The 452,510-nt window shown below is 60.6% G+C and carries 440 protein-coding genes, 17 tRNA genes, 4 pseudogenes and 1 riboswitch (2 of these 462 running past the window's edge); of the genes and pseudogenes, 168 read left to right on the forward strand and 293 right to left on the reverse strand.

Features of this window, described 5'->3' with window-relative positions:
• The 4 genes from J7U39_RS09335 to J7U39_RS09350 form a co-directional block, all read right to left on the reverse strand.
• A protein-coding gene (locus tag J7U39_RS09335) for a terminase small subunit (protein ID WP_210631471.1) crosses the window boundary here: on the reverse strand, positions 1-67 show its 5' end (the start). 398 nt of this gene lie to the left of the window's left edge; 67 of the gene's 465 nt are visible here — the first part of the coding sequence; the start codon lies at positions 65-67; its stop codon lies off the left edge, out of view.
• A 127-nt stretch (positions 68-194) separates the two neighbouring features.
• Positions 195-518, reverse strand: coding sequence for an HNH endonuclease signature motif containing protein (locus tag J7U39_RS09340; RefSeq protein WP_210631472.1), 324 nt, complete (start codon positions 516-518; stop codon positions 195-197).
• Between the two features lie 10 nt (positions 519-528).
• On the reverse strand, positions 529-1,005 hold the full coding sequence (locus J7U39_RS09345) for a hypothetical protein (protein ID WP_210631473.1): 477 nt from the start codon (positions 1,003-1,005) through the stop codon (positions 529-531).
• Positions 1,002-1,844, reverse strand: coding sequence for a DUF6731 family protein (locus tag J7U39_RS09350; protein WP_210631474.1), 843 nt, complete (start codon positions 1,842-1,844; stop codon positions 1,002-1,004). Before J7U39_RS09350 ends, J7U39_RS09345 begins: the two co-directional genes overlap by 4 nt.
• 215 nt (positions 1,845-2,059) lie before the next feature.
• On the opposite strand from J7U39_RS09350, the gene J7U39_RS09355 reads away from it, so the two are divergent.
• Positions 2,060-2,749, forward strand: coding sequence for a hypothetical protein (locus J7U39_RS09355; protein WP_210631475.1), 690 nt, complete (start codon positions 2,060-2,062; stop codon positions 2,747-2,749).
• Between the two features lie 108 nt (positions 2,750-2,857).
• On the opposite strand, the gene J7U39_RS09360 is transcribed toward J7U39_RS09355, so the two are convergent.
• The 7 genes from J7U39_RS09360 to J7U39_RS09390 form a co-directional block, all read right to left on the reverse strand.
• Positions 2,858-3,796, reverse strand: a complete 939-nt coding sequence (locus J7U39_RS09360; protein ID WP_207241970.1) for a hypothetical protein — start codon at positions 3,794-3,796, stop codon at positions 2,858-2,860.
• On the reverse strand, positions 3,793-4,014 hold the full coding sequence (locus J7U39_RS09365) for a hypothetical protein (RefSeq protein ID WP_207241969.1): 222 nt from the start codon (positions 4,012-4,014) through the stop codon (positions 3,793-3,795). The genes J7U39_RS09360 and J7U39_RS09365 overlap by 4 nt, the downstream gene beginning before the upstream one ends.
• A gap of 149 nt (positions 4,015-4,163) precedes the next feature.
• Positions 4,164-6,278, reverse strand: a complete 2,115-nt coding sequence (locus J7U39_RS09370; RefSeq protein WP_207241968.1) for a bifunctional DNA primase/polymerase — start codon at positions 6,276-6,278, stop codon at positions 4,164-4,166.
• The gene (locus tag J7U39_RS09375; RefSeq protein ID WP_210631476.1) at positions 6,250-6,516 is read right to left on the reverse strand and encodes a hypothetical protein; all 267 of its coding nucleotides are present in this window, start codon (positions 6,514-6,516) and stop codon (positions 6,250-6,252) included. The genes J7U39_RS09370 and J7U39_RS09375 overlap by 29 nt, the downstream gene beginning before the upstream one ends.
• Positions 6,517-6,533: 17 nt before the next feature.
• Entirely contained in the window at positions 6,534-6,956 is a 423-nt protein-coding gene (locus J7U39_RS09380; RefSeq protein WP_207241966.1) for a hypothetical protein, read from the reverse strand.
• A gap of 96 nt (positions 6,957-7,052) precedes the next feature.
• Positions 7,053-7,271: a helix-turn-helix domain-containing protein gene (locus J7U39_RS09385; protein WP_207241965.1), complete on the reverse strand. Its 219-nt coding sequence runs from the start codon at positions 7,269-7,271 to the stop codon at positions 7,053-7,055.
• Positions 7,272-7,461: 190 nt separating this feature from the next.
• Positions 7,462-7,537 (reverse strand) — tRNA-Lys (locus tag J7U39_RS09390).
• A gap of 210 nt (positions 7,538-7,747) precedes the next feature.
• On the opposite strand from J7U39_RS09390, the gene J7U39_RS09395 reads away from it, so the two are divergent.
• Both J7U39_RS09395 and J7U39_RS09400 read left to right on the forward strand, forming a co-directional pair.
• Complete coding sequence (locus J7U39_RS09395; RefSeq protein WP_210631477.1) at positions 7,748-8,497, forward strand: cytochrome c biogenesis CcdA family protein; 750 nt, start codon at positions 7,748-7,750, stop codon at positions 8,495-8,497.
• A 46-nt stretch (positions 8,498-8,543) separates the two neighbouring features.
• Positions 8,544-9,506, forward strand: a complete 963-nt coding sequence (locus J7U39_RS09400) for an AEC family transporter (protein ID WP_210631478.1) — start codon at positions 8,544-8,546, stop codon at positions 9,504-9,506.
• On the opposite strand, the gene J7U39_RS09405 is transcribed toward J7U39_RS09400, so the two are convergent.
• The 5 genes from J7U39_RS09405 to cysG are packed head-to-tail and all read right to left on the reverse strand — an operon-like array spanning position 9,474 to position 14,679.
• On the reverse strand, positions 9,474-10,685 hold the full coding sequence (locus tag J7U39_RS09405; protein WP_210631479.1) for a UbiH/UbiF family hydroxylase: 1,212 nt from the start codon (positions 10,683-10,685) through the stop codon (positions 9,474-9,476). The genes J7U39_RS09400 and J7U39_RS09405 overlap by 33 nt on opposite strands.
• Positions 10,686-10,723: 38 nt before the next feature.
• Positions 10,724-11,236: a DUF934 domain-containing protein gene (locus J7U39_RS09410; protein ID WP_210631480.1), complete on the reverse strand. Its 513-nt coding sequence runs from the start codon at positions 11,234-11,236 to the stop codon at positions 10,724-10,726.
• Positions 11,237-11,246: 10 nt separating this feature from the next.
• Positions 11,247-12,917 carry a nitrite/sulfite reductase gene (locus J7U39_RS09415; protein ID WP_210631481.1) on the reverse strand — a complete coding sequence of 557 codons (1,671 nt, stop codon included), beginning with the start codon at positions 12,915-12,917 and terminating at the stop codon, positions 11,247-11,249.
• 8 nt (positions 12,918-12,925) lie between these two features.
• A complete protein-coding gene (locus tag J7U39_RS09420; protein WP_010014500.1) occupies positions 12,926-13,240 on the reverse strand; it encodes a DUF2849 domain-containing protein in 315 nt (104 codons plus the stop codon).
• A gap of 2 nt (positions 13,241-13,242) precedes the next feature.
• Positions 13,243-14,679 (reverse strand): siroheme synthase CysG, encoded by a 1,437-nt coding sequence (cysG, locus tag J7U39_RS09425; protein WP_210631482.1) that lies wholly within the window; start codon positions 14,677-14,679, stop codon positions 13,243-13,245.
• 268 nt (positions 14,680-14,947) lie between these two features.
• Between cysG and J7U39_RS09430 the strand changes: the two genes are divergently transcribed.
• Positions 14,948-15,535, forward strand: a complete 588-nt coding sequence (locus J7U39_RS09430; RefSeq protein ID WP_210631483.1) for a nucleoside deaminase — start codon at positions 14,948-14,950, stop codon at positions 15,533-15,535.
• Between the two features lie 6 nt (positions 15,536-15,541).
• Positions 15,542-16,375, forward strand: a pseudogene (gene mazG, locus J7U39_RS09435) (nucleoside triphosphate pyrophosphohydrolase); the annotation flags it as partial.
• A 362-nt stretch (positions 16,376-16,737) separates the two neighbouring features.
• Here mazG and hflX read toward each other — a convergent pair.
• From hflX to dusB, 9 genes are all read right to left on the reverse strand, one after another.
• On the reverse strand, positions 16,738-18,063 hold the full coding sequence (gene hflX, locus J7U39_RS09440) for a GTPase HflX (protein ID WP_210631484.1): 1,326 nt from the start codon (positions 18,061-18,063) through the stop codon (positions 16,738-16,740).
• Between the two features lie 77 nt (positions 18,064-18,140).
• The gene (hfq, locus tag J7U39_RS09445; protein ID WP_003539403.1) at positions 18,141-18,383 is read right to left on the reverse strand and encodes an RNA chaperone Hfq; all 243 of its coding nucleotides are present in this window, start codon (positions 18,381-18,383) and stop codon (positions 18,141-18,143) included.
• A gap of 111 nt (positions 18,384-18,494) precedes the next feature.
• A complete protein-coding gene (locus tag J7U39_RS09450; RefSeq protein ID WP_210631485.1) occupies positions 18,495-19,358 on the reverse strand; it encodes a D-amino-acid transaminase in 864 nt (287 codons plus the stop codon).
• A 60-nt stretch (positions 19,359-19,418) separates the two neighbouring features.
• Positions 19,419-20,783, reverse strand: a complete 1,365-nt coding sequence (locus J7U39_RS09455) for a sigma-54 dependent transcriptional regulator (RefSeq protein WP_210631486.1) — start codon at positions 20,781-20,783, stop codon at positions 19,419-19,421.
• Complete coding sequence (locus J7U39_RS09460; protein WP_210631487.1) at positions 20,773-23,043, reverse strand: PAS domain-containing sensor histidine kinase; 2,271 nt, start codon at positions 23,041-23,043, stop codon at positions 20,773-20,775. Before J7U39_RS09460 ends, J7U39_RS09455 begins: the two co-directional genes overlap by 11 nt.
• Before the next feature lie 212 nt (positions 23,044-23,255).
• On the reverse strand, positions 23,256-24,245 hold the full coding sequence (locus J7U39_RS09465; RefSeq protein ID WP_210631488.1) for an aldo/keto reductase: 990 nt from the start codon (positions 24,243-24,245) through the stop codon (positions 23,256-23,258).
• A gap of 584 nt (positions 24,246-24,829) precedes the next feature.
• A complete protein-coding gene (gene ntrC, locus J7U39_RS09470; protein WP_210631489.1) occupies positions 24,830-26,281 on the reverse strand; it encodes a nitrogen regulation protein NR(I) in 1,452 nt (483 codons plus the stop codon).
• Entirely contained in the window at positions 26,278-27,432 is a 1,155-nt protein-coding gene (locus J7U39_RS09475; RefSeq protein WP_210631490.1) for a nitrogen regulation protein NR(II), read from the reverse strand. Before J7U39_RS09475 ends, ntrC begins: the two co-directional genes overlap by 4 nt.
• The gene (gene dusB, locus J7U39_RS09480) at positions 27,429-28,448 is read right to left on the reverse strand and encodes a tRNA dihydrouridine synthase DusB (protein ID WP_210631491.1); all 1,020 of its coding nucleotides are present in this window, start codon (positions 28,446-28,448) and stop codon (positions 27,429-27,431) included. Before dusB ends, J7U39_RS09475 begins: the two co-directional genes overlap by 4 nt.
• Positions 28,449-28,589: 141 nt before the next feature.
• Between dusB and J7U39_RS09485 the strand changes: the two genes are divergently transcribed.
• Positions 28,590-29,807 carry a bifunctional 2-C-methyl-D-erythritol 4-phosphate cytidylyltransferase/2-C-methyl-D-erythritol 2,4-cyclodiphosphate synthase gene (locus tag J7U39_RS09485; protein WP_210631492.1) on the forward strand — a complete coding sequence of 406 codons (1,218 nt, stop codon included), beginning with the start codon at positions 28,590-28,592 and terminating at the stop codon, positions 29,805-29,807.
• Positions 29,804-30,307, forward strand: coding sequence for a CinA family protein (locus J7U39_RS09490; protein ID WP_210631493.1), 504 nt, complete (start codon positions 29,804-29,806; stop codon positions 30,305-30,307). Before J7U39_RS09485 ends, J7U39_RS09490 begins: the two co-directional genes overlap by 4 nt.
• Positions 30,308-30,325: 18 nt before the next feature.
• Here J7U39_RS09490 and J7U39_RS09495 read toward each other — a convergent pair whose 3' ends face one another.
• The 15 genes from J7U39_RS09495 to J7U39_RS09565 form a co-directional block, all read right to left on the reverse strand.
• Positions 30,326-30,778: a type II toxin-antitoxin system RatA family toxin gene (locus tag J7U39_RS09495; RefSeq protein ID WP_210631494.1), complete on the reverse strand. Its 453-nt coding sequence runs from the start codon at positions 30,776-30,778 to the stop codon at positions 30,326-30,328.
• 9 nt (positions 30,779-30,787) lie between these two features.
• Complete coding sequence (locus J7U39_RS09500) at positions 30,788-31,366, reverse strand: AAA family ATPase (RefSeq protein ID WP_210631495.1); 579 nt, start codon at positions 31,364-31,366, stop codon at positions 30,788-30,790.
• A gap of 177 nt (positions 31,367-31,543) precedes the next feature.
• Positions 31,544-32,515, reverse strand: a complete 972-nt coding sequence (gene lipA / locus J7U39_RS09505) for a lipoyl synthase (RefSeq protein ID WP_210631496.1) — start codon at positions 32,513-32,515, stop codon at positions 31,544-31,546.
• Positions 32,516-32,571: 56 nt separating this feature from the next.
• On the reverse strand, positions 32,572-32,820 hold the full coding sequence (locus J7U39_RS09510) for a GlsB/YeaQ/YmgE family stress response membrane protein (RefSeq protein WP_088683956.1): 249 nt from the start codon (positions 32,818-32,820) through the stop codon (positions 32,572-32,574).
• 23 nt (positions 32,821-32,843) lie between these two features.
• Positions 32,844-33,098 carry a GlsB/YeaQ/YmgE family stress response membrane protein gene (locus J7U39_RS09515; RefSeq protein WP_011425215.1) on the reverse strand — a complete coding sequence of 85 codons (255 nt, stop codon included), beginning with the start codon at positions 33,096-33,098 and terminating at the stop codon, positions 32,844-32,846.
• Positions 33,099-33,173: 75 nt separating this feature from the next.
• Positions 33,174-34,619, reverse strand: a complete 1,446-nt coding sequence (gene lpdA / locus J7U39_RS09520) for a dihydrolipoyl dehydrogenase (RefSeq protein ID WP_210631497.1) — start codon at positions 34,617-34,619, stop codon at positions 33,174-33,176.
• A gap of 18 nt (positions 34,620-34,637) precedes the next feature.
• Positions 34,638-35,219, reverse strand: a complete 582-nt coding sequence (locus J7U39_RS09525; RefSeq protein WP_210631498.1) for a GNAT family N-acetyltransferase — start codon at positions 35,217-35,219, stop codon at positions 34,638-34,640.
• Positions 35,220-35,223: 4 nt separating this feature from the next.
• The gene (locus tag J7U39_RS09530) at positions 35,224-35,865 is read right to left on the reverse strand and encodes an SGNH/GDSL hydrolase family protein (protein ID WP_012483686.1); all 642 of its coding nucleotides are present in this window, start codon (positions 35,863-35,865) and stop codon (positions 35,224-35,226) included.
• Between the two features lie 19 nt (positions 35,866-35,884).
• Positions 35,885-37,231 carry a pyruvate dehydrogenase complex dihydrolipoamide acetyltransferase gene (locus J7U39_RS09535; protein ID WP_210631499.1) on the reverse strand — a complete coding sequence of 449 codons (1,347 nt, stop codon included), beginning with the start codon at positions 37,229-37,231 and terminating at the stop codon, positions 35,885-35,887.
• A 15-nt stretch (positions 37,232-37,246) separates the two neighbouring features.
• Positions 37,247-38,626: a pyruvate dehydrogenase complex E1 component subunit beta gene (locus J7U39_RS09540; RefSeq protein ID WP_210631500.1), complete on the reverse strand. Its 1,380-nt coding sequence runs from the start codon at positions 38,624-38,626 to the stop codon at positions 37,247-37,249.
• Between the two features lie 15 nt (positions 38,627-38,641).
• A complete protein-coding gene (gene pdhA, locus J7U39_RS09545; RefSeq protein ID WP_011425209.1) occupies positions 38,642-39,688 on the reverse strand; it encodes a pyruvate dehydrogenase (acetyl-transferring) E1 component subunit alpha in 1,047 nt (348 codons plus the stop codon).
• Positions 39,689-39,833: 145 nt separating this feature from the next.
• Entirely contained in the window at positions 39,834-40,154 is a 321-nt protein-coding gene (locus J7U39_RS09550; protein WP_064802306.1) for a septum formation initiator family protein, read from the reverse strand.
• 135 nt (positions 40,155-40,289) lie between these two features.
• Positions 40,290-41,564 carry a phosphopyruvate hydratase gene (eno, locus tag J7U39_RS09555; protein ID WP_210631501.1) on the reverse strand — a complete coding sequence of 425 codons (1,275 nt, stop codon included), beginning with the start codon at positions 41,562-41,564 and terminating at the stop codon, positions 40,290-40,292.
• Between the two features lie 141 nt (positions 41,565-41,705).
• On the reverse strand, positions 41,706-42,551 hold the full coding sequence (kdsA, locus tag J7U39_RS09560; RefSeq protein ID WP_210631502.1) for a 3-deoxy-8-phosphooctulonate synthase: 846 nt from the start codon (positions 42,549-42,551) through the stop codon (positions 41,706-41,708).
• The gene (locus J7U39_RS09565; RefSeq protein ID WP_210631503.1) at positions 42,548-43,444 is read right to left on the reverse strand and encodes a VOC family protein; all 897 of its coding nucleotides are present in this window, start codon (positions 43,442-43,444) and stop codon (positions 42,548-42,550) included. Before J7U39_RS09565 ends, kdsA begins: the two co-directional genes overlap by 4 nt.
• A gap of 195 nt (positions 43,445-43,639) precedes the next feature.
• Here J7U39_RS09565 and lexA point away from each other — a divergent pair, with 195 nt between their 5' ends.
• On the forward strand, positions 43,640-44,359 hold the full coding sequence (lexA, locus tag J7U39_RS09570; protein WP_210631504.1) for a transcriptional repressor LexA: 720 nt from the start codon (positions 43,640-43,642) through the stop codon (positions 44,357-44,359).
• Here lexA and J7U39_RS09575 read toward each other — a convergent pair.
• Positions 44,340-46,772 carry a ComEC/Rec2 family competence protein gene (locus J7U39_RS09575; RefSeq protein ID WP_210631505.1) on the reverse strand — a complete coding sequence of 811 codons (2,433 nt, stop codon included), beginning with the start codon at positions 46,770-46,772 and terminating at the stop codon, positions 44,340-44,342. The genes lexA and J7U39_RS09575 overlap by 20 nt on opposite strands.
• Positions 46,773-47,063: 291 nt before the next feature.
• Here J7U39_RS09575 and gltA point away from each other — a divergent pair, with 291 nt between their 5' ends.
• Positions 47,064-48,353 (forward strand): citrate synthase, encoded by a 1,290-nt coding sequence (gene gltA, locus J7U39_RS09580; RefSeq protein ID WP_126921050.1) that lies wholly within the window; start codon positions 47,064-47,066, stop codon positions 48,351-48,353.
• A gap of 27 nt (positions 48,354-48,380) precedes the next feature.
• On the opposite strand, the gene lpxB is transcribed toward gltA, so the two are convergent.
• The 14 genes from lpxB to J7U39_RS09650 form a co-directional block, all read right to left on the reverse strand.
• Positions 48,381-49,550 (reverse strand): lipid-A-disaccharide synthase, encoded by a 1,170-nt coding sequence (gene lpxB, locus J7U39_RS09585; protein WP_210631506.1) that lies wholly within the window; start codon positions 49,548-49,550, stop codon positions 48,381-48,383.
• Entirely contained in the window at positions 49,547-50,428 is an 882-nt protein-coding gene (locus J7U39_RS09590; protein WP_210631507.1) for an LpxI family protein, read from the reverse strand. Before J7U39_RS09590 ends, lpxB begins: the two co-directional genes overlap by 4 nt.
• 3 nt (positions 50,429-50,431) lie before the next feature.
• Positions 50,432-51,250, reverse strand: a complete 819-nt coding sequence (lpxA, locus tag J7U39_RS09595; RefSeq protein ID WP_210631508.1) for an acyl-ACP--UDP-N-acetylglucosamine O-acyltransferase — start codon at positions 51,248-51,250, stop codon at positions 50,432-50,434.
• Positions 51,247-51,714, reverse strand: a complete 468-nt coding sequence (gene fabZ, locus J7U39_RS09600; protein WP_210631509.1) for a 3-hydroxyacyl-ACP dehydratase FabZ — start codon at positions 51,712-51,714, stop codon at positions 51,247-51,249. Before fabZ ends, lpxA begins: the two co-directional genes overlap by 4 nt.
• Entirely contained in the window at positions 51,707-52,771 is a 1,065-nt protein-coding gene (gene lpxD / locus J7U39_RS09605) for a UDP-3-O-(3-hydroxymyristoyl)glucosamine N-acyltransferase (RefSeq protein WP_210631510.1), read from the reverse strand. Before lpxD ends, fabZ begins: the two co-directional genes overlap by 8 nt.
• Positions 52,772-52,821: 50 nt before the next feature.
• Entirely contained in the window at positions 52,822-55,161 is a 2,340-nt protein-coding gene (bamA, locus tag J7U39_RS09610) for an outer membrane protein assembly factor BamA (RefSeq protein WP_210631511.1), read from the reverse strand.
• Positions 55,162-55,363: 202 nt separating this feature from the next.
• Positions 55,364-56,491 carry an RIP metalloprotease RseP gene (gene rseP / locus J7U39_RS09615; protein WP_210631512.1) on the reverse strand — a complete coding sequence of 376 codons (1,128 nt, stop codon included), beginning with the start codon at positions 56,489-56,491 and terminating at the stop codon, positions 55,364-55,366.
• A gap of 28 nt (positions 56,492-56,519) precedes the next feature.
• Positions 56,520-57,350, reverse strand: coding sequence for a phosphatidate cytidylyltransferase (locus J7U39_RS09620; RefSeq protein WP_210631513.1), 831 nt, complete (start codon positions 57,348-57,350; stop codon positions 56,520-56,522).
• The gene (locus J7U39_RS09625; RefSeq protein WP_210631514.1) at positions 57,350-58,093 is read right to left on the reverse strand and encodes an isoprenyl transferase; all 744 of its coding nucleotides are present in this window, start codon (positions 58,091-58,093) and stop codon (positions 57,350-57,352) included. Before J7U39_RS09625 ends, J7U39_RS09620 begins: the two co-directional genes overlap by 1 nt.
• A gap of 37 nt (positions 58,094-58,130) precedes the next feature.
• Complete coding sequence (gene frr / locus J7U39_RS09630; protein WP_039619546.1) at positions 58,131-58,691, reverse strand: ribosome recycling factor; 561 nt, start codon at positions 58,689-58,691, stop codon at positions 58,131-58,133.
• Between the two features lie 163 nt (positions 58,692-58,854).
• Positions 58,855-59,577: a UMP kinase gene (pyrH, locus tag J7U39_RS09635; RefSeq protein ID WP_064691480.1), complete on the reverse strand. Its 723-nt coding sequence runs from the start codon at positions 59,575-59,577 to the stop codon at positions 58,855-58,857.
• A gap of 95 nt (positions 59,578-59,672) precedes the next feature.
• A complete protein-coding gene (gene tsf / locus J7U39_RS09640) occupies positions 59,673-60,599 on the reverse strand; it encodes a translation elongation factor Ts (RefSeq protein WP_210631515.1) in 927 nt (308 codons plus the stop codon).
• Between the two features lie 235 nt (positions 60,600-60,834).
• Entirely contained in the window at positions 60,835-61,602 is a 768-nt protein-coding gene (gene rpsB / locus J7U39_RS09645; RefSeq protein ID WP_003573382.1) for a 30S ribosomal protein S2, read from the reverse strand.
• Between the two features lie 294 nt (positions 61,603-61,896).
• Positions 61,897-62,733 (reverse strand): cell envelope integrity EipB family protein, encoded by an 837-nt coding sequence (locus tag J7U39_RS09650; protein ID WP_210631516.1) that lies wholly within the window; start codon positions 62,731-62,733, stop codon positions 61,897-61,899.
• A 136-nt stretch (positions 62,734-62,869) separates the two neighbouring features.
• Here J7U39_RS09650 and J7U39_RS09655 point away from each other — a divergent pair, with 136 nt between their 5' ends.
• The 4 genes from J7U39_RS09655 (at position 62,870) to J7U39_RS09670 (ending at position 65,806) form a co-directional block, all read left to right on the forward strand.
• Positions 62,870-63,340 (forward strand): RidA family protein, encoded by a 471-nt coding sequence (locus J7U39_RS09655; RefSeq protein WP_210631517.1) that lies wholly within the window; start codon positions 62,870-62,872, stop codon positions 63,338-63,340.
• Positions 63,337-64,056: a glycerophosphodiester phosphodiesterase gene (locus J7U39_RS09660; RefSeq protein WP_210631518.1), complete on the forward strand. Its 720-nt coding sequence runs from the start codon at positions 63,337-63,339 to the stop codon at positions 64,054-64,056. Before J7U39_RS09655 ends, J7U39_RS09660 begins: the two co-directional genes overlap by 4 nt.
• Positions 64,057-64,136: 80 nt before the next feature.
• Positions 64,137-65,327: a GNAT family N-acetyltransferase gene (locus tag J7U39_RS09665; protein WP_210631519.1), complete on the forward strand. Its 1,191-nt coding sequence runs from the start codon at positions 64,137-64,139 to the stop codon at positions 65,325-65,327.
• A 53-nt stretch (positions 65,328-65,380) separates the two neighbouring features.
• On the forward strand, positions 65,381-65,806 hold the full coding sequence (locus J7U39_RS09670) for an HIT family protein (protein WP_210631520.1): 426 nt from the start codon (positions 65,381-65,383) through the stop codon (positions 65,804-65,806).
• Between the two features lie 74 nt (positions 65,807-65,880).
• On the opposite strand, the gene clpA is transcribed toward J7U39_RS09670, so the two are convergent.
• The 6 genes from clpA to J7U39_RS09700 all read right to left on the reverse strand — a co-directional run bounded on the left by clpA (position 65,881) and on the right by J7U39_RS09700 (position 71,746).
• A complete protein-coding gene (gene clpA, locus J7U39_RS09675) occupies positions 65,881-68,370 on the reverse strand; it encodes an ATP-dependent Clp protease ATP-binding subunit ClpA (RefSeq protein ID WP_210631521.1) in 2,490 nt (829 codons plus the stop codon).
• Between the two features lie 10 nt (positions 68,371-68,380).
• A complete protein-coding gene (clpS, locus tag J7U39_RS09680; protein WP_008526939.1) occupies positions 68,381-68,734 on the reverse strand; it encodes an ATP-dependent Clp protease adapter ClpS in 354 nt (117 codons plus the stop codon).
• A 275-nt stretch (positions 68,735-69,009) separates the two neighbouring features.
• Complete coding sequence (locus tag J7U39_RS09685) at positions 69,010-69,381, reverse strand: phasin family protein (RefSeq protein WP_210631522.1); 372 nt, start codon at positions 69,379-69,381, stop codon at positions 69,010-69,012.
• A gap of 276 nt (positions 69,382-69,657) precedes the next feature.
• Positions 69,658-69,861: a DUF3126 family protein gene (locus tag J7U39_RS09690; protein WP_008526943.1), complete on the reverse strand. Its 204-nt coding sequence runs from the start codon at positions 69,859-69,861 to the stop codon at positions 69,658-69,660.
• A gap of 137 nt (positions 69,862-69,998) precedes the next feature.
• Entirely contained in the window at positions 69,999-70,832 is an 834-nt protein-coding gene (gene cysE / locus J7U39_RS09695) for a serine O-acetyltransferase (RefSeq protein WP_064709189.1), read from the reverse strand.
• Between the two features lie 128 nt (positions 70,833-70,960).
• Complete coding sequence (locus tag J7U39_RS09700; RefSeq protein ID WP_210631523.1) at positions 70,961-71,746, reverse strand: alpha/beta hydrolase; 786 nt, start codon at positions 71,744-71,746, stop codon at positions 70,961-70,963.
• A gap of 154 nt (positions 71,747-71,900) precedes the next feature.
• Here J7U39_RS09700 and J7U39_RS09705 point away from each other — a divergent pair, with 154 nt between their 5' ends.
• Entirely contained in the window at positions 71,901-72,146 is a 246-nt protein-coding gene (locus tag J7U39_RS09705; protein ID WP_092748325.1) for a zinc-finger domain-containing protein, read from the forward strand.
• Positions 72,147-72,173: 27 nt separating this feature from the next.
• Entirely contained in the window at positions 72,174-73,355 is a 1,182-nt protein-coding gene (locus J7U39_RS09710) for an FAD-dependent monooxygenase (RefSeq protein ID WP_210631524.1), read from the forward strand.
• 66 nt (positions 73,356-73,421) lie between these two features.
• Here J7U39_RS09710 and J7U39_RS09715 read toward each other — a convergent pair whose 3' ends face one another.
• Positions 73,422-74,612 carry a cystathionine beta-lyase gene (locus tag J7U39_RS09715; RefSeq protein WP_210631525.1) on the reverse strand — a complete coding sequence of 397 codons (1,191 nt, stop codon included), beginning with the start codon at positions 74,610-74,612 and terminating at the stop codon, positions 73,422-73,424.
• 347 nt (positions 74,613-74,959) lie between these two features.
• Here J7U39_RS09715 and J7U39_RS09720 point away from each other — a divergent pair, with 347 nt between their 5' ends.
• The 5 genes from J7U39_RS09720 (at position 74,960) to J7U39_RS09740 (ending at position 79,937) form a co-directional block, all read left to right on the forward strand.
• Entirely contained in the window at positions 74,960-75,985 is a 1,026-nt protein-coding gene (locus tag J7U39_RS09720; RefSeq protein ID WP_064802245.1) for an amino acid ABC transporter substrate-binding protein, read from the forward strand.
• 94 nt (positions 75,986-76,079) lie between these two features.
• Positions 76,080-77,282: an amino acid ABC transporter permease gene (locus J7U39_RS09725; protein ID WP_210631526.1), complete on the forward strand. Its 1,203-nt coding sequence runs from the start codon at positions 76,080-76,082 to the stop codon at positions 77,280-77,282.
• A gap of 1 nt (position 77,283) precedes the next feature.
• Positions 77,284-78,429 (forward strand): amino acid ABC transporter permease, encoded by a 1,146-nt coding sequence (locus J7U39_RS09730; RefSeq protein WP_210631527.1) that lies wholly within the window; start codon positions 77,284-77,286, stop codon positions 78,427-78,429.
• An 18-nt stretch (positions 78,430-78,447) separates the two neighbouring features.
• Positions 78,448-79,221 carry an amino acid ABC transporter ATP-binding protein gene (locus J7U39_RS09735; protein WP_038688615.1) on the forward strand — a complete coding sequence of 258 codons (774 nt, stop codon included), beginning with the start codon at positions 78,448-78,450 and terminating at the stop codon, positions 79,219-79,221.
• Positions 79,222-79,625: 404 nt separating this feature from the next.
• Positions 79,626-79,937, forward strand: coding sequence for a hypothetical protein (locus tag J7U39_RS09740; protein ID WP_210631528.1), 312 nt, complete (start codon positions 79,626-79,628; stop codon positions 79,935-79,937).
• Positions 79,938-80,157: 220 nt separating this feature from the next.
• Here J7U39_RS09740 and J7U39_RS09745 read toward each other — a convergent pair whose 3' ends face one another.
• On the reverse strand, positions 80,158-80,406 hold the full coding sequence (locus tag J7U39_RS09745; RefSeq protein ID WP_247241744.1) for a hypothetical protein: 249 nt from the start codon (positions 80,404-80,406) through the stop codon (positions 80,158-80,160).
• A 1,306-nt stretch (positions 80,407-81,712) separates the two neighbouring features.
• Between J7U39_RS09745 and J7U39_RS09750 the strand changes: the two genes are divergently transcribed.
• The 5 genes from J7U39_RS09750 to J7U39_RS09775 all read left to right on the forward strand — a co-directional run bounded on the left by J7U39_RS09750 (position 81,713) and on the right by J7U39_RS09775 (position 86,281).
• Positions 81,713-83,827 (forward strand): choice-of-anchor Q domain-containing protein, encoded by a 2,115-nt coding sequence (locus J7U39_RS09750; RefSeq protein ID WP_210631529.1) that lies wholly within the window; start codon positions 81,713-81,715, stop codon positions 83,825-83,827.
• Positions 83,828-84,558: 731 nt separating this feature from the next.
• Positions 84,559-84,852: a hypothetical protein gene (locus J7U39_RS09760; protein WP_210631530.1), complete on the forward strand. Its 294-nt coding sequence runs from the start codon at positions 84,559-84,561 to the stop codon at positions 84,850-84,852.
• A gap of 215 nt (positions 84,853-85,067) precedes the next feature.
• Positions 85,068-85,397: a hypothetical protein gene (locus J7U39_RS09765; protein WP_247241745.1), complete on the forward strand. Its 330-nt coding sequence runs from the start codon at positions 85,068-85,070 to the stop codon at positions 85,395-85,397.
• A 126-nt stretch (positions 85,398-85,523) separates the two neighbouring features.
• Complete coding sequence (locus tag J7U39_RS09770) at positions 85,524-85,814, forward strand: hypothetical protein (protein ID WP_210631531.1); 291 nt, start codon at positions 85,524-85,526, stop codon at positions 85,812-85,814.
• A 26-nt stretch (positions 85,815-85,840) separates the two neighbouring features.
• Positions 85,841-86,281: a hypothetical protein gene (locus tag J7U39_RS09775; protein ID WP_210631532.1), complete on the forward strand. Its 441-nt coding sequence runs from the start codon at positions 85,841-85,843 to the stop codon at positions 86,279-86,281.
• A gap of 180 nt (positions 86,282-86,461) precedes the next feature.
• On the opposite strand, the gene J7U39_RS09780 is transcribed toward J7U39_RS09775, so the two are convergent.
• Together J7U39_RS09780 and J7U39_RS09785 are read right to left on the reverse strand one after the other, a co-directional pair.
• Positions 86,462-86,538: transfer RNA gene (locus J7U39_RS09780), tRNA-Arg, on the reverse strand.
• Positions 86,539-86,595: 57 nt separating this feature from the next.
• On the reverse strand, positions 86,596-86,901 hold the full coding sequence (locus J7U39_RS09785) for an ETC complex I subunit (protein WP_008526983.1): 306 nt from the start codon (positions 86,899-86,901) through the stop codon (positions 86,596-86,598).
• A gap of 650 nt (positions 86,902-87,551) precedes the next feature.
• Between J7U39_RS09785 and J7U39_RS09790 the strand changes: the two genes are divergently transcribed.
• Positions 87,552-87,628, forward strand: a tRNA-Pro gene (locus J7U39_RS09790).
• A gap of 65 nt (positions 87,629-87,693) precedes the next feature.
• Here the strand turns inward: J7U39_RS09790 and J7U39_RS09795 are convergent.
• Both J7U39_RS09795 and J7U39_RS09800 read right to left on the reverse strand, forming a co-directional pair.
• Entirely contained in the window at positions 87,694-88,179 is a 486-nt protein-coding gene (locus J7U39_RS09795; RefSeq protein ID WP_210631533.1) for a DUF192 domain-containing protein, read from the reverse strand.
• A gap of 1 nt (position 88,180) precedes the next feature.
• The gene (locus tag J7U39_RS09800) at positions 88,181-88,759 is read right to left on the reverse strand and encodes a cold-shock protein (RefSeq protein WP_210631534.1); all 579 of its coding nucleotides are present in this window, start codon (positions 88,757-88,759) and stop codon (positions 88,181-88,183) included.
• Between the two features lie 194 nt (positions 88,760-88,953).
• Between J7U39_RS09800 and gloA the strand changes: the two genes are divergently transcribed.
• From gloA to J7U39_RS09825, 5 genes are all read left to right on the forward strand, one after another.
• Positions 88,954-89,394, forward strand: a complete 441-nt coding sequence (gene gloA / locus J7U39_RS09805; RefSeq protein ID WP_085778026.1) for a lactoylglutathione lyase — start codon at positions 88,954-88,956, stop codon at positions 89,392-89,394.
• A gap of 166 nt (positions 89,395-89,560) precedes the next feature.
• Complete coding sequence (locus J7U39_RS09810; RefSeq protein ID WP_210631535.1) at positions 89,561-90,637, forward strand: D-Ala-D-Ala carboxypeptidase family metallohydrolase; 1,077 nt, start codon at positions 89,561-89,563, stop codon at positions 90,635-90,637.
• A 195-nt stretch (positions 90,638-90,832) separates the two neighbouring features.
• Positions 90,833-90,907: transfer RNA gene (locus J7U39_RS09815), tRNA-Glu, on the forward strand.
• A 75-nt stretch (positions 90,908-90,982) separates the two neighbouring features.
• Positions 90,983-91,057: transfer RNA gene (locus tag J7U39_RS09820), tRNA-Glu, on the forward strand.
• 172 nt (positions 91,058-91,229) lie between these two features.
• Positions 91,230-91,304: transfer RNA gene (locus J7U39_RS09825), tRNA-Glu, on the forward strand.
• A 49-nt stretch (positions 91,305-91,353) separates the two neighbouring features.
• Here the strand turns inward: J7U39_RS09825 and recJ are convergent.
• The 5 genes from recJ to J7U39_RS09850 form a co-directional block, all read right to left on the reverse strand.
• Entirely contained in the window at positions 91,354-93,156 is a 1,803-nt protein-coding gene (recJ, locus tag J7U39_RS09830; RefSeq protein WP_210631536.1) for a single-stranded-DNA-specific exonuclease RecJ, read from the reverse strand.
• An 80-nt stretch (positions 93,157-93,236) separates the two neighbouring features.
• Positions 93,237-93,482, reverse strand: coding sequence for a hypothetical protein (locus J7U39_RS09835; RefSeq protein ID WP_210631537.1), 246 nt, complete (start codon positions 93,480-93,482; stop codon positions 93,237-93,239).
• A 149-nt stretch (positions 93,483-93,631) separates the two neighbouring features.
• Positions 93,632-94,957: a homoserine dehydrogenase gene (locus J7U39_RS09840; protein ID WP_210631538.1), complete on the reverse strand. Its 1,326-nt coding sequence runs from the start codon at positions 94,955-94,957 to the stop codon at positions 93,632-93,634.
• A 61-nt stretch (positions 94,958-95,018) separates the two neighbouring features.
• Entirely contained in the window at positions 95,019-96,236 is a 1,218-nt protein-coding gene (locus J7U39_RS09845) for an LL-diaminopimelate aminotransferase (protein WP_210631539.1), read from the reverse strand.
• A 222-nt stretch (positions 96,237-96,458) separates the two neighbouring features.
• Positions 96,459-96,872 (reverse strand): hypothetical protein, encoded by a 414-nt coding sequence (locus tag J7U39_RS09850; RefSeq protein ID WP_210631540.1) that lies wholly within the window; start codon positions 96,870-96,872, stop codon positions 96,459-96,461.
• Between the two features lie 146 nt (positions 96,873-97,018).
• Here J7U39_RS09850 and phaC point away from each other — a divergent pair, with 146 nt between their 5' ends.
• Both phaC and J7U39_RS09860 read left to right on the forward strand, forming a co-directional pair.
• Entirely contained in the window at positions 97,019-98,887 is a 1,869-nt protein-coding gene (gene phaC, locus J7U39_RS09855) for a class I poly(R)-hydroxyalkanoic acid synthase (protein ID WP_221102542.1), read from the forward strand.
• Between the two features lie 208 nt (positions 98,888-99,095).
• The gene (locus J7U39_RS09860) at positions 99,096-100,433 is read left to right on the forward strand and encodes a DUF2778 domain-containing protein (RefSeq protein ID WP_210631541.1); all 1,338 of its coding nucleotides are present in this window, start codon (positions 99,096-99,098) and stop codon (positions 100,431-100,433) included.
• 312 nt (positions 100,434-100,745) lie between these two features.
• Here the strand turns inward: J7U39_RS09860 and J7U39_RS09865 are convergent, their stop codons facing one another.
• Positions 100,746-101,903 (reverse strand): aminotransferase class I/II-fold pyridoxal phosphate-dependent enzyme, encoded by a 1,158-nt coding sequence (locus J7U39_RS09865; RefSeq protein WP_210631542.1) that lies wholly within the window; start codon positions 101,901-101,903, stop codon positions 100,746-100,748.
• A gap of 204 nt (positions 101,904-102,107) precedes the next feature.
• On the opposite strand from J7U39_RS09865, the gene J7U39_RS09870 reads away from it, so the two are divergent.
• From J7U39_RS09870 to J7U39_RS09895, 6 genes are all read left to right on the forward strand, one after another.
• Positions 102,108-102,866: a DsbA family protein gene (locus J7U39_RS09870; RefSeq protein WP_210631543.1), complete on the forward strand. Its 759-nt coding sequence runs from the start codon at positions 102,108-102,110 to the stop codon at positions 102,864-102,866.
• Positions 102,867-103,026: 160 nt separating this feature from the next.
• Positions 103,027-103,464, forward strand: coding sequence for a type II 3-dehydroquinate dehydratase (gene aroQ / locus J7U39_RS09875; protein WP_210631544.1), 438 nt, complete (start codon positions 103,027-103,029; stop codon positions 103,462-103,464).
• A gap of 20 nt (positions 103,465-103,484) precedes the next feature.
• Positions 103,485-103,961, forward strand: coding sequence for an acetyl-CoA carboxylase biotin carboxyl carrier protein (gene accB, locus J7U39_RS09880; RefSeq protein WP_210631545.1), 477 nt, complete (start codon positions 103,485-103,487; stop codon positions 103,959-103,961).
• A gap of 10 nt (positions 103,962-103,971) precedes the next feature.
• On the forward strand, positions 103,972-105,321 hold the full coding sequence (gene accC, locus J7U39_RS09885) for an acetyl-CoA carboxylase biotin carboxylase subunit (RefSeq protein ID WP_210631546.1): 1,350 nt from the start codon (positions 103,972-103,974) through the stop codon (positions 105,319-105,321).
• 7 nt (positions 105,322-105,328) lie between these two features.
• The gene (gene aat / locus J7U39_RS09890) at positions 105,329-105,943 is read left to right on the forward strand and encodes a leucyl/phenylalanyl-tRNA--protein transferase (RefSeq protein ID WP_210631547.1); all 615 of its coding nucleotides are present in this window, start codon (positions 105,329-105,331) and stop codon (positions 105,941-105,943) included.
• Positions 105,944-106,018: 75 nt separating this feature from the next.
• Positions 106,019-106,945, forward strand: a complete 927-nt coding sequence (locus J7U39_RS09895; protein WP_210631548.1) for a DUF2167 domain-containing protein — start codon at positions 106,019-106,021, stop codon at positions 106,943-106,945.
• Positions 106,946-107,016: 71 nt separating this feature from the next.
• Here the strand turns inward: J7U39_RS09895 and J7U39_RS09900 are convergent, their stop codons facing one another.
• The 5 genes from J7U39_RS09900 to gatB all read right to left on the reverse strand — a co-directional run bounded on the left by J7U39_RS09900 (position 107,017) and on the right by gatB (position 110,554).
• Positions 107,017-107,451: a DUF2155 domain-containing protein gene (locus tag J7U39_RS09900; protein ID WP_210631549.1), complete on the reverse strand. Its 435-nt coding sequence runs from the start codon at positions 107,449-107,451 to the stop codon at positions 107,017-107,019.
• A 114-nt stretch (positions 107,452-107,565) separates the two neighbouring features.
• Complete coding sequence (locus J7U39_RS09905; RefSeq protein ID WP_064712858.1) at positions 107,566-107,964, reverse strand: NADH:ubiquinone oxidoreductase subunit NDUFA12; 399 nt, start codon at positions 107,962-107,964, stop codon at positions 107,566-107,568.
• Positions 107,965-108,066: 102 nt separating this feature from the next.
• Positions 108,067-108,540, reverse strand: a complete 474-nt coding sequence (locus J7U39_RS09910; protein WP_210631550.1) for a GNAT family N-acetyltransferase — start codon at positions 108,538-108,540, stop codon at positions 108,067-108,069.
• 4 nt (positions 108,541-108,544) lie between these two features.
• On the reverse strand, positions 108,545-109,048 hold the full coding sequence (locus tag J7U39_RS09915) for a GNAT family N-acetyltransferase (RefSeq protein ID WP_210631551.1): 504 nt from the start codon (positions 109,046-109,048) through the stop codon (positions 108,545-108,547).
• A 3-nt stretch (positions 109,049-109,051) separates the two neighbouring features.
• Positions 109,052-110,554, reverse strand: coding sequence for an Asp-tRNA(Asn)/Glu-tRNA(Gln) amidotransferase subunit GatB (gatB, locus tag J7U39_RS09920; protein WP_210631552.1), 1,503 nt, complete (start codon positions 110,552-110,554; stop codon positions 109,052-109,054).
• 141 nt (positions 110,555-110,695) lie between these two features.
• On the opposite strand from gatB, the gene J7U39_RS09925 reads away from it, so the two are divergent.
• Positions 110,696-111,007, forward strand: a complete 312-nt coding sequence (locus J7U39_RS09925) for a DUF1294 domain-containing protein (protein WP_210631553.1) — start codon at positions 110,696-110,698, stop codon at positions 111,005-111,007.
• 4 nt (positions 111,008-111,011) lie between these two features.
• On the opposite strand, the gene J7U39_RS09930 is transcribed toward J7U39_RS09925, so the two are convergent.
• Positions 111,012-111,521, reverse strand: coding sequence for a GNAT family N-acetyltransferase (locus J7U39_RS09930; RefSeq protein ID WP_210631554.1), 510 nt, complete (start codon positions 111,519-111,521; stop codon positions 111,012-111,014).
• A 299-nt stretch (positions 111,522-111,820) separates the two neighbouring features.
• Here J7U39_RS09930 and J7U39_RS09935 point away from each other — a divergent pair, with 299 nt between their 5' ends.
• Entirely contained in the window at positions 111,821-112,078 is a 258-nt protein-coding gene (locus J7U39_RS09935; RefSeq protein WP_210631555.1) for a YjhX family toxin, read from the forward strand.
• Positions 112,079-112,462: 384 nt separating this feature from the next.
• Here the strand turns inward: J7U39_RS09935 and J7U39_RS09940 are convergent, their stop codons facing one another.
• Entirely contained in the window at positions 112,463-112,819 is a 357-nt protein-coding gene (locus tag J7U39_RS09940; protein ID WP_210631556.1) for a hypothetical protein, read from the reverse strand.
• Positions 112,806-118,742, reverse strand: a complete 5,937-nt coding sequence (locus tag J7U39_RS09945) for an RHS repeat-associated core domain-containing protein (RefSeq protein ID WP_210631557.1) — start codon at positions 118,740-118,742, stop codon at positions 112,806-112,808. The genes J7U39_RS09940 and J7U39_RS09945 overlap by 14 nt, the downstream gene beginning before the upstream one ends.
• A gap of 554 nt (positions 118,743-119,296) precedes the next feature.
• On the opposite strand from J7U39_RS09945, the gene J7U39_RS09950 reads away from it, so the two are divergent.
• Genes J7U39_RS09950 through J7U39_RS09990 form a run of 9 tightly spaced genes read left to right on the forward strand, consistent with a single transcriptional unit; the run spans position 119,297 to position 126,612 of the window.
• Positions 119,297-120,298: a PilN domain-containing protein gene (locus J7U39_RS09950; protein ID WP_210628080.1), complete on the forward strand. Its 1,002-nt coding sequence runs from the start codon at positions 119,297-119,299 to the stop codon at positions 120,296-120,298.
• Entirely contained in the window at positions 120,295-120,909 is a 615-nt protein-coding gene (gene gspM, locus J7U39_RS09955) for a type II secretion system protein GspM (RefSeq protein ID WP_210628081.1), read from the forward strand. The genes J7U39_RS09950 and gspM overlap by 4 nt, the downstream gene beginning before the upstream one ends.
• A complete protein-coding gene (locus tag J7U39_RS09960; RefSeq protein WP_210628082.1) occupies positions 120,906-121,442 on the forward strand; it encodes a hypothetical protein in 537 nt (178 codons plus the stop codon). The genes gspM and J7U39_RS09960 overlap by 4 nt, the downstream gene beginning before the upstream one ends.
• Positions 121,426-122,310, forward strand: coding sequence for a hypothetical protein (locus tag J7U39_RS09965; protein ID WP_210628083.1), 885 nt, complete (start codon positions 121,426-121,428; stop codon positions 122,308-122,310). Before J7U39_RS09960 ends, J7U39_RS09965 begins: the two co-directional genes overlap by 17 nt.
• Positions 122,311-122,312: 2 nt before the next feature.
• A complete protein-coding gene (locus J7U39_RS09970) occupies positions 122,313-123,926 on the forward strand; it encodes a GspE/PulE family protein (RefSeq protein WP_210628084.1) in 1,614 nt (537 codons plus the stop codon).
• A 5-nt stretch (positions 123,927-123,931) separates the two neighbouring features.
• Positions 123,932-125,140, forward strand: a complete 1,209-nt coding sequence (locus J7U39_RS09975; protein ID WP_210628085.1) for a type II secretion system F family protein — start codon at positions 123,932-123,934, stop codon at positions 125,138-125,140.
• Complete coding sequence (locus tag J7U39_RS09980) at positions 125,137-125,610, forward strand: GspH/FimT family pseudopilin (RefSeq protein WP_210628086.1); 474 nt, start codon at positions 125,137-125,139, stop codon at positions 125,608-125,610. Before J7U39_RS09975 ends, J7U39_RS09980 begins: the two co-directional genes overlap by 4 nt.
• The gene (locus J7U39_RS09985; protein ID WP_210628087.1) at positions 125,603-125,992 is read left to right on the forward strand and encodes a prepilin-type N-terminal cleavage/methylation domain-containing protein; all 390 of its coding nucleotides are present in this window, start codon (positions 125,603-125,605) and stop codon (positions 125,990-125,992) included. The genes J7U39_RS09980 and J7U39_RS09985 overlap by 8 nt, the downstream gene beginning before the upstream one ends.
• A complete protein-coding gene (locus J7U39_RS09990) occupies positions 125,989-126,612 on the forward strand; it encodes a prepilin-type N-terminal cleavage/methylation domain-containing protein (protein WP_210628088.1) in 624 nt (207 codons plus the stop codon). The genes J7U39_RS09985 and J7U39_RS09990 overlap by 4 nt, the downstream gene beginning before the upstream one ends.
• Positions 126,613-126,621: 9 nt before the next feature.
• Here the strand turns inward: J7U39_RS09990 and gspG are convergent, their stop codons facing one another.
• From gspG to J7U39_RS10010, 4 genes are all read right to left on the reverse strand, one after another.
• On the reverse strand, positions 126,622-127,077 hold the full coding sequence (gene gspG, locus J7U39_RS09995) for a type II secretion system major pseudopilin GspG (RefSeq protein ID WP_210628089.1): 456 nt from the start codon (positions 127,075-127,077) through the stop codon (positions 126,622-126,624).
• Positions 127,077-127,547 (reverse strand): A24 family peptidase, encoded by a 471-nt coding sequence (locus J7U39_RS10000; protein WP_210628090.1) that lies wholly within the window; start codon positions 127,545-127,547, stop codon positions 127,077-127,079. Before J7U39_RS10000 ends, gspG begins: the two co-directional genes overlap by 1 nt.
• Positions 127,547-129,688, reverse strand: coding sequence for a type II secretion system secretin GspD (gspD, locus tag J7U39_RS10005; protein WP_210628091.1), 2,142 nt, complete (start codon positions 129,686-129,688; stop codon positions 127,547-127,549). Before gspD ends, J7U39_RS10000 begins: the two co-directional genes overlap by 1 nt.
• Before the next feature lie 559 nt (positions 129,689-130,247).
• Entirely contained in the window at positions 130,248-130,829 is a 582-nt protein-coding gene (locus tag J7U39_RS10010; RefSeq protein WP_210628092.1) for a hypothetical protein, read from the reverse strand.
• Between the two features lie 204 nt (positions 130,830-131,033).
• Between J7U39_RS10010 and J7U39_RS10015 the strand changes: the two are divergent.
• Positions 131,034-132,219, forward strand: a pseudogene (locus J7U39_RS10015) (IS3 family transposase).
• A 514-nt stretch (positions 132,220-132,733) separates the two neighbouring features.
• Here the strand turns inward: J7U39_RS10015 and J7U39_RS10020 are convergent.
• The 10 genes from J7U39_RS10020 to J7U39_RS10065 all read right to left on the reverse strand — a co-directional run bounded on the left by J7U39_RS10020 (position 132,734) and on the right by J7U39_RS10065 (position 144,347).
• Positions 132,734-133,075, reverse strand: a complete 342-nt coding sequence (locus J7U39_RS10020) for a hypothetical protein (RefSeq protein ID WP_210628093.1) — start codon at positions 133,073-133,075, stop codon at positions 132,734-132,736.
• On the reverse strand, positions 133,072-139,260 hold the full coding sequence (locus J7U39_RS10025) for an RHS repeat-associated core domain-containing protein (protein ID WP_210628094.1): 6,189 nt from the start codon (positions 139,258-139,260) through the stop codon (positions 133,072-133,074). The genes J7U39_RS10020 and J7U39_RS10025 overlap by 4 nt, the downstream gene beginning before the upstream one ends.
• Before the next feature lie 369 nt (positions 139,261-139,629).
• Complete coding sequence (locus J7U39_RS10030) at positions 139,630-140,004, reverse strand: DUF5615 family PIN-like protein (protein WP_210628095.1); 375 nt, start codon at positions 140,002-140,004, stop codon at positions 139,630-139,632.
• Positions 140,001-140,630 (reverse strand): DUF433 domain-containing protein, encoded by a 630-nt coding sequence (locus J7U39_RS10035; RefSeq protein WP_210628096.1) that lies wholly within the window; start codon positions 140,628-140,630, stop codon positions 140,001-140,003. Before J7U39_RS10035 ends, J7U39_RS10030 begins: the two co-directional genes overlap by 4 nt.
• 124 nt (positions 140,631-140,754) lie before the next feature.
• On the reverse strand, positions 140,755-140,892 hold the full coding sequence (locus tag J7U39_RS10040) for a helix-turn-helix transcriptional regulator (RefSeq protein ID WP_210631638.1): 138 nt from the start codon (positions 140,890-140,892) through the stop codon (positions 140,755-140,757).
• Positions 140,893-140,958: 66 nt separating this feature from the next.
• Positions 140,959-141,234: a hypothetical protein gene (locus tag J7U39_RS10045; protein ID WP_210628097.1), complete on the reverse strand. Its 276-nt coding sequence runs from the start codon at positions 141,232-141,234 to the stop codon at positions 140,959-140,961.
• Between the two features lie 26 nt (positions 141,235-141,260).
• The gene (locus J7U39_RS10050) at positions 141,261-141,755 is read right to left on the reverse strand and encodes a GNAT family N-acetyltransferase (RefSeq protein ID WP_210628098.1); all 495 of its coding nucleotides are present in this window, start codon (positions 141,753-141,755) and stop codon (positions 141,261-141,263) included.
• Positions 141,746-143,227, reverse strand: a complete 1,482-nt coding sequence (gene gatA, locus J7U39_RS10055; RefSeq protein WP_210628099.1) for an Asp-tRNA(Asn)/Glu-tRNA(Gln) amidotransferase subunit GatA — start codon at positions 143,225-143,227, stop codon at positions 141,746-141,748. Before gatA ends, J7U39_RS10050 begins: the two co-directional genes overlap by 10 nt.
• Positions 143,228-143,285: 58 nt before the next feature.
• Entirely contained in the window at positions 143,286-143,573 is a 288-nt protein-coding gene (gene gatC / locus J7U39_RS10060) for an Asp-tRNA(Asn)/Glu-tRNA(Gln) amidotransferase subunit GatC (RefSeq protein WP_009992749.1), read from the reverse strand.
• Positions 143,574-143,642: 69 nt separating this feature from the next.
• Positions 143,643-144,347 (reverse strand): metal-dependent hydrolase, encoded by a 705-nt coding sequence (locus J7U39_RS10065; protein ID WP_210628100.1) that lies wholly within the window; start codon positions 144,345-144,347, stop codon positions 143,643-143,645.
• Positions 144,348-144,461: 114 nt separating this feature from the next.
• On the opposite strand from J7U39_RS10065, the gene ruvX reads away from it, so the two are divergent.
• Entirely contained in the window at positions 144,462-144,956 is a 495-nt protein-coding gene (ruvX, locus tag J7U39_RS10070; RefSeq protein ID WP_210628101.1) for a Holliday junction resolvase RuvX, read from the forward strand.
• Here ruvX and J7U39_RS10075 read toward each other — a convergent pair.
• The 3 genes from J7U39_RS10075 to J7U39_RS10085 all read right to left on the reverse strand — a co-directional run bounded on the left by J7U39_RS10075 (position 144,893) and on the right by J7U39_RS10085 (position 146,203).
• Positions 144,893-145,225, reverse strand: a complete 333-nt coding sequence (locus J7U39_RS10075; RefSeq protein ID WP_210628102.1) for a DUF6105 family protein — start codon at positions 145,223-145,225, stop codon at positions 144,893-144,895. The genes ruvX and J7U39_RS10075 overlap by 64 nt on opposite strands.
• Positions 145,222-145,395 (reverse strand): hypothetical protein, encoded by a 174-nt coding sequence (locus J7U39_RS10080; protein ID WP_210628103.1) that lies wholly within the window; start codon positions 145,393-145,395, stop codon positions 145,222-145,224. Before J7U39_RS10080 ends, J7U39_RS10075 begins: the two co-directional genes overlap by 4 nt.
• Before the next feature lie 148 nt (positions 145,396-145,543).
• On the reverse strand, positions 145,544-146,203 hold the full coding sequence (locus J7U39_RS10085) for a TetR/AcrR family transcriptional regulator (protein WP_210628104.1): 660 nt from the start codon (positions 146,201-146,203) through the stop codon (positions 145,544-145,546).
• 237 nt (positions 146,204-146,440) lie between these two features.
• Here J7U39_RS10085 and map point away from each other — a divergent pair, with 237 nt between their 5' ends.
• The 8 genes and pseudogenes from map (at position 146,441) to J7U39_RS10125 (ending at position 155,421) form a co-directional block, all read left to right on the forward strand.
• Positions 146,441-147,277, forward strand: coding sequence for a type I methionyl aminopeptidase (map, locus tag J7U39_RS10090; protein ID WP_210628105.1), 837 nt, complete (start codon positions 146,441-146,443; stop codon positions 147,275-147,277).
• Positions 147,278-147,284: 7 nt separating this feature from the next.
• The gene (gene radC, locus J7U39_RS10095) at positions 147,285-148,109 is read left to right on the forward strand and encodes a DNA repair protein RadC (protein ID WP_210628106.1); all 825 of its coding nucleotides are present in this window, start codon (positions 147,285-147,287) and stop codon (positions 148,107-148,109) included.
• Between the two features lie 64 nt (positions 148,110-148,173).
• Entirely contained in the window at positions 148,174-149,535 is a 1,362-nt protein-coding gene (locus J7U39_RS10100) for a prenyltransferase (RefSeq protein ID WP_210628107.1), read from the forward strand.
• 259 nt (positions 149,536-149,794) lie between these two features.
• Complete coding sequence (locus tag J7U39_RS10105) at positions 149,795-150,982, forward strand: alpha-hydroxy acid oxidase (RefSeq protein WP_210628108.1); 1,188 nt, start codon at positions 149,795-149,797, stop codon at positions 150,980-150,982.
• Positions 150,983-150,986: 4 nt separating this feature from the next.
• Positions 150,987-151,118: pseudogene (locus J7U39_RS10110) on the forward strand (JAB domain-containing protein); the annotation flags it as partial.
• A 117-nt stretch (positions 151,119-151,235) separates the two neighbouring features.
• Positions 151,236-152,642, forward strand: coding sequence for a Si-specific NAD(P)(+) transhydrogenase (gene sthA, locus J7U39_RS10115; RefSeq protein ID WP_210628109.1), 1,407 nt, complete (start codon positions 151,236-151,238; stop codon positions 152,640-152,642).
• 47 nt (positions 152,643-152,689) lie between these two features.
• A complete protein-coding gene (locus J7U39_RS10120) occupies positions 152,690-153,493 on the forward strand; it encodes an endonuclease/exonuclease/phosphatase family protein (protein ID WP_210628110.1) in 804 nt (267 codons plus the stop codon).
• Between the two features lie 158 nt (positions 153,494-153,651).
• Positions 153,652-155,421 (forward strand): radical SAM protein, encoded by a 1,770-nt coding sequence (locus J7U39_RS10125; protein ID WP_210628111.1) that lies wholly within the window; start codon positions 153,652-153,654, stop codon positions 155,419-155,421.
• A gap of 129 nt (positions 155,422-155,550) precedes the next feature.
• Here the strand turns inward: J7U39_RS10125 and J7U39_RS10130 are convergent, their stop codons facing one another.
• The 5 genes from J7U39_RS10130 to J7U39_RS10150 all read right to left on the reverse strand — a co-directional run bounded on the left by J7U39_RS10130 (position 155,551) and on the right by J7U39_RS10150 (position 159,767).
• Positions 155,551-155,973 carry a nuclear transport factor 2 family protein gene (locus J7U39_RS10130; RefSeq protein WP_210628112.1) on the reverse strand — a complete coding sequence of 141 codons (423 nt, stop codon included), beginning with the start codon at positions 155,971-155,973 and terminating at the stop codon, positions 155,551-155,553.
• Between the two features lie 207 nt (positions 155,974-156,180).
• Positions 156,181-157,665: a trigger factor gene (gene tig / locus J7U39_RS10135; RefSeq protein ID WP_210628113.1), complete on the reverse strand. Its 1,485-nt coding sequence runs from the start codon at positions 157,663-157,665 to the stop codon at positions 156,181-156,183.
• A 182-nt stretch (positions 157,666-157,847) separates the two neighbouring features.
• Positions 157,848-157,932: transfer RNA gene (locus tag J7U39_RS10140), tRNA-Leu, on the reverse strand.
• Between the two features lie 153 nt (positions 157,933-158,085).
• On the reverse strand, positions 158,086-158,676 hold the full coding sequence (locus tag J7U39_RS10145; protein ID WP_210628114.1) for a GDYXXLXY domain-containing protein: 591 nt from the start codon (positions 158,674-158,676) through the stop codon (positions 158,086-158,088).
• Positions 158,673-159,767, reverse strand: coding sequence for a DUF2157 domain-containing protein (locus tag J7U39_RS10150; RefSeq protein WP_210628115.1), 1,095 nt, complete (start codon positions 159,765-159,767; stop codon positions 158,673-158,675). The genes J7U39_RS10145 and J7U39_RS10150 overlap by 4 nt, the downstream gene beginning before the upstream one ends.
• Before the next feature lie 886 nt (positions 159,768-160,653).
• Here J7U39_RS10150 and J7U39_RS10155 point away from each other — a divergent pair.
• From J7U39_RS10155 to trmFO, 3 genes are all read left to right on the forward strand, one after another.
• The gene (locus tag J7U39_RS10155; RefSeq protein ID WP_004678838.1) at positions 160,654-160,800 is read left to right on the forward strand and encodes a DUF1127 domain-containing protein; all 147 of its coding nucleotides are present in this window, start codon (positions 160,654-160,656) and stop codon (positions 160,798-160,800) included.
• A 300-nt stretch (positions 160,801-161,100) separates the two neighbouring features.
• The gene (locus J7U39_RS10160) at positions 161,101-161,244 is read left to right on the forward strand and encodes a DUF1127 domain-containing protein (protein ID WP_004678841.1); all 144 of its coding nucleotides are present in this window, start codon (positions 161,101-161,103) and stop codon (positions 161,242-161,244) included.
• 106 nt (positions 161,245-161,350) lie between these two features.
• Positions 161,351-162,784 carry a methylenetetrahydrofolate--tRNA-(uracil(54)-C(5))-methyltransferase (FADH(2)-oxidizing) TrmFO gene (trmFO, locus tag J7U39_RS10165; protein WP_210628116.1) on the forward strand — a complete coding sequence of 478 codons (1,434 nt, stop codon included), beginning with the start codon at positions 161,351-161,353 and terminating at the stop codon, positions 162,782-162,784.
• A 9-nt stretch (positions 162,785-162,793) separates the two neighbouring features.
• On the opposite strand, the gene J7U39_RS10170 is transcribed toward trmFO, so the two are convergent.
• The 5 genes from J7U39_RS10170 to yajC form a co-directional block, all read right to left on the reverse strand.
• Positions 162,794-163,261 carry a hypothetical protein gene (locus tag J7U39_RS10170; RefSeq protein ID WP_210628117.1) on the reverse strand — a complete coding sequence of 156 codons (468 nt, stop codon included), beginning with the start codon at positions 163,259-163,261 and terminating at the stop codon, positions 162,794-162,796.
• Between the two features lie 71 nt (positions 163,262-163,332).
• Entirely contained in the window at positions 163,333-164,190 is an 858-nt protein-coding gene (locus J7U39_RS10175; RefSeq protein ID WP_210628118.1) for a phytoene/squalene synthase family protein, read from the reverse strand.
• A gap of 2 nt (positions 164,191-164,192) precedes the next feature.
• A complete protein-coding gene (locus tag J7U39_RS10180; RefSeq protein ID WP_210628119.1) occupies positions 164,193-164,579 on the reverse strand; it encodes an Mth938-like domain-containing protein in 387 nt (128 codons plus the stop codon).
• A gap of 4 nt (positions 164,580-164,583) precedes the next feature.
• Positions 164,584-167,124, reverse strand: a complete 2,541-nt coding sequence (secDF, locus tag J7U39_RS10185; RefSeq protein ID WP_210628120.1) for a protein translocase subunit SecDF — start codon at positions 167,122-167,124, stop codon at positions 164,584-164,586.
• Positions 167,125-167,169: 45 nt separating this feature from the next.
• Positions 167,170-167,517, reverse strand: coding sequence for a preprotein translocase subunit YajC (gene yajC, locus J7U39_RS10190; protein ID WP_064696006.1), 348 nt, complete (start codon positions 167,515-167,517; stop codon positions 167,170-167,172).
• A gap of 205 nt (positions 167,518-167,722) precedes the next feature.
• Between yajC and J7U39_RS10195 the strand changes: the two genes are divergently transcribed.
• Positions 167,723-168,595, forward strand: coding sequence for an ATP-binding protein (locus J7U39_RS10195; RefSeq protein ID WP_210628121.1), 873 nt, complete (start codon positions 167,723-167,725; stop codon positions 168,593-168,595).
• A gap of 91 nt (positions 168,596-168,686) precedes the next feature.
• On the opposite strand, the gene J7U39_RS10200 is transcribed toward J7U39_RS10195, so the two are convergent.
• The 13 genes from J7U39_RS10200 to J7U39_RS10260 all read right to left on the reverse strand — a co-directional run bounded on the left by J7U39_RS10200 (position 168,687) and on the right by J7U39_RS10260 (position 184,087).
• A complete protein-coding gene (locus J7U39_RS10200) occupies positions 168,687-170,273 on the reverse strand; it encodes a peptidoglycan DD-metalloendopeptidase family protein (RefSeq protein ID WP_210628122.1) in 1,587 nt (528 codons plus the stop codon).
• 184 nt (positions 170,274-170,457) lie between these two features.
• Entirely contained in the window at positions 170,458-171,111 is a 654-nt protein-coding gene (locus J7U39_RS10205) for a protein-L-isoaspartate(D-aspartate) O-methyltransferase (RefSeq protein WP_210628123.1), read from the reverse strand.
• On the reverse strand, positions 171,108-171,881 hold the full coding sequence (gene surE, locus J7U39_RS10210) for a 5'/3'-nucleotidase SurE (protein ID WP_210628124.1): 774 nt from the start codon (positions 171,879-171,881) through the stop codon (positions 171,108-171,110). Before surE ends, J7U39_RS10205 begins: the two co-directional genes overlap by 4 nt.
• 4 nt (positions 171,882-171,885) lie before the next feature.
• A complete protein-coding gene (serS, locus tag J7U39_RS10215) occupies positions 171,886-173,169 on the reverse strand; it encodes a serine--tRNA ligase (protein WP_210628125.1) in 1,284 nt (427 codons plus the stop codon).
• Positions 173,170-173,264: 95 nt separating this feature from the next.
• Positions 173,265-174,092 carry a twin-arginine translocase subunit TatC gene (gene tatC / locus J7U39_RS10220; RefSeq protein ID WP_210628126.1) on the reverse strand — a complete coding sequence of 276 codons (828 nt, stop codon included), beginning with the start codon at positions 174,090-174,092 and terminating at the stop codon, positions 173,265-173,267.
• The gene (gene tatB / locus J7U39_RS10225) at positions 174,089-174,703 is read right to left on the reverse strand and encodes a Sec-independent protein translocase protein TatB (RefSeq protein WP_210628127.1); all 615 of its coding nucleotides are present in this window, start codon (positions 174,701-174,703) and stop codon (positions 174,089-174,091) included. Before tatB ends, tatC begins: the two co-directional genes overlap by 4 nt.
• A gap of 51 nt (positions 174,704-174,754) precedes the next feature.
• Positions 174,755-174,946 (reverse strand): twin-arginine translocase TatA/TatE family subunit, encoded by a 192-nt coding sequence (locus tag J7U39_RS10230; RefSeq protein WP_011425113.1) that lies wholly within the window; start codon positions 174,944-174,946, stop codon positions 174,755-174,757.
• A 182-nt stretch (positions 174,947-175,128) separates the two neighbouring features.
• Entirely contained in the window at positions 175,129-175,824 is a 696-nt protein-coding gene (gene scpB / locus J7U39_RS10235) for an SMC-Scp complex subunit ScpB (protein WP_210628128.1), read from the reverse strand.
• On the reverse strand, positions 175,821-176,633 hold the full coding sequence (locus J7U39_RS10240) for a ScpA family protein (protein ID WP_210631639.1): 813 nt from the start codon (positions 176,631-176,633) through the stop codon (positions 175,821-175,823). Before J7U39_RS10240 ends, scpB begins: the two co-directional genes overlap by 4 nt.
• A gap of 63 nt (positions 176,634-176,696) precedes the next feature.
• Positions 176,697-177,710, reverse strand: a complete 1,014-nt coding sequence (nagZ, locus tag J7U39_RS10245; protein WP_210628129.1) for a beta-N-acetylhexosaminidase — start codon at positions 177,708-177,710, stop codon at positions 176,697-176,699.
• A 109-nt stretch (positions 177,711-177,819) separates the two neighbouring features.
• Positions 177,820-180,987 carry an SPOR domain-containing protein gene (locus J7U39_RS10250; protein WP_210628130.1) on the reverse strand — a complete coding sequence of 1,056 codons (3,168 nt, stop codon included), beginning with the start codon at positions 180,985-180,987 and terminating at the stop codon, positions 177,820-177,822.
• A 61-nt stretch (positions 180,988-181,048) separates the two neighbouring features.
• Positions 181,049-182,806, reverse strand: coding sequence for an arginine--tRNA ligase (gene argS / locus J7U39_RS10255; protein WP_210628131.1), 1,758 nt, complete (start codon positions 182,804-182,806; stop codon positions 181,049-181,051).
• Positions 182,807-182,869: 63 nt separating this feature from the next.
• Entirely contained in the window at positions 182,870-184,087 is a 1,218-nt protein-coding gene (locus J7U39_RS10260) for a deoxyguanosinetriphosphate triphosphohydrolase (RefSeq protein ID WP_210628132.1), read from the reverse strand.
• A gap of 222 nt (positions 184,088-184,309) precedes the next feature.
• Between J7U39_RS10260 and erpA the strand changes: the two genes are divergently transcribed.
• Positions 184,310-184,642, forward strand: coding sequence for an iron-sulfur cluster insertion protein ErpA (gene erpA / locus J7U39_RS10265; protein WP_210628133.1), 333 nt, complete (start codon positions 184,310-184,312; stop codon positions 184,640-184,642).
• Between the two features lie 228 nt (positions 184,643-184,870).
• Complete coding sequence (gene xth, locus J7U39_RS10270; protein WP_210628134.1) at positions 184,871-185,662, forward strand: exodeoxyribonuclease III; 792 nt, start codon at positions 184,871-184,873, stop codon at positions 185,660-185,662.
• Positions 185,663-185,747: 85 nt separating this feature from the next.
• On the opposite strand, the gene exoR is transcribed toward xth (J7U39_RS10270), so the two are convergent.
• From exoR to J7U39_RS10305, 7 genes are all read right to left on the reverse strand, one after another.
• Positions 185,748-186,542, reverse strand: coding sequence for an exopolysaccharide production regulator ExoR (gene exoR / locus J7U39_RS10275; RefSeq protein ID WP_210628135.1), 795 nt, complete (start codon positions 186,540-186,542; stop codon positions 185,748-185,750).
• A 19-nt stretch (positions 186,543-186,561) separates the two neighbouring features.
• A complete protein-coding gene (locus J7U39_RS10280) occupies positions 186,562-187,044 on the reverse strand; it encodes a hypothetical protein (protein ID WP_247241659.1) in 483 nt (160 codons plus the stop codon).
• Positions 187,045-187,255: 211 nt separating this feature from the next.
• Positions 187,256-188,503, reverse strand: coding sequence for an OmpP1/FadL family transporter (locus J7U39_RS10285; RefSeq protein WP_210628136.1), 1,248 nt, complete (start codon positions 188,501-188,503; stop codon positions 187,256-187,258).
• 398 nt (positions 188,504-188,901) lie between these two features.
• Positions 188,902-191,745 (reverse strand): valine--tRNA ligase, encoded by a 2,844-nt coding sequence (locus J7U39_RS10290; protein ID WP_210628137.1) that lies wholly within the window; start codon positions 191,743-191,745, stop codon positions 188,902-188,904.
• Between the two features lie 117 nt (positions 191,746-191,862).
• Complete coding sequence (locus tag J7U39_RS10295) at positions 191,863-192,735, reverse strand: DUF2497 domain-containing protein (RefSeq protein ID WP_210628138.1); 873 nt, start codon at positions 192,733-192,735, stop codon at positions 191,863-191,865.
• A gap of 265 nt (positions 192,736-193,000) precedes the next feature.
• Positions 193,001-193,666, reverse strand: coding sequence for a protein-L-isoaspartate O-methyltransferase (locus tag J7U39_RS10300; RefSeq protein ID WP_210628139.1), 666 nt, complete (start codon positions 193,664-193,666; stop codon positions 193,001-193,003).
• Between the two features lie 457 nt (positions 193,667-194,123).
• Positions 194,124-194,197: transfer RNA gene (locus tag J7U39_RS10305), tRNA-Cys, on the reverse strand.
• A 268-nt stretch (positions 194,198-194,465) separates the two neighbouring features.
• Here J7U39_RS10305 and J7U39_RS10310 point away from each other — a divergent pair.
• Together J7U39_RS10310 and J7U39_RS10315 are read left to right on the forward strand one after the other, a co-directional pair.
• On the forward strand, positions 194,466-194,729 hold the full coding sequence (locus J7U39_RS10310; RefSeq protein ID WP_210628140.1) for a hypothetical protein: 264 nt from the start codon (positions 194,466-194,468) through the stop codon (positions 194,727-194,729).
• A 108-nt stretch (positions 194,730-194,837) separates the two neighbouring features.
• Positions 194,838-195,176, forward strand: a complete 339-nt coding sequence (locus J7U39_RS10315) for a KTSC domain-containing protein (protein WP_210628141.1) — start codon at positions 194,838-194,840, stop codon at positions 195,174-195,176.
• Between the two features lie 54 nt (positions 195,177-195,230).
• Here the strand turns inward: J7U39_RS10315 and J7U39_RS10320 are convergent, their stop codons facing one another.
• Positions 195,231-195,518 (reverse strand): hypothetical protein, encoded by a 288-nt coding sequence (locus tag J7U39_RS10320; protein WP_210628142.1) that lies wholly within the window; start codon positions 195,516-195,518, stop codon positions 195,231-195,233.
• A gap of 94 nt (positions 195,519-195,612) precedes the next feature.
• Positions 195,613-195,930 carry a hypothetical protein gene (locus J7U39_RS10325; RefSeq protein ID WP_210628143.1) on the reverse strand — a complete coding sequence of 106 codons (318 nt, stop codon included), beginning with the start codon at positions 195,928-195,930 and terminating at the stop codon, positions 195,613-195,615.
• A 117-nt stretch (positions 195,931-196,047) separates the two neighbouring features.
• Between J7U39_RS10325 and J7U39_RS10330 the strand changes: the two genes are divergently transcribed.
• A tRNA-Asn gene (locus J7U39_RS10330) sits at positions 196,048-196,122 on the forward strand.
• 298 nt (positions 196,123-196,420) lie between these two features.
• Here J7U39_RS10330 and J7U39_RS10335 read toward each other — a convergent pair.
• The 4 genes from J7U39_RS10335 to J7U39_RS10345 form a co-directional block, all read right to left on the reverse strand.
• Entirely contained in the window at positions 196,421-196,735 is a 315-nt protein-coding gene (locus tag J7U39_RS10335) for a hypothetical protein (RefSeq protein ID WP_210628144.1), read from the reverse strand.
• A gap of 315 nt (positions 196,736-197,050) precedes the next feature.
• A complete protein-coding gene (locus tag J7U39_RS10340) occupies positions 197,051-197,254 on the reverse strand; it encodes a CsbD family protein (protein ID WP_210628145.1) in 204 nt (67 codons plus the stop codon).
• A 195-nt stretch (positions 197,255-197,449) separates the two neighbouring features.
• Positions 197,450-197,629 (reverse strand): hypothetical protein, encoded by a 180-nt coding sequence (locus J7U39_RS31775; RefSeq protein WP_247241660.1) that lies wholly within the window; start codon positions 197,627-197,629, stop codon positions 197,450-197,452.
• 297 nt (positions 197,630-197,926) lie between these two features.
• The gene (locus tag J7U39_RS10345; protein ID WP_247241661.1) at positions 197,927-198,406 is read right to left on the reverse strand and encodes a hypothetical protein; all 480 of its coding nucleotides are present in this window, start codon (positions 198,404-198,406) and stop codon (positions 197,927-197,929) included.
• Between the two features lie 64 nt (positions 198,407-198,470).
• On the opposite strand from J7U39_RS10345, the gene J7U39_RS10350 reads away from it, so the two are divergent.
• Positions 198,471-198,707, forward strand: coding sequence for a hypothetical protein (locus J7U39_RS10350; protein WP_210631642.1), 237 nt, complete (start codon positions 198,471-198,473; stop codon positions 198,705-198,707).
• Between the two features lie 76 nt (positions 198,708-198,783).
• On the opposite strand, the gene J7U39_RS32260 is transcribed toward J7U39_RS10350, so the two are convergent.
• On the reverse strand, positions 198,784-198,996 hold the full coding sequence (locus J7U39_RS32260; protein ID WP_210628146.1) for a hypothetical protein: 213 nt from the start codon (positions 198,994-198,996) through the stop codon (positions 198,784-198,786).
• Positions 198,997-199,173: 177 nt separating this feature from the next.
• Here J7U39_RS32260 and J7U39_RS10360 point away from each other — a divergent pair, with 177 nt between their 5' ends.
• Together J7U39_RS10360 and J7U39_RS10365 are read left to right on the forward strand one after the other, a co-directional pair.
• Complete coding sequence (locus tag J7U39_RS10360) at positions 199,174-200,094, forward strand: hypothetical protein (RefSeq protein ID WP_210628147.1); 921 nt, start codon at positions 199,174-199,176, stop codon at positions 200,092-200,094.
• 204 nt (positions 200,095-200,298) lie between these two features.
• A complete protein-coding gene (locus J7U39_RS10365; protein WP_210628148.1) occupies positions 200,299-200,658 on the forward strand; it encodes a low affinity iron permease family protein in 360 nt (119 codons plus the stop codon).
• Between the two features lie 12 nt (positions 200,659-200,670).
• Here J7U39_RS10365 and J7U39_RS10370 read toward each other — a convergent pair whose 3' ends face one another.
• The gene (locus tag J7U39_RS10370; protein WP_210628149.1) at positions 200,671-201,078 is read right to left on the reverse strand and encodes a low affinity iron permease family protein; all 408 of its coding nucleotides are present in this window, start codon (positions 201,076-201,078) and stop codon (positions 200,671-200,673) included.
• Positions 201,079-201,295: 217 nt separating this feature from the next.
• Positions 201,296-201,595 carry a DUF6074 family protein gene (locus J7U39_RS10375; RefSeq protein ID WP_210628150.1) on the reverse strand — a complete coding sequence of 100 codons (300 nt, stop codon included), beginning with the start codon at positions 201,593-201,595 and terminating at the stop codon, positions 201,296-201,298.
• Between the two features lie 192 nt (positions 201,596-201,787).
• Here J7U39_RS10375 and J7U39_RS10380 point away from each other — a divergent pair, with 192 nt between their 5' ends.
• Positions 201,788-203,053, forward strand: coding sequence for a glycerate kinase (locus J7U39_RS10380; protein WP_210628151.1), 1,266 nt, complete (start codon positions 201,788-201,790; stop codon positions 203,051-203,053).
• A 24-nt stretch (positions 203,054-203,077) separates the two neighbouring features.
• Here the strand turns inward: J7U39_RS10380 and J7U39_RS10385 are convergent, their stop codons facing one another.
• The 7 genes from J7U39_RS10385 to J7U39_RS10415 all read right to left on the reverse strand — a co-directional run bounded on the left by J7U39_RS10385 (position 203,078) and on the right by J7U39_RS10415 (position 210,933).
• Positions 203,078-204,031 (reverse strand): NAD-dependent epimerase/dehydratase family protein, encoded by a 954-nt coding sequence (locus J7U39_RS10385; protein WP_210628152.1) that lies wholly within the window; start codon positions 204,029-204,031, stop codon positions 203,078-203,080.
• A gap of 93 nt (positions 204,032-204,124) precedes the next feature.
• A complete protein-coding gene (locus J7U39_RS10390; protein WP_210628153.1) occupies positions 204,125-205,081 on the reverse strand; it encodes a lytic transglycosylase domain-containing protein in 957 nt (318 codons plus the stop codon).
• A 146-nt stretch (positions 205,082-205,227) separates the two neighbouring features.
• Positions 205,228-205,887, reverse strand: a complete 660-nt coding sequence (locus J7U39_RS10395; RefSeq protein WP_210628154.1) for a peroxiredoxin — start codon at positions 205,885-205,887, stop codon at positions 205,228-205,230.
• Between the two features lie 323 nt (positions 205,888-206,210).
• A complete protein-coding gene (locus J7U39_RS10400; protein ID WP_210628155.1) occupies positions 206,211-207,191 on the reverse strand; it encodes an ABC transporter permease in 981 nt (326 codons plus the stop codon).
• Positions 207,188-208,183, reverse strand: a complete 996-nt coding sequence (locus tag J7U39_RS10405) for an ABC transporter permease (RefSeq protein ID WP_210628156.1) — start codon at positions 208,181-208,183, stop codon at positions 207,188-207,190. Before J7U39_RS10405 ends, J7U39_RS10400 begins: the two co-directional genes overlap by 4 nt.
• Complete coding sequence (locus J7U39_RS10410; RefSeq protein WP_210628157.1) at positions 208,180-209,718, reverse strand: sugar ABC transporter ATP-binding protein; 1,539 nt, start codon at positions 209,716-209,718, stop codon at positions 208,180-208,182. The genes J7U39_RS10405 and J7U39_RS10410 overlap by 4 nt, the downstream gene beginning before the upstream one ends.
• A gap of 75 nt (positions 209,719-209,793) precedes the next feature.
• Positions 209,794-210,933, reverse strand: coding sequence for a sugar ABC transporter substrate-binding protein (locus J7U39_RS10415; protein WP_210628158.1), 1,140 nt, complete (start codon positions 210,931-210,933; stop codon positions 209,794-209,796).
• Between the two features lie 223 nt (positions 210,934-211,156).
• Between J7U39_RS10415 and J7U39_RS10420 the strand changes: the two genes are divergently transcribed.
• From J7U39_RS10420 to J7U39_RS10450, 7 genes are all read left to right on the forward strand, one after another.
• The gene (locus J7U39_RS10420; RefSeq protein ID WP_210628159.1) at positions 211,157-212,161 is read left to right on the forward strand and encodes a LacI family DNA-binding transcriptional regulator; all 1,005 of its coding nucleotides are present in this window, start codon (positions 211,157-211,159) and stop codon (positions 212,159-212,161) included.
• 85 nt (positions 212,162-212,246) lie between these two features.
• Positions 212,247-212,834, forward strand: a complete 588-nt coding sequence (locus J7U39_RS10425) for an ANTAR domain-containing response regulator (protein WP_011425077.1) — start codon at positions 212,247-212,249, stop codon at positions 212,832-212,834.
• Between the two features lie 34 nt (positions 212,835-212,868).
• Complete coding sequence (locus J7U39_RS10430; protein WP_210628160.1) at positions 212,869-214,149, forward strand: CmpA/NrtA family ABC transporter substrate-binding protein; 1,281 nt, start codon at positions 212,869-212,871, stop codon at positions 214,147-214,149.
• 482 nt (positions 214,150-214,631) lie between these two features.
• Positions 214,632-215,873 (forward strand): nitrate/nitrite transporter, encoded by a 1,242-nt coding sequence (locus J7U39_RS10435; protein ID WP_210628161.1) that lies wholly within the window; start codon positions 214,632-214,634, stop codon positions 215,871-215,873.
• A gap of 16 nt (positions 215,874-215,889) precedes the next feature.
• Positions 215,890-218,340: a nitrite reductase large subunit NirB gene (nirB, locus tag J7U39_RS10440; protein WP_210628162.1), complete on the forward strand. Its 2,451-nt coding sequence runs from the start codon at positions 215,890-215,892 to the stop codon at positions 218,338-218,340.
• A gap of 10 nt (positions 218,341-218,350) precedes the next feature.
• Positions 218,351-218,695, forward strand: a complete 345-nt coding sequence (gene nirD / locus J7U39_RS10445; protein ID WP_210628163.1) for a nitrite reductase small subunit NirD — start codon at positions 218,351-218,353, stop codon at positions 218,693-218,695.
• Complete coding sequence (locus J7U39_RS10450; protein ID WP_210628164.1) at positions 218,696-221,353, forward strand: nitrate reductase; 2,658 nt, start codon at positions 218,696-218,698, stop codon at positions 221,351-221,353.
• A gap of 30 nt (positions 221,354-221,383) precedes the next feature.
• Here J7U39_RS10450 and J7U39_RS10455 read toward each other — a convergent pair whose 3' ends face one another.
• Positions 221,384-222,061 carry an HAD-IA family hydrolase gene (locus J7U39_RS10455; protein ID WP_210628165.1) on the reverse strand — a complete coding sequence of 226 codons (678 nt, stop codon included), beginning with the start codon at positions 222,059-222,061 and terminating at the stop codon, positions 221,384-221,386.
• Positions 222,062-222,309: 248 nt separating this feature from the next.
• Between J7U39_RS10455 and J7U39_RS10460 the strand changes: the two genes are divergently transcribed.
• A complete protein-coding gene (locus J7U39_RS10460; RefSeq protein ID WP_210628166.1) occupies positions 222,310-222,636 on the forward strand; it encodes a hypothetical protein in 327 nt (108 codons plus the stop codon).
• A 159-nt stretch (positions 222,637-222,795) separates the two neighbouring features.
• Here J7U39_RS10460 and J7U39_RS10465 read toward each other — a convergent pair whose 3' ends face one another.
• Positions 222,796-223,632, reverse strand: a complete 837-nt coding sequence (locus tag J7U39_RS10465) for an SDR family NAD(P)-dependent oxidoreductase (RefSeq protein ID WP_210628167.1) — start codon at positions 223,630-223,632, stop codon at positions 222,796-222,798.
• A 99-nt stretch (positions 223,633-223,731) separates the two neighbouring features.
• Complete coding sequence (locus tag J7U39_RS10470) at positions 223,732-224,376, reverse strand: ChrR family anti-sigma-E factor (protein WP_210628168.1); 645 nt, start codon at positions 224,374-224,376, stop codon at positions 223,732-223,734.
• Between the two features lie 238 nt (positions 224,377-224,614).
• Here J7U39_RS10470 and J7U39_RS10475 point away from each other — a divergent pair, with 238 nt between their 5' ends.
• From J7U39_RS10475 to J7U39_RS10495, 5 genes are all read left to right on the forward strand, one after another.
• A complete protein-coding gene (locus J7U39_RS10475) occupies positions 224,615-225,652 on the forward strand; it encodes a cysteine synthase A (protein ID WP_210628169.1) in 1,038 nt (345 codons plus the stop codon).
• Positions 225,653-225,657: 5 nt separating this feature from the next.
• Positions 225,658-226,395 (forward strand): alanyl-tRNA editing protein, encoded by a 738-nt coding sequence (locus J7U39_RS10480; RefSeq protein ID WP_138396748.1) that lies wholly within the window; start codon positions 225,658-225,660, stop codon positions 226,393-226,395.
• A 15-nt stretch (positions 226,396-226,410) separates the two neighbouring features.
• A complete protein-coding gene (sseA, locus tag J7U39_RS10485; RefSeq protein WP_210628170.1) occupies positions 226,411-227,280 on the forward strand; it encodes a 3-mercaptopyruvate sulfurtransferase in 870 nt (289 codons plus the stop codon).
• A 6-nt stretch (positions 227,281-227,286) separates the two neighbouring features.
• Positions 227,287-227,847, forward strand: a complete 561-nt coding sequence (locus tag J7U39_RS10490; RefSeq protein WP_210628171.1) for a GNAT family N-acetyltransferase — start codon at positions 227,287-227,289, stop codon at positions 227,845-227,847.
• A 101-nt stretch (positions 227,848-227,948) separates the two neighbouring features.
• The gene (locus tag J7U39_RS10495; RefSeq protein ID WP_210628172.1) at positions 227,949-228,458 is read left to right on the forward strand and encodes a DUF1203 domain-containing protein; all 510 of its coding nucleotides are present in this window, start codon (positions 227,949-227,951) and stop codon (positions 228,456-228,458) included.
• A 16-nt stretch (positions 228,459-228,474) separates the two neighbouring features.
• Here the strand turns inward: J7U39_RS10495 and ald are convergent, their stop codons facing one another.
• Positions 228,475-229,593 carry an alanine dehydrogenase gene (ald, locus tag J7U39_RS10500; RefSeq protein WP_210628173.1) on the reverse strand — a complete coding sequence of 373 codons (1,119 nt, stop codon included), beginning with the start codon at positions 229,591-229,593 and terminating at the stop codon, positions 228,475-228,477.
• A 156-nt stretch (positions 229,594-229,749) separates the two neighbouring features.
• On the opposite strand from ald, the gene J7U39_RS10505 reads away from it, so the two are divergent.
• From J7U39_RS10505 to J7U39_RS10520, 4 genes are all read left to right on the forward strand, one after another.
• Positions 229,750-230,211, forward strand: coding sequence for an Lrp/AsnC family transcriptional regulator (locus J7U39_RS10505; RefSeq protein WP_210628174.1), 462 nt, complete (start codon positions 229,750-229,752; stop codon positions 230,209-230,211).
• Positions 230,212-230,283: 72 nt separating this feature from the next.
• Positions 230,284-231,195 (forward strand): DMT family transporter, encoded by a 912-nt coding sequence (locus tag J7U39_RS10510; RefSeq protein ID WP_210628175.1) that lies wholly within the window; start codon positions 230,284-230,286, stop codon positions 231,193-231,195.
• 150 nt (positions 231,196-231,345) lie between these two features.
• Positions 231,346-231,747 carry a PilZ domain-containing protein gene (locus tag J7U39_RS10515; RefSeq protein ID WP_210628176.1) on the forward strand — a complete coding sequence of 134 codons (402 nt, stop codon included), beginning with the start codon at positions 231,346-231,348 and terminating at the stop codon, positions 231,745-231,747.
• 288 nt (positions 231,748-232,035) lie between these two features.
• Positions 232,036-234,024, forward strand: a complete 1,989-nt coding sequence (locus J7U39_RS10520; RefSeq protein WP_210628177.1) for a bifunctional 2',3'-cyclic-nucleotide 2'-phosphodiesterase/3'-nucleotidase — start codon at positions 232,036-232,038, stop codon at positions 234,022-234,024.
• Positions 234,025-234,063: 39 nt separating this feature from the next.
• Here the strand turns inward: J7U39_RS10520 and J7U39_RS10525 are convergent, their stop codons facing one another.
• Positions 234,064-235,032 (reverse strand): LysR family transcriptional regulator, encoded by a 969-nt coding sequence (locus J7U39_RS10525; protein WP_210628178.1) that lies wholly within the window; start codon positions 235,030-235,032, stop codon positions 234,064-234,066.
• Positions 235,033-235,171: 139 nt separating this feature from the next.
• Between J7U39_RS10525 and J7U39_RS10530 the strand changes: the two genes are divergently transcribed.
• Positions 235,172-235,786 (forward strand): FMN-dependent NADH-azoreductase, encoded by a 615-nt coding sequence (locus J7U39_RS10530; RefSeq protein ID WP_064802027.1) that lies wholly within the window; start codon positions 235,172-235,174, stop codon positions 235,784-235,786.
• A 48-nt stretch (positions 235,787-235,834) separates the two neighbouring features.
• Here the strand turns inward: J7U39_RS10530 and J7U39_RS10535 are convergent, their stop codons facing one another.
• On the reverse strand, positions 235,835-236,410 hold the full coding sequence (locus tag J7U39_RS10535) for a TetR/AcrR family transcriptional regulator (protein WP_210628179.1): 576 nt from the start codon (positions 236,408-236,410) through the stop codon (positions 235,835-235,837).
• Positions 236,411-236,516: 106 nt separating this feature from the next.
• On the opposite strand from J7U39_RS10535, the gene J7U39_RS10540 reads away from it, so the two are divergent.
• Positions 236,517-237,293, forward strand: a complete 777-nt coding sequence (locus tag J7U39_RS10540) for an SDR family oxidoreductase (protein ID WP_210628180.1) — start codon at positions 236,517-236,519, stop codon at positions 237,291-237,293.
• 188 nt (positions 237,294-237,481) lie between these two features.
• Here J7U39_RS10540 and J7U39_RS10545 read toward each other — a convergent pair whose 3' ends face one another.
• The 3 genes from J7U39_RS10545 to ilvA form a co-directional block, all read right to left on the reverse strand.
• Positions 237,482-238,753, reverse strand: coding sequence for a GGDEF domain-containing protein (locus J7U39_RS10545; protein WP_210628181.1), 1,272 nt, complete (start codon positions 238,751-238,753; stop codon positions 237,482-237,484).
• Between the two features lie 229 nt (positions 238,754-238,982).
• The gene (locus J7U39_RS10550; protein ID WP_210628182.1) at positions 238,983-239,309 is read right to left on the reverse strand and encodes an HlyU family transcriptional regulator; all 327 of its coding nucleotides are present in this window, start codon (positions 239,307-239,309) and stop codon (positions 238,983-238,985) included.
• A gap of 37 nt (positions 239,310-239,346) precedes the next feature.
• On the reverse strand, positions 239,347-240,597 hold the full coding sequence (ilvA, locus tag J7U39_RS10555) for a threonine ammonia-lyase (protein WP_210628183.1): 1,251 nt from the start codon (positions 240,595-240,597) through the stop codon (positions 239,347-239,349).
• 179 nt (positions 240,598-240,776) lie between these two features.
• Between ilvA and J7U39_RS10560 the strand changes: the two genes are divergently transcribed.
• On the forward strand, positions 240,777-241,151 hold the full coding sequence (locus tag J7U39_RS10560) for a VanZ family protein (protein WP_210628184.1): 375 nt from the start codon (positions 240,777-240,779) through the stop codon (positions 241,149-241,151).
• A 393-nt stretch (positions 241,152-241,544) separates the two neighbouring features.
• Here the strand turns inward: J7U39_RS10560 and J7U39_RS10565 are convergent.
• A tRNA-Leu gene (locus J7U39_RS10565) sits at positions 241,545-241,630 on the reverse strand.
• Positions 241,631-241,876: 246 nt separating this feature from the next.
• On the opposite strand from J7U39_RS10565, the gene J7U39_RS10570 reads away from it, so the two are divergent.
• The 5 genes from J7U39_RS10570 (at position 241,877) to J7U39_RS10590 (ending at position 249,760) form a co-directional block, all read left to right on the forward strand.
• Positions 241,877-242,653, forward strand: a complete 777-nt coding sequence (locus tag J7U39_RS10570; protein ID WP_210628185.1) for a competence/damage-inducible protein A — start codon at positions 241,877-241,879, stop codon at positions 242,651-242,653.
• 91 nt (positions 242,654-242,744) lie between these two features.
• Positions 242,745-243,587, forward strand: a complete 843-nt coding sequence (locus J7U39_RS10575) for a universal stress protein (RefSeq protein ID WP_210628186.1) — start codon at positions 242,745-242,747, stop codon at positions 243,585-243,587.
• A 215-nt stretch (positions 243,588-243,802) separates the two neighbouring features.
• Entirely contained in the window at positions 243,803-244,297 is a 495-nt protein-coding gene (gene gpt, locus J7U39_RS10580; protein WP_210628187.1) for a xanthine phosphoribosyltransferase, read from the forward strand.
• Between the two features lie 623 nt (positions 244,298-244,920).
• Positions 244,921-248,736 (forward strand): vitamin B12-dependent ribonucleotide reductase, encoded by a 3,816-nt coding sequence (locus J7U39_RS10585; RefSeq protein WP_210628188.1) that lies wholly within the window; start codon positions 244,921-244,923, stop codon positions 248,734-248,736.
• Between the two features lie 490 nt (positions 248,737-249,226).
• Positions 249,227-249,760: a histidine phosphatase family protein gene (locus tag J7U39_RS10590; protein WP_210628189.1), complete on the forward strand. Its 534-nt coding sequence runs from the start codon at positions 249,227-249,229 to the stop codon at positions 249,758-249,760.
• 275 nt (positions 249,761-250,035) lie between these two features.
• On the opposite strand, the gene J7U39_RS10595 is transcribed toward J7U39_RS10590, so the two are convergent.
• Positions 250,036-251,304 carry a patatin-like phospholipase family protein gene (locus J7U39_RS10595; protein ID WP_210628190.1) on the reverse strand — a complete coding sequence of 423 codons (1,269 nt, stop codon included), beginning with the start codon at positions 251,302-251,304 and terminating at the stop codon, positions 250,036-250,038.
• A gap of 83 nt (positions 251,305-251,387) precedes the next feature.
• Positions 251,388-252,722, reverse strand: a complete 1,335-nt coding sequence (locus J7U39_RS10600) for a hypothetical protein (protein WP_210631643.1) — start codon at positions 252,720-252,722, stop codon at positions 251,388-251,390.
• A 337-nt stretch (positions 252,723-253,059) separates the two neighbouring features.
• Between J7U39_RS10600 and J7U39_RS10605 the strand changes: the two genes are divergently transcribed.
• Positions 253,060-253,530 carry an MEKHLA domain-containing protein gene (locus J7U39_RS10605; protein WP_210628191.1) on the forward strand — a complete coding sequence of 157 codons (471 nt, stop codon included), beginning with the start codon at positions 253,060-253,062 and terminating at the stop codon, positions 253,528-253,530.
• 3 nt (positions 253,531-253,533) lie between these two features.
• Here the strand turns inward: J7U39_RS10605 and maiA are convergent, their stop codons facing one another.
• The 4 genes from maiA to hppD are packed head-to-tail and all read right to left on the reverse strand — an operon-like array spanning position 253,534 to position 257,730.
• Positions 253,534-254,166, reverse strand: a complete 633-nt coding sequence (gene maiA, locus J7U39_RS10610; protein WP_210628192.1) for a maleylacetoacetate isomerase — start codon at positions 254,164-254,166, stop codon at positions 253,534-253,536.
• Positions 254,163-255,188: a fumarylacetoacetate hydrolase family protein gene (locus J7U39_RS10615; RefSeq protein ID WP_210628193.1), complete on the reverse strand. Its 1,026-nt coding sequence runs from the start codon at positions 255,186-255,188 to the stop codon at positions 254,163-254,165. Before J7U39_RS10615 ends, maiA begins: the two co-directional genes overlap by 4 nt.
• A 31-nt stretch (positions 255,189-255,219) precedes the next feature.
• Positions 255,220-256,581: a homogentisate 1,2-dioxygenase gene (gene hmgA / locus J7U39_RS10620; protein ID WP_210628194.1), complete on the reverse strand. Its 1,362-nt coding sequence runs from the start codon at positions 256,579-256,581 to the stop codon at positions 255,220-255,222.
• A 39-nt stretch (positions 256,582-256,620) separates the two neighbouring features.
• Positions 256,621-257,730 (reverse strand): 4-hydroxyphenylpyruvate dioxygenase, encoded by a 1,110-nt coding sequence (hppD, locus tag J7U39_RS10625; protein ID WP_210628195.1) that lies wholly within the window; start codon positions 257,728-257,730, stop codon positions 256,621-256,623.
• Positions 257,731-257,861: 131 nt separating this feature from the next.
• Between hppD and J7U39_RS10630 the strand changes: the two genes are divergently transcribed.
• Positions 257,862-258,362 (forward strand): Lrp/AsnC family transcriptional regulator, encoded by a 501-nt coding sequence (locus tag J7U39_RS10630; RefSeq protein ID WP_210628196.1) that lies wholly within the window; start codon positions 257,862-257,864, stop codon positions 258,360-258,362.
• Between the two features lie 14 nt (positions 258,363-258,376).
• Here the strand turns inward: J7U39_RS10630 and J7U39_RS10635 are convergent, their stop codons facing one another.
• Positions 258,377-258,838: an Lrp/AsnC family transcriptional regulator gene (locus tag J7U39_RS10635; protein ID WP_210628197.1), complete on the reverse strand. Its 462-nt coding sequence runs from the start codon at positions 258,836-258,838 to the stop codon at positions 258,377-258,379.
• A gap of 123 nt (positions 258,839-258,961) precedes the next feature.
• On the opposite strand from J7U39_RS10635, the gene J7U39_RS10640 reads away from it, so the two are divergent.
• The gene (locus J7U39_RS10640) at positions 258,962-259,753 is read left to right on the forward strand and encodes a phenylalanine 4-monooxygenase (protein ID WP_210628198.1); all 792 of its coding nucleotides are present in this window, start codon (positions 258,962-258,964) and stop codon (positions 259,751-259,753) included.
• Positions 259,754-259,798: 45 nt separating this feature from the next.
• Here J7U39_RS10640 and J7U39_RS10645 read toward each other — a convergent pair whose 3' ends face one another.
• The 6 genes from J7U39_RS10645 to J7U39_RS10670 all read right to left on the reverse strand — a co-directional run bounded on the left by J7U39_RS10645 (position 259,799) and on the right by J7U39_RS10670 (position 263,507).
• A complete protein-coding gene (locus J7U39_RS10645; RefSeq protein ID WP_210628199.1) occupies positions 259,799-260,791 on the reverse strand; it encodes a L,D-transpeptidase in 993 nt (330 codons plus the stop codon).
• Positions 260,792-260,876: 85 nt separating this feature from the next.
• Positions 260,877-261,761: a hypothetical protein gene (locus tag J7U39_RS10650; RefSeq protein ID WP_210628200.1), complete on the reverse strand. Its 885-nt coding sequence runs from the start codon at positions 261,759-261,761 to the stop codon at positions 260,877-260,879.
• Between the two features lie 61 nt (positions 261,762-261,822).
• A complete protein-coding gene (locus tag J7U39_RS10655) occupies positions 261,823-262,137 on the reverse strand; it encodes a hypothetical protein (RefSeq protein ID WP_210628201.1) in 315 nt (104 codons plus the stop codon).
• A 115-nt stretch (positions 262,138-262,252) separates the two neighbouring features.
• Positions 262,253-262,834, reverse strand: coding sequence for a BA14K family protein (locus J7U39_RS10660; protein WP_210628202.1), 582 nt, complete (start codon positions 262,832-262,834; stop codon positions 262,253-262,255).
• The gene (locus J7U39_RS10665) at positions 262,834-262,995 is read right to left on the reverse strand and encodes a hypothetical protein (protein ID WP_210628203.1); all 162 of its coding nucleotides are present in this window, start codon (positions 262,993-262,995) and stop codon (positions 262,834-262,836) included. Before J7U39_RS10665 ends, J7U39_RS10660 begins: the two co-directional genes overlap by 1 nt.
• 113 nt (positions 262,996-263,108) lie before the next feature.
• A complete protein-coding gene (locus J7U39_RS10670) occupies positions 263,109-263,507 on the reverse strand; it encodes a DUF1236 domain-containing protein (protein WP_210628204.1) in 399 nt (132 codons plus the stop codon).
• Between the two features lie 192 nt (positions 263,508-263,699).
• On the opposite strand from J7U39_RS10670, the gene J7U39_RS10675 reads away from it, so the two are divergent.
• Entirely contained in the window at positions 263,700-263,972 is a 273-nt protein-coding gene (locus J7U39_RS10675) for a hypothetical protein (protein WP_210628205.1), read from the forward strand.
• Positions 263,973-264,066: 94 nt separating this feature from the next.
• On the opposite strand, the gene J7U39_RS10680 is transcribed toward J7U39_RS10675, so the two are convergent.
• A complete protein-coding gene (locus J7U39_RS10680; protein ID WP_247241663.1) occupies positions 264,067-264,918 on the reverse strand; it encodes a methyltransferase domain-containing protein in 852 nt (283 codons plus the stop codon).
• A gap of 160 nt (positions 264,919-265,078) precedes the next feature.
• Between J7U39_RS10680 and J7U39_RS10685 the strand changes: the two genes are divergently transcribed.
• From J7U39_RS10685 to J7U39_RS10695, 3 genes are all read left to right on the forward strand, one after another.
• Positions 265,079-265,255, forward strand: coding sequence for a hypothetical protein (locus J7U39_RS10685; protein WP_210628207.1), 177 nt, complete (start codon positions 265,079-265,081; stop codon positions 265,253-265,255).
• Between the two features lie 64 nt (positions 265,256-265,319).
• Positions 265,320-266,708: a sensor histidine kinase gene (locus J7U39_RS10690; RefSeq protein WP_210628208.1), complete on the forward strand. Its 1,389-nt coding sequence runs from the start codon at positions 265,320-265,322 to the stop codon at positions 266,706-266,708.
• A 2-nt stretch (positions 266,709-266,710) separates the two neighbouring features.
• Entirely contained in the window at positions 266,711-267,334 is a 624-nt protein-coding gene (locus tag J7U39_RS10695) for a response regulator transcription factor (protein WP_210628209.1), read from the forward strand.
• Between the two features lie 48 nt (positions 267,335-267,382).
• Here the strand turns inward: J7U39_RS10695 and J7U39_RS10700 are convergent, their stop codons facing one another.
• Entirely contained in the window at positions 267,383-267,901 is a 519-nt protein-coding gene (locus J7U39_RS10700) for a hypothetical protein (protein WP_210631644.1), read from the reverse strand.
• A 293-nt stretch (positions 267,902-268,194) separates the two neighbouring features.
• Here J7U39_RS10700 and J7U39_RS10705 point away from each other — a divergent pair, with 293 nt between their 5' ends.
• The 5 genes from J7U39_RS10705 to J7U39_RS10725 all read left to right on the forward strand — a co-directional run bounded on the left by J7U39_RS10705 (position 268,195) and on the right by J7U39_RS10725 (position 270,528).
• A complete protein-coding gene (locus J7U39_RS10705; RefSeq protein WP_210628210.1) occupies positions 268,195-268,692 on the forward strand; it encodes a hypothetical protein in 498 nt (165 codons plus the stop codon).
• A 10-nt stretch (positions 268,693-268,702) separates the two neighbouring features.
• Positions 268,703-269,104, forward strand: a complete 402-nt coding sequence (locus J7U39_RS10710; RefSeq protein ID WP_210628211.1) for a GFA family protein — start codon at positions 268,703-268,705, stop codon at positions 269,102-269,104.
• A gap of 136 nt (positions 269,105-269,240) precedes the next feature.
• Complete coding sequence (xth, locus tag J7U39_RS10715; protein ID WP_210628212.1) at positions 269,241-270,032, forward strand: exodeoxyribonuclease III; 792 nt, start codon at positions 269,241-269,243, stop codon at positions 270,030-270,032.
• 77 nt (positions 270,033-270,109) lie between these two features.
• On the forward strand, positions 270,110-270,340 hold the full coding sequence (locus J7U39_RS10720; protein ID WP_210628213.1) for a hypothetical protein: 231 nt from the start codon (positions 270,110-270,112) through the stop codon (positions 270,338-270,340).
• Positions 270,341-270,345: 5 nt separating this feature from the next.
• Positions 270,346-270,528 (forward strand): hypothetical protein, encoded by a 183-nt coding sequence (locus tag J7U39_RS10725; RefSeq protein WP_210628214.1) that lies wholly within the window; start codon positions 270,346-270,348, stop codon positions 270,526-270,528.
• 18 nt (positions 270,529-270,546) lie between these two features.
• Here the strand turns inward: J7U39_RS10725 and J7U39_RS10730 are convergent, their stop codons facing one another.
• The 12 genes from J7U39_RS10730 to J7U39_RS10785 all read right to left on the reverse strand — a co-directional run bounded on the left by J7U39_RS10730 (position 270,547) and on the right by J7U39_RS10785 (position 286,558).
• Positions 270,547-272,631 (reverse strand): FAD-binding protein, encoded by a 2,085-nt coding sequence (locus tag J7U39_RS10730; protein WP_210628215.1) that lies wholly within the window; start codon positions 272,629-272,631, stop codon positions 270,547-270,549.
• Between the two features lie 13 nt (positions 272,632-272,644).
• A complete protein-coding gene (locus tag J7U39_RS10735; protein ID WP_210628216.1) occupies positions 272,645-273,814 on the reverse strand; it encodes a Gfo/Idh/MocA family oxidoreductase in 1,170 nt (389 codons plus the stop codon).
• A 12-nt stretch (positions 273,815-273,826) separates the two neighbouring features.
• Positions 273,827-275,482 carry a GMC family oxidoreductase N-terminal domain-containing protein gene (locus J7U39_RS10740; protein WP_210628217.1) on the reverse strand — a complete coding sequence of 552 codons (1,656 nt, stop codon included), beginning with the start codon at positions 275,480-275,482 and terminating at the stop codon, positions 273,827-273,829.
• A gap of 9 nt (positions 275,483-275,491) precedes the next feature.
• Positions 275,492-277,030 (reverse strand): GMC family oxidoreductase, encoded by a 1,539-nt coding sequence (locus J7U39_RS10745; RefSeq protein WP_210628218.1) that lies wholly within the window; start codon positions 277,028-277,030, stop codon positions 275,492-275,494.
• A gap of 16 nt (positions 277,031-277,046) precedes the next feature.
• Positions 277,047-278,162 (reverse strand): ABC transporter ATP-binding protein, encoded by a 1,116-nt coding sequence (locus tag J7U39_RS10750; RefSeq protein ID WP_210628219.1) that lies wholly within the window; start codon positions 278,160-278,162, stop codon positions 277,047-277,049.
• 3 nt (positions 278,163-278,165) lie between these two features.
• Complete coding sequence (locus tag J7U39_RS10755) at positions 278,166-279,137, reverse strand: carbohydrate ABC transporter permease (protein WP_210628220.1); 972 nt, start codon at positions 279,135-279,137, stop codon at positions 278,166-278,168.
• Positions 279,134-280,087: a sugar ABC transporter permease gene (locus J7U39_RS10760; protein ID WP_210628221.1), complete on the reverse strand. Its 954-nt coding sequence runs from the start codon at positions 280,085-280,087 to the stop codon at positions 279,134-279,136. The genes J7U39_RS10755 and J7U39_RS10760 overlap by 4 nt, the downstream gene beginning before the upstream one ends.
• A 137-nt stretch (positions 280,088-280,224) precedes the next feature.
• Positions 280,225-281,487, reverse strand: a complete 1,263-nt coding sequence (locus tag J7U39_RS10765; protein ID WP_210628222.1) for an ABC transporter substrate-binding protein — start codon at positions 281,485-281,487, stop codon at positions 280,225-280,227.
• Between the two features lie 99 nt (positions 281,488-281,586).
• Positions 281,587-283,095: an aldehyde dehydrogenase family protein gene (locus J7U39_RS10770; protein ID WP_210628223.1), complete on the reverse strand. Its 1,509-nt coding sequence runs from the start codon at positions 283,093-283,095 to the stop codon at positions 281,587-281,589.
• A complete protein-coding gene (locus J7U39_RS10775) occupies positions 283,095-283,874 on the reverse strand; it encodes an enoyl-CoA hydratase/isomerase family protein (protein ID WP_210628224.1) in 780 nt (259 codons plus the stop codon). The genes J7U39_RS10770 and J7U39_RS10775 overlap by 1 nt, the downstream gene beginning before the upstream one ends.
• Entirely contained in the window at positions 283,867-285,480 is a 1,614-nt protein-coding gene (locus J7U39_RS10780) for an acyl CoA:acetate/3-ketoacid CoA transferase (RefSeq protein ID WP_210628225.1), read from the reverse strand. The genes J7U39_RS10775 and J7U39_RS10780 overlap by 8 nt, the downstream gene beginning before the upstream one ends.
• A gap of 22 nt (positions 285,481-285,502) precedes the next feature.
• Positions 285,503-286,558: a LacI family DNA-binding transcriptional regulator gene (locus J7U39_RS10785; RefSeq protein ID WP_210628226.1), complete on the reverse strand. Its 1,056-nt coding sequence runs from the start codon at positions 286,556-286,558 to the stop codon at positions 285,503-285,505.
• 373 nt (positions 286,559-286,931) lie between these two features.
• On the opposite strand from J7U39_RS10785, the gene J7U39_RS10790 reads away from it, so the two are divergent.
• Both J7U39_RS10790 and J7U39_RS10795 read left to right on the forward strand, forming a co-directional pair.
• Positions 286,932-288,464: a PAS-domain containing protein gene (locus tag J7U39_RS10790; RefSeq protein WP_210628227.1), complete on the forward strand. Its 1,533-nt coding sequence runs from the start codon at positions 286,932-286,934 to the stop codon at positions 288,462-288,464.
• A gap of 118 nt (positions 288,465-288,582) precedes the next feature.
• Entirely contained in the window at positions 288,583-289,206 is a 624-nt protein-coding gene (locus J7U39_RS10795) for a carboxymuconolactone decarboxylase family protein (protein WP_210628228.1), read from the forward strand.
• Between the two features lie 33 nt (positions 289,207-289,239).
• On the opposite strand, the gene J7U39_RS10800 is transcribed toward J7U39_RS10795, so the two are convergent.
• Both J7U39_RS10800 and J7U39_RS10805 read right to left on the reverse strand, forming a co-directional pair.
• On the reverse strand, positions 289,240-290,214 hold the full coding sequence (locus tag J7U39_RS10800; RefSeq protein WP_210631645.1) for an alpha/beta hydrolase: 975 nt from the start codon (positions 290,212-290,214) through the stop codon (positions 289,240-289,242).
• A gap of 40 nt (positions 290,215-290,254) precedes the next feature.
• Positions 290,255-290,578: a hypothetical protein gene (locus J7U39_RS10805; RefSeq protein ID WP_210628229.1), complete on the reverse strand. Its 324-nt coding sequence runs from the start codon at positions 290,576-290,578 to the stop codon at positions 290,255-290,257.
• Here J7U39_RS10805 and J7U39_RS10810 point away from each other — a divergent pair.
• Positions 290,568-291,131 carry a nucleoside 2-deoxyribosyltransferase gene (locus J7U39_RS10810; protein WP_210628230.1) on the forward strand — a complete coding sequence of 188 codons (564 nt, stop codon included), beginning with the start codon at positions 290,568-290,570 and terminating at the stop codon, positions 291,129-291,131. The genes J7U39_RS10805 and J7U39_RS10810 overlap by 11 nt on opposite strands.
• A 12-nt stretch (positions 291,132-291,143) precedes the next feature.
• Here the strand turns inward: J7U39_RS10810 and J7U39_RS10815 are convergent, their stop codons facing one another.
• Positions 291,144-292,031: a LysR family transcriptional regulator gene (locus J7U39_RS10815; protein WP_210628231.1), complete on the reverse strand. Its 888-nt coding sequence runs from the start codon at positions 292,029-292,031 to the stop codon at positions 291,144-291,146.
• A gap of 113 nt (positions 292,032-292,144) precedes the next feature.
• Here J7U39_RS10815 and J7U39_RS10820 point away from each other — a divergent pair, with 113 nt between their 5' ends.
• The 4 genes from J7U39_RS10820 (at position 292,145) to J7U39_RS10835 (ending at position 295,596) form a co-directional block, all read left to right on the forward strand.
• Positions 292,145-292,996, forward strand: a complete 852-nt coding sequence (locus J7U39_RS10820) for an oxidoreductase (protein WP_210628232.1) — start codon at positions 292,145-292,147, stop codon at positions 292,994-292,996.
• Positions 292,997-293,147: 151 nt separating this feature from the next.
• Positions 293,148-294,146, forward strand: coding sequence for a 2-dehydropantoate 2-reductase (locus J7U39_RS10825; RefSeq protein WP_210628233.1), 999 nt, complete (start codon positions 293,148-293,150; stop codon positions 294,144-294,146).
• 216 nt (positions 294,147-294,362) lie between these two features.
• Positions 294,363-294,674: a DUF1883 domain-containing protein gene (locus tag J7U39_RS10830; RefSeq protein ID WP_210628234.1), complete on the forward strand. Its 312-nt coding sequence runs from the start codon at positions 294,363-294,365 to the stop codon at positions 294,672-294,674.
• A 247-nt stretch (positions 294,675-294,921) separates the two neighbouring features.
• Positions 294,922-295,596, forward strand: coding sequence for a VIT1/CCC1 transporter family protein (locus J7U39_RS10835; protein ID WP_210628235.1), 675 nt, complete (start codon positions 294,922-294,924; stop codon positions 295,594-295,596).
• A gap of 13 nt (positions 295,597-295,609) precedes the next feature.
• Here the strand turns inward: J7U39_RS10835 and J7U39_RS10840 are convergent, their stop codons facing one another.
• Both J7U39_RS10840 and J7U39_RS10845 read right to left on the reverse strand, forming a co-directional pair.
• Positions 295,610-296,926, reverse strand: coding sequence for a replication-associated recombination protein A (locus J7U39_RS10840; protein ID WP_210628236.1), 1,317 nt, complete (start codon positions 296,924-296,926; stop codon positions 295,610-295,612).
• The gene (locus J7U39_RS10845) at positions 296,923-298,326 is read right to left on the reverse strand and encodes a DegQ family serine endoprotease (RefSeq protein ID WP_210628237.1); all 1,404 of its coding nucleotides are present in this window, start codon (positions 298,324-298,326) and stop codon (positions 296,923-296,925) included. Before J7U39_RS10845 ends, J7U39_RS10840 begins: the two co-directional genes overlap by 4 nt.
• 133 nt (positions 298,327-298,459) lie before the next feature.
• Between J7U39_RS10845 and J7U39_RS10850 the strand changes: the two genes are divergently transcribed.
• Both J7U39_RS10850 and J7U39_RS10855 read left to right on the forward strand, forming a co-directional pair.
• Positions 298,460-298,840 (forward strand): DUF1232 domain-containing protein, encoded by a 381-nt coding sequence (locus J7U39_RS10850; RefSeq protein WP_210628238.1) that lies wholly within the window; start codon positions 298,460-298,462, stop codon positions 298,838-298,840.
• Between the two features lie 19 nt (positions 298,841-298,859).
• Complete coding sequence (locus tag J7U39_RS10855; protein WP_210628239.1) at positions 298,860-299,210, forward strand: hypothetical protein; 351 nt, start codon at positions 298,860-298,862, stop codon at positions 299,208-299,210.
• Positions 299,211-299,259: 49 nt separating this feature from the next.
• Here J7U39_RS10855 and ilvD read toward each other — a convergent pair whose 3' ends face one another.
• Positions 299,260-301,098, reverse strand: coding sequence for a dihydroxy-acid dehydratase (gene ilvD / locus J7U39_RS10860; protein WP_210628240.1), 1,839 nt, complete (start codon positions 301,096-301,098; stop codon positions 299,260-299,262).
• 340 nt (positions 301,099-301,438) lie between these two features.
• Between ilvD and msrP the strand changes: the two genes are divergently transcribed.
• Both msrP and msrQ read left to right on the forward strand, forming a co-directional pair.
• Complete coding sequence (msrP, locus tag J7U39_RS10865) at positions 301,439-302,386, forward strand: protein-methionine-sulfoxide reductase catalytic subunit MsrP (RefSeq protein ID WP_210628241.1); 948 nt, start codon at positions 301,439-301,441, stop codon at positions 302,384-302,386.
• On the forward strand, positions 302,386-303,042 hold the full coding sequence (gene msrQ / locus J7U39_RS10870; RefSeq protein ID WP_210628242.1) for a protein-methionine-sulfoxide reductase heme-binding subunit MsrQ: 657 nt from the start codon (positions 302,386-302,388) through the stop codon (positions 303,040-303,042). Before msrP ends, msrQ begins: the two co-directional genes overlap by 1 nt.
• Before the next feature lie 17 nt (positions 303,043-303,059).
• Here the strand turns inward: msrQ and J7U39_RS10875 are convergent, their stop codons facing one another.
• Positions 303,060-303,452: a DUF2809 domain-containing protein gene (locus tag J7U39_RS10875; RefSeq protein ID WP_210631646.1), complete on the reverse strand. Its 393-nt coding sequence runs from the start codon at positions 303,450-303,452 to the stop codon at positions 303,060-303,062.
• A gap of 185 nt (positions 303,453-303,637) precedes the next feature.
• Here J7U39_RS10875 and J7U39_RS10880 point away from each other — a divergent pair, with 185 nt between their 5' ends.
• The gene (locus tag J7U39_RS10880) at positions 303,638-304,372 is read left to right on the forward strand and encodes a phosphotransferase (RefSeq protein WP_210628243.1); all 735 of its coding nucleotides are present in this window, start codon (positions 303,638-303,640) and stop codon (positions 304,370-304,372) included.
• Between the two features lie 149 nt (positions 304,373-304,521).
• On the opposite strand, the gene rplQ is transcribed toward J7U39_RS10880, so the two are convergent.
• The 31 genes from rplQ to rpsL all read right to left on the reverse strand — a co-directional run bounded on the left by rplQ (position 304,522) and on the right by rpsL (position 323,817).
• Positions 304,522-304,944 carry a 50S ribosomal protein L17 gene (rplQ, locus tag J7U39_RS10885; RefSeq protein WP_088685497.1) on the reverse strand — a complete coding sequence of 141 codons (423 nt, stop codon included), beginning with the start codon at positions 304,942-304,944 and terminating at the stop codon, positions 304,522-304,524.
• 123 nt (positions 304,945-305,067) lie between these two features.
• Positions 305,068-306,078 (reverse strand): DNA-directed RNA polymerase subunit alpha, encoded by a 1,011-nt coding sequence (locus tag J7U39_RS10890; protein ID WP_003547579.1) that lies wholly within the window; start codon positions 306,076-306,078, stop codon positions 305,068-305,070.
• 97 nt (positions 306,079-306,175) lie between these two features.
• Entirely contained in the window at positions 306,176-306,565 is a 390-nt protein-coding gene (rpsK, locus tag J7U39_RS10895; RefSeq protein WP_003547577.1) for a 30S ribosomal protein S11, read from the reverse strand.
• 133 nt (positions 306,566-306,698) lie between these two features.
• Positions 306,699-307,067, reverse strand: coding sequence for a 30S ribosomal protein S13 (rpsM, locus tag J7U39_RS10900; protein ID WP_011424992.1), 369 nt, complete (start codon positions 307,065-307,067; stop codon positions 306,699-306,701).
• A gap of 222 nt (positions 307,068-307,289) precedes the next feature.
• Entirely contained in the window at positions 307,290-307,940 is a 651-nt protein-coding gene (locus J7U39_RS10905) for an adenylate kinase (protein ID WP_210628244.1), read from the reverse strand.
• Entirely contained in the window at positions 307,937-309,277 is a 1,341-nt protein-coding gene (gene secY, locus J7U39_RS10910; protein WP_085777822.1) for a preprotein translocase subunit SecY, read from the reverse strand. Before secY ends, J7U39_RS10905 begins: the two co-directional genes overlap by 4 nt.
• A gap of 233 nt (positions 309,278-309,510) precedes the next feature.
• Positions 309,511-309,987: a 50S ribosomal protein L15 gene (rplO, locus tag J7U39_RS10915; RefSeq protein ID WP_210628245.1), complete on the reverse strand. Its 477-nt coding sequence runs from the start codon at positions 309,985-309,987 to the stop codon at positions 309,511-309,513.
• A gap of 16 nt (positions 309,988-310,003) precedes the next feature.
• Positions 310,004-310,213, reverse strand: coding sequence for a 50S ribosomal protein L30 (rpmD, locus tag J7U39_RS10920; RefSeq protein ID WP_011424988.1), 210 nt, complete (start codon positions 310,211-310,213; stop codon positions 310,004-310,006).
• A 13-nt stretch (positions 310,214-310,226) separates the two neighbouring features.
• Positions 310,227-310,796 carry a 30S ribosomal protein S5 gene (rpsE, locus tag J7U39_RS10925; protein WP_003573784.1) on the reverse strand — a complete coding sequence of 190 codons (570 nt, stop codon included), beginning with the start codon at positions 310,794-310,796 and terminating at the stop codon, positions 310,227-310,229.
• A gap of 130 nt (positions 310,797-310,926) precedes the next feature.
• Positions 310,927-311,289, reverse strand: a complete 363-nt coding sequence (rplR, locus tag J7U39_RS10930; RefSeq protein ID WP_210628246.1) for a 50S ribosomal protein L18 — start codon at positions 311,287-311,289, stop codon at positions 310,927-310,929.
• Positions 311,290-311,301: 12 nt separating this feature from the next.
• A complete protein-coding gene (rplF, locus tag J7U39_RS10935; RefSeq protein WP_008521309.1) occupies positions 311,302-311,835 on the reverse strand; it encodes a 50S ribosomal protein L6 in 534 nt (177 codons plus the stop codon).
• A 42-nt stretch (positions 311,836-311,877) separates the two neighbouring features.
• Complete coding sequence (gene rpsH / locus J7U39_RS10940; protein WP_003547562.1) at positions 311,878-312,276, reverse strand: 30S ribosomal protein S8; 399 nt, start codon at positions 312,274-312,276, stop codon at positions 311,878-311,880.
• Between the two features lie 12 nt (positions 312,277-312,288).
• A complete protein-coding gene (rpsN, locus tag J7U39_RS10945) occupies positions 312,289-312,594 on the reverse strand; it encodes a 30S ribosomal protein S14 (RefSeq protein ID WP_003573787.1) in 306 nt (101 codons plus the stop codon).
• 32 nt (positions 312,595-312,626) lie between these two features.
• The gene (gene rplE / locus J7U39_RS10950) at positions 312,627-313,184 is read right to left on the reverse strand and encodes a 50S ribosomal protein L5 (protein WP_004674930.1); all 558 of its coding nucleotides are present in this window, start codon (positions 313,182-313,184) and stop codon (positions 312,627-312,629) included.
• A complete protein-coding gene (gene rplX, locus J7U39_RS10955; RefSeq protein WP_210628247.1) occupies positions 313,177-313,485 on the reverse strand; it encodes a 50S ribosomal protein L24 in 309 nt (102 codons plus the stop codon). Before rplX ends, rplE begins: the two co-directional genes overlap by 8 nt.
• A gap of 10 nt (positions 313,486-313,495) precedes the next feature.
• Positions 313,496-313,864 carry a 50S ribosomal protein L14 gene (gene rplN / locus J7U39_RS10960; protein WP_003573790.1) on the reverse strand — a complete coding sequence of 123 codons (369 nt, stop codon included), beginning with the start codon at positions 313,862-313,864 and terminating at the stop codon, positions 313,496-313,498.
• A 261-nt stretch (positions 313,865-314,125) separates the two neighbouring features.
• On the reverse strand, positions 314,126-314,365 hold the full coding sequence (rpsQ, locus tag J7U39_RS10965; RefSeq protein ID WP_004674926.1) for a 30S ribosomal protein S17: 240 nt from the start codon (positions 314,363-314,365) through the stop codon (positions 314,126-314,128).
• Positions 314,366-314,377: 12 nt separating this feature from the next.
• Positions 314,378-314,578, reverse strand: coding sequence for a 50S ribosomal protein L29 (rpmC, locus tag J7U39_RS10970; RefSeq protein ID WP_004674925.1), 201 nt, complete (start codon positions 314,576-314,578; stop codon positions 314,378-314,380).
• An 11-nt stretch (positions 314,579-314,589) separates the two neighbouring features.
• Positions 314,590-315,003 (reverse strand): 50S ribosomal protein L16, encoded by a 414-nt coding sequence (gene rplP, locus J7U39_RS10975; RefSeq protein WP_003573792.1) that lies wholly within the window; start codon positions 315,001-315,003, stop codon positions 314,590-314,592.
• A gap of 38 nt (positions 315,004-315,041) precedes the next feature.
• Positions 315,042-315,776 carry a 30S ribosomal protein S3 gene (gene rpsC / locus J7U39_RS10980; protein WP_003573793.1) on the reverse strand — a complete coding sequence of 245 codons (735 nt, stop codon included), beginning with the start codon at positions 315,774-315,776 and terminating at the stop codon, positions 315,042-315,044.
• Entirely contained in the window at positions 315,776-316,165 is a 390-nt protein-coding gene (rplV, locus tag J7U39_RS10985; protein ID WP_004674922.1) for a 50S ribosomal protein L22, read from the reverse strand. The genes rpsC and rplV overlap by 1 nt, the downstream gene beginning before the upstream one ends.
• A 2-nt stretch (positions 316,166-316,167) precedes the next feature.
• Positions 316,168-316,446 (reverse strand): 30S ribosomal protein S19, encoded by a 279-nt coding sequence (gene rpsS / locus J7U39_RS10990; protein ID WP_007531666.1) that lies wholly within the window; start codon positions 316,444-316,446, stop codon positions 316,168-316,170.
• Between the two features lie 15 nt (positions 316,447-316,461).
• Positions 316,462-317,298, reverse strand: a complete 837-nt coding sequence (rplB, locus tag J7U39_RS10995) for a 50S ribosomal protein L2 (protein ID WP_184452872.1) — start codon at positions 317,296-317,298, stop codon at positions 316,462-316,464.
• Positions 317,299-317,309: 11 nt separating this feature from the next.
• Entirely contained in the window at positions 317,310-317,603 is a 294-nt protein-coding gene (locus tag J7U39_RS11000) for a 50S ribosomal protein L23 (protein ID WP_003547550.1), read from the reverse strand.
• Positions 317,600-318,220, reverse strand: a complete 621-nt coding sequence (gene rplD, locus J7U39_RS11005; RefSeq protein WP_004674918.1) for a 50S ribosomal protein L4 — start codon at positions 318,218-318,220, stop codon at positions 317,600-317,602. Before rplD ends, J7U39_RS11000 begins: the two co-directional genes overlap by 4 nt.
• Before the next feature lie 13 nt (positions 318,221-318,233).
• Positions 318,234-318,875 carry a 50S ribosomal protein L3 gene (rplC, locus tag J7U39_RS11010; protein WP_004674916.1) on the reverse strand — a complete coding sequence of 214 codons (642 nt, stop codon included), beginning with the start codon at positions 318,873-318,875 and terminating at the stop codon, positions 318,234-318,236.
• Positions 318,876-318,908: 33 nt separating this feature from the next.
• Complete coding sequence (gene rpsJ, locus J7U39_RS11015; RefSeq protein ID WP_003547547.1) at positions 318,909-319,217, reverse strand: 30S ribosomal protein S10; 309 nt, start codon at positions 319,215-319,217, stop codon at positions 318,909-318,911.
• 307 nt (positions 319,218-319,524) lie between these two features.
• Positions 319,525-320,700 (reverse strand): elongation factor Tu, encoded by a 1,176-nt coding sequence (gene tuf, locus J7U39_RS11020; RefSeq protein ID WP_011424970.1) that lies wholly within the window; start codon positions 320,698-320,700, stop codon positions 319,525-319,527.
• 68 nt (positions 320,701-320,768) lie between these two features.
• Positions 320,769-322,868 (reverse strand): elongation factor G, encoded by a 2,100-nt coding sequence (fusA, locus tag J7U39_RS11025; protein ID WP_210628248.1) that lies wholly within the window; start codon positions 322,866-322,868, stop codon positions 320,769-320,771.
• A 29-nt stretch (positions 322,869-322,897) separates the two neighbouring features.
• Complete coding sequence (gene rpsG, locus J7U39_RS11030; RefSeq protein WP_004669085.1) at positions 322,898-323,368, reverse strand: 30S ribosomal protein S7; 471 nt, start codon at positions 323,366-323,368, stop codon at positions 322,898-322,900.
• 77 nt (positions 323,369-323,445) lie between these two features.
• Complete coding sequence (gene rpsL, locus J7U39_RS11035; RefSeq protein ID WP_003547537.1) at positions 323,446-323,817, reverse strand: 30S ribosomal protein S12; 372 nt, start codon at positions 323,815-323,817, stop codon at positions 323,446-323,448.
• A 496-nt stretch (positions 323,818-324,313) separates the two neighbouring features.
• Between rpsL and J7U39_RS11040 the strand changes: the two genes are divergently transcribed.
• Positions 324,314-324,607 carry a transcriptional regulator gene (locus J7U39_RS11040; RefSeq protein ID WP_085777819.1) on the forward strand — a complete coding sequence of 98 codons (294 nt, stop codon included), beginning with the start codon at positions 324,314-324,316 and terminating at the stop codon, positions 324,605-324,607.
• A gap of 101 nt (positions 324,608-324,708) precedes the next feature.
• Here J7U39_RS11040 and rpoC read toward each other — a convergent pair whose 3' ends face one another.
• The 14 genes from rpoC to J7U39_RS11105 form a co-directional block, all read right to left on the reverse strand.
• The gene (gene rpoC / locus J7U39_RS11045) at positions 324,709-328,917 is read right to left on the reverse strand and encodes a DNA-directed RNA polymerase subunit beta' (protein ID WP_064801902.1); all 4,209 of its coding nucleotides are present in this window, start codon (positions 328,915-328,917) and stop codon (positions 324,709-324,711) included.
• 188 nt (positions 328,918-329,105) lie between these two features.
• Positions 329,106-333,245, reverse strand: a complete 4,140-nt coding sequence (gene rpoB, locus J7U39_RS11050; protein ID WP_210628249.1) for a DNA-directed RNA polymerase subunit beta — start codon at positions 333,243-333,245, stop codon at positions 329,106-329,108.
• 258 nt (positions 333,246-333,503) lie between these two features.
• Positions 333,504-333,884, reverse strand: coding sequence for a 50S ribosomal protein L7/L12 (gene rplL / locus J7U39_RS11055; RefSeq protein WP_210628250.1), 381 nt, complete (start codon positions 333,882-333,884; stop codon positions 333,504-333,506).
• A 58-nt stretch (positions 333,885-333,942) separates the two neighbouring features.
• The gene (gene rplJ, locus J7U39_RS11060) at positions 333,943-334,461 is read right to left on the reverse strand and encodes a 50S ribosomal protein L10 (protein ID WP_064801896.1); all 519 of its coding nucleotides are present in this window, start codon (positions 334,459-334,461) and stop codon (positions 333,943-333,945) included.
• A gap of 329 nt (positions 334,462-334,790) precedes the next feature.
• Entirely contained in the window at positions 334,791-335,492 is a 702-nt protein-coding gene (gene rplA, locus J7U39_RS11065) for a 50S ribosomal protein L1 (protein ID WP_064801895.1), read from the reverse strand.
• A gap of 4 nt (positions 335,493-335,496) precedes the next feature.
• Positions 335,497-335,928, reverse strand: a complete 432-nt coding sequence (rplK, locus tag J7U39_RS11070) for a 50S ribosomal protein L11 (protein WP_009985507.1) — start codon at positions 335,926-335,928, stop codon at positions 335,497-335,499.
• Positions 335,929-336,103: 175 nt separating this feature from the next.
• Complete coding sequence (gene nusG, locus J7U39_RS11075) at positions 336,104-336,634, reverse strand: transcription termination/antitermination protein NusG (RefSeq protein ID WP_007791989.1); 531 nt, start codon at positions 336,632-336,634, stop codon at positions 336,104-336,106.
• A gap of 17 nt (positions 336,635-336,651) precedes the next feature.
• A complete protein-coding gene (gene secE / locus J7U39_RS11080) occupies positions 336,652-336,852 on the reverse strand; it encodes a preprotein translocase subunit SecE (RefSeq protein WP_003573826.1) in 201 nt (66 codons plus the stop codon).
• A 193-nt stretch (positions 336,853-337,045) separates the two neighbouring features.
• Positions 337,046-337,121 (reverse strand) — tRNA-Trp (locus tag J7U39_RS11085).
• A 185-nt stretch (positions 337,122-337,306) separates the two neighbouring features.
• On the reverse strand, positions 337,307-338,200 hold the full coding sequence (locus tag J7U39_RS11090; RefSeq protein WP_210628251.1) for an NAD(P)-dependent oxidoreductase: 894 nt from the start codon (positions 338,198-338,200) through the stop codon (positions 337,307-337,309).
• A gap of 174 nt (positions 338,201-338,374) precedes the next feature.
• On the reverse strand, positions 338,375-338,509 hold the full coding sequence (locus J7U39_RS32180) for a hypothetical protein (RefSeq protein WP_257784632.1): 135 nt from the start codon (positions 338,507-338,509) through the stop codon (positions 338,375-338,377).
• A 201-nt stretch (positions 338,510-338,710) separates the two neighbouring features.
• Entirely contained in the window at positions 338,711-339,886 is a 1,176-nt protein-coding gene (tuf, locus tag J7U39_RS11095; protein WP_011424970.1) for an elongation factor Tu, read from the reverse strand.
• Positions 339,887-340,207: 321 nt separating this feature from the next.
• Positions 340,208-340,281 (reverse strand) — tRNA-Gly (locus J7U39_RS11100).
• 24 nt (positions 340,282-340,305) lie between these two features.
• Positions 340,306-340,390, reverse strand: a tRNA-Tyr gene (locus tag J7U39_RS11105).
• Between the two features lie 203 nt (positions 340,391-340,593).
• On the opposite strand from J7U39_RS11105, the gene rlmB reads away from it, so the two are divergent.
• The 4 genes from rlmB (at position 340,594) to J7U39_RS11125 (ending at position 342,722) form a co-directional block, all read left to right on the forward strand.
• Positions 340,594-341,484 carry a 23S rRNA (guanosine(2251)-2'-O)-methyltransferase RlmB gene (gene rlmB / locus J7U39_RS11110; RefSeq protein ID WP_210628252.1) on the forward strand — a complete coding sequence of 297 codons (891 nt, stop codon included), beginning with the start codon at positions 340,594-340,596 and terminating at the stop codon, positions 341,482-341,484.
• Between the two features lie 64 nt (positions 341,485-341,548).
• On the forward strand, positions 341,549-342,241 hold the full coding sequence (locus J7U39_RS11115; RefSeq protein ID WP_210628253.1) for an AprI/Inh family metalloprotease inhibitor: 693 nt from the start codon (positions 341,549-341,551) through the stop codon (positions 342,239-342,241).
• Between the two features lie 125 nt (positions 342,242-342,366).
• Complete coding sequence (locus tag J7U39_RS11120) at positions 342,367-342,525, forward strand: hypothetical protein (RefSeq protein WP_164517777.1); 159 nt, start codon at positions 342,367-342,369, stop codon at positions 342,523-342,525.
• A 59-nt stretch (positions 342,526-342,584) separates the two neighbouring features.
• Positions 342,585-342,722, forward strand: a complete 138-nt coding sequence (locus J7U39_RS11125) for a hypothetical protein (protein WP_210628254.1) — start codon at positions 342,585-342,587, stop codon at positions 342,720-342,722.
• 35 nt (positions 342,723-342,757) lie between these two features.
• On the opposite strand, the pseudogene J7U39_RS11130 reads toward J7U39_RS11125, so the two are convergent.
• Positions 342,758-343,064 (reverse strand): annotated as a pseudogene (locus J7U39_RS11130) (hypothetical protein).
• 204 nt (positions 343,065-343,268) lie between these two features.
• A tRNA-Thr gene (locus J7U39_RS11135) sits at positions 343,269-343,344 on the reverse strand.
• 156 nt (positions 343,345-343,500) lie between these two features.
• On the opposite strand from J7U39_RS11135, the gene J7U39_RS11140 reads away from it, so the two are divergent.
• From J7U39_RS11140 to J7U39_RS11150, 3 genes are read left to right on the forward strand one after another with little or no spacing between them, the layout of a single operon-like run.
• On the forward strand, positions 343,501-344,274 hold the full coding sequence (locus tag J7U39_RS11140; RefSeq protein ID WP_011424966.1) for an NAD kinase: 774 nt from the start codon (positions 343,501-343,503) through the stop codon (positions 344,272-344,274).
• 4 nt (positions 344,275-344,278) lie between these two features.
• Entirely contained in the window at positions 344,279-344,782 is a 504-nt protein-coding gene (locus J7U39_RS11145; protein ID WP_210628255.1) for a hypothetical protein, read from the forward strand.
• 31 nt (positions 344,783-344,813) lie between these two features.
• Positions 344,814-345,833: a dienelactone hydrolase gene (locus J7U39_RS11150; protein WP_210628256.1), complete on the forward strand. Its 1,020-nt coding sequence runs from the start codon at positions 344,814-344,816 to the stop codon at positions 345,831-345,833.
• A 50-nt stretch (positions 345,834-345,883) separates the two neighbouring features.
• On the opposite strand, the gene prfB is transcribed toward J7U39_RS11150, so the two are convergent.
• The 3 genes from prfB to J7U39_RS11165 all read right to left on the reverse strand — a co-directional run bounded on the left by prfB (position 345,884) and on the right by J7U39_RS11165 (position 351,198).
• Positions 345,884-347,015, reverse strand: a protein-coding gene (gene prfB / locus J7U39_RS11155) for a peptide chain release factor 2 (protein WP_210628257.1) whose coding sequence is annotated in 2 segments (ribosomal slippage) — positions 345,884-346,945 and positions 346,947-347,015 — 1,131 coding nt in all. Because the reading frame shifts where the segments join, the coding sequence is not laid out codon by codon here.
• A 102-nt stretch (positions 347,016-347,117) separates the two neighbouring features.
• Complete coding sequence (locus tag J7U39_RS11160) at positions 347,118-349,577, reverse strand: penicillin-binding protein 1A (protein WP_210628258.1); 2,460 nt, start codon at positions 349,575-349,577, stop codon at positions 347,118-347,120.
• 361 nt (positions 349,578-349,938) lie between these two features.
• Positions 349,939-351,198: an N-acetylmuramoyl-L-alanine amidase gene (locus tag J7U39_RS11165; RefSeq protein WP_210628259.1), complete on the reverse strand. Its 1,260-nt coding sequence runs from the start codon at positions 351,196-351,198 to the stop codon at positions 349,939-349,941.
• A 622-nt stretch (positions 351,199-351,820) separates the two neighbouring features.
• Here J7U39_RS11165 and J7U39_RS11170 point away from each other — a divergent pair.
• From J7U39_RS11170 to J7U39_RS11180, 3 genes are all read left to right on the forward strand, one after another.
• Positions 351,821-354,688, forward strand: coding sequence for a ribonuclease E/G (locus J7U39_RS11170; RefSeq protein WP_210628260.1), 2,868 nt, complete (start codon positions 351,821-351,823; stop codon positions 354,686-354,688).
• A gap of 143 nt (positions 354,689-354,831) precedes the next feature.
• Positions 354,832-355,053: a type II toxin-antitoxin system VapB family antitoxin gene (locus J7U39_RS11175; RefSeq protein WP_210631647.1), complete on the forward strand. Its 222-nt coding sequence runs from the start codon at positions 354,832-354,834 to the stop codon at positions 355,051-355,053.
• Positions 355,037-355,426, forward strand: coding sequence for a PIN domain nuclease (locus J7U39_RS11180; RefSeq protein WP_210628261.1), 390 nt, complete (start codon positions 355,037-355,039; stop codon positions 355,424-355,426). The genes J7U39_RS11175 and J7U39_RS11180 overlap by 17 nt, the downstream gene beginning before the upstream one ends.
• 12 nt (positions 355,427-355,438) lie before the next feature.
• On the opposite strand, the gene J7U39_RS11185 is transcribed toward J7U39_RS11180, so the two are convergent.
• Positions 355,439-357,097, reverse strand: a complete 1,659-nt coding sequence (locus J7U39_RS11185) for an acyl-CoA dehydrogenase family protein (RefSeq protein WP_210628262.1) — start codon at positions 357,095-357,097, stop codon at positions 355,439-355,441.
• A gap of 178 nt (positions 357,098-357,275) precedes the next feature.
• On the opposite strand from J7U39_RS11185, the gene J7U39_RS11190 reads away from it, so the two are divergent.
• From J7U39_RS11190 to rpmG, 9 genes are all read left to right on the forward strand, one after another.
• On the forward strand, positions 357,276-358,232 hold the full coding sequence (locus J7U39_RS11190; protein ID WP_064801874.1) for an aspartate carbamoyltransferase catalytic subunit: 957 nt from the start codon (positions 357,276-357,278) through the stop codon (positions 358,230-358,232).
• A complete protein-coding gene (locus J7U39_RS11195; protein ID WP_210628263.1) occupies positions 358,229-359,518 on the forward strand; it encodes a dihydroorotase in 1,290 nt (429 codons plus the stop codon). The genes J7U39_RS11190 and J7U39_RS11195 overlap by 4 nt, the downstream gene beginning before the upstream one ends.
• Before the next feature lie 42 nt (positions 359,519-359,560).
• A complete protein-coding gene (gene plsY, locus J7U39_RS11200; RefSeq protein WP_210628264.1) occupies positions 359,561-360,181 on the forward strand; it encodes a glycerol-3-phosphate 1-O-acyltransferase PlsY in 621 nt (206 codons plus the stop codon).
• On the forward strand, positions 360,181-361,323 hold the full coding sequence (dprA, locus tag J7U39_RS11205; protein WP_210628265.1) for a DNA-processing protein DprA: 1,143 nt from the start codon (positions 360,181-360,183) through the stop codon (positions 361,321-361,323). The genes plsY and dprA overlap by 1 nt, the downstream gene beginning before the upstream one ends.
• A 229-nt stretch (positions 361,324-361,552) precedes the next feature.
• The gene (gene topA, locus J7U39_RS11210; RefSeq protein WP_210628266.1) at positions 361,553-364,207 is read left to right on the forward strand and encodes a type I DNA topoisomerase; all 2,655 of its coding nucleotides are present in this window, start codon (positions 361,553-361,555) and stop codon (positions 364,205-364,207) included.
• Position 364,208: 1 nt separating this feature from the next.
• A complete protein-coding gene (gene rnr, locus J7U39_RS11215) occupies positions 364,209-366,581 on the forward strand; it encodes a ribonuclease R (protein WP_210628267.1) in 2,373 nt (790 codons plus the stop codon).
• A 71-nt stretch (positions 366,582-366,652) separates the two neighbouring features.
• Positions 366,653-367,105: a DUF983 domain-containing protein gene (locus J7U39_RS11220; RefSeq protein WP_210628268.1), complete on the forward strand. Its 453-nt coding sequence runs from the start codon at positions 366,653-366,655 to the stop codon at positions 367,103-367,105.
• A gap of 250 nt (positions 367,106-367,355) precedes the next feature.
• Positions 367,356-368,540, forward strand: a complete 1,185-nt coding sequence (locus J7U39_RS11225; RefSeq protein ID WP_210628269.1) for an MFS transporter — start codon at positions 367,356-367,358, stop codon at positions 368,538-368,540.
• A gap of 92 nt (positions 368,541-368,632) precedes the next feature.
• The gene (gene rpmG / locus J7U39_RS11230; protein WP_003587245.1) at positions 368,633-368,800 is read left to right on the forward strand and encodes a 50S ribosomal protein L33; all 168 of its coding nucleotides are present in this window, start codon (positions 368,633-368,635) and stop codon (positions 368,798-368,800) included.
• 746 nt (positions 368,801-369,546) lie between these two features.
• Here rpmG and J7U39_RS11235 read toward each other — a convergent pair.
• A complete protein-coding gene (locus J7U39_RS11235) occupies positions 369,547-370,920 on the reverse strand; it encodes a PleD family two-component system response regulator (protein ID WP_210628270.1) in 1,374 nt (457 codons plus the stop codon).
• Positions 370,921-370,938: 18 nt separating this feature from the next.
• Complete coding sequence (locus tag J7U39_RS11240) at positions 370,939-371,310, reverse strand: response regulator (RefSeq protein WP_003547430.1); 372 nt, start codon at positions 371,308-371,310, stop codon at positions 370,939-370,941.
• A 133-nt stretch (positions 371,311-371,443) separates the two neighbouring features.
• Between J7U39_RS11240 and J7U39_RS11245 the strand changes: the two genes are divergently transcribed.
• Together J7U39_RS11245 and J7U39_RS11250 are read left to right on the forward strand one after the other, a co-directional pair.
• Positions 371,444-371,752: a DUF3572 domain-containing protein gene (locus tag J7U39_RS11245; protein WP_210628271.1), complete on the forward strand. Its 309-nt coding sequence runs from the start codon at positions 371,444-371,446 to the stop codon at positions 371,750-371,752.
• Complete coding sequence (locus J7U39_RS11250; protein WP_210631648.1) at positions 371,749-372,423, forward strand: hypothetical protein; 675 nt, start codon at positions 371,749-371,751, stop codon at positions 372,421-372,423. The genes J7U39_RS11245 and J7U39_RS11250 overlap by 4 nt, the downstream gene beginning before the upstream one ends.
• On the opposite strand, the gene J7U39_RS11255 is transcribed toward J7U39_RS11250, so the two are convergent.
• Entirely contained in the window at positions 372,398-372,985 is a 588-nt protein-coding gene (locus tag J7U39_RS11255; protein ID WP_210628272.1) for a GNAT family N-acetyltransferase, read from the reverse strand. The two genes, J7U39_RS11250 and J7U39_RS11255, sit on opposite strands and share 26 nt — an antisense overlap.
• A 76-nt stretch (positions 372,986-373,061) precedes the next feature.
• On the opposite strand from J7U39_RS11255, the gene J7U39_RS11260 reads away from it, so the two are divergent.
• Positions 373,062-374,354 carry a DNA polymerase IV gene (locus J7U39_RS11260; RefSeq protein WP_210631649.1) on the forward strand — a complete coding sequence of 431 codons (1,293 nt, stop codon included), beginning with the start codon at positions 373,062-373,064 and terminating at the stop codon, positions 374,352-374,354.
• A gap of 224 nt (positions 374,355-374,578) precedes the next feature.
• Positions 374,579-375,835, forward strand: coding sequence for a L,D-transpeptidase family protein (locus tag J7U39_RS11265; protein WP_210628273.1), 1,257 nt, complete (start codon positions 374,579-374,581; stop codon positions 375,833-375,835).
• A 56-nt stretch (positions 375,836-375,891) separates the two neighbouring features.
• Here the strand turns inward: J7U39_RS11265 and dnaE are convergent, their stop codons facing one another.
• Positions 375,892-379,389, reverse strand: a complete 3,498-nt coding sequence (gene dnaE / locus J7U39_RS11270) for a DNA polymerase III subunit alpha (RefSeq protein WP_210628274.1) — start codon at positions 379,387-379,389, stop codon at positions 375,892-375,894.
• Between the two features lie 514 nt (positions 379,390-379,903).
• Here dnaE and J7U39_RS11275 point away from each other — a divergent pair.
• A complete protein-coding gene (locus J7U39_RS11275; protein ID WP_210628275.1) occupies positions 379,904-380,368 on the forward strand; it encodes a DUF5680 domain-containing protein in 465 nt (154 codons plus the stop codon).
• Positions 380,369-380,373: 5 nt separating this feature from the next.
• Here J7U39_RS11275 and J7U39_RS11280 read toward each other — a convergent pair whose 3' ends face one another.
• The 26 genes from J7U39_RS11280 to J7U39_RS11405 all read right to left on the reverse strand — a co-directional run bounded on the left by J7U39_RS11280 (position 380,374) and on the right by J7U39_RS11405 (position 404,704).
• A complete protein-coding gene (locus J7U39_RS11280) occupies positions 380,374-381,057 on the reverse strand; it encodes an ABC transporter ATP-binding protein (RefSeq protein WP_210628276.1) in 684 nt (227 codons plus the stop codon).
• 14 nt (positions 381,058-381,071) lie between these two features.
• A complete protein-coding gene (locus tag J7U39_RS11285; protein WP_210628277.1) occupies positions 381,072-382,376 on the reverse strand; it encodes a lipoprotein-releasing ABC transporter permease subunit in 1,305 nt (434 codons plus the stop codon).
• 15 nt (positions 382,377-382,391) lie between these two features.
• Positions 382,392-383,714 carry a proline--tRNA ligase gene (gene proS, locus J7U39_RS11290; RefSeq protein WP_210628278.1) on the reverse strand — a complete coding sequence of 441 codons (1,323 nt, stop codon included), beginning with the start codon at positions 383,712-383,714 and terminating at the stop codon, positions 382,392-382,394.
• A gap of 578 nt (positions 383,715-384,292) precedes the next feature.
• Entirely contained in the window at positions 384,293-384,568 is a 276-nt protein-coding gene (locus tag J7U39_RS11295; protein WP_210628279.1) for a DUF1467 family protein, read from the reverse strand.
• Positions 384,569-384,731: 163 nt separating this feature from the next.
• On the reverse strand, positions 384,732-385,136 hold the full coding sequence (gene mce / locus J7U39_RS11300) for a methylmalonyl-CoA epimerase (protein WP_210628280.1): 405 nt from the start codon (positions 385,134-385,136) through the stop codon (positions 384,732-384,734).
• Between the two features lie 2 nt (positions 385,137-385,138).
• Positions 385,139-386,809: a ribonuclease J gene (locus J7U39_RS11305; protein ID WP_210628281.1), complete on the reverse strand. Its 1,671-nt coding sequence runs from the start codon at positions 386,807-386,809 to the stop codon at positions 385,139-385,141.
• 17 nt (positions 386,810-386,826) lie between these two features.
• Entirely contained in the window at positions 386,827-387,591 is a 765-nt protein-coding gene (locus tag J7U39_RS11310) for a biotin--[acetyl-CoA-carboxylase] ligase (RefSeq protein ID WP_210628282.1), read from the reverse strand.
• Positions 387,591-389,036 (reverse strand): NADH-quinone oxidoreductase subunit NuoN, encoded by a 1,446-nt coding sequence (gene nuoN, locus J7U39_RS11315; protein ID WP_210628283.1) that lies wholly within the window; start codon positions 389,034-389,036, stop codon positions 387,591-387,593. The genes J7U39_RS11310 and nuoN overlap by 1 nt, the downstream gene beginning before the upstream one ends.
• Positions 389,037-389,054: 18 nt before the next feature.
• Positions 389,055-390,566: an NADH-quinone oxidoreductase subunit M gene (locus J7U39_RS11320; protein ID WP_210628284.1), complete on the reverse strand. Its 1,512-nt coding sequence runs from the start codon at positions 390,564-390,566 to the stop codon at positions 389,055-389,057.
• The gene (gene nuoL / locus J7U39_RS11325; RefSeq protein ID WP_210628285.1) at positions 390,566-392,566 is read right to left on the reverse strand and encodes an NADH-quinone oxidoreductase subunit L; all 2,001 of its coding nucleotides are present in this window, start codon (positions 392,564-392,566) and stop codon (positions 390,566-390,568) included. Before nuoL ends, J7U39_RS11320 begins: the two co-directional genes overlap by 1 nt.
• Before the next feature lie 7 nt (positions 392,567-392,573).
• Positions 392,574-392,882: an NADH-quinone oxidoreductase subunit NuoK gene (gene nuoK, locus J7U39_RS11330; RefSeq protein ID WP_003587269.1), complete on the reverse strand. Its 309-nt coding sequence runs from the start codon at positions 392,880-392,882 to the stop codon at positions 392,574-392,576.
• Between the two features lie 23 nt (positions 392,883-392,905).
• Positions 392,906-393,520 (reverse strand): NADH-quinone oxidoreductase subunit J, encoded by a 615-nt coding sequence (locus J7U39_RS11335; RefSeq protein WP_210628286.1) that lies wholly within the window; start codon positions 393,518-393,520, stop codon positions 392,906-392,908.
• Between the two features lie 141 nt (positions 393,521-393,661).
• On the reverse strand, positions 393,662-394,153 hold the full coding sequence (gene nuoI / locus J7U39_RS11340) for an NADH-quinone oxidoreductase subunit NuoI (protein ID WP_004680064.1): 492 nt from the start codon (positions 394,151-394,153) through the stop codon (positions 393,662-393,664).
• A 40-nt stretch (positions 394,154-394,193) separates the two neighbouring features.
• Positions 394,194-395,237 carry an NADH-quinone oxidoreductase subunit NuoH gene (gene nuoH / locus J7U39_RS11345; protein ID WP_210628287.1) on the reverse strand — a complete coding sequence of 348 codons (1,044 nt, stop codon included), beginning with the start codon at positions 395,235-395,237 and terminating at the stop codon, positions 394,194-394,196.
• Positions 395,238-395,249: 12 nt separating this feature from the next.
• Positions 395,250-397,331: an NADH-quinone oxidoreductase subunit NuoG gene (gene nuoG / locus J7U39_RS11350; RefSeq protein ID WP_210628288.1), complete on the reverse strand. Its 2,082-nt coding sequence runs from the start codon at positions 397,329-397,331 to the stop codon at positions 395,250-395,252.
• Positions 397,332-397,553: 222 nt separating this feature from the next.
• A complete protein-coding gene (locus tag J7U39_RS11355; protein WP_210628289.1) occupies positions 397,554-398,237 on the reverse strand; it encodes a 5' DNA nuclease in 684 nt (227 codons plus the stop codon).
• Between the two features lie 2 nt (positions 398,238-398,239).
• On the reverse strand, positions 398,240-399,544 hold the full coding sequence (gene nuoF / locus J7U39_RS11360; RefSeq protein WP_210628290.1) for an NADH-quinone oxidoreductase subunit NuoF: 1,305 nt from the start codon (positions 399,542-399,544) through the stop codon (positions 398,240-398,242).
• A 10-nt stretch (positions 399,545-399,554) separates the two neighbouring features.
• A complete protein-coding gene (locus tag J7U39_RS11365; RefSeq protein ID WP_210628291.1) occupies positions 399,555-400,718 on the reverse strand; it encodes an NADH-quinone oxidoreductase subunit E in 1,164 nt (387 codons plus the stop codon).
• Positions 400,719-400,734: 16 nt separating this feature from the next.
• Entirely contained in the window at positions 400,735-401,007 is a 273-nt protein-coding gene (locus J7U39_RS11370) for a hypothetical protein (RefSeq protein WP_210628292.1), read from the reverse strand.
• Positions 401,007-402,197: an NADH-quinone oxidoreductase subunit D gene (locus J7U39_RS11375; protein ID WP_210628293.1), complete on the reverse strand. Its 1,191-nt coding sequence runs from the start codon at positions 402,195-402,197 to the stop codon at positions 401,007-401,009. The genes J7U39_RS11370 and J7U39_RS11375 overlap by 1 nt, the downstream gene beginning before the upstream one ends.
• Before the next feature lie 60 nt (positions 402,198-402,257).
• Positions 402,258-402,644, reverse strand: coding sequence for a four helix bundle protein (locus tag J7U39_RS11380; protein WP_210628294.1), 387 nt, complete (start codon positions 402,642-402,644; stop codon positions 402,258-402,260).
• A 46-nt stretch (positions 402,645-402,690) separates the two neighbouring features.
• Positions 402,691-403,293: an NADH-quinone oxidoreductase subunit C gene (locus J7U39_RS11385; protein WP_210628295.1), complete on the reverse strand. Its 603-nt coding sequence runs from the start codon at positions 403,291-403,293 to the stop codon at positions 402,691-402,693.
• 18 nt (positions 403,294-403,311) lie between these two features.
• Positions 403,312-403,896 carry an NADH-quinone oxidoreductase subunit B gene (locus J7U39_RS11390; protein ID WP_210628296.1) on the reverse strand — a complete coding sequence of 195 codons (585 nt, stop codon included), beginning with the start codon at positions 403,894-403,896 and terminating at the stop codon, positions 403,312-403,314.
• Positions 403,887-404,252 carry an NADH-quinone oxidoreductase subunit A gene (locus tag J7U39_RS11395; protein WP_010055493.1) on the reverse strand — a complete coding sequence of 122 codons (366 nt, stop codon included), beginning with the start codon at positions 404,250-404,252 and terminating at the stop codon, positions 403,887-403,889. The genes J7U39_RS11390 and J7U39_RS11395 overlap by 10 nt, the downstream gene beginning before the upstream one ends.
• Positions 404,253-404,499: 247 nt before the next feature.
• A tRNA-Asp gene (locus tag J7U39_RS11400) sits at positions 404,500-404,576 on the reverse strand.
• 51 nt (positions 404,577-404,627) lie between these two features.
• Positions 404,628-404,704, reverse strand: a tRNA-Asp gene (locus tag J7U39_RS11405).
• A 407-nt stretch (positions 404,705-405,111) separates the two neighbouring features.
• Between J7U39_RS11405 and J7U39_RS11410 the strand changes: the two genes are divergently transcribed.
• A tRNA-Val gene (locus J7U39_RS11410) sits at positions 405,112-405,187 on the forward strand.
• A 548-nt stretch (positions 405,188-405,735) separates the two neighbouring features.
• On the opposite strand, the gene J7U39_RS11415 is transcribed toward J7U39_RS11410, so the two are convergent.
• Both J7U39_RS11415 and J7U39_RS11420 read right to left on the reverse strand, forming a co-directional pair.
• On the reverse strand, positions 405,736-406,284 hold the full coding sequence (locus J7U39_RS11415) for a glutathione peroxidase (RefSeq protein ID WP_210628297.1): 549 nt from the start codon (positions 406,282-406,284) through the stop codon (positions 405,736-405,738).
• A 126-nt stretch (positions 406,285-406,410) separates the two neighbouring features.
• Positions 406,411-406,773 (reverse strand): hypothetical protein, encoded by a 363-nt coding sequence (locus J7U39_RS11420; protein WP_210628298.1) that lies wholly within the window; start codon positions 406,771-406,773, stop codon positions 406,411-406,413.
• A 162-nt stretch (positions 406,774-406,935) separates the two neighbouring features.
• Here J7U39_RS11420 and J7U39_RS11425 point away from each other — a divergent pair, with 162 nt between their 5' ends.
• Positions 406,936-407,541, forward strand: coding sequence for a class I SAM-dependent methyltransferase (locus J7U39_RS11425; RefSeq protein WP_210628299.1), 606 nt, complete (start codon positions 406,936-406,938; stop codon positions 407,539-407,541).
• Positions 407,542-407,647: 106 nt separating this feature from the next.
• Here the strand turns inward: J7U39_RS11425 and J7U39_RS11430 are convergent, their stop codons facing one another.
• Positions 407,648-408,049, reverse strand: coding sequence for a cupin domain-containing protein (locus J7U39_RS11430; RefSeq protein WP_210628300.1), 402 nt, complete (start codon positions 408,047-408,049; stop codon positions 407,648-407,650).
• A gap of 143 nt (positions 408,050-408,192) precedes the next feature.
• Here J7U39_RS11430 and J7U39_RS11435 point away from each other — a divergent pair, with 143 nt between their 5' ends.
• Positions 408,193-409,179 carry an aldo/keto reductase gene (locus J7U39_RS11435; protein ID WP_210628301.1) on the forward strand — a complete coding sequence of 329 codons (987 nt, stop codon included), beginning with the start codon at positions 408,193-408,195 and terminating at the stop codon, positions 409,177-409,179.
• 71 nt (positions 409,180-409,250) lie between these two features.
• On the opposite strand, the gene J7U39_RS11440 is transcribed toward J7U39_RS11435, so the two are convergent.
• Positions 409,251-410,240: a zinc-dependent alcohol dehydrogenase family protein gene (locus J7U39_RS11440; protein WP_210628302.1), complete on the reverse strand. Its 990-nt coding sequence runs from the start codon at positions 410,238-410,240 to the stop codon at positions 409,251-409,253.
• Between the two features lie 104 nt (positions 410,241-410,344).
• Here J7U39_RS11440 and J7U39_RS11445 point away from each other — a divergent pair, with 104 nt between their 5' ends.
• The gene (locus J7U39_RS11445; protein ID WP_210628303.1) at positions 410,345-411,244 is read left to right on the forward strand and encodes a LysR family transcriptional regulator; all 900 of its coding nucleotides are present in this window, start codon (positions 410,345-410,347) and stop codon (positions 411,242-411,244) included.
• 84 nt (positions 411,245-411,328) lie between these two features.
• On the opposite strand, the gene J7U39_RS11450 is transcribed toward J7U39_RS11445, so the two are convergent.
• From J7U39_RS11450 to clpP, 6 genes are all read right to left on the reverse strand, one after another.
• On the reverse strand, positions 411,329-413,527 hold the full coding sequence (locus J7U39_RS11450; RefSeq protein ID WP_210628304.1) for an esterase-like activity of phytase family protein: 2,199 nt from the start codon (positions 413,525-413,527) through the stop codon (positions 411,329-411,331).
• A 95-nt stretch (positions 413,528-413,622) separates the two neighbouring features.
• Positions 413,623-414,522, reverse strand: coding sequence for a DMT family transporter (locus J7U39_RS11455; protein WP_210628305.1), 900 nt, complete (start codon positions 414,520-414,522; stop codon positions 413,623-413,625).
• 193 nt (positions 414,523-414,715) lie between these two features.
• Positions 414,716-414,867, reverse strand: a riboswitch (FMN riboswitch).
• A gap of 117 nt (positions 414,868-414,984) precedes the next feature.
• Positions 414,985-415,260 (reverse strand): DNA-binding protein HupB, encoded by a 276-nt coding sequence (gene hupB, locus J7U39_RS11460; protein ID WP_003558438.1) that lies wholly within the window; start codon positions 415,258-415,260, stop codon positions 414,985-414,987.
• A 206-nt stretch (positions 415,261-415,466) separates the two neighbouring features.
• A complete protein-coding gene (gene lon / locus J7U39_RS11465) occupies positions 415,467-417,884 on the reverse strand; it encodes an endopeptidase La (protein ID WP_210628306.1) in 2,418 nt (805 codons plus the stop codon).
• A 398-nt stretch (positions 417,885-418,282) separates the two neighbouring features.
• On the reverse strand, positions 418,283-419,560 hold the full coding sequence (gene clpX / locus J7U39_RS11470; protein ID WP_004680013.1) for an ATP-dependent Clp protease ATP-binding subunit ClpX: 1,278 nt from the start codon (positions 419,558-419,560) through the stop codon (positions 418,283-418,285).
• Between the two features lie 301 nt (positions 419,561-419,861).
• Positions 419,862-420,491, reverse strand: a complete 630-nt coding sequence (clpP, locus tag J7U39_RS11475) for an ATP-dependent Clp endopeptidase proteolytic subunit ClpP (protein WP_038688182.1) — start codon at positions 420,489-420,491, stop codon at positions 419,862-419,864.
• Between the two features lie 219 nt (positions 420,492-420,710).
• Here clpP and J7U39_RS11480 point away from each other — a divergent pair, with 219 nt between their 5' ends.
• Both J7U39_RS11480 and J7U39_RS11485 read left to right on the forward strand, forming a co-directional pair.
• Positions 420,711-422,138 (forward strand): GGDEF domain-containing protein, encoded by a 1,428-nt coding sequence (locus J7U39_RS11480; RefSeq protein ID WP_210628307.1) that lies wholly within the window; start codon positions 420,711-420,713, stop codon positions 422,136-422,138.
• 149 nt (positions 422,139-422,287) lie between these two features.
• Complete coding sequence (locus J7U39_RS11485) at positions 422,288-423,532, forward strand: cytochrome P450 (protein WP_210628308.1); 1,245 nt, start codon at positions 422,288-422,290, stop codon at positions 423,530-423,532.
• Between the two features lie 61 nt (positions 423,533-423,593).
• On the opposite strand, the gene J7U39_RS11490 is transcribed toward J7U39_RS11485, so the two are convergent.
• From J7U39_RS11490 to J7U39_RS11520, 7 genes are all read right to left on the reverse strand, one after another.
• Complete coding sequence (locus J7U39_RS11490; RefSeq protein WP_210628309.1) at positions 423,594-425,723, reverse strand: bifunctional diguanylate cyclase/phosphodiesterase; 2,130 nt, start codon at positions 425,721-425,723, stop codon at positions 423,594-423,596.
• 232 nt (positions 425,724-425,955) lie between these two features.
• Positions 425,956-426,306, reverse strand: a complete 351-nt coding sequence (locus tag J7U39_RS11495; protein WP_210628310.1) for a cupin domain-containing protein — start codon at positions 426,304-426,306, stop codon at positions 425,956-425,958.
• A 258-nt stretch (positions 426,307-426,564) separates the two neighbouring features.
• Positions 426,565-426,876 (reverse strand): DUF982 domain-containing protein, encoded by a 312-nt coding sequence (locus J7U39_RS11500; RefSeq protein WP_210628311.1) that lies wholly within the window; start codon positions 426,874-426,876, stop codon positions 426,565-426,567.
• Between the two features lie 289 nt (positions 426,877-427,165).
• Positions 427,166-427,543, reverse strand: coding sequence for a VOC family protein (locus J7U39_RS11505; protein ID WP_210631650.1), 378 nt, complete (start codon positions 427,541-427,543; stop codon positions 427,166-427,168).
• A 94-nt stretch (positions 427,544-427,637) separates the two neighbouring features.
• On the reverse strand, positions 427,638-428,156 hold the full coding sequence (locus tag J7U39_RS11510; RefSeq protein WP_210628312.1) for an AAA family ATPase: 519 nt from the start codon (positions 428,154-428,156) through the stop codon (positions 427,638-427,640).
• A 105-nt stretch (positions 428,157-428,261) separates the two neighbouring features.
• Complete coding sequence (locus J7U39_RS11515; protein ID WP_210628313.1) at positions 428,262-429,545, reverse strand: O-acetylhomoserine aminocarboxypropyltransferase; 1,284 nt, start codon at positions 429,543-429,545, stop codon at positions 428,262-428,264.
• A gap of 119 nt (positions 429,546-429,664) precedes the next feature.
• On the reverse strand, positions 429,665-430,093 hold the full coding sequence (locus J7U39_RS11520; protein ID WP_210628314.1) for a CoA-binding protein: 429 nt from the start codon (positions 430,091-430,093) through the stop codon (positions 429,665-429,667).
• Between the two features lie 117 nt (positions 430,094-430,210).
• On the opposite strand from J7U39_RS11520, the gene J7U39_RS11525 reads away from it, so the two are divergent.
• Both J7U39_RS11525 and J7U39_RS11530 read left to right on the forward strand, forming a co-directional pair.
• Positions 430,211-430,534 (forward strand): hypothetical protein, encoded by a 324-nt coding sequence (locus J7U39_RS11525; RefSeq protein WP_210628315.1) that lies wholly within the window; start codon positions 430,211-430,213, stop codon positions 430,532-430,534.
• A 473-nt stretch (positions 430,535-431,007) separates the two neighbouring features.
• Positions 431,008-431,844 carry an EamA family transporter gene (locus J7U39_RS11530; protein WP_210628316.1) on the forward strand — a complete coding sequence of 279 codons (837 nt, stop codon included), beginning with the start codon at positions 431,008-431,010 and terminating at the stop codon, positions 431,842-431,844.
• Here the strand turns inward: J7U39_RS11530 and J7U39_RS11535 are convergent, their stop codons facing one another.
• Together J7U39_RS11535 and J7U39_RS11540 are read right to left on the reverse strand one after the other, a co-directional pair.
• Complete coding sequence (locus J7U39_RS11535) at positions 431,845-432,675, reverse strand: enoyl-CoA hydratase (RefSeq protein ID WP_210631651.1); 831 nt, start codon at positions 432,673-432,675, stop codon at positions 431,845-431,847.
• Positions 432,676-432,754: 79 nt separating this feature from the next.
• The gene (locus J7U39_RS11540) at positions 432,755-432,985 is read right to left on the reverse strand and encodes a DUF1127 domain-containing protein (protein ID WP_210628317.1); all 231 of its coding nucleotides are present in this window, start codon (positions 432,983-432,985) and stop codon (positions 432,755-432,757) included.
• Between the two features lie 72 nt (positions 432,986-433,057).
• Between J7U39_RS11540 and J7U39_RS11545 the strand changes: the two genes are divergently transcribed.
• The 7 genes from J7U39_RS11545 to J7U39_RS11575 all read left to right on the forward strand — a co-directional run bounded on the left by J7U39_RS11545 (position 433,058) and on the right by J7U39_RS11575 (position 439,629).
• Positions 433,058-433,957: a LysR family transcriptional regulator gene (locus tag J7U39_RS11545; protein WP_210628318.1), complete on the forward strand. Its 900-nt coding sequence runs from the start codon at positions 433,058-433,060 to the stop codon at positions 433,955-433,957.
• Between the two features lie 269 nt (positions 433,958-434,226).
• Positions 434,227-434,691 (forward strand): 50S ribosomal protein L13, encoded by a 465-nt coding sequence (rplM, locus tag J7U39_RS11550; protein ID WP_210628319.1) that lies wholly within the window; start codon positions 434,227-434,229, stop codon positions 434,689-434,691.
• A 2-nt stretch (positions 434,692-434,693) separates the two neighbouring features.
• Positions 434,694-435,161 (forward strand): 30S ribosomal protein S9, encoded by a 468-nt coding sequence (rpsI, locus tag J7U39_RS11555; protein ID WP_009995734.1) that lies wholly within the window; start codon positions 434,694-434,696, stop codon positions 435,159-435,161.
• Between the two features lie 307 nt (positions 435,162-435,468).
• Positions 435,469-436,656 (forward strand): CmlA/FloR family chloramphenicol efflux MFS transporter, encoded by a 1,188-nt coding sequence (gene cml / locus J7U39_RS11560; protein WP_210628320.1) that lies wholly within the window; start codon positions 435,469-435,471, stop codon positions 436,654-436,656.
• 220 nt (positions 436,657-436,876) lie between these two features.
• A complete protein-coding gene (gene speB, locus J7U39_RS11565; protein WP_210628321.1) occupies positions 436,877-437,839 on the forward strand; it encodes an agmatinase in 963 nt (320 codons plus the stop codon).
• 61 nt (positions 437,840-437,900) lie between these two features.
• Positions 437,901-438,833: an N-acetyl-gamma-glutamyl-phosphate reductase gene (gene argC, locus J7U39_RS11570; protein WP_210628322.1), complete on the forward strand. Its 933-nt coding sequence runs from the start codon at positions 437,901-437,903 to the stop codon at positions 438,831-438,833.
• A gap of 7 nt (positions 438,834-438,840) precedes the next feature.
• A complete protein-coding gene (locus J7U39_RS11575; RefSeq protein WP_210628323.1) occupies positions 438,841-439,629 on the forward strand; it encodes a sulfite exporter TauE/SafE family protein in 789 nt (262 codons plus the stop codon).
• A gap of 18 nt (positions 439,630-439,647) precedes the next feature.
• Here J7U39_RS11575 and J7U39_RS11580 read toward each other — a convergent pair whose 3' ends face one another.
• A complete protein-coding gene (locus tag J7U39_RS11580; RefSeq protein ID WP_210628324.1) occupies positions 439,648-440,751 on the reverse strand; it encodes a COX15/CtaA family protein in 1,104 nt (367 codons plus the stop codon).
• 114 nt (positions 440,752-440,865) lie between these two features.
• Between J7U39_RS11580 and J7U39_RS11585 the strand changes: the two genes are divergently transcribed.
• Positions 440,866-441,075, forward strand: a complete 210-nt coding sequence (locus J7U39_RS11585) for a DUF2842 domain-containing protein (RefSeq protein ID WP_210628325.1) — start codon at positions 440,866-440,868, stop codon at positions 441,073-441,075.
• A 118-nt stretch (positions 441,076-441,193) separates the two neighbouring features.
• Positions 441,194-442,435 carry a GNAT family N-acetyltransferase gene (locus tag J7U39_RS11590; protein ID WP_210628326.1) on the forward strand — a complete coding sequence of 414 codons (1,242 nt, stop codon included), beginning with the start codon at positions 441,194-441,196 and terminating at the stop codon, positions 442,433-442,435.
• A gap of 63 nt (positions 442,436-442,498) precedes the next feature.
• On the opposite strand, the gene J7U39_RS11595 is transcribed toward J7U39_RS11590, so the two are convergent.
• Positions 442,499-444,664: a Wzz/FepE/Etk N-terminal domain-containing protein gene (locus J7U39_RS11595; protein ID WP_210628327.1), complete on the reverse strand. Its 2,166-nt coding sequence runs from the start codon at positions 444,662-444,664 to the stop codon at positions 442,499-442,501.
• Between the two features lie 188 nt (positions 444,665-444,852).
• On the opposite strand from J7U39_RS11595, the gene J7U39_RS11600 reads away from it, so the two are divergent.
• The 4 genes from J7U39_RS11600 to J7U39_RS11615 are packed head-to-tail and all read left to right on the forward strand — an operon-like array spanning position 444,853 to position 449,461.
• Positions 444,853-445,428, forward strand: coding sequence for a polysaccharide biosynthesis/export family protein (locus J7U39_RS11600; RefSeq protein WP_210628328.1), 576 nt, complete (start codon positions 444,853-444,855; stop codon positions 445,426-445,428).
• A 3-nt stretch (positions 445,429-445,431) separates the two neighbouring features.
• Entirely contained in the window at positions 445,432-446,601 is a 1,170-nt protein-coding gene (locus tag J7U39_RS11605; protein WP_210628329.1) for a glycosyltransferase, read from the forward strand.
• A gap of 56 nt (positions 446,602-446,657) precedes the next feature.
• Positions 446,658-448,220, forward strand: a complete 1,563-nt coding sequence (locus J7U39_RS11610) for an undecaprenyl-phosphate glucose phosphotransferase (protein WP_210628330.1) — start codon at positions 446,658-446,660, stop codon at positions 448,218-448,220.
• Positions 448,217-449,461: an O-antigen ligase family protein gene (locus J7U39_RS11615; RefSeq protein ID WP_210628331.1), complete on the forward strand. Its 1,245-nt coding sequence runs from the start codon at positions 448,217-448,219 to the stop codon at positions 449,459-449,461. Before J7U39_RS11610 ends, J7U39_RS11615 begins: the two co-directional genes overlap by 4 nt.
• Positions 449,462-449,481: 20 nt before the next feature.
• Here the strand turns inward: J7U39_RS11615 and J7U39_RS11620 are convergent, their stop codons facing one another.
• From J7U39_RS11620 to J7U39_RS11630, 3 genes are all read right to left on the reverse strand, one after another.
• Positions 449,482-450,315, reverse strand: a complete 834-nt coding sequence (locus J7U39_RS11620; protein WP_210628332.1) for a carbohydrate ABC transporter permease — start codon at positions 450,313-450,315, stop codon at positions 449,482-449,484.
• Positions 450,315-451,208, reverse strand: coding sequence for a sugar ABC transporter permease (locus J7U39_RS11625; RefSeq protein ID WP_210631652.1), 894 nt, complete (start codon positions 451,206-451,208; stop codon positions 450,315-450,317). Before J7U39_RS11625 ends, J7U39_RS11620 begins: the two co-directional genes overlap by 1 nt.
• Before the next feature lie 120 nt (positions 451,209-451,328).
• Positions 451,329-452,510, reverse strand: partial view of an extracellular solute-binding protein gene (locus tag J7U39_RS11630; protein WP_210628333.1) — the 3' portion only. Its footprint extends 156 nt past the window's final position; only the last 1,182 of its 1,338 coding nucleotides appear in the window; its start codon lies beyond the right edge, outside the window; its stop codon occupies positions 451,329-451,331.

The following is a 452,510-nucleotide window of genomic DNA, read 5'->3' on the forward strand; positions in this document are numbered from 1 at the left end:
CCGTCGCCTTGGCCATGACGCGCACGGCTTCGGCCGCGCTGTCGATGCGCGCTTTCCTCTTTGCCATGGCGGTGGATTCCTCATTCGGCCTCGCGCGCTTGCGCGCACGGGAGGCAAAAATCTGTATTAGCACTAACGCGAATGCCCGACGCCGCTCCCATAGGCGATGGCGCCGAAACGGCGACCACCCCTCCCTACCCTAGCTCGATGGGATACCCATCAATGCCGTAGGTCACGACCTTCTTGCCGCGCTCCATCATCTGCTTGGCGCTGTCGTGATGGTGCTTGCAAAGGGACTGCAGATTGGTTGGATCGAAGAAGAGTTCAGGATCGCCATTGTGACGCCGCTTGTGGTCGACGACGTCCGCCTCTGTGATCTCCTCGGTCACCAAGCAGAACTCGCATAGCGGTTGCATCGCCAGCTGATGCTGTCGCAACCGGCGCCATGCCGCACCCTTATATAGGTGCTGCCATGCGGCGCTATCGGCGCGCTGTTTGGTGTCAGGTGTGGGCGCCATCGCGACAACCTCAACCAGGAATGCGATGGCGATCCCGCACTCTCAGGATATCACCGAAGATATAGGCGACACGCAGAAACGCCAAAAAGCCCCATAGCGACAGGAATGACCATGCTGCAAATACGTGGAACCGCCACGATGCTTCGGCATCTATATTGAAGGACGTTATCGACATCGCAATGCTTGAGAAGGTCAGGCAGAAGCCGAGGTATATTGCTCTCTTTGTGTATGTTAAAAAGAGTGCCATCTCCCTGGTTTCGCGTATCGCTTCGATGAAGCCGCCGCTCTTTCCCGCAACAAAGCCAAAGATACCGAAAACGAAACCTGTCTGGATAGAAGACCAATCGAATACAGAGGAATAAACGTTGCTTAGATCGAAGCTCTTGCTAGCGGCAGCATATGTAAGGTCCGTGCGAAAAAAGTAGAGCGCAGCCACCATGCAGGCGGCTGCGGCGACCGGACCAAATCGCTCAAAGAGATCGCTCATCCGATTATCTTCTTCATCTCGGCGGTCAAATAGCCTACCTTTACCCAATAGTTCTTTACTGGGTCGCGATCATCGATAGCCAGTGTGTCACGCAGCACCTGCCTCTCTTCGATGAGATCGATTTCCTCTGTAGAGTCGTCAACAGTCGTCACCGCTGACAGTTTGTCAACACGAGCGTGCGGACCAATAGCAGTGGAGAGTAGGTCGGCGAGGCCTTTCACTGCGTCCGACAAATAGCCTTTGCGATGACCCATCGACAACTCGATGCTTATGCTTGGTGCTTCATATGCTTCCGCAAGCGCCTTTAATCCCGATGACGCAGCATGACCGTCGCCGGCCAAATCGTTCATCGAGTCTGGCGATGCCACCCGTATGGCAAGCTTTCGCACTGACCCCGCATTGAACTTCTTCCACGCATCCTTGTTGAGCCGCGGCTCCACGGAATAAAACGCAGCGCCGTGATAGATGCGCAGGTATTCTAGAACTCGTCCCAACGAAACGACACGGGGATCGTGTTGAAAACCTATAACACCCAATTTGTGGTTAAGGCGAAAGACAATGCTGTGACCAAGCTGTTTAGCAGTTAGCGGTTTCCTCACGGATCCATCTAATTCACTTGGCAAGTTTGTTGATTGACAACGGACGAACTCACCAACAACAGCGTCCCCGCCGTCATCCTCAAGTTCTTCCAGCCGGATGGTATAATCCTCAGCCAGAGGATGTTCTCGTTTTGCGCGATCCGGCTCTTTGGCAATTTGCCTAAGGATGTCGACCATCGGCGGTTTTTTTGGATCATCACGAGTGACGTTGTAGAAGCGAAAAGTAAAACTCTTATTCATTGCCCAACCCAGTATAGTTGAGACAATACAACATAAACGCGTAGATTTGAAAACGGCAGAGTTCGCTGCGTCCACATGTTCTAGCAGAAACGAAAGCGCCGAGCTCGACCCGAAGGGAGCCCGGCGCAGGATTACCGCGTCGCGAGAGGAGGCGCGCTGCGGCAATTGGTAAGATTTTTGCTGTAACGTCCCCGGATATTTTCCAGGGATACGAGATGGCCTTAAGTCAGTTTCAGATAATCAAGTCGTTAGGCGAAGCCCTGTCGTGGTTCGAGCGTGAGCTTGCCTGGGGTGTTCCAGCGTCGGAACTTAATCATCTCACTGGCCGTATCGGTGAACTCTACACAGCTATGTTCACCTACGGGCAAATGGCGCCCGAATCGAAGCAGCGTGGTTATGACGTGGTGAGCGCGGACGGGCAGAAGATCTCTGTTAAGACAGTGACCTCTTCAACCCAAGTCTCATTCAATGAAAACACATTCGGCGATGTCGATCGGGTGGTGGTCCTCAGGATCAACGCGAAGGAGCTGGCGATCGAAATATTGATGGATCTTCCGGCATCAGAAGCTCGAGACAGCATGCGGACACGCGCTGGAAAGCTTGTCTTTCCAACCTACAAGTCGCCAACACAGGCCGACCACGTTCCACTCAGCAACCTACAAATCACTAAAGTGGCGAATGCCGGCCAAATACAAATTCGCCAGTACGAGAACGGGACTGTCGAGGTTTTGAGGGATGGCCAGCTTCTCGCACCCGCTTTGCCTGTTCTTCGCGAGCTATCGATCGAACTCGGCATTGATCATCTTAACAGCACTGGGACGCCAAAAAACACCCGTCACCTAGGCGATCAGATCATCCGGGAATTGCATGCGCGGCAGCAGGAGGCATCAGCGCAAGACGAATAGGAAAGAGGCTGGCCCGGCGAACTCGCGAGTCTCAAACGTCCGCGGTTGACGGCGCCCCAAACTGAAGAGGGCCACCGAATGGCGGCCCTTTATCTTCAATCAAATACATCACAGCGCGCCACATTTGGGCACATCGATTGAAACTTTATTGTCGTTTGCTACGGCGAGAACCCTCGCCGCCTCGATTAAAGCCGCTTTCCCGGCCCGATCGGCATAGTCTTCACTGTACCCCAGTCGCAAGCCGATCGACCTGAGCGTGCCTCGTGCAAAGACTTCCTCAATCACCGTCGCCGCTTCGCCTCGCGTTGCTTCTGGTGCTTCCCAGGCTTGGGCTCCGCTCGATGTATTGCCCTTTGGGCTCGAGATCCCGCCTAGGAAAACGGCGTTCTTCGCGACAGCGTCACTGCACCTCGTCGCCGGAATCGGCAACTTTTCCAAAGGCACCGTCCCGTCGATACCCAGGCTCTGCAGCAGGCGCCGGCCTTCCGCTACACCATTCAAAGGATCCAGCATGGGAGGCAGCATCGGCTGGCCAGACATATTCCGAGGCAACGGATAGGCATCGAATGGGGACGGCGCCGTTGCCCTTGTTTTTAGGTAGCGGGCTGGATCGCGTTGATGAACAGCGTCTCCGCCGACCTGCGCTACTCGATCGACTGGCCGAAGCCGGTGACCCTTCTTTGTTACCGCCCACTCGATGAGGCGGCCGCGTAGAAACTTCAGGGATCCGAGCGAAATGCGTTCATTGTTCTTTCGATCGTCCGTCGGATCAAACTTCTGCGAGGCGCCTTCCGCGGCTTTTAACAGCTCGCCGACTGTGGGGCGGATCTCCTGCCGACCGTCGGCGAGGTCAGCTGACCAGTTACCCTCTGTTTTCGGCTTAGCTGCCGCCATGGCTGGAGCCAAATCCGGATGGTTGTCAAACAACCACCGGAGCGCCGGGAGCGTGCCGCGATAACGGGGCTGCTTTGGTTTACGCGTCTTATTGTCATTTGCGGGAATGGGACGATCGGCCGACAGGGCCTCGGCGAATGATTTGAATTTCACTTGTGGGCCTTTCTTGCTGAGAGGATCGGCTCGTTGTCATTGACAGCCACCAGGCTGCCGGCATCGGTGACGGTTGGCCGCATCGCGGCCAAGTCGTTGAGCCTTTCGAACGCTGCCCGCTGGCCGCGGGGGAGGATTTTGTCGTGCAGCATCTCGGGCGCAGCACCGCGGCCCGGGAACGGCCCGCCGATATTTTGGACGCGTATGCGTAACGGCATGTCTTTTCCTTTCAGAGCGTGGGAGCGCTGCGGTGGTTTCCACCACCGCGAGGTGCTTCCACCTCGCCGGGGGTTATAGGGGGAGAGGTGGAAGGGTCGGTGGAACGCGGTGGAAGGGTGGTGGAAGGCCGGTGGAAGGTCGGTGGAAATCACTCTTCGTCCCTTTTTCGTGAAAAATAATCATCCGCGGTGACGATTAGCCTCTGTCTTTGTTTCGAGGCCGGGCCTTCCCAAACCAGTTTGATTGTCCCATCCTCCAGGAGCCGCTGCATTGCAGCTTCGAGTGATTTCTTCGAAACGCCGCCGGCGCTTGGATGCTTCGCCATTTTCGCCGGTGCGAAGTTTGTCCCTGGCGACGCCCCCACATGCTGGCCGGTTCTCGAGAAGGTGCGAAGAAGATCAATGAAGGTTCTCTCTGCCTGCCGGTTAAGCAGTCCGATTGCCGGTGAGGATCCAGCAATCTCTGGAACGAAACATCCGCTTTCCCATCGGAGCCGGATTTCGTTACCGACGCCGGCGTAGTTTATCTTCTTATTTGTCAGGAACCGAAGATCTGTGTCAGCCTCCTTGTCATCGGACCGGCTGAAATAGAGCATGGAGCGTGAGCTATTTTTCCATCCCGTGCTGCCCGACGATCCCGTGCCGGATCGAATACCCTCTTGCGATGGATGCGCCAGGAGCATGATCGAGCAGTCCAGCTCAATGGCCAACTTCCGAAGCATGCCAATAAATTGCCGCGCCTGCCCACGTTTGATCTCATCTCCGCCGAAGAGATCCGCGACAGTATCGAGAACGATGAACCTGGGTTCGAAGCTTCGAGCGAGCTCGCAGAACTTCGTCCAGACCTTCGTCGGCTGCAGCACCCCCTTAGAATCGGGCACTGCCAACAGAGCGTCCAAGTCGGCCATCGGCACCAGCCGGAAATCGCTTAGGTCGGAGAGCTGTCGCCCATGTCCGCGGACGATATCGGCAAGCCGTCGATGGAACTCATCCTCTTCGTCCTCAGCGCCGAGATACAGAACCTTGCCAGGCTTGGGCGAAAGGCCTGCGGTGTCTACCGCGAGCGCCGACGCGGCGCCGAACTGAAGCGCAAGCAGAGATTTACCTACGCCACCATCGCCGGATAGGATTGTCACCTGTCGGTGAGGAATCCAATCGGCGATGAACCATTCACGAGGAGGCACCTCTTTGCCTTCCCAATCAGCCGGATTGACCACAGGCAATTCGGAAATGATCGATGCGGGCGGGACGTTGTCATTAGCCGCTTCTAGCTTTTGAGCAGCTGATTTCTCTCTCGCTCGCTCGACCATCCGCGAGTGATCCATCGGGGGTGTGTTGTCAGCAACTTCTCGTTCCGGGATCTGTTTCGGATTCAGGATGCCCGCATCGAGCCCGCGCTTAATCTTCGCCCACGTCTCCCGCTCTCCATCTTTTGCGACGACCCCATTAGCTTGCGCAGCGGCGTAGAGACCGGCCTCGGCTTCGGAGCGGCTCAAGAGGTTGGCACCGACGAAGCGCCCGAGATTGTAAGCCGAGGCATTGACCTGGTGGCCGCGGGCGCCTTGCGCTGTCGACGCGAGGATGCGTAGCTCGTCGTCGACGCTTGCTTCCACGTAGCGATCGGTGGCGCGGGTACGATAGTCGAAGGTGTGACCCGGCGTCGGCGCCGACTGCTGCGGTGTCGCCAGCTTCATCAGCCACTCTGGAGCCTCAGCGATGTCGAAGTCGTTGTCCCAGGCATAGCGTCGGCCGTCGGCCATGACGCTGCCGGCAGCAATGACGTAGCCGCCCTCGCCTCGCAGATCGGCGCCAGGACCGATCGACGCTCGGTTCTTTACGTCGGAGCTATATTTCCAAAAATAGTGCCGGCCGCCGCTGGCCGTTGTGGCCGTTCGGGTCTCCGGCAGCCTACCGTGCTTCGCCTCCATCTCAGCGAGCCAAATGCGGCCGTCCGCGTGACCAGGTGGCACGTCGATGTCGAGGACCCACGCACCGATCTTCTCCCCGGTGGGCACGCCGATCATTGCGTCTGGAAAGCGCGCCCAGAGCCTGCCGATGAGTGGCGTGTTTAGCGTCGCGCCGTTCAGCCCGTTGGAAATAAGAGGCGTCTTGGCGCCGCGAGTCTCGATCTCACCGGTCTGCGGGTCTGCGACATCTTCGGGAGCGTGGCGGCAGGGAAAGACAGGCCAGCCCATTGCGTTGTATTCGAGCGCAACGGCTAGCGCGGTAGAGGGTTCAGGCTGCTGCCGGGTTGCTGCGGTCATCGGCTGTTACGAGCTCCAAGTAACTGTTGCGGGCGGCGTCGACAATTGCTGCAGTCGTTTGAGGCGAGAAAGTCACCGCCCGGCGACCACCAAGCGCGGTGGGCGCATAGGTCAGGAGTCGGCCATCCGGCGCTCGCAACAACCGCATTCCGCAGATCCTGATGTCATCGGTGATTTGCAGGTCGAAATTTGCGACGTGCTTCATCACCCCGCCGCCCGGATCGGCGGCAGGCGTCATGTTGGCGACTATCATGGTCAGCCGACCAGTGCGTTGGTCAGCGGTCCGAAGTCTCTGGCGCCTCGGCCGCGATTCTTGGTTGCGAAGAAGCGACCCTTGATTTCTCGGGTGTCGCCTACCCGCTCCTCCACACCGCAAGCGGCCAGGAATGCATCAAGGCGCGCGGATCGACGCTTGCCTTCCTGGCCTGTGAGGAAGGTGAAGGTTGCCTCTTCACGGTATCCGGCGCCGACGGGCTGGGCGTAGATGGTCAGGCGCACCAGTTCGTCAGCGTCGTCGATGACTTCGACGTCGACTACGTGCCAGCCGTACCAGCCGCGGACAGTAGCCATGCGATCGGCAGCCTGGCGCTCGACTATCGCGACGTCTTCGGGCTTCTCGATCATGGTGAATGCGATGACTTCGGTTAAGGACGGACCTTGAATGTCGGAAATGCGCATGTGTCTCCTCTCCGCCGGCGCGGGCCGGTCGGCAAACGTGATGAGGTGGTGGCGGGGCTTTGTCGGCGTGAAGCCGGCGATTGTCCAGAAAATGGCCTAGGCGGCGCGAACTCGACCGTTGTCGTTGGCGCCGTCCCATGTCTCGGATCGACGGCGTTCGGACATCCACGCGTCCAGATCTGAGGTTGAATAGACCACGGCTCGACCGAGTTTGAAGTATTTTGGGCCTCCGCCAAAATGGCGAAGCTTGTCGAGGCTGGATTTTGAAAGGCCGATATAGTGAGCGGCCTCTTTGACTCGGATGTTTCGTTGCATTGGCACCTCCATGTTTCAGGTTGATGCCGGTGATATGATGTATTTTCCGAATCGAGTTTAGGCGAACAAATACGAATTAAGTGCAGGTAAACGAAAAGGCTGAAGATGCACGCACTTGGATCGGTGGCGACTCGGTGGCGACCAGCAAGCCGTTGCAGGATTGGCATTCTTACTAAGTGATTGAAACTATTGGTGAGAGCGTCGGGGTTCGAACCCGAGACCTACTGATTAAAAGTCAGTTGCTCTACCGGCTGAGCTACGCTCTCCCTCTCCGCGGGTGTGAAGCACCCCGGCTGGAAGTGGGCGGAACATAGGCAGGTGACCCATTGCGGTCAACCGAAAAATTCGGCTTTTGCAAAGGTAAGGCACATTTCTCTGGCGCGCAAAGGCAGATTTGTCGCCCACGCAAAAAGGTGATTGGCAATCCGGGCCTGCGACGCTAGGAACAGGGCGCAGATTGCAGCCGGAGAGAATGCGTGTCGATTGCCGATATTTCCCTGTGGAGCGCGTTATTGGCAGGGGCGCTATCCTTTCTTTCGCCCTGCGTGCTTCCCCTCGTCCCACCCTATCTCTGCTATATGGCCGGCATTTCGGTCGAGCAGTTCCGCGGCGGCGGGGCGGTGGCGGTTTCGCCGACGATCAGGCGCGGCGTGCTGTTTTCGGCGCTGCTCTTCACGCTCGGCTTTGCCACCGTCTTCGTGGCGCTCGGCGCCGGTGCATCGAGCATCGGCATGGCGCTTCGCCAGCACCTCGATCTGCTCTCCAAGATCGGCGGGCTGGTCATCATCGTCATGGGGCTGAATTTCCTCGGCCTCTTTCGGATCGGTCTGCTCGCCCGCGAGGCGCGCTTCCAGGCTGGTGGCAAGCCGGCGACGCTGACGGGCGCCTATGTCATGGGCCTTGCCTTCGCCTTCGGCTGGACGCCTTGCATCGGGCCGGTGCTCGGCGCCATCCTCGGGGTCGCCGCCTCGCGCGAGACGGTCGGATCCGGCGCCGGGCTGCTTGCGATCTATTCGCTCGGTCTTGCTATCCCCTTCTGGATCGCCGCCGGCTTTTCCGGCGCCTTCATGCGCTTCCTGTCGCGCTTCCGCCGCCATCTCGGCACGGTGGAAAAAGTGATGGGCGTCTTCCTTGTCCTCACCGGCCTCGCCTTCCTGTTCGGCTGGGTCAGCGATGTGGCGATCTGGTTCCAGCAGACCTTTCCGATCCTGATGCAAATCGGCTAGAAGAGATTCTTCCCCGCCGACCTTCCCGCGAAAACCGGACTTTCCCTTGGCCGACATCATCAGCCTGCTGCTGCCGTTCTTCGGCCTGATCCTGATCGGTTATGCCGCCGCCAAGGCGACGAAGCAGCCGGCCGTAGCGCTCGGCTGGCTGAACACCTTCATCATCTACGCCGCCCTGCCCGCTTTGTTCTTCAAGCTCGTCTCGCGCACGCCGATCGAAGAGCTGACGCGGCTCGATTTCATCGTCACAGATATCGCCGCTACCTATGCGGTCTTCATCCTGCTCTTTGTCATCGGCCGTTTGGTGCGCGGCAATCCGCTTGATGAATGCACCATCCAGTCCTTTGCCGGCGCCTATGGCAATATCGGCTATATGGGGCCTGGGCTGGCGCTGCTGGCGCTCGGCGAAGGGGCTGCCGTGCCGGTGGCGCTGATCATCTGCTTCGAGAACGCGCTGCATTTCATCGTGGCGCCGGCGCTGATGGCGGCAGCCGGCGACGACAAGCGCTCGGCCGGCCGGCTTGCCGCCGATATTGCCCGCAAGGTGGCGCTGCATCCCTTCATCCTGTCGACGGCGGCGGGCTTTGCCGTCGCCGCCTTCCACATCGATCAGCCGCTGGCGTTCCAGCGCCTCGTCGACTACCTCGCCCAGGCGGCCGCGCCCTGCGCCCTCTTCGCGATGGGGGTGACGCTGGCGCTGAGGCCGCTGAAGCGGATTCCGGCTGAGATCGGCTACATCGTGCCGGCGAAGCTGATCCTGCATCCGATCGCGGTTTTCATCGCGCTGACCGCTGTGGGCGGTTTCGAGCCGGTCTGGATCCAGGCGGCCGTGCTGCTGGCCTCGCTGCCGACGGCGACCAATGTCTTTGTCATCGGCCAGCAATATGGCGTCTGGCAGGAACGGGCCTCGGCGACGATCCTGATCACGACGGTGCTTTCGGTGGCCAGCGTTTCGCTCTGGCTGATCGCGATCCGCTCAGGCCTTCTTCCGCTTCAGCTTTTCCCTTAGCGAGTCCGGAATATCGCGGAAGCCCCGGCCCGGCTCGATGCCCTCGCGCATCACGAGGTTGCGCAGCGGCGGAATGGCCGAGAGAAGATGCAAGCCGGCAGCGCGCAGCATCTGAACGGGGAGGAAATCGGAAAGCAGCGAGCGGTTGAGCAGATCGACGCTCGCGGTGCGCGTCATGACGTCGGCGCGGCGACGGCGGTCGAAGCTTTCGCCGGCATCGGCCGGCAGCGGCAGTTCCGCCCTGTCGCAGAGAATGTCGGTGAGCGCCATGATATCGCGCAGGCTGAGGTTCAGCCCCTGCGCCCCGATCGGCGGGAAGACATGGGCGGCCTCGCCGATCAGCGCGATGCGCCCCTTGCCGAAACGATGAGCCATCATGCCAGACAGCGGCCAGACCTGCACACCTTCCTCAATGCTCACCTTGCCGAGCATGGACTGCATCTGCGCCTCGACGAGAGAGCCCAGTTCGGCCAGCGGCAGTTCCATGCGGGCGGTCGCCTCGGCGGGATCCTGCACCCAGACGAGGCTGGAGCGGCTTCCTGGCAGCGGCACCTGGGTGAAGGGACCATGCTTGGTGTGGAATTCGCTCGATATATTCTGGTGCGGCAGCGAATGGGCGAAATTCAGCACCATGGCCGATTGCGGATAGGACCAGTTGCGCACGCCGATACCTGCCGCCTCGCGCAGCTTCGAGCCGCGGCCGTCGGCGCCAACGGCAAAATCGGCCGTCATCGTCTCGCCGCCGGCAAGCGTGATCGACACCCTCTCGGCGGAGATGTCGATCGATTCGGCCATTTCGGTGAAGCGGGTGATATTGCCCTCGCCTACCGTGGCCGCTTCGAGGATCTCGGTCAGCGCTGTGTTGGGGAAATTGTAGCCGAAGGCATCAAGGCCGACCTCGGCGGCGCGGAAAGTCGTGGTCGGCGCCCGCAGCAGCCGGTCGGTGCTGTCGATGATTCGCATGCTGGTGAGAGGTGCTGCCGCCGAGCGCAGCTTTTCCCAGAGCGTCAGGCGGTCGAGGAAGCGGATCGACTGATCCATCAGCGCCGTGGTGCGCCGGTCCTCCTTTGCAGCAACGGGAGCCACCAGCGCCACACTGCGGCCGCCGCGGCCAAGCGCAATGGCGGCGATCATGCCGGCGAGGCCGCCACCGATCACCGCGATTTCGAATGTCTTCATGCTATATTTCCGCCATCGTAAAGAGGCGGACCGGCCGCTTATGCGGCCGGCTTCGCCTGACGGCGCCAACTATAGCCCTTGCCGGCTTCGGCGTCACGCACCGCCGGCTGATAATGATGGGGAATGCCGGGAAGACGGTTTTCGGCGAGCCGCTTCAGCGCCGTCGCGTTGGTCACGGCAAAGCTGTCGATGCCGACACGCAGCATCAGCGGCACCTGATCGATCAGCACGTCGCCGACGGCGCGCAGCTCGCTGGTGTAACCGAGCCGCTGGCGCAGCAGCGAGGCATGGCTGAAGGCGCGGCCGTCGTTGAAGGCGGGAAAGGCGACCGCCACGATTGCAAGGCGATCGAGATATGGCTCGAGGCGGCGCACGTCATCGGCCGGCTTGATCAGCACGCCGAGGCCGACATCATTGCTTTCACCGGCCCTGGCGATCAGTTCGTCGAGGCCGAGCAGCGGCTTCTGCGCGCCTGTTGCCTTCACCTCGTCGGTTTCAACAACCCAGGGATCGTTGTCGACAAAACCGGTTTCTCTCCAGATCTTCGTCATCATCCCCTCCTTAAGCCGCTTCGGCGGCCGAGCCGTAGAGCGCATCCTTGAACGGCTGCGGCCCGACGCGGCGATAGGCGGCGAGGAAGGTTTCGGACGGATCAAGCCGCAGGCCGAGATAGGTGTCGACGATCGTCTCGATCGCATCCGTCACCCGGTCCGGCTCGAAGCCGCGGCCGATTATTTCGCCGATCGAGGTATGTTCGTCGCCCGAACCGCCAAGCGTGATCTGGTAGAGTTCGGCGCCCTTCTTCTCCACGCCGAGCAGACCGATATGGCCGACATGGTGATGGCCGCAGGCATTGATGCAGCCGGAGATCTTGATCTTCAGCTCGCCGATCTCGGCCTGGCGCTCGGGACTACCGAAGCGGCGGGAGATTTCCTGTGCGACCGGAATGGAGCGCGCATTGGCAAGCGCACAATAGTCGAGCCCCGGACAGGCGATGATATCGGTGATCAGGCCGGCATTGGCTTCGGCCAGATTGATGGCGACGAGGCCACGATAGACAGCTTCGAGATCGGCCAACGCCACATGCGGCAGAATGAGGTTCTGCTCATGGCTGACGCGGATTTCGTCGAAGGCATATTCTTCGGCGAGATCGGCGATGGCCTCCATCTGCGCATCGGTGGCGTCGCCCGGAATGCCGCCGATCGGCTTCAGCGAGATCGTCACCATGCCGTAATCGGGATTCTTGTGCGGCTGCACATTCTGCTGGACCCAGCGGGCGAAGGCCGGATCGGCCTTCTTCCAGCGGGCGAGGTTTTCCCAGCCCTCGGCGCGCTCGGGCAGAGCAGGCAGCGCGAAATAGGCAGCGATCGCCTCGACATCCTGTTCCGGCAGCTTGAGTTCGCTATCCCTGAGCGCGGCGAATTCGGCCTCCACCTGCCGCGTCAGTTCTTCGGCGCCGGTTTCGTGCACCAGGATCTTGATGCGGGCCTTGTACTTGTTGTCGCGGCGGCCGTGCAGATTGTACACGCGCACGATCGCCGTGGTGTAGGAGAGCAGATCCTCCTCGGGCAGGAAGTCGCGGATCAGCTTGGCGATCATCGGCGTGCGGCCCTGGCCGCCGCCGACATAGACGGCAAAGCCGATCTCGCCCTTGTCGTTCCTCTTCAGGTGCAGGCCGATATCGTGGACCTGGATCGCGGCGCGGTCGCGCTCGGCGCCGGTCACGGCGATCTTGAACTTGCGCGGCAGGAAGGAGAATTCCGGATGGACCGACGACCACTGGCGCAGGATTTCCGCATAGGGCCTGGGATCGGCGATCTCATCGGCGGCCGCACCGGCGAAGTGATCGGCGGTGACGTTCCGGATGCAGTTGCCCGAGGTCTGCAGCGCGTGCATCTCGACGCTCGCCAGATCGGCCAGCGCATCGGGAATGTCAGACAGCTTCGGCCAGTTGAACTGCAGGTTCTGGCGCGTGGTGAAGTGGCCATATCCGCGGTCATAGGTGCGGGCGATATGGGCGAGCATGCGCAGCTGGCGCGCGCTCAGCGTGCCGTAGGGAATGGCGATGCGCAGCATATAGGCATGAAGCTGCAGGTAGACGCCGTTCATCAGGCGCAGCGGCTTGAACGCATCCTCGGCAAGCTCGCCCGAAAGGCGGCGCTGAACCTGGTCGCGGAACTGCTCGACGCGCTCGCTGACAAAGGCATGATCAAATTCGTCGTAACGGTACATCGTCTTCCTCAGACTGCAATGAATTCGGGATCGGCAGGAGCGTAGCCCGGCGCATATTCCATGGTCGGCCCTTGCGCGCGGATGCGCTCGCGAAGGCGCAACGGCCAGAGAATGCCGTTGGTTTCCTGAACATCGACGACGGCGACGTCAACGACCTCGTTGTCGGCATAGGACTTTTTGCCAATGGCTTCCAATGCTTCGACGGCTTCGTTGTGACGGGCGACAAGCGCCTCCTGCAGCGAGGTCGACCATTTGCCGTTCGCATCCAGCCAGACGGCAATGCCGTCCGTCAGCCGGTTGGCTGTCAGAACCTTGTCACCCATATTCAGCTCCTTGCAAGTTCCTCGAGCCGGGCGTTCTCGCGCGTCAGCGGCTCGGACAGTTCGAAATTGGCGCCGGCGACAGCATCGCCGATAATGACCATGACCGGCCCGGTCAACTCGTCGCGATGCTGCAGATCGGGCAGATCGGCGAGCGTGCCATGCAGCAGACGGCGCTCGGTGCGGCTGGCATTCTCGATGACGGCGACCGTGGTCTCGGAGGGAATGCCGGCCCGCATCAGCCGCTCGGCGACCGAGGCGGCGACCGTGCGGCCCATGTAAACGGCGATCGTCGCGCCGGAGACGGCAAGGCTTGCCCAATCGGGCAGCACGTCGCCGGTGAGATCGTGGCCGGTCGTGAAGACGAGCGAGGAGGCAACGCCGCGCAGCGTCAGCGGCAGCTCGAAATCGGCAGCGGCAGCGAAGGCCGAGGTGATGCCGGGCACAACCTCATAGGTGACGCCGGCGGCGCGCAACGCGGCCATCTCTTCCCCTGCCCGGCCATAGACCAGCGGATCGCCGGATTTCAGGCGGACAACGCGCTTGCCCTGGCGGCCGAGCTCGACGAGCAGTTCGTTGATCTCTTCCTGGGACTTCGAATGGCAGCCCTTGCGTTTGCCGACGGAAAGCCGCTCGGCATCGCGGCGGCCCATATCGACGATCGCCTGCGGCACGAGCGCATCGTAGACGATGACATCGGCTTCCATCATCACGCGCTGAGCGCGCAGCGTCAGCAGATCTTCAGCCCCCGGACCGGCGCCGACAAGCCAGACATGGCCGGCGACCCGATCCATGGAATGCAGCAACCGGTCGGCGGCGTGGCGAGCCTGCGGCAGATTGCCATTGGCGATTGCGTCGGCAACGGGGCCGGAGAAGAACCGGCGCCAGAACACCCGGCGGGAAACGCCGCGGGGGACCAGCTGTTCAACTGATCTGCGGTAGTTCGTCGCCAGTGCGGCCAGGCGCCCGAGCGAGGGGGAAAGAAGCTGGTCGATCTGGGCGCGGATCATCTGCGCCAGAACCGGTCCCGCGCCTTCGGTGCCGATCGCAACGGCGACGGGGGCGCGGTTGACGAGCGCCGGCGTGAAGAAATCGCAGTAATCGGGCTGATCGACGGCATTGGCGGGGATATTCGCGGCGCGGGCGGTGTCGGCGATGCGGCGGTCTTCGGCCTCATTCCCGGTGGCGGCAAAGACAAGGGCCGCACCCTCGACCTGGCCGGCGGAAAAGCCGGCGCGCACCGTCTCGATGCGGTTGGCGATCAGAAAGGCATGATAATCGGCTTCCGGCTGGTCGGCATAGGCGATAATCCGCGCCCGCGTGTTCAACAGCAGCCGCACCTTGGCGAAAGCCTCGTCACCATTGCCGAAGACAGCCGTCTTCTGGCCTTCCACGCGAAAGAAGGCTGGAAATACCGAAAGCTGCTCAGTCCTGGAAGACATTATCAATCCACTTCGAAGTTGCCAGAATATGCCCGTGATCGACAAGGGATTGAAGGAACAGAAATCCGAAAGCCCAGGCAAGCGCGTATTCTTTTGCTCGCCTCATCGGCGATTTGAGAAAAGTCAACCGTGCTGACGACAACCACCTGTTCCCACTCTCTTTGTTGCGGTGCAGTGTAAAGCCTGTGGCAAACGACGTCCACCGGCGTTTGCCGCATTTCGCTCGTGCCGCCAAGGCGATAGACTGTGGCAAAACCGGAGACCATCAATGCCCGACAAGACCATTGCCGCCCGCCTTCTTTCGGTTATCGAGGATGATATCCTGCCGCTGACGGAACGCGGCGTCTCCTTGGGCAACAAGGTGTTCGGCGCAGCGATCCTGCGCAAATCCGATCTGTCGCTGGTCGTCGCCGAGACAAATAACGAGCTCGACAATCCGCTTTGGCATGGCGAGGTGCATACGCTGAAGCGCTTCTACGAGCTTGGCGACAAGCCGGCGACCAAGGACCTGATCTTCCTGTCGACGCACGAACCCTGCACCATGTGTATGTCGGCGATCACCTGGGCCGGCTTCGACAATTTCTACTATTTCTTCAGCCACGAGGATTCCCGCGACGCCTTCGCCATTCCGCATGATCTGAAGATCCTGAAGGAGGTCTTCGGGCTTGAACCCGGCGGCTATCGCAGGCAGAACGCCTTCTGGAACAGTTTTGCCATCGCCGATCTGGTCGAGACCGAGGAAGTTTCTCGGAAAACGGCGCTGAAGGCGCAGACCGCCCGCATCAAGGCGCGCTACGACGCGCTGTCTTCCACCTACCAGTCGTCGAAGAGCGCCAACGACATTCCGCTTAATTGAGGCACCATGGAACCTTCCAAAGACATTTCACGGCTGATCGAGATCATGGCGGCGCTGCGTCATCCCGAAACCGGCTGCCCCTGGGACATCGAGCAGAATTTCCAGACGATCAAGCCCTACACAATCGAAGAAGCCTATGAAGTCTCCGACGCGATCGAGCGCGGCGATATGGACGATCTCTGTGATGAACTCGGTGACCTGCTTCTACAGGTCGTCTTTCACGCCCGCATGGCCGAGGAGGCCGGCGAATTCTCCTTCGGCGACGTGGTCAACGCCATCACCACCAAGATGATCCGTCGCCACCCGCATGTCTTCGCCCGCTCGGAAGCGGACACACCCGACGCTGTGAAGATCCAATGGGACGAGATCAAGCAGGCTGAAAAGCGCGAGCGCGCCGAGCGCCGGGCCAGGCGCGGGATCACCGAGGATTTCAAAGGCGGCTTCCTGGGCTCTGTGCAGCGCAGTTTTCCAGCGCTGACCGAGGCGCTGAAGCTGCAGGAACGCGCCGCCAAGGTCGGCTTCGACTGGTCAGCGCCCGAGCCGATCCTCGACAAGATCGAGGAGGAGATCGGCGAACTCAGAGTGGCACTTCGCGAAGGCGACCGCGCCAAGGTCAGCGACGAACTCGGCGATCTGATCTTCGCGGTCGTCAATATCGGCCGACATGTGAAGGCTGATCCGGAACAGGCACTACGGGGAACGAACACGAAATTCAGACGCCGATTCAGCTATATAGAGCATGTTCTTGAAGCGGAAGGCGAGACGCTTGAAGGCGCGACGCTGGAGCGAATGGAGGAAATCTGGCAGGCGGCGAAGGCGATCGAGAGGGCTGTGACGGCAGCCCCACCCTCCGTCATGCTCGGCCTTGAGCCGAGCATCCACACCTCATCCACCAGCGCCAGTGGCATGGATCCTCGGCTCAAGGCCGAGGATGACGGAGACTGAGGTTGGCTTCTCGCCAAACTAGCCGGCCTGAGGAGCTAACGCATTGCCACGAGACTCTTCTCCCCAGCGGGGAGAAGATGCCGGCAGGCAGATGAGGGAGCGAGCGACAATAGGAGCGAGGCACTGAGCGCAAGCGAAGGGCAACATGGATGTTCTGCCGTGTGTCCCCCTCATCCGACCCTTCGGGCCACTGACCGGGATCGAGCCGCGGGTCTCGACCCGTCCTTCGGCCCCCTGGCGAGAAGGAAAAAGCCGCCTTACCGCTCCCAATCGTCCTTCGAAGCCTTCGGCCCATTGCCGATGCGGCGCTCGAGTTCGGCCGCCTCGGTTTCCGACAAGCGCAGATCGAGCGTGATCGAGCCGTCCTCATTGTCCTCGCGGCCGTCGACGATCGCGTGGTCGTAGAGCCAGGGCAGCAGCGCCAGCTTGTCGACGGGAAGGCGGATCGTCGTTTCGGTCATCACGCCGGAAAGCCTGCGGCTGATCTCGTCCATCAGCGTATCGACGCCCTCGCCGCTGACGGCCGAGACGGCGACAACGTTGCTGGCGCCCGCCGCCCTCTGCACCATAGTGTCGTGGACCTCAGGCTCCAGCCGGTCGATCTTGTTCCAGACCTCGATCAGCCGCTTCTCCGCTTCGGCCTCATCAATGCCGAGGTCGCCGAGGATGCGCATCACATCGGAGCTCTGCGCCTGGTTGTCTGGATCGGACATGTCGCGGACATGCAGGATGAGGTCGGCTTCCAACACCTCTTCCAAGGTGGCACGGAAGGCGGCGACGAGGTGGGTCGGCAGGTCGGAGATGAAGCCGACGGTGTCGGACAGGATGACGGTGCGGCCATGCGGCAGCTTCATGCGACGAAGCGTGGGGTCGAGCGTGGCAAAGAGCATGTCTTCGGCCAGCACGCCGGCACCCGTGATGCGGTTGAACAGGGTCGATTTGCCGGCATTGGTGTAGCCGACGAGCGCGACGATCGGATGCGGCACCTTGCGGCGCTTGGCGCGATGGAGCTGGCGGGTGCGCACGACCTGTTCCAGCTCGCGTTCGAGCTTGATGATGCGGTCCTGCAAGAGCCGCCGGTCGGCTTCGATCTGGGTTTCGCCGGGGCCGCCCATGAAGCCGCCGCCGCCGCGCTGGCGTTCAAGGTGGGTCCAGCTGCGCACCAGTCGGCCCTTCTGATAGTTCAGATGGGCGAGATCGACCTGCAGCGTGCCTTCCTTGGTGGAGGCACGGCGGCCGAAAATTTCAAGAATTAGGCCGGTCCGGTCGATGACCTTGGCGTTCCATTCTTTTTCGAGATTGCGCTGCTGCACCGGGGTCAGCGGATGATCGACGATGACGAGACCCGAATCGCGCTCGTCGAGCAGCGCCTTGATCTCCTCGATCTTGCCGGTGCCGAGCAGGGTCGCCGGTCTCGGATCATTGACCGGCACGATCGAACCGTTGACGACGTCGAGGTCGATCGCCTGGGCAAGGCCCGTCGCTTCTTCGAGCCGGCTTTCCGGCGTGCGGGTCGAGGCCGATTCCGTCTGGCCGCCGCGGCTGCGCGATTTCAGAACCGGCACGACGACAGTCGCGCGCATGTCGTCCCTGTGCTTGGCGGCCTCAGGGATGATCGAATCGTTCTTGGTATCGCGTGTCGAAATGACGGCTGATCCCGTTAGGACGCGGCTTCTTCACTCTCGAACATCTGCATCGGCTGACCCGGCATGATCGTCGAGATCGCATGCTTATACACCAGCTGCGAGTGGCCGTCACGGCGAAGAAGAACACAGAAATTGTCGAAAGAGGTAACAACACCCGTGAGTTTCACGCCGTTGATCAAAAAGATTGTCAGGGAAATCTTTTGCTTGCGAACAGTATTGAGAAATAAGTCCTGCAGATTCTGAGAACGTTCCGCCATCGCGCCGCTTCTTTCTTTATTGCCGACCCGAGTTGGCCGGTAGAATATCAATCAACCTCTCCATGCGAGACCGGCAGCACCCTCATTCCACCGGTCCAGCAAATCTTGGTATCAAATCGCAATCTTTTCCGCAACGTCGAAAAAGGCTTCGCGGACTTTCTGCGAGATGCTGCCGGGATGGCCGTTGGCGATCGGCAGGCCATCGACGGAAACGACCGGAAAACAGATACTTGTCGCTGCCGTCAGGAAGACCTCGCGGGCTGCGAGCATTTCGGAAACGGAGAAACTCCGCTCGGCGATTTTCAAGCCCAGCCTGGCGGCCACGTCGAACAATGTGGTGCGGGTGATGCCGCGCAGGATGCCGTGTTCGGCCGGACGCGTCACCAGCGTTCCACCCGAATCGACCATCCAGACATTGGTCGCCGCCCCTTCCTTCACCATGCCGTCGCCATCGACATAGATCGCCTCCTGGGCACCGGCTTCCTTGGCCTGCTGGCGGGCCATGGCATTGGGCAGCAGGCCGACGGATTTGATGTCGACGCGGTCCCAACGGTTGTCGGTGACGGTGATCGCCTTGATGCCGTTGGCGTTCTTGGCCGCGATGATCTTCGGGTCGGTGCTCTTGGCGGTGATCACAAGCGAGGGCGGCGTACCCTCGGCTGGGAAGACATGGTCGCGGCGAGCGACGCCGCGGGTCACCTGCAGGTAGAAAAGCCCGTTGCGCACATGATTGCGGCGCAGCGTCTCGCGAATAACCTGCGTCAGCGCGGCCCGACTCATCGGCCAGGCGATGCTGAGTTCCCCGAGCGAACGGTCGAGACGGTTCAGATGGCGGGTGAGATCGACGATATAGCCGTGACGCACCTCGCACACTTCGTAGACCCCGTCGGCGAACTGATAGCCGCGGTCCTCGATATGCACGCTGGCATCGGAATGCTTGACGTAGCGGCCGTTCACATAGGCGATTCTCGGCATGGGAAACCTGGTCTTCGAGATGTGAGAGAGACCGGGCGCGGCGTTGCCGCGCCGGTATGATCAGACGCCGAGCGACTTCAGCTTGCGGTGCAGCGCCGAGCGCTCCATGCCGACGAACTCGGCGGTGCGCGAGATATTGCCGCCGAAGCGATTGATCTGGGCGATCAGATAATCCTTCTCGAACATCTCGCGGGCTTCGCGCAGCGGCAGCGTCATGATGTGATAATCGTTCTTGGCCGAAACCTTGGGCAGCATGTCGCCGAGATCGGTCGGCAACATGTCCGCGGTGATCGGCGTATCCGGGCCGTCGGTGCGGGCAAGGATCATCAGCCGCTCGATGTTGTTGCGCAGCTGGCGGATATTGCCCGGCCAGTCATGCGCCTGCAGCACCGCCATGGCGTCATCACCGATGCGGCGCGGACGGATGCCGGCCTGTTCCGATATCTGGCGCATCAGCTGGTCGACGAGGAAGGGAATATCCTCGCGGCGCTCGGCAAGCTGCGGCACGCGCACCGGCACGACGGCCAGGCGATGATAGAGATCCTCGCGGAACCAGCCTTCGGCGATGCGGCTTTCGAGATTATAGGCCGTCGAGGAAATGATGCGGACATCGACCTTGACGCGCTTGGATCCGCCGACCCGCTCGAACTGCTGATCGACCAGCACACGCAGGATCTTGTTCTGCGTCTCGCGCGGCATCTCGCCGACCTCGTCGAGATAGAGGATGCCGCGATGGGCCTCCTCGAGTGCGCCGATCTTGCGCGCCTGGCCCGGCGTTCCCTCGGTGCCGAAGAGCGCCACTTCCATGCGATCGGGCGTGATATTGGCGGCGTTGAGCGCCACGAAGGGGCCGTTGGCACGGGCCGACTTCTTGTGGATCATCCGCGCTACCAGCTCCTTGCCGGAGCCGGACGCGCCGAGAATCATGATGCGGCTGTTGGTCGGCGCCACCTTCTCGATCGTCTGGCGCAGCTGCGAGACGGCGACCGAAGTGCCGATCAGTTCCAAGGCGTCGCCGGTGCGCCGTTTCAGCTCGGAAACCTCGCGCTTGAGCTTGGAATTTTCCAGCGCGCGCTCGGCGATCAAAATCAGCCGGTCGGCCTTGAAGGGCTTTTCGATGAAATCGAACGCGCCGCGCTTGATCGCCGAGACCGCGGTTTCGATGTTGCCGTGGCCGGAGATCATCACGACGGGGAGATCGGGATGACGGGTCTTGATCTCATCCAGCAGCGACAGGCCGTCGAGCTTGCTGCCCTGCATCCAGATATCGAGGAAGATCAGCCGCGGCACGCGATCGGAAATCGCCGCCAGTGCGCTGTCGCTGTCATGGGCCGTGCGTGTCTCATGACCTTCGTCGGAGAGAATGCCGGAAACGATCTCGCGAATATCGTGCTCGTCATCGACGACGAGAATATCAGAGGCCATAAGCGCTTTCCTTGTCATTGGCTGCGGGAGCGGCGGGCGCTGGCTCCAGGCGTGGCAGATGCACGCGGATCATGGCCCCTCTTCCCCGGTCAAAATCGGCGGGCGCATCGTGCAGCTCGAGCTGCCCGCCATGTTCCTCGATGATCTTCTTGACGATGGCGAGGCCGAGGCCGGTGCCCTTCTCGCGCATCGTCATATAGGGTTCCAGAATGCTGTGGCGGTTTTCCACCGGCAGACCGCGACCATTGTCGATCACGTCGACGGTGAAACGGTCGCGGGCCACATCGAGCGCGGCGCGCACGAGAACCTTGCGCTCGTCCCGTTCGTCACTCGGAACGGCTTCCAGCGATTCCACGGCATTCTTGATAAGATTGCCGAACGCCTGGCCGAGCATGCGACTGTCGAACAGGCCCTCTAGCGGCTTATCGCCGAACTCCGAGAGGAAGGTGACGTGATGATTGCCCATCTCGCGGAGGAAGATCGCGTCGCGCAGGATATCGCGCAGGTCGCTCGGCTCCTTGGTCGGCTTGGGCATGCGGGCGAAAGCGGAAAATTCGTCGACCATGCGGCCGATATCACCGACCTGGCGAATGATCGTATCCGTGCACTGATCGAAGACGGTGCGGTCGTCCTGGTTGATCTGCTTGCCGTAGCGGCGCTGGATGCGCTCGGCGGACAGCTGGATCGGCGTCAGCGGATTCTTGATCTCATGGGCAATGCGCCTTGCCACGTCACCCCAGGCAGTCGAGCGCTGGGCGATGACGAGATCGGTGATATCGTCGAGCGTGATCACGTAGGATTCGCTCATGTCGCGCACTTCCTCGCGGGTGACCTGCACGCTCAGTGTTCTCACCGTGCCGCCGCGCACGAGCGCGATCTGCTTGCGGAAATCGCCGCGATGACGCACCGCCGCCTCGGTCAGCACCTGATCGACCTCGGGCGCAATGTCGGCGAGCTGCTTGCCGAGCATCTCGTCGGCCGACAGCGACATCAGCGTCTCGGCCGAACTGTTGACGATGGCGATGCGGCGATCCTGTTCGACGCCGATGACGGCGGCGGTCACGCCCGACAGCACCGCTTCGATGAAGCGGCGACGATCGTCGACCTCGTCCTTGGCTTCGAGGATCTCGTCGCGCTGGGTGCGGATTTCCGAGATCATCTTGTTGAAGGTGCGCGACAGATTGGCGACGTCGCCATCGACGGCATGCACCGGCACGACAATATCCATATTGCCCGATGCAACGCTGTCAGCCGCGGTGATCAGCAGCCGGATCGGCCGCACGATGCGGTCGGCGACCGCAATTGCCGTCCAGATCGCCGCAAGCAGCACGATCAGCGCGAAGCCGATGTAGAGCACGGCGAAGGCGATCTGCAGCGAGAAGCGGTTGGCCTCCATCGAGCGGTATTCGGTGGCGTTTTCCTCCATCATGCGCATGGCGCCCATGACCTTGGGATCGACGGCCCGCACCGTATAGAGAAACGTGCCCTGGATGGCATCGAGCTTGATGATGGCGCCGACGAGGTTGGTGACTCCGGGCGGGATCAGCGTCGGCTGGCCGGCCGCCGCCTTTTCCAGCGCATCCTGCGGAATGGCCGGCAACGGTTTTTCCGTGGCGATATCGGCCTGGACGACCACCGAACCGTCGCTTTCGACAAGGAAGGCGCCGAGCAGGCCGCGGCCCCTTGCCTGGCGCGTCATCAGTTCGGCAAAGCCCGTCCTGTCGAGGCTGTAAAGGGCGCGGTTGCGCTCCAGGTCGTTGGCCATGGACACCGTCTGCCCCTGCAGGTAGCTGGCGTTCTCCATCATATAGGCCTGGCCGATATTGCGCGACGAGCTGACGATCGACTGGGTGCGCAGCGCAAACCAGCGATCGAGGCCGGCATTCAGCGTAATGCTGGCGAACATCGCGACGAGGATCGCCGGCGTGATCGCGACGATCGAGAAGAGCACGACGATACGAATGTGCAGGCGCGCAGCCGCCCTGCCCCGGGTGCGCGCCTTGAGCAGCCTTGCCACCTCGCGGGCGATCAGCGCCAGCAGTGTCAGGACGAAGAAGGAATTGACGATCACCGAGGTGATGACGACATGCGAGGTCGGCGCGATCGGCGTCAGGCCAAGCAGTATGAAGAGTGTGATCGTTGCGCAGAGCAGCGCGCCGCCTGCGAGCACGAGGCCGGGCACGGCGAAAAGCGCGCGGCGATCGGTCACCGTCGTCACCGCCTCGGCCGCCGCCGCCGGCGCTACCCCATCCTGCGTCATTCGGCCTCTCTTCAGACGGCATCCGCCGTCCGCCATCCGATCGAAACCAAACAACGCCGGCTCAGGAGAGCCAGCGTCGGAACGACTCGATCGGGAGCGAAATGTCCAAAACCCTTGCGTGACCTTTAAGCAACGCATTGTGGCGAAAATGCAACGCGCCTCGTCATGTTGTCAAGGCGAAGCACCCGCAGCGTCACAGTTTTGGCGACTGTTTAGAAGCGACGCGGTTCTTCCGGTTTGTTTCCGGCAATCGCATCAATGCGCTCCAACACATCAGCGGTCAGCTTGTGCCTGTGCGAAAGGGCCGCGAGATTATCCTGCAGCTGGCTGGCGCGCGAGGCGCCGAGAATGACGGTCGAGACGTTGCGATTGGCGAGGCACCACAAAAGCGCGAGATGGGTAATCGATAAACCGATCTCGTCCGCGAGTTTTGCGAGTTCGCCGACTTGTCGGAGCTGAGCGCGGCCGGCATCGCTCGACCATTTTTCCTTCAGCCATTCGTAGCCGGGCAGATTCATGCGGCTGTCGGCGGGCACGCCGTTATTGTATTTGCCGGTCAGGACGCCGGAGGCGAGCGGCGACCAGATCGTAGTGCCAAGGCCGAGCAGTTCGTAGAGCGGGAGATAATCGGCCTCGACCTTCTGGCGTTCGAAGATGTTGTATTGCGGCTGCTCCATCGTGGGCGGCGTGATGCGCAGGTCACGGGCAACGGCGTAGGCTTCGGTCAGTTGCTGGGCAGACCATTCGGACGTCCCCCAGTAGAGCACCTTGCCCTGGGCGACGAGATCGTGCATGGCTCGGACCGTTTCCTCGACCGGCGTGTCGATATCAGGGCGGTGGCAGAAATAGAGATCGAGGTAATCGACCTGAAGCCGCTTCAGCGCCGCATGGCAGGCATCGGTCACATGCTTGCGCGACAGGCCGCGCTGCGTCGGTTTCTCACCTCCCCAGAAGACCTTGCTCGAGACGATGAAGCTGTCTCGGCTCCAGCCCAGTGACTTGAGCGCTTCGCCCATGACGATCTCCGACTTGCCGCTTTCATAGCCTTCGGCATTGTCGAAGAAGTTCACCCCGTTATCATAGGCAAGCCGCATGAGGTCGACAGCGTCGCCGCCATTCACCTGCTTGCCGAAAGTGACCCATGAGCCGAAGGAGAACTCGCTCACCTTCAGGCCCGATTTTCCCAAACGACGATATTCCATCACGCAGCTCCCGCAGGTTAGAACATGGGCCGACAATTTACCGGCCTCGACATCACATTCGATCAGCGATCGATCGGTCTAATCTATGGCGCCCGCACGGATATACGAGGCGCAGCCCGCTAAATTGGCCGCCTGAAACACGATGCCGCGGCTCTGGTCAGCCCGACCGTAAAGAAAAGGGCGCTCCACGGCATCAGCCGGAGCGCCCATGGCATGCGGGCGACGACAATTGCGGCGGAAGTCGACAGCAGCAGCGGCAGATGACGAGATGCGGAACAGATAGGCAACATGCGAGCGGATTTGGGAATGCTCTCGCCCGCTGATCGAGCCATGCCATCCACCAGTTATCCACAGCTTATCCACAGGCCCGGCGCCGATGACCGCAGCAACTTCAATGACATTTGGTACACGGCAAATAATAGCTCACAAATACTATGTGACCATTGAATGACACTGCGATTTTGTTTGCCGGCGCAGATACAAACCGCGACCGAGCTTGGATAGATTAGGTTTTGTTCCCGACCGTGGCGGCGGATACTGGGGAGGAGTGGCGGTGGGCAAACGAGGAGCCCACCGCCTTTTTTTCAGGCGGTGCGGGAGCTTCTGTAAACAGAGACGCCGAGTTCCCTGATCTTCTTGCGCAAGGTGTTGCGGTTGAGGCCGAGCAGGTCGGCCGCCTTGATCTGATTGCCGCGCGTTGCCGTGAGCGCAGCGAGTATCAGCGGATATTCCAATTCGGTCAGCACGCGGTCATAGAGGCCTGGCGGCGGCAGGTTGTCGCCGAAGCTCGCAAAATAGGTGCGCATGTTCTCCTCGACCGCCTGGGCGATCGTCATCGAGCCACTGCGGATCGGCCCCTTGTCGATCGGGCTGTCGGGCACGTCGGAGCGCAGCTCGGCATCGATGATCTCGCGGGTGATGACATCCTGCGGATAAAGCGCCATCAGCCGGCGGATGAGATTTTCCAGCTCACGCACATTGCCCGGCCAGGCATAGGCCTTCATCAGCTCCAGCGCTTCCTGATCGAAGCGTTTGGAGCCGAGCCCTTCCTTCTCGGCCTGCTGTATGAAATGGCGCACGAGATCGGGAATGTCCTCGGCGCGGTCGCGCAACGGTGGCAGGCGCAGCGGCACGACGTTGAGGCGATAGTAGAGATCCTCGCGGAACAGGCCCTGATTAATCGCCTGCTTCAGATCCTTGTTGGTGGCGGCGACGATGCGCACATCGGTGCGGATCGGCGTACGGCCGCCGACGGTGGTGTATTCGCCCTGCTGCAGCACGCGCAGAAGCCTGGTCTGGGCGTCCATCGGCATGTCGCCGATTTCGTCGAGAAACAGCGTGCCGCCTTCGGCCTGTTCGAAGCGGCCGGTCGAGCGCGTCTGCGCGCCGGTGAAGGCGCCCTTCTCGTGGCCGAAGAGTTCCGATTCGATCAGGTCGCGCGGGATCGCCGCCATGTTGATCGCCACGAAGGGGCCGTTGCGGCGCTTGCCGTAATCGTGCAATGCGCGGGCGACGAGCTCCTTGCCGGTGCCGGATTCGCCGGTGATCATCAGCGTCAGGTCGGTCTGCATCAGCCGGGCGAGCACACGGTAGATTTCCTGCATCGCCGCCGAGCGGCCGACCAGCGGCATGCCGTCCTGCATATCCTCTTCGAGCTTGGCGGGCTTGCGCTTCGGCTCGGCGAGCGCCCGGCCGATGATGCCGATGAGTTCTGTCAGGTCGAAGGGCTTCGGCAGATAGTCGTAAGCGCCTTTCTCGGAGGCCTTGATGGCGGTCATGAAGGTGTTCTGGGCGCTCATGACGAGGACAGGCAGATCCGGACGGGCCTTCTTGATGCGCGGCAACAGGTCGAAGGCGTTCTCGTCCGGCATCACCACGTCTGTGACGACAAGATCGCCCTCACCCGCCGAGATCCAGCGCCACAGCGTTGCGGCGTTGGAGGTGATGCGAACGTCATAACCGGCGCGGCTCAACGCCTGGTTGAGCACGGTGCGGATGGCGGCATCATCATCTGCAACGAGGATCGTGGCTGTCATCGAGAAGGTCCTGTCGAGCTTGCGGAAGAAGCATCCTCGAGCGAGGCGTCCTTCGACGCCGGCATGAGAACGCGGAAAGTCGTGCGGCTGTTCTGGCTGTCGCATTCGATGATGCCGCCGTGATCGCCGATGATCTTGGCGACCAGCGCCAGGCCGAGGCCGCTGCCATTCGTCTTGGTGGTGATGAAGGGATCGAAGAGATGCGGCAGCAGGTCGGCAGGAACGCCGGGGCCATTGTCGTGGACGCAGAATTCCAGCGGCAGCGAGATCTTTTCGCGGGTGCCGGCGACCGAAAGACGGATGCCGGGACGATAGGCCGTCGTCAGCATGATCTCGCCATCCGGCCGATCGCCGACCGCTTCGGCGGCGTTCTTCACCAGGTTGAGGAAGACCTGAACGAGCTGGTCGCGATTGGCATAGACCGCCGGCAGCGACGGGTCGTAACTCTCGGTGATGCGGATATTGCGGGCAAACCCCGCCTTGGCGACCGCCTTCACGTGATCGAGCACGGAATGGATGTTGACCGGCATGCGGTCGACCGGGCGTTCGTCGGAAAAGACCTCCATGCGGTCGACCAGCGAGACGATGCGATCGGTCTCGTCGCAGATCAGCCGGGTCAGTGCCCGGTCGTCGTCGATGACGGATTGTTCGAGCAGCTGGGCGGCGCCTCGGATGCCGGAGAGCGGGTTCTTGATCTCATGGGCCAGCATCGAGGCGAGACCGGTCACCGAGCGGGCGGCGGCGCGGTGCGTCAGCTGCCGGTCGATCTTGTCGGCCATCGAGCGTTCCTGAAAGACGATGACGACGGCGCCGGGCTCGCTCAGCACCGGGGCGACATAGAGATCGACGAGCTTGTCCTGGCCGAGGCGCGGCGAACTCAGATCGACGCGGTATTCGTTCACCGGCGCCTTGCGCTCACGCACCTGGTCGATCAGGGCGAGCAGCGGACTGCCGAAGGGAATGAAGGTCGAGATCCGGTATCGCGCCAGATGCGAGGCGCTGGCACCGAAAAAGGCCTCCGCCTCCCAATTGGCGAAGGCGACGAAACCGGATTCGTCGACCATGACGACCGGGTTCTGGATGGCGTTCAGCACGGCCATGGCAACGGTTCCGCCGGCGTAGTCGGGCGGAGAGGTCATATCCTTGTTCATGCCGCCTCCCGGCTATCGAGCGCACCTGCAGCCAGCGCGTCATAAAGGCGCCCGGCTACCTCACGCGGGTCACGCGAGGTCATGATGTCTGCCTTCTCGCCACCGGCAAGCGCGGGAGCAAAACGCTCGAGATACCAGCCGAGATGCTTGCGGGCATGGCGGATCGCCACCGCCTCGCCGTAGAAGTCGAGCATCATCCGGTAATGTTCGACGGCGATATCGGCAATCTCTTGGCGTCGCGGCTCCGCCACTCCGGCGAGCACGCCGGCATGCCACGGCCTGCCCTGGCAGCCCCTGCCGATCATGACGGCATCGGCGCCGGACCGGCGCAGGATTTCCTGCGCGTCGTCGGCGGTCTCGACGTCGCCATTGGCGATCAGCGGAATGGAGATGACCTGGCGGACAGCGCCGATCGCTTCCCAATCGGCGCGGCCTTCGTAAAACTGCATGCGGGTGCGGCCATGAATGGTCACGAGCTGGATGCCAGCCGCCTCGGCGCGGCGCGCAATGTCGGGCGCGTTGATGGAATTCTCGTCCCAGCCGAGGCGCATCTTCAGCGTCACCGGAATGTCGACGGCCTTGACCGTCGCCTCGATCAGGCTGAGCGCGTGATCGGGATCGCGCATCAGCGCCGAGCCGGAATAGCCGCCGATCACCTTCTTTGCCGGACAACCCATATTGATGTCGATGATATCGGCGCCATGATCGGCAGCGATTTTCGCCGCTTCCGCCATCCAATGCGCCTCGCGCCCGGCGAGCTGCACCATATGCGGCCGGAAGCCGGCAGCCTTCAGCCGCGACCAGGATTCGGCGGTGTCGTTGACCAGCTCGCGGCTCGCCACCATCTCGGTGACGACGAGGCCGGCACCGAAGCGCCAGGCAAGCTCACGGAAGGGCATATCCGTGACGCCGGACATCGGCGCCAGCACAACGCGGTTCCGCACGGAAACGGGTCCGATTCGGAAAGGCGCTGCGAGATTCTTGCAAATCAAATGATTATCTTTCAGGCACACCATGGAACTGCATTATTTTTAGCCACAGATCGGTGCCTTTGCCAAGGGGGCTCGGATCGGAATCGATATTTTTCGGGCAGATGCTGGAAAAGGCCAAAGCAAGGGGTTAGAGCACTCCGGTCAATTCCGCATAATAGGGGATTTATGCTGCAAATGCCGTCCAAGCAACCAATATCGGCTGGGATTGTCATCGTCGCCGCCGGCCGCGGCGAGCGCGCCGGATCCTCCACGGAAGGCCCCAAGCAATATCGCATGATCGGCGGCAAGCCGGTTATCGCGCATACGCTTGAAAACTTCATGACATGGGAGCCGGCAGCTGAGATCGTCGTCGTCATTCATCCCGATGACGAGGCGCTGTTTGCGACGGCGCTCTGCCACGTCGTCTCGGCGACACCGATCGAAACGGTGCATGGCGGCGCGACCAGACAGCAATCCGTGCTTGCCGGCCTTCGATATCTCAAGGACAAGAATGTCAGCCATGTGCTGATCCACGATGCGGTGCGGCCCTTCTTCGACCATGGGCTTCTCGGCCGCATTGCCGAGCGCCTCTGCGACGGCGCGCAGGCGGTGCTGCCGGCCATGCCGGTCACCGATACGCTGAAACGCGCCGACAGCGCCGGCACCGTGCTGACGACGGTCTCGCGCGAGCATCTCTACGCGGCGCAGACACCGCAATCCTTCGCCTTCGAAACCATCCTCGGCGCGCATGAGAAGGCGGCGGCCAGCGGGCGAAGCGATTTCACCGACGACGCCTCGATCGCCGAATGGGCGGGCATTCCGGTGACGATCGTCGCGGGCACGCCCGACAACGTCAAGCTGACGGTCAAGCGCGATATCGCTATGGCCGACGACAAACTCTCGGCCTCGCTGCTTCCGGACGTGCGCACCGGCAACGGCTATGACGTGCACCAGCTCGAGCCGGGCGATGGCGTGACGCTCTGCGGCGTGTTCATTCCGCATGATCAGAAGCTCAAAGGCCATTCCGACGCCGACGTCGCGCTGCATGCGCTGACCGACGCCCTGCTCGCCACCTGCGGCGCCGGCGATATCGGCGATCACTTCCCGCCGTCCGACCCGCAATGGAAGGGCGCGGCCTCGAAGATCTTCATCGAGCATGCCGCCCGGATCGTACGCGAGCGCGGCGGCACCATCATGAATGCCGACGTCTCGCTGATCGCCGAGGCGCCGAAGGTCGGCCCGTATCGCGAGGCCATGCGGGCAAGACTGTCGGAATATCTCGGCATCGATCTCGAACGCTGCTCGGTCAAGGCGACGACCAACGAGAAGATCGGCTTCGTCGGCCGGCGCGAAGGCATCGCGGCAATCGCCACGGCGACCGTCGTCTATCGCGGGAGGAAATGATGAGCCTTTTTCCCCCGGATATAATTTCGGCGGCTGAGGCGATCATCCGCGATTTCACCGCGTCGGGGCAGATGGTCTCGACCGCCGAATCCTGCACCGGCGGGCTGATCGCCGGGGCACTGACGGAGATATCCGGTTCATCCGCCGTCGTCGACCGGGGATTCGTCACCTATACGAATGCAGCCAAAGTCGAGCTGCTCGGGGTGCAGGAACAAACATTGCTTCGTTTCGGTGCGGTCTCTGAGGAAACCGCGCGGCAGATGGCGCATGGCGCCCTCTTCCGCTCGCGCGCCACGATTGCCGTCGCCGTCACGGGCATTGCCGGCCCCGGCGGCGGGTCGTCGGAAAAACCGGTCGGGCTCGTGCATCTCGCCGCCAGATCGCGCACCGGCGCACTCATTCATCGAAAAATGCTTTACGGCGATATCGGCCGCAGCGCGGTGCGGCTGGCAACGGTCAAGACGGCGCTGGAGATGGTGCATTCGCTGCTCGTCGACTGACGCGGCTGCGATCGTCCGTCACACCGTGGCGTAGATCCTGTTCGCCCTTGTCTCGAAGGCTTCGGTGAACATGCGGAAGGCGCGGTCGAACATCGAACCCATCAGCGCGCCCAGAATGCGGCTCTTGAACTCGTAGTCGATGAAAAAATTGATCGTGCAGCCGCCGGCCGGGGTCTCGGCGAAATGCCACCGGTTTTCCAGATATTTGAACGGACCATCGATATATTTGACTTCGATGACGTGTTCGGCTCGGTTCAACAACACCTGGGTCGTGAAGGTCTCGCGGATCGCCTTATAACCAACCGTCATGTCGGCCAGGAGCAGGATCTTGCCGTCGCGCTCCTTGCGGCTCCTGACGGAAAGCGCTTCGCAGAGCGGCAGGAATTCGGGATAACGCTCGACATCGGCAACGAGATCGAACATCTGGTCGGGCGTATGCGGTACGGATCGGTGCGTTTCGAACTGCGGCATAGGCGGCACTTAAGCGGGCGCGCCCAGAAGATCAAGGAGTTCGCGCATCTGGCGGCGGGATTTTAGCTGAAGAACCTGGTTGCCAAGGCCGCGTTCGGCGCTTCCGGCGACATAATCCCGAAGTGCGGCTTCGATCAGTGGCACGGCGTCCCGCTCGAAATTCCAGATATAGGCAAGCGCATCCAGCGAGATGCGCTCAGGACAGCCGGCCGGCAGTTCGGGACGGTTACGCCGAAAATAACGAAACGTTCTTGAGACGGCGCCAAACAGACACGCATATCTTGACGGACGAAGCCAAATCACGGCCTCGGCGCGCGGCAGCCGGAGATGGAAGGAATTGAGGCCGGTTCCATCCATGATCCAGCGCTCTTCCGTCACGGCATCGGCGATAAGACGGTCAATCTCGTCGCGCGGCCTCTTTCTCCAGCCCGGCAGCCAGTAGAAGTCGCGGTCCATGGAAATGTAGCGAAGATCGAGCTTTCGCGAGAGCCCCCTTGCAAGCGTGCTCTTTCCGCTGCCAGGGCAACCGATCACCAGGATGCGATCGGCATCGGCCAGCGTCGATTTCAATCCGGATATGATATTCATTGGCTGCCCAAAGAAAACCTTGGCAAAATCCACCGCAGTCAGTTTGTTGCCTAACCTCCCCATCCTACTCGACGTCATCATCGGCCTTGTGCCGAGGATCTGCTGCCCTATCGATCGGTTGCAGATGCTCGGGACAAGCCCGAGCATGACGAGAGAGAGCTTGGCAGCACCCAAACCTTACTCAGCCGCCAGCAACAACTTCTTCTCACGCGCCGCTCTCAGCCGGGCAAAATCATCGCCGGCATGGTGGGAAGAACGGGTCAGCGGGCTGGAGGCGACCATCAGGAAGCCCTTGCTGTAGGCGACGGTTTCGTAGGATTTGAACTCGTCCGGGGTGACGAAGCTCTCGACCTTGTGGTGTTTGCGGGTCGGCTGCAGGTACTGGCCGATCGTCAGGAAGTCGACATCGGCGGTGCGCAGGTCGTCCATCAGCTGCAGCACTTCGTTACGCTCCTCGCCGAGGCCGACCATGATGCCCGACTTGGTGAACATGGCGGGATCGAGTTCCTTCACCCGCTGCAAGAGCCGGATGGAATGGAAATAACGGGCGCCGGGGCGAACCGTCAGATAGTTGCCGGCAACCGTTTCCATGTTGTGGTTGAAGACGTCGGGCTTGGCGGCGACGACGCGCTCTAAGGCGCCCGGCTTCTTCAGAAAATCAGGCGTGAGGATTTCGATCGTCGTTGCCGGCGAGGCCTCGCGGATCGCCCAGATCACCTTTTCGAAATGTTCGGCACCGCCGTCTTCGAGATCGTCGCGGTCGACGGAGGTGATGACGACGTGGCTGAGGCCCATCTCCCTGACGGCCTTGGCGACGTTCTCGGGCTCGGCCATGTCGAGCGCGTTCGGCCTGCCGGTCGCGACGTTGCAGAAGGCGCAGGCGCGGGTACAGATCTCGCCCATGATCATGAAGGTCGCGTGCTTCTTGTCCCAGCACTCGCCGATATTCGGGCAGCCGGCCTCCTCGCAAACGGTGACGAGCTTGTGCTCCTTCACGATAGCGCGGGTCTCGGCATATCCCTTGGAGGTCGGCGCCTTGACGCGGATCCAGTCCGGCTTGCGCATGACTTCCGTATCCGGCCGATGCGCCTTCTCCGGATGGCGTACGCGCTTGGCGTCAGGATTGATCGTGTCGAGAATGGTCACCATTACGGTATCAGCTTTCCGCCGCCCTATGCGGCACAGTCTCTATAGCGCGTCGCGATCTAGCGCCGCACCAGTCGCGCAAGGAATATCAGCAGGCAGGCGCCGAGGAAACCCGTCACGAAATAGCCGAGCCGTCCGCCGGCCAGCTGAACGTGAAACTGGGCGAGGATGGCGGTGGCGACGACCGAGCCGACGATGCCGAGCACAATGTTCAGGAAAATCCCGTATCGGGCATCCATCAGCTTGCCGGCGAGCCAGCCTGCAAGTCCGCCGATGATGATTGCCGAAATCCAGCCCACGCCTTCCATGCCTGTCCTGACCTCAAACTGCGCTACGCGACCGCCCTTGCGACCAGCACCACGATGATGGCGCCGACCGTGGCGTGGATGATCTGCACGACCAGCGCGTTTTCAATGCCCAGCGAAATGCCGAGCGCGCTGAACAGATAACCGCCGACGAAGGCGCCGATGATGCCGCTCAGCAGGCATCTGATCAGGCCGCCGCCACCGACGACCAGACTTGCCAGGAAGCCCGCAACCAGACCGATCAGCAAAAACACCAGCAACGCCTGCGTCTCCATAGACATGATGATTTCCTTTCGCTTTTTCCACCCGACCGGAGCGACTTCCCGCTCCGGCAAAAAAGGGCGGCCCCGAAATTCTCAAGCGTTCAGCACACGGCCATAGGCATCGAGCACCGCTTCCTTCATGGTTTCCGAAACCGTGGGATGCGGGAAGATCGTATGCATCAGCTCTTCCTCGGTCGTTTCGAGGTTCATGGCGACGACGAAGCCCTGGATGAGCTCGGTAACTTCGGCGCCGACCATGTGGGCGCCGAGCAGCTCGCCGGTCTTCTTGTCGAAGATCACCTTCACCATGCCCTGGTCTTCGCCGAGCGCGATCGCCTTGCCGTTCGCCGCGAAGGAGAAGCGGCCGACGCGAATGTCGCGGCCCAGTTCCTTGGCCTTGGCTTCGGTGAAACCGACGGAAGCGACCTGCGGGTTGCAATAGGTGCAGCCGGGAACCTTGCCCTTGTCTGTGGGATGAACATTCGGCAGCCCGGCGATCTTTTCGACGCAGACGACGCCTTCATGCTCGGCCTTGTGCGCCAGCATCGGCGGGCCGGCGACGTCGCCGATCGCATAGATGCCGGCGACATTGGTCTTGCCGTAACCGTCCGCGACGACGCAGCCGCGGTCGGTCTTGATGCCGAGTGCCTCGAGGCCGAGGTTCTCGATGTTGCCCTGAACGCCGACAGCCGAAATCATCCGGTCCGCGGTGATCTGCTGCACCTTGCCGTCCGACGTCTCGACATGCGCCGTGATGCTTCCCGCACCCTTCTCGACCTTGGTCACCTTGGCACTGGTGAAGATCTTGAGGCCGCGCTTTTCCAGCTGCTTGCGGGCGATAGCGGTGATTTCGGCATCCTCGACCGGCATGATGGTCGGCATGACTTCGACGACCGTGACGTCGACGCCCATCGAGCGGTAGAAGCTGGCGAATTCGATGCCGATCGCACCCGAGCCCATGACGATCAGCGACTTCGGCAGCGCGTCCGGCTTCAGCGCTTCGAAATAGGTCCAGATCAGCTTGCCATCCGGCTCGATGCCGGGCAGCGCGCGCGGGCGGGCGCCGGTCGCGATGATGATGTGCTTGGCGGTATAGGTGCCCTCGCCCTTGACGTTCTTCGGCAGCGGATGCTGCGGCTCGACAACAGGCTTCGACGACTTGCCGACGACGATCTCGCCGGGCTTCGTCAACTTCGCTTCGCCCCAGATGATGTCGATCTTGTTCTTCTTCATCAGGAAGCCGACGCCGGCATTCAGACGGGCGGAAACGGCGCGCGAGCGGCCGACGACGGCCTTGGCGTCCGGCTTGACCGTGCCTTCGAGAACGAGGCCGAAATCCTTGAAGTGATTGGCATGATCGAGCACCTCGGCCGAACGCAGCAACGCCTTTGTCGGAATGCAGCCCCAGTTCAGGCAGATGCCGCCCATATGCTCGCGCTCGACGATCGCGGTCTTGAGGCCGAGCTGGCTGGCGCGGATGGCGGCGACATAGCCGCCCGGACCGGAGCCAATGATGATGACGTCGTAGGATTCAGCCATGTGTTTCCTGCCCTTTTGTTACGCTGCGCTGCGGGTCATGAGCACCCACGCGTGTCTCTTGCTGTTTTCGAAGAGCGGCACGGCATCGGCACGCGCAGCCTCCAGAAATCCGTTTCTTCCATAAAGCGACAGAGCCGCCTCGTTATCACTTGCGGTGATGAGACTGACCGGGCGGTAATCCGCCCTTTCGATCTGATCGTCCAGCAGCCTGCGCCCGATGCCGATGCCGCGCAGATGGCGATAGACGCCGAGACTGCCGATGAACCAGCTTCCCACCACCGTCTTCTGCAAGGCGAGCATCGGCTCTGTCGCCGGGATCGTCGCCTCGATATCGCCTATGCCTTCATCGAGCGCATGGCCGATCGCCACACCGGCGACCTCGCCATAAGCCTCGGCGATCACAGCATCCCGCCAGCCGCCGACAGCCTGCTCCTCACTCATTTTCAGCCGCCCCCGCTCCAACGGCGTGTCGCTGACGCCATTCGCCACATCGGCAAACCAGAGCCAGGAGGCAAACCCATGCGATGCGATATCCGCCAGGATCGCCAGCTCCGAGGCATCGCGCCGTGAGGCCTGCCGCAGGGCGATGAAGGCGGTCATATCCTCAGATCCCCAGCATCATCCGCACGATCGATTCCAGGCCGCGCCCGAGCGCACGCGTGTTCTCCGCATCGAGATGAATGCCGTCGATCGGCGTGGTCTTGGCGACGGAGTTGCCGTCGAAAAAGCCGCAGCCGAGTTCGTCGGCAAGGTCACGGTAGAGTGTCGCGAGCTTGGCAGATTCCTCGATGCCGCCGGGAAAGGAGGCGGCGAAAGGCACATTGCCCGTCGCGCAGATCGCCGGCGGCGCCACGATCAGGATCTCCGGCCCGTCGAATTCGAAGGGCCAGGCATGATTGCGGATCAGCCGCACGAGGCGGCTGATGCCTTGGCATGCGGCGAAGGCCGAACCGGCAACAACCGGCTTCATGTCGTTGGTGCCGAGCAGCAGGATGACGAGATCGAGCGGCGCATGTGTCTGCAGGATCGTCGGCAGAACCCGCGCACCGTTGCGGTCGCAATCGGCGAGGTGATCGTCGAAAGCGGTCGTGCGACCGTTCAGGCCTTCGGCGATGACGCGCGCCTCGCTGCCGAGCGCTGCCTGAAGCACGCTCGGCCAGCGATTCTTGTACTCATGACGGCCGATCGTCTCGGCGTCATAACCCCAGGTCAGCGAGTCGCCATAGCAAAGAACGGTCTTGGTCATTTCCGCCTCCGCTTCGCTATCAGACAAGCATGCCCATCGGGTTTTCGATGTAGCCCTTGAAGGCCTGGAGCAGCTCGGCGCCGAGCGCACCGTCGACGCAGCGATGGTCGGTCGACAGCGTAACGCTCATGACCGTGGCGATCGCCATTTCGCCGTTCTTGACGACGACCCGCTGCTCGCCGGCGCCGACCGCGAGGATCGTCGCGTGCGGCGGGTTGACGACGGCTGCGAAGTTCTTGACGCCCATCATGCCCATATTCGAGACCGAGCTGGTGCCGCCCTGGTATTCCTCGGGTTTCAGCTTGCGGTCCTTGGCCCGCTTGCCGAGATCGCGCATCTCGTTAGAGATGACGGACAGCGTCTTCTGCTCGGCCTTGCGGATGATCGGCGTGATCAGGCCGCCGGGGATCGAGACGGCGACGCCGACATCGGCGTGCTTGTGCTTGACCATGTTGCTGTCGGTCCAGGAGACGTTTGCATCCGGAACATCGCGCAGCGCCAGCGCCATGGCCTTGATGACCATGTCGTTGACCGAGAGCTTGTAGGCCGGGGCATTGTCCTTGCGCGGGGCCGCATCGTTCAGCTGAGCGCGCAGCGCCATCAGAGCATCGAGCTCGCAATCGACGCTGACGTAGAAATGCGGGATCGTCTGCTTGGATTCGACCAGGCGCCGGGCGATCGTCTTGCGCATGCCGTCATGCGGCACGAGCTCATAAGAACCCGGTTCGAAGAGCTTGAGCACGGCTTCCTCGGAAGCGCCCTTCGGCGCTGCAGCGGCCGGGGCCGGAGCGGCCTGCGGAGCGGAAGCAGCAGCGGCCGGAGCCGGCGCAGCCTTGGCTCCACCGCCGGCAACGGCGGCTTCGACATCGCTCTTGATGACGCGCCCATGCGGGCCGGAGCCTGCGACAGCGGAAAGATCGATACCGGCTTCCTTGGCGAGACGGCGGGCGAGCGGCGAAGAGAAGGTGCGGTTACCGCCTGCCGAAACCGATGCCGGTGCAGCGGCGGCAGCCGGAGCGGACTCAGCCTTCGCCGGTGCAGCCTCTGCCTTCGGAGCGGGGGCGGCTTCAGCCTTGGCCGGCGCGGCGGAGCCGGCACCGCTTGCGGCGGCGGCGACATCCTCACCGTCAGCGGCGAGAACCGCAATCAGCGCGTTGACCTTGACGCCTTCGGTGCCGGCCGGAACGACCAGCTTGGCAACCGTGCCTTCATCGACGGCTTCGACTTCCATCGTCGCCTTGTCGGTCTCGATCTCGGCGATGACATCGCCAGACCTGACCGTGTCGCCTTCCTTGACCAGCCACTTGGAAAGATTGCCTTCTTCCATGGTCGGAGAGAGGGCGGGCATCGTGATATTGATCGGCATCGAAATACCCTCCCCTTATTTGTAGCAAACGGCCTTCACCGCATCGACGACTTCGCCGACATTCGGAAGGGCCAGCTTTTCGAGATTGGCGGCGTAAGGCATCGGCACGTCCTTACCGGCGATCGTCAGGATTGGCGCATCGAGATAGTCGAAGGCCTGCTGCATGACGCGGGTGGCTATTTCGGTGCCGACGGATGATTGCGGATAACCTTCCTCGACGGTGACGAGGCGGCCGGTTTTCTTTACCGATTCGATAACGGTCGGCAGATCCATCGGGCGGATGGTGCGAAGATCGATCAGTTCGACATCGATGCCGAGCTGTTCGAGCTCGGCGGCCGCCTTCGTCGCATAAGTCATGCCGATGCCGAAGGACACGACCGTGACGTCCTTGCCCGGGCGATGGATGCGCGCTTTGCCGATCGGCAGCACGAAATTATCGAGCTTCGGCACGTCGAAGTGCTGGCCGTAGAGAATTTCGTTTTCGAGGAAGATGATCGGGTTCGGGTCGCGGATTGCCGCCTTCAGCAGGCCCTTGGCGTCGGATGCCGTGTAGGGCATGACGACTTTCAGGCCGGGGATGGCGCTGTACCAGGCGGCATAGTCCTGGCTGTGCTGGGCGCCGACGCGTGCGGCGGCACCGTTCGGGCCGCGGAAGACGATCGGAGCGCCCATCTGGCCGCCAGACATATACAGCGTCTTGGCGGCCGAGTTGATGATATGGTCGATCGCCTGCATGGCGAAGTTGAAGGTCATGAATTCGACGATCGGGCGAAGGCCGGCCATGGCGGCACCGACGCCGACTCCGGCAAAGCCGTGCTCGGTGATCGGCGTATCGATGACGCGGCGGGGGCCGAATTCCTGCAGCAGGCCCTGCGTGACCTTGTAGGCGCCCTGATATTCGGCGACTTCCTCGCCCATGACGAAGACGTCGTCGCTGGCGCGCATTTCTTCGGCCATGGCGTCGCGCAGCGCTTCACGCACGGTCATTGACACCATTTCGGTGCCAGCTGGAATTTCCGGGTCATTCGGAACGACAGCCTTCGGCTCGGCCGGAAGCGGCGCTGAGGCCGAACCGGTGTTGGTCGGCTTTTCTTCCTGGGCCACCTGCGGAGCGGCGGCGGCCGGCTTGGCGGAAATATCCGAAGCGGATTCGCCGTCCTGCAGCAGCACGGCAATTTTGGTGTTGACCTTGACGCCTTCGGTGCCGGCGTCGACCAGCAGCTTGCCGATGATGCCTTCGTCAACGGCTTCGACTTCCATCGTCGCCTTGTCGGTCTCGATTTCGGCAATGACGTCGCCTGAAGTGACCTTGTCACCTTCCTGCTTCAGCCATTTGGACAGCGTGCCTTCTTCCATGGTCGGAGAGAGGGCGGGCATGAGGATATCGATAGGCATGGGTTCCCTCCCCGATTAAAGCAGAATGTCGGTATAGAGCTCGGATGCATCCGGCTCCGGATCGGCCTGGGCGAAGTCGGCGCTGTCGGCGACGATGTCGCGGACATCCTTGTCGATCGCCTTCAGATCGTCTTCGGAAGCCCAGCCCTTTTCAATGAGGCGCGCCTTCACCTGCTCGATTGGGTCCTGCTCGGAGCGCATCTTCTGCACTTCTTCCTTCGTGCGATATTTCGCCGGATCGGACATGGAGTGGCCGCGATAACGATAGGTCAGCATTTCGAGAATGATCGGCCCCTTGCCGGAGCGGCAATGTTCTAGCGCCTCGTCGGCCGCCGCCTTGACGGCGCGAACGTCCATGCCGTCGACCTGAATGCCGGGAATGCCGAAACCGGAGCCGCGCAGCGAATAGTTCGACTGGGCGGTGGCACGGGCGGTCGAGGTGCCCATGGCGTAACGGTTGTTTTCGACGATATAGACGATCGGCAGCTTCCAGAGCGCCGCCATGTTGAAGCTCTCGTAGACCTGGCCCTGGTTGGCAGCGCCGTCGCCAAAATAGGCGATGGCGACATTGCCGTTGCCGCGGTAGTGGTTTGCAAAAGCAAGCCCCGTTCCGAGCGAAACCTGGGCGCCGACGATGCCGTGACCGCCGTAGAAATGCTTCTCTTTCGAGAACATGTGCATCGAGCCGCCCTTCCCGTGGGAATAGCCGCTGCGGCGCCCGGTCAGCTCCGCCATGACGCCGCGCGCCTCCATGCCGGTTGCCAGCATATGGCCGTGGTCGCGATAGGCGGTGATGACCTGATCGCCTTCCTTCTGTGCCATCTGCATGCCGACAACGACGGCTTCCTGACCGATATAGAGATGACAAAAGCCGCCGATGAAGCCCATGCCGTAAAGCTGACCGGCCTTCTCCTCGAAGCGGCGGATCAGTAGCATCTCGCGATAGGCCTTGAGTTCCTCATCCCGATCGAAGTCGGCTACCGGGCCTCCATTCGATGCTTTGGCTGCTGGTTTTGCTGCAGTTTTGCGGCTGGAAACGGTCGCGGTCTTTCGCGGCGCCATTCAACCCTCCCTATGGGTTTGTCGTTTCTCGGTGGCGCGTACCATAGGGAAGAAATATGACCACAGCAATGCCATAATTGCATGGCTCGTATTCGTCGCTAAATCATTGAAAACAAATCGGGAATTCCAATTAACCCGATTTCGGTTAATTGGAATAATGGTTGAAAATGACGATCTCGTCCGCGCGCGACATATTCAGCTGATATCGCGCCTTTTCGTCCAACATATCCTTGTCGAGCGAGCCATCACTCAGCAGCGCGACCTGGCTTTCCAGATGTTCGCGCTTCGCCTTAAGGACGGCAAGCTCCCTTTCGCGCGCGACGCGCTGACGCTCGAACGTCTCCGTCGCCCGCAGGCCATAATCGCCATGGATGCAATGATAACCGAAATAGGAAAGGAAGGCGACCGTCATGGCCGGAATGACGAAGCGGCCGAGCTTTCTCTTCTTATGATGCTTTGTCCACATACACGCATGCTCTTGAACGCATTACCAATTCGCTCAGCATAACGCGCAGAGATTAACCGTTCATTGACCGTAGAAAGCGCGCACGAAAAAACCCGCGCCGGGTGGCGCGGGTCGAGCCGTTGAAAATCGGAACGATCAGCCTTTGATGATCGAGCGGCCGGCATACTGGGCCTGGGGGCCGAGGCCTTCCTCGATGCGGATCAGCTGATTGTACTTGGCGAGACGGTCGGAACGCGACAGCGAACCGGTCTTGATCTGGCCGCAGTTGGTGGCAACGGCAAGATCGGCGATGGTCGAATCTTCGGTTTCGCCGGAGCGGTGCGACATGACCGCGGTATAGGCCGCCTTATGCGCCGTGTTGACGGCGTCGAGGGTTTCCGTCAGCGAGCCGATCTGGTTGACCTTGACGAGGATCGAGTTGGCGACGCCCATGCGGATGCCGTCGCGAAGGCGGGCGGAGTTGGTGACGAAGAGATCGTCGCCGACGAGCTGGGTCTTCTTGCCGATCAGATCGGTCAGCGCCTTCCAGCCGTCCCAGTCGTCCTCGGCCATGCCGTCCTCGATCGAGATGATCGGGTATTTGCCGGCGAGCTCGGCGAGATATTCGGCCATGGCGCCCGATTCGAGCGTACGGCCTTCCCCTTCGAGAACATACTTGCCGTCCTTGAAGAATTCCGTCGAGGCGCAGTCGAGGCCGAGGCACATGTCGTCGCCCGGCTTGTAGCCGGCTTTCTCGATCGACTTCATGATGAAATCCAGGGCTTCGGGCGCGCTCTTCAGGCCGGGGGCGAAGCCGCCTTCGTCACCGACATTGGTGTTGTGGCCCTGCGCGGCAAGCTCCTTTCGAAGCGTATGGAAGACTTCCGACCCCATACGCACGGCGTCGGCGATCGAATCGGCGCCGACCGGCAGGATCATGAATTCCTGGAAGTCGATCGGATTGTCGGCATGGGCGCCGCCGTTGATGATGTTCATCATCGGCACCGGCAGGAGGCTGGCGGAAGCGCCGCCGACGTAGCGGTAAAGCGGCAGGCCGGATGCCTGGGCGGCAGCCTTGGCGACGGCGAGCGAGACGCCGAGGATGGCGTTGGCGCCGAGGCGCGACTTGTTCGGCGTGCCGTCGAGCTCGATCATGATGTTGTCGATCTGAATCTGGTTTTCGGCGTCGATGCCGCCGATCGCGTCGAAGATCTCGGTGTTGGCGGCCTCGACCGCCTTTTCGACGCCCTTGCCGAGATAGCGCTTGCCGCCGTCGCGCAGCTCGACCGCCTCATGCGCGCCCGTCGAGGCGCCCGAGGGAACGGCCGCGCGGCCCATGCTGCCGTCTTCGAGATAGACGTCGACTTCGACGGTGGGGTTGCCACGGCTATCGAGGATCTCGCGGGCGATGATATCGGTGATTGCAGTCATGGGTTCTTCCTGCTCGGTGGGTGATAAGTCGTTCGAAGCCTGTCATAATCGAAGGCGTGCAAATTACAATGCCGCAATTTCCGGCCTCCGAACCAGCATTCCGTCGTGGCCTAAACCACGAACATGTCAGCTTGTTGAACGTCAGGACTTGGCGATCGCATCGAAGGCAAGCAGCTTCTCGAGCAGTCGCGGCATGTCCTTGAGATAAACCATATTCGGGCCATCGGACGGCGCGTTGTCGGGGTCCTGATGGGTTTCGAGGAAGACGCCGGCAATTCCCGTCGCCACTGCCGCGCGCGCCAGCGTTTCCACGAACTCGCGCTGGCCGCCGGAGGAATCGCCCTGCCCGCCCGGCTGAGCGACGGAATGCGTCGCGTCGAAGATGACGGGAGCGCCCATCGCCGCCATAATCGGCAGCGAGCGCATGTCGGAGACCAGCGTATTGTAGCCGAAGGAAGCGCCACGCTCGCACAAGAGCACATTCGGATTGCCGCTGGCGTTGAGCTTCTTCAGGACGTTCTTCATGTCCCAGGGGGCGAGGAACTGGCCCTTCTTGACATTGACGGCACGGCCGGTCCTTGCGGCGGCGATCAGTAGGTCGGTCTGACGGCAGAGGAAGGCCGGGATCTGCAGGACATCGACCACCTTGGCCACCTCGGCGCATTGCTCGGCCGTATGGACGTCGGTTATGACCGGAAAGCCGAATTCCTTCTTGAGGTCGGCAAAGACCTCCATGCCCTTTTCCAGGCCGATGCCGCGCTCGGCCGAGAGCGAGGTGCGGTTGGCCTTGTCGAAGGAGCTTTTGTAGACAAGACCCATGCCAAGCTTTGCGCAAAGCTCCTTCAGCGTGCCGGCGACCATGAAGGCGTGGTCCCGGTTCTCCATCTGACAGGGGCCGGCAATCAGCGACAGGCGGGCGGTATTGGAAAAGGTGACCTGACCTTCGCCTTCGCCGATCCTGACTTCGGAATTCGTGTCGGTGCTCATCGTGTTTCCTCGAAGGCGAAGAGCGCACCCTGCCCGGGCGTAGACTTCACCAGAATGCGATTGTTCTTGCGCGTGAATGTGATCCCGTTAGCACCCAAATGCGCTTCTGTCACGGCAAGATCGGCGACGGTGAAGAGGATTACCCGGCCGCGCAGACCACGATCGGCGGATGAGACGGCAAGCTCGAAATAGGCCTCCAGCCCTTCGGGCGTCATCAGGCTGATCTTCGCATTTGATGCCGCGATATTCACGCCGAAACCGGTTTTCTCCGCCGCCGCCTGCCCTATCGCAAGCCCGACGAAGGCGGCGAATGCCGCCGGGTCCGGCGCACAAAGCGCGATCTCGGCAATGCCGATCACGCCATTGGCATGCGTCTCCAGCGCGGCGCGATCTGTCGGGAAGGAATTGATGCGCTGGCAGGTAAAGAGAAAGAAATCGGGTGCGCGCAGATCAGCTGCAAAGGCCAGCTTGAAGCTGCCGACGGTCTCCGAACCATCCGGCATCCGCATCGGCCGGCTGAATTGCAACATCTCGCCGGCGCTCGCGCCGTTGCTGACGAAGCGCTTATGATCGAGGCCGGCATCCTCGCTGAGGAAGGCCAGCGCAGACAATCCCTCCTCGCCGCAGCGGAAGCGGAAGGCGCGATTGCGGGCGATGAAGACATTGCCGTGGCGGGCCGCTGCCTCGCTCTCCTCGACGCTCGCCACGCCAAGCGGCTCCAGATAGGTCTTGTCGGCGAAAAAGACGCAGGCATTCTCCGTTCCGAAGGGATGGCGCCCATCGGCGGCGACGGTGAAACCGAGCTTGCCGAGCCTCTCACGCGCCAGATCGATATTGACCACCGGCAGCACGACGTGATCCAGCGGATGCGACTTGGCGGAATGCGCGTTCATGATATCCTCCTGAAAGGGGCAAAGATGTGCGACAGCCCCTCCCCGAATGCAAGCGATGTGCGCCAATCCCGTCGAATGAAATTAAAAATCTCGACGAGTTGGCCCGAAGTTTTACGGAAATTTAGCTACTTGCGGAACACATATGGAACATATAGTGTCTGTTCTGGATTTGTTTCAATCAGGGGTCTGACGTCGATGCTCACGCGCAAACAACAGGAGCTTCTCCTTTTCATTCATGAGCGCATGAAGGAATCCGGCGTCCCTCCCTCCTTCGACGAAATGAAGGATGCCCTGGATCTCGCCTCGAAATCCGGCATTCACCGCCTGATCACGGCGCTCGAGGAGCGCGGCTTCATTCGCCGCCTACCGAATCGCGCCCGGGCGCTTGAAGTGATCAAGCTTCCGGAGGCCTATAACCCCAGCCTGCAACAGCGCCGCGGTTTTTCGCCGAGCGTCATCGAGGGCAGCCTCGGCAAACCCCAGCCGGTCGCCGCCCCCGCTGCCGCAAAGCCGGTCGCCGACAACGGCAACTCTGTCTCCGTGCCGGTCATGGGAAGAATCGCCGCCGGCGTTCCGATCTCGGCGATCCAGAACAACACGCATGACATCGTCATTCCCGCGGACATGCTTGGCTCCGGTGAGCACTACGCGCTGGAGGTCAAGGGCGATTCGATGATCGACGCCGGCATCTTCGACGGCGACACCGTGATCATCCGCAACGGCAGCACCGCAAGTCCCGGCGACATCGTCGTTGCCCTCGTCGACGACGAGGAAGCAACGCTGAAACGCTTCCGCCGGAAGGGCGCCTCGATCGCGTTGGAAGCCGCCAACCCGGCTTACGAGACCCGGATTTTCGGGCCGGACCGCGTCAAGGTGCAGGGCAAGCTCGTCGGCCTCATTCGCCGTTATCACTGACAGCAGCCGGACCGGATTCGGTAAAACTGTCTTTGCGCCAATCATAGGCGCGATGGCGCATCCATGGCCGCGATAGCGCCTCGAATGCGGTTGCGACCTGCAGGCCGGCATCGGCGAAGCGCAATTCGACGGAACCGGTCCTGCGGAGCGTCTCGCCGGTGAAGAGCGTCCCGCCTGAACGGCAGCTGTTGAAACGCAGGCGGACCGAGGTCACGACGATATCGGCCGTATCGCAGGCCGGGCCGAGATAGGCGGCATTGTCGATGACGGTGACGATATGGCCATTGCCGAGTCGTGATGTGCACCACGCCTTCTTGACGCAGGAAAACCGGTTTGCTTCACCGCCTGCTGCGGCTGCCCGCATCGCTGCGCTCGCTTCGTTCTGCTGATCGCGGGAAAGCCTGACTCGGCGGTCTTCTCCTTCCGGCGGGATAGCCGGACCATCCAGCATCTTCGGTGGAACATGTGTCGGCAGGACCAGCGCTCGCTGCCACTGGTCGAAGATGAAATCCGGCGGGTTTTCACGGTTGGACGCGATTGCCTCAGCCGCAACGACCGCAACCAGACCACCATCCTCCGAAATCACCAGATCCGGCGGGCGGGGAGCCGGCAGCAGCAGTACGGTGAGTGTCGAGACGGCGATGATGGATGTGCCGACATGGCGCAGCCGGGTGCGCAGCAGCGTCAGCAGCAGAAAGCCTGCCACCGCCACTGCGAAATACCAGGCGGGCAAGCGGCCGATGCCGATATCGCCGCCCCAGCCGGACACCGTCTTGGCAACCGCAATCACCAGATCGAGGCCGAATCCGACCACCGTCCAGAGCGGAGCATCCAGCCCGAAGGGCATGAGCAGCATCGCCAGCAGCCCGGCCGGCATGACGATGAAGGAGATGATCGGCATCGTCGCAAGGTTTGCCGGCAGGCCGTAAGCCGTCAGGCGATGAAAATGCTCGATCGAAAACAGGGCGGTGGAAAAACCGCCGATCAGCGAGGTCAGGAAGACGCCGCCGAAGAAACCGGCGACGACAACCACCGGCCTGATGATCGGCAATTTCAGGAAAGCGTTTTCACGGACACGCCTGTCCTTCCACAGCTGATAGCCCGATACCAAAGCCAATGTCGCGGCAAAGGACATCTGAAAGCTCGGTCCCAATACTTCCGAAGGTGAAATGGCGATGATGATGAGCGCAGAGAGAACGACATTGCGCAGGCTGATCGACGGCCGATCGAAGAAGACGGCAATCAGCATGATGGTCATCATGATAAAAGCGCGCTCGGCCGAAACCCCGAAACCGGAGATCAGGTAATAGGCGGTGACGGCCATGAGCGCACCGGCGGCGGCGATCTTCTTTGTCGGATAGGCTTGGGCGACGCCGGGAAAGAGGCAGAGCAGCATGCGGAAGCCGACGAAGAAGATGCCGGCCGACAGCGCCATGTTGAGGCCCGAGATCGCGACGATATGGGCAAGGCCGGACTGGCGCAGCGCCTCCGTCGTCGTCTTCGAGATGGCGCGCCGTTCATCCGTCACCAGAGCAGCGGCAAAAGCGCCGGTATCGCCGGGCAGGATCGATCTTATGCGGTCGCCGATGCTGCTGCGCAGCCGGTAGAGCCATTCGAGCAGAGCGTCCGACGTCGAGCTGGCCGCCTGCGGGCCTGCCTCCAAGTCGAGTTTCTCCGGCGCACCATAGAAGAAACCGTTGGCACCGATGCCGTCGAAATAGGCACCGAAGGAGAAGTCGTTGAGCCCGGGAAGTGCGGGGCCCGCCGGCGGTGTCAGCCGTGCCTTGCCGGTGATGATGTCGCCGATTTCGAAAGGCGCATCGGCGCCCCGGACGATCGCGGTGATGCGTCTCGGCGGCCGTTTCAGCTCCGGAGCCTCGGTGCCGGTGACGGCAAGAATGTAGCGCCAGCGCCCGCGGCCGTCCCCTTCCCGCCGTTCGACACGGCCGGTCACGGTCGTCGTCACGGATGAATCGAGGATCACCGTCGAAGCCCGCCAGCTCTCAAACTGAGCCGAGAGCATGCCGCCGGCGAAAAGTGCCAGCGCCATCAAACTTGCGCGCAAGGCCGGCCGGCTGGGACCGGTGAGGAAAACCGCGGCCGCCGACACCAGCAAGCAGAGCAGCGATGGAACGAGGGGCAAATCCGATGCCGCAAGAAACCAGAAGGCCGAGCCGGCTCCGAGGAAGACCGGCGAGAACAGCAGCATTCGGCCATGATCGGCCTCTTCGCCCAGCATGCAGGCTCCGGCAGGCAGCGATTGCCGGGCGGCGGCCAGCAGCCGATGACGCAACGGGGTCTGCGACTGCGTCCTTACCGATTGAGTCACCACCGCAGGCGCAGGAAAATTCGGCGGATCGGCAAGGCCGGCGCCCACTTGCGGCCGCAATTCGGCTGTCGTCTGTTCCTGCATGCGCCGCCCAAAATGACCCCCGCGAAGTCGCCAGAATGCAACCTTCACGCAAATCCGGCAAGAATAATCGGTTGAAATACGAAGGAAAAACCAAAGAAGCAAAAGGCAAGTCGAATCATCGGCTTCCGTTATGCGTGCGGCTCATCGCTGCGGTGCCTAAAAGGTGATGCCGCAATGCACAAAATGCCATCACGGTAACTTGGCATTAGCGTCACGATCATATAGCTATCGGAAAGGACGCTTAACCCCTATGGCGCTTTTGTGGCGCCACCGACATTTCGGAGGATCAGCATGACGGATCAAAGCGCTACAATAAAAATCGGTGACAAATCAGTCGACCTCGCCGTTAAAAGCGGCACGATCGGCCCGAGCGTCATCGACATCGGTGCCCTCTACAAGAACACCGCTTCCTTCACTTACGATCCGGGCTTCACCTCGACCGCATCCTGTGAATCCAAAATCACCTATATCGACGGTGACGAAGGTGTGCTGCTGCACCGCGGCTATCCAATCGAGCAGCTTGCCGAGCACGGCGACTTCCTCGAGGTCTGCTACCTCCTGCTCTACGGCGAACTGCCGACGGCCGCGCAGAAGAAGGACTTCGACTATCGCGTCACGCACCACACGATGGTGCATGAGCAGATGAGCCGCTTCTTCACCGGCTTCCGCCGTGATGCGCATCCGATGGCTGTGATGTGCGGCTGTGTCGGCGCCCTGTCGGCCTTCTATCACGACTCCACAGACATCACCGATCCGCACCAGCGCATGGTCGCCAGCCTGCGCATGATCGCCAAGATGCCGACGCTTGCCGCCATGGCCTACAAGTATCATATCGGCCAGCCCTTCGTTTACCCGAAGAACGACCTCGACTATGCGTCGAACTTCCTGCGCATGTGCTTTGCCGTCCCCTGCGAGGAATATGTGGTCAATCCGGTGCTTGCCCGCGCCATGGACCGCATCTTCATCCTGCATGCCGATCACGAGCAGAACGCTTCGACCTCGACCGTCCGTCTCGCCGGTTCGTCGGGCGCCAATCCGTTCGCCTGCATCGCTGCCGGCATCGCCTGCCTCTGGGGCCCCGCCCATGGCGGCGCCAACGAAGCGGCTCTCAACATGCTGACAGAAATCGGCACCGTTGACCGCATTCCGGAATATGTCGCCCGCGCCAAGGACAAGAACGATCCGTTCCGGCTGATGGGCTTCGGCCACCGCGTCTATAAGAACTACGATCCGCGCGCCAAGATCATGCAGAAGACGACGCATGAAGTGCTTGGCGAACTCGGCATCAAGGACGATCCGTTGCTGGAAGTTGCGATGGAGCTGGAGCGCATTGCGCTCACCGACGAATATTTCATCGAGAAGAAGCTCTATCCCAATATCGACTTCTATTCCGGCATCACGCTGAAGGCGCTGGGCTTCCCCACCACCATGTTCACCGTGCTCTTCGCGCTTGCCCGCACCGTCGGCTGGATCGCCCAGTGGAACGAGATGATCGAGGATCCGGAACAGCGCATCGGCCGTCCGCGCCAGCTCTATGTCGGCGAACCGAAGCGCGACTACATCCCGGTTTCGAAGCGCTGATCGCTTCAGAGCTCAAAAGAAACCCGGTCAGGAATGGCCGGGTTTTTTCTTGTTCAAAACGTCGAGAAGGATTTCGGCGGCCTGTTCGCCGGGCGGCTTTTCCGTCTGCATGCGCTGCCAGATGAGCTCGTAGCCTTCCTTCATCGCCTTAAGCTGATAGGTGTCGGCCGACAGCCTTTCCATCCAGCGCGCAAGGCTTGCACCGCGAACGACATCGTTCAGATATTCCGGCACGACCGGGTAATCGGCGATCAGGTTCGGCAGCGCACCGGTCCAGGTCTTGATGCCCGATGTCAGCATGCGCATGATCCAGTCGACCTTGTAGGCGGAGACGACGGGAACGTCGGCAAGGGCGAGTTCGAGAATAACGGTTCCGGACGCCGCCATGGCCGCATCGGCCTCGGCAAAGGCCTTCCATTTTGCTTGCGCGCCGACGACGATTTCCGGCTTTACCGCCCACGCCGCCGTGATTTCGCGGACAAGCGCTTGCCTGTGCGTCACCGTCGGCAGAATGAAGCGTGTCGGCCCATTGCGGGCGACGAGTTCATTCGCGGCGATCTCGAAGTAAGGCAGAAGCTTCTGGATCTCGGAGGAGCGCGAGCCGGGAAGAAGCAGGATCGGACCGTTACCTGGCTGCCTTCCCAGGCGCAGGCGACGTGTCTCCAGCAGCGCTGGGTCGGCGACCAGACGATGCCCGACGTAGGTCGTCGCCGGCCCATTGAGGCGCTGCATGGCTGCCGGTTCAAAGGGCAGGACGGCAAGCACGTGATCGACATAGGCGAGCATGCGCGTGGCGCGATATTCCTTCCAGGCCCAGACGCTCGGACAGACGTAATTGACGACCGGCAGATCGGGCAACGCGGTGCGCACGCGCTTGGCGACGCGATGGGTGAAATCGGGACTGTCGATGATGACAAGGATATCCGGCTTTGCGGCGACGATCTCAGCCGTGGTTTGACGGATCAGGCCAAACAGCCTTGGCAGCCGGCTCAGCACCTGGGTGATGCCCATGATCGACAGCTCGGAAAAATCGAACAGGGATTTCAACCCCTCCGCCTGCAGCCCCTCGCCGCCAACGCCGACAAGCTCCACCGGCCCGCTGTAAATCCGCTTCAGCGCCGCGATGAGATCGGCGCCAAGCAGATCGCCCGACACTTCCCCGGCAATGACGGCGATCTTCAGCGGCGCTCCGTTCATTCGAGCCCCCATGCCGGCAGACCACGATCGATGCCGCAGACGAACAACCCAGCCTCGTCGGCGGCGCTGATGACCGCGGTCCGATCAAGCACCAGCGAGCGACCGGCCTCGATTGCGATGCCGGCAAGGCCGGCTTTCGCAGCGTTCAGGATTGTGGCAACGCCGATCGCCGGCAGGTCAGCGCGAATGTCCTGTTGCGGCTTGCAGAGCTTGACGAGCACGCCGCGGCGGCGCGGCGAAATCCGTCCGGCGGTCCTGAGGCCGGCAACACGGTCCAGCATCTCATCTGTGCCCTCAAGTCCTTCCAGCGCGACAACGCGCCCGCCGATGCTGACTGCACCCTGCCCGACATCCAGCCGGCCAAGCGTCTCGGCGGCATCGGCGGCTCGGCTGATATCTCGCCGGTCTTCCTCGCCGGGGGCGGCGGCACCAAGCGGGCCAACGGAAGCGAGCAGGTCGGGGGCGATCTCGTGGGCGCCGACGACCCGCCGCCCGTTCCCCTCGATCAACCGGATCACCATCTGCAGAACCGTATCGTCGCCGCCTGAGAGCAATGTGCGAATGGCGGCCGGGACCTTCATCAGAATGCGCAACGTCGGGCGCACCTCGCGCCATTCCGGCCGGCGGCGCACACTTCCCGACATCACCACACGTCCGACGCCATATCGGTTGAAGAGGCCCTCAAGGGCGGCGAAATCGCCGATGCCGATAACGGCGTGATCATAGCCTTCCCAACGTGGATCACTTTCGTCCTTCAGCGCGACGATAACGGGATTTTCGCCAGCCGCGCGCGCGGCTTCGGCGACATAGCAAGGCAGAAGGCCACCGCCGGCGATGATCGCCAACCGGCCCGCAGCGGTGTCGCCTGTTAAAGCCACGGACTAGCCCTTCTGCCCCCGGGTCGGCGAGGACAGTGCGCGGTCGCTGTCGGCTGCAATGAAGTCGAGGATCTGCACCACCTGCTCGCAATCGGCATATTCCTCACGGATCGCGGCGGCGTTTTCGCGCACGGAGCCCGTTCCTTCGAAGATCGCCTTGTAGGCGCGGCGCACCCGGTGGATGACGGCGCGGTCGATGCCGGCCCGCGTCATGCCGACGACGTTGAGGCCGCCCAGCAGACCCGGATTACCGTTCAGCATGCCATAGGGAATGACATCGTAACTCACCGCCGACAGGCCGCCGACGAAGGCGTGGCGGCCGACGCGGGTGAACTGGTGAACAGCCGAGCCGCCGCCCAGGATAACGCGATCCTCGATGACGACATGGCCGGCGAGCATGACGTTGTTCGACATGATCACATGGTTGCCGACCCGGCAGTCGTGCGCGACGTGGGAATTGGCAAGGAAAAGGTTGTTGTCGCCAACGATCGTCTGGCCGCCGAAATCGGCCGTGCCGGTGTTCATCGTCACACCTTCGCGGATCGTGCAATTGGCGCCGACCGTCAGCGTCGTTTCCTCGCCGCCGTGGTGCACGCTCTGCGGATCACCGCCGACCACGGCCATCGGAAAGATGCGCGTGCCTTTGCCGATCACGGTGCGGCCGTTGACGACCGCATGCGCCAGGAGCTCGACATTCGCATGCAGGACAACATGCGGCCCGACATGGCAGAAAGGACCGATTTTGACGCCCTCGCCGATGGTAGCTCCGTCTTCGACGACAGCCATCGGATGGATACGGGCGCTCTCGGCGATATTGCTCATGCCTGATCCTTACGAACGATCATCGCGCCGATATCGGCTTCGGCGACAAGTGCGCCGTCGACCTTGGCGTCGCAATGGAATTTCCAGATATTGCCACGCTGCTTGTGCTTCTTCACGTGGAATTCGACGCGGTCGCCGGGCACGACCGGCTTGCGGAAGCGCGCATTCTCGATGGTCATGAAGTAGACGAGGTTGCCGGTCTGCCCTTCCTTCTTGGCGCAGATGGCGCCCGCCGTCTGCGCCATGCCCTCGATCAGCAAAACCCCGGGCATGATCGGCGCTTCGGGAAAATGGCCGGTGAAATGCGGCTCGTTCACCGTGACGTTCTTGATGCCGATCGCCGCGTTGTCGCCGTCGATCTCGATGATCTTGTCGACCATGAGAAACGGATAGCGATGCGGCAGCAGCTTCATGATTTCGGAAATATCAGCCGAAGAAAGCGTCGTCGTGGCTTCCTCAGTCATCTTGCTTGCCTCCAGGGTTCCTCCCGCGCAACTTGGACTTCGACACCTGTTGCGCGGCCTCTCTCAGATAGTCTTTTAACGGACGTGCAGGGACACCGCCATATTGTCCGCCGGCGGCAAGGTCGGTCATGATACCGCTTTTGGCAGCGATCTGCACGCCGTCACCGATCGTCACATGCCCCTTGATTCCCACCTGGCCGCCGATCTGCACGCCATTGCCGATCTTCGTGCTGCCGGCGATGCCGACCTGCGAAACGATGGCGCAATGGCGGCCGATCTGGACGTTGTGGCCAATCTGGACCTGATTGTCGATTTTTGTCCCCTCGCCGATCACAGTGTCGTCCATGGCGCCGCGGTCGACGGTGGTGTTGGCGCCGATCTCGACATTGTCCTGGATAATCACCCGGCCGATCTGAACGATCTTGATCATGCCGCGCGGCCCCGGTGCATAACCAAAACCATCCTGGCCGATCCGAACGCCATTGTGGAGGATGACGCCATTGCCGATCAGCGCGCAAAGAATGCTCGCTCCAGCCGCAATCGAACAATCCCGGCCGATCTTGACATTCGGGCCAATGACGCTGTTCGCGCCGATGCGCGTTCCCGTCCCGATCTCGGCATGCGCACCAATCACGGCCAACGGTTCGACGATCACGCCCTTTTCAAGTTTGGCGCTCTGATCGATGATCGCGCTCGGAGCAATCTCGCTTTCACCCGAAAGAGCGACCGGACGCAATGCTGCGGGGTAGAACAAGCCTCCCGCCATTGCGAAGGCAGCATGCGGATTGGACGAAAAGATAACCGGAAGATGCGGAGGAACGAGATCGGCAAGCGCTTTGTCGCAGATCACCGCCGAGGCCTCGCATGTCGCAAACTCCTCCCGGTTACGGCGCGACAGGATATAACAGACATCGCCAGCCCGCGCCCGGCTGATGGGGGCGACAGACTTGACGATAACATCGGCATGATCGGAATTGGCGAGTTCTGCCCCAAGAAACTCTGCCAGCTCAGCGAGCCTCAGACCTTCATGGGGCAGAAAAAAACCGTTTTGCTCCATCGGCAATGCTCCAGAACGGAATTGAGTCTTACAGTTCCGGACTGCCGATATCAGAATTGGTTGTTGATGCCAAACTTGAAGTTCTGCGTCTTGTCGAAGTCTTCCTTGAGAACCGGGATTGCGTAATCCAGACGCAATGCACCGAAAGGAGACTGCCAGACGACGCCGACACCGACGGAAGCGCGCAGCGAGGCGTCTTCGCCCTCAATGCCGTCGCCCCTCAGGTCAACGTCGTTGCCGAACAACGTGCCGGCATCGGCGAAGACCGCGCCGCGCAGGTTGAAGTCGCGCGGGAAGCCCGGCATCGGGAACGTCGCTTCGGCCGATGCGGTGAAGTACGTTGTGCCGCCCAGCGGATCGTCGTTGTCACCCCTGACGCGTGGGCCGATACCCTTGTTCTCGAAACCGCGAATGTCGCCATTGGTCAGCGTGAACTGGTCGAAGACATTCAGGTGCTCACCGAAGCCGACGACATAACCCGCCGAGGCCGAAACCGAGCCGATGATATCGGCATCATCAGCAAGCAGGTGGTAGTAGCGGGCCTTGCCGTAGATCTTATAGAACTGCGAGTCGCCACCGAGGCCGGCAATTTCCTGCGTCGCCGTCGCGTAGATGCCTTCGCGCGGCAGAACAGTGTCATCGAGCGTGTTGTAGGTCAGCGTCTGCGAGACGGAGGAACGTGTCCACGGGCTGTCCTCAACGAGGTGCTGATACGGAGCGGACAGATCGGAAAGATCGCTGTTGTCAGCGTCGTACTTCATCTGCTTGTAGTTATAGCGGAAAGTCGTCGCCAGATCTTCGGTGATCGGCGCCGTGACGCGCAGAACGACGCTGGTTTCCTGGTAGTCGTAATTGTCGTTGCTCGACGTTTCACTGTGGTTGACGTCGAAGCCCGCCGCCAGGCGGTAGCCGAGGAAATAGGGTTCGGTGAAGCTGACGCCGTAGGCGCGCGAGCCTTCCTGACCGCCGCCGGCCGAGATGCGGATGTACTGACCGCGGCCAAGGAAGTTCTTTTCTTCGATCGATGCTTCGAGCAGCAGACCGTCGCCGCCGGCGGCATAACCCGCGCCGACACCGAACGAACCGGTCGACTGATCCTGCACGTCGACCACCACCACGACACGATCGGGGGAGCTGCCCGGCTGCGTGGAGATATTGACGGAAGAGAAGTAACCGAGCGCCTCCAGACGACGCTTGGCCTTGGTGATCATCTGCTGATTGAAGGCGTCACCTTCGCTCATGTCAAATTCGCGGCGGATGACGTAGTCGCGCGTACGGCTGTTGCCGCGGATCTCGATGCGCTCCACATAGGCGCGCTCGCCCTGGTCGACGAGATATTCGACGCCGATCGTGTTGTTGTTGAGGTCGCGGTTACCGCGCGGTGTGACGCGCGCAAAGGGATAACCGGCCGACGCAACCTGATCAGAGATCGCTTCGATCGACTTCTGCACTTCCTTGGCGCTATAGACGTGACCTTCCTTCGTGCGCACCAGCGGCAGCAGCTGATCGGAGCCAACACCTTCGACGGTCGACTGGACGGTCACCGGTCCGAAGTCGTAGCGCTGACCTTCCTCGATGTTGAAGGTGAGCGTGTATTTGTTGGTCGCCTCGTCGAAGCTGGCATCGGAAGAGACGATGCGCATGTCGGCATAGCCGCGATTGTAATAGAACTGGCGTAGCGCTTCCTCGTCGGCGTGAAGCTTGTCTTCGTTGTAGACGTCCTTGCGGGTCAGGAACGAAAGGAAGTTCGAACGCTTGGTATTGATGACGGCAGCCAGACGACCGGCGCTGTAGGCATTGTTGCCGACGAAATTGATCGAATCGATCTTGGTGCGATCGCCCTCGTTGATGACAAAGGCGAGATTGACGCGGCCCTCGCCGAGCGGCACCACCTGCGTCGTCACTTCGACTTCGCTGCGGCCGGTGGCGGCATAGGCATCCTTGATCGCCTGGATGTCGGACTGGATCTGCGTGTCGCTGTAAGGACCGGCAGCATGCGTCTGGACGATCGTCGCGAGCTTGTCGTCCTTGATCTTGCGGTTGCCGTTGAAGACGACCTGATTGACGAGCTGGGCCTCCTGGACGTTGACGACGAGCGTGCCGCCGGAAACCGAAATCTTCACATCGGAGAAGTAGCCCGTGCCGTAAAGCTGTTTGACCGAGTTATCGATATCAGTGTTCGAGAAACTCTTGCCCGGCGTGATGGTGAGGTTCGACCGGACAGCTTCCGCGCCGACGCGGCTTGCGCCACGCACATCGATGCGCTGGATGACCGCGGCCTCAGCGGCCGTAGCGGAAACGAACGTCAAAGCACCTGCGCCCGAAGCAACAACACTAGCAGACAGCGCAACCGCCGATACTGCGTTCAAAAACTTTGAACCAGCCTTCATTTCACCTATTACCTTTTTTCCCTCGTCCCCGTCCCCGGGAGAACCCGATTCCGGTCACGTGTGTCGTTTTACCCGCTTTTGACATACAAGCAAGGGAGGGCGTTAATTTCTGTTTACTTCATTTCCAAGCGTGACCCATTCGCCACTACAGCCTTGAAACATCGTAAATAAATAGTAATTCCCTTGCCTTACGCGTTTACCCTCAGCTCAGGGTGATGTCGTTCCAGGTCGTGAAAACCATCAATGTCAATATCATTGCCAGGCCTATACGAAATGCAATTTCCTGGGCCTTGGCACCCAGCGGTTTTCCTCTGACCGCTTCCACCGCATAGAACATCAGGTGGCCACCATCAAGTACCGGAACCGGCATCAGGTTAAGCAATCCTATCGAAACCGACAGCACCGCAGCAAGCTGCAACACTGCCCCCAGGCCAAGCTTCGCCATCTGGCCGGTAGCCTGCGCCACACGGATCGGCCCGCCCAGTTGATCAGCCCGCATTGATCCGCTGAAGATGTTGCCGATATATTTGAAGGTGTCCGTGACGATTTGCCCGCTGGCGATCACGCCCTCACGCAGCGCCTGGAGCGGCGTGTAGGTCTGCAGCCGGAAATTGCCGGAGTTCTTGTCGGTAGCGATGCCGATCTGACCGACTTCCATCTTGTTGCCGAACTGATCGGTCTGGTCGACGCGCTGCGGCACCATCGGCACATCGAGCTTCTGGCCGCCGCGCTCGACTGTGACGACAATCCTCTGGCCGGGGCGCATGCCGACATAGCGGCGCACATCTTCAAACGTCTCGACCTTGCCGCCATCGAGGGCAACCAGGAGGTCGCCGGGAAGGATGCCGGCCGCGGCCGCCGAGCTCTCCGGCTTGACCTCGGCAACGACCGGGTCGGCGATCATGCGGCCATAGACGGTGAAGAGAACAGTGAAGATGGCGATCGCCAGCAGAAAATTGGCGATCGGACCGGCTGCGACAGTCGCGGCACGTTTCCACAGCTTGGCGCCGGCAAAGGAGCGCGCCCTCTCCTCCTCGGACATGGCGGCAAGCTTGTCGCTGTCCGGTTTGCTCGACGCATCCTCGTCGCCGAAGAAGCGGACGTAACCGCCAAGCGGGATCACGGAGATCTTCCAGCGTGTTCCATGACGGTCGGTGAAGCCGAACAGCTCGGGACCGAACCCGACCGAAAAGGCAAGGATACGAATGCCGCTCCAGCGCCCGACAAGGTAATGGCCCATCTCATGCACGAAGACGAGCAGCGAGAGCACCAGGATGAAGGTGACGATGTTCCCCATCACAAATGCGTATAAGCCGGTCATCGCGTCCATGGGTTCCTTCCGTCAGGCTGCCGCGTCATCAGAGGCCGAACAATGCCGCTCCGAGCGACGTCATGCCAGCCCCCTTTATCAGGGAAAACAGTGTAGCAAGCAAGAACGCCGCAAAACAGGCGAAAATCAGCCCGTCGACGCGGTCCATGACGCCGCCATGGCCCGGAATAAGACGGCTCGAATCCTTGACGCCGAATTTTCGCTTGATGAAGGATTCGAAAAGATCGCCCGACTGGCTGCAGATCGACAGGATGAGCGCCACGCCGGCGGCGGCGACTTCGGCGCCCGGAAAGAGGAAATAGGCGAGAAGGATGCCCGCTGCGACCGCAGAAACGGCGCCCCCGATTGCACCAGACCATGTCTTTCCCGGGGAGATCGATGGGGCAAGCTTCGGTCCGCGGAGCCTCCTGCCGACGAAATAGGCAAGGATATCGGTCGCCCAGACGACAGCAAAGACGAAAAGCATGGCGTAAAGACCGGGCTGGTCGTCGCTTCTGATCGCGGCGAGTGCCAGGCCCGTGGCGCCGGCATAGAAGAGGCCGACAGGCAGCCAGCGACTCGTGCCGTGCAGAATGATCAGGGCTATGCCGACGGCGGTGACCCCGGCCAGCATGCCGGCGGCGAATTCGAAATTGCCGACAAGCACGAGGAAGGCGACCGCCGCTTCGCCGATCCAGCCGACCACATTGGCGACCCAATCCCGCGCAATGCCGGTTATCTTAGACCATTCATAATAGATCAGCAGGCCAATCACCGTCGCCAGGGTGCGAAAGGCAGGGCCGCCATACCAGGTGGCGACGAGAACGATGACCGCGAGAATCAATCCTGAAACGATGCGGAGCTTCAATTCCCTCTGCATCAGGTGCCGACCGCAGCTGCCTGCGATGACAGGCCGCCGAAGCGCCGGTCGCGGGAGGCGAATTTTTCCAGCGCCGAGCGGAAAATCTCCGGGCTGAAATCGGGCCAGTATTCCGGGACGAAGATGAATTCCGAATAGGCGGCCTGCCAAAGCAGGAAGTTGGAAAGCCGTTCCTCGCCGCTGGTGCGGATGATGAGATCCGGATCGGGGATGCCCGCCGTGTCGAGACGGGCGTTGATCAGCGCGGGGGTGATGTCCTGTGCCCGCAGGCGGCCGGACTCGACGTCCTTCGCCAGGCTCACCACGGCGCGCGAGATTTCATCGCGCGAGCCGTAATTGAAGGCGATGACCAGCGTCAGCGCCGTGTTGTCCCTGGTGGTCTCCTCCGCCTCCAGCAGCAGGCCGAGAATGTCGCTGCGCAGGCTGTGGCGGTCGCCGATCACCTTGATGCGCACATTCTGACGATGAAGCTCGGCCAGGTCGCGACGAATGAAAGCCTTGAGCAGACCGAGCAGATCGGAAACCTCGGCTTCGGGCCGGCGCCAATTCTCCGAGGAGAAGGCGAAGAGGGTGAGATATTTTATGCCGGCCGCACCGGCGGCGCGGACTGTCTCGCGTACGGCCTCGACACCCTTGCGATGGCCCATCGTGCGCGGCAAGCCGCGCTGCTTGGCCCAACGGCCATTGCCGTCCATGATGATGGCAACATGCTCTGGCACAGTCACAAATACAGATTCCGACATTTCCCGTCCGGTCTTTCCAGGCAAAGGCACAGGTCCACTAGACCTGCATGATTTCCTTTTCCTTCTCGCCAAGCAAGCGGTCGATTTCGGAAATCGTCTCGTCCGTCATCTTCTGTACGCGTTCGGACTGCGCACGGCTCTCGTCCTGGCCGATTGCACCGTCCTTTTCGGCTTTCTTGAGTCCGTCCATGCCGTCGCGGCGGACATGGCGAATCGCGACCTTGCTCTTTTCGGCATAGTCGTGCGCCACCTTGACGAGCGACTTGCGGCGCTCCTCGTTCAGCTCCGGCAACGGAATGCGCAGGCTCTGGCCGTCGACGATCGGGTTGAGGCCCAGATTGGATTCGCGGATGCCACGTTCGACGGCGCTGACCATCGACTTGTCCCAGACGGAAACCGTCAGCATGCGCGGCTCGGGCACGGTGATGTTGGCGACCTGGTTCAAGGGCACGCGCGAACCATAGGCCTCGATCGTCACCGGATCGAGGATGTTGGCCGAAGCACGGCCGGTGCGCAACGATGCGATGTCGCTCTTGAATGCAGAGACCGCGCCGTCCATCCGGCGCTTCAGTTCCTTGATATCGATACCTTCACTCATGTCGATGCTCCCGTTTAGAGCGATGCCGAAAAGTCAGCGGTTTTCGGGACGTCTCATGCTCTAATTCTTTAATGTAGAACATGTTTCAGATTTCAGGCCAACCGGACCTAAAGCTCAACCATGTTCTAGCGAGGGCTGCGCCGAAACCGCGGCGCAGCTTGTATCAGTTGTCGGAGACGATGGTCTTGAGGCCACCGCCCGTCAAGATTTCAGCAAAACCACCCTTCTCGTGGATCGAGAAGACGATGATCGGAATGGAATTTTCCCTGGCAAGCGCCACGGCGGCAACGTCCATCACCGCAAGCCCCCTGTCCAGCACCTCCTGGTGGGTCAGGCGGTCGAAGCGGGTCGCATCGGGATATTTCTTCGGGTCGGCGGTGTAGATGCCGTCCACCTGCGTGCCCTTGAAGATCGCTTGCGCGCCCATTTCGGCGGCGCGCAGTGCTGCGGCGGAATCGGTGGTGAAGAAGGGATTGCCGGTGCCGCCGGCAAAGATCACCACGCGTCCCATCGACAGATGATAAAGGGTCGCTCGCTGCGAGAAGCTCTCGCAGATCTCCGGCATGGAGATGGCCGAAAGCACCACCGTATCGATGTTCAGCTTGCGCAGCGAGGTTGCCAGCGCGAGCGCGTTGATGATGGTGCCGAGCATGCCCATATGGTCGCCGGTCACCCGGTCGCCGCCTTTGGATGCGACTGCGACACCGCGGAAGATATTGCCGCCACCGACGACGACGCCGACTTCCACGCCCATATGCCTTGCCTCGGCGATATCGGATGCAATGCGGTCCGCCACCGCGACATCGATCCCGAAGCCCTGGCCACCCATGAGCGCTTCGCCGGAAGCCTTGAGCAGAACGCGTTTATAGACAGGCTCTAAAGACATCTTGGCTCCTCGTAAATTGCCGTGAATGCCCGATACACGAAGGGCACCGCGTTGTCACGCGATGCCCTGGCGTTTTCCCAATTATGGCTGAAAGATCAACCCTTGACGGCAGCCGCGACTTCAGCCGCGAAATCGGTCTCTTCCTTCTCGACGCCTTCGCCGAGCAGGAGACGTGCCATGCCGGCAACTTCGATCGGGGCGCCGACGGCCTTTTCAGCTTCCTTGATGGCGGCTGCGACGGTGAGATCGGGATTGATGACGAAAGACTGCGAGAGAAGAGCGACTTCCTCGAAGAACTTGCGCATGCGGCCTTCGACCATCTTTTCGATGATGTTGTCGGGTTTGCCCGAAGCGCGCGACTGCTCGATGAAGACGTTGCGCTCGCGTTCGGCGACGGCGGCATCGACCTCCTCCGGGCGGATCGCCAGCGGCGCGGTCGCAGCAATGTGCATGGCGACCTGGCGGCCGATTGCGTTCAGGGCTTCCTTGTCACCGGTCGACTTCAGCGCCACGAGAACGCCGAGCTTACCAAGGCCGTCGGAAACCGCATTGTGGATATAGGTGGCGACGACGCCGTCCTCGACGGAGAGAGCGATCGAACGGCGCAGGTTCATGTTCTCGCCGATCGTTGCGATCGCATCCTTGATGGTGTCGGAAACGGACTTGCCGGATGCCGGGTAGGTCGCAGCGCCGACGGCCTCGACAGTGCCGTTCGTCGAGACGGCGACCTTGGCGATGCCGCGGACGAGATCCTGGAAGGCATCATTACGGGCGACGAAGTCGGTTTCGGAGTTGACTTCGACGACGACGGCCTTCGTGCCTTCGCTCGAAACGCCGACGAGGCCTTCGGCGGCGGTACGGCCGGACTTCTTGTCAGCCTTGGCGATGCCCTTGGCGCGCAGCCAGTCGATCGCCGCTTCCATGTCGCCGCCGGTTTCAGCAAGAGCCTTCTTGCAGTCCATCATGCCTGCGCCGGTCTTTTCGCGCAGTTCCTTCACCATTGCAGCCGTAATCTCGCTCATTATCTTCCTCTTGTCGGTTCAAACGGTGGACCGCAAAGCGGCGCGGCACCGGATTGAGGCACGAAATGTACCTGTATGTATGACAGCGTGATGAAGACGCGCCATAACGAAACTTTACTGACGGAGCGCCTGACGCCTCCGCCTTGAAACAGGTAAGGCCGCCGAACTTCGATGAGTCGCGAGCGGCCTTCCCAGTCTGCAAGCTTTGACGGAGTTTTGTCTCCGCCCGCCTTCATCAGCCTTCGGCTGCTTCCTCGAGAGCCGGCTCGACCGGAACTTCGGAGGATGCGCCGAGATCACGGCCGGAAGAGCTCTGCTGGCGCGCAATGCCGTCGATGGCAGCGCGGGAGATCAGCTCGCAATACAGGGCGATGGCGCGCGATGCGTCGTCGTTGCCCGGGATCGGATAGTCGATCAGGTCCGGATCGCAGTTCGAATCGATGATGGCGACGACCGGGATGCCGAGGCGCTTGGCTTCGTCGATCGCGATCTTTTCCTTGTTGGTGTCGATGATGAACATCAGGTCGGGCGTGCCGCCCATATCGCGGATACCGCCGAGAGCCTTGTCGAGCTTTTCACGCTCGCGCTCGAGGTTCAGGCGTTCCTTCTTGGTGAAGCCCTGCGCTTCGCCATTGAGGATCTCGTCGAGCTTGCGCAGGCGCTGGATCGAGTTGGAGATCGTCTTCCAGTTCGTCATCATGCCGCCGAGCCAGCGCGAGTTGACGTAGTACTGGGCCGAGCGCTTGGCGCTGTCGGCTATGATCTCGGACGCCTGGCGCTTGGTGCCGACGAAGAGAACGCGGCCGCCGCGGGCGACGGTGTCGCTGACGACCTGGAGGGCGCGCGACAGCATCGGAACGGTCTGGGCCAGGTCGATGATGTGGATGTTGTTGCGATCGCCGAAGATATACGGCTTCATCTTCGGGTTCCAGCGATGGGTCTGGTGGCCGAAGTGGACGCCTGCTTCAAGAAGCTGACGCATAGAAAAATCAGGCAATGCCATGCCTTGTTACTCCTTTTCCGGTTGAACCTCCGCAAGACGAACAGCACCCTCTTCGAGAATGCCACCGGCGGAACAGCCCGGATTTCTCCCGGGCGATCCCATGCCTTACGTGTGGAATGCCGGTGCCCATACATTCGAATTGGCACGAAAGCAAGGCCCATGCTGGAAAAACCGATCCAACGCCCTATGCAGGACAACAATTGACGTCATCGCAGCGGAAGATCAGCTTGCTGACGGCACTTTGACCGTTGCTGATCGGCGAGCCCGGCGTTTTCCGATCGCTGGAGCTGCGGCCTACTTGCAGACCTCAGCCTTGTGATCGAGCAGCTCGAGCTTGGCAAGCTTCCCGGTCAGGACGAAATCGCCATAATCCATCGTCAGGTCGCGGGTGATGCCGTTCTCGTAGAGCTTGAACGACATGCGATAGACCGGCACCGAATCCGATTTTGCATTCTCGTTGAAATAGGCAATGGTCACCGGCCAGAAGGCTGTCTTCGAGAAGGCGCCGGCATTGCCGGCGTCGGCTTCCTCGGCAGCGGGCGTTTCCTGCTTGCCGACGATCGTCGTCGTCACCAGCGACTTGTCGCCGTCATCGGAACCGTCGAAAACGCGGGCTTCGAAGAAACGTTTTCCCTCCTTGGCGTTCTGGATCACATCGAGCATATGCTCTGTCGGAAAGCGGCTTTCGCCAAGCTGCAGCTCGCGGCTCGCCGGCTGCTTGAGATCGACCTTGACGCCATCGGCCTGATTTTCGGCCGCGCCGTTGACCTCCTTGTCGAGTTGGTCGTCGGTGAAGGATTTGGTGTCGAAGGTAAACTTGCGGTCCTTCAGGTTCTCGAAGGTCTTTGTCTGCTGATCGCTGACGCGCACGCTGTCGCCGGTATCGATCTGCGTCACGAAGCGGAAATTTGTAGTGAAGCCCTGGCAATAGCTGCCGTCGAATTCATAGACCATGCGGCCGTACATGGAGGCGATGCCGGAGCGGTCCGACGCGTCCTTCAATTCCAGATCGTAGACCGCGCGATGGGCGACGAGGCCGGTCGCGATCGCAGCACTTGCCGCAGGCGCAGCCGCCCATGCATGGGCGGAAAGGCCGGCGAGAAGCAGAGCGGCTAGACTCGATCGGAACATTCATTCACTCCTGTTGGACTCGGCCGCGATGTTATAAGAAAGCTTTCGGCCAAATCGAGGCTCGAAGCTGTCATATTAAAGATTCTAGTCTTGATGCATAATTTTTGAAACATTGACAACAAAAGCGGAGACGAAAATGTCCAATGAAATTGCTGCGCGCCTGAGCGAGATGGGGATAACCCTGCCTGAAGCTGCGGCACCTGCCGCAAACTACGTTCCGTATGTGATCAGCGGCAATCTTCTCTACATCTCCGGACAGCTGCCGCTCGAAGGGGGCAAGGTCGCGGTATCCGGCCATCTCGGCAAAACGGTCGACGTTGCGAGCGGCCAGCGTGGGGCCGAGCTCTGCGCCATCAACATCCTCGCCCAGGCCAAAGCTGCGCTCGGCGGCGACCTCGGCCGCATCCGGCGCGTCATCAAGCTGAACGGATTCGTCGCCTCGGCGCCCGACTTCATCGAGCAGCATCTCGTCATCAACGGCGCCTCGAACCTGATTGCCGGTGTGCTCGGCGAGGCCGGCAAACATGCGCGCGCCGCCGTCGGCATGGCCGCTCTGCCGCTCAACGCCGCCGTCGAGATCGACGCTATCATGGAAATCGCAGAATGACCAATGCGGACTGGATCAAGGACGTGCCGGTCGCCCATCGCGGCTATCATGACCTGAATAAGCTTGTCTGGGAAAATACGCTTTCGGCCTTCTCGCGCGCGGTCGAAGCCGGCTTTGCGATCGAATGCGACCTGCATTACGCCTCCGACGGCGTACCGATCATCTTTCATGACGAGGATCTTCAGCGTCTGTGCAATCTGAACGGCGACGTCCGCGAGCGCACCTCCAGGGAACTCGGGCTGATCGCCGTCGGCGGCACGGGCGACAAGGTGCCGACGCTCCGCCAGCTCCTAGACCTCGTCAAGGGCAAGGTGCCGCTGGTGCTGGAGCTGAAGGGCCGTGAGGCCGACGACGAGGGTTTTGCCGAATCCGTGCTCGAAGTACTCGAAGGCTATGAAGGCAAGGTGGCGCTGATGAGCTTCGACCATTGGCTGCTGCGCGATCTGAAGGCGCTTGATGCACCCTACCCGCTCGGATTGACGGCCGACGGCAATACGCCGGAGCAGTTCAGAACACATGCGCAGGCGATGGAGATCGGTTTGGATTTCATCTCCTATTATTATGGCGATCTGCCGAATGCCTTCATCACAGGCGAACGCGAAAAGGGCTTGCCTGTAATCACCTGGACGGTGCGTGACGAAGAGGCATGCCGGCGTACATTTCAAAACGCCGACCAGATGACCTTCGAAGGCTTCGATCCGCGCGAGGCCGTTTGATGCTCGCTTTTTGGCCAAGATCATGCGCAGACTGAGGTAGAGCCGAACCGTCCCCTCCCCACAGGCTTCGCATTTGCCCCATGACCGATGAACTATCCATTCGCGTAGAACGCTCCTTCACCGCGATTTCCCCGGAGAGCTGGTCCAGGCTTTCCGGGGCGTCGAAGACTTGCAGCACGCTTGCCTACAATCCCTTCGTCTCGCACGCTTTTTTATCGTCGCTGGAGGAATCCGGCTCGGCCGCCGCCGAAACCGGCTGGCTCGGCCATCACCTGCTGCTCGAAACCGATCGCGGCGAGCTGATCGGCGCCCTGCCCGGCTATCTCAAAAGCCACAGCCAAGGGGAATATGTCTTCGACCATGGCTGGGCCGACGCCTTCGAGCGGGCCGGCGGGCGCTATTATCCCAAGCTGCAGTGCTCGATCCCGTTCACGCCGGCGACGGGGCCGCGTCTTCTCGTCGCCGAAGGGCTGCAGCGATTGCCGATCCAGAGCGCGATCGCCGAAAGCCTGAAAGAGGTCGTGCGCCGGCTCGGTGTTTCCTCGGCCCATATTACCTTCGTCCCTGATGAAGAGATCGGCGTCTTCGAGATGGATGGCTATCTGCACCGCACCGACCAGCAGTTCCATTTCATCAATGACGGCTACGCCAATCACGACGAGTTTCTCGAAACGCTCGCTTCGCGCAAACGCAAAGCATTGCGCAAGGAGCGCCGCGCCGCGCTCGAGAACGGGATCAGCGTCGATTGGCTGACCGGCCGCGATCTGACGGAGCGGATCTGGGACCAGTTCTTCAAATTCTACATGGATACCGGCGGCCGCAAATGGGGCCGGCCCTATCTCACCCGCAAATTCTACTCGCTGATCGGCGAGCGCATGGCCGACGATATCTTGCTCGTCATGGCCAAGCGCGACGGGCGCTATATTGCCGGCGCGATCAATTTCATCGGCGGCGATACGCTCTACGGCCGTCACTGGGGCTGCATTGAGGACCACCCCTTCCTGCATTTCGAGGTCTGCTATCACCAGGCGATCGACTTCGCCCTGGCGAAAGGGTTGAAACGGGTCGAGGCCGGGGCGCAGGGCGAACATAAGCTCGCCCGCGGCTACCTGCCGGTGACGACGCACTCCGCTCATTATGTCGCTCATGCCGGACTGCGCCGCGCGATCGGCGATTATCTCGCGCGCGAGCGTGCCGATGTCGAACATATGAGCGAGGTGCTGGCCGAACACAGCCCCTTCCGCAAGGGTGAGCGTCAGCAGGAGGATTGACGCCGCCCCGCCGAGCGCGCTACCCGATCAATGGAACGTGAGGAGATTTCGCGATGACCAGCGCTTATGACGACAACAATATCTTCGCCAAGATCTTGCGCGGCGAAATTCCCTCGCACCGAATCTACGAGGACCAGCATACGCTCGCCTTCATGGATGTGATGCCGCAGGCGCCGGGCCACGTGCTCGTCGTTCCGAAGGCGCCTTCGCGCAATATCCTCGATGCCGATCCCGCCACCCTCGTCCATGCCATTACCGTCGTTCAAAAGGTCGCCCAGGCGGTTCAGGAAGTTTTCGACGCCGATGGCGTGTTCATCGCCCAGTTCAACGAACCGGCGGCTGGACAAACGGTGTTCCATCTGCATTTCCACATCATCCCCCGCCATGAGGGCGTGGCGCTCAAGCCGCATTCCGGCAAGATGGAAGACGGCGCGGTACTCGCCGCCAATGCCGAAAAAATCCGGGCGGCCCTGGCGTAACGCGGATCTCTGCCAACGAGGGAAACAAAAAAGGCCGCGGGTGACGCGGCCTTTTCCAATTCGGTGACGAGCCCTCACTTCTTGCGCGGAACCTTGGGAACCGTGCTTCCCTTCTTCGGTGCGTCGCGGACTTCGGGCTCGGCCTGCGGGACCGTCTTGGCGCGGGTCTTGCGGGCCGTCTTCGTCTTCAGCTCGCCATCATCCTCGTCGTCAGCTTCGGGATGCACGACCTCGGCCTCGGGTTTCGGCTTGATCGGCGCCGTATCCGGAATGGCTTCCAGCAGAATGCCGGGCTTGCCATCTTCCTTCGGGCCGACGGTGACGTTGACGACGCCGCCCTTCTTCAGCTTGCCGAAGAGGATTTCGTTGGCGAGCGGCTTCTTGATCGTGTCCTGGATCACCCGGGCCAGCGGGCGGGCGCCCATCTTCTCGTCGTAACCCTTTTCTGCAAGCCAGGCGATCGCATCCTCATGCAGGTCGAAGGTGACGTTCCTTTCGGAAAGCTGGGCCTCCAGCTGCATGATGAACTTCTGAACGACCTTGTGAATGACAGCCGTCGGCAGCGCCGCGAAGGGAATGATCGCGTCGAGACGGTTGCGGAATTCCGGCGTGAAGAGACGGGTCAGCGCCTCCTCGTCCTCGCCAGTGCGCTTGGACGAACCGAAGCCGATCGCCGCCTTGGCCATTTCGGAGGCGCCCGCATTCGTCGTCATGATCAGGATGACGTTGCGGAAGTCGATCTTCTTGCCATTATGGTCGGTCAGCGTGCCATGGTCCATGACCTGCAGCAGGATGTTGTAGATATCCGGATGCGCCTTCTCGATTTCGTCGAGCAGGACCACGCAATGCGGATGCTGGTCGACGCCATCGGTCAAGAGGCCACCCTGGTCGAAGCCGACATAGCCGGGAGGTGCGCCGAGCAGACGCGAGACCGTGTGCCGCTCCATATATTCCGACATGTCGAAGCGCAGGAGCTCGACGCCGAGCGACGCTGCCAGCTGCTTTGCCACCTCGGTCTTGCCGACGCCGGTCGGACCGGAGAAGACATAGGCGCCAATCGGCTTGTTCGGCTCGCGAAGGCCGGCACGCGCCAGCTTGATCGAGGTCGAAAGAGCTTCGATCGCGATGTCCTGTCCGTAGACCACCGAACGCAGTTCCTGCTCGAGATTGGCAAGCACCGCCTCGTCGTCCTTGGAGACAGTCTTCGGCGGAATGCGCGCCATCGTGGCGACGGTCGCTTCGATCTCCTTCTCGGTGATCAGCTTGCGGCGCTTTGACGGCGGCAGCAGCATTTGGGCCGCACCCGTTTCGTCGATCACGTCGATCGCCTTATCGGGCAACTTGCGGTCGGAGATGTAGCGGGCCGACAGTTCGACGGCCGACTTGATGGCGTCGTTCGAATAACGCAGATGATGATACTCTTCGAAATAGGGCTTCAGGCCCTTCATGATCTCGATCGCGTCATCGATCGACGGTTCGCTGACGTCGATCTTCTGGAAACGACGGACCAGCGCCCGGTCCTTCTCGAAGAACTGGCGATATTCCTTGTAGGTGGTCGAACCGATGCAGCGGATGGCGCCGGATGACAGCGCGGGCTTCAGCAAGTTCGATGCATCCATCGCCCCGCCTGAGGTGGCGCCGGCGCCGATCACCGTATGGATTTCGTCGATGAAGAGGACGGCGCCCGGATATTCTTCCAGCTCCTTGACGACCTGCTTCAGACGTTCCTCGAAGTCGCCACGGTAGCGTGTGCCGGCAAGCAGCGTGCCCATATCGAGCGAGAAGATCGTCGCATCGGCGAGCGCCTCGGGAACCTTCCCTTCGACGATGCGCTTGGCAAGACCTTCGGCTATCGCCGTCTTGCCGACGCCGGGATCACCGACATAGAGCGGGTTGTTCTTCGAACGACGGCACAGGATCTGGATGGTGCGGTTGACCTCGGCATGACGGCCGATCAGCGGATCGATCTTGCCGCCCTTGGCCTTCTCGTTGAGATTGACGCAGTAGGCCTTGAGCGCATCCTGCTGCTTTTTGGGACCGCCCTCTTCCTCGCCGCCGCGCGCCGTCGGCTTGCTCTCGGCCTCCTCCTCGGCGCCGCGCGGAGTGCGGGTCTCCGACGCGCCTGGCCGCTTGCCGATGCCGTGGGAGATGTAGTTGACGGCATCGTAGCGGGTCATCTCCTGTTCCTGCAGGAAATAGGCGGCATGGCTTTCGCGCTCGGCGAAGATCGCAACGAGCACGTTGGCGCCGGTCACTTCCTCGCGACCGGACGATTGCACATGGATGACGGCCCGCTGGATGACACGTTGGAAGCCGGAGGTCGGCTTCGAATCCTCGTCGTAACCCGTGATCAGATTGGACAGTTCGTTATCGACATATTCGACGAGCGTCTTGCGCAGCGCGTCGAGATCGACATTGCACGCGCCCATGACCGCGGCCGCATCGGCATCATCGATCAGTGCGAGCAGCAGATGCTCGAGCGTCGCATATTCATGATGCCGCTCGTTGGCAAAGGTCAGTGCCTGATGGAGCGCCTTCTCTAAGCTAGGCGAAAATGTTGGCACGTTGAGATCCTCACTTCTTTTCCATGACGCATTGCAGCGGATGCTGGTGCTGCCGGGCGAAGTCCATCACCTGGCTGACCTTCGTTTCCGCCACCTCGTATGTGAATATTCCGCACTCGCCGACGCCGTGATTGTGGACATGGAGCATGATGCGGGTGGCACTTTCACGGTCCTTCTGAAAAAAACGCTCCAGAATATGAATGACGAATTCCATTGGCGTATAATCGTCATTCAAAAGCAGCACGCGATAGAGGTTGGGCTTCTTGGTCTTCGGCTTGGTGCGCGTGATGACCGAGGTTCCGCGATTTCCGTTATCCCCGTTCCTTTCGCTGTCGTTCTGCATCCGGATCGGCTTTGCGATCATTGTCATTCATTCCTCGATCAATCCGGCGGAGCATGGGAGGGCGCTTTTCCCGCCGAATATCTGAAACACTAACTTAGTTCATAATAGGCCGATTTTAAGCCCCCTGTCAGACACTGCAATCAAGAAATGCCGGCATGCACGGGAAAGACCAAAAAAGTCCCCGGCCTGTCGAATGTGAAGGTTGCAGCGAAAGAGGAAACAAAAAGACCGGCCACAAATGTGTAGCCGGTCCTCGATTTTCAATATGCAGCGCAGGTTGCGCCGTTAAGATCAGTTCACGCAGCGGCAGGCGCAGCCGGCTGCGCCGACTTGGTGGTCTTGACGACGGCAGCGGCAATCGGAGCCTCGTAGGGCTTGTAGGCCGACTTGGCGAGGTCGGCGTACATTTCGCCGAGCTTGGTCGTTTCGGAGACGAAGCTCTCATAGGCAGATTTGACATAGCTGGTCTGCAGCTCGAAGACGGCCTCGAAGCTCTTGGCGCCGGCGAGGGTTTCGAAGTGCGTCACCGCATCCTGAAAGGATTTCTTCGAATATTCAGCGGCTTCGGCAGCGATCGCCTGAAAGCCCTTGGCCGTGTCGGAATAAGTTCTCAGCGCCGTGTCGACGGCTTCCTTGCTCTTCCTGTTTGCATCGTCAAAGTTGAACATGAGCCATCCTCCGTTTGGGCTGTTAGTGCCGTCAGGGTAGCTGCAACGCACAAATAGTCAAGTAGTCTTGTGCGACGCAAAACATCTATAGGTTGCACTACGGAGACAAAACAAAGCAAGCGCGCCGGTGAACGTACGTCTTTAACGGTTTTTGCTAATATATAGCACAATGCTACAACCATGCGTTTTAAAGAAATTTTGATTCGACAGCAAAAAAACAAAAAAAATGACCGGGCGGATGGCGCCGCCCGGTCCACTTCAAGCTCTCACGCGCGATTAAAGATCGACGTCGAGGATCGCCATCGAAAAGTTGTAAGAGCGGTCGCCATCTTCGTCATCGACATAGACGACGCCCAGAAATTCTTCGCCCAGATAGACTTCCGCAGAATCATTCTTGCGCGGACGCGCCTTGACGACGATCTGCGGGTTGAGCGTACGTTTGAAGTAGGCGTCGAGCTTCTTGATTTCTTCTGGCTTCACTCTGTCATCTCCGTAAGCGGTCTTGCTTGGCCGCTTCTTGCACACGAAAAGCAGCGGTGTAAAGGCAAGGTTGCCACTTGGCGACGACTGTCCCCGCCCGGTGCCCGCCGACCTTCCCTCATCCCTTTATCTAGCGCTCAGATATCGGCGCCAATCACCTGATCCATATTGCGCGACGGCTCGGAACAACCGGCCTCGCCGACGACCTTGGCCGGAACGCCTGCGACCGTCTTCTTCGGCGGCACTGCTTTCAGCACCACGGAACCTGCGGCAACGCGCGAGCAGTAACCGATCTCGATATTGCCGAGGATCTTCGCGCCGGCGCCGATCATGACGCCGCTGCCGATCTTTGGGTGGCGATCGGCGCCCTCCTTGCCGGTGCCGCCGAGCGTCACACCATGCAGGATCGAAACATTGTCGCCGATGACGGCCGTCTCGCCGACGACGAGGCCGGTGGCGTGGTCAAGGAAGATGCCTTTGCCGATACGCGCGGCCGGATTGATGTCGGTCTGGAAGACGCTGGAGGAACGGCTCTGCAGATAGAGCGCAAAATCACGCCGACCGCGGTTCAGCAGCCAGTGGGCCAGACGATGGGTCTGCAGCGCATGGAAACCTTTGAAATAAAGCACCGCCTCCATGAAGCGCAGGCAGGCGGGATCGCGGTCGTAGATGGCCTGGATGTCGACGCGAAGAATGGAGCTCCACTCCGGCCAGTCGAGCAGCATTTCCTCGAAGGTCTGACGCAGCAGGTTCGCCTGCATATCTGGATGGTCGAGACGTTCGCAGATGCGGTGGATGACGCATTCCTCAAGCGAATGGTAATTGATGACCGTCGAGTAGAGAAAGGCGGCAAGAACCGGGTCTTTTTCGGCCGCGATCCGAGCTTCCTCGCGCAGGCTGTCCCAGATGGGATCCATCACCTTCAGCGGATGGCCTGTCTCAAAAGCACGAATATCTGTCTTGGCGACCATCGCCGCTCTCCTCGTTGCCAGCCGGAATGCCGTTTTCGGAATGCCCATATATAGTGGAAAACGCCCATAACATAAATGGGTGCCGTCACCATGGTTTTTTAGCATGGTTTTTCGGCATCACGATGATGTCACCCCTCAGCGACCCTTGCGTAGAAGGCCAGCACCGCCTGCTTGAAAACCTTGTCGCCGACGGCGAGCATGTGATCGCGGCCGGGAATATCGAGCGCCTCGGCCTGGGGCATCAGGGCAGCCAACTCCTGTGGAGAGCCGGCAATATCGTCCTTGGTGCCGACACCGATCAGGGTTGGCATGTCGAGCTTGCCCATATCGGAGCGAGCGACAAGGTCGCGCGAGCCGCGTATGCAGGCGGCGAGCGCAGTACGGTCGCTCTTCGTCTGCTCGGCGAAAGCGCGGAACATGCGGCCGCGGTCATGCGTCACGACCTCCAGCGACGGAGCCAGCAACGCATCGGCGATCGGGTCCCAGTCGCCGACCCCATCGGTCATGCCGATGCCGAGACCGCCGAGCACCAGCGAGCGGATGCGATGGGGATTGGCGAGTGCCGCAAAGACGGAGATGCGCGCGCCCATCGAATAGCCCATGAGATTGGCCTCGGGAATACCGAGATGGTCAAGCAAGGCGATCGCATCGCCGGCCATGACCCAGGGGCGATAGGCTTCGGCGTCGTGCGGCTTGTCGCTTGCGCCATGGCCGCGATTGTCGATGGCGACGACCCGGTAGCCGGCATCGCCCAACGTCTTCAGCCAGCCCGGATGCACCCAGTTGACGTTGGCCGTCGAGGCAAAGCCATGGATCAGCAAGACAGGCGAGCCGGAAGGATCGCCCTCGTCGAAAAAAGCGATGTTCAATCCGTCATGGGTGAAGCTTGAAAATGCAGGTATATTCAGGTTCATCGGGCCTTCCTTCTGGCGCGACCATAGTCGAGCCGCCTCTCGGCGGGAAGCCAGAATGTGGGTAAAAACTGTGCCCGGCGCAGCGCTTTGGCTCTACACATTTGCGGCGAAGGCTTATAAGGTTCGCGCACTTTCAAAGCATTCGGAGAGCGACATGGCCGGCCACAACATTCCCCACTTCCAGAACGACGGCGGTCACCGCGTCATCGAAGTCGGCGTCAAGGAATTCATGTGCACCGGCGCTTCGGTTCCTTTCGACCACCCGCATATCTTCATCGACATGGGCGACGACAATGAAAAGGTCTGTTCCTATTGCTCGACGCTTTACCGTTATAATTCTTCTCTCAAACCGAGCCAGACCAATCCGGCCGGCTGCGTTTTCCACGTGAAGGCGGCGTAACCGTCCAGAATTCGGATCGGACTGATAATGCCGGTCGAACATGCCGCCATCATCGGCGCCGGCATTGCCGGGCTGACCGCTGCGCTTGCGCTTTCGCGGCGGGGCATCAGCTCGGAGATTTTCGAGCAGGCGGATGAGCTTGTCGAAGTCGGCGCCGGCTTGCAGGTTTCGCCGAACGCCTCCCGCATCCTGGCAGAACTCGGTGTCCTCGAGGGACTTTCAAAAGTCTGGCTCGAACCGGAGACGATCCGGCTGATGTCAGGCGCTTCGCTGCGCCAACTTGCGGCTGTACCGGCCGGCAAATTCGCGCGGCAGCGCTGGGGGGCACCCTATGGCGTGCTGCACCGCGCCACATTGCAGAATGCGCTCCTCACCGCGGTCGAGGCCGATCCGCTCTGCCGGCTTCATCTTGGTGTGCGAATGGATTCGAATTCGCCGCCCGTCGAGCGGGCCGCCGATGTCGTCATCGGCGCGGACGGCGTCTGGTCGAAGCTCCGGCAATCCGTACCCGGCAGCCCCTTGCCGCGTTTTTCCGGCAACATCGCCTACCGCTTCACTCTTGCCGAAGGCGAGGCGCCGGGCTTTCTCGACCGGACAAGCGTTTCGGCTTTCCTTGGCGGATCGGCGCATCTCGTCTGCTATCCGCTGAAGGAGACGGGCAGCATCAACATGGTGGCGATCACCGCGGGCAATACCGCGCCGCAGGCCTGGCGAAACGAGCCGACGGCAGAGCAGTGCGCGCGGCTCCGGGCGCAGCTTTCCGGCTGGAACACCGCGATCGTGTCGCTGCTCGATAAACAGCCGAAGCTGACGTTCTGGCCGCTCTTCGAAACCACATCGGGCGCGTGGCAGGACGGCCGAAGGACGGTTCTGATCGGCGACGCCGCGCATGCGATGATGCCCTTTGCCGCTCAGGGAGCGGCCATGGCGATCGAAGACGCCTACGAACTTGCCACTTTTCTTTCGAACCGCCCGGCGGCGGAGGCACTGGGCCTCTTTGAGAGGCATCGTATGCCGCGCATTGCAAAGCTTCGCCAGCGCGGCGCCTTCAACAAATTTGCCTATCATGCGAAGGGGCCGATCCGGATCGGCCGCGACCTGGTGCTCGGCCTGAAGTCGCCGCAAAGCCTGGCGGCCGGTCTCGACTGGATCTATGGCTACCGGGCTCATAGCACGCTGTCTGGCGCCGCAAGCGGCCGCAGCGCCTAAAGCGCGCGTCGCGATCTTTCAGATCCGCTCCTTGCGCTTTAGGTGTCTGTTTTACGCCGCAACGGCTCAGACGGCGCTTGCCGCCGCAAAAGCCCGTTCGATATCGGCCTTGAGGTCGGCCACGTCTTCAAGGCCGATCTGTAGCCGGATGACGGGCCCCTCCTTCGGGGCCTTCGCGATCTTGCGGTCGTTCAGATTGGCGTGCAGAGCGAGGCTTTCAAAGCCGCCCCAGGAATAGCCGAGACCGAAAATCCTCAGCGCGTCGAGGAAGGCATGGGCCTTCGCCTTGAATTTCTCGGGGCTCTCAGCGGCAAGCACGAAGGAAAAGATACCGCTGGCGCCCTTGAAATCGCGCTTCCAGATAGTGTGAGAGGGAAAGCTCGGCAGCGCCGGATGCAGCACCCGGGCGACATCCTCCCTGCCCTCCAGCCATTCGGCGATATCAAGGGCGCTTTCATAATGGCGCTCGAGGCGCAGGCCCATGCTGCGCAATCCGCGCAGGATCTGATAGGCATCGTCGGGCGCGCCGCAGATGCCGAGGGCGCCGTTCGTCTCCTTGAGCCGCTCCCAGTGCTTGCCATTGGCCGATACCGTTCCGAGCAGGATATCGGAATGGCCGGACGGATATTTCGTCGCCGCGTGGATGGAGATATCGACGCCGTGATCGAGCGGCCTGAAATAGAGCGGCGTTGCCCAGGTATTGTCCATCATGACGACGGCGCCGAGACGATGCGCGACGGCCGCGATTGCCGGGATATCCTGCATTTCGAAGGTATTGGAGCCGGGAGCCTCGGTATGGACGATCCTGGTGTTCGGCCGGAACAGCGCCTCGATGCCGGCGCCGATCGCGGGATCATAATATTCCACCTCGACGCCGAGCCGCTTCAACATCGTATCGCAGAAATGGCGGGTCGGGCCATAAACCGAATCGACGACCAGCGCGTGATCGCCGGCGGCGCTGAACCCGAGGAACGGAATGGTGACCGCTGCCAGCCCCGAGGGAACGAGGATCGTGCCGGCCGAACCTTCGAGCGCGTCGATCGCTTCGCAGAGCGCGTCCGTCGTCGGCGTACCGCGCGTTCCATAGGTATATTTCTGCGAGCGCGTGTCCATCGTCGCCGCATTCGGAAACAGGACCGTCGAGGCATGCACGACCGGCGGATTGACGAAGCCGTGATAGTCGAAGGGGTCGTTGCCGATATGGGTCAGGCGGGTATTGATGCCGGCGGTCTGCAGCAAGCTGTCTTTGTCTTTCATGTCGGAAAAAGCCTTTGGCGGGGGCGCAAAATCAGACTTTTGGACCCCTCGACCGGCCTGGTCAACCCCTCGAAGAGGGGGACAGCAGTCGCTGGGTTTTTCTAAATTCGCGTTATTTTTCCGCAATAGGGCGCTCATTTCCTAGCCAACCGCCTTCGAATGTGGCGCAATCCGGCAAAATGCTGAATTTTGCCGCAATTATTGATCGCGACACTTGACCATGGTGACATTTGCGACTGTGATAGGGTACTCGCGCCGGGAGGGTGTCGAGACGATGGGGGTGGCAGAGTTTTCCGCCGGAACGCCCCACAAGAAAATATAATACAACGGAAAAGGTTGGGAAAAAAATGAAGAACAAGCTTCTGTCCGCCGCGATCGGCGCAGCAGTTTTCGCTCTTGGCGCCTCGGCTGCTTCGGCCACGACTCTCGGTGATGTAAAGGCAAAGGGTTTCATTCAGTGCGGCGTCAACACCGGCCTCGCCGGCTTCGCCGCGCCTGACGCTTCCGGCAACTGGGCGGGCTTCGACGTCGACTTCTGCAAGGCTGTCGCTTCGGCCGTGTTCGGCGACCCTACCAAGGTGAAGTTCACCCCGCTCAGCGCCGCCAATCGCTTCCCTGCCCTACAGTCGGGCGAAATCGACGTGCTCGCCCGCAATACGACCTGGTCGATCAACCGCGATACGGCACTCGGCCTGAACTTCCGTTTCGTCAACTATTATGACGGCCAGGGCTTCATGGTCCGCAAGAGCCTCAACGTGAAGTCGGCATTGGAACTCTCCGGCGCATCCGTGTGCGTCCAGTCGGGCACGACCACCGAGCTCAACCTCGCCGACTATTTCAAGGCGAACAACCTTCAGTACAATCCGGTCGTCTTCGAAAAGCTGGACGAGGTCAACGCCGCCTATGATGCCGGCCGTTGCGACGTCTACACCACCGACCAGTCCGGTCTCTATTCGCTGCGCCTGACGCTGAAGAATCCGGACGAACACGCGATCCTGCCGGAAATCATCTCCAAGGAACCGCTCGCCCCGGCCGTTCGTCAAGGTGACGACCAGTGGTTCGATATCGTCAGCTGGGTCGGCTATGCCATGATCAATGCTGAAGAATTCGGCATCACCCAGGCCAATGTCGACGACATGAAGAACTCGCCGAACCCTGACATCAAGCGCTTCCTCGGCGTCGAGGCGGATACCAAGATCGGCACCGATCTCGGCCTGACCAACGACTGGGCTTACAACATCGTAAAGAACGTCGGCAATTACGGCGAAGTCTTCGAGCGCAACATCGGCCAGGGCAGCCCGCTCAAGATCGCGCGCGGTCTCAACGCCCTGTGGAACAAGGGCGGCATTCAGTACGCTCCGCCGGTTCGCTGAGCGCGTCACGTATGAAGACGGAAAGGCGGGCGACCGCCTTTCCTCCTCCAATAAAAAAGCTCCGAAAAGGAGCATAATGGGGAATTGGCCAAGCATGACGCACCAGGCTTTGGATTCAACACGTTTATCCAGAGGCGGCTGGAGCTTTCAGTCCGCGCTCTACGACCCGACAATTCGGGGCATTTTCTTCCAGGTTCTCACCATCGTCCTGCTGGTCGTCTTCGTCTGGTGGGTTGCGCACAACACTGCCGTCAATCTGGCGCGCGCCAACATCGCGTCGGGCTTCGGCTTTCTGAACGGCCGTGCCGGCTTCGAGGTCGGTCAGTCGCTGATCGCCTATTCGAGTGATTCGACCTACGGCCGCGCGCTGGTCGTCGGCCTTCTGAATACAATCCTGATCGCCGTTACCGGCATCATCACCGCCACCATCATCGGCTTCATCATCGGCATCGGCCGCCTGTCGAGGAACTGGCTGATTGCCAAGCTGTGCACGGTTTATGTCGAAGTCTTCCGCAACATCCCGCCGCTGCTTGTCATCTTCTTCTGGTATTCGGGCGTTCTGGCGGTTCTGCCGAATGCGCGCGAGTCGCTGCATCTGCCGCTCGGAGCGTATTTGAACAACCGTGGCCTTTCCTTTCCCAAACCGATTTTCGGCGAGACTTTCTGGCTCGTCGGCGTCGCCTTCGTCGTCGCGATCATCGCCGTTATCGTCACGGCCCGATGGGCGCATCGCCGGCAGGCGGCGACAGGTCAGCCGTTCCATACGATCTGGGCTTCGCTCGGGCTGCTGGTCGGCCTGCCGCTTATCGTCTTCCTGGTCGCAGGCGCGCCGCTTTCCTTCGACTATCCGATCGCGGGCAAGTTCAACCTCACCGGCGGCTCCGTCGTCGGGCCGGAATTCATGTCGCTCTTCCTTGCACTTTCCTTCTACACCGCTGCCTTCATCGCTGAAATCGTGCGCGCAGGCATTCGCGGCGTGCCGAAGGGACAGACGGAAGCTGCAGGCGCACTCGGGCTTCACCCCTCGTCGATCACCCGGCTGGTCGTCATTCCGCAGGCCTTCCGCATCATCATTCCGCCGCTGAGCAGCCAGTATCTCAATCTGACCAAGAACTCGTCGCTGGCGATCGCCATCGGTTTTGCCGATCTGGTCGCGGTCGGCAGCACGACGCTGAACCAGACAGGTCAGGCTGTCGAGGTGATCCTCATCTGGATGGTCATTTACCTCAGCCTCAGTGTCGTCACTTCGCTGTTAATGAACTGGTTCAATGCCAAGATGGCGCTGGTGGAGAGGTAAGATGAGCAACGCTTTCGTCAGAACCGCCATACTGGCGCCGGAGCCGCCGCCCTCAGCAGAGAAAGGCCCGGTCGCTTGGATTCGCCGCAACCTTCTTGCGACGCCCAAGGACATCGTCCTTACCATCCTGGCGCTGGTCTTTGTCGTTTGGGCCCTCCTGCACGCGCTCGACTGGCTCTTCGTGCAGGCGGTTTGGAGCGGTCCGGACCGCACCTTCTGCGCCACTGCCGTACAGGGTGGCATCCAGCCGGATGGCTGGAGTGGTGCATGCTGGGCCTTCGTCAATGCCAAATTCGACCAGTTCATCTTTGGACGTTATCCGCTCGACGAGCGCTGGCGCCCGACGCTGGTCGGTATTCTTTTCGTACTCCTGTTGGTGCCGATGCTCATCCCCTCGGCGCCGCGCAAGGGCGTCAACGCCCTCCTGCTCTTCGGCGTTCTTCCGATCGTTTCCTTCTTTCTGCTTTACGGCGGATTTGGTCTGGAAATCGTCGAGACCCCACTCTGGGGCGGGCTGCTGGTGACGCTGGTGCTCTCTTTTGTCGGCATCGCCGTCTCCTTCCCGCTCGGCATCATCCTGGCGCTGGGAAGGCGCTCGCAGATGCCGGTCATCCGGACGTTCTGCGTCGTTTTCATCGAAGTCGTCCGCGGCGTGCCGCTGATAACGGTCCTGTTCATGGCGAGCGTCATGCTGCCGCTTTTCCTGCCGGCCGGCTGGACCGTGGACAAGCTGTTGCGCGCGATCATCGGGGTATCGATCTTCGCCTCCGCCTATATGGCGGAAGTCATCCGCGGCGGCCTGCAGGCTATTCCCAAGGGCCAGTTCGAGGGGGCGGATTCGCTCGGGTTGGGCTACTGGCAGAAGATGCGGTTGGTCATCATGCCGCAGGCAATCAAGCTGGTGATCCCTGGCATCGTCAACACCTTCATCGGCATGTTCAAGGACACATCGCTGGTGTCGATCATCAGCATGTTCGACCTTCTCGGCATCGTTCGCCTCAACTTCGTCGATCCGAATTGGGCAACCGCAGTAACGCCGCTCACGGGGTTGATATTCGCCGGATTCGCCTTCTGGCTTTTCTGCTTCGGCATGTCGCGCTATTCAGCATTCATCGAACGTCACCTCGACACCGGCCACAAACGATAAAAATGAGGGAAAATAATCATGGCTGAAGCTCCAGCGAAAAAGCTCACCGTTTCCGCAACGGAAGTGGCGATCGAAATCATCAACATGAACAAGTGGTACGGCGATTTCCACGTGCTGCGCGACATCAACCTGAAGGTCATGCGCGGCGAACGCATCGTCATCGCCGGGCCGTCCGGCTCGGGCAAGTCGACGATGATCCGTTGCATCAACCGTCTCGAAGAGCACCAGAAAGGCCAGATCATCGTCGATGGCACCGAGCTCACCAACGATTTGAAGAAGATCGACGAAGTGCGGCGCGAGGTCGGCATGGTGTTCCAGCACTTCAACCTCTTCCCGCACCTGACGATCCTCGAAAATTGCACACTGGCTCCGATCTGGGTGCGCAAGATGCCGAAGAAGCAGGCGGAAGAAATCGCCATGCATTTCCTGAAGCGGGTCAAGATCCCGGAGCAGGCCAATAAATATCCGGGCCAGCTTTCCGGCGGGCAGCAGCAGCGCGTGGCGATCGCCCGGTCGCTGTGCATGAACCCGAAGATCATGCTGTTCGACGAGCCGACTTCGGCGCTCGATCCCGAAATGATCAAGGAAGTGCTGGACACCATGGTCGGCCTCGCGGAAGAAGGGATGACAATGCTCTGCGTCACCCACGAAATGGGTTTTGCCCGCCAGGTCGCCAACCGCGTCATCTTCATGGATCAGGGCCAGATCGTCGAGCAGAACTCGCCGGCCGAATTCTTCGACAATCCGCAGCACGAGCGCACCAAGCTGTTCCTCAGCCAGATCCTGCACTGACCCCCGAACGCTCAACTTGTTTAAGACCCGCCGCACCCCCTTTGGGTTCGGCGGGTCTTTCATGTTCAGCGGGCGGCGGTCGCCTGCAACAGACTGCAGATGCGGGTAGGGCGGAATCGCCGCCGCTCAGCGGAAGGTGCCACCCGATCTCCTGGATTGAGTCATTAAGAGGAGGGATGCCCGCCGCCACGCTCGGCGGTCCCGGCCATGTCTAGAGCGGTTCAGCTTTTTCATGGAAGCGCAGAACTGCTTAAGTTTTTGTTTTTACGCAATTCCTGACGGAAAGCCGTTTGCCGCTTTTTCTAGAATTGCTCTGACAGCCCATCCCTCTTGCCCGCAGGCGTTGAAACAAATAACCTCCCGCTCGATTACTTCGATGATCAACCATAGGAGAACTAAACCCAATGAGATTGATGGCAGTCGTTGGCGTTGCACTTAGCCTGGGCTGTATTTCGGCCGCAGAATCTCCTTCAAACTATCAATCCTACAGCGGCATTCGGGTCGACACAGACCCTGCCCTCCTCTCTCGATACGACAAAGCTCTTAGGTGGTGCGTGCCGGAGGCGGGCTCATGGCGACGCGGGTCGCCGGATCCGCAGAGCCTGCATTATAACGCGGCGCTCAGAAATTGCCTCTACAGGCGCGGCATTGTCGATAGAGGCGTCTACGCTTACCCCATCCCCAAGATTTACTTCGATCATTTTTTGGATCGCTGAGAAGAACCGAACGGATGTAGTCTGCCATAGAACTTCAAAAGCCAGGAACATAAGCACGGCTGTTGGCATGGCTTGTCGACGGCGGCGGCCGCATATCAGCTTTTGGCGGCTGTCGGATGGCCGGCCGTTGCCGTCCGGCAATTACGACAGGGATGACGGAAGCTGCAGCGCTGCTTTCAGGGCAGCGCGGACCTCAACCGACGGTCGACACAGCCTGTACTTATGTCATCTCGAACTCGTAGAACTTGTCGCCGTCGATATAGATAAAATGGCAGCTTGGCTTTTCGCCTTTGCCGGCTGAACAGGCCTTATCGCCTTTGAAGGTGAGTTTCGTTTTCACGTCGATCATTTTGCCGGCGACATCGGCCCTGCCGGTCGTAGTCCCCTTCTTCCAACTCCAAACGAGTTCGGCGGTTACAGGTTTTTTCAGATCGAGAATTTCCACTTCCACCTGCTTGCCCGTCAGCAAAAGCTTTGAACTCGTCCATTGTGGCCTTTTTTGCCCCCGCAGGAAGATCAACGGCGTAGGCATTCATTGCATATAGAAATGCAGCAGCGCTTATGCTCGGGAAGATCGCTCTCATACTCTCCCACTAAGAATTGCCAGGGAGGGTACACGCCGTCTACAGCAGCCAAATCCCTACCTATTGTAGCTATGAAACAGTATAGCGCAGGTTGAACATATGTAATCCTACGACATTTCAACTTTTCGGCGACATCCTCAGAATTTCTGTCTTTGTATTGGCTGCGTCGCACCACACGAAATAAACCTCTTGCGACGATTACTGGACAGTCTTGGACAATATTATTCGCGTCCGCGATGTATCAAAGATGATCTCCATGGAACTGCTTGCCGCCTGCATGACGACATGACAGCCAACCGAAATCGTCATGGCTCCGGTATCGGAAAGACCAGCCACGAAGAAGATCAATATTTCTCTCTCCTATGGAAGAACTGCGAGGCCGAGAGCGTCTGAACATTCGCCGTGGCGCTCGATGTGACGCCGACGGACCCGCGGCGCAATTGGGATCAGCCGCCTCCATGCCAGATGATGGGTCCGAGCAAATTTCCCTTATAATCTGGCGATTGGAACCCGAGCCGCGGATGAATTGCCCTGCCCACGCCCTCTAAATTGGCGGGGTTCGAGTTCAGGATTGATCAGGATACGCCACCACCTGAAGGGTGTTCTGTCGGCGCGATCACACGCATTTGATGCCGTTGCGCTGAGTATGGGCTTCCGCCAGAGCCTGCGCTTCGAAGGCGAATTTCACCTGCTAGCATGTGTCGGCGGAGGAGCGGTGTGCCCATTATCTAATCAGTCTTGAAAGCGACTCATGATCGAATCGAGCACCCTGGTGAGGGGGCCGGCCTCGCCACGGCCATCTCAATTGGCCCCAATCGTGAAGGCGAAACTGCCAAAAATTGAAAAATTCAGAAAAAATGTTGGATCCCGCGTCGGCGGCAGGATTCCGGTCACATCCATCAGATTTTCCTAATCTTTTCAATAAGCGGACGTCGCTGTGGTTGCAGAAAGAATAATTCGCGGAAAGCGAGACATATATTTTGTCCCAATTTGGGCGAATCGAATTTCCGCAAATATTTCAAAATGTAACTTGGGAGTGATCCGGATATTGTGGCAGCAATATGGCTATGATTCTCAAGTACTTACTGTTTCGGTGCTGTTGCACCATTCAAAACCTCGCCCTATAAACCCCGCCGCAACACATGATTAACTACGAAATATTAGACAACGCTGAAGTTGAGGAACAAAACCATGACAACATACTACGTAGCTTCGAGCAGCAGCGGCGGCGGTAACGGCAGTGCCTCCTCTCCTTTTCGCACGATCAGTGAGGCGATGGCTTCGAACCTTAAGCCTGGCGACGAGGTCGTGGTGAAGGCGGGGACTTACAATGAGGCCATCAACATCGACAAGGACGGCTCGGCGGCAGGCGACATCACGCTGCGCTCGGAAGTGCCGGGCGGGGCGCTGATCCGGCCGCCCGCGGGCTCGTGGAACGCGATCAGCGTCAACGCCAACCACGTGGTCATCGACGGTTTTGACATCGCCGGCGCCAACGGCGACGGGATCGAAGCAAACAATGTCCACCACGTCCAGATTCTCAATAATAAGGTCCACGGCAGCGGGGAGTCGGGCATCCAGTTCAACCAGTCGGACTTCATCCGCATTGAAGGCAACGAGACTTACAATAACGCTTCCACAGGCTGGTTCTCGGGCATCTCGATCTACCAGAACCGGAACATCACCGGCGACACCTCGACTGACGGCTACCGGACGATCGTGCGGAACAACATCTCGCACGACAACATCACGAAGTCGGGTGAGCACACCGATGGCAACGGCATCATCATTGACGATTTCCAGAGCACGCAGGCGAGCGGTAATCCGAACTACACATTCAAGACGCTGGTCGACAACAACCTCGTCTACGGGAACGGCGGCAAAGGTATCCAGGTTACCTGGAGCGACTCCGTCACCGTGAAGAACAACACCGCGTACCACAACAATCAAGACCCGGCGAACACCGGCACCTGGCGGGGCGAGCTCAGCAACTCGGCGTCGAGCAACAACACCTGGGTCAACAACATCGCCGTAGCCGACCCATCGCTGAACAAGAACAATACTGCGATCGATAATACGTCCACCGACGCCTACACCAACAAGAACGTCGTCTGGGCCAACAACATCACCTACAACGGCACGGCCGGACAGGCCTCGGTCAAAACCGATGGCGGCAACGCAATGCCCAGCTCGGCGGACGGCAACAAGCTCGGCGTCGACCCGAAGTTCCTTGGGGCCTCGAGCGACGACTTCCACCTCGGCTCCGGCTCGGCGGCGGTTGACAGCGGAACCAGCAAGTACGGGGTCAGCTCAGTCGATCTCGACGGCGACGCGCGCGTCGTCGGAACTGTCGATATGGGTGCCTACGAATCCGGCTCTGCCCCGGTATCGGGAACGCCAACCGCGCCGACCGCACCGACGCAACCAACAACGCCTACCACCGGTACGCCGACTACCGGGACGCCAACGACGGAAACGCCCACCACGGGAACGCCGACCACCGGGACGCCGACGACGGGAACGCCGACCACGCCGACTACGGAGACCCCAACCACGGGAACGCCGACCACGACGACGAAGCTATACACCGGTACCAACGGCAACGACATCATGCCACACACCGGTCAGTCCAACGGCGGCAACGAAACCTTCAAGGGGCTCGCCGGCAATGACCTGTTGAAGGGCGGCGCCGGCGCGGACGTGCTCGACGGCGGTAGCGGCAATGACACGGCCAGTTACGCGGGCTCCGACGCCGGGGTCCACGTCAGCTTGGCGACTTGGACCGCATCGGGCGGGCACGCCACCGGTGACAAGCTCGTCAGCATCGAAAACCTGATCGGCTCAAGCCATGACGACGTGCTGACCGGCGGCAATAACGGCGGCAACGTTCTCAATGGCGGGGCCGGCGCGGACAAGCTGAACGGCGGCGCCGGCGGGGACGTCATCATCGGCGGTGCCGGGAAGGACATGATGACCGGTGGCACCAGCTCGGATACGTTTGTCTTCAAAACAGCGACGGAAACCGGGTCGGGCTGGGACCGCGACGTCATCACCGACTTCCAGCACGGCGTCGATAAGATCGACCTCTCAGCGATAGATGCGAATGGCTCTGCGCTTGGCGATGCAGCCTTCCATTTCCAGGCGCAGGAGAATGCCTTGTTTGACAAGAAGGCTGGCGCGCTCGCCTGGCACTACGAGGACGACCATACCGTTATTCAGGCCGACTTGAACGGCGACGGCGTTCATGACTTCGAGATTCAGCTGCAGGGCCACGTACAGGTGGGGGCAAGCGATTTTCTCCTGTAACTAATACCCGTTGTGGCGGTCGTTCGATCGCCGCAACAATCGGGCTGACAATCGGAAGTATGTCGACGGCGGAGTAAAAACCCGCCACGCGGCGCGCAAGCTTCGGCTACTTCAGCGCGTGGATGAGCAAGCCGGGAGGGCGGAGCCCGAGCGGCGATCCCATCCACGCGCTGCATTTTTTTTTACAGGTGTCAGCCCGCCTTTCCGGTGCAGCTTTGCACGTGGCGAAAGCGGTCGCCGTTCATCTCGAGGACGTTGACTTGGCGGGTGATGCGGATCAGCAGAGCGCCCATTCGGCGCTCTGGGCTCTGTCCATTCGTCGAACGGAAGATTGCTGGTGATCAGGTGGCGCCTCTTCGAAGTTTTGCGAAATCAGAGTTCCGCGCCGGTCTAGCGTGTTGTCCTCCGCTTCCAGAGACAGTTGGCCGGGGGGCGGCCGTACGCCGGATTGGCCGGACGACCGTCCAAATGCAAGGGTCCAATGACCAAGCTCCTTCAGGCTGGTGATGGGACAGATTCAAGTCATTGAATTTGTGGCGACCTGCAGGAATGCGAATTGTCGAAAATTAATGATTTCAATGAAATCTGCTTATTTTGAGGGGCGAATGAGCGCCTTTGATTCCATTATGCAATTTTGCCAAGCCCCTCGCGATAAATCGCTAAGCTTTCGTTCCGCTGTACACGATGATATCAATGAGAAACGATGTTGCTGTTGGAGTTCTAAGGGTTAGGTGGCGGGACTGTTTAAATCATTGAAGAGAGTGCTGACTGGAAAGATAATCCGACAATCAGACGTTCAAATTATGAACGGCAGTTGTATTATGTCCTTGCGTATTAAACGCGATAGCGGAAGCGGCGGCGTCTATGTGGTGTTAGCCTCTAAAGCATCGGGCAACTATCAATATTACCCTTTCGATGCAGAAGAGTTCGACAGTTTCGTTGATGCTGCTATCGAGATCAAGAAAGCGTTACGGTCCGATGAATCGGCTGGTATCGGTCAGACCCAAGCCACCATCAAACCGTGACCCGAGAACACCGCTTACGGTGGTGCTATTAAGCCTCACACAATCCTTCTGAAATAGGCATCGGCTAAACCATAGGGATACCGATTCCGCAGATGCTTGCAAACTCATCTCTGCGACTGTGCATACAGATAATTCTGACCTTAATGCTCTCCTTTCCAGGCGTGGCCGCCGCTACACCTCCATGTCGTGACGATACGTTTGCGAAGGCCAAGCTCGTGGTTGAGGCACGCGTGACATCGTTCTGGATCGGAGCGTCCGGCCTGCTGCTCGGTCCGGATTTTCCGGACCGGATGATACGTATCGATCTGGAGATTAAGAGGGTCATCAAAGGCACGTTCACCGGTAAGAAGGCGACATTGTATGGCTTTCCGTACCCCCCTCCGGATCGATTGCGGGAGCTTGGCACGATGGCTTTGATAGCTGGTCTGGGCGGCCAAGATACCTTTGAATGGGAACTTTCGGCCAACAAATTAGACGACGACGTGTCCTTCTATTCGTTGAACAATTGTAACTACTCCAAATTCCCCATCGACGTTTCACGGTAGCCGTAGCCATTCCATCAGCGCGCCGATCGGCAATGTCCGTTGGTATTTCCGTGTCGGCAAGGGAAGAGAACGCGCCTGAGGGGTGACTGGGGCTCGAAAGAATTCGTCGCCGACTACAAGCGGTGCATGGCCCAGGAAGACACCGAGCCGGAGCCTAGCCGGCACACCCTGCAGTGGCTCGTCGACAAATATCAGGAAAGTGCAGTATTCAAGGGACTAAAGCCGTCAACGCAGCGCGCCCGCGCCAACGTGCTGAAGGCAGTTTGCAAGACAGGCGGCAAGATGATCCTGTCAAAGATCGAGCGAGCCGCAATCGCAGCCGGCCGCGACCGCCGGGCCGATACCCCTTTTGCGGCGATCTCATACCTCAAGATCATGGGCTATCTTTTTGCTCTGCCGTTGATGCTGGCATTTTGAAGCATAACCCAGCCCGCGACGTGAAGATGCCGAAGGCGAAAACCGATGGCTTCAAGCCTTGGGAGGCAGCCGACGTCGAAAAGTTCTATGCCACCCACCCCGAAGGCTCGCAGGCGCGGCTCGCCAGGGACATGCTGCTTTTCACCGGCCCTCGCCGGTCGGACATCTTCCAAATCGGCCCGCAGCACATCAAGGGCGACGTGATCGAGTATCGCGTCGGCAAGAACGACGAGTGGGTTTATATCCCGATGCACCCGGATCTGAAGGCGGTGCTCGAGGTGACGAAAACTGATCACCTCGCTTACCTGGTCACGCCAGTTCACGGCCGGCCGTTCAGGAGCGCGGCCGCATTTGGGAACTGGTTCGGGGACATGTGCGCCGAGGCAGAAGTGGAAGGCCGGGCGCACGGCCTAGGAAAACGCTTGCCCAGCTGCTTGCCGAAAGCGGCAATAGCAACAGCGAACTGAGGCGCGATTTGGCTGGCGAAGCGATGCCATGGCCAACCACTACACGCGCAAGGCCGATAAAAAGAGGTTAGCTATTTCGGGCGCTGCGAAACTGAATGAGAACAGCCTAACCCCTCAATCTAGACCCGATGAGGGGTTCACGCCGGAAAGCGAAACAAACACAATCCCGTAGAAAATTGATGGCGACCCCTGCAGGAATCGAACCTGCGACAACCTGCTTAGAAGGCAGGTGCTCTATCCAGCTGAGCTAAGGGGCCCACTGCCGGCCGCGCCCAAGAGGCGCGGCCGAATGCAGCATATGTGGACGAGAATTCTCAATGCGTCCAGGGTTGCGTGCGGGTATAGCGGAAATTATCCGGATAGGCCACCACCTGACGGGCCGGGTCCTTCGGCGCGATGACTCGGTATTCGATGCCGTTGCGCTGGGCGTAGGCTTCGGCGAGCGCCTGCGTTTCGAAGGTGAGTTTTACCTGCTGGCGCATATCGCCCGAGGACGTGTAGCCCATGATCGGATCGATCTTGCGCGGCGACTCCTGATCGAATTCAAGCACCCAGAGGTGGGTCTTGGCCTTGCCGGACTGCATGGCGGTCTTAGCAGGACGATAGATCTTGGCAGACATGACTGCGGCATCTCCGAATATGCGGGGGATAGCGCGCCCCGCCTTTCATGGTCTCAATCCCGTTGCCGGGCCTTTGCTTCGTCGTCAGCGACAACGCGAAGAGATGAATTTTGCTTATCCGCGAATCCCCGTTTTTTCAAGAAAAAAGCGGATCGCGACGCCGTAGCCACAGCCACACCGACGATGCGCCAATGTGTTGGGGAAGGCGGCTCAGCACATTCTTCCCTCATGTCGCTTTGCCATCCCAGTCAAAACTACAGGAATTCCGGGCAGTTGCGCAATATTACCAATTGTCTCATGTTGTGATCACAACCTGATTGCCGCAGCCAGCCACCGGCACTAGGTTGCGGCTCAATCGGTTTCAGTGGATTGCACGCATCATGAGACGTTCGGCAGAGTTCAATGCCATTATGATAGGAGCTGTCATCACCGCTTTCTTCTATGTCGTGATCAGCTATGCCCAATATATCGGCCTGATCGCCCGCGGTTGAGGCCGGTCGCTCTGAGTCCAATTCGCTCAACAGATAAATTGACGCCCGAACGAGATTTTCTCTTGCGTCCACAGGCCTGGTGAGAAATCTCAGGCCACGACTGGATTTATGGGTTGCGACGGTGAAGTGAACCGTGTATTCCCGCTGCCAATCACGGCACGGAGTGTAGCGCAGTCTGGTAGCGCATCTGGTTTGGGACCAGAGGGTCGGGAGTTCGAATCTCTCCACTCCGACCATTCAATATCCCAGCGAATTCCTTGATAGGCGCATCGTAGCTGGTGCGCTCGCGACTACGCGCCCGTCACTTCGCCTTCGTCGTCGTGGCGCTCACGATTCTGTCGCCTGGCTTGATTCCGAATTTGCCGACGATGCCGGCATTGAGTTCGACGACGTATTTCACCGGGCCCATCGAATCGATGATGTCGCGTGAATAGGGTTTTGCGTTTTCCTTGATGTGACGGATCGTGCCGGTGTCGTCGGCAAAGAGCATGTCGAGCGGCAGGATGGTGTTCTCCATCCACATGGCGACGCGTCGGGTTTGACCGAAGTCGAAAATCATGCCGGCGTCATCGGCCATTGACTTGCGAAACATCAGCCCGCGGGCGCGCTGATCGCCAGTGGCGGCGACCTCGACGGTGAAATGCAGCATCTTGCCCGCGGCTGTCTGGATGAGCAGCGGCTCCTTGTCGAACCGCATCTCCTCGTCGGCCAAAGCCGGCAGGGCGACCAAGAAAAAAAGCGCCATGACGGCGCTTCTGATCGCATGAAACAGGACGATGCCGCGCATTTCAGTGCGACCGGCTTGCCGGGCTCGGAACGTCGGGATGGATCTCTGCGGCCATCAGGCCCTTTTCGCCGTCGCCGAAGCGGACGAGGACGACCTGGCCCGGGCGCAACTCCGTCAGTCCAAAGCGGCGCAGCGTTTCCATGTGCACAAAAATGTCTTCGGTGCCCTCACCGCGCGTGAGGAAGCCGAAGCCCTTGGTGCGATTGAACCACTTGACGAGCGCGCGCTCGAGCCCGCTCGTCGCGGTGACCTGTACGTGGGTGCGCACCGGCGGCAGCTGCGAGGGATGAATGGCGGTCGACTGATCCATCGAAAGGATCTTGAAGGCCTGGTAGCCGCGCTCGCGACGCTGGATAAGGGCGACGATGCGCGTTCCCTCGAGGATCGTCTGGTAGCCGTCGCGGCGCAGGCAGGTCACGTGCAGGAGAACATCCTGCATGCCGTTATCAGGCACGATGAAGCCGAAGCCCTTGGCGACGTCGAACCACTTGACGACACCGGTGATTTCGACAAGATCGACCGCTTCTGACGACAGCTCGTCGACATCGGTGTATGCGTTCGATGAAATCCTATCAGCCATTATCGCCAGCCCCTCGAATACGCGTCACACTGTTACGGTTAACTGATTCTTGAAATCAAGATTAACATCTTGGTAACGGATAAGCGCAAGTCCTAGTTTTCGGTTATTCCCAGCTGCACATTTTATAAAGATGACTTGCCCGAAGCTGACCTCGGCTCGCCAAAAAGGCCAGCCCCTATAAAGGAGTAGATAGAATGCGTTATCTTCATACGATGGTTCGCGTCAAAGATCTGGACGCTTCGCTCGCCTTCTATACCACGCTGTTCGGACTGGAGGAGATTCGCCGTCACGAAAACGAGAAGGGCCGCTTTACCCTGGTTTTCCTGGCCGCTCGCGACGATCTCGACCGTGCGCGCAGCGAAAAAGCCCCCTGCCTCGAGCTTACCTACAACTGGGATACGGAGGATTATAGCGGAGGACGCAATTTCGGCCACCTCGCCTATGAGGTGGATGATATTTACGCGATCTGCCAAAAGCTGATGGATAACGGCATTACCATCAACCGGCCGCCGCGCGACGGCAACATGGCCTTCGTGCGCTCGCCCGACGGCATTTCGATCGAAATTCTGCAGAAGGGAAGCCCGCTTCCGGCCGCCGAACCCTGGGCTTCGATGGGCAATACCGGCGCCTGGTAAGGGTTTTGGCCCCAAGGCTTTTGCGAAGCTTGCGGCTTTTGCGATTTCGGGTCCGACCGGCGCCTTGGCGCTTGCCGCGACCCGGCCCCTTAGGCAATCTCCCGATGACTCGAAGCGGAGGATGGCGATATTTCGCCGTTTTCCGCATCAACCGGAGACTGATTGCTTGCGTAATATTGAGACGCGGATGCCCATTACCGGCGCATTGCTGATCGCCACCTCGATGCTGGCGCTCTCGGGCTGCGTATCGAGCAAGAAGGCGCTCGATTCTGCCGCGGCCGTTCCGGCGGTTCCGGCGACGGCGGCCGCAGCGCCACAGCTTGGCGCAACGGCGCCCGTGAAATCTGCCCCGCGCTCAGTCAATTCCGACCCCCGGCTCGTCAATGTCTCCGGCGCCCAGGCCGCGCCACAGGTCGTGGCAGGGGATGCGAGTGCCGCCGTCCCGCCGGCCGATCCGGCAATGGCGGCGCCTGCCAATATAGGCGGGCTCGTCATGCAGTCGACACGGATCAACGCGCAGGCGATGAGCATCTTTTCGGATCACCAGCCGCCGCCGCAAAACAACAGCACGTCCACCGTCATTCAGCCGCAAGCCTATGCGCCGACGGACGGAGTGGCGCCCGCAAAAAGCAGCGTCTACAGCCAGCCGATCATCCCCTCACAGCCGGCAGCACCGGTGCTGCCGCAGCAATCGTCGGAAAATTCTGACACGAAGCCTGCACCCGTACAAACATCCTCGCTGGCGACAGGCGCTATCCCGGCCTCGACGACAAACGCGCTTTACAGCGCACCGAAGCAGAACCTGCTCGGCAGTCTTTCCGGCCTCCTGCACAAAGCCGCCCTGCCCGGCATGACGCGCGTTGCGCCGAACGGGCTGCACGTCCAGAACGATCATGTCGCGGTCGGCTGCTTCAAGCCGAACCTGCTGAAAGTGATCAAGACGGTCGAGAACCATTTCGGCCGGCCTGTCATCGTCACATCCGGCTATCGCGACGAAGAACATAACCGCCTCGTTGGCGGCGCCGACGAATCGATGCACAAGAGCTGTGAGGCGGCGGACATTCAGATCGACGGCGTATCCAAATGGGATATCGCCACTTATATCCGCTCCTTGCCCGATCGCGGCGGCGTTGGCACCTATTGCCACACCGACTCGGTCCACCTCGACACCGGCAAGACCCGCGACTGGAACTGGGGCTGCGGTGGCAAACGGGCACCGGTGACCACAGCAAGGGCGATCTGATATCGCAAGTCTGCCCCCTGACCTTACGTCAACTGAGTTTCATGCGCTTCTGGCAAGCTGCGCAAGCCGTTGATTCGACACAGGTAATCTCAAATGACTCCGCCGCGAAAATATCTGTCATTTTTTTGAAGAAAATCGAATTTGCCGCTTGCGGCATACGAAGGTGCTGATTATAAGGGCGCCACCACGAAGGAAGCGCCCTTCGTCTATCGGTTAGGACACCAGATTTTCATTCTGGGAAGAGGGGTTCGACTCCCCTAGGGCGTGCCACTTTCTCTCCATATAGAAGCCATCGCATCCGCTTGCAGAAGCCGGCGCACACGCCTATTTTAACGAGGCTGGCCTGCGCCCTTCGTCTATCGGTTAGGACGACAGATTCTCATTCTGTAAAGAGGGGTTCGACTCCCCTAGGGCGTACCATTGAGCTTGTGATTGTCGCCACCACCCGTCGGATCGATATTTCCAGCTATCAGGCCTCGCAGCGCCACGGTTTTCCACAGCCCAAAAAAATCGGCGAAAACTGTGATTTTTTCGCGCCTTGGCGCTTGCGGCTTTCGAAGCTGCTGACTATAAGGGCGCCACCACGAAGGAAGCGCCCTTCGTCTATCGGTTAGGACACCAGATTTTCATTCTGGGAAGAGGGGTTCGACTCCCCTAGGGCGTGCCACTCTACTTCCTTATATTCGCTCATCCGACAGCGTTTTTTCTCAACCATTCTATCTTGCCGGCGCCGCGTCGCAGATGCGCAGCTGAATGCGGCGTGCGCCTTGGTAATGTTCGGCGCCGAGCGAGCCTGCGACATGGAGGTTCGCGCCGCGTGAATTGATGAGAAGATCGCCGAGGCCGGTGTCGGCGGCGCGAAAGGCGATTCCATCGAGCCGCGAACCGTCCATCGCCTCCAGCGTCACCTTCACATGTTTCTCGCCGACAAGGCGCGCGTCTCGCACCCGATGCGCCGGTACGGCAAAGAGCGGCTGGGCGTGGCCGGAGCCATAGGGGCCAGCGGCTTCCAGACGGTCGATGAGTTCAAGCGTGGCGCCGCTCGCGCCGATCGCACCGTCTATCTTCAGCGTCTCGTTGGCGACGAGACTCGCCACCGTCCTTGCGGCCTTCTCGGTGAAGAAGGTCCTCAACCTGCCGAGATCGGCGCGCTCGACCGTCAGGCCAGCCGCCATGGCATGGCCGCCGCCCTTGACGAGGATGCCCTCCTCGACCGCAGCCCGCACCATCCTGCCCATGTCGAAACCATTGATGGAGCGGCCCGAGCCGGTGCCGCGGCCGGAAGGATCGAAAGCGATCGCGAAGGCGGGCCGCTTGAATTTCTCCTTCAGCCGCGCGGCGATAAGCCCGACGATGCCCGGATGCCACTTCTCATGGGCGGTGACGATGACGGAGGCGCCCTCGCCGTCGCCATATTCGGCAAGCGCCTCGGCTTCCGCCTCCTGCAGCATCATCGCCTCCATCGCCTGGCGTTCGCGATTGAGCTCATCGAGGCGCTGCGCGATCATTTCCGCCTCACCGGCATCATCGAGCGTCAGCAGGCGGCTTCCGAGTGCGGCGTCACCAATCCGTCCGCCGGCGTTGATACGCGGGCCGATCAGAAAGCCGAAATGATAAGGCGTCACGGGGCCCGCGAGCCCCGCCTTGCGGAAGAGCGCGGCAAGCCCGGCATTGCTCTGGTGCCGGGCAGCGACCAGCCCCTTCACCACATAGGCGCGGTTGAGGCCCTTCAGCGGCACGACATCGCAGACCGTCGCCAACGCCACGATATCAAGCCATTGCAGCAGGTCGAGCGCCAGGATGCGTTTGTTGCCGGCCGCGCGCAGCAGCCGCAATGTCGCGACCAGCACCATGAAGACGACGCCGGCTGCGCAAAGATGCCCCTGCCCCGACAGATCGTCTTCACGGTTCGGATTGACGAGTGCATGGCAGGGCGGCAGTTCATGTGTCACCTGGTGGTGATCGATGACGACGACATCGATGTTGCGCGCGGCGGCGGCCGCAAGCGCCTCGTGACTGGTGGAGCCGCAATCGACGGTGACGATCAGTCGGGCGCCGTTGTCGATCAGCTGGTTGATCGCCGCCGGATTGGGGCCGTAACCTTCAAAGATGCGGTCGGGAATGTAAATGTTTGCCTTGACGCCGAAATGATTGAGAAAGCGGAACATCAGCGCCGAGGACGCGGCGCCGTCGACGTCGTAGTCGCCGAAAATCGCCACGCTCTCGCCGCGCTCGATCGCACGCACGAGGCTGGTTGCCGCCTTCTCGCAATCGGTCAGCGTGTGAGGATCAGGCATCAGGCTGCGGATCGTCGGATCGAGGAATTCGATCGCTTCGTCCACCGGAACGCCGCGTCCTGCGAGAACACGGGCGATCAGATCCGGCAGCCCATGAACCTGCGCCATGGCCAGCGCCCGGTTCTGGCCTGCCTGATCGAGTCTTGCAACCCAGCGATTGTCGAGCGCGGATTTCTCCACGCCGAGAAACGCGCGCTGTACCGGATCGACGAGATCTGCCATGCCCAACTCCGCTGACTTCATCTGTTCTTTCTACAGGAGCAGCGGAGATAACATAGCGATGGATTTGCAGACACGGATTTTTACCAGAAGATCAGCCAGACGATCACGGCGATGCCGCCGATCTGCACCAGCAGAACCGAAAACAGCGTCAGCAGGATAGCCCAGTTGCGGCCTTCCGTGTGTTCATCGTCAAGGGCCTCGTCATGGCTCTCGTCACGAATGTCAGGGATCACCGGCTTGAGGATGTCCGCAAACATATCAGGGCGGGCTGGCGGCACCTTGCTCGGGCTGCCATGCTCTTTTCCGGCGTGGCTGTCCTTGCTCATGAAATACTCCACGCCGACGACTCACCATCTATGGTTTTATTTATATCAATATTTCGGCATTTGGTAATATAACTTCCGCCAGGGAGACTGAACGAATCGAAAAGCCGCCCTGCCAGAGACAGAGCGGCTCATGTGCCCAGCAGAAATGCTTAAGCTTCTTCTTTCGGCCGTTCGATGCGAATCACCTGCGGCTCGCCGAAGAGATAACCTTCCGACTTTATCGAGGCGACCGCCTTGCGCACGGATTCCTCCATCGTCGCATGGGTGACGAGGATGATCGTCTGGTGATGCGATGGGGCCAGGTGCTGCGTGGAGCGCTGGACGATCGATTCGAGCGAGATGTGGTTTTCCGCCATGCGGGTGGCGACGCTTGCAAAGACGCCGGTGCGGTCGAGCACAGTCAGGCGGATGAAATATCCGCCCTCGTGGCTCTGCATCTGTGCCTTGCGGTAAGGCTCCAGCGCCTTTGCGGGATGGCCAAGCACCGGCACGCGCTGAGCGCCCGGCTGGCTCTTGGCGATATCGGCGATATCGCCGAGCACGGACGAAGCCGTCGCTTTGCCGCCAGCGCCAGGGCCGACCATCAGCAGTTCGCCGAGTACGTCGGATTCAATTGCCACCGCATTGGTGACGCCGTCGACCTGGGCGATGACCGAATCGACCGGCACCATGGTTGGATGCACACGCTGCTCGATGCCGGTCTCCGTGCGCTGGGCGACGCCGAGCAGCTTGATGCGATAACCGAGCTCGGCGGCGGCGTGGATGTCCTCGATCGAGATATTGGTGATGCCTTCGAGATAGATGTCGTCGGCCGCGATGCGATTGCCGAAGGCAAGCGTCGTCAGAATAGCGAGCTTGTGGGCGGTATCGTTGCCCTCGATGTCGAAGGCGGGGTCGGCTTCGGCATAACCCAGCCGCTGCGCCTCCTTGAGGCATTCGGCGAAGGAAAGCCCCTCCTTCTCCATCTTGGTCAGGATGTAATTGCAGGTGCCGTTCATGATGCCGTAGATGCGCGAGACGGCGTTGCCCGTCAGCGATTCGCGCAGCGCCTTGATGACGGGGATGCCACCGGCGACCGCCGCCTCGAAATTCAACAGCGAGCCCTTCTCTTCCGCGATCGTCGCAAGCTCGACGCCGTGATAGGCGAGCAGCGCCTTGTTGGCTGTCACCACATGGAGACCACGCTGAAGTGCGGCGCGCACCGAGACGTTGGCAGCCCCTTCGGCGCCGCCCATCAGCTCGACGAAGACGTCGATATCACCCTTTTCGGCCAGATCCTCGGGCCGATCGAACCAGGTGACGCCGCAAAGATCGACGCCTCGATCCCGCGTCTTGTCGCGCGCGGAAACTGCGGTGATCGTAATCGGACGCCCGCAGGTGACGGCAAGCTCATTGCTCTTCTGCTGAATGATGCGGACAAGCGAGGCGCCAACGGTGCCTAAGCCCGCAATGCCGATTTTGAGGGCATCTGCCATGGATCGATCCTGAAATGTCTTGTGGCGGCAGCCGCCGAACGCGGCTGCCCAAGAGTTGGAATTAACGGTGGGCGTTGAGCGAGATGACGTTATGCATCGTCTCGTCTGCCGTCGACATGAACTTCTTGATGTTGCGCGCAGCCTGACGGATGCGGTGTTCATTCTCGACAAGCGCCAGACGGACATAGTCGTCGCCCATCTCGCCAAAGCCGATGCCCGGAGCAACGGCGACGTCGGCCTTCTCGACCAGCAGCTTGGAGAACTCAAGCGAACCGAGATGACGGAACTTTTCCGGGATCTTCGCCCAGGCGAACATGGTGGCTGCCGGGGGCGGCACTTCGAAGCCGGCCTTGCCGAAGCTTTCGACCATGACGTCGCGGCGGCGCTTATAGACGTTGCGAACTTCGGCAATGTCGGAGCCGTCGCCGTTCAGGGCATGCGTCGCCGCCACCTGAATCGGCGTGAAGGCGCCGTAATCGAGGTAGGATTTGACGCGGGTGAGCGCAGCGATCAGCCGCTCGTTGCCGACGGCAAAGCCCATGCGCCAGCCGGGCATGGAAAACGTCTTCGACATCGAGGTGAATTCGACCGTCACATCCATTGCGCCCGGCACTTCGAGAACCGACGGCGGCGGCGTGTCGTCGAAATAAATCTCCGAATAGGCAAGGTCGGACAGCACGATGATGTCGTGCTTCTTGGCGAAGGCGACGACGTCCTTGTAGAAATCGAGCGTCGCGACAAAGGCCGTCGGGTTCGAGGGATAGTTGAGGATCAGCGCCAGGGGCTTCGGGATCGAATGCCGGACAGCGCGCTCAAGCGGCGGAAAGAAGGTCTCGTCCGGCTCAACCGACATCGAGCGGATCACGCCACCGGCCATCAGGAAGCCGAAGGCGTGGATCGGATAGGTGGGATTCGGGCAAAGGATGACATCGCCGGGCGCGGTGATCGCCTGCGCCATATTGGCGAAGCCTTCCTTGGAGCCGAGGGTGGCGACCACCTGGGTATCCGGGTTGAGCTTGACCCCGAAACGGCGGGCATAATAGGCGGCCTGGGCACGGCGCAGGCCCGGTATGCCCTTGGACGAGGAGTAACGGTGCGTGCGCGGATCCTGTACGACCTCGCACAGCTTGTCGACGATCGCCTGGGGAGTCGGAAGGTCAGGGTTTCCCATGCCGAGATCGATGATATCGGCGCCGCCCGCTCGCGCGCTTGCTTTCAAACGGTTGACCTGTTCGAAAACATAAGGCGGCAAACGCCGGACTTTGTGAAACTCTTCCATTTCATTCCCCATGGAAAGGCGGCATTTTAAGCCGCGGTCGAAGTTCGTTCCGTCTTCCGGCGGCTGCGACACGAACTTCACAATCGCAGCGCCGTATTCATCAGACCCAAGCCAAGCGGCAAATCTTTGACGGAAAGGCCGCACAACCACGCATTATCGGGAAAATCGCATCTTCCGATCCATCCGGAAGGCTTTGCGTCCAAATTGCCTGAAAGGCAAGATCTATTTGGAGATTTCGGAGAGCGTCTGCGCGCCGTGCTCGGCAGCCAGGCGGCGCATTTCAGCGACCTTGGCCTGATATTCGGCTTCCGAGATCGTGCCGGCCTTGCGCCGGGCGGTAAGCGCGGTCAACTGATGCTGCAGTTCGGCCGCCTGCTCGTCGCTCATCTGGACATTGGCCGCCGTCAGCGGCGCGCCGAAATTCGGATAGCCGTCCGGTGATTTCGTCAGACCGCCCTCGACCGCCTCGCCCTTGGTTGCCGGCATGACGACGGCGGTCGGCGCCGCTCGCTTGGCGGCGGCTGCGGCTTTTTCCTCCGCCGTCAGATTGCATCCGGCAAGGGTCATCGCCGCCGCGGCGCAGATCAATGCGATGCGGTTGAAGGTTGCGATGCGCCGAATGCCGTTCTTGATCATGCCTCAAAATCCAGTTCTGATTGCCTCGACTGTTAAATTTGTCGCAGCCACAAAGCAATAGCACGAGCCGATGCGGGTGGAACTTGTTTTCTCGTTCGGTCACGATGTACAACAAACGGATAAAAAGAGTGCTGCCGCCGGAGGAAATGGTGACCGACAGCAAGCAGGAGCGTGGCGGCCAGAAGAATGGCGACAAGACCGGTTTCGACGCGACCGATCTCGAACCCTATCTGCTGAAGGATCCCGAGACCATGGCGATGAATTTCGCCCGGGCGCTCGAAAATCTCGGTCAGGCCGCCTCGGCCTGGCTTGCGCCGCGCGAACGCGGCGAGATCACCGAAACCGCCATCGATCCCATGACCGACATGGTCAAGACGCTTTCCAAGGTCACCGAATACTGGATTTCCGATCCCCGCCGCACCTTCGAGGCGCAGACTCAGCTGATGTCGTCCTTCTTCGGCATCTGGATGCGCTCGATGCAGCGCGTGCAGGGCACGCGCGGGATGCAGGGCGAGCCCCTGCCGCCCGAGCCCGACACCCGCAAGGACAAACGCTTTTCCGACGAGGATTGGCAGAAAAATCCGTTCTTCGATTTCCTCCGCCAGGTCTATTTCGTCACGAGCGATTGGGTTGACAAGCTGGTGTCGGAGACCGACGGCCTCGACGAGCACACCAAGCACAAGGCCGGATTCTACGTGAAGCAGATCACGGCAGCGCTTTCGCCGAGCAACTTCATCGCTACCAACCCGCAGCTTTACCGCGAGACGATCGCAAGCAACGGCGAAAACCTGGTGCGCGGCATGAAGATGCTCGCCGAGGACATCGCTGCCGGGAACGGCGAGCTTCGCCTTCGACAGACCGACATGACGAAATTCGCCGTTGGCCGCGACATGGCGCTGACCCCGGGAAAAGTCATCGCCCAGAACGATATCTGCCAGATCATCCAGTACGAAGCCTCGACCGAAACCGTGCTGAAGCGGCCACTCCTGATCTGCCCGCCCTGGATCAACAAGTTCTATATTCTCGACCTCAACCCGCAGAAATCCTTCATCAAATGGTGCGTAGACCAGGGCCAGACCGTTTTCGTCATATCCTGGGTCAATCCGGATGCGCGTCACGCCGAGAAGGACTGGGGGGCCTATGCCCGCGAGGGCGTCGATTTCGCGCTCGAGACGATCGAGAAGGCGACCGGCGAGAAGGACGTCAATGCCGTCGGCTACTGCGTCGGCGGCACGCTTCTGGCCGCGACACTGGCGCTGCACGCCAAGGAGAAAAACCGGCGCATCAAGACCGCGACGCTCTTCACCACTCAGGTTGATTTCACCCATGCCGGCGATCTCAAGGTCTTCGTCGACGAGGAGCAGCTTGCCGCGCTCGAAGAGCATATGAAGGCGACCGGCTATCTCGACGGCACGAAGATGTCGATGGCCTTCAACATGCTGCGCGCTTCCGAGCTGATCTGGCCTTATTTCGTCAACAGCTATCTCAAGGGCCAGGAGCCCCTGCCCTTCGACCTCTTGTTCTGGAACGCCGATTCGACGCGCATGGCGGCGGCAAACCACGCCTTCTACCTGCGAAACTGCTATCTGCGCAATGCGTTGACGCAGAACGAGATGATCCTCGACGGCAAGCGCGTATCGCTGAAGGATGTGAAGATCCCAATCTATAATCTCGCCACACGCGAGGACCACATCGCGCCCGCAAAATCGGTCTTCCTCGGCAGCCAGTTCTTCGGCGGCAAGGTGGAATTCGTCGTCACCGGCTCGGGACATATTGCCGGCGTCGTGAACCCGCCCGACAAGAAGAAATACCAGTTCTGGACGGGCGGCCCGGCCAAGGGCGACTATGAGACCTGGCTCGAGCGGGCCACCGAGACGCCGGGATCGTGGTGGCCGCATTGGCAGGCGTGGATCGAGACGCAGGACGGCAGACGCGTTGCGGCGCGCAAACCCGGCGGCGATGCGCTGAACGCGATCGAAGAAGCACCGGGAAGTTATGTGATGGAACGCACCTGAGACGCCGGCAGGCATCTCTTTTTGAGGCATCCCAAGAAACAGCGATATCGCGTAAACAAATTAGAAACCATAATTCGTCATCCTCGCGAAACAGTCGGAAGTCGCGGGCGGCCTAAATTCGGCCCCTTTGCGCCCTTACCGGCCCCGGCGAAGTTTTAGTCAGTCAGTGCCGCCGGCCTGCGTAGCGAGTTTGAAAGACGAGTGTAGTATGGCGTTTGCGGTAGGGACGTTGGATAACGTCGCCCCTCTTGGCGGATCTGCTTTGCGTTCGCGCAGATCTCGCGGTTTTCTTTACGGTGTCGTCGGCGCCGGGCTTTTAACCTCAACATGGCTGATCGCGACCTTGGCAACGATGCATTCGGTGGCCACGCCCTTTTCTCCACCCGATCGGCTGGCACAGATCGGGGCCGCCCCAAAGGTGGCGCCGTCAGCTCGCCTTGAGCGGTTGATCCATGTCGGCAAGGGTGACCGGCTGACAGCCTTCGACGCAAAGCCGAAGATGCCGCTGACGGCAAGCCTCATCCAGTCTCACGCCGAAAAGACTGCCGCCGCCGCAACGGCATTGGCAGCTCTTGCGAAAAGCAATCGGCTCGTCACGGCCGCCGAGCAACCGGTCGTCGCCGCGATTTCCGACAGTGCCAAGTTCCGCAAGGATGATGCGATCGCGCTGCCGCCGGTCGAACTCGCCTCGGCAGAGATTGAAGAAGACGACAGCAACCGGATCATCGTCCCGTCGAAGGAGGCCGTCGCCGCAGCCCAACTCCAGGCGATGCTGGTGCTTGCCGATGCAGACCCCCGGCAGATCGCGCCGGCCCCGATCGAGCCGATCGCGTCTCCTGTCAGGACCGCCTCAGTTCCTGCAACGGAATCAGCACCGGTGGTGGTCGCAACGGCAGAGGATCAACCCTTCGATCTCGTCCTGTCGCCCGACGCAGGTTCCGTGCCGTTGCCGATGGCGCGTCCGGACGGACTCATCGGCAAACCGGCGCCGGCCGCCAAGGGTGCGCAGCGCTCAGCTGGGCCGGCCCTGGCCTATGCCCAGCCGAACTCGCCGATCGTGGACGATGAGGACGATGCCGTGCCGCGTTACGACAAGCCGGTCTTCTCGCCGAAACTGCGGGCAGGCGTCGCGATCTACGACATCGAAAACAGCACCGTCTACCTGCCGAACGGCGAACGGCTGGAGGCTCATTCCGGTCTCGGAAAGATGCGCGACAACCCGCGCTACGTGGATAAGAAGATGCGCGGACCGACGCCGCCGCACACCTATGTCCTCACGATGCGCGAGGCCCTCTTTCACGGTGTCGAAGCGCTGCGTTTGACACCGGTGGAAGGCTCGGACGCCATCTTCGACCGCGTCGGCCTGCTCGCCCACACCTATATGCTCGGCAAGAACGGCGATTCCAACGGCTGCGTTTCCTTCAAGGATTACAAGCGCTTTCTGGCCGCTTACAAACGCGGCGAGATCAAGCAGCTCGTGGTGGTGCCGCGGCTGAACAACAAGCCCGCCTCGACGCTCGCCTCGCTGTTTTCGTCGCGCAGCTAGTTTAGAGCTTTTCCGGGTTAGATTGAATCATTCTGTTGGCTCAAACGGAGTCGGATGGTCGACCGGCCGGCGCGCGTCGTAGCCCAGCTCTACGGCCAAGCCGGCCGGTCGATCAGCCGGCCCGTTTCAGCCAACCCGAAGGGCCGGGCATGTTTCCGCCAGGATCAAAGGCGATCGGCTCGGACGTACCTTGGGGTATGCCCGTCGCCAATCGCCTTTGCCCTGACGAAAACCTGCTCCGGCAGAATGCTTCAATCTAACCCGGAAAAGCTCTGGGAGCAGGTGGGCAAGCAGCCGCTTGCCCCCGCAGCCCTACTTCAGCCAGACTGCTATCCGCTCCACCGCCTCGGCGATCTCGCCTTGCGAACCCGCATAGGAGAGACGCAATGTTCGATGTCCCTCCAGCGGATCGAAATCCAGGCCCGGCGTCGCCGCGACGTTGATTTCTGCGAGCATGCGTTTGGCAAAACCCATGCTGTCATTGGTGAAGCGCGAAACATCGATATAGGCGTAGAAGGCGCCGTCCATCGGCGAAGCGGGCGCAAGACCGATCCTGGGCAGGCGGTCGAGCAGCAGCGCGCGGTTTGCGGCGTAGCTCGCCTTGACATGATCAAGCTCTTCGCTTGCGCCAAGCGCGGCCACCGCTGCAATCTGGGAGAGCTCGGGCGGCGAGATATAGAGGCTCTGCGCCACCCGCTCGATCGGCCGCACCAGGCGCTCCGGCAGCACCATCCAGCCGATTCGCCAGCCAGTCATGCAGTAATATTTGGAGAAGGAGTTGATGACGACCGCCTCGTCGGTCAGCTCAAGCGCGCTCGCCTCCTCCCCAGCGAAAGTCAGCCCATGATAGATCTCATCCGAGATGAAGGCGATGGATTGGGCCGCGCAGTAATCCGCAAGCGCCTTCAACCCGTCACGGCCGGTCACCGTGCCGGTCGGGTTGGCGGGGCTTGCGAGCAGCACGCCTTTGAGCCTGACGCCGCTTTGCTGCTGCGCCGCCTCGAGGCTCTCAGGTGTCAGGGTGAAGTGGGTCTCGGCCGTCACCGGCACTTCGAGAACCTTCAGCCCAAGCGCGCCGAGAATATTGCGATAAGCGGGATAGCCCGGTCTCGCGATCGCCACGGCATCGCCGGCATCGAAAAGCGACAGAAAGGCAAGATTGAACCCTGCCGAGGAACCTGTGGTTATCGCGATGCGCTTGGGATCGATCTCCAGGCCGTGACGGTCCCTGTAGTGCCAGGCAAGTGCGGATTTCAGCCGCGCCGTCCCCAGCGCATCCGTATAACCGATCCGGCCTTCGACAAGGGCGGCGCGTGCCGCTTCGAGCGCAGCTCGAGGCGCGGGATGCGAGGGCTGGCCGACCGCCATCGAGATAACGGCGTGACCCGCTGCCCGCCGCTTCGTCGCCTCCGCCAACACATCCATGGCATGAAAAGGCTCGACTTCGCTGCGTTTCGATATGGAAAACAAGATCGCTTCTCGCTTGGCTTCTTCGCTGTTGGCCAGACAATTGCCGCATTAATCGGCTCATCACAATCCCGCGAGGGCGGTGCAGGGATGAAAATTCCTGTTTGAACAGAACTCGACGCACCGTACCTTGACGCGACGCGTTCAAGTCCATAACCCGGCGACGGTTTTCTCGACCAAGACCACATCGCCGATGACGAGGATATCATGGCCTTCTTCCCGAAAAACTTCACCGCACTGGCGCTTGCCGCATCGATCGCGATCCCGTTTCCGGCCGCAGCGCTCGACGATCAGCAGAAGAAGGAGTTCGGCGAATTCATCAAGCAATATCTGATCGAAAATCCGGAGATCATGCTCGACGTCCAGGAGGCGCTGCAGAAGAAGCAGGAAGCCGCGCGGCTGGTGAAGGCCAATATGGCGATCGAGGAGAACACCGCGAACATCTTCAATTCAAAGGATGACGTCACGCTCGGCAATCCCAAGGGCGATGTGACCGTCGTCGAATTCTTCGATTATAATTGCACCTACTGCCGTCACGCGCTTCCCGATATGCAGGCGATGCTGAAGAAGGACACGAACGTCCGCTTCGTACTCAAGGAATTCCCGATCCTCGGGCCGGATTCGGTTGCCGCCCACAAAGTGGCCGACGCTTTCCGCAGGCTGGCGCCTGCGAAATATGCCGATTTCCATATCGCCCTTCTCAGCAGCGAAGGCCGCGCCTCGGAAGAAAGCGCGATCGCCGTCGCAGGCTCTCTCGGCATCAGCGAAGACAAGATTCGTGCCGAGATGGCGAAGAGCCCGAACGATGGGATCGTTCAGGCGACCTATCAGCTTGCCTCCAGTCTCGGCATCAGCGGCACGCCCTCTTATGTCATCGGCAACGAGCTGGTCCCGGGCGCCGTCGGGCTCGACGATCTCGAAGCCAAGGTCAAGAACATGCGCAGCTGCGGCAAGACCGCCTGCTGAGGAATCAGACAGCCGACCGGCCGCTCATCAAACCGCCAGAATCGAAGCGTTGCAGCCATGTGGACAAATGTGGCGCGATTCCTGCCGGCCAACCCGTAAGGGCTTTCATTCAGCCCTCGCGGAGTCTATAGGTTGCCGTCGTGCATTTACGGAACATTCGATGACGCAAACGATTTTTGTCCTGAACGGGCCAAACCTGAACATGCTGGGCAAACGAGAGCCCGCGATTTATGGCGGCAAGACGCTCAAGGACATCGAGGCAGACTGCAAGGCAGCAGGGCGCGAGCTCGGCTTTGATATCGACTTCCGTCAGAGCAACCATGAAGGCACGCTCGTGGACTGGTTCCACGAGGCCGACGAAAAGGCCGCTGGCGTCGCCATCAATGCAGGCGCCTACACGCATACTTCAGTCGCGCTGCACGACGCGATCCGCGCTATTTCAATTCCCGTCATCGAACTTCACATATCCAACGTCCATGCACGGGAAGAATTTCGCCACGAGTCGATGATCGCGCCGGCATGCAAGGGCGTGATTTGCGGCTTCGGGCCTCACAGCTACATCCTGGCGCTCCATGCGCTGAAGAACATCACGGCATAAGAAGAAGACAGGGCAACACCATGGCTGAAAAGAAATCGGGTATCGATCAGGCACTGATCCGCGATCTCGCCAATATTCTCAACGAGACGGATCTGACGGAGATCGAGGTCGAGCAGGACGATTTGCGCATCCGCGTTTCGCGCGGCGGCACGCCGCAATACGTCCAGGCGCCGATCGCTGCACCGGCCTTTGCCGCTCCGGCAGCAGCCACCGCTCCGGCAGCGGCCGCTGCCGCACCCGCCGCAGCACCCGGCCGCAACCCGGCGAATGTCGTCAATGCGCCGATGGTCGGCACCGTCTATATGGCACCGGCTCCGGGCGCACGTCCCTTCATCGAAATCGGCGCCACCGTCAAGGAAGGCCAGACGCTCATCATCATCGAAGCGATGAAGACGATGAACCAGATTCCTTCGCCCAAGTCAGGCAAGGTGACCGAGATCCTCGTCGACGACGGACATCCCGTCGAATACGGCCAGGCCCTCGTCGTCATCGAATAGGCCCAAGCCCATGATTTCGAAAATCCTCATCGCCAATCGCGGGGAAATCGCCCTTCGCGTGCTTCGGGCCTGCAAGGAGCTCGGCATCGCATGCGTCGCGGTGCATTCCACCGCCGACGCCGATGCCATGCATGTGCGTCTTGCCGACGAAAGCGTGTGCATCGGTCCGCCCTCCTCGCGCGAGAGCTATCTCAACATCCACCAGATCGTCGCGGCCTGCGAGATCACCGGCGCCGACGCCGTGCATCCGGGCTACGGCTTCCTGTCCGAGAATGCCAAGTTCGCCGATATCCTCGAAGCGCACGGCATCACCTTCATCGGGCCGACGGCGGATCATATTCGTATCATGGGCGACAAGATCACCGCCAAGACGACGGCGCTGGAGCTTGGCATTCCCGTCGTTCCCGGCTCGGACGGCGAGGTGAAGACCGAGGAGGACGCGCTGCGGACGGCCGCCGAAATCGGCTATCCCGTGCTGATCAAGGCAACGGCCGGCGGCGGCGGGCGCGGCATGAAGGTCGCCAAGAGCGAGGCCGATCTGATCGAAGCCTGGTCGACGGCGCGCACTGAGGCGGCAGCCGCCTTCGGCAACGATGCCGTCTACATGGAAAAATATCTCGGCAAGCCGCGCCACATCGAAATCCAGGTGTTCGGTGACGGTGAAGGCAACGCCATTCATCTCGGCGAACGCGACTGCTCGCTGCAGCGCCGCCACCAGAAGGTCTGGGAAGAAGCGAATTCGCCTGCGCTCAATGTCGAGCAGCGCATGAAGATCGGCCAGATCTGCGCCGATGCCATGAAGAAGCTGAAATATCGCGGCGCCGGCACGATCGAATTCCTCTACGAGAACGGCGAGTTCTATTTCATCGAAATGAACACCCGCCTGCAGGTGGAGCATCCGATCACCGAAGCGATCACCGGCATCGACCTGGTGCACGAGCAGATCCGCGTCGCCTCCGGCGGCGGTCTCTCGGTGACGCAGGACGAGGTGCACTTCTCCGGCCATGCCATCGAATGCCGGATCAATGCCGAGGACGCGCGCACTTTCGTGCCCTCGCCCGGAACGATCACCCATTTCCATGCGCCGGGCGGCCTTGGCGTGCGCATCGATTCCGGCGCCTATCAGGGTTACAAGATCCCGCCTTATTACGACAGCCTCATCGGCAAGCTGATCGTGCACGGCCGCACCCGTGTCGAATGCATGATGCGCCTGCGCCGCGCCCTCGATGAATTCGTCGTCGACGGGATCAAGACGACGCTGCCGTTGTTCCAGGATCTCGTCTCCAACCAGGATATCGCCAACGGCGACTATGACATTCACTGGCTGGAACATTACCTCGCCAACACGCCGGCGGCATAGGACAGGAATGGCAGGATCGCGCAGGAAGTCACCAGGCATAACCCCTGATATCCTCCTGCGCGCCTATTCCATCGGCCTGTTTCCGATGGCCGAGTCCGCCGACGACCCGGAGATCTTCTGGGTCGAACCGGAATTGCGCGGCGTTCTGCCGCTCGATAATTTCCATATCTCGAAAAGTCTCGCCAAGACGGTGCGCAGGAAACCCTTCGACATCCGATTCGATCACGCGTTCGACCAGGTGATCGCGGCCTGCGCCGAGGAAACATCGGGGCGCCCGAGCACCTGGATCAACCAGACGATTCGGTCGCTTTATTCCACGCTGTTCGAAATCGGTCATGCCCATACCGTTGAAGCCTGGGACGGCGATCAACTGGTCGGCGGTCTCTACGGCGTCTCGCTTGGCTCGGCCTTCTTCGGCGAAAGCATGTTTTCACGCCGGACGGACGCCTCGAAAATCTGCCTTGTACACCTGGTCGACCGGCTGAGGGAAAAGGGCTTCACGCTGCTCGACACGCAGTTCACCACCGAGCACCTGAAGACGTTCGGAGCGATCGACGTGCCGAAGGCTGAATATGCGGTGCTGCTTGCCAGCGCGATGGAATCGCCACACCTGAAGTTTTGAGCGTGATCGTTTCCTCCTTGCGTTGCTTTTCGAGCCGAATTGAGTAGGTTTGGCCCTGCAACGGGGGATAGAATTTTGAAACGATATTTTGCGGCCGCAATCCTTTTCGCCTTGTTCACGGGTCAAGCCGAGGCACGCCCTTACCAGGAGATGTTCCCTGCCAGGGTTTTTTCGGACGCAGAAAAACCATTGCTGCAAAAGCTCGACTTTCAGCAGGGCGCGATCAAGCTGCCTGCTGCAAAGGCAACGCTGAACATCCCCGAAGGCTTCTACTATCTCAATTCCGCGGATACGAAGAAGGTGCTGGTCGATATCTGGGGAAATCCGCCGCAAGCGGCGGAGGGAACGATGGGGATGATCTTCCCGGCGAAATACGCGCCGACCGATGTCGAGGCGTGGGGTTCCATCGTCGAATACAGCGCCGACGGTTATGTCTCAGACGCCGACGCCGCCACGACCGATTACGATGAACTGCTGCAGAACATCAAGGATTCCATCCGCGAAAACAACGTCGAGCGCGAGAAGCAGGGTTTTCAAAAGATCACGCTTGTCGGCTGGGCCTCGACGCCGCATTACGACAAGTCTGCGCATGCGATGCATTGGGCGCGCGATCTGCTGTTCGGCGGTGATGCGCAAGCCCCGCATACGCTTAACTATTCCGTACGCGTTCTTGGCCGCCAAGGCGTATTCGAGTTCGATTTCGTTGCCGGCCTGAACCAGTTGAAGGAGATCGAGCAGGTCATTCCGACCGTCACGACGCTCGTGCAGTTCGACAAGGGAATGGCCTATACCGACTTCGTCGAAGGCGACAAGATCGCAGCCTACGGAATGGCCGGGATGATCGCCGCGGGTGCGGGCGCCAAGATCGCCGCAAAGGTGGGTCTCCTGGCGCTTGCCGCCGCCTTCCTGAAAAAGGCCGGCATCCTTATTGTCGTCGTGCTTGGCGGTGCGCTTCGGTTTGCCAAAGGTCTTTTCACCCGAAACAAGACACCCACGGCATAGGCTCGCGGCTTAACAAGGAGACGGCGCGGAAATTGTGAAGCTTTTTCGGAGCCTGTCCCAGCTGATATCAATCAGCGGGCTGTCGCCTTGTCCGGAGCCGGGACGTCCGAGCTTGTCTTGCAGTCCTTCAGCCAGACGTCGTAGATCGGATGCTCGACCGCATTGAGGCCGGGGCTGTCGGCAAACATCCAGCCGGTAAAGATGCGGCGGATCTTGCGGTCAAGGGTGATTTCGTCGACTTCGACAAAGCCGTCGATCTTCTGTGCTTCCGCCTGGTCGCGCGAATAGCAGGCCTTCGGCGTCACCTGCAGCGCGCCGAACTGTACCGTCTCATTGACATAGACATCGAACGTCGTGATGCGGCCGGTGATCTTGTCGAGGCCGGAGAAGACGGCAACCGGATTGTCGATGCGTGCGGCATGCGCCGCAACCGGTGGAAGCAGAGCCGAGAGCGCCAGCAGCGATCCGGCGCCACGCAGGACCATGTTCCGCGTGAAGAGCTTCATATGCACCCGTCTCCAGACGTTTTCGGTTCACGGCCACCGTCAAGCGCGGCCAACCTGCGGGTAAAGGTCAATTGTGGCCAAAAGCCGGGCTTGCGATCGCCCGGTCGAGCCGTCTCAGTTGCCGGGCGTCCAGGCGTCATAATCGCCGGTGACGCGCGGCCGCTCGCCGGGAACCGCGAGCGAGCCCGGCGGACGGTAAGCCTGCGGCGAACCGGTGAGGTTCGGACGATGCGCCTTCTGCCATTCCCTGGCGACGTAGTTTTCCTTGGACGGCGGAACATCGGTGCGATGATGCATCCAACCATGCCAGCCCGGCGGAATGGCGGAGGCTTCGGCATAGCCCTTGTAGATCACCCAGCGCTTCGGCAGACCATAGGAAGACATGCCGCCTTCATAATAGACGTTGCCGAATTCATCCTCGCCGACGCGCTTGCCAAAACGCCAGGTCGCAAAACGCGTGCCTATCGTCTGACTGTTCCACCAGGTGAAGATTTGAACCAGAAGATTCCGCATGTCTTTTCCTTGTGCCCGCCAGTACGGGCCAAACCAGAATTTAGCTCCTCGCTTATGCCGTCGCCAAGCCGAATTGTCCAGCGATTCCACGAGAGGCAGGGGTCATTTCAAGGCCATCTTGAAGCCGAGATGCGAAGGCTTGAAGCCAAGCCTTTCGTAGAAACGATGGGCATCCCTGCGTATGGCATTCGAGGTCAGCTGTACCAGCCGCACGCCGCCGCCTTTTGCCTCTGATATGGCGAATTCGATCATTCCAGTGCCGATGCCCTGCCCGCGCATGTCAGCCCGCGTCTGCACCGCCTCGATGATCATCGTCGAAGAACCACGGCCTGTCAGCGAGGTCGTGAGCATCATCTGGAACGTGCCGACGACTTCGCGGCCGCGCTCTGCGACATAAAGCGTCTGGTCGGGCGAAGCCTCGATGACGGCGAAGGCCCTGGCATAATCGGCAAAAGCCCCGGCAACCGTCGTATCGCCGTGACCGCCGAGAGCATCGGCGGCAAACAGCGCCACAAGCGCCGGCAGATCGTCGCTGCGCGCTTCGCGAATGAGAATATCGGACAATTCGACCGCCACGGGATCAATGCCCTTCCAGCGGTTTTTCGAAAATCAGCGAGGGAATGCCGGATTGTCCGGGCCCGCTGTTCTCATTGCGGCCGACTTCGGTGAAGCCATGCGCCCGGTAGAAGGCGATCGCCGCCGCATTCTGCGGCTCGACTTCCAGGCGCATGATCTCAGCATCCGGAAAGCAGGTTTCGAGCTCGGCGAAGACATCGCGGCCGATGCCCTGGCGCTGCAGCGACGGACTGACATAGAGGAGATGCAGCATGACCGTCTTCGTCAGCGCGTGCGACATCGCCGCATAACCCACGCCGCCGATGTTGCGGCCGTTATCGGCGACGAGGAACTCGGCGTCCCTGCGCACCAGCCGCGCCTTCAGCGCTGCCGGCGTAAAGAGATGGGCGATCAGATCGTCCACCTTTGTTTTGCCGTGGAGCTCGTCATAGGTGGCGTGAAAGCTCTCCGCCAGAAGGACGCGCACCTTCTCGAGGTCGCGCTCTCCGGCGGTGCGGACGAAATACACGGGCTATTCCTCGATGCCGAGCTTCGCCTTGACGAGCGCCTGGACCGCCTGCGGATTGGCCTTGCCGCCGGTCGCCTTCATCACCTGACCGACGAACCATGCCGCCATGGTCGGCTTCGCCTTGACCTTTTCGACCTGTTCGGGATTGGCGGCGATGATCTCGTCCACGGCCTTCTCGATGGCGCCGGTATCCGTCACCTGCTTCATCCCGCGCGATTCGACGATCTCGGCGGGATCGCCGCCCTCGGTCAGCACGATCTCGAAGAGATCCTTGGCGATCTTGCCGGAGATGGTCCCTGATTTGATGAGGTCGATGATGGCGCCGAGCTGAGCCGGCGACACCGGCGTCTGTTCGATGTCCTTGCCGGTACGGTTGAGCGCGCCGAGCAGGTCGTTGATCACCCAGTTTGCCGCCGTCTTGCCGTCGCGGCCGGCGGCCACGGCCTCGAAATAATCGGCGATTGCCTTTTCGGAAACCAGCACCGAGGCATCGTAGACCGACAGGCCGAGTTCACGCACGAAGCGCTCCTTCTTGTCGTCGGGCAGTTCCGGCAGATCGGCTTCGAGCGCCTTGATGAAGGCGTCGTCAAATTCGAGCGGCAGCAGATCCGGATCGGGGAAGTAGCGATAATCATGCGCGTCTTCCTTCGAGCGCATGGAGCGCGTCTCGCCCTTGTTCGGATCGAAGAGGCGTGTCTCCTGATCGATCGTGCCACCGTCTTCCAGAATGCCGATCTGGCGGCGCGCTTCGTATTCGATCGCCTGGCCGATGAAGCGGATCGAGTTGACGTTCTTGATTTCGCAGCGCGTGCCGAAAGCCTCGCCCGGACGGCGGACGGAGACGTTGACGTCGGCGCGCATCGAGCCTTCGTCCATGTTGCCGTCGCAAGTACCGAGGTAACGCACGATCGAACGCAGCTTGGTCATATAGGCCTTGGCCTCGTCGGACGAGCGCATGTCGGGCTTGGAGACGATCTCCATCAGCGCCACGCCGGACCGGTTGAGGTCGACATAGGACATGGTCGCGTGCTGGTCGTGCATCGACTTGCCGGCATCCTGTTCCAGGTGCAGGCGTTCGATGCCGATCTCGATATCCTCGAACTGGCCCTGGCGGTCCGGCCCGAGCGAAATGACGATCTTGCCCTCGCCGACGATCGGATCCTTGTACTGAGAAATCTGATAGCCCTGCGGCAGGTCGGGGTAGAAGTAGTTCTTGCGGTCGAAGACCGAACGCTTGTTGATCTCAGCTTTGAGGCCGAGACCGGTGCGCACGGCCTGCTTGACGCATTCCTCGTTGATGACGGGCAGCATGCCGGGCATGGCGGCATCGACCAGCGAAACATTCGAATTCTGCGGCTTGCCGAATTCCGTCGAAGCGCCGGAGAAGAGCTTCGAATTGGACAGCACCTGGGCATGGACTTCCATGCCGACGATGACTTCCCAGTCGCCGGTGGCGCCGGGGATGAAGCGTTTCGGATCAGGCGTGCGGACGTCGACAATGGTCATCTGATGCTCTTTGCAGGCTGTTCTTTTCCACTGGTGAGGTAAAGGAAATGGCATTCCGGTGCAAGGCTTTCCCCATTGCGGATCGCGGTTTGACGGGGCGACATTTGCCGCGGGTTAACCGGGGCATGGCAGTGTAGCCGCATGACCATGACCGACATCACCAAATTGATCGCACTGTTGCTGGCGCTGAACCTGATCGTCTTTTCGGTCTATTTCCTCGACAAGCAGGCGGCGCGCCAGGGCGGATGGCGCATCAGCGAGCGTACGCTTCTGATCCTTGCGCTGATCGGCGGTAGCCTCGGCGCGGTGGCGGCACAGCAGTTCCTGCGCCACAAAACGAGGAAGGAGCCGTTCCGGTCGATCCTGACGGCGATCCTGATCCTCCACGGCGCCTTGGCTACGGCGCTGGCCTTCGCGCCGCTATGGGCCCCTCGCCTTCATCTGAATTTTTGAAACCTCAGAATTCCTGCCCGTAGCCGCCTTGGCTCTCCGAAACCAGCGGCTTCGTCAGCCCGACAGAGGGCACGTCTCGGTCAAGCTTCGGATTATAGGCGACCGACAGCCAGTGGATACCGTAACCGTGCTTCCGAAAAAAGCCGATTGCCTCGCTATTGCCGGAATGGGTCTGCACCGCCGCCGTCTCGAAGCCTCGGCCGGCGATATCCTTCTCGATGCGTTCGAGAAGGGCTGAGCCGAGTCCCTGCCGGGTGAAGACGGGATCGATCCAGAAATCCGAGATGGTTTCGTCCAATCCCTCGCGTGCAGCCCAGCCTGCGACCTGGCCGTTCTGCTCGATGACGGTGATTGTCAGCCAGTCGTTCTCCACGAAGTTGCGAAAGGCGTTGCGCGCCGCGTCGATCATCGCATCCGATTCGCCAATCGACGCCATCGCCTTTTGCCAGGCCCTGAGCCCGATCTCGCTCAACAGTTCCGCTTCCCCGTCGCGGGCATTGCGAATGTGGATCAACGACACCTCCGCGTTACCCCTCCAACTAGAGCACTGAGTCGCGGAATTTACCAGTAGCTGCAAAGGGATGATCAACCGAAACCAAGGTTTTCGACCAGTTTTCACCGACAGCGATGCGCTTGACCGCTTTTTCGGGGCTGAATAATAGATATTTTATGTTGAGCCTGCCTGAGACCCGGTAAAGGCCCTGCCCGCAAGTTTTCTTGCGCGCATGGGCCCGAAAAAACGAAGCCCTGACGTTCGAATGAGCGCCAGATCGTTTTTGTGCGCGCCTAAGGCGCGATACCGGATCTCACAACATGGACATTTCCCGCACGGAGCAGCGCATCCTGCATCTGATGGCCCAAGGCGGCCGCATCGAAATTACCCGCGACGACTACAGAAAGATCGAAAACGTCAGTTGCTTCACCCGCGACGGCTGGCTCTATCCCGGCGTCGACCTCGATCTCTTCCGCAGGCTGAAGCGGCTGAAGGCGATCAAGTCTTCAGGCGGCCAACCCTACCGGATTACCGAACGAGGGCTGAGACTGGTCAGGTCGCAGCTGGACAATAGATAGGGTCAGGCGACCGACGCGCTCTGACCGTGCCTCAGACCGCGCGTTCAGGGTTGAGCGTAAGCGGAGTTTTGATCGCACCTTCCGGATCAGTGTCTGATTGACGATGTTGAGCTCGAACGAGGGCTTAGACATGTCGTTTTGATTCCAATACAGTCGAACGATCCTCAACGCCAATTGCTCTCAATCGTAAGAATGCGCTCTTAACCGGTTCCGGCACAGGAGCCGAACATTGGCGACCATTGCCTCGTTCATCAAAACGGCAAAGCTCATCGGCGTCGATGGCCTATCTGGCAGACGTGGTTACCAGGATCATCAATCGCCACACCAACAGCCAAATCGATGCCCTGGTTTACAGGATAAGGGAAAAGAGAGTTAAATTCGGCTTTAGCTTTCGCTAAGGAGCGCTTCATCAAACCATACGTCCTCATAGTCCCCGTCGATCAAGAAACGCCATCCCGGGGCAAGGCCAAGATATTGTTCAACGATCGGAGCCCAATCAGCCAAGTGACTGATATGAAGCGGACTGAAAAAATCATCCGCAAAAGAGTATTCACCTGCCCAGATGTACCAACCAGTTGTGTTTCCTACTACTGGGTGCCGGAGGCCATTAATCGGCCGAAAGCCAGATTTAACATTGCGAGCAATTCCGACAATTTGATGAGGCAGCGGAGCGACAAGTGGGGAGCCATAGCGATCGCAGATCTCCTTCTGGGCTATTGCAAGGCTCTTATTCAAATCCATTTTCCTTTTTCATCTGACGAGAAAAATTGCTTAAGTATCCGCCTTGTTTAGCAGAGCAGATAACACACTGTGGCTGAACCGATTTTATATCTCGCATCCGCGTTTTGTCGATTGATCCATTTTCATAATATTCTATTACGAGGGATTTGATATGATCGGCGATCATTTTTCCACCTGCGGCCCCACACTCAACACATGATTTACCTTGAACAAAGGTTCTTTGCTTTGGCGTAGTGGCATTCGAGGGGCGAGCGTATGCTTTTGTGGCTGGAGATTTGAACGTTCCCATCGACATGGGTGCGCCAATTCCGATGCCTTTGATATCGACGCCATGCATTTCTTTGTTAAAGAAACCGGCCGACGGGCTAAGAATATGTTTCTCCAGTTGCTCATCCATTTGATGCCGCTGGAACTCAAAGTTGCTGGCTTCACCTTCTTCTTCTACATCCGGCTCGTCACCGAATAGGCCGCCTGCAAACGACCTGCTGCCAGCTGTCGCTCCGGCGTTCAGACTGACGTTGATTTCAGATTTCAAGCCATCATCAGCGCGGGACAAGCGTCCATTAAGCGGCTCGGTGCTGCGCTGTCCCCAACTGTCTGAGTAATTGATCGAATGCCCATTCGGATCGGACTTATTGACCGGATCATTTTCGGAGTAGCTGTAGCGGTTTGTGCCGACGCCTTCCTTGGTCGGGTCCCAGTCATCCGGCGAGACGAACCGCCCGAAGGCCGGATCGTAGTATCTGGCATTGAGGTACATCAGCCCGGTTTCGGCATCGAAGCGTTCGCCGATATAGCTCTTCTTGGTCTGGAAGCTGGTGTTGGTGGCTTCGCCATAGGCGGCATAGCCGGTCTGCTCGACCCGGTAGCCGCTTTCGTTGGTCACCTGCCGCACCGAGGCGAGATGATCGCGGTGCAGGAAGAACTTGTCCTGCTCGGTGCTGCCTGATGTGACGACGATCTTGGCGTCTGGATGCGGATAAAGGGTGTAGATGTCGGTGCCGGGCGTCGAGCGGTCGATCTCGACATTGGCGTCGGGATAGAGGGTCGTGCCGAAGCCCCAGCTCTTCTTCACCCGGGCGCCGTCCGGGCCATAGGCGAAGCTCACCGTGGCGCCGTCCTGGGTGACGCTCGCCAGCCGGTTGGCGCCGTCCCAGCTCAGCGTGCGGCTACCATCCGAGACCATGTTGCCGTTGGCGTCATAGTCGATGGTCTTGGCACCGATCTGCGTTGCCGCATGCGGGCGGATCGCCGATGCCGTCGTCGGATAGACATAGCTGCCGACCCGCGTGCGGGAGAGAAGATTGTGATTGGTGTCGTAGCTGTAGGTCTCGTCGAGGCTGTTGTCGCCGGCATTGTCGGCGCCGGTCAGGCGAGAGAGATCGTCATAGCCATAGGTCCAGTTGTCGTTGGCTGCCAGGCCGGTGATGGTCTTGATCCGGCCGAGTTTGTCACGGCTGTACTGATTGTCCATCAGCACCGTCGTGCCCTTCGCCGTCGTCACCCGCTCCAGCCAGCGTCGCGTCGGCGAATAGGCGAAGGTCGTCTTTACGCCATTGATGTAATTGATCGTCTGCGTCTGGCCGTCGGCCTCGTAGCTGGTCGAGTCGATCAGTCCCGGGATCCTGGAAAGCAGGTCGGCGTCGTTATAGAGCCAGGGCAAGGTCCGCTTGCCGACGACGATGTTGGCAGGCTGATAACCGATCGCCGTGGTCTTGCCGGTCGGGCCATGCTCGACGGTGGTCGTGCTCGCCACGCCGTCGATGACCGCCCGGGTGATGACCTTGTCGCCGGCACCGTTATAGAAACGGGTGTAGGTCAGCGTCGCATTGGCGTTCTCGGCCTTGGTCAGCATGCCGGCATTGTGCGACGAACCGGTGGCGGCCGGCTCGTCATAGCTGTTCTCAGCCAGCAGGGTCGGCACCGTCGCACCCGGTTCCGTCACCTCCTTGCGGGTGACCCGGCCCATCTGGTCGTAGGCGATCGTCGTCACCGCGCCGCGCGCATCCGTCTGGCGGATCAGCCGGCCGGCATCATCATAGGCATAGGACCAGTTGCCGAGATCCGGATCGCTTGCCGTCAGCCGGTTGCCGAGCAGGTCGTAGGTATAGGTCCATTGCGCGCCCTTCGGGTCGCGCACCCCCAGCAGACGGCCGAGCGGGTCGTAGCTGCGGTTTTCCGTGACCCAGTTCGCGCCGAGCTGCGACTGCAGGGCAATGACATTGCCGTCCGCATCGGCATAGCTGCGATGCGGATGGTTTTCCTCGTCGGTCATGACCGTTAGCGACACCGGCAGCCTGGTGACGTCGGTCACAAGTGCCGACTGCGCCGCATATTGATAGAGCTTCTGGCTGGTGTCGGGATTGACCTGCTTGATCACCCGGTCCTGCCAGTCATAGCTGTTGGTCGTCCATTGTATCGTCTCAGGCTCGGTCGCGGCGGCCTTGAATCGGACAAGTGATGTCTTCTGCACGTTCCCACGCGCATCATAGGCGGTCTCGGTGATGCGAACCGGTCCGGTGGCAGACGCCCCGGGCGTCTCCACCTGCCAGGGCCGGCCGAGGCCGTCATAATAGGTGCGGCTGAAGACCTCGCCTGTCCCGTTGGTCCGCGGCGAAGAGGTCACCACCGCCTGTGTCGTCGGGCTGCCCTCGTTCTCATAGCGGGTGTTGAGGTAATTGCCCGATCCGGCATTCACATAGCCATAGGGCCGGCAATAGGCGTCATAGGTGAAGGTCTCGACGATGCCGTTCCAGTCGGTCTTCGTCGCCGGCAGCCCGCAGACCAGATCGTAGGTGGTCGTGCTGGTGAAGCGGCTGTCACCCGTCAGGGCGCCATTGGCGAAGTAGCGCGGCGCCCGTTCCGCCACCGGGTAAAGATGATAGGTGGCGTCGTAGTCCCATTCGCTGCGGTTGCCGAGCGCATCGGTCTCGGCAATCCGGTTGCCGTAGGCATCGTAAGCGTAGCTGGTCGGCGACACCCGCGGTGTGCTGCCGACGCTCATATAGGCAAGCTTCTGCGTCAGGTTGCCCTTGACCGGCGGCGTCGCAACCGCCGTCGCATCGTCATAGAGATATTCCTCTTTGCTGCCGATCGGCGACGCGGCATCGACACCGAGACGAACCGTCTTCGAAGTCGGTAGCGAGACGATGTAAGCGGAGGTGTTTGGCGCATAGGTGAAGGTCGTCGTCTTCTCGTCGCCGGTGGTGTTGACATTCTCCGTGCCGGCGGCATCCACCGTGCGGCCGCGATCCTTAATCCCGGTCACATTGCCATAGGCATCGAAGCTGCGCTCCGTCCGCAGGTAGGCCGTCGTGCCCCCCTCCGTCAGCTTCGTCGTCGTCGCAATATGCCTAAACGAATAGGGCTTTGTATCGATCTGGAACGAATAGTCCTCGGTAATTTGCTTGGAGTTTCCCTTGGCATCACTTCTCAACACAACCCACGGTCGCCCGTAACTTGCACGATCTCTGCGATAAGATGTTTTTACGGTAGGGCGAGCCGCCTCTCCTGAAGCCTGCGGCAGGGTTTTGACCATAGCGCCAAAAGTATAAAACCTGCGCAGATCGAAACTATAGAGGGCATCTGAGAAGGCGTAGTCGGTATTGCTTACGTTCCCCTTTCCGTCGTTGACGCTGATCCTGCTGACAGTATGCATCAATGGCATATCAGCACCAGGCAGCGCTGACGACGGCTTATAATCGACCGAAACCGTAGCCCCGGTTTCAAGAGTCATGCTGCGCAGGAGGTTGGGGTTGCCGGTTCCGGCGATGGAGAGCAACACACCGGTCCGAGAATTCAAAAAATCCGGCAAACCGTCGCCATTGAAATCGCCGGAAATATTGGATCCCGAAATCGCCAACGGAGACTGAACCAATCGGGTGCCCGAGGGCTCGAACCATACTCCCCAGGCATAGGTCGTTCTATAAGGATTTGCTTGCGTCGCGCCCTCAGCAAGCAGGATGTCGGTCATGCCGTCATTATCGAAATCGCGCAACAACGGCGAACCTGAAAATGACGCATTCTGTATAAATGCTTCGTAATCGCGCCCTGTCCATAGCCAGATCGATAGGCCGCTGTACTTCCCATTCGAGAAGGACGTGTTCTGCACGAGGTCTGCGGCTCCATCGCCGTTGACATCGGCGAGAGCACAAACTCTGTTGCGGCAATCGATCGACGCATCCCGGATGTTGGCCCAGCTGCCGCCGGTATAACTCAGGACTTTCGTAATCGAGGATGCGCCGCCGATGACGGCACCCTGCCGACCGTTCCCGAGCAGGTCGGCTGGCCCCACAATGTATCCACCGCTGCCGCCCAAGAACGAGGAAGTGAATTTGAAAAGCTGATCAACGCCATTTCCATCAGGATCGGCCACGAATGATTGGCTCTGAGAAAATGGATCGGTAGACGGGCTAGAAACGGAGGGCAGCGCGGCGCACATTGCCGTATAGGAAGAGTTGGTGCATCTTCCGTCAGAGACCGACTGATCCCAGGCCGTGCCAACCACATCGTTCAATGTTTTATAGCCCGAACTGTCGGCGGTTATCGAGCTGTAAGGAATGTCCTTAACGCTTGGGAAGTATCGCCCTGGAAAAGAAAGAAGATGGACTGTAGCGCCATAATCCGCTCGCGATATACTTCTTGGATATACTGAGCGGCCATCCGACCCAAACGAATTAACTGTCATGGTCCAGGAATACGTGTAGGAAAATCCCGAACTGTCCTGTTCCTTGATCGCCCTTTTCGTCGCCCGATTTATTAACAGCTCATCCCTGGCGTCCAGATTCATGTCCGTCGTGGCAAATGTCTCGACGTTTGTGAATGTTTCATATTTGGAAGGATCACCATTGGTTCGGGGCGCGGTAAACAGATTTGGGGCATAATCGTAGCTATAGCTTAGATTGTGATAGGCCATCTTGCGGATTGGCTTATGCGCTGGCCCCGAAAGAGTGCCGTCAGAAGCGATAACGGCGTCGCTGCCGTAGCGTTCGACCTGGATCAACCGGGATCTGTTGGAGAATGGCGCCTGGTTGTATGAAAGCCCATAGGCCGCCTGCAGTTGGCCATTGACCTCGACAGCAATCGTCTTGATCCGGTTTTTGGTATAGGAGAAACGATGGCCGTTGGCCATGATGATCTGGTCAGGCCGAGCTTCATAGCGGAACCGGATGACGGTATCGCCATACGACACTGTACTGGGATAGCAGACAAACAGGTCGGGGCACGTGTAGGCATATGCAACCGTATTGCCATTCGTGTCGCTGACGGAAGTGAGCAACCAGCGAGAACTATTATAAAGATCAGAAAGCGCCCCCGGAGCAGGGTTTGCGTTTGTTATCGCAGTCAGCGATTTGAATGTCAGTCTGACGCCATCGGGATTGGTGACGATCCATTCGTTGGCAGAAGAAGAATCGCGAGCGATGCGGCGATTGCTTTCCACCTCTGTGGCATGCGTGCCGCCGGTCGAGCATGACGGGGAAACCGTGTTTGTCCCGCAAGGGACGAGTTCCTCGCCGTTCAACAGGTAAATATCACTCGAATTGAATGCCGGCAGACCTTGGCCGATGCTGGCACGCTCAATCACGTCGAAGCCTTTGAGCCCCCAACCGTGACCCAACCAGCCCTGATAGAGCCCGCCGAGCTTCGTCTTTCGCGATGAGATATACTGAAGTGCGATTTCCGGCTGAATGCCATGAAAAGCCGGGGTTTCGATTCCGATTTCCTCGTTGAACGTGCCGGAGCCGGAAACCTCCGGTATCGGCGTCGTCGCACGCGCCGATGTGCCGACAGGCGGCGCATCCGGATCGACCGCCGCTGCAGCGGCAATCGCTGTAGCAGACGATGTCGCAGCTTTCGCTTTTACGCTAGTGGTCGGCGCTTCGCTTTCGGTCGCATCCTCGGCGGTATCGTCAGCCGGCGCCACGCCAGCCTTGCCGAGACCGGTTCGGTCGACAGCCCTGTCGGGCTCAGGAGCCGCCGCTGTAGGATCGGCGCCTGCCTCAGATGGGTGAACATTCTGGGTTTCCCCGCCCAGTCCCGAACCTCCATTGCCAAGGCCACCGTTGACGGCTTTACCGGAATCGGCAGCAACCGCAGTCCCGATAAGAGATTGGTTTATACTCGGAGCAAAGAACAAAGCAAAAGAAACCGCTGCAGCAAAAGCTGCAACACCCGAACGAAACCGACGCATGAATCCCCCAGATGAATCAAGACGTGCTTAAATTTACACCCTCTAAAGTCGAAAACACTTCATAATGCAAGTAGCACTCCGCCGAAATGCAAAAAAATGCAACTAACGAAAGTTGCAGGAAGCATCTGAGATCAGTAATGATCCAGCGTTCGGCATTCACTTCTACGACGCTCCGAAAGCCTGTGGATAGTGCAACTCAACGCGCATGAATCCTGCAACGCGTGGTAGTTCGCATTACAGTGTTGATTACAAAACCGGTGATTCGGTCCTCATAAATTCATGCAACCATGATTGTCGATAGCGCGCTCGATTTCCGCGACTGGTGGTGCGCCGAAATTCGGCGCATGTTATTTCTGCGACCTCAAAGCAGGCACTACCCCATTGTCGAGATAGGACGATCGGGAGTTTCTGTTATCTGGCCGGATGGCTCGCGAGCGGAGGAGGTATCGCTTGCCGAGATCGAAGCAATTTTCGGACGTCGCAGAACCTGCTCGCTTGTGCTGGCCAAGGATCGCTACATTCGCCGCACGATTACGAGATCCCAGCTTCCCTATTCCAGGGCCAGGGAGATAGCGGCCGCCGACTTGACCGCGGCAACTCCATTTCGTCACGACGACGTTTACCTTATGCCGATCACAGGCAACGCCTCCGAAGGCACGACCTACGCCATTGTAAAGAAACCCTTGCTCGATCCGGTCGTTTCCGCTCTCACCGCCGCCAAAATAAAGATCGGAGGCATCTCGCTCGCCGTCTCAGATGGCTCGGCCATTCATCTCACGCAAAGAGCAGTCAGCGAGCTTTTGCCGAAAGCTGCTCTTTCCCTGTCCCATTCGACACGAACGGCAATAACCCTATCTCTGCTGCTTTTGGCGGCCGGCCTGACGCTTGCGCACGCGGTCCTTCGATACGAGGGCGCACTATCGGATCTTGAAAGTGAGATCGCCGCAAAGCGAGAGCAGGCAAGCGCAGTGCGGGCATCTTTAAATGAGCGCGCGAAAGCCGTCGCCGCTTTGGACACCGCGCGGCGGCGCAAAGATGAGTCCGTTCCCGTCATCCAAATATGGGAAGAGATGAGCCGTCAATTGCCGGATACGGCATGGCTTTCCGACATGTCGATCGACGAGGAAACAGTGACCATGTCGGGCTTTTCCCAGTCGGCGGCGAGCTTGATCGGGCCGCTGGAAGAGTCTCAGCTCTTTAGCGAGCCCAGTTTTACGTCACCGGTTGTGCGCGAGGCTGGCGGAACAGACGAGCATTTTGAGATGCGCCTGAAGGTCGAGCGGAAATGACGGACCTGCTGATCGGACTGATGAACGCACCGCAGCGGGTGCAGCAGATGGTTGCCTTTGGATTGCTCGCCTTTGGCACGTTGTGCGTCATCTGGATTTCAGTGCTTACAGGAGACCAGCTGCGCGGCCTGGCGAGCGACATTGACGCGAAGCGATTTGAACTCGGCAAGCTGAACGCAATATTGTCGCGACGGCCTCTGGATGGAGCATCCACGGCCATTTCCGCCGACGTTGCCGCTGCCCTCTACCTCCAGGGCGATACAATGCCCGTGACACGTGCGCGACTTCAGGAGCGCATCAACGCGATCGCAGGAGAAGCCGGGGCGGTCGTTATTTCCATTAGTGTTCTTTCGGAATCTTCGCGCGACGGCGTGCCGTTAATTGGGGTCACAGCTGATATCCAGGGAAGCTTATCGTCCGTTCATAGAGCCATGGTCGGCATCGAGACGTCGAGACCTCCGCTTGTCATTCGAAAAGCTACCATTCGGGCAACCAACCCTATCCAACAGGGACAGCTTCAGGCGCCGCTTCAGCTCTCAACAAGCATGGAAATCTACGGGTCGGTCAATCCGGCAACGAGCGGCCGGCAAAGAGCGGCAGAAGCCAAATGAGATTTCGAGTCCCTGACACGAGTTTTCTGACGACGTTGAGCGCCGCTGCTGCACTCAGCACGCTTTGCCTTGTCAATTTCGCACTGTATGAAATGGCGGTCGATATTTCTCCGCCTGACGCCTCCGAAGAAAGGACAATTCGTCCTTCGGCCACGCCAGCGTTGGAGACCAAGGCGACAGTAGACTTGTCCACTTCACCTGAGACCTTGTCCAGGCCAGTATTCAGTCCAACACGCCGGGAATTCCTCCCCGTTGTTGTCCCTGCAATACCTCCGCCCGAGCCGGTTGTCGCTGCGCCAGCGGTGCAGCTTCCCGCCTTTCGCCTTGAAGGCATTCGAAAAATTGGCCCTGACCTATCGGCGCTATTGGCGGTCAACACAGATGCCCCATCGCAATGGCTGCCAATCGGCGGCACGATCGAGGGGTGGACCATCGACCGTATCGACATTGACAGCGTCGTCTTGCGCGCCGGAGATCAGCAGGCGGTCGTCAACCTCTATCCCGCTGAAGGCCTCGATGTCCGACAAAACTAAGAGGCGAGCAGACGACTGCGCTGATGAGGATGGTTTTGCGCTCCTCGCGGTGCTTGCCTTTCTGTTGTTATTCGCTGCGCTACTGATCCCGTTTTCATCCGCTGCCCGTCTCGCCGCTCTGACCTCCCATCACAGTTTCGAGCGGAGCCGGCTTGCCTATGCGGCGGAGGCGATCAATGCCTATACCGCAATGAAGCTTGAAACCGATGGCGCCTGGGGCGCAACCATTGCCGGAGAAGCGAGTGGAAGGTCATGCGCCTCCGGCGACGCGATCGTGACGCTTCGCATTCTCGATCATGCCGGTCTCATTGATCTTAATGTCGCTGGATTAGCCACCATAGAAGCCGGCTTGGCGGCCTTAGGCTTGACCGCCCCACAAGTTACGGATGTCGCCAGCGCAGTTATTCTATTTCGCTCTCGGCAATATTCCAATTCGCCGATCCCGGCCAAGTCGGAGCCGGAATACGGCTTCAAGCACGCGCCCTTCGAAGATGTGGTTGAACTCCTCGATTTTCCGGAAATGCGGCGGTTCAGCCCGGAACAGATCAGCGAAATATTCACCGTCGATAGCCACAGCGCCGCTGTCAGCCGCGAATTCGCATCTGCCTCCCTCCGCTCTCATCTGACTGATGTTAGCGGTGAAATTCGACATCGGCTGCAGCCTTCGGGCACCTATACGCTGGCGACAAAAATCAACAGCCAAGGCGAATGGGCAACTGATGCCAGAATTGTGACGACCGGTGACGGTCGACAAACCAACCGCCGTGTGTGGGCGTTGCCGCTTTCGTCGATTTCACGGCGCGGTCTTTCGGATTGTGGGCTCCTCTTAGGACCTGATGCGGCCTCTTGGCTCAAGGAGGCATTGTAACAATGCAGGTGATGGAACGTTCTGAGAAATTTCTCGCTCATCTCGTCAATAGCGGGTTGGTCACTCCGGAAGCCATTCAGCGAATAAGATCTGCAAGGCGGCAGACCGGCCAGCCATTGGACGTGGTTATTCGGGAACTGGGCGTACTTGCCGAACTTACGATTGCATCAGAGATCGCGAGCTCCCTCGATCTCGAGGTCATCGAGGATGGCCTCCCCGGAAACGGCCTTGAATGGCTCGAAAGGCTGGGCTGGGATTTCGCAACCGAGAAGGCGATCGTTCCCCTGGAGAAGGCCGATGACTATCTTCGCCTAGCTGTCGCCGACCCATTTGATCATCAAACAACCGAGGCAGTCTCTTACCTCTTCGATCTGCCATTGCGAATTGGTGTGGCGCCGAGAAGCACCATCGAAGAGCATATTGGCCGTCTTCGACGAGAGTCGAACGCCCCGCTCGATGAGTCGCTTGTAGAGGAAGGGGCCCTCGATGTCGATCTCGAGCGACTCCTTGATGTGGCGCGCGATGCCCCTGTTGTTAAATTTGTCTCGAAGATTGTCCAAAGAGCAATCGACGATAAAGCGACAGACATTCATCTGGAGCCGCAGGCAGAGACGCTCCGTATCCGGCTTCGCCGCGACGGTATCCTGCTCGAAACGGATAATGCGCCCAAATCGCTTCATACGGGCGTGATAAGCCGTTTGAAAATTCTCGCGCGGCTTAACATAGCCGAACGTCGTCTGCCGCAGGATGGCAGATTGCGTTTGCCCGTCAGAGGCCAGGAGGTCGACTTCCGTCTTTCCGTCGTGCCTTCGGTGCATGGGGAAACGGCAGCACTTCGCGTTCTCGATCGCGAGAACATCAAACTCGATCTGGCATCACTAGGCTATGATCCGGCCGCGGCGAGCAAGCTCGACAATCTGACGAGGCGCTCGAATGGCCTCATTCTGGTGACTGGCCCGACCGGATCCGGTAAGACAACAACCCTCTATTCGATCCTGTCGGGGCTCAATCGGTCGAGCGTGAAGATTTTCACGGTGGAAGATCCTGTCGAATATCGCATTGCCGGCATCACGCAATTGCAGATCGATCCAGCGATCGGCCTTTCGTTTGCCACTGCGCTCCGTTCTGTTCTGCGGCAGGATCCCGATATCGTTCTGGTCGGCGAGATTCGCGATCGGGAAACCGCCGAAATCGCAATTCAGGCAGCGCTCACTGGTCGACTCGTTCTTTCAACTTTGCATACGAACAGCGCGATCGGCGCGTTCAATCGGCTTCGCGATATGGGCGTCGAGCCGTTTTTGCTGGCGGCGACAATAAGAGGTGTGATCGGCCAGCGGCTTCTGCGGCAATGCTGCGAAGTTTGTCGAGACCTTTCGTTCAAAACCGACTGCGTCGCTTGCGAAGGGACCGGCTTCAAGGGACGCAGGGCTACCTATGAGATCCTGGAGGTTTCCGAGCGGTTCAAGGAAGAGATGCGCGCGACCAGCGCCGAAGAAGATCTCGAAGCTGTGGCCATTGAGAACGGCATGGTTCCACTTCGCCAACACGGGCAAAAGCTGGTGGAAAGAGGCCTGACAACGATGGATGAAGTCTTGCGTGTCATCGATGCGGATTAGTCGCCATGCCTAAGTTTGGATACAGCATTTTTTCTGGTGACGGCCGAAAACGGTCTGGCACGGTCGAAGCCACAGATATCGCCGATGCTCGCCGGAAGCTTCGCTCACCGGGCGTGACGATTTCCGACGTTCGGCCCTATGGCGATCGAGGTTTGCAGTCATATCTGCGTCTTCCCAAGTTCGAGCCGAGTTTTGACCAAGCCCGGTTCTTCGGCAATTTGGCAGTCTTGGTGGCGGCCGGGCTAACGTTAGACCAGTCCCTGCGTTCGCTGAGCGCTTCCGCTACCCACCAAAACGAGCGCGAGCGTCTCGACGCTATGCTGGAGCAGATATCTGCCGGGGCGGCGGCCTCATCAGCATTCGCTTCGCTCGACGATCTGCCGGATGACATTCTGTCGCTGATCGCAAGTGGGGAGAAAACGGCCCGGCTGGGGCATGTTCTCTCGGTCATCGCTTCCGACCTGGAACGCCGGAAGAATCAACGCAAGCAGTTGATGGATGCGCTGCTCTATCCGGCCTTTCTGCTCGTCATGATGATCATAGCGCTCGGCGTCGTCACATTCGTGCTTGTGCCGGCTCTTGAACCAATCTTCCAGAGCTCGGAGCGAGAGACCCCCTTGCTGATCGCCGTCTTGTCGGCAGTTGGAAAGTTCATTGAAAATCCAGCCTTCCCGCCTGTCGCTGTGTCGGTTCTGACCCTTACCGGAATTCTTTTTGCATGGCGGGCCCAAGAGCTCTCCCGATTGATGATGGCTGTCGCGCTCAAGATGCCGATTTTCGGGCCACTCATTATCAAGATGGCGCTTGCCCGCTACCTGCAGACCCTAGCGCTGCTACTCGAAAATGCTGTTGCCATGCCCCAGGCTCTGGCTCTGGCTGCCGATGCGTGCACGATTTCCATTTGCAGAACGAAGTTGTCACCGATCCGCGAAGCGGTGATATCAGGGCGGCGCCTTGCCGAGGCCTTAGCGGAGACAAAACTATTCCCGCCGAGCGTCGTGTCGCTGACCGCAGTCGGAGACGAGGTGAACAAGCTCCCTGCCGTACTCGCCAACGGATCGAATATCCTGCGATCTGGGGCCCAGAGGACCCTCGATAGTCTTCTCTCGCTCATCACTCCAGCGATAACGATCCTGCTGGGACTGCTCGTCGGCGGACTGGTCATCTCTGTCATGACGGCGCTTCTCAGCGTCAACGAGCTGAGCACGCAATGAGCGCAAGAAGCTCCGCCCATCGCCATGCCGGGAGTGCTGGTTTTACGCTCATGGAAATGCTTGTGGTTTTGGCGGTATTAGGGATGGTTCTCGCCGTCGCACTACCGCAATTTCATCGTGCGGGTTCGTCTACAACAGCAACCGTCGCGTCTTCAATCGTTCGAGGCGCGCGCTTAGCGCGATTGGTCGCCATCAAGCGGGGGTCAGATACCACTCTATCGATCGATACGGCCACACGCACCGTGCATTTTGATATCAAACATGAAGATATCGTTATTCCGGCTTCTATGTCGATGGTCGCGACGGTTGGCCGCAATGCCGCGACCACTGCCTCCAAGGGGAGCATTCAGTTTCTTGCTGATGGAAGCTCGTCGGGTGGCGAGATCCGGCTTCGTACCGATAAGGAGAAGGAGATCAGGGTCAAGATCAGTTGGCTAACGGGCTCCGCCACAATGGTGTCCGATGATTAATCCGCCACTGCAGAACGATGCAGGCTTTACTCTATTGGAGATGATCGTAGCCTTTGTCATCCTATCGATTTCGATGGCTATCGCATCTCAGACTTTGGCAGTTGCTGTTAGGAGTTACCGAACCGCGACTGAACGAAATGAAATGTTGGAGTTAGTGCAGACATTGCGGGCGGAAGAAATTCCCAAACTGACAAGCGCCAGCGCACGGCAGAAAGAAGGAAAAATGGGTCTGTTGCGTTGGAGAATTCGCATGGTCTCGCCGCGCGAACGAGACGCGACAAGCAGTTCGAATTCATTTGCCATCATCTCTGTCGGACCAAAAGCCGGCGCGTTTCGTCAGACCTTCCTGGTTACGTCATTGGTGCAAGGTCAACAGCCATGACGCTGTCCGTAAACTCAAGGAAGGACGAAGAAGGGTTCACTCTTGTCGAAATGCTGGTGACGCTTGCGCTGCTTGCCGCGCTGAGTGCCGTCATGATCGGGGCAATCACTCAGTTTCGCCCGCTAAGAAGGTTGACTGAAGGCGCTGATGGCCAAACGGAAATGATCGCCGCAATCGAATTTCTTCAGCAAACGATCGCCGATGCACGCAGCGTTTATCTTCTTACGGGCACCAGTGAAAAACGGCTTGCATTCGAAGGAACTTCTCATTCGTTGCATTTTCCGACCGTGCTGAGAGTGGGGACGGATCAGCTTGCTCTTCGGGACGTCCTCATCGAGCTCCAGGAAAATGGCGGAAGCGTCTCAATCGTGCTGCGTGATGCTCCACGCCGCTTGGGAAGAGCGATGCCCGCGCCGGTATCCTTTTCCATCATCGAGGATATCGTTGACGCCCATTTTGAATTCATGGACGCGCCGCAGCCCCCCGAAGGCCAAACCGCTCCGACGTGGTTGAACCAATGGAATCGTCCGGAAAAGATGCCTTATGCTGTCAAGATAACCTTGGAGGCAAAACGCGGCACGGCGCCGATTTCCGCCGCAAGAATAGCCTTCTTGCGGTGAGCCATTAAGCTATTCGCTCCGAATATCTGCGTCCTGCCCCTGCCCCCCAGCCTTGCGGTCGCGCCCAAGGGAGATTACCTCGTAAGGCCGGTCCTCCGCCGGGCTCTTATACTGATAAGCCGTGCCCCAGGCATCCAGGATGACACCGGACTTCCTAAGGTAGGGGCCGTTCCAGACACTGCCGTCGGATGGCGTCTGCGTGAGTGCGGTTAGCCCCTCCTCGGTAGAGGGGTAACGGCCGACATCGATGTAGTAGAGCTCTATCGCGTTTTCGATGTTCTTGATCTGAGCTTTTGTGGTCTCGACTTTTGCTGAACCCAGGTACTTCAACACCTGTGGCGCCACGAGAGCGGCAATCAGGCCGATGATGGCGAGTACGACCAATAGTTCAACGAGTGTAAAGCCTTCAATCGCCTGATTGCGATCCGCTGACTGCTCATTACTGTTCGGAATGTATTTGGTCATTATCCAATCGCCTGACTGTAAAAGGTGTTGAAATTCCATGTGACGAACAACGCGAGCGCCAGAAACGGGCCGAAGGGAACCCGAAGCAATGTGATGTCAGGTGTTCGCTTGGCGATGACGCAGAAATAAAGCAGTGCAAGAGCGGATGCGATGAACAGGAAGGCGGGAAAGCTCCACGGATCCAGCCAAACCGCTGCGGCACCTGCGAACTTGACGTCCCCGAGGCCAAGACCGACGACGCCTCTGAAACGCCAATAGACGTACCTCAGGGTCCAGAACATCAGAAAGACAAATGCGCCGAACAGGAGCGCGAGGGCCAATGCCTCAAGCCCGGCCAAGAGTTTGAAGGCCGCGCCGACAACGAGAACGATCGCATTCAACCGGTTCGGAATCACCAGACGGTGAAAGTCGACATAGCTGACCGCAAGCATGCAGACAGCGAGGATCACAGCGAAGGGAACGAGCAACATCAATAGGCCAGCCGCTTGAGATCCTGTTGAACGGCATTTTTTCCTCCGCGTCTTTTTTGAATGTCCGACCGGAAGTCCAGTTGTCTGCGAAACTCGTCGGTCACATCGCGGGCTTCGCTCACGTCGCGAACGATGCGTGGTTTGATGAAAATCAGGAGCTCGGTTTTCTTGATCGAATCCGTCTTGTTCTTGAAGGCATTGCCGAGGAGCGGAATATCGCCGAGAAGCGGCACTTGGCTGCGGTCCACGCTGTTTTTCTGTTGGATCAGACCGCCCAGAGCCAAACTTTCGTTGTCGTTCACAACCACCCGCGTCGAGACTTTGCGCTGTTGAATGGTTGGCGAGTCAATGCCTGATGAAGTCGTCTTCACGACGTCGCTGACCTCTTGCTCGATGTCGAGCATGACTCGCCCGGAACTATTCACCCGCGGAATCACCGACAGAATAATGCCTGTATCCTTCAACTGGATTGAATTGATGACCGGCGAATCTCCGTTCACGCTTGCGGCCTGCTGCGTCACGATCGGAACCTGGTCACCAACCTGCAATGTCGCCTTTTGATTGTTCAACGCCATCAGCGTTGGCGCCGAAACGACGTTGACGTCTGTGATGCTGGAGAGAGCGTTCAGCGTCACGCGGATGTCGTTGGTCGCATAGCTCCAGCCGAAGCCGGGAAATGCCATGCGAGTGCCTCCACTTGCAAGATCTGAAAATGCGACGCCGAAATTGCCGTTTTCGAAAAACCAGCGAAGACCGAACTTCAGTTCGTTGTTCAACGTCACCTCAGCGATAACGGCCTCGAGAAGAACCTGGGTCGGGACGACATCCAGCTGCCGCAAGAGCTGTTGAATATGCTCATATTCCCGAGCGGTCGTGGAAATCAGCAAGGCGTTGTTTTCGACATCGGCAACAATCGAGGTTTTCACCTTGGCCGGTTCCGCACTGTAGCCTTCGAGCGGGCTCGGCGCAGCTGTTTCAGTCGCCTCTGCCGTTTGGGCCTGGTCATCCGCCGTTGAAAGGCTCGCCTGCTCGAGATTGGGAGCAACTGCGTTTGCGGACTGGCCGGCCGCGTCTGAAGACGACTGTCCGTTGACGACAGCCTGCAATACCTTGGCAAGCTCTTTTGCGGGCCGGTTCTGGATGTCATAAACGAAGAGCTGCTCTTCGTTGGTGCTTGCAAGCCGATCGAGCTTCTGAATCCAGCTTGAAGCGCGCTGCAGGTACGCCGGGCGCGAGGTGATCACCAATACCGAGTTCAGACGCTCGTTGGGAATGAAGCGAATGATCTTGCCGCCGCCGCTGTCGTTGGCAAAGATCGTGTCGAGCTCTTTGGCGACGGCAGATGGCTGTGACGCTTTCAAGGGATGAAGAGCGACCGACATGCCTTCCATCCAATCGACGTCGAATACGCTGATTGCCTCGCGCATGGCGGAAAGATCATTGTTCGTACCGGCAAGCATCAGAAGGTTGCGTGTCGCATCCACCCGCAGGATCGAGCCCTGGCGGCTGATCGGCTCAAGGATACCCTTCATCTCCTCGGCGGAGACATATTTGAGCTCGACCACTTGCACCTTGATGCCAGGCCCCTTCGGCGAGACCGATGGCACGCTCACCTGTGGGGTCGAGGAAAACGCCTCAGAAGAAGGAACGACTTGATAGCTATCTTGCCGCTTCACCACGACTGCACCGTTGACGGACAAAGCGGCCTCAAAAATATCGAGGAGTGCCTCGCGAGACACAGGGCTTGTCGTCTGCAATGTCACGGTGCCGGAGACGCGTGGATCGACGATATAGTTCAGGCCGAGCGTATCTCCGAGTACGCTTTTTGCGGCCGCCGCAATGGACGCCCCGACAAGATTGAGGCTGTAGCCATCTCCACCCTTCGAAAGCTGTCCGACTGACACGGGCGGAGCGCCGTAAGACACGAATGTGCCGCTCCCTTGGTGCATGGCGCCATTGAAGTTTTGGTCCGATGACGCGCTACCAATAACGCGGGACGAGAAGCGGGTGGTCGGAAGAGGTTTGCCGGTGGAATCCAGTTCGTTCAGCTTGACCGACAGCACATCTTCTACTGAATCCGTGGAGCTACAGGCGGCGAGCAGCAGCAAGCCGAACAGACAAAGGGGCACCACAGATTTCATGAAAGGGACTCGCTCTTCTAATGAAGAGACATTACGCACCTCGTCATCTGCCCGCATCCGAGGGCGGCTGAAATGCTATTAGTTTCCACAATTATTAGTAGATATTTAATGAATGGAAAACGCCGCTGGTCTTCAGTATAGCGTTTCACCTCAGAAGCCTCCAACGTCGGCTTCTTAACCGTCCCCTCTTGGGCTAACGCAGACACATCCGGTCGGCTTAGATTGAAGCTTTCGCCGATATAGCTCTACATAGTTTGGAAGCTGCTGTTGGTGGCTTCGTCTTAGGAGGTTTAGCCGGTCTGCTCGACCGGGTGCCGTTTTCGTTCGCCGTCTGCGGCACCAAGGCGAGATGATCGCGGTGTAAGAAGGACTTTTCCTGCGTGGTGCTACCTGCACCGATTGCGACCTTGGCGACCGGATAAGTGAAGGTCACCGGAGCGTCGTCTCGGCGACGTTTGATAACCGGTTGGCGCGGTCCCCCTTCAACACTCGAAGCCGCCGTTGGCTCGTGCCACTGTCAATGACACCGACTCGCCTTGTTTGGGCTTCGACACTCGAGTCAATGAAATCTGTTAAGAGCGGAGCAGCGAAACCGCCTTTCTGCTGCGGCCACGATCATCTTAGCATCACCGGAGGTTATGTCTAAGTCCATTGCAAAAGGCTCTGCCAGTTCTGATCTCAGTTGAAGGATATGCACTAAGCTATTGCGGGCGGCAATCCGGTCTTTATCCGCTTCGTTGATCATGATCTCTAATAACCTGCACCCTAATTCACGATCATCGAAATTTTCAAGATAGATGTCAGCTAGGTTTATCGCGCTCATCCGGCTGTTCTCCCATCCGATATCGTCGTCTGACATAATCAAAGAGCGCAGCATTTCTCTGTATTTTTCGACCAGGCCCAGGTATCTGCATAACGCTTTTAGAGCCAGCTCCCCGTAAATGTCGCGATCCGGACCCGACAAATACCTTTCGATCAATATCGCATCAGAAGCGTCGCCGCAAAGACCGACAACATATATCGCAGAACTGATATTTCCTCGCGACGATCTAAGGATACTTCTCGCATACTCCAATTCATTCGCGGTTACCTCTCCGCGAGCTACCCCCTGCGCACGTTTGCGGATTTCCTTGATATCCATCTTCGCTCCATTCCGTATCTTCGACAGCCCATCCTACCGCTGCCCCCACGGGCTTGCCACATTTTCGCGCTTGTCGTGGGACCGATTGGTAATTTTTCCATTCAGCGCCTCGTTCGCGAGGTCCGCACTCCTGCTGGCTCGTGACCTGCCACGGGTAATTTCCTCCAGATTGGATTAGAGTCCGGCCCATTGAAGGACGGACGCATGAAGAAGCAGAGATTTACGGAAGAGCAGATTATTGCGGTGCTGAAGGAGCAGGAGGCTGGCGCGAAGGTGGCCGAGCTCTGCCGCAAGCATGGGATTTCGGACGCGACATTTTACAACTGGAAAGCCAAATACGGCGGTATGGAGGTCTCCGAGGCGAAGCGTCTGAAGGCGCTCGAAGAGGAGAACGCCAAGCTGAAGAAGCTGCTCGCCGAGCAGATGCTGGATGCCGCCGCACTCCGCGAGCTTCTGGCAAAAAAATGGTAGGGCCTGCCGCCAAGCGTGACGCCGTCGCGCATCTGAAGACCGTGATGGATCTTTCGGAACGGCGGGCCTGCCAGATCATATCCGCCGACCGCAAGATGATCCGTTATCGGCCGAGCCGACCGCCGGAGGTCGAACTGCGGGCAAGACTGCGCGACCTCGCCAACGAGCGACGGCGTTTCGGCTACCGGCGGCTGTTCGTCCTGCTCAAGCGGGAGGGAGAGCCGTCCGGGGTCAACCGCATCTATCGTCTTTATCGCAAGGAAGGTCTTTCGGTCCGCAAGCGCAAAGCCAGACGGCGTGCCGTCGGCACCCGTGCGCCGATCCTGGTCGAAGCGAAGGCCAATGCCCGCTGGTCGCTGGATTTCGTCCACGACCAGTTTGCCTGCGGAAGGAGGTTTCGCGTGCTCAACATCGTTGATGACGTGACGCGCGAATGCCTGGCGGCAATCCCCGACACATCAATCTGCGGGCGTCGGGTCGCCCGCGAACTGACGGCGCTTATCGAACGGCGCGGCAAGCCCGGCATGATCGTCTCCGACCACGGCACGGAGTTCACGTCGAACGCGATCCTCGCCTGGTCAAAGGAGCACAAGGTCGAATGGCACTACATCGCGCCGGGAAAGCCGATGCAGAACGGCTACGTCGAATCCTTCAACGGCCGCATGCGCGACGAACTGCTGAACGAGAGCCTGTTCTTCGGTCTCGGCCACGCCCGCAGCGCCATTTCCGAATGGGCGGAGGACTACAACAATTTCCGGCCACACTCATCGCTCGGATATCAGAGGCCAACTATGCCGGGACTATCGCCGCAACCGGCTCCAACGCTGCGCAAGATGAAGGCTACGCGTTTCCGCCGGTTGCTCCCACCGCGCCAAATGGCGTATCGAAAACCGCCGGGGCTCTAATCGCCGCTGGATGAAAGTTCAGTGGCAGGTCATGATCAACTCACTCTGACCGCGCCTTAGATCGGCGCGGTCGGGGCTCAGCTTCGAATTGGAATATTTCAACGGGGCAAAGTCAGGCGGACGACCAAACCCTTTCCCGCCGCACTCATCGCTTGGTGTCAAACCCCGGCAGACTTCGCCGGGACCATGGCCGAAACCGGCTCCAACGCTACGCAAGATGAAGCTTCGCGTTTCCGTTGCTCACACCGCGCCTGTTGGCGTATTCAAAACCCCCAGGCTCTAAGTCGTCACTGGGTGAAAGTTCAGCGCAGGCCGAACATCCCGCCAACTACATTGCCGGTATCGGCCTTTATCGGCGCGGCGAGTGGTGAACGCGTCCATCTTCCGTTCCCGAAAACCAAAGTGAAGTTGTTGGGATCGACTTCCACGCGTCGGACAGAAACTCTCGGTGGCAGGTCAGCTGGTAACTAGTTCCAAGCGCGAAACGTCATCTAACTCTTGCTGCCGCATCAGCTCCATTTCTTTCGGTTAATGCTCACGGGATATATCGTCTTTGCTCGACGGCTTCTGCAAAAGAATTTTAAGTTTTTCTTCGACAACGCGCTGGAATTCCCGGGCATACGCCTCAAATTCGCTTTTGTCTGCTCCCATATCCACACATCCGTCCCTCCACCACAACATCAAGATTGGAAGGTCCCAGATCAACAGTGCCACTTCCATTTTCTCACTATCACTATACGCAGCAGCATCAAGATGACGTATCTTCTCAATGGCTCTCACGGCTTCAATCTTTATAAAAGCCATCTTCCGGATGTTATAGAAGAAGCCACCGCGACTGAATTCCTGTTGAATTTGTTCAGCAAACCTCATCGTTTGCCCTCCCCCATTTTCCAGCCATTGGCGCCTCTCATAATTCCGACAATAGCCGCTGCGGGCACGTATCTCTCGATTAAGACTTCCTGATCTGCGATAGCAAGGCTGTCAGTTTTTGGATTCCCAGTGCCGCCTTGGGAATAATCAAAGTGTCTGCTCGGAACACGGTTCAGATCAATAGCAACCACCGTATCCGATGGCGCTCTTCCGCTGGCCGCATATTCTTGCGCTACGGCTAGCGATTTAGACGTCGAAATATACTGGCTCCGCTCCTGTCCGTCGTCAGCAATATGATAGCTCGGGTCGAGTTGGGCAAGGGGATCTTTCGCCATCAGACCTGTTGCGAGATAGGGCACTTCGTCTTGCCGAAGCCCTCGATAGACAAGACGCTTGTTGGCTTCTTCCTGCGCCTTAGTCGCGGTCGAGGTTGTCGTTGCGAGAAGTGCTGCAGTGGTAGTTGCTGCGACAGCCATTGCTGGGGAGCCCGATGGTCCCGCCGCAGCAAACGTCCTTGCTCCTGCGGCCGATCGAGCTACAGATTGCCCTGTCGTTCCACCAAAAAAACTCTCCAGTGCGCGCAAAGCATTCCCAATTGTTTCGGAGAATGTCTTCATTCCAACGTTCCCGACCGTACCACCTATATGCCCATTCGGATCGCTTTTATTGACGGGATCATTTTCGGAGTAGCTGTAGCGGTTTGTGCCGACGCCTTCCTTGGTCGGGTCCCAGTCATCCGGCGAGATGAACCGCCCGAAGGCCGGATCGTAGTATCTGGCATTGAGGTACATCAGCCCGGTTTCGGCATCGAAGCGTTCGCCGATATAGCTCTTCTTGGTCTGGAAGCTGGTGTTGGTGGCTTCGCCATAGGCGGCATAGCCGGTCTGCTCGACCCGGTAGCCGCTTTCGTTGGTCACCTGCCGCACCGAGGCGAGATGATCGCGGTGCAGGAAGAACTTGTCCTGCTCGGTGCTGCCTGATGTGACGACGATCTTGGCGTCTGGATGCGGATAAAGGGTGTAGATGTCGGTGCCGGGCGTCGAGCGGTCGATCTCGACATTGGCGTCGGGATAGAGGGTCGTGCCGAAGCCCCAGCTCTTCTTCACCCGGGCGCCGTCCGGGCCATAGGCGAAGCTCACCGTGGCGCCGTCCTGGGTGACGCTCGCCAGCCGGTTGGCGCCGTCCCAGCTCAGCGTGCGGCTACCATCCGAGACCATGTTGCCGTTGGCGTCATAGTCGATGGTCTTGGCACCGATCTGCGTTGCCGCATGCGGGCGGATCGCCGATGCCGTCGTCGGATAGACATAGCTGCCGACCCGCGTGCGGGAGAGAAGATTGTGATTGGTGTCGTAGCTGTAGGTCTCGTCGAGGCTGTTGTCGCCGGCATTGTCGGCGCCGGTCAGGCGAGAGAGATCGTCATAGCCATAGGTCCAGTTGTCGTTGGCTGCCAGGCCGGTGATGGTCTTGATCCGGCCGAGTTTGTCACGGCTGTACTGATTGTCCATCAGCACCGTCGTGCCCTTCGCCGTCGTCACCCGCTCCAGCCAGCGTCGCGTCGGCGAATAGGCGAAGGTCGTCTTTACGCCATTGATGTAATTGATCGTCTGCGTCTGGCCGTCGGCCTCGTAGCTGGTCGAGTCGATCAGTCCCGGGATCCTGGAAAGCAGGTCGGCGTCGTTATAGAGCCAGGGCAAGGTCCGCTTGCCGACGACGATGTTGGCAGGCTGATAACCGATCGCCGTGGTCTTGCCGGTCGGGCCATGCTCGACGGTGGTCGTGCTCGCCACGCCGTCGATGACCGCCCGGGTGATGACCTTGTCGCCGGCACCGTTATAGAAACGGGTGTAGGTCAGCGTCGCATTGGCGTTCTCGGCCTTGGTCAGCATGCCGGCATTGTGCGACGAACCGGTGGCGGCCGGCTCGTCATAGCTGTTCTCAGCCAGCAGGGTCGGCACCGTCGCACCCGGTTCCGTCACCTCCTTGCGGGTGACCCGGCCCATCTGGTCGTAGGCGATCGTCGTCACCGCGCCGCGCGCATCCGTCTGGCGGATCAGCCGGCCGGCATCATCATAGGCATAGGACCAGTTGCCGAGATCCGGATCGCTTGCCGTCAGCCGGTTGCCGAGCAGGTCGTAGGTATAGGTCCATTGCGCGCCCTTCGGGTCGCGCACCCCCAGCAGACGGCCGAGCGGGTCGTAGCTGCGGTTTTCCGTGACCCAGTTCGCGCCGAGCTGCGACTGCAGGGCAATGACATTGCCGTCCGCATCGGCATAGCTGCGATGCGGATGGTTTTCCTCGTCGGTCATGACCGTTAGCGACACCGGCAGCCTGGTGACGTCGGTCACAAGTGCCGACTGCGCCGCATATTGATAGAGCTTCTGGCTGGTGTCGGGATTGACCTGCTTGATCACCCGGTCCTGCCAGTCATAGCTGTTGGTCGTCCATTGTATCGTCTCAGGCTCGGTCGCGGCGGCCTTGAATCGGACAAGTGATGTCTTCTGCACGTTCCCACGCGCATCATAGGCGGTCTCGGTGATGCGAACCGGTCCGGTGGCAGACGCCCCGGGCGTCTCCACCTGCCAGGGCCGGCCGAGGCCGTCATAATAGGTGCGGCTGAAGACCTCGCCTGTCCCGTTGGTCCGCGGCGAAGAGGTCACCACCGCCTGTGTCGTCGGGCTGCCCTCGTTCTCATAGCGGGTGTTGAGGTAATTGCCCGATCCGGCATTCACATAGCCATAGGGCCGGCAATAGGCGTCATAGGTGAAGGTCTCGACGATGCCGTTCCAGTCGGTCTTCGTCGCCGGCAGCCCGCAGACCAGATCGTAGGTGGTCGTGCTGGTGAAGCGGCTGTCACCCGTCAGGGCGCCATTGGCGAAGTAGCGCGGCGCCCGTTCCGCCACCGGGTAAAGATGATAGGTGGCGTCGTAGTCCCATTCGCTGCGGTTGCCGAGCGCATCGGTCTCGGCAATCCGGTTGCCGTAGGCATCGTAAGCGTAGCTGGTCGGCGACACCCGCGGTGTGCTGCCGACGCTCATATAGGCAAGCTTCTGCGTCAGGTTGCCCTTGACCGGCGGCGTCGCAACCGCCGTCGCATCGTCATAGAGATATTCCTCTTTGCTGCCGATCGGCGACGCGGCATCGACACCGAGACGAACCGTCTTCGAAGTCGGCAGCCCAACAATGTAAGCGGAGGTGTTCGGGGCGAAGGTGAAGGTCGTCGTCTTCTCGTCGCCGGTGGTGTTCACATTCTCCGTGCCGGCGGCATCCACCGTGCGGCCGCGATCCTTGATCTCGGTTACATTGCCATAGGCGTCGAAACTGCGTTCCGTCCGCAGGTAGGCCGTCGTGCCCCCCTCCGTCAGCTTCGTTGTCGTCGCAATGTTTCTGGCCTTGTAAGGCTTCGAGGCGATGCTGGCGTCATAGGTTTCGGTGATCGTCTTGGATGCCGTGTTCGCCGAGTTGCGCAAAACCGTGGTGTCCGGCAATCCGTAGCTCGCCAGATCCTGTCGGTACGTCGTCACGACGATCGGAGCGGCGGTATCTCCAGCTAGGATTGGTTTGGTCGTGCTGACGGTGCGATAACCCAGGAACTTCCGGGCGGCCGGATTGTAGAGACCCCCGGAATAAGAATAGCTGGTGGCGGCAGAGTTTCCGCGTCCATCGGCGACGGTCACCTTCGTCACCGGATGCATGACGACCGGCATGAAGCTGTTGGTAAAGCTCGTCGAAGGGGCGTAGTTGACCGAAATCGTCCCACCCGTTTCTAAGGTGACGGTCCGCAAGAGATTCGGGTTGCCCGGACCGGCATTGGAAATGACAGTGTCCGTCTGGGAAGCGACGAAGTCGGGAAGGCCATCGCCATTGAAGTCACCCGACAGACCGGAACCGCGCTGCAGGAAAGGCGAGATGACGAGACTGTTGCCGGAGCTTCCAAACCAAAGGCCATAGGCTCTGAGGTCCTTGAAGGGATCGGTGTCCTTTCGATCCTTGGCGGCGACAACGTCGACCTTGCCGTCATTGTCCATGTCGCGCAGGATCGGCGTGCCCTCAAGTGCCAGGCCGCTTGCAACCTGGATGAAGCTATAGCCAGTCCCGAGCCAGACCGTTGCCACGTAGCTCCCCGATCCGGACGGCGTCGCCTTGACAACGTCGGTTGTGCCATCGCCATTCATATCCGCAAGGGCGCAGTAATAGGACGCGGAACTGCAGTCAACGCCCATCGCCTGGCCGGTAAACGAGCTGCCGCCGGCGTATTTGTACGCGCTGAGAATCTGGCCTCTGACGTAACCCTGGCGACCGCCGCCAGAAAAATCTGCAACACCGCGAATATAATCGCCGACATTGAAGAGCTGATCGTATCCATCGCCGTCCGGATCCACGGACGCGTTCTTGACTGTATTAGAACCGTCGTAATCCGTGGGAATGGCGTTACAGACAGCAGTATTGGCGTTCGGGCACAGCGAAGTCGACACGTTCAACGAGGCATCGGTTGTGATAATGCCGCTAACACGGGTCTTGTCGATAATGCTGCATCTGTTTCGCACGTTATAGGTAAATGCGAGATCCTTGGTCAGCTTTCCCGACACAAAACGGCCGCCGAAATAGTTCGGAACCAGCGCTCCCTCGTAACAAGAATTCGTTGGAACAGCGATAGTCGACGTGCCGGCGACAGCGCCGGTGCCGCTAAATTTCGTCAACGTAAATTTGAGGGGGTCAGCCACATAGGTACGCAAACCGGAATCATAGTGATAAGCGAGAAAGGATCCATAAAACTCGTCTCTGCCATCGAAATTCAGATCGCCGATTTGCCGGGAGAGGAAATAGGAGAGCTGCTTGGCGCCATCTCCAGGCGTTAGCGCCGGGAACTGATTGTTCAGCCGCGTGTAGCTGTAGTTGATGTTGTCATAGACCATCGACCGTATGGTCTTATGGGTCCCACTGGTGATGTTGGTATTCGAATCGACGACCAAATCGCGGCCATAACGATCGACACGCACAAGGCGGGATGCGTTCGAAAAGGGCGCCTGATTGTAAAAGAGGGCGTAGCCGCCACTGAGGCCGGCTTCGGCAGCCACGCTATAAGCGACGGATTTCAACCGGTAACGGTTCCATGTAATCCCCGAACCATTGGCCACCGGCTGATAGTCAGGCCGAGGCTCGTAGCCGAACGTAATATAGGAGCGGCTGTCGTATTCGATCCGCGTCGGATAACAGGTGGGAATATCAGGGCAGGTATAGAAATAAGTCACCCGATTGCCGTTCGGATCCACCACCGAGGTGGGCAAATAACGCCCGCGCCAATTAGGATCACTATGTGGTGCGTTGGCAATTTCCGCCACAGACTGGAAGGTCGTCAACACCCCTTTATTGTCTGTAACTGTCCATCTGTTGGAACTGAGAATAATCCGCTGAGACGACTCATGTTCGGTTGTATGCGTCGATCCGGGCTGGCAGCTGGACGCAGCCGAACAGGCAACGAGAGGTTCGCCGTTCAGCACATAAACGTCACTGGCGTCACTCCATGTCGGGACGCCGCCACCGGGACTTTCCCGCTCAATGACATCGAGGCCGTCGAGACCCCAGCCGTATCCAAGCCAGCCTTGATACAGGCCGCCGAGCCGAGACTTGCGCGCCGAATTGTAACGAAGCGTCAGCCTGGGAGCAATATCGTAATAATCCGGCAGGTCGAGGCTGATGAGCTGTGTGAATGATCCATTGCTGGAGATTTGCGGAACCGATGCTTTCTCGGGCGCATTGACCGCAGCCGAATCCGGCTGGACTGTCGTGGCCGTCGCCGCTAGCGTGGTGGCGCCTGCCGCTTGCGTCGTATTCGACTCAGCCGACGAAGCCGCGTCCTTGGCCTGCCCGTCAACCGTCAGCGTCTCACCGTCGGCGGCGCCTTCGGCCGGCGCCAGACCTCCCTTGCCGAGCGTGGTTCGGTCGACCGTCTTATCTGGTTGCGAGGAAGCGTCAGCGGTGGAGGTGAGATTGGACGTTGCTGGAGCCTCGGTGGCTTTCGCGCCGAGGCCGGCCGTGCTTCCATTGCCAAGGCCACTGCCACTGGTTTTGGCGGTATCGGCCGCAACCGCGGTTCCGACAACCGCGGAGTTTATGCCCGGCGCGACAGACAACGCAAAGAGAACCGCTGCAGCCGAAGCCGCAACACGCAAACGAAACTGACGCATGAATCCCCGGATGAATCAAGACGTACTGAAATTTCCACTCTCTAAAGTCGAAAATATTTAAGAACGCAAGTAGACAAGTGTGAGGTTCAAGAAATAATTCTCAATCATCAACAGCTGAGGTATTGATCGCATCTGAAGATAAGTTCAAGGAGATGCGGGTGAACGATGCAAGTTCATCGGACGCCAAGCACAGAGAAGAGAGAATCCCCATAAGATTCGATGCAGGAGTCGGGGCTGAAAGCTTTGCTGTTTCGGCAATCTTGGGACCGACTCTGCAGCGGAGCCAAACGACGGGGAGTCGGCGGAAACGAGGACGTTGACCGAGATGGGATTCGGATCGATCTGTCGCTTATCGGTTGAAATTGAACTTCATCCCGGCAGTGCGTAGCGTGTCAGCACGGCCTGGCCATCTTCGATCGCAATCTCTATGGCTTCGTTCACGATCTCCTGGGCGTCGGCGAGCTCTTGCACAACAGCCAGGAACAATTCCCGCTGCAGTGCCGGCAGCACCTGAGGAACGATGATGACCAGGCCGGCATGCAATTCCTCTTTTGCGTAGAGTTTCCGGAAGTCGCGCGCGTTGTTCGTCACGAAGGTGAAATCACCCGCGACAATGCGAGGCATCAGATCCCAGTCGGTCTCGCCGCTTAGGCCAAGCCAGTTGACGTGAAAGCAGTCGTGCCCGTGATCTTGAGCCACGGCCACGAGCGATGTGTGCAGGCATTCATCGATCAGGAACTTCACGAAGTCGTGCCCGAGGATTTCCGGGACCCAGTCGTGGCGAGACGCAAACTCTTCACGGCCTTCACCTTCAGTCCCTGTTCCGACAGCTTCTTCGGCCGCCCTCGGGCCGGGTGAGCTGCCGTCCAGATTTCGGCGAGTTCCACCATCCGGGCCGTGACGGAAGGGTAACCCTCGACGATTTCTTCGGTAGTGGCGCCCTGCTGCTTCATCGCCGCGATCATGCGCACCGGAACTCGGGTTCCTTTGAATGCCGGCTCGCCACCGACGACCCCTTTGGTGCTTCGGATCGCGCGTTCGGCTTCTCGAAGGGTCTCTGCCCGCGCAGCCAGTTGCTCCCTTGCCCGCGCCACGTCGACGATTAGATAATCGTCTGCCCTCACCGTATCCGCATCAGGATTCTCGTCGATCGTTTCGAACAAGCGTTTGCGGCGCTCCGCAGAGAGGATCGATCCCACACCATACCAGAGCTTCAGGCGGAGCAGGTCGTCATCCGAAAGTTCTCGGCCAGCGCGGCCAAAATGTGCCTTGACGATCCGCTTGTCGATTGCATTATGGACCGACTTTACAGCAATCTCACTGACAGCTGCTGCTTCGGCGGGCGTGTAGGCGCGTGATGTAGCAACCATAATCATTCTCCTTCAGGAGAATATATATTGAGCGAAGGTTGGCGTAAAGACCGATTGCAATTTCGGCTATCACGAGCGATGGCAGCTTCACTTTTTCGGCCGCCGTTTCAACAAACAGAGGCCTCTATTTCCAAAACGGTTGCAGGTGATCCACGACGTCGATGCTCGCGTTATAAACGCTGCGTTCCAGCGAACTGATATAGGTACGATCGATGCCTGCTTGATGTGCGAGCTCCTCTTGCGACAGGCCTTTTGGGGACAGTCAGGTCGCAGCAGATAGGTCCGGCAACCCTGATCGCGCCTTAAACCGACGCGGTCAGGGCAAAGCTCAAGCCTTTGCAGACAATTCCGCCCGCATCGCCGCCCATTCGTCGGCGATCGTGCCCGTGCCGCGGGTCTTGCCGGCGCGGCGATACCAGTAGTCGGCATTCCAGTCATCGCCCTCGATGCGATGGCAGAGGGCGTGGCCCCAGTCGAACGGCTGTTCGCCTTCGTGGCGCTGACAGATATCGTGAACCGCCTGCCAATCAGCGCCCATGGCGAAGCCGCCGGCAGCAAGGCGATCGATTGCATCGATCAGGCGCATAAGATCATTGCCTGCCATGAAGCCCTCCCAGTTTCGGCTGTTGCTCAGCCTACCTGCTTCTCCAGATGCACCTTTTCGAGCGGGACGCCCATGCTCCTGGAGAATTCGATACCGTGCCAGATGATGGTGAAACCGCAGCGTTTGTAAAGCCGGATCGCGCCTATGTTCCTGGCATGCGTGTCGATCCGGGCGGTCGTCAGTCCTTCGGCCGTCATCAGCTCGCACAGATGCAACAGCAGAGCCCCGCCCAACCCCTTGCCCTGATGATTGGGATGCACCCAGAGATCGGACACATAGTTGGGTTGGCCTTCACGTGCGCCCCAGCCGACGATCTCCGCGTCGAGTTCGGCAACGAAGATCTCACCTTTTGTCTCTCGCGGAAACACTGTGAACTCTTGCCTGACTCTGGCAATCACATCGGGGTCGCGATAACTGTGGTCGAAGGCATCGGCTGCGGCCCATGAGGCAAAGCCGACGGCGCCGACCGTTTCGTGGTCGGCAAAGGCTATCTTTCGGATCGTGAGACCCGTTACCACCACTTGGCCGGCGTAAACTTGCCGGCAGCCTGCTCGATGACGTAGGCGGTCTTGAAGAGGGTTTCCTCGTCGAAGGCCTTGCCGATCAGCTGCAGGCCGAGCGGCAGGCCCTTCTGGTCGAGGCCGGCGGGAACGGCGATGCCGGGCAGGCCCGCCATGTTGACCGTCACCGTGAAGATGTCGTTCAGATACATCTTCACCGGATCGGCGGCGAGGTTTTCGTCAGCAACGCCGAAGGCGGAGGACGGCGTCGCCGGCGTCAGGATGGCGTCGACGCCGGCATCGAAGGCCAATTCGAAATCGCGCTTGATCAGCGTGCGGACCTTCTGGGCGCGGATGTAATAGGCGTCGTAGTAGCCGGCCGACAGCACGTAGGTGCCGATCATGATGCGGCGCTTGACTTCCTTGCCGAAACCGGCGGCGCGCGTCTTTTCGTACATGTCGACGATATCCTTGCCGTCGACGCGCAGGCCGTAGCGCACGCCGTCGTACCGCGCGAGGTTCGAGGACGCCTCGGCGGGCGCGACGATGTAATAGGCCGGAAGCGCGTATTTGGTGTGCGGCAGGGAGATATCGACGATCTCGGCGCCGGCATCCTTCAGCCAGGCAATGCCCTGGCGCCACAGGGTCTCGATCTCCTCAGGCATGCCGTCGACGCGGTATTCGTTCGGAATGCCGATCTTCATGCCCTTCAGCGACTGACCGAGGACGGCCTCATAATCGGGCACCGGCAGATCGACGGATGTGGTGTCCTTCGCGTCGACGCTTGCCATCGACTTCAGCAGGATCGCGGCGTCGCGCACATCACGGGCGATCGGGCCTGCCTGGTCGAGCGAGGAAGCAAAGGCGACGGTGCCCCAGCGCGAGCAGCGGCCATAGGTCGGCTTGATGCCGACGGTGCCGGTGAAGGCGGCCGGCTGGCGGATCGAGCCGCCGGTATCGGTCGCGGTGGCGCCGGCGCAAAGATGGGCGGCAACAGCAGCGGCCGAGCCGCCGGAGGAGCCGCCCGGGACGAGTTGCTGGTTGGAGCCCTCTGCCCGCCAGGGATTGATCACCGGGCCGTAATAGGACGTCTCGTTGGACGAGCCCATGGCGAATTCGTCCATGTTCAGCTTGCCGAGCATGACGGCGCCATCATCCCAGAGGTTCTGCGTCACGGTCGACTCGTAACGCGGCTCGAAACCATCGAGAATATGGCTGCAGGCCTGGGTGTGGACGCCGACGGTGGCGAAGAGATCCTTGATGCCGAGCGGGATGCCTTCGAGCTCGCCCGCCGAGCCAGCTGCAATCCGCTCGTCGGACTTCCTGGCCATGACGCGGGCGAGATCCGGCGTTGTTTTTACGTAGGCATTCAGCCGGTCATTGGCCGCATCGATCGCCGAAATATAGGCTTCAGTCAGTTCGATTGCGGTGATTTCCTTGGCGCGGAGCTTCTCGCGGGCTTCGGCAATGGTCAGGCTGGTGAGTTCGCTCATCGTGTTTTCGCTTCGGTCTTGAAAATGGCAACAGGGGCGGAAAGAGGCCTTCGAAGCCTTATTCGACGACTTTCGGCACCAGGAAGAAATTATGGTCGGTGACGGGCGCATTGGCGACGATATCGGCGGCCTTGTTGCCATCGGTCACCTCGTCGGTCCGCTTCTTCATCGCCATCGGGGTCACCGACGTCATCGCCTCGACGCCATCGACGTTGACTTCGGAGAGCTGCTCGACGAAGCCGAGGATGCCGTTCAGCTCGCCGACCATGCGATTTGCCTCATCCTCGGAGACGGCAATACGAGCAAGTTTGGCGACGCGCTTCACGGTGGCAAGATCGACGGACATGGCATTCTCCGGATAGGATTTTTCCTACCCGCTATAAAGGCCATGTCCGCCCGGTGCAACGGGGTTTCGTCAGATCGACAGGCTCTCGGCAGGCTTCAGCGCCCTCGCCTCAGTCTTCGACCCCTCCATGCCGGCAACGAATTTGTCGGCCGTCTGGTCGATGATCGGGAAGGTGCCGTAATGGCAGGGGATCGCGGTCTTGAAGCTGAAATAGCGCTGGCAGGCGAGTGCCGCCACCGCGCCGCCCATGGTGAAGCGGTCGCCGATCGGCACGAAGCCGATATCGGGCTGGTGCAACTCGTTGATCAGCGCCATGTCGGAGAAGATGTCGGTGTCGCCCATGGCGAAGATCGAGGCTTCGTCGTCGAAATGCAGCATCAGACCATTGGCGTTGCCGAGCGCATGCGAGACGCCGTCCTCGGTGATCTGGGCCGAGGAATGCAGCGCATTGGTGAACGTCGCGGAGAAGCCGCCGAACGTGACCGTACCGCCGGTGTTGCCCATCTCGATCCTGTCGACGCCCTTGGAGCCGAGCCAAGCGGCGAGATCGGCATTGGCAAGAACGACCGCACCCGTCTCCCTGGCAAGCGCCACGGTGTCGCCGACATGGTCGCCATGGCCGTGGGTCAGCAGGATATGGGTGATGCCTGCCGACACATCCTTGATGTCCTGGCCGGAAAAGGAGGCGTTATGGCTGAGGAAGGGATCGAGCAGGATCTTCGCCTTTGATGTCTCGATGCGGAAGGCGGAATGGCCAAGCCAGGTGATCTTCATGAAATCTATCCTCACGTGATGCAAAACTGGATTTCGATGGTAAGGACATATCTCATGCGCCGGCAAAGGAAAGCGGCGGCGGCTTCAATTTCTTTTTGACGGGATGAAACGGCAATGACGGTGCTGACGATCGAGGAAATGGCCGAAATCCTTGCTCCCGGGCAGGCGATCGCCGGGCTCGATCTCGGCACCAAGACGATCGGGATTTCGATGTCGGATCTCGGCCGGCGTTTCGCCACGCCACGTCCGGTGATCCGCCGCGTCAAGTTCACGATCGACGCGCAGGCGCTGCTGGACTTCGCGATGGCGGAAAAGGTTGCCGGCTTCATCATCGGCCTGCCGATGAATATGGACGGATCGGCGGGGCCGCGCGTGCAGGCGACGCGCGCCTTCGTGCGCAACATGGAGCAGAAAACGGTGCTGCCCTTCGTCTATTGGGACGAACGGCTTTCGACGGTCGCGGCCGAACGGACGCTCATAGAAATGGACGTTTCGCGCGCCAAGCGGGCCGAACGGATCGATTCGGCCGCGGCAAGCTTCATCCTTCAGGGCGCCCTCGACAGGCTGTCCTCGCTCGCAAGGTCTGCGGGAGACGAATTCAGCGCCTGACGCGCCTTCCACCAGGCGGCGATCAACTTGCGCTTTCTGAAGCCCATGATGGCGAAGACGACGAGGCTATCCACCGCAATGGCGCGGGCAACGAGCGGCGGGATGGTCTCCGGCGGCACACCGAGGGCTTCGCCATAGATCGCGAAGGTCAGGTCATGGACCTGCCGCGTCAGCATGAAGATGCCGAAATTCATGTCGTAATAGGAGAGCCAGTACCATGCGCCCAGAAAGACGATGGGACCGGCCCAGAAGATCAGAAACCACCTCATGCGGCTTCTCCTCCCTGCTTGCGGGCGACGGGCAGACCGAGGGAAACCAGCCAGGTCGACAATGCCATGATGCAAAGCACCAGCGTCGGAATTGCGATATCCAGCGCCAGGACTGCGAAGAACATCATTGCCGTCACCAGAATTGCGGCTTTGGCGATCTTGCTTCCCATGGGCGTCAACTCGCAGGTTCTCACTCGTATCATCTCTGCTCCCCGCCACACTGTCGGGTTAACCAGCCCCACGCAACGTAAACCATTCGTTAAGGTTAACGCCGCGCCTCCTCCCTGTGGATGAATGGGGCCCGTGGATGAAAGGGGGTCAGCCGTAGACGCCGCGCACGAGACGCTTCAGTGCCGTCGCGGCCTTCTCCCAGTCCTTCGACGTCTTCAGCGACAGGCCCGCGCACTGGCCGCCGGCTGCGCCGGAAAGCACGAGGTGCTGGATTGCCGCGATGACGACGGCATTGACGGCTGCCGCATCCATGCCCTTTGGCGGCGCCAGCGAACCGCGCATGCGATCCAGCCAAAGGGCGAGAGCCTTCGAACGGGCCTCGGACAACCGCCTCACCTGCTCGGTGTTTTCCGATACTTCCCAGGCGAGGATGCGGCGCATCAGCGGATCATTTCTCAAGGCGTCGAGCAGCAGAAGCGCCAGTCGCTCCATCAGATCGCCATAGGTGAGCATGAACATGCCGCCGGCATCTTCCGGAATGCGATCCCTCACCCATGTGCCGAGATCCGCGCCGATCGCCTCGACCAAACCGTCAAGGCCGCCATAGTAGCGGTAGATCAGCTGCTTGTCGCAGCCGGCGCGGCGGGCGACCGCATTGATGCCGAAATTCTGGAAGCCCTCCTGCGCCAGCAGGCCCTTGGCGGCGGCAAGGATGGCGCGCTCGGTGGCGCCGCGATCGCGCACGCGCCGTTCCGGCTCCGCGCCGACCTCCATCGAATTATCAAGATTTTCAGCTTCATTCAGCATCACCGACCGTTCCCCACTGTCACCAATCGGTGAGTAGCGGGGAGACCTTATCCGATCAATCCTATCCCCTTGGGAAGACTGTGGATATTTCCTCCAGCACTCAGAATCCGGCGTCGCATGGGCGCGAAAGGCGGCACGAAACCCTTCAGAAATCTCGTCCCGACGGTTGATCGCGATGGACGAACCCGGCATAGCTGCATTATGAACAAATCTAACAATCCCCGCTAAGGCCCTGCAATGGTGAATTATATCGAAGCCTCCTCCGCGCCGCCGAAGAATACGGGCGCCATCCGGCTTTACGATGCGCAGGCGTTCGAAGGCATGCGCAAGGCGTGCCAGCTGACCGCGCGCTGCCTCGATGCACTCGCCGATATCGTCAGGCCCGGCCTGCTCACCGACGAGATCGACCGATTCGTATTCGATTTCGGCATGGATCACGGCGCGTATCCGGCGACGCTGAATTATCGCGGCTACACCAAATCCACCTGCACCTCGATCAATCACGTCGTCTGCCACGGCATTCCGAACGACAAGCCGCTGCGCGAGGGCGACATCGTCAATATCGACGTTACCTTCGTGCTCGACGGCTGGCATGGCGATTCGAGCCGCATGTATCCGGTCGGCACGATCAAGCGCGCCGCCGAACGGTTGCTGGAAGTCACCTATGAATCCCTGATGCGCGGCATATCAGCCGTCAGGCCAGGCGCCCGCACCGGCGCGATCGGCGAGGCGATCCAGACCTATGCGGAAGCCGAGCGCTGTTCGGTGGTGCGCGATTTCTGCGGCCACGGCGTCGGCCGGCTGTTCCACGATTCGCCGAACATCCTGCATTATGGCCGCGCCAATGAAGGGCCGGAGCTGCGCGAAGGCATGATCTTCACCATCGAGCCGATGATCAATCTCGGCCGGCCGCATGTAAAGGTGCTCGCCGACGGCTGGACGGCCGTGACCCGCGACCGTTCGCTTTCAGCCCAGTATGAACACACGGTCGGCGTCACCGCCGAGGGCTGCGAAATCTTCACGCTGTCACCGGGTGGCCTCGACCGGCCCGGATTGCCGCCGCTTGCCAGGTGACGATCTGATGGCGAAGCGGCCTGTTGCGACATCTTCCGACGACACGCTGCCTTTCGAGACTGAAGAGCCTGTTGCCGACGAACGCTCGTTCTTCGGCGGCCGGCCGCAAAAACCAGCCGCGCCGAACGCACTGACCTCCCTACCCGCCTCGCTTTCCGGGCCGGAACATTATCACGGCCATCGCGAGCGGCTGCGTGACCGCTTCCGGGAGCTGGGCGATACGGCGCTCGCCGATTACGAAATCCTCGAACTCCTGCTTTTTCGGCTGATCCCGCGACGTGACACCAAGCCGATCGCCAAGGCGCTCATCGAACGATTCGGCTCGCTTTCCGGCGTCTTTGGCGCGCCGGCTGGTCTCCTGACGGAGGTGAAGGGCGTCGGCGAGAATGTCGCCCTCGATTTGAAACTGATCGCCACCGTCACTCACCGGACCCTGAAGAGCGAGATCAGAAGCAAGCAGGTTCTCTCCTCCTGGACCTCGGTCATCCAGTATTGCCACGCCGCCATGGCGCACGAGACACGAGAACAATTCCGCATCCTGTTCCTCGACAAGCGCAACGTGCTGATCGCCGACGAGGTGCAGGGCCGCGGCACGGTCGACCATACGCCGGTCTATCCCCGCGAGGTGGTCAAACGCGCGCTCGAACTGTCGGCAACGGCGATCATCCTCGTCCACAATCATCCCTCCGGCGATCCGACGCCCTCGCGCGCCGACATCGACATGACGAAGGTGATCGTCGAGGCGGCCAAGGCGCTCGATATCGCCGTCCACGACCACATCATCATCGGCAAGGACGGCCATGTCAGCCTGAAGGGGCTGAAGTTGATGTAATCCCCCTACGCTGAGACGCGACTACATAACTATCGTCCGCCCCGAAGCCCTCCACGGAGACGACATGTCGAATGGTCCCAATGCTGTTCTCACTTCCGATGAGATCGACGCGATAGCGCGTGACGTCGTTGCAGAAGGACAGGCGGGCCGCACGTCGGCGGCATGGCAGAAGATCCAACCATTTCGAAAAGCCCAGCGTCGCCAGACTGAGGCCGCGATGGCATTGTTATGGATAGTTGACCAACAAAGCCTCGCAAGAGAAGACGCAACAGACGTTCTTTCCGAGATCGCAGATGCCCACGAAGACAATATCGATCTCCTTTCGGCGATCGGACTATGCCTGGAATCCGTCCGCGACATCGATGATCTGAACGCGCCACCGCCGGAACACCCGATATTTCAGTCGATGGTCGCGACGCTGGACCGCTTAGCCAAGCTTCATGACGGGCGGCCTGAACAGGAGCAGATACTGCGCGGGCTCGCCACGTCGGCGCGAATGATGGCACGCCAAATGGATGCAATCGCCGAGAACAGTCTCCGGAAACTGACGGAAATCGATCCACGGAACAGCGCGCATCAATACAATTTGGGCCTTTTCTACAAGACGCGGGGCAGATTCGCAGAAGGCGTAGCGGCGGGCCTGGCTGCTGCAAGCTTGCAGCGGGAGGTTATCGACAGCACCGAGTGGAACCTTGGAATCTGCGCCACGGGCGCAGGGGACGCCGAGACCGCTTTGGACGTGTGGAAGCGGATGGGTCAGAAGATCGAGCTTGGGCGGTTCGGGTTACCGGAAGGCGGGTATGCGGCCTGCAAGGTGAGACTTGCCCAGCGGCCTCTTGCTGAGCGGACGGCGGACTCGGATGATCCAGGGGAGGAGGAGACCGTATGGATCGAGCGTTTAAGTCCATGTCATGGCATTATTCGCAGCGTACTGTTCGGCAGTCTCGGCGTCGACTATGGCGATGTCGTCCTCATGGACGGCGCTCCGATTACGTATCATACCTACGGTGAACAAGAGGTCCCGGTCTTCCCGCATCTGGCAACGCTTGTGCGCCGGAACTACCAGTTTTTTGCTTTCGCGGGCACGCAAGAGACAGCAGGGCAACTGATCGATCTAAGCGGGGAATTGGACGAGGACGCCATTATCTATTCACACACCGAAAACTTTAGGATCATGTGCGCAAATTGCTGGCGCAACCCCGACATCGATCACGCCGATCATGAGAAAATGGAGAAACACGTCGTCACCGGTCGCATTGCCGCGCCGCCCGACATCGCACCTGCACGACTTCTGGATCTGATTGATAGGGGAATCGAAAAGCGAAAAACTTGCCAGCTCTATGCGCCCGATCTCTGCGCAGCGGCGGGGCAGTTGGCGCGCGAGCGGAGCGACAGACGTCGGTTTACTCTATTGACGGATAATTAGCGACATTCCTGCACGGAAAGGTCGCGGCCGAGCGCGCGCTGGACCGGCGGTCCGATCAGCGGCGCTCTGCTGTTCTTCCCGGCGGCAGCTGCCGACGCTCATTCTGCCGTTCGACCGGAGGTCGCAGGCAAGCATCCGAGGCAAGCGAACACTGCGGAAAGCTTCAGTTGACAGAGGTCGCCGGCGCGGGATTCTATGCAATCCTGCGCCGCCACTCGCTGAACAATACCCGCCCGAAATACCAAGAAGATAAAGCTTCATGACGATCTCCAGCGGTAACACTGATCGATCGACCCGGCTCTGCCGCGATGCGCTCTGCCTCGATGACTTTGAAATGAGGGCACGGCGGCATCTGCCGAAGCCTCTGTTCGGTTATATCGCCGGCGCGACCGAGACCAACGCGTCGCTGCGGCATAACGCAGAGGCCTTCAAGGCCTATGCCTTTCGGCCTCGTGTACTTCGGGACGTCTCGAGGCGCAGCACTGAGACGAGCCTCTTCGGCAAAAACTATGCCGCACCGTTCGGCATTGCGCCGATGGGGATCAGCGCGCTGATGGCCTACCGGGGGGACATTGTGCTCGCGCAAGGAGCGGACCAATCGGGAATCCCGATGATTATAAGCGGTTCGTCACTCATCCCGCTGGAAGAGATCGCGGCGGTTTCGCCACAAGCATGGTTTCAGGCCTATCTCCCCGGCGAACCCGACCGCATCGACGCTCTCATCGATCGGGTCGCCGCGGCCGGCCTCGCCACCCTTCTGCTGACCGTGGATACCGCCACGCTGCCCAATCGCGAAAATAATGTAAGGGCGGGGTTTTCGACGCCTTTGCGTCCCGGGCTCCGCTTGGCATGGCAGGGCATCTCGCATCCACGCTGGACAACCGGTACATTCCTGCGCACGATCGTCCGGCACGGCATTCCGCATTTTGAAAATTCCTACGCCACAAGAGGCGCGCCGATCATCTCCTCGAACGTCACGCGCGATTTCGGCAAGCGTGACCATCTCAATTGGAGCCACCTGGAGCGGATACGCAAGCGGTGGTCCGGCAAACTCGTGGTCAAGGGGATCATGCATCCTGAAGACGCGGCACGGGCTGCAGATGCCGGCGCGGATGGAGTGATCGTCTCCAATCATGGCGGCCGCCAGCTCGACGGCACCGCATCCCCCCTTCAGGTCCTTCCGGAGATTGCAGCACGCGTTGGAGACAGCATTGCCGTCATGATCGACGGCGGCATCCGGCGTGGAACGGATATCATGAAGGCCCTCGCGCTTGGCGCCTGTTTCGTGTTTGTGGGCAGGCCGTTCCTTTATGCTGCAGCCGTCGCGGGGCTACCGGGCGTGCTCAGAGCGGCGGATATCCTGAAAACGGAACTGCATAGCAATATGGCGCTGCTCGGGGTCACTGGAGTGAGCGATATTTCCACGGATTACATCACTCGCGCATAAACAACCGTCGCGCGCTGACATCGATATGACGAAGGTGATCACCGACGCGGCGAAGGCACTTGATATCACTGTCGACGACCACATCATCATCGGCAAGGACGGCCATGTGAGCTTGAAAGGGCTGGACCTGATCTGAAAAGCACAGGTCCGGCTGAATCGGCAGCCGTAAAACAATCTGTAACATTGACCGGCTACCGATAGAGGAGCGACATTTTTGTCGCAAATGATTCCATTTCCAATCCGAGGCTAGAGGATGTTTCAGTACGATCTCGTTGTGGTGGGTAGCGGTCCCGCAGGGCGCCGCGGCGCGATCCAGGCTGCGAAACTCGGCAAGAAAGTGCTTGTCATCGAACAGGGCAAGCGCGTCGGCGGCGTGTCCGTCCATACCGGCACCATCCCTTCGAAGACGCTGCGCGAGACCGCGCTTAATCTCTCCGGCTGGCGCGAGCGCGGCTTCTATGGGCGATCCTACCGCGTCAAGCAGGAGATCAGTGCGGAAGACCTGCGTCGTCGCCTCTTGATTACGCTCAACCATGAAGTGGAGGTGCTCGAGCATCAGTTCGCCCGAAACCGTGTCCACCACATGCGCGGCAAAGCGAGTTTCATCGATTCCACCACCTTGCAGGTCATCAAGGATGATGGCGAAGCGCTGACGGTCAGCGGCGCCAGTATCCTGCTTGCCGTGGGCACGAAGCCTTTCCGGCCGGACTATATGCCGTTCGATGGCAAGACCGTGCTCGACAGCGACGAGTTGCTTGATATCGAAGAATTGCCGCGCACCATGGTCGTCATCGGCGCCGGCGTTATCGGCATCGAATATGCGACGATCTTCTCGGCGCTTGATACTGCCGTGACCGTGATCGATCCAAAGTCGACCATGCTCGACTTTATCGATAAGGAAATCGTCGAGGATTTCACCTATCAGCTGCGCGACCGCAATATGAAGCTGCTGCTCGGCACGAAGGCCGAGAAGGTCGAGCGGCTCGATAGCGGCAAGGTCCAGCTGACGCTCGACAACGGCCGCCATCTTGTGACCGACATGGTGCTCTTTGCCGCCGGACGTATGGGAGCCACCGACGCGCTGAACCTTCCGGCCATTGGACTGGGGGCCGACAGCCGCGGCCGTCTCAAGGTCAATCCGGAGACCTTCCAGACATCGGTTGCAAACATCTATGCCGCCGGCGACGTGGTCGGCTTTCCAAGCCTTGCCTCGACCTCGATGGAACAGGGCCGCATCGCCGCGCGCGTGGCGATCGGCGCGGTCGCCAAGGAGCCGCAGAAATATTTCCCCTACGGCATCTATGCGGTGCCGGAAATCTCGACCTGCGGTTTGACCGAAGAGGAGATGAAGGAGCGCGGCATCGCCTATGAATGCGGCATTGCCCGCTTCCGCGAAACCTCGCGCGGCCACATCATGGGCCTCGATACCGGGCTTCTGAAGCTGATCTTCTCGCTGAAGACCCGCCGACTGCTCGGCGTGCATATCGTCGGCGAGGGCGCCACCGAGCTGGTGCATATCGGCCAGGCGGTGCTCAATCTGAAAGGCACGGTCGAATATTTCGTCGAAAACACCTTCAACTATCCGACGCTCGCCGAAGCCTACAAGATCGCCGGCCTCGACGCCTGGAACCGGATGGGCGACATCAAGTCGGAACTCTGAAGGCGGCGCCACCATCTGATTCCGCCAGCTAAGATGGAGCCGAGAGCTTGCGCATCATTTCGCTGAATGCATGGGGCGGCCGACTGCACGGGGCCCTGATCGCCTATATCAGGCATGCCAACCCTGATGTGCTGTGCCTGCAGGAGGTGCTGCGGACGCCGAATGCCGACCACGGATGGTCGATATACCGGGATGCGGGGTTGGAACTGCCGCAGCGCGCCAACCTCTTCGATGAGATCGGCGCCGCCCTGCCCGGCCACGACGGCTTCTTCTGCCCGACATCGAGAGGCGAGCTCTTCGACGGCGACGCCGTCATTGTCGCTGAATTCGGGCTGGCGACCTTCGTCCGCAAATCACATTCCGTCATCGCCCAGGCGCTGGACTTCGTGCATGGCGGTTTTTCCGCCGATGGCTGGGGTGAACATCCCAGACCGCGCAACGCCCATTGCATCCGTCTGTTCAGCCACGAGCACGCTTCGACCGTCACCATCGTCCACATGCACGGCCTGCGCGATCCCGCCGGCAAGGGCGATACGGCCGCGCGTCAGGAGCAGGCTACAGCGCTGGTCCGGCTCATCGAGCGCGTCTGGCCCGGCGACGAGGGGCTCGTCGTCTGCGGCGACTTTAACGTTTTGCCTGACAGCACAACCTTTGCGATTCTCGCCGGACTTGGGCTTTCCGATCTCGTCACCGGAAACGGCCTTGTAGACACGCGAACCTCCTACTATCTCAAAGAGGGTCGATATGCCGACTACATGCTTGTGACACCGGGGGTGAATATCGCCAAATTCGAGGTGGTCGAGGCGCCGGAGGTATCCGACCACCGCGCATTGCTGCTTGACATCATGTAGTATATTGATGGTTGAGAACCCGCGTGGAGTATCGCGCCGGTGCTGATTTGTATGGCCGAGTTTGAAGCCCGATGGTTCGTATCCTTACGCCGTGCCTGATATTTGCCTTCAATGCCATTTTGTCTCCTCGCAAAAGCTTCTAAGAAAGATAGATACTCTTGTCCCATGTCCCGGAAGCCGCGCGCCGACGTTTTCAGCTGATCCTGATTAAGCCGTCGCATTATGACGACGATGGCTACGTCATCCGCTGGTGGCGGGCGATGATCCCGTCCAATTCGCTTGCGGCCCTCTACGGCATCGCCGCCGAATGCGCCGAGCGCAAGGTGCTCGGACCCGATACCGCGATCGACATTACCGTAATCGATGAAACCAATACGCGGATCGATTTTCCCGGGCTGCTCGCCCAGTTCAGGCGCCACGGCAATTTCGGCATGGTCGCGCTGGTCGGCGTCCAGTCCAACCAATATCCGCGCGCACTCGACATCGCCCGCCCCTTCCGCAATGCCGGCCTGCCGGTCTCGATGGGCGGCTTCCATGTGTCCGGTTGCCTGTCGATGCTCGACGGCAAAGCGGTCGGGCTCGATGCCTGCCGCGATATGGGCATCTCGATGTTCGCCGGCGAGGCCGAGGGGCGGCTGGACATGGTGCTGCGCGATGCTGCCGCCGGCGAGCTGAAGCCGCTTTATAATTTCATGAACGACCTTCCCGGCATCGGCGGCACCCCCGTTCCTTTCCTGCCGAAGGACAATATCCAGCGCACGCTCGGCCTCAGCACCAGCTTCGATGCCGGACGCGGCTGTCCCTACCAGTGCTCCTTCTGCACCATCATCAACGTGCAGGGGCGAAAATCGCGTTTCCGCTCGGCCGACGATGTCGAGAAGCTGGTGCGGATGAACTGGGCGCAGGGCATTCACAAGTTCTTCATCACCGACGACAATTTCGCCCGCAACAGGGATTGGGAGGCGATTTTCGACCGGCTGATCGAACTCAAGGAGCGGGACGGCATTCCGCTCGGCCTGATGATCCAGGTGGATACGCTCTGCCATAAGATCCCCAATTTCATCGAGAAATCCAAGCGCGCCGGCGTCACCCGTGTCTTCATCGGCCTCGAAAACGTCAATCCGGATAATCTGACGGCCGCCAAGAAGAACCAGAACAAGATCACCGAGTACCGCAAGATGCTGCTCGCCTGGAAAGCACAGGGCATCATGACGCTTGCCGGCTACATCCTGGGCTTCCCCGCCGACACGCCGGACTCGATCCGCCGTGACATCGCCATCATCCAGGAAGAGCTGCCGCTCGACGTCATCGAATTCTTCATCCTGACGCCGCTGCCCGGCTCCGAGGACCATCAGGTTCTCTGGAAGAAGGGCGTGGAAATGAATGGCGACCTCAATATCTACGATGTCGAGCATGTCTGCACCGCCCATCCCAAGATGAGCAAGCAGGAATGGGAAGAGATCTACCATGAGGCCTGGTCGCTCTATTATTCACCTGATCACATGAAGACGCTGCTGCGCCGCGCCGTGGCGACCGGGGTTCCGCTCGCAAGGCTCGTCAAGGTACTCGTCTCCTTCGCAACCACGGTGCCACTGGAAAACGTGCATCCGTTGCAGAGCGGCCTCTTGCGCTTGAAGACGCCGTCGGAGCGGCGCCCGGAACTGCCGCGCGAACATCCGCTGGTCTTCTGGCCCCGTTTTGCCTGGGACACCGTCCGCAAACATGCCTCGCTCGCGGGCACGATTATCGGACTGACGATTTCGGCCTTCCTGATTTCACGGGATGCCAAGTCGAAGACCTATATGGATCAGGCTCTGACGCCCGTCGCCGACGACGAAGAAGAAACGCTCCACCTCTTCACCCAGACCGCCGGCGGCGCCGCAGCCGTCAGCCATGTCAGGAAAGTCGCGCAACTGACGGGGCATTAAGCGGAAATTCTTGCAATAGCGGCCGACTCCCCGCCGGCCGGAGAGCACAGGCGACATCAAGGCGAAGCTTGGAGCCTCCGACTTTGATTCGGCTAAGCGCGTCGCGATCTTCCAGAGACGCGCCACGCTCTATGCGATTTGGATCATCCGGCTCGTCTCGGCCACTTGTAGCGTGTCGACGAATTCGACGATCTTGACCGGTTTGCCATCCTGGAAATGGATCTTGTCGACGAATTCCGTAGAGAAGGTTACGCCCGATGGGATGTGTCTGACCTCGCCTTCACGATGGGCAAAGACCATCTGCTCATCCTCATCCACATAGATGCCGGTCGTCCTGACCTTGGATAGATCCCATGCCGCGATAAGCTGCGTTATCGTTTGGCGAAAGTCATGCCCGCTCGATTCGGTCGTCAAAGGCGCCAGCCGTGCATTGCCGACCATGCGAAAGGTACAACCCTCGCCGAACAGCGCAAGCGTACCCTCGATGTCGCCACGACCACGCACAGAATAGATTTCCTCTACCAGCGTCTTCATGTCATTCTTTGCGGTCATTTTCAGGTCCTCCATTACCCAACGCTCTTGTTTTTTATGCATGTCGTCATCCCGGGCGACATGCTTGCAGTTTGCTCAACTATTTGTTGTTGCCAGCGAAGATAACACCAGGACGGAGAGGGCGTCGAGTACCCCGTCCGGATGACCCGAAAAGAAAAAGCCCCGCACGACGGCGGGGCCTTCACAAGTTTCAGAACTGAAAAGCGATTATTCGGCGCTTTCGTCAGCCGCCTTCTTCTTCGGTGCAGCCTTCTTCTTCGGTGCGGCTTCTTCGCCTTCACCGCCGTCGGCAGCTTCGGCCTTGGCGGCAGCCTTCTTCTTCGGCGCGGCCTTCTTGGTCTCGGCCTTCGTCTCGCCTTCCTCCTCGGCGAGCAGTTCTTCCTTCGTCACCTTCTTGTCGGTGACGTCGATTTCGGTCAGCAGGTGATCGATGACCTTCTCTTCGAAGATCGGCGCGCGGATCGAAGCGGCGGCACCCGGCTGGCTGCGGAAGAATTCGAGGATCTGCTTTTCCTGGCCGGGATACTGGCGCAGCTGATCGTAGATCGCGCGCTGCATCTCGTCTTCGGTGACTTCGACGCCGGCCTTTTCGCCGATTTCGGAGAGAACGAGGCCGAGGCGGACGCGACGCTCGGCGAGCGTCTTGTATTCCTCACGCGCCTTCTCTTCGGTCGTGTCTTCGTCCTCGAAGGTCTTGCCTGACTGAGCGAGATCGTTGTTCACCTGGCTCCAGATGCCGTTGTACTCGGCATCGACGAGCGAAGCCGGGGTCTCGAACTTGTACATCTCGTCGAGCTGGTCGAGGATCTGACGCTTCAGCTTCTGGCGGGTCAGCGAGCCGTACTGCGATTCGATCTGGCCACGGACGATTTCCTTCAGGCGATCGGCGGATTCGATGCCGAGCTTGGAGGCGAGTTCGTCGTTGATTTCGACGGCGCCGGGGGCTGCGACGTCCTTGACCGTGATGTCGAAGGTCGCTTCCTTGCCGGCAAGGTTCTTGGCCGGATAGTCGGCCGGGAAGGTCACGGTGATGGTCTTGTCTTCGCCAGCCTTGACGCCGACGAGCTGGTCTTCGAAGCCCGGGATGAAGCGGCCGGAACCGATCACCAGTTCGGCGCTCTGATCGGTGCCGCCTTCGAAGGCCTCACCGTCGACCTTGCCGACATAATCCATGGTGATGCGGTCGCCGTTGGCAGCCTTGCCGGTCTTGCTCTCGTAGGAACGGGCGCTTTCGGCGACCTTCAGAACCTGTTCGTTGACTTCCTCATCCGAGATGTCGATGACTTCGCGCGTAACCTTGATGCCCTTGACGGACTTCAGCTCGATAGGCGGCAGCACTTCATAGGAGAGCGTGAATTCGAAATCCTGCTGGGCGGAAAGGATTTTGTCGGCCTCGTCCTTGTCCTCAGTCATGGCGATTTCCGGCTGGGTGGCCGACTTTTCGCCGCGGCTGGACAGAATGGCGGCCGGCTGTTCGCGGACGATCTCGTTGACGAGGTCGGCCATGATCGACTTGCCGTAAACCTTCTTCAGGTGAGCAGCGGGAACCTTGCCCGGACGGAAGCCGTTGATGCGGACCTTGTCCTTTACGTCGGCAAGACGCTCATTCATCTTGTCTTCCATGTCCTTGGCCGGGATAACGACCTTGATTTCGCGCTTCAGCCCTTCAGCGAGCGTTTCGATAACCTGCATGTCTTCCTACCTTCATGTCGTGGCGGCCGTGCCCAGACGCCGTTCGTTTCTATGAGCACGACGCCGGCAGCGTGCCGCGCGTGGCTTTTCCCAATTCCTGCATCATTCCACCCAAGGGGGAACGGCACTCGCTTCCGGGTATCGGGGATAACTAACTTCTTAGTCTCCCCCTGCAAACAGCCTGGTGCGGGTAGAGAGACTTGAACTCCCACGCCTTGCGGCACCAGAACCTAAATCTGGCGTGTCTACCAATTTCACCATACCCGCGTTCACAGAACCGCATGCCTATGCCTGCGCATGAGGCCTTCCGGAGCGCGGCGTCTCTATATCACCCGATTTGGTCGAGGCAAAGGAAAAATGAACGTCCAATGACGGGCTGTTCAAGGCCCGAAAACCGCGCTGCCCCGAAGGCGCCGGAGATCAGAAAAGCGGTTCGTCGTAAACCGCCTTGCCGTCGACGATCAGGCTGCGAATCTGCGCGCTTCCATCCGGCGAGACCCTCACCGCTATGGCGACGTTGCCATCGTTGCGGGCCTCCTCGATCGGTTTGCCCTGACCTTCCGGAACATAATAGCGCTCGATGCCGTATTCGACCCGCATGCTGTCGCCCGCGGCCAGCCCGCCGCTGTAGAAAGGCTTGCTGCGCAGGATCACCGTCTCCGGCTGCGGCGGCAGCGCCTGGAAAGACGATTCGCTCACCGTCCAGAAACCGTCCGCCTGCTTCCTCAACCGGACCCACAGCGTGCGTTCGCCGGGTTCTGCGGGAACGCCACCGGAGATCGTCTGTACCGGCACGGTGGAAATGTCGTAATTCAAGACGACATAATCACCGCGCAGGAAATCGCGAGGATCGACCGGGGCGGTCTTCAGCAGGACCTCAGCGCCGCTGCTGAGGATCGACGCACGGCTCTGAATGATCGTGCCGAGGATTAAAGTCTGCAAGCCGGCGACGATGATCGCCGAAATAAGATATCCTTTGCCGGACTGCAGCCTAGCCATCAACGAGCTCATGCGCGCGCCTCCCGCGAAAAGCGCCGTTCGAGACGGATGACGATCCAGGCGACGAGCGCCACTACGAGACCGGAGAACAGGAAGAGGCTCGACGTGCCGAGGATCGAGCCGACGGTAACGGAGGCGAGATAGAGCATCTCCGCGGCAAAGGTCGTGTAGGCGAGATAACGCACCGCGCCATTATCCCTGCCGTGCAGGGCAATAGCCAGCACGGCGGCAGCGAGCGTCGCCACCCCGAGCACCACCAGCCGCCAGCCTTGTTCAATCTCGATATGCAGCAGCAGCAAGCCGACTACGGCGACGAGAAAGCTGTAGAAGGCCGGCGCTGCGCCGGCACTCCTGAAGAGCGAAGCGATGCGGGGGTGCGGCAACGCCGTCAGCGCGAACACCGCCATTCCGCCGATCGCGAAGGCGAGCGCCACCGCAATCTCCTCATAAAGAGCGTAGAGCCAGGCGAGCCAGCCGATCAGCAGCAGATAAGCGAGATGACGGGCGCGCTCGGCACCGGTGTAACGCACCAGAGCGACTGTGATCACCGCCATGACCGGCGCCATCCAGGGATCAAATCCGATCCAATGCGTGTCGTTGCTCTCGAGATAGACGGCAAAGGACGCCCAGGAGAGAAAGCCTGCGACGACGACGACCGCGCCCGAACGGAACAGGATCGCCGAGATCGTCGCAATCGCGAACCAGAGATACATCACCGTCTGCTCGTCGCCGGAGAGATGATACATCTGCCCGACCAGCGAAATCGCGCCACCGAAGCTCATCGCGCCGATGACCAGCAGCCCGCTTGCTGCTGCTGTCGCACCCCGGGCAAACATGGAGGCGGCTGCAATGTGCACAGCCCAAATCAGGGCGAGAATGGCGCCGACGCGGACGAGCCGCGGAATGGCCTCCCAGTTGGACGCGACGACCAGCAGGACGGCGGCGGCAAGCAACACCGCCGCCAGCGCCATCAACACCCGGCCTAGGCTAAAGCTTGCCGGGCGGCTGTCATATTCGGCGAGAAGCTTGGCCGCCGCTTCCTCTCCAATCAGACCCTTGCCCACCCAGAGCGAGAGATCCCGCTCCAATCTGCCGCGATACATGCCTCATCCCTCATTTCCGTGACGCACGCCGGCGCTACGGCTTCCATCGTTATAGCCGCAGCGGGCGGCTTCGCAAACGCCCGCCCGGCGACAAACATGCAAATTCCTCACTGGTCTAATTTGGGTCAGATATTAACCGGCCGGTAACGTCGGAACTGCTAATATGAGTGCATGAAGGAAAGGTATGCGGTTTTCGCATACCCCTCATGTATTTATTGCACTGCAAAATATCAATTAGTCATACTATTTGTCGATTCAACCAAGCACGGGGATGGCGCCCCGGCCCGGTTTCCCCGGAAGCCCGCGGATGTTTTGTTCGTGACGAGATTCGCAGCCGCGCACTCCTCCTCCCAAGCGCGTTGCGATAGACTGGCAACACTCCTCCTCCCAGTTGCCAGTCAATATAATGCGCCCGCCGGATCCTCCCCCGGCGGGCGTTTTATTTTGACGACAACACAGCCTGTAATTCAACCACTTATCGGCATTCGCATTACAGCCCTGGCGGCAAAGCTTGGCACTAGAAGCTCCGCCTCATGAACTGATGGCACCGCATCGCGAGCCCATTGCTTTGCCACCGGCATTGGGATGAATGAACAGCTTGGCGCCTCAGCGCAAAACGCGGTCGGGCCGATCGCGAGAGGGGCAGCTTTGCTTCATCGCAAGACCGAGCGAGCGGGAGAACAGGCAGAATTCTCCAGGGATTATTTTGCCTATTCGTTGACCAGGCTGCGGTAAGATTGTGTAAAGCATTGCACAGATCGCATGGGTGTCTTGAAAACTTGGCTGTTTTCGTTCTTCGCGTCGCAACATATATTCCAGCCATCAAATAGAGGTCAGCGCCGATCGGTGGCTGCTGGCAGATCAAACCCTCGGAAAGGGGCCCAACATGAACATCACTCGCTCTTTCAACAACTGGCGCAAGTATCGTCAGACGGTCACGGAACTCGGCCGCATGACCAACCGCGAATTGCATGACCTCGGCATCGACCGTTCGGACATTCACCGCGTTGCCCGCGAGGCTTCTTCTCGCTAATTCAAGTCGATCGCTGCTTCCTCCCGAGCAGATCCGCCAATGATTGAAACGCCCGCTGCACCGCAGCGGGCGTTTTCATTTGCACGCAATCCGCCGCCGCTCCGGTTGCGACCTTCCCAGCTCTTTCGCCCGCTTAAAAATTATTCACCGCTCAAATTGAGAGCATCATCGTGCACAATTGCATGGCAGACGCCTTTTATTTGCACTGCACAATGCGACCGATATCGCCTATATAAACATCAACCGCAGAGAGACAGGCGATCCCGCCGTCCCGCGGACATTTGTTCGAGGAAGAAGACAATGAACCCGATCCGCATCGCAAAAAGCTGGCTCAGCTATCGTCGTACACTCAATGAACTCGGCAGCCTGTCGAACCAGACCCTGTCCGATATCGGCGTCAGCCGCTACGACATCCGCAACATCGCATCCCGGTCTTTCCGCTAATCGCGGTTCTGGCAACGGGCACGATGTTTCAAGACGGCGCCATCATCGGCGCCGTTTTTGATTCCGGGGTGTTGGATCGCACCTGCCGACATGATATCAGCCCGGAATGAACACGATCTCTTCCTACTCCCCTATCCACGTCGTCGGCGGCGGGCTTGCCGGTTCGGAAGCCGCGTGGCAGATCGCCAGTGTGGGCGTTCCCGTCATCCTGCATGAGATGCGCGGCGTGCGCGGCACGGATGCGCACAAGACCGACGATCTCGCCGAACTCGTCTGCTCCAATTCCTTCCGTTCCGACGATGCGACAAGCAATGCCGTCGGCGTCATCCATGCGGAAATGCGCATGGCGGGCTCGCTGATCATGGCCGCTGCCGACCGCCATCAGGTACCGGCCGGCGGCGCGCTCGCCGTCGATCGCGACGGCTTTTCGGATGCCGTGACCCGCGCCATCCACGACCACCCGCTCATCACCATCGTGCGCGAAGAGGTCACCGGCCTGCCGCCAAGCGACTGGGATCTTGCCATCGTCGCCACCGGACCGCTGACGGCGCCGTCGCTCGCCAGCGCTATCCAGGCGGAGACCGGTGAGGATTCGCTCGCCTTTTTCGACGCCATCGCTCCGATCGTCTACCGAGAGAGCATCGACATGGATATCTGCTGGTATCAGTCGCGCTACGACAAGGTCGGCCCCGGCGGCACCGGCAAGGATTACATCAACTGCCCGATGGACGAAGCGCAATACAACGCCTTCGTCGACGCGTTGATCGCAGGCGACACGGTCGGCTTCAAGGAATGGGAAGGCACCCCCTATTTCGACGGCTGCCTGCCGATCGAGGTCATGGCCGAACGCGGCCGCGAGACGCTGCGCCACGGGCCGATGAAGCCGATGGGGCTGACGAATGCGCATAACCCCAGCGTCAAGGCCTATGCGGTCGTGCAGCTACGTCAGGACAACGCGCTCGGCACCCTCTACAACATGGTCGGTTTCCAGACGAAATTGAAATATGGCGCGCAGGCGGAAATCTTCCGGATGATTCCCGGTCTTCAAAACGCGGATTTTGCCCGACTCGGCGGCCTGCACCGCAACACCTACATCAATTCCCCCACTCTGCTCGACCCGTCGCTGACGCTGAAATCACGGCCGGGCCTGCGTTTTGCGGGCCAGATCACCGGCTGCGAGGGATATGTGGAAAGCGCCAGCGTGGGTCTGATGGCCGGGCGTTTCGCCGCTGCCGAACGCAAGGGCGAGGCGATCTCGCTGCCGCCGGCGACGACGGCGCTCGGTTCGCTGCTCGGTCATATCACCGGCGGGCACATTGTGACCGACGAGGAGCCGGGCAAGCGATCGTTCCAGCCGATGAACATCAATTTCGGGCTGTTTCCGGAGCTCGAGCCCGGCTCGATCGTCAAGCCCGAGGGCCTCAAGCGCTTTCGCGGCAAGGACAAAACGATCATGAAACGGCAGTTGATTGCACGTCGCGCGCTTGCAGACTGCGCCGCCTGGCTCGGTCAGACACCGACCTTTGCCGAAAGTGCCTAAGCAGCTGTTCTACTGCTTGTTGGCCGCGGAAATACTGTCGGATGGCAGATCCTTATCCGGCTCGGCGATGTAATTGCCGAGCAGCCAGAGCGCAACTTCGGAAGCCTCCTTCGGCGAAGCAAACTCGAATCTGCCATTGTGGCTGGGCGCATCGAGAAATTCGATCGCCAACCCCCTGCCCGTCTCGGTGCTTACGGCACGCACGCGGCCGGGCTCGATCAGATGGCAAGAGAAATGGCGTGCCATGTTGCGCATGAGGCCGGCCTTGTTGTCGTGCAGGCGCACGAAGATCGCCTGACCGTTTTCCGTCGCCTGCAGCTGGCGGATCGCCTCGTTGGGAAAGGCGCGGCCGAACTCGATGATGGCCAGACCGGTGTCGTGCAGACTGTCCTCCTTGTTTTGCGCGGCCATGCGTGTGGCCACGAAAGCAAAGAAGATGACGATGGCGAAAAGGACGCACCAGACGATAATGCCCACGCCGAATCTCCGTTCAAAGCATAGTGGTAAGGACCTTGTAGTGCGCGAGACTTGCGCGAATTTGACCGATATCAGATTTTTCGGCGGCCCGCTGCCAGCGCCATTCTGAGCTGGCGGCGCCATTGCGGCGATTGCAGCGGCCGGTCGAACAGGAGAACACCCCGCCTCTGCGCCTTGAGCAGCACCGGTTCGGCCAGCGTTGCGGGCAGGAAGGCCGGGAACACGGCTGGTGCAATCGCCCCTGCCCCTCTCGCCTTTGCCAGATGCTCAAGGCCGAGGCCGGCGAAGGCCTCGATGGCGGCCGAGATGCGCGGCCGGTCTTCGCCGGCGAGGAAGGCGTCGCGATCGAGGCCGGTGGCCGCAAGGATCTGCAGCGGAATATAGATCTGGCCGCGGCGGCGATGCAGCGGCATCAGCAGCAACAGCCCGGCAATCGCCTGTGCGACGCCGGCATAGCCGGCGGCATCCGCCGAGCGCGGGGCGGCCTCCGGCGAAAGCACGAGGCTTGCCAGCTGGATCAGCGCGGAGGCCGTTTCTCCGGCATAACCTTCGAGCGAGACCCGCGTCTCCATTGGATCGTCGTAGAGGTCGAAGGTGCGGGCGTCGATCATATTGAGCAGCGTCCTGCGCGGCAGGCGATGGGTTTCGATCGCGGTCAGAAGTGCGGCGGCGACGGGATTGGCGGCCGTCGAGCCATGCGCGCTGCCTTCTAGCAGGTCACGCCAGTATTGCATGCGCACTTCGCCAGGCAGCGGCTCGTGCACAAGGTCGCGGATGCGGGCAAGCTCCGCATTGAACGCGTAAAGGGCCGCTAGCGCGCCGCGTTTCTCCTCCGGCGACAGAAGACAGGCGAGATATCGGTCGCGATCATTGTCGCGCAGCATCGCCAGGCAGACGTCCTGGTTGGTCGCTATCTTCGCATCAGCCATCGTCAGACCGCAATCAACGCCGCCGCGACGGCGCGCTGCTCCGACAGCATGATGTTGAAGGTGCGTACCGCGGCACCCGTGTTCATCGGATCGGAAGAAATGCCCCGCGCCTTCAGCGCCTGTTTCAATTCGTCGGGCAGACGGCGAAGCTCGGTTCCGGTGCCGACGAGCAGAACCTCGATATCATCAGCCTCATCAAGCACACGGCGGAAATTTTCAGGCGACAGCGGCTTCGACATGTCCATGTCCCAGCCGTAAATGCCGGAGGGCAGGCAAAGGATCGAGCCGCGATGCGACATGTCGGCAAAACGGAAACCGCCATTGCCGTAGGTGTCGATCGGAGCCCGGCCGGGAAAATGCGCCGCGCGGATTTCTATGCCTTTTGCCATGTTTTCAAACCACCGTGCCGGATTTTCGACCAGCATCTGTCTTGTTGCTCTCTTCTCCGTCGGAAGCCTCCGGCCGCAGCCGGAAGACGATCAACACGGGAGCAGCGATATAGATCGAAGAGAAAGTGCCGAGAGCTACTCCGAAGAGCATCGTAAAGGAGAAGGAGCGGATGACGTCGCCGCCGAACAGATAGAGCGCCAGCAAGGCGAGCAATGTCGTCGCCGCCGTCAGGATGGTGCGCGACAATGTCTGGTTGATCGAGGCATCGATCAGGATCGGCAGCGGCATCTTCCTGTATCGTTCAAGATTCTCGCGCATGCGGTCATAGACGACGACCGTGTCGTTCAGGGAATAACCGACGATGGTCAGCACGGCGGCGATGCTCGTCAGGTTGAACTCGATGCCGGTCAGCACGAAGAGACCGAGCATGATGATGACGTCGTGCAGTGTGGCAATGATGGCGCCGACGGCGAACTGCCATTCGAAACGGATCCAGATATAGATCAGGATCGCCGCGAGTGCGGCTGCGACACCGAGCGTAGCCATCATCGTCAATTCGCCCGAGATGGCGGGCCCGACGACCTCGACGCGGCGGAAATCGTAATCGGCCTCGAGTTCGCCGCGCACCAGCGTCGCCGCCGATTGCTCGGCATTCTCGCCGCCGCCCTGGGACGCGATGCGGATCCGCGCATTCGAAAGGCCGCCCGTACGCTCGACGCTGACCTCGCCAAGATTGAGATCGTCGAGGCGTGATTTGAGATCAGCGATGTCGGCATTGCCCTGTTTCGCCGTCACCTCGATGAGCGAGCCGCCGGTGAAATCGATGCCGAGCTGCAGGCCAACGGTGGCAAAGGCCGCCATCGCGGTCAGCGAGATCACTGCCGACGCCGTGAAGACATAACGGCGGATTCCCATGAAACGCACATTGGCGTGCTCGAAAAGATGCGCGAGAACGCTCTTCGGCAGATGCCTGGGATGGCGCGCTTTCAGCCAGGCGGCGACGATCGAGTGCGTCAGCGTGAAAGCCGTGATGACAGTCGTCAGAATGCCGACCGCCAGCGTCACCGCGAACCCGCGAATGGACTCGCTGCCGAGAAACAGGAGAATGATGGCGGCGATGAAGATCGTGACATTCGCGTCGACGATCGTTGCGAAGGCGCGCGAGAAGCCGCGGCCGACGGCCTGCGCAAAGGAGGAACTGGCTCTTTCCTCTTCGCGGATGCGCTCATAGATCAGCACGTTGGAATCGACCGCCATGCCGACGATAAGCACGATGCCGGCAATACCGGGCAAAGTCAGCGTGGCGCCGGCAAGGCTGAGCGCAGCGACGATGAAGATCAGATTGAGGAAGAGCGAGACGACGGCGATGGCGCCGAGAATACGGTAGAGCGCGATCATCAGCGCTGCGACCAGCACGACGGCGACGAGACCGGCAACCAGGCCGGAGAAGATGGAGTCGGCGCCGAAGCTCGGGCTGACGCTGCGCTCCTCGACGCTCGTCAGCGTCGCCGGCATGGCGCCGGCGCGCAGCATCACCGCAAGGTCGCGAACGCCATCCTCGGAGAAATTCGCCGAAATCCGGCCCTCGCCGCCGATGATCGCCGCATCGATGACCGGCGCAGACATCACCTGATCGTCAAAGACGATGGCAAGGTGCCTGCCGATATTTTGCGCTGTCGCCTGCGCCAGCCGCTGAGTACCCTCCGCATCGAGGCGATAGTCAATCGAGGTATCCTGCGTCTGCGGATCGACGACAGGCTCGATATCGATCATGTTGCTGCCGGTGACGAATGCCGTGCGGTCGACGAGATACGGAACAGGCGGATCGTCGAGCGAATAGAGCACCTCCGAGCTGGCCGGCCAGCGGCCGTTCAGCGCCTCCTGTCCCGACATGCTTTCGTCGAGCAGATGAAAGGAAAGCTTTGCCGGCTGGTTCAGAATATTCTTCAGCCGCTCCGCATCGACGGATCCCAGCACCTGCACGACGATCCGGTCGTCGCCATCGGGGCGAACCTGAAAGTCTTCATAGCCGAAGCCGGCGATGCGGCGGCCAACGATGTCGAGCGACCGGCTGCGGGCCGAGGCGATGTCGGCGGTGATGCCGGCATCGGATATCTGCAGTGAGAGCTGCCCTTCCTCGCCCTGTCGAAGCGCAAGGCCAGGCCCTGAATGTTCGTCACCGTTCGTCAGAGGCTTCAGGAGATCGACTGCCTTTTTCGCCTCAGCCGGATCGGTAATCCGGACAGTGACTGTCTGGCCGTTGCCGGTCAGGCCGGTATAGCGGATGCCGGCACCTCGCAGCGCCTTGCGCACATTCGCGACGGTCTCTTCCAAGCGGTCTTTGACGATATCGGAACGCTCGACCTTCAGAACGATATGGGAACCGCCCTGCAGGTCGAGACCGAGTGTCACGCGGTCGTTTTGCCACCATGTCGGCAGAGACGAGCGCTGCGCCTCGCTCAGGAGATTGGGCGCAGCAACGACGACGGCCGCAAACGCAACCAGCCAAATCAGAAGTGTTTTCAAGCGGGAAAAATGCAACATTCTCTCGACGATCTTCCGATCCGGCGGTTCCGCCGTTATCGCTTGTTACGCCGCGTCGGCCTTGACGGGCTCACCCTTGACGCGAACGTCCGAAATGCCGCTGCGGACGATGCGCACGCGAACACCTTCGGCAATCTCGACCTCGACTTCCTTATCATCGACGACCTTCGTCACCTTGCCGACAAGACCGCCGCCGGTCACGATCTGATCGCCACGGCGGATCGCCTTGAGAGTTTCCTCACGCTTCTTGGCCTGCGCGCGCTGCGGCCGGATCAGCAGGAAATACCAGACGACCATCAGCGGCACGAACAGGATGATCATTTCGAAACCGGAACCGCCGAATCCTGTTGCGGTATCGGTCGCAGTCTGGGCGAATGCCGGGGTGATGAACATGCTAAACTCCTCAGGCTTCTGTGGCGGAACTCCGCCTGCTTTTCAGGTTGCCGGACTATAGTTGCCGCTTGGATGAATGCAACAGAAACAGCCGGGAACAGTACCGATTTCGCTGCCTCATAACCTTTCCGCCGGCAAAACGCCATGGTAGGCGGCATCGAAAGATCAAAGCGGCTTGGCGCAGCGAGAAATCAGGAGGCCCATGATGACCGAGGAAATCAACACCGCCCTGCTTGCCGAACTAAAAAGGCTCGCTGACGCCGTGCAGCGTCTGGCCGGGCCGGCACCTGCCGCCAACGATTGGAATGCGGCCGACTGTTTCGTCTGGGCACCGTTGCGTCAGTATCTGCAGCCGGTGAAGAAGCCGAACCGGGTGGCGCTGAAGCTCATCCGCGGCGTCGACCATGTGCGCGATATCCTGCATGAGAATACGGTGCGGTTTGCCGAGGGTTATGCCGCCAACAACGTGCTCCTCTGGGGCGCGCGCGGCATGGGCAAATCCTCGCTTGTTAAGGCCGTGCATGAGGATGTCCGGCGGGAAAGCGGCGCGCCGCTGAAGCTGGTTGAAGTGCATCGGGAGGATATTGCCAGCCTGCCCAACCTGCTCGACCTCCTGAAAGACACGCCGTACCGTGTGATCGTCTTCTGCGACGACCTTTCCTTCGATCACGACGACACCGCCTACAAGTCGCTGAAGGCGGCACTCGATGGCGGCGTCGAAGGGCGACCCGACAATGTGCTCTTCTACGCCACGTCAAATCGGCGCCATCTTCTGCCGCGTCACATGATGGAAAACGAGCAGTCGACGGCGATCAATCCATCGGAGGCTGTCGAGGAAAAGGTCTCGCTGTCCGACCGCTTCGGTCTTTGGCTCGGCTTTCACAAATGCAGCCAGGAAGACTATCTCGGCATGATCGACGGCTATGCCGATCACTTCAAGCTCGGACTCGACCGTGACAAAATGCATGCCGAGGCGCTGGAATGGGCAACGACGCGCGGCGCGCGCTCCGGCCGCGTCGCTTGGCAATATATCCAGGATCTGGCCGGACGCACACGCGTTCATATCGACCGGACGTAGGCGCCTCTCGAAACGGAATCGACGCGACGAGATCTTAAAATGACAAAAGCCCGGCTGGTGGCCGGGCTTTTGCGCTCCTGGTACGCTATACCTATTCCAGGAAAGTCATCGGGTTGACCGGTGAGGCGTCCTTGCGCACCTCGAAATGGACCTGCGGCTGCTTGACATCGCCGCTCATGCCGGAGACGGCGACGGTCTGACCGCGCTGAATCTTCTGACCGCGAGTGACACTCAGCGTGTCGGCGTTGCCGTAGACGGTGACGGTGCCGTCGTCGTGACGGACGAGAACCGTGTTGCCGAGCTCCTTCAGGCCGTTGCCTGCGTAAATGACGACGCCGTTTTCCGCGGCCTTGATCGGCGTGCCCTGCGGCACCGAGATATCGATGCCGTCATTGCGGTTGCCGTTGACGTTGGCGCCATAGGCGGCAATCACCTGGCCGCGGACCGGCCAGCGATACTTGCCGATGCCGGTCGATTCCGGCGCGTCGGAGCTGACGTCGGACTTCTTCTCGACATCGTCAACGGTCTGCGTGGCGACCGGCGCCTTGTAGGGCGCAGGCTGAACGGACGCGGTCTGTTGAGCGGGCGCCGGATCAGCCGGCTTCGAATCGACCTTCTCAGCCGGGATCGAGGCGGTCTTGACAGTGTCGGCACCGCCGTTCGGGAGCTTCAGGGCCTGTCCGACGCGCAGCGAATTCGCCGAAAGATTGTTGGCGGCCTTGAGATCGTCGATGTTGGTGCCGGTGGCCTTCGCGATCTTCGCCAGAGAATCGCCCTGCTTCACGACATAGCTGCCGGCCGGCGTCTTCGGGTCCTTGCCGGCGCCAACCGGAACCTTGCCGGTGGGATCGGCGCTCGCCACGGCCTTGTCCCGCGCGGAATTGGCGCCGGGGACGACAGCGACCTTCTGTTCCGGCGCCTTGGCCGGGTCGGGCATATTGCCGGGCTTGGAAAGATCGGTCGCTTGCGAGGCCGCCTTGGCGGCATTGCCGCCGTTGAAAGTCGGGATCAGAATTGCCTGGCCAGGCTTGGCGGCCGAGGCCATTTTCAGATTGTTGACGCGCAGGATTTCCTTTTCCGGAACGCCAAAGCGCCGCGATAACGTCGCAATGCTCTCACCCGGACGCAGCGTGACAGAAGGCGCGTTGGTCGCGGACCAGCCGGAAACCTTCGGCGTCGTGCCCGTCGTCAAAGAATCGGGCGTCGGCTTCGGGGCAGCCGGCGCTACGAGCCGCGGTTTTTCAGGCTGCGTTGAAGCCGGGAAAGGCTGGGCAAGCGCAACTTCCCTTTCCCGCTGGCGAGAGGGCGCAACAGCCGTCGGAGCAGCGAGTTCGGAACGCTGTATCGACACCGGCGAGGAAGCCATGCGTGCGCTCGACGTGCGCACCGGCTCGTAACCCTGGCGCGCGGGATAGGGCTGATTCAGCGTATTGTTGCCACCGTAACCCGACTGGGTGGCGACGGCGGAACCGCCGAGATCGGCGCGCGGCACCGGATCACCTTGCTGACCGCCGCGCGGAATGGAACTGGTGGTGATCTGATCCTGCCCTGAGGAGGAAAACAGGCCGCCGAACCGTGTCACATCGGAACTGCAGCCCGTTGCGGTACTCGCCAGCAGGCCCACAACCAGGAGATTACCGGCCGACTTACCGAACTTCGGCGAAAGACTGAAACGCATTGACTCGACCCACTGAGAACGCAACCATTTGTGAGTCTATTAAAACGCGTTAGTATTACCACGTGGTTAAGACGCTGGAATCAGTGCGATATTTTTGAGAAGTTGATAACCATAGCTTACGGGTGAAAAATCGCAGTGTCTGGAAGGTGATGCCGAAAACTGCGCGGGCTTTCGGACGCCGCCTCTACAGCAGCGAGGCAAGACGCGGAACGATCGGCAGATAGGGCGCTTCGAACAGTTCCTCGCGTTCGAAACGGCTGCCGGTTTTCGTCAGCCGCACCATGCGACACTCATTCTCCGAAATCATCAGCGGCGCAATCATCGAACCACCGGAAACGAGTTGGTCGGTATAAAAGCGCGGCATGGCATTGAATGCGGCGGTGACCAGGATACGGTCGAAAGTGCCCTCTCCCTGCATGCCGGCGCTGCCGTCGGCGTGGCGGATGACGACGTTGCGCAAACCAAGCGATTCCATGCGCCGCTGTGCGGCCGTCGTCAGCGTCTTGTAGCGGTCGATCGACAGAACACGCTCGGCCAGACGGCCCATGACAGCGGCGGTGAAGCCGCTGCCGGTGCCGACTTCCAGGACGCGCTGCCCCGGTTTGAGCTTCAGGTGATGCAGGATGCGGACGACAAAATCGATGCCTTCAAGGAAGGAGCCACATTCGATCGGTATCGTCCGGCTCGAATAGGCGTCGTCGGAAAATTGCGGCGGCACGAATAGCGAGCGCTGCGTCTGCTCGACCGCCGTCAGCAGATCGAGATCGGATATGCCTTCGGCGCGCAGTCTGAGGACAAGCGCCGCGAAGCCCTCCTTCTCCGCCAGTCTTGCCGTCAAACTTGTGCTCCGTATCCCAGGGCCCGCGCCACGCGGTCCGTCACGGAATAATCGGTCAGATCCAGTTTCAAAGGCGTTACCGAAATCTTATTATGCTTCAAGGCGTGAATATCGGTACCTTCGATGAAGGCACCGGCACGTTCGCCGAACTTCAGCCAGTAATAGGGAAAACCCCGGCCATCGGAGCGAGCCTCGACCTGCAGGTTGAAGGCAAGCTTGCCCTGCATGGTGACCTCGGCGCCATCGACCTCGTCGGGACGGCAGTTCGGGAAGTTGAGATTGAGGAACGTGCCCTCCGGCAGGTCGAGCACCATCAGCTTTTCCAGAAGAGCCGGCGCATGCGCTTCGCAGACCTCCCAAGGCACGATGCGCGCGCCGTTCTCGTAAAGGTAAGCTTGGCTCAGCGCAAAGGAGCGCACGCCCTGCATCGTGCCTTCGATGGCGCCCGCGATCGTGCCGGAATAGGTCACGTCGTCTGCTACGTTCGAACCCGAATTGACGCCGGAGAGAACGAGATCAGGCTTGATGTCCATCACCTGCCGGATGCCCATGATGACGCAATCCGTCGGCGTGCCGCGCAAGGCGAAATGCTTGTCGGAAATCTTGCGCAGCCGCAACGGCTCGGAAAGGCTCAGCGAATGGGCCAGGCCGCTCTGGTCGGTCTCGGGCGCCACGATCCAGACGTCGTCGGACAGTGTGCGGGCGATCCGCTCCAGCGCAGCAAGGCCTTCGGCATGGATGCCATCGTCATTCGTGAGCAGGATGCGCATCGCCTCAGGCCGCCCGTTCGATCTTGGTCATTCCGCCCATATAGGGCAGCAAAACGCCCGGAATCGTGACGGAGCCGTCTTCGTTCAGATAATTTTCAAGGACGGCGATCAGGCAGCGGCCGACGGCAGTGCCGGATCCGTTCAGCGTGTGAACGAACTTGTTGCTCTTCTCGTCCTTGCCGCGGTAGCGCGCGTTCATGCGCCGGGCCTGGAAATCGCCGCAGACCGAGCAGGAGGAGATCTCGCGGAAAGTGTTCTGCCCCGGCAGCCAGACTTCGAGATCGTAGGTCTTGCGCGAGCCGAAGCCCATGTCGCCGGTGCAAAGCGTCACCGTGCGGAAATGCAGACCGAGGCGCTTCAGCACCTCCTCCGCACAGGCGGTCATCCTTTCATGCTCGGCAATGGAGCTCTCGGCATCGGTGATCGAAACGAGCTCGCATTTCCAGAACTGGTGCTGGCGCAGCATGCCGCGCGTGTCGCGGCCGGCCGAGCCCGCTTCCGAGCGGAAGGACGGGGTCAAGGCGGTGAAGCGCAGCGGCAGCTTTTCCTGGTCGAGGATTTCCTCGCGCACCAGATTGGTCAGCGTCACCTCAGCCGTCGGAATGAGGTAGCGACCGTCCGTCGTCTTGAACAGATCCTCTTCGAACTTCGGCAGGCTGCCGGTGCCGAACACCGCTTCGGCGCGCACCATCAGCGGCGAGCTGACTTCGGTATAGCCGTGCTCGCTGGTGTGAAGGTCGATCATGAACTGGCCGAGCGCCCGTTCAAGTCTCGCGAGCGGCCCGGTCAGAACCGTGAAGCGCGAACCGGAGAGCTTGGCAGCACGGTCGAAATCCATATAGCCGAGCGCCTCGCCGATTTCGAAATGCTCCTTCGGCGTGTGGTTCCAACGCGGCTTTTCGCCAACGATGCGGCTGACGACATTGTCGTGCTCGTCCTTGCCGACAGGAACGTCGTCGAAGGGCACGTTCGGGATGCGCGAGAGAGCGTCGTTGAGTTCGGCCGTCAGCTGACGGTCCTCTTCCTCGATCGCCGGCAGCAAGTTCTTCAGTTCGGCGACCTCGGCCTTCAGCTTCTCGGCAAGCTCGCCGTTCTTCTGGGCCATCGCTGCGCCGATCTCCTTGGATGCGGCGTTGCGGCGGGACAGCAGATCCTGCGTCTTTTGCACGGCGGAGCGGCGCTTTTCATCGAGGGCCACGAGACTTTGGGCCAGAGGCTCCGCGCCGCGCTTGGCAAGAGCGGCATCGAGCGCTTCGGGATTCTCACGGATCCATTTGATATCGAGCATCGTCGTTCCAGGTCGTTGCAACAGAAATGACCGGCCAAAGCCTGACCGGGCCTCGACCGGATGAGACGGCGTCATAAAAGGATTTCCGGATCGCCTCAGACGCTGTCGGTCTTGGCAACGTCCGCGGATCCGCTTTCCTTTTCGAGCGCCTGCCGGGCACGCTGGCGCTCCACGAGTCGCGCCGCATAGATGGAAATCTCGTAGAGAAGGATCGTTGGTAGCGCAAGACCGATCTGGGACATCGGATCCGGCGGCGTCAGCACGGCGGCGACGACGAAGGCGAGCACGATGGCGAACTTGCGCTTTTCGGCGAGCCATTGCGACGTCAGCAGACCGACGCGGGCAAGCAGAGTCGTGATGACGGGCAGTTGGAAGACGAGGCCGAAGGAGAAGACCAGCGTCATGATGAGGCTCAGATATTCCGAGACCTTCGGCATCAGCGAGATCGCCACCTCGTCATGACCCGGCGCCTGCTGCATCGACAGGAAGAACCACATGACCATCGGCGTAAAGAAGAAATAGACGAGCGCAGCCCCCATCAGGAACAGGACCGGCGACGCGATAAGGAACGGCAGGAAGGCCTGGCGCTCGTTCTTGTAGAGGCCGGGTGCCACGAACTTATAGACTTGGGCGGCAATGATGGGGAAAGCGACCACCAGGCCGCCGAACATCGCCACCTTGACCTGGGTAAAGAAGAACTCCTGGGGCGCCGTATAAATCAGCTGGGCCTTCTCGACGTCGAGATGCGCCCACTCCACAGCCGTCTTGTAGGGAATGACCAGGTAGTTGAAGAGATGCTTGGCAAAGAAGAAGCATGCGATGAAAGCCACGAAAAACGCGCCGATCGACCAGATCAGCCGTGTGCGCAGCTCCATCAGGTGCTCGATCAGCGGCTGCGGCTTGTCTTCGATATCACCGCTCATGCCTCGTCCTTCTTCTTCGTCTGCGTCGGCTTCTTCGACGTTGCAGGCTTCCTGACCGCCGCGGCCCGCTTCGGCTTTTCCACAGGTACGGCAACGACTTCGGCGGCATCGACCTTGTCGGCGGCCTTGACGCGTGGCTTGCGCACGGCCTTCGGCTTGCCGGCAACCGTATCGGCCTGGGCAGTCGCTGCTGCGACGGGCTCGGGCTGCGCAGGCGCCGGCACCAGGGGCGGCGTTTCCGGCAGGCTCATCGTCGGCGTCGGGGCCGAGACGGCAGCCGGCGGCACTTCGGTCTTATTTTCCGGAGCCACAGTCGTCTTCTGCAAGTCGGCCTTGATCTCGTTGCCCATCTGGCGAAGCGGGTTCATCGCCTCGCGCAGGCTATTAACCGGGTTGAGCTTCTGGGCGTCGCTGATCGTCTGGCGGACATCGTCAAGCTCGGCTTCGCGCAACGCTTCGTCGAATTGCGCCCGAAACTCACCCGCAACCTTGCGGGCGCGCTGCGTCATCTTGCCGAAAGCGCGCAGCATCGGCGGCAAATCCTTCGGACCGACAACGACGATCAGCACGACCGCGATGACCAAAAGCTCGGTCCAGCCAATATCGAACATGCAAGGCTCCTGGACGGGAAGCGCGGGGGCTGCGCTTTTTCCCGGACTTGATTACTTCGTTTCGTCGGCCTTGTGATCGACGGTCTTTGCCGTTTCCGGCGCGTCTTCGTCCGTCATGCCCTTCTTGAAGCTTTTGATGCCCTTGGCAACATCGCCCATCAGTTCCGGAATCTTGCCGCGACCGAACAACAACAGCACGATGACCAGAACGATCAGCCAGTGCCACATGCTAAGAGAACCCATCACTCTAACTCCCTGTTTCGATGTTCCCACGATGTAAGGATTTCTGACACCGTTTCCAACATTAAGCCCTTTGAACTGCGCTTAATGTCACGGTATCGCCCTTTATGACAAGCCACTGACCCATCGAAAAATCGTGAGCACCATTGTTTTCGTCTTGCATGGCAAAAGCAAGAGGAAGTCCTTCAATCTTCGGAGGTAGAACGGGGGGCGAGCAACCCGAGTTCTTCGAGATCCATCTGGGTGATCGGATCTTCGTCCTCGGTCAATTCGTCGTTCATCGACGGCGACGGAATATTGAAATTCGCCGGGATACGGCCCGACAACAGGCCCGCCCCCTTCAATTCTTCGAGACCGGGCAGATCGCGCAGTTCCTCGAGGCCGAAATGGTCGAGGAAATCGCGCGTCGTACCCAATGTCACCGGCCGGCCCGGTGTGCGCCGGCGGCCGCGAAACCGCACCCAGCCGGCTTCCATCAGCACGTCGAGCGTGCCGCGCGAGGTTTGAACGCCGCGGATATCCTCGATCTCGGCGCGCGTCACCGGCTGGTGATAGGCGATGATTGCCAGCACTTCCAGCGCGGCGCGCGAAAGCTTCTTCACCTCGTTATCGTCACGGCGGATGACGAAGGAGAGATCGGCGGCGGTGCGGAAGGCCCAGGCGCCTTCGACCTGGACCAGATTGACGCCCCGTGGCGCATATTGCTCCTTCAGGCGCAGCATGATCGCGCGCACGTCAGCGCCCCTCGGCAGGCGCTCGGCCAGGAAAACTTCGGAAACGGGCTGCGAGGAGGCGAAGACCAGCGCCTCGGCGGTGCGCTCGGCCTCGATCTCGGCCCGCAAGTCGCGGCCTTCCCCCTCGTCGCTCCTGGGATCGATCAAGCCGGCCGCTCCTGTTCCACCACCTGCAGCGTAGCGTGCTTGGGACCGCGACGCATGAAAATCGGCTGAAAGGCGCCGTCCTGGCGGATTTCGAGCTTGCCCTCGCGCACCAGCTCTAGCGAGGCGGCAAAGGCGCTGGCGATCGCCGTGACGCGTTCCTCAGGCCCTGCGAGATAACGCAGCAGATAATGTTCCATCGCCGTCCAGTCGCCGACCTCGCCGATTATCTGGGTCAGCAGCTCGCGGGCATCGGTCAGCGACCAGACATTACGCCTCTCGATCGTCACCTGGGTGACGGCATGGCGCTGACGCAGCGCCGCATAGGCGGTCAGGAGATCGTAGAGGCTTGCCGCATAAGCGGATTGCTGCCGGTCGGGAATATGCTCGGGTGCACCGCGGGCGAAGATATCGCGGCCGAGGCGGTTGCGGTTGACGAGGCCATCCGCCGCCTGACGCATGGCCTCGAGACGCTTCAGGCGGAAAGCAAGGCTTGCCGCCATTTCTTCGCCCGAGGGACCGTCATCCTTGACCTGCTGGGGAATGAGCAGCCGCGATTTGAGATAGGCAAGCCAGGCCGCCATGACGAGATAGTCGGCGGCAAGCTCGATGCGGATGCGCCGGGCGCTTTCGACGAACTGCAGATATTGCTCGGCGAGCGCCAACACGGAAATTCGCGACAGGTCGACCTTCTGGTTGCGGGCGAGGTAGAGCAGCAGGTCGAGCGGGCCTTCGAATCCGGCGACGTCGATCACCAGCGCCGGCTCGTGGCTGGCGCGCTCGGCGCCGTTCTCCTGCCACAGCTTGTCCATCGGCGTTGCCGCCTGCGGACGTTCCGAGCCCTTGACCGTGCTGACCACCCTGCTCTCCTACGATCACACCGACACAAACATCGCCTCGAATTCCGCCCTCAATTCCGCCTCATCGGCACCATCCGGCGCGGCAAAGCCTGCTTCTACCGCTTTTGCGCGGGCAAGCGAAAGACCGGCGAGCGGCGGAACATTTGCCACGACCTCCCGCATCTCGTCCATATGGCCATTGCAATGCAGCACGATATCGCATCCGCCTGCAATGATATTCGCCGCCCGTTCGCCGATCGTGCCGGAAAGCGCATTCATAGAGCTATCGTCGGAAAGCAGCAGACCGTCAAAGCCGATATGCTGACGGATGACGCCGTCGATCACCTTGCGCGAGGTCGTCGCTGGATTGTCCGGATCGATCGATGTGAAGACGAGATGGCAGGTCATTGCCATCAGCTCGTCCTTCATCGCGATGAAGGGTGGGAAATCACGGGCCTCCAGCTCATCGCGCGAGACCGTGACGACAGGCAGCTCCAGATGTGAATCGGCAAAGCTGCGACCGTGGCCGGGCATATGTTTCATGACAGGCAGCAGGCCGCCGGCCTTCAGCCCCTCGCCAGCCACCCGTCCCATGGCGATGACGGTTTCGGGATCGCCGCCATAGGCGCGGTCGCCGATGACGTTGCTGCTGCCTTCGACCGGCACGTCGAGAACCGGCAGGCAATCGACATTGATGCCGAGCTTCGAAAGGTCGAAGGCATGCAGGCGCGACATCAGCCAAGCGGCGCGCAGCCCGAGCGCCGGATCGCGGCGATAGACATCGCCAAGCGCCTGGCCTGCGGGATAACGCGGCAGAACCGGCGGACGGATGCGCTGGACGCGACCGCCCTCCTGATCGATCAGCACCGGCGCATGCCAGCCGACGCTGTCGCGCAGTTCGGCGACGAGATCAGTGATCTGCGCTGCTTCGGAGATATTGCGCCCGAAGAGAATGAAGCCCCAGGGCCGTTCGTCCCGGTAAAAGGCTTTTTCTTCGGATGTGAGGGCAAGGCCGCTGCAGCCAAGGATCATCGCTTTTGATTCGGTCATGGACGAATCATAGACGGCGGCGGGCCAAATGCGAGTAACTGCGGGCGCGATGCACAAAAAAGAGCGGCGGGCCGATCCGGCTCGCCGCTCCCTATTTGATAACCCGATGTTACTTGGAAATCAGGCAGCTTCCGCCGGCTGCGCGATACTGTTCGCAAAGGGCTGCTGCCTCATCCTTCGAGCCGACCGGGATGCGGACACGGTAGAAAGTGCCCTTGCCGGCGATATCGGCCCTGCGGATCTCATGGGCGCGGCCAGCAAGCACGCCGGCGAATTTCTTCGACAGGTTTGCGTAAGATTTATTGGCCTCGTCTTCCGACGGCAGCGAAGCGATCTGGAGGCCGTAGCCGCCGGCGGAACCGGCTTGCTGCGGCTGGGCGGCGGCCGGCGTTGCCGAGGCGACCTGCGTCGGCTTCGGCTGCTGCGCGGGGGTGCGGACATTGCCCTTATCGGTAACCGTGCCAACGACGTTGACAGGCTGATCGGCCGGACGGGCGATCGGAACCGGGGCCGTATCGGCGATCGTTGCCGTCTTGACCGGCCGTACCGGCGCATCGACCGGTGCGGGATTTGCCGCCTGCTCATCGGCAGTTGCGGCAGGCGACGGCTGCGTCGGCGCGGTTTGAACTGGTGCTGCAGAACGCGCATCGACGGAAGCAATCTCGGCGCTTGCCGGGAAGCTCGCAGCCGTTCCGGCCACCGGCGGTGCGATCGGGGCCGATGGCGCAGACGGGGCGGACTGCGCCGTTACTGGCGGCTGGCCAGACGGCATCGGCTGAGCAGGCGCGGCCGGCTGGTCGACCGGCGCGGACTCCTCGCGGGCGACCAGCGTGCCGTCAGGCTTGACGATCATCGTGCGGACCTTGCGCGGCGAAACGGATGGCGTCTTGTCGGCGTCGCTGGCGGAAGCGTCGTCGGCGTTGGCGTGGTTCGGCAACAGACGCGGATCCTCCGTCTCACCAACCGCGGTCGGCGTGACCCGATCGTCAGCGCCGGCGTTCTCGTCATCCTCCGGCAATGCCTCCGGCGTCAAGGTGCGCTGGACAACATCGACCGGGGCCTCGTCCGAGGAGACGAGCGCCTTCTGCTTCGGCTCCTCGGCAGAACCCGCAACGCGGTCGTAGACGGCCTTATCCTGGTTCGGAACCGTCTTGCCACCGGGATTTTCCGGAACGACCTTGATGGGCTCCTTGTCGGCCGTGATCACACGCGGCTCGCCGGACGCGACAATGCCGAGCCCTTCGCCGTTCCAGACGGAGGAATAGACGCCATAACCGACGCCAGCGAAGACCACCAGCATGACGGCGCCGGCCAGCAGCCGGCGCATCGACCGAGCGCGGCTGAAATCAGCGGCCTGGCTTGCCGACTCGATGTGGACCTCGGAGGTTTCCCGGCGCTCGACCGGCTCGCGCACGCTGCGGCGGAAATCTTCCTCCAGCGCCCGTTCGAAATCGTCGAGACCGTCGGCAATGGTCGGCTTGACCGGCGTTGCCGCAGCGGCAGCCATATTACGGGCGGACGCCGCCGTTTCGCGCGGTTTGGCCGGCTCGAAAAAGCTCGCGATCTCTGCATCGAGATCGAAATCGAAATCCGCGGTTTTCGCGACCGGAGCGGGCTGCTCGACCGGCGGCAGCGTCGGCACATGCATATCGTCCACCGTCTCGGGACGATCCTCCGGATCGGAGATCATCGCCGGATCGAAGGGCAGATCTTCGGTCGATTCAGCGGCGGACGCCTCTCCGGCAGGTGCCCAGTTGAAAACCGGAGCCGGAGCTGGGACCGGCTGCTCGGAAACCAGGGCCGACGCGGGCTGCGCCGGGACAGCGGCCTGCGGGTACTCAGGCGTTGCCTGCTCCGGCGCGGCGGGCGCCGGCTGTGCCTTTGGCTGCGGCGCAGGCTCGGCTGCTTCGGAAAAATCGAGATCGGCAAGTTCCAGCTCGATACCGGCGAGGTCCAGTTCGAAATCGTGGCCCGCGAAGGGATCATCGGCTTCCGGCGCGGGCTGCGGCGCCGGTGAATAGGCCGTTGAGACAGGTTGAGACGCGACAGGTCTTGCGGCTTCGCCAGCATAGGCAGGCGCCATTTCGATCGGAGCTGAGAGGACCGGTAGGGGCGCGATCGCCTCGGGCTGAACCGGTGCGGCAGCGACCGGGTCGACTTCGACGGGAGCGGGCTCCGGCGAAGCCGGCGCCAGATTAGCGCGCTGCAATACCGGGCGGGGCACGGGATAGCGCGAGACGTCGGCCAGCAGGTCGTCGACATCGAAGGTGCCGGCGATATGCGGAACTTCCTGTCCGACCTCAGTCAGCGCGGCATCGGCCTGGATCTCGCCCTCGATGGCGGCCGCGAGATCGAAACCAGCATCGGAGCCGAACTCTTCCAGATCATCCTCGACTTCAACGAATTCCTCGGCTCCAGCAGTTTCTTGCGACGCAATTGCCTCATCGTGGCGATCGAGCTCAGCGGGAAAGCCGAACGACGGCGCCGCGGATTCGAACTCCTCCAGAGGTTCGACAGCGGCGGCGGGCGCCGGCTGCTCGATCACGGGCTCCGGCTCCGCCGAGGCAAGATCGGCAACGACTGCTTCAGCCACCGGTTCAGCGACTGGTTCAGCCGCAGGCGCAGCAACTGCTTCGGCGGCCGGCTCAACCGCTGCCACCGGCTCCTCACGTTTGGGGGCGTGGAAATTGGCGAGCGGCAACCTGATGCTGGCGGCCGACCATTGCGGGGTTTTGGCGGGCTGCGCCAGCGAAGAGATCGGCGCCGCACCGATCGACAGTTCGAGTTCCTCGATCAGGTCGCGGGCGCCGCCGAAAGCGGTATGGACCGACACCTCGGAAACAGGATCTGCGGACAGCTGCGGCTGACCGGCCGCCGGGTCGGCAGCGGCTACGTCCCAGTTTCTTGCCGGAGGTCGGGCAGCTTCTTCTGCGGCGACGGGACCAACGGAGACGGGCTCCGGAACATCCACGCTTACGGCAGCGGGAGAAGCATCGAGAACGGGCTCGACATAGTCTTCGGAAGTGATGCCATCGGAGATCGGCTCGGCCGGCCGATCGAGTTCGGCCAGCGGACGTGGTGAATCGTATCGATCGAATTCTCGCCCGAGCTCATCCTCCAGATCGAAGGCAGGTTCGCGCCGGGCGGCGTCGCTTACGGTATTCGCTGCAACACGCGGCTCGAAACCGACAATCCGGGCAAGTTCAGCCAACGGATCGTCGTCCGCAAACAGATCGTCTTTTCCGCGCGTATCATACGCAAATTGTTTCTCAGCCATGCCTATCCCACTCGCAAACGCCAACGCTCAAATGCCAGCGCATTGTGGGTAAATGGTGACGTTATCGCATTTCGTCGGGTGCGGCAGTGCCTGTAATAGCAAGTCCCGACTTTAAAACCGACGCGACGGCGTACACCAGCCCAAGTCTGGCAATACTTGATTCTCGGTTTTTATCATTAACAAATCGTAATTCCGGCTGATCTTTACCTTTATTCCAGTGCGCGTGGAACGCACTGGCGAGATCGTAGAGGTAAAATGCAATGCGATGCGGCTCCTGCGACTGGGCGGCCGCCTCGACGATACGCGGGAATTCGGCAAGCTTGGCGACGAGCTGCAATTCGGCCGGATCGCCAACGCCAGCAACGGCTTTCGCAAGATCCTCGGGCGAAGCATCGAGGCCGGGAAAAGCCTCTCTTGCCTGCCGGAAGACCGACATGCAGCGGGCATGCGCATACTGCACGTAAAAAACAGGATTATCCTTCGACTGCTCCGTCACCTTGGCGAAATCGAAGTCGAGCGGCTCGGAATTCTTGCGATAAAGCATCATGAACCGGACCGAATCACGGCCGACTTCCTCGACGACGTCCCGAAGCGTGACGAAATCGCCCGAACGTTTCGACATCTTCACCGGCTCGCCATTGCGATAGAGCTTGACGAGCTGGCAGAGCAGCACCGTCAGCTTCGCCTTGCCCTCCGAAACGGCGCGTGCAACCGCTTCCAGGCGCTTGACGTAGCCGCCATGGTCGGCGCCAAGCACATAGATCATCTCGTCGAAACCACGATCGAACTTGTTCTTGAAGTAGGCGACGTCGGCGGCGAAATAGGTGTAGGCGCCGTCCGACTTGATCAGCGGCCGGTCCATGTCGTCGCCCACCTCGGTCGAGCGGAACAGTGTCTGCTCGCGATCTTCCCAGTCTTCCGGAAGCTGGCCCTTCGGCGGCGGCAGCGTGCCCTTGTAGACGTAACCCTTGAAGGTCAGGTCGTTGATCGCCGTGCGGATCGCCGCCGCTCCATTGGCATGCAGGGTCCGCTCGGAAAAGAAGATGTCGTGATGGACGTTCAGCGCCGCCAGATCTTCGCGGATCATGACCATCATCGCGTCTATGGTGCGATCCTTGACGATCGGCATCCACTGCTCCTCCGGCATATTGTGCAACCGGACGCCGTAATCGGCGGCAAGCGACTGGCCGACGGGCACGAGATAGTCACCCGGATAGAGACCCGACGGGATTTCGCCGATCCGTTCACCCAGCGCTTCGCGATAACGCAGAAAGACCGACCGGGCGAGCACGTCGATCTGCGAGCCGGCGTCGTTGATATAATATTCCTTCTCGACGCCGTAACCGGCAAAGGCGAGCAGGTTGGCGAGCGCATCGCCGACCACGGCGCCGCGGCAATGCCCGACATGCATCGGGCCGGTCGGATTGGCCGAGACATATTCGACGTTGACCTTGCGACCTTGGCCTAGGGTCGAGCGGCCATAGTCGGTGCCGGCGCCGATCATCGAGGCGAGCAGCCGTTGCCAATAGCGGACGGCGAGACGGATGTTGATGAAACCCGGACCTGCGACCGAGACATCGGCGACGTCGGCATCCTCCTTGAGCTTGGCGATTATGACGTCCGCAAGGGCGCGAGGATTGGTGCCGAGCGGCTTTGCCAGCACCATCGCGGCATTGGTCGCAACATCGCCATGACTCGCATCGCGCGGCGGTTCGACTGTGATGCGGCCGAAATCGAGCTCAGATCGCTTTTCCCTGACCAGATCAATCTGTTCAAGGGCGGTTTTGATCCTGGCTTCGAAGTCGGTAAAAAGGTTCATCGCACTCTTCCATGCATAGGCTGTGCCAAAGGCGCAAATCGGCCTTCGGCGGGCGACCGCTGCCTATCGCAAATCCGGAGTGTGGTCAAACAATCGCCTGTGGGCACTGATCGCATAGGTGTCGGTCATGCCGGCGAGGTAGTCGCCGACATGGCGAGCCTTCGGCGCATCGGCGAGCCCGGCGATATGATCGACCCAGTAATGGCTCTGCATCTCCTTGGGACTGGCCATGTAGGCGGCAAAGAGATCCGTGACGATCTGGGCAGCACCGGCACGGATCCGCATGATATCGGGATTGCGGTAGATGCGCTTGAAGAGCATCGCCTTGATCTGCCTGTCGGTTTCGGCCATCTCTTCGGAAAAGGTGGCGATAACCCGGTCGGCGCCGCGGATGTCGGCTGCACTCTCAGGACGAAGAAGTGAAAGGCGCTCCTGCGCGACGCCGATAACGTCCTCGACCATGCGGGTGATCTGGCGGCGCATGATCTCGTGGGTGAAACGGCTCGGTTCCAGATGCGGATAGCGCCCCCTCACCTCGGCCATCAACTCGGCGAGAAAGGGAATTTCCTCCAGCATGTCGAAACTCAGATAGCCGGAGCGCAGGCCGTCGTCGATATCATGGGTGTTATAGGCGATGTCGTCGGCGATCGCCGCAACCTGGGCCTCGAGGCTGGCATAGGTGCCCAGTTCGAGATCGTGCAGTTCGCAATAATCGAGGATCGGCTGCGGAACCGGGCCGTGCGTGCCCACACCATCTGGCGTCAGCATTGGACCATTATGCTTGACGAGACCTTCGAGACTTTCCCATGTCAGATTGATGCCGTCGAATTCGGCATACCGCCGCTCGAGCTTGGTCACGATGCGCAGCGATTGGGCATTGTGGTCAAAGCCACCATAGAGCAGCAGTACCTCGTGCAGCGCGTCCTCGCCGGTATGGCCGAACGGCGTGTGGCCGAAATCGTGCACCAGCGCCACGCCCTCGGACAGATCCTCGTCGAGTTTCAGGGCGCGGGCAAGCGCACGGGCAATCTGCGCCACCTCGATCGTATGCGTCAGCCGGGTGCGGTAGTGATCGCCGTCCTGGGCGATGAAGACCTGGGTCTTGTGCTTCAGCCGGCGGAAGGCGGTGGTATGGACTATGCGGTCGCGGTCGCGTTGGAAATCGGAGCGAGTCGGGCTGCTGTCTTCCGGATAGAGACGCCCACGCGTCGTCCACGGGTCTGCCGCATAGACCGCCCTTTCGCTGCCGCCGAAACCCAAAGCTCGCCTGTCAATCGTCATTCTTCACCGTCATTCTGCCTGTTGCCGCATCTGCCCATTGACGCCGCTTTGCCCTCTTCATACCTATAGCCCGAGGAAACGGCAAAGAGGCGCTCTCCCGACCGCTTCGGCGCGTCATGGTCTTTTTGCGAAGATCATGCTAAGTTCCTTTGATATCAGGCATTTGAACATTTGAGTGCCGAAACCCATTCTCTCCGGATCTTGACCCCGGCAGGAGGAAATATGACGGATACGAGTGTAACTCTTTCGGATGCCGCGGCAAAGCGTATCGCCGCCATCATCAGTGCGGAGGCCGGCAAGAGCGCGCTGCGCGTTTCCGTTGAAGGCGGCGGCTGTTCGGGCTTTTCCTACAAGTTTGACCTTGCCGACAGCGCTGAGGATGACGACATCGTCGTCGAAAAAGACGACGCGAAGGTGCTGATCGACAGCCTGTCGCTCGTCTATATGGCAGGTTCCGAGATCGACTTTGTCGACAATCTGCTTGGCCAATCCTTCCAGATCAAGAACCCGAACGCGGTGGCAAGTTGCGGCTGCGGCACCAGCTTCTCGATCTGAATATCCGAGCGCAGAACGTTGTCCCCAACGACGGTCGGAGGAATTGCTTCCGGCCGGTTTATTGGCTTGTCCAGCGGCGAAAGACCGCGATAAAAGGAGCGCACTAAAGCGCGTCGCGATCTTTCAGACTCGCTTGCCACGCTTTAGGTCTTTGATTTTCCGCATGTCGTGAATCGCAAAAACGGCCGCACACTTTTGCGCGACATGCCCTAGCGAACGGGACAGAGCATGAAGATCGCGACCTGGAACATCAACGGCGTCAAGGCGCGCATCGACAATCTCACACAATGGCTCAAGGATTCCGATCCCGATGTCGTCTGCCTGCAGGAGATCAAGACGATCGACGAAGGCTTCCCCCGGCTGGAGATCGAAGCGCTCGGCTATCATGTCGAGACGCACGGCCAGAAGGGATTCAACGGCGTCGCGATCCTCTCCAAGACTTCACCTTTTGAGGTCAACCGCGGCCTGCCCGGCGACCCGCTGGACGAACAGGCGCGTTTCCTAGAAGCGGTGTTCACGCTGCCCGACACGCGCATCCTGCGCGTCTGCTGCATCTATCTCCCGAACGGCAATCCCGTCGACACCGAGAAATACCCCTACAAGCTCGCCTGGATGGAGCGCCTGAGGAGCTTTGCGGCCGAACGGCTGGCCTATGAAGAGATGCTGGTGCTTGCCGGCGATTACAACGTCATTCCTGAACCGCACGACTGCTTCGATCCCAGGGTCTGGGAAAGCGATGCGCTGTTCCTGCCGCAGACGCGGCAGGCATTCCGCAGACTTGAAAATCTCGGCTTGACCGATGCGGTGCGCGCGACGACGGATGCGACGCGGCTCTATTCCTTCTGGGACTATCAGGCGGGTGCATGGCCGAAGAACAACGGCATCCGCATCGACCATCTGCTGCTGTCACCCGAAGCAGCCGACCGGATGACGTCGGCAACTATCGAAAAACATGTGCGGGCGTGGGAAAAGCCGTCCGACCACGTACCGGTGATCGCCTATTTCGATTTCGCGGCCTGAGATCCGAGCACTTGGCAGAGCGTCATTTCAGAGACGCGGTGGAGGATGCGCGGGCTGAATGCCGCGTGGCGCTGAGTGGTAGGTTTCAGTCAGAACCGCTCGAAATGGCGTGCGACAGCGAAACAGCCGTGCGACGGTCGGCCTCGTTGGCAACCGAGAAGGCCTGCTCCTGCAGCGCTTCCATCCAGCCGCAATCCTTCGGCTTGCAGCGGTCGAGGGCGGCGGTCATCAGCGCGAGACCGCGGGCCGTCTGGCCTTCGTCGAAAAGGATGTTTCCGAAAACCGCCATGGCGCCGGGATGGCCACTCTTACGGGCCTGGTTCAACCACTTTTTCGCCTGCTGCGGGCTGGCACTACCGCCCTCGCCGGCCAGCATCATCTGCGCCAGCTGGAACTGTGCCTCGGGAACGCCGAAGGTGGAGGCCACCTGGAAATAGAGCTGGCGCGCCTGAGTGAGATCGATCTTCACCGGGCTGCCGGCAATACCGTGCTTGTAGTAGTTGGCGAGCGAGAGAAGCGCGTTGACGAAGAAACCCGTGTCTTCCGAGCCGGGTTCGACACCCTGCTGGGCAATCTCACTATAGATCTTGAAGGCTTCGAAATCGTCCTGGGTGACGCCGTCGCCGTCGGCATACATGTTGGCGAGCGCCCAGCGCGAACCGGTATGGCCCTTTTCGGCGGCGTATTTGTAGGCCTCGACCGCCTCCTCCTTCTGACCGTTTTTGTAGGCCTTGAAGCCGAACTTGAAGAGGTCGAAAGGGCCGGATTCCTTGCTGACGTCGCTCTTGATGTCGAAAGCGAGAACCGGACCGGACAGCGCCATGGCCACCCACATGCCCATCAGCATGATTTTGAACAATTTGAACTCGGACGTTACCATTTCAACCGATTTCTTTCGCTCATCGCCCGCAGCCGGCGCTGACGCCGGGCATACCACCGATGTATTCCTTCGAGGCGAGCGATCCCGCGGCGAGCTCCATGGCCCCTTTGCCCGCGTCGCTTCCAGCCCATTGGCCTCTTTCGAGAGGCCGAATTTTCAGCATCTCATTCAGGACCACCCGGCTCGCGGCATGGCCCGACTGTAATCTTCCTGGCACCCCGTCGGCGGGCGCGGCATCCGCCTTCCCGCCTTTATCGCATTCGTAAATAGCAAATGTGACCAAACCGGTATCGACATCTGCCGCTAAGCCCGCCTGACTATGCGAACGGACAGATAACGACGGCAATGAATGGATCGACGGCATGATCGTGAGGTCGAATTTACGGTCGCAATAGCCTTGCCCGGAAAGAGAAACGGCCGCAATCACGCGGCTGTCGCCACTTGCGCCGTACGATCTGGTGTTACCGGAAAAAAATCGACCCATGCTACTGATTACACGCACCGTAAGTCTGCCATCACCTCGCCCGCAATACCGCTGCGCTCTCTTTGTGGCGGGAAATGGACAAATTCGCCCCATCGCCACCATACGCCATTCATCGTAAAAAACTGTTGCTGAATCGTCACAAAACGAGACCAGCAAATGACATGATTAACGGGCCGCGCACAAAGAAAAGCCCGGCAGTGCCGGGCTCTCAATTCTTCAAATCAGGAATTTAGAACTTGATCTTTATGCTTGTCGACAGTGCAGCGACCAGATCGTCATCGAAGGAGTAGGAAACATCATCTCCGTATGTGACGCCATTCCGGGTCACAGCACCAGACGAACCGCTCGTCAACACGCCCACGGCACCGGCAAAGCGCCATTCGATATGTTCGGTCGGTGTGTAGGCTGCACCGAGCCCCAGCGTCCAGCTGTCTGTCTGCGCGCCATACCCCTGGCTGGTGCCGCGGTCCCATGTCAGGCTGACTGCACCGGCCCATTGTTCATTGAATTTGTGGCCGACACCGCCGGAGATCGTCCAACCATCACGATAAAGGAGGTCGAGCGAGGTTAGACCACCCGCGGGGCAAGGCAAGCCGTTGGTCGGGCAGAATGCTACCGACTGCAGGACGCTCCAATTCGTCCATTTAACCGATCCGAATGCAAGCCAATCCGGAGCGATACCGCTTTGCAGCTTCAGCTCCAGCGAATCCGGAGCTTCGGCGGAACCGGAAACTGGTGTGACCAGGCCCCCATATAGCGGCACAACCGGAACTTGACGGAGATCAACAGTCCCGGACAGGTCATCGTACTTGACGCGACTGTTATAGACGAGGCTCGCGCGCATCGCATATTCCGGAATCTCGTAAGCAAGACCGGCGCGCCAGCCCCAACCGCTATCGTCGATATCCAGACGACCGACGCCAGTTCCAGTCCCGAGCAGAAGCGGAAGCGTTGAAACCAGACGTTCCTTGAAGCCTTCGACTTCCTGATAAAAAGCGCCGCCAATGAAGCGAAGCTGCCCAGGACCGACATCAAAACGATAGGAGCAGGTGCCGCCATAGTTCCGTGTTTTGATCTCTGTCTCAATGTTATCGTTGGCGCCGGCCCAATTCATGCCGGGGTCGGTGTGTGCGCCGAAGGGCTCCGAATAGTCAACGAGGCAGTCGACCGCATCGCCAAAACCAGCCTTAAAACCAATATAGGGGATGGTGTAATTTGAGGTATCGTCAGCCGTGTCTGGACGGCTGTTCAGATTGCCGCCCCCTGTCAGTATCGACGTATTCGTGTCTCGGACATCCTTCAGCTTGCGCTGCGGCGTGACGTAAGTCACGCCCGACTGAAATGAGAAAGGCGACGTATCGAACAGCTGATCGATGTTATAGCCGCCGCGCTCCAGGCCGCCGGCAAAGGACGGCGAGGCAAGCGACGAAAGAAGAACGAGCGACGTTACGCCCTTGGAAAACATACGCGATGCCATTGTGTCTCCCCCACTCCAGCAATTGATGTACGCCACTTTAGTAAGCGTTCGCTCGACATGGCAACGCGCCCCACGGCGGCGCTCCCAGGCATTGCAGTGGCTAACTTACGTAAAGAAATTGACGGACACGTCAAAAAATCTGGTTAATAAAATTCTATTCTAGAGCCATCGATTTTGAGACGGTCTTTTGGGTTTTCATTCCAAACAGTGCAGAAGCTGTATCAATCCGACAACAGTGACAGTTTTCACCAAAGGGATACCCCTAAAGCCAAAATCCACAGGCTCAGCGCCTCAAATCAGCCCCGCTCAAGACCGAATCAGGCGTTCCCCAAACGACGAAAGACGCGCCCCGAAGCAGGCGCGTCTTTGAAATAACTTACCAAAATCGACAATGAAACTTATCCGGCTTCGCTGACCCTGGAAAGCGCGGTATTCAAGCTGGCGATCTGCCCCTTCAACTCATCGAGACGCTCGCGCTCGGCCTCGACCACCTCGGGATTGGCGTTGGCGACGAACTTCTCGTTGGAAAGCTTGCCATTGATGCGGGCGATTTCTCCATCCATCTTGGCAATCGCCTTTTCCAGGCGGGCCCTTTCGGCAGCAAGGTCGATCAGATTGCCGAGCGGCAGGCAGACGGTGGCTTCGGCGACGACAATCTGGGCCGCGCCCTTCGGCGCATCGTCGGATAGTGATATCGCTTCCACGCGGGCAAGCCGCTTGATGGCGGCGTCGTGGCGGAACAGCCTTTCGCGCGTGAGATTGTTGGCCTTGACGACGACCAGCGGGGCGGTCGCCGACGGCGGCACGTTCATTTCGGCGCGCACGGAGCGGATGCCGGAGACGAGGTCGATCAGCCAATTGATCTCGTCGGCAGCCGCGTCATCCGCATAGGACGGCGCCGGCCATTCGGCATGGCAGACCAGCGTGTCGCGTTCCTTGCCTTCGCCTGCGGTATGCGCCCAAAGCTCTTCGGTCATGAAGGGCATGAAGGGGTGCAAAAGCTTGTAGATCTCTTCGAGAATATAGGCGCTGCAGGCCTGGGCTTCGGCCTTGGCGCCCTCGTCATCGCCATTGAAGACCGGCTTCAGAAGCTCGAGATACCAGTCGCAGACTTCGTTCCAGACGAAACGGTAGAGCGCGCCGGCCGCATCGTTGAAGCGGAAGGCTTCAAGCGCTTCCGTAACGTCACGTTCCGTACGGGCAAGCTCCGTAAGGATCCAGCGGTTGATGGTAAGCTCGGCCGCCTCCGGCACGAAATGCGGATCGCTCTTGGCGCCGTTCATCTCGGCAAAACGCGTGGCGTTCCAGAGCTTGGTGCCGAAATTACGGTAGCCGGCGATGCGGGCCGGATCAAGCTTCACATCGCGGCCCTGTGCGGCCATGATCGCCAGGGTGAAGCGCAGTGCGTCGGCACCGTATTCGTCGATCAGTTCCAGGGGGTCGATGACGTTGCCCTTCGACTTCGACATCTTCTGCCCGTTCTTATCGCGCACCAGTGCGTGAATATAGATCGTATGAAAAGGTTCGACGGGATCGCCATTCTCGTCCTTCATGAAATGCAGGCCCATCTGCATCATGCGAACGACCCAGAACGGGATGATATCGAAACCGGTGACGAGGACATTCGTCGGGTAGTAACGCGCAAGTTCCGGCGTCTCGTCGGGCCAGCCGAGTGTCGAGAAAGGCCAGAGCGCAGAAGAGAACCAGGTGTCGAGCACGTCCTCGTCCCGCGTCAGGATTTCGCCAGGCTTGAAGTTTTCGAGCAGGTCCTCGACATAGGCCTTCATCGGCCCTTCATGCGAGAGGTAATGCTGGATCGCCGCCTGCAGCGCCTCCTCCTCGGTCTTTTCGACGAAGACTTGGCCGTCAGGACCGTACCAAGCGGGAATCTGATGGCCCCACCAGAGCTGGCGAGAGATACACCACGGTTCGATGTTCTCCAGCCAATTGAAATAAGTGTTTTCCCAGTTCCTGGGAATAAACCTGGTTCTTCCCTCGCGAACGGACTCCAGGGCAGGCTGCCCCAATGTCTTGTTGTCGACAAACCATTGTTCCGTCAGCCGCGGCTCGATCGGCACGCCGCCGCGGTCGCCATGCGGGACCATATGCTTGTGCGGTTCGATCTTGTCGACAAGGCCGGCCTCTTCGAAGATCTCGACGATCACCTTGCGCGCATGGAACCGGTCCTGCCCTTCCAGACGGTCCCAGGCGCCATGCAGTGCCGCGGGATTGTCGAGACCTTCAAGGAAATCCTCATTATCCTTGATGGCAATGGTGCCATCGATATTCATGACGTTGATCGCACGCAGCTTCGCGCGCTTGCCGACTTCGAAGTCGTTGAAATCATGGGCCGGCGTAATCTTCACCGCGCCTGTGCCGGCTGTCGGATCAGCATAGGAATCGGCGACGATCGGTATCCTGCGGCCGACGATCGGCAGGATGACATGCTTGCCGATGATCGGCTTGTAACGCTCGTCTTCGGGGTTCACGGCAACGCCGGTATCGCCGAGCATCGTCTCCGGCCGCGTCGTGGCGACGACGATATAGTCCCGCGTCTCGAACGCAGTCGGCTTGCCTTCCTCGTCGAAGGCGATCGGATATTGATAGGTGACACCCGGCTCGAGCGGATAGCGCAGATGCCAGAGATGGCCCTTCACCTCGTGTTGCTCGACCTCCATGTCGGAAATCGCCGTCAGGAGTTTTGGGTCCCAATTGACAAGGCGCTTGTCCTTGTAAATCAGGCCTTCCTTATAGAGCGTAACGAAAACCTCGAGAACGGCCTGCGACAGGCCTTCGTCCATGGTGAAGCGCTCGCGTGACCAGTCGCAGGAGGCGCCGAGGCGCTTCAGCTGGTTGAAGATCAGGCCGCCCGATTCTGCCTTCCATTCCCAAATCTTGTCGATGAAGGCCTCGCGGCCCATCTCGCGGCGGCCCGGCAGCTGCTGCTCCATCAGCTTGCGTTCGACGACCATCTGGGTGGCGATGCCGGCGTGATCCATGCCCGGCTGCCAGAGCACGTCCTTGCCGCGCATGCGCTCGAAGCGCACCATGATGTCCTGCAGCGTATTGTTGAGCGCATGCCCCATATGGAGCGAGCCGGTGACATTCGGCGGCGGGATCACGATGGTGAAGGTCTCGGCCCCCGGTTTGGCGTTCGCGCCGGCGCGGAAGGCATCCGCCTCATCCCATTTCGCGGCGATTTTCGGTTCGACGGCAGCGGAATCATAGGTCTTGTCGAGCATTTTCTGACCAATTTCGAGGTTCGAGGATGGGCGTTTGTAAATAGGATGGCCACGACCAAGTCAATAAAAAAGCCGCCCCGGAGACCGGAGCGGCTTTTCCAGGAAAAATCAATCCGATCAGCGGCGCGGGCCGCGCGCCACGCGCTCGATTTCCTCGCGCACCAGCCGTTCGACCAAAGTTGGCAGATTGTCATCAAGCCATTCACGCAGCATCGGGCGCAGCATGTCCTCGGCAATCTCGTCCAGCGAGCGGCGCTCGGCGCCGTCGATCGCCGCGGCAAGCTCCTCGAAGGAGCGGCTGATCTGCAGACCGGCGTCTTCCGAAAGCAGTGACGGCTGGGTCTCGTCGACAACGCTCGGGAGGAAACGCTCGGTCGACGAAGTAGCGGACTCCAAAGCCGGTGGCGCAGTTTCGGCGGCAGCAGCGGCTTGCTCGGCGACGGCGACACGCGGTGTTTCGGCATGCGTCGGTTCTGGCGGCTGTTGGACGGGAACAGAGGAAACGAGTGCTGCGGCAGCGGCAAAAGCGGGCCGTGTCGGCTGCGGCTGCGGACTTGCAGCGCGCGGGGGCTCCGGCATCACGGCCGGCTGCGGCTCCGGCTGGCGGAAGCCGCTCGGAATTTCGCGCAAGGCTTGACCGGCCTGCACGGCGCTGCGCTCGGAGGCGGCGCGCACGCGGGCTGCGACATCGGCAAGCGACAGCGCGCGGGCCGGGGCTTCGGTCTCAGGGGCGGTGCCGGCCGAATTGGCGGCGACGAAACGTGGATCGGACGAGCGCATGGCCGGTTCGGGAAACTCCACGCCGGCATAGGTGTCATCCACCGTCAGATGGATTTCGGAGCCGTTTTCGTCGTCGTCGGCGCCGTAAACCGGCGGCACGGAAGCTGAAATCGCCTTGCCGGCGCCGGGTTCATTGCTTTCGATGATCTGGCGGATGGAGGCCAGAATTTCTTCCATGGACGGTTCACGCGCTACACTTGGCTGAGCCATATCTATCCCCGTTATCCCAACACAACGATCGGACGGTGTGGAGCGTTCATCCGAATCACCACGACCTTAGAATACCCCAGACGCGAAAAAAATCATCGAGAATCAAATGAATGCAGCCATGCACAGTTTTGTTACCGAATGCTTGCCGCCGATATTCGGAGATGGCAGCGTCAGAATAAACGATGTTTGTGAAGGCTTTTCCGCAGCACTGACAAAAACGGGCGCCAATGGCGCCCGTCGCTCGAATTCAACAGGGAGAACGGCGTCAGAAAACGAATTCGCGCGCCTTGGCGAAACCCGGCAGCGGCTTGACCGAAGCGTTGAAGAAGACGTTCTCCGAAATGGCGCCGCGCTCGGCGACGAAGACCTTGGCACGAGCGGCATTGCCATAGCCTTCGACGGTGACCAGACGCCCGCCATCGCGAAGCTGACCGAGAAGAGCGGCCGGAACCTCCTCGACCGCGCCGTTGACGAAGATCAGATCATAGGGCGCGCCGGCGGCGTAGCCCTTTTCGAGGGGGCCGGTCACAACCTCGACCTTGCCGTAGCCGGCAAGCTTTGCCTTCGCTTCGGTAGCCAGTGCCTCGTCGCATTCGAGGGCAATGACCGAGCCGGCGATGATCGACAACAGCGCCGATGTATATCCCGTGCCGCACCCGACCTCGAGCACGAAATCGTCTTTGCCGATGGCGGCCAGCTGCAGCAGCTTGGCGAGCGGCGAGGCCTCCATCAGGAAACGGGCCGGCTTGCCCGGTGCGGCGGCTGATATTTCGACGTCAGTGTCGATATAGGCGAGCAGCTTTGACTTCTCCGGCACGAAAGCCTCGCGCGGCACCGTCAGAAATGCCGTCAGCACGGAATGCGAGGTAACATCCGTGGTGCGGATTTGGGTGTCGACCATCTTTGCGCGCGCTGCTTCGAAATCCATCATGTCCTCTCGCTCTTGAAAAGCGGTTCCTGTCCCTCGTCTCTTAATCCCCGCCACGGATGCTTTCAAGGCTTGGCAGCGGTCGGCGAAAAGAATCCGCCAGGCGCCTCTTTCACGCCACAGGCGCAACGCCTGCGTGGAATGCCCAACCGCGTCATGTTATGATTTATAGAAGTAGGAGGAGCAGGCCATGTCTGCGATTTTCGAATATTTGACCCTGTTCGATTTCTTCATCCTCGCAGCGCTCATCGGTATCTTCTGCTGCGGGCTGCTGGACGGTGAAACGACCTGAGGAGGCCGAGCGCCGAAGCGCGCTGCCGCGTAGCTGGCATTGAGCCTGCGACAATCTAAGGCGGGCGACGCAAGACGTGTACGCTTGCCTGTAAAATAGCGTGCGGCCGAGCCGCCACCTCGAAAATCAGCGAGGTTTCGCAACTCTTTAGCAGACATGAGGAGAAATTGGAGGCCTCGCCCGGAATTGAACCGGGGTACAAGGATTTGCAGTCCTCTGCGTCACCACTCCGCCACGAGGCCTCACCTGTGACCGACATCGAAAAATATCGTGTGGTGGCCGCGATTTAGACCAGCTCTAGAATGAGCGCAAGACCTTTCATTCTGAATGTGATCCTTTTTTCATTCGGAATAGGCGTTTGCGGAAATCCTCCGGGACCGGCTACACCCTCTGATGATGATAGCCGGTTAACTAAATACCAATAAAAGTCCGGCCCTCCGGCATCCCCCCAAATAGTTAGGATTGTAATGCGAACCGATTTGGTTGATCCCCATTTTCTGGGGAGAAATCATGAACGACGCGACATTCGGCGAGACCGCAAAAGACATGTTCTTTTCACTGCTTGCGACGCTCAGGCGAAGCTCGATGGCCTATGTGAACGGAGGCAAGGAAGACGAGTGGGGCTATGCCCTCGTTACCGAACCCGTCACCGACATCAACACGAAGATGCCGATCACCGGCCACGTGATGCGCAAGGTCGTCGACGGCCAGTTTGTTCACCGCCAGATGACTGAGGACGAGTGCGAAGATTTCGACGCCGGCCGATCCTGGTGAATTGCCTGCCACTCGGGACACGAAGAACCGGCGGTATTTGAACAACTCCCAACTTGACTTAGAGCGCCTGCCCGCCATCTTATCGCCGTGGGAGGGATAGGAGCTGCGATGGAATGGGCTGCCCTAAAAGAAAGGCAGGGACGTGCGGCATATGATGCCGAGACCCGGGATCTCCACGTAAAGTTCGCTGGTTCCGCGCCGGTGAGACATGCGAACATTCCGCCACATGTCTATCAGAACCTTCTGGAGACGAACGATCCACACTTCTATTACCGATACTATATCGCGCCATCGCGCGTCCCACCGGCCCGTCGACAATCGGGCTCAATGGCAGTCCACGGGCTGAAGCTCGTTCTGCTTCTTGCCGCCTGCAGTCTCTTGATGGCAACCGAGCTTGATCCGGGCCATGGCGGGATTTTCGAGGAAAGCGAATTGAGATCGAATTAGAATCGCATTCACCCGGATGCATCCAGATCGAACTCGACAACCGGGCTTGCGTCATCAGCCAGCGATGATACCGACGCTCTCAAGCGAGGTCCTGTTCTGGGAACGAAAGCGGCGATCGTCCCGACCGCGATCGTTGTTGCCGTCGCGCTCGTTACGGCCGTTAAAATTGCGATAGTTGCGCGGCCCATTATAGCCGCCTTGGCCTTGATCGATGACGCAGCCTTCGGGGCGGCGGCAGATACCGCTCGCGTCAAAACCGCGGCTGTCCACGGCCTGCGCCTCGGCTGATGTGGCTGAGACGATCGCCGCCACCCAGAAGACTACAACAAAAAATGGCTTCATATCCTCACCCGGACCATCATGGCACGTTTCAGCGCCATAAAGCACCAATGCAGAAAACGATCGAAGTTCCGCAGGACGTCTCCGGCGACCGCCGCTACCCGGCCGGCTTTCGCCGCCTGTGCCACCAAACTGCCAGCCGGCGCCGAAGCCGACGGGCGATGGAAAGATCATGCGAGAGCACCAGGAGGCCGAGCGGCAGCATCCAGAAACCGAGGACCGGCAGGAAGCCCAGCAATCCACAGAAAACGAGGGCCGTGCCGATTGCCATCCGCCCGATGCGTGAGCGTGGCATGCCGATGCTGAAAGAGCCGAGCACAAGCCTGTGGTTTACGTGGTCGATACCGAAGCGCCCTGCCCGCCCTCTGCGCTTCTCGTTGCCCGTTGTCTCTTGGCGATCATTCCTATTTGTCATTTCCCAGAGATGGGCGCAGACTGTCCAAATACAAGTTCATTTCATTTTTTTGAAAAAACCGCTTGGCAAATCGGGCAAGCATTTGTATTAGCCCACTCACACCGCGCCAAGCAGTGATCCCTGGTAGCTCAGCGGTAGAGCATTCGACTGTTAATCGACAGGTCGCCGGTTCGAATCCGGCCCGGGGAGCCATTTTAGAGAATAAGTGTCTGTTTTTGTTGAGAAATCCAAAAACAGGCACTTGTTTCTCCACTCCCCTCTCCACTTTGGCGATCGGTCCATACCGCCCCGACCCTTCTTTTTTGCGACAGTTCTGTGGCTACTGATGTAGCTTCCTCTCCTGTCCGACGCCTTGATCTCCTCGTATCGCAGTTGATCAGATCCAGACAGGTAACGGCGCAGGTCACCCCACTCAAACAAAAGAGCCGCCGGCTGGTGAGACCGACGGCGCGCTTGTGGGGTCCAAGGCTGGTGTCCCTGGTGCTACCGACTAAAAATCAAAATACACGGTCATACCCGACCGACGACGATAGGGGTAATCGTCGCGATAGCCGTAATAGTCGCGGGAGCCGTAATACCGCGGACGATAGCACGAGCCATAATACCGGCAGTCGCGGTACACGTACCGATGTTTCTTCCAGTGGCCATACGCATGTCCATTACCATGGTGACGGTGTTTGACCTGCTCGACGTCGGGAGAATGCACATGTACGGCATTCGGCACGACGATAGGCGTGGCGTTTAGCGGCAGGGCGAAAGATGCAGACAAGACAATGGCTGCAAGTGTGGAAAAAAGCATCTTCATCGGCGCATCCTTTCAAGCTGCGATTCTGGATTAACAAGCATTAACCTTCGATGAACGACTGCCCGCCCACAGAAAACACCAGCCGACGCGCCTCTGGTGTGGTCGCGGTTGGCGCTCGAGCCGGCCATTGGCGTTCATGCTGTGCGCCGGGGACAGAACAGGCGCCCATGGGCAGTCAGCCGGCGGCAACCGGCTAGCGACGCGGCGCGCACGCCGCCGCTGCCTTGCTGCCGGCACGTCGGATAAAAATGTGAAAATGGCACGCCCATCAAGTTGGGCGTGCCGAGTTAACGATCCGTGCTCCGATAAAGCCACTTACCAGGCCTGGCGATTATACCAATCGTCAATGTCTCGCCGGGTTCGGTCTTTCTCGTAGCCGTAGCGCTCCTGAATCTTGCCTTCGAGCTGATCGCGCTTGCCGTTGATGACGTCAAGATCGTCGTCCGTCAGCTTGCCCCACTGCTCCTTGACCTTGCCCTTCATCTGCTTCCAGTTACCTTCGACGCGGTTCCAATCCATGGCTTATTCCTCCTATCGTTAGGAAAGAGGAACGGAGACGAGCGATAAGGGTTCCGCTTCGGCATGCCGCCAACCATTGCAGAACCAAAATTCTTCATGTGGGCAGCGAGTGACAGAATTGGCCCTCGCTCATGCCGGCGGAGGGCTCGATAGGGGATTCAGTATGCCCGCATCAGATTTGAAGCGGCGCAGGCCCTAATAGCTGCACGAACGCCCGTCGCCAGGTCGGAAGCCGTCGGCGCAGGCCGGGTTCATCGAATCGCCCGGCTGATACCCCGATGCTGAGCCATATGAATTTGGCGGTGTCGAGCACGCCGAGGCAATGGCCGCCAGAATAATTGCCGCAGCTGTTAAAGTTGCGCGAAATCTGTTCATGGATACTTCTTCTCCCATTTCCGCTGCGCTCGATGAGCGAGAGCCCCTCCCTCGGGAATAACGGGAGCATTTCCCGAGTTCATCTCCCCCGACGTCACTCTGTGTCTAAAGATATAGGCGCTCCCTTCGACGGACATAAGTTCCAGCCGCGAAAATCTTGCCGACCTTTATAAATTCTGCGCGCGGGATGAGCGGATATCGCCGGCTATGCCTGCGGCATTACCAGCAAGCACCCGCCGCATGCGCCCCGGAAGCGACACTGATTTCCGGGGCAAATTGATGAAGCCGCTCGAGCCTTCACTGGCATGCATTTGCCGCATCGGGTTGTGTCGAGCTATTGCCGGAGGTGGGAGCCGGGTTGCCGGTGCCGCCGGCCTGCTGGCGCTGACAGTCGTTTGGATCGCCGCCGGATCCGTTCGCACCAGTCGCACCGGCGCCCATCGTCGTATTTGCCCCGGCATCGCTGGAGTTGGTGTTGCCGGAACCACTGGCGTCCGAACCAGACATGGTGCCGCTGCCGGAACCTGAAGCTCCGCTGCCGCTGCCCGATCCCGAGCCTCCACCTGATTGCGCCATCGCCGACGATGCCAGACCGATCGTAATTGCTGCTACTGCCATCATTCTCAGAAGCATTGGATATCCTCCTCGCTGCTTCATTGCCGATAGGCAGCAAACAAAAGCCTCTGGAGATTGTTTCAGTTCGAAAACGTACAGGAACGTCGCTGCGTCGCGCACCGCCTCGGTCGATGACCGAACGATCCGCGGAAACGCCTTCATTCTTGACTCGGAGCTCGATGGGAACATAATAGGAACATCGGTGAGGCGGCAGATGAAAATCGGATTGGAAGCTCTGAAGGAGATCGAGGTCGTGCGTCCGCAGGCAGCCGAGAAATTGGCAGAAGAAACGTTGAGAGGAGAAGTCGACGCAGTTGTCGCTTTTCACCAAGGGGACGTCCGTGCCGCCATTACGACGCTGCTGCTGGATTGCCATCATCTCAGACTTCAGCTTGCCCTGAGAGATAAGGACCTGAGCCGCGGCATGGCATGTGAACGGACTACGAGTTTTGAAAGGCGATGAGACATCGTCGCGCGGTATCGGCCTCGCGCCCCCTGATCGCCACGCCGTCGAAATCGAAGAGGCAACATTGGCGACGTTACCGGAGTGGTTTGTCATTTACGGCCATTGCCGCATATGTCGCCGCCAGATGTTTATCGACCGGCGGGATGTTGCCCGGCGCTGCGGCCAGAACCTGACTCTCGCCGGTCTGGCCAAACGCCTTCAATGCCAAGGATGCGGCAACCGCTCCGGCAATCTGCTGCTCCTTCAAATGCTGCCGCGCGATTGAAAGGAAACCAGCGCGCTTCAAACCGACCGCTTCCACCGGCGGGAACAAACGCCGTGGTTAAAAGTTGTGTGGCATCAACCACGTAACGTCGCCTTGGACAGGAGGTCTCTCATGGGTCGCGGTATTCTACTTTGGCTGCTTGGCGTTCCACTGCCTATCATCATTCTTCTGGCTCTGTTTATGCGATAGGAACGGATCATGTCGGTTTCAGTGACAGGTTCCGGAGAGGTTGCCACTCCGGTCGAATCCTCCAAATCCGCCATGACATGGGGACCCATTTTCGGTGGCGCAGCCGCCGCCATCGGAGTGACCCTCATCCTCCTGCTTCTGGGATCCGGGCTTGGGCTGACGATGGTGTCGCCCTGGTCGGGGCAAAGCAGTTCGCTCGGCACGCTCGGCATCACAGCTGCGATCTGGCTCGTCGTCGTGCAATGGCTCTCCTCCGCACTCGGAGGCTATGTAACCGGCCGCCTGCGCACAAAATGGGCGGCCGTCCACACCGATGAGGTTTTCTTCCGCGACACCGCGCATGGTTTCCTAAGCTGGGCTTTGGCGACCATCTTTGTCGCCGGATTCCTCGCATCGTCGCTGACATCGCTCGCCGGTGCCGGAGCACAGGCGGTGGGATCGGCCGCGCAAGCCGTTGGCTCGACTGCTGCGGTCGCCGGTACGGCTGCAGCAACCTCGTCAACCTCGCCGCTGGATCTTTCCACCGCCTATTTTACCGACGCGTTGCTACGCCCTGATCAGGCGCGCGCGGCAGCGACATCCAACGATGCTGCGGCAACATCGGAAGTCTCCCGCATCCTCCTCAATGGCGCTGCCGAAGGGCAAGTTCCAGATGAGGACAAGGCCTATCTCGCCACTATCGTCTCTGCGCGAACCGGTCTTTCCGAAGCCGATGCGCGCACCCGCGTGGATGCGGTGCTGAAGCGTATCGACGACGCCAAGGCCGCCACCCAGAAGGCTGCCGACGAGGCACGAAAAGCCGCCTCGACCACGGCATTGCTTGGATCCTTGTCGCTTCTGGTCGGCGCTTTCATAGCCGCTGCGGCTGCGGCTCTGGGAGGATCGCAACGCGACGCAGAGGAAGATCTCGTCGTCACTTCCCGGCTCTGATGGATGCACCCATGGGGCGCAAGCTGAATGCTGCGCCCCCTCAGATGGCCCGGCTTTCCGGAGGTTGGATTATCCGCGACCATCCAGGCAATTGTCGCGCAAAAACCAGGCCGGGTTTTGCGGTAACGACATGCAACGCGCTTTGGTTGATGGACACGGCTCCGATCTGCTCCATCTTCCTTTATACGGGCTGTGGAGAGCCGTATGCGCTGGCGCTTTCGAGAGATTTCCGACCTCGCCGTATCATGGGCAGGGCATCATGTGCTTCCTGCCGCGCTGGTCGCGTTCACAGCCACATGGACCGCGGTGGGTTTGAGCTTTTCCTTCCCCCGACAGTGGTTCTTGCTGACCAACATGGTGGGGACACTCATTACATTCTTCATTTTGCTGCTGGTGCAGCACTCCCAAAATCGGGACATGAAGGCGCTGCATACCAAGCTTGACGAACTGATTCGATCGAGTGAGGCAGGAAACCATTGGATTGCGGCGGAGAAGAAAGATGTCGACGCCATTGAAGGCATGCGGCAGCAGCATCGAGACCAGATTTCGGCGAGGCGAACCTGAAGTGCGAAGCAGTTAGTCAGACGTTGCCTCTGCGCCAGATTTCTCCTCCGCCTTCTCCTCCATGCTTTCAGCTTTTTCTGAAAGCGTCTTGCTCATTTCCCTGAGCTCGCCCTCGTCCAGCTTTTCGATGCCGACGAACTTGTTGGCGGCCTGGCTGGTCAAAATGAGCTCGTCGAGCTTGGCCTGCAGAGCCTTTCCGTCACGGTTCTGGCTGTTCTGCAACACAAACACCATCAGAAAGGTGATGATGGTGGTCGTCGTGTTGATCACAAGCTGCCACGTTTCGGAATAATCGAAATACGGCCCGGACACTGCCCAGACGAGGACGAGCGTCAGTGCCGCGACAAAGGTGAACGGCCTTCCCGACAGCTCGGCGACGGCGGTTGCGAAGGAAGAGAAGAAGTTGGATTTGTTCGACATTCAAGAAGGCTCCCGCAGCGTCAATGCTGTCAATCGACAACATCAACTCCAGATCCGGGCGGAAGTTCCTCATGCCGTCGAGCGAGGTCCAGACGGCAGACAGCGCACCAATGCAAGAGATTGCAGGTCAGATGCGTAGGGTTAAACCTGATGGGTGCGACGCGCAATAACGTTATAACTACAGCTGGAACTGCTGCCCACTTCCAGCTGCCACGCATCAGCGTTTCCGCGATTTGGCAACAGCCTGCTTCTGGTGGGTGAGGACCAGTTCGATCTGGACATCTTGCTGAAACTCCATCACCCGCTGGCGGACTTCGCTCTCCGGCATTCCCGCGGCCAGAAGCTGATCGGCAAGCCTGCGGCACTCGGCCTTCCAAAATTCGATCGCGTCCGCACCATGCCGGCGGCCGAGTTCCCGAGCGCAACGCTCGACGTTGGCGGTTCCGGTTGCGGAGGGAAAGGCAATAACCTTGCCTTCGTGAGAGGCGGCGGGGCGGCGGGTCGTTTCAGTGGCCATCGAATACAGGTTTCCTTTGATCCTATATGTTGTCTACGGGACGATGGTTAATGCTTTCTATTCGTTCGCCTCTTTCAATGGCCAGACTCTGCGTCCTGCCGTCAGATCATCGCATCTTCGGCCTTGACGCCGCCACGCCGATGCGCCGACAGTCCCCATCATGATCGAACCTTGAGGCAGCAGAGACCACCGATGACGATAACCACCCCCCGTGATTTCCTGAAAAGCCTGTTCGACGCGGCGGTTCTCGCCGCCGATCCGCTGACCAGCATCAAATCGCACCTGCCGGAGAAACCGAAAGGAAGAACCGTCGTGATTGGCGCCGGCAAGGGCGCGGCGCAGATGGCGCGGGCGCTCGAAAGCGCATGGGACGGACCGATCGAGGGGTTGGTGGTCACGCGATACGGCTATGGCTGCGAAACACGCTTCATCGAGATCATCGAGGCAGCCCACCCGGTGCCCGACGCTGCGGGATTCGCTGCCGCGAGGCGGTTGATGGAAACGGTGAACCGGTTGACGGAAGACGATCTGGTGATCGCGCTGATCTGCGGCGGCGGCTCGGCGCTGCTGCCCGCCCCGCCGGAGGGGTTGACGCTCGAAGACGAGATTGCGCTCAACGAAATGCTGCTTGCTTCGGGCGCGCCGATTTCGGCGATGAATGTGGTGCGCAAACATCTCTCCACCATCAAGGGCGGCAGACTGGCGGCGGCGACGAAAGCGAGACTCGTCAGCCTGATTGTTTCCGACATTCCTGGCGACAACCCGGCCCATGTCGCCTCCGGGCCGACGGTGCCCGACGGTTCAACACGGCACGAAGCGCTGGAGATTATCAGGCAATATGGATTGCGGTTGCCGCAGGCCGCGCTCGACCATCTGAACTCGCCGAAGGCAGATGCACCGCGGCCGGACGATCCGGTATTCCTGCGGCACCAGCATCACATCATCGCCTCTGCCGGCGTTTCGCTGGCGGCGGCGGCCTCCAAGGCGGAATCGCAAGGAATCACGCCGGCAATCCTTTCGGATGCCATCGAAGGCGAATCGCGTGACGTGGCGCTGGTGCATGCGGCCATCGCCCGCGAGGTTCTCGGGCGGAACAGGCCATTCTCGAAGCCGGTCGTCCTCCTGTCCGGCGGCGAGACGACGGTGACGCTGAGAGCCAAGGGCGGCAAGGGCGGGCGCAATGGCGAATTCACCCTTGCCATGGCGCTTGCGATCGATGGGCAAGACGGTATTGATGTGCTCGCTGCCGACACGGACGGGATTGACGGCTCGGAAGACAATGCCGGCGCCTTTGCCGATGGCGGCACGGTGAAGCGTTTGCGAGCCGCCGGGCTCGATCCGCGCCGGCTGCTCGACGGCAATGACAGCTACACGGCGTTCCAGGCGATCGACGATCTCTTCGAGACCGGTCCGACCGGAACCAACGTCAACGATTTCCGAGCGATCCTCATCCATTAGAGCCCATGAACGATTAACCGGCGATCAGGTCTTGATCCGCCCCTGCCCGACCAGCCAGCCGACTGATTCCCGCACCGCCTGCAGAGATGTATATCTCGGGGTATAGCCCAACAGGCGCCGGGCTTTGGCAATCGAGCAGTTCGGACTGCGGGCGATGTGCTCCCATGTCGCCTCCGCGTCCTCGGCCGTCTGGCCTTTCGCCCAAACGTCGAAGGGCGCGAAGGTGAGCTTCGGGTCGCGCCCGAACCATCGCGAGATGGATTCGGCGTAACCGCGAAGCGTCACGGCCTGCTCCGATACCGCATGGAAACTTTCGCCGATCGATGCGTTCCGATTGGCGATCGCATCCATGAACATCGCCGCCACGTCATCGGCATGGACGTGATGAACGGTCTCCAGGCCGAAATTGGGCAGCGCCAGATCCTCTCCGCGGGCCAGGGTCGAAAAGACCTGCAGATTAAAATTGCCGGCCGGATTGAGCGGCGCCCATCCGGGGCCGACAATGTGGCCGGGATGAATGACGGTCGCCGGAAAACCCCGAAGTCTTGCCTGCTGCAGCAGATAGGTCTCGATCGCCGCCTTCTGGATGCCATAGTTACCGAACGGAGACTTCGGCGCTTCCTCCCGTGTCGGCACGGCCACCGGATATCCATGTGTCCAGATCGTGCCGGTATGCAGGAAGTGGCCGACATGCCCTGACAGCGCCATCACCAGCTGCTCGGCGCTTTCCAGCGTGAAGCAGATCATATCGATGACGATATCGGCTTTCGCTTCCCGCACGGCCGGACCGAAATCACCCTTCCGCTCCATCTCTACCCGGTCCATCTGTCGCTGATCGACAGAGGCCCAGGCGCGGTTTGCCGTATAAGGCTTTGCCGCGCCGCGGCTGATGGTGACGACGTCGTGACCCGCCTCCACTAGACGGGGAATGAGATAGGTTCCGACGTGGCCCGTTGCCCCAATGACCAAAACACGCATTGTCTTCCTCCCGATGGCATGATCCGCTGCGACTATGCTGCTCCGTCCGGCGATCCCGCAAGCAGACTTTTCGCCGCGAATGGGGCAGGCCTGCTATTGGTTCCTGAAAACGAGGCAGGTGCCGCCATGCTTGCGGATCTGGCTGCAGACGTCGTTGGCCTCCATACGTGTCTGCCGGGCGATACGGGCGGCGTAACGCGGGCGGAACCCGAAGCTGCGATCGCGCTGGCGCAAGATCAACGGCTGCTCCGCATTCAATGGCGCCGGCAGATCCTGCACGGCATCGCGAAACATGCGCCGCGCCACCGCCATATCTGCATTCGCCGCCAGCTGGATGCCCCAGGGTGCCCAAATGCCCTCCTGACGCCAAGGCGTGTCCTTCAATATCCGGCTTTCGGCGAGCGCCACGCAGCCTTCGAGGAAGGGCTTGTTCTTGTCCAGCGGGACGGCCGCGTCTTCAGGCGGATTGTCCTTCCACTCCTCGACCGTATGCGCGGTGATCGCCATCACGTAGTTACGCGTCTCGTAGGGTAACCTGCCTGATGTAAGGTAAGTCGCAAGACCATTTTCGCCGGCGTTATAGGCGGCGGCGGCAAGGCCGAGATTGCCGAAACGGTTACGCAACTCGTCGAGATATTGCGCCGATTTCCTCAAGGCTTCCAGCGCCTGATAGCTGTCCTCGAGGCCGCGAAGTTTCGCCGTTCCAGGCATGAACTGCGCAATGCCCTGCGCGCCCTTGAAGCTGACCGCGTCGGGGCGAAACGTGCTTTCGCGCCAGATGAGCCGAGCGAAATAAGCTGGCGGCAACCGACTGGCCTCGGCGAAATGCTCGATCGCATTGCAGAGGTCACGATTGAAACTGTCTTTGCGGATGCAGAGCCTCTCGCCCGATCCCGAGGCCGAGGGTCCCGAATAGAGACAGGCCGGCTCGGCAGCACTCTCTTCCGGCTGAGCTTTCGGCGTGTCGACGGCGGAAAACAGAAAGGAGAGCGAAAGCAAGGCCTTCGCCGATCTCCTCAAAATGCCGGACTGACGCTTTCGCCCTATCATCGGATCTCAGCAGGTTAACTTCCATCGCGACGCTCATGTTAGATAACATCGATCAAGGCGCGAAGCTTCCCCATTTCGCAATGCGGGCATGAAAAAGCCGCCGGGCAATGGCCGCGGCGGCTCCGGGAACGGATTTGAAAGCCGTTTCAGGCCGATGGCTGCTTCGTCTTCCTGAGATAGGGCAGAACCGTATCGAAGGAGCCGAAACGCGCGATCGCGTCGTCGTTGGAAACGGCGGCGGTGATGATGACATCTTCGCCCTGATTCCAGTTCGCCGGCGTCGCCACCTGGTGCTTGGCCGTCAGCTGGATGGAGTCGATGGCGCGCAGGATCTCGTTGAAATTGCGGCCCGTCGTCATCGGATAGGTCAGGATCAGCTTGATCTTCTTATCCGGGCCGATGACGAAGACCGAACGCACCGTCGCGTTGTCGGCAGGCGTGCGGCCTTCGGAGCTGTCGCCGGCGCCGGCCGGCAGCATGTCATAGAGTTTGGCGACCTTCAGGTCCTTATCGCCGATCAGGGGATAATCGACGTCGAAGCCGGTTGCGGTCTTGATATCACCTTTCCACTTGGCATGGCTTTCTACCGGATCGACGGAGATGCCGATGATCTTGACGCCGCGCTTGGAAAACTCGTCAGCGAGGCCGGCCATGGCGCCGAGCTCCGTCGTGCAGACAGGCGTGAAATTCTTCGGGTGCGAGAACAGCACGGCCCAGCCGTTGCCGATCCAATCATGGAAGTTGATCGGTCCCTGTGTCGTGTCGGCGGTGAAATCGGGGGCGATGTCGTTGATACGTAAGCTCATGGTCGGCCCTCCAAAGCCGTTGTCGGGTTTCGTTATCTCAAATGGCGGTCACTGACGCTGGCTGCCGGAGGTTTCGTCGACCGCAATTTACGGATCGCAGCAGCTGCGGACAGAAAACCGTCCCATCCCAAGATCTTCGTCGCATTTCCTTAAGCCATATACCACGAGAACCGAAGGCATTCTCTTCCGATTTGCGGCCGGCGCCCGGTATTATTTTTCCGGCCCTGTCGCGAGAACAAGACCGATCGTCTTTCTATCGGTCGCTGGAGAACCGAAGCCGTAGCAGCGCCGGATCGGCGAGGTCTGCAGTCCGGACCTGCCCGTCAGATCGGCCGCTGGCGGCCGTAAAGCAGGAGCATGCTGATGATGACAGCGCCATAAATGAGTTGGCGGCCTGCTTCCTCGATCTGCATTACAGAAAGGATCGACTGCAGCAGCGTAATCAGGATGACGCCGGCAACTGTCCCGAGATAGGACCCTTTGCCGCCGAGCACGTGAGTGCCGCCGAGGACGACGGCGGCAATCGAGGGCAGCAGATAGGCGTCGCCCATGGATTGCGACGCCTTCGACGCGTAACCCGCCAGCAACACGCCCCCGAGCGCGCTGAGCCCCCCTGACATGACGAAGGCAAGAAGCGTAATGCGGCGTGTGTCGATGCCGGACAGATAGGCGGCGCGCTCACGGTTTCCGATGGCATAAAGCGATCGGCCGAAGGTCGTGCGCGTCAGCAGGAAGACCGCAAGCAGGCCGATCAGGAACCAGACGAGAACGCCATTCGGTAGCCCGGGAACGGTATATCCGGCCGCGAGAAATCGCATGGCCGGCGAGGCCGAATCCTGGGGAGAGAAGCCGCCGGTGTAAACGACCATCAGCCCTTGCGCGACAGCGTTGGTGGCCAAAGTGATGATCATCGAGGGAATTCGGAGGTAAGCGACCGCCACGCCATTGACGAGGCCGATCGCGCATCCGCAGAAAATGCCGAAGGGGATTGCCAGGATCGAACCCGTCGTTCCGTAAGCCGTCGCGGCGCAGGCCATCATCGCGCCTGTGGTCACGACCCACGGGACAGAAAGGTCGATTTGGCCGAGCAGGATAACCGCCATCATGCCGGTGGCGATGACACCGAGGAAGGAGGCCACCTTCAACTGCTGCAGAAGATAATCGGGCGACAGGAAATTCCGCGAATAAATTGAGCCGGCGAGCAGCAGCAGGATGATGCATCCGAAAGCGGTGGCGACCGCCGGATCGACGCCGCGCAGCCGTGCAGGCATTCGAAGCTGCCGTAAAGTAGTTTCCTCGCTCATTGAAACCACTCCAGCCGATTGCGGACCCTCGAAAGGCCGACGCAGCCGATACTGATCGCCAGCATCAACACGACGCCCTGGAAAAGGGGCTGCCAAAGCGGATCGAAATCGAAGACGAACAGCAGGTCGCCGATCGTGCGGAATGCCAAGGCTCCGAAGACGGCGCCGACGGCACTTCCCTTGCCGCCAGCGAGGGAAACGCCGCCGAGCACCACCGCCGCAATCGAATAGAGTGTGTAGGCGTTGCCGCTCGCCAGGGCCGCTTCGCCGGTATAGGAGAAGAAGGTGAGATAGAGCCCGCCGATCGCCGAAAGGAGCCCGGCCAAGGCATAGGCGGCAAGTTTTGCCCGCTTGACCGGCATCGCCGACATGAAGGCGGCATTCTCGGCCGACCCGACGGCATAGGCTGCCCTGCCTATCGTCGAGCGGCTGAACGGTATCCAGATGACGATGATGACTGCGAGAAGGACGGTGAGGCTTGCCGGAACGATCCCGAAAAGCTTCGAGGTGAACGCATCGGCCAGATCCTCGTTGACCGAGCCTCCGGGAGTCGGCCGCAGCAATAGCGCCAAGCCGTAGAAAATCGCGCTGGTCGCAATCGTCGTGACAATCGGCTGCAGCCGGCCGAAGATAATGATGAGCCCGTTCAGCATGCCGCAGCCGAGTCCGGCAAACAGCACCACGACGACGCCCGCCGCCGTCTCCAGCGGCGTTCCGACGACCAGCCAGGAGGCAATGCAATTGCAGAGGACCAAAACCATGCCGGCCGAAAGGTCAATGCCGGCGGTGATGACGACCAGGCACTGGGCCATCGCTACAAAGGCAAGCAGCGTCGCCTTGTTCGATGCCGTCTGCACGACATTGGGGGTGAAACCCGCCGGGTGGTTCGAAACGTAGAGGGCGAACATGGCGATGAAGAGCAGTGCGGCAAACAACGTCCCCTTCTGTTGCGCATACCAAAACCGTCGTTCGCCGAAAGCCAGTCTTGTCATGGCGCTGTCCTTTGTTGTGCGTGGTCGCCGCCGATATTGAGCGCGGCGCCGATCAACTCATGTTCGTTGATATCGGCGCCTTCAAGCTCGCGGACAATGCTTCCATCATACATGACGAGTACCCGGTCGCAGCATCCGATCAGTTCGTCATAGTCGGTGGAGTAGAAGATGATGGCCGCTCCGGCATCCGCAAGCTTGCGCAGCAGCAGATAGATTTCCTGCTTGGTGCCGACGTCTATGCCGCGCGTCGGATCGTTGAGCAGGATGATGCGCGGCCGGTTCATCAGCCATTTGGCGATGACCACCTTCTGCTGGTTGCCGCCTGAGAGGCCTGCAACGGGCATGTCGATCGTCGCAGCCTTGATTGCCAGAAGCTTGAACAGTTCGTCGATTTCGCGACGCTCTGCCGTCCGATCAATGACGCCATTACGCGAAACGCGGTCGAGGGCTGCAATCGAGAGGTTCTCGCGCACGGTCATTGGCAGCATCAACCCTTCGGTCTTCCTGTCCTCGGGGATCAACGCCATGGATATGCCGCCAGACTTGGCATGACGGGGACTCTTCAGTCTGACCGGCATGCCGTCGATCGCGATCTCCCCTTTCAGGTCACGCAGCACGCCGAAGAAGGCCAGCAGCAAATCGCGCTGCCCCTGGCCGTCCAGCCCGCCGAGGCCGACGATCTCGCCGGGCCTGATGTCGAAAGTGATGCCGGAGAGCCGATCGCCCCAGGAAAGATCGCGGCAGGAAAGGATCGGTTTTTTCTCCGGTCGATGCGCGGGCTTCGGCGGGAAGACATTGGTGTATTCACGGCCGATCATCAGTTCGACTACCTGCTGATCGCTCTTGGTGCCCGCCGGGTAGGATTCGATGCTGCGGCCGTTGCGGAACACCGTGCAGTCATCGGCCAGCTGGGCGATTTCGTGCATGCGGTGAGAGATGTAGATAAGCGCCATCCCTTCGGCGCGCAGGCGCTTCAGTACGGCGAAGACCTTTTCGACATCCGCCTGCGTCAGCGCCGACGTAGCCTCATCGAGGATCATCAGTCGCGGCTTGCGGGCAAGTGCCTTAGCAATCTCCACCATTTGCCGTCGAGACAAGGGTAGCTCTTTGACCAATACTGAAGGATGGATATCGGACGCGCCGGCGCGAGCCAGCGCTTCCTCGGCTATCTTGCGCTGTTTGTGCCGGTCTATCATGCCGAACCTCTGTGGCGGATGGCTGATGACGATGTTATCGGCGACAGAGAGATCGGGAATGAGCGAAAGCTCTTGGAAAACGCACACGATGCCCGCGGCGTTGGCGGCCGCCGGCGAGGCAAAGGTGACCTCCTTGCCATCAAGCAGCATGTGTCCTTCGTCCGGCGCCACGACGCCCGCCATGATCTTGATCAGTGTGGACTTGCCGGCACCGTTCTCGCCAAGGACGGCATGAATCGCCCCTGGCCGAATGGCGATATGGGCATCCTTAAGCGCGACGGCTCCGCCATAACGCTTCGATATGCCTTCCATGCGGAAAATCGGTTCGGACAAAGTCATGCGTCCAGCCTCCGTTCGCTCTGTCGTGGCCAGATTGCGGGTGCGAACACCCGCAATCATATCCGAGGAAGGCTGCTATTGGTTCTCTTTGGTCTGCCCCATGATTTCCTGGGCGGTAAAATTGATGCCGCAGGTCGGGAAGGAATTGCCGACGAAGAAGTTGTCGGATTGAGTTGGATAATAATCCTGACCATCCTTGAAATCCGGGTCAGAAACCAGCGCTGTCGGCAGCTTGATCGCCTGTGGCACGACCTGGCCCTCAAGTGCCGCGATCGCGGTCTTGATGGCGACGGCGACCTGGGCCGGTCCCGTGCCGGCGGACGAACATTTCAAGCCGTCGGCGGCATGGGCGGCGCAGAATTTGCGGAAACCGTTTTCCGTCTCACCGCCGAAAGGAACAAAGGGATGTTTGGCATCGATCATCGCCTGCACGACGCCGGTATCACCGCCCTGGGCAGTGATACCGTCGAACGGGCCGTTGGTGGCGATGGCATCGGCCGCCGCCTTCTGAGCAACGCCGTCATCCCATTTTCCGACCACTTCGGTCACGGTGAATTTCTTGCCGGAGGCGTCCAGGGTCTCATGGATGCCATTGTGACGATCCGTGTCCACCGAAGTGCCGGCGACGCCGCGCACTTCCAGCACCTTGCCGCCATTCGGCAGATGCTTGATCAGCCAGTCTGCCCAGATGACGCCGAGCCCCTTCTGATCGACGTTGACGTTGATCGCGTCCTTGGTGTCAAGAATGTTGTCGAAGGCAACGAGGATCACACCGGCCTGTTTGGCGCGCTTGATCACCGGGCCGAAGGCGGTGGGATTTTGAGCGTTCACCACGATGGCGTCATAACCGGCATCGATGAAGTTGTTGATCGCGGAGATCTGTGCCGGCACGTCCTCGCCGGTCGAAACAACCTTGAATTCCTTGAGCTTGGCCGCGACATCCGGTTGAGCGGCATAGGCCTTGGCCGTCTGCACCATCTGGATACGCCAAGTATTGGCGATATAGCCGTTCGCCAGCGCGATACGATAGGGGCCGTCCTTCTTCGGATACTGCAGGAACTGTGTGTCCGCTGCCCAGGGCACCATGCATCCGGGGTCGGCGGCGGGACCGGATACGACCTTTGGCTCCGCGCTGGCCGCGCCACAGAGCAAGGCAAATGCGGACGCAGAAAACGCGGCAATACGGGCGAGTTTTGCTTTCTTCACCTTACGCATGAATGTTCTCCTCCTCCGGCGAACTGAGCCGCCTCTTCTATGCTTCTAAATGTGCATATTTGGCCCGGAAATATTCATCCCTATTTTTCCGGTACATTTCAAATTAACATAGCTGACAGCGCTGTCAAATCGCATTTGTTAGCGCTATCAACTATAGTTGTGGCAATGTTGTTTGCCATGAGAGAATATGAAATCTGATTTTTCAAACGAGCGGCGGAACTCCATGCGGCGGATAACCCTTGATGACGTTGCCAATCTCGCGGGTGTCAGCCCGATTACTGTTTCGAGAGTATTACGCAAGCCTCATGCGGTCTCGCCAGCCCTGCGGCTGCGCGTCGACGCCGCCATCAAGGAACTCGGCTATGTCCCCAATATAGCCGCAAGCCGCCTCGCCTCCGCGCGCACGCATGCGATCGGCGTCATTGTTCCGACCCTCTACAACGTCATCTTCGCGGAATATCTGTTTGCGCTTCACGACGTCCTGGTCGCCGCGGGCTTCCAGGTAATCGTCGTCAATAGCCGCTATTCCGAGATCGAGGAGGAAAACGCCATCAAGGCGCTTCTCGGCCAGGGGGTAGAGGCGATCATCATCACTGGTACTCATCACACGCCACTATCGCGGCAGCTTCTGGCACAAGCGCATCTTCCCGTGGTCGAGACCTTCGAGCTTTCGGCGGATCCGATCGATCTCAATATCGGCATGTCGCAGGAACAAGCCGGGCAGACCGCCACGCAACATCTGATCGAACGCGGCCTACGCCGGATCGCGTTCCTCACCGGCAATCTCGATCACCGTGCTCAGTCGCGCTTCGACGGCTACCGAGCGGCGATGCAGCAGGCCGATTTGCCGAATATGCAGATCATCGCCGAGAAGCCGCGCTACAGCTCCGTCGCGCTCGGCTCCAATCTCTTCGCCATCACGTGTGCCGGCGGCGAGGTTCCGGAGGCGATCTTCTGCACGGATGACAATCTGGCGCTCGGCGCCATGCAGGAGTGCCGCAAACGCGGCATTCGGGTGCCGGACGACATAGCGATCATGGGATTTCATGATCTCGAATTTGCCGCCTGCGCCGCACCGTCCCTCTCCTCGGTCCTGACCCGCCGCTTCGAAACCGGAAAACTGGCCGCTGAAAAGGTGCTGACCGCGCTCACCTCCTCCGTCACATCCAAAGGGCAGCAGATTGATCTTGGCTACGCCTTAATTCCGCGCGAAAGCACCGCAACATGATTATAATTTGTGCAGCGTTTTCTTGCGCACATTTTTCGGGCGTACATCTTGCAAAAATTGCTGCAGCGCGTCATAAATTGTACCAATGACGCATCGCGATCTGACAATTCTGGTGATCGACGAAAATGCCATACGCGCCTCCATCATCGAGGAAGGACTGCGCGAGGCAGGGCATGCGCGCGTCACCGTGGTACATGAGGTCAACGGCATCGCGCGAACGATCGAAACGCTGATGCCTGACGTGATCATCATCGATATCGAAAATCCCAACCGCGATATGATGGAACATCTGTTCCAGCTGACGCGCACGGTCAGCCGCCCGATCGCCATGTTTGTCGATCGCTCCGATACGGCGTCGATCGAGGCCGCCGTCGACGCCGGCGTCTCGGCCTATATCGTCGACGGATTGAAGAAGGAGCGAGTCAAGCCGATCCTCGACATGGCCGTCAGCCGCTTCAATGCCTTCAGCCGGCTGCGGCGCGAACTCGCCGATGCCCGCTCGGCGCTTGAAGAACGCAAGCTCATCGAGCGCGCCAAGGGCATACTCATGAAAATGCGCGGCCTCTCCGAGGAAGAGGCCTTCGCCCTGCTGCGCCAGACGGCAATGAACGAAAAGAAGAAGATGTCGGAGATCGCTCAGAGCGTCGTCACCGCCGCGGGGCTTTTGATGTAATGGCCGATATTGCGAGTTTCCGGAGGACACCGGAGTGGATATGATGACGAAGACCGCCAATTCCGGCGGGCTGCCCTTGCCCGCACGTGTGAACAACGAAGGCGCGAAGGTGCTGCGGGCGGGGTTCATTCCGCTTGTCGACGCATCAGTGCTGATTGCGGCGACAGAATTCGGTTTTGCACGGAAAGAAGGCCTGACCCTCGATCTCGTCAAGGACGTTTCCTGGGCGAATGTTCGCGACCGCCTGGCGTTTCGCCAGTTCGACATCGCCCATATGCTTTCGCCGATGCCGGTCGCTTCGATGCTCGGCCTCGGTTCCAACCCGTCGCCGACGATCACGCCTTTTTCGTTGGGGCGCGGCGGCAATGCCATCACCCTGTCGGCCCGGCTCTTCGAGAGGATGCGCGAGGACGCCCGCTTGCCGGAAACGGCAGGCGCGCTCGCCAATGCCTGCGCCCTGGCAAAGACATTGGCGACAATGAAGGCACGCGAAGAGCCGCTGCCGACCTTCGGCGTTACCTATCCCTTCTCTTCCCATAATTACGAATTCCGTTACTGGCTGGCGGCGGGCGGCATCGATCCCGACAAGGACGTCAAGCTCGTCGTCGTGCCGCCGCCGATGACGTCCGACGCGTTGGCGGCCGGTGCGATCGACGGGTTCTGTGTAGGCGCCCCGTGGAATATGGTTGCCTCTGAGCGCGGGCTCGGCCGTATCGTCGCCGCCAAGCAGGATATTTGGCCCTCGGCTCCTGAAAAGGTGATCGGCATGCGGCCGGATTGGGCCGAAAGCCATCCCGAAACCGTTTCCCGATTGATCGTGGCGCTCGACGCTGCAGCGCGTTGGTGCGACCGCTCGGACAATCACGACGCGTTGGCGGCCGCCCTTGCCGATCCCCGTTACATCGCCGCCCCGGTAAACATCATCCGCAGCGTTCTCGCCGGCGAATTCAACCTCGATGCCAGGAGCAACCGCCGCGTCATCCCCGATTATTTCCAGTTCCATTCCGGTTTCGCCAACTATCCGAGGCCGAGCCATGCCCTCTGGATTTACAGCCAGATGATTCGCTGGGGGCAGGCCGAGACCAGCCTCAACAAGGCACGGGCCGCCACCTCCGCCTACCGCCCGGACCTCTATCGCGCAGCTCTAGGCGACAACAACGCGCCTGTTGACGCCGATATTCGCATCGAAGGCGGCGAAGAGAACGATCGCTTCATGGATGGTCGGATCTTCGATCCCGCAGAGCTGCCGGATTATGTCGCGGGCTTTGCCGTCAGGAGTACCCTGCCCTTCTTCACCGGCAACGACGAAAGCTGATGCCAGACCTGCCTGCACAAAACGCCAGCACGGATCGGCGCTCGCCCTATCGCAACGCACAAAAGATTTGCACTTCTGCCGCTGCTCGAAAAACAGGCAAGGCCAAAATCTCCCTCGAAGAGCTTTTATTTCAAAGACTTGAGCAACACGTAGAAAATTGGCACGCGGTTTGCATTGCTTGTATTGCACAGATCAACGACGATCGGGGCAAGGGCACACGCAGGCGCTCATCAAGACACGGGCTACGTTGCGACATGCAAAGCAAACGGTAGTCGATCAAATTTTCGGCAACCCGGTCTTCGGGTTGCTTTGAGGTAGATAGGCCGGAAGGCCAATGATTGGGCGTCCAACGGCGGACGCCGCCAGCAAAGCCGCTGATCAGGATATTCGCGCGCCTCGTGCAAGCGCGTCCTGACCAGCGGCTTTTTTGTTTTAACCCCCAGCAATGGATCGGCACGACCTTGTCGGGCCACGGAGAAGCTATGTCTGCCATTGAGAAAGTGCAGCCCATGTCAGCCGGCGAACCAGCCAAAGCACTGTGGATCTCCACTGTGGCCTTCACCCTCTGTTTTGCCGTGTGGACGATCTTCGCGATCATCGGCATCCGCATCAAACAGGAACTCGGGCTGAACGAGGCCGAGTTCGGCCTGCTGATCGGCACGCCCGTGCTCACAGGTTCGATCGTCCGCATCGTTCTCGGCATCTGGACAGGGCGTTACGGCGGCCGTCTCGTTTACACGCTGACGATGCTTGCCGCCGCATTGGCGACGTTCCTGCTTTCCTACGCCCACACCTACACGCAGATGCTGATCGCCGGCCTCGGTGTCGGTCTCGCCGGCGGCTCCTTCGCAGTCGGCGTCGCCTATGTCTCGCCTTTCTTCCCGGCGGAGAAGCAGGGGACGGCGCTCGGCATCTTCGGCGCCGGCAATGTCGGCGCGGCCGTCACCAAATTCGCGGCCCCCTTCGTTCTGCTCGCATGGGGCTGGCAGGCGGTTGCCGAGATCTGGGCCGTCGGCCTGGCGCTGATGGCAATCGTCTTCTGGTTCACCACATCAGATGACCCGGCCTTCCGGCTGCGCCGCAACCGCGGCGTCGCCTCCAAGAGCCTGGCCGAGGAATTCGCGCCGCTGCAGAACGTTCAGGTCTGGCGCTTCTCGCTCTATTATTTCTTCGCCTTCGGCGGCTTCGTCGCCCTTTCCTTGTGGCTGCCGCGCTATCTCGTCGGCGTCTACGGCTTCAACCTGGAAACGGCCGGCATGATCGCGGCCGCCTACTCCATCCCGGGCAGCATCTTCCGCGCCTTCGGCGGCGTGCTGTCGGACAAGAAGGGCGCGCGCAGCGTCATGTACGCGATGTTTGCCGTGTCGGCTGTGGCCACCCTCATCCTTTCGCTGCCGGCCACAGCGATCACTCCGGTCATCTTCATCGTCGTCATCTTCGCGCTCGGCTTCTTCATGAGCCTCGGCAAGGCCGCCGTCTACAAGCACATTCCGGCCTACTACCCCGACAGCGTCGGCGCCGTCGGCGGCATCGTCGGCATGATGGGCGGGCTCGGCGGCTTCATCCTGCCGATCGCCTTTGGCCTCCTCAAGGATATGACCGGCCTTTGGTCCAGCTGTTTCCTGCTGCTTTTCGCGATCGTCGCGATCTCGCTCATCTGGATGCACCTGTCCGTCAAGCAATTGTCGCGCGAGGGGCACTCCGCGCCCGTGGCTGCAACCTGATCTAAGGACTGTAGATATGACTGAAAAACTCGTTATCATCGGCAATGGCATGGCGCCCGGGCGCATGCTGGAGCACCTCTTCGAACAGGCGCCCGGACGCTATGAAGTGACGATCTTCAATGCCGAGCCGCGCGTCAATTACGACCGCATCATGCTGTCGCCGGTTCTCTCCGGGGAAAAGGACTACGAGCAGATCATCATTCACGGTGACGGCTGGTATATCAAGCACGGCATCATGCTCTACAAGGGCCACAAGATCGTCAACATCGATCGCGAAGCCAAGACCGTAACGTCAGACCACGGCGTCACCGAAAGCTACGACAAGCTGGTGATCGCAACCGGTTCGGTGCCCTTCATCATCCCGGTTCCAGGCAAGGATCTGCCGGGCGTCATCACCTATCGCGATCTCGACGACGTGCAGGCCATGCTGCTTGCCGCCCAGTCGCGCGAAAAGGCCGTCGTCATCGGCGGCGGCCTGCTCGGTCTGGAAGCGGCGGCCGGCCTTGCCCAGCGCGGCATGGACGTCACCGTCCTGCACGTCATGCCGACGCTGATGGAGCGCCAGCTCGATCCTGCCGCCGGCTATCTCCTGCAGAAGGCGGTCGAGGAACGCGGCATCAAGGTGATCTGCAAGGCTAACACCAAGGCAATCATCGGCAACGGCAGGGTCGAAGGCATCGAGCTCGATGACGGCCGCATCATCCCGGCAACCCTCGTCGTCATGGCCGTCGGCATCCGGCCGAATGTCGGTCTGGCGAAGGACGCCGGTCTTGCGGTCAACCGCGGCATCGTCGTCGATGCCGGCATGCAGACCTCTGACGGCGATATCCTGGCGCTCGGCGAATGCGCCGAGGTGGGCGGCATGGTCTACGGCCTCGTCGCGCCGCTCTATGAAATGGCCCGTATCGCCGCCGCCCATCTCTCGGGCGATCGGTCCCCCGCCTTCGTTCACGCGGACACGCCGACCAAGCTGAAGGTCACCGGCATCGAACTCTATTCGCTCGGCGATTTCGCCGACGGCGACGATCGCGAGGAGATCGTGCTGCGCGATGCCAGCGCCGGCGTCTACAAGCGCCTGGTCCTGAAGGACAACAAGATCATCGGCACCGTGCTCTATGGCGAAACCGCCGACGGCGCGTGGTTCAACGACCTGAAGAAGAAGGCGACCGACATTTCGGAGATGCGCGAAACGCTGATCTTCGGTCAGGCCTATCAGGGAGGGTCGCCGCTGGACCCTATGGCGGCCGTTGCAGCCTTGCCGGATGACGCGGAAATCTGTGGCTGCAACGGCGTATGCAAGGGCAAGATCACCTCGACGATCAAGTCGAAGGGGCTGACGTCGCTCGACGATGTGCGCGCCCATACGAAGGCATCCGCCTCGTGCGGCTCCTGCACCGGCCTCGTCGAGCAACTGATGGCGCTGACGCTCGGCGACAGCTACAATCCGGCTGCCGTGCAGCCGATGTGCACCTGCACCGAGCTTGGCCATGACGACGTTCGCCGGCTGATCAAGGCCAAGGGCCTGAAGAGCATCCCTGCCGTCATGCAGGAGCTGGAATGGAAAACTTCATGCGGCTGCGCCAAATGTCGGCCGGCGCTCAACTATTACCTCGTCTGCGACTGGCCGGATGAATATGCCGACGACTATCAGTCGCGTTTCATCAACGAGCGCGTCCACGCCAATATCCAGAAGGACGGCACCTATTCCGTCGTTCCGCGCATGTGGGGCGGCGTCACCAATTCGAACGAGCTGCGCGCTATCGCCGATGTCGTCGACAAGTTCGAGATCCCGATGGTGAAGGTGACGGGCGGCCAGCGCATCGACCTGCTCGGCATCGAGAAGGAAGATCTACCCGCCGTCTGGGCCGATCTCGGCAAGGCCGGCTTCGTCTCGGGCCAGGCCTATGCCAAGGGTCTGCGTACCGTGAAGACCTGTGTGGGATCGGACTGGTGCCGTTTCGGCACCCAGGATTCGACCGGGCTCGGCATCCGCATCGAGAAGTTCATGTGGGGCTCCTGGACGCCGGCCAAGCTGAAAATGGCGGTGTCCGGCTGCCCGCGCAACTGCGCGGAAGCAACCTGCAAGGATATCGGCGTGATCTGTGTGGATTCCGGTTTCGAGATCCACTTCGCCGGTGCGGCCGGTCTCGACATCAAGGGCACCGAGGTGCTCGGGCTGGTGAAGACCGAAGACGAGGCGCTGGAGCATATCGTGGCCCTGACGCAGATGTATCGCGAACAGGCCCGGTACCTCGAGCGCATCTACAAGTGGGCCAAGCGTATCGGCCTGGAGGAAATCCGCCGGCAGATCATGGGCGATGCCGAAAAGCGCAAAGCCTATTACGACCGCTTCGTCTTCTCCCAGAAATTCGCCCAGGTCGATCCGTGGTCGGAGCGTGTCTCCGGCAAGGACAAGCACGAGTTCAAGCCGATGGCGACGATCGGCTACCCGCAGGCAGCTGAATAAGGAGATTGATATGACCTGGCCCAATGAAAACTGGCATCCGATCGGTGACATCTCCGATATCCCCTTGCGTGGTGCACGCTGCGTGAAGACACCGCAGGGCAAGATCGCCGTCTTCCGCACGGCCGAAAATGAGGTTTTCGCCATCGAGGACCACTGCCCGCACAAGGGCGGTCCGCTCTCGCAAGGGATCGTGCACGCCAAAGCCGTCACCTGCCCTCTGCACAACTGGGTGATCTCTCTCGAAACCGGCAAGGCGCTCGGCGCCGACGAGGGCGCGGTGCGGATCATCCCGATCCGTAACGAGGACGGCGCTCTCTTCATCGCGCTCGAAAGCCTGATGATGGCGGCGGAATAGATGACGACAGAGGTCAAGACCACGTGTCCCTATTGTGGCGTCGGCTGCGGCGTCGTCGCCACGGTCGACGAGGCTGGCGCGGTCAGCGTCAAGGGCGATCCCGAGCATCCGTCGAATTTCGGCCGGCTCTGCTCAAAGGGTTCGGCTCTTGCCGAAACCATCGATCTCGACGGCCGGCTTCTCTATCCCGAAATCTCGGGCGAACGCAGCGGCTGGGAGGAGGCGCTCGATCTCGTCGCCCGGCGCTTTTCCGAAACCGTCGCCGAACACGGGCCGGATTCGGTTGCCTTCTACGTCTCGGGGCAACTGCTGACCGAAGATTATTACATCGCCAACAAGCTGATGAAGGGCTTCATCGGCTCAGCTAATATCGACACCAATTCCAGGCTCTGCATGTCCTCGTCCGTCGCGGGCCATCGTCGTGCTTTCGGCGCCGATACGGTGCCCGGAACCTATGAGGATATCGAGCTTGCCGACCTGGTGGTCCTGACCGGCTCCAACCTCGCCTGGTGCCACCCTGTCATCTACCAGCGGCTCGCTGCCGCAAGGGTGGTGCGGCCCAACATGCGCATCGTTGTCATCGACCCGCGCCGGACGATGACATGTGATATCGCCGACCTGCATCTCGCAATCCGCCCGGACGGCGACGTCGCGCTGTTCACGGGACTGCTTGCGCATCTCGCCACGAGCCCGGCGATCGACCAGAACTATATCGCCGCCCATACGGAAGGCTTCGGCGACGCCTTTGCGGCAGCGGCCGCGCTTGATATCAACGAGCTCCTGGAACGGACCGGCCTGCCGGCCATGCAGATCCGGGAGTTCTTCCGCCTGTTCGAGACGACTGAGAAGGTTGTCACCTGCTACAGCCAGGGCGTCAACCAATCCTCCTCCGGCACCGACAAGGTCAATGCCATCCTCAACTGCCACCTCGCGACCGGCCGCATCGGCCGTCCCGGCATGGGGCCGTTCTCGCTGACCGGCCAGCCCAACGCCATGGGCGGGCGTGAGGTCGGCGGCCTTGCCAATATGCTTGCGGCCCATATGGCGATCGAGAATGCGGATGACCGGGACCGCGTGCGACGCTTCTGGAATTCGCCCGTCATTGCCGCAAAGCCCGGTTTGAAAGCGGTCGACATGTTCCGCGCAGTGGCGGACGGGCGCATCAAGGCGCTCTGGGTGATGGCCACCAATCCTGTTGTGTCGATGCCGGATGCCGACAGCGTCGAAAGCGCGATCGCCGCCTGTCCCTTCGTCGTCGTGTCGGACATCCTGAAAGAGACGGATACGACCCGCCACGCCCATGTGCTTTTGCCCTCGCTCGGCTGGGGCGAGAAGAATGGTACCGTCACCAATTCCGAACGCCGCATTTCCAGGCAGCGGCCGTTTCTCGACGTCCCGGGCGACGCCAGGGCCGACTGGTGGCAGCTTGCGGAGGTCGGACGCCGCATGGGATTCGGCGCCGCCTTCAACTTTGACGCGCCGGCGGCAATCTTTGGGGAACATGCCGCGCTTTCCGCCTTCGAAAACAACGGCAGCCGCGACTTCGATATCGGCGTCCACGCCGACATCAGCGGTGGCGCCTTCGACGAACTGTCGCCCTTTCAATGGCCGCAGCCGGCAGGGACGGCTCCCGCCGTCACCCGCTTCTTCGCCGGGGGCGGCTTCTTCCATCCCGATGGCAAGGCGCGCTTCGTTGCGGTCAAACCACCGGCAACCGATCGTACCAATGCCGATTTTCCCTTCACCCTGAACACCGGCCGCATCCGCGACCAGTGGCACACGATGACACGAACCGGAAAGAGCGCGCGGCTTTCCGCCCATATCGCCGAACCCTTTGCCGAGATCCATCCGCGCGATGCGATCGAGAACGGCATATCAAGCGCCGGCCTCGTCGAAATCGAGAGCCCCCAGGGCACAGCAATCGTGCGGGCGCTGGTGGCCGACCGCCAAGCGCGCGGCGGCGTTTTCGCACCGATGCACTGGAACGACCAGTTCGCGGCAAAAGCGCGGATCGACGCCGTGGTCGCGCCGATCACCGACCCTCTTTCCGGCCAACCGGCGTCGAAGAATGTTGCCGTTGCCGTTCGGCCCTTCCGCGCCACCCATTACGGTTTCGCGGTCTCGGCCATCAAACCGGACACACCCGCCGCGGCCTATTGGGCGGTGGCAAAGGCTGCCGGCGGCTGGCGGCTGGAGCTTGCCTTCACCGAGGCTGTCGAAGACTGGACGGCTTGGTGCCGGAAGGTCTTCGCCATTCCGGCCGAGATCGAACCCCTGGGTTACGCCGATCGGCAATCCGGCGACCTGAGGCTCGCCTTCTTCGATGGCGAGATCCTGCTTGCCGCTCTGTTTCTCGCTCGCGAACCGGTTGCCGTCGCACGCAACTGGGCAATCTCGCAACTCTCCGTCGTGCATGGCGACCTCAGGAAACGCTTTGCGCTGGTCGCAGGCCGCCCCGGGGCCGGTCGACCGGATCCCGGTGCCACCGTCTGCTCCTGCTTCAGTATCGGGGTCAACCAGATCGCTGCCGCGGTGCGCGGCGGATGCCATAGCGTCGAAGCGGTGGGCAAGGAAACGAGCGCCGGAACCAATTGCGGCTCCTGCCGCAGCGAAATCGGCAGGATCATCGATCGCTGTCTTGCCGCAGCGGCGGAGTGAATGCGCAACCGCGGATGCTGACGTCGGATGTCAGGTTGCGCTCGGAACGACAAGCATTTGACGGTCGGCTGAGATGCGGACGGCGATCTCGTCATAGGAAGAGATGGTCGGATGCGGCGTCTCCATCTTATGGTGATGGGTTGCCGTAACGACCATGACATCAGCGCCCGCCGCCTCGGCGGCCTTGATGCCAGCTGCAACATCCTCAAACACCAGACAATCCCGCGTGCTGACGCCGAGGCGTTCGGCGCCGAGAATATAACATTGCGGATCGGGCTTTCCGACCGTCACATCCTCCGCCGTCACCATGAATTTCGGCAGAGGCAGGCCAGCCGCTTCCATCCGGCGGTGGGCAAGACGCGAGGGCGAAGAGGTGACGATCGCCCAGCGATCCAGCGGCAGCGAACTGAGGAACGCCGCGGCACCGGAAATGGCAACGACATCGCCGACATCGGCAATTTCAGCCTCGGTCACCAGCCTTGCCTCGTGTTCGGGATCGACGCCCGGCAGGTTAAGCCGGGTGATTGTGTCAATGCCACGCGATCCATGCATCTTCGGCAAGAAGGCGCCGACATCGAGCCCATGGCCTCTTGCCCAGTCGCTCCAAACACGCTCGGCCGCGAGGATCGAATTGAGGATGGTGCCGTCCATGTCGAAGAGGAAGGCGGCATAAGGCTTTTCGAAGCCATGGGGCATCGGCGGGTACAAGGGCGTAGCTCGATAAGGAGGAGTGTCGGACGGTGGTGGTGCCGATGAAACGGCAAATCGCTGCGTTTTGCAAGCCTGCGCAGGACAGCGACGCTGCGTGGTTTGGAGCCTTTCCAGCAACTTGGGCCGTTAAGGTTTGCGCACGATGCAAACTCCGCGTGCAGGTTTTTCAAAAAGATCGGAACAATGACTCCTGCAGGTGGTTACTCAGAGGTCATCCGTGATGAAAATCAAAGGAGGATATCCTCATGACCAAATCCCTTATTGCCGCTTCGCTGCTCGCGATCGGCATGGCATCGTCAGCCTTTGCTCAGTCGAATCCGGATCCCATCGGACCGACAAATGGCGGCTCGACCGATCCGGGTTCGGGTAACTATTCGTCCGATTACACCAACAGCGACAATGGCATGCACCCTGTCCAGGTCGCGCCCGTCGATCCGACCACGACCCAGAGCATCCAACCGCCGCAGGCGATGGAATGCGCCGGCATGCCGCAGCAGCGGACCGGTGTCGATACGCGCGGCGGTGAGAGCGGCGCATCAATCAGCGAAGCTTGCCGCGAATACGACAACTGAGCAGGCAATCGCCCGTTTTGAAACATGTCGCGCAAAAGCGCACCACATCGGAAAAGGCCGGTTTATGCCGGCCTTTTCATGTCGCGGCGGATAAAGACTTCTTCCGCATCAGACCTTTTGATCCGCGCGTTCCGACCACACGTCTTATTGCGCCATTGATCATTCCGCAGGGTGCGGCATCACCGGATGGTGATCATCGAGCGGTGGCCGCTGCCGCCAGCCAGTCAGATGGTTCATCAGCGGGAAATAAGCGCCATAAGGCAGCAGACGCGCCAGCTTCAGCATCGTCGTGAAGCGCCTGGGGAAAGCGATCTCGAAAGCCTCCGATTTCAGCCCGGCAGCAATCTGGCGGGCAGCCTCCTCGGGCGACACCAGCGCCGCTGACATGGGAAATGCGCTCTTCCCCACCGACGGCGTGTCAACGAAGCCAGGGCTGATGAGCTGGATGCGGATGCCCATCTTGTCGAGATCGAATTTCAGGCTTTCGGCCATGTTGATCAACGCCGCCTTGGTGGCGCCATAGGCAGCCCCCGTCGGCAGGCCCCCATAGCCTGTGGCGGAAGAGACGATGGCGATCTGTCCCTGCCCTTTCGCTTTCATATGGCGGATCGTCGGCAACAGACAGTTGACGACGCCGGAAAGATTGACCGCAAAGCTCATTTCGAAATCGGCGCGGTTCAGGTCCTCGGCGTGAACAGGCAGATGGATACCGGCATTGAGGATGGCCATGGCCAGCCTGCCATGCTCATATTCGATGGAGGCCAGGACATGTTCCATGTCCTCAGCATCGGTGACATCACCGTCGAGGACGATAATGTTGCCGGAAAGGCCGCTGGCTTCGGCCTGCAGCTCGACCAGCTTTTCGTGGCTTCTGGCGGTGACCGCGACCTTGTATCCTTCGCCGGCAAGCTTCAGCGCAAGCGCCCGGCCGATACCCGAGCTCGCGCCCGAGATCCAGACGATTCCATGTTCGGGACGGGCGATGAAATCACGCATGACATGCTCCTCCGGCTCTGCCTGACCAGCACGAAAACAGGCCCGGAAGTTCTTTGCGCCTCCCGGATTTACGGCTTTATCACACCATTGTGGCTGCTTTCAGCCGATCAGGTCGCCGATCATCTGACGAAAGGACCCGGTCAGCCGGATCGGTCCATCCGAAACAGCCAAGGCAATGCAAGGCCTGTCCCTTTCGGCAACCGGCCGGTGATCGACAGTTTCATCGGCAATCGAGATGTCGCCGGGGCCGAAATGGCCGCGCTCATCGTTGAAAGCCCCGTCGAGAACGAGGATCAGTTCCACGCCTTTATGCGTGTGCGCCGGAAAGGCGCGTCCAGGGCGAATCCACATCAGACGGACCTCGCAGCCGTCCATGTTGAGCGAGTATTCTTTAAATCCGGGCAGCCGCCTGCGCCAGGCGACCTCCTCGACTTCGAAGCCGACAAGGTCGCGCAGCCCACGGGGAAACAGCGCAGTTGCCGGTCTCCTGGCTGCCTCTGGCTCAGAATCGGAAGAAGCGGTGGAGAAGATTGCCGCAAGGCGCTGCTTGCGGTCGGCAATGGCGGCTTCCGTCGTGTTTTCCAGCGCCTCTCCGGCCAGCAGCTCGAGTGCCTTCACCAAGTTGCGATTGTCAGGTTTCATTTCCAGGTGGGAGTGTACGAGCACGCGTGCCGGCTCGGGCAAGGAGCCGGCGACATAATGCGCCATCAATGCGTCGATCGTGTCGATCTGCTTGTAATCCATTCGGTTTTCGGCCACGCCCCGCTGCCCGTGTTCCGTTGTCGCTTTGTCCTCATCCGTACGGGGGAAGTCAATCTTCGGATCACCGCGACACGGTGGGATCGCGCTCGCGGGCCATTTCGGGCAAGAAAGCTAAATTTTATCGTGGCCGTCAGGGGCATGGAATAGCATTTCTTGCCAACACAGCCTTGTGAAGGGAAAAGACCGTTCCTAAAGTAAGAGTTCGAAAGAGGCAGATTCCATGACCTTCCATCCCTCCGTCCTCGAAGCCATCGGCAGCACGCCGCTGATCAAACTCAAGGGTGCCTCCGCGGCAACCGGCTGCACCATTCTCGGCAAGGCGGAGTTCCTGAACCCCGGCCAGTCGGTGAAGGACCGTGCCGCGCTCTACATTATCCGCGATGCGGAGCGGAAGGGGCTGCTTCGGCCCGGCGGCGTCATCGTCGAAGGCACGGCCGGCAATACCGGCATCGGGCTGACGCTGGTCGCCAAGGCGCTCGGCTACCGCACCGTCATCGTCATCCCGGAAACGCAGAGCCAGGAAAAGAAGGACGCGCTGAAGCTGCTCGGCGCCGAACTCGTCGAAGTGCCGGCCGTTCCCTACAAGAACCCGAACAACTACGTGAGAGTGTCCGGGCGCCTTGCCGAGCAAATGGCAAAGAGCGAACCGAACGGCGCGATCTGGGCGAACCAGTTCGACAACGTCGCCAACCGGCAGGCGCATGTCGAAACGACCGCGCCGGAAATCTGGAAGGATACCGACGGCAAAATCGACGGCTTTATCTGCTCCGTCGGTTCCGGCGGCACGCTGGCAGGTGTCGCTGCCGGCCTCAAGGCCTTCAAGGCCGACGTCAAGATCGGCATCGCCGATCCCGATGGCGCCGCTCTCTACGAATTCTACAAGAACGGCACGCTGAAATCCGAAGGTTCATCGATCACCGAGGGCATCGGCCAGGGCCGCATCACCGCCAATCTCGAGGGCTTCATGCCGGACTTTTCCTATCGGGTCTCCGATGCCGAAGCACTTCCCTATCTTTTCGATCTCGTCGAAAACGAGGGCCTGTGCCTCGGCGGCTCGACGGCGATCAATGTTGCCGGCGCCGTCAATCTCGCCCGGGACCTCGGCCCCGGTCACACGGTGGTGACAATCCTCTGCGACTACGGCAACCGCTACCAGTCGAAGCTTTTCAATCCGGATTTCCTGAGGTCGAAAGGACTGCCCGTTCCGGGCTGGATGGCTCGGTCTTCCGACATACACGTTCCCTACGAACCCGTGTGAGACCGATGCCCGTCAATGCCCTCTATCGTGACGACTTCTATCTCTCGACATGCGAGGCGGTCGTCACCGCCGTTCACGACGACGGGGGCATCGAGCTCAACCAGACCTGCTTTTATGCCACTTCGGGTGGCCAGCCCGGTGACACTGGCCAGCTTGAACGCGCCGACGGCACCAAGATCGCACTCGGCCAGACGAAACACGGCGCCGGCAAGGACGTCATCATCCACGTGCCGCTCGAGAACGAGCCGCGGCCGGAGGTTGGCGAGACGCTGGTGCTGCATGTCGACTGGCCGCGCCGCTACCGGCTGATGCGCATGCACACGGCCTGCCACCTGCTGTCGGTCATCTGCTCCTATCCGATCACCGGGGCCGCGGTCGGCGAGGAAGAAAGCCGCGTCGACTTCGACATGAGCGAGACGATCGACAAGGACGAGGTCACGGCCAAGCTGATGGAACTCGTCGGCCAGAACCATCCGGTCTACTTGCAATGGATTACCGACGACGAGCTTGCGGCCAACCCAGACATCGTCAAATCAAAGAACGTGCGCCCGCCGATGGGGCTCGGCCGGGTCAGTCTCGTCTGTATCGGCGAGAACTCCTCGATTGACAGCCAGCCCTGCGGCGGCACACATGTCTCGGAGACGCAGGAAGTCGGTCAGATCCATATCGCCAAGATCGAAAAGAAGGGCAAGGAGAACCGGCGCTTCCGAATCCGATTCGGCACGCCCGGCGAAGAAGCCTGACAAGGGGAGACCATAATGACTGAGAGCAAGAGCCGTTTCGTCGTCTCGGCCGACTGGCTGCAGGCCGAGCTCGGCAAGCCGGATCTGCGCGTGCTGGACGCCTCCTTCTACCTGCCGGCGCAGAAGCGCGACGCCGATGCCGAATATGCGGCCGGCCATATTCCCGGGGCCATCCGCTTCGATCAGGACAAGATCGCCGACCACTCGACGTCTTTGCCCCACACCATCCCCTCGCCCGATTACTTCGCCGCCGAAGTCGGCAAGCTCGGCATCAGCGAGAATCATCGCATCGTCGTCTATGACGGTATCGGCGTGTTTGCCTCGCCCCGCGTCTGGTGGCTGTTCCGGGTGATGGGCACCAAGAACGTCTTCGTCCTCGACGGCGGTCTCGACGGCTGGAAGGCCGAGGGCCGTCCGCTCGAAACAGCGGCCCCCAGCTATGCCCCGACGACGTTTACGCCTGACTTCGACGAGAGCCGCGTCGTGACGCTGGATACCATGCGTGACATCGTCTCGAGCGGTGCGATGCAGATCGCCGACGCCCGTAGCGCCGGCCGCTTCGCCGCTACCGAACCCGAGCCGCGTGCCGGCATGCGCTCCGGCCATATGCCCGGCGCCCGAAGCCTGCCCTCCGGTGTCTTCGCCAACCAGGGTCGGTTCAAGTCGCTAGCCGAACTCAGGCAGACGATCGAAAAGGCCGGGATTGATCTCTCTAAGCCGGTCGTCACCTCCTGCGGCTCGGGAATAACGGCCGCGATCATCACGCTGGCGCTGGAATCCCTCGGCCATCACGACAACAAGCTTTATGATGGTTCATGGAGCGAATGGGGCAGCCGTGACGATACCCCTGTTGTCACCGGTCCACCGACGCCGGTCAAAGCCTGAACCGCCATGGGAAAGACGCCCGCTTCGCTCAAAGCTCATATCACCCGTCTTGAAATGACAGCGGCGCCGAAGGCCAGCATGCCGGTGCCCGTCAATATCCAGACGGCGATCATGCGTGCGCCAGGCATACCACTGCCCTTCTACCGCTATCTCTACCGACAGGTGGGGGCGCGCTGGCAATGGGTGGACCGGCTGCGCATGAGCGACGAGCAACTCACCGAAACGCTGAACGACAAGCGCAACAATATCAGCGTCCTCTACGTGAATGGCGCGCCGGCTGGATTCTACGAGTATTTCTGCGAGGACGAGGAGACGATCGAACTTAGCCATTTCGGCCTGATCGAACATGCGCTCGGGCTTGGCATCGGCAAATGGTTTCTGCTGCAGGCGCTCTATGCGATCTGGGCGCTCGATCCGAAGCGCGTCACCACGACCACCAATAATCTCGACCATCCGCGCGCACTGCAGCTCTATCAGATGTACGGCTTCTCCCCTGTGTCCACAGGCACCGGCATTGTGCGGCCGCTGAGTGACAAGGAACTGCTGGAGCTTGCGCGGAAAAGCTGAAGGTTTGATTTGCTCGTCCAAGGGCTGTCTGCGTGCAAGAAACGGGTGGTTTGCACGCTCGTCCAGGTGCAATTTCATGGCAATCACAAAGGAGATTTGTCATGACCGTCATTCGTTTTGCCGCTATGCCGACCGCCGATGCCGATGCCCTCTGGAACGGTGGCCGTGATGCCTATGACAACCTGCCCGAGACGATGATATCAGACGGTGACGGCAACCCCTGCCGCCATTGCCTGCAGAATATCGAAGAAGGCGAGGAACTGCTGGTTTTCGCCTACCGGCCCTTTCCGGCGCTGCAGCCCTATGCCGAAACCGGGCCGGTCTTCCTGCATAAACAAGTCTGCCGACGCTACGCCGCCGAGGAGGTCCAACCGCCGATGCTGACGATGAGCCCCAATTTCATCGTCCGCGGCTACAGTACGAATGATCGCATCGTCTACGGCACCGGCGCGGTGACCGATTTCGACCAAATTCCGGCCTATGCCGAGACACTGCTGGCACGAGCCGACATCGCCTATGTCCATGTGCGTTCGGCACGAAACAATTGCTTCCAGTGTCGGATCGACAAGGTAAAGGCGCCGGCCCTGATAGAGACCGGCGCCTTTACGTGACCTTGGGCCAGACAGCTTACGCGACGTTGAGCACGCTTTCCGGCGCGAAGGCTTCGTAACCGAGCGCCTCGGCGACCGGCTTGTTGGTGATGCGGCCCTTGTGCACGTTGAGGCCGTTCCTCAGGTGCTTATCTTCGGTGATGGCGCGCAGGCCGCGGTCGGCAAGCGCAAGCCCGTGGACCAGCGTGGCGTTGTTCAGCGCATGCGCCGACGTGACCGGTACTGCGCCGGGCATGTTGGCGACGCAATAATGCACCACGCCCTCGACCTCATAAGTCGGATCGGAATGCGTCGTCGCATGCGAGGTTTCGAAGCAGCCGCCCTGGTCGATGGCGACGTCGACAATGACGGCGCCCTTCTTCATGCCGGACAGCATCTCACGGGTAACGAGCTTCGGAGCGGCAGCACCCGGGATCAGCACAGCGCCGATGATGAGATCGGCCGAGAAGACCTCCTCCTCGAGCGCCTGAATGCTGGAATAACGGGTGTGGACACGGCCGGCGAAAATGTCATCGAGCTGACGCAGGCGCGGCAGGGATTTATCGAGGATGCTGACATCGGCGCCGAGTCCGGCGGCCATTCTGGCGGCATGCAGGCCGACTACGCCGCCGCCGATGACTGCGACCTTGGCCGGCAGCACGCCGGGCACGCCGCCGAGCAGGACACCGAGACCGCCATTGGCCTTCTGCAAGGCTGTCGCTCCCGCCTGGATAGACAGGCGCCCGGCGACTTCGGACATCGGCGCCAGCAGCGGCAGGCCGCCGCGCTCGTCGGTCACCGTCTCATAGGCGATGGCGGTGACGCCGGAGGCGAGAAGACCTTTGGTCTGATCGGGATCGGGCGCCAGATGCAGATAGGTGTAGAGCAGCTGACCATCGCGAAGCTGCTCCCATTCGGAGGGCTGCGGCTCCTTGACTTTGACGATCATGTCGCACTTTTCGAAAATATCCTTGGCGGAGGCGGCAATCTTCGCGCCGGCCGCGGCATAGGCGGCATCATCTGCACCGATGCCGGCACCCGCCTTGGTTTCCACCCAGACCTCGTGGCCATGAGCCACATATTCGCGCACCGAAGCAGGCGTCAGGCCGACGCGATATTCATGATTCTTGATTTCCTTCGGGCAACCGACACGCATTTCGCGTTCCTCTCCTTCTGTCTCCGCGGTCGCGGATCTCCTCTGCGACCGATCCAACCATCAAGGCTGCGAAATGTCCTTGCAAAGACGGTTTGCGCAGATGCGATTTTTCGGTGATTATTGCGTCACTAACTCTTGTTTTCGAAGGTTCTTCGAATGGTCAACCTTGATACCATCGATCTTGCGATTCTGAAGGTTTTGCAGGCCAATGCCCGCATCACCAATGCCGAGCTCGCCGAGCGGATCGGACTTTCCCCCTCGGCCTGTTCGCGCCGGCTCGACATTCTTGAAAGAAGCGGCGTCATTGACGGCTACCATGCGCGGCTTTCGCACAAGGCGCTCGACTACAAGATGATCGCCATCGTGCATATTTCACTCTCAGGCCAGTTCGCCAAGACGTTGGCGGAGTTCGAGTCGGCGGTGAAGCTCTGTCCCAACGTGCTCGTCTGCTACCTGATGTCGGGCGAATATGACTACATCCTCAGGGTCGCTGCCCGCGACCTCGAAGACTATGAGCGTATCCATCGCGACTGGCTGTCGGCCCTCCCCCATGTGGTCAAGATCAATTCGAGTTTCGCGCTCAGAGAAATCATCGACAGGCCGAATGTAGGGTTTTGAGGCCTTGCTTATTTCCCGAATGCCTGACCAGACTTTCGCCACGCGCGGGCGTCTCCCGCTTATTGGCCTGTCATGAAATCGAAGACACACGGTTACATTTTCGCCCTGCTGGCGCTGACCATCTTTTCGCTGCAGGACGCCATCTCCAAACACCTGGCTTCCACCTATCCCCCGATCTTCGTGACGATGATCCGCTACTGGGCCTTCGGGCTTTTCACAGTCATTCTCGCTTCGAAGATGCGCGGCGGTCTCAAGGCGACGGCCCGTACCAAACGCCCCGTCCTGCAGGTGGCGCGCGGTGTGCTGCTCGCGGTCCAGGTGGTTCTGGCCATCACCTGTTTTGCCGTGATCGGCCTTGCCCGTTCACAGGCGATCTTTTCGGCGACGCCGATCCTCATCGCACTGCTGGCAATGCCGATCCTCGGCGAGCGAGTCGGATGGAGGCGATGGGCGGCAATCGGCGCCGGGCTTTTTGGAGTGCTGCTGATCCTGAAACCGGAAGGCGATTTTTTCGACGTGAAGCTGCTTCTCGCCGTCGCCTCCTGTTTCAATTTCGCCTTCTACGTCATCGCCACACGCCTCGTCAGCCGCGACGATTCTTCGACGACCAGCTTTTTCTATACCGGTGTCGTCGGCGCCGTCGCGATGACGCTGATCGGGCCGTTCTACTGGAGCTGGATGTCATCGGGCGACTGGGGCTGGATGGCGCTGGTCTGTATGACCAGCATTTCCAGCCATTATTTCCTGATCCGCGCCTACGATAGTCTCGATGCCGCCGCCGTTCAGCCGCTGACCTATCTGTCCCTCGTCTACGCTTCGATCATCGGCGTGACGATCTATGGCGAAACGCTCAGTCTCAACACGATCGTCGGCTCGGCAATCGTGGTTGGAGCCGGCATCTTCACTGTCTGGCGCGAACATGTGGTGGCGCGCAGAACGGCCAACGCCCGCGGCGTCGCATTTGAGTCAGGCGACCTGCGCTAGCGGGTCTTACACATTGGCTTTCCAGAATCGCTGCACGCATCTCGGCGACCTGCAGTAACGCCAACCGTTTCATTGCAATTTTAGCCAAGCCACTAAAACCATTTCAATTTTCGGGCGCTATGCTCTCCGACTGTATCCGAGGGAGACAGCATGACCCGAAACTTGAAAATCACCGCGCGAAAGGCGGACCGGCAAAACTGCCGCGTCTTCGGCAGCGTCAAATATCTGAACAGCGAAGTGGATGTCCGCATTCTCAACCTGTCGGTGACCGGCGCCGCCCTGGAGACGAAGACGCCACTCCATGCCGCTTCCGGCAGCAAGGTGCGCATCGAAGCCGAAAATATCGGACTGCTCGAAGGCATCATCCGCTGGAAGCACAATGGCCGCATCGGCGTGCAGTTCGATGTGAATTCGAATGCCCGGGCACAGGTCTCTTCCTATTTCCGCTTTTTCCATAAGGAAATACGGCCGGTGCTGGCGGTTCGTCAGCTTAGAGCCGCTACCAGCGGCGACCGCCCACCTCATTTGGCGACGTCGACGCTGAAATCGTAAGGCCGCACCGCCTTTGCGCCGAGGCACATCGCCGCCGTAAGTCGCCTGCGTTTTGTCGACCACACCGGCCGCGGTGCGCCCGAAATCTTTGACCCTTTGCAGTGACGACGCTGCTCGCGCCGCGCCCCGAGGGATTCAGTCGGAAGATCTCGCTATAGGTTGCGTTTTAAAACCATTTCGCCTTTGCCACGGATTGTTTCCGTCCTGTCATTTTCGCAGTGTACTCCTCGCCAAATCGTCCTAATGCTGAGGGGCCGGACGATGCATGATCTTTGAAGGAGAGCTTCCATGTCTTCCATTTTCGATGTCGGCCTGATGAGCCGCCGTTCCCTGCTCGGCGGCCTTGCCGCCACCTCCGCCCTGGTGCTGCTGCACCCATTCAGTGCGCGTGCCAGCGCCAACCAGGCGCATCTCCGTCTGATGGAAACGACGGACATTCACGTCAACGTCTTCCCCTATGACTATTATGCCGACAAGCCGAACGACACGATGGGTCTGGCGCGCACCGGGACGATCATCGACAATATCCGTGCGGAAGCCGTCAACTCGCTGCTGATCGACAATGGCGATGTGCTGCAGGGCAATCCGATGGGCGACTACATGGCCTATCAGCACGGCATGAAGGACGGCGACGTCCATCCCGTGATCAAGGCGATGAACACGCTCGGCTATACCGTCGGCACGCTCGGGAATCACGAGTTCAACTACGGCCTCGACTTCATGTTCAAGGTGCTGTCGGGCGCCAACTTCCCCTTCGTCTGCGCCAACCTGACCAAAGGCCAGCTCGCCTCGGACCCCAAGCGGGACGACCTCTTCTTCAAGCCTTACGTCATCGTGGAAAAGCAGATCAAGGACGGTGCCGGCAAGGAAAGCCCGGTCAAGATCGGCTTCATCGGTTTCGTACCGCCGCAGATCATGCTCTGGGACATCAAGAACCTTGAAGGCAAGGCGCAGACGCGCGACATCGTCGAGGCCGCCAAGGCCTGGGTCCCCGCGATGAAGGAAGCCGGCGCCGATATCGTCATCGCGCTTTCCCATTCCGGCATCGACGGCAGCGCGCCGTCCGAAAAGATGGAAAACGCCTCACTGCATCTGGCCGCCGTCGACGGGATCGACGCGATCTTCACCGGTCACCAGCATCTCGTCTTCCCCGGCCCGAAGAGCTGGGACGGCGTCGCCAATGCCGACCCGGTCAAGGGCACACTGCATGGCAAGCCCGCCGTGATGGCAGGCTTCTGGGGCTCGCATCTCGGCCTTATCGACCTGCTGCTCGAAAAGGACGGCAACAGCTGGAAGATCGTCGATTTCACCTCGGAAGCACGGCCGATCTATCATCGCGACGACAAGAAGAAAGTCGTCGCCGATTACGCCGACAAGAAAGAGGTGGTCGAGGCGGCCAAATCAGAGCATGCGGCGACGCTCGCCTATGTCCGCACGCCCGTCGGCAAGACCTCCGCGCCGCTCTACTCCTATTTCGCGCTCGTCGCCGACGATCCTTCCGTGCAGGTCGTCAGCCAGGCGCAGACCTGGTACATCAAGCAGATGCTCGCCGACACTGAATTCAAGGATCTGCCGGTGCTTTCGGCCGCGGCTCCCTTCAAGGCCGGCGGTCGAGGCGGCGCGGATTATTATACCGACGTTCCGGCCGGCGATATCGCCATCAAGAACGTCGCCGACCTCTACCTCTATCCGAACACGGTGCAGGCTGTCGCCATCACCGGCGCGCAGGTGAAGAACTGGCTCGAAATGTCTGCCGGCATGTTCAATCACATCGAAGCCGGCTCGAAGGATGCGGCTCTGCTCAACAAAGACTTCCCGTCCTATAACTTCGACGTCATCGACGGGGTGACCTACCAGATCGACCTGTCGCAGCCGCCGAAGTATGATTCATCCGGCAAGACGATCAATCCGGACTCCAATCGCATCCAGAATCTCGCCTTCGATGGCAAGCCGATCGATCCGGCTCAGAAGTTCGTCGTCGTCACCAACAATTACCGCGCCGGCGGCGGCGGCAGTTTCCCCGAGATTGCAGCGGACAAGGTGATCTTCCAGGCACCTGATACCAATCGCGACGTCATCGTCCGCTATGTCCACGACCAGGGTACGATCAATCCGTCGGCCGATGCGAACTGGACCTTCAAGCCGCTACCAGGAACGACCGTCACCTTCGAAAGCGGTCCCAAGGCAAAACAGTTCCTCGCCGCGGTCAAGAGCGTCAAGATCGAGGATGCCGGCGACGGTGCCGACGGCTTCTCGAAGTTCCGGCTGGTTCTCTAAGGGCAGAATCTGGAGGAAGGCGCGGGAACCGCGCCTTCCTCATTCGGCCGCGAGCGGCACGACAGGTTCCCGCAATTCGGCAATCCGGGCGTGCAAGTCCGCCTGGCTCGGGCAACGCGTAAGCCGCGAGCGGAAGGCATCGATCATCCAGGTGGCCGCCGGCCCCGGCGGATTGGCGAGCCGGCGCATCGAATAGATGGCGTACTCCCCCTGCTCATAAGCATCCAGATCGAGATGGACGAGCGTGCCGCTCAGGAGATCGTCATGGATCAGGGACGCTGGAAGGCCGCCCCAGCCGAGGCCGCTCTTGATGAGCTGATGCTTCGTGGCGATATCGCTGACGCGCCATGTCTTGTAGGACAGGACGTTGAAATCGCGCCCCTTCGTCCGACCCGACGCATCGGTGACGACGAGTTGCACCTCCTCGCGGACATCACCGAGGGTCAGCGGCCGATCGAGTTCGGCCAGCGGGTGGTTGCGCGCGGCGACGGGCATCATGAAGGAGTGACCGATCCGCTCCGTGACGACCGAATCGTCCTGCTTCAGGACTGCTCCGCCAATTCCGATCGTCGCCTTGCCGCTCAGAACGAGATCCATGACCATTCCGAGTTCACCGACGTTGAGGTTCATGGAAACGGACGGGAACATCTCACGGAATTCGTGGAGGACATCCACCACAGCCTTCGACGGCACCATGACGCTGATGGCCACGGATACCTCCGCTTCGAGTCCTTCCTTCAGGCTCTTGACGCGCGCCCGCATGACCTGCAGGTCGCCGAGAATTCGTCGCGCATCCTCCAGCATCGCCTTGCCCGCTTCCGTCAGCTTCGGCTGGCGCGCCCCGGAGCGCTCGAAAAGCGGCATCTCGAGCTGTGCCTCGAGATTGGCGATCGTATAGCTGACGACCGACTGTGCGCGATTCAGCGCGCGCGAAGCGGCCGAAAAGCTGCCGGTCTCGGCAACGGTCAGAAACACCTGCAATTGGTCCAGAGTCGGGTTCGGAAGCATCTTCCATCCATTCCATCGATAGTTTCGATCGACATTATCTCCGTTTTTTCGATAGCAGGCCAGACTTATTTTCCTGTTCGACACCGCGGCTCACCTCCCTGCAACGAGCCGTTCCGTTCAATTCGAAAGGAAATGATCCATGTCGTCCATTCTTCTTCTGACGTCCAGCCCGCGTGCCGAATCGCTCTCGACGCCGATCGCCGCCGATCTCGCCGAGAAGCTGAAAAACCAGAAACCGGGCAGCGTCGTCGTCCGCCGCGACCTTGCCGCCACCCCGCTGCCGCATATCGACGACCTCTTCACCGGCGCGATCCGCAAGCCGGCGGAAGCCCGCACCGCCGAAGAGATCGCAGCCATCAAGACCTCCGACGAACTGGTCGCCGAACTGTTTGCCGCCGACACGATCGTCATCAGCACCGGCCTGATCAACTTCAACATCTATTCGTCGCTGAAGACCTGGATCGACAATGTCGCCCGCGCCGGCGTGACCTTCAAGTATACGGAAAGCGGCCCGGTCGGCCTCGTAACCGGTAAGAAGGTCTATGTGGTACTTGCTTCCGGCGGCGTCTATTCGCAGGGACCGGCCGCTCCCCTGAACCATGCCGTGCCTTACCTGAAATCGGTTCTCGGCTTCCTCGGTATCACCGATATCGAAACCATCTATGTCGAAGGCCTGGCTTTTGGCCCGGAAGCCGCTGAAAAGGCCATCGGCGCCGCCAAGTCGCGCGTCGAGGAAATCGCACTCGCCGCATGATCGGCTTTCGAAGCCTCCATCGAACGGCCGGCACCTGCCGGCCGTTCGTCATTTGTCGATATCGGCGACGAAATCCCGGATCGTCTCCAGGATTTCGCCCGAAAGAGCCTCATCCGAGGAAACCCTGGCAAGGCCGACGCCGCCTGCCATCATCGCGAAAGCCATGATTGCCTTTCGCCGTCTTTCCGCTTCATTTGCTCCCGTGGCCTTGCTCGCCAAAGCCTCGAAATTGCGTTCGAGCCGCTCCGTCGCAATGCGCCGCGCCTTCTCGCCGCTGCGGGACAGATCCGAGGTCAGTGCGGCAAAAGGGCAGCCATCGCCGGGGTTGTCGCGATGATAGGCGCTGACATAACGATCGGCGATATCCGCCGCGGTCATCTCTGCCGGGTTCACTCCTTCGGCCTCAAGCCCGCGTCCCCATGAATCGAAGGCGAACTGGACTGCCTCGGCGACGAGATCGTCGCGGGAGGCGAAGTGCTTGTAGAAGCCGCCGACAGTCAGCCCGGCTTCCTTCATCAGGTCGGCGACGCCGATACCGTCAAGCCCCTCCTCGCGCAGCCGCTTCGAAGCGGTCTCGACGATCTTCTCGTGCGTCTTCTGTTTTTCCAGTTGCGAACGTCCCATCGAATTCTCCCCGTATTACGTCTTGACTTACATGGATTACAATCATAATCCTTGTAGCTAACGATTATAATCCAGATCGTTGTCATTTCCAAGAGGAGCATGCATCATGCGTCTAAGAAACAAGGTCGCCCTCATCACCGGGGGCAACAGCGGTATCGGTCTTGCAACCGCCAAGGTGTTCATCGATGAGGGTGCCAAGGTGGTGATCACCGGCCGCAACCCGGAAACGCTTGCCGCCGCCGAAAAGGCGCTTGGGGCCGGCGTGCTGGCGCTGAAGGTCGATGTCACCGATGCCGCCGCCACCGAGAAGGCTTTTGCGGAGGCTGCCGCAAAGGTCGGCAAGTTCGACATCGTCTTCGCCAATGCCGGCATCGGCGGCGCAACACCGCTCGGTGACACCTCGCCGGAGCAGTTCAATCGGATCATCAGCACCAATCTGACGGCAGTGTTCTTCACCGTGCAATCGGCCCTGCCGCATCTCAACGACAGCGGCTCGGTCATTCTCAACGGCTCGGTGCATGCCGTGCTCGGCGCTCCCGGCTGGTCGGCCTATGCGGCCACCAAGGCTGCGGTGCGCGCGATGACGCGCAATATGGCGTCGGAACTCGCGCCGCGCGGCATCCGTGTCAACCAGGTGACTCCTGGCGGCACGAAGACACCGATCTGGTCGCCGATGGCACCCACAGAAGATGCGATGTCGGCGCTCGAGGCTCGCATGGGCGGCCTGAGCCCGCTCGGCCGCATGAGCGAAGCCGACGAAATCGCCAAGGCGGCGCTCTATCTGGCATCGGACGATTCCGCCAATGTCACCGGCATCGAGATCACCGTCGACGGCGGCATGACGAGCGCACCCTCCGGGGCCAAGATCTTCCGCGCCGCCTGACTGAAGTGGGGGTTGGCAACACCTGCCCAGCCCCCGCTCCCTGCGCATCTGCGGGATTGTTGGCCGAAACGGACCAACTGATCGACCGGCCGGCCTGGCCGTAGAGCCTGGCTACGACGCGCGCCGGCCGGTCGACCATCCCACTCCGTTTGGATCAACAGAATGATTCAATCTAATCAGGAAAGGCTCTAACTCGGTTGCATCATACCGGAGCGGCCGACGACGCAGTTGCGGCCGCTTTTCTTTGCCGCGTAGAGCCTGCCGTCGGCGGCGGTGAGCACCGTCGTAAAGCTGATGCCGTCCTCGTCAGCTGTGGCAACGCCGATGCTGACCGTCACCGGCTTGTTATCCGGTGTTTTGACGCTGGTCTCGATCGTCCAGCGCAGGCGGTCGGCAAGGAGCAGCCCTTCTTCGTGGCTTGTGCCGGGGCAGACGGCGACGAATTCCTCGCCGCCGAAGCGGAAGATGCGGTCGCTTGATCGCAGTGTCGTGCCGAGCCGGGCGGCGATCGCCTTCAGCACCTCGTCGCCCTGAAGATGGCCATGACCGTCGTTGACATCCTTGAAGTGATCGGCGTCGATAATGAGGACGGTGGCAAACAGCCCCTGCCTCAGGGCCTCCCGCAGCATCAGCGGCGCTTCGAGTTCCATGCGCGTGCGGTCATAAACGCCGGTGAGCATATCGCGGCCGGTGCGCTCCAGAAGATCGTTATAGCGCTCGCGAAAGGTGAGATCACCAAAGACGTCGCTGATGGAGCGCGCGGCGGCGTCGGCGCCAAGGCGGCGGATTCGATATTCATAGACGGCAAACATCGCCCCATAGAGGCAGACGGAGAGCATTTTCGCCTTCCAGCCACCCCAGAATACGGCGACCGGAACGTCGAGGAAATAGTGAAGCGCGGCAAAGAAGCCAACCTGGTCGAAAGTCAGCAGCACAAAGCCGGAGATCATGAAACGCAGAACGACACGCCTGCGGAAGAAATCGCCGAGTTTTTCATAGAGCAGAATGATGCCGAGCGAATCGACGTAGAGCAGCGCCGTGCCCCAGATCATCAGCCAACCCATCTCCTTCAGGAAATCGACATCGGGCGTGTGGTTCGACGACAGCTGCAGCGGCTGGTGCAACTGCAGCACCCAGGCGATGCCGACGGTCAGCAGATTGCCGAGAAACAAGCCGTAGATCGGCTGGCGCACCGTCGCGGCATCCTCCCACAGATACAGCATCAGGATCATCATCAGCTTGCCGGAGAAGAAGACCGAAGACCCCGGGGACACGTCGCCGAACGGCAGCGAGACGTAAAAGACCGCCGCTAGGTAGGTCTCCATGAAATGCATGACGCCGAGCGCCGTCAAAAAAACCCCGAGGCCGAGCCGATGGCGGAAATGCAGAAGCGTCACCATCAGCACGAAATAGGCAATGGCTTCGACGACGAAGAGCGCGAGGTTGATAGTCTCCATCACGGCACCGCGGCGTCCGGGAGGCGCCTTCGCGGCCGGGCGGGCGCTGCGATAACGGCAGCGGATCCCTTGATCGATCGTCTGAAAAATTGAAGCACAAGAGCGGCCCTGCAAATCCTGCAAGCGATAGCTTTCGCCGCAATCCTTTAAGATTGCGTGTGCAAGATCACATGACCGGGATCAGAACCAGAACTTGAAAAGCAAGAAAACTCCCCCGGCCGGGATTCGGGTTTCAGACCTGACGGATCTTCTCGCCATCGCTGAAGAGTGACGAACCATGCTGATCGATAATCTGCTGCGCCTTGCGCACCGTGCATTCGATCGCATCGTCGGAGGAGGAAAACATATCGGCACGGATGAAATTGCGCACCAGCACCTCGTCGCCGACCTTCTTTTCGATGCGGCCGGCCAGACGATACTGGCTGCCTTCCTTGCGCGGCTCCGCATAAATCGTGCAATCGCCGTAAAGCTGCGGCTCGCCGGACGGGCCTGCCGCCTGCGAGGCTGGTTTAGCCCCGCCGGAGAACATCGAAAAGAGATTTGAAAAGAATGAAGCCATGACGCGTCTCTAGCACGGCGGCCTTGCGATCGCCAAGTCAAATGATCAAGTTAGCGAGGATCTCGTTCTCGGTGATATCCTCGTAACCCATGCCGGAAGCTTCGAAATTCGCAATCAGCCGGGCGAAGTTCTCAGGCGCCTTGGTTTCGATGCCGATCAGGATCGAGCCGAAGTTGCGCGCCGATTTTTTCAGATATTCGAAGCGGGCGATATCGTCGTCGGGGCCGAGCAGATTGAGAAAATCCCTGAGCGCCCCGGGGCGCTGGGCGAGCCGCAGGATGAAGTATTTCTTCAGCCCTGCGTAACGCATGGCTCTTTCCTTTACGTCAGGCAGGCGCTCGAAATCGAAATTGCCGCCGGAGACAACGGCGACGATGCTCTTGCCGCGGATTGCCTGGGCGTCCATCGCAGCGACCGCCGTCAGCGACAGGGCGCCGGCCGGCTCCAGTACGACGCCCTCCACGTTCAGCATCTCCTGGATGGTGACGCAGATGGCGTTTTCCGACATCAGTTGCACTTGGCTTGCCGGGAAATCACGAAGGGCGGCGAAATTCAGGTCGCCGATGCGGGCGACCGCTGCGCCGTCGACAAAGTTGTCGACCTTGGCAAGCGTCGTCACCTTGCCTGCCTCAATGCTGCGCCTGAGGCTCGGCGCGCCGGCCGGTTCGGCGAAGACGAAGGCCGATTTCTGCACGATGCCGTCGAGATAACCGGTGATGCCGGCGGCCAGTCCGCCGCCGCCGACCGGCAGAATCACCATGTCAGGCACCGTTCCCTCGGGCAGCTGCTGCATGATCTCGGCAGCGACCGTCGCCTGCCCCTCGATGATATCGGCATGGTCGAAGGGCGGCACCATGACGCCGCCGACCGCCTCGACATGCTCGCGCGCCGCCTGATAGCACTGGTCGAAAAAGTCGCCGAACAGCCGGATGGTGATGAATTCAGCGCCGAACATGCGAGTCTTGTCGATTTTCTGCTGCGGCGTCGTCACCGGCATGAAGACGACGCCCGGCACGCCGAAATGACGGCAGACATAGGCAAAGCCCTGGGCGTGGTTGCCGGCCGAGGCGCAGACGAAGGTCTTGCCGGCCGCCCCCTGCCCGATCGCCTTGCGGAAGAAGTTGAAGGCGCCGCGGATCTTGTAGGAGCGCACCGGCGACAGATCCTCGCGCTTCAGCCATATGTCGGCGCCGTAGCGGGCCGAGAGATGGTCATTGAGCTGCAGCGGCGTTGCCGGAAAGAGGCTGCGCATTGCCTCTTCGGCGCTTTCGACTTCAAGTCTCGTCACGGGCGTGGTCCGTTCTCATGATTGGTCACCGCCGCTATGGCACAGGCCGGCGGCCAAAGGAAAGGGTTCACTGATCGGCCGGCCCAGCCCATAGAGCCTTTCTTAAGCCAATCGCAAAATCGGCGGCAGATGAACTGATTTTAACTGTCAATGAAAAGGCCTGCCACTTATATGGAGCGATGATGATCTTCAAATTCGCAAGACCGCTCGCCTGGCTGCTGCTCGCCCTCATCCTGTTTGTCACGGTTTCGCCGATCGGGCTGAGACCGAATACGGTGACGACGGTCGATGCGGACCGCGGCACCGCCTATGTTCTGCTCGGCCTCTCCTTTGCTCTCGCCTATCCGAAGCAGTGGAAACTGGTGGCCGTGCTGCTGATCGTTGGGGCGGTCGCCATCGAATATCTGCAGTATTTCGCGCCGACCCGCCATCCGCGCCTGCATGACGCGGGCATCAAGGCCATGGGCGCCGCCCTCGGCCTCGTTGCCGGCTGGGTGATCAACAGATGGCGCGAGAGCAGAGCTCCAAGCGGCCTGCCTTTCACAGAACGCTAATTATTGCGAATCAGAAACCCGGCAAATCCATTGCCCAGAAAAACAGCGGTATCGCAGCCACAGCAGTTGCAAGAACAAATGCGACACTCGTCTTGAAGATCCGGACGCGCCGAACCCTGGTCCCGCTCCAATCGTAAACCATCGTCTTACTCCCACAAGACAACACTTACTCGCCGCGGCGCAATCCTTGCACCGAAAATGTCATTGTCAAGCAACAACGCGCTTTTTTGCGCGCAATATACAGGCATATTCAAACAGGATTATAAAGATTGTTGCAGCGAACCGGGGCATTATCGAACCAGTCCGCCTTCGTTCCCGACGGAACTACGGCGCGACAGCCTTCGCTTGGCTGCTCTCTTCGGCTCGCCGAGCCGAAGCTCACAGAGCGTAGGCTGGTGCGGGCGACGGGGATCGAACCCGTATAGCCTAAGGCCGAGGGATTTTAAGTCCCTTGCGTCTACCAGTTTCGCCACGCCCGCTTGCGGCGTTTTCAATATCTCGCGTCACCGACTATGGGAAGAGCCGTGGGGCGTAAAAATAAGATCAGCTCTGCCGGCCCCGGAATGAATGAGCAGGCATTTCAGCGCGAAAGAGACGCATCGGTCGGTGCCAAAGAGCATGATATCGTCGGAAAACCGCTCACACTTTTCCGCATCACGCGCGAGTGTTTGCAAAGCGGCCCGAGGGCGCTACCTATTGACCAGCCTCACATCACGGAACATCCCATGAGCCATGACACCGTCGTCACCGCCGCCATGCTCGCCATCGGCGACGAACTCCTTTCCGGCCGCACCAAGGACAAGAATATCGGCCACCTCGCCGATCTGCTCACCCTGTCAGGCATCGATCTCAAGGAAGTGCGCATCGTCGCCGACGACGAGGAGGCGATCGTCGAGGCGCTGAATGCGCTTCGCCCTCGATATGATTACGTCTTCACCTCGGGCGGGATCGGGCCGACGCATGACGACATCACCGCCGATGCAATCGCCAAGGCTTTCGGCCTGCCCTGCGAATATGACGAAGCGGCAATGACCCTGCTGGCCGATATGTACCGTCGCCGCGAGATGGACTTCACCGAGGCGCGCCAGCGCATGGCGCGCATGCCGCGGGGTGCCGTTCATATCCCCAATCCGGTGTCGACGGCGCCGGGCTTCATCATCGGCAATGTCTATGTCATGGCCGGCGTGCCGCAGGTCTTTCAGGCCATGGTCGACAATGTGCTGCCGACGCTTCGCACCGGCACGCCGCTGCTCTCGCTCGCCATCGCCTGCCCTTACGGCGAGGGTGATATCGGCACCCCGCTTGCCGCGATCCAGAAAGCGCATCCGGACACCAGCATCGGTTCCTACCCACGTTATCTCGGCCAGAAATTCTCGACCGAGATCGTCGTGCGCGGCCGCTCGCAACCGGCAATCGATGCAGCCGGCGCCGAGGTGCATGCGATGATCGACGCCATCGGCCGGAACAAGGCGATCGCAAAAAACCATTCTGCCGAGGCTTGAGGGACTGGACTTGATTCCCGTCATGGAACGGGAGAACGGTCCGGTGCATTCCGTCCCTCGCGCACGTCATTTCAGCGCAAGGAGAATTGATATGTCCTACAAAACCATCCTCGCCATTCTCGATACGGCAGACAATAGCGCCGTCGTTGCCGATTTCGCCTTTGCGATTGCCGCAGAAAGCGGTGCTCACGTGATCGGCCTGCATGCCGAAACCATCTCGGCCGTGCCGCTGGTGGCGCCGATGGAAATTCCCGATCCCGTCGCGGTGCAGGCGCTGCAGGATATGGCGCATGGTGAAACGGTCGCCGTCGAGCGCATCTTTCAGGCGAAAGCGCAGGCCGCCGGCGCCTCCTCGGAATGGCGCAGCTTTGCCACCTCCACCGGTTACGGTTCCGCACCGCTGATCGAAAGCGCCCGCAGCGCCGATCTTCTGATCGCATCGCAGGCCGACCCGGACAATCCCTCCGACAGCCATGTCGACGTCGACAGCTTCCTCTTCGAAACCGGGCGACCGGTGCTGATGATCCCTTACGTTATCCGCCAGCCGAGGCCGATCAAGCGCGTGCTGATCGCCTGGAATGGCTCGAAGGAGGCGGCGCGCGCGACCTTCGATGCGCTGCCCTTCCTGAAAGCGGCCGAGGAGGTGGAGATTTTTTCGGTCGACCCGGCCGATACCGCCCTGCAGTCGCCGCTCACATCAGGCGCCGAGATCGCCGCTGCACTTGCCCGCCATGGCGTGAAGACGACGCTTGCGACGGGCCACAGCGTCGACAGGAATGCCTCGAATGTCATCGAAAACCGGCTGTCGGACAGCAGCATCGACCTTCTCGTCATGGGCGCCTATACCCATTCCCGGCTCTGGCAGGCGATCTTCGGCGGCACGACGAAGAGCCTGCTGCAATCGATGACGGCGCTGACGCTGTTGTCGCGATGAGCGGCTGCTCTTGCGTTTTACCGGCAAATCCCGCTAATTGCTGCCACCGATGAAGGCTTCCAGCCCCGGCCACGCCTCGCGCAGTAGCACGTGCGATCTCGCGCGGCAGCTCGCGATCTCGCGCAGTTCCGGCTGCGCGATTTGCGTTTTGCCGCTGAAGCCGTCCGGTCGCCGACAAACGGCGTGTCCTCTCAATCATGCCGCGGAGCAGCCCTATGTCCCTTCCCGATAAAGCCTTTCCCGTTTCCTGGGATCAGTTCCACCGCGATGCGCGCGCACTTGCCTGGCGGCTTGCCGGCCTCGATCAGGCCTTCAAGGCGATCGTCTGCATCACCCGCGGCGGCCTCGTTCCGGCCGCAATCATCTCGCGCGAACTGAACATCCGGCTGATCGAGACCGTCTGCATCGCCTCCTACCACGACTATGTGAACCAGGGCGACATGGTGCTCCTCAAGGGAATTGCGCCGGAGCTTACCGAAAACGGCGGCGAAGGCGTGCTCGTGGTCGACGATCTGACGGATACCGGCAAAACAGCCGCACAGGTGCGCACCATGCTGCCGAAGGCGCATTTCGCCTGCGTCTATGCCAAGCCGAAGGGCGTGCCGACCGTCGACACCTTCATCACCGAGGTCAGCCAGGACACCTGGATCTATTTCCCCTGGGACATGGGCTTCACTTATCAGGAACCGATCGCCAAGGGCGCGCGCTAACCGCCGCTATCCGGAGTGCGCCGGCATTCTCGGCGCACTTCGACAGCGCTCGCCGGCTCAGCGAATCGGCATGCGCATTTGTGCCGGAAATGCCATCACAAGATTTGCCGCAGGACGCTTTTTTGCTGCTACGAGATTTTCCTTAGCCGGCGACACCCGCAAGTCCTTGTATTTTCAGCACTCCCCGACTTTCCCCAATCTCCACAGGCGCATCCACAAGATGTTGTGGTTACCATTCAATTAAAAACCAGCCCTTGACGGAATCAGCTGTTTCAAACTTTATTGTTCGTGATGTTGCGGCGGCGACAGGACCGGAGGTTACGAGCCCGGTTCCCTTTGAAAAACAAGACGCAGATTGAGGGCATGCGCCGGAACCGGTTCAGGCCCGAGGGAATCTCTGCGCAGTTTTCAGCCTCCAAAAAAAGTGACATCGGGACTGGCGATAATAAGTTGTTAATACTATATTTAGTGTTTGCAGCCACCATCACCACAAGATACAGGAAAGCCATCTCCGGATGACACCCCTGTGACAATACGGAAACGAGACTGGCTGCACGACGACAATGTGCCGCCGGATAGGAAATTTGCGCCCAGGGGACGGGCGCCAACGCGAGGTCAAGACTATGCGCATCGAACGTCGTTTCACGAAGGCCGGCCAAGGCGCCTATGCGGATATCGAATTCCGCAAGGCGACGAGCGAGATCAAGAACCCGGATGGGTCGATCGTCTTCCGCCTCGAGAATATCGACGTTCCCGCGCAGTTCTCCCAGGTCGCGACCGATGTTCTGGCGCAGAAATATTTCCGCAAGGCCGGCGTTCCCACTCGTCTGAAGAAGGTCGAGGAAAACGACGTTCCTTCCTTCCTGTGGCGCTCCGTTCCCGATGATGCCGCGCTGAAGACCCTGCCCAAGGAGGAGCAAACCGGTTCCGAAATCGATGCGCGCCAGGTCTTCGACCGTCTCGCCGGCACCTGGACCTATTGGGGCTGGAAGGGCGGCTATTTCTCTTCGGAAGAAGATGCTGCCGCCTTCAAGGACGAGCTCGCCTATATGCTCGCCACCCAGCGCGTCGCCCCGAACTCGCCGCAGTGGTTCAACACCGGCCTGCACTGGGCCTATGGCATCGACGGCCCTGGCCAGGGTCACTTCTACGTCGACCCCTTCACCGGCAAGCTGACCAAGTCCAAGTCGGCCTACGAACATCCGCAGCCGCATGCCTGCTTCATCCAGTCGGTCGAAGACGACCTCGTCAACGAAGGCGGCATCATGGACCTTTGGGTGCGTGAAGCCCGCCTCTTCAAATACGGCTCCGGCACCGGCTCCAACTTCTCGATGCTGCGCGGCGAAGGCGAAAAGCTTTCCGGCGGCGGCCGCTCCTCCGGCCTGATGAGCTTCCTGAAGATCGGCGACCGCGCCGCCGGCGCCATCAAATCGGGCGGCACGACGCGCCGCGCCGCCAAGATGGTGGTCGTCGACATCGACCATCCCGATATCGAGGAATACATCAACTGGAAGGTCAAGGAAGAGCAGAAGGTCGCCGCTCTCGTCACTGGCTCGAAGATCGTCGCCAGGCACCTGAAGGCGATCATGAAGGCCTGCTTCAACTGCGAAGGCGGCGATAATGGCGATTGCTTCGATCCGGCCAAGAACCCTGCCCTCAAGCGCGAAATCCGCGCCGCCAAGAAGGACCAGGTTCCGGAAAACTACGTCCAGCGCGTCATCCAGTTCGCCCGCCAGGGCTACAAGGATCTCGAATTCAAGACCTACGACACGGATTGGGATTCGGAAGCCTACCTCACGGTATCCGGCCAGAACTCCAACAACTCCGTTTCGATCAAGGACGACTTCCTGCGTGCGGTCGAGGATGACGGCGAATGGAAGCTGACCGCCCGTAAGGACGGCCGGGTGATGAAGACGCTGAAGGCGCGCGACCTCTGGGAAACGATTTCCTATGCCGCCTGGGCTTCGGCCGATCCGGGCATCCACTTTAACACGACCATGAACGACTGGCACACCTCGCCGGCCGGCGGCCCGATCCGCGGCTCGAACCCGTGCTCGGAATACATGTTCCTCGACGACACGGCCTGCAACCTCGCCTCGCTGAACCTCTTGCAGTTCAAGGACAAGGCCACCAAGCGCATCAATATCGGCGACTATGAACATGCAGTTCGCCTGTGGACCGTCGTGCTCGAAATCTCGGTGATGATGGCGCAGTTCCCGTCGAAGCGCATTGCCGAACTCTCCTACGAATACCGCACGCTCGGCCTCGGCTACGCCAATATCGGCGGCCTGCTGATGTCGTCGGGCATTCCCTACGACTCCGCTGAAGCCCGTGCCATCGCCGGTTCGCTGACCGCAATCATGACCGGCATCTGCTATGCGACCTCGGCCGAAATCGCCGGCGAGCTCGGCCCCTTTCCGAATTTCGCGCCGAACCGCGAGAGCATGCTCAGGGTCATTCGCAATCATCGCCGCGCCGCTTATGGCGAAACCTCCGGCTATGAGGCGCTATCGATCGATCCGGTCGCGCTGATCCATTCGGAAAACCCCGACCAGGATCTTGTAGTCCATGCCAAATCGGCCTGGGACAAGGCGCTCGAACTCGGCGAAAAGCATGGCTACCGCAATGCACAGGTCTCGGTCATTGCGCCGACAGGCACGATCGGCCTCGTCATGGATTGCGACACCACCGGCATCGAGCCTGACTTCGCCCTCGTCAAGTTCAAGAAGCTCGCCGGCGGCGGCTACTTCAAGATCATCAACCGCGCCGTGCCGGAAGCGCTTCGCACGCTCGGTTATTCCGAAAGCCAGATCGCCGAGATCGAAGCCTATGCCGTCGGCCACGGCAACCTGAACCAGGCGCCGGCGATCAACCCGTCGACGCTGAAGGCCAAGGGCCTGACCGACGAGAAGGTGGAAGCCGTCAATGCCGCGCTGAAGAGCGCCTTTGACATCAAGTTCGTCTTCAACCAGTGGACGCTCGGCGCCGACTTCCTCAAGGAGACGCTGAAGGTTTCCGACGAGCAGCTCGCCGACATGAGCTTCAACCTGCTCGACCATATGGGCTTCTCGAAGAAGGACATCGAAGCCGCCAACATCCATGTCTGCGGCGCGATGACGCTGGAAGGCGCGCCCTTCCTCAAGGCCGAGCATTTGCCGGTCTTCGATTGCGCCAATCCCTGCGGCAAGATCGGCAAACGCTATCTCTCCGTCGAAAGCCATATCCGCATGATGGCGGCTGCCCAGCCCTTCATCTCCGGCGCGATTTCCAAGACGATCAACATGCCGAACGAGGCGACCGTCGAGGATTGCAAGAACGCCTATATGCTGTCCTGGAAGCTAGGCCTCAAGGCAAACGCCCTCTATCGCGACGGCTCCAAGCTGTCGCAGCCGCTCAATGCCTCGCTGATCGAAGACGAGGACGACGAGGATGCGCTGGAGGAACTGCTGCAGGCGCCCGTCGCCGCCCAGGCTGTGACGGTCACCGAGAAGATCATCGAGCGAGTGATCGAACGGGTTTCGCGCGAACGCGAGAAGCTGCCGAACCGCCGCCAGGGCTATACCCAGAAGGCCGCCGTCGGCGGACACAAGGTCTATCTCAGAACCGGCGAATTCGGCGACGGCCGCCTCGGCGAGATCTTCATCGACATGCACAAGGAAGGGGCTGCTTTCCGTGCGATGATGAACAACTTCGCCATCGCCATCTCGCTCGGTCTGCAATATGGCGTGCCGCTCGAGGAATATGTCGAGGCCTTCACCTTCACCAAGTTCGAGCCGGCCGGGATGGTCATCGGTAACGATGCGATCAAGAACGCCACCTCGATCCTCGACTATGTGTTCCGCGAACTCGCCGTCTCCTATCTCGGCCGCCATGATCTCGCCCATGTCGACACGTCCGACTTCTCGAACACGGCGCTTGGCAAGGGCATCCAGGAAGGCAAGACCAACCTGCTCTCCACCGGCTGGACCCGCGGCTACAAGCCGACGCTGGTCTCCGGCACCGGCGGCGAACGCCAGGCGGGCGAACCCAAGGGTGCTGCCACCGCAGCCCCTGCCCGCGCCGCCTCCACCGGCACCGTGACCGCCTTTGCAGGTGCCGCGGCCCGCAAGCTGGAGCCGACAGTTGCCGTCTCCACCTCCGAAATCGTCGCCTTCAAGCGCGACTACGAGGAACGCGCCAAGGAATTGGCCGAGGAGATCGCCGAAGAGATAAGCGAGGAAATCACCAGCGACGCCACCGCCCTCTTCTCCGACAAGGCGGCAGCTGACGCAGCGACGGCGAAGACCGAAGCCAAGAAGGTGGAAGCCGAACGCCGCCAGCGCTCAATTATGCAGGGCTATACCGGCAACATGTGCTCGGAGTGCCAGAACTTCACGATGGTGCGGAATGGGACGTGCGAGAAGTGCGACACGTGCGGCGCGACGAGCGGGTGCAGCTGAGCAGGCTTGCAGTTCTTCAGTGTCTGTTGAGAAATCGAAGCTAGTTCTGGCCAAAAGCCTCTGAAATTGGCCATTTCCGACAGAAGCAATGGCCAGCCCGTCTGGGCACTTAAAGTGCCCGGACGGTGGCCCGTTTTGCGAATTCGCAGCGAATAGCCTGCCTGCATAAGCCTGCCATCTGGGGTTTCGAAAAGGGTTGACGCCTGCTCGAAGACCTGCTGCGGTTCTCCTGGCATCGGAACTCAGGGCGACGTCCAGAGTTTCGTCAGCGAGGTCGAGCTTAATTCGATTTCGGACAAGACGCGTTCCAGGCTCGATCGCACACCGTCACGCCGAAACCCGCGGGATGCTCAAGTTTCGCAAAGGTGGGACGAAACGACTGACCTCCCTGTGACATCCGCCTAGTTTGCGAGCTGTATCGGAGGCCCTTCATGCTCCAGGAGTCAACACGCAACGAAGCTCTAACCGACGACATCGGCCTCGCGATAAAATGAAGCTGAACCCCATGCTGCCGAAACACCGCCTCATCCTTCTGCGCCATGCCAAATCCGCCTGGCCCGACGGTGTGGCCGACCGTGAACGGCCATTGGCGGATCGCGGGCGCAAGGCGGCATCCGTCATCGGCGCCTATATGGTGCGCGAAAAACTGATCCCCGATCTCGCCCTCGTCTCGCCGGCCCGCCGGGCGCAGGAAACCTGGAAGCTCGTCCGCGGGGCCATTTTGAAAAAGGTCGAACACGAGGCGGCGGATATCTACGAGGTGCCGGCCGAGCGCATGCTCGATGTGATCCGGGCCGTCGAACCTGGCATCCGCACGCTGCTCATCGTCGGCCACAATCCCGGCATGGAGAATGCGGCCTCGCTGATCGCGCCGGACGGCGATGCCGATGCCGTGAGATGCATGCGGGAGAAGTTCCCGACGGCAGGACTCGCCGTCATTGACCTCGATCTCGACGGATGGGACGAGATTGCGGCGGGCACCGGTTATCTCGAGCGGTTCGTAACGCCGAGATCCTTGGGATAACAAGGCCACTTTCCGATTTGAATTTAGTGGACATGGTGCACGGTTCCGATTCTGCCCGCGCCGGTCCGAACGGGCCGTCCACGGCAGAATGGTTCGACAGCGCCGACCTGGCCGGAGAAGCCGTTCTCGTCAACCAATTGGGATCGATTCCACAAGGTAATCCATTGCGGGTATCTCTTCCCTATATGGCGGATGCTACACGCCGGGCAGCCGCTTCCCTCACCCGGTCAGAGTTCCGCCTTCGGGCTCTCCTTGGCCGGTACCTCAGGCCATTGTCAAAAGGGCAGAATGTTGAACAGGCGCTTGCTCGCCCTCGCCGCCCAAGTCGGCGTCACGGTCCCGGCTGCCAATGGAGGGCCGGACGATGGAGTCGGTGGCGATTGGTAGAACCGGTTGAGCATCGCGTCACACACGTAGTGCCCCCAATTCGTCAGATGCTCCGTCTCTCTGGCGCCGAGGAAATGGAGGTAGGTGCCAACCTCGGAGGGAACGACCGAGGACGGCGGCAGTGTGTAAGAGGCGTATGGCTTGAGTTCGGCGTCCTTGCTGTCGATCGACCAATAAACGCCATGGGTTCTTGCACGCAGCGCCGATTTCGCGAGATCATCGAGGCCAAGCCTATCGGCCTGTGTTGCGGCCTTGAAGCCGCCGATCAAGTCTCGTCGCCGCAACGACCTCACCTGATTGTCCGTCGTATCGAGAACGCGTTTCAGCTGGGAGAGATAGTTCCAGTAACCGCGGCTCGAGGAACGCCAAGGCGCGCCGGCGTCGCTGACAAGCAGGCAGTCGCAGCGTTTCAGCGCCGGTTCGATGCCGTGATTGTCGTAGACGCCGCCGTCGCTCAATATTGCCCGGCCCGGAGCAACCGGTTCGCCGACGGTGTCGTCGAGTTTTTCCCTCTCCCACGAAAATTGCGACAGGTCCAATCGCAGCGGTGACAACACGGGCGGAAATGCAGCTGAAGCGGCAACCGCGGTTGCGAGCGAAAGTGTCGGGTGGAACGACAAGCCGATCCTGTAATCCGCGATATAGCGGTTCGACATCCGGAAAAGCGAACCGGTGCTGAGATTGCTGGCGCAAAATACGAACCAGGGCGAGCTTGGAAGCTCGCGCAGGCTTGGCGATTTTCCATGGAACAGATGTCGCTCGTAGAGTTTCGCGGCTTCGTCCGCCGCGCTCGAAAAGGGATTGAACACGCCCTTCAGGAAGCTCGGCCCATCAGCGAATAGCTGACTGAAGGCCAGAACGTGATCCAGATATGCGGTCCTGAAGTTGACGGCGATGTCGTTCTCGAAGATCAGCCGGGGCCAGATGTAGGCGAGCAGGCCGGAAGCGATGGATCCGCCCGATACCGACGAGATCATACCGAGCTTCGCCAGAAGACCGGCCTCGTTGAGCCTCGCAAGCGAACCCGCATGGAAAAGCACGGCCCGATAGCCGCCGCCCGAAAGGCAGAGGCCGAGTTTATAACGCTCAGCGGGCTTCTCGGGGTCAACGGATCCCGACAAGACGGCATTCGATGGGGCATGCGCGTCTTCCGACATGCTCAGCCTCACTCAGGAATCTGAGTTTCCCAACATTTCCTCCTCCGGGCGAACCAGCGGTCGCTCGTCTTTGGGCCTGCGCGCTACTTACTCGTATAGCTCCGGGAGTTGGCATCGCATTTGTGCCACTCCCAGTTTATTTCGGCTTCATCCTTATAGCCATAGCACCAGTCGGCGCGATTGAGCAGCGAACCGAGTTCGTCGCGCCGTTTGCATGCCCGCAGCGTATCGGGTCCCTTGCGATCGACACTCGTGCGGCAGATGTCGTCCAGTCCTGTCCACTGATGGATCAACCGATCCGGCGCCTTTGCCCCCTTGTCCGTGGCGAGCACCTTTCCGGTCTCGGCCTCGATCTGCAGAGAGGCAGTGTTCCACACGAAAGAGAATTCGGCCATCCCGGAGGACGTCTTACCCGTGTCTCTGTTTCCGGCAAACCACTCGACAATTCCCGACATTTCGCATTTTCCGGCACAGCTGGCCGTCACGGAGCCCGGCTTGACGCTGTAGATGCGCTCCGGCCAGCGTTGGGCGAAGGCTGCCTTTTCCTCCAGGACGGCATCTTTGTCGACCGAGTTTCCGAAGAAGGAAACCTCGTCGGCATAGACGCCCTTCATAAAGGCCAACGCCGAAGCACTGTCTTTCGACCATTCGTCATTGTATCGGTTGACGAAATCAACCGCCTCCGTGGTCAGGTCGCCGGGTTCGGAGGCGGCCATTTCCTCGGGATCGCTCGGGTCTGACGGCATGTCGGCGGGTGTTGCGCTCTCCTGCGGTGCGGCGCCCGGCGGGGGCGGCGCGCTTTCCTGTGCCGAGGGCATATCCTCGGGCGTGTTGATGTTCCAGTCCCGCATTTCCGCAGCGGTGAGATACCGTATATCGGTGCTGTCGATCGACAGGCTGAGCTGCAGCAGATTGGGGCTTACCCCCATCTCGGTGAGATAGCCGATGATCTCGCCGGTCAGTGCTTGAACAGTCGAGACGGCCAACTTGTTGTCGATGGCAACATCGTCGGACAGGGAAACCCGATGCACGCCGATAGAGCCCGGCTCGGCAAATCTTTCAACGCCACCGACGAAGGCGAAGGCGCAAGCCGACGCGCACTCGGCGGCTCTGATCTGTATCGTTTTTGCATTCAGGAGGCGGAGGGCCCGGCCGAACCTGATCGCTGCGACCACGTTTCCGCCGGGCGAGTCAAAGGTGACATAGCTCGGCTGGTACTGCGTATATTCGTCGACAAGCGTCATCGCATCGTCGGAACCCTCGAACACGCCTTTTATCGTCAGGGCGCGCTCTCCCGGCGCGGTCTCCAGACGTTGGTAGGAAATGGCCGCATGCCCCTCCCCGGCTATGGCGACGAACGCCAGCAGCATCGATATCAACGAGACGAATTTCCGCATTCTTCCCCAGCCCTCGAGCACCCGTACTTCTCCTGTCGTCATTCGCAGCATTGCTTGCGCATGTCTGTATAGCCGGACGATGAAAATTACCTGCTCCACCCCAGCCTCATCCGCGACCGGCCAAAACCGATAACGGTCCGAAGAACAATAGCTTCGCAGAGAATGTTGACAGCTGCCCCAGCAGCTCAGATCAATGCACAAGGGCGATCTTCTGGCAAGCGTCACAATCAGAAGTGATGAGACAAGGTAAATGCCGGCCCTCGCCGAAAAGGATCGCAGTTCACCAGACATCATAGACGCGTGCAATTGATATCGGCTATGTCGCCTGGACCGAGGCATTTGACCAGTGAGGCAGTTCGTGACTTCTTCCTATGACGACCACGCCCTTGACCTGAGGAATGATCCCGATTTCTTCGCCCTTCTTGCCGGCAGCTACCAGCGCATTGTCGGCCGCCGTCTTGTGGAGGATGGGCAAGGGCCGGACTGGCTTTACAGCCAAGCGCCTTTCGTGGTCCTCGCGCATAATACGCTGCCCGACCCGCGCTTCATCTATGCAAACAGGACTGCGCAGAACTGCTTCGAATATAACTGGGACGAATTCATCATGCTGCCGTCGCGACTATCGGCCGAGCAGCCTGATCGCGCCGAGCGCCAGCGGCTGCTCGATGCCGTCACGCGCGATGGTTTCGTCAATAACGGCCGCGGCCTCAGGGTCGCGAAATCGGGCCGCCGTTTCTGGGTCGAAAATTTCACTGTCTGGCAGCTTATCGATGAGACGGGCAAGCGGTTGGGCCAGGCTGCGATATTTTCATCGTGGCGGGACGCGTAGTTCCTACGGTTTCACGCGGTCCGGATGCGCTGCCTGAAAGGCGGGGAGTTCAGCGCATCTGGCGTCGATATCGCTGATGCGTCTGAAAGCAGTCATATCAACGCCCCAGCGGCGGGCATTGTAGACTTGGGGAACAAGGCAGAGATCGGCGATCGACGGCCTGCCGCCAAAGCTGAACGCGCCATCGGATTCGCCGAGCATGATCTCCAGCTTGCGAAGTCCATCGCCGATGAAATGCTTCATCCATTCCTCGCGAGCCTCGGCCTTGTCGGTCAGCGTCAGAAGATGCGAGACGACATGGAGGTTGCAGATCGGATGGATGTCCATGGCCATCGCATATGCGAGGGCGCGCACTCTGTGGCGATCGAAGCTATCCGATGGCAGCAATCCGTATTCCGGCCGAGACTCGGCCAGATATTCGATGATGGCCAGCGACTGTGTCAGCGTTTTCCCATCCATCACCAGTGTCGGCACGAGCCCCTGCGGGTTGAGCGCGAGGTAGTCCGGCATCTTGTGCGCACCGTCGAGCAAGTTGATCGGCACCGTCTGATAGTCGAGGCCCAGAAGATTGAGCGCGATCCGCACGCGATAACTCGCCGATGATCGCCAGTAATCGTAGAGAATGATCTCGTTCATCCCCCGGCAGCTCCCTCGTATCTTCCCACCATCTGCTCGATTGCCCCGAAGATCGAATGGCCGGCATGATCCTTCATCTCGATGCGGACCTGGTCGCCGAACCTCATGAAGGGGGTCTTCGGCGATCCGCTCTCGATGGCCTCGATCATTCTCAATTCGGCAATGCAGGAGTATCCATCTCCTCCCACGCCCACCGGCTTGCCGGGGCCGCCGTCGAGCTTGTTGGAGATCGTGCCGGAGCCGATGATCGTACCGGCCACGAGGTGGCGGGTTTTGGCGGCATGGGCAATCAGCTGGCCGAAGTCGAATGTCATGTCGACGCCGGCATTCGCCTTGCCGAACGGCTTGCCATTCAAGCTTACGAGCAGCGGCAGATGCAGCTTGCCGCCATCCCAGACGGCCCCAAGCTCGTCCGGCGTCACCGCAACCGGAGAAAATGCCGAAGCGGGCTTGGACTGGAAGAAACCGAAGCCCTTGGCAAGCTCCTCCGGGATCAGGCCGCGCAGCGACACGTCGTTGACGAGCATCAGCAGCTGGATGGCGCCGCGCGCAGCCTCGGGGCTGGCTCCCATGGCAACATCGCCGGTGATAACGGCAACCTCGCCCTCCATGTCGATCCCGTAGGCCTCATCCGCCACGAGGATCGGATCGCGCGGCGCGAGGAAACCATCCGAGCCGCCTTGATACATCAGCGGATCGGTCCAGAAGCTTGCCGGCATTTCGGCGCCGCGCGCCTTGCGCACCAGTTCGACGTGGTTGACGTAGGCCGAGCCGTCGGCCCATTGATAGGCGCGCGGCAAAGGCGATGCGGCGTCGTGTTCGTGAAAGCGGATGGTCGGCTGAGCCCCCGTCTCGATGCCTTCGGCAACCAGCCGAAGTCTCGGAGCGACATGCTCCCAGTCGTCGAGCGCCGCCTGCAGGGTGCGGGCGATGTGGCCGACCTCTGAACAGCGGGTCAGATCGCGGGAAACGACGACGAGGCGGCCGTCCCTGGTGGAGTCCTTCAAGGTCGCAAGTTTCATGTCGTAGTTCCAGTGCCGGAGGGGCGGATCTTCATTTGATGCCCGGGGTCCCATCGAACTTGCGTTCCAGGCCATCCCAGCATTCGAGGTAATCCTCCTGCAGCGTTTCGAGCTCGGCTGCGTATTTCGTCAGCTGCTGCGGGTAGCGGGTCTCGAACATGAAGGCCATTGTGTGATCGAGCTTCACCGGTTTGAGTTCGCTGTTGGACGCCTTGTCGAAGGCGAGCGCATCCGGCCCATGGGGCAGCATCATGTTGTGCAGGCTGATGCCGCCCGGCACGAAGCCCTCCTCCTTGGCGTCATACTGACCATGGATCAGGCCCATGAACTCGCTCATGATGTTGCGGTGGTACCAGGGCGGCCGGAAGGTGTGCTCGGCGACCAGCCAACGCGGCGGAAATATCACGAAATCGACATTCGCCGTACCCGCATCTTCGGTCGGCGCAGTCAGCACCGAAAAGATCGACGGATCGGGATGATCGAAGCTGATCGCGCCCACCGGCGAAAACGTTCGCAAGTCATATTTGTAAGGTGCGTAATTGCCGTGCCAGGCGACCACATCAAGCGGCGAGTGGCCGATCTCGGTGACATAGAATTTGCCGCACCATTTCACATGGACGCGGCAGGGTGTTTCCTTGTCCTCAAAGGCGGCGACCGGCGTCTTGAAGTCGCGCGGGTTTGCCAGACAATTGGCGCCGATCGGCCCGCGGTCCGGCAATGTGAATTTCGCGCCGTAGTTCTCGCAGATATAGCCACGCCAGACCGTCTGCTCGCCGACTGTCGTGACCTTGAACATCATGCCGCGGGGGACGAGGCATATCTCCAGCGGCTCGACGTCCATGATGCCCATTTCGGTGAACACTCTGATGGCGCCGAGCTGCGGCACGATCATCAGTTCGCCGTCAGCGTTGAAGAAATAATCGTCGACCATGTCTTCGTTGAAAACATAGGCATGCGCCGACATGCCGACCTGAGTCACGGCATCGCCTGCCGTAGTCATCGTCCGCACTCCCTCCAGAAAGGTCAGCTTCTCCTCAGGCGCGGGGATGGGATCCCAGCGAAGCTGGCCGAGCGGCAGCGAATGTTCGTCCAGGCAAGGCGCGGTTTTCCAGAGCGGATAGGAGGCGTTCGAGAAGCGGCGGCTGTGACGCACGCTCGGGCGAATGCGGTACAGCCAGGACCGTTCATTCGTCCCGCGCGGCGCGGTGAAGGGCGAGCCGGAAAGCTGTTCGGCATAAAGGCCGTAATTGCATTTCTGCGGGCTGTTCTGGCCCTGCGGCAAAGCGCCGGGCAGCGACTCCGTCTCGAAGTCGTTGCCGAAACCCGGCATATATTTCAGCCTGTTTGCCGTCGCCGCTTCCGCATCGGCGGCCTGGATCGATGTCTGGTCCATGCTCAACTCCTCCCCGAAAACTCTACTGCGCCGTAGAGTTTACTCCGCTGCCGTGCCGATGACACCACGCTTGATCTGATCGGCTTCGATCGACTCGAAAAGCGCACGGAAGTTGCCTTCGCCGAAGCCCTCATCACCCTTGCGCTGGATGAATTCGAAGAAGATCGGGCCGATCACCGTCTTGGAAAAGATCTGCAGCAGGATTTTCGTCATGCCGCCGTTCACCACACCTTCGCCGTCGATCAGAATGCCGTGCTTCTTCATGCGGTCGATCGGCTCCCTATGGCCGTTCACACGCTCATAGGACATATCGTAATAGGTCTCGGGAGGCCCCGGCATGAAGCGCAGGCCGTTATCAGCAAGCCGGTCGGTCGCTTCGTATATATCCTCCGTTCCGACGGCGATGTGCTGAATGCCCTCGCCCCGGTACTTCTTCAGATATTCCTCGATCTGGCTGGTGTCGTCCTTCGATTCATTCAACGGTATGCGGATCTTGCCGCAGGGCGAGGTGATGGCGCGGCTGACGAGGCCGGTGATGCGCCCATCAATATCGAAGAAGTGGATCTGCTTGAAGTTGAACAGATTGCGGTAGAAATCCCACCACTTGTCCATGTTGCCGCGGAAGACGTTATGGGTGAGATGGTCGAGATAATAAAAGCCAATCCCGGTGGGATTCGGATTGGGCTCGCCAAGCCAATCGAACTCAGCCTCGTAAGCCGATCCCTTTGCCCCATAGGTCTCGACGAAATAGAGCAGCGAGCCGCCAATGCCGACAATCGCGGGAACGTCGAGCACTTTGTCATTTCCTTCATAGGGAACGGCGCCATTCGACACGGCGTGATCGAAGGCGTGCCTGGCATCGACCACGCGCCAGGCCATCGATGGAGCGCAGGGACCATGCTTTGCGACGAAACGGGCCGCATGGCTGCCGGGCTCGGCATTGAGGACATAATTGATGTCGCCCTGGCGCCAGACGGTAATGTTTTTCGTCTTATGCCTGGCAACCGCTACATAACCCATGCGCGTGAAGAGCTCGCTGAGCTTCTCAGGCTCGGGGTGGGCGAATTCGACGAATTCGAAGCCGTCGGTGCCGGCCGGATTGTCGGCGGTGATTTCCGACGGAGGTGCATCATGCGGGAACGGACCCATTTTCTTTTCCTCCAGAGGAGACTGCATTTTCTATGCAAACTATGGCTCAAAACACGCGCAAAGTTCTTGCGTTCTTGATGCAGAAGGAACAAATTATGCACGACCTGTGAGCATTATGGAGATTTTGCGCAATGGATGAGCCCCTCGACAAGTTGGATATGCGCCTCCTCTTGGAACTTCAAAAGGATGGCAGGCTCACGAATAACGAGCTAGGTGAGCGGATCGCGCTTTCACCGTCGCAATGCTCACGCCGGCGCACCAGACTGGAAGCCGAGGGATATATTCGCAGCTACCGTGCCCACCTCGATCGGGAGAAGCTGGGGCTCGATATGCTGGTGGTCATTTCCGTCACGCTTGCGACCCACAACCGAGACAATGCCCGTCGATTTTCGCAACTGATCAACGGCCTGCCCGAGGTTCTCGAAGCCTATGCGCTGACCGGCGAAATGGACTATCACCTCAAGGTGGCGACCCGTGGGCTCGCCGATCTGTCGAAGTTCGTCAACGACGTTCTGCTGCCGCACGAATCCGTGCAGCACGTGAAAACCTCAATCGTGCTCGACACGCTGAAAACGTTCGAAGGCTATCCGGTGATGACGCCGGGCAGCCGGCATGGCGACAGCGCGCGATGATTTCGTCGCCGTGCTCAGAGCGGCAGTTCGGTGGAGAATTTCAGCTCGCGCAACACGAAGCTCGATACGACGGTTCGCACATGCGGATTGCGCATGAGATAGCGGGTCATGAAGGCTTCGTAGCTTTCGACGTCCTTCGCCCTTATCTTCAGCATGTAATCGAAGGCGCCCGACAAGGCGTAGCACTCCATGATCTCCGGCCGCTCCAGCACCACTGAAGCGAAAGAAGCCACCGCCTCCTCATGGTGATCCTCCAGCGTGACGTGGGCAATCACGCAGAGCTTGAGATCGAGTTTGCCGGGATCGAGCAACGTCACGCGCTTACGGATGACGCCGTCGGCTTCGAGTTCCTGGATCTTCCGCCAGGCCGAACTCTGCGACATGCCGGCCTTTTCAGCCAGGTCCGCCAGCGACAGGGTGCCGTCGGCCTGGATCAGCTGCAGAAGCTTGCGGCGGAAATTCCCAGTTTCTTTCATTTTAGCCGTCGCATTCGAAAATATCGCCCACCACTATGGCGATAACCGGCATGAAAGAAAAGAAAATCCGTCAAACACGGAGCATAATGGCAGAAATATCGCCATTCCCGGGAGGATCAGCCAATGACCAAGGAAAGCAGCTACACCGCCAAACTGCCCGGCCCGGACGGCCTCTATGACTACACCCCCGAAGAAGATGCAATCTGGGGCGAACTCTACCGGCGTCAGATGAAGCTCTTGGCCGACAAGGCTTGCCAGGAATATCTGGACGGCGTCAAATTGCTGGGGCTCAGACCGGAGAAAGTGCCTCAGCTCCTCGATGTGAACAGACGCCTGAATGAGACCACCGGTTTCGGCGTCGAAGGCGTGCCGGCGCTCATTCCGCCTTCGCGCTTCTATGAACTTCTGTCGCAGGGCAAGTTCCCGCTGGCGACCTTCCTGCGCCGCCGCGAGCATATCGATTATATTGAGGAACCGGATCTGTTCCACGAAGTGTTCGGCCATTGCCCGCTGCTGACCAACCAGAGCTATGCCAATTTCGTCCGGCATTTTGGCGAAACTGCCATGCACCTCGGCAAGGGCTATTCATGGCATCTGTTCCGGATTTTCTGGTTCACCGTCGAATTCGGCCTGATCAACACACCGCAAGGACGCCGATGCTTCGGCGCCGGTATCGTCTCCTCGCCGAGCGAAGCGAAGGCGGCAACGGAAGGCACGGCGTGCGAATTCCGGCCGTTCGATTTGATGAGCGTGCTCCGGACGCCCTACCGCATCGATATCCTCCAGCCGATCTACTATGTCATCGACAGCTTTGCCGATCTCGAGTCGATCGTGGAGCAGGATATCGGCGGCGCGATCCTCAAGGCGAAATCGCTGGGAGATTTCGCCCCGGCTTTCGAAGCCAAGGCTTCGTAATCCTGACGCGGCGGTAGCGTGTGAGTAGTCGTCAGATCCTGCGTTTCACTTCGGATCGGCGGAGCTGCGATTGACGAATTCGACGCGGACGCCCGGCTTGACCATGCCGGCCAGCTCTTCGGCGTCCCAATTCGTCAGCCGTACGCAGCCATGCGAGCCGATCTTGTCGATGAGCTTCGGCTCCGGCGTCCCGTGTATGCCATAGGTCGGCTCCGTCAAATCGATCCAAACGCTGCCGACCGGACCGTTCGGTCCCTTCGGGATTGTTAGAACCTTGTCGTTCTTCCCCTGCTTGAAGTTGCGCTTCGGATCATATCGGTACACTGGCATTCGCGCGACACCCTTGACCTTGTGCTTTCCTGAGGGCGCCGGATTGTCCTCGCTGCCGATGGTCGCGGGATAGACGGCAAGCAGCGATCCATCCTCGCCATAGGCCAGCACCTGCCCTGCCTTCTTGTCAGCCTCGATGCTTTTGACCTTGCCTTGCCTGGGAGGGCCCGGATTAACGACCCACACCTTGTCGCCGGGCGCGAACTGCGAACCCGGGTTGAGCGCGTTCAAGAGATCGAGATCCATGTGGAAGCGCTCGGACAGCTTCTCCGCAACGCTGGTATAGCCGAGGCTCTGCATCTTTGCCTTCTCGCCGTAATCCTCAGGAATTCTGTCAACGAGCCCCGTGGCGTCCTCCGGCGAGACGACATAGCTTTCGATGATGGCCGAATTGTCTTCCAAGCGGGAGGCGACATCCGGATCCGGCCTGCCGTCGACAGGAAGCTTGTTCATCGCCTCGAACCCGGCCACAGCCTTGTCGACGTTCTCGCCGGAGAGACCATCGATCACGCCGGGAGAGGAGCCGGCACGGTCGAGCAGGACCTGGAGGCGGACGATCGCCGGATCCGGATCTGACGGCGACAGCTTTCCTTTCCCGATGTCGGCAAGGGAAGCGGCATTGATCGCTTCGGGACGAAGCTCCCGCGCGACGGCGCCGCCAACGGAGAGGGCCAGAGCGAGCAGCGACATCGGCAGGGCTGTCTTCATGGACAACAAATGGCCGACGTGGGAATTTGTTCCCACGTCGGGCCGGCGTTGTCGACGCAGCATCTACAAGTCCGCGAGACTCCGGTCACTGCGCCTTCGCTTGCTTCCTGGCTTCGCGTGATCTTGCGGCGTGCCGGGCGGGCCTCAGTTCTTCGATCGTCGGCTGCCACCATTCGGCATTTCGACGGGGAGACGTTTTCGCAGGCCAGGTACGGACAAGTTCGTCGAATGTCGGCACCCGCCAAACTCCCCAGAGATGATCCTCGGTGACACCGGGATAGAAGTCCGCGACCAGAGCCGGATCGACCAGTTCGCCGGTGATATAAGTAAAAACAACGATCCCATACGCGGTCGCCACCGGACGTCCTGTCGGCGGCAGGTCGTCGGCCGCAAGGGGGTAACGGCGTCGCTTGCGTTCCGCTGCGCGAAGCCTGCTGCGCACCTCCCCTTCGGTTCCCTTCCGCTCCTCGGCACGCCGTCGCCTCTCCTCCGGTTCGTTTCTGCGAGCCGCCGCTTCGATGTCGGGCCATCTGCGTCGCAGTTCCTCATAGGATCGAAAGGGCACGTGCCATATTCGAAGATCGCCGTCCCATAACGAGAACGGCACCTCGCGCAGCTCATCGACGACAGTTTTTGAATAAGGCGTGCGGATTCGAAAGCCGGCCTTGCCGAGTTCCAGATATGGACTGTCGATGGGATCGAAGGCGAAGGCATCGCGCCCCTTCGCATCCGCATGCGCGTCGGCTTCGGCCTCCAGCTCGGCAAGCCATCGACCGATGCGACGGGACGCGGTTCGGCCGGGAACGAACCAGGCTTTTCGCACGTCGTTCCAGCGGGCACGAGGGAAACGGTTCCGGAACTGGTCGACCGTTATCCTGTCGTAAGGAAAGGAAACCTCTGCACCTGGCTTCGGCTCATGGTCACCGAGCGACTTCTCGTCCCGGTCAGCGGGCGATTTTGTTTCGATCATAGGGGGAGAACGCTCCCGCGCCAGGATCGGTTTCCTCGGGCCGTGCGTCGCCTTAACGACGCTAGTGAACCGTCTTCGACGGCTTCTGCGGGTGCGAAATGTTATGCAGCGTCGCCATGAGCTTTTCGAACTCGTTCAAGACACGGTTGAACTCGGCGTCCGGCATCGTGACGATTTCCGATACCGTCGAAGAAACCGACGCGATCAGTTTATCGATCCAAACGCAGCGATCGGCCGGCACATTTCCGAGAATATCGCGACGAAGTATCTTCAACTCGCGAAGAATGCGAACGATAAGGGCTCCGCGCTCCGCCCTGCTCAAGAACGGAAGCCTTGTCTGCGCTTGGTGGATTTCTGCTATCAGCGTCGTCGCCATCCCCGCTCTCCGCCCCCTCAAATGCAACCGGATATCACAACCGGTGCGATTACAACACGGACTTTAGTCTGGCTAGGCGGCACGGTTCCATTTTGTACGGGCTGCCCGGCCATGGTTAATTGCTCGTCGCGACCAGATCCGACATGTCGCAATTGCGGCGTGGACCATCCCATGGCTGATAGGTGTTGTCTTCCGGCCGATACGATCTGTATCGGGCGGCACATCGGGCTGCCGCCTGCGCATTGACTTTCGTGCGGCCGTCTTCAGGGCTTGCGGCGATATTCTGCTGGAACGGTGAGGAGCATTCGCGGATCTCGCCCTTATAGGATCGGTAGCTGTTGGTCACAGGATCGAAGGAACGGTAGCGCTTGGCGCACCAGGCAAGGTGCTCGGCGGCGAATTTTGGCTGCGGTGCCTGCAGTTCTGTCGACGGACGAGCGGGTTGCGAAGCCATACTTGGCGCGACGGTCGCCGGAGCCTCGGTGACATAGCTGGAATAGACCGGCGGAATTCGCTCATAATGCTGCCGACGTGGATCGACCTTCACCGGACTCGTCGTCCATAGATCGGGGGCGGCAAGGTCCGTGAGCGCGGGCGGTCCGGAATCCGCCACCACATGCGAGGCAACGGAGGCCGCTGCCATGCAGGCGCCAACCGAGCTGACGATGCCGAAGGCGACGGTCGCAATGGCATTCATCAGCTCGCTCCCTGCTGTTGTGCCTGGGGGACCCAGACACGCGGCCCGGCGCTGCTGTGACCGCCGGTGGCGACCAGCACGGCGATAATGCCGGCGATCGCCAAGAGGATGGCGATCAGCGGCACGGCGAGACCAGCGGATTTCTCTTCGGAATAGATCATGTTCCCTCTCCTCGATCCGTGCGGCCGCACGACGACGCTGTCGTCCATCGTGCGGCCAACCTCAAAGCTGATGTGCGAAAGGAAGACGCGGCAGGGCCACGTGAACAATCACGTCACTTGATCACCTGAATCACCTTGCGGGACGAGGGTTCGACAATGACACGCTCGTCATTGACCACCGCGTAGGCATATGTCGGATCGTCCGGAACGGGTGTCACCACGACCGTTTCCGGCAGTGGCTGGCCGACGACCACCTTTTCCTTCACAACGACGCGTGCCGACGGTGCCGGAGCCTCGCGGACATAGGTGACGACCTTCTCAGGCGGCGGATCGATCGCCGTGCCGACGACTGCGCCGGCAACGCCGCCGATGGCAGCACCGGCGGGACCACCGACGATGGCTCCGGTGATTGCGCCACCAGCCGCACCATTCACGGTCGAGGACTGGGCGAATGCGACACCTGACATCAGGGTCATGGCAGTTGCCGCGCCTGCAATAAGCTTGAAGAGCATCTTTTCCTCCTTGCCTTTCAATGCGGCCTGCTTGCCGCTGCCAAACCAACTTGCTGGCAACGAGGTCGTTCCACGCCCCGGACCTCGGTCTGAGGCATCCCGGCCCTTGGTCTGGATTTCAATATTCGTTGGCGGCGCTATTCTCGAGCCGAACGCCATCGCATCGCCGGCTTGGGCAGGAGGCCGAAGGAGATGACACGATCCAACCGCCGGGAAGCTGGACGCAGGCGCCTGGCCATGCGTCTGCCGCAAATGCGGACGCTGATCATGCAGGCACGGGACCCGTGGCAGCTCGAGCTTTTCGAGGCCTATCAGATGGCAGTCGAAGCGCGTGATCGGCTTAGAAGACGACGGTTCAATTTGAAGCTGGTGCGGGAATATGACGAAACCTGTGTCGAGATCGAACAGCACGTCATCGGCGCGATCCATGCCCCTCCCCACCCCAACGACAGCCTCATCCCCTAATCGGCGACCGTCAGTTCAATCCAGGCGGCAGGGCAATGTTGTCCGTACGAGCCCCGGCACCGGCTATCCGCGCGCAAGAGGATGCCGGAAGGGGTTAAGGGGTCCGGCCGGAGACGACCAGGGCGCTCATGCTGCCGCAAGGGCGGGCGCCATGGCGGGACGCCACCCGCTCGGCCACCTCATCAACAATCTCCGACATGCGCTCCGGTGCCCGCGATTCAATTTCTCCGCTGAGCGGCGTGCCCCGGCAGAAAGCGGTCGCGACATCATGTGCTGTGGCCGCGGCAGAGGTCAGTTCGAGCCGTTCGCAGGAAACGGCCTCGAAGCCCGCCGATGACACTTCAGCCTTGATCGAGCCAGGGTCGAAATACGAATATGGCAGGCGCCTCAGGAAATCTGGAGGATCCGGCGGGAAGATGCCTGCCAGACATTCGTCCACACATCGTGCGAAATCGTTGGCAGCAAGCGAATCCCACGTCGAAAACAGGAAATGGCCTCCGCTCCGCAACACTCTTTTCGCCTCGCGATAAGCCTTCGGCTTGTCAGGAAAGAACATGACACCGAACTGGCACGCGACGAGATCGAACATCAAATGGGCGAACGGCAGATCCTGCGCATCCGCGTGCATCCAATGCGTTCGCGACATCGTCAGTGATGGTGCGCCGACATCGATCATCGCCTGGCTGAAATCGGTGGCAACGATCTCGGCCGTCGGATCGAGCTTCGCCCGCAGAGCGCGGGTCAAAGCGCCAGTCCCCGCCGCGACTTCGAGCACGCTGACCGGCTTCGACCGTTCGGCGACGATTGCCATCTCCGACGCGTAGGGCTCGAAAAGAATCGGTACGAGAAGGGCCTGGTAAAGGTCGGCGACGCCTGCCCCGAACGGTGTGGGTGACGCGACAAATGCGGCGTCTGCGCCGCCTTCGATGTTCGCAGAAGTTGTCACCATAAGCCTCCAAACCCAACTCCATCAGAACTGAAATATGGCTGAACCCGCTGTTGTCCACGGGGACGGACCTTGGTCCCAGGCCCCTTCGACCGAAGTCCCCGTAGAGGAACGACGCGCCTGACCGCGTCGTTTGAAGGATACGTAAGGAGATCCGCACATGCCCCAGAGGAACAGATCCCATGCCAATGACGCTTGGAACATCTCGGTCATCGCCCTCGTCATCGTTCTGGCCGGCCTTCTCTATGTCTTCGGCGCAGCCATGTCAGGCGATAGCCTCCAATTGACCGAGAGCATCAGAGGCGCAGAGGTCTTCGATACCAGGAATCTGCCCTGATCCCGTCTGGAAAAACTCTAAAGACGCGGTAGGTTAGTCGGCAAAGTCTCATGCCGGTATCAAAATGAATTGGCTTCGCCGCTGGAATGCCCGCTCACTCGCCTCGCAATTTTTCATCGCGGGTGGCTTGGTCTCGGTCGCCGCCATGTTTCTGGTGGGCATTCTTGTTACCCATCTGATCGAGGAAGCCGTCATTCATAATTCCGGCGCGGCGACGGCGCTTTACGTCGACAGTGTGGTGGCGCCGCTGCTTCCCGACATGCAAACGGAATCTCTGCTGGACGAAGGCAGCGCTCAGGCTCTCGACGAAACGCTCGGCCAGGGGGCGCTTGGCAGGCGCCTTGTCTCTTTCAGGCTGTGGCGAAACGACGGCACCATCCTCTACTCGAACAACAAGGAACTGGTGGGCCAGAAGTTTCCCCTGAACGCCAAGCTGCAGAAGGCATTCGCCGGCTCGCTCGTTGCGCGCTACGAGATTGCCGATGACCCGGAAAGCGGTACCGAGCGCGCGATCGGCAAGCCGCTGATGGAAATCTACAATCCGGTTCTCCAGCCGTGGTCCGGCCAGGCGGTCGCTGTGCTCGAATTCTACGAGACGGCAGAAGGCCTCGGCGACAGTCTGGCGCACGCGAGGCTGCAGAGTTGGGGGGCCGTCGCCGCTCTCACAGGCATCTTTTTCCTCGTTCTCTCCGCCCTGGTGTTTCGGGGAAGCCGCACGATAGAAGCACAGCGCAGGGATCTCAAGGAACGGGTCAAGGAATTGTCTGCGCTGCTGGCGGAAAATCGCGGGTTGCAGCGGCGGCTGCAGCGCGCCTCGCAGCGCGTGGCGGCGCTGAACGAAACATATCTGCGCAGCATCGGCGCCGATCTTCACGACGGTCCGGCACAGCACATTGCCTATGCTTCACTGCGGCTGGACAGCGACTTATTGATCAACGCATCCACCGAACCCGAAGCACGGGAAAAAGAACTTGCCTGGATACGCTCGAGCCTCGCCGAAGCCATGACGGAAATCCGCAATATCTGCAGTGGCCTGGTGCTCCCGCAGATCGAAAAGTCGTCGATCACCGAGATCGTGCTGCGGGTCGTCGAAGCGCATCGGCACAAGACGGAAACCGTTGTCGAAACGATCATTGACGAGGATGGACCCGAACTCGCCGCTGCCGTAAAGATCTGTATCTATCGCTTCGTTCAGGAAGCCTTGAACAACGCCTATCGCCATGGCGGGGGCGTTCAGCAGACCGTGAAAGCCGTGTCGCACAATGGTCATGTTTGTGTGGCGGTCAGTGATCGTGGCGATGGTTTCGACCCGACGGAGGTGAGGCCGACAAGCCTCGGCCTGGTGGGGCTGCGCGAACGCATCGACAGCCTGGGGGGATCTTTCGATATCGAGACGGGCGAAGGGGGAACGACCGTGACCATGACCTTCGAGCCTATGGAAGCTGGAGACTAGAGATGACACCAATCACCGTCGGGGTCGTGGACGACCACCCGCTTTTTCGCGAGGGCGTAACGCGCAGCTTGTCGGAGATGAGCGACTTCGTGGTCATTGGCGAAGGCGCCAGCAGCGAAGACGCCGCCATGATCGCCTCGAACAACCGCCCCGATGTGATGCTTCTAGATGTTTCGATGCCCGGCGGCGGATTGGCTGCGATCGGCGATGTCCTGGCGCTGAGCCCGTCGACGAAAGTGCTGATGTTGACGGTGTCGGAGGAGGTGGACACGCTGCTCGGAGCCCTGCAGCAGGGCGCGATGGGCTACGTTCTCAAAGGTGTCGGCTCCCGCGGTCTCGCGGAAGCGATTAAAACCGTCCTCAGCGGATCGCGATATGTCTCGCCGACGATGTCGGCGAAGGCGATGGAAAATTCGCTGCAAAACGGAAACTCCGACAAGAACAGTCTGACGCCAAGGGAGCGCGAGGTGATGGATCTCGTCGCCCAGGGTCTGTCAAACAAGCATATCGGCCTGCGCCTCAACCTGCAGGAAAAGACCGTGAAGCACCATATGACACAGATCCTGAGCAAGCTCGGCGCTTCGAACAGGACCGAAGCGGCCCTGCAATGGCGCGAACGGCGATAGCGCCTGGTCGATCTGCGATCCCTACCGCGCCGTTTTCCGCATTCTGCCTCAGCGAAGGAAATTGCTCAGCCGGTTTGCGTCGCCAGCCGTCGCCTGCCTGCTTATGATCGTCCTGCCCTTCGAGTCCTTCATGATATATCGGCCACTGCGAAGGCTTTCGGTGATGCCGTTCGCGTGTCGAACGTTGATCGACCCATCGGTGCCTTCGGTCGCTCTGGCCTTCGATCCTGTCGGCGACGAGGCTGATGAGGAAGAGGATCGGGCGTTGCTGTTGGAGCTTCCACCTGCGCTGCTGCCGGAACCGCCGTTTCCGCCCCCATTGCCACTGCCTCCCCCGTTGCCACTGCCTCCCCCGTTGCCACTGCCTCCCCCGTTGCCACTGCCTCCGCCGTTGCCGCTTCCGCCGCCGTTGCCGTTCCCGTTATTGCCGTCTTTTGCCTCTGCGTGTTTCACCGACAGAACGCGAAGCGAGCCATCGAGATTGATTGTCACAGGCGATGCGGCAACTACCAAGGCCACAGCCGCGCTGCCGCCCAATCTCAGAAAATCCCGTTTCGAGATAGTCAACGCCATTCCCTTGTTCATCCGTTTTTCGCCGTTCCTACGCTTATGGAAGGCCTTGAGGATTTTCGCTTTTCCGAAGCCTAAATGCAACCGGACCTAGGTACTAAGAAAAGGCAGGACTTTGGTCCGGCATGCAGTGGATGCGCCCCCAAGCGATGTCATCACAAATACTGACTCGGCGCGTATATTGTCGACATTGTCGCCGTGGTGTTGCTGGATGAGGCGCAGACGCATTTTTCTGGAACTTCTTTCCTCGTCATCGCTTTGATTATCAAAGTGCAACAGAGGACACCGCGATGCCGAACCCGAATGATTCACCCGCCGTCCAGTCCCTGCGAAAAGAGCAGGCAGAGCAGCGAAAACAGTCCCGAAAGGGTGAACTGGACAAAGCGATCGAAGACACGTTTCCCGCGTCTGATCCTGTTTCCGCCACTCATACCTCCATCCCCGCCGGTCGCAGCGATGTCGAGGCGGCTGAGCGGGTGAAGCGGGAGCCTGATCCGACCGCGCTTGACCAAGACTATCCGCTGGTCGATCAAGCCCTACGCTCCACCGGCCAAATTGCCCGCGCCTCGGACAGATTCGATGCCGACCGCGAGGAACTGCGCGCGCTTCAGAAAGAAGCCGGTCGGATGGCGGAGTCCGCCTCGGAGCTGGCGTCCGGAACAGCCCGTCTGGCAAAGGCGGAAGCTAGGAGTTTCGTCCAGGACATCGAGGATCGGATCCGCCGGCAGCCCCTGACGGCTGCAGCGATCGTCGCCGGCATCGCCTTCGTCTTCGGCGCGACGCGCTGAGAGGACCACGATGGCGAGCCAATGGACCGGCGGCTGCCTGTGCGGATCCTGCCGTTACGAATTCGCCGGCGATCCGCCGCATTCGGGATACTGCCATTGCGACATGTGCAAGAAAGCGACCGGAGGTCCTTTCGCGGTTCTTGTCCAGGCCAAGGTTGAAGATCTCGTCTGGATAAAAGCTTCCCCTGCCGTATACCGATCCTCACCCATTGCGACACGCGGCTTTTGCGGCAAATGCGGAACGCCGCTCTTCCTTCAGTATGACGGCGACGAACTGATCCGCGTGACGGTCGGCTCGCTCGATCGCCCCGACAGGATTCGCCCGGCAGGTCATTACGGCGTGGAGAGCCGGCTTGACTGGGCCAACTGCGGGCGCGGACTACCGGAGGAGGAAACTCAGGAGCGCTTCTGAAGCATGCCGCGCAAAATCATGCTGCGGCTTTGCAGCGCTGACATGCGTTTGAAGTAGACCGGTGACGCGCGACAAGTGAACCTGTTAGATTGCGCCAGCTTCCCGATCTTGCCAGCACCGCTTCGCATGAGCTCTCATGAAAATCGCAACCTACAATGTCAACGGGATCAACGGGCGACTGACCAACCTGCTGCGCTGGCTGAAGGAGGATAGTCCCGATGTCGCCTGCCTTCAGGAACTGAAAACCGACGACGCCAGGTTTCCGCGAAAAGAGCTCGAACGGGCCGGCTACGGCGCGGTCTGGCACGGGCAGCGATCCTGGAACGGTGTCGCGATCCTGGCAAAGGACACGACACCGATCCTGGCACGGCGCGGTCTTCCGGGCGATCCTGATGACACCCACAGCCGGTATATCGAAGCCGTCATCGAGGGCATGCTGATCGGATGCCTGTATCTGCCGAACGGCAACCCCTTTCCGAGCGCCAAGTTCGAATACAAGCTTCGCTGGTTCCGTCGCCTGCACGCCTATGCCGCCGAACTGCTCGAAATCGAGGTGCCTTCCATCCTTGCCGGCGATTTCAACGTCATGCCGACGGAGATCGACGTCTACAAGCCGGAGCGCTGGCGAGACGATGCGCTTTTCAGGCCCGAAGTCCGCAAAGCCTATGCCCGGCTCGTCTCCCAGGGTTGGACGGATGCCATCAGGCATCTGCATCCGGACGAGCGCATCTACACCTTCTGGAAATACTGGCGGAACAGTTTTGAGCGTGACGCGGGGCTTCGGATCGACCACTTTCTGCTCAGCCCGACGGTGGCGCCGTGGCTTCGATCTGCGACCGTCCGGCGCAAGCCGCGGGGGTGGGAGCATACGAGCGACCACGCACCCGTCATGATCGAGCTCGATATTGCCGCAGCTGAAGCCGGGTGAGCGGCAATGCCATCGATCGCAGAATATCGGGGAACCTGCGATGCCTGCCGGAGTTTGCCTGCAAAGGAGATTGTCCGATGCGCACGAAGCCCATTTCCGATTCCGTCAAGCTTCCGCCGAAATCGTTGAACGAGGATACTCGGGACGGCGAGTTGCCCGAAGCCAATATCGACGACCAGCGCAAGCCTCCCGTCAGCATGGGCATCAGCCGCGAGGCGGGCGACGGCGTCCCCGGCTCCGACCCTGAGACAAGCCGCGTCGATCAGAAGGGTCGCATTCCTGCCCCGCAATTCTCCAACCGGAAGTGATCGTCATGGGCGAGAGCAAGAACTATCTCAATACCGATGAAATCCGGGCCGACGATCAATTGTCGCCGAAACCGGTCGAAGGAAAAGATCCACCACGGCATGTGCGCAAAAGCGAGGAAGCCGTTGCCGAAGACTCCGACGATACGGAGCGCATCCGGGTTCCGCCAGCGGTCGCCAATCCTGATTGATACGATTACAGCATCGCCTCATTCGCCGCCGTCCAGATCATAGATGCGGCCCGTCAACCAGGCGGGCCAGTCGCGTTCGAAAAAGGATCTGGCGCCTTCGTCCAAATTGCGGTTCGGACGGGTTGAAAGCCTGATCTCATCGCCGTCGAGCCTAACGACGATCTGCTCCTGGCGATGCGCTTCGCTTTCCTTGCGGAAACGATAGTCCTCCAGTGGACCGGCGCTCGCCTGCGGAAGGAATTCGCCCTCCGCATCGCAGATCGCGCGTGCACCCCGACTGCCGCCGCCCCTGCCAATGAAGAAGTCGAGCGCGCTCAGCACCGCTTCCGAGGCGAGCGCCATGTGCCGCCATTGCACACCTCGGACCGCTTCGGCCGCGCGGTCGTAGGCGAGGCCGTTGGCGCGGACTTTGGCGTTCAGCGCCCGCGCTTCGACCAAGGCCTGGCGGACGCTCCTTTGATCGCAGATGATGCCCGCCTTCTCGCTCATGCGCGCCTGCACCGCCGAGCGGACCGCTTTGACGGTGAGCGGGCTTTCAGTCCGCAGCGCGGAGAGGAGATCGGCGATGCCCGCCTCCGCGGCTTCCGGTACCGGTCCTGCGGCAGCCCGCTTCGCCCCGCCGCCGGCGCCGATGTGTTCGGCCACCCTGGTGCCGAAGACCTGTCCGGCATTCAGCGCCGCTCCACCGGGCCGTGTTACCCCATGTGTCCCTGCCGCTTCCCCGACCGCGTAGCAGCCCCTAAGATTGGTGCGGCCCCAGCTATCGACCATGATCCCGCCGTTCATGTGCTGGTTGTTGACCGCGAACTCCAGCGGCTCTGCGGCAATATCGATCTTGTAGCGGCGATAGAGCTCGATCGCGAGCGGGTTCATGTGCTTCAACCGATCGATCGGCATTTCCTGATCGGCGCCAGCCTTGCCGAGATAGAGACGGACGTCCTCGTCCAGCCGTTCCAGGCTGAATGGCAGGTCGCCGGGAACGGGCAGAGGATTACGATTGAAATCCATAAAGACGCGCCGACCCGCTGCGGTCTCACGGTAAATGGCGAGATCGACCAGGCTCGAGCCGAAATCAAGCAGGCGGGTCGCGTGGAACGGCCATTGATAGCCCTTACGGAAGATGTTTGACGCCAGCTCCTGGGTACTTCGATAATATCCCGCCAGGAAATGGTGTTCGGCGCCTTCGCCGTCGACCGAATAAATGTGCGGAATCGCCTGGACATATGTTCCGGACAGATTCCACGGGAATCCCTCCCTGCGCGTTCCAATGCCGAACTGGCTTTCGGTCAGGTTGACGAGTTCCACGCCCGCTTCCAGCGCCAGTCCGAGGGAGCCGAAGCAGCCGTTGGGATAAACGCTGTCGCGATAAAGTTCGCCTGGGCCGCCGGCTGCGAGCACGATCACGTCACTCACGAACAAAGCGATGCCGAGCGGGTTTTCCTGCCTACGGTCCCCGGCGCGCATGACGAGCGTGCCGGTGACGTTACGCTCAGCCCCCTCGCCTTCGATGAGGATCTTGACCGCGGTGGTCTGGTTGTAGAACGGCACGCCCAGTCGGATCGCCTCCTCCGCCAGCACCTTGACCATCAAGCGCGAGGTGCGCGGGCCGCAGCTGGTGGCGCGGCCGACCTCGTCATGGTCGGTCTGATATCTCAGCGTTCCGCCGAGCGGATCCTGGGGCAGCGGCAGCCCCAAGTACTGCAGCGATGCCATCATCCGTGACGAGCCGACCGCTTCGACATAGGCCGTGTCCTCGTCCATCGCGCCGCCGCTGCCGATGGCGCGGGCCATCGCCCGGTAATTGTCGCCCTGGTCGGCCGTGTTCGCGGTGTGGAGGGTTTGCTTGTCGGAGCCAGAGCAGGCCGAGGTTCCGCCCCAAGCGCTTTGGCTGATAATGACGACATCGACGCCGCGCCGCTTCATTTCCACCGCCGCACGCAAACCCGCAGCGCCAGATCCGACGACGACGCAGCCGGCTCGGTAGATCGGTACGTCGATGCCAGCCAGGCGGGCTCGACCGGAAGCAGGCGGCTCCGGCGGAAGCCGCGGCATATCGACATCGGTCAGTGCGTCAAGAATTTCCTGCGGAACATCTATGGTCATCGGCGCGTCACAATCAATTGAGCGGGATATCCACCCAGCGTCTCTGCCGGGAGGACTCCATGCAGGCGTCGACAATCTGGCAGATGTGGTGGCCGGCATCGAATGTCGGCCACATCGGCTTGTTTGCGACGATCGATCTTATGACTTCGGCCACCTCGATGATCTTGCTTTCATTGTAGCCTATGCCGAAATTCGGCAGCGGAAGGAAGGCCCTGAAGGTGGGGTTCTCAGGCCCGACGTCGATCTCGCGAAAGCCCCGGCGTCCCGTGCTGTCGTCGTTGGAGTAAAAACGCAACCGGTTTATCTCGTCATAGGTATAGGCGATGCTGCCTTTCGTTCCGTAGACTTCGTAGGTCTGCATGAATTTGCGGCCGGTGGCGACGCGGCTGAAGTCGACGATGCCGGCGGCGCCGTTTTCGAACCGGCACAGCAGGTTCGTCGCGTCGGGATTGGTGATATCGGCCCAGGCCTCGTTGCCCGACAGTTTCACCTGCTCCCCATAGGCAAGCCCCTCGACGATCGGCCGGCGCGGGGTGACGATGAGATTGTCGGCGATCAGAGAGCTGACGCGGCCGACAAGGAAATCCATAAAGCTGAAGATGTGCGAACCGGTATCGCCGACGATCCCGGTCGGCGCGAGCTTGCCATCGGCGCGCCACATGAACGGTGCTGTGGGATCCCCATACATGTCGACGTGCTGGCAGCCGCGAAACAGCTTGACCTCGCCGATTTCACCGGATTCGATGATCTCTTTCGCCAGATCATGAACGGGGTTTCGGGGAAAGGCGTGTCCGACACGGGTAATGACACCCTTTTCTCTGGCGATCTCGGCCAGCTCCAGCGCTTCGTTAGCGGTATTTGCCAGCGGCTTCTCGCAATAGACATGTTTGCCGGCCAGCAGGGCCGCCTTGGCCACCGGATAGTGCAGATGGTCGGGCAGGCAGATATCGACGAGATCGACTTCGGGATCGGCAACCGCCAGCTTCCAATCCTGGTAGATCCTGGCCCCCGGCGCCCTGTTGCCAATATCCTGCGCTACGTCAGGGTTGCTGTCGACAAGCGCAACGATCCGCGCCGTTCCATCCGACACGCCGAAGAAATGCGGAAAGGTCTGATAGGCCATCGTGTGGACCTTCCCCATCCAGCCAGAGGCGCCAAGCACTGCAACTTTCACTACAGACATTGTCGTTACTCCTTAGCGTATTTCGGCGCGGGCCCGCGGCCTGGTATCATTGCGTTCATAGGCAAAGATCGCCGACGGCAGCGCAGGCAGGCCCCGGATGAGGTCCGATCCCTTTTCGCCGACCATGATCGTCGGCGCGTTGGTGTTGCAGGACGGCACGCGCGGCATGACGGAGGAATCGCAGACCCTCAGGCCTTCGAGGCCGTGCACCTTGAGATCGAGCCCGACAACAGCGTCAGGCCCTGTTCCCATCTTGCAGGTGCCCACCGGATGATGGTCGGTCTTGGCACTGGCGCAGCCATAGTCGAAAAGCTGCTCGTCGGTCATGACCTTCGGTCCCGGCAGCCTTTCGGCCATGACATAGGGTTTCAGCGCCGCCTGCTGCATGATTTCGCGGGCGATCTTGAGCCCCTCCAGTGACATCTTCCTGTCATGGGGATCAGACCAGTAATTGGGATCGATCAAAGGAGCCACAGCGGGATCGGCGGATGAGAGACGCACCGTCCCTCGCGAGCGCGGATGCAGATAGGCCGAGTTGAGCGTGACCCCGGCATTTTTGAGCCGCTCCACGCCTGCTTCGATGCCGGAACCCAGGCCGAGGTGGAACTGAATATCGGGAGACGGTGCGTTAGGATCGGCATACCAGAAGCCGCCGGTCTCGAAGAGCGACGAGGCGACCGGACCGGTGCGGAACAGGACATATTGTATCCCCGCCCAAAGCGTACGGTGCAGCTTCGCGACGCCGTCATAGGTGTGATCGCCGGTGCATTCGGCGATAACGAACAGATCGAGATGGTCCTGAAGATTGCCGCCAACGCCAGGCAGATCATGGAGGGGCTTGACGCCCACCGCAGTCAAATGATCGGCCGGCCCTATGCCGGACTGCAACAGGAGCTTCGGCGATCCGATCGCGCCTGACGAGACCAGGACTTCGCGTTCAGCGCGCACGACCTCCAGGCCGTGTCCGGTGGCGATCTCAACGCCGACCGCGCGGCCTGCCTCCAGCAGGATACGGACGACACGCGCGCCCGTGCGGATCGTCAGATTCTTCCGGTTCCTGATCGGCGAGAGATAGGCAAACGACGCCGACGACCGGCGGCGATTGCGCTGGGTGAGCTGGTAAAATCCGACGCCGGCCTGCTGGCGGCCGTTGAAGTCGTGATTGTAGGGTATTCCAAGCTCCTGTCCCGCGCGGATATAGGCGTCGCAGATCGGCAAGGGTGCAGCCGGCATCGAGACACCCAGCGGACCGCCATAGGCGTGGTAATCGTCGGCGAAACGCTGATTGTCCTCCGCACGTTTGAAATAGGGCAGGATCGAACGGTAGTCCCAGCCCGCGCAGCCATCTTCACTGGCCCAGAGATCATAATCGGCCGCGTTGCCGCGGGTGTAGAGCTGCGCATTGATCGACGAGCCGCCGCCGATGATCTTTGCCTGGGTATAGCGGAGCACCCTGCCCTTCATGTGCCTCTGGGGAACGGTTTCCCATCCCCAGCTGGCGACGCCCTTGGTCATCTTGGCAAAGCCGGCGGGCATGTGGAAAAGAGGATTCCAGTCACCTCCGCCCGCCTCCAGAAGCAGTACCTTGACATCGGGATCTTCGCTGAGGCGGCTCGCAAGAACACAGCCCGCAGGGCCGGCACCGGTGATGATATAGTCGAATCCCATTTTACTGTCCTATTTGAAGCCGGCGCGCGCCAACGGATCTGCCTGTGTCTGCAAGTCTGTCGACGCGATGTGATGGGCAACTCTGAGCGCTTGGCTGGCGACGGTGAGCGCCGGATTGACCGCAGCCGATGTGGGCAGAAAACCGGCGTCGACGACGAAAAGATTGCCGTGATCGTAGGACCGGCAGTATGGATCCAGTGGCGCCGTTGCCGGGTCGTTTCCGATGCGGATCGTTCCGCACTGATGGGACGGCGTGCGTTTGTCGAAGGGTCTGGACAACACGATCGGAAAACCGATCGACCGCAGGATCGCCTTCAGCTTGGCGACCAGCGCAAGATGCGCGTCCCAGTTGGTCCTCTGCCATTTGAGGACGATCCGATCGCCATCGACCATCACGCGGCTTTCGGGATTCGGAACGTCCTCGCTCATCGCATAGAAGTCGATGGCATGGTCCGTCATGAAACGCAGAAGCCATTCCGGCGCCTGCGGCAAAGAGCCCTTAAGGACCTTTTCGGAAATACGCCCCAGCAACTGCACATTGCCGAGCGGCGGTCCGCCCTCCCCGTCCGAGAGATAGAAGTCGTTGAAGGCGAAAGTCTTCTGGTAGACGGCGGTGTTCCTGAAGCGCGGCGAGACTGCTATCACAGCCGAGGCGTTGTGGTTCATGAAGTTGCGGCCCACCTGATCGGAAGAATTGGCGAGCCCCCTCGGGAAGCGGTCGTTTTTCGAACGCAGCAAAAGCACGGATGACTGCACCGCACCGGCGGAAAGGATGACGATCCTGGGCGAGACGGTCAGCGTCTGTCCGTCCTTGACATAGGTGACCCGGTCGATCCGGTTCCCCGCCCCTGTGTCGAGCCGTATCACCCGCGCATTGGTCTCAAGCCGCACGTTCTCGTGTTTCAGCGCCACCGCGAGGGCTGCGGTCTCGGCATCCATCTTGCCGTCTCGTGAATGCGGATGTGCATCCCAGGGCGTACGTGCCTTGGAGAGCCAGGCTTGGAGATCCAGACCGAGCGGCAGCGAAAACGGATGCAGGCCTTTCGCCTTGAGGCGTGCCCTGACTTCGGCGATCGGCGCCTCGTCGGGCACGGGCGGGAATCCGTAGGCAACCGAGTGATGCGGTTCGGTCGGATCTTCGCCAAGAGTGCCGCGGACCTGATACATCAACTCCGCCTGCGAATACCATGGCTCCAGCTCTTCATAGGGAAAGGGCCAGGCGGGCGAAACGCCTTCCCGATGTTCGATGACCCCGAAATCTTCCTTGCGATAGCGCGACAAGACGGCGCCGTAGAATTTCGAATTGCCGCCGACATTGTAATAGTTGCCGGGGTTGAAGCCCCTGCCGTCCGCCTCGTACCAGGTCTCCTTCGGCCGGAAATGCCCACGCTGGAAGATGGCGCGCTGGTCGCGATTGACTGGAAGATCGGCGATATGCTCGCCGGCTTCGAGGACCAATATCTGCGCACCAGATACAGCCAGGCCGGCAGCGACGGTGGCGCCGCCGACGCCCGAGCCGATGATGACGATGTCTGGTGAACCGCTCATGTCAACACCTTGCCAATCACGCGATGCGGGCCTGGCTGTCCGGGTCGAAGAACACAGCCTTGTCGAGATTGAAGGCGAGGCGTGTGTGCTGGCCGGGTGCGATGCCGGCATCGGCGCGCAGTCGGGCGACCACTTCCTTGCCGCCGAGCTTGGTGACGGCGAAGGTGTCGGAGCCGGCGGGTTCGACGACCTCGATCAGGCAGTCGCCTTCGGTGAGCGAGCGGGCATTGCGGTCGGCGCCGTCGGGGTCGGTCAGCGCCTCGGGGCGGATGCCGAAGATCACCTGCCGGCCGGCATAGGAGGAAAGACCGTTTGCGATTGTCGTGACCGGCAGCCTGAGCGGAGCGGCGTTCGGCCGCTCGAGCGAGACGGCGAGCCCACCGGCGCCGTTTTCGACCGAGGCCTTGACCAGGTTCATCGCCGGTGAACCCATGAAGTCGGCGACGAACATGTTGGCGGGATTGTTGTAGATCTCGGCCGGCGTGCCGAACTGCTGGACGATGCCGTCCTTCATCACGGCGATGCGGGTGGCGAGCGTCATTGCCTCGATCTGGTCGTGGGTGACGTAGACGATGGTCTTGCCGGTCGCCTGATGCAGTCGCTTGATCTCGATGCGCATGTCGACGCGCAGCTTGGCGTCGAGATTGGAGAGCGGTTCGTCGAACAGGAAGAGCTTGGGATCGCGCACCAGCGCCCGGCCCATGGCGACGCGCTGGCGCTGGCCACCCGACAGCTGGCTCGGCTTGCGGTCGAGTAGATGGCCGATCTGCAGCACCTTGGCGACCTTGTCGATCGCCTGCTTGCGCTCTTCCGGCGGCACGCCGCGCATCTCCATGCCGAAGGCGATGTTGCCCGCCACCGTCATGTTCGGATAAAGCGCATAGGACTGGAACACCATGGCGATGTCGCGCTTGGAAGGATGCAGGCCGTTGACGGCGCGCCCGTCGATCCGGATCTCGCCCGCGGTGATCGTCTCCAGCCCGGCGATGGTGTTGAGCAGGGTCGACTTGCCGCAGCCGGACGGGCCGACCAGCACCAGGAAGCCGCCCTTTTCGAGTTCGAGATCGATGCCCTTGAGGATGTCGACAGCGCCGAAGCGCTTTCTGAGGCCGGAGATTTCCAGGAAAGCCATGGGTTACCCTTTGACTGCGCCCGCCATCAGGCCACGCACGAAGTAGCGGCCGGCGAGGATATAGACGATGAGCGTCGGCACGGCGGCGATCATCGCCGCCGCCATGTTGACATTGTATTCGACCACCCCGGTCGAGGTGTTGACGACATTGTTGAGCGCCACCGTCATCGGCATGGAGTCACCGGTGCCGGCATAGGCCGAGGCAAACAGGAAGTCGTTCCAGATATTGGTGAACTGGTAGATGACGGTGACGACGATGATCGGCAGCGAGTTCGGCAGCATGATGCGGCGGAAGATCTGGAAGAAACTGGCGCCATCGACCTGGGCGGCCCGCACCAGCTCGGTCGGGAAGGCCTCGTAGAAATTGCGAAAGAACAGCGTCGTGAAGCCGAGGCCGTAGACGACATGGACGAAGACCAGATTGACCGTCGAATTGCCGAAGCCGAAGTTAAAGCCGGTGGCGTTCTGCAGCGTCACCCCAAAGCGACCGAGCGAGCCGAGGATGGTCGCCATCGGCAAGAGCACCGACTGGAACGGAATGAAGCAGGCAAACAGCATCAGCCCGAACACCAGCGTATGGCCGGGGAAGCGCCACTTGGTCAGGACATAACCGTTCAGCGCGCCCATGAAGGTGGAGATCGCCACTGCCGGCACCACCATCTTGATCGAATTCCAGAAGTAGCCCTTGATGCCGGCGCAGGTCAGCCCGACGCAGGCCTCGCCCCAGGCCTTCACCCAGGGATCGAAGGTCGGCGCCTGCGGCAGCGCCAGCATGTTGCCGTTCTGGATCTCGTCCATCGTCTTGAACGAGGTCGTCAGCATGACGAAGAGCGGCATCAGGTAGAGGATGGCGAAGATCACCAGCAGGCCGTAGATGACGAGGCGGCCGATCCAGCGGGCGCTGTTGCCGCGCTCCGCTCCTGCGCCCGCCGCAGCCGATGACGACGTGCCGATCGAAGAGGTGAGGCTGCTCATCGGGCCTTCTCCTTCAGTTCGGAATAGAGATAGGGAACGATGATCGCCGAGATTGTCATCAGCATGATGATGGCGCTGGCCGAGCCGACGGCCATCTCGTTGCGCTTGAAGGTATATTCATACATGAAGTTCGACGGCAGCCAGGCCGAGCCGCCCGGCCCGCCCGAGGTCAGCGCCACCACCAGGTCGTAGGACTTGATCGCCATATGGGCGAGCACGATGAAGGCCGACAGGAAGATCGGCCGCAACAGCGGAATGACGATGCGCCGATAAAGCTGGAAGGGCGACGCCCCGTCGATCTGCGCCGCCTTCATGATCTCGCCGTCGATGCCGCGAAGACCCGCGAGGAACATCGCCATGACGAAGCCCGACGCCTGCCAGACACCGGCGATGACGACGGTGTAGATGACGAAGTCCTTGTTCTTGATCCAGTCGAAGTGGAAGCTCGTCCAGCCGAAGTGGTGCAGCGTCTGCTCCAGCCCGAGGCCGGGATCGAGGAACCACTTCCAGGCCACCCCGGTGACGATGAAGGAAAGCGCCATCGGATAGAGGAAGATCGGCCTGAGCAGCCCCTCGCCGCGGATCTTCTGGTCGAGCAGGATGGCCAGCAGCAGGCCGAGTGCCAGACAGATGCCGACATAGAGGAAGCCGAAGATCGCCATGTTGGTGATCGAAGTGTACCAGGAGGATGGCGGGTCGCTCTCGAAGGTCCAGCGCCACAGCCGCTGATAAGCGCGCGCGCCGGTCAACGCATAGGAGGGGAAGGTCTTGGAATTGGTGAAGGAGAGATAGGCCGTCCAGACGATGAAGCCGTAGACGAAGATCAGCGTGATGACAAAGCTCGGCGCCAGCACGATCTTCGGCAGCGCATCCTGCAGCCGGCCCCTGAGTGAGACCCGCGTCGCTTGCCGCGGCGTCAGAACCGGATCGGTGGTCGCAACTGTGCTCATGGAATGTCATCTCCTCCCTGTATGTCGTCATGGGGGGCTGGCCCGCATGCCCCTCCCCGCATGATCGCCCCGCATATCCGTCAGGGGCTGCAGCTTCCCCGCGACGACGCGGGGAAGCGTGTTCATCGGCGGCGGCCTCAGCGGGCGTCGTCGATCGCCTGGACGAGCTGGGTCACGGCTTCGTCCGAGCTCTTGATCTGGCCGTGGACGAACTTCGAGACGACGTCCTTATAGGCATTGGCGATTGCCGGAGGCGCGCCATAGCCCTGGGCGAGCGAACCGAACAGCGTGCCGCCCTCGTTGGCGGCCTTCAGATCGGCGATGCCCTTCTTGCCGCAGGCGTCGAAGTCGGTGTCGGGAACGTCGGTGCGGGCCGGAACCGAACCCTTGACGACATTGAAGGCCGACTGGAAGCTCTTCGACAGCGTCGCCGTCGCCAATGCCACCTGCGCCGCCTTGCGGTCGTCGGGAACGTTGAACATGCCGAACATGTCGGAGTTGTAGATCACGCTGCCTTCGGTGCCGGGGAAGCGGTAGCAGAGGAAGTCTTTATCCGGCGTCTTCTTGGCGGCGACGAATTCGCCCTTGGCCCAGTCGCCCATCACCTGCACCAGCGCGTCACCCTTGATGACCATCGCGGTCGCCAGGTTCCAGTCGCGGCCGGAGAAGTTCGGATCGACATATTTGACGATCTTGGCGAGGTTGTCGAAGGACTTCTTCATCGTGTCCGACTTCAGCGACGCCTCGTCGAGGTCGTTGAAGGCCTTCTTGTAGAACTCCGGCCCACCGGTCGACAGCACGATGGAATCGAACATCGTCGCCTCCTGCCAGTTCTGGCCGCCGAGCGCCAACGGGATGACACCGGCAGCCTTGGCCTTGTCGAGCAGCGCGATCAGGTCGTCGAAGCTCTTCGGCTGGGTGCCGCCGATCTTGTCCATGACAGCCTTGTTGATCCACAGCCAGTTGACCGAATGGACGTTGACCGGGGCTGCGACCCACTTGCCGTCATAGACGGAGAACTTCTGCAATGCCGCCGGCACCGACTTGTCCCAGCCTTCCTTCTTGGCCGTCTCCGTCAGGTCACCCATCACGCCGGCCTGGGCATAATCGAGCACGGTGTACCCCAGCATCTGCGAGGCCGTCGGATAGGTGCCCGCCGCCACCATCGCCTTCAGCGCCGTCATCGCCGCATCACCACCGCCGCCGGCAACCGGGACGTCCTTCCAGGCAAAACCTTCCTTCGATAGATCCTGCTTCAGGACGTTCAAAGCCGCTGCCTCGCCCCCCGACGTCCACCAGTGCAGCATCTGCACTTCCTTCACGTCGGCAGCGCGTGCGGAGACGCCGGCGCCGGCCACGGCCAGTGCGATCACGGCAGTCATTGTCAGAAACTTACGCATCGAAGAACCTCCCAGTTCCCGTTTGGAGATGCGGGACCCATTCCCGCACCCGATCACCCGCCCTCCTCAGGCGTAGTTTCGTCGCTGGCGAAGCCAGCCTCAGGTTCGCGGCATCCACCAGTTGGTGCGCTTGCCGATATGCATGTTCAGCGTCTTGGTCTCCGTATAGTCCTCGACCGCGTGGCGGCCGAGCTCACGGCCAAGGCCGCTCTGCTTGTAGCCGCCGAAGGGCAGTTCCGAGGCGCCGTCCATGAAGGTGTTCATCCAGACCGTGCCCGCCCGCACTGACCGACCGATGGTCAGGCAGGTATCGAAATCGCGGCTCCAGACACCGGCCGAGAGGCCGTAATCGATGGAATTCGCGATCCTGATTGCTTCGGCAGTCGTTTCGAACGTGAGAACCGAGAGGACCGGGCCAAAGACCTCTTCGCGCGCCACCGCCATGTCAGGCGTGACCGCTTCGAGGATCGTCGGCGACATGAACTGCCCCATGCCGAGGTCGAGCCTCTCGCCGCCATGCGCGATCCGAGCGCCGCTGCTCCTGGCGCCGGCGACATAGCCCGAGATCTTCTCCAGATGCTGCGGCGTTATGATCGCGCCGACCTGCGTCGAGGGATCGAGGGGATCGCCGACCTTGACCGCCTTCGACAACTCGGCAATCCGCCTGACGGCATCGGCAGCGATCGACTTGTGAAGGATCAGCCGCGAGCCAGCATTGCAGCACTCGCCGGCATTGAAATAGGCACCGAAGACCGCGGCATCGATGAAGGCGTCGAGATCGGCATCCGGGAAGACGATCTGCGGGTTCTTGCCGCCCAGTTCCAGTGAGACCTTCTTCAGCGTCTGCGCAGCATTCGCCATGGTCAATTTTCCCACGCCCGTCGAGCCGGTGAAGGAGACCATATCGACGTCGGGATGAGACGTCATGACCGCGCCGACCTCAGGTCCCGTACCGGTGACAATATTGACGACACCCTCGGGAATGCCTGCTTGCTGCAGGATTTCTCCGAGCACGAGCGTCGATCCCGATGTCAGTTCAGAGGGCTTGACGACGGTGGTGCAGCCTGCGGCAAGGGCGAAGGGCAGCTTCTGTCCGACGATCAGGAACGGGAAATTCCAGGGCGTGATGATCGACACCACGCCGATCGCCTCGCGCAGGACGACGCCGAGCGTGCCGTCCCCAAGCGTGTTGTAGCTTTCGCCGTGAAGGTCGCGAGCAAGAGCCGCCGCATAGCGCCATATGTCGACGGAGCCCGCGATCTCGCCCTGAACCTGGGTGATGGGTTTCCCCGCCTCGATGGCATCGAGAAATGCCAGTTCTTCCGCACGCGCCGCGATCAGATCGGCAGCCCTGAGCAGAATGGCCGACCGCTCGGAAGCGGTCATTCGCGGCCATGGCCCGAGATCGAAGGCCTTGCGGGCGGCGGCGATGGCGCGTTCGGCATCGCTCCTGCTGCCGGCCGGGAAACGGCTGACCACCACACCATGGCTCGGCGCGACGCGCGCGATCGGATCGGCGGCGCCGGCTTCCCATTTGCCGTCAATCAGCATCTTGAAATCGCGAGCTTTGTCATTGCTAAGCGCGGTCGGATTGACGAGAACCGTCATTACCATTCTCCCTTGAATTTTGCCGGGCGCTTTTCGCTGAACGACGCAACGCCCTCCTTCAGATCGCCGGTCTTGGCGGCGAGGATCGAGCCTAGGGCTTCGACCGCGGTTCCATTGTCTTCACCGTTCGCCGATGCGATCATCAGCTTGACGATCTCGATAGCGGCCGGTCCCCGTGCGGCAATCCGCTCGGCATAGTCCCTGGCAGCCGCCAGCGCGTTTCCCGTCGGAACCACCGCGTCGACGATCCCGAGCAGACGCGCCTCCTCGGCGGTAAAAATCTCGCCGCCGAGCGCCATGCGCCGGACGGCCTGCGCGCCAAACCGGCGCACGAGACGCTGGGTGCCGGACCAGCCCGGCACCATTCCGAGGCCGGTCTCCGGCAGGCCGATCTTGATGTGTTCCTCTGCGATGCGAATATCGGCAACGCCGGCCAGTTCGAGCCCGCCTCCGAGGGCGTGGCCATTGAGGGCCGCGACCAGCGGCACCCTGAGCGTCGCCAGTCTATCGAATATGCGGTGGCCGTGCCGCACCCAGGCGTGGCCGAACTCCTGAGGCAGCATTCCGCCCCAGGCCTTGATGTCGCCTCCGGCGGAAAAGCCCTTTCCTTCGCCGGTGAGAACGGCAGCGCGCACATTCGGGTTCGCCTCCACCGCGTCGGCCGCCTCCGCCAAGGCTTTCAGCATATCGAGATCGAGCGCGTTCAGCTTCTCCGGCCGGGAGATCGTCAGCGTCGCGACATGGCCATCGATATCGATCCTGACCGATCCACTAGCCATTGAAGGAGCCCTCCAGCGCCCGCGCCCTCCTTGCCGGAAGCGAGAGTCCGATCTCAGCCTCCCGGAACAGTGCGGCGTCCATCACCTTCAGGTCGGGCGCGACGATCAGTCGGAATTCGGACTGCTCGAGGATCTGGGTTTGCAGATCGACGCCGGGCGCGATCTCGGTCAACACGATGCCCTCAGGCGTCAGCTTCATGACGCACCGCTCGGTGACATAGGTGATATCCTGACCCTGCTCGATTGCGCGCCTGCCGCTGAAGGTGACGTGTTCGACCACGTTCACCAGCTTCTTCAGCTTGCCTTCCTTTTCGATGAGGAGAGCTCCGTCGGCGATCGAAAGCTTCGCACCGGCGTTGAACATGCCGGAGAAGACTATCTTCTTCGCCCGCGCCGTGATGTCGACGAAGCCCCCAGCGCCGGCGGTGACATGCGGCCGGAACGACAGCTTCGAGACGTTGACCGATCCGTCCTTTCCGATTTCGAGGAAGGACAACAGCGACGCATCGAAACCAGCGCCCTGGAAATAGGTGAACTGATAGGGAGACGGCATATAGGCATCGGCATTGGAGGCACAACCGAAGGCGAAGTCGAGCAGCGGCACACCGCCGACCGCGCCCTGCTCGATCACCCAGGTGACAGCGCCGTGCAGCCCCTCCTCCAGCAGAATCCGTGGCACGTTGGCCGATATTCCGAAGCCGAGATTAACGCAGCTTCCCGCCTCTAATTCCTGCGCGACGCGGCGCGCGATGACCTTCTGGACATTGAACTCCGGAACGCGGAAGCTATCGAGCGGGCGGAAGATCTCGCCTGATATTGCTGGGTCGTACCCAGTCTGCGTCGTCTGCTTCTGATCGGGATCAACGATCACATAGTCGACCAGCATTCCCGGCACGCGGACGTCATGGGGCTTCAGAGAGCCTTCATTGGTGATACGCTTGACCTGCGCGATGACGATGCCGCCATTATTGCGGGCGGCAAGCGCCTGATCGAGGCCGCCGAGATAGGCGCCTTCATGTTCATAGGTGAGATTGCCGCGCTCATCGGCTGTCGTCGCGCGAATGATCGCGACCTGCGGGACGATCGCGGGGAAGAACAGCCAGTCGTCGCCCTCGAAGCTGACGCGCCTGACCACCGGATCGCCCGAAGCGAGGGCGTTCATTGCGCAGCCCTGCCGCTCGGGATCGACGAAGGTGTCGATGCCGACCTTGGTCAAGACACCAGGTCGCTTGGCGGCGGCCTCGCGATGGATGTCGAACAGGATGCCGGAGGGAATATTATAGGCCGGGATCTCATTATTGGTGATCATTTGCCAGATCAACGGCGGCTCGGCCGAGGACGGTCCCGAGGGATAGGAACCGCCGATGATGCGCTTGAGCAGACCTTTCCTCGCGATATGGTCGACGCCCTTGATGCCGCTCATATCGCCGGCGGCAATTGGGTGAAGGGTGGTAATGTGACTAGGATGACCGGTCGCTTCGAAACGCTCGCCGATCGCCTTCAGCATCAGGTCGGGGCAACCTAGACCGCTCGACGACGACACCGTAACGACGGCGCCATCCGGGATCAGCGCGGCCGCTTCGGCTGGTGTGAGATGCTTCTTCATGTGCGTCACTTCGAACCCCGTTTCAATTTCCCGCTCTGCCGGCCCTTATCGGCGCGGCTGTGCCGGCTCCGCAACTTTCGCGGACGACGAGCCGAACGGCTGTCGTCACCGTCTCCGCTTCGGCCTTGCCCGCATTGATCTGCTTGAGGAGCATCTGTGCGCCGCGACGCCCGATGCCCTGCGGATCGACCGAGACCGTCGTTAGCGCGGGAACCGCCGCCTGAGCCTCGATGACGTCGTCGAAACCCACGACGGCGAAGTCGGCGCCAGGCTCCAGACGGCGCGAACGCAATCCGTCGCAGACTCCGAAGGCGACGGCATCGTTGAAGCAGACGGCCGCAGTGGGCCGGTCGCCAAGAGCGATCGCTCTTCCGATCGCCTCCACGCCGCCCGCTCGCGACGGCGCGGACGAGATCACGAGTGCCTCGTCGTATCCGAGCCCGGCCGCCTCTATTCCGCTGCGGTAACCGGAAAGGCGATCGTCGAAGACAGCGGTGTCGGGAAAGCCGCCGAGAAATGCGATGCGCTTATGACCGAGACCCACCAGATGCTGAACGGCGGCCATCATGCCGGCCCGGTTGTCGGAGACTATCGACGAGACCTTGGCGCCAGGCAGGTTTCGGACGACAACCACGACGGGAATGCCTGCCGAGACCAGCGGCTTGAAGTCGGCGGCATCGGTGGCGCGCGCCGGCGAGACGATCAGGCCCGAAATGCCATGTTCGCGCATCGATGCGACAACCTCGCGCTGCCTGTCGATGCTCTCGCCGGTGTTCGACAGGAACTGCACGAAACCGGCCGACTGAACGACCATATCGACGCCGACCGCCAACTCCGCAAAGAAGCTGTTCGTCAGATCGTTCACGACAACTCCGATGATCCTCGATTTGGAACCGGCCTGCCGAAGATTGGCTGCGCCGCGATTATAGACGTATCCGAGCTCGCGCATCACGGCATTGACCTTGGCACGCGTCGCCTCATTGACCAGGGAGGAGCCCTGAAGCACGAGCGACACCGTCGACTTGGAGACGCCGGCGGCCTTCGCAATGTCGATGACGGTCACCCGCGCCTTTGTCACTTCACCCTCCCGACGTCATCGTCGACTGGTGCTTATTTATTTGGAACGTTCCAAATATGTCAAGAGCCATTTTAATTAGGGTTGCTCTTTATTGGCCTTTCTCTCTCCCCATCACGTCACGAGCGGGGACTTGTTTTTGGAACGATTTAAATCATGGAAACAACCCGACAGGCTTTTCCCAACGTTGCGAGTTCGGGCCAGCCTGCGAAATCTCTGGCTCTTCAAGTCTGAGGATGAATCGCGGCAGATGTCGTGGATCCATTAGGCTGGAATTGCTCTCGAGGAATTCCCTCCCGGAGGTATTAGCGAAACTTTATCGTTTGTGGCCAATGCTAGGGATAGGGGACGCGCCAGATCTAAAGCGGGGCCGGAAATGCCGCATTCGTTTGAAGCCATTCTGGAGAACCTGCCGCAGGGCATTGTTCTCCTTGATTCTGCCGATACGGTGACGGCTTTCAATTCCCGTGCGCTTGATATTCTCGGCCTTTCCGATGGCACTCTGCGCAGAGGAATGAATATCGACGGCCTGCCCGGCACCGCCGACTGCCGTGCAGCGGCTTGTTCACGGTTGACTACCGGCAGGCCGCACACCTCGCAGTTTGCACTGGCCAACGGACGGATGATCTCATTGACCTGCGCCCCGTCGAGAGCGGGAAGCTGGATCCTCAGCTATGAAGACATCTCGGCCCATATCCGCGTAGAAGACAATCTGAGGGAACAGCATCGCCGGTTCGACGCAGCTCTCAGCAATATGCCGCATGGGCTGTGCATGTTCGACGCGACGAAGAAGCTGATATTGTGCAACGCATCCTATGCACGGATGTACGATCTGCCGGATTTTTTGACTCGGCCCGGAACGTCGCTGGTGGACATCCTCGCCTATCGAAGCCAGCAGGGAAATGGTCCGGCCGACACCGCCACCTATTTTGACGTCGTCTTCGAAGCGACGGCACTCGGCGCACCGGCGAGCCAGAACATCGCGCTCACCGACGGGCGCATCATCAAAATCACCCACAATCCGATGCAGAACGGCGGATACGTGGCGACACACGAGGACGTCACGAAGACCGTGCGGCTCGCGGAAGCGCTGCGCCGCCATCACGATCAGCTCGAAGTTACTGTGCAAAACCGAACGGCGGAGGTCGAACGGCAGGCGCGCGAGCTTGAGCGGATGCTCGCCCAGGAGCGGAGCGTCAACGAATTGCAGCGGCAGTTCGTGGCGATGGCATCACATGAGTTCCGCACCCCGCTTGCAATCATCGATGCTGCCGCTCAGCGGCTGCTCCGGAAAGGGGGCGCGGTCGAGCCCGAATTTCTCAACGACAAGGTCGAACAGATCCGTGCATCGGTGAGCCGGATCGTCGATCTCATGGAGAGCATCCTGACGGCCGGACGCCTCGATACCGGCAAGATCGATATCAGTTATGACGCCTGCGCCGTGGGAACGTTGATCAGAACCTGCTGCGAGCGGCAGTCGGCGATCTCGAAGACGCACGGCTTCGTGCTCGACATAGACGGGCTGCCGGAATTCATCGATGCCGATCCCCGCAGCTTAAGCCAGGTCTTTACCAATCTGCTCTCGAATGCGGTGAAATATGCGCCAGGAACCTCCGAAATTCGTGTTACGGCATGGGAGGAGACGGGCAATATCAAGGTTTCGATCAGCGACGATGGCGTGGGGATCGATGCTGAAGACGTGCCCCGGCTGTTTCAACGCTATTTCCGCGCGCGGACCTCGACCGGGATTGCCGGAACCGGTATCGGCCTCAATCTTGTCAAGCAGATCATCGAACTGCATCGAGGCTCGATAGAGGTGCGAAGTGCAAGAGGGTGCGGATCCACCTTCACCGTCACTCTTCCCATCAAGAGAGCCGCTGACATTCTGGCGAGCAACGACGTTGCCTGATCATTCAGGCCCTCAAACGGCGTCCTGTACGGCCGAGGGCTCGTTCCCGAACTGACTGCGCAGGATTGCTGTCCGGCATATCTACCCTATCCTTCTCGCAATAGAGGAGGACCATGTCATGGCTTTCATTCACACCCCGGATGCATCCGCCAGCGAGAGGACGACGTCGATGTACGCGTCGGCCGAGGCGAATTATGGTTATCTGCCGAACATGTATCGTGCCTTCGGCCACCGGCCGGAGGTGATGGAGAGCTGGGCGGGGCTGCTTTCGAGCATTCGCGGCCATATGAGCCTCAGGCGCTACGAATTGGTGACGCTGGCGGCGGCCAAGGAGCTTAAATCCTCTTATTGCATGCTGGCGCACGGCTCGGTGCTGCTGCGCGAGGGATTTACCAGCGAGGGACTGACGGCAGTTGTCAACGAGACCGAAAGGGCACCAATCGATGCCGGCGAGCGTGCGATCATGGCCTTTGCGGCCAAGGTGGCGCGCGATGCGACATCGATCACGCAGCACGATATAGACGGGTTGAAGAAACACGGGCTGAGTGACGCCGAAATTTTCGACGTCACGGCCGCCACAGCGGCCCGCTGTTTTTTCTCGAAAATGCTGGATGCGCTCGGCGCTGCGCCCGACCACGCCTATATCGAGCGGCTGGAGCCGAATGTGCGAAAGGCGCTCAGTGTCGGCCGGGAAGTCGAGCGGCCCCTGGCGCCTTCACCCTCGGGCGGCACATCGCAATGATGCAGTGTCGGCTGACGCCAGCGGCTGTGGCCCCTACTCTTCCGGTTTTTCGGCAAAATGCCGAATCGCAAACTCGGCAATAGTCTGACTCGAGCGATCGGCATCGTCGAGTATCGCGGGAAACAGCTGCCACTGATGCGGCATGCCCGGCCAGACCTCGGTGGTGACATCCACGCCCTGCCCGCGCGCTTTGTCAGCGAGGCGCAGCGTGTCATCAAGCAGGGCTTCGCCGGAACCGACCTGCAACAATAGCGGCGGGAATCCGGTCATGTCGGCATAAAGCGGTGATGCCTGAGGATCGGTGGCAGGCCGGCTGCCGAGATAGGTCTTGCGCAAAGTCTCGATCAACGCCTTATCGACCAGCGGGTCGCTGCCGGCATTCGCCGTCATCGATCCGCCCGTCGCGGCAAGATCGGTGATCGGGCTCAGCGCAATCACGGCCGCCGGCAAGGGTTTGGCCGCCTGCTTCTGCCGCAGCACCGCCTCGAGCGCAATGTTGCCGCCAGCGCCGTCTCCTGCCACGACGACGTTCTCGTTGCTATAACCGTTATCAAGAAGCCAGCGATAGGCCGTCAGCGCGTCGTTGATCTGGGCGGGATAGGTATATTCCGGCATCAGCCGATAATTGATCAGAAGCACGTCGCTGGATGCGGCCTTGGCGAGCGAACCGGCGAACAAGCCGTGCGTACGGATGGAACCACCGGAAAAGCCGCCGCCATGGATGTAGAGAATCACCCTTTTGCCGATCGGGTGATGGAGCCGGGCGGGCCACATCAGCTCGCCATCCACGCCGTCGGCATCGACCTGCCGGACCTGGATGCGCGTCGGCCCCGGCATCGTTTCCATCAGCCTGGCGAAAGCAGCCCTGCGCTCTTGCAGGCTGTCGGCGCCGGCAAAGTGCTCCTTCCACAGGCCGAGCAGTTTTTCGACCTGCGCACGCGAGGACTGGCTTTGCGGCCCGATTTCTTCTCCCAGCGCCAGCGGTGCCGATAGGATCAGCGCGGCGATGGCGGGAAACAGATATCCGAGCCGCTTCGGCGCACTTCGATCAGCATTTGACAAAATCCGCCCCTTCATCAATCTCTCCCGATGATGCTGCCATGACCGTATCATTGGCTGCTTCGCCCAGCGAAGTCAAAAGGGTGACAAGCGCAACCTTTCGCTTTTTCACGTCTCCAACGAGCAGGCTGATGCCGGCCCGCGCGGCAGCTGCCGGCCTGCTGCGGGCTGATCGGACTGTCAATGGAAGAAATCGAAATTGTTGCCGGCGCGGCTTGCCATCTGCCAGGCTTCCATCGGAAATGGATCCCGCCCTGCCCTCAACTCCCGTGCTTCGGCTCGCGTAGAAATGAAGGATACCGATGACCACCATTTACCTTGCCGGCCCGGAAGTCTTTCTTCCCGATGCAATGCCCATCATGGCAGAAAAACGCCGATTGGCGCGTCAGTGCGGCTTCGAACCGACCGGCCCCGGCAGCGACGAAAATCAAACGCCGATAAAGCGGACAGCTGCGGAGATTTACGCCCGCAATGACGTCGCCATGCGTAAGGCGGAAATCTGCCTCGCCAACATCACACCCTTTCGCGGCGTCAGCGCCGATCCGGGCACGGTCTACGAGATCGGCTTCATGATTGCTCTCGGAAAATCGGTCTTCGCCTATACCAACCACCCCGACGACTACGGCTTGCGCGTCCGCTCGATCTGGTATGCGGGAATGGAGATCGACGAGACGAGCGGACGCCCGCGCGGGCCTGACGGCATCGCAATCGAAAATCACGGCATGGCCGACAACCTGATGATCGACGGAGGCGTCGAGGCGGCAGGAGGCAAGGTATTCCGTGCAACCACCCTGCCGGCGGATCCTGCCCGAGACTTGGCGATTTATTTTGAGGCGCTTCAAACGATCGCTGGCTTGCGCGGGTAGGATTGGGCTCTTTCACACCGCCCTGATCGCGTCGATCACCGCCCTGAAGCCCGCAGATATATGGCGGCGGCTCGGATAGTAGATATAGAGCGGTTCCTCCGGCTGACACCAGTCGTCGAGCACCTGGATGAGTTCGCCGTCGGCAATGGCCTTTTCGACGCGGGGCTCCCAGATATAGGCAAGGCCGACGCCGCCGAGCGCTGCCTGCATCATCAGCTCGTGATCGTCGAGCGACAGTGGTCCGGTCGGCTGAAAGCTCACCGTCTGGCCGTCCTTCTCGAATTCCCAGGCATAACGTGCACCGGAGGGAAACATGTTCTGGATGCAGAGGTGGCGCTTGAGCTCGTAAGGCGTTTCCGGCTTCGGGCGCCTCTCGAAATAGGCGGGTGAACCGACCACGACCAGGCGGATACGCGGCTTGATACGCAAGGCGATCATGCCTTCGGTGACACGTTCGCCGAAACGGATGCCGGCATCAAACCCTTCCTCGACGATGTCGACCAGCCTGTCGGTCGCGTTGATTTCCAGCTGCAAATTGGGATTGCGTTGAAGCAATGGGGCGATGACACGGCCAATGACGAAAGGACCGATGGAATTCGGCACGTTGATTCTCACCCTGCCGAACGGCGTATCGCGGTATCGGTTCAGCGCATCGAGCGCGGCCGCCATCTCCCCGAAAGCCGGAACGAGATGTGAGACCAGGAGTTCGCCGGCTTCCGTCAGCGAAACGCTGCGTGTCGTGCGGTTGAGCAGGCGGATGCCAATTCGGTCTTCCAGATTGAGCACCGCATGGCTGACGGCAGAGGCTGTGACGCCCCGCTCCTCGCCCGCCTTGCGGAAGCTCTTGTGCCGCGCCACGGCCACGAAGGCCGCCAGTTCGGAAAGTTCAGTGGCCCTCATTGCTGAGTTTTGCTCATCATAGTTTCAATAATACCGAATCTTATACAGCATCTGGTTTTCAGTCAAATTCAGTCCGTCAGCACAGAGATGCGACGCCAACAAAGGAATTCGTCATGAAAGTCTGGTTTATCACTGGTGCATCCCGCGGTTTCGGCGCGCTGATGACCAAGGAAGCACTTGCATCAGGCGATGCCGTCATCGCCACGGCCCGCAACCCGAAGACCATCATCGAACAATTCGGGGACCATCCGAACCTGCTGGCCGTCGCGCTCGACGTCACCAACGAGGCGCCGGCCAAGGAGGCTGCGGCCGCCGGCATCGCCCGCTTCGGCCGCATCGACGTTCTCGCCAACAATGCCGGTTACGGCCTGCTCGGCGCCGTCGAGGAAGCCACAGCCGAAGAGATCGAAAAGATCTATGCCACCAATGTCTTCGGTCTCCTGAAGGTGACACGCGCCGTACTGCCCTATATGCGTCGCCAGCGTTCCGGCCATATCCTGAACTTCTCCTCGATCGGCGGCTATTTCGGCTATCCCGGCTGGGGCGTCTACGGCTCGACCAAATTCGCAGTCGAAGGGCTGTCGGAATCCATGGCCGCCGAAGTCGAACCTTTCGGCATCAAGGTGACGATTGTCGAGCCTGGCTTCTTCCGCACGGACTTCCTCGCCGACACCTCGCTGGCAATAAGTCCTGCTTCCATCGCCGATTACGAGGGCACGCCGGCTGGAAACATGCGTAATTTCGCCGTCGACGCCAATCACGCCCAGCCCGGCAACCCCGCCAAGCTCGCGGCCGGCATCATGACAATGGTCAACTCGGCCAACCCGCCGCTGCGCATGCCGTTCGGCAGCGATACGGTCGCCATGATCGAGGCGCAGCATGCGAGTGTCGAAAAGGAACTGGCCGTCTGGCGCGAGCTTGCCGTCTCCACGGATTTTGCAAGCGACGCAACCGCTCGGGCCTGAGCAGCCAAGACCAATGCCGCCGTATTCGGATTTGGACGTGCGGCAGCGCCATGGAGGTGATACAAAGAACGCCTTGCGGCAAATTGGCATTCGCCTCTCGCCGGGGATGGCCTAGATGTAAGTCAGACCGTGACCCCTGAAGAGGCAACACATGCCCATCAAGACCATCTGTATTTATGGCGCCGGCGCCCTTGGCGGCGCCATCGCCGCCAAGCTCGCAGGCAGGGAAGATAACGACGTCGCCGTCGTCGCGCGTGGGGCGCATCTCGATGCGATCCGCAGCCACGGCCTCAGTCTGCGCGAGGCCGATGCGCAAACCCCGCTCAAGGTACGCGTAACGGCAACCGACGATCCGAAGACATTGCCGCGGCAGGATCTCGTCATCACCGGCCTCAAGGGACATCAGCTGTCGCCTGCCGCCGAAGGGATCGCCGGTCTGCTCAAGCAAGGCACCCGCGTCGTCATGATCCTCAACGGCATTCCATGGTGGTATTTCCATCGCGATCCCAGGAGCGGACATCAGGAACTGCAATTCGACGAGCTCGATCCCGGCGGCAGGCTCTGGCGGCTGATCAGCCCGGAACGCGTGATCGGCTGCGTCGCCTATCAAGGTGCGGAAGTGGTCAAGCCAGGCGAGATCCAACTTTCCCACAAAGGCCGCTTCGTACTTGGCGAGCCCTCCGGTGAAATGTCTGCCGAGCTTTCGGCCATAGCAGCGGTGCTGAGCGGCGCCGATCTCAATATTACGACCACGGCCGACATCCGCAGTGAAATCTGGAGCAAGTTGATGGGCAACGCCGCCTTCAACCCGATCAGCGCTCTGACACGGGCGCTGATGACCGACATCATGGCGGATCCGGCGCTCATGGACATGGTGAGCAAGGTCATGAAGGAAGTGCGCGCTGTCGGCGATGCGGTCGGTGCGGATTTCGCCATGTCTGTCGAGCAGCGGCTGGAGCAGTCGCGCCACATCGGCGGCGTTCGGACCTCGATGCTGCAGGACCTGATCGGCGGCAAGGCGCTCGAAATTACCCCGCTTGTCGGCATGCTGGTGGCGCTCGGACGCCTGACTGCCGTGCCGACGCCGGTATCGGAGACGATCCTGGCGCTGGTGACGCAGCTGGATCGGGAAAACCGGCGCGGCAACTGACAACCAGGAGAACGGCGGCCATCAGGGCGACCATTCCTTCCCGACATGGCGTGGGAGATTTCCGCCGCCCGCCTTTATGCCATAACTATATTTTTGCCCCTCGCCACGCATGGATTTCCTATCGCAGGCATGGGCTAAAGGGGCCGATTTCCAACTTTTCGTTAACTGGCATGCTGGTAAAATCTCGTCGCCAAGTTATCAGACGCCGCGAGACCGATGCCGAAACCGAATTTCCGCTTCACCCATTACGATCTCAAGGAACAGCGAGCCGGAACGATCGTCGAGGTGTCGCTGAATGCGGTGAACAATGTTCGTCTGATGACGGCGCCGAACTTCCAGCGTTTCACCGAGGTTCTCGATTTCAAATATATCGGCGGCGTGGCGCGCAAGTCGCCGGTCAAGCTCGCCGTTCCGGAAAGCGGCCACTGGCATGTCGTCGTCGACATGGAAGGCCATCACGGGCTCGCGGAATCCGCCGTCAAGGTGATCGCCGCGCCTGTCAATCAGAAGACACCACGCCCTTCCTGAGCTTTGCAGCACCGGCATCTTTTCTGACGCGCCAGGACAGGCACGGACGTGCTTTGTCGACAAACCGTGATCACGAGACGCCCAATCGTACTGATCTTGATCACGATCAATGAATCATCCCGAGTCGTCGTTCACAATTCTCAGTCGCGGGGCTTCCACCACGCCGCCAGCTGCAGTCCGCTCCCATTCATACTCGGATCGCCGAGAGAGGAACAGCAGACGAAGATCTCATCACCTGGGGCAGCCCATGACTTCGAACCCGATCGATCGTGTCACTGATATCATCGATCCCGGCGATGCACTCGGTGAAGTCCTTTTCGGACTGATCATGGCGCTGACTTTGACGGTCGGCTCGAGACTTGTTTTTGAAGAAGAGGGGTTGGATGCTCAGGAGTTGATCGTCGCAACAGTCGGATGCAACGTTGCCTGGGGGATCATTGACGCCGTTTTGTTCGTTCTGGGGACGACGTTTTACAAGAGCAGGCGGCTGCGCCTTTTTCGGCAAATCAAAGCCGCCGGAAGCGAGACTGCGGCGCTCAACATGCTCGCGAAAGAATTCCCGATCGAAGAAGCACCGTTTTCTGCAAAGGCTGCCGATGCAGACGCGCTTTATAGATCACTGCTGACGCTCGCACGCAGGGCCGATCCTGTGAGGGCGTCTCTATCGAAAAATGATCTCCTTGCCGCCCTCGCGGTCGTTTTTCTCGTCTCGGTCACGTCCATTCCGGCCGTGACCCCTTTCTTTCTCATCGACAGCGCCCACCTCGCTCTGAGAGTCAGCAACCTGTTTCTCATCATGCTGCTGTTCGTGACGGGTTATGCGTGGGCGAAATTTTCGGGAGGCAGGCCTTTTTATGCGGGGATGACGATGACTTGCCTCGGATTGCTTCTGGTCGCCATAGCGGTCGCTCTTGGCGGTTAACCCCGCCCACGCGTCAGCGCGGATTGCGTTCTTTGCGCAGCTTCGCCCACCATTCCAGCCGCTTACGGATATCCCGCTCGAAGCCGCGCTCCGGCGGATCGTAGAAAGTCTGGCGGCCCATCTTCTCCGGAAAATAATCCTGGCCTGAAAAGGCGTCCGGCTCGTCGTGATCGTAGCGATAGCCCTCGCCGTAACCCTCGCCCTTCATCAATTTCGTCGGCGCGTTGAGGATATGCTTCGGCGGCAGCAGCGAGCCGTTCTGCTTTGCGGCCTGGCTTGCGGCCTTGAAGGCGGTGTAGACGGCATTCGATTTCGGCGCGGTGGCGAGATAGACGCAGGCTTGCGCCAGCGCCAGCTCCCCTTCCGGCGATCCGAGATAGTCATAGGCATCCTTGGCGGCGTTGCAGATCACCAGCGCCTGCGGATCGGCAAGCCCGATATCCTCCACCGCCATGCGCACCAAACGCCGGCCGAGATAGAGCGGATCCTCGCCGGCATCGAACATGCGGGCAAGATAATAGAGCGCAGCATCCGGATCCGAGCCGCGCACCGACTTATGCAGCGCCGAAATCAGATTGTAGTGGCCGTCCTGCGCCTTGTCGTAGACTGGGGCGCGGCGCTGGACGATACGCGTCAACGCTTCGGTATCGAAGCTCTCGCCCTCGCGGGCAGCACGCCAGACCTCTTCGGCGAGCGTCAGCACGGCGCGGCCGTCGCCATCGGCCATGCGGATCAGGCTGGCGCGCGCCTCCTCGGTCAGCGGCAGCGGCTTCTGCTCAATCGCCTCGGCGCGCGTCAGCAATTCCTCCAGGCTCTCCTCGTCATGTGACTTGAAAGTGAGGACGCGGGCGCGCGACAACAGAGCGGCGTTGAGCTCGAAGGAGGGATTTTCGGTGGTGGCGCCGACGAGAATGACGGTGCCGTCCTCCATAACAGGCAGGAAACTGTCCTGCTGGGCGCGGTTGAAACGATGAATCTCATCGACGAACAGCAGCGTCTGGCGACCGTCCATGCGGCGCATGCGAGCCGCCTCGAACACCTTCTTCAGATCGGCGACGCCGGAAAAGATCGCCGATATCTGCTCGAAGGCCAGCCCCGCCTCACCGGAAAGCAGCCGCGCCACCGTCGTTTTGCCGGTGCCTGGCGGACCCCAGAAGATCATCGATCCGAGCGAACCACTTTCGATCATCCTCTTCAGCACGCCGTCCTCACCGGTCAGATGTTCCTGACCAGTGACATCGGCAAGCGTCTTCGGCCGCAACCGGTCGGCAAGCGGCCGCCTGGCGGCAACCTCTTCCGGAACACGCGGCGCGAAGAGATCATTGCTCATCGGAAGAACTGCCTGATACGCTGGCCATCGCGCTCGATCTCGACCCGCCAGAGACCGGGATCGCTGCTGGCTATCTCGGCCAGTTCTTTGGTCGATTTTACTTCCGTTCCGTTGATCGAAACGATGATATCCTTGGGCTCAAAACCCAGACGAGCCGCCGGGGAATCCTGCTTGACATCGGCAACGACGACGCCCGCCGATTCCGAGGGCATGCGCAATTCATCTGCGACGCGCGGCGACAGGTTTTCGACGACGGCGCCGGTAAAGGGCGTCCGCCCGCCAATGACGCGCTGGTCACGAGGCGAGGTCTCCGGCGCGCGGTCGAGCGCCAGCGACAACTGCTGCTCGTGGCCGTTGTCGATGACGGTAAGATTGACCGTTTTGCCGAGGCCGGCTGTGGTCAGGCGATAGAGCAACGCGTCCGGATGCTCGACGGCGATGCCGTTGACTGACGTGACGATCTGGCCGGCCTTCAGCCCGGCCTTCGCCGCCGGGCTGCCTTCCGAAACCTTGACGACGAGTGCGCCGCGCACTTTGTTGAGCCCAAGGGCTTCGGCAACTTCCGACGTCACCGCATCGAAGCTCGCGCCGACATAGGGCCGCTCGAAGGATTTGACGCCGGCATCGGCGGAAGCGAGGAAGACTTTGACGAGATTGGCGGGAATGGCAAAGCCGATGCCGTTCGAGCCGCCGCCGCGCGAGAAGATCGCGGTGTTGATGCCGATCAGCTCGCCCTTCATGTTCATCAGCGCACCGCCGGAATTGCCCGGATTGATCGAGGCGTCGGTCTGGATGAAGAAGCCGAACTCGTTCTTGACCACCTGGTTGCGGGCAAGTGCGGAGACGATACCGCTCGTCACCGTCTGGCCGACACCGAAGGGATTGCCGATCGCCAGCACGAGATCGCCGACCTCGACGGTATCGGAATTGCCGATCGGTAGTGTCGGGAAGTTTTCCTTGGTGTCGATCTTCAGCACGGCGAGGTCGACGCGGTCGTCGCGCAGCACCACCTTGCAGGGGAATTCGCGGCCATCTGACAGCGCCACCTTGATATCGTCGGCGCCTTCGACGACGTGGTTGTTGGTGACGACAGTGCCGTTCGCCTCGACAATGACGCCGGAACCGAGCGAGGACTGCTTTTCGGATCGATTCGGCATCTGCTGGCCGAAAAACTGCTCGAAGAAGGGATCGCCCGCAAAGGGCGACTGGCGCTGGATGATCTTTTCCGCATAGACGTTGACGACTGCGCCCGACGTCTGCTTGACGAGCGGTGCGAAGGAGAGCTGCATCTGCATCTGGCTCTCAGGCACCGTCTTTGCCGTCTGCGCCTGGGCCGCAGCCGGCAGAACGAGCATCAGAGCGAAGAGCGAAACGGAGGCGCGCTTGAACAGGCCTTGCATGGGTATCCCTTTTGAATCCTCTTGAGCAACGTTGTAGCGTCCGACGCTAGAAAGGAAAGAGGGCGGAAGCATGGAAGAATAAGGCAAGGGAGTGCCTTGATGGCGCTGCGAATTTGATTCAGGAAGGTCAACCATGCAACTGATATCAAAAGCTAAAATCTGGGCAAAGTCACTGAAGCGTGACATCGTTGCGCTGTGGCTTGCCGCCCGCGATCCTCGCGTGCCCTGGTATGCGAAAGCGGTCGCCGGCGCCGTCGCAGCCTATGCGCTTTCGCCGATCGATCTGATCCCCGATTTCATTCCCGTGCTCGGCTATCTCGACGATCTCGTCATCGTTCCGCTCGGCATCTTGCTGGCGACGCGGCTCGTGCCGGCAGAGGTGATGGCTGCGCTTCGCGTGGAAGCGGCTAGGCGGATCGAACGCCCTTCCGGCCGGGCCGGATTGATCTTCATCCTTGTCGTCTGGCTCGCCTGCATCATCTTTCTGGCTCTGGCGGTGCGCAAGCTGATTTGATCGGCAGTAAAGGAAGAAGATGATGACATGGCGAATGTCGGCCGCGCTCGGTTTGGCGATCCTGATTTTCTCATCGGATCTGGCATGGTCGGCGAGTTTCGATTGTGATGCGAAGGAATTGAAGCCGGACGAAAAGGCGATCTGCGACAATCGCGTCCTCAACGACGCCGACGTCAAGATGGTGACGACCTTCGAGCTGCTCTCCGGTCTGCTGGCCATGGGCTCGCGCGGAACATTGCAGGACGAGCAGACCGCCTGGCTGAAGAAGCGGCAGGAATGCGGGGGCGACGCCGCCTGTATCAAGGCTGCCTATGACGAGCGGATGAAGCAGCTCGGCGAGACCTACAAAAACATCAACCGACCGCTTTGACAGCGGCCGCGCCGCTGGACTCTTAATCAGGGGTTGTAGTTTCGACTACTCAGCGGGCGTTGAGATCCCGCACGGCGCCGCGGTCGGCGCTGGTTGCGAAAGCCGCATAGGCCTTCAGCGCGGTGGTGACGTTGCGCTTGCGAATCTCGGTCGGCTGCCAGCCCTTGCCTTCCTGCTCGGCGTGGCGGGCGGCGAGTTCGGCCTCGCTGACACGCAGGCTGATCGTGCGGTTCGGGATATCGATATCGATCATGTCGCCTTCGCGCACCAGGCCGATCGTGCCGCCATTCGCCGCTTCCGGCGAGACATGGCCGATCGAGAGGCCGGAGGTACCGCCGGAGAAGCGGCCGTCGGTAATCAGCGCGCAGGCCTTGCCGAGGCCCTTCGACTTCAGATAGCTCGTCGGATAGAGCATTTCCTGCATGCCGGGGCCGCCCTTCGGGCCTTCGTAACGGATGACGACGACGTCGCCGGCCTTGATCTCGTTGGCGAGGATCGCCTTGACCGACGCATCCTGGCTTTCGAAGACGCGGGCCGGGCCGGAGAATTTCAGGATCGATTCATCGACGCCGGCCGTCTTGACGATGCAGCCGTCCACTGCGAGATTACCCTTCAGCACAGCAAGACCGCCATCCTTGGAGAAGGGGTGTTCGACCGAGCGGATTACGCCGTTCTGGCGATCGGTGTCGAGCTCGTCCCAACGAGCTTCCTGGCTGAAGGCGACCTGGGTCGGGATGCCGCCGGGAGCGGCGCGATAGAAGTTGCGGACGGTGTCGCTGTTGGTGCGGGTGATGTCCCAGCGATCAATCGCATCGCCGAGCGTCTCGGCATGGACGGTCGGACAATCGCGGTTCAGGAGCCCACCCTTATCGAGCTCTCCGAGGATCGACATGATGCCGCCAGCGCGGTGGACATCTTCCATATGCACATCGCTCTTGGCGGGCGCGACCTTCGATAGGCATGGCACGCGGCGCGACAGTGCGTCGATATCGGCCATGGTGAAATCGACCTCGCCTTCGTGGGCCGCTGCAAGGATGTGCAGGACCGTGTTGGTCGAACCGCCCATGGCGATATCGAGCGCCATGGCATTCTCGAAAGCCTGCTTGGAGGCGATGGTGCGTGGCAGCGCCTTGACGTCGTCCTGCTCGTAATAGCGGCGGGCGAGATCGACGATCAGGTGGCCGGCCTCGACGAAGAGGCGCTTACGATCGGCATGGGTGGCAAGCGTCGAGCCGTTGCCGGGCAGCGACAGGCCGAGCGCCTCCGTCAGGCAATTCATCGAGTTTGCGGTGAACATGCCGGAGCACGAACCGCAGGTCGGACAGGCTGAACGCTCGATGACCTTGACGTCGTCATCGGAGATCTTATCATCGGCAGCCGCGACCATGGCGTCGACGAGGTCAAGCGCATGTGTCTTCCCATGCAGCACGACCTTGCCCGCTTCCATAGGACCGCCGGAGACGAAGACGGTGGGGATGTTGAGGCGCAGCGACGCCATCAGCATGCCGGGGGTGATCTTGTCGCAGTTGGAGATGCAGACCATGGCGTCGGCGCAATGGGCATTGACCATGTATTCGACGCTGTCGGCGATCAACTCGCGCGAGGGCAGCGAGTAGAGCATGCCGTCATGGCCCATGGCGATGCCGTCATCGACGGCGATCGTATTGAACTCCTTGGCGACGCCGCCGGCCGCCTCGATTTCGCGAGCGACGAGCTGGCCGAGATCCTTCAGATGCACATGGCCGGGAACGAACTGGGTGAAGGAATTCACCACCGCGATGATCGGCTTGCCGAAATCCGAATCCTTCATGCCCGTGGCGCGCCAAAGGCCGCGCGCGCCCGCCATGTTGCGGCCATGGGTCGTGGTTCTGGAACGGTAAGCTGGCATCGGTGTCTTCCTCGACATGTCGGAAACATCAGGCGAAGCCGGGCCGGCAATGAAGCCTGCGGGCCGGGCGAACGCCGCTTTTTGGAATTGTCCTAATCCAATCGATGGGGGCTGTCACTACCGGCAAGGCCAAATCCGGTACGCTGCCGGGAGAAGCGCGTTGAGCGCAATTCGAATATATACGGTTCGGCGGGACCTTTGGTTACACCCTATTCCATCACAGCCGAACACAAAAAATTGGCTTCCTGTCAGCAATATTCAAGGCATAGAAATTGATCCGAACATGCGGGCGGTTCGTTTAAGGACTATATTCGGAATATCCGCCCTGGAGGTTTTCGACATGCCAAGCTATCGCCCCCCAAGGATCGCGTCGTCGGAGATCACGCCGCGCCAGCTCTATCTGCGTCGCCGTGAGTTCCTGGGCGCAGCGACGCTTGGCGCCATGGCGCTCTATGGCGCCGGCAAGGCGAGCGCGGCCACCCTTTCCGCCGTCGAGAGCAAGTACAAGGTCGATGGGAAGACGACGCCGATCAAGGACGTCACGACCTACAATAATTTCTATGAGTTCGGTCTCGACAAGGGCGACCCCGCCGCTCTCTCCGGCGATTTCAAGCCGCTGCCCTGGACGGTCAAGATCGACGGCATGGTCAACAAGCCAGGCACCTTCGACGTCGAGGCGCTGATGAAGGAATTCCCGATCGAGGAGCGCACCTATCGGATGCGCTGCGTCGAGGCCTGGTCGATGGTCGTTCCATGGAACGGGTTTCCGCTGGCGGCGCTGCTCGACAAGGTGGAGCCGCTCGGCAGCGCCAAATATGTCGCCTTCGAAACCGTCGTGCGACCGGAGGAGATGCCAGGGCAGAAGGGCTTCTTTCAGTCGCTCGACTGGCCCTATGTCGAGGGGCTGCGGCTGGACGAGGCGCGCCACCCGCTGACGCTGCTTGCCGTCGGGCTTTATGGTGAAACGCTACCGAACCAGAATGGTGCGCCGATCCGGCTTGTTGTGCCGTGGAAATACGGCTTCAAGGGCATCAAGTCGATCGTCAGGATCACGCTCACCGACCAGCAGCCGAAGAACACCTGGCAGGTGACCAATCCGCAGGAATACGGCTTCTACGCCAACGTCAACCCGGCCGTCGACCATCCGCGCTGGAGTCAGGCAAGCGAGAGGCGCATCGGCGAAAGCGGCTTCTTCGGCGCAAGCCGCCGCCCCACCCTGCCCTTCAACGGCTATGCCGACGAGGTGGCGAGCCTTTATGCCGGCATGGACCTGAAGGCGAATTTCTGATGGCCGAACTGTCGCTTGCCATCCCGAAGCGCTGGCAGCCTGCCTCCGTCTGGCTGCTTTATGTCGTCGGGCTCGTGCCCGCCGCCTGGGCCTTTTATCTCGGCGCGACCGATCAGCTCGGCGCCGATCCGGTCAAGACCTTCGAGCTCTTCCTTGGCATCTGGACAATCCGCTTTTTGATTCTGACGCTTGCCGTCTCCCCTGCCCGCGAGCTTTTCGGCTGGAACTATCTGCGCTATCGCCGCGCGCTCGGCTTGCTGACCTTTTACTACGCGCTGATGCATTTTACCGTCTACATGGTGCTCGACCAGGCGATGGAAATTCAGGCCGTCATCAATGACGTGTTGAAGCGCCCGTTCATCATGTTCGGCATGGCCGGCCTTGCGATGCTTATTCCCCTGGCGGTGACTTCCAATAACCTCTCGATCCGTCGCCTCGGCAACACCTGGATCTGGCTGCACCGCCTCGTCTACATCATTGCCGCCTGCGGGGCTCTGCATTTTGCGCTTTCGACCAAGATCCTCGATCTCCAGCAGTTTATTTATGTGGGTTTGATTATCGCGCTCATCCTCTACCGCTCTTGGCGGCCGATCGCACGCAGTCGGAAAAAAAGCCAGGGGCGGCAACGCAATCGTGCGGCGGCGTCGGTTTCCTGATGGTAGTCAGCCGAGTCTCAACGACGCGCGGGATCAAAGGCACAGGCTGCGGCGATGCCGACCGCGTAGGCGAGTATGTTCCAGAGGGAAAATATCCGGCCGAGCAACAAGGCGCCTGCAGTCGTCAGCCGAAACGCGTCCAACCCGGGCGTATGATAAAGCCGGAACAATTCGACCGAGATTGCTATGAAAAGCGCCATGACCGCAATGACCGCCCGCGGTGACCTTCCGAAGACGAGCGCCACCAGCAGATAGACCATCGCTCCCCAGAGCGCCGACCCGCCATATTTGACAACGACGAAAGGCAGATCGACCGCGTAGCCCAAGCGCCTGAGGGCCAGCCCGACCGCAATCACCACAAACACAGCCGCGAGACGGAGGAACTGCGATCGGGAATGTGCTTCGCGCAGAGAACCTTCCACCTTAATCTCCAGGGTTTGGTAAGCGGTGTCGCTGCCGCACCTTGACCAAGATGCTTTAGGCAGTTTCGATGATTGCCGCCATGGCTGCTTTGCGCCGGACACGGACATCTTGGCGTCCTAAACTTTCTCTATTTCTTCCGTCAATTGAATCATAGCCGCCAGGGATATCGCCAATGGGATGGGAAGTACTCGGGCAATGGGGTGAAGATGCGGTTCGCATCGAACGACTGACGGGTGGAGTTGCCAATGGCGTGTGGAGCGTTCGCGTCCACGGGCAGATCGCGGTCGGTGGTCTCGGCAGCCGGACCAACGCCGATCTCGCATGGGAAACCGAGCTGATCCAATACCTCGACAGTGAAGGCATGCACGTTCCAGTGCCGACCCCGACGACGGATGGCCGGCTGTTCGTGGACGGGCTGGTGGTGATGAAATACATGGAGGGCGGAGCGCCCGAGACAGGGTCCGACTGGCGTCGCATGGCCGACACGCTCCGCGAGCTGCATCGGTTGACACAGGGCTGGCCGCAGCGTCCGGGCTGGCGATCGTCGACCGACCTCCTTCACGCGGAAACCGGAACAAGGATCAACCTTGCCGCGATGCCGCCCGAGGGCGTTATTCGATGTCGCGCAGCGTGGGCGCGGCTCGCCGGACGTCAGAGATGCGTTGTCCACGGCAATCCCAACAGCCCTGGCAACGTCCGCATAACCCCCGACCGGGTCGCGTTGATCGACTGGGACGAGTCACATGTCGACGCTCCCGACCTCGACCTGGTGCTGCCCGGCAACGCTGCCGGTCTCGACGACGGCGCGCACGACATCGCCGCGCAAGCGTCAGCCGCATGGGAAGCCGCCGTCTGCTGGCAGGACGACTACGCCGCCAAGCGGCTCGCTGAAGTTCGAGCGGTCTGAGCAGTTTCGGCGGATCGATGGGCCGCATCCATGTCGGGACCTTCCGGCGACAGCATTGCGCCAAAAGGAGCCTTTACGCACGCGCATGGACAAAGAAAAACAGCCGGGCTTTGCAGCCCGGCTGTTCCGTTTCCGGCGAAGCGGAAAATTTAAGCGGCGACGGCCTGCTCTTCGGCAGCAACGCGGGCCTTGTCGGCTGCGCCCTTGGCATAGGTGTCGCGATCAACGAATTCGATCACGGCCAAAGCGGCGTTGTCGCCCTGGCGGAAGCCGGCCTTCATGATGCGCAGGTAGCCGCCGTTGCGGGTGGCGTAGCGCGTTGCGATCGTGTCGAACAGCTTCGAAACGACGGCGGCATCGCGGATCTGCGAGATCGCCTGGCGGCGAGCATGCAGGTCACCGCGCTTGCCGAGCGTGACGAGCTTCTCGACGATCGGACGGATTTCCTTGGCCTTCGGCAGGGTCGTGACGATCTGCTCGTGGGTGATGAGCGAAGCCGCCATGTTGGCGAACATCGCCTTGCGGTGGCTTGCGGTTCTATTCAGCTTGCGGCCGGCTTTACCATGGCGCATTGCTACTCTCCTTTAATGCAGGTGCCCTTACGTTAACCGGGCCTGCCGTTTCCTGGCACATGCAGGCGATCGGCCTGCTGTTTGACGGGGAAAGGCAGCCGAAAGAGCCTGCCTTTTTGGTTTTTAATACTGGTCTTCGTAACGCTTGGCGAGATCTTCGATGTTCTCGGGCGGCCATGCCGGCACTTCCATGCCGAGGTGCAGGCCCATGGAAGCGAGAACTTCCTTGATTTCGTTCAGCGACTTGCGACCAAAATTCGGTGTGCGGAGCATTTCTGCTTCGGTCTTCTGAATGAGGTCGCCGATGTAGACGATGTTGTCGTTCTTCAGGCAGTTTGCCGAACGGACCGACAGTTCGAGTTCGTCCACCTTCTTGAGCAGAGCCGGGTTGAAAGCGAGTTCGGTGACTGCTTCCTCTTCGGTTTCCTTCTGCGGCTCGTCGAAGTTGACGAAGACGCCAAGCTGATCCTGGAGGATGCGCGCCGCGAAAGCGACGGCGTCTTCGCCGGTGATCGAGCCATCGGTTTCGATGGTCATGTTCAGCTTGTCGTAGTCGAGAACCTGTCCTTCGCGGGTATTTTCAACCTTGTAGGACACCTTCTTGACCGGCGAATAGAGGCTGTCGACCGGGATGAGACCGATCGGAGCATCTTCCGCACGATTGCGCTCGGCCGGAACGTAGCCCTTGCCGTTGTTGACGGTGAATTCCATGCGGATCTCGGCGCCCTCGTCGAGCGTGCAGATCACATGCTCGGGATTGAGGATTTCGATATCGCCGACCGTCTGGATATCGCCAGCCGTGACAACGCCCGGGCCCTGCTTGCGCACGACCATGCGCTTCGCGTCGTCGCCATCCATCTTGATGGCGATTTCCTTGATGTTGAGCACGATATCCGTGACGTCTTCGCGGACGCCCGGAATCGAGGAGAATTCATGCAGCACGCCGTCGATCTGCACCGCCGTGACGGCGGCACCGCGCAGCGAGGAGAGCAGAACGCGGCGCAGTGCGTTGCCGAGGGTGAGGCCGAAGCCGCGCTCCAGCGGTTCGGCAACGAGCGTCGCCCTGGTGCGCGAGCTCGAGGAGAACTCCACCTTGTTCGGCTTGATCAGTTCCTGCCAGTTCTTCTGAATCATGAGTTTGCCTTCCGTTCGTTGCCACCATCCAATCGTGACAACCGAGCTTGAAAACCACCAGGAGCGCCAGGGCGCTCACCGGTGACGAGAGCGATGATCAGACGCGGCGCTTCTTGCGCGGACGGCAGCCATTGTGCGGGATCGGCGTCACGTCGCGGATGGACGTGATCATGAAACCTGCAGCCTGGAGCGCGCGCAGAGCCGATTCACGACCCGAACCCGGACCGCAGACTTCGACTTCCAGCGACTTCATGCCGTGTTCCTGGGCCTTCTTGGCGCAGTCTTCGGCAGCGATCTGGGCAGCGAAGGGGGTCGACTTGCGCGAGCCCTTGAAGCCCTTGGCGCCAGCCGACGACCAGGCGATCGCATTGCCCTGCGCATCAGTGATGGTGATCATCGTGTTGTTGAAGGTCGAGTTGACGTGAGCGACACCCGACGAGATATTCTTGCGCTCGCGACGGCGAACGCGGACGGCTTCCTTAGCCATGCTATTCCTTTCGTTGATCTCTTCACCGCCGTAATACCAGCGGCTACACCGGAACGGCGCCTATATGGTCCCGCTCCAAACTCAAAAGAGGCCAGCGCGGACCGCCAGCCTCCCCACCCCGGTTTCCCGGAAATTACTTCTTCTTGCCAGCGATTGCCTTTGCCGGACCCTTGCGGGTGCGGGCATTGGTGTGCGTGCGCTGGCCGCGGACCGGAAGGCCGCGACGATGACGCAGGCCGCGGTAGCAGCCGAGATCCATCAGACGCTTGATGTTCATCGCGGTTTCGCGACGAAGATCACCCTCGACCTGATAATCACGGTCGATGGTTTCGCGGATCTGAAGGACTTCAGCGTCCGTCAGCTGATGCACACGACGTTCAGCCGGAATACCGACCTTCTCGACGATTTCCTGTGCGAATTTCGGACCGATCCCGTGAATGTAGGTCAGCGCGATGACCACGCGCTTTGCAGTCGGGATGTTGACGCCAGCGATACGTGCCACGCCTGTTCTCCTTGCATTCCAGTTGCCATCCGGCAAGTGGGCTTCGTTATGCGGTCCTTGAGAACCGCCCGTTCAAATTAGGTCCGCAACATGTCAATACGACCGAACCCGGACTTCCCTGGGAAATCCGCGCCGATCGCATGGAATGTCGCGAGTTGGCGCGGTGTTTAGCGGAATCACTGCTGAAAAGCAACCGTTCCGCCAAGTTTTATTTTCAAAGCCTTAAAGCTTGGAAAGAATGGCTTCGACTTCGGCGGTCACCTGATCGATCTCCGCCATGCCGTCCACGGACTTGAGTTTGCCCTTGGCATGGTAGTAGCCGATCAGCGGTGAGGTCTCCTTGTAATAGACCTGCAGCCGGGCCGTCATGGTTTCCGGAGTGTCGTCCGGGCGGCGCTTGAAGTGGGTGGAACCGCACTTGTCGCACACGCCCTCATTGGCCGGAACCTTGTCAGTGTCATGATAGACGCTGCCGCACTGTGCGCAGGAATAGCGGCCGGCAACACGACGGACCAGTTCGGCATCGTCGACACGGAATTCGATGACGACAGAGAGACCTAGACCCTTCGCCCTCAGCATCGCCTCGGTGGCGTCCGCCTGGACGAGCGTCCTGGGGAAACCGTCGAGAATGAAACCGTTGGCGCAATCGGGCTGATCGATTCGCTCGGAGACAATGGCGATGACGATCTCGTCCGAGACCAGCTTGCCGGCATCCATCACCGCTTTGGCGCGCTTGCCGACCTCCGTGCCGGCGTTGACCGCCGCACGCAGCATGTCTCCCGTAGAAAGCTGCGGAATGCCGTGCTTTTCCACGATCCGCTGGGCCTGGGTTCCCTTGCCCGCGCCCGGCGGCCCCAAAAGGATAAGTCTCATCGCCCCCTCTTTCCTCCTCGCAACTTCGATTTCTTGATCAGGCCTTCGTATTGCTGCGCGATCAGGTGACCCTGGATCTGTGCAACCGTATCAAGAGTTACGCTAACCACGATCAAAAGCGAAGTCCCACCAAGGGATAATGGAATGCCGGTTTGCGACACCAGAATCTCCGGGAGGATGCAGACGAAGACGAGATAGATGGCGCCAATCACCGTGATGCGGGTCAGCACGTAGTCAATATATTCGGCAGTGCGCTCACCCGGACGGATGCCGGGAATGAAGCCGCCATGCTTCTTCAGATTGTCGGCCGTGTCCTTCGGATTGAAGACGATGGCCGTATAGAAGAAAGCGAAGAAGGCGATCAGCGCCGCATAGAGCACCATGTAGAGCGGCTGGCCATGACCGAGGGCGGCAACGATCGACGTCGCCCAGGCAGGCATCGCCGTGGTGTTGGCAAAACCCGCGACCGTCGCCGGCAGAAGCAGGAGCGAAGAGGCAAAGATCGCCGGGATCACGCCCGATGTGTTGAGCTTCAGCGGCAGGTGCGACGTATCGCCCTGGAACATACGGTTGCCGACCTGGCGCTTCGGATACTGGATCAGCAGCCGGCGCTGGGCGCGCTCCACGAAGACGATGACACCGATGACGGCGATCGCGACAATGATGACGAGCAGGATGAGGCCGGTCGACAGCGCGCCGGTGCGGCCGAGTTCGAGCGTGCCGGCAAGAGCGCTCGGAAGGCCGGCTGCGATACCGGCGAAGATAATCAGCGAAATGCCGTTTCCAATACCGCGCGAGGTGATCTGCTCGCCGAGCCACATCAGGAACATCGTGCCGCCGAGCAGCGTCAGAACGGTGGAAATACGGAAGAACCAGCCCGGATCGACGACAAGACCCTGGCCGCTCTCGAGGCCGGCGGCAATGCCGTATGCCTGGAGCGCACCCAGAATGACGGTGCCGTAGCGGGTGTACTGGTTGATGATCTTGCGACCCTGCTCGCCTTCCTTCTTCAGGTTTTCAAGCGTCGGCACGACCGAAGTCATCAGCTGCACGATGATCGAAGCGGAGATATAGGGCATGATGCCGAGCGCAAAGATCGCCATGCGCTGAACGGCGCCGCCCGAGAACATGTTGAAAAGGCCGAGAATACCGCCTGCCTGGCCGCGGAACGCCTGGGCATAGGCTTCGGGATTGAGACCCGGAAGCGGGATATGGGTGCCGAGCCTGTAGACGAGGAGAGCCGCCAGTGTGAACCACAGGCGCTTCTTCAAATCCTCGGCTTTGGCAAAGGTCGAAAAATTGAGGTTGGATGCCAATTGTTCCGCTGCAGAAGCCATGCGATTCTCCGCCCTACCAATTCCGGCGTCTCTGGGGAAATACCGGCCCCGGAATCAGTATGAAAATAATTCAAAACTGGGTTTTGGACGGATTGCAGCGCAACCCCATGCCTCACCCTTGTTTTCCAGTCTTACCGGCATGACGCGGGGGCGCCAGCCAAGTTTTTGTGAGGCCCACATATGGGAGCAAAATCGCCCGGTGTGAAGCACCCCGGGCGATATATCATCAGATATTATTCTGCTGCAGCCGGAGCCGAAAGCAGCGTCACTGTGCCGCCGGCCTTTTCGATCTTCTCGACGGCGGGCTTGGAAGCGCCTGCGACGACGATGGTGATCTTGGCCTTGAGCTCGCCGTCAGCGAGAACGCGAACGCCGTCCTTGGCGCGGCGGATAACGCCGGCGGCCTTTAGCGCAGCTGCGTCAACAGTCGCCTTGGCATCGAGCTTGCCGGCGTCGATTGCCGCCTGAATGCGAGCAAGCGACACGACAACAAAGTCGGAAGCGAAAATGTTGTTGAAGCCGCGCTTCGGCAGGCGACGATAGATCGGCATCTGGCCGCCTTCGAAGCCGTTGATGGCGACGCCGGAACGGGACTTCTGACCCTTGACACCGCGACCAGCAGTCTTGCCGGAGCCCGAACCGATACCGCGGCCGAGGCGCTTGCGGCTGTGGGTGGAGCCTTCGTTGTCCTTGATTTCATTGAGTTTCATGAGCGTTTCCTCCGTCTCACTTCTCGTCGACGATGCGAACGAGATGCTGGACAGCACGGATCATGCCGCGAACGGAAGGAGTATCCTCCAGCGTGCGGCGACGGTGCATCTTGTTCAGTCCGAGACCAATCAGCGTGCGCTGCTGGACGTCCGGACGGCGAATCGGGCTGCCGATCTGTTCGATCGTGACAGTCTTCGCTTCAGCCTTCTTGGTAGCCTTGGCCATTGGTCAGCTCCTCTTATTCTTCAGAGGCGTTGCCGGAGGCGCTACGACGAGCCTGCAGCGTTGCATACTTGATGCCGCGCTGAGCTGCGATGTCCTTCGGGTGAACCTGGTGCTTCAGAGCGTCGAAGGTGGCGCGAACCATGTTGTAGGGGTTCGACGAACCGGTCGACTTGGCGACGACGTCGTGCATGCCGAGCGTTTCGAATACGGCGCGCATCGGACCACCGGCGATGATACCGGTACCAACCTTGGCCGAGCGCAGCAGCACCTTGCCGGCGCCATGGCGGCCATGAACGTCGTGATGCAGCGTACGGCCGTCACGCAGCGGTACGAAGATCAGTTCGCGCTTGGCGGCTTCGGTTGCCTTGCGGATGGCTTCCGGCACTTCGCGTGCCTTGCCATGGCCGAAGCCGACGCGGCCCTTCTGGTCGCCGACGACGACGAGTGCTGCGAAACCAAAACGACGGCCGCCCTTGACGACCTTGGCGACGCGGTTGATCGCGACAAGCTTGTCGACGAATTCGCTATCGCGCTCTTCACGGCTCTGGCGGTCTTCCCGCTGCGGCCTTCTTTCCTGTGCCATTGTCCTCTTCCTTTTTCTTTTCCGGGTGCAATCGGCAAACAAATGTGGACCGCATCAGCCTCCCCTTTTGGAGAGTGCCGCGGTCCGGCGAATATCCGGCCGGCGCTTGACGCGTCCGGCCGGAAACTGATCAGAAGGTGAGACCGCCTTCGCGGGCCGCTTCGGCAAGAGCCTTGATGCGACCATGATAGATGAAGGCGCCACGGTCGAACACGACCTCCGACACGCCGGCCTTGGAGGCGCGCTCGGCGACGAGCTTGCCCACTGCAGCAGCGGCGGCGGTATCGGCACCGGTCTTCAGAGAACCGCGCAGATCCTTCTCGAGAGTGGAGGCAGACGCAAGCGTCTTGCCAGCCACATCGTCGATGATCTGGGCATAGATGTTCTTCGAGGAGCGATGAACCGACAGGCGCGGACGGCCATTGGCCACCGACTTGAGATGACGGCGCACGCGGTTGGCACGACGTGCAAGTGCTTCTTTCCTGCTAGCCATTTCGCGTGATCCTTACTTCTTCTTGCCTTCTTTGCGGACGATCCGCTCGTCAGCGTACTTGACGCCCTTGCCCTTATAGGGCTCAGGACCGCGATATTCGCGGATTTCAGCGGCGACCTGACCGACTTGCTGCTTATTGATGCCGGAGACAACGATTTCAGTCGGCTTCGGAACGGCGATCGTGATGCCGACCGGCGGCTCATAGATCACGTCGTGGCTGAAGCCGAGGGCCAGCTGCAGGTTCTTGCCCTGCAGGGCGGCGCGGTAACCGACGCCGTTGATTTCGAGCTTGCGCTCAAAGCCGTCCTTGACGCCCTTGAAGATGCCTTCGATCATCGTGCGGGACATGCCCCACTTCGAACGCGCATCCTTGGTCTGGTTCACGGGCGTTACAACGACCGCGTTGTTTTCGAGCTTGAGGCTGATTTCGTCGTTAGCAACGAAAAACAGCTCGCCCTTCGGGCCCTTTGCGGTAACCTTCTGGCCATCGACCGTAGCCGTGATCCCAGCAGGCACCTGAACGGGCTTCTTACCGATACGAGACATGTTTCAATCCTGTCTGTTCGCTATGGAGATCCCTGCCCAATCTTAGAAGACCGAGCAAAGAACCTCGCCACCAACGTTCTGTTCGCGAGCCTGGTGATCGGCCATCACACCCTTCGGAGTCGAAAGGATGGTGATGCCGAGGCCGTTCGCGACCTGCGGAATGGACTTGACCGAGACATAAACCCGGCGGCCCGGTTTGGACACACGGCCGATCTCACGGATCACCGATGCGCCTTCATAATATTTCAGCTCGATGCTGAGCTCCGACTTGCCATTGCCGAAATCGACAACGGAATAGCCACGGATGTAGCCTTCGGACTGCAGGACATCGAGAACACGTGCGCGGAGCTTGGACGCAGGCGTCGAAACCGACGACTTGCGGCGGGAAGCGCCGTTACGGATACGGGTGAGCATATCGCCCAACGGATCAGTCATTGTCATCTAACCTGCTCCTTACCAGCTCGACTTGACGATGCCCGGCACCTTGCCGAGATTGCCCAGTTCACGCAGCGCAATACGCGACATGCGCAGTTTGCGGTAATATGCGCGCGGACGCCCCGAAACTTCGCAACGGTTGCGAATACGGGTCTTCGATCCATCGCGCGGCAGGGATGCCAGCTTGATCGAGGCCTTGAACCGCTCTTCGATCGGAAGAGCCTGGTTCATGATGATCGCCTTCAACGCAGCCCGCTTAGCGGCCTGGTTGGCGACCGTAGTACGGCGGCGCTTGTTCTTTTCAACTGCGCTTGTCTTCGCCATGTCAGGTTCCTTTTCTACGCTCGTCGTTACGGTTATTGACGGAACGGGAAGCTGAACTCTTTCAGGAGAGCCCGTGCTTCGTCGTCGGTCGTCGCCGTCGTGCAAACGATGATGTCCATGCCCCACATCTGATCAACCTTGTCGTAGTTGATTTCTGGGAACACAATGTGCTCCTTGATGCCCATGGCGAAGTTGCCACGGCCGTCAAAGCTCTTCGGGTTCAGGCCGCGGAAGTCGCGAACGCGCGGGAGCGCGATGTTGACCAGGCGATCCAGGAACTCGTACATGCGGGCGCCGCGCAGGGTGACCTTCGCGCCGATCGGCATGTTTTCGCGGACCTTGAAGCCAGCGATAGAGTTGCGTGCACGGGTGATGACCGGCTTCTGACCAGCGATGGCAGCCAGGTCGGCAGCAGCAACGGTCGGCTTCTTGGAGTCAGCCGTGGCTTCGCCCACACCCATGTTGATAACGATCTTGTCAAGCTTCGGGATCATCATCTCGTTGGCGTAGGAGAACTTCTCCTGCATCGCCTTGCGGATGCGCTCGACATATTCTTTCTTGAGCCGCGGCTCGTACTTTGCCTCAGCCATCGATCACTTCTCCAGAACGCTTGGCCACACGGACCTTCTTGCCGTCAACGACCTTGAAACCGACGCGGGTCGGCTTGCCGTCCTTGTCGACGATTGCAATGTTGGACAGGTGAACCGGAGCTTCCTTGGCGATGATGCCGGCTTCCTGGGCCTGCGTCTGGCGCTGGTGGCGCTTGACGACGTTGACGCCACGGACGACCGCACGATCTTCCTTCGGCATAACCTGTACGACTTCGCCGGTGCGGCCCTTGTCCTTGCCAGCGAGCATGACGACCTTGTCGCCCTTACGAATCTTCTGCATCGTTCGCTCCTTACAGTACTTCGGGAGCCAGCGAGATGATCTTCATGTGGTTCTTGGCGCGAAGTTCGCGCGGAACCGGTCCGAAGATACGGGTGCCGATCGGCTCTTTCTTGTTGTCGATGAGGACTGCTGCGTTGGTGTCGAAGCGGATGACCGAGCCATCCGGACGACGGATGTCCTTGGCGGTACGAACGACAACCGCCTTCATCACGTCACCCTTCTTCACACGGCCGCGCGGGATCGCTTCCTTGATCGAAACGACGATGACGTCGCCGATCGAGGCATACTTGCGCTTCGAGCCGCCCAGCACCTTGATGCACATGACACGACGTGCGCCGGAATTATCCGCGACGTCGAGGTTTGTTTGCATCTGAATCATATCAGGTCGCCTTCTTGGTTTACCGGAATGGTTGGGCCTAAGCCCCCTACCCCGGCTTATGAAAATGTTCGCCGGCCGACCTGCCGTAACGGCAGGCAACAACACGGCATAGCTGAATAGCGCGGGGTCGATCGTGCCAGGGTGGTTTCCCGAACGGGACCTTCCGTGCGCTCAAAGCAAAAGAACGCCCGGCATTCGAGCGTTCTGACGCTGCTTCATACAGATATTTCGGCGAGACGCAAGGCCTCGGCCAAAATTCTGTTACTTGCCCTGGGCGGCAATCACCGTCCAGCGCTTGTCCTTGGAGATCGGCGCGCATTCCTCGATGGATACGGTATCGCCGATCTTGTACTGGTTGTTCTCGTCGTGGGCCTTGTACTTCTTGGAACGACGAACGGTCTTCTGGAGCAGCGGGTGAGCGAAACGACGCTCGACACGAACCACTACCGTCTTCTCGTTCTTGTCGCCAACGACGACGCCCTGCAGGATGCGCTTCGGCATATTTTTCTTCCTTTAGGCCTTAACTTCTGCCGCCTTCTGGCGGGCAATGGTTTTCACGCGGGCGATGTCCTTGCGGACTTCGTTGATGCGCGAGGACTTTTCGAGCTGGCCGGTCGCCTTCTGGAAGCGCAGGTTGAACTGCTCCTTCTTCAGCTTGGCAAGCTCGTCCTTGAGTTGGTCGGCGGTCAACGCGCGAACATCTGAGGCTTTCATGAGCTCAATCCTTACTCTGCAATGCGCTGTACGAAGCGCGTCTTGACCGAGAGCTTGGCAGAGCCGAGACGAAGCGCCTCACGGGCGATCTCTTCGCTGACGCCGTCGATCTCGAACATCATACGACCGGGCTTGACCTTGCATGCCCAGTACTCAACGGAGCCCTTACCCTTACCCATTCGGACTTCGGTGGGCTTTGCGGTTACCGGAACGTCCGGGAACACGCGGATCCATACACGGCCGGCGCGCTTCATGTAACGCGTGATCGCGCGGCGAGCCGCTTCGATCTCGCGTGCGTTGACGCGGTTGGGCTCCTGAGCCTTCAGGCCGAATTCGCCGAATGCCAGGTCAGAACCGCCCTTGGCGACGCCCTTGATGCGGCCCTTGAACTGCTTGCGGTACTTAGTACGCTTTGGCTGCAACATTTTCTTACTTCTCCGAGCTTATCTTTCGCCAGCGCTAATTACGCGTTGTCGCGTTCGCGGCGACGATCGCCACGGTCGCGTTCGCGGCTTGCCGGACCCTGTGCGTCGCCTTCCAGCGCGCGACGTTCGGAAGCCATCGGATCGTGCTCAAGGATTTCGCCCTTGAAGATCCAGACCTTGATGCCGCAGATACCGAATGCGGTTTCTGCTTCTGCCGTGCCGTAGTCGATGTCGGCGCGCAGCGTGTGCAGCGGCACGCGACCTTCACGGTACCATTCCGTACGGGCGATTTCCGCACCGCCGAGACGGCCGGCGCAGGTGATCTTGATGCCCTCGGCGCCAAGACGCATCGCGGACTGAACGGCGCGCTTCATGGCGCGGCGGAAAGCCACGCGGCGCTCGAGCTGCTGGGCGATCGACTGAGCGACCAGAGTTGCGTCGACTTCGGGCTTGCGCACTTCGACGATGTTGAGGTGCGTTTCCGAGTTGGTCATATCGGACAGCTTCTTGCGGAGCTTGTCGATGTCGGCGCCCTTGCGGCCGATGATCAGGCCCGGACGAGCCGAGTGGATCGTGACGCGGCACTTCTTGTGCGGACGCTCGATAACCACCTTGGAGATCCCGGCCTGCTTCAGTTCGCTCATCACGAACTTGCGCATTTTCAGGTCTTCGTGCAGCAGCTGGCCATACTCGGCATTGTCCGCGAACCAGCGGCTATCCCAGGTACGATTGATGCCGAGACGGAAACCGATCGGATTGATTTTCTGACCCATTATGCGGCCTCCTCTGCTGCCTGCACTTCACGAACGACGATCGTCAGGTGCGCGAAGGGCTTTTCGATGCGCGACGCGCGACCGCGGCCACGAGCGTGGAAACGCTTCATGACGATCGACTTGCCGACGTAGGCTTCGGCGACGACGAGTGCGTCGACGTCGAGATCGTGGTTGTTCTCGGCGTTGGCGATCGCGGATTCGAGCGTCTTCTTGACGGCGCCCGCGATGCGCTTGCGGGAAAACTCCAGCTCAGCGAGTGCACGCTCGACCTTCTTGCCGCGGATGGCCGCAGCAACCAGGTTGAGCTTCTGGGGGCTGACGCGGAGCGTGCGGGCGACTGCTTGCGCCTCGTTGTCCTTCAGCCGGCGTTCGGCTTTTGCCTTGCCCATTGTTACTTCCTCTTCGCCTTCTTGTCCGCGCCGTGACCGTAGTAGGTGCGGGTCGGAGAGAATTCACCGAATTTGTGACCGACCATGTCTTCATTGACACTGACCGGGACATGTTTGCTGCCGTTGTAGACGCCGAAGGTGAGACCGACGAACTGCGGCAGGATCGTGGAGCGACGGCTCCAGATCTTGATCACTTCTGCACGTCCGCCTTCACGAACCTTCTCAGCCTTCTTGAGAAGATAGCCGTCAACGAACGGACCTTTCCATACTGAACGAGCCATTGGAGACTTCCTCTCTTACTTCTTACGCTGATGACGCGAGCGCATGATCATCTTGTCGGTCGACTTGTTCGACCGGGTGCGCTTGCCCTTGGTCGGCTTGCCCCACGGTGTCACTGGATGGCGACCACCGGAGGTGCGGCCTTCACCACCGCCGTGCGGATGGTCGACCGGGTTCATGACGACACCGCGGTTATGGGGACGCTTCCCGCGCCAGACGGTACGACCGGCCTTGCCGTCGTTGATGTTGGCGTGGTCCGGATTGGAGACGGCGCCGATCGAAGCAAGGCAGATGCCGCTTACGAGGCGCTGCTCACCGGAGTTCAGGCGAAGGATCGCCATGCCCTGGTCTCGACCCACCAGCTGTGCGTAGGAACCGGCGGAACGGGCGATCTGACCGCCCTTGCCCGGCTTCATTTCCACATTGTGGATGATGGAGCCGACCGGGATATACTGCAGCGGCATGGTGTTGCCGGGCTTGACGTCGACAGCCTTCTCCGAAGCGATGACCTTGTCGCCGGCGGCGAGACGCTGCGGAGCGATGATGTAGGCCTGCTCGCCATCCGAATAGCTCACCAGGGCGATGAAAGCCGTGCGGTTCGGATCGTATTCGATACGCTCGACCGTGCCTTCGACATCGAACTTGCGACGCTTGAAGTCGACCAGACGGTAGCTGCGCTTATGACCGCCACCGATGAAGCGAGCCGTGATGCGGCCGAGGTTGTTACGACCACCGCTCTTGGTCAGACCTTCCGTCAGCGCCTTGACCGGCTTGCCCTTGTAGAGCGAGGAGCGGTCCACGATGACCAGCTGACGCTGGCTCGGGGTCGTCGGATTGAATGTTTTCAATGCCATTTTCTTATTCCTCAGAGACCGGTGGAGACGTCGATCGTCTGGCCTTCAGCCAGCGTCACGACAGCCTTCTTCACGTCCTTCTGCTTGCCGACGAAACCGCGGAACCGCTTGGTCTTGCCCTTGCGCAGCAGAGTGTTGACGGCCGTAACCTTGACGCCGAACAGCGCCTCGACAGCAGCCTTGATTTCCGGCTTTGTCGCCTGCTTGGCGACATTGAAAACAACCTGGTTGTTTTCGGATACCAGCGTGGACTTTTCGGTGATCGCCGGAGAGACGATCACATCGTAGTGGCGAAGATCGGTCACTTGAATCGCTCCTCTAGCGCTTCAACCGCAGCCTTGGAAAGCACGAGCTTGCCACGGCGCACGATGTCGTAAACATTGATGCCCTGGATCGGCAGAACATCGATGTTCGGGATGTTCTGTGCCGCAAGCTTGAAGTTGCCGTCAAGCTCTGCGCCGCCGATGAAGAGGGCGTTGGTCAGGCCGAGCGTCTCGAAAGCGGACGCGAGAGCCTTGGTCTTGGCTTCAGCTGCGACCAGGTTGTCGATGACGATAACGTCATCAGCCTTGATCTTGGCCGAAAGGGCATGGCGAAGGCCGAGTGCCCGAACCTTCTTCGGAAGGTCGTGCTCGTGGCTGCGAACGACCGGGCCATGGGCCTTGCCGCCGCCGCGGAACTGCGGAGCGCGAGCCGAATGGTGACGAGCGCGGCCCGTACCCTTCTGCTTGTACATCTTGGCACCGGTGCGCGAGACTTCAGCGCGGCCCTTTGCCTTGTGCGTGCCCTGCTGCTTCTTGGCAAGCTGCCAGCGGATAACGCGGGCGAGAATGTCTTCGCGGGGCTCGAGGCCGAAAATCTCGTCCGAAAGGGAGACCTTCCCGGCGTCTTTTCCCTCGAGGGTCTTGACGTTCAATTCCATTGATCTGGCTCCCTTACTTCGCGGCCGACTTGACGGCGTCGCGCACGATGATCCAGGCACCCTTGGAACCGGGAACAGCACCCTTGATCAGGATCAGACCGCGATCTTCGTCGGTCGAAACCACTTCCAGGTTCTGTGTCGTGACGCGCGTCTGGCCCATGTGACCAGCCATCTTCTTGTTCTTGAAAACCTTGCCCGGATCCTGGCGCGAGCCGGTCGAACCGTGCGAACGGTGCGAAACCGACACACCGTGCGTGGCGCGCAGACCGCCGAAACCATGGCGCTTCATGGCGCCGGCAAAACCCTTACCGATCGTCGTACCCGTCACATCGACGAGCTGACCGGCGGCAAAGTGACCCGCCTTGAGCTCCGTGCCGATCTCCAGCAGATTGTCTTCCGACACGCGGAATTCTGCGAGCTTGGCCTTCGGCTCGACGTTGGCAACGGCAAAGTTGCCGCGCATCGCCTTCGACGTATTCTTCACCTTCGCCTGGCCGGCACCGAGCTGAACTGCGGTATAGCCATTCTTCTCGACAGTGCGCGTGGCAACGACCTGGCAGCCGTCCATACGCAGTACCGTTACCGGGACATGCTCGCCGGCGTCGTTGTAGACGCGGGTCATTCCCACCTTTTGTGCAATCACACCTGAACGCATCGGTTCAATCCTTCCAACTCAGCTCGAGCAAGCTCAGAGCTTGATCTCAACATCGACACCGGCGGCGAGATCGAGCTTCATCAGCGCGTCTACCGTCTGCGGGGTCGGGTCTACGATGTCGAGCAGGCGCTTATGCGTGCGCATCTCGAACTGTTCGCGGCTCTTCTTGTCGATGTGCGGGGACCGGTTGACCGTAAACTTCTCGATGCGGGTCGGAAGCGGAACGGGGCCCCGGACGCTTGCACCGGTGCGCTTCGCCGTCGACACGATCTCGCGCGTAGAAGCATCGAGAATCCGGTGATCGAACGCCTTCAGGCGAATGCGGATATTTTGGCCGTTCATTCGACGTTATCCTTGTGTTTGTTTTCCGCATGTCTCTGGACAAGACACGGGTTGTTCTTTCTTCCTAAGGCGGACCACCGGTTTCAAAGATCGAGAGGGCGCCGATACCCGACATCCCTATCCAGTCTTCAGGGCCTTCTAGCCCACCTTATTTGCTTGTTCAGTCACCGCTTCGTCATCCAAAGCGGCGCGCAAATCGCGCTCGCGCGCCATTTGCTACATTTCTGTGTAATAAGCAAGCGGCTTGCGCCGCCTGCATCACAATATTGTCATCGAATCGGCCACCCCACCGGAGTGGCCGAAGGAATTACTCGACGATCGAAGCGACGATACCGGCGCCGACGGTGCGGCCGCCTTCGCGGATAGCGAAGCGCAGCTTTTCTTCCATCGCGATCGGAACGATCAGCTCGACGTCAACCGTGACGTTGTCGCCCGGCATGACCATTTCCGTGCCTTCCGGAAGCGTCACGATGCCGGTAACGTCCGTCGTGCGGAAGTAGAACTGCGGACGGTAGTTGGTGAAGAACGGCGTATGACGGCCGCCCTCTTCCTTCGTCAGGATGTAGGCTTCTGCCTTGAACTTCTTGTGCGGCTTGACCGAGCCCGGCTTGCACAGGATCTGACCACGCTCGACGCCGTCACGGTTCACACCGCGGATCAGCGCGCCGATGTTGTCGCCGGCCTGGCCCTGGTCGAGCAGCTTGCGGAACATTTCAACGCCGGTCACCGTCGTCTTCGACGTCGGACGGATGCCGACGATCTCGACTTCTTCACCAACCTTGATGATGCCACGCTCGACGCGGCCGGTCACGACCGTACCACGGCCCGAGATCGAGAACACGTCTTCGATCGGCATCAGGAACGGCTGGTCAACCGGACGCTCAGGCGTCGGGATGTACGAGTCGACCGCTGCCATCAGTTCGCGGATCGCGTCTTCGCCGATCTTCTTGTCGGAATCTTCAAGAGCAGCAAGCGCCGAGCCCTTGACGACCGGAATGTCGTCGCCCGGGAAGTCGTAGGACGACAGAAGCTCGCGAACCTCGAGCTCGACCAGCTCGAGAAGCTCGGCGTCGTCAACCTGGTCGACCTTGTTCAGGAACACAACGATCGCCGGAACGCCGACCTGGCGGGCGAGCAGGATGTGTTCGCGCGTCTGCGGCATCGGGCCGTCAGCAGCCGAGCAAACCAGAATCGCGCCGTCCATCTGCGCCGCACCGGTGATCATGTTCTTCACGTAGTCGGCATGGCCGGGGCAGTCGACGTGCGCATAGTGGCGGGCCGGCGTCTCATACTCAACGTGCGCCGTCGAGATCGTGATACCGCGCGCCTTCTCTTCCGGAGCCGCGTCGATCTGGTCGTACGCCTTGAACTCACCGAAGTACTTCGTGATCGCTGCCGTCAGAGACGTCTTGCCGTGGTCAACGTGGCCGATCGTGCCAATGTTGACGTGCGGCTTGTTGCGCTCAAACTTACTCTTTGCCATTTTCGGCTCTCCGTTTTGCTAGTCCCCGAGAGGAGCTAATTCTTGTTATCGGTCAATTGGTATTCCGGTCACTTCTGACCGGAATACTTTGCCTGGATTTCGGTTGCGACGTTCGACGGGACCGGCGCGTAATGATCGAAGGTCATCGTGTACTGCGCGCGGCCCTGCGACATGGAGCGCAGGTTGTCGACGTACTTGAACATGTTGGCCAGCGGAACGTTGGCGCTGATGACAACCGCGATGCCACGGCTTTCCTGACCCTGGATCTGGCCACGGCGGGAGTTGAGGTCGCCGATAACGTCACCGACGTAATCTTCCGGGGTGACGACTTCGACCTTCATCATCGGCTCGAGGAGCTGAGCGCCGGCCTTCTTCGCTGCTTCACGGAAGCAAGCGCGGGAAGCGATTTCGAACGCCAGGACCGACGAGTCTACATCGTGGAACGCGCCGTCGATGAGCGTCGCCTTGACGCCGAGCATCGGGAAGCCAGCCAGCGGACCGGAAGACAGAACGCTCTCGATGCCCTTCTGAACGCCCGGGATGTATTCCTTCGGAACAGAGCCGCCGACGATCTTGGATTCGAACTTGAAGTCTTCGCCTTCCGGGTTCGGTTCGAAGATGATCTTGACACGTGCGAACTGGCCGGTACCACCGGTCTGCTTCTTGTGCGTATAGTCTTCTTCGGTCTGGCGCGTGATGGTTTCGCGGTAAGCAACCTGCGGCGCACCGACGTTTGCTTCGACCTTGAACTCGCGACGCATGCGGTCGACGATGATGTCGAGATGCAGTTCGCCCATGCCGGCGATGATCGTCTGGCCGGATTCCTGGTCCGTCTTCACGCGGAAGGACGGGTCTTCAGCTGCCAGGCGGTTGAGCGCGAGGCCCATCTTTTCCTGGTCGCCCTTGGACTTCGGCTCGATGGCGATCTGGATGACCGGCTCGGGGAATTCCATGCGCTCGAGGATAACCGGCTTCAGCGGATCGCAGAGCGTATCGCCAGTGGTGGTTTCCTTGAGGCCGGCGAGAGCAACGATGTCGCCCGCGAAGGCTTCTTCGATGTCTTCACGCGAGTTGGAGTGCATCTGCAGCATACGGCCGACGCGCTCGCGCTTGTCCTTGACCGTGTTCAGAACCGAGGAGCCCTTTTCGAGCTTGCCGGAGTAGATGCGTGCGAAGGTGAGCGAACCGACGAAGGGGTCGTTCATGATCTTGAACGCCAGCATCGAAAGCGGCTCGGCGTCGTCTGCATGACGCTCGATATCAGCTTCGGTCTTGAAGTCGATGCCCTTGATCGCCGGAATGTCGAGCGGCGACGGCAGGTAGTCGACGACGGCGTCGAGCAGCGGCTGCACACCCTTGTTCTTGAAGGCGGTGCCGCAGAACATCGGATGGAACTTGACGTCGATGGTGCCGCGGCGAACGAGTTCGCGGATCTTATCGTTGTCGGGCATGTTGCCTTCGAGGTAGGCTTCCATCGCAGCTTCGTCGATCTCGACGACCGTCTCGATCAGCTTTTCACGATATTCTTCAGCCTTGGCCTTCAGGTCATCCGGGATTTCGACGACGTCCCACTGGGCGCCGAGCGATTCGTCGCGCCAGATCAGGGCATTCATCTCGACGAGGTCGACAACGCCCTTGAAGTCGCTTTCAGCGCCGATCGGCAGCTGCATGACGACGGCGGTCGCACCGAGACGCGTCTTGATCATCTCGACCGAGCGGTAGAAGTCCGCGCCGGTCTTGTCCATCTTGTTGCAGAAGATCATCCGCGGAACATTGTACTTCTCAGCCTGGCGCCAGACGGTTTCCGTCTGCGGCTCCACGCCGGCGTTGGCGTCGAGCAGCGCGATGGCGCCGTCCAGAACGCGCAGCGAACGCTCGACTTCGATGGTGAAGTCGACGTGGCCGGGAGTGTCGATGATGTTGAAGCGGCGCATCTTGCCGTCACGGCCCTTCCAGAAGGTCGTGGTGGCAGCGGACGTGATCGTGATGCCACGCTCCTGCTCCTGCTCCATCCAGTCCATGGTGGCTGCGCCGTCGTGGACTTCGCCGATCTTGTGCGACTTGCCGGTGTAGTAAAGGATACGCTCGGTGGTCGTGGTCTTGCCGGCGTCGATATGCGCCATGATACCGAAATTGCGGTAGTCTTCGATCTTATATTCGCGAGCCATTGTGGACTGCCTTTCGATACCGTTCGGAATTACCAGCGATAGTGCGAGAACGCGCGGTTGGCGTCAGCCATCTTGTGCGTGTCTTCGCGCTTCTTGACGGCGGAGCCGCGGTTGTTGGACGCATCGAGCAGTTCGCCGGACAGACGGTCGATCATGGTGGTTTCGTTGCGCTTGCGGGCGGCGGCAATCAGCCAGCGAATGGCGAGAGCCTGGCGGCGCTCCGGACGGACGTCGACCGGAACCTGATAGGTCGCGCCACCGACGCGGCGCGAGCGGACTTCAACGTGCGGGGCAATGTTGTCGAGCGCAGAATGGAAAACCGAAAGCGGCTCCTGCTTGGACTTGCCCTGGACGGCGTCGAACGCACCGTAGACGATGTTTTCAGCAACGGACTTCTTACCATCGAGCATGATGGCATTCATGAACTTGGTCACGACGAGGTCACCGAACTTCGGATCCGGGTTGATCTCGCGCTTTTCTGCTTTATGACGTCTGGACATACTTTTCGTCTCTTCAACCGTTAAGGCGCTTCATCACGCGGAGGACCTCGCGCAGCGCCGGATTATTCAAAACCGAATTACTTCGGACGCTTCGCGCCGTACTTGGAGCGACGCTGCTTGCGGTTCTTGACACCCTGGGTATCGAGAACGCCGCGGATGATATGATAACGGACACCCGGAAGGTCCTTGACGCGGCCGCCGCGGATCATGACGACGGAGTGTTCCTGAAGGTTATGACCTTCGCCGGGGATGTAACCAATGACTTCGAAGCCGTTGGTCAGGCGGATCTTTGCGACCTTACGCAGAGCCGAGTTCGGCTTCTTCGGCGTGGTCGTGTAGACGCGCGTGCAAACGCCGCGCTTCTGCGGGTTCTCCTGGAGAGCGGGAACCTTATTACGCTTTACGTTCGCCTGGCGAGGCTTGCGGATCAGCTGGTTTACGGTAGGCATTCAACCATCCCTTACGTTTTTCTCAGTACCCTTGCGGGCTTGAACTCACGCCGTCTCCGGCAATGACGCATGCTTTCCGTCAATGCGCAAAATATGGCCCGATCCGCTTCCGCAGATGGACCACAAGGAGCAGAGGACGCATAAAATCCTGCGTCATGCGTGCAGCATCATGACTTCAACGTGCGTTTAGAACCTTGTTTGAGGTGAACTTCAGGGCGCGTCGCCCCGAACAGCCAAGCCTCACATGGGATCTGATGGGCGGGGTACTACTGGTTTCCACCCGTTCCGTCAAGGCCGGTTAAGAAATAAACTTGGCCGCATCACCTTGATATGCGGGCCGAACGCCCTGTTTTCATCCTTCTAGACGCATTCAGGGACGTGCGCCAAGATAAAAACTTGGGCCTTGCAGCAAAAGCGGTTAAGGAATCAGCAATTGCGGCGTTAGGTCCTCTCAGCGGATTCGACAAAGCGAATCTCCATGAACCGAGGACAGGCGATGATCACGACACCTGATAACGACAATAATTTCGACGGGCCGATGATCTTCATCATCATTGGCAAAGGCTATGAGTCCGAGGCAAGCGAAGGCATCGACCTGCACATCCTGCTGAAGGCGCCCGATGACGACACCGCCGTGCGCGAAGCCTTGAACGCTCTTGCCGAGGAGGGTTTCATCGAGGCCGATCTCGACCAGATCGGCATGCTGACCGAAATTCCGGCGGAAGAGCCGCACGCCTCGGCTTATCAGGGTGCGGTCGATGGCGAGGTCGCGATCATCCGGTTCAACTGACGGGAACGCCTTCCCTCCCCCGATCAATCAGAGGCTAGCACAAACGAAAACCGCCCGGATCGCTCCGGGCGGTTTTTCAATTCGTAGACCTCGGCTGCGGATTATTCCGCAGCCGGGGCGTTTTCGGCCATGTCCTGCAGCATCGGGGTGGCGACGGCCGCCCCAGTCCCCTTGCGGCGCTCTTCGAGAATCAGCTCGTCGCGCGACGTGGCGATGCGGCGAATCTGGGTCATGGTGCCGCCGGTGCCGGCCGGAATGAGGCGGCCGACGATGACGTTTTCCTTCAGGCCCTGCAGGCCGTCGGTCTTGCCGGCGATTGCAGCTTCCGTCAGCACCTTGGTCGTTTCCTGGAAGGACGCGGCCGAGATGAAGGACGGGGTCTGCAGCGACGCCTTGGTGATGCCGAGAAGAACCGGCTCGCCGCTGGCGGGCTTCTTGCCCTGCTCGATCAGGTGGTCGTTGACGTCCTCCAGCTCGATCCGGTCGACGTTGTCGCCGACGATGTAGGTCGAGTCGCCGGCATCGGTGATCTCCACCTTCTGCAGCATCTGACGGACGATCACCTCGATGTGCTTGTCGTTGATGACGACGCCCTGCAGGCGGTAGACTTCCTGGATTTCGTTGACGAGGTAGGAAGCCAGAGCCTCCACGCCCTTGATCGCCAGGATGTCGTGCGGAGCCGGGTTACCGTCGAGGATGTAATCACCCTTTTCGATATAGTCGCCGTCCTGAAGGTGGAAGGGCTTGCCCTTCGGGATCAGGTATTCGACAGGCTCGACACCGTCTTCCGCCGGCTCGATGATGACGCGACGCTTGTTCTTGTAATCGCGGCCGAGGCGGATCGTACCATCGATCTCTGCGATGATGGCGTGGTCCTTCGGACGGCGCGCTTCGAACAGTTCGGCAACACGCGGCAGACCACCGGTGATGTCCTTGGTCTTGGCGCTTTCGAGCGGCGAACGGGCGAGAACGTCACCCTGGGAGACCTTCGTGCCCGGCTCGACCGACAGAATGGCGTCGACCGAGAGCAGGAAGCGGGCGTCACCACCACGCGACAGCTTCGCGACATTGCCGCTGGCGTCCTTGATGACGATCGCTGGCTTGAGGTCCGAGCCGCGCGGGGTCGAACGCCAGTCGATGACCTGACGCTTGGTGATGCCGGTGGATTCGTCGGTTGCTTCCAGAACCGAGAGACCATCGACGAGGTCTTCGAACTGAACGGTACCGGCGACCTCCGTCATCATCGGCCGGGTGTAAGGATCCCACTCCGCCAGACGCTGGCCACGCTTGACCTTGTCACCTTCGTCGACATGCAGCTTCGAACCGTAGGCGACACGCTGCGAAGAGCGCTCGACGCCACGCTCGTCCAGGATCTGGACAGTCATGTTGCGGCCCATGGCAACGAGGCTGCCTTCAGAGTTGCGCAGCACGTTGCGGTTCTTGATCTGCACCGTACCTTCGTACGAGGCTTCCAGGAACGACTGGTCAACCACGGTTGCCGTACCGCCTAGGTGGAAGGTACGCATGGTGAGCTGGGTTCCCGGCTCGCCAATCGACTGGGCGGCGATGACGCCGACGGCTTCGCCCATGTTGACCGGCGTACCGCGCGCAAGGTCGCGGCCGTAGCAGACCGAGCAGACGCCCGTCTGGATTTCGCAGGTCAGCGCCGAGCGGATGCGGATCGACTGGATACCGGCCTTCTCGATTTCGATGACATCAGGCTCGAGGATCATCTTGCCGGCATCGACGATGCGCTCACCCGTCACCGGATGATCGATGTCGTCGAGCGCCGTGCGGCCGAGAATACGGGCGCCGAGCGAGGCTACGACCTGGCCGGCATCGACGATAGCGGTCATGGTCAGGCCGGTTTCGGTGCCGCAATCGACGTGCGTAACGATGCAATCCTGCGCGACGTCGACGAGTCGGCGGGTCAGGTAACCGGAGTTTGCAGTCTTCAAGGCGGTGTCCGCCAGACCCTTACGGGCGCCGTGCGTCGAGTTGAAGTACTCGTTGACGGTCAGGCCTTCCTTGAAGTTCGAGATGATCGGCGTCTCGATGATTTCGCCCGATGGCTTGGCCATCAGGCCGCGCATGCCGCCCAGCTGACGCATCTGGTTCGGAGAACCGCGGGCGCCGGAGTGGCTCATCATGTAGATTGAGTTCATTGGCTTTTGGCGGCCGGTGTTCTCATCGAATTCGACCGCCTTGATGCGAGCCATCATCTCTTCGGCGACCTTTTCGGTCGCCTTGCCCCAGGCGTCGACAACCTTGTTGTACTTTTCGCCCTGGGTGATGAGGCCGTCATTGTACTGCTGTTCGTATTCCTTCACCAGATTTTCGGTGTCGTTGACGATTTTGGCCTTCGTGTCCGGAATGACCATGTCGTCCTTGCCGAACGAAATGCCGGCGCGGCAGGCATGGGCGAAACCGAGCTGCATGATGCGGTCGCAGAAGATGACCGTGTCCTTCTGGCCGCAATGGCGGTAGACCGTGTCGATCATCTTGGAGATGTTCTTCTTGGTCATTTCCTGGTTGCAGATGTCGAACGGCACCTTGCCGTTCTTCGGCAGCAGTTCGCCGATGAGCAGACGGCCGGGCGTCGTCTCATAGATCTTCGAGTAGGGCTTGCCATCCTCGCCGATCGACTTGAAGCGGCCGCGGATCTTGGTGTGCAGCGTCACGACCTTGTTTTCCAGCGCGTGATGCAGCTCGCCGAGATCGGAGAAGGCCATGCCTTCGCCCGGCTCGTTCTGGTTCAGGATCGACAGATAGTACAGGCCGAGAACCATGTCCTGCGAGGGAACGATGATCGGCGCGCCGTTGGCCGGGTGCAGGATGTTGTTGGTCGACATCATCAGCACGCGGGCTTCGAGCTGGGCTTCGAGCGACAGCGGCACGTGCACGGCCATCTGGTCACCGTCGAAGTCGGCATTGAAGGCCGTGCAGACGAGCGGGTGCAGCTGGATGGCCTTGCCTTCGACCAGGGTGGGTTCGAAGGCCTGGATGCCCAGGCGGTGCAGCGTCGGTGCGCGGTTCAGGAGAACCGGATGCTCGCGGATGACCTCGTCGAGAATATCCCAAACTTCCGGCTTTTCCTTTTCGACCAGCTTCTTGGCCTGCTTGACAGTCGAGGAATAACCCTTGGCGTCGAGGCGGGCGTAGATGAATGGCTTGAAGAGTTCGAGCGCCATCTTCTTCGGCAGGCCGCACTGATGCAGCTTCAGCTCCGGACCGGTGACGATGACCGAGCGGCCGGAATAGTCGACGCGCTTGCCGAGCAGGTTCTGGCGGAAGCGGCCCTGCTTGCCCTTAAGCATGTCGGACAGCGATTTCAGCGGACGCTTGTTGGCGCCGGTGATGACGCGGCCGCGGCGGCCGTTATCGAAGAGCGCGTCGACAGATTCCTGCAACATGCGCTTTTCGTTGCGGATGATGATGCCGGGAGCGCGCAGTTCAATCAGGCGCTTCAGGCGATTGTTACGGTTGATGACGCGGCGGTAGAGATCGTTCAGATCTGACGTCGCGAAACGGCCACCGTCGAGCGGAACGAGCGGGCGCAGATCCGGCGGGATGACCGGGACGACCTTCATGATCATCCATTCCGGACGGTTGCCCGACTCCATGAAGTTCTCGACGATCTTCAGGCGCTTCATCAGCTTCTTCTGCTTGAGATCCGACGTGGTGTCGGCAAGTTCGGAGCGCAGATCGCCGGCGATCTTTTCGAGGTTCATCGAGGCCAGCATCTCGTAGATCGCCTCAGCGCCGATCATCGCGGTGAACTGGTCTTCGCCGTATTCGTCGACGGCGAGCATGTACTCTTCTTCCGAGAGGAGCTGGTGCTCCTTGAGAGCAGTCAGGCCCGGCTCGGTGACGATGTAGTTTTCGAAATAGAGGACGCGCTCGACATCCTTCAGCGTCATGTCGAGCAGTGTCGAAATGCGCGACGGCAGCGACTTCAGGAACCAGATGTGGGCAACGGGAGCAGCGAGCTCGATGTGGCCCATGCGTTCACGGCGAACGCGCGACAGCGTAACTTCGACGCCGCACTTTTCGCAGATGATGCCCTTGTACTTCATGCGCTTGTACTTGCCGCACAAGCATTCGTAGTCCTTGATCGGGCCAAAGATGCGTGCGCAGAACAGGCCGTCGCGTTCCGGCTTGAACGTACGGTAGTTGATGGTTTCCGGCTTCTTGATCTCACCGTAGGACCAGGAGAGGATCTTCTCCGGAGACGCGATCGAAATCCGAATGGAATCGAAATTCTGTGCAGGCACCTGCGGATTGAAAAGATTCATGACCTCTTGGTTCATGCCTGTCTCCTTCATGGGCTAAAGCGCCCTCAAAATGCGATGGCCGGCGGCAATTCCCGGGAGCCGCCTCCCTCGCTTAAACGAGAATAACCGCAAGATGCGGCGAAACTTCCCTTCCGGGCCGACACGGATGCGGCTCCCGGCGGGACCGGCGTGCGCCGCATTGGCAGCGCACGCCCTATCAATGTTTACTCGGCCGCGTCCGGCAGCTGGGTTGCCTGCGCTTCGTCGAGCTTGGTGTTCTCGAGCTCGACGCTGAGGCCCAGCGAGCGCATTTCCTTGACGAGAACGTTGAAGCTTTCCGGAATACCGGCTTCGAACGTGTCGTCTCCGCGGACAATGGCTTCGTAGACCTTGGTGCGGCCGGCGACGTCGTCCGACTTCACCGTCAGCATTTCCTGCAGCGTATAGGCGGCGCCATAGGCTTCGAGCGCCCAGACCTCCATTTCGCCGAAGCGCTGACCGCCGAACTGCGCCTTGCCGCCCAGTGGCTGCTGGGTCACGAGCGAGTAAGGGCCGATCGAACGGGCATGGATCTTGTCGTCGACCAGGTGGTTGAGCTTCAGCATGTAGATGTAGCCCACGGTAACCTGGCGGTCGAACTGCTCGCCGGTACGGCCGTCATAGAGCGTCGACTGGCCGGTGTCCTTGAGACCCGCCAAACGCAGCATGTCGTTGACGTCACCTTCGTTGGCGCCGTCGAAGACCGGCGTTGCGATCGAAACGCCGCGCTTCCACTGGTCGGCGAGACGCAGAACGGACTCATCGTCGAAGTCCTGGACCTGTTCGGCCTTGGGACCGTCCCCGACGACATCGCCGATGGTCTTGCGCAGCGGCTCGATGTTGCCATTGGCCTTATACGCTTCGATCAGTTCGCCGATCTGACGACCCATGCCGGCGCAAGCCCAGCCCAGGTGCGTTTCCAGGATCTGGCCGACGTTCATGCGCGAAGGCACGCCGAGCGGGTTCAGAACGACGTCGACATGCGTGCCGTCTTCCAGGAACGGCATGTCCTCGACAGGCACAATGCGCGAGACCACGCCCTTGTTCCCGTGACGGCCGGCCATCTTATCGCCCGGCTGGATCTTGCGCTTCACGGCAACAAAGACCTTGACCATCTTCATGACGCCCGGAGGCATTTCATCGCCGCGCTGGACCTTCTCGACCTTGTCCATGAAGCGCTGTTCAAGGCGCGACTTGGATTCGTCATACTGGCCGCGGAGGGCTTCGAGTTCGCCCTGCACCTTCTCGTCCTCGACGGCGAACATCCACCACTGGGAGCGGGGATATTCGGAGACGACGGCGTTCGAAAGTTCGGTGCCCTTCTTGAAGCCCTTAGGGCCTGCGATGGACACCTGGCCGCGCAGCATGTCGATCAGACGGCCGTAGACGTTACGGTCGAGGATCGCCTGCTCGTCGTCACGGTCCTTGGCGAGACGCTCGATCTCTTCGCGTTCGATCGCCATCGCGCGCTCGTCCTTCTCGACGCCATGGCGGTTGAAGACGCGAACTTCGACGATCGTGCCGTAGGTGCCGGGCGGCATGCGCATGGAGGTGTCGCGCACGTCTGAGGCTTTTTCGCCGAAGATGGCGCGCAGAAGCTTTTCTTCCGGCGTCATCGGGCTTTCGCCCTTCGGCGTGATCTTGCCGACGAGGATATCGCCCGGCTGAACTTCGGCGCCGATATAGACGATGCCGGCTTCGTCGAGGTTCTTCAGCGCCTCTTCCGAAACGTTCGGAATATCCCGGGTGATTTCCTCAGGGCCGAGCTTGGTGTCGCGCGCCATCACCTCGAATTCCTCGATGTGGATGGAGGTGAACACGTCATCGGCAACGATCCGCTCGGAGAGCAGGATCGAGTCTTCGTAGTTGTAGCCATTCCACGGCATGAACGCGACGAGCGCGTTGCGGCCGAGCGCCAGGTCGCCGAGATCGGTCGACGGACCGTCGGCGAGAATATCGCCGCGGTTGACGACGTCACCGACGGTGACCAGCGGACGCTGGTTGACGCAGGTGTTCTGGTTCGAACGCTGGAACTTCTGCAGGCGGTAGATATCGACGCCGGACTTGCCGGCTTCGAGGTCTTCCGTGGCGCGGATAACGATACGCGTCGCGTCGACCTGGTCGACCACGCCGCCGCGGCGGGCACCGATGGCGGCACCGGAGTCACGGGCGACGACCGGCTCCATGCCGGTGCCGACGAACGGAGCTTCGGCACGCAGCAGCGGCACGGCCTGACGCTGCATGTTCGAGCCCATGAGGGCGCGGTTGGCGTCGTCGTTTTCCAGGAACGGGATGAGTGCCGCAGCAACCGAAACGACCTGCTTCGGCGAAACGTCCATCAAGTTCATGCTGTCGCGAGGCGCGAGCATAACTTCACCTGCGTGACGGCAGACGACGAATTCGTCGACGAAGGAACCGTCAGCGTTCAGCTCGGCGTTGGCCTGGGCGACGTAGTACTTGGCCTCTTCCATGGCGGAGAGGTAGAGCACGTCGTTGGTTACCTTGCCTTCAACGATGCGCCGGTACGGGCTTTCGATGAAGCCATATTTGTTCACACGCGCGAAGGTCGCCAGCGAGTTGATCAGACCGATGTTCGGGCCTTCCGGCGTTTCGATCGGGCAGATACGGCCGTAGTGGGTCGGATGCACGTCGCGGACTTCGAAGCCGGCGCGCTCACGGGTCAGACCGCCCGGACCAAGGGCCGAAAGACGGCGCTTGTGGGTGATTTCCGAGAGCGGGTTGACCTGATCCATGAACTGCGAGAGCTGCGAGGAACCGAAGAACTCGCGGACGGCTGCGGCAGCCGGCTTGGCGTTGATCAGGTCCTGCGGCATGACCGTGTCGATTTCGATCGAGGACATGCGTTCCTTGATCGCGCGCTCCATGCGGAGCAGGCCGAGACGGTACTGGTTCTCCATCAGCTCGCCGACCGAGCGGACGCGGCGGTTGCCGAGGTTGTCGATGTCGTCGATCTCGCCCTTGCCGTCGCGCAGTTCGACCAGCATCTTGACCACGGCCAGGATGTCGTCCTTGCGCAGGATGCGAACGGTGTCCTCGACGGAGAGGTCGAGGCGCATGTTCATCTTGACGCGGCCGACGGCGGAGAGGTCGTAACGCTCCGCATCGAAGAACAGCGAGTTGAACATGGCTTCGGCCGATTCCATCGTCGGCGGTTCACCCGGGCGCATGACGCGATAGATGTCGAACAGAGCGTCCTGACGGTTCTCGTTCTTGTCAGCCGAAAGCGTGTTGCGGATATAGGCGCCGACATTGATGTGGTCGATGCCGAGAACCGGGATCTCGTCGAAACCGTTCGCGAGAATGACGGCAAGCGTCTTCTCGTCGATCTCGTCGCCGGCCTCGAGATAGATCTCACCCGTCGAATAGTTGACGATATCCTCGGCGAGGTAGTTGCCGTAAAGGTCGTCGTCGCCGGCCTTCAGCGCCTTCAGGCCCTTATCGGAAAGCTGGCGCAGCAGGCGCGGCGTCAGCTTCTTGCCGGCTTCCACCACGACTTCGCCGGTATCGGCGTCGACCATCTCGGTGATTGCCTTGGCGCCCTTCAGGGTTTCCGGCTTGAAGGGAATGCGCCAGCCTTCGCCGTCGCGCTTGTAGAGCGACTTCGTGTAGAAGGTGTCGAGAATTTCCTCGCCGTCCATGCCGAGCGCCATCAGCAGCGAGGTGACGGGGATTTTGCGGCGGCGGTCGATGCGGGCGTAGACGATGTCCTTGGCGTCGAATTCGATATCGAGCCAGGAGCCGCGATAGGGAATGACGCGGGCGGCGAAGAGCAGCTTGCCGGAAGAATGGCTCTTGCCCTTGTCATGGTCGAAGAAGACGCCCGGCGAACGGTGCATCTGCGAGACGATGACGCGCTCGGTGCCGTTGACGATGAACGTGCCGTTGTTGGTCATGAGCGGCATGTCGCCCATGTAGACGGACTGTTCCTTGATGTCCTTGATCGACTTTGCGCCGGTATCCTCGTCGATATCGAACACGATGAGACGGAGAGTGACCTTCAGCGGCGCGGCATAGGTCAGGTCGCGCTGGCGGCACTCGTCAACGTCGAACTTCGGCGGTTCGAATTCGTAAGACACGAACTCCAGCATCGAGGCGCCGGAGAAGTCGGTGATCGGGAAAACGGACTTGAAGACGGCCTGAAGGCCTTCGTCAGGGCGACCGCCCTTCGGCTCTTCAACCATCAGAAACTGGTCGTAGGACGCCTTCTGAACCTCGATGAGGTTCGGCATTTCTGCGACTTCGGGGATCTTACCAAAAAACTTGCGTACGCGCCTGCGACCATTGAACGAAAGGGTCTGAGCCATCGTCGCTCCTTCAAAATTGCATCCGGGCCTGCAACGGACGGGAACCGATGGCCAGTCGACCCCGCCGATCAATGAGTAGTTCAACCTCGTCCCACCTCCCGAAACAGCCAGGCCGGGTTGCCTTGGCGCTTCGGTTCGAGACCATGCTCTTGAAGAACCCATTACCCAAAAGCCGTTTTCACGCGGCTTTTGGGTAATTCGTTCAGGAAAACGGCAAATGGGAGGCAGTAAGTGCCACCTCCCACGTGCAGTTCAAGATTACTTGACGTCGGCCTTTGCGCCTGCGTCTTCAAGCTTCTTCTTGATGTCGGCGGCTTCAGCCTTGGAAACGCCTTCCTTGACAGCCTTCGGAGCGCCTTCGACGAGGTCCTTGGCTTCCTTAAGGCCGAGGCCGGTGATGGCGCGGACTTCCTTGATGACGTTGATCTTGTTGGCGCCGGCATCCGTGAGGATGACGTCGAACTCGGTCTTTTCTTCTTCAGCCGGAGCAGCAGCGCCTGCACCACCAGCAGCAGCAGCAACAGCTACCGGAGCAGCAGCGGAAACGCCCCACTTTTCTTCGAGAAGCTTCGACAGTTCTGCAGCTTCCAGAACGGTCAGCGAGGAGAGGTCGTCAACGATCTTTGCGAGATCAGCCATTTTACTAGTTCCTTTTGTTCGGTTCGAACCGGTTGATTATAAACAGCGAAAAACCGCCTTAAGCGGCTTCGTCCTTCTTGGCGTAGGCCGCAAACACGCGGGCAAGCTGGCTTGCCGGTGCGGCAACAACCCCAGCGATGCGGGTAGCCGGTGTCTGGATCATGCCCAGCAGCTTCGCACGCAGCTCATCGAGCGAAGGCAGGGTCGCAAGCGACTTGACTGCATCGGCGTTGAGCGTGGTTGTTCCCATGGCGCCGCCCAGAACAACGATCTTGTCGTTGGTCTTGGCGAAATCCATGACGACCTTCGGAGCGGTGATCGGATCGGTGCTGTATGCAATCAGCGTCTGACCCTTGAAGAGATTGGTAATCCCTTCCGCTTCCGTACCCTGAAGGGCAATTTTGGCCAGGCGGTTCTTCGCGACTTTGACGGTACCGCCAGCTGCACGCATCTTCGAACGAAAATCGTTCATCTGCGCGACTGTAGCACCAGCATAGTGGGCCACGACGACTGAGCCCGAAGCCTTGAAGACTTCGTTCAGTTCCGTGACGAATTCGCGTTTTTCCGCTCTTTCCACTGCCTATCTCCAGTTGGCGGGACCGAAAACGGGCCCGCCGGGTTGCCTTTTGCCTCCCGGGATCCAAAGAGATCCCAAGCGACGCTTGAGGATCCTGTCCCCCCGCGCTCCCGCGCCCATCAGGGCTAAAGAGGCACAAGGCATCCAAGGCTCGAACCGAGTTACGAGAAGTGAACTTCATGCAATTCGGGTCTTACCCGTCTCATGCAGGCGAAGTGATTAAGGGAAAACCACCTGCAATCTCGGACAGGATTCCGGATTTCTCCGGAATATTCCGGCCCCTTGCGAGGCCGGAAATTCAGTGACCGGGCCGAAGCCCGGTCATAAACTTATGCAGTCGGAGCTGCGGTGACCGAGCCGACTTCGATCTTGACGCCCGGGCCCATGGTCGAGGAAATCGCCACGCGCTTGACGTAGTTGCCTTTGGCGCCAGCCGGCTTCGCCTTGATGACGGCGTCGGCAAAGGCGCGGATGTTCTCTTCCAGAGCCTTGGCATCGAAAGAAGCCTTGCCGATACCGGCGTGAACGATGCCAGCCTTTTCGACGCGGAACTCGACGGCGCCGCCCTTGGAAGCCTTGACGGCTCCGGCGACGTCCATGGTGACGGTGCCGACCTTCGGGTTCGGCATCATGCCGCGCGGGCCGAGAACCTTACCGAGACGGCCGACGAGCGGCATCATATCGGGGGTGGCGATGCAGCGATCGAAATCGATCTTGCCGCCCTGGACGATTTCGACGAGGTCTTCGGCGCCAACGACATCGGCACCGGCTGCCTTGGCTTCGTCAGCCTTGGCGCCGCGCGCGAAGACGGCGACGCGAACCGTGCGGCCCGTGCCGTTCGGCAGGTTGACAACGCCGCGAACCATCTGGTCCGCATGGCGCGGGTCGACGCCGAGGTTCATCGAGACTTCGATGGTTTCGTCGAACTTGGCGACAGCCCGCTCCTTGACCATGCCGATGGCCTGAGTCAGAGCGTAGAGCTTGGTGGGATCAACACCTTCGTTGATCTTGCGTGTGCGCTTGCCAGCCATGATCTTAACCCACCACTTCCAGGCCCATGGCGCGGGCAGAGCCCTCGATCATCGCCATTGCACCTTCGATATCTGCTGCGTTCAGGTCCTTCATCTTGGCTTCGGCGATCGTCTTGATCTGAGCCTTGGTGAGGGTACCAGCCTTTGCGCCCTTGCCCGGGGTCTTGGAACCGGAGGTGATCTTCGCTTCCTTCTTCAGCCAGTAGCTGACCGGAGGCTGCTTCATCGCGAAGGTGAATGACTTGTCCTGGTAATAGGTGATGACGACCGGAATCGGCATGCCCTTTTCCATTTCCTGCGTGGCGGCATTGAACGCCTTGCAGAATTCCATGATGTTAATGCCACGCTGACCAAGCGCCGGACCAATCGGCGGGGACGGGTTTGCCGATCCTGCCTTGACCTGAAGCTTGAGCTGGCCTGCAACTTTCTTAGCCATATCTCTCTGCCTTTCATGAACGGCCGGTCGCCCGGCCCGTGATGCCGGATTTCTCCGGCGGCTGCGGTTGCGTGGTGCGGATCATTAGGGTCCGGCTAAGACCCCTCACCTTCCACGCGGATGCGGACTAGGTCCGCCGGAAACAGGCCCCAAAGGCCAGCCTCCAATTTTGCAATCAGACCTTCTCGACCTGCGCATATTCCAGCTCGACCGGCGTTGCGCGGCCGAAGATCGACACTTCCACCTTCAGGCGCGAACGCTCTTCGTCCACATCCTGAACTGTGCCGTTGAACGAAGCGAAAGGACCGTCGGAAACGCGGACCTGCTCGCCGATCTCAAAGGTAACGGATGCCTTCGGCCGCTCGACGCCTTCCTGAACCTGACCGAGAATGCGCTCGGCTTCATAATCCGGAATCGGAACGGGCTTATTGTCGGAGCCGAGGAAACCTGTGACCTTCGGCGTATTCTTGATCAGGTGGTAAGCCTCGTCCGTCAGATTGGCGCGGACCAGGACATAGCCCGGGAAGAACTTGCGTTCGCTATCGACCTTGCGGCCGCGACGCACTTCCACAACCTTTTCGGTCGGCACGAGAATCTTCTCGAACAGGTGCTCGAGCCCCTTCTGGCGAGCCTTGTTCTCGATGTCCTCAGCCACCTTCTTTTCAAAATTCGAGTACGCGTGGACGATGTACCAACGTGCCGCCATTTTCATCTCCACCCGTATCAGTTGCCGGTATTGAGCACGAAGCTCAGGACCCAGCCGATCAGCTGGTCAGCGGCAAAGAAAAACAGCGCGGCAAAAACCACCATCACCAGCACCATGACCGTCGAGATCATCGTCTCGCGGCGCGACGGCCATGTGACCTTGGACGTCTCGGAGCGAACCTGCTGCAGAAACGCAAACGGATTGGATTTGGATGCCATCGACTGCCCACGCAATTACGGCGCGTAAAGCTGAAACTATCAGCCCCACGCACCGCGTGTCTGTTGAACCCTAAATAAACACCGATTTCCGAATGCACAAGAGGGAAACCGAAGTTTAACGAAATTAGTTGCCACCGATCGATCCCGAGCCGGAATGCCGCGACAATCGCCGCGCTGTCCGTATCAGGGAAGATGGCAGGGGCAGAGGGGCTCGAACCCCCGACCTGCGGTTTTGGAGACCGCCGCTCTACCAACTGAGCTATACCCCTTCATGCCTGTCCTTCAGCCCCCCGGGCCAAGACCCGCAAATCGCTGCCGAAATGCATGGCGCTCCCTTTAAGACGGCGGCAGCGGATTGGCAAGCACGATTTTCGATTTTCAAAGCCTTCTGCTCATTTGCGAGCGTCCGCTTTTCTGCAGGCGTCCGCTTTTCGATCGCGCAACCGGAGAGCATTCAGACCTTCACATATTTCCGCCAGTCGTGTTCTTCCTTGAAACCCAACACCTCGCGAATCTTGCGGTTGGAAAGCAGCCCCTCAAATTCACCGATCTCGCGGGTGAAGGGCACGCTCGGGAAGAATCGCTTCGCCAGCTCTTTCGACGGCGTATTGGCGGAAACCGTATCGTTAGCGGCATTGAAGACCTGATAACCAAGCCCGTCCTTCTCGATGCAGAGATGGCAGATCTGCCCGAGGTCGCGAGCGTCGATATAGCTCCAGGTGATGCGCTTGCGCATCTCGGGATGGGCAAAATAGGTCGGAAACCTCTCATATTCATGCGGCTCGATAACGTTGCCGATGCGCAGCGCATAGATGTCGAAGCCCGATCGTTCGGCAAAGGCGCGGGCCGTCTTTTCGTTGACGACCTTGGAAAGGCCGTAAGAATCCATCGGATTGACGTCGTAATCTTCCTCCAGCGGAAACTGGTGGAAGTCGCGGTGGCCTTCGGCGAAGCAGACGCCGTAGGTCGTTTCGCTCGACGCGACGATGATTTTCCGGATGCCAAGCTTCACCGCCGCTTCGATGACATTGTAAGTGCCCATCACGTTGATGCGGAAGGTCTCGTTGTCGGGTTTGATCAGGATGCGCGGAATGGCGGCGAAATGCACGACGGCATCAAATGGCTGAACGCCCCTGCCCGCGTCGAGATCGGGAAAATCGCGATGCATCGACAGCGCGTTGAAGACCTGGCCGCTATCGGTGATGTCGGCGATGAGATTGGTGACGCCGGGGCTGTCCAGAGGCACGAGATCGAGGTTGTGAACCTCGTACCCTGCATTGACGAGCCATGGCACGGCATGGCGACCTGCCTTGCCGGAACCGCCTGTGAACAGAATCCGCTTTTTCATGGAAATGTCCTCCGCATGATGAAACCGGAGGCATAGTTAGACGCTTCCGCGCGAAGAGCAAGCGAGCGTCCTGCGAGGGGCTTCACCCCGCCGCGCCAGGAGCACCCTATCCGGGAGCACCTGGCCAATTATCGCCCTATCACCGCAGCCCCGTGCGATGAACTGGAAAGGTCGTCACTTGACGACGCTTACCTCATTGATCTGCACTCCGGCCGATTGAACAACCTCTTGCGGAATCGCAGCGATGAAAAACATCGTGAAAACATACATCGCGAATATCGTCGCAACGAATGTGGCCTTTGGAATCATCCCGACTCTCCTCTTTACAAGGAGGAGTCTGGACTAAAATGAGCCAATCACAACTGCTTTCTGAACGTGAGATGAACAAAATACTGTGACGGGCGTTTTTAACGATATTTTTACAACACCTGTTAAACGGCTCAGATGCATCAAAAACGAAAAACCCCGCTGTTTCCAGCGGGGTTTCCTGATTGTGGATAACCTGAAAGGTTACTCGACGATTGAAGCGACGATACCGGCGCCGACGGTGCGGCCGCCTTCGCGGATAGCGAAGCGCAGCTTTTCTTCCATCGCGATCGGAACGATCAGCTCGACGTCAACCGTGACGTTGTCGCCCGGCATGACCATTTCCGTGCCTTCCGGAAGCGTCACGATACCGGTAACGTCCGTCGTGCGGAAGTAGAACTGCGGACGGTAGTTGGTGAAGAACGGCGTATGACGGCCGCCCTCTTCCTTCGTCAGGATGTAGGCTTCTGCCTTGAACTTCTTGTGCGGCTTGACCGAGCCCGGCTTGCACAGGATCTGACCACGCTCGACGCCGTCACGGTTCACACCGCGGATCAGCGCGCCGATGTTGTCGCCGGCCTGGCCCTGGTCGAGCAGCTTGCGGAACATTTCAACGCCGGTCACCGTCGTCTTCGACGTCGGACGGATGCCGACGATCTCGACTTCTTCACCAACCTTGATGATGCCACGCTCGACGCGGCCGGTCACGACCGTACCACGGCCCGAGATCGAGAACACGTCTTCGATCGGCATCAGGAACGGCTGGTCAACCGGACGCTCAGGCGTCGGGATGTACGAGTCGACCGCTGCCATCAGTTCGCGGATCGCGTCTTCGCCGATCTTCTTGTCGGAATCTTCAAGAGCAGCAAGCGCCGAGCCCTTGACGACCGGAATGTCGTCGCCCGGGAAGTCGTAGGACGACAGAAGCTCGCGAACCTCGAGCTCGACCAGCTCGAGAAGCTCGGCGTCGTCAACCTGGTCGACCTTGTTCAGGAACACAACGATCGCCGGAACGCCGACCTGGCGGGCGAGCAGGATGTGTTCGCGCGTCTGCGGCATCGGGCCGTCAGCAGCCGAGCAAACCAGAATCGCGCCGTCCATCTGCGCCGCACCGGTGATCATGTTCTTCACGTAGTCGGCATGGCCGGGGCAGTCGACGTGCGCATAGTGGCGGGCCGGCGTCTCATACTCAACGTGCGCCGTCGAGATCGTGATACCGCGCGCCTTCTCTTCCGGAGCCGCGTCGATCTGGTCGTACGCCTTGAACTCACCGAAGTACTTCGTGATCGCTGCCGTCAGAGACGTCTTGCCGTGGTCAACGTGGCCGATCGTGCCAATGTTGACGTGCGGCTTGTTGCGCTCAAACTTACTCTTTGCCATTTGAATGCTTCCTGTGAACGAAATGGTGGCCCCGGCGAACCGGTTTAGTGCCGCCGTTTAAGGCTTTCGGCGAAATTGCGCAAGACTTAATTGCAGAGACCAATCTTGGCGTGACAGCGCATATGGGAGACAATTCGCCGCCTGCAAGGCGATTCGCCGGGACCCTTCCAAAAATCGCTGGAATCTCAAAGAAAATCGCGCGGAAGCCGCCGCCATTGGCGTCCCTCGCCTACGGCAACAGCAGTCGGCGTACACCCACGGCTGGAAACAGCGCGCGCGACGACCGTGACTGCGATCGCATCAACTGGCTTTAGGGGAGACTGGAGCGGGTAGCGGGAATCGAACCCGCGTATTCAGCTTGGAAGGCTGCTGCTCTACCATTGAGCTATACCCGCGGGATGGTCCGATCCAATGACGAATGGTGGAGAGAGTTGGATTTGAACCAACGTAGGCTGAGCCAACGGATTTACAGTCCGTCCCCTTTAACCACTCGGGCATCTCTCCAGTTTTTCGTCCGGATCTTGAAGACCAAGTTCGTCAGACTTCGAAGCGTTGCCGCCCGTCGTCTGCGCCGCGTATATGACCGGAGCATTTCCGTCTGTCAACACGATGACAATGGAAAAAACACGAAAAATTTCATTCGACGCCGAAAGCCGGCACATGAAAGAAAGCCTATGCGGCAGCGAACGCCATGGCTATAAAGCCGCATGAGCAAAGACAACAAATCCGGCGGCAAGGCCGCGACAGACCCATCCGCCAAGGATACGCACTACGCCAATCTGAGGCGCGCCCACCGCGACGCCAAGCGCGAACGCGGCGAGATCCCGACACCCCAGCCACAGAAGCGCCGGCGGGGAGCTGAGGACTGGAAGCCGCCGGTACTCGCGCCCGACCAGGTCTATCTCTATGGCCTGCATACGGTGCGCGCTGCTCTCGACAATCCGGAGCGCAAGAAGATCAAGCTGTTTACGACGCAGAATGCGCTCGCGCGTCTGGAAATCGACGTCGAGACGCTAGGCATTCCCTTCGAAATCGTCTCGCCGCACGAGATCGACAAGGTGCTCGGTCCCGAGGCGATCCATCAGGGCGTCATGCTGGAAACGCGGCCGCTACCGGTGCGCCGGCTCGAAGCGCTGAAGGACAGCCCTCTTCTGCTCGTGCTCGACCAGGTCACCGATCCGCACAATGTCGGCGCGATCATGCGCTCGGCCGTCGCCTTCAATGCCGGGGCGGTTATCACCACCCAGAGACATAGCCCGACCGAGTCAGGTGTGCTCGCCAAGTCCGCCTCCGGCGCCCTGGAACTGATACCTTATATACAGATCACCAACCTCGCCGAGGCGCTTGGCGAATTGCACAAGCTCGGCTTCTCCACCATCGGCCTCGATTCGGAAGGACCGGCGCCGCTCGAAGGCACCTTCTCCGGCGACAAGGTGGCGCTGGTGCTCGGCTCGGAGGGCAAGGGGCTCAGGCAGAAGACGCGCGAAACCGTCAACGCGCTTGCCCGCCTCGACATGCCGGGCGCAATCAAGTCGCTGAACGTCTCGAATGCAGCGGCGATTGCGCTTTATGCGGCGCGGCTCTATCTGAAGCCATAAGCGGGGCAACAGGCGACCAGATCAATTCCAACGACCGCAGTCGTCACGCCAAGGGGGAAGTGTCATGATCCGTTTCGTCGTCCGGCTTCCGGCTGCGGCAGCTGCCCTCCTTGCCTGTGGCCTGGCCCAGGGGCAGGAGATCGATGCCGATATTCTCAAAGCGCAGGCAGGGACCTATCTCTTTGCCCCGCAAGACGGCCGCGCGGGATGCCGGATGACGCTTGAAACCGGTACGGCGATCGGCGGCCATTCGCTGTCCGGCCAGGAGGCCTGCACTAAGCCGCTGCCGGCGCTTGCCGAGTCCTATGCCTGGAATTTCGACGGCAATGGCGGTCTCATTCTGATCGACGCGACGCGCAAGGTCATCGCCCGTTTCGTCGAGAACGAAGGTTCGCCGATGAAAACGGAAGACGAAACACCGCTCCTGCTGGTTTCAGCACCCGATGGTGTCGATCGCCTGCCGACCTTCAGGAGCCTTGCCGGGACATGGGCGATGCAAAGACCGGGCGGCGACAAGCTCTGCAGCGTGACACTCGACGCCACCGTCGATACGGACGGCCACGCCCCCTTGTCGCTTTCCAAAGACTGCGCCGCCAATGTCGCCAGGCTCAAGCTCGCCGTCTGGAATATCGACGGTTTCGGGCTGACGCTGATGAGCCATGATGGTTCATCGCTCAGCTTCGACATGCGCGCCGACGGTAATTTCGACAAGTCCGGCGAAGAAGGCGGCAAGCCGCTTTCGCTCGTGCGCCACTGATCCCGGCTGAGGGCTCGATCCGGAGAAATCCACTTTTTGCCTTGGAATGACCTTCTGGAGCATTATGATCTGGCGGCGATCGATCCGTAACGACCGGTCACAAGCAAGAAGGAGCGATTCCCATCATGGCCATTCGACCGCTGATTTTCGGTATCCTCTTCATCGCGGCCTTTGTGGGAATCATCCTCAGCATCATCTGGGTGGACACGTCGCATCCCGTCCACCAGCCCGATCCGCTGTCGCCGACGGCGCCCGGCCCCGCGACGCCGGGACCGGTGCAATAGGCGAGAGGAACGCGGACGGCGATTGCGCGTTAATCCCACCGAACGGGGATTGAACGCTTATGCGCATAATGATCGCCATCGTCGCTGTCATGGTCGCCTCCGTGCTCAGCATCGCGATGATGTCACCTTCCGGTGCCGGACAGACCGGTAACGGCGACAGAATCGAGGCAAGAGTCAACGAATCCATCACGCATTGAAACCGGGAATGGCGAGTGGCTGGGACCGACTATCCTCAGCTGCGATAGAATCGCGGCATGTCGCGATCAAATTGGCGCCACTCGCGACGCTCTTCCCAGCGCCACGGCCGCCAAGGGCGGCGTTCATAACGCCATTCAGACCGGCGCCAATCAGTCACGGTCGTCACGCCAATCAAGATCGTCACGCCAGCGGTCGTGTGGCCAGCTGTCATGAATCTGGACGATGTCGCTTTGCACGGATAGCGCCGATCGGTCGACAGGCATGGCGGCGGCGGGCGCAACGGCAGCAAAGGCCGCGCCGAGGGACATGGCTGCGGTCAGGAAAATAGGCGCGAACTTCATGGCTGCTTCCTCATTGACGATGAGGAGATACTGCGCCAACACGACTGAATTGCTGCTGAAGCAGTCCTTAGATAGAGTTCATCAAGGAAAAGCGCCGGAGGGTTATCGGAACCAGTCCGCCTTCGTTCCCAACGGAACTACGACGCGACAGCCTTCGCTTGGCCGCTCTCTTCGGCTCGCCGAGCCGAAGCTCACAGAGCAGGCTGGTGCCCCCGGCAGGGTTCGAACCCGCGACCCCCTGATTACAAATCAGGTGCTCTACCAACTGAGCTACAAGGGCAATAGCTGCCCAACTAACAGATTCTGCGATCCTGTAAAGGAAAATCCGTGCCGGCGCAGACAGTCGGCGTGGATCCAAAACGCCTTGTCGTGCAAAACGGCCTTGTCGCAACTGCCATTTATCCTTTAGCTAGAGCAGCTTCACAAAGGGCATTGTATGGGCCGTTCATTCCAGACGCTTTCCTTTATCGCCTCGCCGACGATGGAGGCGCTCGCAGCGCGCGAAGAGCTGATTCGCATCTATGGCGACGTTCCGCAGGACAAGGCTGATGTCATCGTCGCACTGGGTGGCGATGGCTTCATGCTGCAGACGCTGCACAGCACCATGAACTCGGGCAAGCTGGTCTACGGCATGAACCGCGGCTCGGTCGGCTTTCTGATGAATGACTACAGCACAGAACGACTTCAGGAGCGTATCTGCGTCGCCGTCGAAAACGCTTTCCGCCCCTTGAAGATGACCACGGCCAATGCCGACGGTACCAATTCGACAGCGCTCGCCATCAACGAGGTCTATCTTTTTCGCCAGTCCTATCAGGCAGCCAATCTGAGAGTCGTGGTCGACGGACGCGTGCGTCTGGAGGAACTGATCTGCGACGGGCTGATGGTGGCCACCCCAGCCGGATCAACGGCCTATAATCTTTCCGCCCATGGCCCCATCCTGCCGCTCGAGGCGCCCCTGCTCGCCATGACGCCGGTCAGCGCTTTCAGGCCGCGGCGCTGGAGGGGCGCCCTGCTTCCGAACAAAGTGACTGTCGATATCGACGTGCTCGAGCCGGTGAAGCGGCCGGTGAATGCGGTGGCGGACAATACGGAAGTCAAATCGGTGCTGCATGTCCGCATCGCCCAGTCGGAGCATATGACGGCGCGTATCCTCTCCGATCCCGACCGCTCCTGGTCCGACCGCATTCTCGCCGAGCAGTTCAAGGATTGAGATGATGGCAATGCGCCTGACATTGATGCCCACGATTTTCCTCGTCGGATGCTCGGCCGCGATCGCCGCTCCCACGCAGGACGTCATCCTGCCGGCTTCGGTGATTTTCGCGACCAGCACCGGCTACTGGGAGAACGACGGCAACGCGCCTGATGTCGAGCGGGCGCCCACCACTGCCGAAAGCGTTTCCGACTCCCAGGAAAAGAGCCATGGTTACTATAAGCTCTTTGCCGTGCGTCAGCCGGACAGGACCTCGAAAGTCTATCTTCAACAGATTGCCCAGACCGAGACCGGTCCTGCGATTGCCTCAACCATTGAGCTGCAGGAGATCAGCGACCTGAAGCCTTACGTGACCGATATCCGCCCCGAAAACTCGAGCGGCATCATCAAGCAACCCGGCCTCTTTGCCACGATCTATCTGAAGACCGATCCCGCGGCCGAGCCGGACGGCTGGACCGTGCTGATCGACGAACTCGGCGACATCACCATCGAGAAAGCAACCAATTGAGCAGCGAGACGCTGTTTTCCAGGCGACAAGGATGAAGCTCGGCTTTCGCGAGGGCGTCCTCTACGACGACCGGAGACCGGACTGGGACGCAGCCGGCCCAAGGCCCGTCCGCTGGTCGCTATGGTATCCGGCTGCCGATGACGCGCGGGAATGCGAGACTCAGGAGAGAAGCTGGTTTCGGAAGGCGGCGGTCGCTCGCGACGCACCAATTCGGCCTTCAGACCGGCCCTATCCCCTCGTCCTGCTGTCACACGGCACCGGCGGTTCTGCGGCCGGACTGGAATGGCTGGCGCGACGCCTGGTCGATCGCGGATTTGCAGCGCTCGGCGTCGATCATCACGGCAATACGGGCAGTGAGCCTTATCGCGCGGAAGGGTTTGCCTGTCTCTGGGAGCGGGCTCCGGATCTGAGCTTGATGCTCGACCGCTGTCGCGACTGGCTTGGCGATCTTGCCGGTCGGATCGATGCAGACCGTGTATTCGCGGCCGGATTCTCCGCCGGGGCCTATAGCGTCATGCTGCTTCTCGGCGCCGTCACCCAATTCTCGCAGTTCGAACCGTCACGGCTGAAGCCAGGTGGTCCGCACGGCCCGAAGGAATATCCCGACCTCGCCGATCATATCCCCTCACTGCTCCGCACCAGCGATGTTTTTCGCAAATCATGGTCCCGCATGTCGCGATCCTATCGCGACGACAGGATCGCAGCGGCGGTCCTCTGCGCACCGGGTCGCTCCGTTCTCAGCTTCGGCGCGGAAAGCCTGAAAACTGTCGTGGCGCCTACTCTTATCCTTGTCGGCGATGCCGACAAGGCGGCACCGGCCGAGGAATGTTCTTCATGGCTGCATGAGCGGCTGACCGGAAGCGCGCTGAAGATCTTCGGCGGCGGCCTCGGGCATTATGTCTTTGTGCCGGAGGGCACCGGGCTCGGCCTTGCCTTTGCCGCCGAGCTCTTCACCGATCCGCCGGGCATCGAACGGGGGGCCGTTCATGACGAGATTGCCGCTCTATCGGCAGCGCTGTTCCACGACGGCGACACCGGAGCGATAGGCTGAACAAAAAAGCCCTGTTTCCAGGGCTTTCCGATTTCTATAGTGCTGAATTATCAGTCGACATCCTCGACGACCGCGTCGGCGGCGCCGCTGATGCGATGGGCAAGGGCCGCTTCCATGAATTCGTTCAGATCGCCGTCGAGCACGTCGTCCGGAGCGGTGCTGGCGACGCCGGTGCGCAGGTCCTTGACCAACTGGTAGGGTTGCAGCACGTAGGAGCGGATCTGGTGACCCCAGCCGATATCCGTCTTGGAAGCGGCTTCGGCGTTGGCGGCCTCCTCGCGCTTCTTCAACTCTGCTTCGTACATCCGGGCACGCAGCATTTCCCAAGCCTTGGCGCGGTTCTTGTGCTGCGAACGCTCCTGCTGGCAGGCCACCACGATCCCGGTCGGGATATGGGTGATGCGCACGGCCGAATCCGTCGTGTTGACGTGCTGGCCGCCGGCGCCCGACGAACGATAGGTGTCGATGCGGCAATCGCTTTCGTTGATGTCGATGTTGATCGAGTCGTCGACGACCGGATAGACCCAGATCGACGAGAAGGACGTGTGGCGGCGCGCATTGCTGTCGTAGGGGGAAATGCGCACCAGACGATGCACGCCCGATTCCGTTTTCAGCCAGCCATAGGCGTTGTGGCCCTTGACGAGCAAGGTGGCGGACTTGATGCCGGCCTCTTCGCCATCATGGACTTCGAGAAGCTCGACCTTGAAGCGCTGGCGTTCCGCCCAACGGGTGTACATGCGCAAAAGCATGTTCGCCCAGTCTTGGCTTTCGGTGCCGCCGGCGCCGGAATGGACTTCCAGATAGGTGTCGTTGCTGTCGGCCTCGCCGGACAGCATCGCCTCCACCTGGCGGCGCGCAGCCTCGGCCTTCAGCGCCTTCAAGGCATCCTCGGCCTCTTTGACGACGCCTTCGTCGCCTTCTTCCTCGCCCAGTTCGACCAGCTCGACATTGTCTTTCAGCTGCTGTTCCAGCTGCCGGACGCCGTTAACGCCGTCATCGAGCTGCTGGCGCTCGCGCATCAGCTTCTGCGCTTCCTGCGCATCGTTCCAGAGGTTCGGATCCTCTGCCTTGTTGTTCAACCAGTCCAGTCGTCTTATCGCCTGGTCCCAGTCAAAGATGCCTCCTCAGCAGGGTGATAGCCTGCTTGGTTTCATCGACCACGTTTTCGATTTCCGCTCGCATTTTCCTGCTTCTCTGTAACGGTCTTCTTCAAGTGCTGGTGACATAGAGACGCCCGCCGCGGATGTAAAGAGCCGGGGCGGGCTTCTAAAATCGGGTGAGGGCTCAGAAGAGTCCTGGCGTGCCGGTCTGAACGGCCTGGTTGGCCTGCGGCGAGGTTTTCAGGATCTCCTCCGGCGCCATGGTGCTGTCCATGCCGATGACGGAGAAGCTGTCGGCAGGTCCGGTGCCGGGCTTGAAGGCCTCGACGATCGTGTTCGGATCGCCGTCGGCGGCGGCCATGCCGGTCTTGCGGTCGATCGGGATCAGGTTCATGCCCTGCGGAATGACGAACTTCGATTCCGGCATGTCCTTGACGGCGGCCTGCATGAATTCGTTGAAAATCGGGGCGGAGAGACCGCCACCGGTGCCGCCGCGGCCGAGCGGGGCCGGCGTATCGAAGCCCATATAGAGGCCGGCGACCAGATCCGGGGTGAAGCCGACGAACCAGGCATCCTTCTCGTCGTTGGTGGTGCCGGTCTTGCCGGCGACGTCGCGACCGCTGAGATCGATCTTGCCAGCGGCAGTGCCGCGCTGGATGACGCCCTGCATCATCGAGGTGATCTGGTAGGCGGTCATGGGGTCGAGAACGGTTTCGCGGTTGTCGACGACGTTGGGCTCTTCCTGGTTCTGCCAGTCGCCGGCATTGCAGCCCTCGCAGAGGCGCTCCTCATGCTTGAAGATCGTCTTGCCGTAGCGGTCCTGGATACGGTCGATCAGCGTCGGCTTGATCTGCTTGCCACCATTGGCAATGACCGAATAGGCCGAGACCATGCGCAGCACTGTCGTGTCGCCGGCGCCGAGCGACATCGAGAGAACCGGCAGCATGTGATCGTAGATACCGAAGCGTTCGGCATATTCGGCAACGATATTCATGCCGAGATCGTTGGCGAGGCGGACCGTCATCAAGTTGCGCGAATGCTCGATGCCCGAGCGCAGCGTCGACGGGCCGCCGACTTCGCCGCCGTAGTTTTCCGGCTTCCAGACCTGGCCACCCGAGACGATCTCGATCGGCGCGTCCATGATGACGGAGGCCGGGGTATAGCCATTGTCCATCGCAGCTGCGTAGACGAAGGGCTTGAAGGACGAGCCCGGCTGGCGCATCGCCTGGGTGGCGCGGTTGAATTCGGACTGAGCATAGGAGAAACCGCCGACCATGGCGAGCACGCGGCCGGTCTTCGGATCCATGGCGACAAGGCCGCCCTGTACCTTGGGGGGCTGGCGCAGACGGTAGGAGGTCGACGCGTCGTCACCGAGCTTCTCGACATAAACGACATCGCCCGGGCTCAAGACACCGGCCGGCGATTTCGCCGTCTTGCGGGAGCCATCCGCCGAACGGTAGGCCCATTGCATGTTCTTGGCGTCGATGGTGCCGCGCAGACGGTCCGCCGCAACCTTGCCGCTCCCCTCCTTGGCCGGTTGCAGGCCGATGTCGACGTTGTCGTCGGAGACGGAGAGCACGACGGCCAGGCGCCATTCCGGAACGTCGGACAGCGCGGGAATATCGGCAAGCGCCTTGCCCCAGTCGCCGCTTGCGTCGATCTGCTTGACGGCCCCATGGAAACCGCGGCGCTCGTCATAGGTCACGAGGCCATCCTGCAGCGCCTTGCGCGCGGCGAGCTGCATCTGCGGATCGAGCGATGTGCGCACGGAAAGGCCGCCCTCGTAGAGAACTTTCTCGCCATATTGGTCAATCAACTGGCGGCGCACGGCCTCGGCGAAGTAATCGGACGCGAAGAGCGATGGTCCGTTGCTGCGGGCGGTGACGCCGAGCGGCTGCTTCTTGGCTTCCGCGCCGTCGCTCTGGCTGACATAGCCGTTCTCGACCATGCGATCGATAACCCAGTTGCGACGCTCGAGCGCCGCCTCAGGATGGCGGAAAGGATGATAATTGGCCGGACCTTTCGGCAGCGATGCCAGATAGGCGGCCTCGGCGACAGTCAGCTCCGTAACCGACTTGTTGAAATAGGTCAGCGCCGCGCCGGCGATGCCATAGGAATTCATCCCGAAGAAAATCTCGTTCAGGTAGAGTTCGAGAATCTTGTCCTTGCTGTAGGCCTGCTCGATACGGAAGGAGAGGATTGCTTCCTTGATCTTGCGGTCGATCGTCTGGTCCGAGCTCAATAGGAAGTTCTTGGCCACCTGCTGGGTGATCGTGGAAGCGCCGACAGGACGGCGACCCGAACCGAAATTCTGCAGGTTGACGAGGATTGCGCGGCCGAGACCAGTGAGGTCGACCCCCGGATGGTTGTAGAAATTCTTGTCCTCGGCCGACAGGAAAGCGGCCTTGACGCGGTCGGGAATGGCCTGGATCGGCAGGAAGAGACGTTTTTCCTTGGCGTATTCGGCCATGAGAGCGCCGTTGCCGGCATGGACGCGGGTCGTCACCGGCGGCGCGTAACTGTTCAGAACGGCATAGTCCGGAAGATCCCTCGCGACATTGGCGAGATAGATGGCAATGCCCGCCGCCGCGACCAGAAACAGGACGCAGGCCATTCCGAAGAAATATCCAAGAAGTCTAAGCATATTTTCAGCTACCGGTCTCTTCGATCTACAATCGGCGCGGACGCAACGATTGCACAGATCGAGACAATTTGCACGTTGCGCGCGGCTTACTCCATGAGCGCTACCGCCACAAGACGATTCCGCGCCTCAAGCTAGGAAACATAAGCCGGAGTAACGGCGCGAATGTGAGCAAAATAGGGCTCTGCCCGCCGCAATCGCTGCCTCGGCAGCGTTTCATCGGGACTGTCACATCGAAGCAACGCCCTTCCCGGGCGACAAACCGAACCGCGCCGCTCAGAACGTGATTGATCGGATGCGTCCAAGTCACTGTGTTCATGGAGCTCGCCTGAGCGAACCCATTAAAATATCCGGGCGGCGTTCTTCAGCCGCCATTCGCCACGACGCCGGTGCGGTATCGCTTCACCGCCTCGGTCAGAAGATCGGCGATCCTGGTGCGCCAGGTTTCGTCGAGCAGCAGTTTTTCGTCTTCGGCATTCGACAGGAACCCGAGCTCGAGCAGGATCGACGGCACGTCGGGCGCCTGCAGCACGCGGAAGCCGGCGTGGCGATGCGGATTGTTGATGGTGCCGATCTGGTCCTTGAAGGAATTCAGCACGCTCTCGGCCAGCGAAATCGAGAAGGCCTGCGTCTCGCGCCGCGTCAGATCGAGCAGGATGTCGGCGACCTCGGGCGGCTCGGCGACGGTCTCCTTGCCGGCGATCTGGTCGGAAAGGTTTTCGCGCTCGGCAAGGTCGGCTGCGAGCTTGTCAGAGGCCTTGTCCGAGATCGTATAGACCGTCGCGCCGCGGATATCCTTCTGTTTCAGCGTATCGGCATGCAGTGAAATGAACAGGCCGGCATGGTTCTGGCGGGCGATCAGCACGCGCTGGGAAAGCGACAGGAACTCGTCGTCACCGCGCGTCAGGAACGCCTTGATGCCCGGCTCCTTGTTCAGCCGGTCGGCCAGGGCCTTGGCGAAGGCAAGCGTCACTTGCTTCTCTTCGGTCTTCGTGTCGACGCCGATCGCGCCGGTATCGATGCCGCCGTGGCCGGCGTCGACGGCAATGACAAAATCGCCGGGGGCGGTTTTTTCTGGCGCCGGAATGGCGCTCGTCGTCTGGGCCGCGTCGGTCCGATCGTCCCAGGATTGTGTCTTGACCAATTCGGCAAAGGCCTGTTTGTCGATCATCTCGGCATCGAGCACCAGGCGATGGCCCCTGCCCGCCTCGTCGGCTTGCACCTTGGCGAGCGAGAGCTTCACCGGCCTTGCCGTTGTCAGCACGATGCGGGCGCTCTCATCATCCATCTTGCCGTAGCGGATATCCTTGAAGAGGCCGCGGGCGGCCAAATCCTTCGCCGGAAATCCAAAGGCGGTGGCTGACAGATCGACGACGATCCGCTCCGGATTGGCGAGATAATGGACGGAGAAACGCGGTTCGCGGTCGAAATCGATGACGATACGCGTCCTGGCATCATCGCCGATGATGCGCGCCCCATAAGCGAGCAGCGGATCCTTCGTCTCGGCCGAACCCGCGAGGCCGGGCAGGAGGCAACCTGCAATGAGCACCGCCGTCTGAATCCGCCTAGCCAATGTCGATCGCCGCGTTGCGAACTGCGCCACGATCCGAGCCCTCTTAAACAATAAACCGCCACACCTTATTTATACCGCGATGGACCTGATATGGCCGGAACGGACGCCCGAGAGCGAAACGCCTTGCCGCCTGCCGAATCGCGGTCACCTGCCCCCGGTTTCTATGCGATTCGAAATCCATCAATATTATGGCACATTTGGCTTTTCCCTTGCTATTGTGACAGAGAAAACATACAACGCATTTTAGGGTAGAAGTGTTGACGGGATAGAGTCGCCGCAAGGGCTGCCAGCCAGATCTGGACCTGGCGCCACATCGGTCATCGTCCGCCGTCTCATGCGCTTCAACCCGAGAACTGGATCCTGATTTTCCGGCATCTGTCGGAACTTCATTGGTGGATCAGCCACCACGCTCTCAGGGAGCAACCTCATCGGACCCGAACCGGGTCTTCGTATTTGTCGATCACGCTTGGTTGTTGATGGTTTCGCAGCAGGTTTTATCTGAAGTGCACAGGCCCCGGACCGAAACGGTTCCGGCTGCGGTCTGGCTGCTGCTCTCCCCTTCGCGTCAAGCGCGACTTTCATTATCCGGCGCGGCCACTGTGGACCGCATTCTTTCTGTTTCAACAGCAGTCGGGAATGCGCTCTCGCGGCCACGCCGAGGAGCACAGCTTACATGGCAGACAAAATGCTTATCGATGCGTCTCACGAGGAAGAGACGCGCGTCGTTGTCGTTCGCGGGAACCGCATAGAAGAATTTGACTTCGAGTCGCAGCACAAGAAGCAGATCCGCGGCAATATCTATCTTGCAAAGGTAACGAGGGTCGAGCCCTCGCTGCAGGCCGCTTTCGTCGATTACGGCGGTAACCGGCACGGCTTCCTGGCCTTCGCCGAAATCCATCCCGATTACTACCAGATCCCCCTCGCCGACCGTCAGGCGCTGCTTCGGGCCGAGGCCGAGGAGCACCGTCGCGACGAAGACGTCGAGCACGTCGAAACCGCGCCGATGGTCGATCTTTCGACCCAGGATCAGCCGGATGTCGGCATCGTGCCGACAGAGGCACCGGCTGCCGTAACGGAAGAGGCCGCGGCGGAAGAGATTGCCGTAACGGCAGAGGTGGCAGGATCACCTGAAGCCGCCGAGGAAGCGCCGGCCAAGAAGGCAAGGCCGCGCCGGAGCCGCAAGAAGGTTGCCGAAACGACGGCGACGGAAGACGCCGTTCCGACAGACGTCGAAGCGGAAGGCGCTTCGGGTGTCGACAACGACGATGACGCCCCTGCCGGCGGCACGATGGCCGCGATGGTGGAAACCGACACGATTTCCGAGGACATCGACACCAGCAAGCGTCGCCACGATGACGACGACGACGACGATGATCACGGCGAAGAGGAAGTCATCGAATCCGTTGGCGCCGAAGACGCAATGGAAGAGGTGCCGGACCGCGTGCAGCGCAAGCCGCGCAAGCAGTACCGCATCCAGGAAGTCATCAAGCGCCGCCAGATCCTGCTGGTTCAGGTCGCCAAGGAAGAGCGCGGCAACAAGGGTGCCGCTCTCACCACCTATCTCTCGCTTGCAGGCCGCTATTCGGTTCTGATGCCGAACACAGCGCGCGGCGGCGGCATTTCCCGCAAGATCACCAATCCGCAGGACCGCAAGCGCCTGAAGGAAATCGCCCGCATGCTCGAAGTGCCGCAAGGCATGGGCGTTATCCTGCGCACCGCCGGCGCCAACCGCACCAAGGTCGAGGTCAAGCGTGATTTCGAATATCTGATGCGCCTGTGGGAAAACGTCCGCACGCTGACGCTGGCGTCGACCGCTCCCTGCCTCGTCTATGAAGAAGGCTCGCTGATCAAGCGCTCGATCCGCGACCTCTACAACAAGGATATCGGCGAGATCATCGTTGCCGGTGAGGAAGGCTATCGTGAAGCGAAAGACTTCATGAAGATGCTGATGCCGAGCCATGCCAAGGTGGTTCAGCCCTACCGCGACATCCACCCGATCTTCTCGCGCTCCGGCATCGAGGCCCAGCTCGACCGCATGCTGCAGCCGCAGGTAACGCTGCGTTCCGGCGGCTACCTGATCATGAACCAGACGGAAGCGCTGGTTTCGATCGACGTCAACTCCGGCCGCTCGACGCGCGAACACTCGATCGAGGACACTGCGCTGCAGACGAACCTCGAAGCCGCGGAAGAAATCGCCCGCCAGCTTCGCCTGCGCGACCTCGCCGGCCTGATCGTCATCGACTTCATCGACATGGAAGAAAAGCGCAACAACCGCGCCGTCGAGAAGAAGCTGAAGGAATGCCTGAAGAATGACCGCGCCCGCATCCAGGTCGGCCGGATCTCGCATTTCGGCCTGCTCGAAATGTCGCGCCAGCGCATCCGCGCTTCAGTTCTCGAATCGACGACCCAGGTCTGCTCGCATTGCGGCGGCACCGGCCACGTCCGTTCACAGTCCTCCGTCGCCCTGCATGTGCTGCGTGGCATCGAGGAATATCTGCTCAAGAACACGACGCACAACATCACCGTGCGCACGACGCCTGACATCGCGCTCTACCTGCTCAACCACAAGCGCCAGACGATCGTCGATTACGAAGCGCGTTTTGGCGTAGCGATCATCATCGATGCCGATGGTTCGGTCGGCGCGCAGCACTTTGCGATCGACCGCGGCGAGCCCGTCGAAAACCCGGTCAAGATCGAAAGCCTCTTCAACTTCGCAGCCATCCCCGAGGATGAGGACGACGACATCGTTATCGAGGCTGATGAGGAAGAAGACGAAGATCTCGAGGAAAAGGCTGCCGCGACCGAACGTCCCGCTGCGGCGCGTTCGGAAGGCGAAGCTGAAGGCAACCGTAAGCGCAAGCGTCGCCGCCGCCGTCGTGGCCGCAACGGCAATGCCGAGCAGCCGGTAGCCGCTGCAGGCGAAGCCGGCGACGAAGAGGAAGATGCCGACGACGAGGGCGCTGAGGGCGACGAAACCGCCACCGCTGCACCCGAGAGCCGCGCCGAAAACGAGGAATCGCAGCGCCGCAAGCGCCGGCGCCGCGGCAAGCGCGGCGGTCGCCGCAACCGGGAGGACGGGTCCGAGCTGACGGCGAATGAAGCCGGCGAAGACAGTGGCAGCGAGGATGAAGACGACGGCACTTCGGATGACGTCGCTCCCGGTGAAGCCGCAATTGTCGAGACGGTTGCCGAACAGGCCAGGGAGAGCCAAGCTGTAACGGCTGCCGTCGAGGACGTGGGTGTCGTCGCCGAAGAGGTAAAGCCTGCCCGTGGCCGCGGCCGCCGGAAGCCCGCCGCAGCGCCGGTCGAAGAACCGGTAGCGGAATCGGCACCAGCCGTAGAAGCAGAGCCGGAGGTGGTCGAAGCCTCGGCCGATCTCGCAACGCCCGCGCAGGAGGAAGCAAAGCCGGTTCGCGCCAACCGCGAATCCAATATTTCTTCCTCAGAGCCGACGGTGAAATCCACCCGCAGCGAAACAACCGAAAGCGATGACAGCAAGCCGAAGAAAGCCGGCTGGTGGCAACGCCGTGGCTTCTTTTGAACGCTGATTTTCGGACGTAAATGACGATAATCCGGCCGTGGCGACGCGGCCGGATTTTTGTTTATGGCGGCAGCATCAGCATTGATCTTGAACCCGTGGGGCTGATGTGTATCTTTTACGAAGGTTATACACATGAGGAAAAAATGCGGACGAATATAGATATCGATGATGCCTTGCTCGCCGCAGCGATGACCGCCACGGGGTTGGCGACGAAAAAAGCTACTATCGAACAGGCCCTCAGAAGCCTCGTCGACAGGCACCGCAGAAAAAATGCGATCGCAAATCTCTCGGGAATCGGCTGGGAGGGTGATCTGGAAGGGATGCGCCGCGATCGACCGGACGAAACCAGTGATCGTCGTCGATAGTTCGGTCTGGATTGCGCATCTACGCGGGATGGAAAACGCCGCCAGACGACGTCTGCAGAATATCGAAGATCCGCTGGAGATTCTTGTTGGCGATCTTATTCTTATGGAGGTCCTCCAAGGCGCGCGCAATGACCGCCATGCAACCACCATCGAAGCGAATTTGCGCCAATTCACGATCCGTCCGATGCTTGACGACAGCCTCGCCGTCAGGGCAGCCCGTAATTATCGCCTGCTGCGGGAACGCGGTATCACAGTGCGCAAGATCATCGACGTAATCATTGGCACATTCTGCATTCAAGAAGGCCACTCGCTCTTGCACGATGATAGTGATTTCGATCCCATGGCCGAGCATCTCGGTCTCAGGATCGCCTGATCGCCCTTGCGATCAGGCCGCCGGCGGGTAGAGCAGATCGACGATGTAGCTGGCGTCGAAACGGGAATCGAGCATGCCGTAAGTGGAGCGCCAGCCGCCGGCAAGGCGTGTCTCGATGAAGGCATCGGCGATGCGCCCTGCTCCAAGCCGATAGAGTTCCGCCGCGCCGGCGGCAAGTGCCAGTTGCTCGACGAGCAGGCGCGCCGCGCCCTCGTCCTGTTCGCAAAGCGCGATTGCGGCGCGTAACACGTCGATCGTTTTCTTGCCGGCGGGGCCGAGATCGCGCGCGAGGCCCGCAAAAACTGTCTCGAACAGATCCTTGCCACGGTTGAGCACGCGCAGCACATCCAGCGCCATCACGTTGCCGGAGCCTTCCCAGATGGCGTTGACGGGGGCCTCGCGGTAATGGCGGGCGATCGGGCGCTCCTCGATGTAACCGTTGCCGCCGATGCATTCCATCGCCTCATAGATCAGCGAGGGCGCGATCTTGCAGCACCAGTATTTGGCGACAGGCGTCATGACGCGGGCATAGGCCGCTTCTTCGGCATTGCCGCGCGCCTTGTCGAAAGCATCGGCCAAGCGGAAGGACAGCGCGGTAGCGGCAGCGACGTCGAGCGCCATGTCGGCGAGCACGCGCGTCATGATCGGCTGGTTGACGAGCATCCTGCCGAAGACGCTGCGGCCGCGCGTATGATGCACGGCCTCGGCAAGCGAGGCGCGCATGATGCCTGATGAGGCCAGCGCGCAATCAAGCCGCGTCAGCGTCACCATGTCGAGGATGGTGCGGATGCCGGCATCCGGGCCGCCGAGCAGGAAACCGAAGGTATCGGTGAACTCAACCTCGGAAGAGGCGTTCGAGCGGTTGCCGACCTTGTCCTTCAGTCGCTGGAACTGCAGTCCGTTGGCGGACCCGTCCTCCAGCAGGCGCGGCACCAGGAAGCAGCCCATGCCCTCCTTCGTCTGCGCCAGCATGATGAAGGCATCGCTCATTGGAGCCGACATGAACCATTTGTGGCCGGAGAGCCGATAGATGCCTTCGCTGACCTTTTCAGCCGCACTCCGGTTGGCCCTGACATCGGTGCCGCCCTGCTTTTCGGTCATGCCCATGCCGATGGTCACCGCGGATTTCTGCATGGCGGGCCGGTTGGACGAATCATATTTGCGCGACAGGATCTTCGGCGCCCAGTCCTTCTGCACCGCAGGGGACGCCGACAGCGCAGCCACCGAAGCGCTCGTCATCGTCAGCGGGCAGAGATGGCCGGATTCCAGCTGTGCCGTCAGGTAAAATCGCGCGGCGCGGACCTTGTGGCCCGCGTCCTTCGCCTCGATATCGGCCTGCGGATCCCAGACAGAGGAATGCAGGCCGACCGACATGGAGCGGCGCATCAGCGCGTGCCAGGCGGGATGAAACTCGACGACGTCGAGACGCTCGCCGCGCGGACCATGGGTGCGCAGCTGTGGCGCGCCCTGGTTTGCCATGCGCGCGAGCTCCTGCGCCTCCGGCGAGGTGACGTAGCGACCGATATTTTCCAGGTCTTCACGGATGCCGCGCGGCAAGGCCGCCGTCAGATCGACGATCAGCGGATCGGATCGATAGGCATTGATGCCGGACCACAGGCTCGGCTGGTTGAGTTCTGCGAGTTTGTCGTCAGTCCGGTTTGCGGAGGTCATTGTTCGCTTCTAGTGCAAGAACCCGGCAAGGAAAACCGGAAGTTATGATTCGCTTTATTCTGCTCTATCGGAATTCAAGCGAAAATGCATGGGGACATAAGCCTTTGCCCACAGCGCGTGCTTGCCCCAGCGGGCGGCACTCATTATAGACCCGCAAGAGACAGCAAGAGGCAGGGTCATGGTCTTTTTCCCCCACCGCCACCTCATCGGCATCAAGGGCCTCACCGAGCAGGATATCACCTATCTTCTCGACAAGGCCGACGAAGCCGTCAAGATCAGCCGCCAGAGAGAAAAGAAGACGTCGACGCTGCGCGGACTGACGCAGATCAACCTCTTCTTCGAGGCATCGACCCGCACACAGGCCTCCTTCGAGCTTGCCGGCAAGCGGCTCGGCGCCGACGTGATGAACATGTCGGTCGGTAATTCCTCGGTGAAGAAAGGCGAGACGCTGATCGATACGGCGATGACGCTGAATGCGATGCGCCCCGACGTGCTGGTGATCCGCCATTCAAGCGCCGGGGCGGCTGCACTTCTTGCCCAGAAAGTCTCCTGCTCGGTCGTCAATGCCGGCGACGGGCAGCACGAACACCCGACCCAGGCGCTGCTCGACGCGCTGACGATCCGCCGCGCCAAAGGCAAGCTTTCGCGCATCATCGTGGCGATCTGCGGCGACGTGCTGCACTCGCGCGTGGCGCGCTCCAATATCCTGCTGCTTAACGCGATGGGCGCACGCGTGCGCGTCGTCGCGCCCGCCACCCTCCTGCCCGCCGGCATCGCCGAGATGGGCGTCGAGGTGTTCCACTCGATGAAGGAAGGATTGAAGGACGCCGACGTCGTGATGATGCTGCGGCTGCAGCGCGAACGCATGTCCGGCGCCTTTGTGCCGTCGGTGCGCGAGTATTATCACTTCTACGGACTCGACGCCGAAACGCTGAAAGCAGCGAAGGATGATGCGCTGGTCATGCACCCCGGGCCGATGAACCGCGGCGTCGAGATCGCCTCCGAGGTGGCCGATGGTCCGCAGAGCGTGATCGCCGAACAAGTGGAAATGGGGGTCGCCGTGCGCATGGCCGTCATGGAGACGCTGCTCGTCTCGCAGAACCAAGGTCCCCGAACCGACGGAATGATGGCATGAGCAGCTCGATCGTCCTCAAGAATGTCCGCATCGTCGATCCCTCGCGCAGTCTCGACGAGATCGGAACGATCATCGCTAAAAACGGCGTGATTATTGCCGCCGGCAGCGAGGCGCAGAACCAGGGTGCGCCGGAAGGCGCCGCCGTGCGCGACTGCACCGGCCTCGTGGCAACGCCAGGCCTCGTCGATGCGCGCGTCCATATCGGCGAGCCCGGCGGCGAGCACCGCGAGACGATCGCCTCGGCGAGCCGGGCGGCGGCAGCCGGCGGCATCACCTCGATCATCATGATGCCGGACACCGATCCCGTCATCGACGACATCGCACTCGTCGAATTCGTCAAGAAGACGGCGCGGGACACGGCGGCCGTCAACGTCTATCCGGCAGCCGCCCTCACCAAGGGTCTTGCCGGCGAGGAGATGACGGAAATCGGCCTGTTGATGCAGGCGGGCGCGGTCGCCTTCACCGATGCCCATTCCAGCGTCCATAACACACAGGTGCTGCGCCGGATCATGACCTATGCTCGCGAATTCGGCGCCGTCATCTCCTGCGAGACCCGCGACAAATATCTCGGCGCCAATGGCGTCATGCACGAGGGACTTTTCGCCAGCTGGCTGGGGCTCTCCGGCATTCCGAAGGAAGCCGAGCTGATCCCCCTCGAACGCGATCTCAGGGTGGCAGAGCTGACGCGCGGCCGTTATCACGCTGCGATGATCTCCGTCCCCGAATCGGTCGAGGCCATCGAACGCGCCCGCAGCCGTGGCGCCAAGGTGACCTCGGGCATCTCGATCAACAATCTGGCGCTCAACGAGAACGACATCGGCGAATACCGCACCTTCTTCAAGCTCTATCCGCCACTGCGCCCGGAGGACGACCGAGTCGCCATGGCCGAGGCGCTTGCCAACGGTGCGATCGACATCATCGTCTCCTCGCACGACCCGCAGGACGTCGACACGAAGCGCCTGCCGTTCGCAGAGGCAGCCGATGGCGCGGTCGGACTGGAAACGATGCTGGCGGCGGCTCTCAGGCTTCATCATGGCGGCCAGGTCAGCCTGATGCGGCTGATCGACGCCATGTCCACACGCCCAGCTCAGATTTTCGGTCTCAATGCCGGCACGCTGAAGCCGGGTGCGCCAGCCGATATCACGCTCATCGATCTCGATGAGCCTTGGCTTGTCACCAAAGACATGCTTCTCTCCCGCTCGAAGAATACACCGTTCGAGGACGCGCGCTTCAGCGGGCGGGCAGTCGCGACATACGTCTCGGGAAAGCCTGTTCACGCACTTTGAGAGACGGCTGGAACGGTAAGCTACGGAGGGCTGAGGGGGCACATGTTATCCAATCTCATGTCATGGCAGATCACGCTGCCGATCGCACTTGCGGCGGCCGTTATCGGCTATCTCTTCGGCTCAATCCCTTTCGGCCTGATCCTCACCCGGGCCGCCGGCCTGGGCGATGTGCGCAGCATCGGCTCCGGCAATATCGGCGCGACCAATGTGCTGAGAACCGGAAACCGCAAGCTCGCCGCCGCGACGCTGCTGCTCGATGCACTGAAGGCGTCGACGGCAGCCTGGGTTGTCGGATATTTCCTCGGTGAGGAGGCCGCGATCATCGCCGGCTTCTTCGCCTTCATCGGCCATCTCTTCCCCGTCTGGATCGGCTTCAAGGGCGGCAAGGGTGTCGCCACCTATATCGGCACGCTTGTCGGCGTCGCGCCGATCATGGTGGTGCTCTTCGCCGCCGTCTGGCTCGCGGTCGCCGTCACCACCCGCTATTCCTCGCTGTCGGCCCTCGTCGCCATGCTCGTCATCCCAATCGCACTGTGGATCCTCGGCAATGAAAAGGTCGCGGCCGTCATGGCGATCATGACGCTCATCTCCTACTGGAAGCACAAGGCAAATATTTCACGCCTGATGGGCGGAACGGAAAGCAAGATCGGGGCGAAAGGATAATGGACGCGCCGAGCGCGGAATCAACAGGTACGGTGCTAAGCGAAAGGCAGAGGATTGCCTGGCTGCGCCTGATCCGTTCCGACAATGTCGGCCCTGCAACCTTCCGCGATCTTATCGATCATTTCGGTTCGGCTGAGGCCGCACTCGCGGCGCTGCCGGAGCTTTCAGCGCGCGGCGGCGCGACACGGGCCATCCGCATTGCCAGCGAAGCCGAGGCGCACCGGGAACTGGAGGCGGCGCATCGTTTCGGCGCCCGCTTTATCGGCATTGGCGAGCCGGACTATCCGCAGGCGCTGAAACAGATCGACGGCGCGCCGCCGCTTCTTGCGGTCAAGGGCGCACTCGCTGCCGCCAAACGACCGGCCGTCGGCATCGTCGGCTCCCGTAACGCGTCGGCCGCAGGCACCAAATTCGCGGCGATGGTGGCGCGCGACTGCGGTCGGGCGGGTTATACGGTGATCTCCGGCCTGGCGCGCGGCATCGACACGGCAGCGCATCGGGCAAGCCTCGGCACGGGCACGATCGCCGCCCTTGCCGGCGGTCTCGACAAGCCCTACCCGCCGGAGAATCTCGGCCTCATCGAAGAGATAACCGGCGGCAACGGCCTGGCGGTGAGCGAGATGCCCTTCGGCTGGGAGCCGCGCGCCCGCGATTTCCCGCGCCGGAACCGGCTGATTGCCGGCATCGCACTTGGCGTGGTGATCATCGAGGCGGCGATGCGCTCGGGCTCGCTGATCACGGCGCGCCTCGCCGGCGAGTTCGGCCGCCTGGTGTTTGCCGTGCCCGGCTCGCCGCTCGATCCGCGCTGTCACGGCACCAACGGCCTGCTCAAGGACGGCGCTTCGATCGTTACCGAACCTGCCGATATCATCGAAGCCCTGGCGCCGCTTGCGCAACTTGACCTCTTCCCTTTGTCGATGGCGGAAGAGCCGGCACGCGAGAGCCGGGCAATGACGATGCCACCCGGCGATTCGGACCGGATGCGCATCATCGGCGCGCTCGGGCCGACGCCGGTCGAGATCGACGACGTCATCCGCCACACCGGCCTTCCGGCATCCGCGGTCTATCTCATCCTTCTGGAACTCGATATATCAGGCAGGCTGCATCGGCATCAGGGCGGTCTCGTCTCGCTTTCCGATTGATGCTTGCGGGGAACGGGGAAACTGCGTGTTGAAAAACCGCACTGACGCAATTTAAAATTGTTTTCTGCTGCAAATCTTGGTTCGCTTGCACCGTACGCAAGAAGTAAAATTGTAGCAAACCCCTTGACCGCAGCGATTTCCCTGTCCATGTCGGAGGGCCGGTATCCAAGTTACGGTGCGTGTTGCGCTGGCCCCCAAGCTGGCGTGGTTTCTTTTTTAGAGAATCATCATGAATGTTGTAGTGGTGGAATCGCCTGCCAAGGCCAAGACGATCAATAAGTATCTGGGTTCGGGATACAAAGTGCTCGCCTCCTTCGGCCATGTGCGCGATCTGCCTGCCAAGGATGGCTCCGTTCTTCCCGATCAGGATTTCGAAATGCTCTGGGAGGTCGACGGGGCTTCGGCCAAGCGGATGAAGGACATCGCCGACGCGGTGAAATCCTCCGATGGGCTGTTTCTCGCGACCGACCCTGATCGCGAAGGCGAAGCGATTTCCTGGCACGTCCTCGACATGCTGAACAAGAAGCGGGTGCTGAACGGCAAGTCCGTCAAGCGCGTCGTCTTCAACGCGATCACCAAGAAGGCCGTCCTCGATGCGATGGCCGATCCGCGCGATATCGACGTGCCGCTGGTCGACGCCTATCTCGCGCGCCGCGCGCTCGACTATCTCGTCGGTTTCAATCTTTCGCCGGTGCTGTGGCGCAAGTTGCCCGGCGCGCGTTCGGCCGGCCGGGTCCAATCGGTCGCGCTTCGTCTGGTCTGCGACCGCGAGTCCGAGATCGAGCGCTTCATTTCGGAAGAATACTGGAACATCTCGGCGCTGCTGAAGACGCCGCGCGGCGACGAGTTCGAGGCAAGGCTGGTTTCGGCGCACGGCAAGCGGCTGCAGCCGCGGGCGATCGGCAACGGCGAGGATGCGGGCCGCCTGAAAGCATTGCTCGAAGGCGCCAGCTATATCGTCGACACGGTCGAGGCAAAACCGGTCAGGCGCAACCCGGGACCGCCGTTCACCACCTCGACGCTGCAGCAGGCCGCCTCCTCCAATCTCGGCTTCTCCGCCTCGCGCACGATGCAGATCGCCCAGAAGCTCTATGAGGGCGTCGATATCGGCGGCGAGACAGTCGGTCTTATCACCTATATGCGAACCGACGGCGTGCAGATGGCGCCCGAAGCGATCGACGCAGCGCGACGTGCCATCCTCGACCAGTTCGGTGAACGCTACCTGCCTGAGAAGGCGCGCTTCTACTCGACCAAGGCGAAGAACGCCCAGGAGGCGCACGAGGCGATCCGCCCGACCGATTTCTACCGCTCGCCCGAACGCGTGCGCAAATTCCTCGACGCCGATCAGATCCGGCTCTACGAGCTGATCTGGAAGCGTGGCATCGCCAGCCAGATGGCGTCGGCCGAGATCGAGCGCACGACGGCCGAAATCACCGCCGAGAACAAGGGCGAGAAGGCCGGCCTGCGCGCCGTCGGTTCGGTCATCCGCTTCGACGGCTTCATCGCCGCCTATACCGACCAGAAGGAGGACGGCGAGCAGAGCGATGACGGCGACGAGGATGGTCGCCTGCCGGAGATCAATGCACGCGAGGCGCTGGCCAAGCAGAAGATCAATTCGACCCAGCATTTCACCGAGCCGCCGCCGCGCTATTCGGAAGCATCGCTGATCAAGAAGATGGAAGAGCTCGGCATCGGCCGTCCCTCGACCTATGCCGCCACGCTGGCGACCCTGCGCGACCGCGACTATGTGACGATCGACAAGCGTAAACTGATCCCGCAGGCCAAGGGCCGGCTGGTGACGGCTTTCCTCGAAAGCTTCTTCACCAAATATGTCGAATATGATTTCACCGCCGACCTCGAGGAAAAGCTCGACCGGATTTCCGCCGGCGAATTGAACTGGAAGCAGGTGCTGCGCGATTTCTGGAAGGATTTCTTCGCGCAGATCGAAGACACGAAGGAATTGCGCGTCACCAACGTGCTTGATTCGCTGAACGAGGCGCTGGCGCCGCTCGTCTTTCCGAAACGCGAGGATGGCGGCGACCCCAGGATTTGCCAGGTCTGCGGCACCGGCAACCTGTCGCTGAAGCTCGGCAGATATGGTGCCTTCGTCGGCTGCTCGAACTATCCGGAATGCAACTACACCCGCCAGCTTTCCTCCGAAAACGGTGGAGAAGCGGAAGGGGTCGCGCTCAACGAACCGAAGAATCTCGGCACCGATCCGACCACCGGCGAGGAACTGACGCTGCGTTCCGGCCGCTTCGGCCCTTACATCCAGCGCGGCGACGGCAAGGAGGCCAAACGCGCTTCGCTGCCGAAAGGATGGAAGCCTGAGGATATCGACTATGAAAAGGCGATGGCGCTGATCTCGCTGCCGCGCGATATCGGCAAACATCCTGAAACGGGCAAGATGATCTCGTCGGGCATTGGCCGCTACGGGCCGTTTCTCCTGCATGACGGTTCCTATGCCAATCTGGAAACCGTCGAGGACGTCTTCTCCGTCGGCCTCAATCGCGCCGTGACGCTGATTGCCGAAAAAGCCAACAAGGCGCCGGGCCGGGGTGCGCGCGGTACGCCGGCGGCACTGAAGACCCTCGGCGATCATCCCGATGGCGGCGCCATCACCGTTCGCGACGGCAAATACGGCCCCTATGTCAACTGGGGCAAGGTAAACGCCACCCTGCCGAAGGGCAAGGATCCGCAGGCGATTACCATCGAGGAGGCGCTTGCGCTGATCACCGAAAAGGCCGGCAAGGCCCCGGCCGGCAAGACGGCCAGGGCGAAAGCCAAGCCGAAGGCGGCCGCCGCCGAAGCCAAGGCAACCAAGACGGCCGCCAAGCCGAAGGCAACGAAGGCGAAGGCGCCCGCGAAATCGAAAAAGAGCTGACGTGAGCAAGACACCGCGCGACAGAACGAACCCCGCGGGCAAGCGCCCGGGCAAGGTCGGCCGCGCCGGCAGGGATACTTCCGCCGTCGAACCGCTGAACATCGTCCACGGCACGCTGCCCTCGCGGGAAGTGATCCTGCGTTTCATCGCCGATCATCCGCAGAAGGCTTCCAAGCGTGAACTTGCCAAGGCGTTCGGGCTGAAAGGTGACAGCCGCGTCGAGCTCAAGCACATGCTGCAGGAGCTCGAGCAGGAAGGCATGCTGCAAAAGAGCCGCAAGTCGCTCATTCGTCCCGGCGCTCTTCCGCCCGTCACCGTTCTCGATATCACGACGCGCGATAAGGACGGCGACCTGATCGGCCGGCCGGCGGAATGGCCGGAGGAGCAGGGTGTGGCGCCTGCCGTCGCCATCCGTCAGCAGTCGCCGGCAGGCCGCCAGGGTAAGGGCAAGGCGCCCGTCGCCGGGCTCGGCGACCGAATCCTGGCGAAGATCTTCCCGGCCGTCGATCGCGGCGGGCCGGCTTATACAGCGCGTATCATCAAGGTGATCGACAGGCGCCGCGGTGCGGCGATGGGCGTTTTCCGCAGCGCGCCGGGCGGCGGCGGCCGCCTGTTGCCAATCGAACGGCGCGGCGAAGAGATGGTGATCGACCCCGACTATACCGGCGGCGCCAAGGATGGCGACCTGGTCGAGATCGAAGTCGCGCGCCTCGGACGCTTCGGCCTGCCGCGCGCCAAGGTCCTCTCCGTCGTCGGCTCGGTCGGCTCGGAAAAGGCGATCTCGATGATCGCGATCCATGCGCACGGCATCCCGCACGTCTTTCCGCCGGCCGTGATCGCCGAGGCAGAAGCCGCCAAGCCGGTGACCATGTCGCATCGGGAGGACTGGCGCGACGTGCCGCTGATCACCATCGATCCGGCAGACGCCAAGGACCATGACGACGCTGTTTACGCCGAGATCGACCCCTCCCCCGACAATCCCGGCGGCGTCATCGTCACCGTCGCGATCGCCGATGTCTCCTGGTATGTCCGCCCTAATTCGCCGCTCGACCGCGAAGCGCTGAAGCGCGGCAACTCCGTTTATTTCCCCGATCGCGTCGTGCCGATGCTGCCGGAGCGCATCTCCAATGATCTCTGCTCGCTGAAGGAAGGCGTCGACCGCCCGGCGCTCGCCGTGCGCATGAGCTTCTCGGGCGAAGGCCGCAAGATCGGCCATACCTTTCATCGCATCATGATGAAGAGTGCCGCCAAGCTCTCCTATCAGCAGGCGCAGGCGGCGATCGACGGAAGACCGGATGATCAGACCGGACCGATGCTCGAGCCGATCCTGAAACCGCTCTGGCACGCTTATGGAGTAATGAAGCGCGGACGCGACCGGCGCCAGCCGCTGGAACTCGACATGCCGGAGCGCAAGATCCTGCTGAAACCGGACGGCACGGTCGACCGGGTCTTCGTGCCGCCGCGGCTCGATGCGCACAAGCTGATCGAAGAGATGATGATCCAGGCGAACGTCTGCGCCGCCGAGACGCTCGAGAAGAAGCGTCAGCCGCTGGTCTACCGCATTCATGACGGCCCGACGCTTGCCAAGCAGGAAGTTTTGCGCGAGTTCCTGGCGACACTCGGCATCTCGCTCGCCAAGGGCGGCAATATGCGGGCCAACAGCTTCAACGGCATCCTGGCCAAGGCGGACGGCACGGCACACCAGACCATGGTCAATGAGATGGTATTGCGCTCGCAGAGTCAGGCGATCTACAGCCCCGAGAATATCGGCCATTTCGGTCTCAACCTGATGAAGTACGCCCACTTCACCTCGCCGATCCGCCGCTACGCCGATCTCATCGTGCATCGGGCGCTGGTCGGTTCGCTCGGCTTCGGCGAAGGCGGCATCACCCCCGACGAAGAAGCCTCGCTCGACGATATCGCCGCCGAAATCTCGACCTTCGAGCGCCGGGCGATGGCAGCCGAGCGCGAGACCATCGACCGGCTGATCGCCCATCATTTGAGCACCCGCGTCGGCGAGGAGTTTGCCGGCCGCGTCTCCGGAGTTACGAAATCCGGGCTCTTTATCACCTTGCCGGACTATGGCGCCGATGGTTTCGTCCCTATATCTACGCTGGGCACCGATTATTTCATCTATGACGAGGCGCATCAGGCACTGTCGGGGGAAAAGACGGGCCTCGGCTATCGTCTTGGCGACAGCGTCACCGTGAAGCTTGCGGAAGCAATCCCGCTGGCCGGCGCGCTGCGGTTCGAGATGCTGAGCGAAGGACGCGAGATGCCGACGGCGGCGCGTTCCTTCCATAAGGCCGGCCGCCGCGACAGGGGCCAGGTCCGCAAGAAACCGGGAACGCGTCCCCCGCGCGGACGCCGCTAAGCCACGGTGCCGAAAGCAGCAATGGTCCTATTGCGGCGCTTCATGCTTTTTGCCTGAACGAGGAAGATGCAATGAACACACCGACCGATCCGGTCGTCCGCTACGGGGATGGACCCGAAGCCGAGCGTCCGCTCGGACGTTCCATCATGCGCGGGCTGTTGAACCGCTGCCCGGCCTGCGGCGACGGCAAGCTCTTCCGCGCGTTCCTGAAACCGGTCGATCATTGCGCCGCCTGCGGCGAGGCGATGCATCACCATCGCTCCGACGATCTGCCGCCCTATATCGTCATCCTGGTCCTCGGCCACGTCCTCGTCGGCGGCTACATGCTGACCGATCTGACCTTGGTATTGCCGGTATGGGTCCATCTTGCCATATGGGCGCCGATCACGGTCATCGCCGCGCTCGCCTCGATCCAACCGATCAAGGGCGGCGTCATCGGCCTGCAATGGGCGTTGCGCATGCATGGTTTCGGCGGCGAGAGCGACAGTCCCGATGATTACGAGCTTCCCCGCCGGCCGGATTGAGCGCCTTCACCTTCCAGACATATTTAGCGTGTAGTGCCAGCGCTCCACCGACCACCACCGACACGCGGGAGTCAACGATCTTCAACGACTTGACATGGTAAGCTTTTCTTGTCTGAACAGGCTTTACATTCCGCAGATCACATCGGAAATACTGCGAAACGCCGCCCGTCACCTGGATTTGGCACATCTGTGTCCCTTCTATGTGAGACGAGAGGTCGGTTCGCTCGCGCAGCTTTCTAAGGATGGATAAATGTCTCAGCCGAGAACCGGCACACCGGGCGATGTCGAAGAAATCCATTGGCCTTCTCTGGTGGCAGCCATCTCGTCCATTTCAGCCGTCGGCATAGCAATCGGTCTCGGACTCCCGCTTCTCAGCATCATCCTCGAAAAACGCGGCATCTCATCCACGTTGATCGGGCTGAATACGGCGATGGCCGGGATCTCGGCGATGGCCGCGGCGCCCGTTACCACCAAGCTCGCCCACAAATACGGCGTTGCGCCGACGATGCTCTGGGCGGTGCTGATTTCGGCGCTGAGCGCGCTCGGCTTCTATTATGCCCAGGATTTCTGGATGTGGTTTCCGCTACGTTTCGCCTTCCATGGCGCAACGACGACGCTGTTCATTCTCTCCGAATTCTGGATCAACGCCGCCTCGCCGCCATCCAAGCGCGGCTTTGTGCTCGGCATTTATGCGACCGTGCTCTCCATCGGGTTCGCTGCCGGGCCCCTGCTCTTTTCGATACTCGGCAGCGACGGCATCTTTCCCTTCCTGGTCGGCGCGGGCGCCATCCTGCTTGCCGCCATTCCGATTTTCATCGCCCGTGACGAGAGCCCGGTGCTCGAGGAAAAACCGGAATTGCATTTCATGCGCTACGTCCTGCTGGTGCCGACAGCGACGGCGGCCGTCTTCATCTTCGGCGCGGTCGAAGCTGGCGGGCTGTCACTTTTCCCGATTTTTGCCGTGCGCGCCCATTTCACCGAATCGCAGGCGGCGCTGCTGCTCACCATGATGGGCGTCGGCAACGTCATCTTCCAGATTCCCCTCGGCCTGCTCTCCGATCGCATCCGCGACAAGCGACCGCTTCTGGCAGGGATGGCGCTGATGGGCTTTATCGGCTCGCTGACGCTGCCGATCCTCGTCAACAACTGGCTGCTAATGGCCGGGATGCTGCTTTTCTGGGGTGGCTGCGTCTCCGGACTCTACACGGTCGGCCTCAGCCATCTCGGTTCGCGGCTGACGGGCTCCGATCTGGCTGCCGCCAATGCCGCCTTCGTCTTCTGTTATGCGATGGGAACCGTTGCTGGGCCACAGGTGATCGGCGCAGCAATCGACGTCGCCGGAAACAATGGTTTTGCCTGGGCGATTGCCGCTTTCTTCGGTCTTTATGCCTTACTTTCCGGCATCAGATTGATGTTCGTTCGAAAACGGACTTGACTTTTCGGACGGGATTCGTAGTTTCGCGCCAGAATTTGCCGTGGAGCCCATCCGGCTTCCACGGCTTTCATTTTCTTAAAGGCAGGACGACCATGGCCAAGGCTACAACAATCAAGATCAAGCTGCTGTCGACAGCCGACACCGGTTTCTTCTACGTCACGACGAAGAACAGCCGTACGATGACGGACAAGATGACGAAGACGAAGTATGACCCGATTGCGAAGAAGCATGTCGAGTTCAAGGAAACCAAGATCAAGTAATCACTTGGCCTGACGGATTTTAAAAACGCGCGCCTTCGGGTTGCGCGTTTTTTATTGCCCCGGAGGATGGCCTTGGAAAATGATAGCGCAAACAGACAAACGCCGCCCTTCCATCTTCGGGAAGTGGCGGCGTTTTCCTGAAAGGGGGTCGGCCAGCATGCAAAACGGCACGAGGAACCGTTGTGACTTGCCTACTAGCCGACCGACCCCACGACCCAGGAGATGCGGCGGACCTGAGCATCATGGGGTATCGACAGCTCCTCTGCGGGAGCGCTTCTTTTATGAGCCGATAATTTGCGCAGAAATGAAAGAAAATCAACAAATTCTTAATGATGAATTTTCTGAGCTTGATTCTATGGTTAAAAGTCCAGTTTTGGAACATGCAAAGATTTGACGGCTCTGCTTGACGGCAAAGCCTTATGACGGTGGAACCGAAGAAGTTCGACAATATAACTTAATAACTTAAGCTGCCCCTCCCCTTACGTGAGGTGATGCCGCCACACTTTATTTGACCCTGTTGGCGGCAGGCGTTTTTTATAGTCTTCATTTCATTTCGGGCTAGGCTCCGGCATTCCGGAGACTGTCGCGCCGCGCCATATCCACAGCAACGCCGGGAGTCCATTTTTGGGCTACCGGGCTGCAAAACTTGGGCCTGCGTCGCACAGGCGAAGGTTAAAATTCGGTAACAAATCGCTTACCGCAGTGGAAAACTCGCAAATGGCGCATATGGCGCCCAAAGTGATTCGTCAGGCAGCCGCTGCGACCACGCGATTGCGGCCGGAATTCTTGGCCTCGTAAAGGGCAAGATCGGCCTGCTTCATCAGCTGATCCGGGGTCAACACCGCGCCACTGCGCGAGGCGATGCCGAAGGAAGCGGTGACCCTCAGGAGTTCACTTGAGCGCTTCAGCATGAAGGGAGCGCTCTCGACTGCCGCGCGCAGGCGCTCGGCGACGGCTGCGGCAACTTCCGGCGAGGTGTCCGGCATCACCACGACGAACTCCTCCCCGCCATAACGGCAAGCGAGATCGGCACCGCGGATGGTCGAACGGACGCGGTTTGCGAATTCGCGCAGCACTTCATCGCCGCCGTCATGGCCGTAAGTGTCGTTCACCTGCTTGAAACGGTCGATATCGGTGATCAGCACCGAAAGCGGCCGGCCCCGCGCCATCGACCGATTGAAGAGTGCGTTCAGGTGATTGTCGAGATAACGTCTGTTGTAAAGGCCAGTCAGCGGATCGGTCACGGCAAGCTCGATCGTCTGCTTGACGCTGGCTCGCAAACGGTCGTTATAACGCTTGCGACGGATCTGCGTCAGGCAGCGGGCGACGAGCTCGTTGGGATCGACGGGGCGGATGATGTAGTCGTTGACGCCGAGATCAAGGGCGCGGACGACCATGTCGTCGGAGCCCTGCTCGGTGATGATCAGGATCGGCAGGAAGCGTGTGCGCTCCAGCGAGCGCAGTTGCGAGCAGAGGCGAAGCGGATCGTAATCGTCGAAATTGGCATTGACGATGACGAGATCGAACGTGTTCTCGGCCGCCTCGAAGAGGGCCGCCTGCGGATCGGAGAGGGCAAGCACATCGGCGACGGGCTTCAACGCCCTGACGATGCGCTCTTGCGAATTGGCGCGGCCATCGACCAATAACACCTGGCCGGCCTCATCGCCACGGCCTTCGCCTGCCCGCATGAGATCGCCCATGCCCATCGTATGAGCGGTGTCGGCGCGGATGCGCAGCTCGTCGCTCAAGGTCTTCAGCCGCAGCAGACTCTTCACCCGCGAGATCAGCTGCAGATCGTTGACAGGCTTGGTGAGAAAATCGTCGGCGCCGGCCTTCAGACCGCGTAAGCGATCGGCAGGCTGGTCGAGTGCGGTGACCATGACGACGGGAATATGGGCGGTCTTCTGACTGGCCTTCAGCCGCTCGCAGACCTCGAAACCATCGATACCGGGCATCATGATGTCGAGCAGGATCAAGTCGACCTGGTTGCGCTCGCAGATTGCTAGCGCTTCGTGACCGTCGGCAGCGGTCATCACGTCGAAATACTCCGCGAGCAGCCGCGCTTCAAGCAGCTTCACGTTGGCCGGAATATCGTCAACCACCAGTATTCGCGCGGTCATAAGCGTCTTTCCGATGCGTCAGGCATCGCCCAGATAGGTCTTGATCGTCTCGATGAATTTCGGAACCGAAATCGGTTTGGAAACATAGGCTTCGCAGCCGCCCTGGCGGATCCGCTCCTCATCGCCCTTCATCGCGAAAGCCGTGACGGCGATGACCGGAATAACGTGCAGCTCGTCATCTTCCTTCAGCCATTTCGTGACTTCGAGGCCGGAGACCTCGGGAAGCTGGATATCCATGAGGATGAGGTCGGGACGATGCTTGCGCGCCAGATCGAGCGCCTCCATGCCATTTCTAGTCTGGATCGTGGTATAGCCGGACGCCTCGATGAGGTCGCGAAAGAGCTTCATGTTGAGCTCGTTATCTTCTACAATCATCACCTGTTTGGGCATGACAAGCTGTCCCTACGTCCGTTCGCGCAGCGGTTCGTCCCATGAGAAAGGCACATGCGGATGAATAGCTCCGTGAAACCGATAGCGCACGCTACCGGTATTTGGTTGAAGAAAAGGTAACTTACCCCTCGAAATGCAAAGCAACTTCAAGACTTCGAAACAGCAGGCGGCCGACCCGCACGAGACGGCGATCGCCGTGCTTGGCTGGCTTGCCGCCGATCCCGACATGTTCGGCCGCTTCCTCGCACTCACCGGCGTGGCGCCCGAGCAGGTGCGCAACGCGGTCAACGATCCGGGTTTCCTCTCAGGCATGATGGACTTCCTGATGAACCACGAACCGACGGCGATGGCCTTCTGCACGGCGAGCGGCCTCAGCCCCGATACGGTAACCGCCGCCTGGCGGCATTTCTCTTCGCCCGGGCTCGATTCGGGAGAATACTGAGCGTGACAGAGCTCGATATTTCGCACATCCGCCTCGGCGAGCGGCCGCTGATCGTCTGCGACGTCGACGATGTCGTGCTGCGGTTCATCGACCCCTTCCAGCTTTTTCTCCAAAGCCTGGGACACGAATTCCTGCCGCGATCGTTCCGGCTTCACGGCAACATCGTCTCGAAAGCGGACGGCACGGAGATCGAGGGCCGACAAGTCAGCCGGCTGATCGAAGATTTTTTCGAAGCGCAGGAATTGTGGCAGACGCCGGTCGACCGCGTCGTCGAAACGCTCGGCCGGCTTTCGCAAGACGCCGATATCCTTTTCCTGACGGCGATGCCGCCACGGTACCAGGATCCGCGTCGCCGCCTGCTGGACAGCGCCGGCCTGCTCTTTCCGCTGCTTGCCAGCGAGCAACCCAAGGGGCCAATCGTCCATGCACTGCATGCCAGCCGCTCCTTTCCTGTCGCCTTCATAGACGATATGGCGCACAATCTGAATTCGGTCAGGGAACACGTGGCCGATTGCCTGCTCATTCACCTGATGCCGGACTCGCCCGTCCATCGTTTCGCGCCGGCGGCAGCCGACGACATCACCCGCGCCACCGATTGGACGCATGCGGCCGGGCTGATCGAGGCCCATTTCCTTTCCGGCCCGGTCAACCGCGCAGCTCCAGCCGCATGAGCGGACGGCCGTCCTTGCGCATTGCCACCGTCTCGAATCCGGCTGCCTCGAAGATTGCCGTCGAGCCGATGCAGAGCGTCACCGATTTCGACTGCTTCACATGATCGATCGGGCAGGCTTCGAGCAGCCGCGCGCCCCGGCGCCGGGCATGGTCGATCGCGCCGGCGAGCAGGCGATGACTTAATCCCTTGCCGCGCAGTTTCGGCAGCAGGAAGAAGCAGCTGACAGCCCAGATAGAGGGATCACGCGCATCCTCCTCCTCCAGCGGCCGCGAGACGGTGCGCGGTGAATTGAACTGCGGCACGTCGTGGCGCGGCCCGACCTGCACCCAGGCGACCGGTCCGCCATCTGCATAACAGAGGATCCCCGGCGGCGGCCCCGCCCCGATCCGCTCGCGCATATGCGTCTTGCGCTCGTCGGCCGTCATCGTCGTCCTCACCGCATGCGGCAAGTGCAGCGCGACACACCAGCAATTAAAAAAGGCCCCCTGCGGGCCGAACAGAGTTTCAAAGTCTCCCCACCGGTCTGCCGTCACCGGCTCGAAACGAAGATCTTTATCCAAAGGCAAAGCTCCCGTCCTCTCTTGTGACTCATAAGCTTAAGGCGTAGTGTCGCGCCGTTCAACCTTTGTTCTCACCATGACGCCCGCGCCTGACAAGACACCCGGCTTCTGTCGCGACTGCCTTGCCGAGCAGAAGGGCGAGGCGCGTCGTTGCATTTCCTGCGGCAGCCCGCGCCTGGTGCGCCATCGCGAACTCTACGCATTGACGCTTGCGCATATCGATTGCGACGCCTTCTACGCGGCGGTCGAGAAGCGCGACAATCCCGAACTTGCCGACAAGCCCGTCATCATCGGCGGCGGCAAACGCGGTGTCGTCTCCACTGCCTGCTATATCGCCCGCATCCACGGGGTGCGTTCGGCGATGCCGATGTTCAAGGCGCTGGAGGCATGTCCTCAGGCCATCGTCATACGCCCGGACATGGAGAAATATGTCCGTGTTGGGCGCCAGGTGCGTGCGCTGATGCAGGATCTGACGCCGCTGGTGCAGCCGCTGTCGATCGACGAAGCCTTCCTGGAACTTGGCGGCACCGAGAGGCTGCATCACGATCCACCGGCGCGCACGCTCGCCAAATTCGCTCGCCGCATCGAAAAGGAGATCGGCATTACCGTTTCGGTCGGGCTTTCCTATTGCAAATTCCTCGCCAAGGTCGCTTCCGACCTGCAGAAGCCGCGCGGATTTTCCGTTATCGGCCGCGAAGAAGCGGTGGAATTCCTGGCCCCGCGTCCCGTGACCACCATCTGGGGCGTCGGCAAGGCCTTTGCCGCGACGCTGGAGGCGGATGGCATCCGCACCATCGGCCAGTTGCAGCAGATGGAGGAGAACGACCTGATGCGCCGCTACGGCAGCATCGGCCAGCGGCTCGCCCGGCTGTCGCGCGGCATCGACGACCGCGAGGTGCATCTCAACGACGCCGCCAAGAGCGTTTCGGCCGAAACGACCTTCTTCGACGACATCTCGCGGCACGACGATCTGGTGCCGATCCTGCGCAACCTTTCCGAAAAGGTTTCCTGGCGGCTGAAGAAAAACGATATCGCCGGCCAGACCGTGGTGCTGAAGATGAAGAGCGCCGACTTCAAGACGCGCACCCGCAACCGCAAGCTCGAGGACCCGACTCAGCTTGCCGACAGGATCTTCCGCATCGGGCTCGAGCTTCTTAAAAAGGAAACGGACGGTACGAAATTCCGCCTGATCGGCATCGGCGTCACCGATCTCGGCGACGCCACTCGCGCCGATCCGCCCGATCTCATCGACCGGCAGTCAGGCCGGCGGGCGGCGGCCGAAGCGGCGATGGACAAGCTGCGCGACAAGTTCGGCAAGAACACAGTCGAGACCGGCTACACCTTCGGCAACGGCAAGCGCGATCACTAGAACATCCCGCGCAAAGTGCGCGCGGCTATTCGAAATTCGTACGAATGCGTTAAATCAGACAGCTGAAACTTTGATGATGCGACATGCTTTGCCTTTTATCCTATGCGCGTCGTTAGAGCGGAACCGCTGCACCGGTCCGGGCGAGCCGCCGAGTCCGGGGGTTAAAATCTTCCTTAAACTTCGTCCCGTAATGTGCGTACCAGTATTGCGTATGGTTGGGTATCATGTTCTCGCGTCTCGTCTTCGGCCTCGGCTTGCTGTCGGCCACCGCACTCGTGCACCCTGCTCTGGCCGCGGATGCACGCACGCTGCAGATCTTCGTCTCGAAGAACAAGCAGTCGCTTGTGGTTTATGACGGCACCGAGGTCGTCGCAACCTCGAAGGTCTCGACCGGCAAGGACGGCCATACGACGCCGAGCGGCATTTTTTCGGTGCTCGAAAAGCAGAAATACCACGAATCCAACCTCTATTCGGCTGCCCCGATGCCGTTCATGCAACGGCTGACATGGTCCGGCATCGCGCTGCACGAATCCAATTCCGTTCCGCGTTATCCGGCCTCGCACGGCTGCGTGCGCATGCCCGGCGCCTTCGCAAAAATGCTCTACCGAATGACCGAGCCCGGCATTCCCGTCATCATCAGCGACGACGAATTGGTGCCGCAACCGATCGACCATCCGAACCTTTTCCGCCCCGATGCGCCGGCAGCGATGCCGCTGCTTTCGGATGTCGAACTGCGGCCCTCGATGCCCGACAGCGCCGGGACACCGGTGCAGGTGGCGATGAACGATACCGCGGCGATGCCAATGCCGGCAAATCCGTCGATTACGGCGCCCGAAGCCGAGCCGCCGTCCGAACCGATCAGCATGCTCGTCACGCGGCGCACGCTGCGCGAGACGGTGATCGACATCCAGACGCTACTCAATCAGCTCGGCTTTTCCGCCGGCGATCCGGACGGCCTACTCGGTCCGTCGACCGTGCAGGCGATCAACGCCTTCAAGATGCTGCGGCCGGCGGAATTTGCCGGCGACAGGAGCCTGGTCTCCGACAGACTTCTCACATCGGTCTATTCCGCCGCCGGCAAGGGTGAACCGCCGAACGGCGTCATCATGGTGCGCCAGGCCTTCAGGCCGATCTTCGAGGCCCCGATGACGATCGCCGATCCGGGCTTAGCACTCGGCACGCATTTCTTCACGCTGCATGCCGTCGATGAACATGCCGGCACGGCGGATTGGCTGGGCATCACGCTCGAGAACAATCTCTCCCGCGAGACGATGAAGCGGCTCGGGATCACCAATCAGGAAAGTTCGATCGTCACAGGCAGGCCGATCGCCCGTTCGCTGAGCCGCATCACGATCCCCGACGAAACACGCCGCAGGATCGACGCGCTGATCGCGCCCGGCTCGACGTTGACGATCTCCGATACCGGCCTTGGTCGCGAAACCGGTGAGGGCACGGATTTCATCACGATCACCCGCGGGTGATGAGATCAACCGGGCTGATCACGATCGACCGGGTTGATCACGATCAACTGGGTTGATCAGACAAGCTCGACGTCGACGACGCCGGGCGCGGCGCGAAGAGCGGCAGCAATCTCCGGAGTGATGCGGTATTTCTCCGACAGCGCCACTTCCACCTCGCGTTTGCCGTCCTCCTTGATGACGATGAAGGAAACGAGACCGTCGCCCTTGGCGTTCAGATGGCCGGCGACCATCTTCAGCGGCCCGGAATCTCTGATATAGACGCGCAGCGCCTTCTGCATCTGGAGCGACTTTTCCTCCAGCGACTGGATCGTCTGGATACGCAGACCGATGCCCTCCGGCCGCTCCTCACCGGTCGCGGTCAGCAGGAAGGATTTCCCGGACTCGAGCACGTCGCGATACTGGTTCAGCATCTCCGAAAACAGCACCGCCTCGAACTGGCCCGAGGAATCGGAAAAGACGATGATGCCCATCTTGTTGCCGGTGCGGGTCTTGCGCTCCTGCTTGGAGATGACGGTTCCGGCAAGGCGCGCATTGGCAGCCCCCTGCTTGATCGCCTGAGAAAACTCGGCAAAGGTCTGCACACGCATCTTCTGCAGGATGTTGTTGTAGGAATCGAGCGGGTGGGCCGTCAGATAGAAGCCCAGCACCTGGAATTCCTTGAGCAGACGCTCCGATGCCAGCCAGGGTGAATAGGGCGGCAAGGAGATCTTCTCCGGACCTGAGTTTAGTGCGCTGCCAAAAATGTCCGATTGACCGCTCAGCTTGTTTTCCTGGGCGCGCTGGGCATAACCGAGGATGCGGTCGAGGCCGGCGGCCAGCTGGGCCCGGTCCGTGCCAAAACAATCGAAGGCGCCGGCATAGATCAGGCTTTCGAGCACGCGGCGGTTCACTTGGCGCGGATCGATGCGCAGGCAGAAATCCTCGATGCTGGCAAAAGGCTTGTCGCCACGCATCTCGACGATGTGGTCGACGGCGGATTCGCCGACCCCTTTGAGGGCAGCCAGCGCATAGTAGATACGATTGTCGCCGGTCTCGAAATGGCGGAAGGAGGTCTGCACCGAAGGCGCGATCACCTCGATGCCGAGCCGCTTGGCGTCCTGTCGGAAATCATTGACCTTTTCCGTGTTGGACATGTCGAGCGTCATCGAGGCGGCGAGGAATTCGACCGGATAGTGCGCCTTCATGTAGGCCGTCTGGTAGGAGACGATGGCGTAGGCGGCGGCGTGCGACTTGTTGAAGCCGTAGTTTGCGAACTTCGCCAGGAGTTCGAAGATGTTGTCGGCTTGCGGCTTGGATACGCCGTTCTTGACGGCGCCGACGACGAAGCGTTCCCGCTGCTGGTCCATCTCCGCCTTGATCTTTTTACCCATGGCGCGGCGCAGAAGGTCGGCTTCGCCAAGCGAATAGCCCGACAGGACCTGGGCGATCTGCATCACCTGTTCCTGGTAGACAATGACGCCCTGCGTTTCCTTGAGCAGGTGGTCGATCATCGGATGGATCGATTCCAGCTCTTCGTCGCCGTGCTTGCGGGCATTGTAGGTCGGGATGTTCTCCATCGGGCCCGGGCGGTAAAGCGCCACCAGCGCGATGATATCCTCGATGCAGTCCGGCTTCATGCCGATCAGCGCCTTGCGCATGCCGGCACTTTCCACCTGGAACACGCCAACCGTCTCGCCGCGCGACAGCATCTCGTAGGTCGGCTTGTCGTCAAGAGGAATGGCCGCAAGATCGACTTTGATGCCGCGCTTGGCGACGAAATCGACGGCGACCTTCAGCACAGTCAGTGTCTTCAGACCGAGGAAGTCGAATTTGACGAGGCCGGCCTGCTCCACCCACTTCATGTTGAACTGGGTAACCGGCATGTCGGAGCGCGGATCGCGATACATCGGCACCAGCTTGGACAGCGGCCGGTCGCCGATGACGATGCCGGCGGCATGCGTCGAGGCGTGGCGATAAAGCCCTTCGATCTTCTGGGCGATGTCGAGCAAACGCGCCACCACCGGTTCTTTCGCCGCCTCCTCCTGCAGCTTCGGCTCCTCTTCGATCGCCTTTGAGAGTGGCGTCGGATTGGCGGGATTGTTCGGCACGAGTTTGCAGATTTTGTCGACCTGGCCGTAAGGCATTTCCAGCACGCGTCCGACGTCGCGAAGGGCGGCGCGCGCCTGCAGTGAACCGAAGGTGATGATCTGCGCCACCTGCTCGCGGCCATATTTCGCCTGGACGTAGCGGATCACCTCTTCGCGGCGGTCCTGGCAGAAGTCGATGTCGAAGTCAGGCATCGAGACGCGTTCCGGATTGAGGAAGCGCTCGAACAGCAGCGAAAACCTGAGCGGATCGACGTCGGTGATCGTCAAGGCATAGGCGACCAGCGAACCCGCGCCCGAGCCACGACCGGGACCGACGGGAATATCATGTTGCTTGGCCCATTTGATGAAGTCGGAAACGATCAGGAAGTAACCTGGGAAGCGCATGCGCTCGATGACGCCGAGCTCGAATTCCAGCCGCTCGCGATAATCCTTTTCCTCGTAACCGGGCGACATGCCGAGGGTCGAAAGCCGCATGTCCAGCCCTTCCACTGCCTGGCGGCGCAATTCGCCTGCCTCGGCGCGTTCCGCCTCCTCGGCATCGTCGGTGGCGCCCGTGAAACGCGGCAGAATCGGCTTTCGCGTTTTCAGCACGAAGGAGCAGCGCCTGGCGATCTCGATTGTGTTCTCAAGCGCTTCCGGCAGGTCGGAAAAGAGCTTGGCCATCTCGGCCCGGCTCTTCAGGTAGTGATCCGGAGTCAGGCGAAAACGGCTATCGTCGGAGACGATGGCGTTATGCGCAACCGCCATCAGCGCATCATGGGCGTCGTAATCGTCGCGGGTCGGAAAGAAGGCTTCGTTGGTGGCGACGAGCGGCAGGTCATGCGTGTAAGCAAGACTGACGATCTTCTGTTCGTGCCGCCTGTCGTAGGTGCCGTGCCGCTGCAGCTCGACATAGAGTCTGTCGCCGAAGAGACGCTTCAGCGTGAGCAGCCGGGCTTCCGCCTGGGCGTGGTGACCTTCCCTGACAGCCGCGTCGACCGGCCCGGTCACCGCGCCGGTCAAGGCGATCAGCCCTTCCGTGCCTGCCTCTTCCAGCCAGGAAGCTCTGATATGAATGGCCTGGTTGCTATCGCCGCCGAGATAGGCGCGGCTGACGAGATCGACCAGCCTTTCGTAACCAGCCTCCGTCGCGGCAAGAAGAACGATCGACGGCAGCTTGATCAGGGCCGGCTGACCGCCGCGCTTTTCGCTTTCCAATCCGTCTTCCATGTCGATCGAGACCTGGCAGCCGATGATCGGCTGCAGGCCCTCGTCCATTGCCTTCTGGGAGAATTCAAGGGCGACGAAGAGATTATTGGTGTCGGTAATGGCGATCGCCGGCTGACTGTCGCCGGTCGCCTTGTAGAGGATCTTCTTCAGAGGCAGCGCGCCCTCAAGAAGCGAATAGGCGGAGTGGACCCTCAGGTGGATGAAGCCCGGCGTGCCGCCGGTCGCCTCACCCATTGAACCCTTTTCCGTCTCCGCCATGATATGCCTTCCCAATCAGCCGAAATGAATCGGATGCATTGTCGGCATTGAGGGCGATGATGTCCAGAAGAAGACCCGCGTGTGAACCGCATGACTGCCATGCGATCCCCTGAAAACTTTAGATCGCGATGACGATAAGCGAGAAGCTGGCAACGAACATTGCGATGGAGGTGAATGCTGCGATATCACGGATCATGTCAGTCATCTGGCTCTCCTTTACTCGTTATGTTTTCACTTTGTTCCATCTATGTTCCGATGTCAACAGGAATCTTTTCCTTCGCGCTTGCGTTTGAAAGATGCGGGTTCCGTGCTGCGAATCGAACAGCTTCAGCGCTGGCTTTGAACATGCTCCGCGCGACCGGCCCGACATCGCCTGCCGAACGGATCCATACAGCGCATCCGATGTCTGATGCACCTGCCCCAAGGCGATCGAGCAATGCTCGGCCTTTTGTACTTCTTATGTTCTCTGTCTTCTGCTATTTCCGTATCAGATGAGACAGGGAGGAAGATGATCATGCTCGACACCGCGGTGCTGAACGACTTCATCGTAGAGGCGAAAGCCGCGACCTATGTCGGCGGCGGTGTGCCTCGCCCGCCCTGCCGGCCGGGTGCCCATGATATCGGCTACTTCAGCGGCGACTGGCGTTATCTGGACAGCTATTTCGGCGGCACCGATTTCGCCGGACAGGAAGTGGTTTGGTTTACCGGCGAACCCGTCTGGGCGATGAATTATTTCGGCTGCGTCGTCGCGTCCGATCTCATCGACGGCAGAGCCGCCGGGACCGTGATCAAGGCGGCGCTGTCGGCAATGTATCGGGAGGGCCGCTTTCTCGGCGGAATGGAATTCGATCATCCGTTCGGCCGCTATGTCGACCGCAGCGAAGGCGGCTGCGAGCGATTCAGTGGCCATGAATGCATCATGGTCGCCGGGCGGAAGGCTTATGTGCTCGATTACCGCGGCGGGCTGGTCGTCCCGTAGTCGAGCTAGAAGTCGACGACCTTGCCATCGGAGATCGTGACGCGCCGATCCATGCGGCCGGCGAGTTCGTGATTGTGAGTGGCGATGAGGGCAGCAAGGCCAGATTGGCGCACCAGCGCCTCCAGCGCATCGAAGACGTAGCTTGCCGTTTCCGGATCCAGATTGCCGGTCGGCTCGTCGGCAAGAAGCAGCGTCGGCGCATTGGCGACGGCGCGGGCGATCGCGACACGCTGCTGTTCGCCTCCTGAAAGCTCGGCCGGGCGATGCGAACCGCGATGGCCGATGCGCATATAGTCGAGGAGCTGACCGGCTCGCTCCTGGGCTTCCTTCCAGGACAGACCGGCGATCAGCTGCGGCATCATGATGTTCTCAAGCGCCGAAAATTCCGGCAGGAGATGGTGGAACTGGTAGACGAAGCCGATCTCGCGGCGGCGGATCGCCGTGCGCTTCTCGTCGGAAAGACCGTCACAGGCATGGCCGTTGATGGTGACTTCGCCGCCATCTGGATGCTCGAGCAGGCCTGCCACATGCAGCAGCGTCGACTTGCCCGTGCCGGAGGGGGCGACGAGGGCGACGATCTCCCCTTTCGACAGCGAGAAATCTGCTCCCTTCAAGATCGTGAGCAGCGTATCACCCTGCCCGTAATGGCGCTCGACGCCGGTAAGCTTGAGGACGACGTTGCGGTTCATGAATGCGGCATTCCTTATTCGTAGCGCAGGGCCTGCACCGGATCGAGCCTGGAGGCGCGCCATGCCGGGAAGATGGTGGCGATGAAGGAGAGGCTGAGCGCCATGACGACCACCGAGATCGTTTCGCTGATATCCATCTCGGCCGGCAGCTGGCTGAGGAAATAGACCTGGGGATTGAAAATCACGGTGCCGGATATCCAGGAGAAGAACTGGCGGATGGATTCGATATTGACGCAGACGAGAACGCCGAGCAGCACACCGGCAAGAGTACCGACGATGCCGATCGCCGCCCCGGTCATGAAGAAGATGCGCATGATGGCGCCGGCGCTGGCGCCCATGGTGCGCAGGATGGCGATATCGCTGCCTTTGTCCTTCACCAGCATGATGAGGCCGGAGATGATGTTCAGCGCCGCCACCAGCACGATCAGCGTCAGGATCATGAACATGACGTTGCGCTCGACTTGCAGCGCCGAAAAGAAGGTCTGGTTGCGCTGGCGCCAGTCAGTGAGGTTGATCTGACGGCCTGCCGCTTCCTCCACTTTGGGCTTCAGAGCATCGATATCGTCGGGGTGATCGACGAAAAGCTCGATCGACTGCACCAGCCCCTCGGCATTGAAATAAAGCTGCGCCTCCTCGAGCGGCATGAAGATGATCGAGGAATCATATTCGGACATGCCGATCTCGAACAGCCCGGAGATCTTGTAGGACTTGACGCGCGGGCTGACGCCCATCGGCGTAATGTCACCATCCGGTGACGTCAGCGTAATCAGGTCGCCGACGCGCAGGCCGAGCTGGTCGGCCATGCGGGTGCCGATCAACACGCCTTGGCCGGAAGCAAAACCCACCATGTCGCCCGGGTTAATATGCTCAGAAACCGCTTTGAGTTTGGTCAGATCTTCCGCGCGGACACCGCGCACCAGCGCACCGGTGCTGCCGCCAGCCTGGGCGGAGGCGAGCACCTGGCCTTCGACCAGCGGCAGCGCCATCTTGACGCCGGGCACGGCGGCGAGCCTGCTGGCGAGATCCGCATAATCAGTGAAAGGTCCGTCGACCGGCTGCACGATCATATGACCGTTGATGCCGAGGATGCGCGAGACGAGTTCGGTGCGAAAGCCGTTCATGACGGCCATGACGATGATCAGCGTCGCAACGCCGAGCATGATGCCGACGAAGGAGAAGCCGGCGATGACCGAGATGAAGGCCTCCTTGCGGCGGGCGCGCAGATAACGCCACGCCACGAGGCGCTCAAAGGTGGAAAATGGCTTGCCAGCCGGACCCAAGCCGGATTTTGAACTCCGGTCCACTGCTGCCTCTGCCATTTCGCCTCCGTTTCCTTAAGCCACGAACCTGTTGATCGCCGCTTCGATGGTCATCGTTTCACGGGCGCCGGTCTTGCGGTCCTTCACTTCGACCTCGCCGTTCGCGACCGCACGCGGCCCGGCGATGATCTGGACAGGTACGCCGATCAGGTCGGCCGTCGCGAATTTCGTGCCGGCCCGGTCGTCGGTATCGTCATAGAGCACATCCTTGCCGGCCTTTTTCAGCGCGGCGTAGATCAGCTCGCAAGTATCGTCGCAGGCCTCATCGCCCACCTTCATGTTGATGACGACGACATCGAAGGGTGCGACCGATGCCGGCCAGATGATTCCGTTCTCATCATGCGATGCTTCGATGATGGCGGGAACAAGGCGTGTCGGACCGATACCGTAGGAACCCATGTGGACGAAATGTTCCTTGCCATCCGGTCCTTGCACTTTCGCGCCCATGGGCTCGGAATATTTCGTGCCAAAGTAAAAGATATGGCCAACCTCGATGCCGCGAGCGGAAAGGCGCTCGGCTTCGGGAACGGCGTTGAAGGCAGCCTCGTCGTGCATTTCCGAGGTGGCCGCATAGAGCGAGGTCCACTTGTCGAAGATCGCCTTCAGGCCTTCGACGCTGTCGAAATCGGTGTTTTCGCCGGGAATATCGAAACCGACGAAGTCCTTATGGCAGAAGACCTCGGATTCGCCGGTATCGGCGAGGATGATGAATTCATGGCTGAGATTGCCGCCAATCGGCCCGGTATCCGCGCGCATCGGGATGGCGCGAAGGCCAAGCCGATCGAATGTTCTGAGATAGGCGGCGAACATCTTATTATAGGAATGCTCCGCCCCTTCGCGCGTCAAATCGAAGGAATAAGCGTCCTTCATCATGAATTCGCGCGAGCGCATGGTGCCGAAGCGAGGCCGGATCTCGTCACGGAACTTCAGCTGGATGTGATAGAGATTGAGCGGCAGGTCCTTGTAGGATTTGACGGAGGAGCGGAAAATATCCGTCACCATCTCCTCGTTGGTGGGGCCGTAGAGCATCGGCCGGTCCTGGCGGTCCTTGATACGCAGCATCTCCTTGCCATAGGCATCATAACGGCCGCTTTCCTGCCAGAGCTCGGCCGATTGCAGGGTCGGCATCGAAAGCTCGATAGCTCCGGCGCGGTTCTGCTCCTCACGGATAATGGCGTTGACCTTGTCTAGCACACGCTTGCCGAGCGGCAACCAGGAATAGATGCCCTGAGACTGCTGGCGGATCATGCCGGCGCGCAGCATTAACCGATGGGAGACGATTTCCGCCTCCTTGGGGTTTTCCTTAAGGATGGGCATGAAGTAGCGAGACAGACGCATGGCGATTCCGGAGCAGTTGAGATCCCGCTGGCGAGCGGAATCGAAGATAGGTTGTGAATGTGGGAGCGTTCATAGCCGCTTCGCAGCGGGAAGGAAACCCGCAACTGCTGTCGGGCGCCTCCGGGACACGCTTGTTCGCACCCGCAAAATGAAAGGGCGTGAAAAAGTGCGTGTTTATAAGGACTTGAACGAAAATCTTGTCAACAGAAAAATTTTGCTGGCGTGTAGCAAAAATACAAAAAAAGCTAATGACAAAGCCCAATGTTTGGGCTAGTTTTAGCTCACAAAACAGGCAAGGAAGTTAATTCTTGCCATTTCGCGGTCAAGTCTTGGGAGGATCAGATCTTAGGCGCGCTCGTCGCAGCCCCGGCAACGGTTACAGATCACGCGATACTTAAAACAAGGCTTTTAGCCTTGTTTTTTTTTGGTTTTTCACCCTCTCCCCCCTTCAAACTCCAGACGGCTTCCGTAAGGTGAGCCCCTCATTCCGTTAGGCGAGCGCTCTGACGCGCCAGCATGACGCCAACTGGACTTCCATGATAAGATTTGCATATGCTCAAAGTTTGAGCAAAGCTATTTCAATAGAAGCTAGGCCCGAGTTGTGGAAGGGCGTCAAATCCCCAGCCGAAATAAGTGTCGCAGACATACCAGATGCCATAGATCAGCGCTGAGATCAGCGTCGTCAGCGAAAAGACGAAGGCGGCGCGAAAGCGGGTGGGCGCACTTGGCACGGTGCCGAGCACGACATCGTCGTCTTCCGCCTGGGTGCGCAGGCCGATCGGCAGAACGGCGAACAGCGTCATCCACCAGATGATGAAATAGACGGCGAATCCCTGAAGGAAGGTCTGGAGCATTATCTTTCCCGGTGGTGTCTTGCCGACAGAACGCGTGAAGCGCGGTGCCGCTTGGAGCTGGCGCACTTATACGGCGGAATAGCGTCCAACTCAAAGCGAACGCAACATTTCGCCGTCTTCGGGTCACTCTGCCGCAGCGAAAACGAGTCCGATTGTATTTGCTTTAGGCCTGTTCGAGTTCGATCAGCGTGCCGAAGAAATCCTTGGGGTGCAGAAAGAGCACCGGCTTGCCATGCGCGCCGGTCTTCGGCTGGCCGTCGCCAAGCACCCGCGCGCCGGCGACGACCAGTCGGTCACGGGCGAGGATGATATCGTCCACCTCGTAACAGATATGATGCATGCCGCCGGACGGGTTCTTTTCGAGGAAAGTTGCGATCGGCGAGTCTTGCCCGAGCGGCTGCAGCAATTCGACCTTGGTGTTCGGCAATTCGACGAAGACGACGGTGACCCCGTGTTCCGGCAGAGGCTGCGGCTGCGATACGGCGGCCCCCAGCGTGTCGCGATAAGCGGCCGTCGCCGCTGCGAGGTCGCGAACGGCTATGGCGATATGGTTCACTCGGCCGAGCATGGTCAGACCTTGGTGATGAAGGCGGTGACAAGGGGCTTTTTACCCCAGGCGTGATTTGCAGCTGCGCGGATGGCACGCCGCACGGCCTCCTGCAGCATGTCGATATCCTTGCGGCGGGCGCGCGGAATGCTTTCGATGGCGCTGATCGCCGCATCGTAGAGCGTATCTTCCATCTCCTCGCCTTCGTCATCATAAACCGGCAGGCCGATCGAGACGAGATCGGGATCGCCGAGAATGTCATACCGCGCGTCGAGCAAGACGTTTACCGCGACATGGCCGACATAGGAGAGTTTCTTGCGCTCGCCGATACCCATTTCATCGAAATCGCCGATCAGCAGGCCGTCCTTGTAGATCCGGCCATGCGGCGCTTCGCCGATCACCTCGACCGGACCTGGCGCCAGCCGCAGGATATCCCCGTTGCGCACCCGCGGGACGATCGCAATGCCGGATTGCTCGGCAAGCTCCTTATGCGCCGTCAGATGCGTCGCCTCGCCATGCACCGGCACGACGATTTTCGGCCGGGTCCACTCATACATCCTCTGCAACTCGTTGCGGCGCGGATGGCCGGAGACGTGGACGAGCGCCTCGGTATCGGTGATGATATGTACGCCCTGCTCGACAAGGCCGTTCTTGATATCCTGGATCGCCTTCTCGTTGCCGGGAATGGCGCGCGAGGAAAAGACGACGATATCGCCTGCCGCAAAGGCCACGTTGCGCATCTCGTCGCGGGAGAGCTTGGCAAGGGCGGCCCGCGCCTCACCCTGGCTGCCAGTCAGGATGACGACGACCTTGTCGCGCGGAATGTAACCGTACTCCTCCTCGGAAATGAAAGGTTTGACCCCTTCCATCAGGCCGATATCACTAGCGACATCGACGACGCGCTTCAGCGAACTGCCGAGCAGCAGCACTTCGCGGCCGGCCGCCTCGGCAGCCTCGGCTACGGTGCGAATACGCCCGACATTCGACGAGAAGGTGGTGATCGCCACCCGGCCCTCGGCATCCTCGATGATCTTGCGCAGGCTTTCCGACACATCTTTCTCGGAGGGCGAAACACCGTCGCGCAGGGCGTTGGTGGAATCGCACATCAGCGCCAGCACGCCCTCGTCGCCAAGCTGGCGGAAGCGCGTCTCATCGGTCAGCGGCCCGAGCGAAGGCTCGTGGTCGATCTTCCAGTCGCCGGTGTGGATAACGTTGCCGGCCGGCGTGCGGATCATCAGCGACATCGGCTCGGGGATCGAGTGATTGACGGCCACACCTTCGATGCTGAAGGGGCCGACATTGATCGTGTCGCCTGCCTTGAACGGCGTCACCGGCACTTCGCCGATCGTTGCCTTCTCGAAGTTGCGTTTGGCTTCGAGCAGACCCGATGTAAAGGCCGAGGCGAAAACCGGAACATTTAGGCCCGGCCAGAGGTCGGCAAGCGCCCCGTAATGGTCTTCATGGGCATGGGTAACGATAATCGCTTTGAGGTTCTTGCGCTCGCTGGCGAGGAAGCGGATATCGGGCAGAACGAGATCGACGCCCGGCAGGTCGGGTCCGGGGAAAGTGACGCCGCAGTCAACCATGATCCACTGGCGATGCTCGGGCGGGCCGTAGCCGTAAAGGGCAAGATTCATCCCGATCTCGCCGACGCCACCCAGAGGCAGGAATACCAATTCGTCCTGTTTCGCCATAATTTTCGTTTTTTCCGCTATCCAAAAAACACATCACCCGCGGCAATAGACATGACCGTGCCAGCGCCGGTATCGAGCATCAACAAGCCATTATCATCAATCCCGGCGAATTGCCCGGAAATCGACCGGTCCGGTAAATTGACCGTGATATTTTCCCCGACGCCGCAGGCGATGGCGCGCCAGCGCGCGGTGATCTCGGCAATGCCGCGGCCCTGATCCCATATTTCGAGCACATCCGCCGTCGCCGCGAAGAGATGGGCGAAGAGCTCCTCCGGCGACGCCGCGCTCGCATGCTCGCGCAGGCAGGTGACGGGATAGAGCGGATTGTCCGGCATGACCGAGACATTGATGCCGATGCCGACGATCAGCGCATAGCGGCCGTCCGGCAGCCTTTCGCCTTCGATCAGGATGCCGCAGGTCTTCTTTCTGCCGATGAGGACATCGTTCGGCCATTTGACCTCGAGCGGCTCGGCGCCCAGCGGCAGCACCCGGCGGATCGCCTGGTGAACGGCAACGGCGATTGCCAGCGGCAGCGAGCCGAGGCGCTCCATCGGCGCCGGGTCGATCAGCAGAAGAGAGGCGTAGAGATTGCCGCGTTCGGAAACCCAGAGCCTGCCGCGACGGCCGCGGCCGCCCGTCTGCCTCTCGGCCGTCACCCAGAGATTGCCGGGATCCCCCGCCCGGGCTCGGGCGAGGCATTCGCTGTTGGTGGACGATGTTTCCGACAGAGCCTCATGCCTGATATCGCCGAGCGATATCCGGCGCCGTCCGTCGGAGGCCATCAGAAGAGCGTCGCGGCGGCAAGCTCTGCCGCGCCGCCGATCGGGCCGCCGATGAGGACATAAGCGGTGACGAAGAGACCGGAGAGACCGAAGACCAGCCGCAGGGCGCCGGAGACACGGGCGAATTCGCCGGTCGCTTCATCGAACCACATCAGCTTGATGACGCGCAGATAATAATAGGCGCCGACGACCGAGGCGAGAACGCCGATGATGGCGAGCGCATAAAGCTTGGCTTCGATGGCGGCGACGAAAACGAAGTACTTGGCGAAGAAGCCTGCCAGCGGCGGGATGCCGGCGAGCGAGAACATCAGCGCCGTCAGCACGACGGCCATGAACGGGTTTGTCGTGGAGAGGCCGGCGAGATCGTCGACGTTTTCGACGACGGTGCCGTCCTTGCGGCGCATCGACATGATGATTGCAAAGGTGCCGAGCGTCATGATCATGTAAATGACCATGTAAAGCATGACGCCGGAAACACCGGTCTGATTGCCGGCAGCTAGGCCGACCAACGCATAACCCATGTGGCCGATCGAAGAATAGGCCATCAGCCGCTTGATGTTCTTCTGACCGATCGCGGCAAAGGAGCCGAGCAGCATCGAGGCGATCGAGATGAAGACGACGACCTGCTGCCAGTCGGCCAGAACCGGCTGGAAGGCGGTGATGACCATGCGTGTCATCATCGCCATGGCGGCAACCTTGGGGGCTGCGGCAAGGAAGGCGGTGACCGGCGTCGGCGCGCCTTCATAAACATCCGGCGTCCACATGTGGAACGGAACGGCCGAGATCTTGAAGGCGATGCCGGCGAGGATGAAGACCAGGCCGAAGATGAGGCCGAGCGACCGTGCGCCCTCGACGGACAGCGCCTGGGCAATTTCGGCGAAATGGGTGTGACCGGTGAAGCCATAGACCAGCGACATGCCGTAGAGCAGCATGCCGGATGACAGTGCGCCGAGCACGAAATATTTGAGACCGGCCTCGGTCGACTTCAGGCTGTCGCGGTTGATCGCGGCGACGACATAAAGCGCCAGCGACTGCAGTTCCAGCGCAAGATAGAGCGAGATCAGGTCGTTGGCCGAGATCATCAGCAGGATGCCGAGAGTCGCCAGCAGCAGGAGAACCGGGAACTCGAACTTGTCGAGCTGATTTTCGCGGGCATGCCCCATCGTCATGAACAGAGCGACCAGCGAACCGAGGAGCGCCACCAGCTTCATGAAGCGCGAGAAGCCGTCGGCCATGTAGACGCCGCCGAAGGCGAGGCCTTCCGCCGGCACGAAGAGCAGCCACAGACCGGATGCGAGCAGCAGCACGATGGCGAGGCCGGTGACGACAAGGCCCGACCGCTCGCCTGAGAAGACGCCGACCATCAACAGGACCAGGGCGCCGACCGCGAGGATGAGCTCCGGCGCGGAAAGATGCAGACTGAGGAGAATTGTTTCAGCGGTCATGTCCGATAAGTCCCGTCATCATTTCATAGACAGCGCAACGTTCTGCGCTGCGTGCACGGCGGCCGTGTAGTTGTTGACCAGCAGATCCACCGAGGCGGCCGTCGCATCGAAGACCGGAGCCGGATAAACGCCGAAGAAGATGGTCAGCGCGACCAGCGGATAAAGGATCAGCTGTTCGCGTCTGGAAAGATCGAGCAGCGCCTTCAGCTTTTCCTTCTCCAGCGCGCCGAAAATTACCCGGCGATAGAGCCAGAGCGCATAGGCGGCCGAGAGAATGACGCCGGTGGCGGCAAAGAGCGCGACCCAGGTGTTGACCCGGAAGACGCCGATCAGCGTCAGGAATTCGCCGATGAAGCCAGACGTGCCGGGAAGCCCGACATTGGCCATGGTGAAGACCATCATCGCCACGGCATATTTCGGCATGTTGTTGACGAGGCCGCCATAGGCGTTGATCTCGCGGGTATGGGTACGGTCGTAGACGACGCCGACGCAGAGGAAGAGCGCGCCGGAGACGATGCCGTGCGACAGCATCTGGAAGATCGACCCCTGAACACCCTGCATGTTGGCGGCGAAGATGCCCATGGTCACGTAGCCCATATGCGCCACGGAGGAATAGGCGATCAGTTTCTTCATGTCGTCCTGCATCATCGCTACCAGCGAGGTGTAGATGATGGCGATGACCGACATGGCGAAGACGAGCGGCGCAAAATAATCGGACGCGACCGGGAACATGCCGAGCGAGAAGCGGATGAGACCGTAGCCGCCGAGCTTCAGGAGCACGCCGGCAAGGATCACCGAGCCTGCCGTCGGCGCCTGAACGTGCGCATCCGGAAGCCAGGTATGAACGGGCCACATCGGCATCTTCACTGCGAAAGAGGCAAAGAAGGCAAGCCAGAGCCAGGTCTGCAGCGCCGGCGGGAACTTGTAGGCGAGCAGCGCGGTGATGTCGGTCGTGCCGGCCTGCCAGTACATCGCCATGATGGCGAGCAGCATCAGCACCGAGCCGAGCAGCGTATAGAGGAAGAACTTGTAGCTCGCATAGACGCGATCCTTGCCGCCCCAGACTCCGATGATCAGGAACATCGGGATCAGGCCCGCCTCGAAGAAGACGTAGAAGAGCACGATATCGAGCGAGACGAAAACGCCGACCATCATCGTTTCGAGGATGAGGAAGGCGATCATGTATTCCTTCAGGCGCCTCTCGATCGAGAGCCAGCTCGCCAGCACGCAGAAGGGCATGAGGAAGGTCGTCAGGATGACGAACAGCATAGAGATGCCGTCGACGCCGACGTGGTAGCCAATGCCGGTGCCGAGCCAGTCATGCTTCTCGACCATCTGAAAGCCTGGATTGGCATTGTCGAAGCCGATCCAGATGACGAGCGAGACGATGAAGGTGAAGACGGTGGTGATCAGCGATATCCCCAGCACGTTTCTCCGGCCGCTTTCGCTGTCGCCATTCATCAAGAGCAGGAGCACCACGCCGGCGAGCGGCAGGAAGGTGACCGTTGAAAGAATAGGCCAATCGGTCATCAGAAGGAACTCCCGAGCATCATCCAGGTAACGAGCGCCGCAATGCCGAGCAGCATGGCGAAGGCATAGTGATAGAGGTAACCGGTCTGCAGGCGGACCACGCGATCGGTGACGGCGACGACGCGGGCGGCGACACCGTTCGGCCCGTAGGTATCGATGACGCCGACGTCACCCTTCTTCCACAGGAAGCGGCCGAGCGCCCTTGCCGTGCGGACGAACAGGAAGTCGTAGAGTTCGTCGAAATACCACTTGTTGAGCAGGAAATGGTAGAGCACCCGGTGCTGCTTGGCGAGGACGCGCGGCGTCTGCGGCGAGCGGATATACATGTACCAGGCAATGACGAAACCCAGCACCATAGCGATGAAGGGGCTTAAGCCGACAAGCGTGGGTACATGATGGAACTGTTCGAGGAGTTCGTTTTCGGCACCGGTAAAGAGCGCGCCCTTCCAGAACTCGGCATATTCCTCGCCGTAGAACCGGCCTTCGAAGATCACGCCCGCAAATATGGCGCCGAGCGCAAGGATATAGAGCGGCACCAGCATGACCTGGGGCGACTCGTGGACGTGGTGCATGACCTCATGCGAAGCGCGCGGCTTGCCGAAGAAGGTCATGAAGATCAGGCGCCAGGAGTAGAAGCTGGTAAATAGAGCCGCAATGACCAGCAGCGAGAAGGCGAAGCCCGAGACCGGCGAATGCGATGCGTAGGTCGCCTCGATGATCACGTCCTTGGAGAAGAAGCCGGCAAGGCCGAACGGCGTGAAGGGAATGCCGACGCCGGTGATCGCCAGCGTGCCGATGATCATGAGGCCGGCGGTAACTTTGATGTGCGGATACAGGCCGCCCATGTGGCGCATGTCCTGCTCGCCGTCGACGGCGTGGATGACCGAGCCGGCACAGAGGAAGAGCAGCGCCTTGAAGAAGGCATGCGTGAAGAGATGGAAGATCGCCGCGCCGTAAGCCCCTACCCCGAGCGCCACGAACATGTAGCCGAGCTGCGAGCAGGTGGAATAGGCGATGACGCGCTTAATGTCGTTCTGCACCAGGCCGACGGTTGCCGCGAAGAAGGCGGTGATCGCGCCGATCACGGTGACGACCGTGAGCGCATCCGGCGACAGTTCGAACAGCGGCGACATGCGGGCGACGAGGAAGACGCCGGCGGTGACCATGGTCGCGGCATGGATGAGGGCCGAGACCGGGGTCGGGCCTTCCATCGCGTCCGGGAGCCAGGTGTGCAGCAGGAACTGCGCCGACTTGCCCATTGCGCCCATGAACAGCAGCAGGCAGATGCCGGTCAGCGCGTGCGCCTTGTCGAGCTGCATGCCGAAGAGGTTGAGGATCACTTCGCTCGCCTCACCGCCGCCTTCATGCGGGGCGAAATTCGATGCATTGGCAAAGATCGTATCGAGGTTAATCGAACCAAACAGCACGAAGACACCGGCAATGCCCAGCACGAAACCGAAGTCGCCGACGCGGTTGACGATGAAAGCCTTCATCGCCGCGGCCGTCGCCGACGGCTTCTTGAACCAGAAGCCGATCAGAAGATAGGAGGCGAGACCGACGCCTTCCCAGCCGAAGAACATCTGCGCCAGGTTGTCGGCCGTCACCAGCATCAGCATGGCGAAGGTGAAGAGCGAGAGATAGGCAAAGAAGCGCGGGCGATGCGGATCGGTATGCATGTAGCCGATCGAATAGATATGCACCAAGGTCGAGACCGTGTTGACGACGATCAGCATGACTGAGGTCAGCGTATCCACGCGCAGCGACCAGGAGACGTCGACGCCGCCGGACTGGATCCAGCGCAGCACCTCGACCTTGATCGGCCCGCCTTCAAGATGGCCCATGCCAACGTTGAAGAAGACGATCCACGACAGGATGCCGGCGATGATCATCAGGCCGCTGGTTACATATTCCGAGGCCTTGGCGCCGATGGCGCGGCCGAAAAGGCCGGCGACGATCGCGCCGATCAAGGGAAGAAAGACAATAGCCTTATAGAGGAACATGAGCCACTCAGCCCTTCATCATATTGACGTCTTCGACCGCGATCGAGCCGCGGTTGCGGTAGAAGACAACGAGAATTGCAAGACCGATCGCCGCTTCGGCAGCCGCGACCGTCAGAATGAACAGCGCGAAGACCTGGCCGACAATGTCGTTCAGGAAGGAAGAGAAGGCGACCATGTTGATGTTGACGGCAAGCAGGATCAGTTCGACCGACATCAGGATGACGATGACGTTCTTCCGGTTCAGGAAGATGCCGAAGACGCCGAGCGTGAAGAGGATGGCGCTGACCGTCAGGTAGTGGGAAAGACCGATGACCATGTTCTTTGTTCCTTGACCTGCCTTTAGACGCCCTGCCCCGGCTTGACCGTAACCACGTCGACGGCGGTGGCGGGCGTGCGGGCAACCTGCCTGGAAATATTCTGCCGCTTGATGTTGGTGCGATGCCTCAGCGTCAGCACGATCGCGCCGATCATGGCGACCAGCAGCACCAGGCCGGCAATCTGGAAGAAATAGACGTAGTTGGTGTAAAGCACGTCGCCGAGAGCGGCCGTATTGGTGCGCTCGGTCAGTGCCGGGATCGGCATGGCGACTGATTTGGCGATCTCAGGCGAGATGACGCTGCCGCCGATGACGACGATCAGTTCGGCCGCCAGGATGATCCCGATCAATCCGCCGATCGGCGCATATTCGAGCACGCCTGCCCTCAATTCGGTGAAGTCGATGTCGAGCATCATCACTACGAAGAGGAAGAGGACGGCGACGGCGCCGACATAGACGACGAGCAGGATCATCGCCAGGAACTCGGCGCCGAGCAGCAGGAACAGGCCGGCCGCGTTGAAGAACACCAGGATCAGAAACAAAACCGAGTGAACCGGGTTCTTCGCCCAGATGACCATGAACGCCGACGCCACCGCGACAAAGGCGAAAAGATAGAAAAATAGAGCCTGCAGACCCATGTTGGTGCCTTTTTCATCTTCCCCCGGGCAGCCGGGAATTTTCCCTGCCCGATGGAGCTTCGCGGCACTCGCCGGCAAAGCTCCTGTGCATATTGACCGTGACAGGAGCGAGCAGCTCCACCGCGGCGTTTCAGATCTCAATCAGCGGTACGGCGAGTCGATCGCGATGTTGCGGGCGATTTCGCGCTCCCACCGGTCCCCGTTATCGAGAAGGCGCGCCTTGTCGAAATAGAGCTCTTCGCGGGTTTCCGTCGCAAATTCGAAATTCGGACCTTCGACGATCGCGTCGACGGGGCAGGCTTCCTGGCAGAAGCCGCAATAGATGCACTTCACCATGTCGATGTCGTAGCGCACGGTGCGGCGCGTGCCGTCGTTGCGGCGCGGACCGGCCTCGATGGTGATCGCCTGGGCTGGACAGATCGCCTCGCAGAGCTTGCAGGCGATGCAGCGTTCCTCGCCGTTCGGATAACGGCGCAGCGCATGCTCGCCGCGGAAGCGCGGGGAGACCGGACCCTTTTCGAAGGGATAGTTGATGGTCGCCTTCTGGCGGAAGAAATAGCGCATCGACAGAAAGAACGCGCCGAAGAATTCCTTGAGGAACAGCGAGTTGATGGAGCTGGACAAGCTTGCCATCTTCAACCTCCAATTTTGCCGGAAACGAGAGCTGGGATCATTACGCCCATCCCATCAGTTTCAGCACGAATGCAACGATGATGACCATGGCGAGCGACAGCGGCAGGAAGACCTTCCAGCCGAGGCGCATGAGCTGGTCGTAGCGGTAGCGCGGGACGAAGGCCTTGACCATCGCGAACATGAAGAACACGAAGCATGCCTTCAGCATGAACCAGATAATGCCCGGGACCCAATTGAGAATCCAGATATCGACAGGAGGCAGCCAGCCGCCGAGGAAGAGGATCGTCGTCAGCGAGCACATCAGGCAGACGGCCGCATATTCGCCGAGCATGAACATCATGTATGGCGAGGAACCGTACTCGACCATGAAGCCGGCGACGAGTTCCGATTCGGCTTCCGGAAGGTCGAAAGGCGGACGGTTCGTCTCGGCGAGCGCCGAGATGAAGAAGACGATGAACATCGGGAACAGCGACAGCCAGTGCCAGTCGAGAAACGAGGCCGGCAGGCCGAGCATGGTGCCGAGGCCGGTATGCTGCGCATTGACGATGTCGGTCAGGTTGAGCGAGCCGACGCAGAGCAGAACGGTGACGATGACGAAGCCGATCGAGACTTCATAGGACACCATCTGTGCGGCCGAGCGCAGCGCGCCGAGGAAGGGATACTTCGAATTCGAAGCCCAGCCGCCCATGATGATCCCGTAGACTTCAAGCGAGGAGATCGCGAAGATATAGAGAATGCCGACATTGATGTTGGCGATCACCCAGCCATCAGCGAGCGGCACCACCGCCCAGGTGGACAGCGCCAACAGCACGGTCACCAGCGGGGCCAGCAGGAACACCGCCTTGTTGGCGCCGGCCGGAATGATGGGCTCCTTGAACACGAACTTCAGAAGGTCGGCGAAGGACTGGAACAGGCCGAAGGGACCGACAACGTTCGGGCCGCGGCGCAGCTGCACGGCCGCCCAAATCTTGCGGTCGGCAAGCAGCACGTAAGCGATGAAGACGAGCAGGCAGACGAGAAGCAGCAGCGACTGACCGATCATGATGATCCCCGGCCAGACATAGGTTGAGAAGAAAGAATCCATGAGTTCCTGCCCTTACTCTGCCGCGACTTTGAAGTTGTTGCGGGCCAATGCCGAGCACTCGGCCATGACAGCCGAGGCGCGCGCTATCGGGTTCGTCAAATAGAAGTCTTTGACCGGCGACGCAAACCCTGACTTGTTCATCTTGCCGGCTTTTTTCGCGACTGCGGCAATTTGGGCGCTATCAGTTTCGGCGATCTCGTCGATGGCGGCGAAATGCGGGAAAGCGGCATAGAGCCGGCCGCGCAACTCACTCAGTGAATCGAAGGGAAGCTTCTTGCCGAGCACGTCGGACAGCGCACGGATGATCGCCCAATCCTCACGGGCATCGCCCGGCGCAAAGCCTGCGCGATTGCCCATCTGGACGCGGCCTTCGGTGTTGACCCAGGTGCCGGACTTTTCGGTATAGGCTGCGGCCGGCAGGATGACGTCGGCATGGTGCGCGCCGTTATCGCCATGCGAGCCGATATAGACGGTGAGCTTGGCCTTCTTGGCGGTGAAGTCGAGTTCATCGGCGCCGAGCAGGAAGAGCACCTCCATCGACTGCAGCATTTCAGCGGCATTGACGCCCGCAGCACCCGGCACGAAGCCGAGATCAAGGCCGCCGACACGCGAGGCAGCGGTGTGGAGGACGGCGAAGCCGTTCCAGCCTTCGACAACCGCACCGACCGAACCGGCAAGCTTGGCGGCACTTGCGAGAACACCGGCGCCATCGCTGCGCGACAGCGCGCCCTGGCCGATGATGATCATCGGCTTGGCGGCGTTCTTCAGGACGTTCGCGAAGGCATGGCCGCCATCGACCAGATCCTTGAGCGTGTCGGGTCCGCCGCCGAGATAGTCATAGCTGTAACGCAGTTCACTGGGCTCGCCGATCACGCCGATCGGGAACTTGCCGCGACGCCAGCGCTTGCGGATGCGGGCGTTGAGAATAGCCGCCTCGAAACGCGGATTGGCGCCGATGATCAGCAGCGCGTCGGCCTGGTCGATGCCCGCAATCGTCGGGTTGAAGAGGTAGCTTGCACGGCCGAGCGACGGATCGAGTGCCGTCCCATCCTGGCGACAGTCGAGATTAGCCGATCCCAGCGCCTTGACCAGCTCGGAGAGCGCATACATTTCCTCGACGGAAGCGAGATCGCCAGCGATCGCGCCGATCTTTTCGCCTGAAGTGGCGCTGACAGCAGCCTTGATGGCGCCGAAGGCCTCGGCCCAGCTGGCCGGCTGCAGGCGGCCGTCGCGGCGGACGTAAGGCCGGTCGAGGCGCTGCGTCTTCAAACCGTCCCAGATGAAGCGGCTCTTGTCGGAAATCCACTCCTCGTTGATCACCTCGTTGACGCGCGGCAGGATGCGCATGACTTCACGGCCACGGGTGTCGACGCGGATCGCCGAACCGACGGCATCCATGACGTCGATCGACTCGGTCTTGTTCAATTCCCAGGGGCGGGCGGTGAAGGCGAAGGGCTTGGAGGTGAGCGCGCCGACCGGGCAGAGGTCGACGACGTTGCCCTGCAGTTCGGAGGTCATCGCCTGTTCGAGATAGGTGGTGATCTCGGCATCCTCGCCGCGACCGATCAGGCCGAGTTCGGAAATGCCGGCAACCTCGGTGGTGAAGCGGACGCAGCGCGTGCAATGGATGCAGCGGTTCATCACCGTCTTGACGAGCGGGCCGATATACTTGTCCTCGACAGCGCGCTTGTCTTCCTGGTAGCGCGAGGTGTCGATGCCGAATGCCATCGCCTGATCCTGCAGGTCGCATTCGCCGCCCTGGTCGCAGATCGGGCAGTCGAGCGGATGGTTGATCAGCAGGAACTCCATCACGCCTTCACGGGCCTTCTTGACCATCGGCGTGTTGGTGAAGACCTCGGGCAGTTCGCCATTCGGGCCGCCGCGGATGTCGCGCACGCTCATGGCGCAGGAAGCCTGCGGCTTCGGCGGTCCGCCCTTCACCTCGACAAGGCACATGCGGCAGTTGCCGGCAACCGACAGGCGCTCGTGGAAGCAGAAGCGCGGAACTTCAGCGCCGGCATCCTCACACGCCTGCAATAGCGTGAAATGATCCGGAACTTCGATCTCGTTGCCGTCAATCTTCAGTTTTGCCATCGTCGCTCAGTCCTGTTTCCCGTTTGCCTGATGACGGCAAACAAACCTGTTTTGCAACATTCTCTTTGCCGAGCCGGATCTTTCGTCCTGCTGGCAGCCGATGTCGCCCAAATTGTCTGTCGCGCGTTCCAGACGCGGAACCCGCACCGGCATCTGCAGCGTGGGCCCTCCGCCCCTTCGCTGATCCGCCCTATTTCCGGCCGGTTTGCGCGGCCGGACAGCTCATTTCCTTCTGCGGCCCCGCCCGGCCAGAACCTTCGCCTGACCGATCCAGTCGTCGCGTGCGATGCGGCCGCTAAGGCCGAGCTCGGCGTCAAGCCGGGCGATATCCTCGTCGGTCCAGGCGGCAATCTCGGCGAAGCCGCGAATGCCTTTGGTGTTCAACACCTGCTCCAGCTTCGGACCGATGCCGGCGATCAGCTTGAGATCGTCGGCCTTTGCAGCCCGCTGAGCCGGTTTTACCTTCACGCTGGGCGTCGGCTGGCTTGCCTGAGTCGGTTCGCTTGCCGGCTTGACGACTCTCAGCCTCGGCCCAGCCTTCCTTTCGGCGGCAGGCTTGTCGGCCGCGGGCTTGCTGAACGCCTTGACGGCCGGGCGGATGTTCTCCGACCGGATATCGACAGCGGGCGCCGGTTCGTCGGGCGGCGTATCATCGAGGGCGGCGGCGAGTTTGCCCGTCGTTTCCAGAGCACTCTGGAAGGCCCCGAAAAAGGCTCCCGCCATCTGCGTCGAGAAACCGAAGCCAATAGCCGTTGCGGCGGCAAAGGCTGCGGCAGGATGTGCCATCAGCGGATGCACCGGCATTGCCTGTGCGTTTTCCAGCATCTCGGCGGCAAGACGGCCGAAGCCGGCCGCGAAATCGGCGGTCTCTTCCTTCTTCCCACTCTTGGATGCCTTGTCGGTCATGATTATTCAGCCGCCTCCAGAACCGCGCCGTGATCGAGCGCGCTCGCCGTATACTGGTCGATGCGCTTTTCGATCTCGGGACGGAAGTTACGGATCAGACCCTGCACCGGCCATGCGGCGGCGTCGCCGAGCGCGCAGATGGTGTGGCCTTCGATCTGCTTGGTCACCTGAAACAGCATGTCGATTTCGCGCTTCTGGGCGTTGCCCTTGGCCATGCGCTCCATCACGCGCCACATCCAGCCCGTGCCTTCCCGGCAGGGCGTGCACTGGCCGCAGCTCTCATGCTTGAAGAAGGCGGAGATGCGGGCGATCGCCTTGATGACGTCCGTGGACTTGTCCATGACAATCGCGGCGGCCGTGCCGAAGGAGGAACCGACGCCGCGCAGACCGTCAAAATCCATCGGGCAATCGATGATGTCCTTGGCCGGAACGATCGGGCAGGATGCACCGCCCGGAATGACGGCGAGCAGATTGTCCCAGCCACCGCGGATGCCGCCGGCGTGGCGGTCGACCAGTTCGCGGAAGGTGATGCCCATTTCCTCTTCAACGGTGCACGGCTTGTTGACGTGGCCGGAGAGCATGAACAGCTTGGTGCCGACATTGTTCGGACGACCGATGGCCGAGAACCAGCCAGCGCCGCGGCGCAGAATCGTCGGCGCGACAGCGATCGATTCGACGTTGTTGACGGTCGTCGGGCAGCCGTAGAGACCCATATTGGCGGGGAACGGCGGCTTGAGCCGCGGCTGGCCCTTCTTGCCCTCCAGGCTCTCGAGCAGCGCGGTTTCCTCACCGCAGATATAGGCGCCGGCGCCGTGATGGACAAAGATGTCCATGTCCCAGCCGAGCTTGTTGTTCTTGCCAAGCAGGCCGTAATCATAACATTCGTCGATTGCCGCCTGTAGCGCTTCACGCTCGCGGATATATTCGCCGCGCACATAGATATAAGCGGTATTGGCGCCCATGGCGAAGCTCGCGACGACGCAGCCTTCGATCAGCGTGTGCGGATCGTGGCGCATGATATCGCGGTCCTTGCAGGTGCCGGGCTCCGATTCGTCGGCATTGACGACGAGGTAATGCGGGCGGCCGTCGCTTTCCTTCGGCATGAAGGACCATTTGAGACCCGTGGGGAAGCCGGCGCCGCCGCGGCCGCGAAGGCCGGAGGCCTTCATCTCGTTGATGATCCAATCGCGGCCCTTTTCGAGGATCTGCTTGGTGCCATCCCAGTGGCCGCGGCTCATCGCGCCCTTCAGGGACTTGTCCTTGAGGCCGTAGATGTTGGTAAAGATGCGGTCTTTATCTTGTAACATGCTTCACCTCTTACCGCGGCTTCTTGCCGAAGACCTTGATATATTCCGCTTCGCCGCCCTTGGCGAGCGCCTTGGCCTGCTTGACCCAGTCGTCACGCTCGATGCGGCCGCGGAAATTCAGGTAGCCATCGACCCATTCGCGCTCGGCCTTCTTCCAGCCTGCGACCTGCGAGAAGGTGAAGATGCCGATTTCATTCAATGTCGCCTCGATCTTCGGACCGACGCCGGAGATCATCTTCAGGTCATCCGGTGCGGCGGGCTTTTCGATGCCGGCTGGACGGTTCTTGTCGGTCAGGCTGGGCTTGGCCGCTGGAGCGGTTTCGGCCTTGGCCGCAGCAAGCGCCGGCTCGGCAGGCGCCGTGCCGGAAACCGGCTGCTGCGCGGCTGCCTTGGCATTCTTCGCTGCTGCCTTCGGCGCCGTCGCCGGCGTCTTCAAGGCGGCATTGGTCTCGGCATCGGTGCTCTTTGGGCGGCCAGCCTCGGAGGGCGGGACCGGCGCGCCGTCGACCGGCGCCGACACGGTTTCGGTATCGGCCTTCTTGGCGCGTGTCCTTGCCTTCGGCTCTTCCGTCGTCAGCGAGGTCAGGCCGCCTTCAGGTGCTGAGAATATCCGGTCGATCTGGGTGCCCGGCTTGATGCTCGCGCCATTGCCGGCGGCAAAGGTGTCGATGATCTCTTCGAGGCGCTCCGGCGTCAGGTCTTCGTACGTGTCCTTGCCGATCATCACCATCGGGGCGTTGACGCAGGCGCCAAGACATTCGACTTCTTCCCAGGAGAGCGTGCCTTCGGCATTGCGCTCGAAAGGGTGCGCGTGGATCTTGCTCTTGCAGACCGACATCAGCGCTTCCGAGCCGCGCAGCATGCAGGGCGTCGTGCCGCAGACCTGGACATGGGCGCGCGTGCCGACAGGATGTAACTGGAACTGCGTATAGAAGGTCGCGACCTCGAGCACTCTGATATAGGCCATGTCGAGCATGTCGGCGATCTTTTCGATCGCCGCGCGCGTGACCCAGCCGTCCTGTTCCTGCGCCCGCATCAGCAGCGGAATGACCGCCGACTGCTGGCGGCCGGCGGGGTATTTCTGGATCGTCTTGTCCGCCCAGACCGCATTTTCATCGCTGAAAGCGAATGCGGCAGGCTGAAATTGATCTTCGGCTAATCGACGAACGGACATTCTTCCTCACGCCTTGTCAGTTTAGGGTTCCACACCGCGAAGCGGTCAAAGACTGCATTTCGCAGGCATAGGCCGACTGGTCTTTCTGCATAAATACGACGAATTTGCTGCCATTCGGGATGGCGGCCTTGATCTGATAGCCCTTGGACAAAAGCTCGCCCATGGACGATTGCTGCCCCGGCGGCGTCACTTCCTTATGACCCAGCGGCGTGCCGAGGGTGTCAGCCTCCTGAGCCGAAACCCCGGACGCCGAGAGAAGAATTGCGACGGCCAGCGGCAGAAGCTGCATCAGCGGTCCACCTCGCCGAAGACGATATCGAGCGAGCCAAGGACAGCAGCGACGTCGGCAAGCTGGTGGCCGCGACACATGAAGTCCATCGCCTGCAGGTGGGCGTAACCCGGAGCGCGGATCTTGCAGCGATACGGCTTGTTCGAGCCGTCGGAGACGAGATAGACGCCGAACTCGCCCTTCGGCGCTTCGACCGCGGCGTAAACTTCACCGGCCGGCACATGATAGCCTTCGGTATAGAGCTTGAAGTGGTGGATCAGCGCTTCCATCGAACGCTTCATCTCGCCGCGCTTCGGCGGAACGACCTTGCCGTCGATCGACGAGAAAGGACCGGTCTTCGCATCCGAGAGGAGGCGATTGACGCACTGCTTCATGATGCGGACCGATTGGCGCATCTCGATCATGCGGATGAGGTAGCGGTCATAATTGTCGCCGTTCTTGCCGATCGGGATGTCGAATTCGAGATCGGAATAACATTCGTAAGGCTGGGCGCGACGCAGATCCCAGGCAGCACCCGAACCGCGCACCATGACGCCGGAGAAGCCCCAGGCCCAGCAATCTTCCAACGAGACGACGCCGATATCGACGTTGCGCTGCTTGAAGATGCGGTTGCCGGTCAAAAGATCGTCGATGTCATCGAGCGCCTTGAGGAACGGATCGCACCAGTCGCCGATGTCCTGCACGAGCTTTTCCGGCAGATCCTGGTGGACGCCGCCCGGACGGAAATAGGCAGCGTGCATGCGCGAGCCGCTGGCCCGTTCATAGAACACCATCAGCTTTTCGCGCTCTTCAAAGCCCCAGAGCGGCGGCGTCAACGCGCCGACGTCCATCGCCTGCGTCGTGACGTTCAGAAGATGCGAGAGGATGCGGCCGATTTCCGAATAGAGAACGCGGATCAGCTGGCCGCGGATCGGGATCTCGATGCCGAGCAGCTTTTCGACGGCCATGGCATAGGCATGCTCCTGGTTCATCGGCGCGACATAGTCGAGGCGATCGAAATAGGGCACCGCCTGCAGATAGGTCTTGGTCTCGATCAGCTTCTCGGTGCCGCGATGCAGCAGGCCGATATGCGGATCGACCCGCTCCACAATTTCGCCGTCAAGCTCCAGGACAAGACGAAGAACGCCGTGCGCCGCCGGATGCTGCGGTCCGAAATTGATGTTGAAGTTGCGGACGTTATGTTCGGTCATTTGCTAGGCGCTCCGCTATTGCAGGCATTAGCCAGTGGGCAATAGGCAATAGTGTAGTGGTTAGTTCTCACGTTCGTTCTGTCCATCTTGCAGGCGGCGAATAAGCGACCGCAGCATCTTCCCTATCTCCGCAATCAAGGAAAGCGCCGACTGGGTCTGCGAGACCGTGGCTATTCCTACTCGCGCCGAGAGTATCAGATGCGTCTCCAATTCCTTCAGGGATCCTTGGGCGATTTTCAAATGGTGAACATATGCACCCGTTGCCTCGCGCCCGTAACCTTCCGCTATGTTTGCCGCGATGGACGCTGCCGAACGTCTTACCTGGGAGGTAAGGCCATAAACTTCCTCTTTGGGAAATCCCTTGGTCAGGCCGTAACATTCAACTGCAAGATCCATGGAGCGCTGCCACACCGGAAGATCCTGATAGGAATTAATCGCCGTTGCCATTCTCCCTTATCACTATTGCCTACTGCCTATTGGCTTCTGCCTAGAACTACTGTTTCGCCTTCTCATCACCCGGCAGCACGTATTCGGTGCCTTCCCATGGCGACATGAAGTCGAAGTTGCGGAATTCCTGTTTCAGTTCCACCGGCTCATAGACGACGCGCTTCGCTGCGTCATCGTAGCGAACTTCGACGAAACCGGTCGTCGGAAAGTCCTTGCGCAAAGGATGCCCTTCGAAACCGTAATCAGTCAGGATGCGGCGCAGATCCGGATGGCCGGTGAACAGGACGCCGTACATATCCCAGGTTTCGCGTTCGAACCAATCGGCGCCGGGATGAACCGCACAGGCCGATGGGACCGGCGTATCCTCGTCGGTCGCGACCTTGACGCGGATGCGCAGGTTCTTCTTCGGCGACAGCAGATGATAGACGACGTCGAAGCGCAGCTCGCGCTGCGGCCAGTCGACGCCGCAAATATCGATCAGGTTGACGAATCCGCATTTGGCGTCGTCACGCAGGAAGGTCAGGAGCGCGATCAGGTTTTCACCCGTCGCCGTCAGCGTCAGCTCGCCATACTTCAACTGCGATGCGGCGATCAGGTTGCCGCGCGCTTCGCCAAGATAGGAGGCAAGCTCAGTCAGGGCTTCACTCATATGCCTTGTCCTTAACCCTTAGCGTTCGATCGTGCCGGTGCGCCGGATCTTCTTCTGCAGCAGAAGCACGCCGTAGAGCAGCGCTTCGGCCGTGGGGGGACAGCCCGGCACGTAGATGTCGATCGGCACGACGCGGTCGCAGCCGCGCACCACGGAATAGGAATAGTGATAGTAGCCGCCGCCATTGGCGCAGGAGCCCATCGAGATGACGTAGCGTGGCTCGGGCATCTGGTCGTAGACCTTGCGGAGCGCCGGCGCCATCTTGTTGGTCAACGTGCCGGCGACGATCATCACGTCGGACTGGCGCGGCGAAGCGCGCGGCGCAAAACCAAAGCGCTCGACGTCATAACGCGGCATGGAGAGCTGCATCATTTCGACGGCGCAGCAGGCAAGACCAAAGGTCATCCACATCAGCGAGCCGGTACGGGCCCAGTTGATCAGCTCGTCCGTCGAAGTGACGAGGAAACCCTTGTCGGCGAGTTCGTTGTTGATCTCGCCAAAAAATGCGTCGTTGCTCCCGATCGGCTTGCCGGTCGACGGATCGATGATCCCCTTCGGCTGCGGCGCGACGAGCGACTGGTTGCTCACAGGGGTCACTCCCATTCCAGGGCTCCCTTTTTCCATTCATAGATAAAGCCGATGGTCAGCACGAGGAGGAAGACCATCATGGACCAGAAGCCGAACCAGCCGATGGCGCCGAAAGAAACGGCCCAGGGGAAGAGGAAGGCGACCTCGAGGTCGAAGATGATGAAGAGGATCGACACGAGATAGAAGCGGATGTCGAACTTCATGCGGGCGTCGTCAAAGGCGTTGAAACCGCATTCGTAAGCCGAGAGCTTTTCCGAATCTGGCGCTTTGAAAGCCACGGCGAACGGCGCAATGAGCAGCGCCAGGCCGATAACGAGCGCAATGGCGATGAAGATAGCGATCGGAATATAGGAACTGAGCAGTTCAGTCATCATGTTCATCCTTGCTTGTCGGAGGCGCCAGACGGCGCTTTTGGGCAATTGCCCGACAAGCGAACGTGCGTTGCAACAAGCCGTGGTTAGCGCAGCCGACGCCCCGGCGCAAGACTTTTACGGCGGCAATTCGACGCGTCGCGCGCGGACATTATCAAGCAGATGCAACGATGTCGCGACAAATCCGCAGAAGTCGATTCAAGCTGCATGCCTGACCCCTGGAAACTGCATGGCTTTCGGAGGAGAATGGCGCGAGTGACGGGGCTCGAACCCGCGACCTCCGGCGTGACAGGCCGGCACTCTAACCGACTGAGCTACACCCGCGCATGACGGACGGAAGAGCCGGACGGCGGCGCCTGAACGCCTGCTTTGAAATGGCGCGAGTGACGGGGCTCGAACCCGCGACCTCCGGCGTGACAGGCCGGCACTCTAACCGACTGAGCTACACCCGCACTTCATTTCAAGCAATCCGGATGCCTTCGCACCCTCACCAAAACGGCTGGCCGTTTCGATGAGCGGCTAACTACGGGGTTCGCCTTTTAGTGTCAAGCAGGTTTGGAGACAAAACCATGACAGTCGCTGAATTGTTTCGGTAAAGCCGCTGCAGGCAGAACGGAAAGCCGGCAATTCCAACCTCCGCAGCCGCAGCGAGGCACGATGGGAGCCGGCGGCGCAGGCAAAATGGATAAATCCGCCGCCCCCCCTTTATCCACAGGCCGACTGCGCCTGATCGGCAGCGCAGACCAGCAGACGACCGCCAAAAAAATCAAAAATTCTTCACAAACACTCTTGCGGTTTTGCCGTGATCCGCATAGATGACGGCCACCAACGCAGCAGGCCGATCGGCTTCGCCAGCGATGGGCGATTAGCTCAGTTGGTAGAGCGCCTCGTTTACACCGAGGATGTCGGGAGTTCGAGTCTCTCATCGCCCACCATTCTTCCCCTCAAGTTTCAAAGAGTGATGTCAACAACCGCAGTCTCATCTGCCGCTGATTGGCTCACGCAGCTATCTGCCTCTGCAGAGGCTGCCGGCTGGGAACGCGCCTTCGGCAAGACGTTCCGGCGCAGCATAGCTGTCCGGCAGGTCAAATGCGGCGCCGTCTGGAAACCAGGTTCCGCCAAAACGGACTACTCCGGCCGCCGGGCCACCTCCTATTGGGCGAATGGATGGGGGCCGGCAAAAGTGGGAGAATCGCCGCCCGGAAAGTCTTCGCGTTTGGAGGCTTATGACACCTGGAGGTGTGCCATGAGGGCTCTCAGCTCCGCATTGACGCTGTGCATCGCGATAGCCCTTGGCGCGCCAAGCGCCACATATGTCAGCCTGCCCGGATACGCGTTCAAAACGAATCCGAACTGTCAGCGCCACGTATCGAAGACGAAGTTTGACAGAAGATGCGACCAGCCGAGACTGGGTTTCAAGGACTTTACGCCCCCGCTTGTGACCGTGCTCGGGATCTGAAGATCCTGCTCGGCTCCTGGCAAATCATGCCTTCGCCAGTTCTTGATCCACCGCGGAAACCAGCCGCGAATCATCCGCCGTCGCATCGGGCGCAAAGCGGGCGGCGACTTTGCCGTCGCGGCCGATCAGGAATTTTTCGAAATTCCAGAGGATGTCATCCTCGTCGCCGCCTGAAATGCCGTGGGCATTCAGGCGTTCGCGCATCGGACCCTCGCCCGTCGTCTTCACGCCCGATTTGGTCAGCTGCCGGTAGAGCGGGTGCTGGGCCTCGCCCTTGACCGAAATCTTAGAAAAAATCGGGAAGGTGACGTCGTAGGTGGTGGTGCAGAAATCGAAGATCTCGGCGTCGGTGCCGGGTTCCTGGCCCTTGAAGTCGTTGGCGGGGAAAGCGGCGATGACGAAGCCGCGCTCGTGCTTTTCGCCATAGAGCCTTTCCAGTCCCTCATATTGCGGCGTGAGTCCGCATTTCGAGGCGACGTTGACGATCAGAAGCACCCTGCCCTTGTATTCGTTCAGTGTGATCTGTCGACCATCCACCGTCTTGACCGGAATATCCAGCACATTGCCCATCATGGGAACCTCCAATTGGCAAGGATCGGTCCGGCGAGCTTAGCGATATCGCCGTCATTGTCATCAGGGTGAAGATCAACTCGGCGTCAGCATCCCCGGCGTCGCCGTTGGCAACCCCGGGGCAACCGATCAGGCAGGTGAGGTTTCCCTTACGTCATCGAGCAGGAAATGCACGACGAGGTAATCCGTCTTGTAGTGGCGGCCGCTGTCCGAGACGGATTCGACGCTGCCGCCATCCTTTGGATGCCAGGGATGATAATGAGGGTTGGTGGTGATGAGCGTGATGGCCTTGCCGGCGAACGGCCCCTCGCCCAATCGGAAGCGCATCTCGGCGAGCGGCCAGATTCGCTCGTAATCTTCCATGGCGATGCGCGCCTTCAGCGCCTTCCGGTGCAGCGGCTCGCCGGCGCCTGCTTCTGCGGATGATTCCAGCATCACTTCTTCGGCATCGGCAATGATGGCATTGAACTCTTCGGGCCACATCCGTCTCATGAAGTCGCTCCTCCCAGGGCTCTTTCGTCATTCACAGGCGAAACTTAACGCTTTGTCCGAAAGAAGCAAATTCTTGTCATGCCGTTGTCATCGGCGTCGGCTGGTCCTACGTTCCCTCGAACCGCACCAGGGCCGTCAGCCGCCCCAATCCCGAGATCAGAGATGAAGACACGTGAAGAAAGGCAGGCGCTGCGGGCGAGCATGCCGCGCACCCCGCTCAGCGCCCATCATATGGAAAACGCCCGGCTGCTGCCGGATCGCGGCGAACTGCTCTACCGGATCCCGAATGGCGGCATCGGCGTCGAAGTGGGTGCAGCCTTCGGCGAATATACGGCGGAGATCCTGGAAAAGAATCGCCCCGCCCAGCTTTATCTCATCGATCCCTGGTCGATGGATCGCTACAGCTCCGGGCTCGACGCGATTCACACGAATTTCGCAGCCGAGATCGGCGCCGGCCGGCTGCACCTGATGCAAGGCACATCGCTCGACAAGCTCGCCGAATTCGCGGATGACTTCCTCGACTGGGCCTATATCGACACCGACCATTCGTTCGAGCTCACCTGGCAGGAGCTCTTGCTCTGCGAGAAGAAGGTGAAGCGGACAGGACGCATTGCCGGTCATGATTTCTGCACCGGCAACACGGTCAAACCGATCGTCTACGGTGTCGTCGAGGCGGTTACCAAATTCTGCAAGGATTATGGCTGGCAATTCGAATTCCTGACGGTCGAATCACACGCGCATTTTTCCTATTGCCTGAAGCGCCTCTGATCCGTCTAAAGCGCGGCGCGATCTTCAGATTCGCTTGGCCCGCGCTTTAGTCTTTTTTGCGCATGTCTTTATCGCAAAACCGCTGCACACTTTTGCGAGACATGCTTTACGCCTTGCCGGAATATTGATCGTCGCTGACCTTTTCCATCCAGTCGACATGACTGCCGTCCAATGCCTCGTGGATAGCGATGTGCGTCATTGCCGTGTCCGGGCCGGCGCCGTGCCAGTGTTTTTCGCGCGGCGCAAACCAGACGGTGTCGCCGGCGCGGATTTCGCGAATCTCCTCGCCCCAGCTCTGGGCGAGGCCCTTGCCTGAGGTGACGACCAGCGTCTGGCCGAGCGGATGCGTGTGCCAAGCCGTGCGGGCGCCCGGTTCGAAGGTGACGGAGGTTGCCCTCACCCGGGCCGGCGCCGGCGGCTCGATCAGCGGATCCTGGCGAACATTGCCGGTAAAGTAGTCGGCCGGCGGTTTCGTTGAAGGGCGAGAGCCAGCGGGTTTAATCTCCATGATCGTTCCTTTCCGTCCATTGCGGTTGAAGCCTTGTCTCCGGACGATATTTGATCGAGGCGACCGATCAAGGCCGGATTGGCAATTGCCGCACAGTTGCCCGCCTGATAGGCGAGTGCCTTTCATAACCTGGGGAGATGTTCATGAAACACCATGCTTTTGGCCGCACGCCCTTCACCGTCACCAATGTCGGCTTCGGCGCCTGGCAGATCGGCGGCTCCTGGGGCGATATCAGCGAGGCGGATGGGCGCGCGGCGCTGAATGCCGCGCTCGATGCCGGCATGACGTTCATCGACACGGCGGATGTTTACGGCGACGGCCGCTCGGAAAAGATCATTGCCGATGTCTTGAAGGCACGCGGCGGCGAGCGCCCGATGGTCGCGACCAAGGCAGGCCGCCGCCTCACCCCGCATGTCGCGGAAGGCTATACCAGGGCCAATCTCGAGGGCTTTATCGATCGCAGCCTGGAGAATCTTGCGGTTGACTGTCTCGACCTCGTGCAGTTGCACTGCCCGCCGCGCGAGGTGCTTTACCAGCCTGAGGTCTTCGAGAGCCTGGACACGCTGCAGAAGGCCGGCAAGATCAAGGGCTATGGCGTCAGCGTCGAAAAGGTCGAGGACGGGCTGAAGGCGATCGAATATCCCGGCGTCGTCAGTATTCAGATCATCTACAATATCTTCCGCCAGCGCCCCGCCCATCTGTTTTTCCAGGAAGCACGCCGCAGGAACGTGGCGATCATCGCCCGCGTGCCGCTGGCAAGCGGCCTTCTCTCCGGCAAGATCACCCGGCTTACACATTTCGCCAGCGACGACCACCGCAATTTCAATCGCCATGGTGAGGCCTTCGATGTCGGCGAGACTTTTGCAGGCGTTCCCTTCGAGGTCGGACTGCAGGCGGTCGAGGAAGTGCGCAAGCTGGTGCCTGCCGGCGCCACTATGGCTGGCTTCGCGCTGCGTTGGGTCCTGATGGCTGAAGCGGTCACCGTCGTCATCCCCGGCGCCCGCAATGCCGAACAGGCCAAGGCAAACGCGGCCGCCGCCGACCTCGCGCCGCTTTCGGCCGATGTCATGGCGGCGACGCGTGAAATCTACGAGCGGCTGATCGCACCGCATGTGCATCAGCGCTGGTAAGCTCTGACGGGCCGTTCTAGCCCGCCCGGCCACTTGGCCGGGCCTGAGACATCATCCCAAGAAGGACCGGATCAGACCGTCACGACAATCTTGCCGAACTGCTCGTTCGATTCCAAGAAGCGGTGCGCTTCGACGATCTGTTCGAAAGGGAATGTCCTTGATATGACAGGTTCCAGGGCGCCGGACGCGAGCCCTTCGTAGATAAAGGTCTTTGCAGCCTGCAGCCGTGCCGGGTCGCGGAGAATCTCATGGACGAGATAACCGCGTAGCGTCAGGCCTTTGCCGAGCACCGCAGGGAGCGGAAACGGCGTCGGCTCCTGGTTCAATCCGCCATATTCGATGAAAATGCCGCCCGATGACATTGCCGCGCTCAGCGGTTCGAAAATGGGGCCGGCGACAGCATCGAAGACGACCCGAACGCCATCCCGGCCGGCGACGGCCTTCAGCTTCATTTCCAGATCTTCCTCCTGTGAAGCGAGGACATGCGCAGCACCGGCATCGTGCAATGCCTTACGCTTGCGGGAGGTCCTGGTAATCGCAATCGGCATCGCACCGACCTTGTTGGCAATCTGGATCGCAGCAAGACCCACGCTGCTCGAGGCCGCGGTAACGGCGACGAAATCACCTTTGCTCAACCCGGCAGTGTCGATGAGTGCGCCGTAGGCCGTCAAAAACGGCATCCAGACGGCAGCGGCCGCCTCCCAGGACAGCGTCGGCGGATGCCTGACGACAAATTCGGCGGGAAAATTTATGAGTTCCCCATAAGCCGGCCACTGGACCATGGAGATGGGCGGGATGATGCTAACACGGTCGCCCGGCACAAAACCATCCACACCCTCGCCCACCGCCTCGACGATACCGGCCGCTTCGAGGCCGAGGCCAGAAGGCAGCGGCGCGGTTTCGATATAGGCGCCTGACCGCAACAAAGCTTCAGCGCGATTGATGCCCAGCGCCTTGACACGGATCTGAACCAACCCCGGCTGGGGCGCGGGAATCACTACATCTTCGATGCGGAGAACCTCGGGGCCGCCAAGCTCATGAAAGCGGATTACGCGTGGCATTCGATATCAACTCCAAAATGATTGAACCGAATGATCTATGCCAAGCCGCCTCCAGAAGATAAATTGGCCCGGAGGTAAGACAGAAGAAACCAAGAGTTTGCAATATGGATCGTCTCACCAGCATGGCCGTCTTCGTGAAGGCCGTCGATCTGGGCTCATTCGCAGCGGCCGCCGCGGCTCTTGGCCTGTCCGGACCGATGGTCGGCAAGCATATCCGCTTTCTCGAGGAGCGCCTGGGTGTGAGCCTCATCAACCGGACGACGCGGCGCCAGAGCCCGACGGAATTCGGACGCGCCTATTACGAGCGCTGCCGGATGATCCTTGCGGAGACCGAGGCTGCGGATGCGCTTGCAGTCGACCATCTTTCCGAACCCTGCGGAAGGCTGCGCGTCACTATGCCCGTTCATTTCGGTCGGCGCTGCGTGGTCCCGATCCTAATCGAACTCGCTCAGCGGCATCCGAATCTCGAACTTGATCTATCGCTCAGCGATCCTGTCGTCGACCTCGCGGAGGGCGGCTACGATCTCGCGATCCGCACCGGCGAGTTGGAGGATAGATTGGGCGTCATTGCGCGCCGTGTCGCGCGCCAGCGCATGGTGGTCTGCGCCTCGCCGGCCTATCTCGATGACCACGGCAGGCCTGAACAGCTCAAGGATCTCGGCGGGCACGATGCTATCGTCTATGCCCGCTCCGCCCGGTTCCGTCCGTGGCTTTTTCCACGCGGCGGCGAGCCACCGATTGAAATCAGGCCCAAGAGCCGTTTGAGGCTCGATGATCTCGATGCCATTGCCGATGCGGCAACGGCAGGCATGGGGCTCGCCTGGCTGCCCTCCTGGCTTATCCGGGACCGTGTGCAGGCAGGGATGCTGGTGGTGGTCCTGCCGGACGAGCCGGAATTCCCGTATGATTGTCATGCGCTGTGGCTGCAGACATCGCACCTGCCGCTCAGGACTCGTCTTGCGGTCGACGCATTGGCGGCTGCCTTGCCCAAATTCATGACGTAGGCCATCGGCCGTTCAGGGGCGAATCGGCCAAAAGAAAAAGGCCGGGAGCAAAACCCGGCCTTTAAGTTCGATGGGAACGCGAACTCAGTTCGTGGCGGTCAGGTTGACCGGGAAGAACAGGGTTTCCCCGGACGAGTCGCTCACACCGTCATTATCGGTGACAGCGTAAGGCTTGCCCGATGCGTCGAAGGTGAAGCCTTCGAGCTTGTCGAGCACATAGCCGTTGGTCGCCGTCTTCAGTTCGCCGAGGAAATCGTGCGCTTCGATCTTCTTCACGACCGGCAGTTCGCCCCCGAGCTTGGCCGGCTTCAGTTCCGAGATCGCCACCTTGTAAAGCTTCTTCAGCCTGGCGGCGTCGCCGACGAGGTTGTCGCGCTCGATGATGTAAACGCTATCGCCGTGGGCGGAGATCTCAGACAGGCCGACCCAGCCGCTTTCCGTCTTGTCGAGCGGATAGCGCACGGCGCCCCATTCCTTCTTCTTCGGATTGTATGAGACGAGCTTGACGAAGCCCTTCTCGTCGTCACCCCACTCGCGCTGGACGGCCATCCAGAGCGTGGCATCGTCGCCGGTGCCGACAATGGTCACACCCTCGAAGCCGTAGCGGATCTCGTTGGCGGCGAGGTCCCTAGGCAGGGCGATCTCGGCCTTGATGTCGCCCTTGGCATTGACGTTGTAGAGGGCCTGCGGGACGAGGCGTTCGCTGTTTCCTTCCGAGGCAAGCCAGAAGGAGCCGTCGGCCGCCGCCGCGATGCCTTCGATGTCGAGCTTCTGGGCTGGAGCGCCGTCACGCTTGACGACGAGCGCGTCGATGATGACGGCCGGCTTCTTGGTTGCGTCGATCGTGTAGATCGTCGGCTGCGAGCCCAGAGCGCTGTCGCTGACGGCGTAGAGCATGCCCGGTTTGCCGGGAACGGCGGCGAGACCCGAAAGCGCTGCTAAACCGATCGGAGTGCCTTCCTTGTCGGCGGAGACGATCTGCGGATAGGCTTGGTCGCCTTCCGCACGCTCATAGATCATTACGTGCGAGCGCACCCCGCCGTCCTTGCCGAGATCGAGTTCATTGGCGGTCGCAAAGAGGTTACGCTGCGGGATGGCGACCCCGCCTTCCGGCGAAATGCCCGACGGCAGAAGCTGCATGAGTTCGGGGTCGGCGCCGGTATCCTTATAGACGCCAACGACCGAGGCGCGCTCGGCAAGCAGGAAGAAATATTGGTCGTCGCCGAACTTGGCAGCTTCAAGGCCTTCCGGCTCGACGCCCTTCGATCCCGAACGGCTTTCGGGGTAATGGCCGATATGGGCGACGGCGCGTTCAAAGGAAGCGCCCGATTCATAGAGAACCTTGCCCGCCTTGTCGAAGATGGTGAAGCCGCGCGAGCCGCCCTGGTAATCGCCTTCATTGGCGATGACGAGGCGGTTGTCGTCCAGCCACTTCACGGCATCAGGCTCGCGCAGGACGCCCTTCGATTCGCTCGAGAATTTCAGGGCGCCGTCGCGTTTGGTGTCGATGCCTGAGAGATCAACGCTGCCGGCGGAGAAGTGGGCCTTCACCTGAGCCGTGTTGGCATCGATGATGACGATCTCGTTGTTTTCCTGCAGCGTCAGCGCAATCTCGTTCTGCCCGTTGAAGGCAACGAATTCCGGCTCCGGGTCTTCAGGGGCGACACCGCCAAGGCCGGTCAGCGCCACATGCCTGATGGTGCCGCAATCGACGGTGCCGTTCTTGACCTGGAAAACGGCGAGGTCGCCGGCCGGCATCTGCGGGATCTTGCCGTCATTGACGTCTTCGTCGCGCTCGTTTTCGATCGCGATGGCACCGAGCGTCTTGTCCTTGTTGAGGGCGATGGAATCCGGCTGGCCGCCGAGATCGCAGGTGTTCTCGATCTTCTTTGTCGCTACGTCGACGATTGCGAGGCGGCCGGAGGGCCTGGCCTTGCTTTCGGAGGTATTGACGGCAACCAGCGCCTTGCCGGCACTCGAGGTGACCGATGTCGGCTCGCCATCCATCATCAGCGCGCCGCCGGCCCTTGGAACCCTGGCGTCGGTGATGTCGATGAAGCCGATCGCACCGAACGGGCTGTCGCTATAGATCAGGGTGTTGCCGTCGTCGGTCGCGGTGATTATTTCTGCGGATGTCGGCGACAGCTTGTCCTTGTCACCAGGCAGGTTCTGAGCGACCGGGAAAGAGGCGATGCGGTTGAAAACCGGCTCGGCCGCAGCCGGGAAGGCCACGGATGCGAGAAGCACGGCAGCGAGCGCTGCCTTGCGGGATGAAACTGTCATGGAAACCCCCAATGTCCAAAAAGATCGAACAGAGGGGTTTTGCGGGACCGCTATGACAGAGACATGACAGCCCCCAAAATTTCAGAGGGTCGGCGTCAGGCTGCCTGTTTTTCCCGACGCATCTCGTTCCTCATGATGAAGAGCGACGCGGAAAGAATGAGTGCAGCGCCCAGCCACAGATAGCCGGCGGGCGCATAGCCGAAGAACAGCCAGCCGGCGAGCACGTTGAGCGGCAGCTTCAGGTCATCGAAGGGCTGGACATAGGCGGCGTCGGCGCTGGCATAGGCAAGGGTCAGCAGATACTGCGCCACGACCGTCAGGAGGCCTGCCAGAAGGAAGAGCGCGAGTGTCGTGCCTGGCGGCACTGCGAAGCCCGCAGCAAGCGCCAGACCGCCGTTGATCGGCGTCAGCAGCACCAACAACCAGACGATGATGGTCTCCGGCCTCTCGATACCGGTCAGGCTCTTGGTGATGAGCGACGAGGCACCCCAGAGCAGTGCCGAGAGTACCGGCAGGAGCGCTGCCCAGGTGAAGCTGTCCGACCATGGCTGGAGGATGATCATGGCGCCGGCAAAGCCGACACCGGTCGCTGCCCAGCGGGCCGCGCCGACGCGCTCACCGAGGAACAGGCGGGCACCGAGAATGATGAAGAAGGGTGAGGTCATGACCAGCGCGATCGCCTGCCAGATCGGCACTGAGGCAAGACCGGAAACCCAGGCCTCGACGCCGAGCGCGGCAAAGACGACGCGCACGACGTGCCGCCAGGGATAGTTCGTACGCATAGCCTCAAGGCCGGATTTGCGCAGGAAGGGCAAGGAGAAGAGGAAGGCGAAGGCATATTGCCAGAAAGCAGCAGAGGCTGGCGGAAAGGCGAGCTTCATGGTCAGCCATTGGGTGACGACGTTGAGCAGCGAGAAAGCGACGCCTCCAAGCACCATGAAAGCAGCGCCAGCAAAGGCGCGGGAACGCTGCATTGTAAGGGAATTCTGATTCATGTCTTCCACCCAGAACTACAGCGCCGCGCGTCTTTCCAGACGCGCAAAGGACGCTGTAGCGCTTTTAATTGCTGCATAATTTCATCCTCAAATCGATTCCGATTTAGGGAATTATGCAGGCGACCAACATAAATCAGGACGCATGAGGCGACGGCGCGCAGACGCCGGCAGTCCCCTGCCCGCTCGCGGCCATGCTCATTCTCTTTCATCCGGACTATACCGTCGGCTCCGGAATCGCACCGGATCTGCTGACCCTTCCCCGGCCAAAGCCTCGGAAGGCGCTCGCGGGCTCGGGCCGCAGCCCTTACCGCCGGTGGGGACTTTCACCCCGCCCTGAGAACAGCACCGTTCGTAAAACAAAGCGCTGCCTGCGGCAAGCGGCAAAACAAAAAGGGGTCCGGCGCGCCGAACCCCTCGAAATCCTGCTCAACCGTTCTCGTTTACGGCCGGCGGACGATCAAATCAGCCGTTGACGGCGTCCTTCAGGCCCTTGCCGGGCGTGAACTTCGGAACGTTGCGAGCCGGGATATCGACTTCAGCGCCGGTCGACGGGTTACGGCCCTTCGTTGCAGCGCGATGAGAAACGGTGAAGCTGCCGAAACCAGCGAGGCGGATGTCGCCCTTGTTCTTGAGTTCGGCCTGGACAACGTCAAAAACCGCGTCAACAGCGGAAGCCGCGTCAGACTTCGTCAGTCCTGCCTTTTCGGCGACTGCGGACACGAGTTCATTCTTGTTCATGTTTCCACCCCTTTCTAAATGGTATGAAACGACTCAAATCTAAGCTAGGCGCAGATTAGGTTTCATCAGGCCCGCCGGGAACCCAAAAGCCCTGCAAATCAAGGAAAAGCAAGCGTCTCCATGACGTTTTCACAAAAAAGGCTGGCGTTTCCGCCAGCCTTTTTGCGTCTTTTGCGCCAATAGGGCACAAATGTGGCAAATGCCACTCAATGCGCTATGGTTGCGCCCGTGTCATCGAGGCCTTCGACCGAAGTGATGACGGGCGTTTCCACCGTCCCATCCCACTCGATCGGCTCCGGCCGCCGGATCAGCGCGTGCTTGATCACCTCGCCCATCCGCGAGACCGGAATGATCTCCATGTTGTTCTTCACATTGTCCGGAATCTCCGCCAGGTCCTTGGCGTTCTCCTCCGGAATCAGCACCTTCTTGATGCCGCCGCGAAGCGCTGCTAGCAGCTTTTCCTTGAGGCCGCCGATCGGCAGCACACGGCCGCGGAGGGTGATTTCACCGGTCATGGCCACATGCTTGTTGACCGGGATGCCGGTCATGATCGAGACAATGGCGGTTGCCATGGCGACACCGGCCGACGGGCCATCCTTCGGCGTCGCCCCTTCCGGCACGTGCACGTGGATGTCGTTCTTTTCGAACATAGGCGGTTCGATGCCGAAATCGACAGCGCGCGAGCGGACATAGGAGGCCGCCGCCGAGATCGATTCCTTCATGACGTCCTTCAGATTGCCGGTAACCGTCATGCGGCCCTTGCCCGGCATCATCACACCTTCGATGGTCAGCAGCTCGCCGCCGACTTCCGTCCAGGCAAGACCGGTCACGACGCCGACCTGATCCTCGCCCTCGGCCTCGCCATGGCGGAAGCGCGGGACGCCGAGATAGTCGGCGATGTTGGCGGCCGTCACGTGAACGGACTTCGTCTTGCCCTTGATGATCTCGGTGACCGCCTTGCGGGCGAGCTTCATCAATTCGCGTTCGAAGCTACGGACACCTGCTTCGCGGGTATACTGCTGGCTGATTGCCATCAGGGCATCGTCGCTGACCGAGAATTCTTCCGGCTGCAACGCATGTTCCTTGATGGCCTTCGGCAACAGGTGCCGCTTGGCGATCTCGCGCTTTTCATCCTCGGTGTAGCCGGCGATACGGATGATTTCCATGCGGTCCATCAGCGGCGCCGGAATGTTCAGCGTATTCGCCGTCGTGATGAACATCACGTCGGAGAGGTCGTATTCGACTTCCAGGTAATGGTCCATGAAGGTCGAGTTCTGCGCCGGATCGAGCACTTCGAGCAGGGCCGAGGACGGATCGCCGCGGAAGTCCATGCCCATCTTGTCGATTTCATCGAGCAGGAAGAGCGGGTTGGACTTCTTCGCTTTCTTCATCGACTGGATGACCTTGCCGGGCATCGAGCCGATATAGGTGCGGCGGTGACCGCGGATTTCGGCTTCGTCGCGAACGCCGCCGAGCGCCATGCGGACATACTCACGGCCGGTCGCCTTGGCGATCGACTGGGCCAGCGAGGTCTTGCCGACGCCCGGAGGGCCGACGAGGCAGAGGATCGGGCCTTTGATCTTGGTGGCACGCGCCTGCACGGCCAGATATTCGACGATGCGCTCCTTGACCTTGTCGAGACCGAAGTGATCGGCTTCGAGGATCTTCTCGGCATTGTTGAGGTCGGCCTTGATCTTCGACTTCTTGCCCCACGGGATGCCGAGCAGCCAATCGAGATAATTGCGCACGACGGTGGCTTCCGCCGACATCGGGCTCATCTGGCGCAGCTTCTTCAGCTCCGCCTCGGCCTTTTCACGGGCTTCCTTGGACAGCTTGGTCTTGGCGATGCGCTCTTCCAGTTCGCTCATCTCGTCGCGGCCTTCCTCGCCGTCACCGAGCTCCTTCTGGATCGCCTTCATCTGCTCATTGAGGTAGTATTCGCGCTGGGTCTTCTCCATCTGGCGCTTGACGCGCGAGCGGATGCGCTTTTCGACCTGCAGGACCGAGATCTCGCCTTCCATGAAGCCGAGAGCCTTTTCGAGACGCTGCTTGACGCTGGTCGTCTCCAGCATCTCCTGCTTCTCGGTGATCTTGATCGACAGATGCGAGGCGACCGTATCGGCGAGCTTGGAATAGTCGTCGATCTGGCTGGCGGCGCCGACCACTTCGGGCGAAATTTTCTTGTTGAGCTTCACATAGCTTTCGAATTCGGAGACGACCGAGCGCGACAACGCTTCCAGCTCGACCGGATCGTCATGGGGCTCCTCGAGCACATGGCCGAGCGCCTCGTAGAAATCCTCGCGGCTGGTATAGGTGTCGATCTCGGCGCGAGCGCGGCCTTCGACGAGAACCTTGACGGTGCCGTCGGGCAGCTTCAGGAGCTGCAGCACGTTGGCCACCGTGCCGACATTGTGAATCGCCGAAGGGTCCGGATCATCGTCGCTGGCGTTGATCTGCGTCACCAGCATGATCTGCTTGTCCGAGCCCATGACTTCTTCGAGCGCACGGATCGATTTTTCCCGTCCGACGAACAGCGGCACGATCATATGCGGGAACACCACGATGTCGCGCAAAGGCAAAACAGGGTAGGCGGTGCTGCTCGCTACAGACGTTTTCTTCGTCATTTTTTTGTCCTTTCCATCGTCCCGTTACCGGGCTCTCTGCACGGCCGCTTGGGACCGGCCGGCTCTCACTTGGCTCTACAAGTGGAGGTTCTGACTACGCTTTTCAAGCCACGCTAACGCCCGCGTTCCCCGGACGTGACAGCTTTATTACAACGGAACGCCAACACTATGAAGCGCGTGGCTGGACCGGCGCTTACCACTTCCGACCAGGCTAAAATACAACGTCGGCAACAGGCTTACGAGATCATCGCATCATTGCCAAGCATCACCCTTGCACAACATCGGCAAAGGCATATCCGGTCCCCACTGCAAATACTAACAGCGCCTCGCATGGTTTTTCAAATAGAAAGGGGCCCGCCAATGGCAAGCCCCCAAAAGAATCGTGCGAAAGTCCAAGGTCACGCCGACGCGTTGGCCTTTTCTTCCTGGCGATCGGCATAGATGTAAAGCGGACGGGCCGAACCGCGCACCACTTCCTCGGAGATGACGACCTCGCGCACGCCTTCCAGCGTCGGCAGTTCGAACATCGTGTCGAGCAGGATCTTCTCCATGATCGAGCGAAGGCCGCGGGCACCGGTTTTGCGCACAATCGCCTTGCGGGCGATTTCGCGCAGCGCGTCCTCGTGGAAGGTCAGTTCGACGTCTTCCATCTCGAACAGGCGCTGATACTGCTTGATCAGCGCGTTCTTCGGCTCGGACAGGATCTGGATCAGCGCATCCTCGTCGAGATCCTCGAGCGTCGCCAGAACCGGCAGACGGCCGATGAATTCCGGGATGAGGCCGAACTTGACCAGATCTTCCGGCTCCAGTTCGCGCAGGACTTCGCCGACGCGGCGGTCGTCCTGGGCCTTGACGGTCGCGCCGAAGCCGATCGAGGTCTTCTCGCCACGGGCGGAGATGATCTTGTCGAGACCGGCGAAAGCGCCGCCGCAGATGAATAGGATGTTCGTCGTGTCGACCTGCAGGAATTCCTGCTGCGGGTGCTTGCGGCCGCCCTGCGGCGGGACGGAAGCGACCGTGCCTTCCATGATCTTCAGAAGCGCCTGCTGGACGCCCTCGCCCGAGACGTCGCGGGTGATCGACGGATTGTCGGACTTGCGCGAAATCTTGTCGACTTCGTCGATGTAGACGATGCCGCGCTGGGCGCGCTCGACATTGTAGTCGGCCGCCTGCAGGAGCTTCAAGATGATGTTTTCGACGTCCTCACCGACATAGCCGGCTTCCGTCAGCGTCGTCGCATCGGCCATCGTGAAGGGAACGTCGATGATGCGGGCCAGGGTCTGGGCAAGATAGGTCTTGCCGCAGCCGGTCGGTCCGACCAGCATGATGTTCGACTTCGCCAGCTCGACTTCGCCGTTCTTGGAGGCGTGCGCCAGGCGCTTGTAATGGTTGTGAACGGCAACCGACAGGATCTTCTTCGCCTGGCGCTGGCCGATGACATATTCGTCGAGGACCTTGATGATGTCCTGGGGCGTCGGAACGCCGTCGCGGGACTTGACCATCGAGGACTTGTTTTCCTCGCGGATGATGTCCATGCACAATTCGACGCATTCATCGCAGATGAAGACGGTCGGTCCGGCAATCAGTTTCCGGACTTCGTGCTGGCTCTTTCCGCAGAACGAACAATAGAGGGTGTTCTTGGAGTCGCCGCCGTTGCTGCCGCTGACCTTGCTCATATCATTTTCCTTCCAGCACGCCGCATTTCAAGGCGAAATCGCGGTCCACTCTATCAGCTCCTGGCGGCACTCCGTTTCCGGAGCCTTTGCCGAGAAGGGCTTCAGGGGCTACGAACCGGTCCCAATCAACCATGTTCGGGTTCCGGCGGCAACGAATCCCCTTCGAATGCCAAATGCTATGTCATAAAAATTCAACATAGCATTAATAGTTACTATTAGCGTCTTCGCCGCCAGATGAAAGCCTTGTTCGATCACAAATGAGATAGAACTGTGGCGGCAAAAACACCATCCCAATTAATTACTAGGCCTGCTCGCCTTCCATCTCGAGGCGCGACGTCAAAACCTTGTCGATCACGCCCCAGCCCTGGGCCTCGTCCGCATCCATGAAATGGTCACGATCGAGGGTCTTTTCAACTTCCTCGTAGCTGCGGCCGGTGTGCTTGACGTAGACTTCGTTCAGGCGGCGCTTCATCTTGAGGATGTCGCGGGCGTGGCGCTCGATGTCCGAGGCCTGGCCCTGGAAGCCGCCCGAGGGCTGATGAACCATGATGCGGGAATTCGGGGTGGCGAAGCGCATGTCCTTATGGCCGGCCGCCAACAGCAGCGAACCCATGGACGCCGCCTGGCCGATGCAGAGCGTCGACACAGCAGGTTTGATGAACTGCATCGTGTCGTAGATCGCCATGCCGGCGGTGACGACGCCACCGGGAGAATTGATGTAGAGAGCGATTTCCTTCTTCGGGTTTTCGGCCTCGAGGAAAAGCAACTGGGCGCAGACGAGAGTCGCCATGTGATCCTCGACGGCGCCGGTCAGGAAGATGATGCGTTCCTTCAACAGGCGGGAATAGATGTCGTAGGAGCGTTCACCGCGGTTGGTCTGTTCCACGACCATCGGCACGAGGGCCATTGCGGTATCAACTGGGTTTCTCATGTGCGTCCTTTGTCAACGTCATGCCGGCAGGCCGGGAATCAAAGAAAATGTCTTATCCCTACATAGAGTGTCCCTGCCCTCCTCTTCAAGACACGCATTGGGATAACGTTAAGAAGGAGGGCAAGGCCGCAGGGCTTCGACGCCGGCAGCCTCTTTCTCGCAAACGCCTGTTGGCCGCGAGCCCTCGATGTCGACTCCCCGGCTTTTCTCCATGACAGGATGAAGGAAAGGTTACTCCATTCGACAGCGCTCATGCACGTTTACTCAACGGAAAGCCTATCGCCAGATACCGGCCGAAAATCATGCCGCAGTGCAGCGACATTAAGGAACTGGCGAGCTTCCTCCGCAAGGATGCGGGCCAACAGACAGGTCGACGGGCAAGGGGTTGCTGCCGTGTTCAATATCGCTACGGGTCTCGCCATCTGGTGTTCGGAGGCCATGACGCTCGCTTTGGTGCTTTTCGTCGCCTGGCGCCACAATGTCAGGAACGAAGCCTATCTCTATTGGGGCCTCGGCTTCTTTCTGACCGCCATCGGCTTTGCGATGATCTCGCTGCGCAGCGAAATCCCCAGCCTGCTTTCCATCGAGGTGGGCAATGCCATCGCGCTGCTCGGCCAGAGCGCCTGGGTGGCGGGCTTTCTGGCGCTCGACCGCAAAAAGATCGAATGGTGGGCTCTGCTGCCGCCGGCAATCTGGCTTGCCGGGGTCTTTTTGCCCTGGGTCAACACCGATTATTCCAACCGCGTCGTGCTCTATAATCTCGCTTCTGCGACGGGTGCCACGGCATTGGCCATGGCGGTCGCCGCCGGCGACATGCGCCGCGAGCGCACCCGCATCAAGCTGATGGGGGTGTTCGTTATCCAGGGCTGCCTGTGTTTCGGCTCGGCGCTGACGATGGCGGTGACGCTGCCAAGCGATATCGAGGCGACCAATCTCGGCGGTGTCTCCGCCATGGCAAGCGCCTTCTTGCTCACCATCGCCTTCGCGCTCACTTGCCGACTGGTCATGGAACGCTCCGAACGGCATCTACGCGCGATGACGCTGACCGATTCCCTGACCGGCGTGCTCAACCGTCGTGGCCTGCTCGGCTATTTCGAGTCCATCCAGGAGAGAGCCCATAGCGAGCAGCGGCAGGTCGCGGTGATCCTTTTCGACCTCGATCATTTCAAGCGCGTCAACGACCGCTTCGGCCATCAGTCCGGCGACGCCGTGCTCACCGCCTTCGCTCGCATGGCCCGGCAATATATTCCAAACAACATCTTCGGCCGCATGGGCGGCGAGGAATTCGCCGCCTTCGCGAGCGTCACAGACCAGACGGAAGCCGAGGCGATCGCCGAAGCGATCCGCACCGAATTCTGCCGCCTTCCCGTCAGCACTGGCGAAGCGATCGTTCCGGTCACGGTCAGCATTGGCGTCGCCCTCGCCTCCTCGATCGACGCCAATATCGACAAGCTGATCTCGGCCGCCGACCGAGCCCTCTATGCGGCCAAAGCCGCCGGCCGCAATTGCACGGTCACCTTCGGCGAAGAGGAAGCGGCGGCCCCGGCGCCGGCCACGCCGAGCACCACCGCCGGCGAACTCGTGCCGACGGTCGACGACCAGGTCGAGGCGCTGCGGCGCATGGGCGCCCTGTCACGGGCCAGTTAGCCGTAAGTCAAAAAAAGCAGAATCAATCCCCGGGCTTAGACACAGATCTTAAAGCCGTTGGCGCATTCAGATCGGGCGCTCCTGGTTCCGTGCCCAACACGCCTCTCCACATCTTTTCGAGGGCCGGTAAATCCGCTAAGCCTCGGTTCATGACGTTACCGCCCTTCCTTTCGATCGACCCTGCCCTCCGCCATGTCTCGCTGGACGCCCGCAATCCGGCCTTCTACGGCAACCCGAATGCCGTTTACGCCGCGCTCCACGCCCATTGTCCGACCTTCTACTGGACCGAGCAGAAACAGTGGTTCTTCACCGGCTACGACCATGTGAACGCGCTGCTGCGCGACCGCCGCTTCGGCCGGCAGATCCTGCATATCGCCAGCCGCGAGGAACTCGGCCTTGCCGAGCCGATGGCGCATCTTGAAAGTTTCGATCTCTCGGAACGTTATTCCCTGCTCGAGCTCGAACCACCCGAGCACACGCGGCTGCGCACGCTCGTCAATCGCGCCTTCGTCTCCCGCCATGTCGAGAAGATGAAGCCGGAGCTTGTCGAGCTTGCCAACCGGCTGATCGACGGCTTCGCGCAGAAGGGCGAGGTCGAGCTGCTCTCGGCCTTTGCCGACATCATCCCGGTGACGATGATCGCGCGGATGATCGGCATCCCGGAGGAGATGGGGCCGCAACTGCTCGCCTGGTCGCATGCCTATGTGCGCATGTACATGTTCGGCCGCACGCGCCGGCAAGAAGAAGAGGCCGAACGGGCCGCCAGAGAATTTTCCGACTATGTCAGAGTAGTGATCGCTGAACGCCGGGCCGAGCCGCGCGATGACCTGCTGACCCACATGATCCACACGGAGCACAAGGGTCAGTACCTCACCGAGGAGGAGCTCATTTCAACGACGATCGTGCTGCTCAATGCCGGCCATGAAGCGACCGTGCACCAGATCGGCAACTCCGTACACACCATCCTCGACAGCGGCTGCGATCCGGCAGAACTCTTCCGGGATGAAGCGGCGACGGAGCGCACCGTCGAGGAAACCCTGCGTATCTGCGCGCCCGTCCACATCTTCCAGCGCTGGGCGCTCGAGCCCGCTGAGATCGACGGCGTTTCCTTCAGGCGCGGCGACAAGGTAAGCCTCATCCTCGCCGCCGCCAATCTCGACCCGGCGAAATTCACCGACCCCCTCGCCTTCCGGCCAGACCGAAACGAGGCGCCGAACCTCTCCTTCGGCGCCGGCATCCATTTCTGCATCGGCGCACCGCTGGCTCGGCTGGAGCTCAACGTCGTCCTGCCGATCCTGTTCGAACGGCTTTCCGGCCTCAGGCTGGCGAAGACGCCCGTCGTCAAGGACGTCTATCATTTTCACGGGCTCGACCGGCTGGATCTCCGGTGGTGATCGGCGCCGGTCGGCAGATCAGCGGAAGCTCTGCGCGGCGTGCTTGTGCGATCTCGCGGCATTACGCTGCCTGTTCTTGAAGCTTGCTGGATATGTCGAGCGCCGACATGGGTTTTCCGATCAAATAGCCTTGCAGTTGGTCGCAGCCGGCCTCCCGCAAGATCGCCGCCTGGCGGATATTCTCGATGCCTTCCGCGGTCACGGGAATCTGCAGAGCGGTCGCCAAAGCGATGGTCGCCTTGAGAACATCGGCGCCATTGGAGGCCTGGTCGAGAGCGGAGACCAGCGAGCGATCGATCTTCATCCGATCAAAGCCGAACTGCCGCAATGCGCCGATGCTTGCATAGCCGCAGCCGAAGTCGTCGAGCGCGAATTTGATACCGACCCGCTTGAGGTGATCTATCGACCGACGCGCCTGATCCGGATTGGTCATGAGGACGCCTTCGGTGATTTCCAATGTCAGGCGCCTGGGATCGAAATCGAGTTCCTGCAGGAGAGAGATCACCTCGGCGGCAAATTCCGGATTGCAGAGCTGGACCGGCGAAACGTTGACGGATAACGCTAAACCGGGCCAGTTCTTGGCGTGCTCGATCGATGTTTTCAGCATGTGACCGCCGAGAGCATCGATGAGGCCGCATCTTTCAGCAAGCGGAATGAAAATCTCCGGACTGATATTTCCTGTCGCAGTGCGCCAGCGGGCTAGCGCTTCAAGACCGGTGACAACGCCCGTCGTCGCCGAAACGAGAGGTTGGAAGACGGCTTCGATCGCGCCATTGCCGATGGCATTCTTCAACAGAGTTTCCAGTTCGGCGACCCTTTGGCGCTCCCGATCCAACTCGGGGTCGTATTCGATCGCCCGCCCTCTGCCATTTTCCTTGGCGCGGTAGAGCGCCATGTCAGCCCTGCGCAAAAGCTCCAGGGGCTCAATGTCTGCGTCACGCGCAGCAGCGCCGATGCTCGCGCCAACCTCGATCGTTCGTCCATCGATTTTGAAGGGTTCGGCAAACAGCGCCAGAATCGTCTCTTCTATCTCCTGACGCGCGACAGTTCCGACCTGGACCAGAGCGAACTCGTCGCCCCCCAACCGGGCCACGGCAACGACTTCGGGGTGGCAGGCGATCAGCGCGTTCGAGACGATCCGGATCAGATCATCCCCGACCGCATGCCCCCAGGCGTCATTGACCGCCTTGAAACCGTCGAGATCGACCAGGTAGAGCCGAGGCGGCGAAATCTCCGAGCCTTTCAGGTCTTCCAGCAGGGCGAGAAGCCCATGCCTGTTCAGGAGGCCGCTCAGGCTATCGTGGTTCGCTTCGAAAATCGCTGCTTGCGCCAGTTGACGAAGACGCCGCGCTTCGGCTGCGCCCACCAGCAGAACGCCGGCCAGGAACAGCACGAGAATGATGATAGCGGCCGCAACAAAAGGGTAGACCTGTCGGAACACGGCGCTTCCCGGCGCTTTGCTCGGCCAGACGAGATGGCCGATGACGCCACCCTTCATATCCGTGATCGGTGTGTTCAGCAGACTCGGCTCGGGCGCGGCGGCAAGGCGCAAGCCCTCGAGTTCGTGTTCGTTCGAAAGCGTGCTGAGAACGTCCGAGTTGAATTCCTTGTAGAAGCTCAGCACGCTGAGCTTCGTCGGAAGCTCGCCTTCCGCTTGATAAGGCTGGATCGGTTGTGACGCGATGAGCGCGATGCCGGTTTCCGTCTTGATGAAATTGACAACCGGCGCCTGTCCGAAATCGGTGGCCGTATTGATCTGCCGGTAGAAAGCTTCGCCGAAAAAGGCGCTCGGCTGGAAGGGCTTGCCTTTGGCATAGGCGGAGACGATCGACGAGCGGTCGGGACCGGTCACGATGGCGCCGTCGTAAAGCGGATAATCCTCGCTGGTTTTACCCCAGTTCTCATAAGCCCAATCCGCGGCGCCGGGAGATGCGATCGCCTTATAGGCATCATCCCATACGGCGTTGTCAGTCGTTGTCGCGCTCAGGCGGCTGACAAAGGCTGCGATCGCCGCGCGAGCGGCGCGGCTGGCTCTGGCATCATCGATTTCGTTCGCCGACCGCGTCATCGTGGCGACGACATGCGCCATGAGGCCGGTCAAGACGAGCGCGACGACGAGGAAGAAAACGGTTGTCGCAATGATGGAAGACGTTTGGGTTCGAACGTGCCTACCCGCAAGATTCGACGACATGCCAATCCCGAAAAGATGAACTGCAAGGTCATGTCTGTGGTGACGGCAGGAGACATCATGTCCGCAATGCGCTGCAGATAAGGTCTAGCATTTGACGATGTAGGTCTCGTTAATGGGAAAGATCAAATGCCCTCTATCCGTGAAAGAGAGGCGGTTATTTCGGGGGAAACGGATCATAATCGCCGCAAACCGGGACAGACCGCCATCGCCAAAGCCGGCTCGCAGCCGCTGTTCAGACCTTGATCACATAGTCCTTGCGAGTCGTTTCAACGACTTCCCAGGTTCCCTTGAAGCCGGGCCTCAAGATCATTCGGTCGCCCTCCCTCAGGTGGACCGGCTCACCGCCGTCCTCCGTGACGATCGAATGGCCTGACAGCAGGCTGAAATATTCCCACTCCTCGTAAACGATCCGCCACTTGCCGGGTGTCGCCTCCCAGATCCCGGAATAGAGGCCGCCGTCGCCCTCCTCCAGATTCCAGGTGCGAAATTGCGGATCACCGGAGATGATCCGAGCGGGCTCCGGCGCGCCGAACTCGGGTTCGACATTGTCGATGTTGAAGGTGATGAAATTCGCCGCAACCATCGTGGACCTCTCCGCTGTCAGTGTCGTTTGCGGCAAGGGTCTGCGCGCGATTGTTTGAAATTTGTCTCTCGTCTCACAGGGCATTGACCGCGCTTGGGAACCTCCAGGAGCCCCTTCTCCCATCACCTTGAGCGACATTTGTGAAGATGGCGGTTAGAATTGTCGGTAGTGCTTTCAGTTTGTGAGAGTTTTGCCTGCCTTGGCCGCGGCCGCATCTGACGCAATGCCAGGCTGATAAGGAGCCGCTTGAAATAGGGGCTATCTTGGCGCGGCCGAACGCAGGTCCGGTCGCCGCTCTGTCACTCCGACGGGGACGACTGTCAGAGCAGCGATACCCGCTTCATCGGCTGCAAGCAGAAGCGCCTCGCGGAATCGTTCCGGGCTAATTTTCCCGGTAATTGCATCGACACAGGCTTTTACGGCAGCGACGTATTCCTCGCCGTCATCAGAAGGCCAATCGTTGATCAGGAGATGCGCCGCATCGCCGAGCGTCCGGACGATCTTGCGTGTTGCCGGACCGCGCAAAGCAAGCGCGACCGGCGTGAATGCCGATGATGTATTCCAGCACATCGTCCCCGACCCCTCAAAGGCATGGTTACTGCAATCCTAACCGCGCAACATACGCTTGTTTTCTGAAATTTGGAATTGAAAACTGAGCAATAAAACTGCTTCAACGTGAAGTAGCGGAGACTAAAGAAAGGGGCTCAGGGACCTCCTGTCCGGGCGTCCTGAGGCCCGGCGATATGGGTCGCGCTGATTACGAGGACAGCAATTGATACGACCGATTTGCAACCGGTCGCCACCGAAGTGCAGCCGCTCAGCGTTTGGCACGAAGCCCATGGCCGCCATCATGGACCTGTCAGTGCGTGTGGGTACTGGTCACTCTGACATAATAGCCGTCGGGATCGATAAGGCGAAAGTCACGCAGTCCCCAAGGCTGCACGGCGAGGGCGGAAAGTGGCCAGCCGCTCTCGTCCGCCTTGCGATAGGCATCCTCGACATCAGCGACCTTCAGGACGATCTCGACGCCGAGGCCGACCCTGTCGCCAATTTCGCCGCGTAACGGATGATCGCTCGAAAGGACGCTTCGCGAATTGATCGCGATGGCGGCGTCGCCGTTTCTCAACATCGCATATTCCGTGCTCGTCGAGCCCTCGACTTCAAAGCCCAGGACTCGCTGATAGAAATCAATCGATGTCCGGGGCGTTTGGACAAACAACTCCAACGTCAGGTGCAACTGCGCCTCCCTCTGCGCGAATTCTATGCTTTTACCAGAACAAGCGGACGAACCGCCGCACTGGAACGGCCAAACTTCAACTGCTTGGTCCGGATCAAACACGCTGCCGCCGCAATTCGCGAAGGACTCGTTCAATTCCCTGTTCCACCGTCAGCTTCGATGTGTCGAGAATTTCGCATCCGTATGTCGCTGCTTCGTGCCGTAGGAAGGCGGCCCAGTTCATCATATCCGGATTTGCCAACTCAGGCTGGCCTCGATCAATCGAAAGGCGCCGGGCTCGGGTGTCGTCGTCGCAATCGATCAGGAGGCAGGAATGCGAACCGATCCCGGCACGTTCGGCAGCTTCGGCCAGAAAGGAAAAACGCGACTGCCCCTCGAACAGGACGCTACGTCCTTCTGCCAGGAGCGGCGACAGTCGCGATATCCATGCGAAAGTGGCCGCTCTCTGCCATTCTTCGACGGAGCCGAATTGGTCAACCATCTCTTGCATAGGCGGAACGCCGATGCTGTCCTTGTAAAAGACTTCGATCTCCTGCCCGTGCCGGCGTCCGACAGCCTCAGCAATGGTAGTTTTCCCGGCTCCCGATGCGCCGGTGAGAATGACGAGTGGCATGAATGTTCCCGCAATGGCGGCCAGCAGAAGGCATCCGCAAGGCGGCGCTGGTTGTATTTCGACAATGATCGTCTGCGAAATTACAACGTTTGCTGCGAAGGACAATCAGATCTTCGAGAGCGCCTGCTCAAGATCGGCGATGATGTCGTTAACGTCCTCGATGCCGATGGAAAGCCGCACCACGTCGGGTCCGGCGCCGGCGGCGATTTTCTGCTCGTCGCTCAGTTGCCGGTGCGTCGTCGAGGCCGGATGAATGACGAGCGAGCGGGTGTCGCCGATATTGGCCAGATGGGAGAAGAGCTCAAGTCCTTCGACCAGAGTCTTGCCAGCCTCATAACCGCCCCGGATGCCGAAGGTGAAGACGGAGCCTGCGCCCTTCGGCGAATAACGCTGCTGCAGGGCATGGTTCGGATCGTCTTCAAGGCCGGCATAATTCACCCAAGCGATCTTGCTGTGCGCCTTCAGCCACCGGGCGACAGCGATGGCATTGTCGCTGTGGCGCTGCATTCTGAGCGGCAGCGTCTCGATGCCGGTCAGAATCAGGAAGGCATTGAAGGGCGAAATCGCCGGGCCGAGGTCGCGCAGGCCGAGCACGCGGGCAGCGATCGCAAAGGCGAAATTGCCGAAAGTCGCGTGCAGCACCATGCCGTTATATTCCGGTCGCGGGCTAGACAGCATCGGGTAATTGCCTGACTTCGACCAGTCGAAGGTGCCGCCGTCGACGATAAGGCCGCCCATGGAGTTGCCGTGGCCGCCGAGAAATTTCGTCAGCGAGTGCACGACGATATCGGCGCCGTGCTCGATCGGACGGATGAGATAGGGTGTTGCCATCGTGTTGTCGACGATCAGCGGCAGGCCGTGGCGATGAGCGACGTCGGCAATAGCGGCGATATCGACGAAAGTGCCGCCCGGATTGGCAAGGCTTTCGATGAAGATGCCGCGGGTCTTGTCGTCGATCTGGCTTTCGAAGCTCGCCGGATCGGCGGAATCGGCCCAGCGCACCTGCCAGCCGAAATTCTCGAAAGCATGGCCGAACTGATTGATCGAGCCGCCATAGAGCTTGCGGGCGGCGATAAAATTTTCGCCCGGGCGCATGATGGTGTGGAAGACGATCATCTGCGCCGCGTGGCCGGAGGCGACGGCAAGGGCCGCCGTACCGCCCTCGAGCGCGGCGACGCGTTCCTCGAGCACGGCCTGCGTCGGGTTCATGATGCGGGTGTAAATATTACCGAAGGCCTGCAGGCCGAAGAGGGCGGCGGCATGGTCGGAATCGTTGAAGACGAAAGCGGTCGTCTGGTAGATCGGCGTCACCCGTGCGCCGGTCGCTGGGTCGGGCTGTGCGCCTGCGTGGATCGCCAAGGTGTTGAATCCAGGATCGTTCTTGGCCATGTCGCCCTCCGAATTGTTGATCACGAGGCAGGATCATAGCTTGTCGCCGACGAAAGTTAATCGCGATCCGTTTCAACCCTTGGGCGTTCGATGGAAAATCCCTCTCAGGGCAGCCCTGCTCAGGCAATGAGACGGGGATATTCGATCGCCGGGCAACGGTTCATCACCACTCTAATGCCGGCAGCCTCCGCTTTTGCCGCCGCGGCATCGTCGCGGACGCCAAGCTGAGCCCAGATGACCTTCGGTAGCGGCCTCAGCGCCAACGCCTCGTTAACGACCCCATCGAGATATTCGGCGGCGCGAAAGACGTCGACCATATCGATCGGCACCGGAACGTCGGCAAGCCGGGCATAGACGGTGCGGCCTTGGATCTGTTTGCCCGCCTGCCCCGGATTGACGGGTATGACCTCATAGCCGCGCGACAGCAGATAGCCCATGACGCCGTTGCTCGGCCGCGCCGGCTTGGGCGAGGCACCGGTCAGGGCGATGGTCTTTACCGATTGCAGGATTCCGGTGAGATAATCATCCGTGTAGGCGTCATGATCCATTTCCATTTCTCCATTCCGGGAATGCCTTTGAGCCCGCCGGCATTTTTTGGCATGTCGACAAAACCGGCTGCACGTGTTTTGCGTATATAGGAGTTGAATGGCTCTGAGGATGATTCAATGAGAAATATTGCTCTTGCCCTCACGCTTGTGCTCGCCGCGTCACCCGCAGCGGCGATTTCGCGCTACAACCCGCTCACCATGAGCTGCGCCAGCGTGCGGGCGGCCATCCACAATCAGGGCGCCGTCATCTTCCGCTACCAATCTCCCCGCGGGCTACCGCTTTATGATCGCTACGTCCGCAACAGCAATTATTGTGACGCAACCGATTATGCGGAGTGGACCCATATCCCGTCAAAGGACGATCCCCGCTGCCCGGTTCTGAACTGCCAAAACCTAGACAACCTTGACGGGATGCTCTTCATTCCGAATCATCAGCTCTGACGTTGCCGCCGTCACGCCTCCTCCCGGCCGCCGTTCGCCTTCTCTGCTTGCAAACAAGCTTTGAGCTCAATCGCGCGCTGCGATTTCCCCTAGATTATACAATCTGAAGCTTCTTTTTTGTGTATATCAAAGTTATAGAATAATATCTGTATTTCAGCAGCATAGAAAGATCCGCTTCGGATTTCCCCCAGCATTTTTCCCCTTATGTTCTCCGTAAGAGCCATATATGTTCTCTCGTCCATTAGAAACATCTCATAGTTGAGAAGATCGCCTGGATTGAACGCATATCGCGCGCACGTAAAAATTGTCGTCAGAGCCCGACATTGTCTGCATATTGAAAGGATGCTATGGGAACCGAAAACGCATCCGCGACCGCGGCAATGCATTTTCGTGCAAATATCAGTTGTCTTTCCAGAATTCTGCCCCGTCGGGGCGAGGCGCTTCGCCTTCCTCCGCAGCACCGGATTTATCCCTTGCCTCTCGACGTCATCCTGCTCGTTCTGTTCGGTGCGTTGCTGCATGCGACATGGAACGCGATCGTCAAAGCGGGAAGCGACAAATCCCTGGATGCGGCGTTGATTTCGGCCGGCGGCGCGGTGTCCGCGCTGCCGTTTCTGGCATTTCTGCCGTTGCCGCAGAGCGCAGCCTGGCCGTTCATCGGCGCCTCGGCCATCCTGCAGTTCGCCTATTTCCAGCTGGTTGCCGCCGCCTACCGAGCCGGTGATATCGGCCTCGTCTATCCGCTGATGCGTGGTTGCGCGCCGTTGCTGGTCGCCGCGACAAGCGGTGTCGTCCTGCGCGAAAATCTTTCCGGCGCCGCTCTTGCCGGCACCATGACGATTTCAGCCGGCGTCCTGACGCTCGCCCTGGAGGCTCGGCGCAGCAGCGGCCACGCGGTCGCCTTCTCCATTGCCAATGCTTTCGTCATCGCCAGCTACACTTATGTTGACGGCATCGGCGCTCGTCTTTCAGGCAATGCGGTTTCCTATACGTTGTGGATGTCGCTGCTGCCGCCGATACTGCTACTTGCCTGGGCGGCGTCGCAGCGCGGCAGCTTGACGGTGCTGCGTCACGTTCGCCGCAACTGGTGGCGCGGCCTGATCGGCGGCGCGGGATCAATTGCATCCTATGGACTGGCACTTTGGGCGATGACGAAGGCGCCGGTGGCGACCGTTGCTGCACTGCGGGAAACTTCGATCCTCTTTGCCCTGGTGCTCTCGGTTGTCGTATTCAAGGAAAAAGCCGGCATCTGGCGTTACGTCGCTGGCGTCGTCATCGCGATCGGCGTGCTGGTTCTGAAACTCGCCTGATCATTCGCCCTTCCATTCCGGCTTGCGCTTGCCGAGAAAGGCGCCGATCCCTTCCTGCGCGTCCTGCGTCAGCATGTTGTCCACCATCACCTTGGCGGCATAATCATAGGCCGCCTCCATTGGTAGTTCGAGCTGCCCATAAAACGCTTCCTTGCCAATTTTCAGGATCAGTGGCGATTTGCCGGCAATCACGGCGGCATATTTGGAAACGACCTGCGCCAGATACTGCTTCGGCACGATGCGGTTGACGAGGCCGAAATCCTTGGCGGTCGAGGCGTCGATCGTCTCACCGGTCAAGAGCATCTCCATAGCCTGCTTACGGTGCGCGGCACGGGAAACGGCCACCATTGGCGTCGAACAGAACAGGCCGATATTGACACCCGGCGTGCAGAACGTCGAAGTGTCGGTGCAGATCGCCAGATCGCACGAGGCGACGAGCTGACAGCCCGCAGCCGTTGCAAGCCCATCGACCTCGGCGATAACAGGTTTTGGCAGATGCGCGATCTTCAGCATGAAATCGGCGCAGAGCCGGAAGCTTTTCTCGAAAAAAGCGGCGCCCTGATCTTCGTCAACGCGATGGGCCGTGAGTTCCTTGAGGTCATGGCCGGCGGAAAAGACGACGCCGGTGGAGGCGATGACGATGACGCGCACATCCAAATCGGCCTGCGCCTTTTCGAGCTCAGCCATCAGCGCTTCGAGAAGCGCGATCGAAAGCACATTGGCCGGCGGGTCGTTAAGCACGAGCCGCAGCACGCCGTCGCGCAACGAGCGGAGCAACAATCCATCCGTCCTGTCCGCTTCCTTTCGGAAGGATACGATTTCGGCCGTGATGCTGCTCCCTGCACTCGATTTTCACACATTCGTTCTGCCACAAGGCGCCGCCAATTTCGAGCAGGATCCGCCGTCGCGGTCAAAACCAGAACCATGATTTCGATCTCTCCGCCCTCGCCTGCGCAGGGGTCAGACCGATATCGCGTAGCTCGTCATCGGTGAGTTCCGACAGCTTGCGGCGGCTGCGGCGCTTTTCGAGCCGACACTCGACGGCTACCAGCAGCCGCCTGCTCCAACGCGCCGTCTCACGATGTTTCAGCCGAAGGGCGCTCAGCGGTATCTCCAAGCTTTCGTCGAATTCTATAGTCATCTCTTCATCCTTTCCTGATGGACGAAAGATGCGATGGAAGGTGCCGCGAAAGAAGCTTATGGATATTATTATATGCATAAGGATTTCTTTGGAATGGCTCTCAATCTCGACCAACTCGCAACCTTCATCAATGTCGCCGACCTCGGGAGCTTTACGGCTGCGGCCGACAAGGAAGGCGTGACGCAGCCGGCCGTCAGCCTGCAGATCAAGGGGCTCGAACAGCGGCTCGGCGTCAGGCTGATCGAGCGCGTCGGACGGCGGGCGCAACCGACGGCGGCGGGCATCGACCTGCTTTCGCATGCAAGGCGTCTGCTTCAGGAGGCAGCCGTGGCGGAAGAAGCGATGATGCCCCACAGGGATGGCGCCAGCGGCCGTGTGCGCATCGGCAGCGGCGGCACGGCATCGATCCATCTGCTTCCGCGCGCCATCTCCGCCGCCCGGAAGTCCATGCCCGGCCTCGAAATCACCGTCTCGATCGGCAATGCCGACGATATTCTGCGCGATCTGGAAGCCAACAGTCTCGACATCGCCGTCGTGGCCCTGCCGGCATCGGGACGGAACTTCGAGATCGAACCCTTTTTCGAGGAGGAATTGCTGGCTGTCGCCCCCGCGGGCAGCCCCGTGCCCAAGGGTGGACCGGACGCCGCCTTCATGCGCGACAGGACGCTGCTACTATATGAGGGCGGCAATACGAGACGGGCAATCGACGCCTGGCTGGCAGCCCCGGGCACCAGGATCCGACCGGCGATGGAGTTCGGCAGTATTGAGGCGATCAAGGAACTGGTGGCCGTGGGACTCGGCTGGTCGATCCTGCCGGGGTTGGCGGTGAAGCGCGACCGCGCCGGTCTCCTGACGGCATCGTCGCTGCGGCCGAAGCTGACACGCCGCCTTGGCATGGTTCTTCGCCGGGACAAACATCTGACACGCGGCCTTCGGGAAATGATAAAATGCCTGCGCGCTTTTGAGGATTAGCGATGGTTTTCGACCGACGGCGGGGCAAATATTCAGTTCGATTGTGGGGTATCACAACACCACACTTATAACCATTTGTTTTCATTTGTACTTTTTTCCGTCCGTCGCGAAAGCCGATATTGACCCGGTGTCACATTGCCTTTATACACCGCGCCAGAACGCAGCCTGTCCGGGCTGCTTTCTTTTTGGCAGGTTCGCGCTTGCCAATCCAAGCAACAAGAAACGCCCTTAAAGCCCTCGGGCCAAGGGTCCTAAAAGAGAGTATTCACATGGCAACCTTCTCACAGAAGCCTGCAGAGGTGGAGAAGAAGTGGGTGATCATCGACGCCGAAGGGCTGGTCGTTGGCCGTCTCGCTTCCATCATCGCTATGCGCCTGCGCGGCAAGCACAAGGCAACCTTCACACCCCACGTTGACGACGGCGACAACGTCATCGTCATCAATGCCGACAAGGTCATTTTCACCGGCAAGAAGTATTCCGACAAGGTCTACTACTGGCACACCGGTTATGCCGGCGGCATCAAGGAACGCACCGCACGCCAGATCATCGAAGGCCGCTTCCCGGAGCGCGTCCTCGAAAAGGCCGTCGAACGCATGGTTCCGCGCGGCCCGCTCGGCCGTCGCCAGATGAAGAACCTGCGCGTCTACGCCGGCTCCAACCATCCCCATGAAGCCCAGCAGCCGGTCGCCCTCGACGTTGCCGCGCTCAACAAAAAGAACGTAAGGAGCGCCTGATCATGGCTGACCTCTCCTCCCTGAAGGATCTCGGCACGGCTTCCGAAGCTGCTGCTCCGGCCCACGTCCGCAAGGTCGATTCGCTCGGCCGCTCCTACGCCACCGGCAAGCGCAAGAACGCCGTTGCCCGCGTCTGGGTCAAGCCGGGCTCCGGCAAGATCATCGTCAACGGCAAGGAATTCGCGGAATATTTCGCGCGTCCGGTGCTGCAGATGATCCTGCGCCAGCCGATCGTCGCGGCTGCCCGTGACGGCCAGTTCGACATCGTCGCAACCGTTGCCGGCGGCGGCCTCTCCGGCCAGGCCGGCGCCGTTCGCCACGGCCTGTCCAAGGCGCTGACCTACTTCGAACCGGGCCTGCGCTCGGTGCTGAAGAAGGGCGGCTTCCTGACCCGCGACAGCCGCGTCGTCGAACGCAAGAAGTACGGCAAGGCAAAGGCCCGCCGCTCGTTCCAGTTCTCCAAGCGTTAATCGCTTCGGACAGACGGAATTTGCGAAAGGCCGGGAAAACCCGGCCTTTTTCTTTGGGTGTTTGATGAATCCCGGGAAGCGCCTGCCGGTCGCCATTGCCGCACTCCGGTTCTGCTGGTAAAAATCCGACAAAACGCTTCGCGAACGAGCGGAGCGGCAATCAAGGTCGCATCATGGGAACAACCAAGTCCGCAGACAACTAAGCCGCAACAACTTTGCGCTGTTGTTGCGGCATCTGTCCAGCAAATCCGATACTGATGAAAGACAGATCGCCGCCGAATGAAAATCATTTGAGCGGACCTTACCCATGTCTTATCCGAAAATTCCGTCGTGGAATTACTCCGTGCCGGCAAGCTTGTTGCTGATCGCCCCTTTCGACGTCCTGGCGTCGCTTGCCATGGACATCTATCTCCCGGTCGTGCCGACGATGCCCCAGGCACTTGGCACCTCGCCTGAAGTCATCCAGTTGACCCTCAGCCTCTACATGCTTGTGCTCGGCGTCGGCCAGATTGTCTTTGGTCCGATCTCCGATATCGTCGGGCGACGGCCCGTGCTGATCGGCGGGGCGGCACTCTTTGCCCTTGCGTCCTTTCTGCTTGCCGGGGCCTCATCCGCACTTCTCTTCGTGGCCTTGCGATTGTTGCAGGCGATCGGCGCCTCGGCGGCTCTTGTCGCCACCTTCGCAACAGTGCGCGACGTCTACGCCGAACGGCCGGAAAGCAGCGTGATCTATAGCCTGCTCGGTTCGCTGCTATCGCTTGTGCCTGCGTTCGGGCCGGTCGTCGGCGCGGTGATTGCCGACCACTATGGGTGGCGAGCCATCTTTCTCGTCATCGGCCTGCTTTCGATCGTTGCCATTCTCAATGCCGGCATGCGGTGGCATGAAACCCGCCCCGCTGCGGCGACGACAACCATCGCCATACGCCCGATCCTCGCGAGCCTGCCCTTCTGGATCTACACGACCGGTTTCAGCGCGGCGATGGGAGCCTTCTTCGTCTTCTTCTCGACCGCACCCCGTATCCTGATCGATCGGGCCGGCTTTTCCGGCATCACCTTCAGCTTCATCTTTGCCTCGGTGGCCTTGGTGATGATCGTGACGGCGCGTTTTGCCAAGCGCTTCGTCACACGCTGGGGCATCACAGGCAGCCTCGCAAGAGGCATGACGTTGCTGCTTGTCGGCGCGGTAACGCTTGCTATGGGAGAGATGTTTCTGCAGGCACCCCTTATCGGCCTCATCCTGCCGATGTGGATCATCGCGATCGGCATTGTCTTTGCGACAGCCGTCACGGCAAATGGTGCGCTTGCGGCTTTCGGCGATACCGCGGGAACAGCCGTGGCGCTCTACTTCTGTGTCGAAAGCCTGCTGGTCGTTGCAGGCACATTGTTCGTGGTTCTGCTCGACGGGAACACAGCCTGGCCACTCGCTGCCTATACCGGCGCGGCAGCGCTGATAACGTTGGCCGGATTGCGTCAGCTAGCGCGGAAGGCCGCCTGAGGAATTTGCCACGGAATGGCGGCAGCTCAAAACGCAGAGCGGCCGTCAAGCGAGGCATCGCTTGAAATCTCGGCGCACCTCGCCTACCCCTTACCTACCCCGAACCGAACATCAGTTCCTTTCGGGGCAGGATCAGGCGGTTTGGTCGTGACGGTGGCCAGGCAATATAAGGTCGACATCGAACGCGACTACGTTGGCGCCCACAGAGAAGGAGCCCCCCTTGGCGAACAAGACCATTGATCACGCCTTCACGGCGACCAGCCTCACCTCCGCCGCCAGCGACCCGACCTTTGCCGGCGCGCTGTCCTTCATGCGCCGCCGCTTCACCAAGGAGCTTGCCGGCGTCGATGTCGCCGTCTGGGGCATCCCCTTCGATGCCGCCACATCGAACAGGCCGGGCACGCGCTTCGGCCCGCAGGCGATCCGGCGTGCCTCGGCGATATTCGACAATGATGCGCAATATCCCTTCAACCGCGACCTGTTTGCCGACATGGCGGTGATCGACTATGGCGATTGCCTGCTCGACTACGGCAATCATCAGGACACACCTGGTGCCATCGAACGCCAGGCCAACGCGATCCTCGACAGCGGCGCCTTTCTGCTGACGCTCGGCGGCGATCACTACGTCACATGGCCGCTGCTGAAAGCCCATGCGGCAAAACACGGGCCTCTCGCACTCGTGCAGTTCGACGCTCACCAGGATACCTGGTTCGACGAAGAGCGGCGCATCGACCACGGCTCCTTCGTGGCGCGGGCCGTGCGCGAAGGTATCATCGATCCTGACCGCTCGATCCAGATCGGCATCCGCACCCATGCGCCGGAGGATTGCGGCCTCAATATTCTCTATGGTCATCAGGTCGAAGACATGAATGCCGGCGACATCGCCTCGGCGATCATCTCTCATACGCGCGGCGCCCCTGCCTATCTCACCTTCGATATCGATTGCCTGGATCCGGCCTTTGCGCCAGGTACCGGCACGCCAGTTGCCGGCGGACCGTCGAGCGCCAAAATCCTCTCGGTGCTGCAGCGCCTGCACCAGCTCGATATCCGCGGCGCCGACGTGGTCGAAGTGTCGCCGCCCTACGACCATGCCGATATCACCGCCATTGCGGGGGCAACGGTGGCAATGTATATGCTTGGCCTTCATGCCGAGCGACGCGCCATTGCGGCCTCACAAGGCTGATTTATCATCGTTCAAATTGAATCCGGAAATCCTCAGAACCCATTGAAAGCGCAGGTCTAACATGGCACCGAAAATCTTCATCGATGGCGAACACGGCACAACGGGTCTGCAGATCCGCACGCGCATGGCCGGCCGCCGCGATGTCGAGCTTCTGTCCATTCCCGAGGCCGAGCGGCGCAACGCCGCCATGCGCGAAGACATGCTGAACGGCGCCGATATCGCCATTCTGTGCCTGCCCGACGACGCGTCGAAGGAAGCGGTCCAGATGCTGTCGGGCAACAACAACGTCCGCGTCATCGACACCTCCACGGCCTTCCGCGTCAATCCCGCCTGGGCCTACGGCTTTGCCGAAATGGACGACGCACAGGCCGACAGGATCAAGGCCGCCCGCTTCGTCTCGAACCCCGGCTGCTATCCCACAGGCGCGATCGGGCTCATCCGGCCGCTGCGCGCCGCCGGCATCCTGCCGGACGGCTATCCGGTGACGGTCAACGCGGTCTCCGGTTATACCGGCGGCGGCAAGCAGATGATCGCGCAGATGGAAAACCCGGATCATCCGGATGCGATCACCGCGCCGCATTTCCTCTACGGCCTGCCGCTCACCCACAAACACGTGCCGGAGATGACCGCACATGGCCTGCTCGACCGAGCCCCGATCTTTTCGCCGTCGGTCGGCAAGTTCGCGCAGGGCATGATCGTACAGGTGCCGCTGCATCTCGGCGATCTCGCCGAGGGCGCGACGATGGAAAGCATTCACGCGGCACTGGTTGCCCATTATGCCGGACAGGACATCGTCACGGTCGTGCCGCTCGCCGAAAGCAAGGCGCTCCCCCGCGTCAACGCCGTCGAACTGGAGGGCAAGGACACGATGAAGCTCTTCGTCTTCGGTACGCCGGGTGGTTCCCAGGTCAATCTGGTGGCGCTGCTCGACAACCTCGGCAAGGGCGCCTCGGGTGCTGCCGTGCAGAACATGGACCTGATGCTCGCCAGCTGAGGCCACGATGCTGGATAGGCTTGTCGCCGATATGCAGGCGTGGTTTGCCGCCGCCCTACCCGGTCACGGCATTTATGCGCTGATGGCGTTTGCCTTGATCGCCGGGCTAGCTCGCGGCTTTTCCGGTTTCGGCGCAGCGTTGATCTTCGTCCCGCTCGGCGGTGCCATCGTCGGGCCGAAGCTGGTCTCGCCGATCCTGCTCGTCATCGACGGCATCGCCACACTGGGGATGATCCCACCCGCCTGGCGCGACGCCAACCGGTCCGAGGTCTTCGTCATGGCGGCCGGTGCGGCACTCGGCGTCCCGACCGGCACGGCGCTGCTGGCGCTGCTCGACCCGACGCTGCTGCGCTGGAGCATCACGATCATCGCCATCTGTCTGCTCGCGCTTCTCGTATCGGGATGGCGCTACCACGGCGCGCCGTTCGCGCCGCTCGGCAGCGGCGTCGGCCTGATTGCCGGACTTTTCAGCGGCGCCGCGCAGCTCGGCGGGCCGCCTGTCGTCGCCTATTGGCTCGGCGGCAAGACCGACTTCGCGCGTGTCAGAGCGAATGTCGTGCTGTATTTCTCGATCTCGTCGGTGTTCAGCGCCATCAGCTATTATGTCGGAGGACTGTTCGTGCCCGCCGTGTTCGCGCTCACCGTCGTCGTCCTGCCGAGTTATGCGCTGGGTCTCTATGGCGGCTCGAAACTGTTCGGGCTTGCCGAGGAACGGACCTTCCGCATCGCCTGCTACGTGCTGATCGCGGCCGCTGCCGTTATCGGCATGCCGCTGCTCGACGGCGTGCTGCGTTAGAACGAAAGGCCTCTCGCTTCAATCGCGTTCGGTGATCATCGTCTCGTGCGGGTATTCGCCGTAAAAGCCGCGCCAGTTGGCGACGGCGAAACCAAATACAACAAGCGCGCCGGCCTGGTGCAGCAGGCCCCAGTGAAGCGGCACCTGCATCAGCAGCGTGGCAATGCCGATTGCCGCCTGAACGGTCACCAGCGCGAAAAGCAGGACGGCGCGGCGGGCATGGGTGGTCCAGGGTGCGGCGCGAAGGGCGATCACCATGTTAATGAGCACCACTGCGAAGAGCGTATAGGCGCCGATGCGGTGGATGAACTGCACGGTTTTCGGATTCTCGAAGGCATTTATCCAGAAGGGCTGCTGAACCAGCAGATCGGAGGGAATGAGGGCGCCATCCATCAGCGGCCAGGTATTGTAGGAAAAACCGGCATCGAGTCCCGCCACCAGGGCGCCGAGATAGATCTGGAACAGCGCGAAAACAGCGATTGCGGCAGCGAAGCCGCGCGAACTGCGTGCCGGCGCCGGATCGTTGGAGTGCGGCGACAGCCCGCGCATGATCCACATGCAGCCGGCAAAGATCAGGCAGGCCATGACGAGATGCGTCGCCAGCCGGTACTGACTGACGTCGGTGCGAACGGAAAGGCCTGAGGACACCATCCACCAGCCGATGAAACCCTGCAGACCGCCGAGCGCCAGGATGCAGACGAGCGGCCAGCGCAGGCGTTTCTCAATCCGCCCCGTCAGCCAGAAATAGAGGAGCGGCAGCGCGAAGATCACGCCGATGCCGCGGGCGATCAGCCGGTGCGCCCATTCCCACCAGAAGATGTTTTTGAACTCGTCGACGCTCATGGAACTGTTCAACTGCTGAAATTCGGGAATACGCTGGTAGAGGCGGAACTCCTCTTCCCATTCCGCGGCTGTCAGCGGCGGAATGACGCCGTGGATCGGCTTCCACTCGGTGATCGACAGACCGGAATTGGTCAACCGCGTTGCCCCTCCAACGAGCACGAGACAAAAGAGCGCCAAAAGCACAAAGCCGAGCCACAGCCGCAATGCGCGCCGGTTGCGGTTCTGCTTGCGTACTTCGCTCAGGATCGCCTGTTCCGTGGTGAGGTTCGCGACGGCCATGATGTCTCCTTCTATCCGGCAGTTGATTTGCCCCACCGGCTCATGCAAAACAAGCCCCGAAGCTTTGCGGCATGCCGTCGCGCCGCTCCGCGCTACCCACACAAGAGATAAACAATGCCCGTCCGCCTCCGCAAATTCATCGGCACGATCATTATCATCGTGCTTGTGCTCGTCTACGCACTGGTGGCGAACACGATCGCGGTGGTGACGCTCGGCAACGCCCCCTGGTGGGGGCACCTGCTCTACTTCTTGCTGACCGGCCTGCTTTGGGTATTGCCGGCAATGGTCATCATCAAGTGGATGGCCGGACCGCGGCAGCAGTAGACCATTAACGGCCGAATAACCGTGATCGGCGGAAAACCTCGTCGATGGGCGGCGATTAAACCAAATATACGTCCTGCACACCTACTTTCCCGTTCAGCATTTTGACCGGAGAGTTCCCGTGCAGACGCAAAAGCTCGATTTTGATGAACAGTCGTCGGACGATGGCGCGCTGGCCGAGATGGCGATTTCACGCCTACGCCAGACGAGCATGAAACTTGCCATGGCGAAAATCGACATTACGGTTTTTGATGCGATGGAGCCATTGGAGGATGATTGGCGGGCTCTGGAGACCGATGATCTCCATTCGCTTCATCAGAGCTATGATTGGTGCGCTGCCTGGGTCAATGCCTTTCGCCAGCCGCTGGCGATCCTCAAAGGCACCTATGCCGGGGAGACGGCCTTCATTCTGCCGATCGAGATCGTCAGATCCCGCGGATTGGCCGTCGCAAAGTTCATCGCTGCCGATCACAGCAATATCAATACCGGTCTGTTCTCCGGCAATTTTGCGGAAAGTGGCGGCAGCATCGATGCGGAGAAGTTCGCGGCGCAGCTTCGGCAGGCCTTAAAGGGCCATGCCGATCTGCTGCTGCTGCAAAACCTTCCGCTGGAATGGCGCGGGAGGCAGACCCCACTCACCGGACTGCCGATGGTGCAAAACCAGAACCACGCCTATCAATTGCCGTTCCTCTCCAATTTCGAGGAGACGCTGAAGCAGCTCAACGCCAAAAGCCGGCGTAAGAAATTCCGCGTTCAATCGAGGCGTCTGGAGGCGGCCGGCGGCGTCGAACACACCATCCCGGAAACATCGGAAGAACAGCACCGCCTGCTCGATATCTTCTTCCGCCTGAAGAGTATTCGCTTCGCCAGCCTTGGCCTGCCCGACGTCTTTGCCGATCGGGAAACACAGGCCTTCCTGCACGGCCTCATCGGTAAGCGGGATGATGCGAGACAGTATCTCGGCCTGCAGATGCATGCGCTGCGGCTGAAGGGCGAGAACAAGGACCGGATCGCTGCGGTCTCGGGCATTTCGCGCAAGGGTGATCACGTCATCTGCCAGTTCGGGGCGATCGACGAAGATCTTGCGCCCGATACCAGCCCCGGCGAATTCCTCTATTGGCAAACCATTTCCGGACTGCACGGCAAAGGCGTCGCGCTGTTCGATTTTGGCCTCGGCGATCAGACCTACAAACGATCCTGGGCGCCGGTTGAGACCGCTCATTACGACGTGGTGCTGCCGGTTTCGCCATTTGGCCTCGCCGCCGGCGCGGCACACCGGATCGTTACCCGGAGCAAGGCGCATATCAAGGCGCGGCCGAAGCTCTATAAATTCGCCCAGGGCATCCGCGCACGGATTGGCTGAGCGTTCTTGGTCTTGCGCATGTCGTTCTTCGCAAAACCGCTGCACAGTTTTGCGCGACATGCTTCAGGCGGCCTGGCCGAGCGCCTGCTCGTCCACTTGGCCGCCCGACATCAGCACGACGCGGTCATAGCCCGCCGCCTGGAATTCCGTCATCAGGGCAACGAAGATCGTCTCCTCTAGCCGCGGTAGGGAGAGGATAATTTCAACATCCCGGCTGCGCGTGAGCCGCGAGACGCCTGCAACGTCGGCCGCACCGCATTCGACCACCACGAGGTCGTAGGCGGCGGCGAGCGCATCGAGCAGCAGCGACAGCCGGTCGACACCGCGCATGGCGCGGCGCACGTCGCTCTGACCCTGCGGGATCAGATGAGCATCGGAAAGACGATCGCTGTGGATCGTGTCGCCGAAGGCCGCCTCGCCGCACAGCAGATCGGTGATGCCAGCCGCGACCTGGTTCTCGGCCATCAGTTCTGTGGGATAGCCGGAGCCGGTCATATCAATCAGAATGACGCGGCGGCCGGCATCGGCGAGCATGCGCGTCAACGAAACCGTCGCCGCCGAACCGTTATCACCAGTTGGAGATATGACGATTGCCAGCGGCGCCCGGCTGCCCGTGAGGTAGTCCGCAACGGAGGCAATGGAAAATTCATGGTCGTCCTCCGGCGCCTCTTCGGCGGCCGCCGTTTCTTCGATCATATCCTTTCCGTCATCCTCCGTGACAACGGCGAGCATGCTCGGCTGGACGGGCCTTCCGGCGGCCGGTGCTGCCTGCGGCACATCCTTGTCTCCGACGACCGTTTCCGCCTCGACCGCGTCACGGGACGCATCGACAGCACGAAGCGCCCGACCGCTGAAGAGTTCGGCGAGCATGGTGACGATGGCGCTCAGGATCAGCGTTGCGACGGCCGCGACGACGACGATCGGAACCACCTTCGGGAAATAGGGATCGACCGGCTCGATGGCCCGGGAAACGATACGGGCGTCAGCCGGGCTGGAATTGCTGTCGGCGCGCGAGGCGGCCTCGCGGTAGCGCACCAGATAGGTTTCGAGCAGCTGGCGCTGGGCGTTTGCCTCGCGCTCGAGCGCGTTGAGGCCGACCTCGTCTTCGCCGGCGCGGGCGCTGTTAGCCTGTACCGCGTCCTTCTGGCGCTCGAGCTCGCTTGCGCGGAGGTCGGCAACTTTCGCCTCATTTTCGATGCTGGCCAGAATCTTCTGCGTCTCCTGGCGGATTTGGCCGCGAATATCGGAGAGCTGGGCGCGCAGACTCTTCAGCCTCGGATGACTGTTGAGAAGGCTGGTCTGCAGATCTGATATTTGCGACTGCAGGCCCGATTCCGTAGCCTTCAGCCGCTGGATCGCCTGGGAAGACATGATGTCAGGCAGCGTATCGGAGGCTTCGCCCGATGACAGCGCATTGCGCACCGCCTGCGCCCTCGCCTCGGCATTGGCCTTGTCGCCCCGTACGCGGGTGAGTTCTGCGGAGATGTCATTAAGCTGCTGGGCGGGAAATGTGGTCGTGCCGTTCGTTTGCAGCAGACCGTGGGTGGTGCGATACTCGGCAACCTTCTTCTCGGCATCGCTGACCTTCTTCCGCAGGTTTTCGATCTCCGGCTCGAGCCAACGCGTCGCTTCCGAATTGGAAGCGAGCTTGGCGCCGCTCTGGGTGGAAAGGTAGACATTCGCCATGGCGTTCGGGATGGCGGCGGCGAGCTTCGGATCCTTCGACGTGAAGTTGATGCCGATGACGCGCGAACCCGGCACCTGATAGACCTGCAGCCGCTCGACAAAAGCATCGATTACTCGTTCTTCCGGCGGGTTCTCCATCGGATTCTTCTTCAGATGCAGATTCACGAGGATGCTGCTCATCGCCGAGCCGTTGGCGGCATCGTCGAATTCCGGCAGATTGTAGAGCTTCAGGTCGTTGATCACCTTCTTGAGGAGATCGGCCGATTGCAGGAGCTGCACCTGGCTGGCGATATTCAGCTCGTCCATCAGCGGCCCGCCGCCGGCTTCGTTCGCCTGCTGGGTACTGGCGAAGGCTGGCGCGCGGGGTTCGATGAGGATGCGTGTTTCGCTGCGATATTGCGGCGAGATGATCTTGGCGCCGGCAAAGGCGACGCCGACCGCCGCAAGCGTGATCGTCAAAATCCTGAGCCGGCGCGCCCACACGGCGCGAACCAACTGGCCGAGGTCGATGTCCACATCCTGATCACGCACTACCCCGGACATGCTCTTACTCCACAACAAAGGTGCCGCAAGCGTAAACGACCATGGTAACGCAACGGTTAATTCGATCTCGCCAAGAAATAGAGGAGATCGGCAAAGAATTGGGGGATTGCCATGCGCCTTTTACCGGGTATTAACCCTAACGGATCGATAACGGCTGCACCGAGTTCATTTTCTGTGAGCACAAGCGGATGTCTGTCGCCCCGCCTAAGATCCTTTTGGCCCTGAGCCTTGCAGCCATGACGGCGGCATTGGGCGGCTGCACGACGTACAAGCCGGCTCCGAAAGCCTTCAACGAGGCAATCATCCAGCCCTATACGCTTGATAGCGGCGATCGGCTGCGCATCACCGTCTTCGACCAGCAGAGCCTAACCAATACCTACACGGTGGACCAGGCCGGTTACATCGCCTTCCCCCTCATCGGTCAGGTCCCTGCCCGCGGCCGAACCCTCCAGCAACTCTCAGGGCAGATCGCCCAGAAACTGCAGCAGGGCTATCTTCGCGATCCCGATGTCACCATCGACGTCGACCGTTACCGTTCGATCTTCATCATGGGCGAAGTCGGCCAGCCCGGCCAATATGCCTATGTTCCGGGCATGACCGTGCAGAATGCCATCGCCGTTGCCGGCGGCTTCTCCAGCCGCGCCAACCAAAGCATGGTCGATGTCACCCGCAAGATAAACGGACAGGTGCTGACCGGCCGCATCAATATATCCGGCCCGATCATCGCGGGCGACACGATCTACGTTCGCGAACGGCTCTTCTGAGCAATGGCAAGAGAGAGGCCGCTCCGCATTCTTCACTGCTTCAGATCGCCGGTCGGCGGAATTTTCCGCCATGTCCGCGACCTGGTCGAGGAACACAGCAAGGCCGGGCATCACATCGGCATTCTCTGCGACAGCTCGACCGGCGGCGAGCACGAGGACAGATTGTTCGACGATATCCGCCCATATCTGTCGCTCGGCCTGACGCGCGTGCCGATCCGCCGCTCGGTCAGCCCGTCCGATATCGCGACGATGTGGGATACGTACAAGAAGATTAAAAGTTTGCGGCCGGATGTGCTGCACGGGCACGGCGCCAAGGGCGGCGTGCTCGCGCGACTTGCCGGCTCAGCCCTGCGGGTGAACAGGTATCGCGTAGCCCGCCTCTATACCGCGCATGGCGGAAGCCTGCATTATTCGCGCTCCTCATTCACAGGACAGTTCGTCCTCAGGATGGAGCGCCTGCAGGAATATTTCACCGATGCGCTGGTCTTCATCTGCGAATACGAGCGCGACACCTATGCCCGCAAGGTGGGCAAGCCGCGGACGAAGACGAAACTGATCTATAACGGCATCGGAGAGCGTGAATTCGAGCCGATCCACACCCGGTCGGATGCCGTGCATTTCATCTATGTCGGGATGCTTCGGGACCTCAAGGGTCCCGATCTGTTTGTCGATGCCTTCGCCAAGACCGAGCGGCTGCTCGGCAGGCCGCTTTCGGCATTGATGATCGGCGACGGACCTGACCGCGACCGCTATCGCGAGATGATGATCGAACGCGGCCTCGGAAAACGGATCGGCATGCTGCCGGCAATGCGTATCCACGAAGCCTTTGCCATGGCGCAAAATCTCGTCGTCCCGTCTCGCGCCGAAGCGATGCCCTATATCGTGCTCGAAGGGCTGGGGGCCGGCAAAACGATCATAGCCAGCCGCGTCGGCGGCATTCCCGAGGTGCTCGGCAAGGACAGTCCGGCTCTTGTAGAGCCCGGCAATTCCGACGATCTCGCTCGCGTCATGGCGGAAGCGCTCAGCACGCCCGGCTGGCACGCCAGAACTATGCCGTCGCATGAGGCAGTAAAGGCCGTGTTTTCCTCGACCGTGATGGCGCGGGATGTCCTGCAATTATACCATGAGCTCGTCAGTCCCGCCGCCGAACAAGCAGTGTTCGTTACCCCGTAAATATTTCTTAGGGGCTTTCTGGTATTTCGCTTGCTGACAACGAGCGACAAAACCCCATGAACAAATTGGAAAAAAGCGATCAATTCGACGTGGAAGCGCTGCGCAAGCAAATTTCCGACATCGAGGCGCGCGGCGACGCAGGTCAGGCCCACTCCGCCGACCCGATCGAAATCAACCCCTATGCCCGGCAGATCGCCGAACAGTTCCGCGACGGCACTCGTTCGCCTGTCATTATTATCGGCCAATTGCGGCTCCTGGAATTCCTGGCGCTCTTTTCGATTGCCCTGATCGTCCGCTACTTCTGGCCGGGCGACGGCAGCGATCCCTTGCTGGTCCGGACGGGCATGGCAGCGATTGCTTCGGCCTCGACCGTCATCGCCCTGCAGCTTGCCGACACCTACACCATTCCCGCACTCCGGGCGAAGCTACGGCTGATGCCCCGCATTCTCGCCTCCTGGACGATTGCGCTTGTCCTCACGATCGGCCTGTTCGCGCTCATTCGTGGCACCACATGGGCGATGGTCGATGCCTATGTCCCATGGTTCACCGTCGGCGTGCTCTTTCTCGCGGCCGAGCGTTTCCTTGTTGCCTACGGCATCCGTAACTGGGCGCGCAACGGCATCATGGAGCGGCGCGCTGTCATCGTCGGCGGCGGCGAACCGGCCAAGGAGCTGATCCGCATCCTCGAACAACAGGCCGACAACGACATTCGCATCTGCGGCATCTTCGACGACCGCGGCGAGAAGCGCTCACCGATCATGGTCGCCGGTTACCCAAAGCTCGGCACCGTGGCGGAACTCGTCGAATTCGTGCGGCTGACGCGCATCGACATGTTGATCATCGCCCTGCCGCTTTCGGCCGAAGCCCGCATCTTCGATCTCCTGAAGAAGCTCTGGGTCCTGCCGGTCGATATCCGGCTTGCGGCGCACGCCAACCGGCTGCGCTTCCGGCCACGCGCCTATTCGCATGTCGGCGCTGTGCCGATGCTCGACATTTTCAAGATGCCGATCCGCGACTGGGATTCCGTCGCCAAACGCGGCTTCGACATCTTTTTCACTCTGGTCGCGCTTGCGCTGCTCTGGCCGCTGATGGCCGCAACCGCGATCGCCATCAAGGCGACCTCGGAAGGTCCTGTCTTCTTCATGCAGAAGCGTCATGGCTTCAACAACGAAGTCATCAATGTCTTCAAGTTCCGCTCGATGTACACCAACATGGCCGACCCCTCAGGCAAGGCCGCGGTGACCAAGGGCGATCCGCGCGTCACCCGTGTCGGAAGGTTCATCCGCAAGACCTCGATCGACGAGCTGCCGCAGCTTTTCAACGTGCTGCGGGGGGAGCTCTCGCTGGTCGGTCCGCGTCCCCATGCGGTTCTTGCACAGGCGCGCGACCGCGCCTTCGCTGATGTCGTCGAAGGCTATTTCGCCCGCCACCGCGTCAAGCCTGGTGTGACCGGTTGGGCGCAGATCAACGGCTGGCGCGGCGAGGTCGATAACGATGAGAAAATCAAGTTCCGCACGGCCTACGATCTCTATTATATCGAGAACTGGTCGCTCTGGTTCGATCTCAAAATCCTGTTCCTGACGCCGATCCGGCTGCTCAACACGGAAAACGCCTATTGAGCGCGATCCAGGCGACATATTCGCGCGTCGCCCAGCCGCAGCGGGCAACGCTGCGGCTGATCGGCTCCGCCTTCGTCGCTTTCGGTGTTTTCCTTTCCGGCTTCGTCATCGATGAGCCGGCGCCCTATGAACTCTGGATGGCGGGGCTGATCGGCCTCTGGTTCATCCTGGGTCTCAGGATTTCGCGCAGCGTCGCGCCGTTGCTTGCCCTGCTGCTCACTTTCAATCTCGGTGGCATGCTGTCGCTGACGCAGATGAAGGATCTTGCGACGGCGCCGATGTATATCGCTGTCTCGACCTTCCTGGCGCTGACCGCGGTTTTCTACGGGGCAATCATCGAGGACAGCCATAAGCGGCTGCCGCTGATCTTCAACGCCTGGAGCCTGGCTGCCGTCGTCACGTCGGCGCTTGGCGTACTCGGCTATTTCCACGCCTTTCCCGGCTCGGAAGTGTTCACTCTCTATGACCGTGCCAAAGGCGCATTCCAGGATCCGAACGTCTTCGGCCCCTTCCTGGTGCCGCCGTCGCTCCATCTCATCCACGGCATTCTGGTCGGCGATCTGAAGAAATCGCCGTTGAAGGCAGCCGCCCTTCTCGTGATTGCCCTCGGCATCTTCCTCTCCTTTTCCCGCGCCGCCTGGGGTCTCTTTGCGCTCGGCGTGGTGCTCCTGATTTTCATCATGCTGCTGAAGGAGCGCAGCGGCGCCTTCCGCTTGCGGGTGCTGATCCTGTCACTGGCGGCGATCGTCATGCTGGTCGCATCGCTGCTCGTGGCGCTGCAGATTCCGAAGGTCGCTGAGCTGTTTTCAACACGCGCTCAGCTGGTGCAGCAGTATGACGGCGAACATCTCGGCCGCTTCGAGCGCCACAGGATCGGTTTCACCATGATGATGGAGCGCCCGCTCGGCATCGGTCCGCTCGTGTTCGGCACCATGTTTCCCGAGGACGAGCATAACATCTGGCTGAAGTCGCTCACCTCCTATGGCTGGCTCGGCTTCGTCAGCTATGTCGGAATGCTCCTCTGGACGCTCATCCTGGGTTTCCGGAACCTGCTTCACGACCGGCCGTGGCAACCCTTCCTGATGATTGCCTGGATCTCCGTTCTCGGCCATGCGACGATCGGCAATGTTATCGACATCGACCACTGGCGCCATGTCTATCTGCTCTTCGGCACGGTCTGGGGCTGCGCGGCGCTGGAAGCGCGTCACAGGCGCGGCCGAATGCCCGGAGGAATGGCGTAGTCTTGCCGCATTATGGCGGGCTATTTCGTCGCGCCGGCCGTCAAACCGGCGATAAACCGCCGCTGGAAAACGAGATAGGTCAGGATGAGTGGGGCAATGACAATGACCGCACCGGCGGTCAGAACCGGCGTGTTGACAGTATAACGTCCTTGGAAAAACAGCATGCCGAGGGGCAGTGTCCGATAGGCATCGTCGTTCACCAGAATGAAGGGGATCAGAAACTCGTTCCAGGTCCAGATGAACAGGAAGAGCGCCAGTGTCGACATTGCCGGCATCATCAGCGGAACGACGATCTTGCGCAAAATATAGAAGCGCCCGGCACCATCGAGAACGGCCGCTTCCAGAATTTCTTCTGGCAATTGCTGCATCGCGCTTGCAAGGAAGATCGTCGAGAATGGGATCGACATCGCGATCTGGGGCACAATGACGGCCGCATAGGTGTTGATCAACCCGAGATACCGCATTTCATAATAAAGCGGAATGATGAAGGCCTCCGCCGGCACCATCATGCCGAGCGTCAGGATAGCGAACAGGCTGCGCCTGAGCGGAAAGGACAGATAAGCAAAGGCAAAACCCGTCAGCAGGCCCAGAAAGACGCTTGCCGCGACGACGGGAATGACAACGATGATCGAATTCCAGAAGTAGATGTTGAAATGGCCGGCGTTCCAGGCATCGAGGTAATTTTCGAAATGCGGATATGCCGGGAGCGCGAACGCGCCCTGCAGAACGTCGGCCTTGCTCTTGATCGAGGTGAGCAGCAGAAGCAGGAACGGCGTAATCGTTACGAATGCAAGAAGCCAGAGGACAAGGCGAAGGAAGAGCGGGGCAGCGGGAATGTTGGACTTGCGGCTCATCAAGCCATTCCTTTACTTTTTGAGCCCACCAGCCGGTGAATTGCAAAATTGATGGCGAATGTCAGCAGCGCGCCGACAATGGCGATGGCCGCCGCCGCGCCAAACCGATTGAGCTCGAAACCGAGCTGGTACATGTAGATATTCGGCACGAGCGTGGCATTGGCGGGCCCGCCGCGGGTCATTGTGAAAATCAGGTCGAAACTTTTGATCGACGCGATAACCGTCAGCAGCAAAACCACCCTGATCTCCGGCATGAGAAGCGGCAGCGTTATCCAGACAAACGTCTTTCGCGCCGAAGCACCATCGACCTTCGCAGCATCAAAGAGCGAGGGATCGATGCGTTGGATTCCCGTGAGGAAGATCACCATGCAAAAACCGAAGAAATACCAGGTGGCAACGATCCCGACCGCGGGAAGCACGAAGTTGAAATCTCCCAGCCAAGGGAGTGCGAACATGCCCAAGCCCACCGCTCTCAAAAACTGGTTGAACGGACCGAATGCAGGATTGTAGAGCCATGCCCAGATGATGCCCAACACGGCAGTCGGCATGATATATGGGAGGAACAGGAATGTCCGCAGGGCGAGTTGTTCCCGTTGCTTCAGATTCCAGACGCAGGCGGCAAGACCTATGCCGAGCCCGAGCGGCAGGACGCAATAGAATATCATCAGCTCGGCATTGTTGCGCAAGGCGATGTAAAAACGATCATCGGAAAAGAGATCGATGTAATTGCCGAGGCCAACCCACTTGGGCACGGTCAAGCCGTCCCAACTGGTCAGGCTCAACGCCAAAGCCGCGACAATCGGCCCGAAGACAAAGGCCGCGTAAAGCAGCAATCCGGGGAATAGATAGATCCAATTGGTATGTTCGGAGCCATCAAGTGGGGAGCGCTTCATTCCGGTACTCCATGAAGCCAACGGTCGTCGTGCAGCAAGCCTGAGATCGCGGCGCTGATTTCTTGAGATGATGTCGACGAGACGCAGGCCGCGGACGGTCGCGGCCTGCGTCCGCGCCATTTATTTCTGACCTTTCAGGTAAGCCTGATAATCCTTGTCCATAGCGTCGACAAAGGCTTCAGGCGTGATCTTGCCGGACAGGAGAAGCGGCGTGTTGTCGTCGATTGTCTTCAGCATCGTCGGGCTCGACCAATCGGGATAGTGGCCAAGAGCGTCGTTGGCGTTGAGCGTCTTCCACATCTCGATGCCGGAGCTCAGCAGCGGCGTGAGCTTTGGCTTCGCATCCGCCGCAAGCGACGTTGCCGGAAGATAGCTGGCATTGGCCCAGGCTTCGGCAGCTTTTTCCGAAACCATGTAGTCGATATATTCACCGGCCAGGTCCTGCGTTTTCTGATCTTTGGCAAGGCTTGTTATTGCCCAGGCAAGATCCACGCCTCCGACGCTCAGCGGCTTTGTAATGCCTTTCGGGGCAGGAATGGCCATGAAGCCGATATCCTGGTTGTGCTGCATATCACCGAAATACCAGGTTCCCGAGATCAGGAAGGCGCCCTGCCCCGATATGAAAAGCTGAACGGCGTCGTCACCCGAAATGCCTTCGAAACCGGGATAGAAATAGCCGCCCTGCGCCCATTTCTGCACCAGTTTTGCGGATTCGATGTTGCCTTTGGTATTCCAGGAACCGCCCCTGCCGTAAATCAGATCGTCAAGTTCGGCGCGATTGCCCGCGTCGATATGGGCTTGATCGATGGCACCGATCATGTGCAGGGCGAGATGCTGCTTTGCGCTGCCCATCATGAAGGGCGCCACGCCTTTTTCCTTCAGCTTGTCGAGATCGGCCAAAAGCTCCTCGAAGGTCTTCGGCGGTGCTATGCCGGCGTCGTCGAGGATCTTCTTGTTGTAATAGAGGCCGACGATCTCGGCGAGGCCTGATATGCCGTAGGTTTTGCCGACCCCGAACTTTGGCCCATCCCAGCGATCTCGCGCCAGGACGGAATCGGACTGGCGCTTATCCCAGCTGTATTTCTTGATGTAGTCGTCAACCGGCAGGAGCAGTCCTTCCTTGACCATTGCGCCCATATCGCCGGCGCCCTGGTTGACTTTCGTGACGACCGGGCCGTTCCCTGCCGAAACCGCGAGCTTCAGCGTCAACTTCATGTCATCGAAGGTGCGGGCGGTACGCTTGATCGTAACGCCGGGATGCGCAGCCTCGAACTCTTTGTTCAACTGCTCTATGACCGCACT

The organism is Rhizobium sp. NLR16a, from assembly GCF_017948245.1.
Taxonomy (GTDB): domain Bacteria; phylum Pseudomonadota; class Alphaproteobacteria; order Rhizobiales; family Rhizobiaceae; genus Rhizobium.

What these genes read in the sequence shown, in the direction of transcription:
- J7U39_RS09340 (WP_210631472.1), bottom strand. Translation starts at nt 518, where the DNA reads ATGGCGCCCACACCTGACACCAAACAGCGCGCCGATAGCGCCGCATGG.
- J7U39_RS09345 (WP_210631473.1), bottom strand. Translation starts at nt 1,005, where the DNA reads ATGAGCGATCTCTTTGAGCGATTTGGTCCGGTCGCCGCAGCCGCCTGC.
- J7U39_RS09350 (WP_210631474.1), bottom strand. Translation starts at nt 1,844, where the DNA reads ATGAATAAGAGTTTTACTTTTCGCTTCTACAACGTCACTCGTGATGAT.
- J7U39_RS09355 (WP_210631475.1), top strand. Translation starts at nt 2,060, where the DNA reads ATGGCCTTAAGTCAGTTTCAGATAATCAAGTCGTTAGGCGAAGCCCTG.
- J7U39_RS09365 (WP_207241969.1), bottom strand. Translation starts at nt 4,014, where the DNA reads ATGCCGTTACGCATACGCGTCCAAAATATCGGCGGGCCGTTCCCGGGC.
- J7U39_RS09370 (WP_207241968.1), bottom strand. Translation starts at nt 6,278, where the DNA reads ATGACCGCAGCAACCCGGCAGCAGCCTGAACCCTCTACCGCGCTAGCC.
- J7U39_RS09375 (WP_210631476.1), bottom strand. Translation starts at nt 6,516, where the DNA reads ATGACGCCTGCCGCCGATCCGGGCGGCGGGGTGATGAAGCACGTCGCA.
- J7U39_RS09380 (WP_207241966.1), bottom strand. Translation starts at nt 6,956, where the DNA reads ATGCGCATTTCCGACATTCAAGGTCCGTCCTTAACCGAAGTCATCGCA.
- J7U39_RS09385 (WP_207241965.1), bottom strand. Translation starts at nt 7,271, where the DNA reads ATGCAACGAAACATCCGAGTCAAAGAGGCCGCTCACTATATCGGCCTT.
- J7U39_RS09405 (WP_210631479.1), bottom strand. Translation starts at nt 10,685, where the DNA reads ATGAAGACATTCGAAATCGCGGTGATCGGTGGCGGCCTCGCCGGCATG.
- J7U39_RS09410 (WP_210631480.1), bottom strand. Translation starts at nt 11,236, where the DNA reads ATGACGAAGATCTGGAGAGAAACCGGTTTTGTCGACAACGATCCCTGG.
- J7U39_RS09415 (WP_210631481.1), bottom strand. Translation starts at nt 12,917, where the DNA reads ATGTACCGTTACGACGAATTTGATCATGCCTTTGTCAGCGAGCGCGTC.
- J7U39_RS09420 (WP_010014500.1), bottom strand. Translation starts at nt 13,240, where the DNA reads ATGGGTGACAAGGTTCTGACAGCCAACCGGCTGACGGACGGCATTGCC.
- cysG (WP_210631482.1), bottom strand. Translation starts at nt 14,679, where the DNA reads ATGTCTTCCAGGACTGAGCAGCTTTCGGTATTTCCAGCCTTCTTTCGC.
- J7U39_RS09430 (WP_210631483.1), top strand. Translation starts at nt 14,948, where the DNA reads ATGCCCGACAAGACCATTGCCGCCCGCCTTCTTTCGGTTATCGAGGAT.
- hflX (WP_210631484.1), bottom strand. Translation starts at nt 18,063, where the DNA reads ATGCGCGCGACTGTCGTCGTGCCGGTTCTGAAATCGCGCAGCCGCGGC.
- hfq (WP_003539403.1), bottom strand. Translation starts at nt 18,383, where the DNA reads ATGGCGGAACGTTCTCAGAATCTGCAGGACTTATTTCTCAATACTGTT.
- J7U39_RS09450 (WP_210631485.1), bottom strand. Translation starts at nt 19,358, where the DNA reads ATGCCGAGAATCGCCTATGTGAACGGCCGCTACGTCAAGCATTCCGAT.
- J7U39_RS09455 (WP_210631486.1), bottom strand. Translation starts at nt 20,783, where the DNA reads ATGGCCTCTGATATTCTCGTCGTCGATGACGAGCACGATATTCGCGAG.
- J7U39_RS09460 (WP_210631487.1), bottom strand. Translation starts at nt 23,043, where the DNA reads ATGACGCAGGATGGGGTAGCGCCGGCGGCGGCGGCCGAGGCGGTGACG.
- J7U39_RS09465 (WP_210631488.1), bottom strand. Translation starts at nt 24,245, where the DNA reads ATGGAATATCGTCGTTTGGGAAAATCGGGCCTGAAGGTGAGCGAGTTC.
- ntrC (WP_210631489.1), bottom strand. Translation starts at nt 26,281, where the DNA reads ATGACAGCCACGATCCTCGTTGCAGATGATGATGCCGCCATCCGCACC.
- J7U39_RS09475 (WP_210631490.1), bottom strand. Translation starts at nt 27,432, where the DNA reads ATGAACAAGGATATGACCTCTCCGCCCGACTACGCCGGCGGAACCGTT.
- dusB (WP_210631491.1), bottom strand. Translation starts at nt 28,448, where the DNA reads ATGGTGTGCCTGAAAGATAATCATTTGATTTGCAAGAATCTCGCAGCG.
- J7U39_RS09485 (WP_210631492.1), top strand. Translation starts at nt 28,590, where the DNA reads ATGCTGCAAATGCCGTCCAAGCAACCAATATCGGCTGGGATTGTCATC.
- J7U39_RS09490 (WP_210631493.1), top strand. Translation starts at nt 29,804, where the DNA reads ATGATGAGCCTTTTTCCCCCGGATATAATTTCGGCGGCTGAGGCGATC.
- J7U39_RS09495 (WP_210631494.1), bottom strand. Translation starts at nt 30,778, where the DNA reads ATGCCGCAGTTCGAAACGCACCGATCCGTACCGCATACGCCCGACCAG.
- J7U39_RS09500 (WP_210631495.1), bottom strand. Translation starts at nt 31,366, where the DNA reads ATGAATATCATATCCGGATTGAAATCGACGCTGGCCGATGCCGATCGC.
- lipA (WP_210631496.1), bottom strand. Translation starts at nt 32,515, where the DNA reads ATGGTGACCATTCTCGACACGATCAATCCTGACGCCAAGCGCGTACGC.
- J7U39_RS09510 (WP_088683956.1), bottom strand. Translation starts at nt 32,820, where the DNA reads ATGGAAGGCGTGGGCTGGATTTCGGCAATCATCATCGGCGGACTTGCA.
- J7U39_RS09515 (WP_011425215.1), bottom strand. Translation starts at nt 33,098, where the DNA reads ATGTCTATGGAGACGCAGGCGTTGCTGGTGTTTTTGCTGATCGGTCTG.
- lpdA (WP_210631497.1), bottom strand. Translation starts at nt 34,619, where the DNA reads ATGGCTGAATCCTACGACGTCATCATCATTGGCTCCGGTCCGGGCGGC.
- J7U39_RS09525 (WP_210631498.1), bottom strand. Translation starts at nt 35,219, where the DNA reads ATGACCGCCTTCATCGCCCTGCGGCAGGCCTCACGGCGCGATGCCTCG.
- J7U39_RS09530 (WP_012483686.1), bottom strand. Translation starts at nt 35,865, where the DNA reads ATGACCAAGACCGTTCTTTGCTATGGCGACTCGCTGACCTGGGGTTAT.
- J7U39_RS09535 (WP_210631499.1), bottom strand. Translation starts at nt 37,231, where the DNA reads ATGCCGATCAATATCACGATGCCCGCCCTCTCTCCGACCATGGAAGAA.
- J7U39_RS09540 (WP_210631500.1), bottom strand. Translation starts at nt 38,626, where the DNA reads ATGCCTATCGATATCCTCATGCCCGCCCTCTCTCCGACCATGGAAGAA.
- pdhA (WP_011425209.1), bottom strand. Translation starts at nt 39,688, where the DNA reads ATGGCGCCGCGAAAGACCGCGACCGTTTCCAGCCGCAAAACTGCAGCA.
- J7U39_RS09550 (WP_064802306.1), bottom strand. Translation starts at nt 40,154, where the DNA reads ATGTGGACAAAGCATCATAAGAAGAGAAAGCTCGGCCGCTTCGTCATT.
- eno (WP_210631501.1), bottom strand. Translation starts at nt 41,564, where the DNA reads ATGACTGCAATCACCGATATCATCGCCCGCGAGATCCTCGATAGCCGT.
- kdsA (WP_210631502.1), bottom strand. Translation starts at nt 42,551, where the DNA reads ATGAGCACCGACACGAATTCCGAAGTCAGGATCGGCGAAGGCGAAGGT.
- J7U39_RS09565 (WP_210631503.1), bottom strand. Translation starts at nt 43,444, where the DNA reads ATGAACGCGCATTCCGCCAAGTCGCATCCGCTGGATCACGTCGTGCTG.
- lexA (WP_210631504.1), top strand. Translation starts at nt 43,640, where the DNA reads ATGCTCACGCGCAAACAACAGGAGCTTCTCCTTTTCATTCATGAGCGC.
- J7U39_RS09575 (WP_210631505.1), bottom strand. Translation starts at nt 46,772, where the DNA reads ATGCAGGAACAGACGACAGCCGAATTGCGGCCGCAAGTGGGCGCCGGC.
- gltA (WP_126921050.1), top strand. Translation starts at nt 47,064, where the DNA reads ATGACGGATCAAAGCGCTACAATAAAAATCGGTGACAAATCAGTCGAC.
- lpxB (WP_210631506.1), bottom strand. Translation starts at nt 49,550, where the DNA reads ATGAACGGAGCGCCGCTGAAGATCGCCGTCATTGCCGGGGAAGTGTCG.
- lpxA (WP_210631508.1), bottom strand. Translation starts at nt 51,250, where the DNA reads ATGAGCAATATCGCCGAGAGCGCCCGTATCCATCCGATGGCTGTCGTC.
- fabZ (WP_210631509.1), bottom strand. Translation starts at nt 51,714, where the DNA reads ATGACTGAGGAAGCCACGACGACGCTTTCTTCGGCTGATATTTCCGAA.
- lpxD (WP_210631510.1), bottom strand. Translation starts at nt 52,771, where the DNA reads ATGGAGCAAAACGGTTTTTTTCTGCCCCATGAAGGTCTGAGGCTCGCT.
- bamA (WP_210631511.1), bottom strand. Translation starts at nt 55,161, where the DNA reads ATGAAGGCTGGTTCAAAGTTTTTGAACGCAGTATCGGCGGTTGCGCTG.
- rseP (WP_210631512.1), bottom strand. Translation starts at nt 56,491, where the DNA reads ATGGACGCGATGACCGGCTTATACGCATTTGTGATGGGGAACATCGTC.
- J7U39_RS09620 (WP_210631513.1), bottom strand. Translation starts at nt 57,350, where the DNA reads ATGCAGAGGGAATTGAAGCTCCGCATCGTTTCAGGATTGATTCTCGCG.
- J7U39_RS09625 (WP_210631514.1), bottom strand. Translation starts at nt 58,093, where the DNA reads ATGTCGGAATCTGTATTTGTGACTGTGCCAGAGCATGTTGCCATCATC.
- frr (WP_039619546.1), bottom strand. Translation starts at nt 58,691, where the DNA reads ATGAGTGAAGGTATCGATATCAAGGAACTGAAGCGCCGGATGGACGGC.
- pyrH (WP_064691480.1), bottom strand. Translation starts at nt 59,577, where the DNA reads ATGTCTTTAGAGCCTGTCTATAAACGCGTTCTGCTCAAGGCTTCCGGC.
- tsf (WP_210631515.1), bottom strand. Translation starts at nt 60,599, where the DNA reads ATGAGCGAGATTACGGCTGCAATGGTGAAGGAACTGCGCGAAAAGACC.
- rpsB (WP_003573382.1), bottom strand. Translation starts at nt 61,602, where the DNA reads ATGGCATTGCCTGATTTTTCTATGCGTCAGCTTCTTGAAGCAGGCGTC.
- J7U39_RS09650 (WP_210631516.1), bottom strand. Translation starts at nt 62,733, where the DNA reads ATGTTCCGATCGAGTCTAGCCGCTCTGCTTCTCGCCGGCCTTTCCGCC.
- J7U39_RS09655 (WP_210631517.1), top strand. Translation starts at nt 62,870, where the DNA reads ATGTCCAATGAAATTGCTGCGCGCCTGAGCGAGATGGGGATAACCCTG.
- J7U39_RS09660 (WP_210631518.1), top strand. Translation starts at nt 63,337, where the DNA reads ATGACCAATGCGGACTGGATCAAGGACGTGCCGGTCGCCCATCGCGGC.
- J7U39_RS09665 (WP_210631519.1), top strand. Translation starts at nt 64,137, where the DNA reads ATGACCGATGAACTATCCATTCGCGTAGAACGCTCCTTCACCGCGATT.
- J7U39_RS09670 (WP_210631520.1), top strand. Translation starts at nt 65,381, where the DNA reads ATGACCAGCGCTTATGACGACAACAATATCTTCGCCAAGATCTTGCGC.
- clpS (WP_008526939.1), bottom strand. Translation starts at nt 68,734, where the DNA reads ATGATCGCAAAGCCGATCCGGATGCAGAACGACAGCGAAAGGAACGGG.
- J7U39_RS09685 (WP_210631522.1), bottom strand. Translation starts at nt 69,381, where the DNA reads ATGTTCAACTTTGACGATGCAAACAGGAAGAGCAAGGAAGCCGTCGAC.
- cysE (WP_064709189.1), bottom strand. Translation starts at nt 70,832, where the DNA reads ATGGTCGCCAAGACAGATATTCGTGCTTTTGAGACAGGCCATCCGCTG.
- J7U39_RS09700 (WP_210631523.1), bottom strand. Translation starts at nt 71,746, where the DNA reads ATGAACCTGAATATACCTGCATTTTCAAGCTTCACCCATGACGGATTG.
- J7U39_RS09705 (WP_092748325.1), top strand. Translation starts at nt 71,901, where the DNA reads ATGGCCGGCCACAACATTCCCCACTTCCAGAACGACGGCGGTCACCGC.
- J7U39_RS09710 (WP_210631524.1), top strand. Translation starts at nt 72,174, where the DNA reads ATGCCGGTCGAACATGCCGCCATCATCGGCGCCGGCATTGCCGGGCTG.
- J7U39_RS09715 (WP_210631525.1), bottom strand. Translation starts at nt 74,612, where the DNA reads ATGAAAGACAAAGACAGCTTGCTGCAGACCGCCGGCATCAATACCCGC.
- J7U39_RS09720 (WP_064802245.1), top strand. Translation starts at nt 74,960, where the DNA reads ATGAAGAACAAGCTTCTGTCCGCCGCGATCGGCGCAGCAGTTTTCGCT.
- J7U39_RS09725 (WP_210631526.1), top strand. Translation starts at nt 76,080, where the DNA reads ATGACGCACCAGGCTTTGGATTCAACACGTTTATCCAGAGGCGGCTGG.
- J7U39_RS09730 (WP_210631527.1), top strand. Translation starts at nt 77,284, where the DNA reads ATGAGCAACGCTTTCGTCAGAACCGCCATACTGGCGCCGGAGCCGCCG.
- J7U39_RS09735 (WP_038688615.1), top strand. Translation starts at nt 78,448, where the DNA reads ATGGCTGAAGCTCCAGCGAAAAAGCTCACCGTTTCCGCAACGGAAGTG.
- J7U39_RS09740 (WP_210631528.1), top strand. Translation starts at nt 79,626, where the DNA reads ATGAGATTGATGGCAGTCGTTGGCGTTGCACTTAGCCTGGGCTGTATT.
- J7U39_RS09750 (WP_210631529.1), top strand. Translation starts at nt 81,713, where the DNA reads ATGACAACATACTACGTAGCTTCGAGCAGCAGCGGCGGCGGTAACGGC.
- J7U39_RS09770 (WP_210631531.1), top strand. Translation starts at nt 85,524, where the DNA reads ATGGCCCAGGAAGACACCGAGCCGGAGCCTAGCCGGCACACCCTGCAG.
- J7U39_RS09775 (WP_210631532.1), top strand. Translation starts at nt 85,841, where the DNA reads ATGCCGAAGGCGAAAACCGATGGCTTCAAGCCTTGGGAGGCAGCCGAC.
- J7U39_RS09785 (WP_008526983.1), bottom strand. Translation starts at nt 86,901, where the DNA reads ATGTCTGCCAAGATCTATCGTCCTGCTAAGACCGCCATGCAGTCCGGC.
- J7U39_RS09795 (WP_210631533.1), bottom strand. Translation starts at nt 88,179, where the DNA reads ATGCGCGGCATCGTCCTGTTTCATGCGATCAGAAGCGCCGTCATGGCG.
- J7U39_RS09800 (WP_210631534.1), bottom strand. Translation starts at nt 88,759, where the DNA reads ATGGCTGATAGGATTTCATCGAACGCATACACCGATGTCGACGAGCTG.
- gloA (WP_085778026.1), top strand. Translation starts at nt 88,954, where the DNA reads ATGCGTTATCTTCATACGATGGTTCGCGTCAAAGATCTGGACGCTTCG.
- recJ (WP_210631536.1), bottom strand. Translation starts at nt 93,156, where the DNA reads ATGGCAGATCTCGTCGATCCGGTACAGCGCGCGTTTCTCGGCGTGGAG.
- J7U39_RS09835 (WP_210631537.1), bottom strand. Translation starts at nt 93,482, where the DNA reads ATGAGCAAGGACAGCCACGCCGGAAAAGAGCATGGCAGCCCGAGCAAG.
- J7U39_RS09840 (WP_210631538.1), bottom strand. Translation starts at nt 94,957, where the DNA reads ATGGCAGATGCCCTCAAAATCGGCATTGCGGGCTTAGGCACCGTTGGC.
- J7U39_RS09845 (WP_210631539.1), bottom strand. Translation starts at nt 96,236, where the DNA reads ATGGAAGAGTTTCACAAAGTCCGGCGTTTGCCGCCTTATGTTTTCGAA.
- J7U39_RS09850 (WP_210631540.1), bottom strand. Translation starts at nt 96,872, where the DNA reads ATGATCAAGAACGGCATTCGGCGCATCGCAACCTTCAACCGCATCGCA.
- phaC (WP_221102542.1), top strand. Translation starts at nt 97,019, where the DNA reads ATGGTGACCGACAGCAAGCAGGAGCGTGGCGGCCAGAAGAATGGCGAC.
- J7U39_RS09860 (WP_210631541.1), top strand. Translation starts at nt 99,096, where the DNA reads ATGGCGTTTGCGGTAGGGACGTTGGATAACGTCGCCCCTCTTGGCGGA.
- J7U39_RS09870 (WP_210631543.1), top strand. Translation starts at nt 102,108, where the DNA reads ATGGCCTTCTTCCCGAAAAACTTCACCGCACTGGCGCTTGCCGCATCG.
- aroQ (WP_210631544.1), top strand. Translation starts at nt 103,027, where the DNA reads ATGACGCAAACGATTTTTGTCCTGAACGGGCCAAACCTGAACATGCTG.
- accB (WP_210631545.1), top strand. Translation starts at nt 103,485, where the DNA reads ATGGCTGAAAAGAAATCGGGTATCGATCAGGCACTGATCCGCGATCTC.
- accC (WP_210631546.1), top strand. Translation starts at nt 103,972, where the DNA reads ATGATTTCGAAAATCCTCATCGCCAATCGCGGGGAAATCGCCCTTCGC.
- aat (WP_210631547.1), top strand. Translation starts at nt 105,329, where the DNA reads ATGGCAGGATCGCGCAGGAAGTCACCAGGCATAACCCCTGATATCCTC.
- J7U39_RS09900 (WP_210631549.1), bottom strand. Translation starts at nt 107,451, where the DNA reads ATGAAGCTCTTCACGCGGAACATGGTCCTGCGTGGCGCCGGATCGCTG.
- J7U39_RS09905 (WP_064712858.1), bottom strand. Translation starts at nt 107,964, where the DNA reads ATGCGGAATCTTCTGGTTCAAATCTTCACCTGGTGGAACAGTCAGACG.
- gatB (WP_210631552.1), bottom strand. Translation starts at nt 110,554, where the DNA reads ATGACCATTGTCGACGTCCGCACGCCTGATCCGAAACGCTTCATCCCC.
- J7U39_RS09925 (WP_210631553.1), top strand. Translation starts at nt 110,696, where the DNA reads ATGACCATGACCGACATCACCAAATTGATCGCACTGTTGCTGGCGCTG.
- J7U39_RS09935 (WP_210631555.1), top strand. Translation starts at nt 111,821, where the DNA reads ATGGACATTTCCCGCACGGAGCAGCGCATCCTGCATCTGATGGCCCAA.
- J7U39_RS09940 (WP_210631556.1), bottom strand. Translation starts at nt 112,819, where the DNA reads ATGGATTTGAATAAGAGCCTTGCAATAGCCCAGAAGGAGATCTGCGAT.
- J7U39_RS09950 (WP_210628080.1), top strand. Translation starts at nt 119,297, where the DNA reads ATGATTGTCGATAGCGCGCTCGATTTCCGCGACTGGTGGTGCGCCGAA.
- gspM (WP_210628081.1), top strand. Translation starts at nt 120,295, where the DNA reads ATGACGGACCTGCTGATCGGACTGATGAACGCACCGCAGCGGGTGCAG.
- J7U39_RS09960 (WP_210628082.1), top strand. Translation starts at nt 120,906, where the DNA reads ATGAGATTTCGAGTCCCTGACACGAGTTTTCTGACGACGTTGAGCGCC.
- J7U39_RS09965 (WP_210628083.1), top strand. Translation starts at nt 121,426, where the DNA reads ATGTCCGACAAAACTAAGAGGCGAGCAGACGACTGCGCTGATGAGGAT.
- J7U39_RS09970 (WP_210628084.1), top strand. Translation starts at nt 122,313, where the DNA reads ATGCAGGTGATGGAACGTTCTGAGAAATTTCTCGCTCATCTCGTCAAT.
- J7U39_RS09975 (WP_210628085.1), top strand. Translation starts at nt 123,932, where the DNA reads ATGCCTAAGTTTGGATACAGCATTTTTTCTGGTGACGGCCGAAAACGG.
- J7U39_RS09980 (WP_210628086.1), top strand. Translation starts at nt 125,137, where the DNA reads ATGAGCGCAAGAAGCTCCGCCCATCGCCATGCCGGGAGTGCTGGTTTT.
- J7U39_RS09985 (WP_210628087.1), top strand. Translation starts at nt 125,603, where the DNA reads ATGATTAATCCGCCACTGCAGAACGATGCAGGCTTTACTCTATTGGAG.
- J7U39_RS09990 (WP_210628088.1), top strand. Translation starts at nt 125,989, where the DNA reads ATGACGCTGTCCGTAAACTCAAGGAAGGACGAAGAAGGGTTCACTCTT.
- gspG (WP_210628089.1), bottom strand. Translation starts at nt 127,077, where the DNA reads ATGACCAAATACATTCCGAACAGTAATGAGCAGTCAGCGGATCGCAAT.
- J7U39_RS10000 (WP_210628090.1), bottom strand. Translation starts at nt 127,547, where the DNA reads ATGTTGCTCGTTCCCTTCGCTGTGATCCTCGCTGTCTGCATGCTTGCG.
- gspD (WP_210628091.1), bottom strand. Translation starts at nt 129,688, where the DNA reads ATGAAATCTGTGGTGCCCCTTTGTCTGTTCGGCTTGCTGCTGCTCGCC.
- J7U39_RS10010 (WP_210628092.1), bottom strand. Translation starts at nt 130,829, where the DNA reads ATGGATATCAAGGAAATCCGCAAACGTGCGCAGGGGGTAGCTCGCGGA.
- J7U39_RS10020 (WP_210628093.1), bottom strand. Translation starts at nt 133,075, where the DNA reads ATGAGGTTTGCTGAACAAATTCAACAGGAATTCAGTCGCGGTGGCTTC.
- J7U39_RS10025 (WP_210628094.1), bottom strand. Translation starts at nt 139,260, where the DNA reads ATGCGTCAGTTTCGTTTGCGTGTTGCGGCTTCGGCTGCAGCGGTTCTC.
- J7U39_RS10035 (WP_210628096.1), bottom strand. Translation starts at nt 140,630, where the DNA reads ATGGTTGCTACATCACGCGCCTACACGCCCGCCGAAGCAGCAGCTGTC.
- J7U39_RS10045 (WP_210628097.1), bottom strand. Translation starts at nt 141,234, where the DNA reads ATGGCAGGCAATGATCTTATGCGCCTGATCGATGCAATCGATCGCCTT.
- gatA (WP_210628099.1), bottom strand. Translation starts at nt 143,227, where the DNA reads ATGAGCGAACTCACCAGCCTGACCATTGCCGAAGCCCGCGAGAAGCTC.
- gatC (WP_009992749.1), bottom strand. Translation starts at nt 143,573, where the DNA reads ATGTCCGTCGATCTTGCCACCGTGAAGCGCGTCGCCAAACTTGCTCGT.
- J7U39_RS10065 (WP_210628100.1), bottom strand. Translation starts at nt 144,347, where the DNA reads ATGAAGATCACCTGGCTTGGCCATTCCGCCTTCCGCATCGAGACATCA.
- ruvX (WP_210628101.1), top strand. Translation starts at nt 144,462, where the DNA reads ATGACGGTGCTGACGATCGAGGAAATGGCCGAAATCCTTGCTCCCGGG.
- J7U39_RS10075 (WP_210628102.1), bottom strand. Translation starts at nt 145,225, where the DNA reads ATGAGGTGGTTTCTGATCTTCTGGGCCGGTCCCATCGTCTTTCTGGGC.
- J7U39_RS10080 (WP_210628103.1), bottom strand. Translation starts at nt 145,395, where the DNA reads ATGGGAAGCAAGATCGCCAAAGCCGCAATTCTGGTGACGGCAATGATG.
- J7U39_RS10085 (WP_210628104.1), bottom strand. Translation starts at nt 146,203, where the DNA reads ATGCTGAATGAAGCTGAAAATCTTGATAATTCGATGGAGGTCGGCGCG.
- map (WP_210628105.1), top strand. Translation starts at nt 146,441, where the DNA reads ATGGTGAATTATATCGAAGCCTCCTCCGCGCCGCCGAAGAATACGGGC.
- radC (WP_210628106.1), top strand. Translation starts at nt 147,285, where the DNA reads ATGGCGAAGCGGCCTGTTGCGACATCTTCCGACGACACGCTGCCTTTC.
- J7U39_RS10100 (WP_210628107.1), top strand. Translation starts at nt 148,174, where the DNA reads ATGTCGAATGGTCCCAATGCTGTTCTCACTTCCGATGAGATCGACGCG.
- J7U39_RS10105 (WP_210628108.1), top strand. Translation starts at nt 149,795, where the DNA reads ATGACGATCTCCAGCGGTAACACTGATCGATCGACCCGGCTCTGCCGC.
- sthA (WP_210628109.1), top strand. Translation starts at nt 151,236, where the DNA reads ATGTTTCAGTACGATCTCGTTGTGGTGGGTAGCGGTCCCGCAGGGCGC.
- J7U39_RS10130 (WP_210628112.1), bottom strand. Translation starts at nt 155,973, where the DNA reads ATGACCGCAAAGAATGACATGAAGACGCTGGTAGAGGAAATCTATTCT.
- tig (WP_210628113.1), bottom strand. Translation starts at nt 157,665, where the DNA reads ATGCAGGTTATCGAAACGCTCGCTGAAGGGCTGAAGCGCGAAATCAAG.
- J7U39_RS10145 (WP_210628114.1), bottom strand. Translation starts at nt 158,676, where the DNA reads ATGAGCTCGTTGATGGCTAGGCTGCAGTCCGGCAAAGGATATCTTATT.
- J7U39_RS10150 (WP_210628115.1), bottom strand. Translation starts at nt 159,767, where the DNA reads ATGTATCGCGGCAGATTGGAGCGGGATCTCTCGCTCTGGGTGGGCAAG.
- J7U39_RS10155 (WP_004678838.1), top strand. Translation starts at nt 160,654, where the DNA reads ATGAACATCACTCGCTCTTTCAACAACTGGCGCAAGTATCGTCAGACG.
- J7U39_RS10160 (WP_004678841.1), top strand. Translation starts at nt 161,101, where the DNA reads ATGAACCCGATCCGCATCGCAAAAAGCTGGCTCAGCTATCGTCGTACA.
- trmFO (WP_210628116.1), top strand. Translation starts at nt 161,351, where the DNA reads ATGAACACGATCTCTTCCTACTCCCCTATCCACGTCGTCGGCGGCGGG.
- J7U39_RS10175 (WP_210628118.1), bottom strand. Translation starts at nt 164,190, where the DNA reads ATGGCTGATGCGAAGATAGCGACCAACCAGGACGTCTGCCTGGCGATG.
- J7U39_RS10180 (WP_210628119.1), bottom strand. Translation starts at nt 164,579, where the DNA reads ATGGCAAAAGGCATAGAAATCCGCGCGGCGCATTTTCCCGGCCGGGCT.
- secDF (WP_210628120.1), bottom strand. Translation starts at nt 167,124, where the DNA reads ATGTTGCATTTTTCCCGCTTGAAAACACTTCTGATTTGGCTGGTTGCG.
- yajC (WP_064696006.1), bottom strand. Translation starts at nt 167,517, where the DNA reads ATGTTCATCACCCCGGCATTCGCCCAGACTGCGACCGATACCGCAACA.
- J7U39_RS10195 (WP_210628121.1), top strand. Translation starts at nt 167,723, where the DNA reads ATGACCGAGGAAATCAACACCGCCCTGCTTGCCGAACTAAAAAGGCTC.
- J7U39_RS10200 (WP_210628122.1), bottom strand. Translation starts at nt 170,273, where the DNA reads ATGCGTTTCAGTCTTTCGCCGAAGTTCGGTAAGTCGGCCGGTAATCTC.
- surE (WP_210628124.1), bottom strand. Translation starts at nt 171,881, where the DNA reads ATGCGCATCCTGCTCACGAATGACGATGGCATCCATGCCGAAGGCCTT.
- serS (WP_210628125.1), bottom strand. Translation starts at nt 173,169, where the DNA reads ATGCTCGATATCAAATGGATCCGTGAGAATCCCGAAGCGCTCGATGCC.
- tatC (WP_210628126.1), bottom strand. Translation starts at nt 174,092, where the DNA reads ATGAGCGGTGATATCGAAGACAAGCCGCAGCCGCTGATCGAGCACCTG.
- tatB (WP_210628127.1), bottom strand. Translation starts at nt 174,703, where the DNA reads ATGTTCGATATTGGCTGGACCGAGCTTTTGGTCATCGCGGTCGTGCTG.
- J7U39_RS10230 (WP_011425113.1), bottom strand. Translation starts at nt 174,946, where the DNA reads ATGGGTTCTCTTAGCATGTGGCACTGGCTGATCGTTCTGGTCATCGTG.
- J7U39_RS10240 (WP_210631639.1), bottom strand. Translation starts at nt 176,633, where the DNA reads ATGGACAAGCTGTGGCAGGAGAACGGCGCCGAGCGCGCCAGCCACGAG.
- nagZ (WP_210628129.1), bottom strand. Translation starts at nt 177,710, where the DNA reads ATGACCGAATCAAAAGCGATGATCCTTGGCTGCAGCGGCCTTGCCCTC.
- J7U39_RS10250 (WP_210628130.1), bottom strand. Translation starts at nt 180,987, where the DNA reads ATGGCTGAGAAACAATTTGCGTATGATACGCGCGGAAAAGACGATCTG.
- argS (WP_210628131.1), bottom strand. Translation starts at nt 182,806, where the DNA reads ATGAACCTTTTTACCGACTTCGAAGCCAGGATCAAAACCGCCCTTGAA.
- J7U39_RS10260 (WP_210628132.1), bottom strand. Translation starts at nt 184,087, where the DNA reads ATGACGATTGACAGGCGAGCTTTGGGTTTCGGCGGCAGCGAAAGGGCG.
- erpA (WP_210628133.1), top strand. Translation starts at nt 184,310, where the DNA reads ATGACGGATACGAGTGTAACTCTTTCGGATGCCGCGGCAAAGCGTATC.
- xth (WP_210628134.1), top strand. Translation starts at nt 184,871, where the DNA reads ATGAAGATCGCGACCTGGAACATCAACGGCGTCAAGGCGCGCATCGAC.
- exoR (WP_210628135.1), bottom strand. Translation starts at nt 186,542, where the DNA reads ATGGTAACGTCCGAGTTCAAATTGTTCAAAATCATGCTGATGGGCATG.
- J7U39_RS10285 (WP_210628136.1), bottom strand. Translation starts at nt 188,503, where the DNA reads ATGGCATCGCGTATGTTTTCCAAGGGCGTAACGTCGCTCGTTCTTCTT.
- J7U39_RS10290 (WP_210628137.1), bottom strand. Translation starts at nt 191,745, where the DNA reads ATGCTCGACAAGACCTATGATTCCGCTGCCGTCGAACCGAAAATCGCC.
- J7U39_RS10295 (WP_210628138.1), bottom strand. Translation starts at nt 192,735, where the DNA reads ATGGCTCAGCCAAGTGTAGCGCGTGAACCGTCCATGGAAGAAATTCTG.
- J7U39_RS10300 (WP_210628139.1), bottom strand. Translation starts at nt 193,666, where the DNA reads ATGATGGATTTCGAAGCAGCGCGCGCAAAGATGGTCGACACCCAAATC.
- J7U39_RS10310 (WP_210628140.1), top strand. Translation starts at nt 194,466, where the DNA reads ATGAACGACGCGACATTCGGCGAGACCGCAAAAGACATGTTCTTTTCA.
- J7U39_RS10315 (WP_210628141.1), top strand. Translation starts at nt 194,838, where the DNA reads ATGGAATGGGCTGCCCTAAAAGAAAGGCAGGGACGTGCGGCATATGAT.
- J7U39_RS10320 (WP_210628142.1), bottom strand. Translation starts at nt 195,518, where the DNA reads ATGAAGCCATTTTTTGTTGTAGTCTTCTGGGTGGCGGCGATCGTCTCA.
- J7U39_RS10325 (WP_210628143.1), bottom strand. Translation starts at nt 195,930, where the DNA reads ATGACAAATAGGAATGATCGCCAAGAGACAACGGGCAACGAGAAGCGC.
- J7U39_RS10335 (WP_210628144.1), bottom strand. Translation starts at nt 196,735, where the DNA reads ATGAAGATGCTTTTTTCCACACTTGCAGCCATTGTCTTGTCTGCATCT.
- J7U39_RS10340 (WP_210628145.1), bottom strand. Translation starts at nt 197,254, where the DNA reads ATGGATTGGAACCGCGTCGAAGGTAACTGGAAGCAGATGAAGGGCAAG.
- J7U39_RS31775 (WP_247241660.1), bottom strand. Translation starts at nt 197,629, where the DNA reads ATGAACAGATTTCGCGCAACTTTAACAGCTGCGGCAATTATTCTGGCG.
- J7U39_RS10345 (WP_247241661.1), bottom strand. Translation starts at nt 198,406, where the DNA reads ATGAAGGCGTTTCCGCGGATCGTTCGGTCATCGACCGAGGCGGTGCGC.
- J7U39_RS10360 (WP_210628147.1), top strand. Translation starts at nt 199,174, where the DNA reads ATGTCGGTTTCAGTGACAGGTTCCGGAGAGGTTGCCACTCCGGTCGAA.
- J7U39_RS10365 (WP_210628148.1), top strand. Translation starts at nt 200,299, where the DNA reads ATGCGCTGGCGCTTTCGAGAGATTTCCGACCTCGCCGTATCATGGGCA.
- J7U39_RS10370 (WP_210628149.1), bottom strand. Translation starts at nt 201,078, where the DNA reads ATGTCGAACAAATCCAACTTCTTCTCTTCCTTCGCAACCGCCGTCGCC.
- J7U39_RS10375 (WP_210628150.1), bottom strand. Translation starts at nt 201,595, where the DNA reads ATGGCCACTGAAACGACCCGCCGCCCCGCCGCCTCTCACGAAGGCAAG.
- J7U39_RS10380 (WP_210628151.1), top strand. Translation starts at nt 201,788, where the DNA reads ATGACGATAACCACCCCCCGTGATTTCCTGAAAAGCCTGTTCGACGCG.
- J7U39_RS10385 (WP_210628152.1), bottom strand. Translation starts at nt 204,031, where the DNA reads ATGCGTGTTTTGGTCATTGGGGCAACGGGCCACGTCGGAACCTATCTC.
- J7U39_RS10390 (WP_210628153.1), bottom strand. Translation starts at nt 205,081, where the DNA reads ATGATAGGGCGAAAGCGTCAGTCCGGCATTTTGAGGAGATCGGCGAAG.
- J7U39_RS10395 (WP_210628154.1), bottom strand. Translation starts at nt 205,887, where the DNA reads ATGAGCTTACGTATCAACGACATCGCCCCCGATTTCACCGCCGACACG.
- J7U39_RS10400 (WP_210628155.1), bottom strand. Translation starts at nt 207,191, where the DNA reads ATGAGCGAGGAAACTACTTTACGGCAGCTTCGAATGCCTGCACGGCTG.
- J7U39_RS10405 (WP_210628156.1), bottom strand. Translation starts at nt 208,183, where the DNA reads ATGACAAGACTGGCTTTCGGCGAACGACGGTTTTGGTATGCGCAACAG.
- J7U39_RS10410 (WP_210628157.1), bottom strand. Translation starts at nt 209,718, where the DNA reads ATGACTTTGTCCGAACCGATTTTCCGCATGGAAGGCATATCGAAGCGT.
- J7U39_RS10415 (WP_210628158.1), bottom strand. Translation starts at nt 210,933, where the DNA reads ATGCGTAAGGTGAAGAAAGCAAAACTCGCCCGTATTGCCGCGTTTTCT.
- J7U39_RS10420 (WP_210628159.1), top strand. Translation starts at nt 211,157, where the DNA reads ATGCGGCGGATAACCCTTGATGACGTTGCCAATCTCGCGGGTGTCAGC.
- J7U39_RS10425 (WP_011425077.1), top strand. Translation starts at nt 212,247, where the DNA reads ATGACGCATCGCGATCTGACAATTCTGGTGATCGACGAAAATGCCATA.
- J7U39_RS10435 (WP_210628161.1), top strand. Translation starts at nt 214,632, where the DNA reads ATGTCTGCCATTGAGAAAGTGCAGCCCATGTCAGCCGGCGAACCAGCC.
- nirB (WP_210628162.1), top strand. Translation starts at nt 215,890, where the DNA reads ATGACTGAAAAACTCGTTATCATCGGCAATGGCATGGCGCCCGGGCGC.
- nirD (WP_210628163.1), top strand. Translation starts at nt 218,351, where the DNA reads ATGACCTGGCCCAATGAAAACTGGCATCCGATCGGTGACATCTCCGAT.
- J7U39_RS10450 (WP_210628164.1), top strand. Translation starts at nt 218,696, where the DNA reads ATGACGACAGAGGTCAAGACCACGTGTCCCTATTGTGGCGTCGGCTGC.
- J7U39_RS10460 (WP_210628166.1), top strand. Translation starts at nt 222,310, where the DNA reads ATGACCAAATCCCTTATTGCCGCTTCGCTGCTCGCGATCGGCATGGCA.
- J7U39_RS10465 (WP_210628167.1), bottom strand. Translation starts at nt 223,632, where the DNA reads ATGCGTGATTTCATCGCCCGTCCCGAACATGGAATCGTCTGGATCTCG.
- J7U39_RS10470 (WP_210628168.1), bottom strand. Translation starts at nt 224,376, where the DNA reads ATGGATTACAAGCAGATCGACACGATCGACGCATTGATGGCGCATTAT.
- J7U39_RS10475 (WP_210628169.1), top strand. Translation starts at nt 224,615, where the DNA reads ATGACCTTCCATCCCTCCGTCCTCGAAGCCATCGGCAGCACGCCGCTG.
- J7U39_RS10480 (WP_138396748.1), top strand. Translation starts at nt 225,658, where the DNA reads ATGCCCGTCAATGCCCTCTATCGTGACGACTTCTATCTCTCGACATGC.
- sseA (WP_210628170.1), top strand. Translation starts at nt 226,411, where the DNA reads ATGACTGAGAGCAAGAGCCGTTTCGTCGTCTCGGCCGACTGGCTGCAG.
- J7U39_RS10490 (WP_210628171.1), top strand. Translation starts at nt 227,287, where the DNA reads ATGGGAAAGACGCCCGCTTCGCTCAAAGCTCATATCACCCGTCTTGAA.
- J7U39_RS10495 (WP_210628172.1), top strand. Translation starts at nt 227,949, where the DNA reads ATGACCGTCATTCGTTTTGCCGCTATGCCGACCGCCGATGCCGATGCC.
- ald (WP_210628173.1), bottom strand. Translation starts at nt 229,593, where the DNA reads ATGCGTGTCGGTTGCCCGAAGGAAATCAAGAATCATGAATATCGCGTC.
- J7U39_RS10505 (WP_210628174.1), top strand. Translation starts at nt 229,750, where the DNA reads ATGGTCAACCTTGATACCATCGATCTTGCGATTCTGAAGGTTTTGCAG.
- J7U39_RS10510 (WP_210628175.1), top strand. Translation starts at nt 230,284, where the DNA reads ATGAAATCGAAGACACACGGTTACATTTTCGCCCTGCTGGCGCTGACC.
- J7U39_RS10515 (WP_210628176.1), top strand. Translation starts at nt 231,346, where the DNA reads ATGACCCGAAACTTGAAAATCACCGCGCGAAAGGCGGACCGGCAAAAC.
- J7U39_RS10520 (WP_210628177.1), top strand. Translation starts at nt 232,036, where the DNA reads ATGTCTTCCATTTTCGATGTCGGCCTGATGAGCCGCCGTTCCCTGCTC.
- J7U39_RS10525 (WP_210628178.1), bottom strand. Translation starts at nt 235,032, where the DNA reads ATGCTTCCGAACCCGACTCTGGACCAATTGCAGGTGTTTCTGACCGTT.
- J7U39_RS10530 (WP_064802027.1), top strand. Translation starts at nt 235,172, where the DNA reads ATGTCGTCCATTCTTCTTCTGACGTCCAGCCCGCGTGCCGAATCGCTC.
- J7U39_RS10535 (WP_210628179.1), bottom strand. Translation starts at nt 236,410, where the DNA reads ATGGGACGTTCGCAACTGGAAAAACAGAAGACGCACGAGAAGATCGTC.
- J7U39_RS10540 (WP_210628180.1), top strand. Translation starts at nt 236,517, where the DNA reads ATGCGTCTAAGAAACAAGGTCGCCCTCATCACCGGGGGCAACAGCGGT.
- J7U39_RS10550 (WP_210628182.1), bottom strand. Translation starts at nt 239,309, where the DNA reads ATGGCTTCATTCTTTTCAAATCTCTTTTCGATGTTCTCCGGCGGGGCT.
- J7U39_RS10560 (WP_210628184.1), top strand. Translation starts at nt 240,777, where the DNA reads ATGATGATCTTCAAATTCGCAAGACCGCTCGCCTGGCTGCTGCTCGCC.
- J7U39_RS10570 (WP_210628185.1), top strand. Translation starts at nt 241,877, where the DNA reads ATGAGCCATGACACCGTCGTCACCGCCGCCATGCTCGCCATCGGCGAC.
- J7U39_RS10575 (WP_210628186.1), top strand. Translation starts at nt 242,745, where the DNA reads ATGTCCTACAAAACCATCCTCGCCATTCTCGATACGGCAGACAATAGC.
- gpt (WP_210628187.1), top strand. Translation starts at nt 243,803, where the DNA reads ATGTCCCTTCCCGATAAAGCCTTTCCCGTTTCCTGGGATCAGTTCCAC.
- J7U39_RS10585 (WP_210628188.1), top strand. Translation starts at nt 244,921, where the DNA reads ATGCGCATCGAACGTCGTTTCACGAAGGCCGGCCAAGGCGCCTATGCG.
- J7U39_RS10590 (WP_210628189.1), top strand. Translation starts at nt 249,227, where the DNA reads ATGAAGCTGAACCCCATGCTGCCGAAACACCGCCTCATCCTTCTGCGC.
- J7U39_RS10595 (WP_210628190.1), bottom strand. Translation starts at nt 251,304, where the DNA reads ATGTCGGAAGACGCGCATGCCCCATCGAATGCCGTCTTGTCGGGATCC.
- maiA (WP_210628192.1), bottom strand. Translation starts at nt 254,166, where the DNA reads ATGAACGAGATCATTCTCTACGATTACTGGCGATCATCGGCGAGTTAT.
- J7U39_RS10615 (WP_210628193.1), bottom strand. Translation starts at nt 255,188, where the DNA reads ATGAAACTTGCGACCTTGAAGGACTCCACCAGGGACGGCCGCCTCGTC.
- hmgA (WP_210628194.1), bottom strand. Translation starts at nt 256,581, where the DNA reads ATGGACCAGACATCGATCCAGGCCGCCGATGCGGAAGCGGCGACGGCA.
- hppD (WP_210628195.1), bottom strand. Translation starts at nt 257,730, where the DNA reads ATGGGTCCGTTCCCGCATGATGCACCTCCGTCGGAAATCACCGCCGAC.
- J7U39_RS10630 (WP_210628196.1), top strand. Translation starts at nt 257,862, where the DNA reads ATGGATGAGCCCCTCGACAAGTTGGATATGCGCCTCCTCTTGGAACTT.
- J7U39_RS10635 (WP_210628197.1), bottom strand. Translation starts at nt 258,838, where the DNA reads ATGAAAGAAACTGGGAATTTCCGCCGCAAGCTTCTGCAGCTGATCCAG.
- J7U39_RS10640 (WP_210628198.1), top strand. Translation starts at nt 258,962, where the DNA reads ATGACCAAGGAAAGCAGCTACACCGCCAAACTGCCCGGCCCGGACGGC.
- J7U39_RS10645 (WP_210628199.1), bottom strand. Translation starts at nt 260,791, where the DNA reads ATGAAGACAGCCCTGCCGATGTCGCTGCTCGCTCTGGCCCTCTCCGTT.
- J7U39_RS10650 (WP_210628200.1), bottom strand. Translation starts at nt 261,761, where the DNA reads ATGATCGAAACAAAATCGCCCGCTGACCGGGACGAGAAGTCGCTCGGT.
- J7U39_RS10655 (WP_210628201.1), bottom strand. Translation starts at nt 262,137, where the DNA reads ATGGCGACGACGCTGATAGCAGAAATCCACCAAGCGCAGACAAGGCTT.
- J7U39_RS10660 (WP_210628202.1), bottom strand. Translation starts at nt 262,834, where the DNA reads ATGAATGCCATTGCGACCGTCGCCTTCGGCATCGTCAGCTCGGTTGGC.
- J7U39_RS10665 (WP_210628203.1), bottom strand. Translation starts at nt 262,995, where the DNA reads ATGATCTATTCCGAAGAGAAATCCGCTGGTCTCGCCGTGCCGCTGATC.
- J7U39_RS10670 (WP_210628204.1), bottom strand. Translation starts at nt 263,507, where the DNA reads ATGCTCTTCAAGCTTATTGCAGGCGCGGCAACTGCCATGACCCTGATG.
- J7U39_RS10675 (WP_210628205.1), top strand. Translation starts at nt 263,700, where the DNA reads ATGACACGATCCAACCGCCGGGAAGCTGGACGCAGGCGCCTGGCCATG.
- J7U39_RS10685 (WP_210628207.1), top strand. Translation starts at nt 265,079, where the DNA reads ATGCCCCAGAGGAACAGATCCCATGCCAATGACGCTTGGAACATCTCG.
- J7U39_RS10690 (WP_210628208.1), top strand. Translation starts at nt 265,320, where the DNA reads ATGAATTGGCTTCGCCGCTGGAATGCCCGCTCACTCGCCTCGCAATTT.
- J7U39_RS10695 (WP_210628209.1), top strand. Translation starts at nt 266,711, where the DNA reads ATGACACCAATCACCGTCGGGGTCGTGGACGACCACCCGCTTTTTCGC.
- J7U39_RS10705 (WP_210628210.1), top strand. Translation starts at nt 268,195, where the DNA reads ATGCCGAACCCGAATGATTCACCCGCCGTCCAGTCCCTGCGAAAAGAG.
- J7U39_RS10710 (WP_210628211.1), top strand. Translation starts at nt 268,703, where the DNA reads ATGGCGAGCCAATGGACCGGCGGCTGCCTGTGCGGATCCTGCCGTTAC.
- xth (WP_210628212.1), top strand. Translation starts at nt 269,241, where the DNA reads ATGAAAATCGCAACCTACAATGTCAACGGGATCAACGGGCGACTGACC.
- J7U39_RS10720 (WP_210628213.1), top strand. Translation starts at nt 270,110, where the DNA reads ATGCGCACGAAGCCCATTTCCGATTCCGTCAAGCTTCCGCCGAAATCG.
- J7U39_RS10725 (WP_210628214.1), top strand. Translation starts at nt 270,346, where the DNA reads ATGGGCGAGAGCAAGAACTATCTCAATACCGATGAAATCCGGGCCGAC.
- J7U39_RS10730 (WP_210628215.1), bottom strand. Translation starts at nt 272,631, where the DNA reads ATGACCATAGATGTTCCGCAGGAAATTCTTGACGCACTGACCGATGTC.
- J7U39_RS10735 (WP_210628216.1), bottom strand. Translation starts at nt 273,814, where the DNA reads ATGTCTGTAGTGAAAGTTGCAGTGCTTGGCGCCTCTGGCTGGATGGGG.
- J7U39_RS10740 (WP_210628217.1), bottom strand. Translation starts at nt 275,482, where the DNA reads ATGGGATTCGACTATATCATCACCGGTGCCGGCCCTGCGGGCTGTGTT.
- J7U39_RS10745 (WP_210628218.1), bottom strand. Translation starts at nt 277,030, where the DNA reads ATGAGCGGTTCACCAGACATCGTCATCATCGGCTCGGGCGTCGGCGGC.
- J7U39_RS10750 (WP_210628219.1), bottom strand. Translation starts at nt 278,162, where the DNA reads ATGGCTTTCCTGGAAATCTCCGGCCTCAGAAAGCGCTTCGGCGCTGTC.
- J7U39_RS10755 (WP_210628220.1), bottom strand. Translation starts at nt 279,137, where the DNA reads ATGAGCAGCCTCACCTCTTCGATCGGCACGTCGTCATCGGCTGCGGCG.
- J7U39_RS10760 (WP_210628221.1), bottom strand. Translation starts at nt 280,087, where the DNA reads ATGAGCACAGTTGCGACCACCGATCCGGTTCTGACGCCGCGGCAAGCG.
- J7U39_RS10765 (WP_210628222.1), bottom strand. Translation starts at nt 281,487, where the DNA reads ATGCGTAAGTTTCTGACAATGACTGCCGTGATCGCACTGGCCGTGGCC.
- J7U39_RS10770 (WP_210628223.1), bottom strand. Translation starts at nt 283,095, where the DNA reads ATGACGGTTCTCGTCAATCCGACCGCGCTTAGCAATGACAAAGCTCGC.
- J7U39_RS10775 (WP_210628224.1), bottom strand. Translation starts at nt 283,874, where the DNA reads ATGGCTAGTGGATCGGTCAGGATCGATATCGATGGCCATGTCGCGACG.
- J7U39_RS10780 (WP_210628225.1), bottom strand. Translation starts at nt 285,480, where the DNA reads ATGAAGAAGCATCTCACACCAGCCGAAGCGGCCGCGCTGATCCCGGAT.
- J7U39_RS10790 (WP_210628227.1), top strand. Translation starts at nt 286,932, where the DNA reads ATGCCGCATTCGTTTGAAGCCATTCTGGAGAACCTGCCGCAGGGCATT.
- J7U39_RS10795 (WP_210628228.1), top strand. Translation starts at nt 288,583, where the DNA reads ATGGCTTTCATTCACACCCCGGATGCATCCGCCAGCGAGAGGACGACG.
- J7U39_RS10810 (WP_210628230.1), top strand. Translation starts at nt 290,568, where the DNA reads ATGACCACCATTTACCTTGCCGGCCCGGAAGTCTTTCTTCCCGATGCA.
- J7U39_RS10805 (WP_210628229.1), bottom strand. Translation starts at nt 290,578, where the DNA reads ATGGTGGTCATCGGTATCCTTCATTTCTACGCGAGCCGAAGCACGGGA.
- J7U39_RS10815 (WP_210628231.1), bottom strand. Translation starts at nt 292,031, where the DNA reads ATGAGGGCCACTGAACTTTCCGAACTGGCGGCCTTCGTGGCCGTGGCG.
- J7U39_RS10820 (WP_210628232.1), top strand. Translation starts at nt 292,145, where the DNA reads ATGAAAGTCTGGTTTATCACTGGTGCATCCCGCGGTTTCGGCGCGCTG.
- J7U39_RS10825 (WP_210628233.1), top strand. Translation starts at nt 293,148, where the DNA reads ATGCCCATCAAGACCATCTGTATTTATGGCGCCGGCGCCCTTGGCGGC.
- J7U39_RS10830 (WP_210628234.1), top strand. Translation starts at nt 294,363, where the DNA reads ATGCCGAAACCGAATTTCCGCTTCACCCATTACGATCTCAAGGAACAG.
- J7U39_RS10835 (WP_210628235.1), top strand. Translation starts at nt 294,922, where the DNA reads ATGACTTCGAACCCGATCGATCGTGTCACTGATATCATCGATCCCGGC.
- J7U39_RS10840 (WP_210628236.1), bottom strand. Translation starts at nt 296,926, where the DNA reads ATGAGCAATGATCTCTTCGCGCCGCGTGTTCCGGAAGAGGTTGCCGCC.
- J7U39_RS10845 (WP_210628237.1), bottom strand. Translation starts at nt 298,326, where the DNA reads ATGCAAGGCCTGTTCAAGCGCGCCTCCGTTTCGCTCTTCGCTCTGATG.
- J7U39_RS10850 (WP_210628238.1), top strand. Translation starts at nt 298,460, where the DNA reads ATGCAACTGATATCAAAAGCTAAAATCTGGGCAAAGTCACTGAAGCGT.
- J7U39_RS10855 (WP_210628239.1), top strand. Translation starts at nt 298,860, where the DNA reads ATGATGACATGGCGAATGTCGGCCGCGCTCGGTTTGGCGATCCTGATT.
- ilvD (WP_210628240.1), bottom strand. Translation starts at nt 301,098, where the DNA reads ATGCCAGCTTACCGTTCCAGAACCACGACCCATGGCCGCAACATGGCG.
- msrP (WP_210628241.1), top strand. Translation starts at nt 301,439, where the DNA reads ATGCCAAGCTATCGCCCCCCAAGGATCGCGTCGTCGGAGATCACGCCG.
- msrQ (WP_210628242.1), top strand. Translation starts at nt 302,386, where the DNA reads ATGGCCGAACTGTCGCTTGCCATCCCGAAGCGCTGGCAGCCTGCCTCC.
- J7U39_RS10880 (WP_210628243.1), top strand. Translation starts at nt 303,638, where the DNA reads ATGGGATGGGAAGTACTCGGGCAATGGGGTGAAGATGCGGTTCGCATC.
- rplQ (WP_088685497.1), bottom strand. Translation starts at nt 304,944, where the DNA reads ATGCGCCATGGTAAAGCCGGCCGCAAGCTGAATAGAACCGCAAGCCAC.
- J7U39_RS10890 (WP_003547579.1), bottom strand. Translation starts at nt 306,078, where the DNA reads ATGATTCAGAAGAACTGGCAGGAACTGATCAAGCCGAACAAGGTGGAG.
- rpsK (WP_003547577.1), bottom strand. Translation starts at nt 306,565, where the DNA reads ATGGCTAAGGAAGCCGTCCGCGTTCGCCGTCGCGAGCGCAAGAATATC.
- J7U39_RS10905 (WP_210628244.1), bottom strand. Translation starts at nt 307,940, where the DNA reads ATGAGACTTATCCTTTTGGGGCCGCCGGGCGCGGGCAAGGGAACCCAG.
- secY (WP_085777822.1), bottom strand. Translation starts at nt 309,277, where the DNA reads ATGGCTTCTGCAGCGGAACAATTGGCATCCAACCTCAATTTTTCGACC.
- rplO (WP_210628245.1), bottom strand. Translation starts at nt 309,987, where the DNA reads ATGAAACTCAATGAAATCAAGGACAACGAAGGCTCCACCCACAGCCGC.
- rpmD (WP_011424988.1), bottom strand. Translation starts at nt 310,213, where the DNA reads ATGGCCAAGGCTACCAAGAAGGCTGAAGCGAAGACTGTCACGATCGAA.
- rpsE (WP_003573784.1), bottom strand. Translation starts at nt 310,796, where the DNA reads ATGGCACAGGAAAGAAGGCCGCAGCGGGAAGACCGCCAGAGCCGTGAA.
- rplR (WP_210628246.1), bottom strand. Translation starts at nt 311,289, where the DNA reads ATGGCTAGCAGGAAAGAAGCACTTGCACGTCGTGCCAACCGCGTGCGC.
- rplF (WP_008521309.1), bottom strand. Translation starts at nt 311,835, where the DNA reads ATGTCTCGTATCGGTAAGAAGCCCGTTCAGGTGCCTGCTGGGATCACG.
- rpsH (WP_003547562.1), bottom strand. Translation starts at nt 312,276, where the DNA reads ATGACAATGACTGATCCGTTGGGCGATATGCTCACCCGTATCCGTAAC.
- rpsN (WP_003573787.1), bottom strand. Translation starts at nt 312,594, where the DNA reads ATGGCGAAGACAAGCGCAGTTGAAAAGAACAAGCGCCGCCGTACTACG.
- rplE (WP_004674930.1), bottom strand. Translation starts at nt 313,184, where the DNA reads ATGGCTGAGGCAAAGTACGAGCCGCGGCTCAAGAAAGAATATGTCGAG.
- rplX (WP_210628247.1), bottom strand. Translation starts at nt 313,485, where the DNA reads ATGCAGAAGATTCGTAAGGGCGACAAGGTCGTCATGCTCGCTGGCAAG.
- rplN (WP_003573790.1), bottom strand. Translation starts at nt 313,864, where the DNA reads ATGATTCAGATGCAAACAAACCTCGACGTCGCGGATAATTCCGGCGCA.
- rpsQ (WP_004674926.1), bottom strand. Translation starts at nt 314,365, where the DNA reads ATGCCGAAGCGCATCCTGCAGGGCGTCGTCGTTGGCGACAAGAACGAG.
- rpmC (WP_004674925.1), bottom strand. Translation starts at nt 314,578, where the DNA reads ATGAAAGCCTCAGATGTTCGCGCGTTGACCGCCGACCAACTCAAGGAC.
- rplP (WP_003573792.1), bottom strand. Translation starts at nt 315,003, where the DNA reads ATGTTGCAGCCAAAGCGTACTAAGTACCGCAAGCAGTTCAAGGGCCGC.
- rpsC (WP_003573793.1), bottom strand. Translation starts at nt 315,776, where the DNA reads ATGGGTCAGAAAATCAATCCGATCGGTTTCCGTCTCGGCATCAATCGT.
- rplV (WP_004674922.1), bottom strand. Translation starts at nt 316,165, where the DNA reads ATGGGCAAGGCAAAAGCCGAACGCCGGCTGAAGGACAACGAGGCGCAA.
- rpsS (WP_007531666.1), bottom strand. Translation starts at nt 316,446, where the DNA reads ATGGCTCGTTCAGTATGGAAAGGTCCGTTCGTTGACGGCTATCTTCTC.
- rplB (WP_184452872.1), bottom strand. Translation starts at nt 317,298, where the DNA reads ATGGCATTGAAAACATTCAATCCGACGACCCCGAGCCAGCGTCAGCTG.
- rplD (WP_004674918.1), bottom strand. Translation starts at nt 318,220, where the DNA reads ATGGAATTGAACGTCAAGACCCTCGAGGGAAAAGACGCCGGGAAGGTC.
- rplC (WP_004674916.1), bottom strand. Translation starts at nt 318,875, where the DNA reads ATGCGTTCAGGTGTGATTGCACAAAAGGTGGGAATGACCCGCGTCTAC.
- rpsJ (WP_003547547.1), bottom strand. Translation starts at nt 319,217, where the DNA reads ATGAACGGCCAAAATATCCGCATTCGCCTGAAGGCGTTCGATCACCGG.
- tuf (WP_011424970.1), bottom strand. Translation starts at nt 320,700, where the DNA reads ATGGCAAAGAGTAAGTTTGAGCGCAACAAGCCGCACGTCAACATTGGC.
- fusA (WP_210628248.1), bottom strand. Translation starts at nt 322,868, where the DNA reads ATGGCTCGCGAATATAAGATCGAAGACTACCGCAATTTCGGTATCATG.
- rpsG (WP_004669085.1), bottom strand. Translation starts at nt 323,368, where the DNA reads ATGTCCAGACGTCATAAAGCAGAAAAGCGCGAGATCAACCCGGATCCG.
- rpsL (WP_003547537.1), bottom strand. Translation starts at nt 323,817, where the DNA reads ATGCCTACCGTAAACCAGCTGATCCGCAAGCCTCGCCAGGCGAACGTA.
- J7U39_RS11040 (WP_085777819.1), top strand. Translation starts at nt 324,314, where the DNA reads ATGATCACGACACCTGATAACGACAATAATTTCGACGGGCCGATGATC.
- rpoC (WP_064801902.1), bottom strand. Translation starts at nt 328,917, where the DNA reads ATGAACCAAGAGGTCATGAATCTTTTCAATCCGCAGGTGCCTGCACAG.
- rpoB (WP_210628249.1), bottom strand. Translation starts at nt 333,245, where the DNA reads ATGGCTCAGACCCTTTCGTTCAATGGTCGCAGGCGCGTACGCAAGTTT.
- rplL (WP_210628250.1), bottom strand. Translation starts at nt 333,884, where the DNA reads ATGGCTGATCTCGCAAAGATCGTTGACGACCTCTCCTCGCTGACCGTT.
- rplA (WP_064801895.1), bottom strand. Translation starts at nt 335,492, where the DNA reads ATGGCTGGCAAGCGCACACGCAAGATCAACGAAGGTGTTGATCCCACC.
- rplK (WP_009985507.1), bottom strand. Translation starts at nt 335,928, where the DNA reads ATGGCTAAGAAAGTTGCAGGCCAGCTCAAGCTTCAGGTCAAGGCAGGA.
- nusG (WP_007791989.1), bottom strand. Translation starts at nt 336,634, where the DNA reads ATGGCGGCACGTTGGTACATCGTCCACGCGTACTCGAATTTTGAAAAG.
- secE (WP_003573826.1), bottom strand. Translation starts at nt 336,852, where the DNA reads ATGGCATCCAAATCCAATCCGTTTGCGTTTCTGCAGCAGGTTCGCTCC.
- J7U39_RS11090 (WP_210628251.1), bottom strand. Translation starts at nt 338,200, where the DNA reads ATGAAAAAGCGGATTCTGTTCACAGGCGGTTCCGGCAAGGCAGGTCGC.
- J7U39_RS32180 (WP_257784632.1), bottom strand. Translation starts at nt 338,509, where the DNA reads ATGATTCCAAAGGCCACATTCGTTGCGACGATATTCGCGATGTATGTT.
- tuf (WP_011424970.1), bottom strand. Translation starts at nt 339,886, where the DNA reads ATGGCAAAGAGTAAGTTTGAGCGCAACAAGCCGCACGTCAACATTGGC.
- rlmB (WP_210628252.1), top strand. Translation starts at nt 340,594, where the DNA reads ATGAGCAAAGACAACAAATCCGGCGGCAAGGCCGCGACAGACCCATCC.
- J7U39_RS11115 (WP_210628253.1), top strand. Translation starts at nt 341,549, where the DNA reads ATGATCCGTTTCGTCGTCCGGCTTCCGGCTGCGGCAGCTGCCCTCCTT.
- J7U39_RS11120 (WP_164517777.1), top strand. Translation starts at nt 342,367, where the DNA reads ATGGCCATTCGACCGCTGATTTTCGGTATCCTCTTCATCGCGGCCTTT.
- J7U39_RS11125 (WP_210628254.1), top strand. Translation starts at nt 342,585, where the DNA reads ATGCGCATAATGATCGCCATCGTCGCTGTCATGGTCGCCTCCGTGCTC.
- J7U39_RS11140 (WP_011424966.1), top strand. Translation starts at nt 343,501, where the DNA reads ATGGGCCGTTCATTCCAGACGCTTTCCTTTATCGCCTCGCCGACGATG.
- J7U39_RS11145 (WP_210628255.1), top strand. Translation starts at nt 344,279, where the DNA reads ATGGCAATGCGCCTGACATTGATGCCCACGATTTTCCTCGTCGGATGC.
- J7U39_RS11150 (WP_210628256.1), top strand. Translation starts at nt 344,814, where the DNA reads ATGAAGCTCGGCTTTCGCGAGGGCGTCCTCTACGACGACCGGAGACCG.
- J7U39_RS11160 (WP_210628258.1), bottom strand. Translation starts at nt 349,577, where the DNA reads ATGCTTAGACTTCTTGGATATTTCTTCGGAATGGCCTGCGTCCTGTTT.
- J7U39_RS11170 (WP_210628260.1), top strand. Translation starts at nt 351,821, where the DNA reads ATGGCAGACAAAATGCTTATCGATGCGTCTCACGAGGAAGAGACGCGC.
- J7U39_RS11175 (WP_210631647.1), top strand. Translation starts at nt 354,832, where the DNA reads ATGCGGACGAATATAGATATCGATGATGCCTTGCTCGCCGCAGCGATG.
- J7U39_RS11185 (WP_210628262.1), bottom strand. Translation starts at nt 357,097, where the DNA reads ATGACCTCCGCAAACCGGACTGACGACAAACTCGCAGAACTCAACCAG.
- J7U39_RS11190 (WP_064801874.1), top strand. Translation starts at nt 357,276, where the DNA reads ATGGTCTTTTTCCCCCACCGCCACCTCATCGGCATCAAGGGCCTCACC.
- J7U39_RS11195 (WP_210628263.1), top strand. Translation starts at nt 358,229, where the DNA reads ATGAGCAGCTCGATCGTCCTCAAGAATGTCCGCATCGTCGATCCCTCG.
- plsY (WP_210628264.1), top strand. Translation starts at nt 359,561, where the DNA reads ATGTTATCCAATCTCATGTCATGGCAGATCACGCTGCCGATCGCACTT.
- dprA (WP_210628265.1), top strand. Translation starts at nt 360,181, where the DNA reads ATGGACGCGCCGAGCGCGGAATCAACAGGTACGGTGCTAAGCGAAAGG.
- topA (WP_210628266.1), top strand. Translation starts at nt 361,553, where the DNA reads ATGAATGTTGTAGTGGTGGAATCGCCTGCCAAGGCCAAGACGATCAAT.
- J7U39_RS11220 (WP_210628268.1), top strand. Translation starts at nt 366,653, where the DNA reads ATGAACACACCGACCGATCCGGTCGTCCGCTACGGGGATGGACCCGAA.
- J7U39_RS11225 (WP_210628269.1), top strand. Translation starts at nt 367,356, where the DNA reads ATGTCTCAGCCGAGAACCGGCACACCGGGCGATGTCGAAGAAATCCAT.
- rpmG (WP_003587245.1), top strand. Translation starts at nt 368,633, where the DNA reads ATGGCCAAGGCTACAACAATCAAGATCAAGCTGCTGTCGACAGCCGAC.
- J7U39_RS11235 (WP_210628270.1), bottom strand. Translation starts at nt 370,920, where the DNA reads ATGACCGCGCGAATACTGGTGGTTGACGATATTCCGGCCAACGTGAAG.
- J7U39_RS11240 (WP_003547430.1), bottom strand. Translation starts at nt 371,310, where the DNA reads ATGCCCAAACAGGTGATGATTGTAGAAGATAACGAGCTCAACATGAAG.
- J7U39_RS11245 (WP_210628271.1), top strand. Translation starts at nt 371,444, where the DNA reads ATGCAAAGCAACTTCAAGACTTCGAAACAGCAGGCGGCCGACCCGCAC.
- J7U39_RS11260 (WP_210631649.1), top strand. Translation starts at nt 373,062, where the DNA reads ATGACGCCCGCGCCTGACAAGACACCCGGCTTCTGTCGCGACTGCCTT.
- J7U39_RS11265 (WP_210628273.1), top strand. Translation starts at nt 374,579, where the DNA reads ATGTTCTCGCGTCTCGTCTTCGGCCTCGGCTTGCTGTCGGCCACCGCA.
- dnaE (WP_210628274.1), bottom strand. Translation starts at nt 379,389, where the DNA reads ATGGCGGAGACGGAAAAGGGTTCAATGGGTGAGGCGACCGGCGGCACG.
- J7U39_RS11275 (WP_210628275.1), top strand. Translation starts at nt 379,904, where the DNA reads ATGCTCGACACCGCGGTGCTGAACGACTTCATCGTAGAGGCGAAAGCC.
- J7U39_RS11280 (WP_210628276.1), bottom strand. Translation starts at nt 381,057, where the DNA reads ATGAACCGCAACGTCGTCCTCAAGCTTACCGGCGTCGAGCGCCATTAC.
- J7U39_RS11285 (WP_210628277.1), bottom strand. Translation starts at nt 382,376, where the DNA reads ATGGCAGAGGCAGCAGTGGACCGGAGTTCAAAATCCGGCTTGGGTCCG.
- proS (WP_210628278.1), bottom strand. Translation starts at nt 383,714, where the DNA reads ATGCGTCTGTCTCGCTACTTCATGCCCATCCTTAAGGAAAACCCCAAG.
- J7U39_RS11295 (WP_210628279.1), bottom strand. Translation starts at nt 384,568, where the DNA reads ATGCTCCAGACCTTCCTTCAGGGATTCGCCGTCTATTTCATCATCTGG.
- mce (WP_210628280.1), bottom strand. Translation starts at nt 385,136, where the DNA reads ATGCTCGGCCGAGTGAACCATATCGCCATAGCCGTTCGCGACCTCGCA.
- J7U39_RS11305 (WP_210628281.1), bottom strand. Translation starts at nt 386,809, where the DNA reads ATGGCGAAACAGGACGAATTGGTATTCCTGCCTCTGGGTGGCGTCGGC.
- J7U39_RS11310 (WP_210628282.1), bottom strand. Translation starts at nt 387,591, where the DNA reads ATGGCCTCCGACGGACGGCGCCGGATATCGCTCGGCGATATCAGGCAT.
- nuoN (WP_210628283.1), bottom strand. Translation starts at nt 389,036, where the DNA reads ATGACCGCTGAAACAATTCTCCTCAGTCTGCATCTTTCCGCGCCGGAG.
- J7U39_RS11320 (WP_210628284.1), bottom strand. Translation starts at nt 390,566, where the DNA reads ATGACCGATTGGCCTATTCTTTCAACGGTCACCTTCCTGCCGCTCGCC.
- nuoL (WP_210628285.1), bottom strand. Translation starts at nt 392,566, where the DNA reads ATGTTCCTCTATAAGGCTATTGTCTTTCTTCCCTTGATCGGCGCGATC.
- nuoK (WP_003587269.1), bottom strand. Translation starts at nt 392,882, where the DNA reads ATGGTCATCGGTCTTTCCCACTACCTGACGGTCAGCGCCATCCTCTTC.
- J7U39_RS11335 (WP_210628286.1), bottom strand. Translation starts at nt 393,520, where the DNA reads ATGGGTCTGCAGGCTCTATTTTTCTATCTTTTCGCCTTTGTCGCGGTG.
- nuoI (WP_004680064.1), bottom strand. Translation starts at nt 394,153, where the DNA reads ATGGCAAGCTTGTCCAGCTCCATCAACTCGCTGTTCCTCAAGGAATTC.
- nuoH (WP_210628287.1), bottom strand. Translation starts at nt 395,237, where the DNA reads ATGGATTCTTTCTTCTCAACCTATGTCTGGCCGGGGATCATCATGATC.
- nuoG (WP_210628288.1), bottom strand. Translation starts at nt 397,331, where the DNA reads ATGGCAAAACTGAAGATTGACGGCAACGAGATCGAAGTTCCGGATCAT.
- J7U39_RS11355 (WP_210628289.1), bottom strand. Translation starts at nt 398,237, where the DNA reads ATGACCGACAAGGCATCCAAGAGTGGGAAGAAGGAAGAGACCGCCGAT.
- nuoF (WP_210628290.1), bottom strand. Translation starts at nt 399,544, where the DNA reads ATGTTACAAGATAAAGACCGCATCTTTACCAACATCTACGGCCTCAAG.
- J7U39_RS11365 (WP_210628291.1), bottom strand. Translation starts at nt 400,718, where the DNA reads ATGTCCGTTCGTCGATTAGCCGAAGATCAATTTCAGCCTGCCGCATTC.
- J7U39_RS11370 (WP_210628292.1), bottom strand. Translation starts at nt 401,007, where the DNA reads ATGCAGCTTCTGCCGCTGGCCGTCGCAATTCTTCTCTCGGCGTCCGGG.
- J7U39_RS11375 (WP_210628293.1), bottom strand. Translation starts at nt 402,197, where the DNA reads ATGACCGAACATAACGTCCGCAACTTCAACATCAATTTCGGACCGCAG.
- J7U39_RS11380 (WP_210628294.1), bottom strand. Translation starts at nt 402,644, where the DNA reads ATGGCAACGGCGATTAATTCCTATCAGGATCTTCCGGTGTGGCAGCGC.
- J7U39_RS11385 (WP_210628295.1), bottom strand. Translation starts at nt 403,293, where the DNA reads ATGAGTGAAGCCCTGACTGAGCTTGCCTCCTATCTTGGCGAAGCGCGC.
- J7U39_RS11390 (WP_210628296.1), bottom strand. Translation starts at nt 403,896, where the DNA reads ATGGGAGTGACCCCTGTGAGCAACCAGTCGCTCGTCGCGCCGCAGCCG.
- J7U39_RS11395 (WP_010055493.1), bottom strand. Translation starts at nt 404,252, where the DNA reads ATGACTGAACTGCTCAGTTCCTATATTCCGATCGCTATCTTCATCGCC.
- J7U39_RS11415 (WP_210628297.1), bottom strand. Translation starts at nt 406,284, where the DNA reads ATGATGGGCAATGTGCTGGATATTCCGGTCAAGACGGTGGATGGTCGA.
- J7U39_RS11420 (WP_210628298.1), bottom strand. Translation starts at nt 406,773, where the DNA reads ATGAGACGGATGTGGCCCGAAGAGTTCAATGCCATCATTGCCGATGCC.
- J7U39_RS11425 (WP_210628299.1), top strand. Translation starts at nt 406,936, where the DNA reads ATGAAGACACGTGAAGAAAGGCAGGCGCTGCGGGCGAGCATGCCGCGC.
- J7U39_RS11430 (WP_210628300.1), bottom strand. Translation starts at nt 408,049, where the DNA reads ATGGAGATTAAACCCGCTGGCTCTCGCCCTTCAACGAAACCGCCGGCC.
- J7U39_RS11435 (WP_210628301.1), top strand. Translation starts at nt 408,193, where the DNA reads ATGAAACACCATGCTTTTGGCCGCACGCCCTTCACCGTCACCAATGTC.
- J7U39_RS11440 (WP_210628302.1), bottom strand. Translation starts at nt 410,240, where the DNA reads ATGCCACGCGTAATCCGCTTTCATGAGCTTGGCGGCCCCGAGGTTCTC.
- J7U39_RS11445 (WP_210628303.1), top strand. Translation starts at nt 410,345, where the DNA reads ATGGATCGTCTCACCAGCATGGCCGTCTTCGTGAAGGCCGTCGATCTG.
- J7U39_RS11450 (WP_210628304.1), bottom strand. Translation starts at nt 413,527, where the DNA reads ATGACAGTTTCATCCCGCAAGGCAGCGCTCGCTGCCGTGCTTCTCGCA.
- J7U39_RS11455 (WP_210628305.1), bottom strand. Translation starts at nt 414,522, where the DNA reads ATGAATCAGAATTCCCTTACAATGCAGCGTTCCCGCGCCTTTGCTGGC.
- hupB (WP_003558438.1), bottom strand. Translation starts at nt 415,260, where the DNA reads ATGAACAAGAATGAACTCGTGTCCGCAGTCGCCGAAAAGGCAGGACTG.
- lon (WP_210628306.1), bottom strand. Translation starts at nt 417,884, where the DNA reads ATGACGAAGAAAACGTCTGTAGCGAGCAGCACCGCCTACCCTGTTTTG.
- clpX (WP_004680013.1), bottom strand. Translation starts at nt 419,560, where the DNA reads ATGAGCAAGGTCAGCGGCAGCAACGGCGGCGACTCCAAGAACACCCTC.
- clpP (WP_038688182.1), bottom strand. Translation starts at nt 420,491, where the DNA reads ATGAGAAACCCAGTTGATACCGCAATGGCCCTCGTGCCGATGGTCGTG.
- J7U39_RS11480 (WP_210628307.1), top strand. Translation starts at nt 420,711, where the DNA reads ATGAAGGAAAGGTTACTCCATTCGACAGCGCTCATGCACGTTTACTCA.
- J7U39_RS11485 (WP_210628308.1), top strand. Translation starts at nt 422,288, where the DNA reads ATGACGTTACCGCCCTTCCTTTCGATCGACCCTGCCCTCCGCCATGTC.
- J7U39_RS11490 (WP_210628309.1), bottom strand. Translation starts at nt 425,723, where the DNA reads ATGTCGTCGAATCTTGCGGGTAGGCACGTTCGAACCCAAACGTCTTCC.
- J7U39_RS11495 (WP_210628310.1), bottom strand. Translation starts at nt 426,306, where the DNA reads ATGGTTGCGGCGAATTTCATCACCTTCAACATCGACAATGTCGAACCC.
- J7U39_RS11500 (WP_210628311.1), bottom strand. Translation starts at nt 426,876, where the DNA reads ATGTGCTGGAATACATCATCGGCATTCACGCCGGTCGCGCTTGCTTTG.
- J7U39_RS11510 (WP_210628312.1), bottom strand. Translation starts at nt 428,156, where the DNA reads ATGCCACTCGTCATTCTCACCGGCGCATCGGGAGCCGGGAAAACTACC.
- J7U39_RS11515 (WP_210628313.1), bottom strand. Translation starts at nt 429,545, where the DNA reads ATGGCCAAGAACGATCCTGGATTCAACACCTTGGCGATCCACGCAGGC.
- J7U39_RS11520 (WP_210628314.1), bottom strand. Translation starts at nt 430,093, where the DNA reads ATGGATCATGACGCCTACACGGATGATTATCTCACCGGAATCCTGCAA.
- J7U39_RS11525 (WP_210628315.1), top strand. Translation starts at nt 430,211, where the DNA reads ATGAGAAATATTGCTCTTGCCCTCACGCTTGTGCTCGCCGCGTCACCC.
- J7U39_RS11540 (WP_210628317.1), bottom strand. Translation starts at nt 432,985, where the DNA reads ATGACTATAGAATTCGACGAAAGCTTGGAGATACCGCTGAGCGCCCTT.
- J7U39_RS11545 (WP_210628318.1), top strand. Translation starts at nt 433,058, where the DNA reads ATGCATAAGGATTTCTTTGGAATGGCTCTCAATCTCGACCAACTCGCA.
- rplM (WP_210628319.1), top strand. Translation starts at nt 434,227, where the DNA reads ATGGCAACCTTCTCACAGAAGCCTGCAGAGGTGGAGAAGAAGTGGGTG.
- rpsI (WP_009995734.1), top strand. Translation starts at nt 434,694, where the DNA reads ATGGCTGACCTCTCCTCCCTGAAGGATCTCGGCACGGCTTCCGAAGCT.
- cml (WP_210628320.1), top strand. Translation starts at nt 435,469, where the DNA reads ATGTCTTATCCGAAAATTCCGTCGTGGAATTACTCCGTGCCGGCAAGC.
- argC (WP_210628322.1), top strand. Translation starts at nt 437,901, where the DNA reads ATGGCACCGAAAATCTTCATCGATGGCGAACACGGCACAACGGGTCTG.
- J7U39_RS11575 (WP_210628323.1), top strand. Translation starts at nt 438,841, where the DNA reads ATGCTGGATAGGCTTGTCGCCGATATGCAGGCGTGGTTTGCCGCCGCC.
- J7U39_RS11580 (WP_210628324.1), bottom strand. Translation starts at nt 440,751, where the DNA reads ATGGCCGTCGCGAACCTCACCACGGAACAGGCGATCCTGAGCGAAGTA.
- J7U39_RS11585 (WP_210628325.1), top strand. Translation starts at nt 440,866, where the DNA reads ATGCCCGTCCGCCTCCGCAAATTCATCGGCACGATCATTATCATCGTG.
- J7U39_RS11595 (WP_210628327.1), bottom strand. Translation starts at nt 444,664, where the DNA reads ATGTCCGGGGTAGTGCGTGATCAGGATGTGGACATCGACCTCGGCCAG.
- J7U39_RS11600 (WP_210628328.1), top strand. Translation starts at nt 444,853, where the DNA reads ATGTCTGTCGCCCCGCCTAAGATCCTTTTGGCCCTGAGCCTTGCAGCC.
- J7U39_RS11605 (WP_210628329.1), top strand. Translation starts at nt 445,432, where the DNA reads ATGGCAAGAGAGAGGCCGCTCCGCATTCTTCACTGCTTCAGATCGCCG.
- J7U39_RS11610 (WP_210628330.1), top strand. Translation starts at nt 446,658, where the DNA reads ATGAACAAATTGGAAAAAAGCGATCAATTCGACGTGGAAGCGCTGCGC.
- J7U39_RS11620 (WP_210628332.1), bottom strand. Translation starts at nt 450,315, where the DNA reads ATGAGCCGCAAGTCCAACATTCCCGCTGCCCCGCTCTTCCTTCGCCTT.
- J7U39_RS11625 (WP_210631652.1), bottom strand. Translation starts at nt 451,208, where the DNA reads ATGAAGCGCTCCCCACTTGATGGCTCCGAACATACCAATTGGATCTAT.